Here is a 461,373-nt window from a genome sequence, read left to right as displayed (position 1 = left end):
ATGCTGAAGAATAAAAAAATAAAAATACAGGAGGCTATAAAAAATTGCGGTACTGATATATCGTGTCTGACCGGAGCTGTACAGTTTAGTGCTGATGAAATCGGGTCAGTGAGCCGTCAATTGGCTGCTGATTTTATGCCGGGGAATGCACTGGATCATATGGTGAGTACTCAGCTGGTCCCATCGGGTTGTTATGGGCTGTATGCTGGTCTAAAGCCTGTAGAAATGTTAATCAAAGCCTGGGAACAGGATGCCAGGGCCATCAACCATGTGATTGATGTTTACGTAAATGGTAAGCAGGCCAATTATCCTGCAATAGACTCTATTAGTTTTTCAGTCAGGGATAAAAGCTATCCGGAGCTGGTGAATACCAGTGTTTTTTTAAGTATAAATGATAATAATAACTTATTCTTTGAGCCTGAAATGAAGTTTGCCTTATTAGCGCTGGAGATTAATGAAAGGAATGATGCTGCGGATTATGAACCCATGGAGAGGACGGTAAATCAAGCTGCGTTTTTATCAATCAAAAAGACAGATTTCGGGGTTTATCCCTATAGTGTGATCCTGGTGCCGGGAGAAGGTCCGGAAGAGCGGGATATTGAGCTAAGCGCAGGCGGGATGCTGCGTTGTCGTCTGGCAGCAGAGCAATATAGAAATAAGGTAGCTCCTTACATTATGGTTTCTGGCGGCAGGGTGCATCCCTATAAGACGAAATATAATGAAGCCAACGAAATGAAGCTTTATTTAATGCGGGTCTTACAGATCCCCGAAAGTGCTATTCTGATGGAGCCTCATGCCAGACATACAACAACTAATCTTCGTAATGCTGCCCGAATCATTTTCAGATATGGTATCCCGATGGAGAAACCGGGCCTGGTGGTCACGGTGAAGTCGCAAAGCATGTACATCAGTGATATAATGCCTCAGCGTTGTCTTAAGGAATTGGGTTATGAACCCTATAAAACTGGTAAGCGTTTATCGGATAATAACCTGGAGTTTTATCCAAATGTGATGTCTCTGCAAATCGATTTTGACGAGCCTATGGATCCGTAGGGTGGTTAACTTTAGGCTACTGACAAAATAGGCGGCTAACAATTAAGCAACTGACAAGTAAACTAATTTTTCTCTTTTTTTCTTCTCCATGTCCAGATACACGGCTTATCTGAAACATTCCATTGAGTTAAAATCTGATGGTTTGCAGGGAGGATAAATATTAGGAAAATAAAAAAGGCCTTATAGTATTGCAGAACATGTTTCGTCGCTTTTCGCGATGAAATCCAGTTCTGCAATACTATAAGGCCTTTTTTATTTCTTAAACCCCTCAGATCTTACTTAAATGGCTGTTTAGAGAGACTCGTGTAACCTATGGGGCTTTTTTCGTATAACCCTACACAAGAACTATTGAATTTCGGATCAAAGTTTACCTTTCCAGCCCCCAATTCATTGGGTACCTGTGTCCCTTCCATAAAATAATAAACCTTCGTATTTCCTCCTTTGTGATGAGGCTTATAGTTTCCGTAAGTTTCCATTTCCGACCAGATTGTATCCTTCACTGTTACAGCAAAAACATATTGAACCGGTCCGGTATTATTTTCATTTCTGTAATGAGCAACCTCTTTGAAACCAGCTTTAAGATCACCTGTTCCGGGTTGAAAAAACGTGCCTTTAAGCATCCAGATTACTAAAACAAGAACCAGGATACCCAGGAAAATATTGATTTTTTTATTGCGCATTGTATTTTATAAATCGGCTAATATTTTATGCATAACTTCAACACCCTGATCAATATGCTTTTTCTCTATGATCAGCGCAGGGCGGAAGCGGACAGTTTGCGGGCCACAGCCCAGGAACATGACATTATGTTCCATACCTTTCCGGATAAACGCATTGCGCATCTCTCCGCTTGGGAAATCAAAAGCACATAGCAGGCCTTTACCCCGCACATTGCTTACTTTATCATATTTTTTAGCCAGATCTTCCAGATTTTCTTTCAGATATCCGCCAATTGCAGCAGCATGATCACATAAATTATCTTCCTGAATAATCTGCAGGATTTGAGTAGATCTGACCATATCTACCAGGTTACCGCCCCAGGTAGAGTTGATTCTGGAAGGAACATGGAAAACATTGTTTTCTACCTGGTCAACCTTGTTACCTACCAATATACCGCATACCTGCATTTTTTTACCGAAGGCAATAATATCAGGGCGGGCTTTTTCGCTGTAATGCTGATGGCACCAGAATTTACCGGTTAATCCTACACCAGTTTGTACTTCGTCATAAATCAGGAAAGCATCATTTTCATCAGCAATGCTGCGTAGTTGAATCAAAAATTCTTCACGTAAATGATTATCGCCTCCTTCAGATTGAACAGGCTCAATAATAATTGCGCAGATATCGTCTTTATGGTCGGCAAATGCCTGCTTAATCTGGGTTATTGATAATTCTTCCGTACTGATAGCTGTAGCCAGATTATCATTTTCCAGCGGGAACTTTACTGTAGGTACAGAGACTCTTGGCCAGTCAAATTTGGCAAACCATTTCGTTTTATCAGGTAACGTATTAGTTAAGCTTAAAGTATAGCCTGTTCTGCCGTGAAAGGCTTTTTCAAAATGCAGGACTTTAAACCCTTTTTCTTCTTTATAACCTTTGGCAAAGTTTTTCTGAACTTTCCAGTCCATGGCAACTTTGATTGCGTTTTCTACAGCCAATCCACCACCTGCAATAAAAAATGCATGAGGAAGATAAGAAGGGATGCCTATTGCACCAAAAGTTTTTACAAATTCAGCGTACTGCTGTGTGTATACATCAGAATTTGAAGGATTAGCCATTGCAGCCTGTAAAAGGCTCTGTTTAAAAGCTTCATCATTAACCATTTTCGGATGATTATATCCAAGAGGAACAGATGCAAAACAAGTAAAGAAGTCAAGTAGTGTACGCTTGTACTTTGAGTCATAAATATATGCTCCCTGGCTTTGCCCCATGTCGTAGGTCAGATCAAATCCGTCAGCTAAAATGTGCTGACTTAAAATCTCATTAACCTGTTCAGGAGCTACAGTAAGTTGGTACATAATTCTTATATTTTGGTTTATCCAAATTTAGTAAAATGCCCCTGAATAACAAGTTTAGGGCATATTCCGGCAGAAAAAATCAAAATCATACTTTAAACAGTTTAAAGTATGATTTTAGTGCTGAAATATTTTTTTAGCCACAGATGTTGATAATTTTCGTGACACGATTCAGACAGGTTTGCCTTTTATTTGCGGTGTACCGGAGCGAATTTATGGAATAAAAAGGGGCTAAACCTGCTGCTTATGTAGAAAATATCAGACCTTTATTGGGATAAAAAAGAGAGAAATAGTCCTTAATCCGCAATCATTAATTTTAATAAAGTATGGAAATAAAGTTCAGCTTAGAAACGATTATAATTTATGTTCAAAATGTAGACAGCTTGAAGTCTTTTTATACCCATATTTTTAATTTTAATCTTGTGGAGGAATATCAATCTTCCTGGGTTCTTTTAGAAGCAGGGAATTGCAGGTTAGGTCTCCATAAAATTGGTGACGAATACCTGGACGAAAGTAAAGGAACATTCAAGTTTGATAATAATACAAAAATTGTTTTCGAAATAAAAGAAGACATTCATAAGATCAGAACACACTTTATCAATCAGGATGTAAAGATGAGGGATGTCAAGACTTTTGATAACTATGATTATTGGCTATGTGACGGAGAAGATCCGGAAGGGAATATTTTTCAGTTAAAACAGAAGAAAGCCCTGCTAAGTTCACTGGAGGATGAGCTTTAGTTAATCTTTCAGTCCCTTTCCATGAAGAATCTGCGGCATGTATTTTTCAACTCTGGATTCCCTGGTTTTGGCTTGTTTGGGTGCGGAAAAATGAAGAATATAGGCTCTTTGTCTTCCAGGAGTCAATGCTTCAAAAGCAGTTTTTAAAGCTGGAATCTGATCCAGCTTGTTTTGCAGTTCTGCCGGCATGGGGAATTCGCCGGTTTTTTTGAGCGTTACCTTTAGACCTGCTTTTTCTACTTCAATGGCTTCATAGATATTGGCTTTCAGCATAGCTTCCAGATCAAGGATATTCTGAATACTGGTAAATCTGATTTGACGGGCTGCCTGTACATTTTCTGATTGCTGGATAAGTATACCGTTGGCATTAGATAACAGTGCGCCTTTGAAGAACAGAAACGCACAATATTCTTTGAAATCGTGTATTAAAATAACGTTACTTCGCTGAAATGTATAACAAGGTACACCCCATTTTAGCTCTTCAGTTAGTCCGCAGTCAAGAGCAATTACTCTTAATTTCTCCAGTTCCTGCTGCCATTTACCGGCGTTGTTAAAATAAAAATCAACTTTCGGATTCATACTCGTTATTTTGTTTTTTTTTGAGCTGCTGGTATAAATTTTATATGCTTAACGAACCACGGAATCCTCTGATAGCATAATAAGACTGGGCACCGTTGTGATACACAAACATGCTTTCATAACGATATTCAGCGAAAAGTGCACCACCTAATTTTCTGATATCAGCTGGTGTTTTTATCCAGCTTGAAGATTTTGTATCAAACCTTCCCAATTTCTGCAATCCGCTGTACTGGTCTTCGGTTAAAAGTGTAATGCCCATGGCTGATGCCATATCCATAGCATTGTTTTCTGGTTTATGTTCTTTCCTTGATTCCAGGCCTTCGCGATCATAACAAACACTTCTGCGGCCCTTAGGGCTTTCTGCAGAACAATCATAAAAAATGTATTCGTCTGTCTTTTGGTCATAATCAACAATATCCGGTTCGCCGCCGGTTATTTCCATTTCATGGAGCGACCATAATTTTGTGGCATTGGCTTCCAGTTTTGTTTGTACTTTAACCCATTCCAGCCCTTTATGGCGGTTCATATTTTTCTCAAAACGGGTTTTCAATGTGTGGAGTAATTCTTCTCTTACTGCTAAGGACAACTCTTTTTGATGACTATTACTGCTCATATCAGTTTTGATTTATGGAGATAATTTTTCTGTCCGCCGGTCTGAAATACCAGGATACCAAAGTCAGGGCCAGTAATAACAGCGAGGGAAATATTTCATTTATCGAATCATGCATAGCGATATGTGAAAATACTGCTCCCGACATAGCAAAGAAAAAGCCTGCATAAGTCCATTCCTTTAGTAAAGGGAATTTAGGAATAAGTATGGCAATAACGCCTAAAATTTTCCAGATACCCAATAGAGTCAGAAAATAGACCGGGTAGCCCAGATGGAGGATAAGATCTGTTTCCTTTTTTACTTTCAATAATTGTACTGCTCCGGTTGAGAACATGCCTAAGGCAAGCCAGAGTGTAAAGACCCAGTAAATAATCTTATTTCGTTTTGCCGGGCCCGTAAATTCGTTTCTATTTGTCATGATGTGTTATTTTAATTTGCTTACAATATCCTGCAACCGGTTATGTGCCATATTAATACCCTGAGCAAATGGCAGCTTCAATAGCTGATCTCTGAGGGCCACTGATTTGTATAGGGTATGTATAGTCAGTTTACTGGTGTCGTCAGTGAGTTTTTCAAATTCCAGGAATTCCAGCTGGACGGCAAAAGGTGTATTCTCCATTTCAAATGTCCGTGTGATTTTCTGGTTTGGAACAAACTCATGAATTGTTCCATTAGCCCGGAATACGACATTTCCTTTGGCATCACTCGTTTCATATTGCCAGCTGCCGTGCGGTTTGTTTTCTAGTTTCAGTACTTTTGTACCCATCCATTGCTCTACAATTTCTGACTCTTCATGGGCCTTAAAAAGTAATTCCAGTGGTAAATCAAACCCTCTGGTAATGATTATTTCCTGCTTGTTGTTTTCTGCATGGATCTTTGTTTTTGGTTCCATAAGTTCTACTTTTTTGGGATGTAGTTTTTCATAATATCCTCCAGTTTATTAAATCTGTCATCCCACATTTTGCGGAATGGCTCTATAAAATCGGCCACTTCTTTCATGTTTTTTGCGTTGATGTGATAGTGAATTTCTCTGCCATTTTGTTCCTGCCCGAGTAGTTCACATTCGGTGAGTATTTGCAGATGCTTTGAAACGGTTGGTCTTGCTGTATCGAAATTTGCCGCTATGGCGCCTGCTGTCATCGACTGGGTGGCAACCAGCAGGAGTATCGCTCTCCTTGTCGGATCTGCTATGGCCTGGAATACATCTCTTCTTAAATTCATTATGTAGCTATTTGACTACTAATTTAAGTGTAGTTATTTAACTACGCAAATTTTTCTGAGATTTTTTTTAAGATATTTGTCTCTATGGTAATAGTTTATCTTTCATTCCCATGATTCCAAGTAAACCGCCGGTATGCAGGGCAATGATTTTTTCGTCTTTTTCGAAATAGTTATGGCGGGCAAGGTCATGAATTGCGAAAAACATTTTTGCGGTATAAACAGGATCAATCAGGATGCCCTGTGCAGCAATAAACTGCTTCATGAAAGCCAGTAAATCCGGTTTTGTTTTAGCATATCCTCCAAAATGATAGTCTGTATGCAAAATCAGATCAGTATGGTCAGTATTGACATAGCTGCTCATTTCTTCCCTGATAAATTCACCGCCTTTCAGTACGGGGATGACATGAAGTTTTGTTTTCAGACCTGCATGTTGAATTCCCTGCCATAAACCGGCAGCCGTAGTACCGGTCCCGGCTGCACAGAACAGATGAGCTGTATCCTGCGGAAGCTCTGTTATAATTTCAGCACAACCCTGAACAGCCTCGGCTGAGGCACCACCTTCGTCGATAAAGTAGGTGCCAGTGTGTTTGGCTGCATATTCAGCATAACAGACATTTTTATTTTTATAGGATTCTCTGTCTGTAAAAATCAGTTCCATGCCGTAAAGCGAACAGAGCACGAGCATTTCGTTATTTACTTTTTCACCTCTGACAAAAGCAGTTGATTTTAATCCTGATCTGGCAGCTGCGGATGCTGTGGCAACAAGGTGATTAGAATAAGCCCCGCCAAAAGTAACCAGGTGATGTTTGTTATTTGCAATAGCGTCCTGCAGCATATATTTCAGTTTTCTCCATTTATTACCTGAAATGTATGGATCAATCAAATCGTCTCTTTTAACCCATAGCTGAGATAAATGAGTGTGTTTTAATTGTTGTAACGGACTGTGCAATGCTGTAAACATGCAGCAAATATAATTCTTTTAACAGGGCCGCTTAAGTTTATGGGGTTAAGCAGGCAGGATATTTTTAGTCTGTTCGGTCAAAAAAAAGCTATAAAATGACTTTTCGTGTAAATTAATATAGATTCTAAGCACTGCGATCCTATTTTCTTTCAGAAATGTAAGAGTTAAAGACTAGTTTTGTAAAATGGAATTATTATAGCATCTGAGCTTTTAATCAGTGATAGACTGCGTATTTATCCATAACATTTGATAAAGTAAATAATGGAAAACAATAACAACGGGCTGGAATTAGAAGAGCAGGATTTATATGAACATTTTAATATTGTTGTAGATAAAGGGCAGTCCTTATTGCGTATAGATAAATTTTTGATGCACCGTATCGAAAACGCTTCAAGAAATCGTATTCAAAATGCGATTGAAGCAGGCAACGTACTGGTGAATAAAGCAACAGTAAAAGCTAGTTATAAAGTTAAACCGGCAGATGAGATTTCAATCGTATTTCCTCATCCGCCACGGGATACGGAAGTTTATCCGGAAGATATTCCACTGGACATTGTTTATGAAGATGCCGACCTGCTGATTGTCAATAAACCGGCAGGTATGGTTGTACATCCTGGATTTAACAACTATACGGGTACACTGGTTAATGCACTGGCATTTCATTTTGAGCAGCTGCCGCAATTACCTGGTAATGAGGGCAGACCAGGACTGGTACACAGGATTGATAAAGATACTTCGGGTTTGCTGCTGATCAGTAAAAACGAGATTACAATGACTAAACTGGCAAAACAGTTTTTTGATCATACCATCACCAGGAAATATATTGCACTGGCCTGGGGTGATATCAAGGAAAGTGGGACAGTTACGGGGTATATCGGCCGTAGTGCCAAAAACAGAATCGTCATGGATGTTTATGATGATGAAGAGAAAGGAAAGTGGTCAGTTACGCACTATACAGTTTTAGAGCGTTTAGGTTATGTTACACTGATCAGCTGCCAGCTGGAAACAGGTCGTACGCATCAGATCAGAGCACATATGCAGCATATTGGTCACCCGTTATTTAACGATGCGAATTACGGAGGAGATAAGATACTTAAAGGAACTACGTTTACAAAGTATAAACAATATGTGGCGAACTGTTTTGAGCTATTGCCAAGACAGGCTCTGCATGCACAGACTTTAGGTTTTATACACCCGACAACAAAAGAATATATGGAATTTGAAGCACCGCTGCCAACGGATTTTGATTCTGTACTTAACAAATGGAGAAACTACATCGTACAGCCACAATAATTTAATGCAACAGGAATATATTTTACATAACGATCAGTTTATCGCAGCAGACCAAACCATTCTGACGGCTCAGAACAGAGGGTTCAGGTATGGTGACGGACTATTTGAATCTATGCGGATGTCTGGCGGCAAACTGAAATTTGCTGAATTACATGCTGATCGTTTACAGGCGGGAATGAGTGCGTTGAAAATGGAAGGCGGGATTTTGTTCGATGATTATTTTCTGAAACAGAAGACTGCTGAACTGTGTAAAAGAAATAAACTGAAGGATAATGTGAGGTTTCGTCTCTCGGTTTACCGGGATGGCGAAGGTCTTTATACACCGGATAGTAATAAATCAGGTTATATCCTGGAGTCCGGAACACTGGCTCCGGGAGGTTACGAGCTCAATAAAAAAGGGCTGATTATCAATGTTTATGATGAAATAACCAAACCGGTTAATAAATTGTCTACTTATAAAACGAGTAACTCTTTACTTTTCGTCATGGCCGGTTTGTATAAACAACAGAACCGCCTGGATGAAGCGTTTATTTTAAATCAGCACGGTTTTCTTTGTGAAAGTATCAGTTCGAATGTGTTTGTGGTTTATGACAAACAGGTTTATACCCCAGCGCTTTCTGAGGGATGTGTTGCCGGGGTAATGCGTAATGTGGTTATGAAAGTAGCCAGATCTAATCAAATTCCTGTAATTGAAGCACAGATTAATCCTGAAGTCTTAAATGAGGCTGATGAGGTTTTTATTACCAATGCCACATCCGGTATACGCTGGGTGATGGGCTATGGCAGAAAACGATATTTCAATGAGGTAACTAAATCTTTAAGTTCCTTACTCAATGCGTTATAGCTTTAAGCTATAAACGCATTCCTCTTAAAAATTCATCAACTTTCATTCTTTTTTTACCTTCATACTGTATATCCAGTAAAGAGATCAAACCATCCGGGGCAGCAAACTTTAAAAATGTTTTACCATCCGTGAGAAATGTACCCGGACTTACTGCCGGAGTTGTTTCTTCGTATGTTGCTTTGAAAATTTTCAATGTCTTTTCATTAAGTTCTGTAAATGCCGTTGGGTAAGGACTAAGACCTCTGATCAGGTTATAAATTGATCTGACAGAATTATTCCAGTCCACTTTACAGAATTCTTTAAAGATTTTGGGTGCATGCTTCAGCTCTGCTGAAAATAGCTGTGGCTGTTCAGTGTAGTCACCGGCTGCTATAGCTTTTACGGTTTTAACCAGTAAACCAGCTCCGGTAAGCATCAGATTGTCATGAAGATCACCTGCTGTATCATCTTCTGCAATGGCTACTTTTTCTGAAAAAATAACATCTCCGGTATCAATTTCATGTTTCAGAAAGAAAGTTGTTACCCCACTTTCTGTTTCCCCGTTAATAATGGCATGATTGATTGGTGCTGCACCACGATATTGAGGTAAAAGTGAGCCATGTAAATTGATGGTACCTTTGGCGGGCATATTCCAGACTACTTCCGGAAGCATACGGAAAGCAACTACAACGTGTAAATCTGCATTCAGTGCTTTTAACGCTGTAAGAAATTCCGGATCTTTTAATTTTAAAGGCTGCAATACTTTTAAACCTTTTTCTACAGCATATTTTTTAACAGCACTTTCCTGTAGTTTCTGACCTCTTCCTGCTGGTTTGTCTGCTGCGGTGACTACTCCGGCGATTTCAAATCCAGCTTCAACAAGAGCATTTAAAGAAGCAACGGCGAAATCGGGCGTACCCATAAAAACTATTTTCATCTGTGTTTGTTGGTTTAATCGTTATTGAATATTGTAGTTAATGAATCCGGTGATGAACTGATCATCCTGTCTTTCTTTAGCAAAGAAACACATATTTTGTTTAATCTATATGATGCAGACTCCTGAAGAAATTAAAGAAATTGGTTTAATCTATGTGAATGACAGTATACCTGGTATTTACCGGAAGGGAAAACCGGGGAACTTTTATTATGAAGATATAAATGGTCAGCGGGTAAAGGACCTGGAACAGCTGGAAAGAATTAAAGCCCTGGTTTTGCCTCCTGCCTGGACAGATGTATGGATTGCAGCTAAAAAGAATGCTTATTTACAGGCAACAGGAATAGATGCAGCAAAGCGCAAACAGTATCGTTATCATAGCAAATGGACTTCCAGAAGATCTGATCTTAAATATTACAGGTTACTGGAATTTGGAAAGGCCCTGCCAAAAGCCAGAATGAGGATTGCAAGAGATTTAAAACGGCCGGCTTATGATGAGCAGAAGGTTCTGGCTATTTGTATTCAGCTGATGCAAAAAACACTTATCCGTGTCGGAAATGAATCTTATGCACAGCTTTACGGGAGTTATGGCTTATCTACCCTGAAAAATAAACATGCTCAGATAAATGGAAATGTGCTGAAGCTGGAATTTAAAGGTAAAAAAGGGGTTAAACAGCAATTGGCACTGAATGACAGGAACCTGGCCAAAATGGTCAAAAGGTGTATGGAAATTCCGGGACAGGATTTATTCCAGTACTATACCGAAGGTACTGCGCATAAAAGTATTGATTCGGGAATGATCAATGACTATATCAGGGAGATTACCGGGAGTGATTTTACTGCTAAGGACTTCCGTACCTGGGGTGGTACACTGGAGGCTTTAAGACAACTGGCTATTTGCACTGCGAATGTAGAGGAAGAAAGACCTCACAAAAAGATTATTACCGAAGTTCTAAAATGTGTGGCAGTTAAACTGGGCAATACGCCTGCAGTGTGTAGAAGTTCTTATGTTTATCCGCTGTTGCTGGAAGCTTTTGAAAATGATCAGCTGACAAAATTTTTGAAAAAAATAGCTGTTGGGAAACCAGATATGGTACCTGAAAATGACGAAAAAGTACTGATGCAATTTTTGAAAGCGGTACAGAAAAATAATTCTTAACCGGTGTTTTATTCCATTCGGATACCCAAATCTCTGTAGCTTTTAAGATTTTCATGATTGGGATCTGTATCGGTTATAATAATATCAAGATCACTGGTACTGGTGATATAATAAGACTCGGTAGTATCCAGTTTCTCAAATGTCGCTATAGCAATAACTTGTTTGGACGTCTCAACCATGGCTTTTTTGATCTGACAATCTTCGTAACTGATTCCTGTAACTCCCGAAATCAGATCAATACTGCAAATACCAAGAAAACAGATGTCTGGACGTATACTTCTGATGGTTTGTATCACCTCAAAACCAGTAGTGGAAAACGAGGATTTATTTAGCCTGCCACCTAAAAAAATAACTTCTATGAAAGGATGATCTTCGAGTACTGTAGCGACAGGAAAACTATTGGTTACTACAGTGATTTGCAGATCTCTGGGCAGATGGGTTGCAATAGCCAGCACTGAAGTACCTGAATCAAACAGTACGACCTGTCCGTTTTTAATCAGTTTTACTGCTTTTTGCGCAATGATTTCTTTGTGGGATACATCATAATGCTCTCTTTCGCGGAAATGCTGTGGAATAGGGGAGCGGGAAATAGCACCACCACGGACCGCTTTTAACAGTCCCTGATCCGATAGTTCTTTAATATCACGTCTCACAGTGTCTTCAGAAACTTCCAGCATCGTGCTTAAATCTCCCAAAAGAACTTTTCTTTCCTTACGGATATGCTCAATAATCAGTTGTAATCTTTCTGCCTTAATCATCTTGGCTGCAAATATACAAATTAAACTTCTTGTGTTATTGCAATATATTGCAATTTATTGCTATATTTGTTGCAATAATTTACGAAATATGAATAGAGACAGAAAAATAATAGCCATTGATATGGATGGTGTACTTGCTGATATAGAAGCGCAGTTTATGGCCTGGTATAAAAAAGAACATGGCGTATGGATTTCCAGAGAAGAGCGATTGGGCGTACCGGAATCTGAAGGATTCCCGGATAAAACTTCCATCAAAAAATATGTGTATACCCCCGGGTTTTTCAGAACAATACCTGTAATGCCGGGTGCAATTGAAGCTGTAAAAGCTTTGATGGAGGATTATGAGGTTTACATCGTTTCTGCCGCAACAGAATTTCCACAGTGTTTAACAGAGAAAATGGAATGGCTAAATGAATATTTCCCGTTTATCAGTTGGAAAAATATCGTTTTATGTGGTGATAAGAGTATAATCGATACAGATTATCTGATTGATGATCATTGCAAAAATCTGGATTTCTGTAAAGGCAAGCCTATTATGTTTAATAGCTCACATAATATAAACCAATTACACCATACCCGTGTAATGAACTGGAATGACGTATTGGATTTATTTGAAAAAGAAAGATCTTCGGCTGTATAAAAATTCAGACGCCTTTATCAGGTGCTTTTTTTACAGATTCAACGGGCTGCTCTTCCCGTTCTCTCTTTTTTGCAGGATTCTTAAAATGAGGTTCGTCTTTGGTATAATCTTCGTCCTCTGGTTTTTTTACTGCTTTATTTCCCTGATCAACATCGGGGATCAGTTCCTGAAAGTTGCTACTGGGTTTCTCGTTTTTTCTTTTAGTTTCCATATTCATCTTAATCAGTTTTTTAGGGGTAGAGCAGGTACTTCCTGCGCATCTTTTTATACTGACTTAATCCGGGTTCCCAGCTGGCTCTGATTTCTTTTTCAGATTTACCAGCTATGATTTGTTCTTTTAAACTATAAACTCCTGCAAGCTTATCGAAATTATTCATCTGCCTGCTTAGTTTGAAATTGAAAAAATCAGCTTTATCCGGATAAGCATTATACAATTCAATAAGCCATTTAAGATTTAACACTTTATCTTTTTTAAGGTTTGAAATATTATAATTTCTCAGATCTAAACCATAGCATGTCTTGTCCTGATGCAAAGGAGTTTCTGCCATTCCTCTGATACTTTTTGGGGTAAAAGAGAAACTGTATTTTCCTTTCAGTGCAGGTGCACCTAAGACCGTAAAAGGAAACTGTGTTCCGCGCCCCTGGCTGAGATAAGTTCCCTCAAACAGACATAGCGTAGGGTAAAGCAAAATAGATTGCTGTGTGTTCAGATTCGGGGATGGTTTTACGGGTAAATCGTAAGACATATCATGATTGTAACCAGCAACTTTAATAATCTTGATTTTACATTTTAACTGGTTTTTCAGCCACCCTTCACCATTGAGCATTTGAGCATATTCCCCGACAGTAAGTCCGTGGACTATCGGAATGGGCTTTAATCCTATGCCTGATACTAATCTGGAATCCAGGATAGGCCCGTCAATATAAAAACCGTTGGGATTTGGTCTGTCCAGAATAATCAGTTCTTTATTAAACTCAGCACAGGCTTCCATTACATGTTGCAGGGTATTGATATAGGTATAGAAACGAACTCCGACATCCTGAATATCAAAGACCATGATGTCAATGTCAGCTAAATCTGCCTGGCTGGGGCTCTCATGTTTACCATAGAGTGAAACGGCCTTAATTCCTGTTTTCTGGTCTATGTCATCATTTACTTTGATACCTGCACTGGCATTCCCTCTGAATCCGTGTTCGGGGCCAAAAATTTTAACAATATTGATATCCCGTTTTAAGAGGCTGTCTACTGTCGTTGTATTTTCTATTACTGAAGTAGGATTAACAACCATTCCAACACGCTTTCCTTTAAGCAGCGGCAGATATTTTTCTGTTTGTGCTGCTCCGGTCAGAATTTTCTGATCAGAGATTTGCTGAAGGGGTGCTTTTAAGGCTGAACTATCACTTTCAGTCTTTGCGGGGCCGGCAGCACATGCCTGTATGCTAAAGATAGCAAGGCAAAGGGGAAGTATTATTGCGGAGGATAGTTTCATATTGACCTTTTTTTACTTATTATGGTTGAATTTAAAATCAAATAACCATTTTTGCTAATCGTCTGTTTAAGCAGGCTCTAAGTTACAAGTTTATCGAAAATTTTGAATACAGAATACTTTATAGCCAGGCGTGTTGCCATTAAATCAGAACGTACCTTTTCTAAACTGATTGTTCGTATTGCTATTGCAGGTGTAATGCTCAGCCTTGCGGTGATGATGCTTTCTGTTGCTATTATCAAAGGATTTAAAACTGAGATACAGGAAAAGGTAAGGGGATTTGTTGGTGATGTGAGAATTTTTAAACTGGATTTGAATAATTCTTTTGAACTCGCACCTTTTGTTCCAAACTCAAAAACCCTGTCTGATCTTAAGAATAATAAAGATATAGCCTACTTTCAGCCTTATGCAACCAAACCTGCTATTATTTCTGCAAACGATGAGGTGGAAGGGATTAACTTTAAAGGCATAGACCGTAATTTTAACTGGGATTATATCAGTAAACATCTGGTCAGTGGCAGGATTATCAATTTTGCTGACAGCGCCAAAGCCACAAGAGAAATTTTAATTTCTTCTTTTACGGCAAACAGACTAAAACTGAAAACGGGTGATAATTTTATTATGTACTTTGTACAGAATCCTCCCAGAAAACGTCCTTTTAAGATTGTTGGTATTTATAATGTCGGGGTTGAAGAAATTGATAAAAGTTTTGTTCTGGGAGATATCAATATCATCAGGCGTTTAAATAACTGGCAGGCTGATGAAATTGGCGGCATAGAAATTAAGCTGAAGGATTTTGCGCGTCTTGGGCCTGCTTCAGACAAGATTTATTCTACCATGGAGATTAATCTGAAGTCAGAATCTGTAAGAGAGTATTTCCCTAATATATTTACCTGGTTATCATTACTGGATGTGAATACCAGGGTACTGCTGATTCTGATGATGATCGTTGGGGTGATTAATATGATCACAGCATTACTGATTATGATCCTGGAAAGAACAAATATGATTGGTATGCTGAAAGCTTTCGGGATGACTGATTACAGTATAATCAAGATCTTTTTATATAATGCGCTCTATCTGGTAGGAATAGGTCTGGTACTGGGAAATATTCTTGGATTGGGACTGGGGCTTATACAACAGTATACGCACTTCTTTAAGCTTAACCAAAGCTCTTATTACTTGTCTTATGTACCTGTAGAAATACATTTAACTGATGTTATACTGCTTAATGTGGCAACCGTTGTCATTTGTTTTACGGTATTGGTTCTGCCTTCTTTACTGGTAAGCAGAATATCTCCGCTGAAGGCAATAAGATTTAAATAATTACCAGAGATCTGATAAAAAAAGAGCGATGCCGGATATCCGGCATCGCTCTTTTTTCAGGTGTTCTTATTTTGCGTTTTTCACATATTTATCTAACCAGGAATTCATCTCCCATAAGGTATGTAAAATGTTTTCTTTACCGCGGTAACCGTGGGCTTCGTAAGGCAGAAAGACAAATCTGGTTGTACCGCCAAAACCTTTGATTGCATTAAACAAGCGCTCACTGTTCATTGGGAAAGTACCCTGATTATCATCAGAATCTCCATGAATCAGTAAAAGCGGAGTTTTGATCTTGTCGGCATAACTGAATGGGCTCATTTCATAATATAACTGTGGAACTTCCCAGTAGGTACGATCTTCATTTTGAAATCCGAAAGGAGTCAGTGTTCTGTTATAAGCACCGCTGCGCGCGATTCCAGCTTTAAACAAATTAGTATGTGCCAGTAAATTAGCTGTCATGAATGCACCGTAGCTATGTCCGCCAACGGCCATTCTGTTTCTGTCACCAACGCCCAGGTCAGCCAGTTTATTGATAGCTGCTTCTGCATTTAATTTCAACTGATCGACAAAAGTATCATTTGGTTTTTTACCTTCTTTAGCTACAATCGGCATTTCTGCATTGTCAAGCACTGCATAGCCCTGTGTTACCCAGTAAATCGGAGAGCCCCAGCTAATCGTAGTAAAGCGATCTTTTGAACCTCTGATTTGAGCAGCGTCAGCCGCAGAGTTAAATTCACGGGGATATGCCCAGATTAACGTTGGTAAAGGACCGTCTTTAGCTTTATCATAACCTTTAGGCAGATATAAATCACCTGTAAGATCTATCCCGTCTGCACGTTTATAGGAAATTTTCTCTTTGATCACACCAACCATATCAGGATATGGATTGGTGAAGTCTGTGACCTGACGATCAGCCATTCTGAGTACCAGGTTTTTGATGAAATAGTTTGGTACATCTTTTTGTGACTCTTTTCTGGTCAGCAGAATTAATTTTTTAGCGTCAAGAACATCATCTATATATTCGTAAGTTCCTTCTGCACTGCGCCATACTATTTCATTCTTTTTAGTAGTCAGATCAAATTTGGCAAGAAACGGAAGATCTCCTTTTGGTGATGATCCGGTTGTATTATTCATTAACAGTTTGGTTTCGTTATCTACGGTGACTACTACCTGGCGGCCAAAGACATTTTTCCCGGTGACAGCACTGCCGGGATTATTGTATTTATCATTCTGGCTCAGTTCATAAAGTGTCTCCATTGTTCCTGCAGAAGGGTTATAACGGCTGACTTTTATAGTTTGTTTACTGCGTTGTCCTTCTTCAACAAGGGCCAGTGTCTGGTTTCCCCATTTTGTATTGCGGTAACGGTTCTGGGTTTTGAATAATTCTTTAGCCTGGCCAGTGAAGGGAGCGTTCAGCGCATATACTGCATCATGGAAAGGTACCTGTTTTTTGATCAGACCGCTGTCTAATGGCTGAGCCCAGGTGATTGTTGCCGCTTCATCATCTCTCCAGTCATAATCACGCGGAATATTTTGTGTATTGTCATAGCCTGATGGTTTGCCTTCGGCAGATGGCAGGTTGGCTAAAACTTTAATCGGTTTACCGGATAGATCAGTGATTTTTATAACAGAAGGAAACCCTTCAAAAGGAACCAGATAAGAAAATGGCTTACTGATTGTTTCCTGCAGCAGATATTTTTTATCCGGAGAAACCTTGATAGTTGTATAGATTGCAGGCTGACCAATTGATGTTTGTACTCCGTTTTTGTACTGTACAAGTTGTGAGGTAGCCAGGAATTCAAATAGCTGCTCATCAAAAGGTGATTTGATCAGATCCTGATAAGTAGGATTTGGTGCTGCTTTCCCAATGCTTTGTTGTACTGTAGGCCCTTTTGGCATTAAGGGCTTAACAGGAATTGAGGATGCAGGCTTTGTAGCTACTCTGTATAGTATGGTAGCATCGTCCACCCAGGTAATGCCGCTTCCAAGGACTACATTGAGTGGCTGTTTATTAACTTTTACTGCTTTTAGTGTGGTAATATCTATGATATATAAGTCAACACCTTTCTGGCTGGTTTGCGTAAAAGAGATTTTATTCTGTGAAGGATTCCATGTAGCATGAGCTGCAAATAATGGAGCAGGAAGGCCATCGATTACTGCCGTTTTTCCTGTCCTGATATTTTTTAGTGTAAAGTTGCTGATAAAAGTCTGTCTGCTGGGAGAAAAGTTGTTTGGGTTAATACGCAATCCTGCAATACGGAATTCGGGCATAGCGAGCTCTTCAACAGAAGGGTAAGAGTTTTTAGTGCTTAACAGCATCCATTCTGCTTTACCATCTATGCTAACCGTTGGTGTAGGTTTTGCAAGCAGCAAATCAGCTATTGCTTTTGGGGGCTGCTGGTAATTTACCGCATCCTGTGCAAATGCGCCGACCGAAGCGGTAAATAAAAATAAGGTTAGTAATGATTTCTTCATATGAAAGGGAATTTATTAATCGGGTAAAACTACGAAATCCCTGTCCGGGATCAGCTTCAGGCGTATCAAAATGTTGATACAATAGGAATTTAAGCTGGTTTTATCATGGTTTCGTACAGATTATACCGGATATTGTGCTTATTTCCGTAAATTTGGCGGAATATCAATTTTAACTGAAATACTGTGTCGTTAGATAAATTAAAACTAAGTAAGCCCCTGATCACTGCAATGACTGATGCAGGGTACTTAACCCCTAAAGAAATTCAGGCGAAAACTATGTCCAGAATTCTTGGAGGGCAGGATATAATCGCTGTAGCCCCGGAAGGTGCTGGTAAAACAACAGCCTATATTCTTGGCGTTTTAATGCGTCTGAAATATACGAAAGACGATGCACCTAAAGTGTTAATTCTGGTAGCTGATCAGGATCGTGCAATTGCGGTAATCGATCAGTTTATTTCCCTGAGCAAAAACAGAGACCTTAATATTGTTGGTCTTTATGGTACGGGTGGTATGGAAGCTGAAATCAATGAACTGGTTTTGGGTATTGATATCGTTGTTGCTACGCCAACCAGAGCAAGAGCAATCTATTTAAAACTAGGTTTGAACTTAAGTAAACTGCAGACTTTTATTGTTGATGATGCTGCTCTTATCGTGCAGCAGGGAATGCAATTGCCTGTTTGTGAACTGGCAAGAAGTGCGGGTAAATGTCAGCATCTGGTATTTACTGAAGTTATTCATGAAAAGTTAACTAAAATGACGGATCAGTTTCTGAATTTCCCTACTATAATTGAAGTAGAGGACTTTGGAAATACTAAAACTGAGACCGTTACACAGGTGCTTTATCAAGTGCCGAATTATAAAACTAAAATCAATCTGTTACGTCATTTACTACGTGATGATGAGGTGTTTGATAAGGTTGTTGTTTTCGTAAATTCAAGACTGACAGCTCAGAAACTGACTTTAAGTATCGCAAGTAATAAAGAGATGGAATTCTCGATGTTCAGACCATTACATTTTGATGAAAATGGTTTTGATAATTTCGAAGACTTCAAAGAAACGCCTGAGGCAAGGGTATTGGTAGTAGCCAATCAGGGTGAAGGTCCGTTGAATTTAGATGGAATTCCGTTTATCTTCCATTTTGATGTGCCAGAAGAAAAAGAGACTTTCTTAAGCCGGATCATTAAAAATAAAGCGCAGGCTGAAGAGGTTATAGCGATCACTTTTGCTACAGATATGGAACTTGTTCAGGTGAAAAAGATTGAGCAGGCAATTGGTCAGAAATTAGAGCCAATGGAGCTTCCTGAAGAGATTATGATTGAAAAAGTACTCAGAACTAAGGGGCTTGATAAAAACCGCGTGGTGAAGACTAAAACTGAGGAGCCTGCTGGTGGTGGTGCTTTTCATGAGAAAAAAGAAAGTAATTCCAAGAACTATAATTATGGAATTGGTCAGAAAGCAAAAATGACCATGAAAAAGAAACATTCTTAGGTCTTTAAAATATATAAACCTGCTTGTTTTTAAGGTTCTTCTATTAGAAGGGTCGTAAAAACAAGCAGGTTTTTTTATGTTTTAATTTTAACTCCGGTTTCCGGATTACAGTTTTTTAGCCTCGTTCCAATACACATCCATTTCCGCCAAAGTCATATCCTGTAATGCCTTGCCGGTTTCTTGTGCTTTATCTTCGATATACTGGAAACGCTTAATGAACTTCCTGTTAGTTCTTTCTAAAGCATTCTCGGGGTTGATCCCAATGAAACGTGCATAGTTGACCAGAGAGAAAATAAGATCTCCGAATTCAGATTCTGCTTTTTCTATGTCTATAGCTGCATTGTCAATGACATTGTATTCATTTTTAAATTCCTGTAATTCTTCTTCTACTTTTTCCCAGACCTGAGTTTTATTTTCCCAGTCAAAACCAATTCCCCTGGCTTTTTCCTGGATCCTGCTTGCTTTTACCAATGCCGGTAAGGAAGCCGGAACTCCACCCAATACAGATTTGTTACCTTCTTTCAGCTTAATTTGCTCCCAGTTACGTTTGACATCGTTTTCATCCTGTACTTCTACGTCGCCATAAATATGGGGATGGCGGTTAATCAGTTTGTCACAAACACTGTTGAGTACATCTATTATAGTGAAATCGTTGGTTTCAGAGGCAATCTTTGCATAAAAAACAAGGTGCATCATAACATCTCCCAATTCTTTTTTGACCTCCGTTAAATCACCGTCCAGGATTGCATCAGATAATTCATAGGTTTCTTCTATCGTCAGGTGACGTAATGTTTCCATCGTTTGTTTTCTGTCCCATGGACACTCAGTTCTCAAAGTGTCCAATACGGTTAGTAATCTTTGAAAGGCAGAAGATGGATCGGTTGCGGTTACCGGAGGGATAGTGTTGGGCATGTGTTTGTGTTTTATAATGCGCTAAAATACCAAACCCATCCTATTTAAAAGAATGGGTCTGGTTAAAATCTTTGCGGTGTTACTCGGGTTCTTCGAGTTTTATTTTTTTAGTGATCTGGTATACCTTTCGTTTTCGCTGTGGTTTTTCCTGTTCGCCAAGTAAAATACCCCATGGTTTTAATTCATCGACACGGTCAAATATAATCTTAAGTATAGCCAGGTAAGGAATACATAAAAACATACCTGAAATTCCCCATATCATTTCTCCTACAACAATTCCAATGAAGGCAAATAATGCATTGATTTTTACTTTTGAGCCTACCACCAATGGCATCAGAATATTACCATCCAGTGTATGGATCGCAACGTAAGCTATGATGACAAACAGAACTTTGGTTGCACCGGCAGTAGCGAAAGTAATCAGCACACTGATCAGTAAGGAAGAAAAAATCCCAAGGTAGGGTACAAGGTTAAAAATACCAGTAATCAGACCTAGCAGCACCGCATATTTTACTCCCAGAAGTGATAATACAACAACTGTTAATGCAGTCACGATTAACATCTGAAGAAACAGCCCCAGGATATAACGTTTAATTATGTACTGAATTTGCTCCACAATTTGTTTGACTTTTTCTGAATGTTCTTCTTTAAACACACTGATTAGAAAAGTGAAAAGGATACGGCGGTAATTTAAAATAAAGAAAGTGAACAATAAAAGGAAAGCCAGAAACAATAATGTAGAGGATAAAGTCATCAGTGTAGCTCCTACTACCGTAGCGCTGGAGGCCAATGCTTTAGTCGCACTTTCCTGTAAATAATCGATTTGCTTATGGGCATTTACGTTAAAAGTATGAGATACCCAGATCTGCAGAGCTTCAAAGGAATGTACCGCCTGTTCCTTTAACAAAGGCCAGTCCTGGCCTAAATCGCTTAGCTGATTAGCCAGAAAGAACATAATACCAGAAATTACAGCTATCATCAGTACAACTGATACTATAGAAGCCAGGCTCCTTTTGAATTTCCATTTTTTCTCCAGAAAATTTGCCAGTGGCAATAATAATAAGGCCAGTAAAAAGGAGGCCAGCAAAGGGGCAAGAAGACTATGACCTAATATTGCCAGATATCCGAGTGCAATAATTGAAAATAAGACCAAAGCAAGTTTGGCATAAAAAGGAGGGGAGATGTATTTCATTTGTAGGTGAATTTAATGATAAAGTCTTGCTAAAAACAAATGCCCTGCCAATTATTTTGGCAGGGCATTACAAATACGATTTACTTTTTACATTATTTCCAGGCACTTGCTTCGTCCAGGATGGATATATCTTCTATATTAAGTTTTAAAGATGCAGCCCTAGTCAGATCTTTTAACTGATTCAGACTAGTTACACTTGCAATTGGCGAGGTGACCGATGGTCTGGCAATTAACCAGGCTATGGCGACACTTGCAAGTGAGGAATTGTATTGTTCTGAAACTTCATCAAGTGCCTTCAGAATTCTGAATCCTCTTGGATTCATAAAATCTTTTACAGCACCACCTCGCTGGCTTTTGCTGAGGTCTGCTTCCGAACGATATTTTCCGGTTAGGAAACCACTTGCCAGTGCATAATAATTGATTACGCCAATATGGTGATCCAGACAGATTTGCTCCATCTGTTTTTCAAATTCTTCTCTTTTGTACAGATTATATTCCGGCTGGAAAGTCTGATATTTTGGTAAGCTTAAACGCTGACTTGTTTCCAATGATTCTTTAAATCTTTCAGGACTAAAGTTGGATGCACCTATCCAGCGTACTTTTCCGGCCCTGATCAGTTGATCGTAAGCTTCCAGTGTCTCCTGTACAGGGGTTTCGGGATCATCGTAATGAGATTGATAAAGATCGATATAGTCTGTTTTTAATCTTAACAAAGAGGCATCAACAGCTTCCAGTATATATTTTTTTGAAAGACATTTCTTCCCGTTTACATCCATATTACTGCCTACCTTGGTTGCCAGTATAATCTGATTACGGTTATTACGTGCCTTAATCCAGTTTCCAATAATAGTTTCAGACTCACCACCCTTATTTTCCGGTACCCACCTGGAATATACATCCGCTGTATCAATAAAATTAAAACCTGCTTCTATAAAACCATCCAGAACTTCAAAAGATTTTTTCTCATCTAACGTCCATCCAAAAACATTTCCTCCAAAAGTTACCGGCGAAACCAGCAAATCTGTATTACCTAATTTTCTTTTTTCCATCTGTAAAATATTTGTTTTCATCGGTATTAATTCGTCTTTAATTACCATAAGACTATCTTGTACTTATCCATTCTTCTCACAATTTCTCTATTGAATTTGTGTTCAGGAGCCGGCGAAAATTCCGGCTCAATCAGTTCGCACATGATAGTTTTATCAGTATAGGTCTTATCCCCGGGTATACCCTATGTGGTTTTCCGGGAAGCACTCTCAAGGATACAGATCAAATAACCTGCAGGATTTTTAAGAGCCTCAAAGATTGGCCTGAAAACAAATTTAATTGACAGAAGTTCAAGTTTAGTCCGGGATTTGTAAATTAAACCGTTGTTTGTTCGGCAAGAACTTTAATTGCGCGCAGCATTTCTCTTTTCCCGGGAGCACCAGGAAGTTTTTCAATTTTCATACCACAGCTCTTCAGTGCGCGTTTTAGTTTTCCTGTAATTGCATAGGTAACAAAAATTCCATTGGGCTTTAGAAATGAGCAAACGTGACAAATAATCTCGTCTGACCACATTTCTGGCTGATGCTGTACAGAGAAGGCATCAAAGTATACCAGATCAAATAGTTTCTCAGACTTAAAAGCTTCCAGTGTGGTATGGGCAATAGTTAGTTCCTGATCCGCATTTAATGAGGTGGCTGAACATAATGCTTTAGTGTAAACGTTCATCAGGTTGTCCCAGATCGGCACCGGAACATATTGATTATATTGTGTTGAGGTAAGTTCTTCCTTACTTAAAGGATAAGCTTCTATTCCGGTATAATTGATAGAGAGGCCATGTTCATCAGCATAAGCTGAGGTGAGCAGGAAATTCAGACCGGTACCGAAGCCTATTTCCAATATAGAGATCAGTTGTCCGGGGAATTGAAATTCGGCCTGTTTTAATCCGGCATCAATAAAAACATGTTTGCTTTCCTGTAATGCGCCATGTTTGGAGTGATAGTGCTCTCCAATGGTTTCATTGTATAAAGTATTGGAGCCGTCTGCGGTTTGGGTGATGATATTCATTTCTACAAAAATACCACATAAATTCTAAACAAGCTTTGTAGATTAGCAGCAAATTACTAAGATGGATGTTGAAATGTTCAGGGACTACTGTCTCAGCCTTCCGGGAACTACAGAAGAAATCAAGTGGGATGATAGTCTTTGTTTCATGATCGGGAAAAAGATATTTGTGATGAATTCACTGTCAACTGGTGGTCTGGCCTTAAAAATTAATCCTGAAGAATTTGAACAACTGGTTGCAAGGGATGGAATTATGCAGGCAAAACATCTGGCCAGAGGACAGTGGATAGGCATAGGTAGCTTTGATGTGCTATCAGACACAGAATTAAAAAGAAGAATTGCAGAATCAAGGCTGCTTGTTTTGAGCAAGCTATCAAAGAAAATACAAGAACAATATATTTAAAATACATTTTATGACTAAGAAAGTTTACCTGATTATTATTATTTCAATATTTTCAAGTACTATAACATTCGCGCAGGGAAGCCTTGATATCCATTTTAACGGTATGGGTTTTATGGATAACAGGGAATATAAAGATTATGTTTCCAGATCTAATACTTACTCTGGTACCAGGCTGGCATTAGACCTGGGATTAAACCTGGACAGTAATAACCGTTTTATTGTTGGGGTAAATGCACTACATGAATTTGGTTCAAGGAGATTCATGAAAGTAGATCCTGTTGCTTATTATAACTATAGAAATAAGAACTGGAATTTTAACATCGGAGCATTTTCAAGAGAAGGCTTGCTTAGTGATTATCCGCGGGCGCTATTAAATGATACGCTACGCTACTACCGTCCGAATGTGCAGGGGATGTTGTTAAGTTATAAAAATGAACATTTTACTGAAACAGTATGGATTGACTGGCTGAGTAAACAGACAGCAACTGACCGTGAACAGTTTTTAGTTGGCTTGTCGGGTAAGTATCGTCCGGTGACTACTGGTCCTTTTTATGTGTCTCATTATTTTCAGTTGATGCATAATGCCTATACTTCGAATGAACAGGCTGGTGATCATATAGAAGATAATGGCGGGCTGCAAGTAAAACTGGGGCTGGATTTTAGTCATAAAACAGTGCTGGATTCTTTAACTATTGAAGCCGGAGCTATGGTTTCTATTGAAAGAATCAGAGATGTAACAGACCTGAATACGCCCAAAGGATTCGTAGCCAGCGCTTATCTGGGTTATAAACGTTTTGCTCTATTTGATGAATTTTATAAAGGTCAGGGGTCACGTATCAACTATGGAGATGGGTTCTATCAGAATAAGACCTACAACAGATTAGACTTAATCTATACCCCTTTAATATTTAAAAATATTAAAGGATCGTTCGTTTTTAGTTTGCACAATACTCCGTCAAGAATGAGCAGTCAACAGGCATTCAGGCTAACCTTTGATCTGGGTAGAAAAGTTTTAACCAGATTTTAGTTACCTGTGTAAGCACAAATTCTGAATCATAAAAAAACGCCGCTACTGAGTTAAAGTAGCGGCGTTTTTCTTTTGATGGAATTACCAGAGTCTGATTCTGTCTTCTGGTTTTTTGTATAGTTTATCACCTGGTTTCACATCAAATGCTTTGTACCAGGCGTCCATGTTTACCGGAGCACCAATCGTTCTGAATTCTCCCGGAGAATGCGGATCAGTTTTAATCAGCTGTGCTGCATTGTCAGGTAAGATATTGCCTCTCCATACCTGTGCCCAGGAAAGGAAGAAACGCTGATCAGGAGTAAAACCGTCGATTTTTTCTTCAGATTGTCCTTGTTTGGTTAATTTGAACGCAGTATAAGCAGCATTTAAGCCGCCTAAATCACCAATGTTTTCGCCCATAGTCAGTTTACCATTCACATGAATAGTATCCAACACAGTGTAAGAATCGTATTGTTCGCCCAGTGCTTTTGTTTTAGCTTCAAATTTAGTACGATCCTGATCTGTCCACCAGTTACGTAGATTGCCGTCTTTATCATACTGACTTCCGCTATCATCAAAACCATGAGACATCTCATGACCAATTACCGCACCTATACCGCCATAGTTGATTGCATCATCTGCATTTGCAGCAAAGAAAGGGAACTGTAGAATTCCGGCCGGGAATACGATCTCGTTCATTGTAGGGCTATAATAAGCATTAACTGTAGGAGGGGTCATTCCGAATCTGGTACGGTCTACAGGTTTGCCTAACTGGCTAACCATATCGTTGTATCCCCATGTGCCTACATTTCTGAGGTTCTGGAAATAAGTTTTGCGATCAATATTTAAACCTTCATAGTTCTTCCATTTATCCGGATAACCTATTTTAGGTACAAAGGCATTCAATTTAGCTAAAGCTTTTTCTTTAGTTACATCACTCATCCATTCCAATCCTTTGATTCTGGTTTCAAATGCAGAACGCAGGTTTTTGATCATTTCTGTCATACGCGCTTTAGCCTCAGGTTTGAAATATTTAGCTACATATAACTGTCCTAATAATTCACCCAGTGATCCATCAGTTTTAGACGACATGGTTTGCCATCTTGGTGTTTGTACTTTCTGGCCTGTCTGTGCCTGATTAAAAGCAAAGTTGGCTTTTACAAAAGGAGAACTCAGATTTGCTGCAGAGTTCTTAAGTACGTTCCATTCCAGATAAGTTTTCCAGTCGGATACCGGAACAGCAGACAACATTTCATTCAGGCTGACAAAGAATTTTGGAGAACCTACCAAAACAGTATCCTGTCCCTTTGCCAGAAGTTTTGGTAAGGTAGCAGTCCAGTTAATGTTTGGCGTAGTTTTCTCAAAAGCAGCAACAGTAAATTTATTATATGTTTTATAAGGATCACGCATTTCAAGACGTGACATCTGGGCTTCAGCCAATTTTTTCTCTATAGCAAGTACAGTATTTGCTTTTTGTTTTGCTTCAGTAGCAGAGCTTCCGGTTAGCGTAAATAAGGTAGTCATATAGTTCAGGTAAGCCTCACGGATCTTTAATACCCTGCTGTCATCCTTTAAATAATAATCACGATCAGGCAGGGTGGTTCCTCCCTGGCCAAGTTGTGCTACATATTTATTTACATTTTTTCTATCCTGGCCAACATAGAATCCATACATAGGTGCTCCTATGCCTGAAACTCTCATAGTGATGACTTCATCAAGTATTCCCTGAATATCTTTAATCTTATTAATTCTTGACAAATCAGCTTTGATAGGGGTATAGCCTAATTTTTCTATCGTAATGCTGTCCATTGCGGCGGCATAAAAATCGCCAACACGTTTTTTTACTGATCCGGCTGGTGCAGAACGGTCTGCAGCGGCTTCTTCTACAACACTTTTTACAGCATTAATATTAAAATCTCTTAATTCATTGAAACTTCCCCAGCGTGTTTCTTTGGCAGGAACTGGATTGTTCTTGATCCAGTTTCCACTTGCATATTCGTAGAAATCGTCTCCTGGTTTCACTGTAAGATCCATGTTTGCCGGATCTATGAACTTTTTAGGAGCTGTTTGTGCATAGGAAGAATAGCTTGCCGCTAATATTCCTAAAATGGCAAAGTAGCCTTTCAGGTGTCTTGTATTCATCATTTGTTTTTAATAAGATCTGCCACCCAAAAACGAATCAGGTTAAATTTTGTATAAACAGAAATCATACGGGAAGGCAATGTTGGCTCAAAATAACAAATGAGATTTACAAAAGCTTATTCTAATGAAAATATTACTGAATCCGGGAGTTGATGGTACTATTTATTGAACCAGTAGTAGAGCTTGGTCAATCCTAGTTTTTTGATGATTAGTCCTGGAAGAAGGAATACTTTGATCGCTTTCATAAAATATAACCTGATGAATTGATACTGTATTAACATATTTTAACATTTATTATTGTGCAGATATGAAAAATTAGTTTATTAAGAACCTTTTAAATTAAGCTGCAAACAATTTTATCAGCTGAACTGAAACAGGCTCCTGGTTATTTTTCAAATTGGGTAAAATTCACCCCGGTACACCATAATTGCTATATTTGGCCATCAAATTTAAATTAATGAAGAAACTGGTTTTATTTCTACTGTTGCTATCTGCAACCATAATTGTAAACGGTCAGCAGAAAAGCCTGAGTATGCTTGATGCAATGTCTAAGATACGTACAACGCTTGCTCCTGAAAAATTAGAGAATCTGCAATTCCTTTATGGAACAGAAGATTATGTTTATACAAAAATAGTTGGCGGTGAGAAGGTTTGGTTTAAAGGCAGTTCGGCTCAAAAAGAAGATCAGCCTTTTCTGACTTTAACGCAGCTCAATCAGAAATTAAGTTCAGCCGGGCAGGAAACGTTACAGGCTATGCCAGCCATTACATTTAATAAAAGTAAAGAATGGTTACTTACCGTAAAAGGTTCACTACTGGCCTATGATCCGGTGAAAAATACTTTTGCAGTATTAATGGATAGTAAGTTAGCAGGTCAGGATAAAGCAGAAAGAAGTATTGCCGGTTATACAGCTTATCTGGATCATTATAATTTGTTTGTTAATGATGGTAAAACAGCGAAGCAGGTAACTAATGACGGAACGGGTAATATCGTTTATGCTTCTTCGGTACACAGAGATGAATTTGGGATTTCAAAAGGAACTTTCTGGAGTAATAATGGTAAACAGCTTGCTTTTTACCGGATGGATCAAAGTATGGTCGCTGATTATCCTATTATAGACTGGACTACCCGTCCGGCAAAAAATGTTAATATTAAGTACCCTATGGCCGGTGATAAAATCCATGAGGTAACTGTAGGAGTTTATAATACGCAGACTCAAACGGTCATTTATCTTAAAACCGGAGAGCCGGCAGAACAGTATCTGACCAATATAGCCTGGAGCCCGGATGATAAATTTGTTTATATCGCAGTTTTAAACCGCGGACAAAATCAAATGGAACTTAAACAGTTCGATGCGCAGACCGGTAATTACATTAAAACTCTTTTTGAAGAAAGAGATGAGAAATATGTAGAACCATTGGTGCCTGTGTTCTTTTTGAAAAATGACCCGCAACAATTTATCTGGCAAAGCAACAGAGATGGCTGGAATCATTTGTACTTATATAATACGGCTGGGAAACTGATTAAACAATTGACTAAAGGGAAGTGGGAGGTCACAGAAGTAAAGGGCTTCGATGCTACTGGCGATAATTTGTTTTATGAGTCAACTGAAGAGTCACCAATTACCAGAAATTTATATGCTGTGAATATTAAATCTGGTAAATCAACAAGGGTTACTACCGGTTTTGCTACGCATAAGACTGAAGTAAGTACATCTGGAAATACTGTGATTGATTATTTCAGTACAACTAAGAATCCGGGTACTACTGAATTGATAACCGTTAAAAAAGGTCTGAAAAAACAGTTGTTGCAGGCAGCTGATCCGTTGAAAGATTATCAACTGGGAGAGTCATCAATTTTTACCATTAAAGGAAAACAGGGAGATCTGATCTATTGCAACCTATTTAAACCAGTAGGATTAGACAGCACTAAAAAACACCCTGTAGTGGTTTATTGGTATGGCGGTTCGCATGCACAGTTAATTCATGAACAATGGAATGGTGGAGCTGGTAATTACTGGTTTCAATATCTTGCGGAACAAGGTTTTGTAGTGATGGTTATTGATACAAGAGGAAGTGATAACCGTGGTAAAGCATTTGAGCAATCTATGTTCAGAAGAGCTGGTGATGTACAAATGGAAGATATGATGTCTGCTGTGGGTTATCTGAAAGGTTTATCTTATACAGATGAAAAAAATATGGGGCTGTTTGGATGGAGTTTCGGTGGTTTTAACACCGTAGATTTTATGATTAACCATCCCGGAGTATTTAAAGCTGCTGTAGCAGGTGGGGCAGTTACGAACTGGAATTTCTATGAGGCGATGTACACAGAACGTTATATGGATACACCAAAAGAAAATCCTGATGGTTATGCAGCAACAGATCTGACGAGCAATATTCAAAAACTGAAAGGTAAATTATTACTTATTCATGGATTACAGGATAATGTTGTTTTGCAACAGCACACTGTTGAACTGGTAAAGAAAGCTGTAGACAATAATGTGCAGGTAGATTATATGATCTATCCTGGTCACGAACATAATGTGATTGGTAAAGACAGAACTCACCTTTATCAGAAAGTAACTGATTATTTTATGCAAAATCTTAAATAGTATTCATGGTAGTATTGAAATTTTTTACGGAAAGACTAAAACTGAGATTAGTGGAAATGGCTGATCTTGAAGCAATACATGTATTGCATCATCTGGCAGAGACTGATCAGTATAATACATTGGGTATTCCTAAAGATCTGGAAGAAACAAATATAATTGTAGATGGCTGGATTAATGATCACCAGAAAAAAACAATTACAAACTATACTTTCGCCGTGGAATTTGAAAAGGGAGGTTTTGTAGGATTGGTTTCATTGAAATTATCCTCTCCAAAATTTAACAGTGCCGAAATATGGTATAAAATTAACGTAGACTTCTGGAATCAGGGTTATGCAACAGAAGCAATACTGGCGGTAATCAGATTTGGATTTGATCGCTTGAAATTACATCGTATCGAGGCGGGTTGTGCTGTAGAAAATCTGGCTTCTATCCGGGTACTGGAAAAAGCTGGTATGACCAGAGAGGGAAGAAAACGGCAAATCCTGCCTTTGGTAACCGGATGGATGGACAGTTTTGAATATGCCATTCTGGACGAAGAATGGAAAGCCTAAATATTTTCCGCTAAAAACCCTATTTTTGCATTTTAATCAGCAAAATCAATGAGCATTTCTACTAAATACGATCCCGCCGAAACCGAAGATAAATGGTACAGCTACTGGCTGTCGAAAAAGTTCTTTCATTCTGAACCAGATGAACGTGAACCCTATACAATTGTAATTCCTCCACCAAACGTCACTGGTGTTTTACATATGGGCCACATGCTTAACAATACCATTCAGGATGTGATGATTCGCCGCGCACGTATGCAGGGTAAAAATGCATGTTGGGTACCGGGTACTGACCATGCTTCTATCGCTACAGAGGCTAAGGTAGTTGCCATGCTGAAAGAAAGAGGAATCAGTAAAAAAGACCTGACACGTGATGAATTCATGACCTATGCCTGGGAGTGGAAAGAAAAATACGGTGGTATTATCCTCGATCAGCTGAAGAAACTGGGAGCCAGCTGTGACTGGGACCGGACACGTTTCACTATGGAAGACGATCTTTCAGAGTCGGTAATTGACTGCTTTATTGATTTGTATAAAAAAGGAAAAATTTACCGTGGTGTACGTATGGTAAATTGGGATCCTGCTGGTAAAACAGCTGTTTCTGATGAAGAAGTAATCCGTAAGGAAGTAAACCAGAAATTATACTATATCAAATATTCTATCTCTCCGGCTACTGGTGCAGACACTGAATTTTTGACGATAGCTACTACGCGTCCCGAAACAATTATGGCTGATGCGGCAATCTGTATCAATCCTAATGACGAGCGTTATACTCATCTGAAAGGAAAAAAAGTTTTTGTTCCCTTAATCAACAGAGAGATTCCAATTATTGAAGATGAGTATGTAACTATGGATTTTGGTACTGGCTGTTTAAAAGTAACACCAGCGCATGATCTGAATGATTATGAACTCGGTGTGAAGCATAAACTTCCGGTAATAGATATATTAAATGATGACGGTACTCTAAATGAACTTGCTGTTATTCTGGTAGGAGAAGACCGTTTTGTTGCCCGTAAAAAAATAGCTGTATTATTGGACGAGGCTGGTCATCTGGAAAAAGTAGAAGACTATAAATCACAGATTGGATTCTCTGAACGTACAGATGCAGCGATTGAGCCTAAGCTTTCCTTACAATGGTTCTGTAAAATGGACGAAATGGCTAAGCCTGCATTAGAAGATGTATTGAATGGTGATGTCAAACTTATTCCGGAGAAATTTACAAATACCTACCGTCACTGGATGGAAAATGTAAGGGACTGGAATATCAGCCGTCAGTTATGGTGGGGGCAGCGTATCCCGGCCTGGTTTGATGATAAAGGAGACTGGGTAGTTGCAAAAACTAAAGAAGATGCTTTAAATGAATTCTTAAAGCTTAAAGATATTGATGGCAAATTTACTGAAGAAGAAGCAAATGGTTTTAAACATCAGCTTGCAGCTTTTATCAGACAGGATGATGATGTACTGGATACCTGGTTTTCTTCATGGTTATGGCCGATGTCAGTATTCAATGGCCTGAAGGATCCGGGAAATAAGGACATCAATTATTATTATCCAACTAATGATCTGGTAACTGCTCCGGAGATTTTGTTCTTCTGGGTAGCGCGTATGATTATGGCAGGCCATGAGTTTATGGGTAAGAAACCATTCACAAATGTTTATCTGACTGGTATCGTACGTGATAAATTGGGTCGTAAAATGTCTAAATCATTGGGGAATTCCCCTGATCCGATTGGTTTGATCGAGAAATATGGTGCAGATGGTGTAAGGGTAGGGATGCTATTGTGTTCTCCTGCAGGTAATGACCTGATGTTTGATGAGAGTTACTGTGAACAGGGAAGAAATTTTGCTAATAAAATCTGGAATGCTTTCCGTCTGGTAAAAGGATGGGAGGTTGACGAGACTTTAGCGAATCCTAATGAACAGGCTATTTTATGGTTTGAGAACCGTTTTAATGAGGCACTTGCTGAAATTGAAGATAACTATAAGCAGTACCGTTTATCAGAAGCACTGATGACTACTTATAAACTGGTTTGGGATGATTTCTGTGCATGGTATCTGGAAATGGTAAAACCTGTTTATCAGCACCCTATTGATCCTGTATCCTTAAAAGCAACCATTGGTTTCTTTGAAAAAATATTAAGCCTGCTTCATCCGTTTATGCCATTTATCACTGAAGAATTATGGCATGATGAAATATTTGGAACAAAAGGAGAGATGGACTGCATTATTGTGGCGCCATATCCTGTAGTAGGTTCGGCAGATTTATCCCTGCTCAAGGATGTTGAAATTGTAAAAGGAATAGTTGCGGAGGTTCGTAACGTCCGTAACACTAAACAGATTTCTCCTAAAGAAGGATTGCCTTTGAGTATCAAAGTAAATTCTGCTTTAGCTTATGATAAATGGTTAACAATTATTTCTAAACTGGCTAACATTACAGCAGTCGATTTTGTAAACGATAAGGTAGCTGGTGCAACTGCATTTATGGTTGGAAACGATGAGTTCTTTATCCAGCTGAATGAAACAATTGATGTAGAAGCTGAACGTGAAAGATTGAATGGAGAATTGGTTTATCTGCAAGGATTCCTGAAATCTGTTGATGCTAAACTGAGTAATGAGAGGTTTGTGCAAAATGCCAAACCGGAGATCATTCAGAATGAGCGTAATAAAAAAGCAGATGCAGAAGCTAAGATTGCTATTATCCAGGAGTCTCTTTTAAGTTTGTAAATTAGTAAAAAAAGAAGGTCTTGTATTTAGGTGACGCGTTCCATTAGGGAACTATTACCTGGGTACAAGACCTTCTTTTTTTGTTGAATTTTTGGGTTTAAAATGCTGTCAGGATAACGGAAGTTACTCCGTTTTCTCTTGAGGGTTTCTTTCTCCTGATCATTGTCGGTGTGCAGCTGTGGTCTATTACATCATGTGCTTTTGTCGTTAAGTGATGATGCGCCGGGTAGGGGGGATCCCTGATAGCCTTTATAAATTTATAAACAGATTATTGGTAGTTCATGAGATATAGGTGTTTTGATATCTATATGTTTTGATGTTAATGTGTTTTGATGTATTATGTTTATTCAGGTGCCCTGATGTTTTGTGTTGTTTGTTAATCTTCTGATAATAAGTGTTTAATCTGTTTTTATTAAGCTGTTATAAGATGTTCTGATATCTAGATATTTATGTGTTAAGATGTCTTTTTCTGTGTTTTGTTAAAGCTTTTGTTATTTCTGTTGATGTTTTGATATCAGGATATAATTATATTAACACATCTGATTCCGAGTTTATCTTGTCATTGTATATTGATATAAAGACATTCTGATTTCTCTGTGTTTTTGAATTGTAGTCGATTAAATTGCGAGTTTAAGTATATGTTTATATACTGATGTGTAGATATCTAGATGTAATTGTGCATGGCTGGTGATTATCAGATGTTATAGATAATTATGTCTGGTAAATAGATATATCGATGTTCCTGGCTATAAAACGAGTGATTGTCGTTTACTTTAGCACTGTTATAGGTATATGAGTGTATTGATATTTAGATGTCTATATATGTATGTGTTTCTTGTTTTTTCTGGGAGCTCTGAAGTCTATATATCCTTGTATTATGATATCATTATACCTATGGTTTCGCCTGCAGGTTCATATCTTTCTTTTCCATCGTTTATGGTGTTAATCAATACTTTCAGATAACTGATGATTTATTGATTACTTTCCATAAGTTTCAAATTCTTAGGGTAGGAACCATGAATGGGAGGAATGTAATTTTGATTCTTTTGGAAAGGATTTTTATTGATTAAATTGCATCAAACATAATGCAGATGAAATCCTCAATCTTATTAATTATTGTATCATTATCCTCATTTTCAGTATTTGCACAAGATAAATATGCAGAGGATGCCGCAAAGAAATTCGTAGCTCAATTTAATAGTCAGAAGTATGATGATATTTTCGATTCTTTTTCGTCAAGGTATCAAAAGAAAGTAACTAAAGAAGGACTCAGATCATATTTAAAGCAAATTAAGGGGATGACCGGAGGATTCAAATCCGCACATTTTAAGACAAAATCATACAGACTTTACAGTTATTTTTTGATTGCAAAAATAGAAGGAATTAATGCTGATTTTCAGTTCAGAACTGATAGTGATAATAAAATTGACTTTATTAGCTTCCAAAGAATTGGCGGAAGCAGCAGTCCGCCACCAATTGGGAGCATTAATAAGTAATGAAATTGAAGGTATATTGATATCCGGATTGACCGATTATCGGGAATAAATATTATAAGCAATTTCTAAACCAGGCGATGTACTGTGTTTCATGAATGAGGAAATTTCTGGTGTTGAAATGTTTTTTATAACAGCCCGTACTCAGGCAGTTCTTCAACAAACAGGAATTGTGAAGAAGCATGATTAATGTGAGCATAACAATGTTTCAACCCATTAGTCACCACCAGCCATCTGGCCTTATGAATAGAATTATATCTTGCTGCCTGATCAAATACACTTTGAGAAATTTTAATTGACGGAGCTTTACACTCAATCACCATAATCCTTTCCCCAGAAGTATTAAAAATAACTATATCAGTTCTTTTCTGTAGCTGGTTCAGACTCAGCCCCCCTTCAATCTGTATCAGTGATTTCGGGAACTTTTTATCTTTGATCAGATAATGTATAAAGTGCTGTCTTACCCATTCTTCCGGAGTTAAAACAAGATGTTTTTTTCTGACTTCATCAAAAATAAAGTACTGTTCTTCCTTTTCAGTTATCCTGAAAGGGTGATGCGGTAAATTCAATGCGGTAGGTGTAAATGCCATTTGTGCAAAAATAACCTTTAATAATTAGTAATTAGCCGTTACATTTGGATAATTATGACTGCTGCTGATATTATCAAAGACCTTAAAGCTAAAAAATTCAAGCCTGTTTATCTTTTGCATGGTGAGGAACCTTATTATATCGATCAGATTATTCATTATATGGAAGATCATATATTGAATGATATGGAGAAAGGGTTCAATCAAACTGTATTATATGGTAAAGATACAGACATGGCTACTATTTTAAATGCAGCGAAGCGTTATCCGATGATGTCAGATTATCAACTGATAGTAGTTAAAGAAGCGCAGGACCTGAGATGGTCAAAAGAAACTGAAGGAAGCAGTAAAGAAGCTGAGTTTATCCAGAATTATTTTGAGAAACCACTGGACAGTACAATTCTTGTCCTGGGGTATAAATATGCAAATTTTGATAAGCGTAAAAAGATATTCAAATCAATTACCAAAAGCGGGGTAGTTTTTCAGTCAGATCCGGTAAGAGATTATAAGCTGGCTCAGTGGATTGAAGATCTCGTTAAAGAGATGGGTGCAAAAATAGCACCTCAGGCATCAGCTTTGATGGCAGAGTATCTTGGAGCGGACTTATCCAAAATCTCAAATGAGATAGAAAAACTATTATTAAATATCAGTAAAGAAACAGTTATTGATACAGATCTGGTACAGCGGAACATAGGAATCAGTAAAGAATATAATGTCTTTGAGCTGCAGAAGGCTTTAGCTTCCAGAAATGTGCTGAAATGTAATCAGATTATTAATTATTTTGCCGACAATCCCAAAGCTAATCCTATGGTGATGGTGATGGCAAACCTGAACAGCTACTTTTCCAAGATATTGAAATACCATTACTTACAGAACAAGGGAGATGCAGCCAAAGAATTAGGTGTAAATCCGTATTTCGTGAAGGATTATGAAGCTGCTGCCAGAAGTTATAATCTCAATAAGACATTTGATATTATCAGTCTGCTCAGAGAATATGATTTAAAAAGTAAAGGAGTGGACAGTACAGGTAACGTAACAGATGGAGAGCTGCTGAAAGAACTGTTGTTTAAAATGATTCATTAGCACTATAGGTTTTTTAGCTGATAAAGAACAAGCAGATCTGAGGCAATAAAGGCGTCAGCAGCTAAAGGTTTTGTACCTGCAGGGTTGCTCAATTTGATTTTGTGTTATTTATTTAACCACATATCCTTTCTCTTTTATTAGTTTTGGATTTGAATTATAAGCCCGGGGAGATTGATTGTTTTCATCTTAACATTTTCTTCCTGCCGGCTTTATTAAAGCAGATACATCATGAATTATTTCTTAGTCAAATCAGAACCTTTTAAATATAGCTGGGAGCAGTTTAATAAAGATGGACGTACCTTTTGGGATGGCGTACGTAATTATCAGGCACGTAATAATCTCAAATTAATGAAAGAAGGAGATCTTGTTCTTTTCTATCATAGTAATGAAGGCAAACATATTGTGGGGATTGCTAAGGTAGTGAGAGAATTTTATCAGGACCCAACTACAGATGATGCGAACTGGGTTGTTGTTGACCTTGCACCTGTAGAATCATTGAAACATCCGGTTACACTGGAGCAGATCAAGGCTGAAGAAAGTCTTAAAGATATTTCACTGGTCAGACAAGGACGTCTTTCTGTGATGGAGCTGAAAGCCAATGAGTTTGATAAAATACTGGAAATGGGCAGCTAAGCAGGCTGCTCAGCTTTGATCATTTTTTTGCTCGCCAAAAGACCTATACTCATGACTAAACTTGAACCCAGTACTACAAGAAATAAGAATGAGGTACCTATTTCCGGCAATCTTAATGACGGAGGTAAATTATAATACAATAAAATACTGATCAGTCCGCGGGGAGCAATTACGCTCTCCGTACCACTGTTCTCTTTTCTGAATAATTTGAGATAAATAATCCGGATCAGGTAGATAGTCATCAGAATAAATATGCCATTCATGATCGTGATGCTGTTATTCAGTTCATAGATATTCATGGTAAAACCGAAGATGACAAAGAAAAAAGTCCGGATAATAAAAGCACTTTCTGCCGATAGCTGATGCAGCTGTTCAAGATCTCTCGATAAATTCTTATAAATGAAAAGACTTCTGAAATAGAAATGTTCAATCGCATCGGCATTATTGAGAAACAGTCCGAAAGACAATACCAATACCAGTGAGGATAAATGATAGGATTGTCCAACAGCATAGACCAGGATCAGTATCGAGATAATCAGGAAGAATTTGATATGATGTGATATCTTCCCCATCAGGTAAAGCAATAATATACAGGAGATAATTGATAAGACGATGATAAGCAACGTGCTTAATCCCAAACCTGTAAAAGAAGAAACAGAGATATGAGGATTGGAAACAGCAAAATTAAATAAGATGATCCCCAGTATATCAGAAAATGAAGATTCATAAATGATAAACTCTTTGCTTTGCCCTGTTAAAGCAGCAGCCGATGGGATAGCTATTGCTGAGCTGATTACACTAAATGGAATTGCATTGGTAAAACAGCGGTAAAGATCCTGTCCGGTGATCTGGTGAATAATAAATGTGATTACCGTTACCGTTGCAGTCAGAATAAAAAATGCAGACAAAAATGCACCCCGGATCAGTTTATTCTTTTCCCGCTCATATTTTAATTCCAGGGCTCCCTCAAAAACTATTAAAATCAGTCCGACAGTACCTAATGTCGGGAGAACTTTTAAAAAGTCAAAGGTCTGGAAATGCAGCTGATCGACCAGTACACGTAAACCAATGCCCAGTAATAGCAGTAATAATACGGATGGTAATTTTGTTTTGCTGGCTACTAAATCAAACAGGTAAGAAAATATGACCAGTCCGCTCAGAATAATCAGTGTAGTGTACGTGGTCATATTATTCGTTTAAAATATTGAAAGCTTTAAATTTATCCAATAAATTTAAATGTCTTTTACTCGTTGAAGAATAAAGCTTTCAGTTCAATAGCGTCATTAGCTTTCATTTTACCAGCCAGAATCAAACGTAGTTGTCTTCTTCTTAATGCACCGGCAAATAATTCAATTTCATCTTCTGTTTCTGGTAACAACTCAGGGACAGGAATTGTTCTGCCGCTCTGGTCTACTGCTACAAAAGTATAATAAGCTTCATTAGATTTAACACGGGTTCCTGAAGGAATGTTTTCTGCCCATACATCCATACGGACTTCTACAGAAGTATGAAAAGCACGGGTTACCTTAGCTTCAATTGTAATTACATCACCTAATTTAATAGGTTGTTTAAAAGATACATTGTCCACTGAAGCAGTAACTACAATCCGGTTACAGTGTTTTTGTGCAGAAATCGCAGCGGCGATATCCATCCAGTGCAGTAACCTGCCACCCATTAAATTGTTTAGCGTATTGGTATCGTTGGGTAGTACCAATTCATTCATGACAGTGAATGAATTTTTAGGATTTTTAACTATTGTGCTCATATTGCTGCAAAAGTAAACAAAATGTGAGACTTCATGTTATTCTATTGTTTTCACCCAATTAAGATTACACACAAAATATCAGTTGAACATCAAACAGCTTCTAAGCGCATCCCTTAAATATGAGCAATCAGACCTTAATACAATATTTCCACTGGTATTACAATGAAGAGGAAAAACTATGGCAAAAAGCTGCAAATCAGGCTTCCTCACTCAAAGAAATCGGGATAACGGGAGTTTGGTTTCCGCCGTCCTATAAATCAACAGAAGGAGCAAATTCTGTAGGTTACGACAGTTACGATTTATTTGATCTGGGAGAATTTGACCAGAAGAACAGCCTGCCCACCCGGTATGGTACAAAAGAAGAATATTTACGGGCCATTAGTGCGCTGCATGAGCAGCAGATTATGGTTTTGGCCGATGTGGTCTTTAACCATAAAGCAGGAGGAGATGAACTCGAAAAAGTTCCGGTCAGGAGAGTTGCAGCCGAAAACAGAGAAGAGTATACTTCTGAGGTTTTTGATATTGAAGCCTGGACTAAATTTACGTTTCCCGGCAGGCAGGGTAAATATTCAGAATTTATCTGGGATAAAAGTTGTTTCAGTGGAATTGACTGGGCGGAGGATTTGCAGGAAACAGCAATATTTTCTATACAGAATCAGTATGGAGAAGGTTGGGAGGATGTGCCGTCCAATGAATTAGGTAACTATGATTATCTGATGTTCAATGATATCGAATTCAGAAACCAGGCTGTCCGTGAAGAGTTGAAAAGATGGGGAGAGTGGTATTATCAGACCTGTGGAGTAGATGGATTCAGATTAGATGCTGTTAAACATATAGCCACTGATTTTCTGAATGAATGGCTGGATCACATGAAAGCAAAATTCAACAGAGAGTTCTTTATTGTTGCCGAAAACTGGGTGGAAGACGATGTTATACATCTGCGCAATTATATAGATCTTACAGCTGGCAGAATGCAGCTGTTTGACTCTATGCTGCATCTTAATTTTTACAAGGCCGGCCTTGCAGGTGATCAGTATGATCTGAGTAAGATATTTGAAAATACGCTGATAGAATCTCATCCGCATTTGTCAATCACTTTTGTAGATAATCATGACTCACAACCTTTACAGGAGTTGCAGTCTTATGTAGATTTTTGGTTCAGACCAATAGCCTATGGGCTGATTCTTTTGAGAGAACAGGGGGTGCCCTGTGTATTTTATCCGGATATATACGGAGCTAAATATGAAGATAAAAACGAGGAAGGAGAAGATACAGCAGTAGAACTGGTCAGTATTGACAGCCTGCCTTTAATGACTAAAATCCGCAGAGATCTGGCCTATGGTTTTCAGCGTGACTACTTTGATCACCCAAACTGTATAGGCTGGACAAGAGAAGGAGTATCTGAACTGGAGCAATCAGGAATTGCAGTAGTTGTCAGTAACGGAGAGGCAGGAGCAAAAAAGATGGAAATAGGAGCTGCTCATGCAGGTAAAATATTTATTGATGTAATGGGTTACAGACCAGAAGAAGTTTTTATAGATGAAAATGGCTGGGCAGAGTTTTATTGTCAGGCCGGGAGTATTTCAGTCTGGATCACAAAAGGTATTTAGCAGAATTTTATTTCTGAATATTATTGAACAGGCTGTATCCGATCAGTTCATCCCATCTGCTGCCTGGTCTGCGGAAATATACAAATGCCTGATAAGCATTTTCTGTTTCGAAGAAAGAACCTTCCAGAACAGTGTTGTCTACTTTTCCTGTTGTATTATCTTTCCAGACATACTGATAATCATATAAACCCTGTTTAAGATACAGACTGGCATAGAACTTCTTTTTAGAAGCAATATAGCTCAGTTTGTTTTCTTCAGTAAGCGTATAATTATTAAACCTGCCAACTACGTAGATATCACCATTAGTACCAGGAGCAGCAGTGTTCAGCATAAATTGAATACGGCCATAATCACTTTCAGTTTCATTCTCCCTGTTATCCTGATTGCGGATAAAGAAAGCACCATTTTCGTCAATCTGCTGAGTATACTTTAATGCGGTGCCATTCTGATCGGTAAATAAAACAACATTATTGGTGCTGTCTGTAAACTGATCCTGTACATGTTCGCCTTTATAACGCAGACTGCGGAAGTCGAATTTCCTGAATTCGTTACTCCCCTTGTAGTCATTACTGCCCAGGTCATTATAAATTAAAGAGCCGGGCTTAACGTAAGTAGGTTTGGTATTCAGTTTTTCGGTAAGCGGGTTCCCATTCTGCATCAGTACCAGTTTAATATCCTGATAAGGGTTCTGTATCGGATTTCTGTGCAGTACAGTAATATTTACTTTCTGATTGCTGAATCTTAAGGAAACCTCATTGCTTGGAATGACTTCGGGCTGAATATTTACCTGCTGATCGTAGATGTAAAAACGCTGTGATATTACAGGTTTGCTGACATCTCCGTTTTCATAAACCTTTAACAGGTAATTACCTGAAATCTTTGGTTTGATCTGATCATTAGGGAAAGTAAGCGAATAGTGTGTATACTTCTGAAGTGTTTTGGAAGAGTAGGCATAATCAATAACCCTGTCCTCATTCATGCCATCCAGATAGTCCAGTGCAGACAGATTGGATGATTTCCAGTCATAGGTACAATGTTCTACCGTATACCAGTAATTTTTACTGCCACCTCTGAGATCATCAAAAGAGAAGCTCAGCTTCTCTGATGTACCCAGGGTGATTACCGGGAAAGATTGCTCTTTTTGTGTATTGTAAAGCTGGACAGTTTTGATTTGCGGAGAATAAACTTTATTATCATATGTAAATTCCTGCTGTGCCTGCAATTGTTGTAAACTAAACAAACATAAAAAGAGCAATATTCCGGTTCTGATCATTTTTCTTATTCTAATTCCATGATTTCAGCTGCAAGATTTTCCCATTTGTTCTGGGCAGTTTCCAACAGTTGTTTTGCTGCAATATACTTTTTATTTGTTTCAGCAAGTTTAGCCTGGTCGCTATAGACAGATTCGTCAGCGAGTTCAACTTCAATTGCTTTTACATTTTTCTCTAATTCCTCAGTTTCCAGTTCCACTTTCTTTAACTGGTCATTCAGCTTTTTTAATTGCTGCTGACTGTTTACTGTTACCGGTTTCACTTCTACTTTAGGTTTTACTTCCTTTTCTGCTTTTACAGGGATGTTTTTTGCCGGAGGAATAATTCTTTTACTGTTCCATACCTCATACTCTGCGTAAGTACCAGGGTATTGTTTGATCTGTTCTTCTTCAATAAACCAGATTTTGTTGGCTACATTATCCAGGAAGTATCTATCGTGGGATACGGCAATGAATGTACCCTCAAACTGTTGCAATGCCTGAATCAGGATATTTACAGATTGTATGTCCAGGTGATTCGTAGGCTCATCCAGAATCAGGAAGTTGGAGTCAGTAGTTAGTGACTTAGCCAGTGCAACCCTTGATTTTTCCCCTCCTGAAAGGACTTTAATTCTCTTGAATACATCATCTCCGGTGAAAAGGAAACAACCCAGAATAGAACGGAGTTCCGTATCTGTATGTTTAGGAGCAAAAGCCTGTAACTCTTCAAGAATTGTGTTGCCCAGGTGTAAGGACTCCAGCTGATGCTGAGCAAAGAAAGTAGTCGTTACATTATGACCTGTCTCACAAGTTCCATCAAAAGCTTCCACACCGGCAACCATTCTTAATAAAGTAGATTTACCTTTACCGTTTGCTCCGATTAAAGCGATTTTATCTCCTTTTTCAATGACAGCTTCTGCATTTTCCAGAATGTCGATGTTTGGATATCTTTTGGTCGCGTTTTCAATCCGGATTACGTGACGGCCCGAAGGTTTAGTAAATTTAAAGCTGAAGTTTACTGTTGGATTATCATCATCCACATCCTCTACACGCTCCATTTTATCCAGCGCTTTCATACGTGACTGAGCCATTTTTGCTTTACTCGCTTTAGCTCTGAAACGTTCAATCAGCCTTTCTTCCTGTTTGATCTTAGCCTGCTGATTCTTGAATTCACCTTTCTGAATCTCTCCGCGAAGAGATTTCTCTTCCAGATAGAAGGTATAGTTACCAGCATAGGTTGTTAATTTTCCTTTGCGGGATTCAACAGTACGGTTCACGATCTTATCCAGGAAATATCTATCGTGAGATACAATTACAATTGCACCTTCAAATCCGGCAAGATAAGTCTCCAGCCATTTGATGGATGGTAAATCCATGTGATTGGTAGGCTCATCCAGTAACAGGATATCCGGAGTCTGTAACAGAATCTTGGCCAGCATTACACGCATTCTCCATCCTCCGGAGAAAGTATTCAGCGGACGGTGCTGATCTTCAGTACTGAAACCTAAACCTGCAAGGATTTCATTTGCTTTATATTCAATGTTATATCCGTCCAGTGCTTCAAACTCCTGTTGCTTATCGCTCAGTTTGTTTAATACCTCTTCAGAATAATCTGTTTCTATCTTTCTTAAGAGTTCTTCAATCTCATCATGAATCTGGTTCTGGCGCTCAAAAGCTTCCATTGCAACATGTAAGATGGTATGGTGAGATTCGTACGAAAGCAAATCCTGGTTCAAATAGCCTATTTTTAAATCTTTAGACATTGAAACTGACCCGGATGAGGGTGCGTATTCTCCTACTATTATTTTTAAAAGTGTAGATTTTCCCGTTCCATTGGCGCCAATAAGGCCAATTCTCTCTCCCGGTTTGATGTGCCAGTTCGCCTCGTCGTATAAAGCCCGGGAACCTATAAGGAATGTTAAGTCGTTTATCGAAATCATGTTGGTGCAAAAATACGATTTTTAGGCGCATATTGTTTGAACACAGTGCATATAGCTGAGAATTTCTACGTTTTTATTACAAGTTCATGCTAAAAGATAGATACAGCAATTGTAATCCTATAAAATCGTTCCTATCTTCGCCTTTATGTATCGTTTAATCAAGCCTTTATTTTTCAAATTTGATCCAGAGAAAGTTCATTATTTCGTAGTCCAGCGACTAAAATGGTTTCATGAACATTTCCCACTGGGTAAGACCATTATCCGAAGCAGTTTTGATATTCATATCAAGGGGCTCGAGCGCGAAGTTTTTGGTATCAGATTCAGAAATCCCGTTGGTCTTGCTGCGGGTTTCGATAAAAACGGAGAATATATAGAAGCCCTGAGTGATCTTGGTTTTGGTTTTATTGAAGTAGGGACAGTTACTCCGCTGCCGCAGCCAGGTAATGATCAGCCAAGAATGTTCAGGCTTGCTGAGGATGAAGCCATTATCAACAGGATGGGATTCAATAATAAAGGAGTTGATACGCTGGCAGAACGTCTGAGAGTACTGAAACTGAAAGATAAAACTATAGTTATCGGAGGGAATATCGGGAAAAATAAGAATACACCAAATGAAGATGCAGTGTTGGATTATGTGAAATGTTTCGATCGTCTGTTTGATGTGGTAGACTATTTTGTAGTTAACGTAAGTTCTCCGAATACACCGGGACTGCGGGCGCTGCAGGAAAAAGAACCCCTGACCTTATTACTGAAAACTTTACAGCAACGCAATCATAAAAATGGAATATCCAGACCAATCTTATTAAAGATTGCACCTGATCTGACCAATGAACAACTGGATGATATTGTGGATATAGTGATGGAGGCTGGTATTGCCGGTGTAATTGCGACCAATACAACAATTGACAGAACCGGTTTGATTACCCCGGCCGGAATTGCGAACGAAGCGGGCGGATTGAGTGGTAAACCTCTGACTGTCCGTTCAACCGAAGTGATCAGATATTTATCACAGAAATCAAATAAGGCGTTCCCTATAATAGGTGTGGGAGGGATTCATTCTCCACAGGATGCAAAAGATAAGCTGGAGGCGGGAGCTTCTTTAGTACAGTTGTATACCGGTTTTATTTATGAAGGACCAGGTATAGTAAAGAGAATCTGTAAAGCATTGGTTTAACCGGAACCAATGCACATAAAAAAACCTTTCTGAATTTCAGAAAGGTTTTTTTATGTTTTTAACTTTAGAACTTATGCTCTTAAAGCTGCAGAAAGTTGATCTAATAAAAGATTGTTTTTAGCTAACTGATCTTTTTTAGATTGTTGTGAACGACTACCTAATTCAATGTTTGTAGCTAGTTTCAAAGTTTTAACCTCTAAGCGTGAAGTTGTTTTATTCTTTCTGTCTTTTCTTTTTAGTCTTGTAACTGCCATGGTCTTAACCTTTAGTTTTTTTATTTATTATAAATCTGAGGTCGAGAGCGGATTCGAACCGCTGTACAAGGTTTTGCAGACCTCTGCCTAGCCACTCGGCCACTCGACCTGTTTTGAATTCAGGTTGCAAAAATAGCAATTAATACTTAACCTGCAATTTATTTCTGAAAATTTCTGCTAATATCTGCACAAAAGATTGCTGCCGATACCGCAACGTTCAATGACTCAGCCTCTCCGACTCTTGGAATAGTTACAGGATTATTGATCAGATTAATTACTTCAGGACTCACTCCCTGGCCTTCATTACCTAAAACAACCAGTCCTTCGGTACCCCATTTGGTCTGATAAAGACTATTCCCGTTTAACATAGCCCCAAAAATGGGTAATTTAATGTCTTTTAGCCATACAGGCAGGTCCTGATAACTTACGTTCACTCTGCAAAGAGAACCCATCGTTGCCTGCACGGTTTTTGGATTATAAACTTCGACCGTATGCAGTGAGCAAATGACATTTTTAAAACCGAACCAGTCAGCTGTCCGGATAATTGTACCCAGATTTCCGGGGTCCTGTACACCATCAAGGACAAGAGAAAAGTTATTTTTCAGGGTGCTTTTATCAAAGACAGCCGTTTCAGGGATGTTTACCAGAGCCAGAATACCCTGAGGGGCCTGTAAAGTACTAATCTTCTCTAATTCGGCGTTGTTTACTTCAAATAACTTTATATTTGAGGGTAATTTAGGTAGTAAAGATTGGTATTGGGCCAGAAAATAGATACTATGAATCTGGTAAGCTGAAGGAATAAATTCTACAATTGATTTTATTCCTTCAATAATAAATAGCCCATGCTCTTTGCGGTACTTTTTTTGATGTAACGATTTAATAAAACTTATCTGAGACTTTGAAAGCATATTCTATTGATAAAAGGAAATTTCAATTTCCCGCAATATTACTATTTATTATTCTTTTTGCTGCTGCCTGTTCCTCTACAAAATTTATTGAGAGTAATCAATCTATTGTAAAAGTAGTTGAAATAGATAGTATTCCTTCCAAATATAAGGAAGAAGCATTCAATTATATTCAGAAAGATATCCGTCCTGCCTCCCGCCTGGGGATTAATGTAGGCTTATATAATATATTCTATACCTTATTCAAGACGAAATCCGTTGGTAAAAAAGCACCTGTGCTGGATAGTACACTGGTAGAGATTTCCAGAGGACAGGTTGAAAAATACCTGATGAGCAAAGGGTACTTTATGGCTAAGGTAAGAACGGAGATCAAGGTGAAAAATCAGCGTGCACAGGTAGATTTTATAGCAACCACAGGACCTTCTTTTTCTATCAATAAGTTAAGTTATACGATTCCTGATCCTGCTGTGAAAAAGCTTTATATGGAAGAAAAATCCTTTAGCAGTCACTTGCATGAAGGTGTCAGATATGATGATGACTCTCTTTCTCTGGAGAGGGAACAGATATATCAGATGATGAAACAACATGGGTATTATGACTTTGCCAGACCTTATGTACGATTTGAGGTGGATTCATCACTCAATAAAAGTCAGGCCAATGTAGGTCTTATTATTGATACTCCTGAAACCGGAAAGCACGTCCAGTATATGATTGGAGAAAGTAATGTAATCGTAGCTCCTTCGACTGAGGGTTTTACTGATTCTATAACACTGAACCCGAGGATATACAGAGGATTACGTTTTACGGATATGTCAAAACGATTCAGAAGAAATCCTGTAGTCCGTTATGATTTTTTAAAACAGGGAGAGGTCTATGACATAACCAAAGAAAGTTTAACTTATGACCGGTTATATGAGCTGAATGTTTTTAAAAATGTTAAAATTGAGTATGTTAAACCTAAAGACAGTGCAAATATTTTAAACCCGCTGATCCAGCTGATCCCTCAGAAACGTATGAGTAATCGTGTAGAAGGTGAGGTCCCTTTCAATGCTGGTACTGTAGGTTTTACGGTGAGTAATACTTTTGTGAATAACAATATTTTCAGAGGAGCAGAACGTTTCGAGTTTCAGATTAAAGGGGGCTTGCAATCCCGTATTGGTCAGGGAGGTAAATTGTTCAATGATATTTACCAGCGGGATTTTTCGGTCAGCGCTAATCTGGCAGTGCCCCGGTTAATGGTTCCGTTTAATATTCCGATGATGGGTAAAAATGGGATGCCTTTTACTACTTTCTCTACCAGTTATATTTATTCGCTGCAAAAAGATTTTTTTGTACGCAGGGTTTTACTTAACTCTATTACTTATGACTGGGTGGAGACTAAATCGAAACTACATTCATTCACCCCTTTGAACTTTGAGTATAGATTTGGAGGTTTACTTATTGATCTTAATACACCCGAAGGACTGGATATTTACACCAAGAATTTTTATAATATTCAGTTACTCACCAGGAAAGATCTTACCGTAGGTATGAAGTATGCTTATACACTGAATGCAAATAAGCTGCTGCTAAACAAAAGCTTTGTTTATTTCAGGGGTAATATAGACATCGCCGGAAATATGCTGTATGGAGTATCCCGGATTATCGATGGTAAACATAATCCGTCAAACAATGATTTTGCCAATATTTTAGGATTGCCTTTTAATCAGTATGTTCGTCCTGAAGTGGATATACGCTGGTATAAAAACCTGGGGGTAGATAAGCAGTTTATAGCCCGGATTAACGGGGGAATAGGATATGCCTATGGTAATTCTGTGAGTATTCCATTTGAGAAATTGTTTTTTGCAGGTGGAGCAAGCGGAGTCAGGGCATGGCAGGCCAGAACTTTAGGGCCTGGAAATTATAATCGTGGAAATAGTCTGCCTACCGAAGAGTTAAGAAAGATAACTTATGGTATTGATCAGCTGGGGCAGATGCATATTGAAGCAAACCTGGAGTATCGTTATAAACTGATTAATAACTTTTTTGGTGCGAAACTTAAAGGTGCGGTATTCCTGGATGCTGGTAATGTCTGGAATATTGCGCCGGGTAATCCTAATCCGGAAACTTATTTTAAGTTTAAAAACCTGGGAAACCAGATTGGTATAGGAACTGGGATGGGATTCAGATATGATCTGCAGTATTTTGTATTCAGATTCGATATAGGTCTTAAACTGAGAGATCCGCAGTTTGAGCCTGAAGACCAGTGGGTTATAGCTAAATTTTTCAGCGGGCGAAGAGAGTTTCAAAAAGCTTATAATACAGCGAACAGTCCGGATACTTACCGCTTTTTCCAATATAACTTTGGTATAGGTTTACCATTCTAGGTATGACCAGGCATACCTGTATCAGTAGAAAAAAACTGCTGACAGAAGAGAAGGGCAGCTCAATTTTGAGCTGCCCTTCTCTTCTTAGGTTAAGCCTGCCGGCTTCAGAATAAATTATATCTGTTTAAAAAGCCTTTTTTAGTGTATCAAATATGGTCTCAAAGAAAGTAGACAGATTAAGGCCGTTGCTATGATTGAAGTAAATGAAAATCAGTAAAATAATCACTGCATAAATAATCAGTTTTCTGAAAGCAAAGGCAATGAAAACCAATAATAAAGGAAAAAGGATCATCCACATACTATTGATGGTAAAGGGATTCAGACTTCCTTCTTTCTTATAAACATAAAGCAGTTTGCTGTGTGTGCCTTTATCATTCTGATGTTTTACATAAACGAATGCTGATTTATCAATTTGTAAAGGTAAAATAGCAACACCGTCATTGAATTTCAGTGTTTGAGTAAAACCACTTATGGTAAAGGTGTAAAGTCCGTTGATTTTTTCCAGAGGCTGATCAAGAGAGTCTGCGGCAATAATCGCAAGCTTACTGTTTTTTAAAAGACTTTCTTTAACTATGAAATTATTGATGTCAGATTTTTGAGCGTAACCCGCAGTAGAGATTAACAGGAATAGTAAGCAGTAGTATATAGTTCTCATTTATTTTTTTGTTTTATTCACGAGCAGGTGCCTGAAGCATTTACTCAATAGAACGTTTGTTATATATCAGATACCCCAAATGTAGTAAAACGCCGTTTCTTTTTATCGGGTCATCATATAAATTATAACTCAGACTGACAGGGCCGACTGGTGTATGGTAAACCAGGCCTGCTGTTCCGGCATAATGTATATGATTAAATGTAGGGGAATTATCGATATTCTGAAAGCCGTTCTGCGCAAATTCCTGATAAGGCATAAAAAGGAATGCTTCCACTCTCAGGTCCAGGTTTTTTCTTAGCTGATAGACGTTTTTCAGTCCGCCAGCCAGATAGGTACTTGCCCTGAATTTTTCCAGGAAGAGAGATCTGCTATCCTGAAGAGGGTAAAAAGCAGGTGCAACAAGCAGTGTGGAATAGTAGTTGGAAAAAAGAGGCAGGTTGGAAATTACCCCCTCAACCTGATAGCCCAGTGTATATTTGCCTTTGTGAAAGAAATAATTTTCATCACTCAGTTTGATGTTAAACCATTCCCTGTGTTTTCTGTTTTCTTCTATATCAGCTGAAACACCGCTGTTTCTCGAAATGTTTCCCGGCGTATAAATCTCTCTGCCGTTAAAATAATTTAGGCTGAGCAGGAAATTTCTGCCGCGTGTAGCATACTGTTTCCTGTTAAAGGTATTCTGTTCAAAGGTTATCGCGGTTCTGGAGCCATTGAATACAGTTTTATCCAGTATATCACCTATATTAAACGTATTGGTTGGGCTGTAATGATCATTGTTGCTGATAAATGAAGTGCTTAATGTAATCCTGGTATTACGGTTAAGTGGAATTCCAGCTTTCAGTTCAATTTTCCGGTCCGACTGCTCAATATAGGTGGGGTGCGGGTTTTCGATAAAAATCTGGCTGGTATTGTAATAATTAAAGTGGTTATAAGTCATTTCTCCGCTTAAAAAGAAAGGTAGTTTTGAAGGATAGTCAATACGGCCGTTGAGCTGTATAGATTCGTAAAAACGTCCGGAGTAGAAATTGGTGCCGAAAGTATAGGATTTTCGGTTCAGATAATTGTACTGAAGACCCAAAAATACATTGCTGATGGGTCTGCTGGAAATATTACCTCCAAAATCAAGTTTAAAGCTTCTTTTGGGTTTAGCTAAAATTCCAAAAGTGTAACTGTCAGAAGCAGGATTATAGCTTATCCTGGGATAGATGGTTTCGAATGTCTCATCTGCTACCAGTTTATAATAACCCTGTTTGATGTCGGCAAGATCAAAGGTTGGTTTATCACTTTTAAACAAGCGTTCGATATAACGTTTCTGCTGGCTGTTAACACCAGTCACTTTAACCTCGCTAAATACCAGTTGTGGTTTTTTATTGTTAAAACTGTTTCTTTTGAGTGCGATCTCTTCAGCACTAACTCTCCGCTGTACCGACTTTAATATCCCGGGCATATCGGCTATTGTTGCATCATAACCCTTTTTGATCAGTTCAGCAACCGGACTGAAGTTACTGGAGCTGAAGTCCTGCAGGTCAGGCTGGATATAAACACCATTTTTTCCTATCAGCGTAGAATCTGATTTAGACAGGAACATAAACAGCATGAGCCGGTTTATCAATCGTTCATCAGTATTTTTTGGATATTCTTTGAAATTTTTGGAAGATACATTTGCGCCGATGATGTAATCAGGCTTAAATTCTTTCTGCATGATGTCGGCGGGAAAATTATTGTATAATCCGCCATCAAATACGTATTTGTCATCCAGTTTAATGGGTCTGTAAATCAGAGGAACTGTCATTGTTGCCCTGACTGCTTCGGCCAGACTGCCGTTTTTTACCGTAATACTCGTTTGTGAAAACACATCAGATACCATACAGCGATAGGGTACAAAGAGATTATCAAAGTTGTCTTTTGATATGGCTGATGCCTGTGATAATAACTCGATTAATGCAAAATTCAGCGGAATGTCATTGACCAGGTTAGATCTGAAATTTACCCTTAATGCAGTATCTACAGAAAGTTTAGCAGTAATCAGTGAAGCATTGATGCTGCTTTTCTGGAAAAAGAAACTGTAGTCACTTTTGAAGCGGCCGCTTACCCAGTCCTGGAATTCATTGGTTAAGGCTATTTTTTCAATCTGTGCCGGAGAATATCCTGCGGCATATAATGCACCTACAATTCCACCCATTGAAGTTCCGGTGATATAGTCTATCGGAATGTGGTTTTCTTCCAGTGCTTTTAATGTGCCGATATGAGCAAGTCCTTTAGCTCCGCCACCACTGAGAACTAACCCGACCTTTTGCGCATTTACCTGAAAAGCGCAAAAACAGAGTAAACCAATAAGTAATTTCTTGAATAGGATCACCTTCCTAAATTACAGGTTTTCTTTTAGAAGCTTTTAGTTTAATACATAAATCTGATAAGTCAGCAGCGTTGCGAAACTTACCCACAGAAAATAAGGGATAAATAATAAGCCTGCAGTTTTGTCAATTTTGTAAAAAACTATGCCATTGACCAGTATGGCTGCCAGCAGTGCGATAATCTCTATCAGAGAAGCGCCGATCAGGTGATGATAGAAGAACAGATAAGACCAGCATAAATTCAGAATGAGCTGAATAAAGTAAATCGCAACAGTTCTTGGGAAATGTGCAATTTCTGCTTTTTTTGACCAGACCAGATAAGCGGAAATTCCGATAATGATGAATAATAAAGACCATACGGGCCCGAATAACCAGTTTGGCGGATTAAAAGAAGGCTTTTCCAGGTAAGGATACCATGTTTTGATGGTTTTCTGTGTAATTAAACCACCAATCAGACCAAAGCAAAGGGGAATTAAAATATTGATGAAGAATGCGGCAAAATTAAAGGGCTTTCTGGTAGTGATCATGTATCTTTTTTATTTCTTTCTGATCAATAATCATGCCCGCCAAATTTGTCTGTTTTGCAAAAAAGCCTAAATTGCAGGCAAAAAAAATAGCATGTCAGAATATAAACCAGTTGCAAATTCTCAGGTTACCTTAACAGAACTGATGATCCCGTCTTATTCAAATTTTGGTGGTAAAATACATGGAGGTATTATTCTTGGACTGATGGATAAAGTTGCTTATGTATGCGCAGCAAAACATGCAGACGGATATTGTATAACTGCATCTATTGACGTAGTCGATTTTCTTGCGCCTGTTGAAGTAGGAGAAATTGTGTCGCTGATGGCTTCTGTGAATTATGTGGGAAAAACATCTATGATTATAGGGATCAGGGTGATTTCAGAAAATCTTAAAACACATGTCATTAAGCATACCAATACCAGTTATTTTACCATGGTGGCTATTGGTGAAGATAATAAACCAAAAGAAGTTCCTGCGCTGATTTTAAAAAGCCGTGAAGATATCAGGCGTTTCTTTCAGGCGATGAACAGAAAGGAACTTAAAAATACCTATAAAAAGGATGAAGCTATGCTCAAACAGACTGCCTATGAACATCGTAGTTTTATGGATGCGTTGAGCAGAGAACGCTGTAAGGTTGAGCTGGATAGTTAGTTCAGCAGTTGAATGGTAATCCCGGAATTTTAGCTTTTGTCTTTGACAATAGTTACACTGATGCCTTTGTTTTCCATTAATTTAACCAGTGCAGGGGATATGCCATCGTCTGTAATGACATGCTGAATCTGATCAAGGGAACAGATTTTTCCCAAACCCCTTTTTCCCATTTTGGAACTGTCTGCCAGTACAACGGTAATTTGTGCTGCATTAATCATTTTCTGATTCAGGCGGGCTTCCATGAGACTTGTGGTGGTTAAACCTGTTTCAATATCAATGCCATCTACACCTAAAAACAGCATACTGCAGGAAACATCTGCTAAAATCTGTTCAGCATAAGGCCCCATTACCGAAGAGGAGTTTTGTCTTAGCTGGCCGCCCAGCTGTAAAACTTCTACATGAAGATGATGCGATAATTCCAGGGCAACATTTAATGCCGAAGTAATTACGGTAAGATGTTTTTCCGGATGTATCGCTCTGGCGAGAGCCAGCATAGAAGTGCCCGAAGCAATGATAATAGAATCATTATGACCGATCATTTCTGCTGCGGCAGTAGCAATAAGCCGTTTTTTATCCGCATGCATCTGTTCTTTCTCAGCAACAGGTTTGTCATTGGTATAAGGATTTGTTTTGGAGCCGCCGCCATGCGTCCTGAAAAGTAATTTTTTGTCTTCCAGAAGCTTCAGGTCCTTTCGAATGGTAACATCAGAAACTTTCATTTGGGCACTGAGCTCCTGTACGTTAACAGATCCCGTGTCCTGTAATTTTTTTAAAATTAACTGGTGTCTTTCGGTTATACTCTTCATTCCGGTTTGGTTAAGCTGATGGCTGGTAGCCAAAAATAAACAAAAAGCGTATTTTTTTTTCAATAGTATCCTGAATTATTTTACTCTTGGTTTCGTTTTGTTTCGGTTTCAGGGTTTTGTTTTCTTCTTTTTGTTGACAAACATTCTTTGTATGGTGTTTTTGGAGGTTTGTGAAATAATCTAAGGTTCTTATTGATTTTAATTTGTTTTGAAATGTTTTATTTTATAGATTTGAGATACAAAGCGAAACAAATCGTTATAAAATATAAGGAGGTTGTCAGAGATGAATAAAAGCAGAAAAGAACTCATTGAAAATATTGCTGATCCGGAGAAGGTGTGGGATGTCATTGTTGTAGGTGGCGGAGCAACGGGTTTAGGTGCTGCACTTGATGCAGCCAGCCGCGGTTATCAGACCTTATTATTAGAGCAGGCTGATTTTGCCAAAGGGACCTCCAGCCGAAGTACCAAATTAGTTCATGGAGGTGTGCGTTATTTGGCACAGGGTGATATAGGACTGGTAAGAGAAGCTTTATATGAACGTGGTTTGCTTTTGAAAAATGCAGCCCACTTAGTGAAAAATGAATCATTTATTATTCCGAATTATGAATGGTGGGGTGGTGCTTTCTATACTATAGGTTTAACCCTTTACGATCTGCTGGCTGGAAAACTTGGTTTTGGCCGGGCCAGACATATCTCTAAAAAAGACGTGATCAGTAAGCTGGGTACTGTACAGCCGCAAAATTTATATGGCGGGGTAGTTTATCATGACGGACAGTTTGATGATGCCCGTCTGGCAGTAAACCTTGCACAGACCAGTCTGGAACAGGGAGCTACTGTTTTAAACTATATCCGGGTGACCAGTTTAATCAAGGATGCTTCAGCTAAAGTGGCTGGAGTTGTGGCTACAGATGTAGAATCTGGTATCAGCTATAACCTGAAAAGCAAAACAGTGATTAATGCAACGGGTGTATTTGTAGATGATCTTTTACAAATGGATAAGCCAGGTAAAAAACCATTGGTCAGATCAAGCCAGGGGGTGCATTTAGTAGTTGAGCGTACTTTTATGCCTGGCGAAGATGCGATTATGATTCCTAAGACTGATGATGGCAGGGTATTGTTTGTTGTGCCATGGCATGATAAACTGGTTGTGGGAACTACAGATACGCCACTTGACAAACACAGTCTGGAACCTGTAGCACTGGAAGAAGAAATTGAATTTATCCTGCGTACGGCAGCGAAATATCTGGTTAAAGCACCAACCCGTAAAGATGTGCTAAGTGTGTTTGCAGGTTTACGTCCTCTGGCAGCCCCGGAAGATGGTTCTTCAAAAACTAAAGAAATCTCAAGAAGTCATAAACTGATAGTTACTGCTTCTGGCCTGATTACTATCACTGGTGGTAAATGGACTACCTACCGAAGAATGGGAGAAGATACTATTGATAAAGCAATTGAGGTGGGGAAACTGGTTTCCCGTCCCACCAGAACAAAAGAGCTTTCTATCCATGGCAGTAAAGCTGATGTTGACCGTAATGATCATTTATATGTTTACGGAAGTGATGAAACAGCAGTATTGGCTTTAGGAGAAGAAAATCCTGCATGGAAAGAAAAGCTGCACGTACGTTTGCCATATATTAAGGCCGAAGTGATCTGGGGTGTCAGACATGAAATGGCCCGTACTGTAGAAGATATTTTAGCCAGAAGAGTAAGAGCTTTATTTTTAGATGCACGTGCAGCTATTGATATGGCGCCTGCAGTTGCAAAATTAGTTGCTACAGAACTTCATTATGATGAAGCCTGGGAAAATGAGCAGGTTGCAGCTTTCAGAAAACTGGCTCAATCTTATTTACTGGAACCTTATAACCCCGCATAATAGATATTTAGCGTCAATTAAACCAATATAAATCAATATTTATGGAAGATTACATTTTGGCTCTGGACCAGGGCACAACGAGCTCTCGTGCGATTATTTTTGATCATAAAGGACAAATTAAATCTACAGCACAAAAGGAGTTTACCCAGATTTTTCCACAATCAGGCTGGGTGGAACATGATCCGAATGAGATCTGGTCTACTCAGGCCAGCGTAGCAGCAGAAGCAACCGTGAAAATGGGAATTAACGGATCCAATATTAAAGCGATTGGTATTACCAATCAGCGTGAAACCACCATTGTCTGGGACCGGAAAACTGGTGAACCTGTTTATAATGCCATTGTCTGGCAGGACAGACGTACTGCTGAATTCTGTGATCAGCTGAAAAAAGAGGGGAAAACTGATCTGGTTCGTGCTAAAACAGGATTGGTAATTGACTCTTATTTTTCAGGGACTAAAATAAAATGGATTCTTGATAATGTAGAAGGGGCGCGGGAGAGAGCAGATAAAGGTGAACTGGCATTTGGAACCGTAGATAGCTGGCTGGTATGGAAATTTACCAGAGGTCATGTCCATGTTACTGATATCACTAATGCAAGCCGTACCATGCTTTTTAATATCCGTACACAGCAATGGGATGATGAATTGCTGGAATTGCTGAATATCCCTAAAAGCATGCTTCCGGAAGTAAAACAATCAAGTGAAATATACGGAGAGACTACCACTACAATTTTCGCCTCTAAAATTCCTATTGCAGGTATTGCCGGAGATCAGCATGCGGCACTGTTTGGTCAGATGTGTATCGAAAAGGCGATGGTTAAAAATACTTATGGTACAGGTTGTTTTATGCTGATGAATATAGGTGATGAGTTTATTGAATCAAAAAACAATCTGCTGACTACCGTTGCCTGGAAAATAAATGGTAAAATCCAGTATGCTTTTGAAGGAAGTATTTTTATTGGTGGTGCGGTTGTCCAGTGGCTTCGTGACGGTCTGGGAATTATTAAGAAATCCTCAGAAGTTGAAAAACTGGCTGCAAGTGTCAAAGATACCCAGGGTGTTTATTTTGTGCCGGCTTTTGCTGGTCTTGGTGCACCTTACTGGAAACCAGATGCCAGAGGTACGATTGTCGGTCTGAGCAGGGGAACCACTTCTGCACATATTGCTTTGGCAGCATTGGAATCTATTGCCTATCAGACAATGGATGTTTTAAAAGCGATGCAGGCTGATGCCGGGATGGAGATTAAAGAATTAAGAGTGGATGGTGGTGCTACAGCAAATGACCTGCTGATGCAGTTTCAGGCAGACTTGCTAAACTGTAAGGTTATTCGTCCGAATGTGGTCGAGACGACTGCTTTAGGAGCGGCTTATCTGGCGGGACTGGCAGTAGGTTTCTGGGACAGCGTAGAAGAAATCCAGCAATTATGGAAGTCTGAAAAGGAGTTTGTTCCTTCAGGGGATCAGGCAGTGATCAAAAAAGGAATCAGGGACTGGAAAAGAGCTATCCATGCTGCACAAAGCTGGAATGATGATATTCCTGAAACTGAGGTTAATTAATTATTCATCCTTAATTTTATCAGCATGACTCCATTCATAGCAGAGCTTATCGGTACAATGTTACTGATACTTTTAGGCGATGGCGTAGTAGCCAATGTCTTACTAAATGATACCAAAGGAAATAATAGTGGCTGGATGGTGATTACCACAGCCTGGGGACTGGCAGTTTTTGTAGGGGTAACCGTTGCCGGTCCTTACAGTGGTGCGCATCTGAACCCTGCAGTAACCATCGGCCTTGCCATAGCCGGAAAATTTGCCTGGGCAAATGTGCTCCCTTATATTGCAGCTCAGCTGATAGGAGCCGGTATGGGCGCATTTCTGGTTTGGGTGATGTACAGAGATCACTTTAACCGTGACAATGATCCCGGAGCGATGCTGGCTATTTTCTGTACAGGACCGGCCATCCGTAATTACTTATCCAATATAACCAGTGAAATTATAGGTGCCTTTGTTTTGGTATTTACAGTTTTCTATATCACCGGTGCCGAAATTACACCGACAAAAACTCCGGTAGGTCTGGGGTCTGTTGGTGCTGTTCCGGTTGCTTTCCTGGTTTGGGTAATAGGTCTTTCACTGGGCGGAACTACTGGTTATGCTATTAATCCTGCACGTGACCTGGCTCCGCGTATTATACATGCCTTAGTACCGATTAAAGGAAAAGGCGGCAGTGACTGGTCTTATTCATGGGTACCTGTTGTCGGTCCGGTTATAGGCGCAGCAATAGCGGCTTTTATTTATTTACATTTTCAGTAATTATCAGCTCAATAAAAAACAGAATCCTTTAAACAGATTTTTATGAAAACTAATTATAAAGGTAGCCTTATGGCTATACTAGGGCTATGCCTTTGCCTTTCTGCGATGGCTCAGGATATTACAGCCACTAAAACTGATACTGTAGCAGTGAAAAAATATAAACCTTTTAATGTTAATCTGCAGGTACGCAATTTATACCTGTGGCGCGGATTTAAGGTCTCCAACAGTCCTATTACTGATGTGGATATGCACTATACGACTAAAGACGGAAGTTTTTCTGCCGGTATATGGGGTGGGGCAGGTTTCAACGGGGAATACAAAGAATTTGATTATTATGTGAGTTACGTCAAAGCCGGATTTAATTTTTCTGTCTGGGATATTAATAACTTTACTGATTTCCCTAATGCTAAGCTCTTTGATTATAAAAGAGGGACGACATCTCATTTTATTGATGTAACTGCCGGATATCAGTTCGGAGACGCATTCCCGATCAGTATAAACTGGAGTACTATCGTACAGGGAAGAGATACACATGTTAAGAGTAATGGAGAACTGGCAAATAATTATTCCAATTATGTGGTGCTGGATTACCGGGTATGGAAAGAAGGAACTACCAATGTTCATCTTTTTGCCGGTGGAGGATTTGCATTTGGCAGGGACCAGAATTTTTATGGATCTAAACCAAATATTGTAAACGCAGGAATAACACTGAACAAAGAACTGGTCGTGTTTAATTATCACATGCCGGTTGCAGCAACAGCGATGTTTAGCCCCGAACATAATCACGGAGCAATTCAGTTAATCATCAATGCATTTTAGGACAACAACAGCTTTAAACGGATCAATTTTCTCTGTAAATACAAAAAACCAGCCGATCGGCTGGTTTTTTTGTAGTGTAGTTATATAGTACATTACTGTCGTGTGTGTTTCATAGGTAGATGATTCACAGTTCAATAATAAGATTATCATATGATTAATCATTTCATTATTACACCAACACCCGTTTTCCTTACGTGAATGGACTGGAAATCTGATATTTATTTTGATAAATCGATAATATAGTCTCAAAAGTGGTAACATGCGTTGTTTTTGTTACCATAAATATTTGCGTTTTTCAGTTCCGATTATATAGAACTATAACTTTAGTTTTCCAATATAGCTTCCAGTTGTGAAATGTGAAATTTTTAAGAGCAGGCAACCACTCTGGTATTCTTGCCGTAATAAAGAACTGAATGACAGATTAAGAACAAACAAGGTTTCCGTTATACACGCTTTAGCATTGATACGGGTTTGAAGCGGAGTTGATACGGGGTTGAAACGCCTTGACCCGTATCAACCCCGTATCAACTCCGCTTCAAACCCGTATCAACATTAACTGATGTATAACGTTATTATAGCGTTGTACAAGCAGGTTAGTAAGCTGTACACGAACAAAAAAAGAGGGTGCTACCGTTAACCGGGCACCCTCTCTGGCTTATGGAGTTAATTGATCCTATCTTGGAACAGTGACATTTATTTTTCCTTCTTTCTTGTTAAAAAAGGAATTGGAACGTTTGTCTAATTTCTGGCCTTTATATTTAACCGTGATTTCACAGTCACAGAACATGGTATAAGCAATTTCAATGTTGTCTCCGGGAAGTACATCTTCGGAAGTTTGATAGTCCTCAGTGCTTTTATCACGGATGCTTAAGATGTTTTTTCCGGTTCTGAGATTAAATACGTCAATAACATAGGGATTTCTGAACTCAAAAGAGTCGTTATTGTAAACTTCAACTTTTAATCTGTTAGAGTTCAGGTCTTCTTTTTTGCAACCAGCAAGAGAGAACAGCAGTATTGCTGAACTGATAATCAGGTTTCTCATATGGATATTTTTGTCTTTGTGTGTCACCATAAAGACGCAGGGGCAGGGGATACCCCTATTGTTAAGATGGGATTAAATAAAAAAAGCCTCTTAACAAGATGCTAAAAGGCTTTTTCGTGTTCCTGAAGGGATTCGAACCCCCATCGTTGGTACCGGAAACCAAAATTCTATCCATTGAACTACAGGAACATTTCGGCAAATATATCAATTAGATTGGTTTTTCCTGAACTCTCCTGAAAATTAGACGGCCAATTTTTTATAATTATTCACTGACTATATCAAAAACAACATTTGAAATGTCAGTTTCTACATTTTTCGATGATAATCTCTTAATGCTGTTTAAATATTAAATTGGATTATCTGAAAAAAGGGATACTTCTTATCAGGCGCCTTTTCTCTCTTCAGGGCTTTTCATCAGCTGACTGTATAAATCATCAGTGCTGTGGGTGCGTATAGGTAATTTCTTAACCGTTGTTTTTTTACCGCTGGCTTTTGCTTTGATGATCTTCAAAAGTTCTTTGCTGTATTCGTCTTTAAATCTGCTGATGTCAAATGCTGAAGTGTATTGCTTAAGGAGTGCCAGACCGACATCCGGTTCTTTTTTTAACAGTATCTGCCTGAGGGATTTTAAGTTCTTTTGCAGACCTTATTTCCAGGGTAAACCGTATTTTTGTGATTACCAGGGTATTATTTATGGCTGTTTACCTAAGTTTCCGGTTATAGATAGAATCTCAAAAGTATAGGTGAGTTGTGTTTTATTCTTTTCATAACATTGAAGTGCGTCCCACAGGCTTTTGAATCTGATAGGGTTGAGATTGTTTTTTACATCCCTGCAAAAAGCAATCACACCATGATCTTTCCACTCATTGTTACTGGTGGATAGTTCTATAAAAGGATGAGATTCTCCTTTGGATAATAAGGAGATTTTAAAACTGTCAAGAATATCTTTCAGTAAACGGAAGCTGGATTCACTGTCTCTGTATAAATCCGGATACAGGCCATCTTTATGGATGTTTTCAATGTTTTGCTCGAGTGTAATTACCTGCTTTAAGAAGGCAATTCTGATCTGATCTGCTGATTCGTCAGGAATTGATAATTCATTCTGCAGGGTCTTCACTGTTTGCAGTGAATGTGCCATAGATTTTCTTGAATCCTCCGTTTTTTTTTTGAGAAAAAGCTTATGTGCAGCCTGAAAGTTTTCGATTGCTTCCAGGCTCTTTACCAAAACTGAAGGAGTATTGTAATAATTTTTGGTCGAAGGTTTCATAGATTATCTATAGCTTAGAGCTTCATTTGAATTTTCATAATAGAGAAAATGCGCATGTTACCACTTAGGTAAAAATAGTAATTTTGTTGAATGCAAAATCTATTTTTTTAATTAAATTTTATCAGAACATATTGTTTTTGAATTCTTTAATCTGCCGATCTTCATTTTTATCCGCTTAGTCAGAAAATTATACATAATCATTTCATGCATACGCTGGTCATGATGAAAAAATCTGTTGGTATGCATATGAAAAAGATCTGCCAGCATACTGTTTTTCTCTGTTTCCCGGCAGGCATTTAAACTATTCAAAAAAGAGACTTCAGTATTTTCCGCTTTTTTTTGCTGTAACTTATTTAATGATATAGTAAGGCTGTCAAAATCAAAATCCTTATAACTCTGATTTATCTTTTTTACCCCTTCAGTCTGTACACGGAATTCGGCAGCAAAACTGGTATGCATTTGTTCTGCAAACTGCAATTGTTTCTCTAAGGTGTAGCCTGCACGGTATAATACGTTTTCGATTAATGTAATGGACAAGATATAGAGATCGTTAGTGTGAAATGGTTTGGCGAGAACAGCCAGTACAAAATCACTGTCAATTCCAAAACATGTTTCTACCAGGTTCATTCTTTCCAATCCATAACGTTCAGTTTCCTGTCTGTAGATTTTAAGCTGTAAATCGGCCACGATACCTGAGCTGATATAGGGTGCAAGCAAATCAGAAAGACCGGCCGTCAGCTCATGCCCGTCTTTGATGTCCTTGAGCTGTAACCTCAGACGGATATGATCGGCAGGATCATTGTAGCGGATAAAGAACCATTTCTTTATTTTTTTACTGTGCGGAGTGATCAGATTCCTGCTGATATGCAGCAGTAGAGAATTGGATTTAGCAGTATGGCAGTATATTTCAAAATAGAGCCATTCTTCTCCGGGTAAAAACAGGTTGGAAAAGTACTTTTCATTATTCCATAAGCCTTTTAGCGGATAGGGCATATAGATCTGTTCTTTATGTTCCAGGTTTACAATGAATTCAGGAAGATAAGGTTCGTTATTTTCATCTGTAATCTGTGGTCGGGCAGGGATAAAGGTCTCTTCAATGTACAGCTGTTCCTTATTCCGGCAAAACAGCAGGAAATATTGCATGTCTTCTTCTGTTTCCGGGTTAAAGATCAGGGTCTGATCCCCGTCACCGCATTTAAAGGGTTTCAGCAGATTAATGTGTTTCAACCAGCCGTATAACCCGGCTAAAGCGGCAGCTCCTGTTTCCTGACAGATAGCTTCAGGCACCAGCCATTTTTCGGGAGAGAGGATCACATTTTTATACTGTACCCTGGGATAATGAATAAGCCCCGGGAAAATGGTTGATAAACTGAACGCCAGACCTGAATGCAAACCCTGGTGCTGTATATCTGACAGAAATCTGTAAACTGCCAGATCTGAACGGGCATAGTTATAGGCAGAAGCTAATTTGGGAATCAGCCTTTTACCATATTTTACAGAATGGAGCAGCAGTTCTTCACCTCTTACACTGACCATAATGTCATCAAGCGCCAGCATATGTTTACTTTCTGACCAGCTTAATATCGGTAATTCGTAATCATATATAGATTTTCTTCTGTTAATGTTATCGGCATGTTTTTCAATCTGATAACCGATATCAAAGAATAATACACCAGGATTAGCCTCCTGCTCAATCCGGACAAACCTGCGGCCAATTTCGGTAATTTCTTCACTCCCCAGTGAAAACCTGCCCAATAATGAATTGGCAGTACAGCCACCAGCACTCCCTATAACCAGATGTTCATCTATACATTGAAGAAATACACTGATTGTATTAGCAATTGGATGCTGCGGAATTATTCCCGGTTCTTTAAAATCATTAAGCTGTACAGTTTTATGCTGGAGCATTTGGTTGAGAATAAACTGATGCAGCGTAGTATAAGGCAGATTATAAGTTTGTTCCTGTTCCCGGTTTTTCTTTAGTTCACTGATTAGCTGATCCTCATCTTTGCTGATAGTCATTGACCTGTAGCCTATGCCAATTTCAGGGTCCATTGCAATCTGCAGCGGAACTTCTTTGTGCTCAAATTTTTTTACAAATCTGCGCCTGAAATCATCCAGTGCCGGACTTGAATGGACAAGAGTGTGTTTAGAGAGAAATTCAGTGAGCTCGGCCAGTATCTGTAGTCTTCTTTCAGATAGCTGTCCTTTTATTCTTTTTCTTTCAGAAATGATATAATCATTCTTTTTGTCAGCCTGTGAATAGCCAATACGGCCATAATAATCTGGCCCGATAATATTGGGCTGAAAATTCGTGATGAGCAACTGAAAGGTTACCAGCTGCTCGAGGAAATAATTGGTCATTGCCGGACTTAAACTGTATTCGTTGCGTAAAAAATGCTGTATTTCTTCCACTGTTCGTTTGGTGCGGCAATAATTTAAGGTAGATTGAGTAGTTTCTTCTGCTTCGATAGCAGATAGTTCGAAAGTGCCATTATCAGTATTGATATAGCGTAATTCTCCTCCTCCGATGTAGGCGGTGGTATTGGTCGTTAAGAAACCGGCATGGCGGATAAGCCATTTAGAATCAAAATTGAAATTTTCCTTTTCCTGCCAATTGATAAAACGGTGAACAATATGGCTCTTTGACAAAGTAACAGGTTCCGGATTGCTTTCTTTGCTGACAGGGATAACCGAGAAGGCTGCAAAATTTCCGTAAGGTGTTGCCCTGAATTTTGCCCGGTTAAAATACTTCCAGATTGTAAATCTGATTTTAGGTTCCAAAGACCGCAGGTCTTCGTATTCATAATCTTTGATCATTTCAAAAAATGAAGGAGAAGATTCCTGAATGTAGGCTTTGAGTTCGTCCCATACTATACCTAAATCCTGCTGATGAGAAAATACAGGTGTACGGGTAATACTGACTGGAGAGATCGTTAATTTCATATAATAATGTTTATGTATTTATGTAAATAAATAAACAATGAGATACGTATTTAAGACCGTGGTTTAATTAATTCTTTAAGTCTTAATACAAGCTCTGTTTTGAATAAATTATCTTCCATAGTGTAGCTGAATTTGTAGTTGTTTTTATAGAACTGCTCTAACCTGGTGCTGATATTAGCCAGTCCGGTTTTACTGCTTTCTACATTCATATCGTAATTTGGCAGATTACTGGTTCTGATAGTTAAATATTCATCTGTTGATTCAACAAAGATTTCTGCCGGATGTTCTTTTTCCAGCAGGTTGCCATGCTTAAAAATGTTCTCTACCAGTGTGAGCAGAATGATAGGAATAATGGTAACCTGATTGTTGGTTAAACGGGTAATGTAATTAATATTTAAAGTATGGTTGAATCTTAACTGGTTTAGTTTGATGATATTTTCTACCTGCTCCAGTTCTCTGGAAACCAGGATCGTCTGGCTGTTATTTTCTAATGCAAAACCCATGATACCGGATAATCTCATTATAGCTTCATTAGCCTCTTCCGGTTTTTTCTTTGCAGCGTATTTAATAAAACTCAACGTGTTAAATAGTAAATGAGGATTAATCTGTGCACGCAGAAAATCCTGTTCGGCCTGAAGCAGGTCATTCTTCAATTGTTCGTTTTCTATGGTCTGAATTAATTCTCTTCGTTTTTTGTCATTATAACTGAACAAGAGGTAATAAGCTGATCCATATAAGATGAAATATATGCCGCGCCAAAGTGTACTTGCAATGGGTCTCATTTTAAATAGAGCCTCAGATGCTTCGGCAATTGTTAATTCTGTCAGACTAAAACCGATTACCAGAGAAAGAATATAATAGACCGTTATTTCTAAAATAATGAAGAGCGGAATACGCCAGAAATCAGCTTTGGTATTTGTTGTGCCTCGTTTTAATAAGATTAAGGCCTGAAAATAAAAGGTAGAAATGTTGAGTATGTAAAATAGAAAATAAAACAAAAAAGGTCGAAGATCCTGAGTGACGAGCTGTAAAATGCTCATCTCATAAATAATAAATATGAACCAGCATATCAGGTGAATTCGAATCGCCTTTGAAGATTTTAACAGGTCTTTATATAATAATCTAAGCATGTAATATAATAAAGGTGCCCAGTTTTTTTTTTGAGAATAACATTGGCTATAACTAATCATAATAGCCATGAGTTTAACCAGAAAAAAACTAACATTGACAAAAAAAACATTGTTTTTGTACAAAAATCAAAAACAATCAGGTCGTCAGCCAACTGCCCCTGTTGATCCAACTGGAGGTTTTACCGTGTCGCCAAACTGGCCCGGACTTAAACCTTAAGCCTTATTGTTATTAACCTATGATTTTAAAGTGTGTTTCTTTAAAAAGTCAAGAAACACACTTTTGTATTTGTCTCCGATCTGATAACTTTCTCCGTGTGCCAGTCTTGCAATATTACCATCCACACGATCGAGATAGTTTAAAGAGATAATAATAGATTTGTTTATCCTGAAAAAGATATCCATCACTCTTAATTTATCTTCCATTGCTTTAAGACCTATGTAAGTTATTTCATGACCGGTAGTCGTATGAATCATGATATAATTCAGCATTGCCTCAATATAAACAATATCACTATATTTTATCTTAATATAACTGCTTTTTTGTCCGCCTTTAATAAATAAAAACTGCTGTTCGTCTCTTTGTAATTTAATGATATCCTGATATTTAAGTGTCAGGTCTTCTACCTTTTGGGTAAAAGACATATAGCTTACAGGTTTAAGCAGATAGCCGTCTGCCTTAGCCTGAAAGGCTTCGGGAGCAAAACTTCTGTGTGCGGTTACATAAACCAGGAAATGACAATAATTATTTAATATTTCGGCGGCTTCTATGCCATTGAGAACGGCCATACTGATATCAGAGAAAATGATATCTATATGTTCGGCTTCCTGAAGATAGGCTATTGCCTGTCTGGCATCCGAAAAACTTTCTACCAGATTCAAGTGAGGCACTTGTGCAATCAGTTCACATAACTCATCAATAGCATGAGGTTCGTCGTCAATTACAATGCAGCTCATTGTCATAGGCTATTCTTTTTTTTGTTTAAGATCTTATTTAAGCAGTATAAAGATACAAGCATTAATATAATGATAGCTTTTTTTGGTGAAAATATACCCTTTAATATAAAAAAGTACCGGGTTAATATAAAATTTTCCGCTTTTACGGTCTCCCGTTATACCTTGTTGATAAACCAGAGATCAGCTGAAAAAGTACTATTAAAGCAGAATATGGTGACCTGAACTTGATAAAAAACTGATTATTTAATAAGCGCTGATGAAACCTGCAAAGCTGAAAGCGCAGCAAGCTTCATAACCATTGAATAACAATATACAACTGATGAAAAACAGTATATGAAACTGCATGAGTCTGCCAAAAGCAACGCTCATGCAGGCTTCATTGCTAATAAAAAATCTACCAATGAAATCGTCATGTGCAGCAGAGCACATACTTAAATGAATATAACCGGTAGTACATGATAGCTTCATTACTGTTAAAAATCAATTATAGACCAATGAAAAATAAGGAAAATACGAAAAGGAAGTTATTGGACGCAGTAGGAGTGATTCTTAAAAAAGATGGCTTCAGCGGATTAGGTGTTAATAAAGTGGCTAAACTTTCGGGAGTATCAAAAATCCTGATTTACCGGTATTTTGGCGATTTTAATCAGATGGTAAGATGTTATGTCATAGAAAATAATTTCTGGACAAATAATCTGGCAGAACCTTCTGTTTCTGAAGGGAGTACACCTTCGATGCAGGAATTGATCAAAGACCTTTTAAATGAGCGGTTCACATCTTTTTATAATCATTGTGAAATGGAAGCGATGGTGCTGAACAATACCTCTGATTATAATCCGGTTATAAAAAAAAAATCAGGTAAAAGTCGTTTGCAAAACAGAAAAATGCAGGCTATAAAGGAACCGGGGTATAATAATTGTATCAGTTATTTTGACGTAGTTTCCACTTTGCTTGTTGCCGGCACCAACCATCTTGTTTTAGGGGGATACAGTGAAAAGAAAATAGAATTACTGAATTCTATAGAAAAGATCATAGAATGGACATTCGGAGACAATGTAAAGGATAAGGATTACAATTAATTGTAGTTTACTTAATGCGTTTTTAAAAATAAAACATCACTTTTGCAATCTTGATAAAGCAAAAGAAACATGTAAATAATAAAAGCGCTATTTATGGAAGAAAAGGTTGTTGAAGAAGTTGTTGAACTAATTGAGCGTGATGAGGATGGACAGTTAAAAGAGTATTTAGATGCGCTTAATATCTCTGACGTCGAACATCTGATAGACGAACTTCCGCAATACGCAGTTAAATTCATAGATACACTGTCGGTTAAAAGGGCAGTTAATGTTTTTAGAATTCTGGATTTTCCTACTCAGGAAAAAATTATAAAAAAACTTCCCGGTGAAAAACTTGCACAGCTGATTAATCTGCTGCCTCCTGATGACAGAACCTCTTTGTTTTCTGAACTTAAGGGGGATGCAGTCAAGAAACTGATTATTCTTTTACCAGCCAAAGACAGAGTAGAAGCTTTATCGCTGCTGGGTTATAAAGAAGACAGTGTTGGCCGTTTAATGACGCCAGACTATATCGCAGTTAAAACAGACTGGACTGTTAAAAGGGTATTGGAGCATATCAGGAAATACGGGAAAGATTCGGAAACGATTGATGTCGTTTATGTAATAGACGAAAACGGAATCTTACTTGATGATATCAGAATCCGGGAAATTCTCCTGGCCAATCCGGAAGTTCCGGTTGGAGAACTTACGGATAACAGATCTATTGCACTGAATGCGAACGATCCGCAGGAAGAAGCTATTAATGTTTTCAGGATGAACAACAGGGTTGCTTTGCCGGTAACCGATGATAATCATGTGTTATTAGGTATTGTAACTGTCGATGATATTTTGTGGATTGCGAATGAGGAATATACTGAGGATATGCACAAAATAGGGGGTACCCAGGCGCTGGATGAACCTTATTTGGATATGCCTATTTTCGGGCTGTTTAAAAGGCGTATCGGCTGGCTGGTTGTACTTTTCCTTGGAGAAATGTTAACTGCAACGGCAATGGCACATTTTGAAGCGGATATAGCTAAAGCGGTTGTGCTGGCTATGTTTGTTCCGTTAATTATCTCCAGTGGGGGTAACAGCGGTTCTCAGGCATCAACACTGATTATTCAGGCTATGGCATTGGGAGAGATAACTATTGGTGACTGGTGGCGTGTAATGCGCAGAGAGATCATCTCCGGACTGATGCTTGGTCTTGTTTTAGGCTCAATAGGCTTCCTGAGGATTTTTGTATGGACGTTATTCTCTAATTTATATGGACCGCACTGGGCACTAATAGGTGTTACGGTAGGGGTGGCTCTGGTTGGCGTGGTATTGTGGGGTTCCCTTGCAGGCTCGATGCTGCCTTTGTTACTTAAAAAACTGGGGGCTGACCCGGCTACTTCGTCTGCTCCTTTTGTGGCGACACTGGTTGACGTTACCGGACTGATCATTTACTTCTCTGTAGCGGTAATGTTCCTTACAGGGGTATTACTATAAGAGTAATAAACATAATTGGGCGGGTGCCCATTAAAAAAGGCATTACACTTATGGTGTAATGCCTTTTTTAATGGGGTAGTCAGGGCTTATCCGTAAGGATAAGCCAGCTGCTTTTATAATTATACGTTGAAACGGAAGTGCATAATATCACCATCTTCAACGATGTATGCTTTACCTTCAACACCAAGTTTTCCAGCTTCTTTACAAGCGTTTTCTGAACCCAGTGTGATGAAGTCATTATATTTAATAACCTCTGCACGGATAAAACCTTTTTCAAAGTCTGTGTGGATTACACCAGCTGCCTGAGGCGCGGTAAAACCTTTAGTAATTGTCCATGCTCTGACTTCCTGTACACCTGAAGTGAAATAAGTATATAAGTTCAGTAAACGGTAAGCTGCTACAATCAGTTTATTTACACCAGACTCAGTCAATCCCAGATCTGAAAGGAATTCCTGACGCTCTTCATAGCTTTCCAGCTCAGCGATTTCAGATTCAATTTTAGCCGAGATAATTAGTACTTCTGCATTTTCACCCTTAACGTTTTCCTTAACCAGGTCAACATAAGCGTTTCCGTTAATTACAGAGTTTTCATCTACATTACAAACGTACATTACCGGCTTCTGTGTTAACAGGCCTAAATCCTGGATGAAATCAAAGTCTTCTGCAGTCAAAGCTGCCGAACGAACAGATTTTCCACTTTCCAGATGAGGTTTGATCACGCTTAGAATTTCGAAAGTCTTTTTTGCGTCTTTATCTGTTTTTGCCAGTTTCTCCACTTTCTGAATCCGTTTTTCAACAGTATCCAAATCCTTAAGCTGTAATTCAGTATCGATAATTTCTTTATCACGGATCGGATCAACAGAACCATCCACATGGATTACGTTTCCATCGTCAAAACAACGAAGAACATGGATGATTGCATTTGTTGCCCGGATATTTCCCAAAAACTGGTTTCCTAATCCTTCACCTTTTGATGCACCTTTTACCAAACCAGCGATGTCAACAATTTCAATTGTATTCGGAACTACGCGATTTGGTTTTACCAGCTCTGCAAGCTTGGTTAAACGTTCATCAGGAACCGTAATTATACCTACATTAGGTTCGATTGTACAGAAAGGAAAATTTGCAGCCTGAGCTTTTGCGTTTGATAAACAGTTAAATAAGGTAGATTTTCCAACATTTGGTAAACCAACTATCCCACATTGTAATGCCATGAATGATTTTTTTCTTGATTTGGCGCAAAGGTATCAATTTTTTTAAATCCATCCCGCAATAAACTTGCGGCACGCCCAAATATTCTTTATGTTTAAAAAATTAAAAACATTTTTTGATTCATTAAAAGATCATGGACAACTTTGAAGAAATAAAACCTGAATTACAGGAGGATGCGGAGGTAGATGCATTGTGGATTACAGAAGATATACGCAGTTATATCTATGATGCGGCGAAATGGACCAGATTTCTATCAATTGTAGGATTTGTATTTACGGCCATGTTTGTAATGTCTGCCTTCAGTGTAGGTGCAATTTATTCTACACTAAGCGCATCTATGCCAGGCAATCCCCTGTTGAAATTAGGGCCTGCAGTGCTTACTGTTTTTTACCTGCTGATTGGATTATTTCAGTTCTATCCAAGCTTCCTGTTATATAAATTTTCGGCTTCGGCCACCAAGGCTGTTTTATATGCGGATCAGCCAAGTCTTGGTGAGGCTATCAGCAAGCTGAAATCATTTTTCAAATTCTGGGGCGTACTGACTATTGTACTTATCGCACTTTATGTACTGATGATCATAATGGTCGTAGCTTTTGCCGGACAGGGTGCAGCTTAATCTTTAATAAATTACCTGTATATTAAGCTATACAGGTAATTCTATCTGGTGTTTAAAGGTTTTGATTTCTTTGGTTAGCAAATGCTCAAAATAAGGATTTAATAACCTGGCAACGCCTATCCCAACGCCTCCTGCTGGTGGATGATAAGAAATTACAATCTTAAGGATCGTACCCGTCCCGTCAGGTGTTTCATCAAATTCTACTTTTCCTACATGTCGCAATACAGAATCTGTAGTTGATTTCCAGCCAATGAGATGTCCGGGTTCATCTTTTACAATTTCTGCCTTCCAGTCTACCGGAATTAAATTTCCCAGCACCTTGCTCTTCCAAAGGGACAAATTTTCATCAATCATTTTAACATCCATCAGGTGACTTAAACTCCCTGGCAGATTATTCAGATTACGCCAGTGGTTATAAACCTCACCGGCTGGTCTGTCAATTACAAATTCACCACGGACATTAATCGCCTGTGGCCGTCTGGCGTCGATACCTAACTGCTCATAGAACAGACAATGTCCGGTAAAACCCCGGTAAGTAAGATATGCACCGTATAAAAGTCTTGGCTTAAATGGATTTCCAAGACCTCTGCTTAATAATAGCGCCCCGGCAAATACAGAGACAAAACGCTCTGTCAAACCTACATTTGAATATTGATGTTTCTCAATAGAGAATTTGCCTGAACGTAACTTTAAATGTGTCTTGTGAGTTTCCATAATTTAAAATTATAATCCCGTTTAGAATTCTGCTGTTTCTTTTAAACAGGCTTTGTATAGTTAACAGTTCAAAGACGGGACTGTTTCATAAAAGGTATTTAAATTTAAAAAGGGGTATCCGCTTTCGCGGCACCCCTTTAAAGTGTTTGCTAAATTAAGCTTCAAGAAGCTGCCACTTCTTTAACCAGATGCAAACACAACCCTAACCAACTGAAAAAAGCTCTTTTTCACTTCATATGTTTTTAATGATGGGCAACTCCGGCAGTATCCCTGGTTTCAGTCAGGTGTCTCGCTTTTTTATGATAAGCCCAGAAAAATACAATCGGATATACAAATAAACTGAATAAGGTATTGGTGATTAACCCTCCGATAACTACAATCGCTAAAGGTTTTGAAGCTTCTGAACCAATGCCGGTTGATAAGGCAGCAGGCATCAGACCGATAGCGGCCATCATAGCTGTCATGATTACCGGCCGCAGTCTGGTCGCAATCCCATCTCTTAAGGCATCTGCAAAGGTCCAGGTTGGATGGTATTTCAGCTCGGCTATATTTGACTTGAACTTGGTCAGTAAAATCACTCCGTTCTGTACACATATACCAAATAATGCTATGAAACCTATACCTGCAGAGATATTAAAGTTGACTCCGGAAGCAAGCAGGGCTAAAACACCACCAACCATTGCAAATGGTACGTTGTTTAATACCAGCAGTGAATCTTTGATGTTTCCGAACAGGACGAACAGGATAAAGAAAATCAGCAGTAAACTGATTGGCACTGCCTGTGATAACCTTGCTGTTGCACGCTGCTGATTTTCGAAATCACCTGCCCATTGTAATTTATAGGCTTTAGGTAGTTTGATCGCAGCATTTACTTTAGCCTGTGCTTCGGCAATGGTACTTCCCATATCTCTGCCACGAATAGAGAATTTGATTGCACCATATCTTTCATGTTTATCACGATAGATAATACTAGGTCCGGTTACTTTTTTAATAGTTGAAATCTCACTCAATGGTACTTTTGCACCAGAAAGACTTTGTATCCTCAGATTACCGATAGATTCTTCATTTTGTCTGAAAGAATCCGGATATCTGATTCTCAGGGCAAATTTACGTTCACCTTCATAAATCTGGGTTGCTGCTTTTCCACCAATGGCCATTTCAATTACTGCATTGGCATCTTCAGTTCTGACGCCGTACAGAGCCATTTTAGTCTGGTCCAGGTTAATCTGTAATTCAGGCTGTCCAAGGTTTCTCAGAATACCTAAATCTTCAATTCCTTTCACTGATTTCAGAATATTCTCGATCTTTTCTTCCTGTTTTTCAATAAAACCGAAATCATTTCCGAACATCTTTACTACAATAGATCCTTTTACCCCTGATACTGCTTCTTCCACGTTATCAGATATAGGCTGGGAGAAGTTGAGACTGATACCCGGATAACCCTTTAATCTGTCCTGCATACGCTCAATGAGCTGTTCTTTACTCTCATGACGTTTCCACTCATCTTTAGGATAAATATCTACCAGGAACTCCATATTGTAAAATCCTGTAGCGTCGGTACCATCATTAGGTCTTCCGGTTTGGGAAACCACCTGTTTAACCTCATCAAAATGAAGGAAGATTTTACGGATCTCGTTGGAGAGTTTCTTGGTTTCATCTAATGAAATACTTAATGGTGCACTTGCTCTTACATAAATGGAACCTTCATCAAGTGACGGCAGGAATTCTGTACCTAAAAATTTAAAACAGAAAAGACCCATTACAAGCACAACAAGTGATATCCCAAAAACCATTTTCCTCACCTTGAAACAGGCATTATAGAACCTCAACGTTCCATTGGTAATTGCCCTGAGAAAGAAATTATGTTTTTCTTTTACATCTTTTTTCAGCAGTACACTTGCCAGAGCGGGAACCAGTGTGAAAGTCAGTATTAATGCACCCAGTAAGGCAAAACTCAGAGTCCATGCCAGCGGAGAGAACATTTTTCCTTCTACTTTCTCAAAAGTGAAAATAGGCAGTAAACCAGTAATGATAATCAGCTTGGCAAAAAAGATCCCTTTACCGTTTTCCAGACAGGCTCTTTTAATAATACCCAGTTTACTCAGACCATTGAATTTCTGCATTCCGGTAGCCTGTGCACGGTGATCCAGCGCAACAAATATACCTTCGACCATCACGACGGCCCCGTCTATGATGATACCAAAGTCAATCGCCCCCATCGACAACAGGTTGGCAGACATGCCTTTTAATTTCAAACAGATAAAAGCGAATAACAGTGCCAGCGGAATAATGATAGACACAATCAGTGTTGTCCGCCAGTCTGCCATAAACAGGAACACAATAACCGTAACGAAGATAATTCCCTCCATCATATTGTGCATTACTGTATGGATGGCAAAGTTGACCAGGTTCTCTCTGTCATAGAAAGTATTGATCTTTACATCACCCGGAAGAATGTTTTCGTTGATATCTTTAATCTTCTCTTTTAAACGGGTCAGTACTTCACTTGGATTTTCTCCCTTACGCATCACTACAATCCCTTCAACGACATCAGGATCATTATCCCTGCCTACCTGACCTAATCTGGGTAAAGCACTCTCTGAAACGTCTGCTATAGTTTTTACGTAAACTGGGGTACCGTTTACATTATCAACAATAACATTGTTGATCTCGTCAATGTTATTCAGCACACCGATTCCGCGTACTACATAAGCCTGGCCACCCTGATTAATCACATCACCGCCAACGTTAATATTACTTTTGGAAACTGCCTCAAAAAGTTCAGCTGCAGTAACTCCGTACTGAATGGATTTCTGCGGATCTACAGTAATCTGATAGGTTTTTACTTCCCCGCCAAAACTTACTACATCGGCAATGCCAGGCACAGAAAGTAACTCTCTCTGCACTACCCAGTCCTGTAATGTTTTTAATTCCCGGATTGATTTTTTGTCGCTTTTTAAAGTATAGCGGAAAATCTCACCGGTTGGCCCGTAAGGAGGCTGAACCTCAGGTTCTATACCTGAAGGAAGATCTGCTTCTGCTATATGGTTATTCACCTGTACCCTGGCAAAGGCATAATCTACGTCATCTTCAAAAGTGATTTTTACGATAGATAAACCGAACAGGGAAGAAGAACGTATACTGGTTCTTTTTTCTGTAGGATTCATGGCTATCTCCAGAGGTCTGGTCACAAATTTTTCTACTTCTTCGGCACTACGGCCCGGCCATTGGGTAATGATCGTAACATTGGTATTGGTTACATCCGGAAACGCCTCGATGGTTGTGTGCTTAAAGCTCAGGTAACCAGCCAGGATCATCACCAGGGTAGCAAAGAAAATGAAGATCTTGTTTTTTAGGGAAAAACCTATGATCGTCTTAATGAATTTATTCATTATAGTGGATTTTTATCTGGTGTAAGAAAATTAGTCTTTAAGGCTCTCGTAAAGAAAGACCTGTTTGGAAGCAACTATACGGTCACCTGGTTGCAGTCCTTTACTGATATAGGCCTTATCGCCCGATTTTCTCCCTATTTCTACTTCCTGTATGCGTACCTTTTTTACTTTATCCAGTACCAGCACATAATTCTTATTCTCGTCAAAAATGATATTGTTTGCATTGATAGAAGGCAGACTGTGATCGGATTTTGAAATCAGATCTACTGTAGCCATCATACCCGGTTTTAACAAAAAATCCGGGTTGGGAATACTCACTCTGGCGTGCATTACCTTGCTGTCCGGATCGAGTATATTATAGATTTTATCAACCTTGCCGGTAAAAATCTTATCCGGATAGGAGAGGATAGATATTTTAACAGGATCGCCTTGTTTGACACTTGCGATATCAGATTCATAAATGTTGATCATGCCCCATACGGTTGATAAATCAGCTACAGTAAAAAGACTCTGACTATTGTCTGGCCTGATCTGGGTATTACTGTTTACATTTTTCTCAATGACAAAACCTGAGATAGGTGATTTCATGGTGTAAGTTCCATTAGGACTGCCACCATTTAAATTCAGAACGGCTTTACTGCGTTTAGCTTCGGCTTGTTTAATCAGGTAATTGTTTTTGGCTTCTTCTACATCCCTGGCTGATGAAAGACCACTTTTATACAGATCTTCAGCAAGTTTCATGCTTCTGGCAGCATTTCTGAGTTCGGCAGATGAGCTGATTGCTTCTTTATCAAATCCTGCCATTTCAGCACTACCCATAGTGGCCAGTACCTGTCCTTTAGTTACCCGGTCACCCAGTTTTACCTGAACGGAACGGACATTTCCACTCACCATAGGGAATATTTTGGCTGTGGTTTCATCATTTGGAGCTATCTTGGCAGAGAAGCTCAGGTCTGACTCATTGTTCGGATTTCTGACTGTATCTATCAGCAATTTGCTGATCAGAGAATCTGTAACAGCGAATTTTTCATCTTTAGGCGGTTCTTTAACGTGTTCAGTACAGCTTTGTAATAATACAAAAGCGGTGAGTACGCCAATGGTAAGCCTGCTGAATTGTTTGATTTGGGTTTGCATGTGTGTATTATTTGAAAATTGTAGTACCGGTTACATAATTGATTTCTTCTTTCGCATTCATCCGCTGATATTTCAGATCGTTCATTTGCAGTGTGTTTTGTTTGTAAGAATCATAGAAGTCCATGAATTCTACCAGACTCAGATTTCTGCTTTTGAAATTCTTCATAACTTCTCCAATCAGTTTGTCAAAATCACTGCTGAAGTTTTTATCGAAACCTTTATACAGGCCTTCTGTTCTTAATGCTGATTTGTAACTATTAAAAACTTCATTCTGTAAGGTTGATTCCTGCTGGTTAAGCTGGTTTTTCCCGGCATCAATAGCAATCTTTGCTTTTTTAATTTCTCCCTGATTTCTGTTAAATAAAGGAAGGGGAATATGCATACCCAGTCCTACATAGTCATTCGGATAACTTCCCTGTAAGTCGTAGGTAACGGAAAACTGCACATCCGGTACTGCATTGGCTTTTTGTACACGCAGTGCTTTTTCTGCATAGGTAATTCCTGTTTGTGTCAGTTTCAGATCTGCACGGTTGTTACGGGCAGAATCCAGCAGATTAGTATAAACTGCTTTATCCAGCTGGTAAGCCTGTTCTTCTGCAGGGTCCATAACCAGGGCAAGATTGGCATCTGGTTTTATATTGGTCATGAGCTTCAGCTCCGTCTCCATATCTTCAATACTGTTTTCCAGATTATTGTACTCTGTCTGTAAACTATACACCAGAGACTTAATCCTGATCACATCTTTGGTTGCCAGGTTTCCTATTTTGTATTGCTGTTCTGAAGCTGAAAGCAGTTTTTGCAGGGAATTAATCTGCTGCTGATATAATTTAGCGGATTGCTGTGCGTAATAGGTTTTATAAAAATTAGAACGCAGGTTAAATCTTAAAGTGCGCATCAGATCAAAATATTGATATTCCGCTAACTGTACGCCTGTTCTGGCCAGCTGAATATTTTTGTTTCTTTTGCCTGCAAGTTTAATCAGTTGGGAAATAGAGGCCTGATATTCTCCATTGGTTCTGGACGTTTCGAAAAACCTTTTGGTTTTGGAGTTATACAACTGGGTTTCGACATTCAGTTCAGGATTGTCAAATAATTTGGCAGTAATAATTTCGGCTTTGGCCTGATCGGTCTGGTAATTCTGAGCGATTAACTGATAGTTATTCTGGATAAATAATTTTTCTGCCTGAGGCAGGCTCAGTTGCAGGGTGTCAGTGGCCTGAGCTGCTGCTTTTCCGGATATGCCTAGCAGAGCGAAGCCGAAGATTAACAGTTGATATTTCAGGAAGTTAGATGTCATTTGCTTAATATTTGAAACAAATCTAATTTCGAGAAATTAAAGGTGAATTAAAGGGGTATTAAAAACTGATTAAAATGAATAGAATTCTATACGGAAAGTGGTTCCATTGCCATTAGATGACGTTACGGTGATCTTTCCGTTAAACAGCGTGATAATTTTATGCGCCATATACAAACCCATTCCGTTACCCGCATGTTCTGTCTTATGAGAAGAGCTGTAAAAGGGTTTGAAAATTTCTTTTAGTTTATCTTCCGGAATACCAATTCCCAGGTCACTGATGGTTATAACTATCCCGGCTGGAACGATCTCCAGGGTACAGTTAACAGGTTGATCGTCTGAGAATTTAAATCCGTTACTGATGATGTTATCCAGTGCAATCTGCAACAGGGTAGGGTTTGCATTAATGATTAAGGCTGCATCATCGGTCATGGGCAGATTTTTCATATCTACCAGCAGCTGATTTGGGCCTTTTCGCTGATTCCATTCTGTCTGTAACTGCCAGATCAGTTCATCAACACGTATTTGTGTAGCTAGTGAAGAACTATATTCGAGATCAGCCTGTGCCAGATTAAAAAGTGCAGAAATGATGTTTTCGAGCTTTTCAGCATCTTCGAGTACGGATTGAAGTGCTTTTTCGTAATCTTGTTTCTGGCGATCTTTGGAAAGGGCAATTTCTGTTCCGATAATCATCCTGGTTACCGGGGTTCTCAGTTCATGTGAGGCATTGGCAACAAAGGTTTTCTGTAAAATAAAGGAATGCTCCAGATGTTCCATGAGATTGTTGAAGTTCTGTGCAAGTAAAGTAATCTCGTCTTTATTGGTGCCCTCTTCTACTCTGAAATGGAGATTGTTCGATTTGATGAGTTTGACCTGATCTATAAAAACATCGAGCGGAGATAATATTCTTTTGGCAATCCATCTGCCGGAAAGTAAAAGACCCAGAAAGATGACAATAAATACGCCAATCATCACTTTTAATAATTTCTGTATTCTGACCGCTGTACTTTGATCTATGGCTGATGCGAGAATGACAAAATCACCCTGATTATCTTTGTAAAAGATTCCTACTACCTGTCTTTCTCCTTCTTTGAAACGGATTTTGCCCATCTCTCTAACTTTATCAATAGTCTCACTGCTCCAGAATTGCTGGTCATCACCTATAAAGGCAGCACTGTTACGGTCATTGTAAATACGGATTACCTCGCCATTCAGTCTTTCCAGATATTCTGTTCTTACTTTATTCAGAGCTTCATCTGAGATCTCATCTGCTTTAAGGTATAATTTGGCCGTTACCATAGTACGATCTGTCAGACGTTCAAAAAACTCAGACTCCATAACCTTCTTAAAGGTGAAGTAAGTTACAGACAGGACGCATAACAGCGTAATGGTACTGATCAGCGTAAAGTATAAAGCCAGACGGTCTTTGATCTTCATCGCCGTGCTTATTTCATGATATAGCCCATACCTATTTTAGTATGGATTATTTTTCTGTCAAATCCTTTTTCAATTTTGTTACGCAAAAAGTTTACGTAAACATCAATTACATTGGTTCCGGTATCGAAACTTATGTCCCAGGCATTTTCAGCAATGTACTGTCTTGATAAAAGACGGTTTGGGTTTTTAAGAAATAATTCGAGCAGGGTGAATTCTTTTGCAGTCAGTGTAATATCTCTGCCGGCACGGTGAACAGTTTTGGAATAGGTGTCCATTACGATATCTTCAAAGGTAAGAGTGTGTTTCAGCTGACTCTGAACGGTTTGCTGTCTCCTTAACATAGCCTCAATCCGGGCCAGTAATTCTTTGAAGTGAAAGGGTTTGACCAGGTAGTCATCAGCACCGGAGTTTAACCCGAGTACTTTATCATCAATTGAACCTAATGCGGTTAACATCAGAATAGGGATTTCTTTATTACTTTGTCTGATTTGCCGGCATAATTCAATACCATTCATTCCGGGCATCATAACATCGAGAATCAGCAGGTCAAATTTTTCTTCCTGAAAGGTGAAAAGGGCCATTATCCCATCAGGAATGGTAGTGACGTTATAATTATGCTCTTCCAGTCCTGTCTTTACCAGGCTGGCTATTTTTACGTCATCTTCTGCTAATCCGATATTAAACATTTGTTGCTCAGAGTTGGTTGAGCCACAAAGGTAATTATCTTGATCCAAACTCATTCATTTCCTTTTTGTCCGTCTTTGAACTCTTTTACGCCCTGGCCCAGGCCCTTCATCAGTTCAGGGATTTTTTTACCTCCAAAAAGCAGGAGAACAACAACCAGGATAACAAGGATTTCTGGTGTGCCCAGTGCAGCTAAAATAGTAGATTGAAGCATGATTTTTAAGATTAATGTTGATAAAGGCCTGCTCAGGGGGGCTATTTTGACCTAAGCAGGCCCGGGTGTGTTTTGTTGGGAGGTAAAAGTAAAACGAGGTAATTAAACTCTGATTAAAAGGAGATTAAAACGGAGTTAAAATATTAAGGCCCTGTCATAAGGCTTAAATAAGCAGGTTTTTTATTATTAATTTAATGATAATCAAAGCTTAATCTTTCTTTCGGATATTAAATTGTACCTTTGCAAAATTGTTGGCCACTTTGATGGGTTGATCCTGAAATTCAGCTTGTTAAATGCACACAATAATTGCATTAAAAATATTTATGAAGAAGATTGTCGATTACAGAAAATTGTTAGGTGTTCAGAAAGATGCCGAGCTGAAAGAGCTTAAATCAATTTACAGAAATTTAATGAAGGAATATCATCCGGATAAATTTCAGGAAAGTGATGAAGCTAAATTAGCTGCTGAAACAAAAAGTAAAGAAATTATTGAAGCTTATCATTTTCTGGTTAGCATTGCTCCTGAAACACTTGCAGGCTCAATTGAAGAATATACTAATACAATCACTTCATGTGGTATTGCTGATTACAACTGGGCTGGGCTGGTACTGACCGTTCATTTCCTTGATGGTAGCGGATATGAGTACTTTGAAGTTCCAAGAGCAATTTATGTAAAACTGGTTAATGCAGATTCTCCGGGTAGATTTGCACGTCGTCATATCTTCAATTCTTTTCCTTACAGAAATATAGTAAAATTAGAAACTGCTTAGTTTTTTGATTTAGCGAATAATTATACTTACAGGTCTTGTGTTTTATAAATTCTATAAAACACAAGACCTGTTTTTTTTTTGAGCTTTTTTCAACAATATCAGTTTGATAATTGTTCAGTAAAAAAGACGTTATTTGATTCTGCAAAGAAGCTCAAAATATATTATGCAACATCTGATTGATGCAGCTCATCCCAATCTCCTGCCAGCACATGGTGAGGCAGTGTTGTTCCCTGATTTCTTTACTCCCCGGGAGAGTGATATCTACTTTGACTATTTCAAAAACGATGTTTCCTGGAAGCAGGAACCTGTTGTGCTGTTTGGTAAAAAGAGAATGCAGCCTCGTTTAACTGCCCTGTATGGTGATATAAACGGAGAATACAGCTATTCGGGTCTGACGATGGGAGTTAATGACTGGACATCGCCAATGGCAGAGATTAAGGAAAAGCTGGAAAAGAGATTTGAGACTTCATTCAATAGTTGTCTGTTTAATTATTACCGTGATGGAAAAGATTATATGGGCTGGCACAGGGATAATGAACACGCATTAGGTGAATATCCGCTTATCGTTTCTGTCAGTTTTGGTTCAACAAGAATTTTTCAATTCAGAGATTATAAAGAGAAGATGCCAGTTATCTCTTTAGAACTTGATCATGGAAGTGTATTGCTCATGAAAAGGCAGACGCAGGAATACTGGGAACACCGGCTTCCAAAAACGACACTTCCTGTAGGTCCGAGAATTAATCTGACATTCAGGTTGCTGCTGCATAAGGGATAATTATTTCATACGCTCACGTAAATCCTTTTCTCTGGTACTATCCCAGTAGCCGCAATCCAGTTGCAGCAGCACAGAAGTGTAAGGAATAGTCTCATTGGTTTTAATCACAAGCACTTTAAATAGTTTAGCTTCTGCATCCAGTTTTTTAAATACCTCTTCATGCAGCAGACTCTGTACCTGCTGCTGTCCAAAAATCACCTTTGATTCCTGTAGAAATTCTTTGACTCCTTTTGCCTGATCTTCACTGATATAGTTTAGCTCTTTGTCCCGATAGATTATAGGTTTTATATGGGCAGATTGATGGAGTTTATTCAGTACTTGTTTTAATACAGGTAATAAAGGCTCATCGACATAGAGATAATCCATACCTGCTGCATTTTGTTCAGGAAAGGCTTTATCCACAATAAGTATCCAGTTCCGATGTCCTAACAGCGGCAGTCTGGCATCAAGTTTCTGCTGCCAGTTTCTGTCGGTTTTTATCGCTGTAGCAGCCGTTTTCTGATTTTCGGTTTCGTTGCAGGCGGTTAATATCATTATCCCGCTGATTCCGGTAGTTAAAAAAAGCTGCTTTAAAAAGTGATTTCGGATTTTCATGAGAGGATGGTAATGATTAGGTTCTGGTCTTGCTGTATAGTTAGTTTTGGAGTGAAAACTATATTCAAAGCATTACCATTTTGTTTAAAATTATGTGGTATTGCGGTGTTGCCTAACAAAACTGAAGTAGATTTTATCTGGCCATTTTCTACCTTTTCCAAACTGAGCTGCTGTAATTGCAAATGTCCGTATTTTAGATTGAGCTGATGGACTTGTTTTAGTCCATTTTTTTGTTGCTGATAAGTTCCCCATCCGCTGGCGGAGGTAAATGGCGTTTTAAAGTTTTGTTTGTTCCACTTTGGTGCGAATCTGATATAGGCTTTTGGTCCATGATATTCGAATCCGCAGGCAGTGATAAAGGTGCCGTAGCTGGCCATCGCCCTTGCATAATGATCACTGCATTCTATTTCATTAAAAGGATTTCTTTTTGCGGCATGATAACGATCCTGGATTACGCGGGTAAGAATCAGACTTTCTTCTGTCATTCCTTCTGCCATTAAATGTGCAGCTACCTGATGCTCAAATCCACTCATACATTCGTGAAAATAACCGAGTTGCCAGCTTACATCTTCGCCAAATGGCTTAGGCTCGTTATGCGGATTGGTATTCATGACCATTCCTCCTTCACCAGCGAGCGCGTAAGGGCGACCACCGGTATGTGTTTTAATATATGGACCTACATCCATGGTAAAATTATATTTCCATAGGGCCTTAAGTGCAGCGACTGATTTTTCTTTACTGAGTATTCTGGGCAGGCCTACCTGAAATGCCCAGCTCTGACCGTAAACCTGGTCTATATGACAGGTATTATATGAACCTAATTTTCTGCGTCCCTGTATAGGGTCAGGGCGATGAATGAAATACGCTCCGTTGAAAAGTTCTTTCTCCATATTTTTGCTGCCGTTCTCCACATAATTTGCACAAATTTCAGCAAAACCAGTGTCATTCATTTCTTCGGCCATGGCTTGTGCAGCTCTTGCAGCAGCGATACATAAACCAACAATCCAGGCAATTTCTCCTTCCCAGATAGCATCGAGTGTATTTTCCATTGGCGTATCGGTCATGCCATCTCCGTTTTTATCCTGGGCAAGCATAAATTGTACTGCCTTTCTGATTCCTGGCCAGTTGTGCTGCAGAAAAGTATCATCTGCACTCATCTGGTGTTCCCGGTAAAAACGCAGGATTGTTCCTGCCTGTCCGTCAATTGCCGGATGTGTTTCGTTTTCTCCGCGGAACATAATAGCTCCGCTATCTTCTTTAAAACCAGTTCCCAGATCTACCTGCTGACGCAAACCTCTTTCCAGTTCGGGAAAAATCCGGGCTACAGCCTGTGCATATTGCCAGACATGGGTACAGGTCCCGGCACAGGCACCAACACCTTCCCAGCTCCAGAATCTTCCGTCGGCAAAACGGTAAGTATTGGCAGTAGCTAAAGTACCGATGTTTAAAAATGTCCGCTCCATAAACCAGTGTGGTAAACTGGTGTCATTCCAGGTTTTACTCCATAATTCTGTAGTATGGGTTAGCCTTTTATAATGTGTGCTCAGATATTGACTTACCTCCAGTGCATCTTTAAAACGGCTGGCGTAATAAAAACCTGCTTCTGCGTTTTTAACCAGCTTTTTTAGTCCGGGATTAGGTTGGTTAAAATGCCAGCTGACGGAATAATCACTATGAAGTGATTGACCAGGTTCAACATCCTGGCTGATTCCAATAGCACCTACCAGTTTGTCAGGAGCAGTAACCATGGCATTTTGAATTTCTGGCAGATTGAAATGTTTTTCTTCTACCGGCCATAGATTTATAGAAGCCTGAGCAGTTGCTTTGGGTTTATGGAGGGTGAAACACATGGTTCCGCTATCTGTAGTTTGCTTAAGATTGGCTGAAGCTTCAAATCTGGAAAATATACTTGTAGTCTCCGGACCGGATAAAACGGTATTGATGCGTTTACCAGTATTTTCTTTTCCGGTCAGTTTATTTGCACCGTTTTCCATCCAGCCCAGTAAAGAAATTTGAGCAGGGCTTCTGGATATATTTTTAATTTCCAGCTTTAAGATTGTAAGGGGCAAGGCAGAGTCACTGGCGTCTAAAGGAATAAAAGGAGAATAAGCTCTCAGGTGAACAATCACAGGGAAATTTTTACTGCTGTAGGTGATATCTGCGATTGGGTATGCCGGGTTAAATTCCACTTCATCCCATTGATCCTCATTCAGTTCTCTGATCAGCGTTTTTCCATTGCTGACTACTTTTATAGCAAAACCCTGTTCCAGTATCCGTTTGTTGTTTGCAATGGCAGGTTCTATATAAGCCGATCCATCTCTGGGACGTATCTTGCGGGTAGTCGTACCATCGTTCCAGCTCACGGTTTTGGGATCTATCCCTTCCTGATTTCCTTCAAATGTTTCATTGTATATCTGCCATAACCAGAGACGACCATCTCCACCCAGATATACGGTTCCGGCATGGAGCCCGCCAACCGGCATTCCGATATATTTCAGCTCGTTTCTGCTTTTAAGATAGGAAGTGACTGCGCCACGATTAAAAAGGGAGCGTATCCAGAGCGGATCGATGTTTTTCTGTTCCGGGATATTGTGCACCGGGTAGTCAAAAGCAAAAATGCTTTTAGCCCATACCGGAAATTGCAGGGCCGCAAGACCAATGGTTAAAAGTCCGGCCTTTTTTATAAAATCTCTCCGTTTGGCATTATACTGGTGCATGTCTTCTTTTTTTTAGTTAAGCTAAATAGTTTTTATAACATTCTGACCGATAGGTTAAAATCACTTAACATTATACCAAAATGGCTATATTATCATCCGATTGTTTCAGCTAAGTCAAAAATTAATCGGTAGCTCTGAATGATATGATAATAGCTTTATCTTTGCTAACACTGTTAACTAACCAAAACAAATGGGAATACTAGAGCGTAAAATGCGTCATAAAGAAGAAATCCGTACCGGAATTCTTGAAGCAGCATGGCATATGGTGGTAACTGATGGTTGGCAGTCTCTTTCTATACGGAAAATTGCTGATGCTATAGAATATAGTATTCCGGTGATTTATAATCACTTTGAAAATAAGGAAGCGATACTGCTGGAATTTTCGAAAGAAGGTTATCAGAAACTGGCTGTAGTTTTAAATAATGCAAGAAACTCAGTCGATGTACCTGTGGAGCAGCTTGAAGTTATGGCGATCGCATATTGGGACTTTGCTTTTGAAAATAAAGAATATTATCAGCTGATGTTCGGTTTGGGAATCCCTGCCTGTGAGATGGTTAATCAAAATACAGAGATTAAGGAAATGACCAGTATACTGATCTCTACTATCAGAGAAGCATTGATTCATGCGAATAACGAAGAAGCCGATTATTTTTTAAAATATCATGCCTACTGGTCTATTCTGCATGGATTGGTATCTATACAAATGATTGAAAACAGTGGTAAGACTGATGTTTTCAAAAAGATGATTCTGAAAGATGCTATAAGTGGTTTCTGCAAATCTCTGGCTTTATAAGAGCAGTGGGATTTGTTTGGAGTTCTGAGAAAAATATTACATTTACTCTGAACTTTAAAACCATATCAATAAATGAATAGATTATTCAACACCAATTACAATCACAGAGGGCTTGATTTTGTATTGCTGATTTTGCGTATTGGGATTGCAGGACTGATGCTTTTTCATGGAACAGGTAAACTTGAAATGCTGCTGGCCGGGGGTGAAATAAAGTTTATGAATTTTATGGGGCTTGGAGATACAGCGAGTCTGATTCTGGCAGTTTTTGCAGAAGTAGTCTGCTCAGTATTGGTTTTACTGGGGATTGCGGTACGTCTGGCGGTGTTGCCATTAATGATTACTATGGTAGTTGCTATTTTTCTGGTTCATGGTGCGGACGGATTAAAAGAAAAAGAACTGGCCATTCATTATTTACTGACCTATATTGTATTGCTTTTTGCCGGTGGAGGAAGATTCAGTGTGGATAGTATCATCAGCCGCAGGTCTGCCAGAGCCAGAAGAAGTTATTAAACGGGCAATAATTCCAGATTAAACCGTTATTAGGGGATAAGATTAAAGATACATATATGAAAAGGATACTATTGATTTGCCTGACGGTGATGACAGTGATGGGATGCGGGGTGAATAAACAAGCACAGCAAATCAAAGCGCTGGAGAATTGTAAATATAAAATTGTTTCGGCCGAGAATCTTTCGGTAGCGGGAGCAGATGTTAAAAAAATAGTAAACGGACGGGATATTAACCTGGCAAGTTTACCTGGTCTGGCATTCGGACTATTGAGAAGAGATGTTCCGTTTCGCGCAAGGCTGAACATGGAAATTTCTAATCCATCAGGCACGCTGGCTTCAATCAATCAGTTTGAATATAAAGTACTGATCAATAAACAGGAGCTGGCAAATGGTTTTGTCAATCAGCAGGTAAGTATCCCTTCGGGACAATCTGTTGTGGTACCCGTAGATCTGAATGTAAATGTTTACCAGTTTATATCTAACCAGAAAGTAATGTCAGAAATTTCAGATTTTCTGCGCGGTGGTGCTAATGGCGGTTCTGAAAGAAAGGGCCTGGTTACACTTAAAATCAGACCCAGCATTATGGTGGGAGGGGTACTGATTAAATATCCCGGGTTCATCAGTATTGATAAAGAAGTGAGCAGCAAAATTCTGTTATAGACAGTATTGTTACCAATATTTATTTTTAAATAAACAGATTGGGAGGGTTATTTTAATTATTTTCGACAATTGATCTAACCCAAATATGAAGTGTCGTTTATCTATTCTTTGTTTATTATCCCTTGCTCCATTTTTTAGTTATGCCCAGCAGGCAGAGCTTAATGCTGCAGAAATCAGGCAGGGATTAGCTGGTTTAAATGTTACTGGCAGTGTTTTGTACATTGCCGCACATCCTGATGATGAAAATACACGTTTACTGGCCTATCTTGCTAAAGAGAGAAAGGTACGGACGGGTTATTTATCATTAACCAGGGGCGATGGCGGACAGAATCTGATTGGTACCGAGCAAGGAGAGTTATTGGGACTGATCCGTACACAGGAACTTTTAGCCGCAAGGCGAACAGATGGTGCCGAGCAGTTTTTTACCAGGGCCAATGACTTCGGTTTTTCTAAAAACTCTGCTGAAAGTTTCAAAATATGGAATAAGGATCAAATCCTTTCTGATGTGGTTTGGGTTATCCGTAAATTTCAACCTGATATCATTATTACCCGTTTTCCTGAAGATGCACGTGCGGGACACGGGCATCATGCTGCCTCGGCAATTCTTGCCAGGGAGGCTTTTACCGCTGCTGCAGATCCTAAACGTTTTCCGGAGCAGCTTAAGCAGGTTAAAATCTGGCAGGCTAAAAGAATTGTCTGGAATACTTTCAATTTTGGCTCTACTAATACCACTGCTGATGACCAGTTGAAAATAGATGTAGGTGTTTTTAACCCTTTGCTGGGGAAAGGTTATGGAGAAATTGCAGCTGAAAGCCGTTCTAATCATAAAAGTCAGGGATTTGGTTCTGCCAAACAAAGAGGTAGTGCCATAGAATTTTTCAGTCCTGTGGGTGGACAAACTGCAAAAACAGATCTCTTTGATGGTATAAATCTGAATCTTGACAGAAATAAAGGAACAGAGAAAGCACAGCAGCTATTAAATGAAATCAATGCTGAATATGATCCCGCCGATCCTTCAAAATCTATTAATGCTTTGCTGCGTTTGAGAGAAGAGGTTAAAAATCTGCCTTTTAAACACCGGCAACTGGATGAACTGATCCTTGCCTGTGCAGGTATATGGATAGAAGCTACGGTTCCTGAGCCTTCTTATGCGATTACGGATTCTATTCCGGTTACTATTAATGCGATATCAAGAGTAAGAAAATATTTTCCGGTTAGGATTTCACTGGAAGAATTAAATCCGGATCATATTCAGGAACTGATACCTGATCGTATGGTCTCTCAGCATATAAAAATTGCGGCGCGTCAGTTTGGCCTGACACAACCTTACTGGCTGGAGAAAAAACATCCGATAGGGAGTTATATAATTGATTCTTTAGCCAATCTCAGCTTACCAGAAGCGCCTGCTCCACACGCCGGGGTATTCAGAGTGCTGTTTGGTAACCAATATATAGAAGTTACCCGTCCTCTGGTTTATAAACATACTGATCCGGTTAAAGGAGAGTTGTATCAGCCATTGGTGATCGCACCACCGGTTACTGCTACATTGGCAGACCACTCATTTGTTTTTACAAATAACCAGTCTAAAACCATAACAGTACAGCTGAAAAATTTTAAAGCACTTGCTAAAGGAATTTTGCAACCACATGTTCCTGCAGGCTGGAAGGTTTCGCCTGAAAAGGTTGATTTTAATCTTCAGCGGAAATTGGAAGAGCAGAATGTGGAGTTTGTAGTTACTCCGGGGGGGGAAATTGAAGAAGGTCAGTTTTCCCTGTCTCTGCAGGTAGATGGCAGATCTTATCAAAAAGGACTAAAAGTGATCGGATATGATCATATCCCGGTACAGACTTTATTTCCTGAGGCTGAGGCTCGCGTGGAAAGAGTTGACCTGAAGTTTGCAGGAAAGAAAATTGGTTACATTGCGGGTGCGGGAGATTTAATTCCTGAATCGCTGACACAGATCGGTTATCAGGTAACCAGGCTGAATGAAAAACAGATCATCAGCGGAGACTTGTCTGGTTATGACGCTATCATTACCGGAGTAAGGTTGTATAACATCAACGAGCAAATCAAATTGATGCAGCCTAAACTGATGGATTATGTTAAAAATGGGGGTGTTTTACTGGTGCAGTACAATGTTAACTCTCCCCTGCAACTGGCTGATATTGGCCCTTACCCTTTCCAGCTTAGCCGTGACCGTGTTACGGAAGAAGATGCTAAGGTTAATTTTCTGAACCCTGATCATCCGGTATTGAACTTCCCTAATCAGATAACAGTAAGGGACTTTGACGGCTGGATTCAGGAACGTGGTTTGTATTTTGCCACTGGTATTGATCAGCATTACGCAACTGTTTTACAGATGAATGATACGGGGGAGGCTGCGAGCAATGGTTCTTTACTGGTTACCGGTTACGGAAAAGGTAAGTTCGTTTATACTTCTCTGGCCTTTTTCAGAGAACTGCCTGCTGGTGTACCTGGTGCATACAGACTATTTGTAAACCTGATTTCGAAAAATACAGTGCACTAATGGAACCTGAAAAACCTCATACAGATTTGCCGCCTTTTGTGAAAAGCTGGAAACAGTTTTACCTGTTGCTGGCAGGCTGGCTGGTATTTCTGATCCTGTGTTTTTACCTATTTACCATATATTTTGAATGAGTTATATTGACTGGGCTGTATTATGCTGTACACTGATTGCAATTGTTGCCTATGGCGTTTACAAGAGCAGGGGTGCTAAAGACATTGATGGATATTTACTGGGAAACCGGTCTTTGCCATGGTATAGCGTATGCTTGTCTGTGATGGCTACTCAAGCCAGTGCAATTACTTTTTTATCTGCACCGGGCCTGGCTTATTCTTCGGGAATGAGTTTTGTGCAGTTTTATTTTGGTTTGCCTCTGGCAATGATCGTTCTGTGTGTGACTTTTGTACCTATTTTTCACCGGCTAAAGGTTTACACGGCTTATGAATATCTGGAACAACGCTTTGATTTAAAAACCAGGGCATTAACGGCATTTTTATTTTTAGTTCAAAGAGGGTTATCTACCGGAATTACGATTTATGCGCCTTCTATTATTCTGTCAACTATTCTGGATATTAATACGACATATACTACATTGGTTATTGGTGGAATTGTAGTTGCCTATACAGTTTATGGAGGGACTAAAGCAGTTTCCTATACGCAGATGTTGCAAATGAGTATTATATTTTGCGGTTTGTTTGCTGCGGGTATCATGGTTGTACATTTGTTGCCCGGGGATATTGGATTTGGTAAAGCAATCAGTATTGCGGGGAAGATGGGCCGTACCAATGCTATTGATTTTAAGTTTGACTGGAATAATCAGTATACGGTTTGGAGTGGGTTGATAGGTGGTTTTTTTCTCCAGTTATCTTATTTTGGAACAGATCAGAGCCAGGTAGGCAGGTATCTGACCGGTTCATCTGTGAGTCAGAGTCGTTTGGGTTTACTGATGAACGGACTAGTGAAAATACCTATGCAATTCCTTATTCTTTTGATTGGGGTACTGGTATTTACCTTTTATCAGTATAACAAGCCACCAGTATTCTTTAATAGTTTTGAGCTGAATAAACTGGAGAAAAGTAAATATAATCCGCAGCTTGAAGAGCTTAAAAAGGATTATGAGGAAGCTTTTGAAAAGAAACAAACTGAAGTTAATTTGCTGAATACAGCTTTGGATCAGCAGAATAAAGCTGCAATTGACCAGCAGAGAATTGCTTTGAAGAAAGCTGATGAACAAACTAAAGTAGTTCGTAAACAGGTAACTGAGCTGATGCTTAAAAATGATCCTCATGCGGATATCAATGATAACAATTATATATTCCTGAGTTTTGTAACTAAGTATTTGCCCAGAGGATTAATAGGGTTGTTAATTGCAATTATTTTCCTGGCTTCTATGGGGTCTACAGCAAGTGCACTTAATTCACTGGCTTCCACGAGTGTGATTGATATTTATAAAAGGCTGATCAATAAGAATGCGACCGAAGAGAACTATTTAAAAGCTTCCAGATGGTCAACTGTTATCTGGGGACTGGTCTGTATTGCCATGGCTTTATATGCGAGTAAAATAGGAAACCTGATTGAGGCAGTTAATATTCTGGGTTCTTATATCTACGGAACCATTCTCGGAGTATTTTTAGTGGCATTTTATTTAAAGCATGTGAATGGCAGAGCTGTGTTTTATGGCGCAATTTTAACTGAAACTGTAGTCTGTATAATTGGTTATCAGAAAGTGGTAGCTTATTTATGGCTGAATGTGATTGGATGTTTGCTGGTTGTATTACTATCATTGTTGTTTCAGCAAGTGTTCAGGAAGAAAGAGATATTGTCCTGATTTAAAATATAATCATTAACTAGTATAGCGATGTCAGCACTTGGAAAAAAAATAGCACAGAAAAGTGATGCTCAATTGATATATTACATTGAAAATATAGATAAGCATACTGATGAAGCAGTTAAGTTAGCGGTAAGTGAATTACAAAATAGAAATATTGCTGTTCCGGAGAATATTTTTGAGGAAATTGAAATAGAGCGAAAGGCACGTTTGATAAAAAAAAACAGTTTTATCAGGCAAACCTTATTATTTTGTATTCCGGGATTTTTTTTTTCAAGTTTTACCTTAATGGGAATCCTGGGAATTCATTCGGTTATTTCATTAATTACAGACTGCATAACTTCCTGGACAATTATCTGGATTACAACGGGGTTGGGAGCAATTATTTTACCATTACTTTTTTTTCGTTATATCAGGGAAATGGATTCGAAAAGACTTCAGGCTGCAGGGGTATTACTTGTTTTTTTTAATCTGATAGAATATACTTTTATTCAATGTAGCTTGGGTCTGTTCTATATTGATGGTAAAATGCTCTGTTACGGTCATGATGGACAAATGGTCTTACCTTTTATATCGAGTAGTTGGGTTGGGATAATCATTTTAATTATATTCAGTATAGTTTTTAGTTTCTTTTCAAGGCTAAGGATAGAGGAATAAATTTTTAATTACCTAGGAAGTTCCACAAAAAAAGTTGATCCCTGATTGGTTTCACTATCTACCCAGATTTTGCCCCCGTGATTCTCAATGATTTGTTTAGAGATTGCAAGTCCAAGTCCGAATGACTGTTCTCCTGCTGTGCCTGACCGTTTTGCCTGTCCGAACACATCAAAAATTTTGTTTCTAATGCCTAGGGGGATACCAATCCCGTTATCTGCTATTGCAATGAGCACAGATTCTGGTTTTTCTTCCATCCGTACTGTAATAACTGCATGTTCAGGACTAAATTTAATTGCATTTCCAATAAGATTACTCATTACTCTCCACATCCTTTCTTTATTAAGAGGAATCGTTACTGGGATGGCGTATAAAAGTATCTGCTGGTTTTTTTCTTTTGCCTTATGACTCAACAAATTCACACAATAATGAAGAAGGACATATAAATCAACAGGTTCTTTTTGCAGTTTTTTAGTCTGACTGTTGGACCTGAGCAAATCATTGACCAGATGGAGTGAGTTTTGTCCTGAGGTTTTAATCATGCCCAGCATCTCCAGATCGTCTTTAGTACGGTCATTTTCTCCAAGCATAAGATCGGCCATAGAAGTAATGTTTCCAATAGGATTCCGGAGGTCATGGGCAACAATCATCATCATCCTTATATTCTCTTCCTGGCTTTGTTCCAGTGAAGCCAGCGTCATCTGCATATTGATATTATGCTCACTGATCTGTTTGTTTAATTTTTTAGATCTTTTCAGATTGTGCCAGATGAAAAACAGAATAGTGATAATCATTAATATACAGAAAACTGCAGCAAACAGATAGACCGTTTTTAACTGATTGTCTTTATTCAGCAATTTCATGCGGTATTTCTGTGCCGTATCTTTAAATGCCTGATCTATATCTATATTTTTTAGTTCTTTATCGACCTTGTAAATAGAATCACGACTGTTATGATATTTTTGTAAATAAGGATATGCCTTTAACAGTTCTTTCTTTTTATCATGATATTCATACTTTAGTCTAAGCCATTTTAACCGTATACCCAGGCTGTTGGGGCTCATACCCGCTTTGCCTGATAAGTAAGTTTGCAATTCATTCAGCAGTTTATCGGCCTCCCTGAATTTTGAATGTCTGATGTATAAGTCTGCCAGTTTTTGTTTGGCTGTTTGCGCATCATGAACTTCATATCCCGGACGGTCATTAATCAGAATACTTTGGATAAGTGATTTTACTGCCAGCTCATAATTATTATTTACGGCATAGATTCCACCAAGGTTTCCATAGATGACTCCGTTAGCGGAAGACATGAAAGATTCTCTTTTGGGGAAAGAGCCTGTTTTACCGGCAATAAAAGCCAGTGCTTTTCTATAATAGATAATTGCGCTATCCGGTTGACCTGACCGCTCAAAACACATAGCAATTGTATTCAGATAGGTTTGGGGGAAAATAAACAAATAATCGAAGCCTGTACCGGGTTTACAGTCTTTATTCTGGTTAATTGCTTCTTTAAAAAAGGGAATGGCCTTCTGATATTGTTCCTGATTAAATCTGACCAGCCCGAGCTTATTACTGAAAATAGAAAGAGAGCAGTCATCAAGATTCTTTTTTGCAAAGGATCTGCCATCATAATAGCTCTTGAAAGCCTCTGTATATCTTTTTTCTGCCATCTGTACTTCTCCCAAAAAAAACAGACCACTGGCATATTCATTTTTATAAATAGCTTTCCTGTTTTTTAAAAGATGAAATACGCTATCGGTGTACAGTTCAGCCTTCGCTGTATTCAGATCATAATTCAGGTAAATATTAATCAGATTCTCATATTTCCTGAAAATATCTTTAACCCCGGGATCAGGAAAAGCCTGATAAGCTGAATCCAGGAAAATTGCTGCTCTTTTGGGCTGGTTATTTCCGATATAAGTTGTTGCCTGGTTAATGATGGTATCAAAATGAAGCTGATGATTAGGAGGCTGCTCATTAACCGGATTACAGGACATAATAAACAGTATTGATATCAGACACAGCAATTGTGTTATACTTTTATATATTCCCGGATACAGGAGATTGAATAGGCAGGACATGGGATAGGGTAGTTAATGTACATCGGTAAACGCTAAGAACAATATACAATTTTGATATGGTTCTTAACTCAGGATATTTATGAAATACATTATTAATGTCTTTTGTTTGCATATTTTGAAACAGAATTAAAATGTGGCGTATAATTCTGAATAAAAAAGGCGTCTCTTAAATTTAAGAGACGCCTTTTTTAAGCTATCGGAAAGCTGACAGATTTTCGGATTATTTTTTAGCATCCGCCAGCAAAGCTGTATTTAAACGGATATACTCAGGATTTTTGATCTCCGTTGCTATTTTAATCCCGGCAGCTGCACTTTCTGCTGCCCCTTTTTTGTCGCCCATTTTAAGTTGAACACGACCTTTCCATAATTTTACCCATGGGCTTTTTCCAGCATCAGCAGCATCAGCTGCATTCATCCATTCCATTGCTTTATTCAGGTCTTTCCCGTTTTCAAGATAATAAATAGCTGACTGCATATAAGGTTTCTTTTCACCTTTCATAGCCTCGTCAATATTTGCCATTACTTTGGCATCAATATCAGTGGTTAAGTTTACTGGTACTACCGTGTTATCCCATAGTAATTGCATCACTGCTTTTGTTGGTGATACTTCAGCAAATGCGATAGTAAATGTTTCTGTTTTATCTTTTGCAACAGCTGGCTTTACTTTGAATCTTAAAACATCATCTGATTCCTTGTATTCATAAGCACCCCATTGTTTAGTGTCTTTATTTAAAATGACAGTCCATTCAGTTTTTCCGGGAATAGTGAACAGGGCATAATCACCGGCAGTAACAGGCTGACCTTCTAAGGTCACATTTTCAGTGAATGAAATAGTTGTAGCGCTGTTAGCACCTGTGCGCCATACTGATCCGTAAGGCTCCAGGTCACCAAAAACCTTACGTCCTTTAGTATTTGGGCGGGAGTATTTGACTGTGATTTTTCCAAGACCAAAGTCTTGTATTACTGTCTGTCCAGAGCTAGGCTGAGGAAGGTTTAACCCCTGAGCTTTCAGATCTGCATTCAGACTTATTGCCAGAGCAACAAGTAAAGTTGTTTTGAGTAATGTTTTCATTAGAATAAGTTTTGTTTACACTAAATTACAGTTATGTTTTGATTTATAGTACAAACCTTTTTAATCAATAAGTGTTAATCCGTAAACAAAATTTATTCTAATAATACGATTATGAAACAATTAAGTTTATTTGGTTTATTAGTTATCGGAGCCTGTACGATGCAGGCATGCACAGGTTCAGGAAGCCATGGAGCCAAGGGTGATCTTGCTGCTATGGATTCAGGGAAAACTGACAGTTTAAAAATGGATACTAATAAGATGAGTAGTACAATGCCCGCCGATCAGTCAAAAACCGGTGGGGATGTAGCATCATTTATGAAATCAGCTGCTCTTGGAGGAATGATGGAAGTTGATTTAGGGCAGATCGCCCAGAAATCATCCAACCCGGATGTTAAGGCCTTTGCAGAGGAGATGGTAAAAGATCATTCTAAGGCTAATGCTGAGCTTAAATCACTGGCAGAAAAAGAGAAAATTGTTTTGCCAGCAGCATTTCCTGCAGAAGATAAGGCACATATTGATATGATGAAAACCATGACCGGTTCTGCTTTTGATCATCATTATATTGATATGATGGTTACCGATCATGATAAAACTATTGCCTTGTTTAAATCAGCAACGACATTTCCGTCGAAAGAAGTGAGTGAGTTTGCCAAAAAAATGTTGCCTGTTATTACCGGACATTTTGAAAAAGCAAAAGCTATTCAGGCAAAACTGAAATAGTCAGGCCGATTTTTTTAGCAACTAAAAAGGGCATTTTGTAATTAAACAGCATGCCCTTTTTCATTTGAACACAATTGATTTTTAATGATCATGTGCGACTCAATTTTGTTCATTTCGGTTTGTGTTCTGCTGCACATGAAGGTTTCTTATCCCTGAACTCTAACAGGGTCAAGAATTTTAGTAATCATTTTCAGTTTCTCTTCCGCTTTCTGTAATTGATGATACAATTCCTGAGCAGCGATGTCTGTCTGGAGTTTTATCTCCGGTATCAGCTCTTTGTAATAGTTGATACCCTTAAATAATTCTTCCCTGAATTTCTCAAAATATTTGGTCTTTTTTGCATTTAAATCATGTAATTGTGTATTCAGATCTTTTTTTAGGTAATCCACATATAAATGCAGCTCATTGATGAACAGATTCGGACGGTTGAATTTAAAATTAATCTTTTCCCTGCCATAAATATGTCCTATCATTTCTTTCAGTGTATACAACCTGGAAAAATAGGCAAGATTAGGACCGGGACAGATACTCACCGCTTTATTCTCTCTTGGTTTTAACTGATCGTTCTTGATATAGACAGAAGCACACAGCCCTTCACAAAGACATATTTTTTCTGTGATTGCTTCAAATTTTTCGGCAAAAAGTACAGGATCTGGCTCTGTAGCCTCTAATTGTTTGATTTTTAACCGCTGATATTCTCTTGAAGCGGTACAAATAGGAAGCTCAGTAAATTCGGTGTTGGTAGAAAGGAATTTTTTAGTGCACGGACTGCCTGGTCTTCCTTTTGCTATTCTTTGCAGACGCTGTTCTTCAATTGTACTGTTTCTGAAGTTATTAAACAATACGCCAAGTGGAGAAGAATTGCTGACATAAAAATCATCCTGCTGTGCTGAAGCCAGTGCTTCTAAAGTCTGCGCATCTACATTTGTAGCTTCCGGAACCAGTAAAAAAGGGCTTCCCCATCCGGTGGCATCCAGTTGGTAATAGTTAAGCAGAAAAGCATTTTCTCCGGCAGTACCGATTCCTCCCTGTGCTGTGAATTTAAGCAGTGGAGTCCCCGAAATAGTAACCCCTTTATTGAATAAGGCAGTTTGATAAATGCCTGATAATTCTTCCCGAAGTTCATTTCTTTTTTGTTTAAATTCCTCCAGGATTGGGCCTAAAAGCAACCCCTCTGTAGCAAATGCATGCCCTCCGCAATTCAAACCTGATTCAACTCTGAATTCTGCAACCCATAAACCTTTTTTTGCCAGCATTTTTGCCTGGATCAGAGCTGATCTGAAATCACTCACCTTAAGGATAATCTTCTTTTTGATCTGTCCGTTGGAGTCAGGGTAGAAATCCTGGCAGTTTTCCATGTAAGTATATAATCTCGGATTCAGACCTGCAGAGATTACAACAGATGAAGATAAGGTACTGTTTCCAAAACCTCTCATTGCTGCCAGTGCATCTGTAAAATCATTTCCGAGGTTTTCCTGAGCAGCATTGTAATTTGCTTTATCTACCTTAGACATGATGTTGACGTCGATACTCCCTGCCTTCATTTGTAAACGCAATTCCTGTTGCAGTTTTTTCTTTTCTGTACCCGGTTCAAGTTCTGACATTTTCAGATACTGAGCTTTAAGTGCAGAATTTTCAGGAAGAAGTTCAAAATACGTGTGTATATCAGCACCTGCGGTAAAGGGCTCATCTTTTAGCGCGGCAAACTGCTGATCGACCAATGTCCTGATCAGATCCAGGTAAGCAGTGATCCGCCTGGCACGGCCGTCATGATCTTCTTTTTTAATAGGTATATAATCAATGTTATTGGCTGCCGAATGGAATTTTCTCATTCGCTCTGTCAGTTCATCATCAACGATTGAAACAACAGAAGTAATGCCATATCTGGCTACTTTTAAGGGAGTGTCAATAGAATAACCTAATCCCAAAACGGGAATATGAAAGGTGTGGTTCATGCAATTCTGTTTTATCTGTAGGTTGGCAAAATAGCGGAGAAATGCGGGGATAAAATATGACATGGATCATTATTTTATATGATTTATACCTGTGCCAGGGATGATGCATATCATAGATAGGACCGGCAAATGAGCAGATATTTGTTGTAATAAAAATAACATATTATGGCAACTTTAATCGTAAACACCGCTCCGGCTGATACAAGCTTATGGTCTAAATACTTAAACTTTGCAGATAGTCAGAAACCAAATCATCTGGGCTGGTTTCTGGTCTCTATTGTTTTACATGCTACCATACTGGTTCCATTAACTTTTGTGCTTGTTTATTCACTCGATGGACATGTCGTTCCATGTCTTGCATCCAGTATGCTGATTTTCTTTGCTAATATTGTAGCCAATATGAGCAGCGCAAGTACCAGGATAACTATCGGTCTGTTTTATCTGAGCTTAATGATCCATGCTGTGATCCTTGTAGTGACCGTTTTTGGTTTATAATTTAACATGCTGTTAGCAGATTTTCTATATTTGTAAAAATCAATTATGGAAAAAGCACGGTTATTAGAGGCAATCATTGAAACGGCCATTGATGGAATTATTACCATTGATCAGAGAGGGAAAATAGAAAGCCTTAACCCTGCGGCACTTCAGCTTTTTGGTTATACACTGGATGAAGTTGTTGGACAGAATATAGCAAAGCTAATGCCTGAACCGGACAAAGGCAGGCATGACGGGTATATCGAAAATTATCATAGAACCGGTGAAAAGCACATCATTGGTAAAGGAAGGGAGGTAAAAGGACTTCGTAAAGACGGAACGACTTTTCCTTTCAGACTGGCTGTAAGTGAAGTTCAATATGAAGACCGCAAAATATTTACCGGTTTTATCCATGATCTTTCTAAAGAAAAAGAAGCAGAAGAGCGCTTACAGGAATATGCTGCTGAACTGGAAAGCCTGGTAGAGGAGCGGACCAAATCACTGAAGAAAACAGTTACTGCTTTAAGAGAAGCAAAAGAAGAGGTTAGCTTGTCACTTGAAAAAGAAAAAGAACTGAACCAGATGAAAAGCAGATTTGTCTCTATGGCATCACATGAGTTTCGTACACCATTAAGCTCTGTCCAGCTTTCTGCTTCACTTATTGAAAAATATGCACAGCCATTTCAGAATGTAAATATTGAGAAACATGTGCATAAAATAAAAAATGCAGTTGGTAATCTGACCACTATTCTGAATGATTTTCTGTCTCTGGAAAGACTGGAGGCCGGAAGGGTAGAGCCTGCGTTTCAACCTTTTGACCTGGTTAAATTAGCAGAAGAAATTACCGAAGAAATGCAGATGATCGCTAAACAGGATCAGCATATAATTTATCAGCATACAGGGCTGGAAAGTGTGGTTTCACTGGATCAGAATCTGCTGAAAAACTGTATGATCAACCTGATTAATAATGCAATCAAGTATTCAGGAGAAAACACCTTCATAGAATTTAATACCGAAATTAATGAACATCAGTGTCTGATTACCATAAAGGATAACGGAATCGGAATACCAGATACAGATCAGAGATATTTATTTCAGCCATTTTTCAGAGCACATAATACAGGAAATATTCCTGGTACAGGTCTGGGGCTGAACATTGTAATGCGTTATGTTGGTTTAATGAAAGGTGAAGCGCAGTTCGAAAGTAAAATAAATGAAGGCACTAAATTCATACTATCATTCAACAGATAGTAAGTTATCAATAAACAGGACCGAATTCAATTCATCAAATGGAAAACAGGAGACAAAGGATATTGATCATTGAAGACAATGATGATATCAGAGAAAGCACAGCGGAAATACTAGAACTTGCCGGTTATGAGGTTTTCCAGGCAGATAATGGAAAAACGGGGGTAGAGATGGCCCATAGTCATTTACCGGATCTGATTCTGTGTGATATCATGATGCCTGAACTGGATGGTTATGGCGTACTTTATCTGTTAAATAAAAATCCGGAAACGGCTGCTACGCCATTTATCTTTTTAACAGCAAAGGCCGAAAGAATAGATATGCGTAAAGGTATGGAAATGGGGGCAGATGATTACCTGGTGAAACCTTTTGACGATGTTGAGCTGCTCAATGCAATTGAAAGCAGGTTTAGTAAAAGAGAAAAACAAGAGCTGTTTTACAGTAAATCGATTGACAAATTAAATAATCTGGTTGCCTCCAATCAGGGAATAAAAGAGCTGGATAAACTCATGCTGGATCGTAAAGTCCGCACCATTAAAAAGAAACAGATTATTTACTATGAGGGGGATATCGTTTCAGGAGTTTATCTTGTGCTGAGTGGAAAGGTGAAAACCATTAAACTTACAGAAGATGGCAGAGAACTGCTTACGGGTATGTATGGTGCCGAAGAATATTTTGGTATTCCTGCTTTGCTGTTAAATGAGCCATATGCCGAAACAGCAGAAGCTCTGGAGGATACAACGATATGTCAGCTTCCTAAAGAAATGCTCGATGAATTGCTTAACCGCCATCCTGATGTGGCTAGACAATTTATCCGGATTCTTTCCAATAATCTGCTGGATAAAGAAGAACAGCTTTTACAGTTAGCCTATCATTCTGTCCGTAAAAGGATGGCAGAAGTACTCATGCGTTTGTGTAAGCTGGAAAAACAGGAAGGACAGATCAATCTTCGTATCTCCAGAGATAATCTTGCTGCGATGGCCGGAATGGCTACCGAAACAGTCAGCCGGATTCTCAGTGATTTCAAGGATGAGGGAATTATTGAAAGAAAAGGAAGCCAGATCGGTATACTCGATTATCTGAAGCTTCAGCAAATGAAAAACTGATCCAGATCATATTTATGGTTGACTAACCTCATTCTCTGCTACTTGTTTTCGGGCTAATTTTGCTCATTAACAAATCGATCCGAATGAGAGTAGTAGCCTATAGTATAAAATCTTTTGAAAAAGAGCCACTGGCAATCGCCAATCATAAAAAACACGATATTACCTTAATATCCAATTCGCTGAGCCCTGATACTGTGAGTTATGCGGCAGGAAAAGAGGCTGTTATCGTATTTACAGAAGATGTTGTTTCGGCAGCTGTGATTAATAGTCTTGCTGATCTGGGCGTGAAATATATCGCTACCCGGTCTACATCAACTGTACATATCGATCAGGAGGCAGCGGCCGGTCGTAATATTAAAATTGCCAATGTTCCAGCTGTTTCACTGATGGCTGATACAACCGATGAGTTATCATTGGCATTAGCCAGAGAAACCATCTTAAATCTTGATAAGTGGCAGCAGAACCGTTGTTTGGGTTCTGCCTGTATTTGTTCCGGATCCTGTGATCAGGCTCATCCTAAAACACCTGACCATGAACATTAAAACATTGATGGCAAAGTACCATGTTGCTGCACCACGCTACACAAGTTATCCTACGGTACCTTACTGGGATACAGAACGGTTTGATCAGGGGAAATGGGGCCGGGCTGTGAGTAAATCATTTACACATAGCAATCATCAGGATGGGATCAGTTTATACCTGCACCTGCCTTTTTGTGAAAGCTTATGTACCTATTGCGGGTGCAATACACGGATTACGCGTAATCACAAAGTAGAAGTACCCTATATCGAAGCTGTCCTGAAAGAATGGGAATTATACTATAAACTCTTTGATAGTAAACCTGTCATCCGGGAACTTCATCTGGGCGGCGGTACACCAACTTTCTTTAGTCCTGAAAATCTTGAACTACTGATAGGCGGAATTCTAAACCCGGCTATTGTTCATGAAGAAGCAGAATTCAGCTTTGAAGCTCATCCTTCAAATACCACAGAGGCACATTTAAATACTTTATATCAGTTGGGCTTTAAACGTTTGAGTTTAGGGATTCAGGATTTTGATCCTAAAGTACAACTGGCAATTAACCGAATACAAAGCGTAGAAGAAGTTGCCCTGGTAACCAGTCAGGCCAGAGCTATTGGATATTATTCTGTCAATTTTGATTTGATTTATGGTCTTCCTTTACAGCATATCGAAGGTTTGTCAGCTACTATAACATCGGTGCTGGCTTTGCGTCCTGACAGAATCGCCTTTTATAGTTATGCGCATGTTCCATGGGTAAGACCCGGACAGCGCAGGTATACGGAACTTGATTTACCTTCTGCGGCAGAAAAACAGCAGCTATATGAACTGGGCCGGGAGATGCTGAAAAATGGAGGATACACTGAAGTTGGAATGGACCACTTTACGCTTAGTACTGATAGTTTATATACTGCAGAGAAAGCGGGCAGGTTACATCGTAATTTTATGGGATATACTCACCAGTATAGCGAACTGATGATTGGACTGGGGGTCTCATCTATCAGTGATAGCTGGTCTGCATTTGCTCAGAATGTTAAAAAAGTAGAAGATTATATCAGTCTGGTAAACGAAGGTAAAATCCCAGTTTTTAAAGGCCATATTCTGAGTCAGGAAGATCTTGTGATCCGGAGACATATCTTAAACCTGATGTGTAAAGGAGAAACCTCATGGGCTAAAGCTGAAGAACAAAGTGAAGGTTTCAGTGAAGGTCTGGAACGGATGTCTTCAATTGCCCGGGATGGGTTGGTCACTATAGGAGAAACAGAAATGAAAGTTACTGAACAGGGGAAACGGTTTTTAAGAAATATCTGTATGGCGCTCGATTCAAGGCTTTATGCTAATCAGCCTCAAACACAATTGTTTAGTATGTCCGGATAACCCGGGATAATTTAATTACTGCATATGGAAGTTCCGGTTTTGGCCGGACTTATATAGGGAATATTAAGCTCCATTCCCCGGAATATAAACCAGATTCCGAGTACAATCATCAGATAAGGGATGACATTATTGATCTTTCTTCTGAAAATTGCTGTGGTAAAACCTGCGCTTATTCCGGCAATAAACATCAGAGGAACAGTGCCTAATCCATACCAGAACATATATTCAACGGCTGTTTTTACTGTACCCGTATTCAGTGCTCCGGTTAAGGCCAGATAAACCAGTCCGCAGGGTAGAAAACCATTGACAATTCCTATGATCAGGTGATTGGCCTGATGTTTTAAAGCATAACCCAACAAGCGGTTGAAAGGCTGTAATAATCTGGAATTAATCCTGCCGGCAGAGAATTTAAGTAGTTTTGAAATAGCGGCAATCAGAATCAGCAGACCACTGATGATACTGATATATTGCTGTACACCCGCAAGCCAGATCTGCCGGCCAATCAGACCAATAATGGCACCGAGTATACAATAAGCAATAACCCTTCCTCCCTGATAACTCAATTTATCCAGTACGAGAAAACCCCAGCCCTTTTTTAAGGTGGGGACAGCAAAAGCAAGCGGGCCGCACATTCCTAAACAATGTACACTGCCCATCAGACCGATCAGAAATGCGAGGTACTGGTCACTCATCTGATACTGATTTCCTGTTCGTAAAGATATTTTTTTGACTGGCTTTCCCACTCAGTAATTAACCGCCATGATCCTTTTGGTAAATTCTCTGCAGGTATTGATACCCGGTTTTCCTGATCAGTTTCAAAAGACATTGTCTTGTCCAGTCTTTTGTCCGAAGTGCGCATCAAACGTATATTTCCTTTAGCCTGATCAATAAAAACCAGACTTATTATTTCTTTGTTTACTGTTATTTCCGGTTTGGCATGATCCAGATTAACCTGTTCCTTCAAGTTATAAACCTGATTATAATTGATGCCCTTTTCATAGTAATCATTATCTACCAGTGCATCAGTTTTACTGTTAAACATGATGACCACCAATACAATAATGAAGCTCATAAAAGTGCCCATACATAGTAATATTTTTACTCCCCAGTTCATATCTTATTCGTTAGCAGGTGCAATAAATGTAGTCTTAAACTGACCGGCAACTTTGCTTCCGGACATGAGTTTAAAACCTATAGCTGTTTTATATTTCTGAATAGATTTTTGCGGAAAAATCACGAAAAATGTAAGCTTTACTGTTTCTCCCGGTTGCACTATTTTTTCCTTCTGGATATACTGTATTTTAGCATCCCTGTGATCAGGTATAATTTCAAATTGAACCGGACGGGTAGTCTTGTTCATCAGTTCTGAATTATAAAGATTGCTGACAGTTTTATCCTTATCTCTAAGCTGATACAATGTGCCGCTGGCCCTTAGAATAGTTGTTTCTACATCGCTGCGGCTAACCAGCAGGTAAGTTAGTACAGTCATTAATATCAGTAAGACCACACTGTAACCGTAAATCCGCTTGTTTAACTGGAAAGGCTTTTTAGTAGCAATTTCATCTTCTGATTTAAAGCCAATCAGGCGTAGCGGACGGTTAATTTTTTCCATTACCATGTCGCAGGCATCAATACAGGCAGTACAGTTAACACATTCCATCTGGGTACCATTTCTGATATCTATCCCGGTTGGGCAAACCTGAACACATAACTTGCAGTCAATACAATCACCTTCAGGCTGTTCTATTTCTTTGACTCTTTTTCCACGCGGTTCCCCACGCTGATAATCATAGGCAACAATAATACTCTGATTATCTAATAATACCCCCTGAAGACGGCCATAAGGACAGGCTACCGTACAAACCAGTTCACGCATCTTTGAAAAGACAAGGTAGAACGCCAGCGTAAATACACAGATGGCGATAAATCCTGTAATATGCATAGAGATAGGTTCAGTCATTATTTTCCAGAGTACAGCGCTGCTGATTAAATAAGAAAGAAAGATATTCGCAATCAGAAAAGATATAGCCAGGAAAAGGCAATGTTTGATGGTCTTTTTCCAGATCTTTTCGAAATTCAGGGGGCCATTGTCCAGTTTTTTTTGCTGGAGATGATCTCCCTCTATCCAGTTCTCAATTTTCCGGAAAACCATTTCCAGAAAAATAGTCTGTGGGCAGGCCCATCCGCAGAAGACCCTGCCAAAGACTACCGTAAACAACACCACACCTATGATGAAGATCAGCAATGCCAGTACAAAAAGATAAAAATCCTGTGGCCAGAAGATTATCCCAAAAAAGACGAACTTTCTTTCCAGCACATTCAGCAGAATCAGCTGTTCCCCATTCAGTTTAAGAAATGGTGCAGCGAATAACAGTGTCAGGAAAAAATAGCTGACCGTCGCACGGTACTTATAAATCTTGCCTTTGATAAGCTTAGGATAGATCCACTTTCTTTTTTTTCCATCATCCGTAATCGTAGCGGGCTGATCTCTGAAATGTGCAGGACTTTGTGACATAATTATTCTTTGTTTCCCTGTGGGGCTTTAGCTCCCGCAGGGTTTGTTCCTTTTAATGACAAAACGTAATTGGTTAAATCTGACAGCTGTTGTGCACTGAGCGATTTTTCCCAGGCGATCATTCCTTTTTCAGGAACACCATATTTGATTGTTTTGAAAACATCTTTTGCGGTTCCCCCATGCAGCCAATATTCATCTGTCAGGTTTGGCCCGACAAGACCTTCTCCATGTTCCCCATGACAAGGTGTACAGCGGTTGGCGAATAAAGAAGCTCCGTTTTTAATTACAGCTTCATCTTTACTTTGTTCCATGTTGTTTTCATTTACAGCATTTGCCGCATTCGCAGGATTTGACAGAAAGGCCACTTTAGCTTCTGCTGCCTGTTCTATCTCTGCTATGTATTCTTCTTCCTGTGATTTACCGAAGCCTAAAACATCATAGGTCAGTAAATATCCTATGGCGAAGATGATTGTGCCATAAAACAGGATCATAAACCAGGCAGGAGTGGGGTTATTCAATTCGGCTATGCCATCAAATTTATGTTCCATAACCAGGTTTTTCTCCTCTTCCAGGGGTTTTAGCTGCATCAGTCTGGTCCAGATAGAAGGTTTTTTCTTTTCCAGTACCAGTAGCGCTTCCTGTTCCATTCTCCTTTTCTCTCTCTCTTCGGGCGTGGCAAAAGGAGTTGGATGAATAGATTCCCTGACATAAAATTTAATCACCTTCAGCATGAGTATGGCCACGCAAAGGATCATCACTGCAGTGATGAGCATTAATCCAATTACAATATCTGCTGAAGTACTCCCTGTAGACCAGCTGCTGTTAATTACCTCTTTCATCCTGATCGTCTTTTAAAGGGAGTTCGCTCATATATTTTATTTCGTCCTTTTTCATGGTTAGCAATAATATGCCAACCAGTAAAAAAAATAGCATGAAGATGCCGAGTGAGCTGAGCAGATACCCTTGGTTTCCATCAACCTTATCTAAAAATTGCTTAAACATGTTTTGCGTTATTTTGCTTTAATATCTGTACCCAGGCGTTGCAGATAAGCGATGATCGCGATGATCTCCTTATCACTCTTCACCTTAATATTGTTCTGTTGTAAGTCAGCAGCAATTGCTTTAGCCTGTTCTTCCAGTGCAGCATTTGCTTTATGCTCATAACCTGTTTCATATGGAACACCCAGCGTACGCATGGCATTAATCTTTGAACGGGTAGTCGTCGTATCCAGTTTTTGCTCAGCAAGCCATTCATATGGAGGCATAATACTACCTGGTGACATTGTTTGCGGGTCATATAAGTGGTTGTAATGCCATGCATTACCATATTTTCCACCTTCGCGCTGCAGATCAGGACCTGTACGTTTAGATCCCCATAAAAATGGATGATCATAGACGAATTCTCCGGCTTTGCTGTATTCTCCATAGCGTTCAGTTTCAGAACGGAACGGGCGGATCATCTGAGAATGACAGTTCACACATCCTTCTCTGATATATACATCTCTGCCCTGTAATTCAAGCGGCGTATAAGGTTTTACACTGGCTATTGTTGGAATATTGGATTTAATTGTAAAGGTTGGCATCATCTCAATCATTCCGCCAATCAGAATTACGATCAGTGAAAGTACCATGAAGATCATTGGTTTACGTTCCAGCATGCGGTGTAATTTCTTATCATCTCCCTGTGCAACATAAACCTGAGGTAAAGGCTGGGCTTCGGCAGCTTCATTAGCTACAAGTTTGCCTGATTTCATGGTTTTGATCAGGTTATAGGTCATCACAATTACGCCTGTCAGATATAATGCTCCGCCTATCGCTCTCATGACATACATCGGAAGAATCTGAATTACTGTTTCCAGGAAATTAGGATATCTTAATAAACCTTCCTGGTTAAACTCTTTCCACATTAATCCCTGGGTAAAACCAGCAAAGTAAAGCGGAACCGCATAGAATATAATTCCCAGTGTACCAATCCAGAAGTGGAAGGAAGCCAGTTTTTTAGAATATAAAGTCGTGTTGTAAATTCTTGGAATCAGCCAGTACAGAATAGCAAAAGTTAAAAATCCATTCCAGCCTAATGCTCCAACATGGACATGGGCAACTATCCAGTCAGTATAGTGAGCAATAGCATTGATTTGTTTAAATGCCAGCATGGGCCCCTCAAATGTGGCCATACCATAAGCCGTCAGACCGACAACCATGAATTTAAGTTTAGGATCCTCTCTGACTTTATCCCATGCACCTCTTAAAGTAAGCAGTCCGTTGATCATACCTCCCCAGCTTGGAGCAATCAGCATCACAGAGAAAGCTACACCTAAAGACTGTGCCCAGGAAGGTAATGAAGTATATAACAGGTGGTGAGGGCCTGCCCAGATATAAATAAAGATCAGCGACCAGAAATGCAGAATACTCAGCTTGTAAGAATATACCGGACGATCGGCCATTTTTGGTAAAAAGTAATACATCATGCCCAGGTATGGTGTGGTCAGGAAAAATGCTACAGCATTATGTCCGTACCACCACTGTACCAGCGCATCCTGTACACCAGCATACAAATAATAACTTTTAAATGCAGAAACAGGTAACTGAACAGAGTTTACAATATGCAGTACCGCTACAGTGACGAAAGTTGCGATGTAAAACCAGATAGCCACATACATATGTTTCTCCCGTCTTTTGATGATTGTACCAAACATATTATAGCCAAACACGACCCAGATTATCGTAATCGCGATATCTATCGGCCATTCCATCTCTGCATATTCATGTGAACTGGTCATTCCCAGAGGAAGCGTAATAACCGTAGCTATAATAATTAATTGCCAGCCCCAGAAATGGATCTTGCTGAGAACATCACTGAACATCCTTGTTTTAAGAAGCCGTTGTAAAGAATAATAAACGCCCATAAATATGGCGTTACCTACAAATGCAAAGATTACTGCATTGGTATGTAATGGCCTGATACGGCCGAAAGTTGTGTATTGGGAACCCAGATTCATGGCAGGTTTAAAGAGCTGCATGGCAATCAAAAGTCCGATCGTCATTCCGACTATACCCCAGACGATGGTGGCTAATGCGAAGTTTCTGACGATTTTGTTGTCGTAGTAGAATTTTTCAGTCATAAGAAAAATTGGTGTGGTTTATGGGGGTAAAATTAGCCTTGTTTAATATCCCGGGCAGTGACAGGAGTTATGCCTGCAGGTGATCTTCATCACTTTTTTCTTCGTCCCGGGGTTCCTGAGGCTTTTCTTCTTCAAAAAGTATCCTCATTCCAGGAGTAAAGAGATCATCGTGCTGACCAGATTTACTCGCCCAGAAAAAGGCGAGTAAGAATATCAGGGCCAATAAAATGCTGAAGCCAATCAGCATATAGATCATATTCATAATAAATGATTTTTACGGGCGTAAAACCGGGCGGTCAGACTGGTGAATAAGATGATGGTTACTGTACTCATAGGCATGAGTATAGCCGCCATTAAAGGAGAAAGTAAGCCTTGTACAGCAAAGAATAATCCGACTGCATTATAAAGCAGAGATATAACAAAACTCATGTGGATCACTTTGACAGCATCTTTTGCCTGTCTGATAAACTGGGGTATCTTTTTAAAAGCAGTACCATCCAGTATCGCATCACAGCCGGGAGAGAAATTATTAATGTCATCTGTGACTGCAATACCCAGATTACTTTGTCTTAAAGCACCGGCATCATTTAACCCATCACCCAGCATCATTACTTTAGCACCTTTTTGTTGTAACTGAAGAATGTAATCCAGTTTTTGCTGCGGACTTTGCCGGAAATGTAAATGCTGTGTCCCCGGAAAAAATGGAGTCAGGAGTTTGCGGTCATGATCCTGATCGCCGGATAATAGATGCAGATCTGTTTTTTGCCCCAGTTTAAGTGCTAATTGTTTGAATCCTTCTCTCCAGCGTTGTGAAGAACGGAAGAAGCCGCAATAATGATATTCTATTAAGATATGAACCACACTCCCCTGATCCTGTGTTTTCAAACCCAGATATGCAGCACTTCCCAGTTTTACTTCATGACCGTCTACGCAGCCAGTGATTCCCCTGCCTACTTTTTCTTTATACTGTTCAACAGCAAACCGGGGTTTGAGATTTAACCATTTGACCAATTCTCTGCTCAGCGGATGTCCTGAGTTTCTTGCCAGGTCACAAACCAATTGTTTTTCATATTTGTCCAGCTCTCCTGTAAAATCAAAACCAGCTGCTTCGGGATTGGTAATTGTTCCTGTTTTATCAAAAACGATAGTATCGATCCGGGCAAGTTCTTCAATGACAGCTGTATTTTTCAGATAGAATTTATTCTGATCGAAAATGCTCAGAACTGCAGCCAACGTGAAAGGTGAACTTAATGCCAGTGCACAGGGGCAGGCAATAATCAATACAGCAGTAAAAGATGCAACAGCTTTGTTGATATCCGTACTAACCCAGTACAGACCAGCTGCCAGGGCAATAGCCAGCAAAATAATGCTAAAATAGCGGCTGGCAGTATCACTGAAAGTTTTAATCGGATCTTTTTGAGTAGAAAAGGCCTCGTTATTCCATAATTTGGTCAGGTAACTCTGAGAAACAGGTTTAACCACTTCGAGTTCTATTGCACCTTTTAATTGCCTGCCACCAGCGTAAATAATCTCGCCCAGTACTTTTTCTACCGGAAGAGATTCACCCGTAACAAAACTAAAATCAAGTCTTGCATCTCCTTTAAGCAATATTGCATCAGCAGGAATTATTTCATTACTGCGGATCAGGATACGGTCGCCTGTCTGAAGTTCATTCAGCGGAAGTGGTTTTTCCCTGCCATCTTTTAACTGCGTAACCGCTACCGGGAAATAAGAGCGGAAATCACGTTCGAAAGACAGATAGTGATACGTCCTTTTCTGCATCCATTTACCTATCAGCAGAAAAAATACCAGTGAACATAAAGTATCAGCAAATCCGGCACCTGTCTGGGTGATGATTTCAAAGGCAGAGCGGATGAACATTACAGCAATCCCCAGTGCGAGCGGAAAATCCAGATTCAGGACTCCATTTTTAAGATTGGTCCAGGCAGAGATAAAGTAATCCCTTGCACTATATAACAATACTGGAATGGTGAAAGCCAGGTTGATCCATCCAAAGAAGTTTTTAAAATCCTGCTCAAAGCTATTCAGCCCAAAATAATCCGGAAAACTTAACAACATTACGTTTCCGAAACAAAAACCTGCAACTGCGATTTTAGTGAAAAGGTTGCGTTCAGAATGATCGGTTCTTTGTTTTTTGATCATATCCTGTAAACTGATCAATGGTTCATAGCCAATAGCACTCAGTGTTTCCACTACCTGTCTGAGTGAAATCTGCTGATTCCTGAAAGTGATGCTAACCTGTTTTTTGAGGAAATCCACACGTGACTGTGCAATAGCAGGATTGAGTTTGTGCAGGTGCTCGAGCAGCCATATGCAGGAGCTGCAATGGATAACAGGAATAAAAAGAGTGATTACAGTGACCTTTGCATCGGTATAATCGACCAGCTCGGTTACTATGCCCGGCTCATCAAGATAGTTGAAGTGCTGTGCCTTTTTCTGCTGAGAGCTTCCCGGTACGTCATTATACAGATAGTAGCTGGAAAGGTTATGGCTGGAAAGTATCTGATATACTCCTTTACAGCCCAGACAGCAAAAATGTTTGTCATCTGCAGCATAAGGTTTCTCGGGAAGATTGTCTCCGCAGTGAAAACAATGCGTCTCTACTGTTAAGCTGTTAGTTTCATTCATAAGAAATTCTTTGCTCCAAAAGTGAGGGCATAATCCCAATCTTAAAATGATACCTGAAACCTTAAAAAGTGACGTAAGTCACTTTTATTTCCATAACTTTATATTTTATTTCTTGATATTAAAAACTATTGCCCGTTAAGACCGCTTATTATATTGATGAAAAAAGATACAATGCAGTTCTGGACTAAACTTATGGGGAGCCCTGATACTCATACACTGGAAGCAATCATATTTCATACTGCCTGTGTTTTTACTGCTTTACTTTTTACCTGTAGTATAGTTTTTAATTATCTGATTGGCTTGTATACCTTGTCAATGCTCCTGATACCTGCAGTATTTTCTGTTTGTTTTGTTTATTATTTGTCGAAATTCAAATACAAACTGAATGCGGCCATTACTATTTTTTGTACGCTGGGCAATCTGTTATTTATAGCTTTTTTTCTGAACAATTCTGGTATTAACGGACCTGGGCTGGTTGTGTATCTCCTTTTTTTCTTTCTGGTGATTAGTATTGTGCCTAAAAATCAACGTTTTCTGTGGATGGCAGTTAATATTATAGTTGCTATAAGTCTGATCATTTTTCAATACCATTATCCTGAACTTGTTCCTGTTAATTATAAAGATGATCTCAGCAGGCATCTGGATCTGAGTTATGTTTATTTCTTTACGCTGATCATTATCTATTTTATTCTGACCAGCATTATTACAAGTTATAACAGAGAAAGATTACTTGCCGAAAAGCGGGCAGAACAGCTGGAAATTGCCAATCAGTCAAAAAATAAGTTATTCTCTATACTGGCACATGATCTCAGATCACCTTTAAATTCTATTCAGAGTTTTCTGGAGATTTCTATGGAAGTAGAAATTGAAGAAGATGAGAAAAGAACTATAAATTCCAGTTTGCTTAAAGAGACCAAATATACCGGTCAGATGCTGATCAATTTACTTTCCTGGAGTAAAACACAAATGGAGGGGGTAAATGTCAGGCTGACCAGGCTTGATCTGGCAAGGGCACTGGAAAGTACCTTGCTGTTGCAGACAAGTCTGGCAGAAGAAAAAGGACTGATTTTAACTAACAGGATTCAGCATAATGTTCATGTTATTGCCGATAGTGATATGATGGAACTGATTATCCGTAATCTGATTAATAATGCAATTAAGTTTACTCCACCAGGGGGGATAATCACTGTTTCTTCTGAGATACATGGTCAGGAGTGCTGGATAAGAATAGAAGACACAGGTATTGGAATAGCTAAAAAAGATTACGATAACATCTTTTCTCTGCATTCAGAGATTACGTACGGAACAAATAAAGAGAAAGGCGTGGGGCTGGGCCTGGTTTTATGTAAGGAATTTATAACTATGCAGCATGGTAGAATCTGGGTAGAAAGTACATTGAATGTCGGTACAGTGTTTTTTGTAAGCATCAATCTTTCTCCAAGAGCTGATTTATTTCCTTTGCATTTGAATTGAAAGTTTAATTAGTCACCTTTGCAGCGTCAAAAAAATAAATATACTATGGAAGATCACTATGAGCTGTCCCGTTTCGGAAAGGGTTTTAAGGAAAGAGTTGAAAACGCACTGGACTGCCTGAAAAGGGGTAAAGGAGTACTGGTTGTTGATGATGAAAGCAGAGAGAATGAAGGTGATCTGATCTTTCCTGCCGAGACTATGACAGTACCTGATATGGCTTTAATGATCAGGGAATGCAGCGGTATTATCTGTCTGTGTCTGAAACCGGAAAAAGTTGATTCATTGGAGCTTCAGCCAATGGTACAGGTAAATACGAGTAAATATCATACACCGTTTACGGTATCTATAGAAGCTAAAGAAGGAGTGACAACCGGGGTTTCTGCCGCAGATCGTTTACAGACTATCAGAACAGCAATGTCTGACCAGGCTAAACCCGGGGATCTTTCAAGACCCGGCCATATATTCCCGTTAAGAGCTAATGAGGATGGGGTTTTTGGAAGACGAGGTCATACTGAAGGCAGTATAGATTTAGTTGTACTTGCAGGATTCAGGCCTGTTGCAGTGCTTTGTGAACTGACTAATGAAGATGGTACAATGGCCAGACTGCCGGAAATTTCTGTTTTTGCAGAAAAGTACGAATCTACTGTGGTTTCTATTGAAGATATTTTCCAGTACAGGTTATCCCTGCAGAATTAGCTTCTGGTACAGAATGGAAAAAAATGGTATCGCATTTTGCGATACCATTTCTATACTACTTTCATAAACTCTTCTACAAACAGCACTGCTGATTTTTTACGGTAAACTCCCTTTTGCCAGAGTATAAAAGCCTGTTTATACAGTTTTTTATCCGAAATGGGTACAGCTACAAGATTCTCCCATGTACTCAAAGCCTTCTCATTAATTATGGTAGCCCAGTTGCCTGATTCCACCATAGATAATAGCGAATGGACATCGTTCATTTCTATCCTGGTATTGGCGGTAATATTGTTTTTTTTGAAAAACTCATCGAACATATCCCTTGAGCTGAATCCTTTACTAGGCAGAATCAGATCTAATTTTCCCAACTCTTTCAGCGATATTTTAGGCAATTTGGACAGCGGATTATTTTTAGAGACTGCCATAATGATTTTAGAAGAGAACACGGGCTGCATCTCAAAACCGCTACTGTCCCTTTGTTCATGAAAGGCAAGTATGATGTCCAGGTCTGCCATTTTAAGTTTGGTTTCCAGTTCACCTGCAGTTCCATACTCAATATGAATCATAATACCAGGGTATTTCTCTGAAAATGGAGTCAGGGCCGGTAAGAGTAAAGAGCTGAAGGCATAAGTTACACCAATTCTCAGTTCTCCGTTTATCATATTCGCCAGTTCAAATATCGCTTGTCTGGACTTTTTAATGTCGAGCATGATCTGATAGGCATGGGTCAGAAAAACATTGCCTGCTTCTGTGAGTTTTACCTGCTTTCCCATTCTGTCAAATAGCAGCATTCCCAGATCATCTTCCAGTTGTTTGATTTGCTGTGACAGCGTAGACTGTGTGACAAAGCAGGCAGCAGCGGCATCTGTAAAATGCAGGAGCTCTGCGGCCTTGATAAAATAATTGAGTTGCCTGATTTCCATAAGCAATAAAGATAATCGATCGTTAAAACTAATCAATATCATTAAAACTATCAATTTTATAAATACATAGTTTATGCCGAAATTTGTATTGGTCTTCCGGATGGAGCTGCAAATGAGAAAATTATAGCAGCATAAACCGGACAGACTGCCAAAACAGTAAAATAATATCATGAATGTCTTCCGATCATTAAAATCACGAAATTTCAAACTCTTCTTTTATGGACAATCAATTTCCCTTGTAGGCACATGGATGCAAAAGACGGCGGTCAGCTGGCTGGTATATCAGCTTACAGGATCTGCGGTTTTGCTTGGAGTTGTTGGTTTTGTGAGTTTGATTCCTTCACTGATTTTATCGCCATATGCCGGCAGTCTGGTAGACAGACATAACCGTTACCGCATTCTGGTCATCACACAGATTGTATCTATGATTCAGGCCGGGGCACTGGCAGCAATTATCTATTTCGGATTTAATAATATACTTTTTATTATCGGACTTAGTCTGGTGCAGGGAATTGTCAATGCATTTGACGTCACCTGCAGACAGTCACTGATGGTAGAAATGGTCAATGATAAAGATGATTTACCCAACGCCATTGCGCTCAACTCGTCAATGGCTAATTTTGCACGTATTGCAGGACCAGCAGTAGCAGGGATTATTCTAAGTACTTTTGGTACTGACATTTGTTTTCTGGGTAACTTTTTGAGTTATATTCCAGTGCTGATCTGTTTATTTATGATGCGTCTGCCGGTGCAGATTATTACTAAATCTACTAAAAGCATTTGGGTGGAGCTGGAAGAAGGATTCAGGTATGTGGCAGGAGATAAAGAACTGAGCAGTATGATTATGATGATTGGAGTGAGCAGTCTTTTTGTAATTCCTTTCAATACCCTGATGCCAATCTTTGCCAAAGATATATTTAACGGAGATGCTAAGACTTTCAGCTGGTTTGAAAGTGCAGCAGGGCTTGGATCTATTATCAGCGCTATTTATCTTGCCAATTTAAAAAACAGCAGTACCATGATCAAATTAACCACTATTGCCGGAGCAGTGATGGGTGGAAGTTTGTTATTCCTGGCTTATGCGCCGCAATTGCCAATTGCTTTATTATTCATGGGTTTATCAGGAGTTGGAATGATGGCCCAGTCATCAGCTATTAATACTTACATACAAACACATGCTGTTCCTGAAATGCGCGGACGCGCAATCAGTTACTATGTCATGGCCTACCAGGGACTGATACCTGTAGGTAGTCTGCTCATTGGATGGGTGGCTCATTTAATTGGTCCAAGACCTGCAGTATTGATTGAAGGAATGATAGGATTAACTGCTACCGGAATTTTTGCCTATTACAAAAGCAGACAGGCAGCAGTTAAAACTATATGATTAAATGCTCAGTCCGCCGAACATGCTGAACAGGATAATAGAAAGAACAATCAGCGTAATCAGCACATATAATTTATCTCTTTCCAGGCCAAAAGCAACCAGAGAAAATACAATCCTTATAATGGGTGTGGCAATCAGAATGACTACACCCAATTGTATAATCTCAGTTGCACTACCATTACTTAGCCCTTTGATAATGCCGGTCAGACTGGTATATCCTTCACCTTCTCCGTGAAATACCCCGTATTCAGGAATACCGGAACCTTGTTGAAACAAGTACCATATTCCCCCAATTATAGCTATCAGACCCGAAATCAATACGCCATATCTTAACACCTGACCAATCAGCTGCTGCATGTCATAGTCGGTTACTCTTTTAGTTTCTTTATTCGTATTCATGTTTCCTAGAATTTATGATTAAAACCATTGTATATCATATTGAGTGCGATAGCTGTGATTGCAAAACTGAATATGATTTTCAGCCACTTAACGTCGATTCTCATCAGTAATTTTGAACCTGTAAAAGCGCCTGCCAGTACACCAATAATTACAGGGAAAGCAATTCCAGGATCAATATAACCTCTTTGCAGATAAACAACGGCACTCGCAGCAGCAGTCACACCGACCATAAAATTACTGGTCGTAGTACTTACCCTGAACGGAACCCGCATGGCACTGTCCATCGCCAGAACTTTTAGGGCTCCCGAACCTATGCCTAATAAGCCTGAAAGCATCCCTGCCAGTGTCATAATAGAAAAACCACCGCCAATATTTTTTAGCTTATAGTCTATAACACCTTCTTTTGAAGGGTAGCTGCTATTTAATTTAAGCAGATAAGAAAGTCTGCTTCCTTCTGTCAGTGCACCCTCGTGTTTCTTCCTAAGCGTCATTGCTGCAGAGAATATCAGGGTAACACCAAACAGAATAGCTACAATGTTAACCGGAGTGTAAATTGCCAGAATAGCTCCGATAACTGCACCAGCTGTAGTTGCAATTTCAAGAAACATACCCAGACGGATATTGGTAATACCCTCCTTTACATAGGCACTTGCGGAGCCTGAAGAAGTGGCTATTGAAGCAACCAGTGCTGCACCAATGGCATAACGGATATCAACATGGAAAAACAGGGTGAGTAGCGGTATAATTACCACGCCACCGCCAAGCCCCGTAAGAGAGCCTGCAAGTCCTGCAAGATAAGCCCCCAGTAACAGGATCAGGGTAAAGGTTAAAATAGTCATGAGTTATATGATTAATAATTGTTGTTTAATAAAGTTTTGATAAGCTGTACTGCTGATTCCTGATTCCTGTTAATGATGGCAAGGGCAAGTTCTTCATGCCATTTATGACTTCTGGCAAAATAGGTCATGTTTTCTTCTTTACGTTTGGTAAAGAAATCCCTGATAACCGAGGTGAAGTTTTGATATAAGTCTACCAATACCTTGTTTTTTGAAGCCTTTGCAATGCTGACATGAAAAGCTATATCAGCATCCGTACATTTTTGCTGCTGGTCAGTCTCTATAGCTTTTTTTCGTTGTATTAAATGATCCTGCATGGCACTGATGTCCTTATCAGTTCTGTTCAGACAAGCCAGTCTGACGATTTCTATTTCAAGTAAGGAACGTACCGCATTGATTTCTTCAAAGTCGGCGCGGCGCAAACGCTGGGCAAGAGTTTCACTTTTAATTTTGGAGGCTACAAAAGTACCTGATCCCTGTTGTACTTTAAGAATTCCGGACATAGCCAGGGTTTTGATAGCCTCTCTGATCGTAGAACGGCCAACTTCGTAGCGCTCCATCAATTCGGGCTCTGATGGGATTTTTGTGCCTTTTTTGAGCTTTCCAGAGGCGATATCGCTTTTAAGCGCAGTGATTACCTTGTCTGATAGATTGATTCTCTTCATGATTTAAACATCTGATGTTTCAAAGATAAATCATCGGAACAAACATCTGATGTTTGTAATGTAAAAGTGACAGGGCATACGGACAAAACCAAAATGGATTTTTCAATTATATTTCGTTTCTTCTTAAAAATGTTATAGGTTTACAAAAAACTTTAGGGGTGCCTTGCGCTGAGATATACCCTTTGAACCTGATGCAGTTAGTACTGCCGAAGGGAAAAGTAAGGCCATTGCTATGCTGTGGTTTTTCATTCCTTATACAGGTCATTCCTATCGTTATTAAAAAATGAAAAGAATGGAAATTACTGTAAATCATCAAACTTATTCTATCACCGGTTCCTGTTCTGTTGTACAGTTGTTAAGTACTGTTTTGCAGGTTTCTGATAGCGGTATTGCGGTAGCTGTTAATCAGTCTGTCGTGTCTAAATCTGACTGGTCTGCATACCATCTTCAACCCGGAGATCAGGTCATGCTGATCAAAGCTACCCAGGGGGGATAATTCTTTATTTCTGTTTCTAACCTAACAAAAATCACATAACGATGAAAGTAGAAAAAATTCCAGATGGCCAGGTCATCAGCAGGACGCCATTTCCGGCCTCCCGTAAAGTTTTTGTAAAAGGACAACTTCATGATATTGAAGTAGCCATGCGTGAAATCAGCCTTAGCGAAACCAAAATACACAATGGTTTTGGCCTGACAGAGAAAAATCCGTCTGTAACAGTTTATGATACAAGTGGACCTTATACTGATCCCAATGCACATATTGATGTGAAATCCGGGTTGCCCAGAATCAGAGAAAACTGGGTTACCGGCAGAGGCGATGTTGAAAAGCTTGATCAGATTACTTCAGCTTATGGTGCGCAGAGACTGGCAGATCCTTCACTTGATCAGTTGCGTTTTGCCTTTCAGCATCAGCCATATCGTGCAAAAGCTGGTCAGAACGTATCACAAATGCACTATGCAAGAAAAGGGATTATTACTCCTGAAATGGAATATATCGCTATCAGAGAAAATCAAAGGATAGAATTGTGGAATAAAGAACAGGGGGAGCAGGCGGAGGCCATGAGCCATCAGCATCCGGGAAATAGCTTTGGAGCAAATACCCCAAAAGAATTTATCACCCCCGAATTTGTACGTCAGGAAGTAGCTTGCGGCAGAGCAGTTATTCCATCAAATATCAATCACCCTGAGTCTGAGCCTATGATTATCGGCCGGAATTTTCTGGTTAAGATTAATGCCAATATTGGTAATTCAGCTGTAACTTCCAGTATTGAAGAAGAAGTTGAAAAAGCAGTATGGGCTTGCCGCTGGGGTGCAGATACAATTATGGATTTGTCAACGGGCAAAAATATTCATGAAACAAGAGAGTGGATTATCAGGAATTCGCCTGTTCCGATCGGGACAGTTCCGATTTACCAGGCACTGGAAAAGGTAAATGGTAAAGCAGAAGACCTGACCTGGGAATTGTTCAGAGATACATTGATTGAGCAGGCCGAGCAGGGGGTTGATTATTTTACCATTCATGCCGGAGTATTATTACGCTATATTCCACTGACTGCCAAAAGGATTACCGGTATCGTTTCAAGAGGCGGGTCTATCATGGCAAAATGGTGTCTGGCACATCATCAGGAAAGCTTCCTGTACACGCACTTTGAAGAAATCTGTGAGATTATGAAGGCCTATGACGTTGCCTTTTCTTTAGGTGATGGTTTAAGGCCGGGATGTCTGGCTGACGCTAATGATGCTGCACAGTTTGCAGAGCTGGAAACTCTGGGCGAGCTGACAAAAATTGCATGGAAACATGATGTACAGACTATCATTGAGGGACCTGGACACGTACCGATGCACCTGATCAAAGCTAATATGGAAAAACAGCTTGAACATTGCGGAGAGGCACCATTTTATACTTTAGGTCCGCTGACTACAGATATAGCACCCGGATACGACCATATTACTTCGGCAATCGGAGCTGCGATGATAGGCTGGTACGGAACTGCCATGTTATGTTATGTAACGCCAAAAGAACATTTGGGTTTACCCAATAAAAAAGATGTGAAGGACGGTGTGATTACCTATAAAATTGCTGCACATGCCGCAGATCTGGCCAAGGGACATCCCGGAGCCCAGTATCGTGATAATGCTTTGAGTAAAGCAAGATTCGAGTTCAGATGGGAGGATCAGTTTAACCTTTCCCTTGATCCCGATACTGCTAAAGAGTTTCATGATGAAACCCTTCCTGCAGACGGAGCTAAAATTGCCCATTTCTGTTCCATGTGCGGACCTAACTTCTGTTCTATGAAAATCACACAGGACGTGAGGGAATATGCAGCCAAACAAGGACTGGATGAAGCTGATGCTTTAGCTAAAGGAATGAAAGAAAAGTCACGTGAATTTACAGAAAAAGGAAGCGAAATCTATTTGTAAATGGAACTCATTGTCATTACACGTCCGGATTATTTTGTTGGGGAAGGTCAATTGATCAACGCACTTTTTGCTGCGGGACTCAGTTTATTGCATCTCAGGAAACCGGAGAATGATGAAGTGAAGTTTATGCTGCTGATGAAAGAAATTAATCCGGCTTATTATCCGGCCATTGCTATTCATCAGCATCATGAACTGGCAGATATGTTTGCAATCCGAAGACTGCATTATCCGGAAAAACTCTGGAGGATTACCGGTGAACAGAAAAGAATTGAGCTTTTTGCCAATGGGTTCCATTTAAGCCGTTCTATTCATGAATGGGAGCTGCCTGCAGATACAGCCTTTCTGGATTATGTCTTTTTTGGCCCTGTGTTTAATAGTATTTCCAAAGCAGGCTATCAAAGTATAACAGGTGAAAATTTTAAGCTGACCGAAAAACCAGCGGGATTAAAGGTTTTTGCTTTGGGAGGAATTACAGCCGATTTGTTCAATGTCGTGAAACAAATGAATTTTGATGGAGCGGCTGTTCTTGGAGCACTTTGGAATCATCCATCCCGCGTATTAACAGAATTTGAAAAAATGCTCAAATCACTATAGATTAAACATGTTAATTGATCAGTTACATTATATATCACAGGCCCCTGATAACGGGACGCACCTGACAGCAATAGAAAAAGTGCTGCGTGCAGGAGGTAAATGGATACAACTCAGAGTAAAAGAACAAACAGAAGATGCCATTCTCGAACTGGCTGTTCAGGCAAGCCGTTTATGTGAGCAGTACGGAGCCAAACTAATCATCAATGACTACCCTGAGCTGGCCTTGAAATCCGGTGCCTATGGTGTACATCTTGGGTTGAATGACCTGTCAGTATCAGCCGCAAGAACTATCCTGGGGAAACACAGATGCATTGGCGGGACGGCAAATACATTTGAGGATGTATGTAAAAGAGCAGATGAAGGAGCTGATTATATCGGGTTAGGTCCGTTCAGATTTACCAGTACCAAGAAAAATCTGAGTCCGGTTCTTGGACTCGATGGTTATAAAAGGCTAATGGAGCAAGTTAAAGAGGCCAATATAAAATTGCCCATTATAGCTATAGGAGGCATACAGACTCAGGATGTAGGTGTTATACTGCAAACCGGAATTTATGGTATAGCGGTTTCCGGTTTACTGACGCAGGATGACAATCCCGCTTCAAGTATAAATCAGCTTTACCAGGAAATGAATCTTAATTCAACACAAACGTTATGTTAACCATTGCAGATAAAGTATTTAATTCCCGTCTGTTTACCGGTACGGGGAAATTCAGTTCGGCCGGAGTCATGGAAGAGGCACTGCTGGCTTCAGGATCAGAACTGGTAACAGTAGCTTTAAAAAGAGTCGATCTGAAATCTTCAGAAGATGATATACTGAGCCATCTGAATTATCCGCAGATCAACCTGTTGCCTAATACGTCGGGAGTCAGAAATGCGAAAGAAGCTGTTTTTGCAGCGCAGATGGCCAGAGAAGCACTGGAGACCAACTGGATTAAACTTGAAATTCATCCTGATCCCAAATACCTGATGCCCGATCCTGTTGAAACCTTAAAAGCAACAGAAGAACTCGCGAAATTAGGTTTTATCATCCTGCCTTATATACATGCCGATCCGGTATTGTGTAAACATCTGGAAAATGCAGGTACAGCTGCGGTTATGCCATTAGGTTCACCGATTGGCAGTAATAAAGGATTAAAGACCATTGATTTTCTGGAAATTATTATCAGTCAGAGCAATGTTCCAGTGATTATAGATGCTGGAATTGGTTCGCCGTCAGATGCAGCAAAGGCTATGGAGATAGGCGCAGATGCAGTGCTGGTCAATACAGCAATTGCTGTTTCCAGAGATCCGGTGAAAATGGCTGAAGCTTTTAAAATAGCTGTAATAGCAGGAAGAATGGCTTTCGAAGCAAAATTAGGTGCAATCAATACATATGCTGTGTCAAGCAGCCCTTTAACTTCTTTTCTGGATGACTGATAATTTCACTGCACTTTTTAATACTTACAGCTGGGAAGAGACCAGGCAGAGTATTTATGATAAAACAGCATTGGATGTAGAACATGCTTTAGGGAATAACAGAAGAACACTGGAAGACTTTAAAGCGCTGATCTCTCCTGCAGCGGCTCCTTATCTGGAACAAATGGCACAGTTAAGCAGGCAGATTACACTCAGGCGGTTTGGTAAGGTGATGCAGTTATATGTACCCCTGTATCTTTCTAATGAGTGTAATAATATCTGTACTTACTGCGGATTCAGCCTGGATAATAAAGTAAGGCGGAAAACCCTGTCTCCTATGGAAATTATGCAGGAAGTTGCCGTGCTGAAAGAAATGGGTTACGATCATGTCTTACTGGTTACCGGTGAAGCCAATCAAACCGTGCATACTGAATACTTTAAAAAAGTACTGGAGCTTTTACGTCCTCATTTTGCCCTGATTTCCATGGAAGTTCAGCCATTGAATAAAGAGGATTACGAAGAATTGATTCCCCTGGGACTAAATACTGTGCTGGTATATCAGGAAACCTATCACCGGGAAGATTATAAAAAACATCATCCAAAAGGGAAGAAGTCTAACTTTGAATACAGACTGGAAACCCCTGACAGGCTGGGAAAAGCAGAAGTTCATAAAATGGGACTGGGTGTGCTGATTGGTCTGGAGGACTGGCGTACAGACTCTTTTTTTACAGCACTGCATCTGAGTTATCTGGAGAAAAAATACTGGAAAACCAGGTATAGCTTATCGTTTCCGCGTTTGCGTCCGTTTAGTGGCGGACTGGAGCCGAAAGTGGAAATGTCAGACAGAGAGCTGGTTCAGCTGATTTGTGCTTACAGATTATTTAATGAAGAAGTTGAATTGTCTATTTCTACCAGAGAATCTATTGTATTCCGGGACCATATTATCGGTTTGGGGATTACCTCTATGAGTGCAGGGTCAAAGACAAATCCCGGAGGATATGCGGTAGAACCTGAGTCCCTAGAACAGTTTGAGATCAGTGATGAAAGAACACCGGGAGAAATTGAAACCATGCTGAAAGAGAAAGGATATGAAGCAGTGTGGAAGGATTGGGATCAGGGGCTTGTCTGTAAATAAAAAAAACAGGATACAGAGTGGTGGCAGGTAATCTTTATGCTTAAATTAGCGCCATGAATTTAATTGACTTTACACTCCCTGAAATAGTTTTTTTAGAACCTAGTGAACACCTGGAAAATGAGCTTGAAAGCAGAACTGTAATACAACACACTGCTTCACATACAATAATGGAAGTTATCGCTGCAGATGAAGTGGAGGGACTTAATTTTAAAGCAGGTACCAAAACCTATGAATTTGAATATCTGAATCTTTACGGGCTTGTTGAAAATCATCTTTTTGCAGTTCATTTCACACTGGAAGAAGGAGATATGACTGATATATTCAAGCAATGCGCGGACTGGTACAGAGCATATCTGAGCTGGGAAGACAGGAATATATTAGAAGATGAAGAGTAATTAACTGGCCCATTAGTGAGATATGGGACGGACATATTTGCCCATATACTTGCGAAAAATGTAATCATTGTAAAGGGGAGGATGAGATTGTTTCTTGATTCTAAACCTCCTGAGTCCTCATTGCAGGATAATATCTTATTCAGGTCATAAACCCTGTTCAGAACCGGGTAACCCTGTCCATACTTAGCATATTAAGTTTTAAATTTTACTTTTGTGGACACATGAATAAACTTTTCGTTACTGCAATTTTTTCGTTCTCTTTTATGGCTGCTGAGGCCCAAAAGCCTATGAACAATATTTATCAGTCTGATGCATATAGCTTATCAAAAGACAAGGTAACCCAGGGCGCATTTGAAGCTGTTGCCCTGTCTTCAACGATGCTGCATTCCAATTATCAGAGTCCCGTTAATCTGGATATCAGTCCAGATCTGTCTTTTAAATTCAGTATCAATGGTAAGGATAATGAAATGGTCTCGGGAAAGAACCATGAGCTTAGCATTATTGCTGTAAACGGGCAATTTGAAACTCCTGTTATCCGTTTTGGACAACAATTAAAAGCACAAAAGTCATTAGCTAAAGGAGTTTTCCTCTCTCCTGATACGAAATTCACTATTAGACTGGATATGCGCGAAGTGCTTGCCGCCTTTGCTTCAAAAGGTTTTTATACCGCATACGATGGAACAAAAATCTACAAAGCAGATTTCAAAGGTGTTTTTGTAGCAGGAAGTATCAGTCCGCTGATCTGGGATTTTGATAACCTGAGTAATCATAAAGAGCTGGAATTAAAAGATACTGATAGTGATGGTATTTATACGGTCACTCTGGAAATGAATAAGGCACAGGAGAAAAAAACTACAGCCTCTTCCTGGAAACTTACAAAAGACGTGTCTGCTTTTCCTCAGTATAAATCTGCTGTTCCAATGATGGACGCACTGTATAATCTGGGTTTAGAAGAAATGGAGAATGCAGTAGAACCAGATAGTACTTTCAGAACAGGAAAAGAGTGGGCAGGGGTCTGGACCAGAGATATCAGTTATAGCATCATACTTTCTATGGCTACATTGCAGCCAAAAGTTGCCCAATACAGCCTGCTTAGAAAAGTTAAAAATAATCGCGTCATTCAGGATACAGGTACAGGCGGTTCATGGCCGGTATCTTCGGACAGGATGATCTGGGCTGTTGCAGCCTGGGAAGTATATAAAAATACCGGTGATCAGTCGTGGCTGACCAAAGCCTATACGATTATTAAAAACTCTGTGGAAGATGATTTGAAAAATGTTTATGATCCTCAGACTGGTCTGGTTAGAGGAGAATCTTCATTTTTAGACTGGAGAGATCAGACTTATCCCAAATGGATGCAGTCTGCAGATATCTACGCTTCCGAAAATCTTGGAACCAATGCCGTTCATTATCAGACAAACCAGGTACTTGCTCAAATGGCTGTGCTGATGAAAGATCAGACGGCAGCAAAAAAATATGCCGGGATTGCCCAGCAGATCAGAGCAGGAATCAATACCCATTTATGGATACCGGAAAAAGGTTATTACGGGCAATATTTGTATGGCAGGCAGTTTAAAATTTTATCTCCCCGCTCTGAAGCACTGGGTGAAGCCCTTACTGTTCTGTTTGACATTGCAGATCAGAACAGACAGAAATCGGTAATTGAACAGACACCGGTAAACAGTTTTGGTATTCCCTGTATTTACCCGCAGATCCCAAATATTCCGCCCTATCATAACAATGCTGTCTGGCCATTTGTACAAGCCTACTGGTCACTTGCAGCTGCAAAAACGGGCAATGCAGAAGCATTAATACAAAGCATGAGTGCGATCTATCGCCCTGCCGCATTATTTCTGACCAATAAAGAGAACTTTGTTGCCACCACGGGTGATTTTGCCGGTACGCAGGTTAATTCGAGCAATATGCTGTGGAGTCTTTCCGGAAATATAAGTCTGATTTATAAAGTGCTTTTTGGTATGGATATGCAGGTAAACGGGTTAGTGTTTAAACCATTCGTTCCGGAAGTTTTAAAAGGCGAGCGGACACTGACTAATTTTAAGTACCGTAAAGCTGTTCTGGATATAAAACTGAGTGGATATGGAAATATAATCAAATCTGTTACCCTTGATGGGAAACCTTTGCCGCAGGCAACAATTCCTGTAAACCTCAAAGGGAAACACCAGGTGGATATTATACTGGCTGATCATAAAACCGAAAAGAGTAAAACAGGCGAAACTGAAGACTATTTCTCTGTTGTTGTTCCTTTGCTGAAAAAAGAAGGTGCATTGATCAGCTGGGGAAAAGTAGAAGGTGCAGAGCACTATCAGATTATTCGTAACGGGAAAGAAGTTACTCAAACATCCGGACTGAATTATACTCCCGAACAAAGCGGAGAATATCAGGTCATTGCGATAGATAAAAATGGGGTACCATCCTTTGCCAGTGAGCCGGTTTTGATTACGGATAAAAAAGATGTGCAAACCATTGTTATGGAAACCGTAGCTGAAAAATCAACTTTACCTTATCAGGGATATACCGCAAATGGTTTTATTGAAATCAGTAAAACGAAAAATAAAAAAGTGACTATAAAGGTTAATATTCCTGAAACGGGTACTTATGCTGTAGATTTCAGGTATGCTAACGGAAATGGCCCAACCAATACAGAGAATAAATGTGCAGTCAGAACATTTAAGGTCGATGGTTTATTTGCCGGGACTTTTGTATTTCCTCAGCGCGGAAAAGAAGAGTGGTCTGACTGGGGATTCAGTAATATCAATTCAGTGAAATTGAAAAAAGGACAACATGAGTTCAGTCTTTCTTTTGAAGACTGGAACGAAAATATGAATGGAGAGATTAATCAGGCTATGCTGGACTATCTGAGACTAATCAGGATAAACTAATCATTTATAATAAAGGCCCTTATACGGGCCTGTTTTATTATAAATGAAAATTAGATTTTTGCATCCTCTGCCTGTATCGAAAAGTTGGAATTACCATTACGTTTATCAAACCTGTATGCGTAATCTATAGCCTGTTGATAATAAAAATCATACAGATCTTTTACAGCATAGGTATCTGAAGCCTTGTACAGTGGATGTGCATCAGGCAGTTTAAGCCTGACTATATTTTCCTGATCCTCAAGTTTTAAAGCCTCTGCCAGATGCATCGAGAAGAAAAACTTCTTATTTGCTTCACATTCCAGCGCCCATGGCAGATATCTCTCCGCATAATTCCAGCCGGTAGTTTTGTCCGTATGAAAAAGATAAACAATCAGCATCCCCATTGAGGTAATCAGCGTAGAATCAGATTCTTTTCCCAGTAACTCCTGCTCAGCTTCCATGAACAGATCAGCAGCCTCTTTAATCCTGTGATCTTTAATGGCCATATAACATAAATTACACAAGGTAATCAAAGGTACATGAGCACAGCTGTACTGTTTTTGAAGCAAAGGCTGAGCCCTGCTAAAGGCTTCTTTAAAGTCCCCCTCATTGATTAAAAATGAAACCTCATTATCCACTTCACAGGCTCTGCAATCGCTGATCCCATCAGTTGGTAAAGCATTCACCAGGTCCAGATATTTTCTGCTTGCTGCACTGTCTTTTTGATTTAATGCATCATGAAGCTGTTTGGTATAATAGGAGCGGAGATTAAAACCCTGTTCCACAGCTCTGCGTTTATAATCTTCCAGGACAAGTTGAATCTGTGCCAGAGGAACATCCGGATTGGAAAACAATTCGCCGATTACCCATTTATATCTCCATAATAAGGTGTTTACTGAATAATTTTTCGGGTTTTCATCATAGGCATTTAACATCCAGCTAAATGCATTGACAAAATATGGCTTGTCAGCAAGCCCCCATTGTTTGTTTAAAAGATTTAATCTCAATTCATATCCCAGCAGTGTATCCAGATTCTCGTCTGCCAGCTGAATCGCTGCGATCAGTAATTTTTGGGCGTCCTTTGGATTTATGTTGTCCTGATTAGCAGTATCCGCTAATTCCTGTATATCTAAAGTATAACTCATTGTTTTTATATATTGATAAAATTGTCCATACCCATAATCACCAGGTTATGAAGTGCTTCATTAAATAAATTCATTTCTCTGTCACTGACCGGGTATTTCCCCAGCATTAATGCCTGCACATATAAAATGTGTATAATCGAAGGGAATAAATAAGGATCTTTAATCCCGGTAATGCTTTTAACCAGTTTGTTATCTACATTCAAACAAAGCAATGGCTGAATTACTTTTGTCTTTTTGGTAAACATACCCAGTGTAGCTTCCAGCGGATTAAAACCAGAAGACTCCTGTGTACTTTTAGCATCAATATCTTCATGAGCACCTATATAAATTGCCGGTGTGTCAGCAGGATTAAAATGTTTAAGACTACAGCTGCAGTTTAGTGGCTGAAGGACCACTGCTGCCCTGTTTTCAAAATCTAACAGTTCTGCTGAATTTTGCAGATCAACCGAGTGAAAAGTATTCAACAGGCTTTCCGGTGATAACTGTTCTATCTTCAGATCGGGATGCAGCTGACTGATTTTTTTTAACAGCGCCTCTTCAAAAGTATAACCTGCATTAATCACCAGGATGCCCTGCGATCCTGCGATTCTGTGGATCTGTTTAAAGTCGTTGATATTAGGGGTATAATAGATGGTCTGCTCCAGATGTCTGATACTCCTGTAGCTCCTTGGACCTTTATTGGTTTCAAAAAGCAAATCATCCATAAATACCATTAACAGTTCATGGTCTTCTGCGGCAATAGCTTTAAGATGGAGGTAATGCGTACTGACCAGTTTCTGGTAAATATCCGGGTCAACTATGTCTATGGTTTTGAGATAAGACTTAATGGATTGTGAAATCTCATTTTGAGCTGCTTTGAGTGTGTCATTATACACCAGTGATTCTCTGGAAGCAGTAGCATCCAGACCATCAGCATTGAATATGCAACGGATAAAAAATGCCCATTTAGGTAAAAGATGGCAATCATCCTCACTCATAAACATGCGCTTTAAATAAAGTTTATGGCTCTGCTTGCCTGTAAACTGTGTTTTATAAAGAGAGACAAATGCTACTCCTTTAACCCCTCCGTTAACAGAAGAAATAGGAAAGGCATCCAGAAAACCGGTGTTAAAAGTTTTTCTGCCTATAGCCAGTAATTCTTCTTTAGAGGCTCTGGGATTAAGCCAGCGGGCTCCCGATTCATTGATCCAGGTAATAGCTGCATTATAATGCAGATAAATTGGCATAGGTAAAGCTTCGCCATAATAGGCTAAATTCCTTTGGAAAACACCAGGTTCAAACAGGTGTTTAAATTCTTCTTTAGGCAGTAGGATTACCCTGGTTCCGATTGACCTGGGCTCCTCAATTTCCAGAATACTATAAGTACCATCAGATTTTCCTGTCCATCTTACTGCTTTTTCACTGAAGGCCGATCTTGATTCTACAATGATTTCATTGCTGACCACAAAACAGGAGAGTAATCCAATCCCAAATTTTCCTATATAGTCTTTGGCTTCAAATGCTTCACGTTTAGAACTTTCACCAATAACTGCCAGGAATTTGTGGATTTCTTCCTCTTTCAGTCCGATGCCATTGTCTTCAAATATCATTTCTGCCCTTGCATTATCCGGTAAATAAATGCGGAGACAGCCTTCATGGTCTTCATGAATAGTCCGGAATGCTGTTATTGCATCCACACCATTTTGTAAAAGCTCTCTTACAAAAGTACTCGGATTACTATAGAGATGTTCTGACAAAAGGGAAATCATTCCCTTCAGGTTTACCTGAAATAAATATTGTTGATTTTCATGCATGTTCATAGTATTTTAGTAAAAATCACTAAATGAGAGACCGTTTTACCGGAATTTAAACAGCAGGGTTACATTCCGATAAAGCAGCAGATGGAAACTGACAGACGAAAAGTCTTTACTTATTTTATTTCTTTCAGCGGACGACGCAAAAAGAAGTATTCACTTTGATGTGCTGCATACTCCTGAAAGTCGGCAGAAGCCTCAATAGCCTCCGGAATCTTTTTGAAATACTCAGGTGTGATATATTTCCAGGTTACCCCGTTTGACTCATCTGAAGAGATTATTTCAATCGGGAAATTCAGTACAAACTGATTCAGAAATTCCAGTTTATTTGCCGTCCATTCCTGAGTGCTGCCAAGATTACGGGGCCATACATATAATTTATGTGCCTCAAGGGACCTTCCGTCATCATCAATAAAAGTAGATTGTTTCAGGATCAGATCACTTACCTTAACAGTTGCAATGTCACCTTTTGGTGAACCATTGTTGTCTGTAATCAGAATTGCTTCAGCAGTAAGAAAAGGAACGCTTAATCCTTGAGGATGTACCACTTTTAAATGGTCAGTAAATACATACTTACCTTTCTGGAATGTTAAAACATTTGCTGGATGCTGATCTTTGCTGCTCATTATGAATTTTTTGTAAACTTAATGAAATTGTACCCGATTATAAGCGGGGAAAAGATAGCTGATGTATATTAGTCAGATCCTTAGTCTTTTAGGCTTAGCAATAAAATCCCATGTGGTGGAATCTTTGAACTGATTTGCTGGAGACCGCTGCCCAGATCCGTTTTCGTCCATAAATCCCGCACTTTATATTTACCGTTTTTCCCAATCAATGCAAACAGGAATTCTGCGTTCTGTTCCTGATCAGTAGGATTTAAAAGACCCACGGTAAATCCGCCGCCATAAAGATCTTTGCTCCAGATTTCTATTTGATTATCCAGTGTATATTTCAGCCCTGCTGCTTTACCCAATGCATCCTGATTGATAGCAATAACTTCATTATTGGTTAATAATGATAGGGTAAAGGGGTCCATGTGTTCTATATTAGAGCCTATAAGCAAAGGTGCGCTCAGCAAACACCACATACTCATTAAAGTTTTTTGTTCCTGAGGATTCAGATGATTACTGTTACCTTCACGACTTTCAGCGCCTACTGCACCAATCTGTAAAATATCAGGATCATTCCATCTGCCAGGCTGTACATAAGCACTTTTATCTGCCAGCATTTTAAACGCATGATAAACGGACTTCCAGTTGTCTCTGACATCATCACCAGTTCTCCATAACTGTCCGTCAGTTTCATGACCCCATTTCCAGACCTCACCCATTCCATACTGACATAAAGAAAAAATAATATCACGCGGCTGATTTTTCAGGGCGGTACCCATTAAACGGTATGGTTTTTTCAGTTCTTCCAAAGAATTGTCTTTTGCAAAAATGCCGTAACTGCACCAGTCATATTTCAGATAGTCAAAACCTGTTTCAGCAAAATACGCTGCATCCTGTACTTCGTGCTGATAGCTTCCCGCAACCCCACCACAGGTTAAAGGACCGGGTGAACTGTAAATACCTACCTTAAAACCTAAGGCATGTATGTCTTTGACCGTTTGAGCAATGTTGGTGAAATATTTATTTGGTAAAAGGACTCCGTTCTGATCCCGGGTGGGGCCTATTCTGTCTGTCAGGTTTCCCGGACCTTCATGATATTCGTAAACCTTATTTTCTGTTTTGGTTTTGAAAGCTGACCATACCGGATCTTTTTCACCAGGCTGATTTGTCCAGGGGTCATCAATTTCAAGAATACTCCATCCATAATACTCCAGACCATATTGTTTCATTAGTTTTGCCGTGGTTAAAATATCTTCTTCCTTTACCTTTCTGCCATAGCTATACCAGCTGCTCCAACCCATAGGTGGGGTTAAAGCCAGTTTATCACCTGCCACAAAAGTTAAATCCTTAGCTGCTTTACCTTTTTGATTCTGAGCGGAGATCTTTATGGTATACCGGCCCGCTTTTTCCAGTTTTCCTGAAATGATTCCCGTCACTTTGTCCAGCTTAAGTCCCTCAGATAAATGTTCAGCTTCAAACCTCATTGGTCGCTGCCCGCTTACAGGAAGCTGATAGAAGAATTCCTTTCCGGTTCTGGTGCCATAGAATTCGGGACTGTTGATCTGAGGCTTCTCATTTGCTGAAGGAGGAGCAGCTTTTAAAGATGATGGCGTTCTGTTAAAAGTTGATTGCGCGTAAAGGGAAAAACTGCCATTGAGACAAAAGATAAAAAGCAGCACGGATATTTTTTTCATGCCCATTAAGATACAGATTTATTTGACTGCTGTCACAAAATAAGCTTTAAACAATTTTACCGGCAGGATTTTGAATAAATCTGAAACATAGCACGTTTATTGCTGTTTTAAAGCTAGTGTGGAATAAATCTAAACAGTTCTTTATCTTTTAAATCTCAATCATATGCCTAAAAAAGTAGTCATTATAGGTGGAGGATTTGCGGGAGTAAATCTTGCTAAAAAACTAGCCGGTAATGAATCATTCGATGTAGTTCTTGCAGATAAAAATAATTACAACTTTTTCCCTCCGCTGCTTTACCAGGTAGCTACCGGTTATCTGGAAACTTCCAATATTACTTATCCTTTCCGTAAACTCTTCAGAGGAAAACGCAATTTTATGTTCCGGCTGGGAGAGCTCAAAGAGGTTTTACCCGAACAGAAGGTAGCAGTTCTTTCTACCGGGCCGGTCAGTTATGATTACCTGGTTTTTGCCACCGGCTGTGAAACCAATTACTTTGGGATGGAAAATGTAGAAAAGTACGCTATACCCATGAAAACCGTTTCTGATGCACTGCAGATGCGTAATACGTTACTTGAAAGGATGGAAGAAGCTTCCCGTTCCACAGACCCGGCAGAACGTAAAAAACTCCTGACTGTAGTCGTAGCCGGTGGCGGGCCGACAGGAGTAGAGATTTCCGGTATGTTTGCTGAAATGAAAAGAACCATTCTTTCCAAAGATTACCCTGAACTGAAAGGTGGGGGCGGGGAAATCTATCTGGTAGACGGATTAAAATCAGTACTTGCACCTATGAGTGAAAAATCTCAGCAATATACCTATGATACGCTGACAAAAATGGGGGTGAAGGTTAAACTGAATGTTATGGTCAAAGATTTTGTGGATGATACTGTCCATTTTGCTGATGGCAGTACCATCGAAGCTAAAAATCTGATCTGGGCGGCCGGAGTGACGGCTATGACTTTTAAAGGTATATCTGCCGGAGCTTATGGAAAAGGTAAAAGATTGCAGGTCGATGAATTTAATAAAGTACAGGGAATGGAAGATATCTATGCGATAGGCGATACCTGTATCCAGTTCACAGATCCGGCTTTTCCGCAGGGACATCCGCAATTGGCACAGGTAGCACTGCAGCAGGGGGATAATCTGGGTAAAAATATGATCAGGATTGCTGCACACCAGCTTCCCAAACCCTTTTTCTATGTAGATAAAGGAACAATGGCTATTATTGGCAGAAATAAAGCGGTTACTGATCTGCCCAAACCAAAAATGTTTTTCAGTGGATTTATTGCCTGGGCGATGTGGCTGTTTATCCATCTGATCTCTCTGATTAACTCCGGGAACAGGATTAAAACATTATACAACTGGATGATTGCTTACTTTACAAAAGATCAGTCTTTGAGAATGATTGTCAGACCGGCCAGTAAGAATCTGTAAACAGGTTAATTATTACAATTATCAGGCAATTTAGCTACTTTGATTTATGGCTTCATAAGCCATAAATCTTACATTTGTTTCCATGGATGATTTCTTAGCCGCACGACTCCAAATGGCCTTTTCATTAGGCTTTCACATTGTTTTCTCCTGTATCGGAATGGTTATGCCGTTCTTTATGTGTACCGCCCATTATCTCTGGTTAAAAAGAAAAAAAGCAGTATACCTCGATGTCACCAGGGCATGGAGTAAGGGAGTAGCAATTTTCTTCGCCACAGGGGCAGTTTCCGGAACTGTATTGTCTTTTGAGCTTGGGCTGCTCTGGCCCAAATTTATGGAACATGCGGGCCCGATCTTCGGAATGCCGTTTTCACTGGAAGGGACAGCCTTTTTTATTGAAGCCATAGCCCTTGGCTTTTATCTTTACGGGTGGAATCGTTTTCATCCCTGGTTTCATTGGTTTACCGGTGTAATTGTGGGGATCAGCGGATTGCTGTCGGGTATTCTTGTGGTTGCTGCCAATGCCTGGATGAACAGTCCTTCCGGTTTTGATTTGATCAACGGACAATATCTGAATATAGATCCGATGAAAGCTATGTTTAACGAGGCCTGGTTTTCACAGGCGCTGCATATGTGTGTGGCGGCCTTTGTTTCTACAGGTTTTGCTGTAGCCGGAGTACATGCACTGATGATTTTAAAAGGTCAGAATGTTAACTTTCACCGCAAAGCATTTCAGATTGCCGCTATTTTCGGAACTGTTGCCGCCTGTCTTCAACCTATTAGCGGAGATATCTCTGCTAAGGATGTCGCACAACGCCAGCCTGCGAAACTAGCCGCTATGGAGGCTCATTTTCAAACTGAAAAAGGTGCAGGATTAATTATCGGCGGGATCCCTGATACAGCTGCTAAAACAGTTAAATATGCAATTAAAATACCTAAAGCCCTGAGTTTTATGGCGACAGGCGATTTTAATGCAGAAGTTAAAGGACTGGATCAGATTCCTCAGAAAGATCAGCCGCCGGTTGCGGTAGTTCATTATGCCTTTCAGATCATGGTCGGGCTGGGTATGGCTATGTTAGGTCTGGCGGTGATTTACTTTATTGCCCTGTTTAAAAAGAAAAACTGGGCAGAGAGTAAATGGATGCTCAAGCTGTTTGTCATTGCTACACCTATGGGTTTTCTGGCTCTTGAAGCTGGCTGGACAGTGACTGAAGTTGGCCGTCAGCCCTGGATTATTTATGGCGTGATGCGTACAGCAGATGCCGTTACACCCATGCCTGGAATTGCCTACTCCTTTTATCTCTTTACAGCTGTATATATATCCCTGGCCATTATTGTGAGTCTGCTGTTATTCCGTCAGATCACTATGGTTGATAAACTTTATGATTCATCTACTGATAAAAAAATACAATAACATATGGTATACGTAGTAATAATTTTTCTGTGGACAGCCATTCTGTTGTATATTTTATTAGGCGGAGCTGATTTTGGTGCCGGAATTATAGAATTATTTACCTCCAGAGCTAACCGGCCAAGGATGCGTAAAAAAATGTATGAAGCCATTGGCCCTATCTGGGAGGCCAATCACATGTGGCTGATTATTGTGATCGTGATTCTTTTTGTAGGTTTTCCTAAAATATACACCACTGTTTCTATCTATCTTCATATTCCGCTGGTTTGTATGCTGCTGGGGATTATTGCCAGAGGAACAGCTTTTGTTTTCAGAAATTATGATGCTGTGAAGGATCATATGCAGAAAATATATACCCCGATATTTGTTATATCGAGCGTGGTTACCCCATTTTTCTTAGGTGTTATTGCAGCAAGTGCCGTTTCCGGACAAATAGACCTGCACGCTCAGGATTTTGTTTCTGCCTACGTCTTTAGCTGGCTAAGCTGGTTTTCTGCCAGTGTAGGAATATTCACGGTAACTATCTGCGCCTATCTGGCCACTGTTTTTATTATAGGTGAGGCTGAAAATGAACAGGACAGACAACTTTTTACCAGGAAAGCCAGACGGACAATTTTTATCGTTATGGCCGCAGGCGGATTAGTATTTTTAGCTGCACATTCAGAAGGAATTCCATTACTGCGCTGGATTTTTAGCGATGTTCCGGGAATCATAGCACTGATACTGGCCACTATTTCGCTCGTTATTACGTTCGTTTTACTTTTGAGGAACAAGCCGATTATACTGCGTTTACTGGCTGGATTTCAGGTGACGATGATTCTTTTTGCAGCGACCTACAGCCATTTTCCGGATATTATACTACTCAAAGGAGGGGATAACCTTTCTTTATTAACCCATCAGGGACAGGTCAAAACGATGGAAACATTAGGTTATGCCCTGCTTATTGGCAGTATATTCATTATACCTGCACTGGTTTATCTGATTTACAGTTTTCAGCAAAAAAGAGGGAGTAAAGAAGCACATTAAATATATTTTATGGAAGAGACTGATTTTGCAAGACTCAGCAAATTAACCGAAGGAGATTACGAAGCATTTTTATACGATTGTGACGGTACACTGGCAGACAATATGCCTGCACATACAGTAACTTATGTTGCTATAGCTAAACAATACGGTGTGGATATGGATCCCGCTATTATAGATGAACTGGCAGGATGGCCGATATTCAATGTAGTTGAAGAATTGAATGTCCGTTATCAGGCTGATATGGATCCCGCAGAATTTACTGCAAGAAAAGCAAAGCTTTATTATGAAGAATATATTGGTAAAGCCTTACCTATTACCTATGTAACAGAACATCTGATCGCCAATGCCGGCCGGGTACGTATCGCGGTAGTTTCCGGCGGTGACCGCAGGGCTGTGCAGCATACACTTGAAGTTGTCGGTGTAAGTGAATATGTGGAAGTAATGGTTTGTGCAGGGGAGACGCTTAAAGGTAAACCATTTGCAGATCCATTTTTGAAAGCGGCCGAATTATTGGGTGTTGACCCGAAGAAATGCCTGGTGTTTGAAGATGGAAAGCCTGGAACACAAGCTGCCGAAGCAGCCGGAATGCACTGGGTAAGGATCGATCAGTTTAAATTCGGATAGAGAATTCTATTAGCTTATTAAACTTTAAACGTAGATTGATGTCATAACTACGTTTAACATCCGGATTATTATTATTTTAAAGTTACGATGAACTATTGGCAACGGGGTTTATGCCTTATCACTATTTTTCTTTTTTCTGGTTGCGGAGTTCTGATGAAGACCAGGGCGACAAATCATCATGGTACTGAAACCGATGATTTTAATCTCCCTGTAATTACTTATGAAAGTGCTGTTCCTTCGTCCAAAAGGCTGCTTTTGCTGTTTTCAGGTGATGGAGGATGGCTCGATTTTGAAGATCAGTTGTCTACAGGTTTTGCACAAAAGGGATTCCATACGATTGGTTTCAATTCCCGGAGTTATTTCTGGAGCAGTAAAACACCTCAGCAAACGGCTGATGATGTGGCTTTGCTGATTTATAAGTACTCTACCATTTATAAGACCAGGGTGATCTATCTGGTGGGTTATTCTTTTGGCGCCGATGTAGTACCTTTTATCTATAACCGTTTGCCCGAAGCTATGAAAAATAAGGTTGTCGCTTTAGAGCTGATGTCTCCTTATTCTACTTCTGATTTTAAGGTTCATACATCCGATCTGCTGAATATTGCCGGAGATGACAGGCAATATAAGGTTCAACCTGAAATAGAGGCTGTCAATGTGCCTGTTTTCTGTTTTTACGGAGAAAAGGAAGAGCCCAGGCCGATGGAGAAATTAGAAAAGAAGAATTTTAACCTGAAGATCTTACCAGGTGATCATCATTATGATATAACTTCTCATCAGGAGATTTTTAAAGCATTGCGCGGATTAAGAAGAACTCAATTTTTCAGAGAACACGGATTATGGATGCTATAGTTATTACAGAAAAAGGCGGACCAGAAGTACTTCAACTGGAGCAGGTGGATACTCCAGTGCCTCATGGAAATGAGGTTCTGATCAAAATAAAAGCTGCGGGACTCAATCGCAGTGATGTGATTTCAAGGAGCAGTAATCCTTATGGGACTGTTATTGAAAGAGAAATTCCAGGTCTGGAGATCTCTGGTATCATCACTGCCGTAGGACCGGATGTTAAAAGATGGAAAACGGGAGATGAGGTATGTGCATTGATCGCCGGTGGCGGATATGCACAGTACAAAGCTGTTGATGGAAGATTGTGTTTGCCTGTACCAGAAGGAATGACATTTGAAGAAGCAGCATCTCTGCCAGAAACTATTTTTACCATATGGTCTAATGTATTTAAGGATGCCAGTTTTAGAGCTGGTGAAAATTTTCTTGTTCATGGAGGTACCAGTGGAATCGGAGTAACTGCGATACAAATGATTGTAGCGATGGGTGGTAAAGCTTATGCAACAGCAGGTACACCAGAAAAATGCCTCTTTTGTGAAGAACTGGGTGCAACGAAAGCAATAAACTACAAAACGGAGGATTTTGCTGCGCTGCTTAAGCCTATCGGTATTGATGTTATTTTAGATATGACAGGAGGAGAGAATACCCTGAAAAACATGGATATTCTGAATCCTGATGGCAGGATTACCTTCATCAATGCGATGAACGGATCTAAATCGGAGATTGATATTTTACAAATGATGAGTAAAAGGCTGGTGCTTACCGGAAGCATGCTTAAACCCAGAACAGCTGATTATAAAGCTACCCTGGCAGCAGAAATTGAGCAGATCGTCTGGCCGCTGATTGCAGCAAAAAAGATCAGACCTGTAATTTATAAAGTATTTCCTTTAGCGCAGGCAGCTGATGCCCAGCGATTACTGGAAAGTAGCACCCATATTGGTAAAATTATGCTAACTGTAGCGTAAATCATACCAACTTCTCATTAAAGTAATTTTATTAAAAAATTAAACCAGTAGGTGTAAAACATTCAATTGATTAAGATAAATTTGCTGCCTGATCATGAACAAATAGAAAAACAATGAATCAACATATTGTTAGGATACAAAAGGTAATAGAGCCATTAAGACAAGAAATAATTAACCATAAGGTTTACTCCGTAATTAATAATCTGGATGATCTTAAGATTTTTATGCAGTACCACGTTTATGCGGTATGGGATTTTATGTCCCTGCTTAAATCTTTACAGATTGGACTGACCTGTACCACTACACCATGGTTTCCCGTTGGGAATGCAAATACAAGGTATCTGATTAATGAAATCGTTGCCGGTGAAGAATCTGATGTAGATGGCGCAGGCATTCGTAAAAGTCATTATGAAATGTATCTGGAAGCTATGGATCAGTGCGGTGCAGATACGACAGCTATTCATAAATTTATCAGTGCTTTAAAAGAGACTAATTCGCTGACCGCTGCGTATCAGGCAGCAGGAGTACCGGCAGAGGCCCGTGAGTTTGTAGATTTTACTTTCAAAGTTATAGACAGTAAAGAATCTCACTTACAGTCTGCAGCCTTTACTTTTGGCAGAGAAGATTTAATCCCGAATATGTTTATCTCTATTGTAGGTGATCTGAACAGGAAATTCCCGGATCAGTTATCCCTGATTAAATATTATCTGGACAGACATATTGAAGTTGATGGTGATCATCACAGTCATCTGGCACTTGATATGACTGCAGAACTTTGCGGAGATAATGAAACTGCATGGAAAGCTGCAGAAGAAATTACAGTAGCTTCACTGCAACAGCGGATCAATCTCTGGAACGGTGTTTACAATGAGATCACAGGAGCTAAATAATCGACATTTAGATTGCTGTTTAAAGGCGATAGATTAATTTCTGTCGCCTTTGGTCATTTTAAGGTGTTGTATTACAGAAAAATACAACGAAATATTTCTTCTTCAGATTTCAACTAAAACTAATAAGTTTTCGTTTTATAGACAAATAATTTGAACGATGCCTGTTAATGATTTGGTTACTTATGGGTTTAGATATGGTCTGAATACCAAACAAGAGATAAATGTATCTGCAATTTCCGGAAGGTTGAATTTTGATTCTGCTCATTTATTTCGTCCTCATCGAATAGATTTTAACCTGATGATCTGGGTAAAGGAAGGCAGCGGAGTACATTTCATAGATTTCAAACCAGTGAAAATTGAACCAGGGATGCTTTTATTTATAGGTAGAGGAAAAGTTCATTCCTTTGATCCTGATGGTGATTATGATGGGCCATCAGTGGTGTTTACTGATGAGTTTTTCTGTTCAGAAGAAAGAAATATGGGGTTGCTTTATTATTCTGATTTATTTAATAATCCATTTGGATTAAACAGTCAGCGTATGATAGCTGACTCCTCTCTTTTTTCGTTTATTTTTAAGGAATTAAAGAACGAAATTAAAAAGCCATTTGATCCTTATCAATATCGGATTTTACATAATTATTTAAATAATCTTTTACTACTCTCAATAAGAGAAAGAGACGTAATGGTTTTTGATAATAGAAATTTGTCGGGAAAAGATCTGGAATATATTACCGCATTTAAACAATTATTAGAAACTAACCTGACAAAAAGACTCTCAGTAGTTGATTATGCTGAAATCTTGAATATAACAGAGCGGAAACTTCAGCGGGTTACATTTAATGTTCTGGGAAAATCGCCTAAAGTTATAATTGATGAGCGTTTGATTCTGGAAGCAAAACGCCTGTTAGTTTTAAAATCCGATCAGATCAGACAGATTTCAGACCAGCTTGGGTTTTCGGAGGTTACTAATTTTGTTAAATTCTTTAAGAAGACAGTCGGTTTAACACCCAGTGTTTTTAGAAAAAAAAACTATAAAATAGTTTAGGCTGACATACAGTTTTGAAATTGTCAATGTTTAACCATTTTTTGTCGCAGACGTACCTTTTACCCGAAAACAAGCAATTTATCTTTGTTTCTACATATATCAACATAGAAATAGAAGATAAAAAACAAAAAACTGATTGTAGCAATATCCCTGTTGTGGTTATTAACCATTAGTTGCAGCAAGAAAACAAAAGAGATTCAGCAATATCAGCCAGATGAATTTTCCAGGTCACTTGATAAATTAAGTGATGATCTGGTATGGGTTGAGAACTGTAATGTTACCTACAGTAAAGTACTGGCAGATTTGAAAAATGTGAAAGAGAACTTTGCTAAAGTTACGGCCGAACATAAAGTTAATTTTCCTCAGAAAGAAGAGTTTAAGAAACGTTTTAACAATCTGGAGAAAGAAGCGGAATTTATTATGCAGGCTTGTGCAGACGAAAAAAATCCCAGTCCGGAACAGGTTACTAAAGATAAGTTAGAAGCTGCAGTAATGGAATGGAGAGTCAGAATTGATGATATCAGAAAGAACCTGCTTTCCGTTGATCCCAGAAACAAAAATATAAGCCCTGCTACCTCAAATGGAGTATCTGTTTCGTCTTTAACAGCGGCAGGATTGATCTTTCAGGATGGACTGGAATCTTATCTGCCTAAGATGATTGTTGTTCCTTCCGGATCATTCATTATGGGGGGGACTGATGAAGAAAATGCCAGGCTTGATGTAGAACCTTTTGCCAGCGAGTATTCAAAACCATTACATCAGGTAACTATTGCAAAATCACTTGCAGTGGGAATTAACGAAGTTACACTGGGACAGTTTAGGCAATTTGCAAAGGAGACTAATTATAAACCTCTTGACGGATGCCGGTGCTGGATTGCAAATCAGGAGTCCAGGATGCTGCCTGTGAAAGGAGCAGATTATACAAATCCAGGATTTCCTCAAACAGATAATGATCCTGTTGTTTGTATAACCAAAGAGGTGGCGAATGACTATGCACAATGGTTATCACAAAAGACAGGTAAAAAGTATCGTTTGCCATCCGAGAGTGAATGGGAGTATTTTGCAAGAGCAGGTACACAGACTACCTATTACTGGGGTAATGATCCTAAAGATGCCTGTGGTTACGCAAATACTTATGATTTGAGTAGTAAAGCTATTAATACCTATACATCAGATGGGTTTGTTTTTCCCAATACGGATTGTACTGATGGATTTCCATATACTGCCCCGGTAGGTAAATTTCAACCAAATAAGTTTGGATTATATGATATTGCAGGTAATGCGAGAGAATGGGTTGCGGATGACTGGTATCCTAATTATAACGGAGCTCCTGTAAATGGTGAGCCAAGAACAAATGGTTATGCTATGTTTGGAATTACCAGAGGTGGTGCGTGGCTATATAGAATCAGAAATTTGCGCAGTGCGTACAGAAATTCTTATTTCTCTTCTGAAGTACGAACGAATATGTGGGGATTCAGAGTAGTGAGAGAGATCTGAATTACCAGGTTCTGTGATTTTGATAATACTCAATACAATAAAAAAGGCCTTGTTTGAAGTGCCCCCAATGAGTGTCTAACTTTTTGGGGGCACTTCAGTTCTAAAGACAGGGGCTTTTTTATCAGATAATGATTTCTCTGGGATTGGGATAAGAAAAAGGCTTCCATTCATAACCGGTTCCGATTTTGTAAATATAACCTATTCCAGGCCAGGGGATGTGTGTGGATATAACCAGTTCCCGTTTTTTGGCTGCTTTTTCCAGTATTATTTTTCTTGTTTTTACTGCTTTATTAAAGTCTGCATCTAATTGTATTCCCCACTCGGGCTGAGCCATAAGTAAAGTAGAGTGTGTAATATCTACCAGGTGTTTAAGCTGTTTGTTTTCTGAAGAGAGGGTAAAAAGCGTATGTCCCGGAGTATGTCCTTCTGCCAGTTCTGTTTTAAGACAGGAGAATAATTCATCACCATAATTGAAGAACTCTAATTTATCCTGGATCTTTCCTAACACCTTTTTTGCCAAAAGAATATCCGGCTCTGAGCTTGATGTGTTTTTACTTTTCGAGAAATCGGGATTATCTCCCATCCAGAAATCAAATTCTTTTTTTGCTATGTGGTACCGGGCATTCTGATAAGTGAGATTATCATTCTTATCGAGAATGCCACCAATATGATCAACATGTGCATGGGTGATAAAGACATCCGTAATTGCTGAGGGTTGGATACCTGCAATAATCAGATTTTCTGATAACCAGCCGCAATTCAACCCATAATCAGGGCCAAAACCAGTATCAATTAATATAATCCGGTTCTCCTGTTTGATTACCATTACATTGACCGATACTTCTATTTTGTTCTCTGGTAAAAAGATATCGTATAATTGTCTTTTTACCAATTCAGGGTCAATGCCAGGCGCAAAAAAGGTTTGGGGGAAATTAAATGCTGCAAACCCGTCGCTGACAATCAATAGCTCCAGTTTTCCCAGTGTCACATTGATATGTCCGGATTTAGTTTTTGCGGAGAGTTCATCTCCGGGGCTAAATGCTAAAAAGGATGGTAGGGTGAAAGCTGCTCCGGCTAACCCCATCGTTTTTAATAAATCTCTTCTGTTCATGTCTTTCTTGTTTTGATCACAGGTATTTTATAGTGCAGACGATTATAAAGTTCGTCTGGTGAAGTTACTGCCTGTGCTTCCGCAGAAAAAGGTATGAAAGGAGGTATTGTTTATCAATTTATCGGTATGCAGGGGATGATAAAGAATATTAAGTAATAGTCAGATATGTACTATTAGTCATAGAGATAAGTTCTCTTAAACTTTAAGTCTGATAGCTTTACATAACCAAAAAGCTGTTTTCCTTCTGTCATCAATGTGGCAAATCCCCAGTTTCCTTCAAAAAGCTCTTCGATATTCAGGACTTCCGGAGTGTAGGCAAAACCCTTTTTCCTTGATTTTTCATCAGGCTTGCTGTAGAAGTAGCAGATGTCAGCAACAACTATATATTCACCGGTTACATTATCCGCTATTTTGGTGTAAATACCAGAGAAGTTGTTGGAAAGCTGAAAATTTTCGCAATCCTGAAAATCAGCATTCAGAGAATCCTTAGAGAAAGTAAGGTCTATTTTGCATAACTGTGATTTTTTCTCTGTTCTGATCGTAATTTTATTATCAGTCAGTATACCTTTCCCGGTAAACTGTCCGTAGGTGCCGGCTTTGTTGTTCCAGTTGGCAAGAATATTTACATCCACCTGGTCATCTGTTTTCCTGACAGCAATACTGGCTGATGTACCAGTTTCTTTATTGATTAACTTATAAGTCGCTGACTGGGAGAATATTTTTTCTGAACAGATTAAAAGTGCTATGATAAAGAAGTATTTCATTAATTACAGATAGTGTACAAATGATATGGAGATTAATTTTTTATTCCAATAAAAGATAACAAGGACCAGGTGCTATTGTTTTAAAGATGTTTTTATTTTTTACCCCTGTTTAATTAGATTAGCAGGATGAGTATTATAATAAGGGAAATCCAGCCGCAGGATAACGCTGCAATGGCTGTGATTATAAAAACGAGCCTGGAAGAGTTTGGTCTTAACATTCCCGGAACTGCTTATTTTGATGAAAGTACCAATCACCTTTATGAATCTTTTCGTATACCGGGGAGCAGGTATTATGTTGCTGCAGAGGGTGAAGAGCTGATCGCAGGTGCAGGGATTTATCCAACAAAAGGACTATCGGATGATACAGTTGAACTGGTGAAAATGTATGTTGCTTCAGTTCACAGAGGGAAGGGCTTAGGTAAGATACTGATGCAGAAATGTATTGCTACAGCTGATGAATCAGGCTATAAGTCTGTTTACCTGGAATCTATGCCGGAGCTTGCAGCTGCAGTTGCTGCCTACAAAAAACTGGGATTCGAACTGCTGGATAAACCAATTGGCGATACCGGACATTATTCCTGTTCAATCTGGATGTTACATCAGATCTGTTCATAGTAAAGACCGGCTTATAATAAAAAGGCCCCTGTATTCAGGAGCCTTTTTGAGTTTTATTCAGATAATAACCTGATTTCATGATCACCAATAGTAATCAAACGCTCTTTATAAAGCGCACCAGTCGTTTTCTTAAATGCTTTCTTGCTGATTTTTAGTTGGTCATAGATTTCTTCAGGTGAACTTTTATCTCCCAGAGCAATTACACCTCTGTTTTCTTCCAGCATTTTAATCAGTACTTCTTTCATATCCAGGATATGACCATAACCCATCGGTTGCAGGCTCAGGTCAATTTTTCCTTCAACTCTGACTTTTTTAATCCATCCTTTTCTGATTTCACCAGGATTAAGCTGATCAAATAATTCATTCTGATATAATAATCCGATATACTTATTATCAATAATAGCATTATAACCCAGATCACTGCGGTCAGCTATTAATAAACTTACCTCATCACCCTCTTCAAAATTGATTTCCTCTTCTTCCACAAAATTGGTTAATCTGGACGAAGCTACCATACGGTCATTACTGTCGTCAAGGAAAACATAAACTACATGTTTATCACCCTTAAACATCGGGCGTTTTTGTTCTTTTTCAGGTACATATACATCTTTATCAATGCCAATATCCATGAAAACCCCATTCTCCCCATCTTCCACAACTGTCAGGTAAGCAAAATCGCCAACACAAGCCAGAGGTTTCTGCGTGGTTGCATGCAGTTTTCCATCTTTATGCATGTAAACAAAAACGTTGATATTATCTCCAATTTCAGCATCCTTAGGGACATGATTATAGGGCAATAGCGCTTCCTTATCGCCATCAGACAGTATTAGTCCTGATTCTGTCTTGTTTATAATTCTCAACTCGTTGTATTGTCCTATCTGTATCATTGGTATTTCTTTTATTCAATCTGCAAAGGTAGCAATATCAGCAACAATAACAGAACATCTTTCGCTCTGTGATGTTTATGCTTATTTTAGCCGGACGATGCCGGTGATTTAAACTGAATATGCGTACTGAGTTAAAGAATAAGATAATGGATAAACCAACGATTGCTCCTGTAAAAACGGCCTTTGCACCCATCATTGATCAGCAGTGTAAAATTCTGTTGCTCGGTACGATGCCCGGTGACCGCTCTTTGAGTCTGCAGCAATACTACGGACATTCTGGTAATCATTTCTGGAAACTGATCTATGCGCTTTTTGATCAGCCGGTTGATCCTGATTATCAGGCGAGGAAGAACTTCTTGCTCCAGCGCGGTATTGGGCTATGGGATGTACTGGAATCCTGTACCTGTGAAGGCAGTCTGGACAGTAATATCAAAAATGAAGTGGTTAATGATTTTGCGGCTTTTTATGAACAGTATCCTGCAATCACAGAAGTGTTTTTTGACAGCAGAAAAGCAGAACAGTTTTACAACAGATATGTGAAAAAAAGCAGCGATAAAAACTATCATTTATTGCCTTCTCCAAGCGGTGCAAATGCCACAAAAACCTTTGCACAAAAACTGGAACACTGGAAAGAACTTTTACCTTATACAAAATGATAATTGACAAAAATAAGAGCGGGTATTTTAACGATTTAAATGCAGACAGAACTTATCTTTGCATAGTAAATGAAGGATACAATCACCAAAAACAAACACAGAATATTTCTCAGTACTTTTTTCTTTATGTCGGGTTTCAGTTTTGCTACCTGGGCATCAAGAATACCAACTATTAAGATGGCTTTCGGCTTTAATGAAGCCGAGCTGGGAACAATTTTACTCGCTATGCCTGTAGGCTCACTGATCGGTCTGCCCATTTCAGGATGGCTGGTTTCCAAATATAACAGCCGTGTTCCCCTGGCAGTTGGTTATGGGCTGAATGCCATTGCACTGGCTATGATCGGATTTACCCAAAATACTTTCAGTCTGGTTGCAGCAGTAGTATTGTTTTCTTTTACAACGCGTATTTTCAATATTTCTGTCAATACGCAGGCTATTACGCTGCAAAAGCAGTTCAGTCAGAAAATCATTGGCTCTTTTCATGGTTTCTGGAGCACAGGAGGGATTGCAGGTGTAGCCTTTTCTACGTTGCTGCTTACCTATAATGTGTCGCTGCATATGCACCTGCTCATTGTGGCTACCGTTAGTTTACTGATTACCTGTTATTCTTATCAGTTTCTGTTAAAAGGTGACCGGTCTGAAAGTGGAAATAAAATTATTGTAGGCAAGCCTGATCCCTATATCCTGTACCTGGGTGTCGTTGTTTTTTTTGCAGCGATATGCGAAGGAGGGATGTTTGACTGGAGCGGCATTTACTTTCAGGAAGTGCTGCATGTGAAGATATTTACTTATGGGTATCTGATTTTTATGACTTTTATGGCCGCTTCCAGATTTTTATCTGATCTGATCATCGGCAGAATAGGAATGCCTGCAACTTATCTGATGAGTGCATGCTTTATCGTCTCGGGAATTTCCCTTGCCATTATATTTCCGCAGTTCTGGACAGCCATGATTGGTTTTTCACTGGTTGGTTTTGGTACCGCTGCGGTAGTACCCATGTCTTATGCACTTGCCGGAGCTTCCAGAAAGTATTCGCCAGGTATGGCTATTTCTATTATAGCTACTTATGCTATCACCGGAATGTTGCTTGGCCCGCCAATTATCGGATACCTTGCACATGCATTCAACCTGAGAATTGCTTTTGTGATTTTTGGTCTCTGCGGACTGATGCTGGTACCCATCTCTCAGTTATTTTTCAGACATCAGAAGACGATTGGCACTACGCCTGAATCAATTTAAATTACAGCCAGTATAAAATAAATTTTAACCTGAAATATATGAATCAGATCATTGATAATGTCAAACAAGTCAGAACAAGTTTTATCGAAAGCCTCAGTGAATTAACTGCTGCACAGTTAAATGAGATTCCGGATGGATTCAACAATAATATAATCTGGAATCTGGCGCATCTTGTTGCCGCCCAGCAGGGGATCTGCTATTTGAGAGCAGGACAGGAAACTTTTGTAGATAAAGATTTTTATCTGCGTTATACAGGCGGAACTAAACCTGAAGGTATTGTTTCAGCAGAAGAAATTGCACAGATCAAGACCCTGCTGATTTCTACGTTGGATCAGTTTAAAACAGATTATCATCAGCAGCTGTTTGATAATTATAAAGGATGGACTACACGTTACGGCGTTGATTTAAATGGTATAGAGGATGCCGTAAAGTTTCTCCCGCTTCACGAAGGCTTACATTTAGGTTATATAATGGCACAAAAACGATTAATCTTAAAAAATATTTAAGGTGATATATAATAATATCAAATTATATGCGTCTATATATTTGAGAGCGTTAATTTAGATGGCGGGGATACTGCGAAAGTGGGGTCCCCGCTTCTTTTTTAGACAATTATTTTATGGCAAACTTTGCAGAACTTATTAAATCAGATAAACCTGTGCTGGTAGATTTTTCTGCCGAATGGTGTGGTCCGTGTAAAATGATGGCTCCGATACTGCAGCAGCTCAAAGGTATGCTGGGAGAACGGGCAACAATTTTAAAAGTTGACGTAGATAAAAATCCTGCTGTTTCCGGTAAATATCAGATTCAGGGTGTACCCACATTAATCCTTTTCAGGAATGGAGAAATCAAATGGCGGCAGTCTGGCGTAATTCCAGCCGGCCAGTTAAAGGAGATTATAGAAAGACATCTGGGTTAGTCATCCCTTTGGTGGGTGAGCTGCTTATTTAAGTCCACTTACTTTATACTTCTGATAATCGATATCAGTGACATAGAAGTACCCCTGAGCATTTCCTGAGACATTACCATTAACATTTACCGGGACATTTGAAAAAAGCCCTTTCCAGTCTGTTTCCAGGAAAACCCCGTAAAGATATTTCGCATATTCTTTAGAAAGAGAGAACTTATAAATAGTGATTACATCTTCACTCATTAAAGAGAAAGTACGTTTAAGATTACTGAGCGGATATAAGGAGTTGGGAGAGCCAAGGAAATGTGTATAACTGAAATATGTTGTTTCCGTACCATCAAATTTTGATGGGTTCCATACCGGAATTCCAGTATAACTTATCCACCATTTATTGGGATTAAGATAACCAAATGTATGTTTTGGTATCGTACCATCATAAGTTCCACCTGCATTTTTCTTTACTGTAAACGGTAAAAAGTCATCTGTAATATTCACTACCTGTCTCAGTGTATCTACAGCTGTATAGGTTTTATTATCATAACGGATGGTCAGGGTATAAGCTTTATTATAATTAGGGATGTTCGGGTTATTCGTGCCGGAGTAAAGCCCTGCAGTGCTGGTTTCTTTAAAAATGATGTCTTTAATCCCGTCATTAACAGTAACAGTAGCTTTTGAGATAGCTGAAGGCTTGATGTCAGCTTTCGAAGAAGGTTTACTCAGCCTGATAAACTGTGTTTGCGTCAGCGTATTTATTCCACCTTCCACAGCCAGATCGTATTGACGCTTTGGCTGATCGAACGAGACTTTGTCTGTACTCTTTTTGCACGAGTTCATTAAAGCGGGCAGCAAAAATAAGAGCAGGAGACAACTGCGGTTCAGCCTGGCCTGTATTTTATTGATCATGATGCCTTCTGATTAGAATTTAAAACTGTAAGCGACCCATGGGAAAAAGCCAAATGCATATTCCAGAGAACTTTTCTGGTCAATTGAAGCGTCTGTTGTCAAATGATAATACAATGGATTTTTTCTGTTGTACAAGTTATATATTCCCATTGATATTGTACTTGATAATGATCTTTTTCTGGATAAAGGTGTTTCCAGGCGGTATTGAGCAGAAATATCCAGTCTGCTGAAATTTGGAAATCTGGAAGTATTCCTGCCTTCAAATATAGGTACATTAATGCCATCATGCCGGTAATACCCTACAGGGAGGGTTCGGGGTCTGCCCGAAGAATAGGTAAAGAAAGTCTGCACCGAAAACTGCTTGTTAAAAACATAGGCCGCGCTAAATTTCAGTTCATGTGGAATATCGTAGTTTGCGGCAAAGCGGTTGCCATCATTTATTCCGTTAATAGTTCTGAATGCCCTGGAGTAGGTGTAAGCCAGACTACCGGTAAAATTGCCTTCAGTTTTGCTAATTTCTGCTTCAAATCCATAAACATCAGATTTACCTGCTTTAAGCTGGTTTCTGATATCCGGATTCTGTATAATCTGTGCATGTCCGGTTAAGTCCAGCTGATTGTTCAGCTTTTTGTAATAACCATTCAGAGAGAAATTATAATGCCCGGGCGAATAACGGTAACCCGCAGAAAACATATCTGCAGATTGAGGCGCAATTTTTGAAGAAGCCGGAATCCATGGTTCCAGTGAAGAAAATGCCAGTGTGCTGTTTTGTACCAATTGCAGGTATTGATAATTGCGGTTGTAAGTTACGAAGAAACGCTGTTTATCGTTTAATAAATAGCTTATATTAATTCTTGGTTCTGGTTGAATAAAGGTCTTATAATCATATTGTTTTACTCTATTTCCCTGCGGATCAAAAACATCAAGACGTTCCTGTGCATTATGGAATAAACCAAGGCGCAGACCAAAATTTACACTAAATGAATTGGTAAATGAAATTTCCTGGCTATAATAAACAGCAGATTCTACTGATTTATCTCTTGCAATATTAAATTCGTTGCTTGCTTTGTTTTTTGTCTGTCCCGGTGTAAATTGATGATAAGTACTTGAAATTCCAAATTTGATCAGATTTACCGGACTGCTGTAATAGGTGTAATCGGCCTTGATTGTAATGTCTCTAACTCCGGTACTCCATTGACTTTTTTGAGAAAGCGTATCCGAATTCAGATCCAGCAGATTGCTGTAATTACTGTAAATGGCAGAGGCATTCATGAATAATCTTGAATTGAAGATATGATTCCAGCGCAGAGTAGAAGTGAAATTACCCCAGTCATTACGAAATGAGTTTTCCGATAAAAGCTTATCCTGACCAGCATAAAGAGAGTAATAAATACTGTTACTTTTATTCAACCTGTAATTGGCTTTGGCATTGATGTCATAATAGACTGAATTAGGATTAAACAACTTAAAGTTATTTCTGAAAACATCCAGAAGGCTTCTTCTGAAAGCTACAATAAAGGAACCTTTTTCCTTCACTATAGGCCCCTCGGCAGAAATCCTGGCAGACATGAGGCTTATACCTCCACTAAGATGATACTCTTTGTTATTACCTTCTGCCATACGGTTGACGATTACAGAAGAAAGCCTTCCACCATAATTAGCCGGCATATAATCTTTGTATACCTGGATATTGTTGATCGCATCCGGATTGAAAACAGAAACCAGACCATATAAATGTGAAGGATTATAAACAACAGCTTCATCCAGTAAAATAAGATTCTGATCAGAGTTACCACCCCTGATGAACAGGCCGGAACTTCCTTCAGAAATTGTTTTGATGCCATTTTGCATTTGCAGGGCCTTTACCACATCTGTTTCACCTGCATAATAAGCTTTCATATCCAGCATTTGGGGGCTGTAGTTCTGCTCATTCTTGAGTAGTGGGTTTGGCGTGATTTTTTGTTTAACCTCTATTTCCTGTAAGATTTTTGCCTGGGAAGTCAGTTCGGTTTCCAATTCTATATTCTGATCCAGCACGATATTTTCTTTTCTGGTCTCATAACCCAGATTTGAAATCCGTACCTCGTAAGCTCCGGCCGGGACACTAAGTGAATAAAAACCATACTGATTAGTAATTACACCAGCTTTGATTTCAGGGATATAGACTGTTGCACCAACCAGTTCTTCACCATCTTCCTCGTTACGGACATGCCCGTGAATGGTCCATTTCTGTGGTTTGGATCTGGTAACGACAATATTATTCCCAATCAGTGCAAAGGTCAGCGGAGTACCTTTAAAGATCTTTTTCAGTACTGATTCCATAGAAGTATTCACAAAATGGAAGGCAGAAGTCTGATAGTTTCTGAGTAAATCAGGATCATAAGAAAATACAACCGGTGTGCTGCTTTGTAATTTTGAAAGTACTTTCAGCAATGTGTCGGCTTTGAGATTAATGGTTATGTGCTGTTCGAGGATCGTTTTTTCCTGTGCATAAAGTTTACCCGTTTGCATTAAGCATACAAAAAGGATTAATGCAAAAAACTTATTTACCATACATCTTTTTACCGGGGGCTGCTAGCTGATATAGATTTACTTATTTTTCAGTTAAAATATAACTTCCTTCTTCACGGGTCATTTTACACTGTAGTGTTGCTGTAATAACTTTTAAAGCACTGTCTGGTGTCTGATAATGCAGATGGGCAGTTAATTTACGCATTTCCAGGTTATTCCCATCTATAATAATGGAAGTCTTGTAAATTCTGTTTAACTGATTCACCACTTCAGACAGCGGTGTTTCTGTGAATACAAAATCTTTATCCAGCCATGATTTATAATTAAGATCCGTATTTTTTTCGGCAGTAAGTTTTCCTGTGGCAGAAGAATAGCGGCCGGTCGTTCCAGCAGTCAGTCTGACAGACCGTGAAGCCAGGTGCTGCTGCAAAGCAACTTCTCCTTCAGCTACCGTCAGTGTGATATCCCTGTTGCGTTTGATAATATTAAAACTGGTACCCACATCCAGAGCCCGCACATCACCCAGGTCTACCAGGAAAGGATGTTTTTCCTGATGTACAACTTTAACAAAGATCTCACCGTTTAACAGTTGAATTTTTCTATTCGTTGCAAAGTTGCCAGCGGCATATTTTATCGCTGTTCCGCCATTAAGCTGAACTATAGTCCCATCAGGCAGGGTAATGTTTTTGATTGCTGCATTTGGTTCACTGCTCACAATCGTATAAGCTGTTTTATTAATGAAATAATAACCCAGAGAAACGACCAGCAGTACTGAGGCCGCAACACTGTACCAGATTTTAATCCGGTTATTTTTCTCTTTTAGCAGCCATTTATTTTCAATCTGATCAATTTTCTGATCCAGGGTATCCCAGGAAGACTGGATAGTATAAGGCTGGTCATTGTATAATTGACTAATATTTTGTTCAACCTGTACAAATTCCTGATAGGTTTTTTCATTCTGTTCACTTGCTGCCCTCCAGTTTTCCAGGAGGATTTTATGTGACGGGCTGATCGTATCATCAAGGTCATCAATGATCAGTGAATAAATGAATTGTTCGTTAGTTTCAAATGCTTTCATGGTATGCTTTTTACTGGCCCCAATATTTATGTAGTATCAGCAGCAGCAAGAACAGGTTTTGCTGTTGTTTTTCCAATTGTTCTCTCAATTTCTGGAAACCGTAAGTCAGATGATTTTTAACTGTTTTAATTGATATATTCATCTGAGCAGCGATTTCCTGTTGTTTCAATTTTCCAAAACGGCTTAAATACATCACTTCCCTGCATTTTGGTGGCAAAATTGCCAGTGCATTTTCAAGACTGTTTAACAAAGATTCTTTTCTCTGGTTTTGTTCCTTTTCAGTCTCGTCATCACTTTCAGTTACCATGTAGGCATTTTGCTTTTCATGGTTGGTCTTTTCTTTTTTGATGAAATTGAGTGATGAATTAATAACAGCTCTGGACAGATAACTTTTTATAGAAGACTGAACAGTAAGCTGTCCGGCCATTTTCCAGATAGTCAAAAATACATCATGTACAATTTCTTCGGCAACTGGGGCCTGGCCAACATAACGGTAAGCCAGTGCAAACAGTTGTCTGTAATATTGTTTGTACAGTTTTTCAAAAGCTTTGCGGTCATGTGCTTTAACCGCAGCTATCAATTCCTGTTCTTCATACGGAAGAGAGTCGTTATGTTCTTTGCTCATCCGTTATTATTTCTGTTTTAAAGTCAGTACTCCTGAAATATCAGGGGAAACTGATACTGTGTTCATCGCTACAAACCATAGTCCCTTCAGTAAGTTCCGTTCCTGCAAGGGGGTTAAAGTGAGTCCTCCGGTAATTCCTTTTGCCGGAATGTCTCCTTTGCCTTTATAAATCTCTTTGACCAGCTCTCCGGCCGATCCTTTAATACCACTTCTTAAGGTAATCAATGTCGGGGCAATATTTTCAATAGTGAGGGTATATGACAGTTGTTTAGACCCTTCGTCGTACGTGCCTTTTAAAACACCCGTACCTTCTGCATTGGTATTGGTTCCCTTTTTATCTATCCTGGCTGTAATTATATAAGCTCTTACCGGCGGGTTAATTCTGGTTTCTTCTGTTGATGAATTTTTTTTACATGACAAAAACAAGAAAACAACTAAAAATAAAACCTTCCCTAAAGCTGCGTATAAGCCTGATTCTCTAACCTTCATTTCATTTGCTACAGAAGGCTAAAATACTAAGAAGCTCTTTAATTTCAGCTTAATTCAATCTAAAAGTTTTCATACTCAGAAAACCATATTCCAAAGAACGTTTAGTATAAAAGTTTTTATAGTATCCCATTAAGAAGAAAAGAATAGCACGGCCAATTACTTCATTGATTCCACTATTGTTTTCTGATAATTCATGAGATGATATTTCTGCATTCACAGCATATATTTCTGCCTCCGCGATGGAAAGTGCACGGGTATAAGGTTTATAAATCTGTCTGATTACTTTCCGGTCTAAATGATAAGAGGGCGCAGATAAGCGGAAGGTGTTACCTTTGATATACTGGAAATCATGGAAATGATAAAAAACAAGATCAAATGAATTCCCTGCCGCTTTCTCTTTACCCTGGATGTGGTGTCCAGAATTTTTAAAACTATATTGCTGTACATTCCATGGAGCAACTCCTCCTCCGTGGTTTTTTAGTACATGTACTGTGTCAAAACGGGTAGCCCAGTCATCCAGATATTTCTGATCACCGAATTTATTGTCTTCACAACGGTTAAAACACCATGTTATACAGGCATCTACCCACCAGTTCAATACTTCCATACCCGCTGTGGTATTTTTAAAGGTCATGAACTGGACGCAATAAATCCCACTCGTTGCTGACTGGTCATAATCAGGTGTATACCTGTGTTCTGTGATCAGCACAGATTTTTCACCCATTTCTGCTATTAAACAGGCAGGGTCACTAAAGAACAAAAGGTCAGCATCAATATAAGTGCAATGGTCAAGATGATATTTCTCCAGACAATATTTAATGGTAGAAGAAGCACAGGTCCAGCAATATTCTCCGGCAGTACGTTCACCTTTGATAGCCAGAAGCCTGTCATTTTCAAATGCGCTGAGGCTGATAATAGTTGCATGCTTTAAGGCCATTTTAGACAGCACGTCAAAGCAGTTGTTATCAAATGCGAAAATATATAAGTGAAAATTTTCACTATGCTCTTCCAGTGAATTATACATCGCCAGTCCGCGGGAAAGATAAGTCGTATTGAATAGGGTGCAGAATTTAAGCATGTTTTGATTTATTAATAAAGTAAAACCCTTTGTTATAGCCGACAGGCTCATGATCGATTTCCATCTGTGATTCTTCTGCTACATAAGAAGGGAAGTTGCAGATAGTCTGGTAACCGGATCTGAAATGATTTAAAAAAGAGGCTTCATGGAAAAACCATGACGGATAGGCTGCTTTATAGATTTCCGGATGTACTATCTGTAAAGTCAACCGGTCCTGATTACCGTAATGAAAAGCTGTACGGTCAAAAACCAGAAAATCAAAATTGTAATTCACTAATTCCTGAAGAAACTGATGAGGTTCAGGCAGGTACTGCACAGAACTTGAAAGCAGAACCAGATCTATTTTTTTGTCTTTCAGACAAGCATCAATAGACGGATAAAATTTGAGCTGATCATTCTCGAAATGTTCTTTGCCGGTCTTTACATAATGTTCCTGTTCTACAATGTTCCAGCTGGCACAAATCTCAGATCCTGCAAGATTTCTGGTCTGATAATAAGTACTTCCCAGTGATCCGCCAAAATCAAGGACATGAAGTGATCTTTTGAGCATGGCAGCGCTGCGGAATAAGCAGGTCAGTAAAGGAAAAGGATGTGCAATCTGATCGAATAGTACCGAATCACGTTCGTAACTGGCATTGCCGTTTTTTACCTGTAATAATGCATCCCTGGTTTTTTCCAGAATATTTACAGCACTATATCCATCAATGGATTCGACCAGGTCATTCCAGTTGGAATAATTCCCAAACCAGCCGTATGGAGATTTTTTAGATTTTGAAGAGAATAATTTGAACATTAGAAACTCTGAATAATCGGTTTATCATAGTCATGACAACCGGTTATTCAAAAGGTCCTATACGTTAACAGAAAATTTTAATGTATAATTTGCTTCAGTGTGATTTCGAAAGCTGTACCGCTTCCGATTTTTGAATGGATATTGAAATTGCCGTGTAAACTACTGACCAGATGTTTGACCAGTGACAGACCAAATCCATAACCTTTTTCTCCGACAGTACCTTTTGTTGATGATGTTTTTCCTTCCATGATACAGGCAATGGTCACTTCATCCATGCCTACGCCCGAGTCTTCCACTTTAATTTTTAACTGGTACTGACCTACGTCCACTTCCAGATCAAGATTTACGGTTACTTTTCCATTTTCAGGAGTAAACTTCATGGCATTGGAAATCAGATTACCTGTAATCTGAAGTAATTTATTTTTGATAAAAGGAATATGTTCATTCTTTTCATTAATACTGACCTGAAAATTAATGTTTTTATTCATCGCCTGTGGCAGATATAAGCGCTCCAGTTTTTCTTTAAATACCAGGAGATTAAACTCATCTTCTTTCAGCGGATGCACTTTCCCTTCGGTTAGTATCTCATCCGCAAGCTCCAGAACAGATCTGCCGCTTTTATGGATCATGGCAATAAATTCCAGTACTTCATCCAGGTTATTGTCATTTCCCTGTTCTGCAATTATTGCGGCCAGACCAACTATACCGGCAATAGGTCCACGTATATCATGAGCCACTTTTTTCTGGGTTTCTCTGACCTTATCCAGTTTGTATTTCAATCCATCAATGGCTTTCAGTGCTTTCAGTCTGTTGACTACTTCATCAGCCACAATTTTGAGTAACTCTATTTTTTCCGGGCTTTGGGCTCTCAGGTTTTTGTCCAGTACACAAAGTGATCCGATATGATGGCCGTCAGAGGTGGTCAGGGGAACTCCGAAATAATAACGCAGATTGGGCGGGCCGCTCACATAAGACTTTTCTTTAAACCGGTCATCTGCCGAGAGGTCCGGAACTTCAAAATAGTCATCCCCCGAGATCGTGTACTGGCATACTGAATCTTCTCTGGGTAACTGTACCGTATCCTCAGCCCCATAGCTGGAATAGGTCCATTGCGTAAAAGAGTCAATCAGGTTAACCAGGGATATTTCAGTACCCGCAATCTTTGCCGCTAAATGAGCCAGATCTTTGAAGTTATTCTCCATGCTGGAGTAGTCAATGTCAAATTCTGCCAGGCTGAATATGCGCTCCAGCTCATCTGCAGGTATAGGGTTGGGATTCTTTTGCATATCAGGCTGCTTATGAATTTCGGTTTAATCTGCTGATGAGCTCGGCACTTTGCTTTCTGCCTTGTTCCAGTCTGTCATTAAAGAAGTTTTTAGTCTGATCAAAGTGCTGTTTATAGCCATTAATATCTCCATAACCAATAATTGATGACCATTCCCTTACCGAAGAATGAAATTCAAGATCATCTGCCCTGATTTGTTTGTCGTAAATCGCGGCCATGACAGACTCTTCCAGTAATTCTTCATTTCTGAACAGATATTCTACAATGCCCAGACGCAAACGGAAAGGAGGAGTCTGGCAGATCAGGTTATCATAAGGATTAATATTCAGATGATACCAGGCATCAGCCATGCTCAGCAGGCTTAAATGTGAGTTTGGGGTATGCGGCGCTCCGGTTCCGGATAAAGAAAATTCTTTCATAATCTGGTTATCCAGCAGCAAAAATTGCTTGTCATCAGGGAAAAGAAAATGTTTAACCTTCTGGATACGATCACGGAATTCTGTTTCTTTCTCCATAATCATCAGTTTGAACAGTTCAGATTCTGATTGTGCATAACGTTTGATTTGCTGACGGGCATAGGGATTCATAATGGCCAGGCCTGCATAGATATGGGATTTATAGCTGAAAATCCGCAGCATGGTCAGGATTTTTACGTTGTCGATTCCGCCCAGATAGGAAGGGTTTTCCCAGGGGAAAAATCCGGCTTCTTTCCACGCGGTACCCATACTTTCAAAACCCATATGGGTTACGGCCTGAGTATCAGCAACAATTTTATCATGATCATGATAATCTTTCATCTCTACGATGTCCGAACCTAAAATAGCTAACAGATCGTTCATCCGGGTATAAGCTGCCTGGTCACAACGATGCGGGATAACAATTAAGGTTTGTCCTTTAGGATCAAAGCCTGGGCCATGCAAAGAGTGGCAGGTGATGATATTGACGTCTTTGGGCAGGTATTTTTCGAAAGCTTCAATCTCCGGATGTTTAACTGAGGTTTGTCCGGCAACAATAGCACCATATTTGGTTGCAGCACCATAAAGAGCGACTACTTCAGCTATTTTCTCTGCTTCAACAGCATAAAATATCACATCGCATTTGCGCGATACCGCATTTCCATCTACCAGTATTTCTATGCCCAGCGGAGATAATTCCTCTTCCAGTTTTTCTCTGAAAGCCGGTAAATCTGCACCGCAAACTTTGTGTCCTGCTTTAGCAAAATGTTTTGCATAAAGCTTTCCCATGTCTCCTAAGCCAATAATTCCTATATCCATCTGCATATTATATCCGGCAAATAAGCGAAATTCTATGGGAAAAGGAATGATAATAATCATTTTTATCGCAACAGGCACGTTCATAATTGTTTGGATAGCGGTCTTATTTCTTTATTTGCTTATACTTGTGCCTTATTTGTAAAATGATGGCACATCAATTTCTTTACGGTATCCTTTTTATAGGTTTACTGAATATTTGTCAGGAGAGTAAAGCTCAGGCTCCTGCGGCACAGCAAAACAAGATTATCAACAGTGTAACTGCTATGGTTTCTGGTGATGAAAGTAAAAATATCAAAGCGTCCGGTGAAGAAGATGTATCGCTTGGTTTTTTGAAATTCACTAAAACCAGTGTAGGTCCGATAACCATAGGAGGGACTGTAAAGGGAAAAGACGGAACTTCTTATAAAGCTTTTTTTGTTATGCCGCTGAATCTGCAGACCGGTGTGGAACAGAAGGGCGGATTCGGCTCATATGTGATTGAAAATGATACAGAGACTAAAACCTATAGTACAACCTTATATCAAACATTTTTCGATACGGACAGTCAGGGGGGAGGTAGCAATGTTAAGGTTACACTGAGTGAAGTGGCCGAACTGAAAGATCAGGTTAAGGTGACAGGTAAATTTCATTTTAATGCTGCCTATGATCCTGATCCTGAGTCTGAGAAGGGTAAAGAACCTCATGAAGGATATCCTTTGATTAACGGAGCTGTCCGTGGTTCAAAAAAAGTTGCGGTAAGCGGTACATTTACTGTTTATCTGATTAAAATTCTGAGAGATTAACAGCAAGTCAGAAGATTTCCGGTTAATACCAGATCTTATCTAAAATTAAATGAGTCAAAAAGAAAACGAAGTTACAGCTATACAAAAGGCAAGAGCAAACTCCAATCAGGCTATTCTGAATGCCGATGCTGCTGGTGTTGCCAGGTACTGGATGGATGATATTGTTGTTATTTCTGGTGAAGGCGGACAATATGCCGGCAAAAAGGTACTGCTGGAGGTATTTACTGAAATGTTTGAAGTGAGTCCGCCGGTTTTTGAACGCATTCCTGCTACCATTACCATTGGAGATAGCGGAGTGCTGGCCTGGGAAACGGGGTGCTGGAATTATAAAACAGAAAAGTTCAGGGGGAATTACGCTGCAATGTGGCGCAGGATTAACGGAGAGTGGCTTACGCAGTCTGAGCTTTTTGTTTCTCTGGATTAAGAGCCTGTTTATACAGGCTCTTAATCTTTACTGATTCATTAAAAGATTCAGCATTTCTTTTACTTCTTCCAGCTCGTGTTCCAGTCTGCTGATTCTGTTTTCCAGATCAGGTGAGTGCTGCTGAATGATTTCTGGTTCAGGGATTTCTTCTTCTGCTGTGTCACCCCCGAATAAGTGTTTATATCTCGCCTCTTTTTGTCCGGGTTTTTTAGCCAGCTGTTTGACATAGACAGGTTGTTCTGTGGCCAGTTTATGCAGTATTTCCTGAACTTCTTCTATCGTTTCAAATTCATGTAATCTGGCAGAATTACTGTTGATTTCGCCAGGTGTTAAAGGACCGCGCAAAAGCAGTAAACAAATCACAGCCAGTTCTGCAGGAATCAGGGGATAGACAATAGCCAGGTTATGTTTATATTTTGTACTTCTGCTGCTGCCACCCATGGCTGTACTGGTCAGACCCTTGATTTTTAAGGCATTTAAGGTAAGTGTAACGGTTTCTTCATCATAATTTACAATAGGGTTTCTCGATGTTTTCTGATTGCATGCCGTTGTTAATGCAGAGATAGTCATGGGATAATAGTCCGGAGTAGTTCTGCTTTTTTCCAGCAGAACACCCAATACACGCTGTTCTGCTGCATTTAGTAAGATTAGTGTCTGATCATTTTCCATGTAATAAATATATAAGATTTGCAGTAAGCAAGGAATTTAATCCCTGATTTTACGATAATAAATCATTTTTATGAAAAATATATATTTGTTTAACTTTTTTACAGAAAAGTTATATCTTAGAATATAATCAGGATAAAGGCCTGATATATTTTTAATTCGCTCTCAATTTAAGCTGTTCTGCTGTTTTTAATGATTGCTATGGATAGCATCTGAATTTTTAAACAGCAGGATCAATAAAGTGTAAAGAAATAAGCTTCGGCTTATAAATAGGTAGTTAAAAAAAAATGCTGATGGATGTCAGCATTTTTCTTTGTTACCTGTTTCATCATAGTGTTGCATTATTCCACATAGTTTTCAGGGTTGTTTATTTTTATTTAACTGATAATCAGATGATTGTTTTATTTGTTGCGCTTTGGCATCATTCTGAAACTATACCTGTCAGATTAAATAACGGAATAATACACCAATAGCTTAATTGAGAATTTCAAAAGCTTTAAAACTAAAATTATGAAAAATATCATTTTAACAGCAGCAGCATTATTAGCTATCACAGGTATATCAACAGTAAAAGCATCAGAAATTAAAGCACCTATAGCGATCACGCTGAACGTGGATAGTACACAAAAGATGCAGCAGGACAGTACACAAAAAGTACCCGTTAAATTAGAAGAGCTTCCGGCTCCGGTAACAACTACTTTAAAAGCAGACGCTTATAAAGACTGGAAAGCTACTGATGCATTTTTAGTAACAGCGGCAGATAAATCACAGTATTATCTGGTTAATGTGGCTAAAGGCACCGAAAAAGCCTTCATTAAAATCAACAAAGACGGTGTAGTCGTTCAATAAACATCACCTGTATTTAAACATAAATGGGGAGCCGGATTTATTCGGCTCCTTTTTATTGACAAGCTTTTTTGTTATTAACATTATTTGTTGATATGTGTGTTAAGTATTTGTAATACAGCATTTAACTGATGTTGATAACCTGAATTACAATCCATATTTCCTGGTGAACCTCTGTAAGGCCGGCAATTTTCCTGAACGTATCAGGTAGCCTATAATCATAGCGATCAGCATATCTTTTATTTAACCAGTTTAGCAAACCGCTGATAAAATGCAGTAGGACTATGTTCATGTTTAGGTTCATATTTGCCTGCAATAATTGGCAGATAAATTACTCTCCTGCGGCTTTCTTCCCCGCTAACTGCCGACTGCGCTACGCGGTGCCACAAACGGCCATCATGTATGGTCAGATCTCCCGCTTCAGGAATGATCGCCACTTCTTTGAAGTCGGCTTTGTTATCTACAAAATACTTTTTTCGGAATAACAGGTTGTACAGGCTTTGTTTGTGCGTTCCCGGAAGCACTCTTAGTCCACCATTTTCGGGTTTCAGGGTACTTAAGTGTATCCCGATATTCAGCATAGGATTTAGTTTTTGTCCATGGAATATATCACGCAATCCATCTGTATGCCAACCCATCTGGGTGAATTTACTCTCCGGGCCATTAACATAATGATTCAGTACCATTCCATCTTTTTCATCAGTACCCAGTCTTGCACCCGGACCGATCAGGTTTAGCAGTACAGCTAACCGGGGATCATGAGTCAGTTCCCCGAATAAAGGATGATGCTGATTGATAAAAGCAAAACGCTGAACTATAGCTGATCCATCCAGGTCTTTACCATATTTGACCGGAATTCCATTTACTTTGATTTTTTCCTGTGTGATCCAATCCTGCTGTACCAGTATGGAAGCTTTGATGATATCACTGACCGTTTCTGGTGTGATGAAATTTTTAAAGTGGATAAAACCGTTTTTATTAAAAAAATAATTCTGTTCGTCAGTGAGCGTTTCACCTAAAGTGAATCTGGTATAAGCATGGTTCATGGCTGGGTAGGTTTAAAGATTAGGGATATACGGATTCTGCCGCTTGAGTCAGCAGGTTCTGCAGGTTATAAAATCAGAATTTTAAAAAAGATCTTAACAACAACAATAGCAACAACCAGCCCTTTCAGAGAAGGGCATTCGCATGGTGGATGCGGTGTGAATAGGTTTGTTATTGTTCATGTGTAATAATGTATACTAATTTAGTAGATATTACAAATGTAGGAAAATATTCTATTTAAAAAATTAATTTGAAAATAAATCTGAATTCTTTTTTATTGTCGGTATAAACCTGCTGTTATCCTTTCAATCAATGACTTAGGAAGAAGCCCTGTACCCACAACGGACAGCTTATTTAAAAAGCCGGGAATAATTTCTGCCTTCTTTTTGAACATCCCTTTTAAGCCTGTTTCTGCTACTTTTTCTGCAGACATATTGAATTTCTCTGCCAGTTCTGCTAAGGCGTCCATTCCGGCACGGCTGGAAAATCCGGTAGCAGTAGGGCCCGGGCAAAGACAGCTGACAGCTACCGGGCTATCTTTTAATTCATAACGCAGAGCTCTGCTGTAAGACAGGATAAATGATTTGGAGGCAGCATATAAAGCAAGTGTGGGAACTGCCTGATAGGCTGCTGTACTTGAAACATTTAATATATAAGCCTGTTTTTGTTTTTTCAAAACCGGTAATAAGTGATGGGTCAGCTCAATTACTGCGTCGATATTAAGTCTGAGCATATTTAGCTGCTCCCGGAGAGAGAGTTCCTGGAAGTTTCCCCAAAGTCCATACCCTGCATTATTAACCAGTATGGATAAAGCTGATGTTTGGGTATTGCACCAGTCAGCTATTTCCAGCGCAGCTGTGTTTGCAGAGAGGTCTATGGGCAGATAATGAACATTCACCTGATACTGTTCTGTAATACTTTGGGCAAGCTGCTGTAATTCATCTGCGGAACGGGCAATGAGTAATAAATGGTAACCTGACCGGGCAAGCGACTTTGCCATAGCTTTTCCTATTCCTTTACTTGCACCGGTAATCAGAGCGTATTGATTCATAACAGCATTTATAATCTGGTGCAAAATAGTGTTTTTTTTAATAGTTGAGTTATCCACATTATCTGTTGATAAGCTGTTAGTTAAGCCATTTTTAATGTGAATAGCTGTTTAAAAATGTGCTTTGTCTGTGCCGGTTTTGTGTTGAAAGGTATCTCTTTGGTTCTCAGATTGGTACTTATTCACAATAATTGTTGATAAATATGTTAAGTGATTGTTAGTCAGATGTGTATTTCTGTTGATAACTGTTTGTAAGCGCACAATATTTTGAAGAGTGGAAAAAATATAGGGTTGGGCCTTAAAAGAGTGTTTAAATAGTGTTACGAATCGCTGTTAAAAGGACATTGAAAGGGGGTTGAAAGGACGTTGGAAGGACCTTGCGAGGACCTGGGTCCTTCCAACCCCCTCTCAATACCTTTTGAATGTCCTCTTAATGCCCTTTTAACAGCGATTCTCAACACTATTTAAACCTTGTTTAACCAGTCAGATGATAATTTTTGTTTGAAAACTTATTTTTCTAATTAATTAAAATAAATAGGTATGTATTAATGATTATTTTTTATTAACTTGTTTTTGTTCTGTATTTATTTAATAATTGATTAATTGTTAACTTAAACTGTAAACTATGGCAATCGTAACAAACAGCTATCTGGGCAATTTTAGAGGGAAAATCGGGAATATGGTTATTTACCCGCTTAATGGACAAACAGTTGCACGAAGTATTGGGATCTCACATAAACCGATCACGATCAATCAGCTGACCGCACGTATGGGCCTTAAAATGATGAATGTTTTTTTTAGAAATATTAAAGCTTTTATCAGGATTGGTTTTGAACTTGAAGCCAGGGGGACAACATCCAATGCGTTCAATATGGCTATCAGGTATAATAGCAAAAAAATTAAAGGAGTGTACCCTGATATTGAAATAGATTTTGAACAGATTCTGGTTAGCAAAGGAGTAATGCCTGTCGTTAAAAATGCAAAAGCCAAAATCATCACTACCGGATTAAAAGTGAGCTGGGACAGCCAGGCAGATCAGAAAGGAATGCGGGCTGATGATCAGGTATTGCTATTGGTTTATTTTCCAGGCGACAGACTCAAGACGCGTATTTTTACTTCAGAAGTGAGGAGAGCAGAAGGGAAATATACCTTTAAGCTGGACAGAGATGCAACGATGCGTCATGCACATATCTATCTTTCCTTTATCTCGGATAATTGTAAAAGCATTTCAGACAGTCTCTATCTTGGCGAAGTATCCTGGGATAATGCACTTAAATAGAAGGTGTTCTTCCGCCATCTACAGGAATACTGGTTCCTGTGACATAAGCAGCAGCTGGTGAGGCCAGAAAAGCAATTACATTTCCTATTTCTTCCGGCGTGCCGATTCTTTTCATCGGTACGCTATCTTTCAAAGCCTGTTCTGCTTCAGCTTTATTTGTAGTGGTGGAAAGGCTGTCCAGTAATTTGGTGTAACGCATGGTTTGTGTCAGGCCTGGCAGGACATTATTTACGGTGATATTGTATTGTCCAACTTCATTGGCTAATGTTTTTGCCCATGAAGCTACTGCTGCCCTGATGGTATTGGATACACCTAGATTTGGCAGCGGGGTTTTTACAGAAGTTGAAATAATGTTGATGATACGTCCGTAACCCGCCTTTTTCATTCCCGGTAAAACGGCATTTACCAGCAGGTGATTGCAAATCAGATGCTGAGAGAATGCCTGTTCAAAATCAGTACTTAATGCAGCTGTAACCGGGCCTGGTTTTGGCCCTCCGCTATTATTGATTAGGATCTCAACTGCATGTTGTGACACTATTCTTTGTATCCCGGTATCCACTGATGCCGGAACTGAGAAGTCGGCAACTTCATAAGCATGTTGCTGCCCCTGGGTTACAGGCAATTCCTTTAAAGCAGTGATTAAAGAGTCTTCATTTCTGGCAATCAGTATACAGTTTGCACCTAAACGTGCCAGAATAATGGCTGTAGCCAGTCCGATACCTTGTGTGCTTCCACAAATTACTGCATTCTTGTTTAACAGGGAGAGATTCATTACAGGTTATTTTTTAAAGGTTCATCTTTGCTAAAGATACAAATAAAAAAAACGCCAGTCCCCGCAGGGGCTGGCGTTTTGCTTGTGTGCAGCGGTAATATGTTTATTAATAGCCTCTTTGAGACCGGTTATTGTTGTTCTCCCTGTTATGATCTCTTCCGTTTCTGTCTTTATTATTGCCCTGATCATCTCTGTTTTGGGATCTGACAGCAGGATGGCTTTCTCTATCCGGTACTGGTTTGTTATTTCTGGCCACAGCATATCTGTTATCTTTGCTGTCTCTGATATTACCCTGACGGCCTTTATAGTTTCTGTATTTACTATACTGGTTCACATATTGTGCATGATTCAAATAGGGTTTTGGTGAATTAATCACTACTTTATAACCATTATATAAATTGTATCCGCTATATCTTGGAGGTAGGGTTTTTCTGAATACCCACTGCCCGTTAAGCTGATAGATATATTGCTGTGAGGCTATACTGTAATAAGAATCCACATCGGGCAGATAGTAATAATCTGCATGATTATATCCCGCAGGACCCCAGGCAGGCTGTGAGCCTATATTTATATTCAGGTTTATCTGTGCACTGGCTGTGAGGCTGCTCAGCGAAGCTACTCCGATGATGACAGCTAAAACAATTCTTTTCATTTGTGTATGTGTTTGTTGTACAGTGTATTCCAAACCCTGTGCCATCATAAACAGCTCATACATGTATATCTGCGAAAGGCGGGTATTTGCCGATGAAGAATGAATACTTATCGCCCATGGCAGATTTTTTAATATTTTAGCCTGATGATAGATGTATCCTGTGCCCTGATTATTAACCATTATGGACAAGTTTTAGCAGCTCAGCGAAGTTCTGTTATGCATTTGCCGCTTAAATGGGAATTTCCAGGCGGAAAAGTAGAGCAGAATGAAAGTGCAGAAGATTGCCTGATCCGGGAAATCCGGGAAGAACTGGGGATAGAGATCAGTATGCTGAAAAAGATGACGCCATCAGTTTATACGCAGGGAAAACCTGTGATCCGGCTAATTCCCTTTCAATGTACCTGGGTTGGTGGTCAGATCAGCCTGACCGAGCATGCCGCCTTTTTGTGGGTATCGCCTGCAGCATTGCATGAACTGGATTGGGCAGAAGCAGATCTTCCTGTAGTTAAAGAATATCTGGATAGTCTGGGATTGTAAAACTTATTGGCTGCTATAATGTTGTATAGAAAATCTATTTTATGAATTCATTTTTCAAAACAATTATAGCAGCCTGGGGCGCCAAAAAACTAGGTGGAGGATGTCTCTCTACCATCCTGATTTTTATCCTGATTTATGTAGCTTTAGGGCAATGCAGCAGAACCCCTCAGCGGGCGGCAGTATTACATAAACCGGTGCCTGCTGTAAGCAACAGAGGATAAGCGGTCTGTTTTTTATTTATTTACTGATCGCTTCAAAAAGTTTGGGTAATTCTTTATCTCCGCTGGTATTAAATACCAGGGTGTTTTTTGGAGAGTACAGAAACAGGGAAGGATATTTTGTAGGTTTAAACAAAGGGATAAATACGTGATCACGATCTTCAAGCAGTAATACATTTTTCTTCCCGATCAGGTTTTTACCGTATTTGCTCATGAAATCGTTCATGGTAATATGCTGATCCAGTGAAACCAGGTAGATATTCAGCTTTTTAACTTCCTCGTATCTTTTTGATAATTCAAGCATTGTTTTCTGGCAATGACTGCAGGTGGCATCAAAAAATACGAAAAGAGATTTATGAGCAGGGATAATCTGTGTTTTTGTGAATGTTTTTCCATCAGCTTTATAGAACTGAAATTCCGGAACAGTTGCAGCAGGTGCCTGCGCTGAAACCTGGATAAAAAAGAAGATAAATAGCAGACCGGATAAGAATGTTTTCATAAATGTATAGAGATTAGGTAACCAAATATAATGATTGTGAAATTATTTAATCAGGATATGTAAATTATATTTTTCCCGTAAGCGTTTCGGAATGAGTAGTTTATTATTTGTCTACTAATTTACTAGATAAAATAAGTTCAGGAATTGAATTAATTATTATATTCGCTGAATCAGGATGTTAGCACGAGATTCATATACGGACCAGGAACTTCTCACATTATTAAAAACAAATGGAGAAGCAGGACTTAATCATATTTATAATAAATATTGGAAAGGTCTTTATTTAGCTGCGTTTAGTGTAATCCGTGACGAGGCACAAAGTCAGGATATTGTACAGGATGTGCTTTTACAACTGTGGATCAGGAAAGACAGTGTTGAAATAGGTTCTCTGAAATCTTATCTTTTTATGGCAGTACGTTACAAAGTACTGACTTTCATTAAATCTGCTGATCACCGGAAAATCTTTCTTGAACCGGATGAACTGGAAAAACTCTCGGGTATAGATAACCTTAAAGATCTTCAGCATGAAAATGATATTAATAATTCTCTTGAAGCCGGTATTGCTGCGCTGCCTGACCGGTGCAGAGAGGTTTTTATCCTAAGCCGCAGAGCTTATATGAGCAATAAGGAAATTGCCAGACAAATGGGAATCAGTGTGAAGACTGTAGAGGCTCAAATGACTATTGCCCTGAGACAGCTGAAAATCACGATGGAAGAATTCTTCTTTCTGATTGGTCTGTTTTTCTATCTGCACCGGTAAAAATATTTTTATTTCTTTTAGGGGTTAGCCCTTTCTGTGTAGACGTATAGTTATAGATATGACTATGACTAACGAAAAATTTCGGGAACTTGCACGCAGGTGTCATGAAGGAACGGCTTCTGAAGCTGAACAAAAGGCCTTTGACGAAATTTATACAACTTTGCTTAACAGACATAGCAGCTGGGATACGGAGTTGATGGGAGCTGAAGAAGAAGTGAAGGCAGAAATTTCCGGTAAACTTAACAGACGTATTCGTCAGGATAAGAAAAAAAAGAATCACAGCCTGTTTTATCGTTATATCGCTGCTGCAATAGTTATTGTAGCTCTGGGAACCGGAATCTATTTTTATCAGCAGCTCAAAGCTCCGGCAGATCAGCAGCGATTCTTTGCAAATGATATTAAGCCCGGTGGAAATAAGGCTGTACTAACCTTAGCTAATGGCAAAAAGATCAGTCTGACTGATGCGGAAAATACAGAACTCGCTAATGAGTCTGGTATCAGAATGACTAAAACAGGTGATGGACAACTGATCTGTGAGGTTTCCGGAAAAAGATCTGCAGCAGATCCTCATACGCGTAATTGTATTGAAACGCCTAAAGGCGGACAGTATCAGATTCAATTGCCTGATGGAACAAAAGTCTGGCTGAATGCCTCATCTTCCTTAAAATATCCCGATAATTTTGGAATGGCTAAAGAACGCCGCGTTGAACTGACCGGGGAAGCTTATTTTGAAGTAGCCCATAATCAGGCAGTCCCGTTCCGGGTAATGCTGCGTAATCAGCTGGTTGAAGTTCTGGGTACTCATTTCAATATCAATGGTTATGAAGATGAAGCTGCAATCAGAACAACATTGCTGGAGGGCTCAGTAAAACTAAGCCGGACGGATAGTCAGATTTCTGCGATTCTAAAACCGGGGCAGCAAGCCCGGCTTCAGCAGGGTGGGTTCAGGCTTAAGGAGGTTGACGCTCTTGAGGCCGTGGCCTGGAAAAATGATGAATTTTTATTTAATGACGAGGATTTTCTTACGGCCATGCGAAAAATTGCGCGATGGTATGATGTGGAAGTGGTTTATGATTCTTCTGCACCAATAGATTTTCAGCTGGGTGGGTCTGTAAAACGTTCGAAAAATATATCGGCTGTATTAACGCTGATTGAATTAACCGGGAAAGTTCACTTTAAGATTGAAGGAAGGAGGGTTACGGTAACTAAATAAGATACGAAATCGTAATCCCGGAAAATAAAGAGGCCAGAAGTGCTTGCAACACAACTGGCCGGATCTGGATTACGTCAATAAAATGTGATAGAATCAACCTAAAACCAGAACACAAATGTATAAAATTTATACTCATAAAATTGGTATGCCCTGTTGGCATGCCTGTAAGCTGCTGCGAGTTATGCGACTGACCACTATTTTAATCATGATAACGTTTATGCAGGTGAGCGCAGCCGGTTACGCACAAAGAATTACGCTCAAAGAAAATAGAATGCCTCTGGAAAAGGTATTTAAAATTATTCATCATCAGACAGGATATGATTTTCTATATGATCGTAAACTCATCAGTGCAAAAGAACCACTGAATATCGATGTCAGAGCAAAGACAGTTGAAGAAGTTCTTGATCTGTATTTAGCAGATTTGCTGCTGGATTATACCGTTTCTGGTAAAACAGTGGTACTCAAAGAAAAGAAGAAGTCTTTTTTTGAAAGGGTATCTGACGCTTTATCAGCTGAAGATATTTCAGGAAAAGTGCTCGATGAAACCGGACTTCCTTTGCCCGGAGCAACTATAAAAGTTAAAAAACAAGCAGAATTACTAAAACAGATGCGGCAGGCAGGTTTTCAATTGATCATCTGGATGAAAATGCTGTTTTACTGGTCTCTTTTATGGGATACAAAACCAAAGAAGTTCGTGTAGGAACGCAAAACAGCCTGACTGTAGTTCTTGAAGTGGATATGGCCAGTCTGAGTGATGTGGTGGTCGTGGGTTACGGAACAACTAAAAGAAAGGATCTGGTTGGATCAGTAACGAGTGTGGGAGGGAATGATCTGCGTAAACAGGAAGCAACGAATTTCACTCAGGCACTGGCAGGCCGCGCTGCAGGTGTGCAGGTAAGCAGGCCTGGGGGGGAGCCTGGTGCAGGTGCTTCAATCCGGATCAGGGGGATGTCTACAGTAATGGGGGTAAATGATCCCTTATATGTGATTGATGGTATTCCGGTTCAGTTATATAATGGTGGTGGGGTAGATGCCATCAGAAGTGCTCCTGGAAATGGTCTGATGGATCCGCTGGCTGGAATTGATGTAAATGATATTGAGAATATTGAGATCTTAAAAGATGCGACGGCTACTGCTATATATGGTTCCAGAGGAGCTAATGGAGTAATTGTAGTGACTACAAAAAGAGGGAAAGCAGGGGCTGATCCGGTTTTTAATTTTAGTTATGATGTATCTGTTGATCAGCAGAGAAAGTTTTATGATGTACTTTCCGGGCCTGATTATGCGAAGTTTATGCAGGATACCTATGCTAAAAATAAGACACCCATTGATGACGTGAGTTTTCCCGGAAAGGGAAATACAGACTGGCAGCGGGCTATTACCCAGACCGGACTGGTACAAAACCTGAATTTAAGCTTGCTGGGTGCCTCTAAAGACGGAGCAACTACTTATGCTTTCTCCTCAGGTCTGACCGATCAGAAAGGTATACTGATCAATAGCGGGTTTAAAAGATATTCTGTCCGTACCAATATTGAAACCCGGGTATTTAGTCTGCTGAAAGTAGGAACTAACCTTAATTTTAGCTCCAGTACGCAGACTGGCGGGATATCACCTATTTATACGACCTATGGAGTGGCCAGTTACCGTCCGGATATCCCGATCTATAATCCTGATGGAAGCTATGCAAATGATGGTTCTTCTGATAATCCGGTAGCTTCCAGACAAGGAAAAAGCAGTAATGAAAGCCGGCGTTTACTGGCCTCTGTTTTTGCCGAACTGGAAATTATCAAAGGTCTGAAACTGAGATCAACCCTGTCATATGATATCAATAATAATAAGGGTTATACTTATTCACCGAGCTGGTTGTTTTCAGAAAAATTGTCAAAAGGGTCACGTACAGACAAAGCTTTTGATTATGTGAACCGTGTATTTGATAATACACTGAGTTATTCCAGGTCTTTTGATAAGCATCAGATTGATATAGTTGGTGGTGCTTCATGGACACTCAATAAAAGCAATTTTAACAGCACTAACAGTTCAAATTTTCCAAATGATAATGTACTGAACAATCTGGGGTCGGCAGGTACGATCACCGGTTTTGACAGCGGAGCAGAAAGCAGTGGTCTGGAATCATTTTTCTTAAGAGCCAATTATAATTATGATGGAAAATATTATCTGAATCTAACCGGAAGAGCTGATAATTCCACCAAATTCGGCCCTGAAAGTCAGTGGGGGTATTTTCCATCCGTAGGGGCATCATGGCGTTTTTCGAAAGAAGATTTTATGAAAAAGCTCAGTTTTATTGATGATGCTAAATTAAGAGTGACCGTCGGAAAAACAGGAACTTCTGCTTTTGGCAGCTTTGGTTTTCTGACGTTGTTTAACACAGGATATTTTTACAACGGGGTAAATGGTTTAAGAGCGAATCCTGATGCAGGAGAACCTAATCCTGATATACACTGGGAAAGCACCATGCAGACAGATGCGGCTCTGGAACTTAGTTTTCTGCAATCCAGACTGAAAACTACAGTGAACTATTACAGGAAATATACCAAAGGCCTGATTAGTTCTCCAAGTATCCCGGCTTCGGGTGGTTATACCTTCCAGACTAAAAATCTCGGGGATATCAGTAATCAGGGCTGGGAAATTACTTTAAGTGCTATACCTGTAATCAAGGGTAGTTTTACCTGGCTGTCTGATTTTAATATCACTTTTAATAAAAACAAGGTTGAAAAAACCTATGGTACTACCTTATATGGCACTTTACCTTTAATTGAAGGATTGCCATAAAATGGAATCAAAGGTTACCGGACTAACGGGCTTTATCAGAATCAGACTGAAATTGATGAGTTGAATGCACAGGCGAGACTAAAAACCGGAAATCCGAATGCCTTTTTTCAGAATCCACAGACTGCTCCCGGTGATGTCAGGTATATTGACATCAATGGAGATGGGGTAATTAACAGTAAGGACCGGGAGATTTTAGGTTATTCTCAGAATCCGAAATTTTACGGAGGCTGGAATAATACTTTCAGATACGGAAAGTTTGAGCTGAGTACTTTACTTCAGTTTGATGTAGGCAGTAAGGTGGAGCGGGAAATCAATAATGAAGTTTTTAGCGGATATACCTCCAACGTGTCACCGGTAGTGCTGACCGGCTGGACACCTGAGTCTCCGGCAACCAGTCAGCCCAGAAATGTAATAGATGGCCCGGCACTGAATAACGAAACAGCAAATGACAGGTTTATTGATAATACCTCTTTTTTAAGATTAAAAAGTGTGCAGTTAAGTTATCTGGTTGTCAATGAACTGTTGAAAAAGGTTCATGTTAAACAAATCAGAGTTTATGCCGGCATGACTAATTTGCTGACCTGGACCAGATACAAAGGACTGGACCCGGAAGTCAATAGTGAAAATACGTTTACAGATCATGGAAGAGATACGGGGACTTATCCACAGGCAAGGAGTATAACCTTTGGTATGAATCTTAAATTCTAAATGTAATTATACATCAAAATATGAGAAAGAACTTACACTATATCATTTGTGCCTGGATCTTACTGATCCTGATACAGAGTTGTAAATTAACAGAGGTGACTGATCTTAAACCGGAGTTTAAACTGGATGAAGGAACGGTGGTAACTGATGTCGCATCAGCAGATAAATTGCTGGCCGGGACATATTATAGTCTGAGAGATGAAGCTATGGCGAATCAGATTCCATTGAATACCAGTTTGATGGGGGTGAATATAGTGAAATCGAGCACATCTCCTTATAGTACAAACAGTGTACAGCCTTCTGGTTCAGGGCTTTATTCAGGGCCCTATGAGCTGATACAGACGGCTAATTTTGTAATTGACAAGACGAGCGCCTTACAGGTGACCGATCCGCGCAAAACACAGATTATTGCTGAAGCAAAGTTTCTGAGAGCTTTGGGACATTTTTATCTCCTGCGTTTGTTTGGGCAATTCTGGGATCTGAATTCAAAATACGGGATAGAAATTAAGGATAAAGCTAAATCTCCGGTGAGTGCAAGAGCAGGGGTACAGACATCTTATGATTTTATCCTGGCTGATCTGGACGAAGCTATAGCGAACTGTCCGGAATATAAGAGAGGGGTAGCCAAAGGTTATGCAACCAAACTGGCAGCAAAGGCACTAAAAGCAAGAGTTCTGTTGTATCAAAAAGATTATACAAGAGCAGCAGTGCTGGCCAGAGAAGTGATGGCAGGCCCGGCAGTATTAAGTGATGATTTTCTGAAAATGTTTACCAAAGATAAATACAATTCGGATGAAGTGATTCTGGCTTCGGTAACTTTTGCGAATAACAATAACAAGTATTTTGAAAACGGGAAAGATTATTACTGGATGAGTGACGGGGTTTTTCTTGCTGATGCTTATAAAAAGAAACTGGCAGGAGATAAAAGAAATGTAATTATTGTAAAGAATGCTGCTGATCCTGCTGATTCTACAAAGTGGCGTGGAAATGGAAAATTTGCAACGCCTTTAGAAGGCAGCCGTAATGATACAGAATACTATCTTCGTTTAGCGGAAACCTATTTAATTTATGCAGAAGCCGAGACGCGCAGGATTGGCGGGAGTTTAACAGACGCGCTGGCAGCTTTGAATACGGTTCGTCTTAAAAGGGGAATGGGTGCTGTTTCGGGTTCATCGCCTGCTCAGTTACTCGCACTGATCAGAGCTGAAAAAGAACTTGAACTTGGAGCAGAATCAGGTGAAGACTGGTTTGATATTGTACGTTATATTAAAAATGGCGATATTACTGCTTCATCGGTAAAGCTCAGTCTGACAGATGAAAACAAACTTATATTGCCAATTCCACAGATCAGTGTGGATGGCTCTAATCAGATTATACAACAAAACCCGGGATATTAAATTTAAAAAAAATGAAAAAAAGTACAATTATTTTAGGCTTAATCGGCACCTGCCTGTTTGCCAACGCGCAGCAGAAAAAAAGTGTTTACACCGTGAATGGAAATATAGCGGGACTGAAGTCTCCTTATATTTATTTTTATAGCAAAGGTAAATCTGATTCTGCGGCTGTAAAGGATGGCAAATTTACTTATACAGGAGCAGCAGAGAGTGTACCTGTAAGAGTGAGTATGCACAATAAGAAAGTTGGTTTTGGAGATTTTTATGCGGAGAGAGGCCCGGTTACCATTAAAGGGAATGCAGATAAACCGGATGAACTGATCATTACCGGCGGTAAAACACAGACAGAAAACAATGAACTGTCAGCGAGTAAAAAAGGTATTAATGCACAATTGAGCAAGATTTACGAAAACTGGTCTGCAGCAAATAAGGCAAAGGATTCTGTTGCTCTGGCTAAAGCTGAACAGGAGATGACCCCACTGGAAGAGGCTTCAACAAAACTGACGCTGGATTTTGTCAGAAGTCATCCGTCAAGTTATGTGAGTCTGGATAAAATAAGCGAGCTGACTTATGAATTTGATTATGCTGATATTGCTGCGTTATATCAGGGACTGTCTGCTGATCTAAAGGCATCGGCCGGAGGCAAAAAACTGGAAACTTCATTGGCAGTGCTGAAAAAGGGAAGTAACGGTCAAAAAATGATTGATTTCACGCAGAACGACCCATCTGGTAAATCGGTAAGTTTTGCTTCTTTTAAAGGAAAATATGTATTGGTTGATTTCTGGGCAAGCTGGTGTGGTCCATGTCGCGGAGAGAATCCGAATGTAGTTAAAGCTTATAACCGTTTTTCTGCAAAAGGATTTACTGTTTTAGGTGTATCGCTTGATCAGGATGGAGCGAAATGGAAAAAAGCCATTGAAGATGATAAACTACCATGGAGCCAGGTTTCGCAGTTAAATGGCTGGAAAAATGAAGTGTCTCAGTATTATGGTATTCAGGGTATTCCATCAAATTACCTGGTTAATCCGGAAGGGGTGATTATTGCAAGAAACCTCAGAGGAGAAAAACTGACTAAAAAACTGGAAGAATTACTGAATTAAAAGCCGGATTAGAAAGGGCTGTAAAAAGAAACAGGGACCATCCAGGCGGACGGTCCCCGTTATCTAATTAACGCTCTCAGATATAAGACGCTGAAATATCCAGTTTATTGTGTACGAAAAAAATAAATTGTAAAATTTATCATTTTCCTGTTAGTTGGCACGGAAAGAATCAGCCGGTCGGGCCAGTTCATATTTAATCCAGAAATCTGATGCTGCCGGATTCTGGCTATCAGACCCCATCGGGTTATGGGAGCCTCTTCCTCCACCCATACCGCCTCCGTGTCTTCCACCGCCACCACCGCGCATTCCGCCCATTCCACCACCCATTCCTCCTCCTTTTCCGCCACCCATACTGCGGCCTGAAGATGCTATATTTTCTCCGCCTGGGATATCTTTGTGATGATGTTCTGCACCGCTGTTGATTTTGATATCATAAGCTATCGCTTTAGTCTCATTCCCTTTCAGACCGAGTTGTGCAAATGGAATAGCCAGCTCACAGATATAATCTCTCTGTTTGTTGAAAGCTGCGGCTACTTCGATACCTTCTTTATTGGGGATAGCTAAACTTCCATCAGGAATATTTTTAAAACCGGAGACCTGTATGGCATGTACGCCGGTGTTCATATCTGGTGTATGGTGAGTTAATGAATCATTCTGCCCATGAGGGGGCGGGGGCTGATTCATACCCAGGAAATTGAGTTTTATTCCATCTTTCTTTTTTCCGGCTGTATTAATGTTCAGGGTCAGTCCGCCTGACATTAATCTCCTGGTTGTGATTTCGTCAGTTGACTCAATAATCAGATACAGATTCTGCTGGTCATTGGCCAGTGCAAAAGCAAGCTTGGTTTCGGTATTGTAATTGTTAAGCGGCTCATGCCACTCCGCTGAAATTCCATCTACTTTAACAGGCTGCTGCACCCATAAATTTACATCGGCATCAGGGTCTGTTTTTTGTGCATAAAGGCCCTGATGAATTCCGGTAATGCCGGCGAAGAGTAATAAACTTAGTAAAGTTTTCTTATCCATTTTTTGTCAGGCAGGGGGGATGAAAAACCCTGCGGAACAAAACTATCTGATCACCCTGATTTTTGTGAAAAATTAACATTTTTTAACGCACCGGTAAGCCACCGTAAAAGGAATATTTTTTTGTTCCTTTCGTTCATAACATGTTTATGGGACTCCTGTCTATTGTTAAATTTAAGGGGACACTGTATCTTGGCCTAAATACTAAATATAAACATGACAGCTGCTGACCTCCATAAGAGACAGGAATTATTCTATAGTGTTATAGATCAGGTAGAAAAAGACTATTACTTGTACTTTGGGTTAAAATCTATTCAGAAGAAATTAACCCATACGGAGAGTGTGTATGATCATTTTATACTGAATCACGATACTTTTGAATTGTCTTTTGATAAAGAAAGTGACTTACCCCAGGAAATCAGGGATTTAATAATCAGTGCTTATCAGGAGACTTTTCTGCTGCGGGAAGGCATGAGTGAAAATTGACTTAATGATTACGATATTAAATGCCTTTTATTTAATTCGTAGCTAAAATTTGAGGTTTTGTCATTAATTTAGGTCTCCTTCTAACCTGAATCATATGAGAGCTCTCATCACCATTTTTTTATGGTTTTTTGTACTGGATTCTTTTGCCCAGAAAAATGAAAGAATTTTAGTCAGCGATTTATACCAAATCAAAACTGCTTCAAGTGTTAAATTTTCTCCCGATGGAAAATGGTATGTCTATAGTGTGAAATCCATTGCGCTTAATGAGACCAAAAACGGAGAGTATGACTATCAGCGTCAGTGGTTTCTTGCCCCGGCTGATCTGAGTGCACCAGCAAGGCCTATCACCAGTCAGAAAGAAAACAGCAATGGTTTCTGCTGGTCTGCAGATGGCAAACAACTGTTTTTTACCAGGATAGTCAAGAATACCCCACAGTTATTTAAACTTTCGTTAAATGGCGGGGAAGCCATGCAGCTTACGGATTTTCAATATGGGGTAACAGATCCTGTGGCAAGCAGGGACGGGCAGAAGATTATTTTCTCTGCTTCAATCAGTCTTGCTGAGCTGGAAAAGGATTCTCTGCTGAACCCGGAAAAGAAATCTCCGTTATGGAATCTGGAGAAACCTAAAGTTTCTGCTGAACAGATTTATCATAATACGGTGAAAGGAAATGCTGACGGAAATTTACTGGAAATCAGAGCCTATCTGCAGCAGAACGAAAAAGAGAAAAAAGCAAAGGTTTTTAACAGACTGGATTTTCAGGGAGAAGCTGCCACAAACCCTGAGCTTAGTTTTATGCATCTGTTCGCCTTATCGCTCCAGACTAAAGATGCAGTACCGGTTTCTTTAACCAATGGTTTTTACAATTATAATTTAGCAGGTATCAGTCCGGACAGTAAATATATTCTGGTCAATGCTGATCTGAATCCGACAGTGCATCCGGACAGAAGTACTGAATCTGCTATTTACCGGATCTGGCTGACAGGAGGGAAACCGGAATTGATTTTGGGTGGTTCGGATCAGCGTTTTGAAGCCTCCAGTATTTCTGGTGATGGTCGGTGGATAGGTTTTACGGTTACTCCTGCAAAGGGAATAAATGTTGAAAAGGCTTTTGTTTATAATACTGATACTAAAAAACAGTTAAGTATCCCATTGGAACGTAATCAGAATTCCCAGATATGGAGTAAAGATAATAAGCAGTTATATTTCACCGCAACTGCCAATGGAGGGAATATATTGTACAGCTATAAATTGTCTGATCAGTCTGTACACCGGCTTTCGGCTTTTGATAATGGAATAACTTCATTTGATGTGAGCGCTCAGCAGCTTGTTTATGCGCAGATGAATACAGCTGATCCTTCAGCGATATTTACCGCTGATCTGCTCAATAAATCGCCAAAAAAGGTTAATAGTCTGAATATGGACTGGCTGGCCGGCAAAAAACTGAGTTTACCTGTAAAAAAGACTTTTGTAAATGATCAGGGAATGGAGGTGGAATACTGGGTAATGAAACCCGCAGGGGCAGAGACCGGGAAAAAATATCCGGTCATACTGGAAATGCATGGCGGCCCTTCTGCCATGTGGGGACCTGGGGAATCAAGTATGTGGCACGAGTTTCAGTATTATACAGGTTTAGGTTATGGGGTTGTATATAGTAATCCAAGGGGATCCGGTGGGTATAGTGAAGCCTTTTTACGGGCAAATATCAAAGACTGGGGCGCAGGGCCTATGCGGGATGTGATTAAAGCACTGGATCTGACTATTGAGGAAGGCTGGGCAGATACTACGCGGCAGTTTATTACAGGCGGTTCTTATGCCGGTTATCTTACGGCATGGATAGTTTCGCATACAGATAGGTTTAAGGCTGCCTGTGCACAGCGCGGGGTTTATGATCTGACAACCTTTTTTGGAGAAGGTAATGCCTGGAGACTGGTCCCTGAATATTTTGGTGGTTATCCCTGGGAAAAAGAAGCAGGAAAATTGCTGAGAGCTGAATCTCCTTTTACCTATGTTGATCAGATTCATACTCCACTGATCATTTTCCATGGGGAGACGGATCTGAGAACGGGGGTGATTCAATCCGAAATGATGTACAAAGCCCTGAAAGTTTTAGGCAGAGAAGTAGAATATGTAAGACATCCGGGAGCCACACATGAGCTCACCAGGTCTGGAAATAACAGGCAACGAGCGGATCAGATGCTGAGAACCGCAGAGTTTTTTGAACGATACAAATAATGATTAAAAAAATATATACAAGTTATAAAGAGTCTTTTTCCGGATTAAGTACAGAAACATGGTTATTAAGTATAGTTATGCTGATCAACAGAAGCAGCAGCATGGCAGTACCATTTATGAGTTTATACATGACGCAATATCTGCACAGACCACCCTCTGATGCCGGATTGATCATTACACTGTTTGGGCTGGGTTCTATTATGGGCGCAACTGCCGGAGGGAAACTAACGGATGTAATTGGCTTCAGGGCCGTACAAATTATTTCTTCCATTACCGGAGGAGTTTTTTTTATCCTTTATTCTACCATCACTCATTTTCATGCATTGTGTATGCTGACTGTAGTGATTAGTTTTTTCTCTGAGGCATTCAGGCCAGCCAACTTTGCTGCAATAGCAACCTACGCGAAAGAAGGAACGCAAACACGTTCTTATTCTCTGAATCGTCTGGCTACCAATATGGGTTTTGCAGTGGGCAGTGCCATTGGTGGAATCGTGGCTTCTTTCAGTTATCCTTTGCTTTTTGTGGTAGACGGATCGGTCAGTGCCTTATCAGGACTGGCTATACTATTGCTTTTACCGGCAACTGCTAAAGGGGCACGGAAAGCGGTTGCAGAAAAGATTAAGGGAATGCAGGTGCGTAAACCCTGGGAGGATATCCTGTTTGTTAAATTTCTACTGCTGACCACAATGCTGACTACCTGTTTTTATCTGATGTTCAGGGTAGTTCCACTGTTTTATAAAGAAGTATGGCACATCAATGAGTTTAAAATTGGGTTGATTCTCGGAATGAATGGTTTGATTATCGCTCTTTTTGAAATGGTCATGATCAGCCGGATTGAAAATAAGCGTTCTCCTATCCATTATATTGTTAAAGGGGTTTTGTTTATCGGCGGTGCCTATATTGTACTGTTATTACCTGGAATTACTCCGGTTACGGTAGCTGTTTTGTCTGTGCTGCTGTTTACGATCGGAGAAATGTTTGCCCTGCCATTTATCAATACTTTTGTCATGAGCAGGACAAATGAGTTTAACCGGGGTCAGTACGCTGCGGGCTATACACTGAGCTGGTCTGTTTCGCAGGTAATCGGGCCGTCGGCCGGATTTTATCTGGCAGAAAAATATGGGTATAACTGGCTTTGGATCATGTTAATTTTGCTCCTGGTCTTTTGTGCGTCAGGATTTAAATTATTAAAGCATAAAATGGAATAAAGGGATTAAATTGTTAAAGGTAACAGCTAACAAAAACAATTAAAATATGAAACGTAATGCAACAGCCGTTTGGAATGGCACAATCAAAGAAGGTAAAGGTCATTTAACCACTGACAGTACTGTTCTGAACCAGACTCAATATTCATTTAACAGCCGTTTTGCGGATGGGGTAGGGACTAATCCCGAAGAGCTGATGGCTGCTGCGCATGCAGGATGTTTTACCATGAAGCTAAGTCTTGACCTGACAGAAGCCGGCTTTAATCCGACTTCACTGGAAACAAAAGCAACGGTATCACTGGATAATGGGGTAATTACAAGTTCTAACCTGGTTCTTAAAGCCAGCATTCCTGGTATTACTGAAACCCAGTTTCAGGAGATTGCTGCCGGAGCAAAAGAAAACTGTCCGGTAAGTAAAGCTTATAATGTAGCTATTTCTCTGGAAGCGAACCTGGTTTAGCTATTGATAAGTAAATAATTAACTGATTTTTCAAAAAAGGCCTGCTGTACAGCAGGCCTTTTTTGATGGTATTTTATTTCTGATTAATGTTTTGGAGGAGCAATAATATTCCTGGCAATCAAAAAGACAATAATAAATGCCAGTGTAATTATCATTATTTCTGAGAATCCGATGTTGGTACCATTAACCATATAGAGTATTGTATTCATATTGCTGTAGATTTTTTTAGGTAAATGAATCTTCTGATCTTTTCAATGTATTGATTATTAAAGTAAAGCGGTCTTAAAATTTAATCTTTAACCAAACAATAAGCTTTTTCATTCCTTTTTAGGGTATAGATTTCTAAAAAATTAAATTATGGACAGATTAATCATAGAGTCAATATTGACAGCAGCTGAAAATATATATCTGTCGGAAACACAAGCCGGCCCGAATTCATCTCTGATCCTTGGCTTCAGGGAAGATCATACTGAACAGGTAGTTCACGCATTTAGTGTGCTGAAAAAAATGACTGACGGTAAAGTGGTGGAACTGGTCATCTGTAAAACACTGGTTTCCGGAATTTTTGATCTGGAAATTAAAACAGACGCACTGGATGAACCGGTAAGGATTCTGAACAAGGCAATCACGACTGCTGTACTGGAACAGATTGAGCTGCAATTACAGCAAAATAAGAAAATTGTTCTGGGAGCGAACGTTGCCGGACAGGAAAGCTGGATTACGCTGACGGATGCACAGGTAAAGGAGTGTGCAGTAAAAGACCGCTAGGATCTTCTGGCAGATTTCGTTGCTGATCGAGGGAGTCATGGTTGTACTATGCTCCTTTTTTTTGTTTTAAGCGGGTATTCAGTGTTTTATTGGGTATCTTTTCAGAGGGATAGAACTGCTTAAATAAATCGGCAGGTTATCTCTGTTTTTTATTATTTTCGTGATAGATAAATTAAATTATGAGTGAAGAACCAGCAAATAATTCTTTTGGGATTTTAAAAAGCTTAAAGAAATTAATCTTTGAGGATGGCCCTGAATCAGCCGTCCTGGAGACCGGGAAGACTACCCCGCAACATGTGGAAACTAAAACGGATGAAAGTGTAACTAAAAACCCTCAGACTAATCTAACACAGAATACTTCGTCTTTACCTGTGACAGATGTAAAGCAAATGAAGCTTAAAGTATTGGAAATACTGGAAAGAATTAATGAACCCGGGCTTGATTTTTTTGAGGTATGGAATGCCGCAGCCGAAATGGGAAGCGTTAATGCTGGTTCTGTAAAGGCAGCATTTACTTCTTTGAAATATGTAGATAAAACTCTGGATAAAGATAAACTGATCAGAACTGGTCAGAATTATGCAACTGAACTTCAGAAGGTTATTGATAAAGAAACCAGTCAGAAACAACAGCAAAAAGAAAGTATAGAACAGAATCAGGTTGCTGAAAAGGCTAACCTGACTGCCGAGATCCAGAAAATTGAACAAAGTATTGAAGAACTGCGTGAAAAACTAGGTTCCAGACAAAAAGAATTGAAAGAGATAAACAATAAATATGAACCACAGCTGCAGGATATTGATGCAAAAATAGCATTGGGAAATACTGCGGTAGCGGAAGTAATAGCCGATATTAAAAACGCCCTTAACATAATTCAAACCAATATAAACTAAAAAAAGAATGGAAAATAAGTCCCAATTTGTAAATATACCGGCCGAACTGAAAAGCCAGTTACCAATATTCCAGGTACTGGGTGATCATTTGCCAAGCCAGATGCAAACCCCGGAGGCGAAAAAGACTATGGCTAATGTTTTTTTCTGGATTCTGGTTTTAGGAGGTTCAGCTGCTTTTTTCTATTATTTACCTACAATGCTGGTGTATGCGGCAAAAAGCATTTTGCTGGTTATTTTCAGTATCATTCTGATTGTATTACTCATGCTGGCACCAAAGATTATTGCTTTGCTGCACAGACTGGGAACCATCCTGATTTTTAAAGGTGAAAAGGCTATTATCCGCAATAATCCGATTGAAACACTTCAATTATTGTCTAAAGATGCCAAGGATACGCTGAAACGTGTAAAAGAGAAAATAGCCAATGTGGATGGTGTACGTATTGATATGATCCAGAGCGGTGAAACTGCACAAAAAACTGCGGAAGAAAAATATACTTATGCTAAACGTTTTACTGTTGAGGCGGCTAATCTTGATGAAAAGGGAAAACAGGAAGCTGCTGATAATAACACTGAAAAAGCCAATAGTTATGGCAGGGATGCCAAAGAAACCCGTACCAAAGCATTTCTGTTAGGTAAAGAAGGGGAAGCGGAAGAGCAGAATGCCAGAAGTTATGTGCAGTATGCCAACCAGTTTGCTAAAGTACTGGAAGTTTTAAAAGACAATGAAAGTGCTGCGCGTATTTATGTGAGCACGCTGGACAGCAGTATATCTATCATCTCTAAAAAGCTGGAAGCTACCCAGAAGATGAAAAATGCAACTGATGGTTTAGCGGAGGTCTTCAACATTAAAGATAGCTGGGTATTCCAGGAGGCTATGAATGCGGCAACGGGTGCCATCAGCCAGAATATTGCGTCTATACGTTCAAATCTGGACTTCCTGGATCAGAATAATAATATTACTGTAGGTGGTGCGCCATCACAGGGTGAGCTGGAAGAGTTTATCCAGAAGGTGGATCAGCGCAATCTTAAAATGTTAAATGTTAGTCAGATGGCCGATGCTTCTTACGAGTTGAAATCAGAAGAGAAGGTAGACAAGGGCTTTACTTTACTGGATTAATCATAAAATAAAAAATAAAAACAAAAAAGAATATGGAAGAGAAATCAACATGGGGCAGATTACGCTGGCCAATAAAGGCACTGATTATTGCAGCTCCGATTATCGGATTGGGTTACTGGGCTTCTGAAAGTGGAAAACTGGATGGCATGTCAACTAAAAATGCTCAGGATAGTACTTCCGTTTCTGTAGGTACTTCTGCTAATCCATCGGCTTCTTCGTCAAAAAATACGGATGAAAAACGTAGTTTTAATTATACTCCTGAAAAACCTGTAAATGGGGAATACAAAGGTGTTGTAGAGGTTGGTGCTTCTGGTTTTAACTCTTTTGTAGTGAATATTGATAAAGAAAAACGCTGGGAGATCATCTCTAAAGACTTTGGTAAATCATTCGTCTATGAAGGTATGGCCAGTACTGCTGATATCCGTACAGGTTTGAAAGATTATATAGGTGCTATGTTTGATAAAGGTGTAAAATCTAAAAACATACATTTTGTAATCAGTTCTGGTGCACAGAAAGAACCTAAGACTGCTGCAATTACTTCTGAACTTAAAAAAATGGGTTATGTCGTTAACCTGGTTACTGCTGAACAGGAAGGAAAACTGGCACTGAAATGTGTATTGCCTGCTTCTTATTATGATAACTCTTTTGTAGTGGATATCGGTTCTGGTAATACCAAAATCTCGTGGATGGATGGGGATATCAAGTCTGCTGAAGCACCGGGAGCAAAATATTATGAGAAAGATTTAAAGGATGCTGCAGTTTATGACCAGGTTAAAGCTATTGCGGATAAAATTCCTTCCAATAAACGTGAGGTTTGTTTTATCATTGGCGGTGTTCCTTTTGAACTGGCTAAACAAACCCGTAATGGTGAAGAGAGATTTACAGTTTTAAATAATCCTGAAAAGTATAATACGGATAAGGTAAAGATCAAAAGTGGTGTGAATATCTACAAAGCGATTAAGTACGCAACGCATTGCGATACTTTCGTATTTGACTGGGATGCTAATTTTACCATTGGATTTTTACTGTCAGTGAAGTAAATTCATATTAAATAAAAAAGGCAGCCCAGATAAGGCTGCCTTTTTTATTTCGTAAATATTTGATTTGGTGTTGTTTGTGTATTTTTTTTATAGCTTATAGTCTATAAATTAACTCATTAATAATACTACGATGAAAAAACTCTCAACATTTGCATTGCTGTGCCTGTCTTTTGCCAGTTATGCCCAGCTACCAAAAGTCCTCACTTCTTTAGATTCTGTTTTCAAGCCAAAGGAGACTATTGCGCTGGATCTGAGTAATCAGAAATTTAAAGAAATCCCAAAGGAGATATTTACGTTTTCAAATTTAAAATCTCTTGATTTGAGTGGAAACGATATTAAAGTAGTCCCCGGAGATATAAAAAAACTAAGCTCACTGGAAGTGCTTAAACTGGACAGCAACGCTATTTCTTCTATATCACCAGAAATATTAAAACTCAAGAACTTAAAAGGGCTTTCATTGGGAAACAACAAATCATTGGGTGAACAAAGTGTACTTGAGGCTATTGTTTATTTAAAGAATATCAATGATGCGGCTGTTGCAGATGCTTTGCTGAAAGCTGCAGATGGAAATCTGCTGAAACCGGTTTCAGAGTTAAGAGGAGATAAACTTCCTATCTGGAAATCCACTACGCATAGTTTTGGTTTTGTAAACCATACCGGCACCGGAGCAACTATTTCTGATGCAACGAAGATTACCGCTGATGCTGGGCTTAAGAATTCAGCGATTAAGCTTACACTGGATCTGCTATACGTAGAAGATTATCCAGGTAGTGGCAGACATCGTGTGCTGATTGCTTTTTCTGGCAAAAACCAGATTAATGATGATACCAGAGAACAAGTGAATTATGCCGTGACCAAAACAGTTCAGGAAGGCCAGTTTGCAGGAACAAAATCAGTACCAATGGTAGTTGGGCTCAGAGTGGGAAAAGAAGGGGTTGAATTTAAATGTTCTACTACTAATGTAAAGAATGAAAATGATGAAAAAATGATGGAAATAATGGATAGTGAGGTGGCTAGTGATGGATTGAAGTTGCTGAGTACAGTAAATCCAGTGATCCCGATTGTTTCTAACCTGGTGTCTGGAATTGGTAAAATGTTTCTCACCAGAAATGAGAATAAATTAATACAGGATTTCAATTTTGGGTTGGATTTCGGAACCAATGCAACAAAAGCAAAGCTGGCTGAAGGGAGTTATATTGTTGCACAAACCGGAGAGGATACATTTAAATGGTCTGACTGGAAGATTTCTGATACTAATGGGAATATAGTGTCCAAAACTAATCCCGATCTAAGATTACCTTATAATTATCTGGTTTTCTCTATCTCGAAAGTACAATTATAAATCAGGCTTATGGCCGTCCGGTCCGTTAAAGTCAAATGGTCGTTTGTTTTAAACAAACGACCATTTTTCTATTTTACAAATTCCAGGAGTGGTTCCAGAATTGTGGTTTCGAATTCCAGCTGCCTTCTATGTCCTTTTTTGTTGTCCGGAAAGCAATCACTAATCGGATATTTTTTGATAAAGCGAGTGCTTTTAGCCCCTATGGTATAGGTTAAAGTACCGTAACTGGTATCATTTACCAATCTTATTTCTTCAAAACCCATCAGCGTCTTTGTGTAAATTCCCGGAAGTTTCCGGTAAACTTTACGGGTATTCTGGTCAAAAATCATAGTTACGTTAGCTAAAAACATAAATTCATAGACAACATAACAGCAAAGACCTGCACCAATGATATAAAGGAAAAATTTTACATCATTGCCTATGGGTAAAAACGGAGCGACAGCAAAACATAAAAAGATTCCAACTAAAAATATTTTGATTTTGGTATAATAACTCAGGTTAGGCTGAAAGCTTAGCTGACCATTCGAAATTTCTAAATTATAGAGCGCCATATGTTAGCTTTTAATAATCAGATTAATCTTCAATTTTCATAATCTGCAGTGCCTCATTAACCATGTGGTTAAGTGGTGCTACAGTAAATACTGACTGGTTTAACATCAGATTTTTTTCTTTTCCGCCGATATTTAAAATCATGCTTGCTGTTCCATTCATCGTGATTCCGAATAGGGAGACTGTTCTGGCTACAAGGAAAGTTTCAAAATTATCAAGGCTATAGGCCACTTCTGCTGAAAGGAAGTTCCTTTTGACAAGAACCTGCCGGGATTGCATATCAATAGTGGTTTTTGCGGTAACACGAAGGAAAACCAATGCACCCAGCACTGCCATGATATAACCAACCCATCGGTTGGCTTTGTCGGTTGCTCCGATAGTAAATGCGAGTACAAGACCGCCTATTAAAAAGATACCACCAAGAAAGGCAAGAAATACGAACTGTGCTTTCAAATGATACTTTTCACCATCCTGTTCAAAATACTTGTAGTTATTCATGTTTTTTAGTTAAAAGGGTTAATTTTTTTTAAATAACAGTGTTTTTATTGATTTGATAGAGTATGTTGTTTAATTATACTTTTTTATCTAATAAAGAATATGTGTTTACAAAATTAATGCCACAGGTATTAAACGATCGTGTCTGAATTACATTTGATTAGTTAACTGGTTAATTTATTGGTTGATAAGGTTAATTTTTTTAAAATGGTAAAGCCTTGCAAATCATTGTTTTGTTTGAAAATATTGAAGGTCATCTGTTAAGCCGGACAGTGAAACTGGTATTCCACCCATAAAAAAGAGAACCGTTCTCCTGTAATGAAAACGGTTCTCTTTAATTCATGTTTTTTGATTATTACTGCTTTTTTAATTCACATTAATTTTCACTTTGATTATATTACTGATGGATGGTAAAGTGGTGAAGGGATTAGGATTGGGTACCTCACCAATTATATTACTGGTTGCTGCAGTAGCTCCTCCAAGATTAAATTGTGTGTTTCCGGCTCCGGGAAACTGATCGACAGCTGTCCCATTATCAAATAGTTGAATAGAGCCAGAGATATCTGCTGTTTGTGTGGCATCTGAACCGTTTTCGGCGGAAGCGAAAAACCAGTCATTAGAAAAACCATACATTGTGGCTATGGCAATCCTATCACCTTTATTTACTGTAAGTTCTTGTGAAACACTACCGCCAGGCTGATTGCCAATTACAGGCAGCAGAACGGTTGATCCAGGAGCAGGTAATATGTATACATTTTTAACTCCGGTCCGGCCTTTCAATGCTGCGGCCAGTATAGCTGCATTTCCCTGCTGAGCTAATTCTTTCAGGCCTTCTCCGCGATCCTTTTCACCAATTTTATAAATAGGGTTGGTAATACCATTATAAACAACTACGAGGATTGGGGATAGTGGAGTAAATATTCCTGTATTGCTTTTAATATAGGTATACAAAGGAGCATTATTACCTGCCTCAGCAAGTTGAGTCAGGCCATTGGCGGTTGGCTGTCCGGCAGTAAATACAGGAGCGGAGTTGAGTAGTTTACCTCCGGCTATATAAGATATAGCCCATACGCCTGGACTTAAAGGTGTTTCATTGGCGGTACCACCAGAAATATTCAGTAAAGTCAGGGTGAAATAGGAATCGCCTTCATATTTCAAGGTTGCTTTAACCAGTGATGATGCCGGCAGATAGGTATTTCCCTGTGCGTCCTTACCATTTACTTCTGTCACCGGATTATTCTCTGCAATACCCGGATGGTTAACTGCCATACCTGGTTTTTGATTTATCCTGGTTCCGTTATCCCATAGTTTGATTTGTGCTGAAACATCTCCTTCGACAGGTTTTTTATTCTGGTCATAGAGCTGAATGCCTGGATTTGCCGGTGCAAAGAACAGATCATTGGACCAGCCATACATGGATGCGAAGGTGACGGCCTGCCCCACAGATGCCGAAAACCTGAAAGAGACTGCTTGCCCCGGAAGGATGACCGGTGGTGTGCCTGTTCCCTGAAAAGTACCTGACTCAACCAGGCTGGAAGAGTTTAATACATTTTCTACTGTAATAGTTGTTTTATTACTCGGTACGGGAGTAACAGCGTCTTTTTTACAAGCGGTAAAAGTCAGGGGTAAAATGGCTGCAAATAGCCATAACCAATTATTTTTTGATGAATTCATTTTGTGATTCTTTTAGATTATGTCATTTTTTATATCACCTTAGTCGGAAAGAAACACAGAACCTTACAGTATTTTTGAATTAATATTTTTTGAGCTTATGGTTAACATTATTTAACACTAGATAACCGGGTGATAACAAATGTTGATCGTCAATCCTATTATTTTTGTATTATTCACTAAATTCCGGCAGAATTATTTATCCTTTTAAAATATCTATGAAACTCAAATTTTTATTAGTTTTTTTCGTGTCTTCAGGCTTAATATCTTCATTAACCTATGGTCAGGAGAAAGAAACCTTATTACTCAGAACTCCTTCAATCAGTAAAAACCATATTGCTTTTGCTTATGCGGGTGATATATGGGTGGCTAATCGCGATGGAAGTTCTCCGCGACGCCTTACTGTTAATCCTGCTGTTGAGCAGAATCCGGTTATCTCTCCTGATGAGCGCAACATTGCTTTTACGGGTAATTATGATGGTAATCAGGATGTGTACGTGGTTCCTATTGAAGGGGGCACACCAAAAAGACTGACTTATCACCCGGCCGGAGATGTAATTCGTGGCTGGGTAAACAATAATGAGGTGTATTTTACTTCTACACGCAGTTTTGAATATGGTTTTAACTCCCGTTTATATCGTGTAGGTCTGAAAGGGGGAGAGGCGAAAGTATTACCTATGCCGGAGGCAACGCAAGGTTCAGCATCGCCCGATGGCAGACAATGGGCTTATATTAAAAATTTAGATCCTACTGAACGGCCGGGAGTTGCTTTTAAACGGTATCGCGGAGGTGGAATGCCTGATATCTGGCTCTTTGATATGAAAACAAATGAAATAGAAGTGCTTCCGGGTGCTAAGTCAAATAATATCAAGCCGCAGTGGATTGGTAACAAGATCTTTTTTATTTCAGACAGGAATCATACGCAGAATATATTCAGCTATGATATACAAACTAAAAAAACTGAACAGATTACGCAATACAAAGAGTACGACGTAAAATGGTTGTCCGGTGATGGCACTAGCCTGGCTTATGAGCAGGCAGGAAGTATTTATACAATGGATCCGCTTACTGGTCAAAGTGTTAAGCTGAAAATATTAATTGAGGCTGATATTCCCTATAAGCGTGCAAGATATGAAAGTATAGACCGGGATATTACTGATATGGATCTTTCTCCTACTGGTAAACGTGCTGTATTTCAGAGTCGTGGTGAGATCTTCAGCATACCTAAAGAAAAGGGAGATATCAGAAATATTTCTAAATCTCCGGGTTCTCATGAACGTTCCCCTGGCTGGTCACCTAACGGAAAATGGATTTCGTATATATCTGATGTGAAAGGAAATTATCAGCTGGTACTGAGAGATCAGCTGGCAGAAAAGGAACCGTTGTATTTCAAGCTTGGAGAGTCTGGATTTTATTTTGGCCTGACCTGGTCACCGGATAGCAAGAAGTTATTCTATTCGGATAGCCATCTGAATCTTTTTTATATAGATATAGATAGCCGTAAAATTGTAACGGTTGCAAATGATAAACTGGGTTCAACTACGAACAGAACCAGTAATTATTTTTATTCTTCCTGGTCGGCCGATTCTCAATGGATCTCTTATGTGAAAACACTGGAAAATGGAAATACAGCTGTTTTTATTTATAATCTGGCTTCCGGAAAGTCATCTCAGGTAACTGACGGAATTGGCAATGCGGGCCCGACAGTATTTAGCCGGGATGGTAAATATCTGTTTTTTACAGCGAGTACAAATATTGGTCTGGGAAACAGTGGTTTGCATATGACTGCTTATGACCGGCCTAATACCAGCAGTGTTTATGCTGTATTATTATCAAAGCAAACGCCTTCACTGTTTACTACTGAAAGTGATGAAGAGGCAGAGGGGAAAGCTGAGCAGAAAAAAGAAAGAATTGAAAATGCCAAGCGTGATAAAAATAAAAAGGCAGAGCTGAAAGATACTGTAGTTAATGTTAAGGTTGATCTGGATGGGATAAGTAATCGTATAGTTGCACTGCCATTGCCTGCAGGGGATTATGGTGATTTGAACGGAAATATCAGCGGCAAACTATTATATGTGAACGGGGGCGGGATCAAAGCTTTTGATCTGAAAACTTTAAAGGATAGTATGCTGATTCCGGGCACTGTATTTTATACAGTCAGCTATGATGGGAAAAGTATATTATACCGTGCCGGTTCTGATTATTTTATAGTTGATGCTTCGCATAAACCACAGCCTGATGAGGGGAAACTAAACCTGGGTTCCGGGAAGATCTATATTGATCCTGTGGCTGAGTGGAAGCAGACATTTGATGAGGTCTGGCGCCTGGAGAAGGATTATTTTTATGCGGAGAATATGCATGGGAATGACTGGGATGCGGTAAAAAAGAAATATGAAAAATTCCTTCCTTTTGTCGGTCACCGCGAAGATCTTACTTATCTGTTTGGTGAAATGCTGGGGGAACTGGTTGTTGGACATAGTTATATCAGAGGTGGGGATCAGCCTAAAGCGGCTAATGTGGATGTGGGGATGCTGGGAGCAGACTATGAAACGGATCACGGTTATTATAAAGTATCGAAGATATTCAGTGCTTTATCCTGGAATCCGAATTTAAAGGCGCCGTTGATGGAGCCTGGATTGAATATTGAAAATGGGATATATATACTGGCAGTTAATGGTGAACCGGTAACTACTGATCGTAGTATTTATAGTTACTTTGAAAATACTACCGGGAAACAGGTGAGATTGAAAATTAATACAAAACCTGGATTGGACGGGGCTAAAGAGGTGACCGTGGTTCCAATTTCCTTTGCTGCTGAGACAGATCTTCGTCGCATGAACTGGATGGAAGCTAAACGTAAAAAAGTGGATGAACTGAGTGGTGGTAAAATTGCGTATATCTATATGATGGATACGGGTAGTGATGGCTACACGAGTTTTAACCGCTATTATTTTTCTCAGATGGATAAGAAAGCATTATTGATAGATGAACGCAATAATCGCGGCGGATCGGTAGCGGATTATGTGGTAGATCTGCTCAACCGTGACATCATCAGTTATTGGGGGATACGTGATGGAAAAAGTTTTACAACACCAGGTAATGGAATCTTTGGCCCGAAAGCAATGATCATCAATGAATATGCCGGGTCTGGTGGTGATATGATGCCATATATGTTTCACTATAAGAAATTAGGTAAACTGGTTGGCCGGACAACAATGGGAATATTAGTCGGTATCAGTGGTTATCCTTCTTTAATTGACGGAGGGACTGTTACTGCACCTAATTTTGGTATCTACGGAACTGACGGAAAATGGATTATTGAGAACCAGGGAGTAGCACCTGATGTTTTTGTTGAACAAAAACCTAAAGATCTGATTGAGGGAAGAGACCCGCAGTTAGAAACTACGGTTAAAATCTTACTGGAAGAAATGAAAACATATCCGTATAAGGAAGTAAAGAAGCCTGCTGATCCTGACAGAGCACATCAGTAGTTTTCAATTAAATAGCAACCCCGGAATAGTTCATTCCGGGGTTTTTTATATCCCGGAATTGTATGGTTTTTATGGGCATAAAAAAAGCCCCTGTAAGGAGCTTCTAAAAGGTCTTAAATCCTAGAAAGAAAAATCGTCATTCTGGCCTTTTGAAGCACCTTCATGGTTTTCTGAGTACTCATAGCGTTTTTCAACTACTTCCTGATGATTTTTAATATAATCAACTGTTTCGTTTAATCCTTCAGCAAACTTCTCAAAATCTTCTTTGTATAAAAAGATCTTATGTTTTACAAATACGCCGTCTTCCAGTCTTTTCTTGCTTTCAGTCAGAGTTAAATAATAATCTCCTGAACGTGTTGCTTTAACGTCGAAAAAATAAGTTCTTTTACCGGCCCTTACTTTTTTAGAAAAAACCTCTTCTCTCTCTTTGTTGTCAAATTCTCCCATGTTTGGTATTGCTGTTGGTTTTTGGTTCGGGTAAATATAAAGCATTAATTAGATAAGATCAAAATAGAAATTAAAGAGATTTATTTTCTTCCTCCAATAACTGATTTTGATACATTTCTTCATAAATTCCATGAAGGTTAATTAGTTCATCGTGAGTACCTTGCTCTGCGATTCTCCCTTCTTCAAGAACTAAAATTTTGTCTGCTTTTTTGATAGTGGAAATCCTGTGGGCAATTAATATGCTTGTCTTTCCTTTCATGACATTACCCAGGTTATTTAAGATTTCTTCCTCAGTTTTGGTATCGACTGCTGAAAGACAATCATCGAAAATCAATATTTTAGGCTCTTTGATCAACGCTCTGGCGATAGATACACGTTGTTTCTGACCACCGGATAAGGTAATGCCACGCTCTCCGAGCATAGTGTCAAACTTTAGCTCAAAATCCATTATATTGTGGTATACGGCCGCATTTCGGGCAGCGGTTTCTACTTCCAGATCTGTGACCTGGTCCAGACCAAAGGCAATGTTATTTTTGATATTATCTGAAAAGAGAAAAACTTCTTGCGGAACGAAACCGACTTGATTTCTGAATGAATTCAGATTTACCTTTTTTAGGGCTGTTCCATCAATGGAAATCTGACCGGAATCTGTATCATACATCCTCATAATGAGATTGGCCAGCGTTGATTTTCCAGACCCGGTACGGCCAATAATCGCAACAAACTGTCCGGCTTTAATATCAAAACTTATATTTTGTATAGCTTTGATACCTGTATCCTGATAGGTAAAACTAACCTGGTCAAATCTGATATTCCCGTTGAACTCGGTAGCTGGTGCGTCTCCGGTTCTGATATCTGGTTGTAATTCCAGAAACTCATTGATTCTTTTCTGGGAAGCGGAGGCACGCTGAATAAGTGTGGTTACCCATCCCAGCATGGTTACCGGGAAAGTAAGCTGATTGACGTAGACAATGAACTCCGCAATATTACCAGCAGTGATAGAACCGTTGATGACCTGTTCTCCACCTATATATACAGTAAGTATGGTGCTCAGACCAACTAAAAGCAGCATGGTGGGGTAAAAGAGTGCCTGTACGCGAACAAGGCCCATAGCGCTGCTTTTATAATTGCTGCTCTCTCTGGCAAAGATCTCGCGGGTATAATCTTCCCGGACATATGATTTAATTACACGGATACCTGAAAATCTTTCCTGTACAAAACTTGACAAACCGGAAAGCTGTTCCTGGATCTGCTCGCTTTTGTTATTGATCTGGGTATTCACAAAATATATAATGATCACCAGTAATGGGAGCGGCAGCAAACAGAAAGTTGCAAGTCTGGCATTAACTGAATACATCGAAGTAATAATCAGCAGAAATAAAACCAGTGTATTGATGGTGTACATAATTGCCGGGCCCACGTACATTCTCACCCTGTTTACATCTTCTGTTGCACGGTTCATTAAATCGCCTGTATTATTACGGCGGTAAAAGCCCAGGCTCAGTTTCTGATAATGTGCATAAATTTCATTCTTCATATCATATTCAATATGCCTGGACATTAAAATAAGTGTCTGACGCATGAAAAAGAGGAATAACCCTCTGATCAGATAGAGAATAAGTACGAGTGAACCAAAATAAAACAGGCTGTAACTAAAGATGTCATAAATGATCTGCTGTCTTTCAAACCCGTTAAACAGGTAGTATACCTGGATATTTTCAGTAATCAGATTAAAAGCATGTCCGATTACCTGGGCCGGAATTACACCGAAAATATTAGAGATAATTACGAAAAACACCCCGGGTATGATCCACCATTTATATTTATAGAAATGTTTATTTAAAAAACGAAGGTGCTTCATGTGGTGTAAAGTTAGCCAATTGCACATGATTTTTTAAAACTGTTTGGTTAAAACAATGTAAATAATGTTTTTTATCCTTAGTTTTGCGAGCTGTCTGATAAACGAAATCTTATGTCTGGTAATAGTTCTGTGGTAACCTCAATTTTAGATCAACTAAGTGCTTTAGGACACAAAAAAGTTGTTTTTTGTAATGATCCCGATACCGGATTAAAAGCCATTATTGCTATTCATGATACTACTTTAGGCCCTGCTTTGGGTGGTACAAGAATGCTTAGTTATGCTACAGAAACTGAAGCACTGGAAGATGTGCTGCGGTTATCAAGGAGTATGACTTATAAAGCTGCAATTACAGGACTTAACCTGGGAGGTGGTAAAGCTGTCATTATTGGTGATTCCCGTAAAGGTAAATCTGAAGCAATGATGCGCAGTTATGGTCGTTTTATCCAGAATCTGAATGGTGAGTTTATCACCGCTGAGGATGTGGGTACCACAACCAAGGATATGGAATATATCAGCATGGAAACCAAGCATGTAACGGGTGTTCCTGAGTCAATCGGCGGTATGGGTGATCCTTCCCCAACTACGGCAAAAGGTGTTTTTCTGGGTATAAAAGCTTGTGTTAAAGAAGTTTTTGGTACGGATATGCTGGCTGGACGATCGGTTGTTGTTCAGGGTATCGGTAATGTAGGTGAACAGCTGGTAGAATTACTGAGAAATGAAAATGTAGAAGTTTTTATCAGTGATATTAACGAAGAGCGTTTGCATCATATTGCCAGAAAATATAAAGCTAAACCTGTAGAGGCGAATAAGGTATTTGGTCTTGATGTAGATATTTACGCACCATGTGCCCTGGGTGCCACGGTGAATGATGTAACTATTCCAAGAATGAAATTTGCCATTATTGCCGGCTCAGCTAATAATCAGCTTGCAGACGAGCAGGTACATGGTAAATTGTTACTGGAAAAAAATATACTTTTTGCACCTGATTACCTGATTAATGCAGGTGGTCTGATTAATTGTTATTCGGAACTTACAGGTTTCGGAAGAAAACGTACGATGCAGCTGACTGAAAATATCTATCAGGCCACACGTAACGTTATTAAACTGTCTAAGGCAGAAAATATCCCGACTATCCTGGCAGCAAACAGGATTGCGGAACAAAGAATAATAGATATAAAGAAAATAAAATCATCATTTTAATAACCGGTATATTACCAACTCGTTCTTACATTCATGTTAAATAGAAGGCACCTACGAATTAAAGTCCTGCAAAACATCTTTGCGTGGCAAATGACAGAAAAAAAAGATCTACTTTCTGCAAAGAAAGAATTGATGCACAGTATTGATAATGTTTATGAGATGTATGTCAGAATGCTGGCATTACTTTCAGAAATTACAGAATATACTGCCATCGATGCTACAGAAAGAGCTAATAAGCATTTTCCTACTGCTGAGGATCTGAATCCCAATAAGAAATTATTGCGTAATAAGTTCATTATTATGCTGCAGGAAAATCCTGAATTTAAAGCGGCTGTAAATAAATACCAGATCAACTGGCATGCAGATCCTGAATTTATCAGAACAATTTACAATAAGCTGAAGTCTACGCCTGAATATGCGGCTTATCTGGAAGATTCGGATGAGACACTGGAAGGATCGAAAGAAATTATCAAATTTATCTTTAGAAAGATCATCCTGAAAAGTCAGAGTATTATCCAGGCTTTTGAAGATAAGTTTATCAACTGGCCGGTAGATAAAGAAGTCATGCAGGGAATGGTTGCAAAAACACTGAAAAACTTTACTTCTGAAGACCCTTTCAAAAACAATCTTACACCAATTAGTGCTGACTGGAAAGAGGATAGCAAATTTGTGGAAGATCTTTTCACTTATACACTGAAAAATAATACGGAATACCAGAATTTAATTGCTGAGCGCACTAAAAACTGGGAATCTGAACGTATTGCTCTGATGGACACCATCCTGATGAAAATGGCTATTTGTGAGCTGATGAATTTCCCTTCTATACCGGTAAAAGTGACTATCAATGAGTATCTGGACTTGTCAAAAGATTACAGTACTCCTAAAAGTAATTCATTTATAAACGGTATATTGGACAAAATTTTAGGCGATTTAAAACGTACTAACAGTATCAAGAAAATAGGTCGCGGATTAATAGAAGAATAAAAAATCAATAACTACTGATGAAAAAGATATTTCTACTTGCATTTGCAGCAGCATCATTAGCTGCTTGTCAACAAACAAAACCTACTGAAGCTGCGGCTGACAGTGTTGTGAAAACTACGACTGCGACTACTGCGGTAGCCTCACCTGATGCACCGGTAATCAGCTTTGAAAAAGGGATGTACAATTTTGGTAAAATCGTACAGGGTGAATCTGTACATTATGAATTTAAATTCACCAACACAGGAAAAAGTCCATTGATTATTACCAATGCTACTGCAACTTGCGGATGTACTATTCCTGAAATTCCTAAAGAACCGATTAAACCGGGAGCTGAAGGAGTGATTAAGGTTGTGTTCAATAGTGCCGGTAAAATGGGAATGCAGGATAAAGTGGTTACAATCACATCAAATGGTAATCCTTCAACAACAGAAGTACACCTGATTGGTGAGGTTAAAGAAAGAACATAATTATATAATAACAAATCAATATGACATTAACAGTAATTTTAGATGCTGCTGCCGGTGGTAGCAGTATGTTAAGTACCCTGGTTCCAATGGTATTAATCATGGTAGTTTTCTACTTCTTCATGATCAGACCACAGGTTAAGAAAGCTAAGGACCACAAGAAATTAGTTGCCGACCTGAAAAAAGGTGATAAAATCGTTACTACTGCTGGTATACATGGCAGAATCGTTGATATGAATGAACTTACTTTCTTAATTGAAGTTGAAGGCGGTACTAAAATCCGTTTTGATAAGTCTGCAATTTCATTGGATGCGACCAAAGCTTCTACTGAATTGCCTAAGGCTTAATTCATTAACAGACATTGAAGGCCGCTCCATATAATGGTGCGGCTTTTTTGTTTTAGTAAGAGAAATTTGATTACTTTACAGCCATGCCATTCATTAAACTTACAAAAATAGAGCGAAAGCGCTTTTTGGTATTGATCACCTGCGTGCTTCTGGCAATAGCAGGATGGCTTTTTCTGGCGTTAAACAATAAGTATGTTTATACAGCCAAGACTGTTCTGATTTATAAAAACTTCCCTCAAAAAAAAGCTTTTCATCCTTTACAATCGGATACGGTAGATTTACTGGTTGAAGGAACGGGCTGGCAGCTGCTGTTTGCCCGCTTGAGAGTAAACCCGCAATTTATAAGTATCAATCTGGATAAACTGAATAACAGAAATTATATTCTTTTCTCTGAACAGCTGTACAGTGTCAATAATCAGCTGGAAACTTCCCAGAAAATTATATCTGTCAGACCGGATACTTTATATTTCGATTTCTCTAAACGGACAGTAAAAAGGGTTCCGGTTAAACTGGTATCTGATTTGTCTTTTGTTAAACAATTCGGTATTTCTGATGTGATACAGTGTACGCCAAATTATGTAACTGTATCCGGTCCTCAGGAAGAACTGGAAAAAATTGCTGAATGGAAAACGGATACGCTGACTCTTCACAATATTCAGAATCAGGTGGTTACCCGGGTAGGTATGAAACAGAATCTGCTTAAAAATGTGAATATATTTCCAGCCAGTGTTGAAGTGAAATTACCGGTGGATGAGTTTACTGAAAAGACACTGGAGGTACCGTTGAAGATTATCAATAACAATGAGTATTATAACGTTAAGCTCTACCCGAAAAAGGTGAAGATAACTTTTATGGTTGCCTTGTCCAGTTATCAGCAGGTAAACGAAGATTTTATTGAAGCGGTAGTAGATCTTAATGAATGGAAATTAAAACACCACGGACAGTTGTCTGTTAAGCTGACACGTTTCCCTGATTACTGCAGAAAGGTAAGAACAGATCCGGAGAAGATAGATTTTATTATAGAAAAATAATGATAAAAATAGGGATTACTGGTGGTATAGGAAGTGGGAAAACTACAGTCTGCAAGGTGTTTGAGAAACTGGGGATCCCTGTTTTTTATGCCGATACAGTGGCTAAGGATATTATGATAACTGACCCGGTCTTAAGGGAAGGAATTATTCAGACATTTGGAAAAGAGAGCTATACAACTGACGGCAAACTTAATAATAAGCATATCGCCGGCATTGTGTTTAATGATAAAGAGCAACTGGCCAGACTGAACGGCCTGGTTCATCCTGCGGTGTTCAGAGCGTTTGATAGCTGGCAGAAAACAATACCTGCGGATATACCTTATACTTTGAAAGAAGCCGCACTTTTATTTGAGAGTGGCTCCTATAAAATGTGTGATAAAAGTATTCTGGTAACTGCTCCTGCGGATGTGAAAATACAGCGTGTAATGGAACGTGACGGGGTGACCAGAGCGCAGGTAGAAGCAAGAATGGATAAGCAGCTGAGTGATGAAGAAAAGAAAAAAATGGCTGATTTCCTGATTACAAATGATGAAAGCCAACCGGTAATACTCCAGGTTCTGGAGTTACACCATCAATTTATAAACTTTACAAAATAAATGATATTAGAGGATTTTTTAGTGCCAACTAAAATTGGACTATACTGCGCTTATGGCAATTTTTACCTTGATCCAAAAGAAATGGTAAAGGATGCCGTAATTTCGCATGCACATGGTGATCATGCGATTAGTGGGAATTTTAATGTGTATTGTACGCAGGCAACCTCATTATTCATGATTCAGCGATATAAAAAGTTTGCTGCAGGTGAATTTCATCTTTATGCTTTTCATACTGAGTTTATACTGAATGGAGTTAAGATCAGCTTTATACCAGCCGGCCATATTTTAGGTTCTGCGCTGGTTATGATGGAATATAAGGGAGTGAAGTATTTATATACTGGGGACTATAAGCTTCAGCCGGATACTACTTGTGAACCTATAGAGTTTGTTGCAGCTGATGTGTTGATTACAGAAACTACTTTCGCAAATCCTGATACTAAGCATCCGGATGTTGAGCAGGAAATCAAAAAACTGAATTCAACAACGAGTAATGTAATGCTTGGCGCTTATGCTCTGGGGAAAAGCCAGCGACTGATTAAGTTAATCAGTGATCACTGTCCGCAGCGAAGAATCCTTGTTCATCATAGTATTCTTCCATTTGTGAAGATTTATGAGCAAATGGGAATTGATATGGGAAAATATGAGGTTTACGACCGGAAGGTAATGAAGAACAATAAAACAGATATGATTTATCTTGTTCCGCCTTTAGTGTACAGGAGTTATATCAAAGCTATTAATGTGATCAGGGTTTTCGCTACCGGATGGAAACATTTACAGCATAAAAATGAGCTTCAGCTGTTTATTTCTGATCATGTGGACTGGGATGATATCCTTTATACGATCGATAAAATCAAGCCGAAAGAGATCTGGACTACACATGGAAGTGGAATTCAGTTGAAAAGTTATTTTACAAACATTATAACTGTTAAATTGCTTAACTAATGGAACGGAATACTGACTATTATTTCAACGAAGATGGTCTGATGGTTTTTACGGAAGCTTATCACCTTAAACGGGGATATTGCTGTAAAAATGGCTGTAAGCACTGTCCGTGGAAATATGGCAGGAAAAAGAATGATAGTAAGGATAATGAATTAACTAAAGACAATTAAACAAAGTGATGCAGTTGCAGAAAGAAATTAAAGCTCCCCGCTACGAGAGTGCATTCCATGAGGCCATGGTCAATGTGGCTTTCACGCACAATTGGTGTAATGAACAGGTGAAACAGGCGGTATCATCGTATGATATTACGAATCAGCAATTTAATGTGCTGCGAATTCTGCGTGGTCAGTACCCAAGCCCTTCAACTATTAACCTTTTGAAATCAAGAATGCTTGATAAGATGTGTGATGCATCAAGGATTGTAGATCGTCTGGTACAGAAAGAGCTGATTTGTAAAAAGGTTAATCCTTATGACAAACGCGCAGTGGATATCCTGATTAATGAAAAAGGACTTGCGTTGCTAAAGAAGATGGATAGAGAAATGGATCTGTCTGCTATATTATCCTCCAATTTAAGCAGACAGGAGGCAGAATTGTTAACTACATTACTGGAGAAGGCCAGGGGCAGAGATTAATACCCCTAATGACCGTGCCCTGAACTGTAAAATCCAATCAGCGCTATCCCAATACCCAGTAATACAGCAATCATTTTTCGTTTTGAAACTTTATGATCCACACTGGATTCGAATAAAATGGTAGTTGAGATGTGTAAAAATATCCCGATCACAACGCCCATCATTTTATGGAAGTAAATTTCAATACCTCCTATACGCCCGGTGCTGATTCCATTGCTTACCCAAAAACCCAACGGAGCCATAATTGCAAAAATGGCCAGATAAAAAACTATTGAGCCGGGCTTAAATTTATTCTGTACCAATATACTCGCCAATGCAAATGCAGCAGGGATGTGGTGTAATGAAATCCCGAAAATTAATGCATTATGCTGATCTGCAGCTAAGGGCATGCCTTCAAGAAAAGCATGTAAACACAGACTGATCATAATTCCGTAAGGAAATATCTGCGTATCGTGATGTTTATGGATATGACCGTGTTCTACACCTTCAGAAAACTGTTCCAGTAAAATCTGTAAAAGAAATCCGATTAATATGTATATCCCTATTTCGGTGCGATCAGGTCCACTGTAGGCATCGGGTATAAGATGTAATACGGTTATAGCAAACAAATAGGCGCCACTGAAAGAAAGTATCAGTTTTAGTAATTGTGATTTATCACTTTTTACTAAAAAAATAGACAGTCCCCCCAGAAAGGCACAAAAGAATAATATTAAAATTTTCCAAACTTCCATTAAGTAACTGGTTGTAGTTTTTTATAAATCAGCGATACAAGAAATCCAATAGTAGATCCTAAAGCAGCGCCTGCTATAGTGTCTATAGGATAATGCACACCAACATATATTTGTGCAAAAGAAATAATAAATGCCCAGGCAAGACCAATTGGCAGTATGGGTTTCCATCTTGGATAGAAAACCATAATCAGAAACACTGCAATACCGAAGTGATTGGTTGCATGTGCAGATGGAAAACTAAATCCGCTGCCGCAGGGTACACGGTGAATAATATAGTTGACCAGCGCAGGTTCGTTACAGGGCCTTAATCTGTGGACAAATGGCTTAATAAATCTCGATGAGATCATATCGCCCATGGCAAAAGTAAGCAGTATGCCACCAATGATATACCAGCCTCTTTTTTTATATTCTTTAAAGCAGAAAATAATAATAAACAGGTACAGGGGAGCCCAGGTATAACGGTTCCGCATGAGTGGCAGAAACCAGTCAAAAAAGCCATTGGATAATCCTCTGTGAATTTTTAGAAATAATTCTACATCAAAGGTGTGTAAGCTCTCTATCATGCTTTTTTACAAACAAGGATTAATCTGTCAGACTTGGTTTCGTCAAAGGCTTCAAGACTATAGCTGCCAAATGTATCAACGATAGCTAATCCGCTTTTTTCAAACATACGTTCAAAATCAGCTAATGAAAAGGCCTGTACGCGCTCTTCAAAAGCAAAATGTTTACTCTTATGCTCAAAATTGATATGTTTGATAATCTTACCTTCTGAAACAAATTTATGCAGATCGAAATCTATACCTTCTACGGTTTTGGTTTCTCTGTGTGTAAGATTACTGATGATTTTCTGTGTGTTGAAGTAATCGATAACTACTGTTCCGTTTTCTTTAACACTTTTTCTGAAAGACTTCAGCGCATTGACATGATCTTTTTCTGTGTCAAAGTATCCGAAACTGGTGAAAAGATTCAGCGCAATATCATAATAATTGATGTAGCCCAGTTTACGCATATCATGAACAAAGAAATGAAGATGCTTCTGTTCGAACTGTTTAGCATATTTTATGCTTTGCTCAGAAAGGTCAATTCCTGTTACGTCAAATCCCTTTTTATTTAAATAAACGGAATGACGCCCTCTGCCACAGGCAATATCCAGAATACGGGAATGTAGAGCTGGTTTCAGATAAGCAGTAAGATTATCAATTAAAAACTCTGCTTCGGCATCATTACGCTGACTATAAAGAATATGATAATAAGGAGAGTTGAACCAATATTGAAACCACTTACGTTGCATAGAGACCGTCTTAAATTAAAAAAAACAAATATAGTGATTAGGAATGCAACTGGGTGGATATTCATATAATCTGCTTAAACATTTTCATTACAATGACATTAAACAACCTCAATTATGCCACCCTCTTCTTAAATTTTTACTATTTTTGGGAAACAAAATTCATAGCAGTTGACACTTATAAAATCTATTTCAGGAATCAGGGGAACTATCGGCGGAATCGCTGGAAATGGGCTAACACCTATTGATATAGTGAAGTTTACCGCAGCTTATGGCTCGTGGGTAATTAAAAATACGAATATTAAGAAAATCGTAGTCGGAAGAGATGCAAGAATCTCGGGAGATATGGTGAATAACCTGGTAACCGGAACTTTACAGGGACTGGGTATTGAGGTGATAGACCTTGGTTTATCTACTACACCAACTGTCGAAATTGCTGTCCCGCTGGAAAAAGCTGGTGGTGGAATTATCCTGACTGCAAGTCATAATCCAAAACAGTGGAATGCCCTTAAACTCTTAAATGAGAAGGGGGAATTTATCAATGATGAAAATGGTAAGGAAGTTCTGGAAATTGCAGAAAGAGCGGATTTCTCTTTCGCTGAAGTAAATGATCTGGGAAAGGTTGTTTATGACGATTCTTATCTGCAAAAACATATTGATGTAATTCTTGCTTTGCCACTGGTTGATGTTGAGCTGATCAGAAAAGCGAACTTTAAAATTGCAATAGACTGTGTAAATTCTACAGGCGGTATTTTTATTCCGGCTTTGCTGAAAGCTTTGGGAGTAGAAACTGTTTTTGAGTTATATTGTGAGCCTAACGGGGAGTTTCCGCATAATCCTGAACCCCTGCCGGAAAATCTTACTGAAATTGCCAAAGTTGTACAAAGTAAACATGCTGATCTGGGAATTGTAGTTGATCCGGATGTAGATCGTTTATGTTTTGTGTGTGAAGATGGAACTATGTTTGGTGAGGAGTATACTTTAGTCGCTGTAGCAGACTATATTCTTAAAAACCAACCAGGGAATACTGTTTCCAACTTATCATCTACAAGAGCTTTGAAAGATGTTACGCTGAGAGCTGGTGGTGAATATAATGCTGCGGCTGTTGGTGAAGTAAATGTGGTAAACCAGATGAAAGCTACGAATGCAATTATTGGTGGTGAAGGTAATGGAGGGATAATTTATCCTGAATTACATTATGGCCGTGATGCTCTGGTAGGAATTGCCTTGTTTTTAACACATCTGGCAAAATTTGGAAAATCTATATCCTTACTGAGAAGCAGCTATCCGAATTATCACATTTCAAAAAATAAAATCACACTAACTCCTGAAATGGATATTGATGCCTTACTGATTAAAGTACAGGACAAATACAAAAATCAACCGAACAGTACCATTGATGGGTTGAAAATAGAGTTTGATAATGAATGGGTTCACCTGCGTAAATCAAATACAGAACCAATTATCCGTATTTACAGTGAGGCGGAGAATGAAACTGTAGCTGAAAACCTGGCGAACAAAATTATATCAGATATCAAAGAAATTTTAAAATTGAATTAATACAGATGAACAGGATCTATTTAGATAATGCTGCAACGACACCTCTTGACAAAGAGGTAATGGCTGAAATGATTAATGTGATGGAGAATTATTATGGTAATCCGTCTTCTATTCATGCGCAGGGTCGCGAGGTACGTACATTGATTGAAAAGGCCCGTAAAACTGTATCTGGGCTATTGAATGCAACGCCTGCTGAAATATTTTTCACCTCAGGAGGTACAGAAGCCGATAATACAGCCATACGTTGTGGAATTGCAGCTTTTGGTATTAAACATGCCATTACTTCTAAAATTGAGCACCATGCGGTAGAACATACACTTGATCAATTATTGAAAGATGGGGTTATTGATAAACTTAGTTTTGTTAATATCGATTCAAAGGGTAATATAGATTATGAGCATCTGGAACAGCTGCTGCAAGAGAATTCCCGTTCTTTCGTTTCTTTGATGCATGCAAATAACGAATTGTCCACTTTGAGTGACATGGAAAGGGTTGGTGATATCTGTGAGCGTTATGATGCTATTTATCATAGTGATACGGTACAGACCATGGGACATTATGTACATGATGTGAGAAAGTTAAAAGCTCATTTTATTGTTTGTTCAGCACATAAACTGCATGGCCCTAAAGGTGTGGGATTTTTATTTGTTAATCATAATATAAAAATCGGTCCGATGATATTCGGTGGTGCACAAGAGCGTAATATGCGTGGAGGAACTGAGAACGTATATGGGATTTTGGGACTGGCTAAAGCACTGGAAATGGCTTATGAACATATGGCAGAACATCAGACTTATATTCAGGAGCTGAAAACTTATATGAAGGATAAACTGGTAGCTGAAATCCCGGCTATTACTTTTAACGGTGAGACCGATCAGGAAAAAAGTTTGTATACGGTACTTAACGTATCATTCCCGGCAATGGAAATGTCTGATATGTTATTGTTTAATCTGGATATTAACGGAATTTCTGCTTCTGGAGGCAGTGCATGCGCTTCCGGTTCCAATATCGGTTCTCATGTATTAACAGCGGTAGGTATTGATCCAAATCGTCCATCGGTAAGGTTTTCGTTCAGCAAGTATAATACTAAAGAGGAAATAGATTACGTGGTAGAAAAAGTGAAACATATTGTAGAGCAGAATATCGCTGTATAATAGAAGATATAGACAGGTAAAAGCTCTGGCCGGCCGCCAGAGCTTTTTTTTTTAAGATTCAGTTATGCAATATATATCGATAGAGAATAGTGATAGTCCTTACCTGCCATTTGTGCAGGAATTATATCATTCTGCTTTTCCGGTTGAGGAGAGGAGAAGTTGGGAAAACCTGCTGAAAATGATTGGCACGGTTCCGGAAATGTCTGTTCAGGTAGTTTTAGCTGAAGAGAAAGCTATTGGATTTACCACTACCTGGATATTTGATGAGTGGTTTTTTGTTGAACATCTGGCAATTGATCCGGTCAACAGAGGCAAAAAATTTGGAGAACGGATCATGAAAGATCTTCTGGTAAATCGTAGGTTATTATTAGAGGTTGAGCCTTCGTCTTCTGTTGATGCAGTTAGAAGAATTGGCTTTTATGAGAGGCTGGGGCTGGTCTGTTTGCCTTTTGATTATCTTCATCCTTCTTATCATGATTCACATGTTTCTCATTCTCTGGTACTGATGACCAATGTTGCTGAAAGAGCAGAGATGTATTTTAATGAGATCATTCGCAGAGTTAAAAAGCAGGTTTATTTGTACCATCCTTTGTAATTTCATAATTGTATAAACCATATTTTTTATGACTTGTTGTGTATTCAGCTATCAGATTATTTTTAATTAAAAATGTTGGTTATGAATACTCCGAAAAAAAAAGATCAGGATAAAGGGAAAAAGAGAATGGTTAAACCTTTAGGTTCAGGACATGAACCGGGGATAACACCTGGAAGAGATTTTTAGTACGGTTAACCTGAAATAGACCCTGATTCAACTGCTGATTCAGGGTTTTTTGTTAATACAACTAATTTGATTGTATGCTGTCCTGTAAATATTACCGGATTTATTTGTCTGTTAATGTTTTCTCCATTACATTAGTGAGTATATAGTTTTTTTAAGGAGAATTATGTGTCTTTATTGATTTGCTAAATCGTTTTTAAATTCACGACTATATAACTGAACGGGCCTGATGGGGTAGAGACATTTCAGGTTTTTAATTGAGTAATTCAGCATAACAATATACTAATATCTAATATAAACCACACACACAAAGATGAAACATTTCTTATCCGCGTTGCTTATTTCTGCTGCTATGCCCGTGCTGGCACAACAGGCAGGGAAGGTAACAGATCCGGTAGACTGGATTAACCCGTTAATGGGGACTGCAAGTAAACCCAGTCTTTCCAACGGTAATACTTATCCCGCAATAGCAGTTCCATGGGGGATGAATTTCTGGACTCCTCAGACTGGAAAAATGGGTGATGGTTGGGCTTACACTTATGATGCTGAGAAAATCAGGGGATTTAAGCAGACACACCAGCCTTCTCCATGGATGAACGACTATGGGCAATTTTCAATAATGCCGGTCACAGGCAAGATGAAATTTGACCAGGATGAACGGGCAAGCTGGTTTTCTCACAAGGCTGAAGTCGTAAAACCTTATTATTATAGTGTTTATCTGGCCGATGCGGACGTGACTACTGAGATTACGCCTACAGAAAGAGCTGCACAGTTTCGTTTCACTTTTCCAAAATCTGATAGTTCTTATGTAGTAGTTGATGCTTTTGATAAGGGGTCTTACATTAAGGTTATCCCTAAAGAAAGAAAAATTATAGGTTATAGCACGCGCTATGTGAGAGATCCGCTGCCAGCCAGTTTTAAAAACTATTTCGTTATTTATTTTGATAAGGCCATTACTTCTGCAAATACATGGCATGGTAATACCCTGGCAAAGGATACACTTGAATTGAAAAGTGATCATTCTGGTGCCATAGTAGGATTTAAAACTGAAAAGGGAGAAAAGGTAGGGATGAAAGTGGCTTCTTCTTTTATCAGCATAGAGCAGGCAGAACTTAGTTTGAAGAGAGAACTGGCAAATGATACTTTTGAGGCTACTCAACAGAAATCCAGAGCTATATGGAATAAGACTTTAAGCAAAATTTCTGTTGAAGGTGGAACTGTTGATCAGACCCGTACTTTCTATTCGAGCTTATACAGAACTCTGTTTTTTCCAAATAAATTATATGAGATAGATGCGAATAACAAAATAGTTCACTGGAGTCCGTATAATGGTAAAATTATGCCAGGTTACATGTTTGCTGGTACAGGATTCTGGGATACATTCAGAGCCTTGTATCCTTTATTAAATCTGGTTTATCCAGCAATCAATAAAGAAATGCAGGAAGGTTTGGTGAATGACTATAAAGAAGGGGGCTGGTTACCCGAGTGGTCAAGCCCGGGTTATTCAGACTGTATGATTGGTAATAACTCTGCGTCTGTAGTTGCAGATGCTTATATCAAAGGTCTGCGGGGGTATGATATTGAGACCTTGTATGAAGCGCTTAAACATGGTGCAAATAATGAAGGACCCAATGAAGCCGTTGGAAGAGCGGGAGTTAAATACTACAATGAGCTGGGTTACGTACCTTATGATGTAAAACTGAGTGAAAATGCAGCTAGAACGCTGGAATATGCTTATGATGATTTTACTATTTATCAATTGGGCAGAGCATTAAAGAAACCAGCTTCCGAAATTGACATTTATGCGAAAAGGGCAATGAATTACAAGAATCTTTTTGACCCTTCAACTGGTTTAATGCGTGGAAAGAATAAGGATGGTTCATTTCAGTCACCTTTTAACCCCTTTAAATGGGGAGATGCCTTTACTGAAGGAAACAGCTGGCATTATTCATGGTCGGTCTTTCAGGATATAAATGGACTGGTAGGACTAATGGGGGGGAAGAACAAATTTGTAAACAAACTGGATTCTGTATTTTCTATGCCTCCGGTTTTTGATGCAAGTTATTATGGTTCTGTCATCCATGAAATCAGGGAGATGCAGATTGCAAATATGGGACAATATGCCCATGGAAATCAACCAATACAACATATGATTTACCTGTATAATTATGCCGGACAGCCCTGGAAAGCACAGTATTGGGTAAGAGAAACGATGAACAGAATGTATAAGGCTACTCCTGATGGTTATTGCGGAGATGAGGATAACGGGCAGACTTCTGCCTGGTATGTTTTCTCTTCACTTGGTTTTTACCCGGTGACACCAGCTACTGATCAATATGTAATCGGTGCGCCATTGTTCAAAAAAGTAACACTGAGTCTGGATAATGGAAAACAGATTGTAATTAATGCGGCGGCTAACAGTGCTGATAACAAGTATATCAATTCGTTGAAATATAATGGACAGAATTATGATAAAAACTGGTTAAGTCACACTGATCTGGTTAAAGGTGCAATACTTGATTTCAATATGACGCCAGTGCCTAATAAAACCAGAGGAATTTCAGAAGCTGATTTTCCTTATTCTATGTCAACGGAGAAAAAATAGAGAAATATTCACCGAAAACTTGCGTGCGAATATAAAATTTACTGACGCATAAATAAAAATCCCCTGTAGAACCAGCATAAATTGCATGTTCTGCAGGGGATTTCTTATAGGATATAAATCTCTAGTTTTTCACCATTTTAATAAAAGTAGCCAATTTAGCTTTCATCGCTCTGCGGTCTACAATAAAGTCAAGGAAACCATGTTCCTGCACAAATTCTGCAGTCTGGAAACCTTTAGGTAAATCCTTTTTAATAGTTTCTTTAATTACTCTTGGTCCTGCAAATCCGATAAGTGCACCTGGTTCTGCAATATTAATATCACCAAGCATCGCGTAGGAAGCTGTTACACCACCAGTCGTCGGGTCAGTTAATAAAGATATATAAGGTATTTTTGCCTGATTAAGCAGAGCCAGTTTAGCCGAAGTTTTGGCCATTTGCATTAAAGAAAATGCTGCTTCCATCATTCTTGCTCCTCCGGATTTGGAGATCATCAGAAACGGAATTTTATGTTTGATACTGTAATCGATTGATCTTGCGATTTTCTCTCCCACTACAGAACCCATTGAACCACCGATGAAGTTAAAATCCATACAGGCAATTACCAGATCTTCTCCTTCTATTTTACCAACCGCTGAACGAATAGCGTCTTTCAGGCCTGTTTTTGCCATTGTATCTACCAGACGTTCTGTATAAGGTTTATTGTCATTGAAGTTCAGCGGATCTCCTGAAGTCAGGTCTGCAAAAAGTTCCTTGAAGTCATTATTATCAAATAATACCTGAAAATATTCTTTGGAACCAACTCTCAAATGGTAATCACAATAGTGACAAACGTATTTATTTTCGATCAGATCTGCGCTGTGTAATGCTTTTTTGCAATTAGGACACTTGTTCCATAAGCCATCCGGCGCTTCTTTTTTTTTCTTCTGTCAGCGTACTGATACCTTTTTTTTCTCTCTTAAACCAAGCCATGTTATTCGTTGAAAAATGCGATTACAAAGAAACAAAAAAAAATCAGAACAGCTTTATCTAGATTTCGGATAAATTATGTGATGTATCAAAAGGTTATCATTATAAAATTCCCGGTATACATGAATAGCCTTTATAACGATTACAGTCTCTATGAAAATAATACCATTTGAGGTTTGCCCAGGCTAATATTTTTCCTAACTTCGGCTTACATAAAATCTAATAACAATGAGTTTAAAAGGCTATAAAGGCGTAATTTACGGAGATGCTGTTCAGGAATTATTTGAACAGGCTAAAAAACATCAGTTTGCATTGCCTGCAGTTAATGTTACCGGAACAAATACCATCAATGCGGTTATGGAAACTGCTAAAGCGGTGAATTCACCAGTTATGATTCAATTATCAAATGGTGGTGCGCAATTTTATGCAGGTAAGACGTTAAATAATGATAATTTAAATGCATGTGTATTAGGTGCTGTATCGGCGGCAAAGCATGTACATTTATTAGCAGAGCACTATGGTGTAGCAGTTGTTTTACATACTGACCACGCTGCTAAAAAACTATTGCCATGGATTGACGGTCTGTTAGATCATGGAGAAAAATTCTTTGCTGAGCATGGTAAACCGTTGTTCTCTTCACATATGCTGGATCTTTCGGAAGAACCAATTGAAGAGAATATGGAGATATCAGCTAAATATTTAGCACGTATGGCTAAAATGGGCATGACTATCGAAATTGAACTGGGTGTAACCGGTGGTGAAGAAGATGGTGTGGATAACAGTGATGTGGATAGCTCTAAATTATATACTCAGCCTTCTGAAGTAGCTTATGCTTATGAGGAATTGAGTAAAGTAAGTGATAAATTTACTGTTGCAGCTGCTTTTGGTAATGTTCACGGTGTTTATAAACCAGGTAACGTTAAATTACAACCAGTAATTCTTAAAAATTCTCAGGAATTTGTAAAAGAGAAATTTGGATTAACAGCTGAAAAACCAATCAACTTTGTATTTCATGGTGGATCAGGTTCTTCTCAGGAAGAAATCAGAGAAGCTATTTCTTATGGTGCAATCAAAATGAACATTGATACAGATATGCAATGGGCATTATGGGAAGGTGTATTGGATTATTATAAAGCAAATGAAGCTTATCTTCAGGGACAAATTGGAAATCCTGATGGAGAAGATAAACCAAATAAGAAATATTATGATCCACGCGTATGGTTGCGTAAAGGAGAGGAAGCATTTGTTAAACGTTTAACTCAGGCTTTTGAAGACTTAAACTGTAAAGACGCAAGTGATAAATTATAAATAAATTCATTTTTAAGAAGCGCTTCAGGATGATTTCTGAAGCGCTTTTTTATTTCCTGTGTTTTTCTTTAAAATGTCAGGATAACCAAATAAATAGCAAAATCATGAGTCCGGTAAATACAATCAGATCAATTACATAAGATCTGTGTCACATTATCAGGACTTGTAAAACAAGAATCAGCTATTCTTTGTTCTAATGCAATTGATGCAGCCGGGGAAATTAAGCGTTATAAAGACAAAGGATTTATTTAAACCTAAAAATCATGGAACTACTTCAGGTAAATAAAATCAGAACACAGGAAGAGCTGGAAAGCGCATTTGCGATTCGTAAACAAGTATTTGTGAACGAACAAGGATGCCCTCCGGAGCTGGAATGGGAAAATGAAGATGTTTCTCATCATTTTCTGGCTTTAATGGACAATCATCCCTGTGGTGCGTGCCGCTGGCGAAAGACAGATAAAGGATATAAGCTGGAACGTTTTGCTGTGCTCAAAGAGTACAGACGTAAAAGGGTAGGACAGGCTCTTGTAGCCGCTGCTTTGGCAGATATACCTGATAGTGCCAATGCGATCTATTTAAATGCACAGGTGGAAGCTGTGAGCCTGTATGCTAAATTTGGCTTTGCTGTTGAAGGTGAACAGTTTGAAGAAGCTGGTATACAACACTTCAGAATGGTAAAGAAATAGAAAGTAAAGTTAAGGGGATGTGATTTACATCCCTTGAAAAACCTCAGCTGATAATAGCATAGCCTGACGCCATTTATCCATATTTAAATTCAATACCTCACCTTTTTGTGTAAGGTAATCAATCAGTCCTTCTGTTGCCAGATTACCGGTCAGGTCGTCAGCAGCCATAGGGCATCCTCCAAATCCCTTTAAGGCACTATCAAAGCGTCGGCACCCACTAAGGTAGGCCGCTTCAATCTTTTCATTACGTGTGTCCGGAGTGCTGTGCAAATGAAGTCCGATTTCTGTTTGCGGAAAACTGCTGACCAGAAGTGGTAGTAATTCTTTGATTTTTTCTGGTGCAGATACACCCGTGGTATCAGAAAGAGAAAGAATTTTTGTCCCTCTTTCTACCAGGGCAGAAGCCCATTGTGCTACAATATCTGTGTTGTAGATATCACCGTATGGATTTCCAAAACCCATGGACAAATAAATTACAGCTGTCTTCTGATGTCTATCACATAACTCAAGCATCTGCTCCACTGTGGTTAAAGAGTCTTTAATACTCGAATTTGTATTTCTCTGCTGAAAAGTTTCAGAAATAGAAAAAGGAAATCCAACATAGGAGATTTCAGGGAAAAGCATTGCATTTTCGGCTCCGCGCAAATTGGCAACAATAGCCAGTAATTTACTTTTCGTATTACTGAGATCCAATTGAGCTAACACTTCTTTAGTATCCTTAAGCTGAGGAATAGCTTTTGGAGATACAAAGCTGCCAAAGTCTATAGTATCAAAACCAACCTGTAAAAGTAAGTTGATATAGGCCGCTTTTAAATCTGTAGGAATAAAATCATGAATACCCTGCATGGCATCCCTTGGACATTCGATTAGTTTAATAGCTTTCTGACTCATATTATTTTGCACACTGATAATTTGTGTGATGGCTCAATGTAAGTAAAAATAAGAAATAACAAAAACAGGGTAGGTTTTCCAGATGAAAAACTACCCTGTTATTATAATGTTGTAACCTGTCTTTTTACTGAAGTATAAGTTCTATTACGGGAATAGAGAAATCAGGTTTTCTAGCCGGCAGCGTGACCGTCAGATCATTTGATCCTGCCTGCTTATAGATTAGTTCAGAGCTGTCATTTAAAAACTGGGCGTATTTAACTTTACCATTGTATCCGGATAAAGTCAGTTTGCCATTTGATGGATATTCAAAAAGATGAACATATAATCTTTTAGTCTTTGGATTATATGTCAGTTTAGAATTTTCAGGTGTAGCATATCCATCAGGTGCATAAGTACAATTGTAAATAGATTTATCATTGGCATGCATCCATTGGCTGAGACTATCCAGCGCGTTTGTTGCACGACGATCAAATTCTCCTCTTGCTGTTGGTCCGACATTAAGAATCAGATTACCACCATTACTTACCGAAGTAATCAGCAGATCCAGTAATTGTTTATGTGATTTCCAGCTGTTTTCATCTCTGTGATATCCCCATGATCCGGAAAATGTCTGGCAGGTTTCCCAGGTTTTTCCTTTGTATTTTGCCAGTTCTGCGGTACTAACCTGTTCAGGAGTTTCGAAATCCGCCCCGTCTTTATATTCGCCAAGATCCAATCTGTTATCTACAATGATACCTGGCTGTAATTTTCTGATTAGTTTAAGCAGTTCAACAGATCCCCAGTCATCTTTACCTTTACCTCTTCCATTAGGTTTTGGAAAAGAGAAGTCCAGCCACAGGATGTCTATTTTTCCATATTTGGTTAACAGCTCAGTGATCTGATTACGCATATAAGCCCTGTATTTTGCCATATCTCTTCCTTTGTTGAGCGTGGCATAGGCTGCATCACTTTTATCTTTTTTGGTCAGCGGATGGTTTTCATCCATGGTATAATCCGGATGGTGCCAGTCAAGCAGGGAATAATAAAAACCAACTTTAATACCTTCTGCCCTGAAAGCATCCACATATTCCTTTACCAGATCACGTTTCGCCTGTGTATTGTTTGCTTTGTAGTCTGTAAATCTGGTGTCAAACAGACAAAAGCCTTCATGGTGTTTAGTAGTCAGAACAGCATATTTCATCCCTGCTGCTTTAGCTTGTTTAGCCCATTTTTTTGGTTCAAATAAATCCGGATTAAACTGGTCAAAATACTTCTGGTATTGTTCATTGGAAAGTCCTTCCACACTTTTGACCCACTCATGTCTCGCAGGCTGTGCGTAAAGTCCCCAATGGATAAACATACCAAAACGGTCTTGTGTCCACCATTCCATACGTTTCTGTTTTTGTTCCTGGGTTTCATTCCCGATCATCTTTTGTGCAAAGAGACTGGAAGAAGTCAGCAGGATAATCAGTAGTAATAGCTGTAGTTTTTTTGATATCATTTTTCCAGGGTTTAGGTTAGCTATGATAGTTATTGTGCTATAAATTGATTTAGCTTCCTTACAAAAGAAAAGAAATCCTGCCTGAAATGATTAACTGAAATTAGCTAAATGATTAACTTTTTTGGGGTGGGAGATGACCGGTATCTGCAGAAAAAATGTTGATGAATGAAGTTCTGTTTTACAAAACAGGGATTGGCCTGCATGAAAAAAGCCTCCCCTGAACATCAGAGGAGGCTTTTGAAATAAATATGAATTTACTTATGCGTGTTTCTTACCTAAGTCAATTACAATTGGAGTAGAGATACATAATGAAGAGTATGTACCGATAACACGGCCAATTAATAATGCGAAGATAAATCCACGGATACTTTCTCCACCAAAGATGAAGACTACAAGTAATACGAAGAATACAGTTAATGAAGTTAAGATTGTACGACTTAATGTGCTGTTTAAAGCGAAGTTGATTAAAGTATTACGCTCTTCACCATATAAATCGTCTTTTCCGGCTTCAGCTAACTTCTCACGGATACGGTCAAATACAACTACTGTTTCAGTCATTGTATAAGACATAACTGTTAAGATCGCTGCGATGAAATCCTGACCAATCTCTAAAGAGAAAGGTAAGACACCATCAAGGATAGTATAGAAAGATAATACCAGTAAAACGTCATGGAATAAAGCGATAACCGCACCTAAACCGTAGTTAACTTTCTTGAATCTGATGATGATATAGACGAACATCAGCAAACAAGAGAATAAAATAGCCAGGTAAGCACTTGAAACAAGGTCACTCGCGATAATCGGACCTACTTTCTGGTTACTTTCAATAGTATATTTAGTACCTGTTTTAGCTAAACCAGCTCTTAATGCATCCTCTACGATCTTATCTGCGCCAGCATCCTGATCAGCAATATGGTAAGTCGTAGTGATTTTTAATTCATTGTCAGCACCAGCTGTTTTAACCTGAATTTCTTCGTTCTGGAAACCAGGAGCTAATTTTTCTTTTACCTCTTCAGTATCCATTCCTTTATCGAAATGAACGATGTAAGTTCTTCCTCCTTTAAAATCGATACCCAGTCTCAGTCCACCATTTTTGAAGTAGAAAATGATACCTAAGATAATGATGATAGAAGAAATAGTGTAATAGATCTTTCTGCGTCCAACAAAGTTGAAAGCGATATTCTTGAAAGCGTGGATTGTTGCTTTATTACCGAAAGTGATGTTAGCATTTTTGTTCAGTAATGAATCAAATACTAAACGGGAGATTAATACTGCACAGAATAGTGAAGATAAAATACCGATACATAAAGTAGTTGCAAAACCCTGAACAGGACCGCTACCGAATGCATAAAGGATAACCCCTAAAATTAATACAGTAACGTTGGAGTCAATGATAGATGGCATCGCATGTTTGAAACCTTCTTTGATTGCAACAGCAGTCGATTTACCATGGTTAAGTTCTTCCCTTACACGTTCAAAGATCAGGATGTTCGCATCCACCGATAAACCGATTACCAGGATGATACCAGCAATACCAGGTAAAGTCAGTACCGCACCCAGTGAAACCAGGATACCCATGATGAACAATAAGTTGATCACTAACGCCAGGTTGGCTACCCATCCCGCTTTGTTGTAATACAGCGCCATGAATACCAGGATCACAATGAAAGCAAGTACAAATGACATTAAGCCATTGTGGATTGCTGCTTCTCCTAATGAAGGACCAACAACAAACTCACCAACAATACGTGCCGGAGCTGGTAATTTACCTGCTTTTAAGATGTTTGCTAAATCCTGTGTTTCAACCTGAGTAAAATTACCGGTGATTGAAGAGATACCATTAGGAATTTCATTCTGAACAGTAGGAGCAGAGTAAACTGCGTTGTCAAGAACAATAGCAATAGATTTTTTGTTATTTGGATCAGCAGAAGCTTCTGCAGTGATTTTTTTCCATTTTTGAGCACCGTCACCAGTCATATACATGGTGACTTCAGGTTTACCTTTCTGATCGAAATCATGACGGGCATCACTGATAGCTTCACCACCTAAATCAGGTTTTCCATCCGGAGCAACAGATTTGATTGCATAAAGTTCGAAAACTTTAGTACCGTCCATCGGTCTTACACTCCACATGAATTTGAAACTCTGAGGAACGATAGCAGCGATTTCAGGTCTTCTGAAGTAAGAATTTACTTTAGCAGTATCTTTTTGAGCAACCCATCCTACAGTTGGACCAGGACGTAAAGCAGGTTGACCCTGTTGGTTCTGGTAAGTAGGGATATTTAATACAGCAAATAATGGGTTAGCTTTAGAAAGTTCTTTGGTTTTTAAATCAGCAGAATCTTTTCCGTTAGTTTTCTTAGCCAGATTAGCCAATGCACTTTTCGCTTTTGCAGCAGTGTCTTTTACAATAGTCGTTGCGGCAGTATCTTTCAAAGTAGCAGCAAGGGTCTTGTTAATGTTCTCCATGATAGAGTAAACCTCTTCATTTTGATACACCTGCCAGAATTGTAATTCTGCAGATCCCTGCAATAATTTGTGAACTCTTTCTTTATCCTGTACACCTGGCATCTCAATCAGGATACGGTTAGTACCTTCCTGTTTCTGCATGTTTGGACTTACCACACCAAATCCGTCAATACGACTTCTGATAATGATAAATGAACGGTCAATTGCACTGGTTGCTTCTTTCGATAAGTAAGATTTTACTTCAGCGTTGCTTGCGTTAGCTTTTAACTGCTGTGCGTTATCCTGATTAGAGAAATAATCTGCAAGTTTTACATTAGGACTGATTTTTTCAAATTCATTAACAAACAAACTGATGAAATCTTTACCACCAGCGTTCAGCTGAGTTTGGGCAGTAGAAAGTGCTTTGTTAAAATTAGCATCATCCGTATGGTTAGCTAAAGATTTTACCAGCTCACCTAACGATATTTCCATCGTTACGTTCATACCACCTTTAAGGTCAAGACCTAAGTTGATTTCTTTCCCTTTACAGAACTGATAGTTAAATCCGAAAATCGGATAAACCGGGACAGTTGACATGGAGTCCAAATAAGCTTTTTCCTTAGCCGGATCGCCTTTAGCATACGCTTTAGCGTCTTTTTCTACATTCGACGTAACGAAATTGAACGAGAGGGAATACACGCAGACAATACCTAATAGTATTGCCATAAATTTAATGAAACCTTTACCTTGCATTTTTGTTTGTAATTATTTGTCTATGCTGTATATTTTTTTCAACAAGTCGGCAAATCTAATTAATTTTTTAATTAATAGTCAGCCTTATATAATATTTATTGAGGATTGGGAACTATTTTCGAACAAGGGTTGAAAATGTATAACCAATGCTGTTTTTTTCGTCCGGCTCATGACTGCTGCTGCTTTCCTCTTTCCATATATCCGGGTCTATAGCCGGGAAAAAAGTATCAGCTTCATAATCGCCTTTAACTACCGTCAGATAAATTTTATCAGTAATATCCATTGCCATTTTATAGATCTCTGCTCCACCTACAATGAATACTTCTTCTGAGGGATCACAGAGTGCGATTGCCGCATCCAGTGTATTAACCACTTCAACACCTGGTATTTCCAGAGATGAACTCCGCGTAATCACTATATTACGGCGATTGGGAAGTGGTTTTCCAACAGAATCGAATGTTTTACGACCCATAATAACAGTATGGCCGCTGGTTGTATTTTTAAAATGTCTGAGATCAGCAGGGAGATGCCATAACAACTGATTATCTTTTCCTATTCCATTATTTTCAGCAATGGCAACAATGATTGAGACGATCATACAGCTACTATTCCTTTAATGTGCGGATGAGGTTCGTAGTTTTTCAGATTGAAGTCTTCAAATTTGAAACTGAAAATATCTTTTACCGCAGGGTTAATTTCCATGACAGGCAGCGCTTTGGTATCTCTGCTTAACTGCAGTTTAGCCTGTTCAATATGGTTATTATATAAATGTGCATCACCCAGGGTATGGATAAAGTCACCATATTGAAGATCACACACCTGTGCAACCATCATAGTCAACAATGCATATGATGCTATATTAAAAGGTACACCTAAAAATATATCAGCACTGCGCTGATAAAGCTGGCAACTTAGTTTGCCGTCGGCTACATAGAATTGAAAGAGCGCATGACAAGGAGGAAGAGCCATCTGATCAATATCAGCAACATTCCAGGCAGAAACCATGATCCTTCTGGAATCCGGATTAGTCTTGATGGTATTGATTATATTACTGATCTGGTCGATATGTCCGCCACCAGGTGTTGGCCATGACCGCCATTGCGAACCATAAACCGGGCCCAGGTTTCCTTGTTCATCAGCCCATTCGTCCCATATCCTGACATTATTGTCTTTCAGATATTTGATATTGGTGTCCCCATTCAAAAACCAGATAAGTTCATGGATAATTGATTTGAGGTGTAATTTTTTGGTGGTTACCATAGGAAAACCTTCCTGGAGGTTAAAACGCATCTGATAGCCAAATGTACTGATGGTCCCTGTTCCCGTCCGGTCGTGTTTCTGTGCCCCATGGTCCAGCACGTATTGCATTAAGTCCAGATATTGTTTCATGTTGGAGGATAATTTCGCTCAAAATACAAAACTAAAACAAATTCTGCTTTATGAGTTTGATTAAAATAGATAAAATAATTTGGCGGGGATGTTTTAATGTCTTTTTACTGAAAATATCCATGCCACGTTCTAAATCCTGTAATTATTTTTAAGTTTGTCATTCGATCCTTAAAATATAACAATGCTTGCATTTGCCAATGCCAAAATTAATCTCGGCTTAAATGTTACTGATAAAAGAACTGATGGCTATCATAACCTGGAAACGGTCTTTTATCCGGTAAAGCTATATGATGTAGTAGAGATTACTGATGCTGCCGAAACTTCCTGTCAGCTCAGGGGAATCGATATCCCGGGAGAAATGACCGATAACATTTGTTTGAAGGCATTCAGTTTAATACAGCAGGATTTCGATATTCCTGCGCAGCAGATTACCCTGCTCAAACAGATTCCTGTAGGTGCAGGTCTTGGAGGCGGGTCGGCAGATGCTGCATTTCTGATTCAATTGCTGAACACTAAATTCAAATTAGGTTTAACAACAGCGGCAATGGAAGATTATGCAAGGGTTTTGGGAGCCGATTGTGCTTTTTTTATTGAAAATAAACCTGTGTTTGCCACCGGAAAAGGAGATCAGTTCTCTCCCTTAAGTTTAGACCTGTCCGGATATTATATGGTATTGGTAAAACCACCGGTACATGTGGCTACGGCGGCAGCTTACAGTACACTTGTTCCTGCCTCCCCGGAAACAAGTTTGAAAGAACAGATTAATCTGCCTGTAAAGGAATGGAAAACGTTCCTGAAGAATGATTTTGAAAAACCTGTTTTCTCAAAATATCCTGAAATTTCTCAAATAAAAGAGCAGCTTTATCATGCGGGTGCTAAATTTGCATTAATGAGTGGTAGTGGTTCGAGTGTATTTGCGATATTTGAGGGGGCGGTAACTTTACCACAACTGGAAATAGATAACAAAGTATTTTACAATATTTAGCTAGCGATGGAAATCAATTTAATACGTAAGAGTGGTAAGTTTAATTTTGAGGCCGAAAATTCGGGAGGAAAAACAGTAGAACTGGATGCAAACCCAAAGATAGGCGGGGAAGGTAAAGGTTTCAGGCCAATGGAAATGTTGCTGGTTGGCTTAGGCGGATGCAGTGGTATCGATGTGGTCAATGTGTTAACCAAACAGAAGGAGCCACTGGACGATATTAAAATCAAAATAAATGCAACACGTAAGGATGAAGAAATGCCTCCGATATTCGATGTGATTGATATCCATTTTAATCTTTACGGAGATTTGAATGTGCAGAAGGTAGAAAGAGCACTGGCGCTTACCTTTGAAAAATACTGCTCAGTTTCAAATATTCTGGGCCGTTCAGCTACTATAAAATTTTCGTACACTATCCATAATTAATATCATGCAAGAAGATAATTTTGAAACCCTGGCCATCCGTTTGCAAACAGAACGCAGTCAGTATAAAGAACATTCTGTACCACTATATCTGACTTCCAGTTATAAGTTTGATGATTCCGAAGAAATGCGGGCATTATTTGCAAATGAAAAAGAAGGAAATGTTTACAGCCGTTATGCAAACCCGAATACTTCAGAGCTGATTGAAAAGATGGCAGCGCTGGAAGGGGCAGAGACAGGTTGGGTAACAGCTACAGGTATGGCAGCAATTTTCACCACTTTTGCTACATTTCTTGGCGCCGGAGATCATATCTTATCAAGCCGTTCTGTATTTGGTTCATCCCATCAGTTGCTGAACGGAATTTTCCCTAAATGGAATATTTCTTATACCTATGCTGATCTGGACAAAAAAGAGCAGTGGGAAAATGGCATTCAGCCAAATACAAAAATGATCTTTGTAGAGACACCTTCTAATCCCGGTATTGATATTATTGATCTGGAATGGATAGGGCAGCTGGCTAAAAAACATAATATTTTGCTGGTAGTTGATAATTGTTTTGCTACCCCATATTTACAGCAGCCACTAAAATACGGTGCTGATATATCTATACACTCGGCCACGAAATTTATCGATGGTCAGGGACGTACCCTGGGTGGCGTTATTTTAGGGTCGGATAAACTGATCAGACAAATTGAAGGTTTTGCCAGACACAGCGGGCCTGCAATGTCACCATTTAATGCGTGGATCCTTTCCAAAAGCTTAGAGACACTTGCTGTACGTATGGACAGACACTGTGAAAGTGCTTTAAAAGTTGCAGAATTCTTAGAGGCACATCCTAATGTCAAACAAGTAAGATATCCGTTTTTACCTTCTCACCCGCAATATGATATTGCTAAAAAGCAAATGAAGCTGGGCGGTGGTATTGTGACGCTGACTATCAACGGAGGCGTAAAAGCTGCAGGCAGTTTTATGGATAAACTGAAAATGTTCTCTATTTCTGCAAATCTTGGAGATACCCGTTCAATTGCTACACATCCGGCAACAAGTACACATGCCAAGCTGACTGAAGAAGAAAGACTGCAGGTGGGTATTGAGCAGGGGACTGTCCGTCTTTCTATAGGACTGGAGCATATCAATGATATTATTGCTGATATTGAACAGGCACTGAGCTAAAAAAATATAACAGACTATCAAAAAATAGTTATTCCTGAAAACGGGATAACTATTTTTTTCTAAAGATATTGATAAACTTATCCAGGAGGCTTTCCTGTTTTTGCACGACCTGCAAACCTGCCGACTCTGCTTTTTCTTTATACACTGCTGCCAGGGCCTTGTTTTCAAAACCCGGAATAAAAGAATAGACCTGGTGTAAATTCACATAAGCATCGCTATATTCTTTATCAGCTGCTTTTTTATAACGGTCAATTGCCAGCCGGATATTCACTTTCATCTCTATTCCATCCTGCGCATAAGTGCCCAGTTGCCAGTGCGCATAACTCTCATCATCAGCGGCTGCCTTCAATAAATAAGGAAGCGCATGAGTATGATCACCAAAATAATGATATAACCAGGCCAGTTCCACATTTAAAGTCTCACCCTCTTTTTCTGCGATGATATAATACTTTAAAGCCTGTTCGTAATTTTCATTTCCACCGGCCCGGTCATAATAATAATTTCCCAGTTTGATTGCTGCGGGCATATATCCTGCATTGAGTGCGGCTGTGTACCAATAGCACATTTGCTCAGGATCAGCTGGCGTACCCATACCTGATGAATAACAGATACCCGTATTATACATCGCTACATAAGAACCTGCCTGAGCAGATTTCAGAAATAATTTAAAAGATTCCTGCTCGTTTTTATATTCAGGGTATTGGTTATCAGCATCTTCATAAATAATAGCCAGCTCATTCATCGCCCGCGCATGCCCCAGTTCTGTTGCCTGCTGTAAAAGTTCTATAGCTTTAACTGAATTTTCTGATTCCAGCAGGTCCATTGCTTTGTTGGTCAGGATATCTCCTGCTGGCAGATCTTTATCAATATAAGATTGCAGTTTCATCGCCTTGTCACTGTCAAAGTTATAGTACCCGTACTCTTTATTTGAATCGATATCATATTGCAGATCCTGAAGATCGGCATCAGTAATAGTCTCCGGACTAATAATCACGACATGATTGTCCCGGTAAGCATAAGCCGAGTCGGCAGATTTGTTGCAGCGGATGATAAAATCGTAGGTGATTGCCGAAAGAGGTTTTCCAAATACATCAACGACACCCCACTGCCCATTTTCCCTTACGGCAAGCATCGTATTGCTTAGAGAAGTAATTTCATCATAAAGCAATCCGGTAAGCTGCTGATGAAAATTACCTGCTGAGAGATAAATTCCACATTTCTTTTGCTGTTTGATACTGAAGAAACAGCAGAGCTCATCTTTAGCTTCGTCAGGTATTGCCGGATACAGACTTTGGGAAGGTTCATTTAAATAGGTCTCAAGCTGGTCAATCCTGTCATAATCAAAACCCAGTATAACCTCGCCTTTATAATTGATGATACCTTGTTTTTTCTGTTTTCTGACAACAAAGATGTAATAAAGATTATTGACTATTTTTTCATAACCACTGAGCAGCAGCTGACCCTGATCATTGTATAATATATTTTCGTCAGTCTGTTTATTTTTGATTACCTGGTAGAGATAAGATTCGCCCGGTATGTTTAATTCCTTCACCAAATGAGGTTCGCATTCCGTCAGGTAGACAAAGCGGCTGGTGTAGATTGATTTCGCTTTTTTATGGGGTAGAGAGACCATAAAAGCTGACCCGTAATTGGCAGATTCCACACAGTTATCCAGTTCGAAAGGTAAAAGTATCCTGTCTTTTATATCGATAACACCCCATTTATCATTTAACTGAGCGGTGAAATACTGGCCATTCGAAAGAATGTCAGTAAGCTCCTGATACCTGAAGTCAATAATAATTGTCCCTTTTTTATCAATTAACCCATACAATCCATTTTTAATTACGGGGGCATAACCTTCTTCGAAGTCGAAAGCATCATCAAACTGAGGTTTGATAACCTCATCCCCATTTTTACTGACATAACCAAACTGACCGGCAACAGCAACGACAGCCATATCATCATAGCTGAAATTATAAAACTCCTGATAAACCGGAGCAATCAAGATTTTTCCTGCGCTGTCTTTCAGTCCCCAGAGTTCGTTTTCTTCAAAAATTACCACGTCAGCTGGTTCGGGATGGTCAATTATGGCCCAGCCGTAATCAAAATCAGGGTAATTTAACAGCGCTTTAAAGTCTTTAAAACCCAGTCCTGTATGTTTGGTGAATAAGGCAAGATTTAACTGAGTGTGATCATCTGCATCAATTGCATTATTGATAACTGTGTTGTTATAATTGATATCTTCCAGCAGCTCTCTGGCCTGATCAGCATGGCTCTGCTCACTCATGTTAAAAACATCAGATGCATTTAACTGGAAGTAAGGCTGATTTAAATCATCCAGGTATTTAAAGAGATTTTCTTTCGCAGTTTTGAATTGCTCTGGACGATCAATTAATTCTTCCTGATATTTTTCTATAAAATTATAAAATCTCTTAAAGTTTTCTTTGCCGCCGGGGGCTTCATAGAAAAGACTCGGACTGACGAGTGGTTCGTCAGGATTGAGGCTGATATGGAGGTCGAAGTTGCTGTCTGCCAGAATACTTTTTCCTGTGAGTAAAGGATGCAGCAGAATAGAAAGTTCATAACCCCATTCCATCATCATTACCTCTTCACCATTGAGCTCATCAGGTTCGCCGGTATTATATAAATAAACCCTGTGTGACATATTTTATCGTTTTAATGATAAGGAACAAGATATAGAAAAGTTTAAAAAGCGCCAGAAAAACTGATTTTATTCTCTACTTTGGCCGGGTCCATAGTTTAAATCAAAATGATAGTTGTGATCCTATGAAATCATCAATAGTTATCTTTTTTCTTTTTCTGGCCTTTACCAGAGTAAATGCACAGTCAATCATTCATACCCAGCCGAAGCTGAAAGTTGTTGTTCCTTCTTTAATTGTGCTGGGTAATGTTCAGGACGGAGGTTCTCCTCATGTGGGCTGTACCAAAGCTTGCTGCAAAGATCTGTTTGAACATCCGGATCCAACCCGTATGGTTTCTTCTCTGGGTGTGATTGATCCTGAAAATAAACTAAACTGGTTATTTGATGCCACGCCGGATCTTCCGTTTCAGATGAAAAAACTGAAAAAAGAAGCTGAGTTCAGTACTAAAGAAGTACCCGACGGGATTTTTATCACGCATGCACATATTGGCCATTATGCCGGTTTAATGTATCTGGGCAGAGAAGCGCTTAATGCTAAACAGGTATCCGTTTACGCCATGCCAAAAATGAAGACATTTTTAGAACATAACGGGCCGTGGAGTCAGCTGGTCAGTTTAAATAACATCAGTATTAAACCTGTTCAGGATGAAAAGGTTAATGTGCTTTCTTCCAATATCAGCGTAACGGCCTTTAAAGTTCCTCATCGTGACGAGTTCTCGGAAACAGTGGGTTATCTTATTCAGGGGCCGCATAAAAAAGCCTTGTTCATCCCGGATATTGATAAATGGTCCAGGTGGAATAAAAATATTGTGGAAGAAATCAGGAAAGTGGATTATGCTTTTATTGATGCTACTTTTTATGATGCTGCTGAAATGAACAACAGACCGATTACCGAAATTCCGCATCCGCTGGTGGTGGAAAGTATGGAATTATTTAAGCAGCTTTCAAAACAAGAGAAGGATAAAATTTATTTCATTCACCTGAATCATACTAACCCTTTGCTCAATCCCGAAAGCGGGCAAACAAAAACCGTCCTTAAAAATGGATTTCATGTTGCCCGGTTTAACGACATATTTGAACTTTAAATATTGATTAGCTGATGTAATCTCTGTCTTCGTCGCTTAATGTGCCTTTGCCGGCAGGCGGAGGAGTAACAGGAAGAATTTCGTCCTCATTTCTGTCATAGGTACTGATTACAGTTTTTGGACGACCTGCCCAGTAACCCAGCAGAAAGCCTGCAAAAGTACATATTCCTACAACCAGCAGCTTGGAAATGTCCTTTTTAACAAATATAAAATCGAACTGTACTGCGTCTGTATTCATCATCAGAAAAATGGTGATTAATACAGTGAGAATGATAATCAGGATGGTTTTGGTACGCATGAGCTTAAAATGTATAGTTAACAATGAGTTCAAAGATAGGATTATGATGATATTCCTTGTTGACGAACACAAATCTTGTACCTAAATCAACGTTTGGCTGATAACGGAGCAGGTTCATATTCCCATGGAGTTCAAATCCGTAGGTCTTTGGCTGTGATAAATTACTGTCTGTACCCAGGTTTTCGTAGTGACAGAATACACCACCTCTTACATTTCTGATGTAAGCCAGTGGTCCGATTTCTACATCAGGATAAAAAAGCGGGAAACGATAATTAAAAAGCAAAGTATTTTTAAGCCGGCTTTTTGCCATGATGTTGTTGTACCCGTAAACGGTGTTGATCTCATTATTGTAAGTACGGATTCCGGTAGCCTCCTGAAAATTGAAGTTAGCCAGGAAAGAGTGGTTTTTGGCCAGTCCGGGAAAATAAAGGAAACCGGCTGCGGCAAAAAGATCTCCGCTTAACTGTTTGTCAAATGGCTGGCTGAAATAACTGAATTTTAAAACCTGTGCCCATTTCGGAGCAATGTCCCTTTCTGCGGTGCGGGTGGTATGCGTAAAAGTAAAGCCGGTTTCCAGAGGGAATCTGATGCTCTTTACAAAATTGGCTGGCAGGTTTTCTGCCTCATATCTCTGGGTATAACTGGTTCCGGCATTAACCGAAAAGTTGTAATTATGATTCTGAGCACTCAGATTGACCGGGACTATGGCCTGCAGTTTAACATAGTTCTCTCTCCAGTCTCCCTGTCTGGTTCCCATACCCGTGGAATAAAAGGTTCTGCGGGGTCTGTTGGTGAAACTGACATTGAAAATAGGGTACAGACTTTTGAAACTCGCTCCGGCATTGTATTCAAACCTGCCCAGGTCCCGCTGATAATTTACTCCCGCATAAGCGTCAAAAGTATTCAGCAGGTTATTTGATCTTAACTGCAGGCCGCCTTTGTATTCATCAGCAATTACAGGGATTATACTATGGACATTAATCAGGTTTCCCAGTTTACGGTAAGGAGTGGAAGTAAAGCTGCTGTCAGGAATATGATCAAATACATTTCCGGTATTTTCCTGTTCTTCGGCTGCTTTTCCAAAGAAAACAAAATTGTCTTTGCCGGTTTTCAGCGCCTCAATTTTTGTTTGGGCTACTTCATAACCATACAGGTTATAGTTGTTGAATAAAATGCTGTCGGTGCCATTGATGACCGAAGGATTGAACGCTCCGTATTTTGAGGCGCTCAGAGCGCTTATCTTTTTTGAAACGACATCTATACTGTAAATGTTGTTTATTCCATTGTAGTGAGCGTTAAATGCGATGTCGCGGCCAATGAATACCGGTCTGCTTAACTGCTGCTGCGTCTCGCTGATCAGCTTTTCGGTTTTACCGTTGCTGTCAACTGTCCAGAGTGCTTTTCCTTTTTCAGAAACGCTGACATAAGTGATCATATCACCGGTGCTGTTGAAAGCAGGAGTTTGCAGTAACAGCTGTTCAGGATTCGGATAAGTCCGGATAATTTTTCCATTTGCAGCGTCCATGACGATCAGCTGGATTTTGTTGCTCAGATCAATTTGTACAGCAACGAGCTTAGAACCGTCAGCAGAGAGGGTAGGGGAGAAGATTCTTGATCTGGTGCTCAGCTTTTTAACTTTTTTCGTCAGGAGGTTATAGCTGCAGATAACGCTGTAACTTCTTTGCTGGAACCTTGGGTCCAGTCTGATCTCGTCCCAAACGACCAGGTTATTGGCATAACTGAACCAGGGTTGTTCCTGCTGACCGATTCCCTGTATGCGGTGCTCTCTTTTGTCCTTGTCTATCAGTGTAAAAGCTGCTGCTGCAGCTTTACTTTGTTTAAGTACCAGGATGCTTCCATCAGATATTTTTACCGGAAGGTTATAATCCGTCGCATATTTTGCTTCCTGGTTGAGTACCGGGTAGTCTTTTGAAGGGCTCAGTGCAGCTTGTTTTTCCCAGTCCTGTTTTATTTTTTCAGCAGTATGCAGATACCATGCCCTGCCGGTTTTACCACTGAATTTTTTAAGACTGCCGGCAAAAGGATAAATACGCAGCGGGCGATTTTTAATATCTGTCAGGACACTGTCGAAGACAAATTTTCCGGACGCTTCACGGATGTGGGAAGCCAGCAGATAACCGAGCTGATAATAGCCCGGAGTAACATCTTTCTGAGAACCAAAATTTGCTTTGCTGTAAGACAGATTTTTCCCCTGCAGCAGGGCAGTTCTGTAAGGCATGATCCAGCTGGGCTGACGGCCGCGTCCGGCGTGGGTAAGCGAGGTTTCGTTCGATACCGCATCACCTTCAAAAAACCATAAAGGGATGCTGACACCCATCCATGCAAAATAGACTTCTTCGGGAAAAGGATAAGGCCTGCCACTAGTCAGTTTATCAAACTGGGCCATATGACGGAGTTCATGAACTGCAAGGTTATTCAGCCAGTCCTGGCTGTCAAAAGACTGAGGCGGTGTGGTATTGAATTCAGACTTTTTAGGCCCCAGCTGAACAAAGCCGTTTGCAATGACACCCTGGTTTTGAAAGATAATAGGAATGGTGGTTTTTTTAACGCTCAGACTGCGTCCCACCTTCGGGAATATATAGCGGATATTATTGGCCATTCGCTGCGCCTCAGATTCCAGTTCTACCGGGTAAATAATTTTAAACCCGGATGTGTTAATCTGTCTCCAGTTTACACTAAGCGGGTTCTGTTCTCCTCCAAAAATCTGTGCACAGGCTTTATCTGCTATTGATATTGAGCTTATTAGTATTAAAACACTGATTATAAGTTTGTTATTTTTTATTCTTTGCTGCATTATTTTGTGTTACTAAAATAATTAGTTTTTCAGGTGATTTTATTTTCGTTTTATCTGTTGTATAAAATTATATATTTAGTCTTAAATATTTGATATATAGTTTTATATGTTATTTGTTTTTCAGTAGTTTATCAGTTTTGTTTGCTGTTTTTTATGCTTGTAACTGCCTGATAATGCAGGATTGAAAAACAAAAAAATACCGCTTATCTGATGATGCGCTGAAGATACACTTATTCCTTTCAAAATAAGAGTCTGCAGAAAAATCCTCTGATATTTTTTATACAATGATAAGATCAGAATCAATTTTTCCTGCACAGGAATGATTGGCGGATCAGGTCTTTTTTAGCGGAAAGAATGGTTGAGGGGGAAGTCGTTTTTTTTAGAAAACCGGTTGCTGAATCTGATCCGGAAAATAAAGATCAAGCTGGTTTGCAATGGGAAAAAAGGAGGGGCCTCTCCCCTGTTTTTTAACCTGGCTGACTAGCTTTTGTTTCTGCGTTTTTTGTAAACGGGATATAAAAATACCGCACCTAAAATCAAGGCAGATCCCAGGTAAAATCCGGCAGACATGGTCTCTTTATGGCCAAAGAAAAGGAAGGCCAGAATGATCCCGTAAACAGGTTCAAGATTACTGATCAGGGCTACTCTGAAAGCAGACAGGGTACGCATAACCGAGACCCCTGCAATGTAGGCAAGAGCAGTGCAGACAGTACCTAATATCATCAGGTAAATCCAGTCCGGAACACTCAGGTTGAAACTCTCACTGAGCAGGCTCTGATCAAATAAACGATAGATGGTAATCCAGAAAAATGCACCCGAAAGTTCATAAAAACTGATCACTTTGGCATCACTTTTTTGTGCGAAATTAGAATTGATAATAGAAAAAAGACTGGAAGCCACAGCAGCTGAAAGGCCAAAAATAATACCTGCTGTATAGCTGGATTCAAAGTGAAAGATCAGATAGATTCCCAAAATGATTACTATTCCGATAAAGATATCACTGAGCTGTACTGCTGTCTTTTTAATGATGGGCTCCAGAATAGCTGTAAATAAAGTGAAAGAGGAGAGACATACCAGTGTTACTGATACTGTTGATACTTTGATGGCCTGAAAGAATAAAATCCAGTGCAGGGCCACAATACTGCCTGTAAAGAAGAATTGCAGGAATTCTTTACGGCTTACCCGGATACTGAATTTTGTGGCTTTAAAATAGATCAGAAGGGTGATGCTGGCGATCATAACCCGGTACCAGACCATCGCTACCGGACCCACTGAAATTAAAGCGCCCAGTATGCCTGTAAAGCCCCAGATAAAAACTGTAAAATGAAGAATCAGCAGATTCCTGCTGACAGCTGAATGAGCAGGCGTGGTCATTATTTGGGTGCTTTTTTTAAGAGATAAAGACCAAGTAAGCCAAAAAACAGGGTTGGGATCAGTACTGCCAGAAGGGGTGGTATACCGCCTTTAAGTGAAAACATTTTGGCAAACTGGTTCATTACTATATACAGGAAACTCAGGATAATCCCTATTCCAAGGGGTAAGCCAACGCCTCCTCTTACCTTTCTGGAAGATAAGGCAACACCAATCAGCGTGAGTACAAAAGCCGATAAAGGCTGCAGCCATCGTTTATACTGCTCAAAAAGCAGGTCGTTTTCAATACCGGTTCCCCTGGTTTTTTCTTTCTTGATTTTATCAGAAAGCTCCCTGTTGGTTAAGATTTCATAAATATTATCATAAGCAGAAAAATCATCAGGACGCATGTCCAGTATCGTGTCTTTAGGCTTATCAATGCTTTTAAACATATTCTCTTTCAGGCCGTTTACAGTTCTGATAGAGTAGTTGGTTAATTTCCAGCTGCGTTTTAAAGAATCCCACTTAATCTGATCCGCAATTACCTTTTTAGTCAGAACATCACCTTTGAAATTGTCCAGCATAAAACGATATCCGGACTTTGTTTTGTTGTCAAAACTTTCCATGTAGATATAAGTATTATCATCAAGCTTCATATGAATATTAGGCTTGCTCGTGGGGTCATTCTTTTTTACATAGGTGTTCTCAAAGGTGTTTTTGAGCTGATTGGTATAGGGGAGTATATATAAATTAGACCCCAGATTAAACGAGAAGATAATAAATGCGGAGATGAAATAAGGCTGTAAAAAACGGTTGAAACTTACACCTCCGCTTAAAATAGGGACGATCTCTGTCTGATCTGCCATCTTTGCTGTAAAGAAAATTACTGCAATGAAGTTAATCAGGGGAGAGAGCATATTCACATAGAACGGGATGGAACCTGCATAATACTGACAGACTACCTGCCAGGCAGACAACTTACTTCTTAAGAAGTCATCCATTTTCTCTGATAAATCAAAAATAACAATAATGACCACAAACACACTCAGGGTATAAATAAATGTACCCAGGTATTTGCCAATAATAAAACGGTCAATAATCTTAAATCTGCCTCTGAGGATGTTCATTTACAATTTATTCCCTAATATAGTCACCATTTTGTTTTTCCAGGCGTAAAATTCCCCGCTGATGATCTTTTCTCTGGCTTCTTTAACCAGCCACAGATAAAAATGAAGATTATGCAAAGTGGCAATCTGTGCACCCAGCATCTCTTTAGAGTGCATCAGATGTCTCAGGTATGCTTTTGAATAAACCTGGTCAGCGTATAAATCACTTTCTGCATCTATAGGAGAAAAATCATCCGCCCACTTTTTATTGCCGATGTTAATGATTCCGTTCCTGGTGAAAAGCATTCCGTTTCGTGCATTTCTGGTCGGCATTACACAGTCGAACATATCTACCCCTAACGCTATATTTTCTAAAATATTGATCGGTGTACCTACGCCCATCAGATAGCGCGGTTTGTCTGCAGGTAAAATATCACAGACAACTTCGGTCATGCCGTACATTTCTTCGGCCGGTTCTCCTACCGAAAGACCGCCAATAGCATTTCCTTCACGATCCATAGACGCAATAAACTCGGCAGATTTCATTCTGAGGTCCTTGTAAACCGAGCCCTGTACGATCGGGAATAAAGTCTGGTCAAAGCCGTATTTTGGCTCAGTAGAATCAAAACGGGCACAGCAGCGTCTTAACCAGCGGTGCGTCATATTGATAGAATTTGCTGCGTATTTATAATCACATGGATAAGGAGTACATTCATCAAAAGCCATGATAATATCGGCTCCGATGGTACGCTGAATATCCATTGCATATTCCGGACTGAAAAGGTGTTTTGAACCATCTATATGTGAACGGAACGTTACACCCTCTTCTTTAATCTTGTTTACCTTACTCAGAGAATACACCTGGTAGCCTCCGCTATCGGTTAAAATAGGGCGGTCCCAGCCTATAAATTTATGCAAACCACCAGCACCTTCCAGTACATCAAGTCCTGGTCTTAAATATAAATGATAGGTATTTCCTAAAATAATCTGGGCTTCAATATCCTCTTTAAGTTCACGCTGGTGAACAGCTTTTACTGTTCCTGCGGTGCCCACGGGCATGAAAATCGGTGTTTGGATATCGCCATGAGCAGTAGTAACTGTTCCTGCTCTTGCTTTTGACAGAGGGTCGTTTGCCTGTAAGGTAAATTTCATAAATGTGTGTACGCTTCAAAAAATCTCGGCAAAAGTATGAAAAAACACCCGGTTTACACCATCTAAATTTAAAGACCCTTCAGGAGCTGTCTTTAAATTTTTCAGTAAATTGTTTAATTTTTTATCAACATAGGCCCGCATTACAGATTAAAAATCAGAAATTTGGCGCTTGTCAAAAAAACCATCGTGGAATTAACCTTACTAGAGAGTTGCCTGCTGGGTGCCCTCATTTTTTGTTTTGCCGTTCAGCTGTATTTTAGTTTATCTGTACATTTAAAACTGGCTCTTGTTAAAGTAGAAGAACTGCCGGAACAGGCAGCTAAACCTTTGAGTGTTATTATCTGTGCGCGTAACGAAGCAGAGAACCTGACTCAGTATTTACCTGCTGTGTTACAGCAAAATTACCCGGATTTTGAGGTTATCGTAGTCAATGACCGTTCATGGGATCAGACCAGAGAAGTTTTAAAGGGCTTTGTTGCCCAGTATAAACACCTTAAGGTAGTGACTGTTGCAGAGGGAGAGAAGTTCATTGCCGGTAAGAAATTTGCCGTAACGATGGGGATAAAGGCGGCAGCACACGATTGGCTGGTCTTTACAGATGCAGATTGTGTGCCAGCTTCAGAGAACTGGTTAACAGGAATGCAGCAGCCTGCCAGTGAGCAGACGGCAATTGTACTGGGATATTCTCCGTATATCCGTAAACGTGGACTGCTGAACAGTCTGATCCGTTTTGAGACGTTTTTTACTGCTGTTAACTATCTTGCTTTTGCACTGGACGGAATGCCTTATATGGGTGTCGGCAGAAATATGGCTTATAAAAAGTCATTGTTTTTTAAAAACAAAGGTTTTGCAGCGCATATGCATATCCCGTCAGGGGATGATGATTTGTTTGTAAATGCCCACGCAACCCCTCAGAATACAGAGATTCGTCTAAACCGGCTGACACACGTGTGGTCAGAACCGAATACCAGTTTCTCCGCTTATCTGAGACAAAAGAAAAGACATTTTGGTGCCGGTAAGTTCTATAAGGCCAGACATAAATTTATTTTATCCTTACAGATCATATTTCAGTTTCTGTTTTATGCCCTGTTTATTGCATTAATGTTTTTTAAACCTGCTAATTATCTGGCTGCCGGTGTTTTTGCACTGAGCCTGATCATTAGAAGTTTTATTTACCCCCGTTTGCTTAAACGCTTGAATTATCCGGATTTGAGATGGTGGTTTCCTGTTTTGGATATTCTGCTGTTCATTTTCTTAGTGTTTAATGGCATTCTGTCTATATTTGTTAAAAAAGTAAAGTGGAAATAAGCTCAGCCCTCATACAAAAGTATTTTAAAGATCTCAGTGAAGATCAGATCGCAAAGTTTGATCAGTTGTTTGATTTATATAGTTTCTGGAATGCGCAGATCAATGTGATCTCCAGAAAAGATATTGAAGAACTCTATGAACGTCATATCCTGCACTCTCTTGGAATTGCTAAATTCTGTACATTCAAGGCAGGAGAGAAGGTTCTGGATGTAGGTACCGGCGGTGGTTTTCCTGGTATTCCTTTGGCCATTTTATTCCCTGAAACAGAATTTCACCTGGTAGATTCTATTGGTAAAAAGATTAAAGTGGTGACCGAGGTTGCTGCTGCTCTCGGGCTAAAGAATGTCAAAGCTTCTCATTTAAGAGCGGAGCAGGTAAATGATAAATACGATTTCGTGGTTTCACGTGCGGTAACCCGTTTAATTGATTTTTATCCTTGGATAAAAGATAAGTTCAATAAGAATTCAAAAAATGCCATAGCCAATGGTATTCTGTACCTGAAGGGTGGGGAGTTAGCTGAAGAAATCAGTGAATCCAGGTTAAAAGCTGAATTATATCCTTTGTCGGCCTATTTTGAAGAGGACTTTTTCGAGACTAAATTTGTTGTTTATATTCCCTGTTAACTAACGGAAATCAGTTAAACTGGCTGATATCAGGGCAGTTTCCCAAAATAAATTACCAGTATCAGTGGGCTAAGTATTAATTTAGCCCATGAGTATACTCCATCAGATTGCCCTTACCCTCATTAAAAATATTGGTCCTGTAACAGCGAAATGTTTGCTGGCCCATTTTCATAACCCCGAGGCTATTTTTGCCGCAGGTGAAGCCGCATTGATGCAGGTTGAAGGTCTGGAGCCTTTCAGGGTACATGAAATTCTCCGGACCAATGCACTTAGTCTGGCAGCAGCACAATTAACATTTCTTGATCAGCATCAGATAGAAGTCCTTTTTTATACAGACGATAAATATCCGCAGCGTTTAAAGGATTGCAGTGATGCTCCGGTTTTGCTTTATTATAAAGGCAAAGCCGATCTGAACCATCCCAGAATAGTCAGTATTGTTGGTTCCAGGAAGGCTACCCCTTACGGTCTGCTGCTCTGTCAGCAGCTGATCAGTTTATTGCAGCATTACGATGTGCTGGTGGTGAGCGGGCTTGCCTATGGTATTGATGTGGCAGCGCACAGACAAAGTTTGTGCTATAAAATACCTACTGTCGGGGTATTGGGACACGGACTGGACCGGGTATACCCCGCTGCTCACCGGCAAACTGCCGGTGCAATGCTGGAGAGCGGAGGTCTGCTCACGGAATTTCCTTTAAATACAATTCCTGAGAAAGGAAATTTTCCCAAACGGAACCGGGTTATTGCCGGTCTTGCAGATGTGGTCGTGGTAGTAGAAGCAGCTGTAAAAGGAGGGGCGCTGATTACAGCAGGAATTGCAGATTCCTATCACAGGGACGTTTTTGCTTTCCCGGGCAGGACAACCGATATCTGCAGTCAGGGCTGCAATTTTCTGATTAAAACGAATAGGGCCGGTCTGATCAGTCAGCCTGAAGACCTGGTCTATTATATGGGCTGGGAAACTGCTGTGCCGGTGAATGCGCTGGTACAGGAGCCTTTGTTTAACGGTCTTTCTGCAGCAGAAATTACCCTGGTAAAACTTTTGAAAGCAGCTCCTTCAGGCATTGATGAGCTGGGATTGAAGGCTGGTATACAACAGCATAAGCTCGTATTGCATTTACTGAATCTGGAGATGAAAGGTGTCCTGATTTCACTTCCGGGAAAGATATATCAGCTCATTTAGCGCTTAACTCAAGCCTGTTTTGCCATATAATATCTATGTCAGGGGTAGGTTGTTAAGCTATATTCAGAATATAATTTTATTAAATTGATTTATTCAAAATATGATTACGAATATATAATAGAAATAAAATTCTAGGAATCAAGTCGTACTTTTGTAACATGTGGTATAATAACATATTAGAAACTATTGGCAATACACCATTGGTGCGATTGAATAGCGTTACGAAAGAAATTCAGGCGACTGTACTGGCAAAGGTGGAGACCACCAATCCGGGTAATTCTATTAAAGACCGTATGGCTTTAAAGATGATTGAAGACGCAGAACAAAGTGGCAAGCTTAAACCAGGAGGAACCATTATTGAAGGTACTTCCGGTAATACAGGTATGGGCCTGGCTATGGCTGCTATTATCAAAGGATATAAGTGTATTTTCACAACAACAGATAAACAGTCTAAGGAAAAAGTTGATGCTTTACGTGCTTTTGGCGCAGAAGTAATCGTTTGTCCTACCAATGTGGAGCCGGAAGATCCGCGTTCCTATTACTCCGTTTCTTCGCGTCTGGAGCGTGAGGTTCCAAACTCATGGAAACCTAACCAATATGATAACCTGGCTAACACAGCAGCTCATTATGAGCAGACAGGGCCGGAAATCTGGGCACAGACTGAAGGAAAGATCACCCACCTGGTAGTGGGCGTTGGAACCGGAGGAACTATATCCGGTACCGGAAAGTATTTAAAAGAACAGAATCCTGACATTAAAGTATGGGGAATTGATACTTACGGTTCTGTTTTTAAAAAATATAAAGAAACAGGTATACTGGATAAAAATGAGATCTATCCTTATATCACTGAAGGCATCGGAGAAGATTTCCTTCCGCAGAATGTCAACTTTGATGTGATTGATCTTTTTGAAAAAGTAACAGATAAAGATGCCGCGCTGATGACACGTGATATTGCACGTAAAGAGGGGATATTTGTAGGTAACTCTGCAGGTTCTGCCATTGCGGGTCTGTTACAGTTAAAGGATAAACTTAAACCCGAAGATGTGGTTGTGGTGATTTTTCATGATCACGGTAGCCGTTATATGGGTAAAATGTATAACGAAGACTGGTTGAGAGAACGTGGTTTCCTTAAGGATGAAAAATTAACAGCCAGATCTATTCTGTCTAAGAAAGAGCAGTCTGAGATTGTGACTATTGATTGTGAGAAAACTATTGTGGAGGCGATCAATACAATGAACATGCTGAATATTTCTCAGATTCCGGTTACCCAGCAGGGAATGGTTGTAGGTAAACTGGCAGAAGGAGATATCCTGAAAGCTTTACTGGAAAACCCTTCATTGAAATCTGCACCGGTTAAAGAGATTATGTCTGCTACTTTCCCGTTTGTAGATATGAATACCTCAATTGATAAGATTTCTGCACTGATCAACAAAGAGAACAGCGCAGTACTGGTTGAGGATGAAAAAGGTAATTTTGAAATTATTACCCAGTACGACATTATCAATGCGATATCTGTTTAAGATACGCTGATTAATCACTTGTAAAAAGAGCTTGCAGCAATAGGCTTCCGGAGTTAAACTTCGGGTTTACCTATCCTGCAGGCTCTTTTTGCTATACTCTATCTTACTGTCTTTTAGCTTTCAGAACGGATATATAACCCGGATTGATATCAGTTTTTGCTCCGGTGAGCAACCATACTTTTGTACCATATTCCCTGGATAATTTATTATTTACTATACCGATCAGTTCGGCTTTGGCATAAGCTCGTCTGGTTTTTTCTACCTGTCCTTTATCATCTATATAGATTATGCATTGATAAGGTATACGTTCAGGTGCCCAGAGCGTAAAACTGCTGCTCAGCGAAACTACTGCAGGAAGCTGATACTTTTTACCCAGATGATCAACTGCCCCGGCTTCTCCGTAATTTTCAGCAAAAATGGTAGTTTCTTTAAGCAGGTTTTTTGGGATTTTGGCATAAGCTTCTGCCGTTAAAGCAGTCATTTCCTCCCAGCCAATCATATCTGCATAATCCTGTGAAGTCTGATGTCTCTTCCCATCCTCCCAATAGAAAAGTTTGTCGAGTTGAATGGCTTTAAAGTAATCCACAGCAAGATTTATGGGTAAAACAGGAATGGCCTGTGGCACAAGCAAAAGATTAGGCAGCATTAACAGAAAGATCATTGTATATTTTATGGCCGCAGGGATGCGACGGGTTACTGATTCAATTCCATAGGCGCTTAAGGCAAATAATGCCGGATATACACCAAAGGCATAATAGGGTTTGCCTTTGAAATAAATTAACAGCCCCATCAGGATCAGAAAGCTAAAGCCAACCCACCGGTAGGGTAAAAGGTTTTTATGAAAGAATATAAGCAATAAGCCAGGCAGCCAGATCAGCAGTCCGGTACCATTTGACATCAGTTGTCCTTTGATAAACCCGCTTAGCGTATTATTGTTTAACTGTGTGTCTGTAAGTTCCTTCATATGGGTTAATACAGGCCAATGATGCAGATATTGCCAGATCAGGTTAGGCAGGAAAATCAGGAAGGCAAAAACTGCGGCGATATAGAGCTGCTTTTTTAGCAATAATCTGCGTTCCCTGGTCAGTAAAATTCCACTAATGATGGCTATAATAATAAACAGGATGGCATATTTGGTGAGCAATCCAAGGCCGATAACCGGGCCCAGCCAAAGCAGGTATCCGTTACGCCTGGTCCTGATGTACTTAATCAGCAGATAGTAGCTAAGTGTCCACCAGAACTGATCAAATACTACGGGCTGTAATAAATATCCCGTTGCTAAAAAGCCTGGAGACAGGACAATGGCCATACAGCAAAGTGTTACTGCAAAACCTTTGCCTCCAATTTCTTTAACAATGAATCCAGCAGTTAATACCGTTAAAGCAGCACAAATAGCCGGGATTAGACGAACGGCAAAAGCACTGTCACCGAAGACATCAACTGAAAACCTGGCTACCATTGCAATAAAAGGAGGGACTTCTGCATAACCAAAATTCAGGTGATTGCCCAGCGCAATATGTAAAAACTCATCTCTGTGTATGCCATAATTATTTAACCCGATCAGATGTAAAATCAGGCTGAAAGAGGCAAACAGAAAGATCAGGGTATTGATTTTTTGTGGGGGAGAGTTGAGGCGCATATCAATTGGTTAGTGTTAATCTTTAGACGGTTAACGGTTAGTTAAGTTACAAAAATCGGGGTTATTTAAAACAGAAATCCCTGTCTGATTTGTTCAGACAGGGATTTCTGTAAACTGATCTTCTTTTTTATTGTGCACCTCCAAGCCATAACAGCCCGTCGATAATAAATTTGTTCTGTGTTTCACTGTCAAATGTAGAAGACTTGCCTACATTGGCTGCATAATCCATCGCATTATGGCCAAAGTTGGCATACAGAATTTTAATAAAATGATTATTATTTTATATTACAATGAAACTTATTTGATATGTTTTCTTTTAACTGCAAAAGACAGAACAAAAAAAAGCCGGGATATATCCCGGCTTTTTTTTGTTCTGTCTTTTAAAATATTAGTGTGATGGCGAATTGGCATCAACACGTTTGATTTGCGCACCTAATGCACGTAAACGTGTATCAATGTCCTGGTAGCCACGCTCAATCTGTTCGATATTGAATATCGTTGAAGTTCCTTCAGCAGATAATGCTGCAATTAACAGTGAAACCCCTGCTCTGATATCAGGAGAAGTCATACTGATACCTCTTAATTTATATTGTTTGTTGATTCCGTTAACAGTTGCTCTGTGCGGATCACATAAAATAATCTGAGCACCCATTTCAATCAGTTTATCCACAAAGAATAAACGGCTTTCGAACATTTTCTGGTGAATCAGCACTGAACCTTTAGCCTGGGTAGCTATTACCAGTACAATACTCAGCAGGTCAGGAGTGAAGCCAGGCCATGGTGAGTCTGCAATAGTCAGGATAGACCCGTCAATAAAAGTATCAATGATATAATGTTTTTGAGAAGGGATATAAATATCATCGCCTCTGCGTTCAAAATTGATACCTAATTTTCTGAATACATCAGGAATTACCCCTAATTCTTCATAACATACATTTTTGATGGTGATTTCTGATTCAGTCATAGCAGCAAGGCCGATGAAAGAACCAATTTCAATCATATCAGGTAACATTTTGTGTTCAGTGCCACCCAGTTTGTCAACTCCTTCAATAGTCAGCAGGTTTGAGCCGATTCCGGATATTTTGGCACCCATGCGGTTAAGCATTTTACATAACTGCTGTAAATAAGGTTCACAGGCAGCGTTATAGATCGTAGTCACTCCTTTAGCCAATACCGCAGCCATTACGATGTTCGCTGTACCGGTTACAGAGGCCTCGTCCAATAAGATATAAGCACCCTTAAGGTTAGTTGCATCTACGTTGAAGAAAGATTCTTTAGCATCATAATTGAATTTCGCACCTAATTTCTCAAAACCAAGGAAGTGGGTATCCAGCCTTCTGCGTCCGATTTTATCACCACCTGGTTTAGGGATGGCAGCTTGTCCGAAACGTGCAAGAAGCGGGCCGACAATCATAATTGAACCTCTCAAACTGCCACCCTTAGATTTAAAAGTTGCTGATTTAAAGAATTCAAGATCTATATTTTTTGCTTCAAATGTGTAAGTGTCTTTGGATAAACGGTTTACTTCAACGCCTAAATCACCCAGAAGTTCGATCAGTTTATTTACATCTTTGATGTCAGGGATATTACTTACAGTGACTTTTTCTTCTGTTAGTAAAACGGCAGATATAATCTGCAGAGCCTCATTCTTAGCTCCCTGCGGATGAATTTCACCTTTTAACTTCTTCCCACCTATAATTTCAAATGCGTTCATGTGCTATTAACCTATATTATTTAAATCTGCTCGTTTAGTGTCTTTGTTTTGAATTGGAATTACTGCGGGGACGGTTATTATTGTTGTTTTGTCTTCCCTTATTGTTGTTGTTATTCCTTCCGCGATTGGTATTGGTTGATGTTCTGCTGGCCTGTGGTCTGAATTCAACCTTGTTCAGATTGATGTTTTCTTCCAGCTGCAGTAATCCGCCGGATAATTCACTCAGGTTTTTAAGAATAGTTTCATCGGCTACGCTATCTTTATTCCATGTCACATAAGCCATTTTCATAAAGTTCGCAATACCCTGTACCAATGCTGCTCTGCGCTCCGGTTCTTCTACTTCGATGGCTCTTTCGATCATCACCTCAACAGTTTTACCATAGTGCTTGTATTTGATCCTTTGCTGCGGATAACCGATATGCGAAGGTTTAACCAATGCCATCTCTGGAGTTGGTTTGGGATAAGGACTATCTACGTCGATTTTATAACCGGAGATAATGTGCAAATGATCCCATAATTTATGCTTGAAATCGGCAACGTCCCTTAGATGTGGGTTTAAAAAACCCATCAGATCTATCACTGCCTGAGCATATTTATTACGCTCTTCCAGATCCGGTAGCTCGCAAATATACTTCACCATGTTCTGTACATTACGTCCGTATTCTGCAAGAATTAACTCGTTTCTTGTGGTATTGTAATCGAAATTCATTCTATTTATTTCTTGTGGTATTCGCTGAAGAGGGATTATAGAGGCTCCTGGGCCTGTTTTTCTGTAATTTGATTTAAAGATAAACCTTATTTTACAATCCGCAATTTAGCAAATTTTAATAACAATTGCTTGTTTCCTAATCCCTGGAAAAATACCGTCGCTTTTACGTCCGGTAAAGTACCTTCCAGATTGATGATTTTACCAAATCCAAACTTCTCATGTTCAACATCCATACCGTTTTGGAAAGCACTTGCCGCATCAGGCGTAAAACCTGGTGTCGGGATGTGTGCAGTAGGCAGCATCGTACTGGTTTTAGGCCTTGAAGGTACGGTCTGAGTGGCCGAACCTGAGGATGCTGGTTTAGGTTTGCTGAAAGAATCCCTTTGCTGAGACCATGACCGGCGTTCACCATCAAAACTATCCGATCCGAGAGTTGTTTTAGGGGCTTTGACAACCTCCAGTTCCAGGAATCTTGCACTGATTTCACTGATAAACCGGCTTGGTTCACAATTGGTCAGCGTACCCCAGCGATAGCGGGAAGTTGCATAAGTCAGCGTCAGTTTTTTCTCTGCACGGGTAATAGCCACATAAAACAAACGGCGTTCTTCTTCCAGATCTGTTCTTGAATTCAATGACATCTGCGAAGGAAACAGATTCTCTTCCAGTCCTACAACATAAACATTCTTGAACTCCAGTCCTTTTGCCGAGTGAATGGTCATCAGCGAAACGGTGTCTTTTTCTTTATCGTCCTGTCTGTCATCGTTGGTTAACAAAGCAACATCCTGCATGAAAATAGCCAGACTTCTGTCTTCAATATCTTCACGTTCAGCAAATTCTTTAATACCATTCAGTAATTCCTGAATGTTTTCATATCTGCTGCGGCCTTCCACACTGTCATCAGTATGCAGTTCTTTCAATATGCCGGAATGCTGGGCGATGTATAAAGCCGTCTCGTAGGCATCGAGTTTTTTGGACTCCGCCTGGAAACTTTTAATCAGCATAGAAAAATCATTCAGCTGATTGGCAATCCTGCCCGCAATATAAGTCTGTGGTTCACAGACTACCTGCCACATCGTAATATTATGCTGATCGGCAGCTACAATAATTTTATCAACGGTAGTATCTCCTAATCCTCTTTTGGGATAATTGATTACTCTTTTGATAGCTTCTTCGTCACTCGGATTAAAAGTAAGACGGAAGTAAGCAATTAAATCTTTGATCTCTTTACGCTGATAGAAAGAAAGTCCGCCAAATATTTTATAAGGAATATTCAGTTTTCTTAAACCTTCCTCCATTGCCCTTGACTGGGCATTGGTACGGTAAAGAATAGCAAAGTCATTATAATTCAGTCCTTTGGAAGATCTGTCCTGCATGATAGACTCTGCAACCAGTTTCCCTTCTTCGTTATCTGTAAAAGCTCTTGATACTTTGATCCTGTCACCAGATTCATTTTCTGAGAATACATTTTTCTCCAGCTGATTTTTGTTGTTGGCAATGATACTGTTTGCCACATCAACTATATTTTGGGTAGAACGGTAATTCTGTTCCAGTTTATAGACCTGCAGATCAGGATAATCCTTCTCGAAATTCAGGATATTCTGAATATTTGCCCCACGGAATCCGTAGATACTCTGTGCATCATCACCTACCACACAGATATTCTGATAAGCTGCGGCCAGTTTTTTTACAATGGTGTACTGGGAAAAATTGGTATCCTGGTACTCATCGACCATCAGGTATTTGAATTTCTGCTGGTACTTATTTAATACATCGGGATTATCTTTTAACAATACATTGGTTTTGAAAAGCAAATCATCAAAATCCATAGCTCCTGCCTTGAAACAACGTTTAGTATAGGTTTCATAGATAGAACCAATTAAAGGACGTTTGTTACTGATATCTTCAGCCTGAATTTCGGCACTTTTCATGTATTCCACATGGCTTACCAGGTTGTTCTTTGCAGAAGAAATCCGGTTATATACAAAGTTTGCATTATACAACTTGTCATCCAGCTGCATTTCACGCAGTATGGATCTGATCAGACTTTTACTGTCATCCGTATCATAAATAGTGAAATTAGACGGATAACCTATCTTTTCTGCTTCTACGCGTAATATCTTGGCAAATACGGAGTGGAATGTTCCCATCCACAGGTTTTTTGCTTCTCCCCCTACAACTTTAGAGATACGCTCACGCATATCTTTTGAAGCCTTGTTGGTAAAGGTTAATACTAAAATATTAAACGCATCCACACCTTTTTCAATAAGATGGGCTACTCTGTATGTAATCACCCTGGTTTTTCCTGATCCTGCACCAGCCACAATCATGGCCGGTCCCTGAGTATTCTCTACTGCTGCACGTTGCTGAGGGTTTAATCCTGCTAAATAATCCAAATTGAAATAAGATTTTGCTTATGAAAAGGTACAAAAATAACAAAACTATACTTCTTATTTTAATCAGACCCTGTTTTATTTTATATCTTTTTATAGTGGATATGGCATGTGGTTAACAAGCGTATGAGTCCACCTCAAGTCCACAATGAGTCCACGTTGAGTCCACCTTTTTATGTAAAAAGGTGGACTCACTATGGAGCTGTTGTGTATCTGATCCGGACTGGTTGGCTTCTGTACTTCTAGTCTTCCTTAATATATTCTATCTTTGCCCAAAATCATTTGTTATGCAAGAGATCAAAAAATATGTAGAAGACAACAAACAGCGTTTTTTAGACGAGTTGTTTGAATTATTACGCTTCCCTTCAGTAAGTGCCGACCCGAAATACAAAGGTGATGTACTTAAAACGGCTGCTTTTGTAGCTGAAAAACTGAAAGAAGCAGGTGCCGATAAAGTAGAAATTTGTGAAACTGCAGGCTATCCTATTATATATGGTGAGAAAATCATCGATGCCGCACTGCCTACTATTTTAGTTTATGGTCATTATGATGTGCAGCCGGCAGATCCGCTGGAACTGTGGCATACTCCTCCATTTGAACCTACAGTTCGTGATGGAAAGATTTATGCCCGTGGTGCCTGTGATGATAAAGGACAGTTCTATATGCATGTCAAAGCTTTTGAGCTGATGATGAAAACCAATACGCTTGCCTGCAACGTGAAGTTCATGATTGAAGGAGAAGAAGAAGTGGGTTCAAGCAATCTTGGAATCTTTGTTAATGCTAATACTGAGCGTTTAAAAGCCGATGTGGTGTTAATTTCTGATACTTCAATGATCAGTATGGAAAATCCTTCTATTGAAACCGGATTACGCGGACTGGCCTATATGGAAGTAGAAGTGACCGGCCCGAACAGAGATCTTCACTCTGGTGTTTATGGTGGTGCAGTTGCTAATCCTATTACTATTTTATGTAAAATGATTGCCTCTTTACATGACGAGAACAATCACATTACTATTCCTGCTTTTTATGATAAAGTTGTAGACCTGACTGCAGCTGAAAAAGCGGCTTTAAATTCTGCTCCTTTTGATCTGAATGACTATAAAAAAGATCTTGATATCAATGCTGAATGGGGTGAAAAGGGATATTCTACTTTAGAACGTACCGGTACAAGACCTACTTTGGAGGTTAATGGTATCTGGGGTGGTTATATCGGCGAAGGTGCAAAAACGGTATTGCCTTCAAAAGCAAATGCCAAGATCTCTATGCGTCTGGTACCTCATCAGAATTCAGATGAGATTTCTGCTATTTTCCAGAAACATTTTGAAAGTATTGCTCCTGATTTTGTGAAGGTAAAAGTTACCGCACATCATGGTGGAGAGCCTGTGGTTACACCTACAGACAGTGTAGCTTACCGTGCTGCTGAAAAAGCAATTGTAACGAGCTTTGGCAAAAAACCAATTCCTACAAGAGGCGGTGGCAGTATTCCTATTGTTGCTTTATTTGAAGATGTACTGGGTATTAAATCTGTGTTGTTAGGCTTTGGTCTGGACAGCGATGCTTTACACTCTCCAAATGAGAAGTACGATATCTTTAATTACTATAAAGGAATTGAAACTTTGCCTTTGTTCCACAAGTATTTTGCAGAACTAAGCAAATAATTTTAGATAATTCTATAAACAAAGGGTGGCTAAATGGCCGCCCTTTTGTATTTTTACCGCGTGCCTCCACCTAAAAAGAAAACACCATCCAATCAGGGACAACTTTTTGCTGACCAGCCCCTTGTACCAAAAGCTCCGGTAAAACGCAGAAAACCTGCACCTAAGAAGAAAAAGGGACTATCCTTACAATGGAAATTTGTCATTGCAGGATTGCTGCTCATCTTATTTTCTCCATTATATTATGGCTATGTCCTTAAACTCTTTACTTCTGCAACCCGGTGGGTACTGGATATAGGTGAGGACCCGAATTACCGTACCTATAAAAGTTATGCTATCCAGATTCCCAAACGTTATAATATTCATGGTATAGATGTTTCCTATTACCAGGGCAAGATAGACTGGAATAAGGTAAAAGCCATGAAAGAGGATGATGTCAGTATCAGATTTGCTTTTATCAAAGCTACAGAAGGCGTGGCCAGTGTAGATCCTTATTTTCAGCGCAACTGGAGAGAGGCGCCAAAGGCGGGCATAGTTTGCGGGGCTTACCATTATTTTATTCCTAAAAAATCGGGTTTATGGCAGGCCAGGTTTTTCCTTCAGACGGTTAAATTTGAAGCAGGGGATCTGCCTCCGGTTATTGATGTAGAACAGCTCAGTGGGGTATCACCAGAGAAAATGAGGACTGAATTAAAGGATTTTATCCGGCATGTGGAGAAGAAAACCAAAGTGAAGCCAATTATTTATTCCGGGCTGGTCTTTTATAAGGATTATCTGAAAGGCTATTTTGATGATTATCCTTTATGGATAGCGCATTATTATAAAGCAGAATTAAACGCAGGGGCGAATACCAAATGGTCTTTCTGGCAGCATTCTGATAAAGCCAGGATTACCGGGATTAACCATGTGGTAGATTTCAATGCATTCAGGGGAGATAGTCTATCTTTTCAGCAGCTGCTGATCAAGTAAAAAAGCTTAGGGCCTCTTTTTACCGGAATAAAGCCCCGGAATGCCAGTTCCGGAGCTCTGATTGCTATTCGTGTTATTCTAAAATGCGGATTAATTCATGGGTTCCCATCTGACAGTTTCAGACCATATACCTTCGCACCAGATTCCATGGAGTTCTTCAATAACAAGCTGAAAACGTATATGTTGTTTGTTTTCGGGCAAAATCTTCGATCCAGTTTAATTTCTATATACTATGTATTTAATTACTAAACCTATAATTTTTATCTTTTAGTAAAAAATACAGTTCTGTACTTTTTAGCTATGTTTTTTTTGCTTCATTCGTAGGCATGGCTAAAACAAATTTAAGAAGAGGCGGAATCAGGAAGCAATCCTGATCGTCGGCCGTAACGTAAGGAAATTACGTGAGCTTAAGGGTTGGACCATAGCTGAATTTGCATTCAGGTGCGGAGTTGATCCGCATCAGATCAGCCGGGTAGAACTGGGGCTGACCGATTGCAATATCACCATGCTTGTACTGGTTGCTGAAAAACTGGAAGTCGACATCTGTCTTTTTTTTCAGCAGGAATAAAAAATATTTATTTTAGTTGAATGATCACCGCATCTGATAATTTTTATCTCCAAAAAGAGGAACCTGTGCGCAGCTGTCTGCTTGCACTCAGTGAAATTATACTGAAACAGGATCAGGATATAGCTGCTGCCTGGAAATATGGGATGCCATTTTTCTACTATAAAGGGAAAATGTTCTGTTATTTATGGGTACATAAAAAGCTACATCAGCCTTATATTGGTATAGTAGAAGGGAAAAGACTGGATCATCCGGATCTAATCACCGAAAAAAGATCAAGAATGAAAATCATGCTGTTTAACGCAGCTGAAGATTTACCACTAACCACGATAGAAACTGTTTTACAGCAGGCATTGGCGCTGTACAAGACGGGGATAGTTCAATCAGTTAAATGATGACTGATTGTAAATCAAACGTTTGCGCAGTGATATTATCTGGCTGTCTCTGCTGCTTTCTTTAACTTATAGGTATAAAATTAAAACCTTTACCTATGAAACATTTAGCTAAAACCATGCTGCCACTCAGCCTTTCTATTTATGCGCTGATGCTCCTGACGGGCTGTGCGAAATCTGTTAACCCACCAACAGGCAAAACTGCCGGACAAACGGCTGTCACGGCTGTTACCGGAGAAAATGCAGCACCTTCAGAACATTTGTTTTTTTCTTTTCCATCGGATGCTATCCTTAAGATGCAGAAGATTAAAATTACCAAAACTGCTAATAAAGAGTATTTCTCTGTCAATAACTTTTCAGGAGGATATAATGGTTTACAGCAAACGCCGGATAAGTCTTTCGGCACGCCAAATATCCTGATTGCTTCTTTATGGGACCCTAATACTGCGGGAAAAATCTATTCGAGGGTTGCTTATACCGGAGCGGGAACAGTGTCCAGCCGGTTTGGCGGAGAAGGAGATGGTTATAAAACCATCAATCCTTATAAATGGGTAAAAGATACCTGGTATAATATTGCTATCCGTTCCTGGAAGCTAAATGGAGAGCTGTTCATTGGTACTTTTATACAGAACTTATCAACTGGTAACTGGTTTCATACTTCTACACTGGCTATTCCTGAGCGAACCACTTTCCTGGGTTCTGGAAATGATGCTTTCCTTGAAAACTGGGATGGAACCAATGCTGCCGATGACGGACGTTTTGAAAGAAAAGCATTTTTTAAGGATTGCTGGAATCTGAATACCAGCAACCAGTGGCAAAAACATACCAGCCGTTCTTTTAGTGCAAATGCAAATGATGCAGGTAGAAACGGAATCTATGACCGAAGCTTTAATTCGGGTTATGATGCTACAGAGGATGCTTATTTTATGGAGCATGGTGGGACTGTTACCCCGTCCGTGGCATTTGGAACGGGCAGAACACTAAACTTGCCGGCACAAACGAATCAGGGTGATCAGCCGGTTTTAACCGTGGGATCAGTGAATAGCGTTACTGCTAAATATAGTGGAGGCACGGTTACCGTAGACTGGAAAGTAACTGCTAATCTCAGCCCGCAGTTTTCTTCGAAAGTTGAGATCCTGAATGCTTCGGGAGCAGTTATTCAAACTGTTAATGAAATCCTGCCTGAAAAAAGAAAGGCAGTGATCAATGTAACTTTAGGTACTGGTAACAATAAAGCCAGAGTTACAATTACAGATATTTTTAATGGCATAGCTGTCCCGGTTACAGTAAATATTCTATAGTATTGCAGCGGCACCGGATTTTCCTGGTGTCGCTCTATATAAATAGTTGTTTACCGATGTATTTTATCAAAAAAACTATACTGATCATGATTGTGCTGGTTTCACCAGCAGGGCTTTATGCCCAGCTTAAATCCTGCCTGGTTAAAGAAGGAGATCTTATCTTTCAAACGTCACTTTCTGCGCAAAGCAAGGCTATTCAGCTGGCTACAAAATCGAAGTATTCACACTGTGGAATTATTTTTAAAGATAAGAACGGCTATTTTGTACTCGAAGCCATCAGTCAGGTAAAGCGCACACCGCTGGCACAGTGGATTGCCAGGGGGCAGGGAAAGGCGTTTGTGCTTAAAAGACTTCGCCATGCAGATCAGGTGCTTAAACCTGCTGTAGTGATGAAGATGAAAAAGGTGGGGCAGGACCTTAGCGGGAAAAATTATGACCTTACTTTCGAGTGGTCTGATGACCGGATCTATTGTTCTGAACTGATCTGGAAAATCTATCAGCGGGCTACCGGACTGGAGATCGGGAAACTGGAAAAACTGCGTGATTTTGATTTATCAAATGATATTGTCCGTCAAAAGATGAAAGCAAGATATGGAACGCATATCCCCCTGAATGAAACAGTGATTTCGCCGGCTTCAATCTTCAATAGCAGTTTACTCAGCACGGTCAGTCTTAACTAAAAGAATCCTGTGTTTTTATTGTTTATTTTGTAATCAGATGATCGCTTATAAAGAGTTTCTGCCTGTTACTGCATTAAGGGACAGGATAGAGTGTTACTGGAAATTTACAGTTGGTGCTGATATGACTGCTCCACTGCAACATGTTTTTCCACCCGAAGGTTGTTGTAACCTGCTTTTTGTCAGTTCTGCAGAAAGACGTTTTATACTGTTTGCCGGACCTTCAACTATAGTCAGGGAAATTACGATACAGCCAGGTACTGTATTTTTCGGAATCAGGATAAAACCTGGTTATGCAGAATGGTTGCATGCTGCAGATCCTTTTAGCTGTAAGGATCAGAGTACATTGATACCTGCTATGGAAATGAGTGACTGGCAGCAGACTTTATTAAGTCAGATCGGTCCTGCATTTGAAGAGGTATCTGTTGCAGATCATGCTTTGGTCTTAAGGAAGCAGCAGGTCTTTTTTGCTCCGGATGAGCACGTGGCCAAAGGTATACAACTGATTATTGATCACAATGGCAGTATCACAGCGAAAGAAGTTACCAGCCGGGTTTGCATAAGTCCGCGCCAGCTGGAAAGGAAATTTATAAAAGCAACAGGGATGACCATGAAACAGTTCTCGCAGCTCCGGCGATTGAGAAAAGCGATCATTGACTTGTGTGTTGCACAAAGAAGTAAAATCGAAATGATAACTGACAGAGGGTATACAGATCCTGCTCATTTTTACAAATCCTTCCGTAATATCTCAGGTTATCCATTGAGTAAATTTCAGCAGCATTTAAAGCTTATAGAAAATCAGCTGATCTGAAAAGTCGTTTTTTTACACCTGCCGGATAAGATCATTCATTTACTTTTACAACATCAGATAAACCTCAGAAAAATGAAGAAATACCTTATGATACCTTTGCTGCTTCTGGCAATCCATGTAACTGCACAGCAGAATCCGGTGGCTGTACAGCTGGAAAAAATGAAAGACGCCAATAGGCTTGCAGGAACCTGGACTGGTGAAGGATGGATGCTCATGCCCGATGGGGAGAAGCATTTATTTGATCAGACAGAGGTTGTTGCCGTGCAGTTAAATGGCGGACTACTGACTATTGACGGGAGAGGGAAAGATAAAAAGACAGGTAAACCTGTGCATCAGGCTTTTACCATCTTTACTTATGACAATGCGAAACAGAATTATCGCTGGACAGCTGCTGCATTTGGTTATGTAGCTGATATTACACCTGAAGTTCAGCCTGGAAGTTTAATCTGGAGTCTTCCGGGAAGGGGCGGGATTACCCGTTTTACTATCCTGTACACAGCTAATGAATGGACAGAAAAAGGAGAACTTTCTACTGATAACGGAAAAAGTTGGGTTCAGAACTTTGAGATGCATCTTAAAAAATAGGTGCTCTGCCAATCAGATATTTTGTTCAGGGCCGGATATTTTCCGGCCTTCCTGTTGCTATAGCTTATCTCATATCCTGATCAGGATTATAGGCTGATAGCAAACTCTTTGGCAAGCCATAAACTGAAAGCTGCTTCATCCGGAACTGGCTGCTCGGTTTTAACTCCATCTGTGGTTACCATAAATTTAGCCTGGGTAATTGTTTTTCTGCCTGTTTCAGTTAGTACAGAGCAAACTTTGTTTTTGGTAAAATTGGAATCTGGTGATAACTGATGATAATAACAGCTATGGGTAAAATCATTTAATAACAGGGGGGCAGTAGTGAAAGTATAACACGGAATATAAACAGCAGTTTTCTCGTCATATTTTTCAACTACATAATAATATTCATCTGTTTGTGTAAGTCTGAATCTGCCACAGGCTTCTTCATGATGAGTCAATGCACTGATTCTGATCGGAACTGAAATGAAATCACCAAAACCCACATCAGCCAGATAGGTTTCTCCGGCGGTTCTGACCAATAAAGCCATATGGTCTGTTGGCGGCGAGAAAGTTTGGGTAGCGGACTGAAATACTTTAGCCCCGATTAACTGTACATCAAAACCTATCTGTATCAGCAGCTGCCTGAAAACTCCATTTAATTCATAGCAAAAGCCGCCTCTGCGCTGATGTACAATTTTAGTATAAATCTTTTCTTCATCCAGAGCTATCCAGACCTTTTGGTGAATATCCAGGTTCTCAAAAGGTACATTTAACAAATGTGCTTTCATTAAACCCTGCAGGGATGCTAAATCTGCGATAGCTTTTTCCTGATAATTTATTCTGCTTAAATACTCCTGTGTCTGCATACTCTCCGGGATCTGGGTGATTATAATTTTGGCAAAACGCAATTTATCTTTAAACCTGATCGTTTTTCTAATCAGCATCAGGTATACTAAGTTAGAAAAAGGCTAAATATTTGTCCCTGCAATCAGGCTGTTTATGGACAAATTCATGTAATTTTAAAAGGTTTAACACCTGCTCAGATGAAGTCTACAGATAAAACACTGGTCTTTAATAAATTACTGGATCAATACCGTTATCTGGGGCTGCCCGAAGAGTTTATCGATGACGAGGCTGATTTTACAATTCACGATCTGAAAGACATTCATAAGGATGTCCCTTATCAGTCCCCGGTCTACAGAACAAATTTCTTTTCCTTCGTTTTTGTCAAAGATGCTACCGGAAAATATACCACTGACGAACAGATTTTTGAAACCAAACCAGGCACGGTCTATTTTACTAATCCGGGGCATTTTAAATCATTTGAATGGCGAACGCTGAACGAGGTTTACCTGATTACTTTAAGTGAATCCTTTCTCAAAGAAAATGTACATGCTGATATTTTTGATGAATTCCCTTTCCTTTTAGCTGAAACGGTTCCGCCCAGAGTGCTGGATGCTCAGCTATTTTCAGAATTTGAGCAGCTTTATCATCAGATTGCCGGGATTTATTTTGGTGATTGTATCTATAAAAACAGAATGATAGGCAACTTATTTGTCGTTTTACTTTTAAAGATCAAAGCATATTTCTGGTTAGACTATAATCCGATTTATGAAGGTAACCGCAGTTCGCAGATTGTGAAAAGCTTTAAAAGAACACTGGAAAAACATTACCGGCAATTAGCATCCGGCCAGGCACAGGTAATGTTCAGGGTGCAGGACTATGCCGATGCACAGCATCTTCATCCCAATTATCTGAATAATGTGATCAGAAGTAAAACAGGAAAGGCTATAGGAACCTGGATAGCTGAAAAAACTATCGCTGAGGCTAAGTCTATGTTGCAGAATTCGGCTGTTTCTATTAAGGAAGTTGCCTATCGGCTGGGGTTCAGCGAGTCTGCAAATTTTAGCAATTACTTCAAAAAACATACTGATCTTTCTCCGGTTTTGTATCGTAAACAGCAAGCCGGCCGCACATCTTAGATATTCATATCTTATCCTATCATCTTCATATTTTTCAGGCAAGGCTAATCCTCATCTTTGTGATGTCATTAAAAACAAAGCAATTATGAAAACGCTAAATGGAAAAGTAATTCTGGTAACAGGTGCATCAAGAGGAATAGGGGCAGCTATAGCCCATCAGCTTGCAGCTGCAGGAGCAAAAATAATCGTTAATTATGCCGGAGGGAAAGAGGCTGCAGACCAAACTGTTGAATATATCAGACAGGATGGCGGGGATGCCTTTGCCATACAGGCTGATGTCAGTAAGACAGATCAGGTGAAAAATCTGTTTGATACTGCTATTGCTCATTATGGTAAAATAGATGTACTGGTTAATAATGCTGGTATTATGATTACCAAACTGATAAAAGATACTACAGACGAAGAGTTTACCCGTCAGTTTGATATCAATGTCAGAGGGACATTTAATACCATGCGTGAGGCAGCCACACGTCTGGAAGATAAAGGAAGTATTATCAATTTTTCCACCTCAGTTAACCGGATTATGCTGCCTGGTTATGCAACTTATGTAGCAACCAAAGCCGCTGTAGAACAATTAACCCGTGTATTTTCTAAAGAAGCAGGCAGCCGCGGGATCAATGTCAATTCCATTTCTCCAGGCCCTACCAATACGGAATTATTTACCAACGGTAAATCTCAGGAAGTGATTGACAGGTTAGCTTCTCTTTCAGCTTTTAACCGTATCGGTGATCCGGAAGATATTGCAAAGGTGGTTGTATTTCTGGCAAGTGATGAAGCCAAATGGATTACTGCGCAAAATATTGGTGTTAACGGTGGAATGGCTTAAGATTATAAAATTTATTATCATGTACGATTTAAAAAATAAAGTTGCTTTAATCACGGGCTCGGCCAGGGGTTTAGGCAAAGCGATCGCAGAACGTTATGCTGCATTGGGCGCTGATATCGTGATTAATTATTCGAGAGATAAAGCATCGGCTGATGAGGTTGTGAGTAATATTCAGGCAATGGGTGTTCAGGTACTGGCTGTTAAAGCAGATGTCAGTAAAGTAGCAGAGCTGGAAAGGTTATTTGCAGAAGCAATTGCAGCTTTTGGTAAAATAGATATAGTTGTAGCAAATGCGGGTATAGAAATGGTTGAGATGCCCGTAGTTGATTTTACTGAAGAACAGTTTGACAGACTTTTCTCTATCAATACCAAAGGGTCTTATTTTACGATGCAGCAGGCGGCAAAACATGTGTCAGATCATGGCAGAATCATTTATATCGCGTCCAGCACTACATCATTTCCGGTCACCGGAATGGCTATTTACGGGGGCAGTAAAAGTACGCCGCGTTATCTGGTTGATGTCCTTGCTAAAGAAATCGGGCACAGAGGGGTGACTGTAAATTCTATCATTCCTTTCGCAGTGGATAAGTCAGGGATTTTTGCTGAGGCAGATAGTTATCCTGAACTCAGAAAACAATTGCTGGACAGCTGTCCGATGGGCAGACTGGCAGAAGTTGAGGATGTTGCCAATCTTGCTGAGTTCTTTGCCGGAGATCTTTCTTCTTTTGTCTCTGGTCAGCATTTGCTGGTTAACGGAGGGGCTACAAACTAAAGCAGATGAAGATTTTTTGTTCCTGTATCTTCATTGTTCTGTTTGCTGTTCCGGGAGTAAGTGGACAGGTCAAACTTTTAGGAAAGCAAAATGTTATTAGAAAAACAGCTCATCCTATGCTAACAGACCAAATCAAAAATCAAACTATCAAAAAAGCGATTGACGCTTTACAAAATGCAGATAAAACAGCCTGGTTTGCCTTATTTACAGCTGATGCTAAATTATATGATGATGGTAATGAAGTGGATTTTAAGCCATTTTTTGAAAAGGCAATCGGGCATGAGCGTTTTACGGTTATAGACCGTGTGGAAGATGGTGGCCTGGCTATCTATGGAAAATTTCATAGTGATCAATGGGGCGATTTTAAAACCTATTTCAGATTTCAGCTGGATGAAAAGGGAAAAATCAGCCGCTTGAATATAGGACAGGCAAATTATTAAACAAACGGCCCTTTTAAAGGGGCCATTTGTTTAATGGGTTAATCTATGCTGAACTAAAAAGGATCTACGGTTGAATCTAATATCCTGTTCCACTCCGTGTGACGCTTTATATAAGCTACCACCAGTGGACATAAGGGAATGAGTTTGTATCCGTTTTCTTCTATATAGGCCAGCGTTTTTTCTATCACTGCGGTTGCTGCACCTTTACCCTTCAGCTCTTCAGGAGCTTCCGTATGGATCAGCCAGATCTTTTTGCTTCTTTCTTTATAATCAATAAATGCGGTATAAGCGCCTACTTTAAGTTCGAACCGGTTTTCGTCCTGATTCTTAACCAGGGGCAGATTTACATATTCTTCATTCATGTCTTTCAGTAATTAGTTCAATACGCCAAATTTTCCACTATTGAAATCGTCAATTGCCTGATGGATTTCTTCTTCTGTATTCATTACAAATGGACCATAACTTACTATAGGTTCGTCAATTGGTTCACCGCTTAAGAGCAAGATAACACTTTTCTGATTGGCTTTAATATGGATCTCTTCTCCTTCATTCTCAAACAATACAAAACTATGTTCTCCGGCTATCTCATCATTTACGAGTATACTACCATTGACAACCAGTAAAGCTGTATGGTGTGCAGCAGTTATCGAAGTGGTTAATTCTCCGCCTTCATTGAGTTTAATATCAAACAAGTTTACTGGTGTATAAGTTTCAGCAGGGCCGCTTATACCGTTAAAATTTCCGGCAATTACATGGACTGTACCAGCGTTGTCAGGCAGTTCTGCTTTCCCCATACAAGCTGCTGTTAATGCCTGGTAATGGGCAATAACTGATTTGTCTTTTTTAGGCAGATTTACCCACAACTGAACCATTTCAAAAGGGCCGCCTGTTCTGGAGAATTTTTCTTCATGATATTCTTTATGAAGAATTCCTTCTCCGGCAGTCATCCATTGTACATCCCCGGCATTAATAATACCGCTGTTGCCGGCACTGTCATGATGGGCAACGCTGCCTTTATAAGCAATAGTTACGGTTTCAAAACCTTTATGTGGGTGTACATCTACCCCTCTCAGATGATCTGAGGGACCAAAATCATATTCTGCATTAAAATCGAGTAATAAAAACGGACTGATTCTTCTTTTAGAGATATCTGCTCCTGGTATATAATTAAATACTCTGAATCCGTCTCCAACCATACCTGGCTGAGCAGGTTTTGTTACAATTTTCTCAATTAATTTCCTCATTTTGTTTCTCCTTTTTGGATGATCAAAACAATTGCTTTAAAACATTTTAACAACAAGATGTTCTGATTTTTGTTATACAAATATACCCTGTAAAGCGTCCGGAAAAGTTGATGTAGGATAAGATTGTCGCTCTCCAGCAGAATTGTTTTTATCTTTGTTTTATGAATCTGGAACCTAATAGTTTAATAAATGCATCTTCCCCTTACTTGCTGCAGCATGCTTATAATCCTGTAAACTGGTATGAATGGGGCGAAGAAGCATTGACAAAAGCAAAACGGGAAAACAAGCTGATCCTGGTCAGTATTGGTTATTCAGCCTGTCACTGGTGTCATGTAATGGAGCGTGAAAGCTTTGAATTGCATGAGGTTGCTGAAGTGATGAATAAACATTTTGTTTGTATTAAGGTAGACCGCGAAGAAAGACCGGATATTGATCAGATATATATGCTGGCGATACAGCTGATGACGGGTAGCGGAGGCTGGCCGCTTAATTGTATCTGTTTGCCGGATCAGCGCCCGATTTACGGGGGTACTTATTTCAAAAAGGATGACTGGATCAGTGTTTTATTAAGTGTTGCTGATTTGTGGGAAACCGAACCTGGCAAAGCTGAACAATATGCAGTCCGGTTAACTGAAGGTATCCGAAATTCGGAAAAGGTTATCCCGAATATCAGAACTACGGCTTATACGCAGACGGACCTTCAGGAAATTACTGCACCATGGAAGCGTAATTTTGATATGATTGAAGGGGGGTATAACCGGGCACCTAAATTTCCTTTGCCTAATAACTGGCAGTTTTTGCTGCGTTACAGTCATTTAATGAATGACAATGCAACCCATGTAGCTACCCTGCTTACCCTGGAGAAAATGGCTTTCGGAGGTATCTACGATCAGATAGGTGGCGGTTTTGCAAGATATTCAGTAGACAGCAACTGGCATGTTCCTCATTTTGAGAAAATGCTTTATGATAATGCACAGCTGATAGGTTTATATGCTGAGGCTTTTCAGTTGTCAGGTAATCAATTGTTTAAGGACATCGCTATTGAGTCTGTTACCTGGGTTGAAAGAGAAATGACTTCTCCTGAGGGGCTGTTTTATTCGGCACTGGATGCGGATAGCGAAGGGATAGAAGGTAAATTTTACGTTTGGGATTTACTGGAATTTGAAAAGATACTGGGGAATGATGCTGCATTGATGGCAGAATATTTTAATGTAACACCTTACGGAAACTGGGAGGAGGAAGAGGTCAATATTCTTTTGAGAAAATATACGCCTGAAGAATATGCTGAGCTTAAAGATATTCCACTTGCTGATTTTACAGAGAAACTGAATCTTGCTAAAGAAAAGTTACTGGCAGTACGTCATAAAAGGACTCATCCGGGTTTGGATGATAAATGTCTGACGGCCTGGAATGGAATGATGATCAGTACGCTTGCGCAAAGCAGTCAGATTTTTGACCGCGAAGATTTTTATCTGGCGGCTAAAAAAGCGGCAGATTTTATTCTTTCTGATATGAGTACTGAAAATGGCGGATTATATCGGAATTACAAGCATAACAGAGCCTCAATCACAGGTTTCCTGGATGATTATGCTTTCTTTATCGCTGCACTGATTGCTTTGTATGAAGCAGATTTTGAAGATCGCTGGTTGCTGGAAGCTAAAAGACTAACAGAATGGGTACTGAGTAATTTCCGTGATCTGGACAGCCCGATGTTATTCTATACGCCGGCAAATGGTGAGTCTCTGATTGCCCGCAAACATGAGATTATGGACAATGTTATTCCTGCGGCCAACTCTGTAATGGCGCAGAATCTGAAACATCTGGGACTATTATTTGATGAAATCCGTTATACGGATAAAGCTGATGCCATGCTTGCTGCGGTGCATCCTCAAATTAAGACCTATGGCTCCGCATATTCCAACTGGGCCATTCAACTGATGAATGAAGTGTTCGGAATCAGTGAAATTGCTTTAACAGGTGATTCTATTAATCAGATCAGGAAAGAGCTGAGCAAGAGGTATATCCCAAATAAAATTATGCTTGCGGGAACAAATTCTGTGCTTCCTTTGTTAAAAGATAAGCAAAGCATTGAAACAAAAATCTATATTTGCCGAAATAAATCATGTCAGCTGCCTGTAACAACAGTTGAAGAAGCATTAAAATTAATTAACTAAATAGGATTCCAATGAGTATTAAACCCAATACAGTAGTTTCATTAACGTACGAATTGCATACGACTAATGAAGAGGGACAACAAGTTTTCGTAGAAAAAGCTGATGAGCAAAACGCATTGGTCTTCTTATACGGTGCAGGTATGATGTTACCTAAATTTGAAGAACATTTAACTGGATTAAATGTTGGTGATGAATATAAATTTGAGTTAAGCGCAGCTGATGGTTACGGAGATTTAGATCCGGGAGCTTTTGCTGACTTACCAAAAGAAATGTTCAAAGATGTTGACCTGCCTAACGTAGGTGATGTTATTCCATTACAGGATAACGAAGGAAATCATTTCAGAGCCGGTGTTACTGCTGTACACGATACAACTATCTCGGTAGATCTTAATCACCCGATGGCTGGTAAAAACCTGATCTTTGGTGGTAAAATCCTTTCAGTACGTGAAGCAACTGAAGAAGAATTAAGTCATGGTCATGCACATGGTGCTGACGGACATCAGGGACACTAGTCCTGATAAATAACAAAAAAGGTGCGGATATATATCCGCACCTTTTTTGTATCTGAAAGATTTTGAAAGGCTGAATAACCGGTCAGCTTAATTCTTTTTAACTGACAGGTTGCATTTTTCGCAAATCCCGTAAGCTGTTGTATTAACAGTTTTCGCTGTAAAACCTTTTGGCATGGTGCTATGCGGTACTGCTACGTCCAGACAGTATATTTTATGGCAGCTGGTACAGTTAAAATGTATATGCTCATCATGATGGTGGTCTTCTGAACAGGAAGAAGAGCAGATTGCGTAATTGGCAGTGCCATTCATATCCATAATCCGGTGCAGAATTCCTTTATCTTCATAAATATTCAGGATTCTGTAAAGTGTTACCCTGTCAATTTCTTTACCTAGCTTTTTTTCCAGTTCAGGTTGTGAAATGGCGACAGTATCCAAAGCTATCTCTTCTAAAACACGAACTCTTTGTTTAGTATGTTTTAAGGAGTGTTCTTTTAAGATGTGAGTAGGGTCGATTTTCATATTTGTTATATTGACTTTGCATTAACTAAAGCAATTGGAGGATTATCCATCGCATTTCCAGTGCTCAATTTAAGCATTCCTTTAATAGTTATTGTTTGATAAGTGAATTTAATCGGTTCAGCAAGCTCAACCATCACCATAATGGGTACACCATTTTTTCCGCAGAAATAGCACTGGTTAATCGGAAGGGTAGATAACATGAATTTTGTTTGTTTCATCCCGTCTTTAATAGGGACTAAATATCCTTCCAGTTCAAATGGTTTATTTGCATACTTTTTAATATCAGCATTGTAGATCGGATACATCTGGGTATCCTTCACAATTTTGAAATCAACACTGCCAATTACATCCCAGTTGGAAGAGGTGATCTGGTCATTTGGGTTATGCTGAGCTTTTACAGCGAAACCTGAAAAAAGTAAAAATATAAAGATCAATGGTTTCATAACATATTCACATTTAGTTTTTAGACAATATCTTAGAAATATTTGACCGGTAAGCCTGCAGTGCAGGAATAATTCCTGCAAATATACCAATCGCCAGCCCGGCAACAAATAAATAAATTTCATCCGGCTGAAATTTCATCCCGCTTAGTTTCGCCTGGCTGCTTTCCTGATAGGTTCCAATCAGTTCAAGTACTAAATGTCCCAAAAGTATACCAATAACCGTACCGGCTAAAGTAAGCAGGATGCCTTCAAAAATTACTATCCGGAATAACTGCCCTCTTGAAGCACCCAGTGTACGCATAATCGCCAGATCGTAATTTCTTTCTTTCAGGGAGTTATAAAGGTTTACAAATACGCTGATTGCTGCAATGAGCATAATCAGCAGTGCGAACCATTGTAAGGTATCCACGCCCACACCAATCAGTGAAAACAAACGGGTACTCTCCATCGCAGGGGAGGCTGCCTGCAAGCTGGTTGATTGATTCACCAGTCTTGGAAACATCACTACAGACATTGGTGAGCGGTATTGGATCAGTAAAGCCGTTATTTCTTTTTCTTCCTGTTGTCCGATCTGATCAGGTCTTTGTTTTTCATGTTCATGATGGCCATGGCCGTCTCCGTGCTGATGGGCTTCGCTGTCCTGATGATGCTCAGCAGCTTCTTCTCTTTCATGATCTTCATGCATTTTCCAGACACTTGAAATATTAGTCAGGATAAGGTTATCAGTGACATTGCCCTGCGGGGTTAAAATTCCTACTACCTTATAGGCATGTGTTTTATGGATATCTGAGCTGCCTGTTAAGCCGTGAGCACCGAAAAATGTATCTCCGATTTTTAGTCTCTGATTGGCAGCAACAGCCGCCCCGATAGTAACCTCGAAATCGGCAGACCAGAATTTGCCTGAACCGGTTTTTAATTTATAAACACTTACAAAGTTACTGTCGGTACCAACAATTCTGATACCCTGGTAATTATCGCCCTGCGCCAGAGGTACAGCTTTTTTAACAAAAGGACTATGCGCCAGTTCCTGAGCTGCTTTAAGCGGGATATTACCGGTAGGAAAATCAATATAGTAGATGCTGCTCAGAATAAGTTGAAGCGGACTTCCTTTTGCGCCTACTACCAGGTCAATATCTTTAGAGTTATTATCTAATTTTTCACCAATCTGGGTGGATGCCAAAAGCAATATTGTCAGAATGCCGGTACCAAAGGCAATGAGCATAATATTTAATGCGGAGGAGAGTGGTTTAGACCATATGCTTTTCCAGCTGATTTTTAATGGGCTCATTTTAGTTCGTAAGTATTAGTAAATGCATCCTTAACTCTTTTATCATGGGTGGCGACAATTAATGTTGCCTGGTTTAAGCCTGACTGCTGCATCAGTAAATCCAGTACAGCAAGGGCATTTTTATCATCCAGACTGGAGGTGGGTTCATCGGCAATGAGTAAAGCAGGTTTGTTGATCACTGCTCTGGCTATAGATACCCGCTGGAGCTGACCCTGACTTAACTCATTTGGATAGGCATTCTTTTTAGCTGCTATCCCCAGAGATTCCAGGACTTCATTAACTCTCTGATGATCTTCAGGAAGCCGGGCAAAGCTCTGTGCCATAATCAGGTTCTCGGCAATGGTCAGACTTTTAATCAAGTGAGGCCGCTGGAAAATAATGCCTATATTTCTACCTCTGAACTGATCGAGTTCTCTGGAATTAAGTGCATATACTGATGTACCATCAATATTTACTTCTCCGGCGGCTGGTTTTAGTATACCTGTAAGTACATGAAGTAAAGTGGTTTTTCCGCTTCCAGATTCTCCCAGAAGTAACCACTGCTCACCGTTATTGATTTCCCAGTCTTTAAAGGCAATGCGATGTGCATTGTTATAGCTGTGCGAAACTGATTTAATGGATATCATTTGTGTTTATGATTTTATAAGCCCTCAAAGCTTTTTGTTCAACAAAAGTAATAAATGCAAGTTTATTGCATGTAGTGTATGTGTAAAGAGTTTGCTACTACGGTTAAAGAGCACCTTTCTAATCAGATTTTGATTTTTAGTGCCTCCTGCTGTAAAAAACGGATACTATTTAGAATTGTTATTTCTTAGTAAAAGTAAATGCAATATAATTGCATTTACTTTGGCGTTTGATATATTTGCAACTGAATGCATTATCTGATTGTCCGGTTAAAGGTGCCAGGGTAGACATGATCATTAAACACACACATAAAATGAAAACAAAATTATTACCTGTAACTGTGCTGAGTGGATTTCTTGGCAGTGGGAAAACAACTTTGCTTAATCACATTCTTCATAACAAGCAAAATCTGCGTGTAGCATTAATTGTTAATGATATGGGGGAGATCAATATTGATGCAAATGCCGTTCAGCGGGAAAATATGTTGTCCAGAACCGAAGAAAAGCTCGTGGAGATGAGTAATGGCTGTATTTGCTGTACCCTGCGTGAAGATCTGATTGCCGAAGTAGAGAAACTGGCTAAAGAAGATCGGTTTGATTATCTGATTATTGAAAGCACTGGTATTTCTGAGCCAGTTCCTGTGGCACAGACATTCAGTTATGTAGATCTGGCTATGAATATTGATTTAAGTAAGTTTAGTAAACTGGATACGATGGTTACGGTCGTGGATTGTTTTAATTTCAAAAAAGACTTTGGTACGAATGAATTATTAATTGACAGAGAATGGGTAGACGATGTTGCGGATCAGCGGACAATTGTCAACCTGCTTACTGACCAGATTGAGTTTGCAAATGTGATTATTCTTAACAAAACAGATCTGGTATCTGCTCAAGATCTATTGCTTTTAAAAGCAGTTGTCAGAAAGCTGAATCCTTCGGCGAAATTAATTGAATCTTCTTTCAGCAAGGTAGATCTTAAGGAAATATTGAATACGGGGCTGTTTGATTTTGACGAAGCCTCACAGGGGGCTGGCTGGATTAAGGAACTGAATACCGAACATGAGCCAGAAACTGAAGAGTATGGAATCAGCAGCACAGTATTCCGGTCTTCAAAACCTTTTCACCCGGAGCGTTTATGGAATTATCTGAATGAACAGTTTCCACCTAATGTGATCAGGACCAAAGGTTTATTCTGGCTGGCACCTATGCCCGACAGAGCACTGAATTTCTCTCAGGCAGGTGGTTCTCTGAGAATTGAAAGTGCTGGAACCTGGTGGGCAAGTATGCTACCTTCAGAAAGGTTGAATTATCAGGATTTTACTGAAAACAGAAAAGAAATAGAAAAGCGGTGGGATAAGGATTATGGAGACCGGATGAATGAATTGGTATTTATTGCTCAGGATTTGCATAAAGAGCAATTGCATCAGGAACTGAAGGCTTGTCTGATTACTGAAGAAGAGGCACTTCAATACCAAAATAAGCAGCTATTTGTCAATCCTTTTGCTAATGTTATTCAGTAAGGACTTTAGAAAATGGTATAAATTAAATTAGTTGTAAATATTTAATGCAATATAGTTGCAATTGAAAATAAAAGTAGTATATTTGATCTTCATTATTTAGTTAATAGGGAAAGCACTGTTGGCGGATTCATCACCCGCTACAGTGCTTTTATATTTTAAGACAATTTGTAGCCCGGTTTATTGTGATTTGATTTCTTTCTGGTTAATATCGCGGATGTGGTGTATATTAGAAAGCTGATCAATATTTTAAATTGCCATGATAAAAAAGATAACTACAATTCTGTTTTTCGCGTCTTCTCTTACTTTAAGCTCCTTTGCACAGCAATTTAAGGTAGCTTATGCTTCATCTGCACTTCAAAAGCCATTTACAGGAAAGGTTTTCCTGTACTTATCGAAAAACAATACTGAACCATTAACAGCTTCTATAGGATTTGAACCATTAACCTGCTTTGCTATAGATGTAAAGAATATAAAATCAGGAGAGGATGTTGTGATTGACAATCACGCAGTCTCTTATCCGGTTATACCATCAGATATAGAGCGTGGCGATTATTATATTCAGGCCGTATGGGACCGGAATCTGGGCGGAAGATCTATAGCAGCAAGCCCGGGTAATGTCTACAGTAAACCTCAGAAGATTTCAATCAGCAAAGACCGTAATCAATCGTTCGCAATCCTGGCAGACCAGGTAGTCCCTGAACAGGTATTTACAGCATCTGAATTTATTAAGGAACTGAATGTGCCTTCCAGGTTACTAAGCGATTTTCACCATAAGCCGTTTTCGTTAAGTGCTGCTGTACAGTTGCCTTTGGAATACTATAAAAATCCGGAGAAAAAGTTTCCTGTGGTATTTGTTGTATTTGGCTATGGGGCTGATTATCATCGTATCTCCGGAAATGCCGGTATGAAACATATTTCATTAGGTTCTGAGCCTGTAATCAGGGTATTTCTGGATGGTAACTGTTCTCTGGGACACTCCGCTTATGCAAACAGTGAAAATAACGGCCCATGGGGTGACGCGCTTACACAGGAACTTATTCCTTTACTGGAGCAAAAGTATCGTTGTAACGGCGCCAGAATGCTAATGGGACATAGCAGTGGCGGGTGGTCTGTATTATGGCTGCAAACGCATTATCCTGAGGTCTTTTTAGCAACAGCTTCCAGTAGTCCTGATTATGTGGACTTTCGGAGCTTCTCCAAGGTGGATCTTTATCAGGATAGTAATCTGTATTATAATAAAAAAGGGCAGGCATACCCGGGAGGGACTGTGGCGGGAAGATTTCCCTTTGCCTATGTCAAAGAGATGTATCAGGTAGAAAATGTTATTTCAAGAGGAGAGCAGCAGCGCTCTTTTGAAGCGGTTTTCAGTAAAAAAGGAAAAGACGGTTTACCTGAACAGATTTGTGATAATCAAACAGGGGCAATTAATCATGCTACTGCCGAAAGCTGGAAAAAATATGATATCTCTTTATATCTAAAAAACAACTGGAAAGAACTGCAGAAAGATCTTGAGGGAAAAATAAGAGTATCGATAGGTAATGATGATAACTTTCTGCTCAATTACCCGGTGAAGTTATTTGAACAGGAAATGAAATCCATAAATGCTTCAGTAACGTTTCAATATTATCCGGGTGATCACTTTACCGTAAGTACAAGAGAATATATGGATGATACACTTGGTTTTCTGGAAGGCAGATACAAGCAATGGCTGATCAGAAATAAGACAGACGTAAAATAGTAATCCGGTTTGTAAAAGGTAAAGAAGGTCTGATGACAGTTAATTCATTCAGACCTTCTTTTTTAGTAGTTCTCCAGGAAATCTTCTCCCTTTTGAGTAATTGTGGCGGAGGGATGAGCACTATCCGGGTGAATTATAATATAACCCAGACGCTCCAGTTCTTCATAAGCTTCTTCCATACCGCCAAGGATAGAAGAGCTGACTTGTTGTTCGACTGTTTCCAGTATTGATTTGATTTCTTCTTTTTCCATACTTAAATTTAACAAATTTTTATAAAAGGGTATCAGTAATTTCCGGGACTAATTGTAAAATCATTTTTTACTTTTGTGTCTATGAAAACATACCCTAATTCGTTATTTCTTTTTCTTTCACTGTTTCTTTTCTCTTGTCAGTCAGGTCGGGGAAAACAGGCTGTTCAAACAGCACAGGATTCTGCCGCAGTGACTGATAATCCAAAAGATACTGTGAAATCTGTTGCAGCAGATGCTAAAACGATTCTATTACGTAAACAAGTCCCGGTATTGTGTTACCATCAAATCAGGGACTGGAAAGCATCAGATTCTAAGAGAGCACATGATGATATTATTCCTCCGGCTAATTTCAAAGAACATATAAAAATGCTGGCTGATAGCGGGTATCATACAATTTTACCGGATCAGTTGTACGATTATCTGGTTTACGGGAAGAAATTGCCGGCTAAGCCTATCATGATAACTTTTGATGATACCGATCTGGATCAGTATACAGTAGGTGCTTCAGAGTTAAAGAAACATGGATTTAAAGGTGTGTTTTTTATTATGACTGTTTCTATCGGCAGACCAAGATATATGAGTAAAGCACAGATTAAGGAGCTTTCAGACCAGGGACATGTAATTGCGAGTCATACCTGGAACCATAAAAATTTCGCGCAGTTTACAGATGAAGACTGGGATATTCAGATTGACAAACCTACACAGACGCTAGAGAAAATAACAGGTAAAAAGGTGCAGTATTTTGCTTACCCTTATGGTGTTTTCAAAGCTGCAAACCTGCATAAACTAAAAGAACATGGCTTTAAAGCTGCATTTATTTTGTCTACACCAATGGATGAGGTAAATCCGCTTTACACAATCAGAAGGATCATTGATCCGGGGCATTATACAGCTAAAAATTTGTATAACAGTTTACAAAAGAGTTTCAATAAAAAGAAGATAGCCACGGCAACAGCTGCAGTTAAGTAATTTATTGTCATTCGAATAAAAAAAAAGGCTGTCTGAAATTCTCAGACAGCCTTTTTTTTATTCTGTTACCAGCTTATTTATACAATTCTGCTCTTAACTGAGCTACATCTTCACTATTGATATAATCATCATAGCTCATCATTTTATCAATTGATCCGTTAGGAGTCAGTTCGATAATTCTTGTTGCTACCGATTCAGTCAAAGCATGATCTCGTGAAGTAAATAAGATTGTTCCTTTGAAATCTTTAAGACCATTATTCAATGCTGTGATTGATTCCAGATCCAGGTGATTGGTTGGCTCATCAAATAATAACAGGTTGGCTTGTCTTAACATCATTTGAGAGAACATACAACGCATTTTCTCACCTCCTGATAATACTTTACAGTTTTTAAGTACTTCTTCTCCAGAGAACAGCATTCTGCCCAGGAAACTTCTTACAAACTGCTCATCTTTATCTGTATCAGAATATTCTCTCAACCAGTCGACAAGGTTCATGTCTTTACCATCAAAATAGGCAGAGTTATCATTTGGAATATCTGCAGTATTGATTGTTACTCCATATTTGAATTCTCCTGTATAGTTCTTTTCGCGGCCTGTTAATACATTATAAAAAGCAGTTGTTGCTAAACTGTTTTGTGAAACTATAGCAATTTTATCACCTTTATTCACCATGAAGTTTACACCTTTAAACAAGACTTCTCCATTAGTACTGAAAGCAAGGTCTTCCACCTGAAGAATCTGATCACCAGCTTCTCTGCCACCTACATTATTAAACATAATGGCAGGGTATTTACGGCTGGAAGGTTTAATCTCTGTAAGATCGATCTTATCAAGAGCTTTCTTACGTGAAGTTGCCTGTTTGGATTTGGAAGCATTCGCACTGAAACGCTGGATAAATTCCTGCAATTCCTTTACTTTTTCTTCCAGTTTTTTGTTCTGATCACTGCGCTGTTTTAAAGCTAACTGACTTGACTCATACCAGAAGGTATAGTTACCTGAGTAAATACTCATTTTGCTAAAGTCAATATCTACGATATGTGTACAAACAGCATCTAAAAAGTGCCTGTCGTGTGAAACAACCAGTACAGTACTTTGATAATCAGCCAGGAAGTTCTCTAACCAGGCAATAGTTTCTATATCCAGGTCATTCGTTGGCTCATCCAGTAAAAGAATGTCAGGATTACCGAAAAGGGCTTGTGCAAGCAGCACACGTACTTTTTGTTTACCATCCAGTTCCTTGATCTGTTTGTAGTGATATTCTTCTTTAATTCCAAGATTGCTTAACATGGTCGCGGCATTGCTTTCCATATTCCAGCCATCCATTTCTGCAAATCTGTTTTCCAGTTCACCGGCACGCTCGCCGTCTTTATCTGTGAAATCTTCTTTCAGATAAATTGCATCTTTCTCTTTCATGATGTCATACAGCTCTTTATGACCGATCATAACGGTCTCAATAACTGTGAACTCATCATATTCATAGTGATTTTGTTTTAAAACCGCCATACGTTCTCCAGGCGTAAAAGCTACGCTACCAGAAGTCTGGTTAACCTCACCTGATAGAATTTTTAAGAAAGTTGATTTACCCGCACCATTCGCTCCGATTACACCATAGCAATTGCCGGGAGTGAACTTAAGGTTAACATCTTCAAATAGGGTACGTTTTCCGTAACGCAGGGATAAATTAGAAACTGAAATCATATTGCACAAAAATAAGCCGCAAAGGTAACGATTATTTAATAAAATGCTTTGTACAGAGACGATTCATTAACGGATTTCCTGATCAATTGAAGCGAATATTTATGTAATAAACTTACAGCACGTTTAAAATGTTATTTTTGTAATATTATGGAAAGTGAAATAAATATACTTAGTTCTATTATACAGCGCAGACGGAGCATTTTCCCGCCAAGTTATACTCAGGAAGAAATTCCTGAAGCATTAATTACTCAGGTACTGGAAAGTGCAAATTATGCACCTACGCACAAGCTGACACAGCCCTGGAGATTTATCGTTTGCCGTAATGAAGGAAAACGTAAGCTGGGGGAAGAATTAGCACGTTTATACAAGCAGGAGACACCAGAAGCTCAGTTCCTTCAAAAGAAATATGACGGAATCATAGAGAAGGCGGTACAATCAAGTTGTGTTATCGTGCTTAATGCCCAGCTGCATCCTGATCTTATTCCGGAATGGGAAGAAATCGCAGCTTTTGCCTGTGCAGTGCAGAATATGGCATTAACAGCCGAAGCTTTGAAAATAGGGGCATACTGGAGCTCTCCGGGAATGATCAGCCTGCTTAATGATTATCTGGATCTGGCACCGAACGAAAAATGTTTTGGACTGTTTTATATGGGTTTTCATAATGAAGAACCCCGTTTACCAAAACGTACCCCGATGGCAGAAAAAGTAAGATGGATAAATGATTAATATGGAAGGATTAAAAGCTAAATTATATCAGGCCTGTATGAATTTTATTCTGCAAAGGATAAATACAGCTGAAACTGCTTTGCAACAGGCGCAGGAAGCAAGTAACGATGATACTAAAAGCAGTGCGGGTGATAAGTTTGAAACTACCCGTGAGATGATGCAGCAGGATATTGCAAGAAATAAGAGCCTGTTGCTTGATGCCAATCAGAATTTGTCTTTACTCTCTGCCCTGGAAGAAGTTATTCACAGTGATGTGGTTAAAAACGGATCCCTGGTTTATACTTCGAATGGCATATTTTATATCAGTATCAGTGCCGGGCAATTGAAAATAGACAATCAGCCGGTATTTGCTATTTCTGCAGTATCACCGATAGGTCAGCTGCTGATGGGTAAAAAAGAAGGAGAGTCTTTCAGTTTTAACCAAAATCAGTATACGATTAAAATGATCGATTAGTAAAAGACAGCTCGTTCAGTAAAATATTGCAGATCTGTTAATGTATAAAAAAGGGGTTGTATCATGATATAACCCCTTTTTTATACATTAAACAATAATTATTACTTATAACTAAAAACTGTTTTTAATACTATTGCTCAACGTTTTTGGTGTCCAGTAACCACTGGCGATAATTCTTCTGATGGTAAACAACGGATCTTTCTCATCCCTTTTGGTAGCCAGAATAAACGCACTTTTGAACCCTCTTTTCTTTAGCTCAGGAATAGCTTCAGGATTCCATAAACCAAAAGGATAAGCAAAGTGCTGAATTTTCCTGCCCGTAATAGCTTCCAGTGTTTTAGTTGGTTTGTCAATCTGAATTTCCCAGTCTTTACCCTGATATTTTTTTACGTTATGATGATCCCAGGTATGTGAACCAATATCGTTTCCTTTGTCTGACAGGTCTTTAACCTGTTCTTTGCTCATGTAGTTTGGCCTGCCCAAAGAAACAGTCATCACAAAAAAAGCACCTTTAAAACCATATTTTCTCATTGTCGGCTCAGCAATGGTATACTGATCTAAATCCGTATCATCAAAAGTAAGCAGGATAGGTTTTGAAGGTAATGCTGTACCGTTGTTCAGATAATCATATAACTGATCAAGCAGAATGGTATGGTAACCACTGTCAGCGAGCATTTTCATATGTCCTTTAAATACATCTATTGGTGTAATGTAATCTTTTGCTGCTTTTGAATCTTTAGGTCTCCAGTCACGAATCTGGTGATAACACAATACAGGGACCTGTTTACGTGCCAGAATTGTTTTAGCATCAGCTACTTTGATTTTTGAAATATCTACAGCCTTGTTTGGAGTTGCAGGACCGGTTGAAGCAGTTGCTACAGCAGCACTGTCTTTCACGTCTTCTTTTTTATTTTGAGATTTGGACTGGCAGCCTGCACTTAACAGAAGCGCTGCAGCAGTCATGGTTAAAATATACTGTTTCATTGAGGTATTTTATGTGTTGGCTGCTAAATTAGGAAATCAACTGACATTTTTTTTATTAAATACAAAAAAGGCCGGACAATAATGCCCGGCCTTTTTTGTGTAAAAATTGTGTAGAGTATCTACATATTATAAGTAGAACTGAACACCTAATTTTGGAGCGAAGAAGTTTGCACCAATGTTGAAATCTTTGTTGCCACCGATTTTATCACCGTTGTTGTTTTTCAAAGTGTTATCGTTGTAGCTGATACCTTTAACAGAGAATTCGATACCGAATTTTTTGCTTGGGAAGAATGCAAAACCTGGAGATAAAGCAACACCGATGTTGTTGTATTTACTTGTTTTTGCATAGTTGTTTCCATCATTGTCACCAACTTTAGTGTTACCAAATGCCATTGGAACTGATAATTGTCCAAAGAATTTGAATTGCTCAGTGATACCTTTGTAGTAACGTGCAAATGGAGCAACTACAAAAGCTTGTTTTTTAGTTGTGAAACCTGCAACTGTACCTAAAGCATCAACATGGTTTTTAGAAGACTCAAAACCAACACCAGTACCGATTGCTAAGTTATCAGTTACGAAATAACCTACACTTGGAACGATATTGAAGATAGTGTTTGATTTGCTTGCGCCATTTGGTTTATTTGAATCAAACTCAACGTTACCACCTAACATGAATTTACCTTTTTCAGTTTGTGCCTGAGTTGTGAATGCTAATGCAGAAACTGCGATTAATGATAATAATAATTTTTTCATTTTGTTGCTTTTTAAATTAATAACAAGCCAGAATTTTCTTGTTTAGTATCTGACTATGTTTGGCATATAGTCAATACCGGTGCCAAAGAAATATCAATCATACAAACTGGAAACGCAGTTTTTTGTAAATGCTTATCCGATAGCAAGATAAAATGTTTTAGTTTTGCCTTTATTATTTTGTGATGACAATTAACACTATGGTGATATTAAATTAACATTAAAAATAATCAGACAACTTGACTTTGTTTGTTAGAATGTCAGTTTTTAATACACCATTTTTGTCAGTTTTTGAGACAGTTTAGACTGTTGATGAAGCCACAGATGGCAGATCGTGCCAAATAAATACGATCTGAACCCTCATATCGAAAAAAAAAACTAAATTCATTAAATCTTTATGTCTGTCTTAAACGTTGTTTAATTATGAGACTATTAGTAGAACGCAAACCGATAAAAGTTTATCCTGACCCAAAACGGGTTATTGCCAGATTCTTTTTTAACGGAGAGGAGAGAGCTAAAGAGGTTATTAAAAGAGTTTTAGCTTTATCCCATGATGATGTTTTTGGTCTGATCTCTCCAATTTTGCAGGAATATTCAAAGAGACACAGGAACATTACCAAAATTCTGGCACGTCACTGTAAAAAGATCAAATACTGTATTGAGGAGATGGAAATAGATTATGAATCTCTGAGTAAATATCAGCGTCTTTTACTGGGGTCCTATTTTACACATGAATATTCTATAGAATCAGCTGCTTTTTTTAACCCTTCAGTAGTTGAAGACCCCGATCAGTCTGAACTGGTAGAAGGAGAAAAGAGGTTAATCATTAGTTTCAGGGCAGTGGGCGAGGGACATATTTCTTCTGTGGTTTTCAGAAGAGCTTTAATTGACCGCAATGGAAATATTACTGTTAATCCCTCAGGAAACTATATCGATGAAGCAGAGGTAGTCCGTAATGCCGTATATAATAAAAAGCTGTTTTTTAAAAGAGCAGCTGATGCGATGATAGATCTGAATATACTGGATGAAGTAAGTTTGAAACTGGAAGAGAAATTTGACTATGCTGTGCTCAGGAGAGTTATTATAGACTCTAAAAACCTGCAGACAGATGATCTGAAGAAGCTGGAATATGATAAAGTACTCTGGCTTTCGGATACCTACCACGAAATTAGCTTTTCCAGAGATACCGATATCTCAGACCGTGTTATTTTCCCTATTTCAGAATTTGAACGCAAAGGAATTGAGGATGCCCGTTTTGTCCGTTTTATCAGAGACGACGGATCGGTCATCTATTACGCTACCTATACCGCATTTGACGGAGCTATGATTCTCCCTAAACTCTTGCAGACAACAGATTTTTATGACTTTAAAGTAAGTCCGCTTCATGGAGCAGGAGCTCAGAATAAGAATCTGGCATTGTTCCCGCGTAAGATTAACGGGAAATATGCAATGATATCCAGAATTGACGGATGGAATAATTACCTGATGTATTCAGATAAGCTGACCGTATGGGATCATCCGGTTAAGCTGCAGCAGCCGCAGTTCCCCTGGGAATTTATTCAGATAGGTAATTGCGGGTCTCCCATAGAAACAGAAGCAGGCTGGTTAGTGGTTACCCATGGTGTAGGACCGATGCGCAGATACTGTCTGGGTGCAAGTTTACTTGATCTGGAAGATCCCTCCAAAGAAATCGGCAGACTTACCGAACCTTTGGTCATCCCTAATAATGATGAAAGAGAAGGATATGTACCCAATGTATTGTATTCCTGCGGTTCAATAATTCACAACGGTGAGCTGATCATTCCATATGGGTTGTCAGATTACTGCTCATCCTTTGCTTCCGTAAAAATAGATCTGCTGTTAAGCAAACTTATAGAGTCCGGCAGTCAGGCAGATGAGCCAACTGGTCATCAGAAAAGTTAAAAGCAATCCTGTAAGACTTATAAAATCCGTTTATAGAGATCCATATAATCACTTACCATTTTTTCTCTGGAGAACCTTTGTTTAGCCTGATTATGGCAGGTTAACCGGTCAATGTGAACTATCCGGGCAACTGCAGCAACTGCCTCATCTGTATTTTCTACCAGAAAACCTGTCTGTTCATGTTCAATCAGTTCCGGCATTGATCCCCTGTTAAATGCAATTACTGGTGTGCCGCATAATAATGCCTCTGCCACACTCAGTCCAAAGGGCTCTGCGAAATTGATGGGATGAAGCAGGGCGGACGCTCCTTTTAACAGTTGATTGCGCTGCTCAGGCCCGGCAGGGCCCAGGAAAACGATATCTTCACTTAAAAACGGAGCCACAGCTTCCTTATAGTAATGTTCATCCTGAATAATTCCTGCTATTAACAGCCTTTTTCTACTCTTTAGTGCAATTTGTATCGCTTCTGCAGTTCCTTTATCCGGATGAATTCTTCCAAAAAACAGCAGGTAATCATCAGGCGTAGCATTAAACTGAAAAGCTTTCGTATCCAGACCATTATAGACCGTCGCCAGATAATTCAGTGAAGGATGACGGTTTGCGTTACTAATCGAAACATAATGATTATGCCGGTTATATTGCTGATAGACCCGGACAATCTTTTCAGAAGAGAATCCATGTATAGTAGTCAATACCGGAATTTTAATTAATCCCGAATAACTGAGCGGCAGGAAATCAAAATGATTATGAATCAGGTCAAAGTCATCCGCCTGTTCCATCAGATTGCTGATGTGGAGACATTCGAGGACTTTTGCATCCTGACTCCGGTCTTCCTCATAACCGGTTTTAACTACGCTGCGCAGTTGAGCAGCTGTAACTGAATCGCTGGTTGCAAATAAAGTTACGTCTATTCCGGCCTGATGCAGACCTTCAGTTAAATTAGAAGCCATTTGTTCCCATGGACCATAATGACGCGGAGGAGTTCTCCATGCCACAGGCGATAAAACTGCGATCTTCATATTTATAATACCTCTTCCTTTACTGGTTTTGAATCTGTCAGATCACTATATTCATATTCCACTTCCAGCGATTTTAAGATCACCAGGTGTGAAATCCAGTAAGCCAGTGTACTTTCTGCTCCCTGATTTCTGTTGACCCCAGAGGTTTGTAATCCATCTCCGCAACCCTTGGTCTCATAATCATACAAAGGAAGACGCAGACTGTTCTCGCCTAAAAACCATTGATAACTCAAATACATTTGTCTGATATATTTTAAATCGTGAGTGATCTCATAAGCTTTGAAATACAGTAAAACTATAGCCATGGTTTCTATAGCCTGCTGATCATACAAAGCCATTTCATGAGCTTTGAATAACCATCCATCATTGCCTACCGGGTTTAAATAACCTTTATCCAGTGTTTTAGAGGTTAAGAACTCCATGCTTTCCAGACCTATGGCCAGGGAATCCTGATTTTGCGTAGTTTCATAATGGCAGAGCAGGGCCAAAGGCAGAATAGCATTGTCATAAGTCATTTTTTCTTCAAACCAGTTCCATCCTGTTTCTTTATGAGCATGATAAGCGGCTTTCAGCGGGTCAGCAAGTTTGTTGAGCTCTTCAATAATATATTCATCATACGGGTGCGCTTTTAAAAAACTGCTTAACCCGATCATGGTATTGGCTACCCCCCTTAAATGTTTCAGCTTGCTGAAATGAGGGATAGATTTAATGAACAGTTCTGTTGCAAATTCTTTATAAGAATTATTAGGCGCATTATTGATCAGATAACCCAAAGCCCAGATCGTTCGGCCAAAAGAATCTTCCGAACCAACTTCATCCAGATATTCTCTTTTAAAACTTAAGAAGTTTCTGAAATTACCATTATCACATTGCATGTATTGTATATAACTCAGATATACAGGAAGTAATTCCAGTGCAGTTTTATTTTTATTTTGCTGCCAGGCAAGGATAACCATAATCAATGCCCGGGCATTATCGTCAAGACAATAACCTTCTTTGAGATTGGGAATGCCATATTTTGCATGCTGAACTATTCCGGTATCGTCAGTTAACCGCTTGATATGAGCCATACTAAAAGCAGGCATCATATCCGGATCAATAATGGGTCTGATTTCTTCCTGTGCCTGGCTGGCATAGCGTATTGCATCCTTTAAGGTTTCAATAAAAACATGACCTGTATTTGGCCAGCGTAAATGAAGACCATAATTATAAGCGTTGCTTTTCAATTCTTTCAGCAGCTGCTGATTGGCAAACAGGTCATTGACGATTTGTGCCAGTGCATCTGCATTTTTGAAATCGAAGAGCTTTCCGCGGTTATCTGCCAGTAATTCCTGGGCATGCCAGTAAGGCGTAGATACGACTGCTGCTCCGGCACCTATGGCATAGGATAATGTACCACTGGTAATTTGTGCTTCGTTCAGATATGGCGTGATATACATATCCGCTGCAGTCAGATAATCGTATAGTTCTTCTTCAGAGACAAACTTATTAATGAAAATAAGATGGTTTTCTACGTTCAGTTTTTTAGCAAGACGTTTCAGGTTGTCTCTGTATTCTTCTCCAGAATTCCTGATTACTCCCGGGTGAGTGGTGCCCAGCACAACATAAAGTACATCCGGATTTTTTTCTGCTATTTTAGGCAGAGCTTCAATGACTGTTTCCAGTCCTTTGTTCCTGCTGATCAGACCAAAAGTGAATAGTACCTTCCTGTTTTTAAAAGCAGGGGAGTTTTTGATCAGATTGTTTGCTTTGGGTTCCAGATCCGGAACGCCGTGTTCTATCAGTTTTATTTTATCCTCCGCTATGCCATAAATACTGGTCAGAAAGTTTACAGCTCTGGTACTCATGACAACTACTTTTGAAGAGTACTTGGCAATTTCCCTGATAATAGTCAGCTGTATATAGGTAGGGTCCTTCAATACGGTATGCAAAATTGTAATCAGAGGTTTTTGTAAACGGGCAATCAGAGGGAGTATATACACGCCGTTATCACCTCCATAAATACCAAACTCGTGCTCTAAAATGCAGACATCTGTCAAACTTGTATTGATATAATCGGCCGCCCTGGTATAATCTTTCTGATTTTCCTGTCTGATAATAAACTGGACTTCCGGGGGATATTCATAAGTATCCAGATTTTCAGAATCAGTCATGGCCACCACAAAGCTCTCTTTGGATACTGCTGTCTGGTCATGAGCAATTGCCTTTAAAAGATTATTGTTGAATGTCGCAATACCACATTCACGCGGTGGATAAGTTGAGATATAAGCTATTTTCATCTTTTTTTCGGTTATGCAGCCATTTTAATGTTTGATTTCCGGGTTAATCTTGTAAAAAGAAGGATATGGCATCGATTCCTGAACAAAAAACCACAAATAAAAACTTTTGTTTAATTTTTGCTATTAATTGGAATGTATTTCTCTTGTAAAAGAAGAACTCTGCTGCTTTCTCTCTTATAAAGCAAAATTCAGGACTATTGTTTTGATTTTTTTTTACGCATAGCCAGGTTGAACAGTAATGTTACAACTGATAGCACAGGGCAGCCTGTTATAACACAGCTGACTCTTTCCAGCGTAACATAACATAGAAAAAAAATGCTGATCCCTTATTCAGTATCATGCTACGAAGCAGAATATTGAACAGGAGACCAGCATTCTTAATTTTACTAAAGATTTGCTTATTTCTAAGCAGATCTTTAGCTATTAACAATTTGCCTTATAAAGCAGGCGATTCTTTTTTTGTATTCAGGAAGACGAATTTGTTATCGAACATATCTAGTTTGATTTTACTGTCCTTGTCAATATTTCCGGCCAGTATCTCTTTGGATAACTCATTCAGTACACGTTTCTGGATAACCCTTTTTAAAGGACGGGCACCAAACTGAGGATCATAACCTAGTTCTGCCAGCCAGTCCAAAGCCTCAGGAGAAGCTTCAATTTCGACTCCCATTTCAGCTAATGTATCCTGTACATGTCTGAACTGCAATTCTGCAATATTTCTTACTTCACTGCGGTTCAATGGGGTAAACATAATCAGTTCGTCAATTCTGTTTAAGAATTCCGGTCTGATCGTCTGTTTCAGTAATTCAAAAAGCTCATTTTTAGTCTTGGCAATTACTTCATCCCTGTTAGAGTCATCAAGATCCTTAAAGTTCTCCTGAATCAGGTGTGAACCAATATTGGACGTCATAATAATGATCGTATTCTTGAAATTAACCAGGCGACCTTTATTATCAGTCAGTCGTCCATCATCAAGTACCTGCAGTAAAATGTTAAATACATCAGGATGTGCTTTTTCAATTTCATCAAGCAATACGACCGAGTAAGGTTTGCGGCGAACTGCTTCAGTCAGTTGCCCACCTTCATCATAACCTACATATCCCGGAGGCGCTCCGATTAATCTTGAAACCGAATGTCTTTCCTGATATTCACTCATGTCAATACGGGTTAACGCATTATCATCATTAAACAGGAATTCGGCAAGTGCTTTGGCCAGCTCAGTTTTACCTACCCCAGTGGTGCCTAAAAAGATAAATGAACCGATAGGTTTACGTTTATCCTGTAAACCGGCACGTGAACGGCGTATCGCATCAGATATAGCCTCTATAGCTTCATCCTGACCTGCTACACGTCTATGCAGCTCATCCTCCAGGTGCAGTAATTTTTCACGCTCGCTTGCTACCAGTTTGGTTACCGGGATTCCGGTCCAGCGGGCAACTACACCAGCAATATCATCAGCTGTTACTTCTTCTTTCAGCATACGGCCTTCGCCCTGCTGACTTTCAAGAGTAACTTTTAGTTTTTCAACGTTATCCTGCGCTTCTTTAATTTTGCCATAGCGGATTTCAGCAACTTTTCCATAATCTCCGGCACGTTCTGCCTGATCAGCTTCCAGTTTGTAATTTTCTATCTGCTCCAGCTGGGTGTTGATGCCGTCAACCACATCTTTTTCACCCTGCCATTTGGCTTTCAGTTCATCCCGTTCTGCAGAAAGATTGGCAATCTCTTCTCCGAGAGCTTTCACCTTCTTATCATCGTTTTCTCTTCTGATAGCCTCTCTTTCGATCTCCAGCTGCATAATCTTACGATCAAGCTCATCTACATTTTCAGGAACGCTATCCATTTCCAAACGTAGTTTAGAAGCAGCTTCGTCCATTAAATCGATCGCTTTATCCGGAAGAAAACGGTCACTGATATAACGCTGAGATAACTCTACAGCAGCAATAATAGCTTCGTCTTTGATTCTTACCTTATGGTGAGTTTCGTATCGCTCTTTCAGTCCTCTTAAAATTGAAATTGCATCCTGAGTATCAGGTTCATCTACAATTACCTTTTGAAAACGGCGTTCCAGAGCCTTGTCTTTTTCCAGATATTTCTGGTATTCATTTAAAGTTGTCGCACCAATCGCACGCAGTTCACCACGGGCTAAAGCAGGTTTTAAGATATTTGCTGCATCCATTGCACCTTCGCCACCACCAGCACCTACCAGCGTGTGTATCTCATCAATAAACAGGATGATATCACCTTCACTTTGCGTAACCTCTTTCACTACAGCTTTCAGACGTTCTTCAAATTCACCTTTATATTTTGCACCGGCGATTAAAGCACCCATATCCAGTGAAAACACAGTTTTAGTTTTTAAATTCTCTGGTACATCTCCTTTGATAATTCTGAAAGCGATACCTTCCGCAATAGCAGTTTTACCTACTCCGGGTTCACCAATTAAAATCGGGTTGTTTTTTGTCCTGCGGGAAAGAATCTGAATAACCCGGCGAATTTCATCATCCCGGCCAATCACAGGGTCCAGTTTTCCGGATTCTGCATATTCATTCAGATTTCTTGCATATTTATTTAAGGCATTATAAGTTGCCTCGGCATTCTGATCAGTTACCCGGTTATCACCTCTTAAAGCTGCAATAGCTTTTTTAAGGTCTTTTTCGGTTACACCCTGATCTTTTAGTAATTTAGAAGTATTGTCGTTGACAGATAAAATTCCCAGTAATACGTGCTCTACAGACACGAACTCATCTTTAAATTCTTTCAGATAAGATTGTGCTTTCTGCAACGCAGAATTGGCACCTGAAGACAGGTATCCATTACTTCCGCTAACCTTTGGAAATTTACTGATTTGCTCATCCAGTTGCTGATTAAGCGTATTTAAGTTTACATTGAGTTTCTTTAAAACATAAGAGACTACATTTTCATCAACAGTAAGCAGCCCCTTAAGCAGGTGGGCCGTTTCAATAGCCTGTTGCTGATTGCCCTGGGCTATTTCGGAAGCCTGTTGAACTGCTTCCTGGGCTTTTATAGTAAAGTTGTTGAAGTTCATGTCAATGTGCGAACAAAAGAAATGCCATAAGGCTGTATATCAGGTATCCGGAAATTATGTCGCTAAAAGATAATTTTTACTGAATAAATGTCTGATTTTTAATGTTTTGTACTGAATTTTTGTCTGTATTTAATAAAAAATTGCTGTGAATTACCAGATTTGTCTCAGGTTGTAGCGAATAGTTTATTATTCCAGATATTGCTGACCTGTTCTGAATCGTTTTTATGTCTCCTTTTTGAAACACCTGTTCATGAATTGTAAATTTTCACTCAAAAGAACATCCAGGGAATAAGCTTTAGTGGAAAATGGTGTGTTTTCAGTTTTGAATGAGTTTCTTTGCATCAAAATTAAACGCGCACAAACAAAAAAACAATACGAATACAATATAATGGAGAAAAACTTACTCAAAGGTGCCTTATTAGTCGGGCTTGGCGCCTCAAGTTATGGTGCACTGGCGACGGTGGTTAAGATGGCTTATCAGCATGGATTCACTACTGCAGAAGTAACTACTTCGCAGTTTACAATTGGATTTACAGGCGTACTTTTATTAAATATACTAATCAAGAATAAGGCAAAAGCTAAAGAAGAAAGTCAGCAGGAGAAAGGTTCTGTTTTTAAACTGATGCTTGGTGGAACCTCTCTGGGGCTGACCAGTGTGTTTTATTATTTTGCCGTAAAATATATTCCTGTATCAGTGGGGATAGTGCTGCTGATGCAATCTGTCTGGATGGGCCTTTTACTGGAGGCTGTACTGGAAAAAAAGGTACCTTCAGGAAGAAAAATCCTGGCTACCGTTATCGTGCTGATGGGAACAGCACTGGCAACAAATATCTTTTCGGATGTACATAATCTGGACTGGAGAGGAGTAGCCTGGGGACTGGCTGCGGGTATCTCGTATACAGTTTCCTTATTTGCATCCAACAGTATCGCTACACATATGCGTCCTTTGAAAAGAAGTTTATGGTTACTGGCGGGTGGACTGGTAGCTATAGTGATGATTTTCTGTACTAATTCTTATGCTCATTTTAACTTTGGCATTTTCTGGCCATGGGGTTTGTTCCTTGCTTTTTTCGGAACTATACTTCCACCATTATTGTTTACCAGCGGTATGCCGCATACCGGAATCAGTCTGGGGACAATTGTAGCTTCTGTTGAGCTGCCTGTATCTGTAATGTTTGCTTACATATTGTTAAAAGAGCCGGTCAATGCAGTTCAGTGGATAGGTATTCTGATGATTATCAGTGCCATTGTGTTAATGAACGTACAGAACTTAAAAAAGAAGCCGGTACAATTAGATAATTAGTGTCTGTTTATAACCTGAACAGAATTTAGAGATAGCTGCGAATTGAAAAGATTTACAATTGCGGTTTTCCTGTTTTTTTCGTTTTCTGCATTTGGACAGCAAATAACTGTCTGTTCCTGGAACCTGAAAGATTTTGGAAAATCGAAGACCGATATACAAATAGATTTTATTGCCCAAACCCTTAAACACTGTGATGTAATTGCCATTCAGGAGGTAGTAGCAGGTCCGGGAGGTCCAATGGCCGTTGCCCGTTTGAATGATGCCTTAAACCGGACGGGAACAAAATGGGATTATACCATTAGTCACGGAACTTCCAGTGACAGATACAGTAAGGAACGTTATGCCTTTATCTGGAAAACCGGCAGAACTGAAAAAATAGGAGAGGCATGGCTGGAAAAAAAATATAACCTGGAAATTACCCGGGAACCTTATTTTGCGAGATTCAGGTCAGGTAAAAAACAGTTTACCCTGGTCACTATGCATGCGATTCCAAAATCCAAACAGCCTGAAACCGAGATTAAGTACCTGAAATATCTGCCCGAAAACTATGCTTCAGATGTGCTGATCTTTTGCGGTGATTTCAATCTGCCTGAATCTCATTCTGTATTCAATCCTTTAAAAAGTGCGGGCTATCCTCCTGCTTTTACTAATCAGAAGACTTCGCTAAGACAAAAATGTGTGAATGGCAATTGCCTGGCATCAGCTTTTGATAACTTTTTTTATGATCAGTCAAAGATCAACTGCATCAATGCAGGGATTATTCCTTTTTACACTGCGTTTGATGACCTGAAAGAGGCCAGAAAGCTTTCTGATCATGTACCTGTTTTTCTGAAGTTTTCGCTGATGTAGAGCGGATACAGATTGGTAATTTCAATATTGAGGGTTTGAGACGCAGCTATAAGAAGGCTATGCAGTAGCTATACACTGGTTAATATTGAAGCGGGTTTGATACGGGGTTGATACGGGGTTGAAACGGGGCAAGGCGTTTCAACCCCGTATCAACCCCGCTTCAATGGCGTATCAACACTAACTACAACATAGCGGGTGAATAGCCGTTAATCTTATTAAAGATCAATAGTATACGACAGAAGAAGGAACTTCGCACGGGAAAATGTACTGATCTCTGAATTATAGCAGCCATAAAAAAGAGCAAATAACTTATTCAGCTATTTGCTCTGCTTAGAGAATTCTATTTATTAAATCAATCCTTTATTTTAAGATCTCGCTTAGACGTTCAGTCTGATGATCTGCAAGTTTCTTTAGTGGTCCTGCCGCCAGCATTTTCATCATCATATTCAAATCTGCTGAAATGATATGTGTAGCTGTCGTTGTACCATCACCATTATCCTTAACTGTCCATTTCAATTCCAGATCAAAAGGAGCTTTCTCAGAAGGGATAGCAACCAATTCCTGATTCTCTATACGGCTGGAAATCTGGATTGCCAGTTTAGCCATATTCTGAATAGTAAATCTGGCTTCATCTGTTGTAGAGGACCAGTTATAAATGTTCTCAGGCATCAATTGCTGATGATTGTTCATGTCGGCTAAAAAAGCGTAAACTTTATCTACCGGCTGGTTTACTGTGGTGGTACTTTCAATAACGGTCATTTTATACTGGATTTTGGTCAAAATTCTGTCCCCACTCAGATGGGTTTCTGCGCCATTGGTTAAGTATATCCACATCACTTTGTGCGATAAAACTATTTTCAGCAGCGTACTGGATCAGGGTATTGTAATTTGATAATGTTGCAAAACGGCACTTTGCTTCTTTGAAATTCTCTTCAGCAAGGTCAAAGCCATAGGTGAAGATAGAAACTAAACCTGCAACAGACAAACCAGCATCTTTCAATGCATTTACCGCCTGTAAACTACTTTTACCAGTAGAAACTAAATCTTCTACCACTACTACGCGCTGACCTTCAATGATCTCGCCTTCAATTAAGCTGCCTGTTCCATGTTCTTTTGCTTTCGCTCTGACATAAACAAATGGCAATCCTAATTCCTGAGCTACTAATACACCCTGAGGAATACCGGCAGTAGCAACTCCGGCAATAACATCAACAGAACCAAATTCTTCCTGTATCAGCTGCGTAAGTTTCTGCCTGATGTATGTTCGTACTGACGGATGGGAGAGCGTCACCCTATTATCGCAATAAATTGGAGATTTCCAGCCTGACGCCCAGGTAAAGGGGTTATTCGGCTGTAATTTTATTGCTTTAATTTGAAGTAAAAATTCAGCTACCTTTAATTCAATATCACTTTTATTATACATGCTCCAAAATTACTCAAAATAATACCTTTATTGCATAAAGGATTTGTCCTTTTTTTGCCACCAATTGATACTCAATGTGATAATTAGAAACTGAGGTGGTTAAAACTAAATAATATCCGATTCCTCTTTGTATCGTACATAATTTTTATACTTTTATTTCCAAAAATACCACATCGAACCGGCTTTGATACGCTGGCTTATAAACGATCATATTAATGAAAACGTATACCATTTACATCAACGATAATACACTGCTAATTGCGAACAAATTACCGGCACATGCAGAACCTGTAGAAGTGCTGGAAGAAAACGGATTTAACTTTGAAGCTTTCTATGAAGGTTTGAGTAAATTCTCTGCAAAACAGTATGCATTGCTTACTGCAGATCCAAAATCACTTTTTCAACAGATTAAAGCAGGCTTAACAGTAATTAAAGCGGCCGGCGGATTAGTCATGAACGCAAAGGAAGAATACCTGTTTATTTATAGAAATAAGAAATGGGATCTGCCAAAAGGGAAAGTGGAAAAAGGCGAAGGCATGAAAGCAGCGGGCAAACGTGAGGTTGAAGAAGAATGCGGCGTGAAAATTCTGACCAATGACAACCGCTTATGTAAAACCTACCATGTTTATGAAATGGGGACCAAATTAGTACTGAAAAGAACCAACTGGTACAGTATGACTGTTAAAGGAAGTCCAAAGTTGATTCCGCAGAAAGAAGAAGGTATTACCAAAGCAGAGTGGCTTACCGCATCGGCGCTTAAACCAGTGCTGAAAAATACCTATCCTTCTATCATTGACGTATTGAAAGCGGGTAAGCTGATTAAAGAAAAAGAGTCTAAAGAAAAAATAAAGCTTCCTTAGGCAGAAAAGGAGTTACATCACCATGGTTACGGAGTATATCCCGTACTATGGTGGAGCTGATGGCCGAATATTCCGGTTTGCTCAGAATAAATATGGTCTCCATTTCCGGCATCATGGTCTGGTTGATCTGTGCAATTGCTCTTTCATACTCAAAATCACCAACCGAACGGATTCCGCGAATCATATAAGAGGCATTGATTTTTCTGCAGAAATCCACAGTCAGCCCTTCATAAGACTGTACTTCAATATTGTCGTAATCTGCAAAGACAGCTTTTACAATTTCTTCACGGACTTGTCCGGATAAAAAACTCTGTTTAGAGCTGTTTAACCCAATACCTACAATGACTTTGTCAAATAATGGAAGTGCACGCTTCAGAATATCAGCATGTGCGATAGTCAAAGGGTCAAAAGAACCAGGAAACAGGGCTATCTTCATAATCTATGGGGTATATTCAAAAAAGCTGAAAGAAGAATTGCCATAACGGCGGGTTTCTTTAAATCCAGGCTCGTCTTTTAATTTTAATAAAGAAGGATGTTCTACAACTAATATTCCATTTTCAGTAAGTAACTTATTTTGATCCACCAGTCTTGGAATCTGCGGGATATTGGTCAGATCATAAGGAGGATCTGCAAATATGATCTGATATTTTTTGTTATGCTGTTCCAGAAACTTGAATACATCAGCTTTTTGCAGACTGATTTCATTCAGATCATATTTATCTATAACTGATTTAAGCCAGTATATACAGCCCGAATGTTTATCTACGGCAGTCACTTCTTTTATGCCGCGTGATGCAAACTCGATACTGATATTTCCCGTGCCGCTGAATAAATCAAGAACACTGCAGCTGTCAAAATCATAAGTATTATACAGGATATTGAAAAGAGCCTCTTTGGCCATGTCTGTAGTAGGTCTTACAGGAAGACTGGCAGGCGCACTCATGCGGATACCTTTTAATTTACCGCCGATTATACGCATAAGTCAAGAGCTAATAAGCTGCTGTAATAATGCGCAGGCATATCGTCTAAGATAGCATGATCAATATCACCAGCAGGAGGAAGGTTAAAATGAATATGGTTAAAATATTTGTGCAGACAGGTATGCAGTTCATCATTCTGATGAATAATCCCGCTGATTAATACAGGTGTATTTGCCGGGTCAAGCTTTAATTCCTGAATCAGTAAGACCAGGTAATAATTAAACTCTTCAGCATTTTCTATCTGATAGGTATTCTGAAAAAGCATTTTTCCCTGATCCAGTAAAAGTGCATTGAAAGAACCTACAGTGAAATCTATTAATAAAGAAGTGTCTTCTACAGTTGATGCCAGCGCTAAAACAGGTGCATTATGTTCATAACGGGCTGCACTTGCCAGAAAAGTATTTAAAGCCTGTTCGGCAAATTTCTCGAGGTTGAATACAGAAGTAAAACCGAAACGGGCAAAAGCACGGGTATATAAAGTATCAGATTGTTCTTCGCTGAAAAAATTAGTGTAGGCATTCAGATCCTGCGTGCAGAAAAATTCATTGGGAACGGCAATAGTATTGGGCGTATATACAGAAACCTTAATGTCTTTGAAAGGAAGTTTAAGATAGCTGTCATTTTTTAGAATAGCAGCCAGATCAGTACTGATGTCTTCACATTCCTGCTGATCAAAAACAGCCTTTAACTGTTTACTGTTTTTGTCAATTATGGCGTAAGAAAAACTGTCGCCGGTAATTTTCAACAACAAATTACAGTCTGAGGCAGTATTGGGATCAAATTCCGGATCCACTAATAAAATGCTGTTTTTACTATTGTTCATCTTAGCAAAATTAATTCTTTTTTCTATAACAACACCATTGCATATTTGTAAAATGGATAAAGCCTCAATAATTGCCCAGTCTTATCAGTTTCAACCTACCGCTGAGCAGTTCGTTTTTTGTCAGCAAATGGCTGATTTTTTATCTGGAGAGCTGGATAACAGGTGTTTTATCCTTAGGGGATATGCAGGAACCGGTAAAACAACTTCGGTTGCTGCACTGGTAAAGGTTTTGCCGAAATTTAAACTCAGATCTGTTTTACTGGCGCCAACGGGCCGGGCGGCTAAGGTGATGACGAGTTATTCGGGCAGAACAGCACTGACTATTCATAAGAAAATCTATAGAAAACGCTCAGCAGTCTCTACTGATATGTCTTTCCAGCTTGCACCGAACCTGGCAGAAAACACTTTATTTATTATTGATGAAGCTTCTATGATTGCTGATGAATGGAATACCAGAAACGGGTCTTCTTTTCTAAAGGATGTCATGGAGTTTATCTATAATGGTAAAAACTGTGCGGTACTTTTTGTTGGGGATACGGCTCAGCTGCCACCTGTAGGCAGTCTTGATTCACCTGCACTGAACAAGGTCTATGTTGCTCAGAGTTTTGGACTGAAAGTAACAGAAACCGAGCTTAAGGAAGTGGTGCGTCAGGGCAGTAAATCCGGTATATTGGCAAATGCTTCTATGCTGCGCGATCTGATCAATACGCATATCGAAAATATAGCAGAAGGGAACGGGGAAGAGAAGGTCAATTTACCGCAGTTTATTACTAAAAGTTATAAGGACATTTTCAGGATGACAGGTTTGAAGCTTGTGGAAGGACTGGAATATGCTTACCGGAAATTTGATATTGAAAATTCGCTGGTGGTTTGCCGGTCTAATAAGTCTGCAAATGTTTATAATCAGCAGATCAGGGCCAGGTTATTATATCGTGAAGAAGAGCTGACCGGAGGAGATCAGATTATGGTTGTAAGAAATAACTATTTCTGGTTACCTGATAATGAATCGACATCTTTTATTGCCAATGGAGATATGGCCCGTATTGTAAGGGTAAGAAATGAAGAAGAACGTTATGGATTCCGGTTTTCTGAAGTACAGCTGGAGTTTCTGGATTATCCGGAAGCTGGTCAGATTACCTGTAAGGTGATGCTGGATACATTGCAGGCCGAAACGCCAAATCTGCCTTATGAAGACAGTAAAAAGTTATTTGAAGGAATAGCTGAAGACTATGAGCATATTACCAATAAAAGGGAAAGAATGCTTGCCATCAAAGAAGACCCTTATTATAATGCACTGCAGATTAAATTTGCTTATGCAGTAACCTGTCATAAAGCACAGGGGGGGCAATGGGATGCTGTGTTTGTAGATCAGGGATATCTGACCGATGAAATGATAGATCTTGAATTTCTGCGCTGGTTATATACTGCCATTACCAGGGCTAAACAGGAATTATTCCTGGTTAACTTTGCGCAGAATTTATTTAGAGATCCATCCGAAGAGCAGTATTAAGCTTCTTTTTAAAGCCTAGTGTTTGGCGTCACTGGTGTTGGCAGGCTTTCTTAAAAAAGAAAAATAAATTGCCAGCGTAGCAATGATGATGCATAACGCAAGAACGATGAAAGTAACTTCTTTATTTCCGATACCCTCGTGAGCTACCAGGGCTTCATGGTTTTCTAAAACTGTGCAAATAGTCATGTTGTTTTTTTTGGTGAAGGTAATAAATATTAATTATTACCTGGTTATAAAAAATATAATATGGGTAACAACATGAACAGGTTGGGGAAAAAAATCAGCGCTATCTTACTGATAACGATTTAGTTTACTATTCCCAAACGCTCTTCTATTACGCGTCCGATAGGAGCAACCGGTAAGGTAACTGATTTGTTTGTCTGGATCAGAACCTTCCATTCTCCGGTGTATCTGGTCCTGGTTATCTCAAATGAGCCCTTTGGATGAACAATTTTGTACAGATTAATCGTAGAGATAGGATGCGAAATACTATATACGTCGTCGTCAATATTAATTTTTAAACTTCTCATAGGTCGTTATTCAATTTGATTCCTGTTGATAGTTGCAGGAATCTTGCCATGATCTGATTTCTTAACATGACTAAACAAGATATTTTATTAATTTGCGCATTTTTGTTACTGATATTGTCAATGATTTTTTTAAAAAGCTGTAATGATTTAGCTTTAATGGTCTAATCTTAAATCTGTAAAGCATTTATAAAACTAGAAAGATAAATTGAAATTTTCTTAAATGTTATCATTCCTATGAATAAGAAATTATACTTCCTCCTTTTAGCCTTGTCGGGCCTTATTTTTAATCAGGCTTACGCTCAAAATCAAAGTTCTTTTAAAGTCATTCCACTGGGTATAAAAGGTGGGTTGGATGAAAGTAATCTGTCTGCTTATATGATTGCTCCGGCAAAGAGTGAAAACTTCATTTGTGCTGATGCCGGAACCATCAGACACGGAATTGATGCAGCAATCGGGAATCACTTGTTTAAGGGATCTCCCAACGATATTTTAAGAAATAACATTAAAGGTTACCTGGTTTCACACGCTCATCTTGATCATGTTGCGGGGTTGATCATGAATTCTCCTGATGATTCAAAAAAGAACATTTATGCAATTCCGTCGGTTATCGAAGTGCTGAGAGATAAATACTTCACCTGGAAAGCCTGGGCTAATTTTGCCAATGAGGGAGAGACACCCCGCCTGGGTAAGTATACTTATGTAAATCTGCAGGAAAATGTAAAAAAGGATCTGGAGGGGACTGAAATGCAGGTTACTCCATTTTTGTTAAGCCATGGGCCGGCTTATGAAAGTACTGCTTTTTTAATTGGTCATGAAAATGCTTATCTGTTATATCTGGGAGATACAGGGGCTGATGAAATAGAAAAAAATACGCGGCTGGAAAAGCTATGGGAACAAATAGCTCCGCTGGTTGCAAAAAATCAGCTGAAAGCTATATTCATTGAAACCTCATTCTCTGATAAACAACCGGAAAATCAGTTATTCGGCCATTTAACTCCACGTTTGCTAATGGTGGAGTTAAATAAGCTGAGCAAACTGGCCGGAGCCACAGCTTTGCAAAAAGTGGCCATAGTAATCACCCACATGAAAGCCTGGGATCAGGAAGAACAATATCTGGTCAATGAGTTGAAGCGGGTAAATACAGCTGGTTTGAGACTCGTTTTTCCGGAACAGGGCAAATTGCTGGAATTCTAGTGATTTCTTCCACGCTCGTCTTCATTACCGGTTTCCCGTGTTTTAGCAGGCTTACTTCCAAAACGATAACTTACACTCAGCTGGGCATAACGGTTGATCTGAAAGTTCGTGAATTTCTGTTTGATCCCATTGACATAGGTGGTAACAGAAGTCGCACTGCTTCTTAAAACATCGTTGACGTTAAGCGTTATATTCAGATTTTTTTTCAGTGCCAGTGCGGTTAATCCCAGATCTAATTTATAGGTGGTTCCTGATCTGCCGATATGGTCTATCTCAGGAAACTGATACCAGAAATTTGCAGCCATTGCAAACGTTTTATCTCTATTGAAATAAATCGTGTTATTACTGGCCAGATAGAGGCCATAACCTTTGATATCATTAAAACTGCTGCTGGAAGAATAGGCATTGGTGTGGTAAAATGTTGCCTGATTACTGTTCTCCAGCCATGGAAACAGTTTTAAAGCATAACTTTCAGAGATACCATATCTGTATGTTTTAAGGAAGTTGATCGGGGTAGTATAAACCAGGTTGGTATCAGGTCTGGCTATGGTCACATTATTAAACCCGTTGTCGGTTATATTTAAAAATAGAGCCGAAGTCAGATTGCTTTTATAGGTATGTGATAACTCAAAATTATTGTTGTATTCAGGTTGTAAATAAGGATTTCCCTGACCATAGCTATAAGCTGTGAATAATGATTTAAATGGGTTTAGACTCCAGAAGGAAGGTCTGTTGATTCTTCTGCCCAGGGTAAATGAAATATTGTTTTCCGGATCTGCCTGATAAGCAATCAGCAGGGAGGGAAATAGTTTAACATAGCTGTTTTTTGTAGTCTGATCTACAGTATAGGAATAACCTTTGGTTTGGGTAAACTCTGTTCTCAGTCCTGTCTGATATTTCCATTTCCCTTTTTCTCTGGCCAGGTTAGCATAGAGTGATTGCGTGTTTTCAGTATAATCAAATTCGTTGCTGAGGTTGGTATTATAAACGAGATCTTTCTCATTGATCTTATTATAATAAAAGGCATTACTGTAATTATCAATAAAACTCAGTTTACCGCCAAAAGCCAGGGTTCCATAGCGGGTAGGTAGTTCGGCATCTGCCTTAAAGGTGTAGATATTGATATTTTGTTTATTGGTATCATAATAACGGGTATTGTTAACCGCACCAGGACGTCCTGGTATATAACTGTTACTTTCAAAATCTGATTTGTCTGTACGGTAATAGTTGTAATAGTCAGCATTTAACGCAAGCTTTTTTCCTGTCGTGTCGAAATTAATTATGGTATGCATATTAATAGAGTTACTCAAAGCCACAGGATGATAGGTTGCATAGGTCTTTAAAGTCGAATCTGTCTTTCCGGTACTGTTGTTATAGATCGGATTATTGACGTGGTCAGAACCATCATAAACGCCTCTTCCGCCTAAGTAAGACAAGCCGATGGTAGTTTTAGGGCTGAGCTTGTAATCTGCTCCGGCAATAAGATTGATATTATGATAGGTATAATCACCTGTATCTGTTTGCAGCCAGGTTTGTTTAGGATAATACAGATCTGTTTGAAATCCTTCAAGATGATGATCTTTATCCAGGTTCAGGCTACTGTAAACAGAGAGCTTTTCAGTGTTATAATTCAGATTGGCACTGCCGTTGAGTGCATAAAAGTTACTGGTCCCGTAAATGGTGTTCTGATCATGTATCCAGCGTTTTCCGTTGAACTGTACATTTCCTGAATAACCTTGTTTTTTGCTTTGTTTGGTTACTATATTGATCAGTCCGGCATTTCCGTCTGCATCAAAATTTGCAGATGGGTTTTTAATGAGTTCTATTTTTGAAATCTGGTTGGCCGACATAGATTTCAGATACCGCATGAGGTCTAAACCTGCCAGCTGGATGGTTTGTCCGTTAACCATGACCCTGAGTTGTCCTTTACCGGCGCTGGTAATTTCATTACTGCTTACTTTGACACCTGGAATCTGGCTTACAGCCGTTAAGCCATCGGTTCCCGTAGCGGTTATGCTGTTTGAAACATTATAAGTGAGTTTTTCAGTGTTATTGACCAGCGTTGGTTTTCCGGCTGTAACAATCACTTCACTTAGCTGATTATTTGATGATTGTAACACAATTTTTATAGAGGTGTCGGCAGAAAGTACCACATCTGTAACTATTGTCTGAAAACCTGTGTAGGTAGAACTCAGCTGATACTTACCTGGTTTGAGGTTCCTGAAACTGAAATATCCGATACTGTCTGTAGTGGTCGTCTGTTTACTGCCTAAATTTGATAAGGTTAATCCTGCATAGGGCAGGGGCAGTTTTTGATGGTCATTTACAGTTCCTGTAAGTTTCAATTGTGCCCAAAGGCTGCTGTTTACGAGTAATAAAAGGGCAACGGTAAGTATCGGTTTCAAGAGCGTTTATAAGTGGTTTTTAGGAGAGAAAATTAAATATATAAAAAAATACGAGATTAATTGTCTCGGGTGCCCCCGGATTTTGCCCTGTTCACACCCCGGATATCCGGTTGATTAGACTTAGTTTTATGTAATTTAAATTCATCTGCTCAGGTAAGATGTCTCTTTTTGATCAGCTGAATTTATTTCATTCTAAATCTTGAATTATGAACAGAGTCACACATTTTGAAATACCTTCTGAGCATCCGGAGGTAAGTATGAAATTCTTCGCTGATGTATTTGGCTGGAAGTTTGAACAATTTTGTGAGCAGCAGTACTGGCTGGCTATTTCGGGTGATGAATCAACACCTGGGATAAACGGAGCAATTATGAAACCTGTTGAACGAAATCAGCCTGTCTGTAATACGATCAACGTACAAAATCTTGATGAAACCATTCAGAAGATTGAAAAAGCAGGAGGAAAGATAGTGAAACCTAAATTTGCTATTCCATCGTATGGCTGGCTAGCCTTCTTTATGGATACTGACGGTAATTGTCATGGGATAGTGGAAGAAGATAAAGCGGCCAGATAATTTGAATTGCTGCAGGTCTGACCTGAGCTTTTAGTATAAGCATTAACAAACATTAACACTATGGTTAAAGAGTGTTAATTATCGGAAGGTATTTTTTCTTCTGCTTATTTTTGAGCTATGAAGTTAAATATCAGAAAAATACTTTCGGTTAGTGTCTTGATGATGTTCTTTCTTATTGTAAAAGGCCAGTCTCCGCAGATGCTGAAAGGCGTTGTTTTTGAAGAAGGATCCAAAACAAGATTAGGTAACGCAGCGGTTCATAACAAAAGAACGGGGTACACGAATGTGACTGATAATTTTGGTTTGTTTGATATCCAGGCACAGGAGGGAGACACCCTGCAAATTTCAATAGATGGTTATCTGAGTAAGGAGCTGCGGGTTAGTAATCTGCAGAGTTTGGTTGTCTATCTCCGGATCTCTTCTATTCAGCTAAAGGAGGTCAGAATTACCGGGACTTCAGAGAAAGAGCGTTTGAAGGAAGTTGAATCTTTATACAGGCAAAAGGGGATTTTTTATAAAGGAAAACCCCCAATAGGAATGTTATCCCCGCTTGGTGGGAGTCCGCTTGGTTATTTATACGAGAGTTTTAGTAAAAGCGGGAGGGAAGCAAGGCGTTTAGGCGCCTATATTGAACGGGAATCTGACTATAATGAAGTAGCCAAAAGGTTTGGTAAAGAGAAGATCAGGGCCGCGGTTCCAATCAGGGAAGAAGATATAGAAGAGTTTAAATCAGCCTACTGGCCAAAGAATGAAGATGTCAGGAAATGGACGGATTATGATCTGCATAATTATATCAGGAAATCTTTTGAAGAATTTAAAAAGACTAAGGGTTATATGTAATCAGGTATGTACATTTACCTGAAATCCGAAAGCCGATGCGTATCAATAGCTTAACCTCCGTTTTTATACTGACTACAGGTTTATTTCTATCCCTAGCCAGTCCTGCTGTAAGCTCAGTAAATATATATCCTGCTGTTAAAAGTAACGGGGTTCAGGACACCATACCTAATACCTTGTTTACCGTTGGTATTGGCGGAGGGCTGATCGGTGGTCTTTACGATGGTTTTTATCCTTATAAGTTACTCAAAAAACATGGTGATTTTGGTCTTGGAGCTCCTGATAAGTTAGATGGAGAGATTATGGTGTTCCAGGGTAAAGTTTACAAAACGCAGCATACCGGTAAAACTATCCCGGTAGATGATCAGGATCTTACTTCTTTTTCAATGGTCAATTTCTTTCATGCTGACCGGACGCTTACTCCGCCTAAGGGATTGAATAAAACCGCTCTTTTTCATTATCTGGATAGTGTGCTGACTAATGTAAATGGGATGTATGCCATCCATGTCAAAGGGAAATTCAAAATGGTTAAGACCAGAGCCTTTCCTCCGGTTAAAGCGCATCAGCATACTCCGCTGGCTGAAATGCTGAATCTGCAGCAGTTTTTTAATCATCAGGATTGTCAGGGAGATCTGATAGGATACAGACTGCCTTATTTTATGGATAACACAAATATTTCGGGTTATCATTTTCATTATTTATCTGATCAGAAAGATGCTGGCGGGCATATCATTGACCTGTTAACAGATGATATCGTTATTGAGATTAATACGCTGGACAGTTATACCATACTGCCTCCTGCAACTAAAGACTTTGAACATTTTGACTTTAAAAAGAACAGGGAAGAGGATATTAAAAGTGTAGAGCGGGGTGGGAAGAACTAAACTATCAGCTTATAGATTAAACTATATGATTCTCCTGGTACGTCATCGAGGGTGTCAGTATTGAGCATACCAATTTTTTCCAGCACTTTGATTGATGCGATGTTCTGAGGACGTACAACCGCATAAACTTCTGTTTGTTTGAGCTGGTTAAAGGCAAAGTCCAGGTTTGCCAGACACATTTCTGTTGCATAGCCTTTACCCCAGGCAGTTGTGGCAAAACGATAACCCAGATTAAGACGTTCTGTATTTCCATAATTTTTTAAGGATAGCCCACCAAATCCGATAACAGATTGGGGATCTTCCTTTAAGGTTATTGCCCACACCCCAAATCCATGCTTCTCCCAGTGGGAAATCCATTTTTGCAGGACTTCCTTTGCTTTTTCAGGACTGGCCAGCGGACCAGCCGGATTACTCAGGTTGGTTTCCGGATCACCGTAAATAGCAAATAAACTTTGTAAATCACCGGGAGCTGCTGGTCTGAGCAGAAGTCTTTCAGTCTCTAACATATTTTGTAATTTGCGAATCTTTGTGAAAAATAGCAAATATTACACGATAGTTTCATTACCATTAAATCAATGAAAAACTTATTACTCATCTTATTATTAACCATTGGGGTTTGCCATGCTCAGGAAAAGAAAATAGCGGCGCCAAAAGCATACAGCCTTGTAGGAACAATAGACAAAAAGATACCGGTCAGCTTAGATTTTACGGTTTCAAAAAATATGATTCTGGGTAACATCCGCTATTTAAATACAAAAGCAAAACTACCTATCAGAATTATCGGCTATGTAAATACCGGGGGGGACTATATTATGGAAGAATATGGGAAAGATGGAACGATTGGTGCAGTGATCAATGTAAAATGGAAAGCTGGTAAACTTTCAGGAGCCTGGAATCCAATAGGAAAAAAGGCCAGCTACGTTATTCATTTAATGCTGAAAGATGGTGAGGCCAGGCAGGAGACCTTTTTGCCTGTAACTTTAGCCGGTACCTATACTTATCAATATGGTGAAAAAGGTTATCAGGGAAGTATTGAGATTAAAAAAGATAAAAATAATACTTATACCTATGAAATTGGATCTGTGACGAGTGATCCGGCCCGAAATCAGGCTGATGCATCCGGCACCGGAATAATTATAAAAGATAATGCATTTGTGATTGATATTAATAAATCCTGCAAATTTGATGTTACTTTTTATAACGGGTTTTTAATCATTTCTTCACTGGATAAAACTGGCGCAAGTAATTGTGAGTTTGGATTTAATGCCACTCTTGAAGGGACTTATCTAAAGGTAAAATAAGCTTCATTTTTGAAGCTTATTTTACCTTTAGATATCTGTTATTATTGTTGTTTAGCTGAAAACTGTTTGTAATTCTTTTCGCTTGCAAAATAGGCAACGCTTCCTTCGTTATTAAGCAGCACAATATAAGCATCGGTTTTATCTACTTTTTTCCCAGTCAGCGGATCGGTAGCCATACGTACGGTTTCATCTGAAGGGATGCGCTTAACGCACATTTCGCAGCAGCCATAATAGATCTTCCCTTTGTAGGGCACCTCAATCTGTTTTTTGCCCATATGAGCATCGTTTACCATACAGACCTCTTCATTAGGCACACGATCACCTTTTTTATAGGTTATACGGGCTGCGGGAATTGGTTCTGCAGATTTAGAATCAGGGCTGAGGTCTGCTTGCTGAACTAATGCAGGTGATTGTTTTGTTGCTGTTGACTTGCTTTTTGAATTGCAGGCAATAAATAATACTGCTGATAACACAGCAATGCATAAGATTTGAATGAATGATTTTATCATGTTTTTGTTTTTAACTGTTTTTTCGCTTCAATGTCTTCGCTGGATCATAGAAATATGATCAGCATTATCCGGCTTTGCAGATATTTCAGGTATAGCGAATAGATTGGAAATTAGTGATTAATCAGCTTATCTATTGATGAACTGACGGCGATTAGAAGACGCGATTGTCTATATTCTGTAAACGCAATGCATGATATAGAGCGGATTGCTCTTCAGCGGGCTGGGAAATGTAAATGCGGGATTTGGTGAGACTGTTAATGTTGTATTCGGATCAAAAACGGTTCCAGTATAACGCTGCAGAACAGCAGCTCCCGAAAACTTAAATACATTATTCTGTTGTGAATTTTCCTGAATTTTTTCTGTTAGTTTAATATTCCGGGTTTCGAACCGGCAGCAACTTTTATTATTTCTTTTCTGATTATTTTTGGTGATACAATCCGAACAGGCTTTCTTCTGAGATTGGTGACATAACGGTGTTTCCATCACAATACCTTTACAAAAGTGTGTACTGGCTGTAAATCCTACGGATACTATCAGTAACAAAAGTGAAAGAAATATGGAAAACAGTCTTTTCATGAGAAGAAGCAAAGATGCTCCTTCAAAAAATATATGTCTTATAGAATTTTGAAAATGTTTTATATAATTCGGTTTAACGAATTATATAAAACATTGGATAAGCTGGTTGTAAAAGATTTTTTGCCGCTTATTGTACGTTGAAGACCGCTTTAACAGGATAATGATCAGAAAGGGTATCTGTAACATTATCTTTGATAATTTCTGTCTTTTTACAGGAAGTTTTCATCTTCCCGGAAAGTAGTATATGATCAATTCTTATTTTCTCGCTCAGCGGAACATTGAAATAGACTTTTGAGGGATAGCTGGCTATAAATGTTTTATTAAATAAAGAAAAACTGTCATTAAAGCCAGCCAGCATAAAGGCACGGATAACCTGAAAATCCAGCTCATGTTGCTCATTCAAATTCTGAAGTACGCTGTTTTTTTGCTGAGCAATATACATACTATCTCTGATGCCGGTTTCTGCATAAAAGGAACTGTCATTTGGAGAAAAGGCATTGAAATCGCCAAGAATAACTGTTCGTTTTTTCAGCTTGCCTTTCTCTTTTAAGAGCTGAATGACCGCACTGGCTTCCTGCAATCTTTTGGCACTGCTGAATGGAGAGAAATGCACAACAAAGAAACTGATCCCTTTTATTTCGGCATATAAACATCCATGATGCATTCCATTGATCAGTTTGTAAACATTGGTGATAGGGTAACTGGAAGAAATGCCAACAGGATATCCGCTTTCTTTGACGATAACGGCATATGGGTGCCCCCAGGTTTTTGCCAGTGCAGAAAAGGATTGCTGGGTAAAGTTATTCAGTTCTTCAAAAGCTATTACATCAGCATTTTGTTTTTTTGCCCATTTGATAAAGGTGTTTCTCCGCTGAAGCTGATTTTCAAATCCATTCCAAATGTTATAGGTAATTACAACAAGATCCTTTTTTTTTGCGGGCCTGAATGATGTGGTGAAAAACAGGATGATAAAAAGTACGGGTAAACGTAATATGTATTTCACTGATTAAAAACTTAGATGATTGGTTTTTGCAAGATTTCTGTCTGAAATATAAGGAACTATCGGATAGATATATTCACTTGTATCTACTCCGAGAGTTGTTGGGGAAGAGCCCACAAATACAGTCTTTTTGCCTTTGATTTTAATTCTTCTCTGCTGATCAATTTCAATGGTTGCCCATAGGGGATCTTTATAAGGAACTGTATATTTTATATTCGGATGTGCCTTATCAATTGCTGTGGAGTAACGGATCTCTTTATATTTTTCGCCTACCCATTGATAAGATGCGCTGTTTATCTGCACATAATGTATATCATTGATCTGATTGTAGTAATCCTGATGATGGTGTCCGCTAAGCACGAGTATCACTTTATGCATTTTTTGATTGGCCTGTTCAAGGGTATATCTTAGCAATGTGCCATTTTCAAGCCCCCCTGCGTCGTTATCCAGCCCCTGGTGACAAAGTACTATTGTTGGAAGTGTTGTGCCCTCCAGATCTTTCTTTAGCCATTCCAGTTGTACTGGCGAGATATAACGGGCATAACCAACCGGGCGCGACTCACTTTCATTATGCTCATTTCCATCAAGTACTACAAAATGAAAGCCATTGGCATCAAAGGAATAGTATTTTGCTTTTGCCTTCCAGAATGCTACTACCTGGTCGCGGGTGAATCCGCCATCTGTATCGTGATTTCCTATGACATGATAGGCAGGTCCTTTGAATTTATTCCAGACCTCCATGAGTGGAAGATTTTCTTTTTTAGGTTGGCAAAGATCACCCATTTGAATAATGAAATCGGGGTTTTCGACATTCATTTGATCTATGAAGGCAGATAAACGGTTTATACCATCATGCATAATATCATGGTGAAGATCAGCGATGACACCAAACCTGATCGTTTTATTTCGTGGTTCCAGTTCAGGATAACGACTAATCAGGAGCGCTCCCCCGGCAAGTCCTGTTCTGGATAAAAACTCTTTTCTATTCATTTTTAATTTAGGTGTGGTAAAGGTTAGAAGGCAATAAGACAAGAAGGTTCATTCTTTCTCTTATTTGAGGAATACGTTCACACAGCTAATTTAATTATTTATAAATACTAAACAAATGTTTAGTTGTTTTATGAAAGAAAGATGTTAAGTGAAATTCCTGACAGAGGGTAAAAAATATTTTGCTAGCCCCGGGTAGAGGCCCTGTAAATCAGCGCTGCATCCATCACAATTGTTTTGTTCGAAATGGTGTTATCCTTAATCTTTTCCAGGATCAGTCCTGCAGCAACTTCACCCATTTGAACCAGTGGCTGCTCTACGCTGGTTAACTGAGGATGAACAATAGTAGCCAGTTCAGTTCCGGAAAAACTCGCGATTGCTACCTCTTCGGGTATTTGGATGCCTTGTTCCAGCAGATAGTTCATCGCACCAATTGCCAGTGTGTCTGTGAATGCAAAAATGCTGTCGAATTCGATGTTTTTGCTCAATAATTGTTGTGCGGCAATTCTTCCGTGTTCAAACGAAGCGCCTTCGGTTTTTATCAATAAATCCGGATCAAAAATACCATGCTTGGTGAGTATTCGTTTATAACCCATAGCTCTTTCAGTTGCATTGCGGATAGTTGAAGGTCCCATGATATGGACAATCTTTTTTCGTCCGGTATCAATCAAATGTTCTATCATTAAGGAGGCTTTGATATTATCATTCACCATTACTTTTGGGGCATCCAGTGATTTATCCGGAATTCTGTCAAAAAATACAAGCGGAATTCCCCGGTCTATGATTTGCTGATAGACATCATGATTATAAGTTTCATGGCATAAATTGATAATGATTCCATCGACATTAAACTCTTCCAGAAGCAACAGATTTTTTCTTTCTATCAATGGATTTTCATCTGATTGCATAATGATAATCCTGTAACCAAGCGGATATAAAATGTTCTGGATACCCCGAAGTACTGTAGAAGAAAAAGGGGTGATCATTTCGGGAACTACAAAACCTATGTTTTTTGATTGTCCATATTTTAAATTGAGTGCTGTCGGATTAGGTTTGTAGCCTAATTTTTCGGCTGCATCCAGTATCTTTTTCTTGGTGTCAGGATGGATGTTCTTATCATTTACCAAAGCTCTGGAAATAGTTGAAGTAGATAGCAATAGATGTTTAGCCAGGTCTTTAATAGTGATGCGTTTCATAGGTTTTGCTATTGGGTAACACTCAAAACTAAGAAAACAATTCTATATGGGAACGTTCCCTTAATTCTGGGCACGTTCCCATGGATACTTTCTTGGTACACATGCTATAACGACATGCTCTTTGACATAAGTTTGACTAACCAAATAGCATAATATCATATGAACGTACTAACCTATCGTTATGACCGCAAAATTATCCAGGCGGGTATTTTACATATTGGAGTGGGCAACTTCCACCGGGCACATCAGGCATTTTACACCAATCAATTATTAAATGATCAGGACCAGAGCCAATGGGCAATTTGTGGTGCATGTCTGTTACCCTCTGATGAAAAGATTGTCAAAAGTTTAAGAGCACAGCAGCTGGATTATACCTTGACGGTATGCGGAAGAGATGGTCAGGATGAGATTTATCAGTTAGGTGCATTAAAGGATTTGTTATGGGCTGTTGAGGATCCGCAGGCTTTGCTGGATAAAATTGCAGAAAGTGCGATTAAGATTATTACGCTGACCATTACAGAAGGGGGATATAACCTTGATAAAGCAACTAATGAGTTTATTCTGGAAGACGGGAAAATAAAACACGACCTGCAGAATCCGGGGCATCCGATTACTGTTTTTGGTTTTATTGCTGAAGGTTTGCGCAGACGAAGAAATAGTGGAAATGGTTGTATTACGATTCTTTCATGTGATAATCTGCAGCATAATGGAAGCACAGCTAAAAGAGCATTCACGACCTTTATTGCGGCTCAGGATAAAGATTTGGCAGAGTGGGTTGAAACAAATGTTACCTTCCCTAATAGTATGGTTGACAGGATCACCCCGGCTACAACTGCTGAAGATGTGCAAAGGCTGAACAGAAAAAGTGGAATGGAAGATCAGGCTCCGGTGTATTGTGAAGATTTTATCCAATGGGTAATAGAAGATAATTTCATTGCCGGAAGACCAGCCTGGGAAAGAGTGGGCGTTGAATTTACAAATGATGTTACGGCTTTTGAAAATATGAAACTGAGTCTTTTGAATGCAGCTCATACTTTGTTGTCTTATCCGTCTTTTCTTAAAGGTTACCGTAAAGTTGATCAGGCAATGCATGATGGAGATATCGTTAAGTATGTACGTGATTTTATGGATATTGATATTACACCTCACGTGCCGGCTCCTGAAGGCACAGATTTAGCGGAATATAAAAAAACACTGATAGAAAGGTTTGCAAATCGCTCAGTAAGTGATCAGCTGAGCAGATTATGTTTTGATGGTATTTCTAAGTTTCCTGTATATATTATGCCAAACCTGACTAAAATGATCAAAGCTGGTCAGGATCTTTCGCGCGTCGCATTTCTTATTGCTGCATACAGGCATTACCTCAGATATCTGGTCGATGATAAAGGGCAGTCTTACGAGATCGCCGAGCCCTGGTTAACGTCGGATGATCAAAAGTATATTGCCAGTAATGACCCTTTAGATTTTCTGGGCTTATCTCCGTTTAAAAGCACAGACTTAAAAGCTGCAGACTGTTTTGTCGGATTGTACAGCCAGTTTGTAAGCAGTCTTAAGGAAAAAGGGGTTGAACCTGTTTTGCAATCTGTTGTGGCTTAAAGCCATCATCCTAAAGAATTTCGAGCTATAAAATTATGGAAACAAAACTTCGTAAAGGCATATTGCCGTTTGCAATTGTTACTTTTATATACTTTATTGTAGGTTTTCTGACTACAGTAAACGAACAACTACAGGCCCCGTTAAAATTTACTTTTTTAGCTGAAGCCGGAAATTTAAAAAACACATTCACTACTTTAATTTCTTTTTTCTTCTTTTTGGGCTATTTGCTGAATGGTACTCTGGCAAGCAAATGGGTAAATTCTTTTGGCTATAAAAATACCATCCTTCGCGGCCTTCTGTTTATGGTTTCGGGTCTGCTGATGTATTTATGTTCTTCATGGTTTGGTTATCAGTACCCAAAGCTGGCATTTCATTTTGGCAATGCTGCATTACCTTATGGTTTTATCATTTTTATTATCGGATCTTATTTAATGGGCACTGCTGCGGCAGTAATCCAGGTGGTAGTCAATCCTTACGTAGCTTCTTATGAATTACCGGGTACACAGCCTGTACAACGCTTAAATATTACTACGGCTATTAATTCAATAGGAACTACTTCGGCACCTTTTTTTGTAACTGTAGTGATGTTCAGTGGTATTTCAATAGCGAACATAGAAATTAAACAATTGCTGTTTCCTTTGATGGTGCTGATTGCCTGTGTGGTTATGGTAACGCTGATTACGAGCAAACTGCATCTGCCTGATATAGCCAATACCAGAGCTGCTGCCGGTGAAAAACTGGAAAGAAGTATCTGGTCTTTCCGGCATTTTGCTTTAGGTGTTACAGCTATTTTCTTTTATGTAGGTACAGAAGTGGCTATTGGAGCCAATATCAACCTTCATGCTTTTGAGCTGATGGATTCGGGGCATCCGATGACCTTTTTTGGCCGCACGGACATTATTATCGGAGGAGTGGATTTAGGTATACATGCGCTGTTATCTACATTATACTGGGGAGGTTTTCTTGTAGGAAGAGCTGTCTCAAGTTTTTTCAGCAACATATCTGCAAGGACGCAATTAACCGTAACAACCATATTGGCTGCTATACTGGCAATTATTGCTATGATTACCCAGAATTTATGGTTTCTGGTTGCCATTGGACTTTTACATTCTACCATGTGGAGCTGTATTTTTTCGCTCTCTATAAAAGGGCTGAATAAGTATACGTCGAAGGCATCGGGCGTATTTATTTCTGCCGTATTTGGCGGAGCTGTGTTTACGCTCGTACAGGGAGGCCTGGCCGATATTTTAGGGTCATGGAGATGGACCTGGTGTCTTACTGTAGGCTGTGAGCTCCTTATGTTATCCTATGCTTTATTTGGTTCCCGGATAAGGGAAAAGGATATCGTCAATTGATCATTATAAAAATCTTTAATATGCTTAAAGTTAGATTATTGATGATTTTTCTAATAATCATTGGAAGCACTCTGTTATATAGCCAGGAATTACATTCGTCACTGCAACTTCGCAATAGTCATTTGTGGAGAGGAAGTGAAGTCTCTGCAGGTTTGGTTTATACTGGAGATGTTCATGTAGATTATAAAAGTATTTATGGCGGTTTTTGGGCCGGAGGTAGCGCAGACGGGTCTTATAAAGAGTTTAATAATTATGTAGGTTATAAAAATAAACACCTGACATTAGAATTATGGGACATCTATAATTTTTCGCCGGGCGCTACCTATAATAACAGGGAGTATTTCAATTATAAAGCAAAAGAAACCGGACGTTTCTGGGATTTCAGATCGTATTATACTATCAGTGAGCATCTTCCTTTGCTCCTGAGCTGGAATACGGTAGTTTTTGGCAGAGATAGAAATAGTAACAACACTGGGAATAAATATTCCAGTTTTGTATTCGGGGAATACCCTCTTTACAAGAAAAACGACCTGGAACTGCGTGGAAGGATAGGGTATAGCTTTGCCCTGAATAATGAAGGGGAAAAAAGTAATTTCTTTGCCGGGAAAGCCGGAGTTAATGAAATCAGTCTGATCCTGTCGAAGCGTTTGACAATTGGAAATTATCCGATTCCCCTGGGTTTATGGAGTATGTGGAATCCGGTAGATAATCGCGCATTTCTACAATTCTCGGTGCAGGTGTATTCATTTTGATAGTAGTAGTTATAGATCTGGTTTGAAGTTACCCGTTGGTAAATATTTGAAATTCATTAAAAAAATGATAATGGAAGAAAAGAAAATTAAAGTGGCATGTTTTGGAGAAGTATTATGGGATATATTTCCCGGAGGGCGGCAGAGAATAGGAGGGGCACCATTTAACGTAGCTTATCATCTTCACAAAATGGGTGTTGAAGTTAATATGATCAGTAGCATTGGGGACGATGAACCAGGCCATCAATTATTGCAGAAAATCAAAAGCTGGGATATGGCAACTGATGGGATTCAGGTTAGCAGGACACATCCTACCAGTACGGTCATAGCTTCACTGGATGAAAATAATGATGCACATTATGATATTGTACAAAACGTGGCCTGGGATTATATCAGTGTTACAGCTGCTAATCAGCAAATAATTGCTGCTTCAGATGCTTTGGTATTTGGAACGCTGGCAGCCAGAAATGAACAGTCAAAAAATACATTATTTGAATTAATAGAGGCAAGCAGTTATACTATTTTTGATATTAATTTACGGCCGCCTTATTATGATGTAAGGGTTATCAAAGATTTGCTGCATAAAACTGCTTTAGCTAAGTTTAATAAGGCTGAATTACGCATGATGTTAGACTTTCTGGGTAAGACCTATCGCAGTGAAACAGATAGCGTAAATTATTTGCAGGATACATTTGGTATGAATGAGGTGATCATCTCTAAAGGAAGTAAAGGTGCACTTTATGTTCATAACAACAATTTCTATTTGTATCCGACGATACCTGTTGAGGTAAAAGATACGGTGGGCAGCGGGGACTCCTTTTTAGCAGGGTTTTTATCAAAAAGATTTGAGAAGGGGGCTTCTGCAAACCAGATTATGTTTCAGGCTGTTTCCCTGGGGGCTTTTATTACGGCATCTGAGGGGGCTTGTCCGGAGTATGCTGTGGAAGATTATCTTCTGTTCAGAGATAGTCATCAGGTATCAGCTATGACTTTATAGTCTCGAAAATGCCTCTGAGATGTTTCAGAGGCATTTGCAAGGTTTTGATTATTGTTTGGAAAGAAGCTTTGATAACTGATCTTTCAGTTCATTGATTTGCGCTTGTTGTGATTGGTTGTCTCTTCGTAAACTATCAAATTGTTTGTCTTTTTCAATAAGATGCAAGGTTAACTCCTCAATCTTTTTGGTCTGTACTTTCACTATCTCGCCAAGATTTATACCATTTTTTGTTACTTCCTGTGCGGATGGAAGGTCTGGTAAGTGTTTGTTGTGATCAATATAATTTTTTAATTCAGTTAAAGAAATCAGTGGATAATCGGATTCAAAGACGTAATCGGGCCAGTTGCTGGTTTCAACCATTATTTCTTTTGATCTTATATTACCGTTAATTGCCAGTTTGTAACCTCTTGTGTCTGCCGTACCAATACCAACATCACCATTGGGTGCCACAGAGATCGCATCAACTTTGACAGAATTATTGAGTGTAAATAAATTTAAGGATCCTGAAACTGCTCCTACACCTCCACTTTTCAATTGACTTTCAATACCGCCAATTTTTTCTATAGTACTATTGTTTATGATGTTTTTGAATGTGATGCCCGGACCTTCGCCTCCAGCTAAGACATTTCTGGAAATTATCAGTTGATCTCCATTTGACTGTCCTGATATTTCCAGTGCGCCAGATGGAGTTGTTGTACCGACACCAACATTGCCACCAGGAGTTATAGATAATGCATTGATTTTATTAGAATTGTTAACTGTATACAAATTTAAGGATCCTGAAACCGCTCCAACACCTCCGCTCATCAATTGACTTTCAATACCACTGATTTTTTGTAATGTGCCGTTATTTATAATGTTTTTGAATATGATGCCCGGACCCTCGGCTCCAGCTAAGACATCCCTCGAAATAACGAGCTGTTCTCCATTGTACGGTCCTACAATTTCTAATTTACCAGTGGGGTTATGGGTACCAATACCTACATTACTACCAGATTCAAAGATATTTGTTTGGGCGTAAGAGGAAGCATAAGCAGTTCCTATAATTGCCAGTGTTAAAAGCGCTTTTTTCATTAATAATATTGTTTTATTTGATAAAGATTCTGGCAATTCTATTCGGTAATAACCAGGCAAAACTGAAAGTTATAATTACCCGATTTATAATCTATCAGATAAGTTCAATAATAAGTGCAGGAGTGAATTGATCACAAATCTAAAGAAATCGATTTGGATAAGGAACAAACATGACTGTTATATAGATAACAGATCACTTAGCTCATTTTGAACTGATACAGCAGATACGCCAGAAGAACAGCCAGGCCAATTACAAGCAAAAGTATTAGAAGAAAACTTCTTAATAGTGATTGGGAGCGTTTAGTGGAAACAGGGGTATTTTGTTTAAAACCTTGTGTGGCTAAAATTTGGTAGTGTCTTGAATTTTGTGTAAACGATAAAATAGGTGTGGTCTATTGCATTGTATTTAAAGAAATAAATTCAGAACTTTAATTACAGTCATATGGAAGAGAACAAGTTAGGTTTACCAAAGGACTTTTTCAAGCAGTTTAAGTCCAAGGAACAGTTCCAGGAATTCTTTCAGGAAATGTTCAAACAGGGAGTCAATGAAATGCTCCAGGGAGAGCTTGATGAGCACCTGGGTTATGAAAAGCATTCTCCAGAAGGCCACGGCAGCGGTAATTCCCGTAACGGTTTCAGTAGCAAAAAGGTTAAGAGTGAGACTCTTGGGGATGTGGTATTGTCAATTCCACGAGATCGTAATGCAAGCTTTGAGCCTAAACTGATCCCCAAGCACCAGCGTATGAGCGAGCAGATTGAGCAAAGCATTATCGGGATGTATTCCCGTGGAATGAGTACTCGTGATATTGAAGACCAGATTCGTGAAATGTACGGGGTCGAAATCTCTGAAAGTACAGTTTCTACGGTTACAAGCCGGGTTGTGGAGAAGATCGAGGAATGGCAATCCCGCCCCTTAGAGCCTGTTTATTTTACTTGTTGGATGGACGGTATTCAGTTTAAGGTACGCCACAACGGAAAGGTGGTTAGCAAATGTATTTACTTGGTAATTGGCCTAAAACATGATGGCCTGAAAGAGATTTTGGGCATGTGGATCAACGAAACCGAGAGTGCATCATTCTGGCTAAGTGTGCTTACAGATTTGCGTGCCAGAGGTGTAGAGGATATCTTGATCGCCTGTACAGATAATCTTACTGGCTTTACAAAGGCCATTGCCGAGGTATTTCCCAAAACAATAACCCAGCTTTGCGTCGTACAATTCGTAATAGTTGTAAATATGTGGTCTGGAAGGAACGTAAAGAGTTTTCGATGGATCTTAAACAGATTTATGGTGCAGTAAATAAAGATACCGCCAGATCAGCCCTGGATGATTTCACAGTAAAATGGAAAAGTAAGTATGGTTATGCTATTTTAAGCTGGGAGAAGAACTGGGATGAGTTGACCAGTTACTTTGACTTCCCCCTGGAAATCCGAAAAATCATTTATACCACCAATGTCATTGAAAGCCTGAACAGCGGCATAAGGAAATTCACCAAGTCCAAAAACTTGTTTCCTGACGACCAGGCTGCAATCAAGGCTGTCTACTTATCGGTCATGAATATCCAGAAAAAATGGACGATGCCAGTAAGAGATTGGGGTAAAATTATTAATCAGTTTAGTATTATATTTGAAAATAGATGTCTCCTTTAAACTCAATACGGTTGACCACTTACACAAAATTCTTCACAGGCTCGACATTGTAATTTGAATCGCTAACTTACCTCGGTCTATCCGGCTTCGTTGGGTCGATTGTATCATCTAGAAATGATTTACTCAGGGTATCACTGCCTTTGGCTTTTTCTGATCTCTTAATATCAGTTCTATTTACAACATTTTTCATATTCTGAGTAGGTAATTCAGAATTTACTACATCATTTTTCTTAGTACAAGCTACCAAAAGAGCTACTAAAGCGATACCCGGTAAAATTAGTTTTATGTTCATAATAATATGTTTTTTTTTACAACTTAAAGATAAGTGATAAAACTTAATTTTAAGTCACAAAAAATATGATGAAATTCTTTAGTGGCAATTTAAATCAATAGGCTTAACTCACCTCACAAGGAATTCGAAAATAACAAATTTATTTTTATGTATAACTATCTTTTAGATATTTTTTATTTTCTCATTTTATAGCAATTATATTTAATATTATAAATATTATATTTTATATGGCAATATTTTAAGTGTAAAAATTAAACTTTTTTATTTGTTTGGTAATTCGAAATTAGAATTATCTTCTTTAAATCGCTTTACAAAAGCACTCAATAATAAATTAATAAAATATATTTTATGGAAATTTTAGAAATCCAATTAAGAATATGGTGACAATAAATCTGAAATGGGTACAAATATTTATTTTAACAACAATGATTGTGATAGTGATCTTGTTGCTGCAATTAAAGCCGAAGTTGATTTGATCACATCCATATTTTGAGGATAAAAGCCTTTAGATAGCTTCAAAATGGGAATGTAAAACAACCTGTGTCAGAGCAGTAACTCTAACGAATCACCGCCCTGACACAGGTTGTTTTACTTTTTAATAATTCAAGATAGAAAGTGCTACTAATGAATAGACATTGATTTGATATTCTTTTTGGTTTCTAAAAGCAGTGCAAGATTAACTAATTTAGATGGTTCACTAACCAAATATTTAATTCATTATGTCATCATACACCGATTCCATGTGTTACGAAATGTTTATTCATAGAGCCTTTAAATGCCCATTTTGATTGAATTGTTATTAGTTCATCTAAATTTTTTCTTTGATATAATTCTGTTTGATTTCCCACGGGCCTTAAACGTTTTCTTCTGGTTCTTCAAGTAACTGAACGCCTATGCTTTTCAGTAGTGATTCAAATTGATCTAAGTCCTTCTCTTTTATACGGTCTAAGACGAAATTTGCTACTTTTTTCATCTCAGGAACATCCACCGGAATCATACTCCGCTCAAAAATTCCTTCAAGATGAGAATACTCATTATTAATCCGCTCAGTCATTGATGATGCTTGCCTATTATCCCCAAAGAATCTATACAATTTTTCATCATGTTCCACTGCATTTGGGTACTTATAGAATAAGAACGATTCAAGAAACTTGCGGGCATTGTTGGCAAAGTTGTAATACACGATATGCTGATCATCATCATCGGTATCCGCGTTTGCACAAATATAGATCTGGTGAAAAAGGTAATTGAACTCTGTAACATAATCCTTAAGATATTTTGGCATCAACTTGATTTGGCTTTTTTCGCCCTCCCTTACGGTCATAAAGTATTTGCTCTGATTTTTATTTAAGGCACCAGGAAGACGCTTTAGATATTTTAGGAAGTCAAGGTTGTGCGTAGAAATAAATAGCTGCTCAAATTCCTGACTGGTGACAATCTTTGAGTTGATCAGGCTATATATAAAGAAGATATGGTTGCCATCCAGACTGGAAATAGGATCGTCAATCCAGATAATTGGCTTTTGGCCTTTGGTATCGATATCCTCCAGCTTTGCCATGAAATAGCAAAATGCGATCAAGCTACATTCCCCCTCACTGAGGTGATGAGCTTTGTTTCCATTCCTGACGATCTCAAATCTAATCTTCTTGCCATCGGTAATAGAATCGGGTTCCTCTATCGCTTTAAGAGTAAGGAAGTCATGCCCGAAGTAATTATTCAGATATTCATTCACCTTTAATGCACCTTTTTCTTCATCATTCATTAATCGTTGCTTACTTTCAATAAGATTGATCTGGTCCTTGATCTTATTAGCGATCGTCTTACCATCCGCTTCTTTCTCATCAAGTTTCTCCTTTAGGATTTCAATGTTTTTTACTTCCTCTAGATATTGTATGGTCGTTACAAAGTCATAAACCTCCTTTAGCCTTAGCGATGTTCTGGCACTTGCCTGATCTCCGCTTAATTTACCAGTATAGGCATTGGATTGGCTTCGAATGCCTTCATAAAAATCATATGCCTTCACCAGTCGAGTAGAGAAATCAACTGGCTCAGAAAATGTACCCACATTGATGATATCATCAGCCCTTGCCCCAAGCTGCAGCCGCAGCTGCTCAAGGGATTCTTTATATTGTTCAAGTATATGTTCCATCCCCACACGTAAGCGATTAAGATTTGGGTGAAATTTGGAATAAAAGGCATTGTTGTCGAAAGAAAGGAAATCAGAAACCAGTGAGACTTCCGCTTCCACTTTAGTCATGAGCGATGCAATACCTCGGCTTAGTTTCTCTGACTCCTCATCAAAGTGACTTTCTAGCGCCGACCACCTTTCCTCGGTAATCTTGTTTCCACAAAAGGTACAATTCACAAGCTTATGTTCATGAAGCGTCTTTCCTTCCTTTACCCATTTGTTTAATATTGAATTCCTAACTAGCTCCTCAATCTTTCCTGATGCTGTAAGGGACTTAGTTACCAATAGTTCAGCCTCGGTGCTCAGCTCTACAAGGGAGAAGTTTTGCCTTGATAGTGCCACAATATTTGCATTGGGCTTTTCGTCCAACAGTATCAATAAGGTTTGTTGTGCTTCATCTGTGATAGGTTCAAAGCCATCCGTTAGTGTCAATGTGATATCAGCGTCGAGCTTTGTCTTATTGTAGTTCTGGTCACCAAACCTTTCGGGCTTGTATTTTATACCTGTCTCCCTACTGGTCGCCTTTTGCGTTAATTTGCTATCTAACTGCTTGATGATGGTTTCATGTGTATTCTTCGCAGTCCTGTAGATTTCCCTAGCATTCTTGCGCTCCAGGTAAAAACCAGTTGGAGTTTCCTCATGCTCCAGTCCAAGTTCGTTGCTGAGATTCTTGATCTCCTCTTCCAAGGCAGTATTACCGCCCAATATTGCGAAAGGAACAATACTCTCATCTGCATTTGAGATAAACCTTAGGTTTTCCTTCACAAAATCCTCGTTGAATACTCGTACTTTCTTGGTGTGGGCAGACAAATTAACCTGCGTTACATCTGATAAGTCCTTTATGCAAACCGTAAATTCTGGAGCCTCATATTTATCCGAGATCGTTCCGAGTTCCAGTGCACGCATTATCCGAGATAGGGTAGTCTTTCCGGAATAGTTTCTGCCATAAAAGATGTTAATGGGACTGAATTCTACAATCGCACCTTTATCATCCCTTATGATTGCATCCCAGTCAAAATCCTGAAATACGGCTAGGTTGTTAATGTGCTTAAATTTTTTTATTGACATAATTTATATTAATTTATCATGATTAAAAAAAGATATAGATATATAGCCTATATGCCAATCTGCTGTATGGGGGATTCTCATAAATTAGTTCTTAGCAAATCATAAAAATGAATTCGTTTTATGATTTTATCATTATAGATGATTTTTAATCTTTGATTTGTAATTAATTATTGACAGTAACCTCAAAAATTAATAAGATATTCAAATATTTCGTTGAAACTGAAATGTTTTTATTTGGCTGGTGTTCCATTTTCGACGGAGTTGGTTAATTTGAAGCAATTTAAGAAATAAAGGGAAAGAGTATCGTATTGTTGATGTTAATTTAATAAAATGCTAAAATTATGATCAGAAATACATTGTTAAATTTCAGATATTTGATCATCACATTTCAATTATGTCCGAACACACATATTTTGCGCTACTCAAGTTTGGTGAACTGGGTCATCTTGAAGCTTTAAGAAACAAAGGTCACTTGCATTGTAAACCACTGAATTATTTTGCCGATCTCGAAGATGAGTGCCACCGAGGTGACCCCTTGGAAAAAGTAAGCTATCTGCATACTATTGACGGTGCCGAAATTCGTATCAAGGATGTCGACGCGCCTGATAGTGAATATAAGTTAGTTGGAACTGCACATACGGGTGTGGTTCAAAAAAGCTATGAAGTATCTCCGGGCAACCTGTTTTGTACCTATTCCTTCAGACTCGATAAAGAAGAACTTAATAAGGAGTTTATTATACCAGAAGAATGCTTAAAACTCGGAGATCACTACCTGGTAATTAAAGATTTTGAAGAGTTTCTCAAAAGAGTTGACCAGCGGCTGTCAGCCCTAAATTTTTCTGCCCGGCATGGGTTTGTAGGATATAAAGATTTCTCCAAATTCATCGGTACTAAAACGGTCTTTGAAAAGGATGTTATCTATAGGTTTCAGAAGGAATTCAGAATATTTATAACCAATCCGACTGACCAATCCTTAGATATTGAAATAGGAACTCTGGCAGATATATCAGAAATCTGCCAGATAGATGATGAACATACCATCATGTTCTTTGATGTTAATGAATAACTCATGTTTTTAAAGTAGGTTATTAGTAGTTCTGCCCTTCTGGATGGTCATTGAGATCCTACCTGAATGTTTTCCTGAGCTGATGCTTTTCCTTTTTTTATAACTTCTAAATAAAACTAGAATTATGAAAAAGAGAAAAGCAAAAAGAATTGAGTCAACTGTTGATATTGAGCTTGAAATAGACAAACTTGTCAGCAACTCCGAAAAAATGAAAAGCGAAGCCGTATTGAATTTAATTGCAAAAATGATCACAGATATGATTCTAAGGGAGCTCAATGAAGATAAGGATCCGTTAAATGATGATTATTGATTTGATAATCAATTGGTTGTGATTTTGGTCGAAAGGATGATCATATGTGAGAGGGGAGTCGAACTCTTATTTGCTTGATTATCAGTGTTTTGAAAAATAGTCTAATAATAAAAGAACCCCTATTTCAAAGATTTAACTACTTGTAAATCAGTGATATAGGGGTTTTTGTTGTGGAGCCGAAGGGGTTCGAACCCTTGTCCAGTTGCGTGGCAAATTATGCCTTCTACATGCTTATTTTCCACTTTGTTTTCGGGATCAGACGGGCCGGAAACCTACCTTGCCTTTCTCCTTAGGTATTTTATCTCACAACTGTACCATACCTTACAATTGCCAGCGTAATTATTTCGATGCCCCTGATTCCGGCCTAAAAACGCAGCAGCCAGAGGGACAAAAGCTATTTAATTCTAAATTAAGCAGCTAAGGCGTAGTTATTTTCGCCAATCAAAGTGTGAACGTTCACATTAAAGTGCTCTCCGTACAACGCACTGCATGCTAACATACGTACCTCCGCCCTGTCAAATCCAAAACGGCCCCAATACGTACAGGATAATTGTGGTTAACTACTCCTTTTCAATTATCCTGTACAAAATTACGAAATATTATGCCAATTTCTACATAAAAGAGTCATTTAAGCCATGAATTGAGAAGCTGGTTAATAATCAGGAGCTTATGCAGTCTTTTCTACATACTCTTTTAAATTCTTACCAATAATCTGAGTCCATCCGGCACTAAAGTTTTCTTTAGCAAACGAAGGATTGTTCTGAGGAAATGTTTCTAATCCCTCATGTGTAAGTTTTAATCTCGTCTGATCACCTTCTGCAAATAACTCAAAGGTAACATGCGAATCACCCTGATAATCTCTGTATCTCCAGGTATAACTTAGTTTTTTGTTCGGTATCACTTCGGTGATTTTGCACAGATGTCTGTACATGATCCCTTTATCTCCCGCATCAAAAGAAAATTCAAACCCCTTTTCAGGATTAAATTCTGACAGATCAAAATACCACTGCTTCATCTCATTTTTGTCAGTGATAGCTTTCCAGACTTTTTCTACTGGTGCATTATAAGTCCTTTCAATTACAAATGGTTGGTTTTTCATGTTATTGATTTTTAGATTTATTTTTATGATTTGTTTTATCTGATTGAGCAGAAGAGATGTGCGCATCTTTGGCCAGGAATGTTCCAAGTGCATCCAGTTTCGCTGTCCAGAATATGCGGTACTGCTCAATCCACTCAGAAACCTCATTCAGTTTTTCTAGTTTTGCTTCACAAATTCTTTCCCGGCCCTGTTGTTTAATGGCGATCAGTCCGCATTCATTAAGTATTTTTATATGTTTTGAAATTGCAGGGCGACTGATTTCGAAGTTATCAGCCACAGCATTTAAATTTAATGACTGATGGGCTATCATATTTAAGATCTCTCTGCGTGTAGGGTCGGCAATAGCCTGAAAAACATCTCTTCTCATTTATCTTAAGCTAATTGTGTAGCCGTTCGGTTACAAATATATGTGAAACCTTTTGGTTACACAATAGGCAGGGTAAAAAAAGAACAGATGATCCTGTTCTGATAGGATTGATAGTATCAATTAATCAGATACAGCGATTAATTGATACTTCTCTGGCTTAATCTCTGTTTATTTTTCTTATGTTGCCAGCAGAGATTGTTAGCTTATGAAACTATTATTGGTGGAAGACACGCCGGAACTTGCAAAAAGTATAGCCGATTACCTCAGGCAGGAAAACTATATCTGTGAGATTGCAAAGACTTTTGACCAGGCAAGAGAAAAGCTGGTGCTTTTTACCTACGACTGTATCATACTTGATATCATGCTGCCAGACGGTAATGGAATTAATCTGCTTAGATTAATTAAAAAAGAAGGTATTGAGAGTAGTGTCATTATCATTTCAGCACAAAATGCCCTTGATTTTAAAATTACCGGATTGGATGAAGGGGCAGATGACTATATCACCAAACCCTTTCCTTTACCTGAACTGCATAGCCGGATTAAAGCAGTAATGCGCCGGAAAGTTCCCGGAAAGAATCAGCAGCTTACTTTTGCAGAAATCACAATTGATTTACAATTATTGGAATGCCAGATTAATGAGACTCCACTCAGTCTGACAAAAAAAGAAATAAACCTGTTAATTTATCTGATCAATAATCAGGGGAGGGTTCTTACCCGCCAGGCAATCGCTGAGCACTTATGGGGTGATTATACAGATAATCTTGATAGTGTTGATTTCGTTTATCAGCATATCAAAAATCTGCGTAAAAAGATCACCGATGCCGGTGGTGTTGATTACATCAGTACCGTCTACGGCTTTGGTTACAAATTGAATCAGCGTAAACAATAATCAGAAAGATCTAAAAAGATGAAGATCAATTATAAATATACTATTGCCTATACGATCATCACTTTTGTTGTCTTAAATATTGGCTTTGCGATTGTTTATTCCGCTATACGACGAGGCGCTGTTCAATCCGTTGCGGGTAAACTGGAAAATCTGAACGTGGTTGTTGCCCGGCATATGGAAAAGGATAATACCCATACCGATTTCACCCCTGGTAAAAATGTAAAGATCAAACCGTTTGCTGTTCAGGATTCCTTGACTAACCCCGAATCTGTAAAAATTATGAAGGAGTGGAATGATGAGGTCGAAGCAATTGTCCCGATGGTGCATTTTTCCTCCTATCCGGTAATTAATGGAATACGTTATACGATTTCCAGCAAAGCGATGCTAGTAGAACCAGATGATATTTATCTTAACGGTATTATCCTTGTTTTTGCCTGGACCTTTGTTTTTTTGATCGCATTGGTTATCATTCTTAGTGAATTAATTTCCTGGCATATATTGAAGCCCTTTAACCACACACTGGATGCTATTCAACAGTTTGAAATAGATCAGGAAAGTGCGATCAATGTAGAGGAAACGCAGACTACAGAGTTCCGGGAACTCAATAATTTTCTGGTTAAGATGTCTAATAAAGCTAAAAACAGCTATATCGCCTTAAAGGAATTTTCAGAAAATGCGTCGCATGAACTTCAGACGCCTATTGCAACGATGAAGGCAAAAATAGAATTACTGATGGAATCAGAATTGGAAGAAACACAGGCAGCGATGCTTTCTGATATACACGATGAACTGGAAAAACTGGCCAAAATAAATCATTCACTTACTTTACTGGCTAAACTTGAAAATTACAATTCTGATTTAAAGTGCAGGATAGATCTGAGCAGTATCCTTTCCACTAAAGTTGCAGAATTTACTGACTGGATGGAAATGAGGGATATTAAGCTGGAAATAGCTATTGATCCTCAGGTGACTATTGCACTGGATGAATCACTGGCCGAACTGATGTTAAATAACCTGATCAGCAATGCGATCAGGCATAATGTGCTTTCCGGTAACATGATAATTCAGTTGAACTCCAAAGAGTTGAAAATCAAAAATACAGGCAAGGCCCCGGGAATTCCAATTGAAGAATTATTCGGAAGATTTAAAAAAGGGAACAGTGAGCGTGATTCTATTGGTATTGGCCTGGCAATCGTCAAAAAAATATGCGAGTTATATGGTCATCAGGTTAGTTATGACTATGCAGATGGATGGCATGCGCTCATTTTAGTATTTAATAACCAGGATCAGCAATCCCCGATATGATGGAATTCTGCAGTTTTAGTCAAATTTCAAAGGTTCTATAAGTTTTCTTCAAAATTTCTATAAAATCATTGCCTTGCTTTATAGATAAGCTATTGCCTGTTCAGATTTAACAGGTTCCCGGCTCCGGAATGATAACCGGTATTATCTAACCAAATAGCAATATAAATGAGAATACTCTACTTCACTTTAGTGAGCTGTTTTTTTTCTATACAGCTTGCCACAGCCCAGGATAGTACCTATAAGATTCCAGGTAGTAAACCAGCAGGGGTTAAAGTTGGTAATGGTCTCTATTTTAAGTTCAATGAAAGCGGGACACAATACCTGAAAATGAATATCTGGCTGCAGTCATGGATAAGAGCAATAGAAAATAACCCTGGAACGGCTGTGAATGGTCAGCCTCAAAACTGGTCTTCGGATGCAGGAATCAGACGGATGCGTATTCAATTATATGGTCAGACCTCCAGACGTTTTCTTTTAATGATGCAGGTAGGGATGAACAATCAGAGTTTTGCGACCGGAGGCGGGAGTGGTACCGGCGCAAATGGCGCAGGAAAAAAAGCACCTTTCTTTATTCATGATGCTTACGGGCAGTTTACTGTTTTTGATGAGGGATTATCTTCTTCAAAATCTTCATCCGCCGCTGCTGGTAATAATTCACTTTATATAGGGACAGGTTTGCATTCCTGGAATGGAGTAAGCAGACTGACCAATGCAAGCACCATCAGTTTGCTGACCGCAGATGCGCCCGTATTTAACTGGCCAACTGTTGAGATATCTGATCAGTTTACCCGGCAATTCGGTGTCTTTGCCAAAGGTAATATAGATCGGTTAAAGTACAGGGTAAGCGTGAACAAACCCTTTATGACCTCAGCAAAACCTGTTGTTGGCGGTCCTGCTGTTGACAATAACAGAGGAAATGCTATAGCTTATAACGGATACTTTGATTATGAATTTTTAGATAGAGAAGAAACACCCAATGCTTTTTTTTCCGGATCTTACTATGGTAAAAAGAAAGTTTTTAATGTTGGTGTGGGTTTTCTTCATGCCCCAAACGCGACAATGAGCCAACCTGTAAAAGATATCTATAAAAGCCATGCAATAACAACATTTGGCGCCGATGTATTCTTTGATACACCTGTCGGTAGTTTATCAAAAGATATGTCATTTACTTTATACTGTGTATGGTATAATTATAATTTCGGGCCTGATTACCTGCGTACAACAGGTGTAATGAATCCGGGAACTGCTGATACTGCTTATACGGGGATCAAAGCTCTGGAAGGATACGGTAACTCCCGTATACTGATGGGAACCGGAAATATCTGGTATACACAAACGGCTTTTACTTTGCCGAAGTTTAGTGAAAAATTACGCATACAACCTTATCTTGCATATAGTTATAAAGATCTTAAGGCACTTAACCAGCCGGGGAATTATTATAATGCCGGTGCTAACTTTCTATTCGATGGTAATCATGTGAAGTTAGCGCTGGAATATGGAAGCAGACCTTTATATAATACCACAGACAGGAAAATATTTAAGCGGGCAGGAGAGTTTCTGGCCTCTGTACAATTCTGGCTGTAAAGTATCCCCATGACCAATTATAAGATTATCTAAAAATATTATCATATGAATCAACAGACCACATCTCCGATAAAAAAACTGACTGATGAAAATCAGGAGTCACCTAAAATTTCAAAACAAAGATTAAAAGCCATTTTTGGAGGCTCCGTAGGGAATCTGGTGGAATGGTATGACTGGTATGCCTATTCTGCATTTGCTATTTATTTCTCTTCTTCCTTTTTCCCTTCGGGCAGTTCAACAGCACAATTACTCAACACTGCAGGTATCTTTGCACTCGGTTTTCTGATGCGTCCTATAGGCGGATGGATGTTTGGCCGCATTGCTGATAAAATAGGGCGTAAACAAAGTATGACGCTTTCAGTATTACTCATGTCCCTGGGTTCCTTACTCATTGCACTTACCCCTACATTTAAAACTATTGGACTGGTTGCTCCGGTGTTATTGCTGGTAGCCAGATTATTGCAGGGACTTAGCGTTGGTGGTGAATACGGGGTTTCGGCAACCTATCTCAGTGAAATGGCAACTAAAAACAGACGTGGTTTTTACTCCAGTTTTCAGTATGTTACATTAATTGGCGGACAGCTTATTGCATTAGGGATTCAGATTATCTTGCAAAGAATACTCACAGAAGAACAATTGATCTCCTGGGGATGGCGTATTCCTTTTGTCATAGGCGCAATACTTTCTGTTGTAGCGTTGTATCTGCGTAAAAGCCTGCACGAAACCAAAGCATTTGAAGCACAGAAAAGTAAAAAAGATGATAATAACGGAACAATCAGAGAATTGCTGAAACATCCTAAAGCGATATTCACAGTAATCGGACTTACGCTGGGAGGAACACTTGCGTTTTATACCTATACCACTTACATGCAGAAATTCCTCGTGAATACGGTACATCTGACCAAAGGAGAAGCCACATTATTATCATTTTCTTCTCTTTTCATCTTTGCAGTGCTTCAGCCTTTGTTTGGCAGTCTTTCTGATCGCATTGGCCGCAAGCCATTACTTATTGGTTTTGGTGTGCTGGGAACCATCTTTACCGTGCCTCTGCTGACAACATTAAGTAATACGACTTCGCAGTGGGGCGCTTTTTTCCTTTTACTGGCAGCGCTGATTATAGTGAGCGGTTATACCAGTATCAATGCGATCGTGAAAGCTGAGTTGTTTCCTGCACAGATCAGAGCACTCGGAGTCGGATTACCATATGGTATCACCGTAGCCATATTTGGAGGTACAGTAGAATATCTGGCCTTATGGTTTAAAAAGATAGGGCATGAACCTTATTTTTATTGGTATATCACAGGCTGTATATTTATGTCGCTGCTTGTTTATGTATTTATGAAAGATTCCAAAGAAACTTCTAAGCTCAATGAAGATCAGGATGGCTAGACAAAATGTTTAACGACAAGACAGATGTATAGAATTGTTTAAAAAGAATGACTTGATATATAAAAAAAGGGAGGCTGTATTTATTAAATGCAGCCTCCCTTTTTTTATAGGAAATCAACTATGACTGATAAAATCATAGCTGTGATAACTAGAATTTGTAAGTTACACCAGCGCCAAAAATCTGTTTTACCTGTAATGCTTTTTTATTTCTTGTTACTCCATTATCAAGATATGGGATATTAGTTTTATCATCATAAATCAATTGAACTCCAGCATTAACAGTGACAAATTTGTTCACTTTCATAAAAAGATTAGCTGTATAATCCGTATAGATGTTTCCTGGTTTATCCAGATAGTCAGAATACAGTTTCAAAGTATTTTCTAAACTGATGTTCTCCAAAAGATTTACTTTATAATAAGCATCTAATGAAGCACCTAATTGGAATTTGCTCTTTTTACCCGGATCAACACCAAATGCACCAATTGACGAAAGATAATTATCATTCACCATGATAATACGGGCAGCAGCAGGCGAAATATTCACTCTGAAATTATCAGAACGTTTATAAGCAAAACCAGGACCGAAGGTCAGGTAAGCAGGAGCAAGGAAATTAGAAATTAAAGTCTGAGGATTTGTCGAATAATTATATCCCTTGGCGAACTGAGTCTGGAAATTCGCATAAAATGTATACAACCAGTATTTAGAAGCCTGACGCCCCAGTAAACTGTTTAAAATAATTCTGTCATCGTTCTTACGGGTACCAACATCCTGTTGTTTACTCAATCCGTAACCTAAGATTACTTTGTTGTCCCAGCTCCAGACATCCTTTTTATAATTGAAATCATAATTGAAAAGGATATTTCCTGCTATTGAATTCACCCCGCCAGAAGACCAGTTGGAAAATGAACTCTGATTAATTAACAATGTATTTTCTCCGTGAATAGTCCATCTTTTTGTGGTGTCAACTTTTGGAGCCTCCTGCGCATAGCCAATCAGACTGATGGCAGCCAGTGATAATGATAGGATAAGTTTTTTCATAAGTATAGATCTGTTTTTTATTATTATATATATATATATATATATATATAGATGTGCCAAATATCACTATTAATTATTAGTTCTCCCAATTAGTCCCTGTTTTGAACAAATGGAACGGATTTTTAATTACTATATCATACAGTTTTTATTTGAAGGGAATTTCTATTAGCCCAGAGACTAATTATTACATATGGTTAACAGCGGTTAATCAATCAGCAGCTGCCAGTTTCGGTACCTTAAAAAGCTTTGCTAAAGTATTCACCTCCAAAAAATGGAAGATTGACCGGGAAGAAGTCAACCAGCTTTCCATACCCTCATCAGCTGCTGTTCCTGAAGGAATGAAACTATTCTGGCATGATGAATTTAATGATGCGATGCTGAACAGGAATAAATGGTTTACTCAGTATTATTCCAATCTCGATTACGTGGAAAAATACAATTGGGCAGCGTTTAAAGCAGATACTCTGCCCGAACCAGGATTTAAATTTACCGGAAATTCACTGCATCTGATAACCAACGACTCTATTCCTGTAAAGCCCTATTGGACATCAGGACGTAAAATATCGTCTATACAAACCTATGACTGGAATAGTAACGAAAATCTGTTGGACAATAAACGTGGTGGCTATTTTGAAGTAAGAGTTAAAAGAAAAGCTGCTAAGAACGCAGAACTTGTCAATACAGCTTACTGGTTTGATTCACCAGGTCCCGGGCCAAGGTATTATATAGAAGATGGCTATAAAGCAAAAGAGGTAAAAGGAATCAGGCCACATGGACAAGTATTTGAAATAGATGTATTTGAGAATCTGAACTCCGAAGTTGTTTTACATGGTAATGTAGATTCTACGGGTAAGTTCTTGCATAATATCGGGCAATTTGACGTCAAAGATGTAGAGATCATTGATAAATGGGTAACACATGGACTACTCTGGACACCTGCAGGATTAAAATTTTATGTAAACGGAGAATTGAAGAAGGAGTGGAGCGATCCCGCTGATATTAAGTCGCCGGATCATTTTATGAATCTGCTGTTAGGTAGCTATGGCAAAAATGGCGAAGTAGATATGGAAGTTGATTATGTCCGGGGTTATCAATGGCCTGTTGAAAAAGGGAATGAGCTTGCTAATTCATCTTTTGAATTCAGGCAGCTATTTCCATGGACCGGAACAGCACAATTGACCAGTTCGATCAAAAGAACGGGGCATCAGAGTTTAATACTTGCACCCGGACAGACTATTGCTCAGTATTTGTATTTAGAACCTGAAACCACTTATAAACTGGATTACTGGAGTAAGGGCAGTGGTAGTCTGACAGCCAGACTGGATAACCTTATCCCCGTAAGTGGAAAACCGGAAAAAGGGAGACAGGAAATAGCACGGGCAAGACAGGAATTTAGTGGTCATTCAATGGATTTTTCAACCACTGGGAGTAATCCCGGGCAGATGAAAACAGTTCGTGTCAGCTTTAGCAATAACAGTTCTGCAGTAATAATTATAGATGATATTAAGTTACAAAAGAAATGAAATGACAGGGAAACAGAAATTTGTCAGACTGAATTATCAAAGTTTCGTTAAAAAACGTTAAATTAACTCAAAGCTGGCAGCAGATTTGTACACCTGAAGTGAATTTTACTTATTTTTGTTATAATTAAATTAATGGTCATGAAAAGGAATCTAATCGTTATCACAAGCCTGTTGTTCGGTGCTCTTTACGCTGGAACAGCAAGCGCACAGCAGTCTGGTTTAGCTCCGGACCAAAATCCAAGATATAAAGAAAGTCAGGATAAATATTTTAAAGTTGCAGATTCTTTGCTTAGCCAGCAGGGTACTACAGTACAAAATACCTATAAAGCCTATGACTGGTATCAGGCTAAATTAGAGCGTCGCCAGCAAAGACGTGAATGGAGACATCAGGAACGTATGAATGGCTATTATGGTGATTTTTACCCTTCACTGAGCTTCGGTTCCAGTTATTACCCTTATGGAGGATATAACTATAACTTCGGTAACTATTATGGTCGCCGCAGTAATTTTTGGTTTGGCTGGTAACAATTTCCGGAAATACGATCTAACAATTATAAAAACCCCGAATAACACAAATGAGATTCAATAAATTATTAACGGTTACTGCGCTTGCCGCTTCAGGAATGATGATTGCATCATGCTCATCCAGACAGGTAACACGTGTGAGTACAGATCAGACAATAGATATCAGCGGTTCATGGAATAACAGTGATTCGAGAATGGTGGCAGATGAGTTAACCAAAAACATCCTGAATGCAGGATGGATTGGAACGCATCAGGAAGAGCATCAGGGCAAAAAGCCGGTAGTGATTGTTGGATTTGTTCAGAATAAAAGTCATGAGCATATTGATGCTGAGACATTCGTGAAAGATATAGAAAGTTCTTTCGTTCAGACCCAGAGAGTACGTTTGGTACAGGGTGGCAAAAAACGTGAAGAATTACGTGCAGAAAAGGCAGATCAGCAAACTAACGCTTCTAATTCAACCATTAAGAAGTTTGGTTTGGAAAACGGAGCTGACTTTATTCTACAGGGATCTATAAACTCTATCGTTGATGCGCACAAACGTCAGAAAGTAGTTTATTATCAGGTAAATCTTGAACTGACCAACATCCAGACCAATGAGATCGTTTGGATAGGAGAAAAGAAAATTGCCAAGTACGTTAAAAACTAATCCCGTAATTTCCCATTGCCCTGAAGATCGGTTTCCTGATGTTCAGGGCAGTTTATAGCTAATATGACAACCATTCGTACGTATATTCTTCGGGCATCAGTTGTAGGATTGATGCTTTTTTTATTTGGTTGCGCAAGTTATAACGACCGTATCACTCCCTATTATAAAAATATTTCTGCCGGAAACTATACAGAAGCACAAAAGGAGCTGGATAAGAACAGTCTGATCCAGAAACCGAGAAATAAGCTTCTTTTTCTGATGGAAAAAGGGAGGGTAAGTCATCTGCTTGGAGATTATGAAAACAGTAACAGATATTTTAATGAGGCCGATCAGCTGCTGGAAATAGGCTTGACCGGTACACTGGATGCTACTGTTGGTGTATTGGTTAACCCGATGACACAACGTTATAAAGGAGAGGATTTCGAGAAATTCATGATCCATTATTACAAGGCACTCAATTACCTTTATCTTCACCAGACAGATGAGGCAGTTGTGGAAGCCAGACGTATCAGTCTGCAAACACAGGAGCAGAACGACAAATTCAATAATAAGGATAAACGTTATGCGCAGGATGCTTTTTCATTAACCCTGCAGGGGATGATATATGAAAGCAATAACGATATCAATAATGCTTTTATCTCTTACCGGAATGCTGTGGAAATTTATCAGAAAAGTCCTGATAAGACCTATTATGGTACTCAAATGCCTTTAGGCCTGCAGAAAGACGTGATCAGAACAGCTTATCTGAATGGATTTACTTCAGAAGCTGTACAGTTTGAAAATGCTTTCGGTATTAAATATAAACCAGAAAAGGCCCCTGAAGGCGGTGAACTGATTTTCTTTTGGGAAAATGGCCTTGCACCGGTAAAAACCCAGGAAGACCTGTTTTTCACTTTAACCAGAGGTGATGGAGGAAACCTGTTTTTTACCAATGCCGGCGGCGGTTTACTGATTCCGTTTATTTATAGCGGCGACAGGGATAAATTCAATATCTCTGCTGTAGAGAGCTTAAGAGCTTCTTTCCCGAAATATATTGCTCAGCCATCATCTTATTCAAGTGCTGTGATTAAAGGTGTTCAGGGCGATATAAACCTCGAAAAAACGGAAGATATTAATGTCCTTGCATTCAGGACTCTTCAGCAGAGAACACTAAATGAAATGAGCAAAGTACTTTCCCGTCTTGCGGTTAAGAAAGTTGCAGAATTCGCTCTACGTGAAAGTGCCAAAAGAGATAATCAGAAAAATAACTCCTTACTTGAAGGTCTGGGATACGGAATACAGCTTTACAGTCTGTTGTCAGAAAAAGCCGATACCCGTAACTGGCAGTCTTTGCCGGCTAATATTTCCTACGCACGTATTCCGCTGAAAACAGGTGAGAATGAAATTACAATAGCGCTTAAAAATGCTCAGGGAGCAGAGGAGACCAAAACCATTAAAGTTAACGGGAATGGCCGGATTCAGTTTTATAACTATTCAACATTACGTTAAACATGAAAAAATTAACAGCTATAGATTCAATAAAACTGCAAACATCCCGCTGGATGCTTGCAGTTTTATTATTGATTAGCCTGTTTACAATTTCAGGTGGACTGACCTCGGGTTCTGTAACCAGGCAGGAGTTTTCTACCGGTAAATTAGCCGGACATACAGGAAAATCTTACAAGCCTCAGGTTTTTTACCGCAGCTTTCTTCAGCAGTTACGCACTGCAGATTTTCGGCAGATATTTCTGTCCAGCTCCAAAAACCTGATTCTTTTATTAAAAAGCAGGATGGTGCAAATAGAATATAATACTAATCTGGTTGTCGTATTACTCCTGACTCAGCTTCCGGCAGGATGCCTGTTTATACACCATCTTCATCATTACCCAAGGCGCAAAGCAGCAGCCTTCTCTTCAGTAATTAAGCAAAACGCTTAATTAATTCCCCTTAAATAATAACAATTTCTTCATGAAAGCCGGGGCCTGAAAGCCTGGTTTATTATTATTTGTTATGATGAAACGCATCAGGAAAGTTTTGCGTCTGATCTGCATGATCTTATTGATAGGATTAGCTTGCTTTGGGATTGGTATTGGTGGTCCCGTTACAGTTCCTGTCCACAGAGAAAAATATCCGTCAGCGCAGACAGAAACAAAAGAAGAGAAAGAAGAAGATTTAAAGCCTTAAAATCTTCCGGGTGATATTGGAGCAGGCTTCATCTTCTCATTATTCCTGTTCGGCTGTAACATTAAACGATTCAGGCATCTAATCAACGTGGACTTTGCCTTTTTTCCTAAATTTGATATTATGATAGGTTCTTATAAAATAGATGTCCCCGATGAATCAGAGTTTGCTCAGATGGGTGAACTATGGGAAGCCTCTGTCAGAGCAACTCACCATTTCTTAAACGAACAGGATATCGCTTTCTTTAAATCGTTATTACTGAATGAATATTTTAAGCTGGTCAGCTTGTTTTGTATCAGAGATCAGGACGGTCTGATCACAGGTTTTATGGGAATAGAGAGTGACAAGCTGGAGATGTTATTTGTGCATCCCCGGGTAATGGGCAAAGGAATCGGAAAAGAGCTGCTGAATCACGCCCTGCAGACTTTTAAAATAAATAAGGTAGATGTAAACGAAGATAATCCGCAGGCAGTAGGATTTTATGAAAAGATGGGATTCAAGACCGTCAGCCGCTCGGCTTTAGACGGTATGGGAAAACCTTTTCCGATACTGCATATGGAAATCGTCTCCTAAAGAAAAAGCCCTGCAGATTTAATCCTGCAGGGCTTTTTTAGGCTGATATCAGATTAGTTCGTTTTACCAGGATATTGTTTTAAAGCTAAAGTCAGACAGTCCATTGCTTTGTTTAAATCATCAGTATTTAATACATAAGCCATTCTCACTTCATCTTTACCAGAGCCGGGACTTGAATAAAAACCAGTTGCTGGCGCCATCATTACAGTCTGGCCGTCATGGTCAAAACTTTCCAGCATCCACTGACAAAATGCATCTGCATCATCAATAGGGAATTTGGCAACTACATAGAATGCTCCACCCGGATTAGGGCAGAAAACACCATCAATAGCATTTAATCTTGATACTAAAGTATCTCTGCGTAAAGTATATTCCTTATTTACCTCTTCAAAATAGCTGTCAGGAGTATCCACAGCAGCAGATCCTGCAATCTGTTCCACCATTCCCGGACTTAATCTTGCCTGGGCAAACTTTAATCCTGATTTGATCACTTCTTTGTTTTTAGTGATTAGGCAGCCCAGACGAGCGCCGCATGCACTGTATCTTTTAGAAACAGTATCCATGATCACTACATTTTCTTCCAGGCCATCAAGGTGCATAGGAGAGATGAATTCTCTGCCATCATAGCAGAATTCACGGTAAGCCTCATCAGAGAATAAGAATAAATCATATTTAAGACATAATTCTTTCAGTGCCTGAAGCTCTTCTCCTGAATAAAGATATCCCGTTGGATTATTGGGGTTACAGATAATGATCGCTTTGGTTTTATTCGTGATCAGTTTCTCAAATTCAGCAATTTCAGGTAGGGCGAAACCATTTTCAATATGCGAGAGAATTGGTTTTACAACTACATTACTCATACAGGCAAAACCATTATAGTTTGCATAGAAAGGCTCAGGAATGATAATTTCATCACCTTCATTTACGCAGGTTTGCATAGCGATGGTAATCGCTTCTGATCCACCTACAGTAACTAATATATCTTCAGGAGTGATATTATACCCCAGTTTATTATAATATTCAGTAAGTTTTGTTCTGTAGCTTAAAGTTCCTTCTGACGGAGTGTAAGCCCAGACGTCGAAATCAATGTTTTTGATAGCATTTAACATGCCTTCCGGGGTGGCGATGTCCGGCTGGCCGATATTTAAATGATAAACTTTTTTACCGTCCTTTTTTGCTTTATCGGCAAATGGAGTTAGTTTTCTTATAGGCGATGCGGGCATTTGTATCCCTTTTTCTGAAATATGTGGCATGGGTCAAAAATAAAAAAAAACCTCGTTGATTTAACGAGGTTTAATTGATAATAATATTTTTTTACAGATTATTTACCTGCTACTGTTTCTCCTTTAATGTACAACACTTTAGTAGGTGTTTTAGCATTGGAATTGATGGTGATACTTTTGCTGAATGGCAATGGTGAACCAGCCGGGGTATAAGTCACTTTAATTAAGCCAGACTCTCCTTTTTTGATAGGGGTTTGAGTATAAGTAGGTACTGTACATCCGCAGGTTGTTTCAACTTTTGTTAAAATCAATGGCTCATCACCAACGTTTACGAACTTAAATTCTACTGAAACCGGACTGGTCAATGGAATTTTTCCAAAGTCATAAGTCTCTTTTTCAAATTTAAATTCAGCTGGTTTGCTTTGTGCAAATGAAGTAACCGTAACACCTAAGACAAAGGTTAATAGTATAATTAGCTTTTTCATATTGAAATCTTTTGAACAAATTTAATGTTTTCATTAACATTTCAAAGTCAAAAGCTAATATATATATTACATAGTGTTAAGGGACGGAAAACAGAAAATACATATATTTGCCCAATAAACTTTTGTGCTTATGATGCTAAATAACAAACTTACGACGAACCCCATCGATGCCTCAGAATTAAGTTTTGACGACTTTAAGACTATAGTAATCGATGATTACAGGATTGCTTTCGAGAGCAGACAGGCTAGTTTACTAGGCCGTAAAGAGGTTTTAACAGGTAAGGCTAAGTTTGGCATTTTTGGTGACGGGAAGGAACTTCCTCAGATTGCAATGGCTAAAGCTTTCAAAAATGGTGACTGGCGTTCGGGATATTACCGCGACCAGACTTTCGCTTTTGCTACCGGAATATGTACCATAAAAGAATTTTTTGCCCAGTTATATGCAAATCCAAATGTAGAAGCAGACCCTGCTTCTGCCGGCCGTCAGATGAATTGTCATTTTTCCACCCGTTCCCTGAATGAGGACGGTTCATGGAAAGACTTAACAGAAATGAAGAATTCTTCTTCTGATATTGCCCCTACAGGTGGCCAGATGGCGCGTCTGGTAGGTTTGGCTTATGCGTCTAAATTATACAGACAAAACCCCGAACTGGCTTATCTGAAAAACTTCTCTGTTAACGGGAACGAAGTTGGTTTTGGTACTATCGGAAATGCTTCAACTTCAGAAGGTGTATTTTTCGAGGCTATCAATGCAGCAGGAGTTTTACAGATTCCTATGGCGATGTCAGTATGGGATGATGCTTACGGAATTTCTGTTCCGGCAAAATATCAGACTACCAAAGAAGATATTTCAGAGATATTAAAAGGTTTCCAGCGGGATGAAAATAACCCTGGTTATGAAATATATAAAGTAAGAGGGTGGGATTACCCGGCTCTTTGTGAAACCTATCAGCAGGCTATTCAGATCTGTCGTGAAGAACATGTACCTGTATTGATTCATGTAACAGAAGTTACACAGCCTCAGGGACATTCCACTTCAGGTTCACATGAACGTTATAAAGATAAAGCAAGACTGGAGTGGGAGAAAGAGTTTGACTGTATCCGTCAGATGCGTCTGTGGATGCTTGAATCTGCTATTATTACCGAAGAAGAGCTTGCTGAACTGGAAGATACCGCTAAAAAACTTGTCCGTGAAGCACAAAAAGAAGCGTGGAATGAGTTCCTTGGTGATATTAAAGTAGAGAAAGATCAGGTAATCAGTTTAATCCATAACCTTTCAGATACGAATCAGGCTCTGGCAAAAATTGCCGGAACACTTGCCGGAACGCCGGATGCACAGCGTAAAGAAGTAGTTTCTTCTGCAAGAAAAGCACTTCGTTTAACTTTAAACGAACCTTCAGAAGCAAGAACACAATTGTTAAGCTGGTATAAAAGAGAAAAAGCAAATAACGAAGAAAGATATAATTCCAAACTGTTTACAGACGGAAAGGAAAGTCCTTCGCTGGTAGACGTATTACCGGCATCTTATCAGGAAAACAGTAAAATGGTAGATGGCCGTGAATTGCTGAATGCCTGTTTTGATGCTAATTTTGCACGTGATCAGCGTTTGGTAGCCTTTGGTGAAGACCTCGGGAGTATCGGAGATGTCAATCAGGGATTTGCAGGTTTACAGGCTAAATATGGTGAATTAAGAATTACAGATACAGGCATCAGGGAAATGACTATTGCAGGACAGGGAATAGGACTGGCGCTGCGTGGTTTAAGACCAATAGCTGAAATCCAGTACCTGGATTATCTGTTATATGCCCTGAATGTATTAAGTGATGACCTTGCAAGTTTGTCTTACCGTACCAAAGGCGGACAAAAAGCACCGGTAATTATCAGAACACGCGGACACCGTTTAGAAGGAGTGTGGCATTCTGGTTCACCAATCGGTATGATTTTAGGTTCTCTGCGTGGTTTACATCTTTGTGTTCCACGTAATATGACTCAGGCAGCCGGAATGTACAATACTTTATTCAGAGCAGATGAACCTGCTTTAATGATCGAATGTCTGAATGGTTACCGCTTAAAAGAGATGATGCCTGATAATGTAGGCGAGTACACTGTACCATTGGGAAAAGCAGAAATTATCAGACAGGGAACAGATATTACAGTTGTTTCTTACGGTTCTACACTCAGAATTGTAGAAGAAGCGGCAGAAGAACTGGCGGCTTACGGAATTTCTGTAGAGATTATTGACCCTCAGACTTTACTTCCGTTTGATACAGATCATTTATGTGCCTCTTCTTTACAGAAGACCAATAAATTATTAGTGGTTGATGAAGATGTTCCGGGTGGTGGAACAGCTTATATCCTGCAGCAGATTTTAGAAGTACAGGGCGGATATTATCATTTGGATGCACAGCCACAAACTTTATCTGCAAAAGCTCATCGCCCTCCATACGGATCTGATGGGGATTACTTTACTAAACCATCCGTAGATGATGTCGTAGAAGTGATTTATCAGCTGATGAATGCACATAACGAAGCTAAATACCCGGCGATTTTCTAAATCAGGGATATATCATAAAAAAAGGCCTGGTTCTGTAAAGAATCAGGCCTTTTTGCTGCTGAAATTAATTACCCTGAGGATTTAAGGTTTTGATCATATCAATAGTAAACTGGTATTTATTATTATAATCGAAATTGATCCCATATGAACCAAAACCACCTGTTTTAGCAATATATTTTGGATTAGTATAGGCAGCTTTTAACCTGGTTTTACCACTGCTGTAGCTACCTTCAAAGTCTGCGGCAATGAGCATGATTTTATCTTTAGGATAACCTGCCGCTATATAGCCATCAATTTTCTCATCTGTAGATGAAGCTGAGCCAAAATAATCCTGAATATAGATATAGTCAATTTTGGCTAACGTTTCTTTGGTAAACCCTAAAGTTGAAAAACCAACATTTGTATCAATAATCAGCAGTTTTTTAGAGGCAGACGATGGTCCGAAATATTTAGCAAAGGCATTCACTAATGCTTCCTGCTCAGTTATAGTGAGATTGCCAACAGAAAAACCAGGTTCGATGTCCAGATCTACCCCGTCAATTCCCCATTTGGTTAATGAATCTGAAACTGATTTAGCATAGCCATCATAATCTGCAGCAGTATTTGTCCATTTAGTAGTTTTTGCCGCATCCTTGTAATTATCAAAAATCTCTGTCATAAATTGAGTTTCAACCACCCTTGTTTTTTTAGTTTTCAGGTAGGTTACGTCCTCTAAAATTTCCGTCAGTGTTTTCTCTGCAGCACCAGCTTGTCTGACTCCTCTTTTCAGATTGGAAAGTTCATTGAATCTGTGGAATATATTTACAATATCAACCCCGTTCGGAATATCTCTTAAAGAGTAAGAGACCTTGTCGCTGGGAGCTGCGGTCCTGGCTACACCATTGAAATAGCCTACAGTTAAAAGATGAGTGCTCGCTGGTGGAGTTGTTGTACCACCGCCACCGCCAGCTCCTTCCAATCCTAGTTTTTTACAGCCTGTGGCACATAACGCAGCGGTTAAAATCAGTGCAGTTGTCTGAAGATTAAATAAATTTTTCATACGGATATAATTTGGTTCCTATGAAATTAATTAATACTAAAGCGTGAAACAATAGCTAAAACGCTTTATGTATAATTAGAATACTGTTTTGTCAGAAAAACGTATAAAATAAAATGGTTTAGCACCAGTGTGTCAATCTGATTTTATGAGATAATTTGTCTTTAATTGACGGATAATTGTCATGACAGACAAATGCATTTAGTCCTACCTTTGCAGCATTAATAAGATGAAAATGGGGCAAAAGTTAATTGTTATAGTTGCAATTCCGGATTCTTTGTCGCTTGATCTGGTAGGTGCAGCAGATGTTTTTAGCTGTGCAAATGAATATAAAGGCGGAGCAGATAATTACAGGATAGTTATCGTATCAGCAATTTCGTCACTGGAAATGACCATGACCAACGGACTAGGTATTCATTGTTCATCGAGTATATATCAGCTTAAAGAAAAAATAGATACACTGATTATTGCAGGTTTCTCAGCTTGTCACCAATGGGATAAATTTCCTGAGCTGGTCAGCTGGCTAAAGCAGAATTCTTCTGTCATAAGGAGAGTAGCTTCAGTTTGTATTGGTGCATTTGTTCTGGCAGAAGCAGGATTATTAAATGGTAAAAAGGCAACTACGCACTGGAAAAACTGTAAAGAACTAAGTAGTAATTATGAGGATATTACTGTTGATCCCGATCCGATCTATGTGAAAGACGGAAACGTCTATACTTCTGCTGGTGCAACAGCAGGTATTGATCTGGCACTCGCTATGGTCGAAGAAGATTATGACCGTGATTTATCTCTGAAAATTGCCCGTACACTGGTATTGTATCTTCGCCGGCCGGGTAATCAGTCCCAGTTCAGTACCCTGTTATCACAGCAGCTATCCAGTAAAAAGCCTATAGAAAAACTACAGACCTGGATTGCCGGCCATTTGAAAGAAGATCTTTCTGTAGCTGTTTTAGCTGAGCGTCTGGCAATGAGCCCAAGAAACTTTGCCCGCGTTTTTACAGCAGAAACCGGCTTTACGCCAGCCCGCTATATAGAGAAATTGAGGGTTGAATCCAGCAGGCGTTATATTGAAGAAACCAGGCGATCTCTGGATGAGATTGCCGTTCTGTGCGGGTTTGGAAGCGCGGATACCATGAGAAAGGTCTTTTTGCGGAATCTTAAAATCAGTCCGTTTGATTATCGCAGTTTATTTGGAACAGGATAAAAGGGGATTGGCAATTAGCTTTCACCGGGCAAAAGCAACAAAAAAATAGTCCCGCACAAAGTGCCGGGACTATTCACTAAACAGAAATTTTTTTGTTCAGACTATGGTTGTACGGCCTTTAAAACATCTACGGGGCCATAACCCAGTTTCGAATCTTTGTTAGGATACAATTTCGCAGACTCTACCATTCTTTGTAAAACCTGTTTATCTGTCCATGTCGGGTGCGCAGACCATACCAGTGCTGCAATGCCTGCATTGATAGCTGTAGAGGCAGAGGAAGATCCTGAGAAGCCATATTTACCAGGTGTTTCCTGATAAACAGCTACAGCATTATTTACACCTGCTGAAGTTGCAGTAGTTGTGGTGAAATAAACTTTATCTCCTTCATGGCATTCTTTACAGCTAACCAGTTTTCCGCTGTCACTGTAATCAGTACCTGTAACAGCTACTGTTTCACTCATTGAAGCCGGGAAGATAACACCTACGCTTTTAGGAATATCGATCACGAAAAAGCCCAGATCAATTGGTTTAATAGAAGTTCCGGCAGCAGCAAAAATAAGTTTGCCCTTACCTTTGGCATATTTCACTGCATCAGAAAGAACAGACACTGTGAAGATCCAGCCATTAGACATCGAGATAATTTTCACGTTGGCATTATCTGCTAATGCAGTCAGGGCACTGGCTACTCCATTTTGTTGTTTTGAAGTCCATAAAGCTACAAAATCAGTTCCTCTGTAGCTAACCAGGTTACAGTTATAGGCAATTCCCACAGGAAGACTGGCTTTTTTGGGAGCTGCAATTAAAGAAGCCATGCCGGTACCATGACCAATGGTCATATCATCTTTAAGTGAATACACACCGTCATTTGTGCTGGAGCTACCTTTAAATGTACCAAATAGTGAGATTGATCTTCCGGAACCAAATTCCTGAGAAGTAAATGCCGTTTGTGACTGATAAACTCCGTTATCAATTAAACCAACAGTAATATCTTTTCCTGTACTTACTTTCCATGCGGCGGGGATATGCTGATCACCATAGCTTTTAGGGATCAGTGGCTCTCCATTGCCCTGAATAAACCAGCCCGGAAGTTCGGTAGGGTCACCACCGCCGGAGCTCAGGCTTTCTGTTGCGATAGCTGATCTGCTTTTCATCAGGTTTTTATTGTAGTTAGCAGGTTCCAGATAACGCACAGCTTTTGACTTGCGCAGTTCGCGAAGTGTACTCAGTTTACCTATTTTAATTACCATATTGGTCAGTACAGGACTTTCGTATTGCAATATGTCATTATATGCTTCTGTAGGAGCACCATTTGACGGAATTCCTTCGCCGGTTTTTACCTGTTGCAGCAGTTCTTTTTTAATTCCATCAATATTTACACCTGCTTTTCTGGCTTCAGATAAGCTGATATTAATCATTTGTGCTCCTTCGTTATAGCTTTCAGTGCTGGTATTGCTATTGGTTTGCGGGTTTCCATAACCCACGGCCAGTAAACTGTCACCATGCATAATAGCACTGAACAGTAATTCATCGCTTTGTTCCTGCCATTTAAAATCGCCGCTTTTTTGCAGGCTTGACTGGATAATCGCATTGATTTCCTGTACAGAATAAAGTTTGTCTTTCTGATTACCAGGAAGCTGAGTGTTGTTAGTCAGGTTATCCTTGCGACAGGCACCTAAAACAATTAATAATGTGGCGCATAAGATCGCCATGCTGTTTGTTTTGTTTTTCATAGATTTTTTTTTAAAATGGTAATGAAACTATCCTATGCCACCTGATTTTAGTCTTTCCGGTTTGTGCCGTCTGTCCTGGTTCATTGGTTCTGTTTAGTGGTGGTACATGATAATTCATAAGGTAGATCTGGTTTTGATTAATAGATGATTGTAAAATAGAAATTAAAATTCATTTAATTTAAATTAAAGTTGTTATTGTGAAAGAATTAACACAAAAAAAACACCCTGTTATTTTTTAGATAACAGGGTGTTTAAATGGACAGGTTTTAAATACTTATAACCTGCTTGTTTTATTTCTCAGTAACTGATCTGCCAGTACCAAAGCGGCCATCGCTTCCACAATCACTACTGCTCTGGGAACTACACAAGGATCATGTCTTCCTTTTCCTTTAATCTCTGCGGCTTCGCCTGCTGCATTAACTGTCTGCTGGTTATGCATGATTGTTGCTACAGGTTTAAAGGCTACAGTAAAGTTAATTTCCATACCATTAGAGATTCCTCCCTGTATACCACCAGAGAAATTGGTCAGTGTTTTTGGGGCATGCTCTCCGTCGGTCAGGAAGATATCATTATGTGCCGATCCTCTCATTTCACTTCCTGAAAAACCAGAACCGTACTCAAAACCATGTACAGCATTAATGCTTAACATCGCTTTGCCCAGGTCAGCATGTAGTTTATCAAAAACAGGTTCTCCCAGTCCCGGAGGGCAATTCTGAATAATACAGCTGATTTTTCCACCTACCGTATCACCGTCTTTTCTGACACTGTCGATAAACTCAATCATTTCATTTGCTGTAGCCGGATCTGCACAGCGCACGATATTTTCTTCCCGCTGCTCCAGTAATGAAGCAAGAGGTAAAGCTTCCAGGTTAGGTGCATTAATTGTACCAACAGCAGATACATGAGCAAAAATGCCAATACCATAATGCTGAAGCAGTAATTTTGCAATAGCACCTGCTGCTACCCGTGCAGCCGTTTCTCTGGCCGAAGAACGTCCGCCTCCGCGGTGATCACGGATGCCGTATTTGGCATCATAAGTATAATCAGCATGTGAAGGGCGGTACACCGTTTTATTATGTTCATAATCTTTGGAACGGTGATCTTCGTTCGGGATTAAAAGCGCGATAGGTGTGCCCGTGCTTTTTCCTTCAAAAGTTCCGGATAAGATTTGTACAGTATCACTTTCTTTACGCTGGGTAGTGATTTTGGATTGTCCCGGACGGCGTTTATCTAATTCTGACTGGATAAACTCCAGGTCAATCTGCAACCCGGCAGGGCAGCCATCTACGATAACGCCAATAGCCTCGCCATGTGATTCCCCGAAGGTTGATATCCTGAATAAGTGTCCGAAGGTATTCCCTGCCATGTTTTTAGTTTAATAATGAATGTATATTTAGGTTAAAAGCTGGTCTTAACCCACCTTTAAATATCAGGCTAATTCCTGAACTGTGAAACCTGCCTGCTGTAAATGTTTCCAGAAATCAGGATATGATTTCTCTACTACCTGGAAATCTTCAATTTCTACTTCTTTGATCAGCAGACTTAGCGGAGCAAATGCCATAGCCATTCTGTGATCATCATAAGTGGCGAAACTTACTTTCTCCGGGAAATTCAATCCTTCACAGTTTAAAGTATAGACTTCGTTTTCCTCATTTAAGCTCACCCCGATTTTAGCCAGCTCATTTTGTAAAGCCAGAATTCTGTTGGTTTCTTTAATTTTAAGCGTTTCCAGACCTGTGAAAGCAAGATTTAAACCTTTGGCAGCAGCACATACAATAATAGTTTGCGCCAGATCAGGACAGTCCTTTAAGTTTAGAATTTCTTTAGGTTGTGGTTCATTTTTACTGTCTGACAAAGCTATGCCATCTGCTGTCCTATGTGTTTTGACACCAAGGGCAACCATAATTTCCTGGATTTTGCTGTCTCCCTGTAAACTTTCCTCTTTCAGGTTAGGTAGCTCAATAGCTGCCTGGTCTGCCAGTGCAGCAATGCTGTACCAGTAAGAAGCTGCGCTCCAGTCGGGTTCAACAGTTAAGGTGGCCTGTGCGTATTGTTGCGGGCCAATATAGATATTGTTGCCTTTCCAGCTATGCGTAACTCCTGCTGAGGCTAACAGGGCCAGTGTCATTTCCACATAAGGTCTGGAAGTTAATCCGCCTTCAATATTCAATGAAAGACCAGCCAGCAGTTTTGGTGCTATAATCAGCAGGGCCGATAAATACTGGCTGCTTACATTTCCTTTGATAGAAACTTCAGCACGTACATTATTTAAGCCGCCATTGATTAACAGGGGAGGGAAACCTTCATTTTTAGCATAAGATACATCCGCACCCAGGCTTTTTAAAGCATCTACCAGTATCCCGATAGGACGCTCCTGCATTCTGGAAGAACCGGTAAGCAGAAATTGCTGAGGAATAGTAGACAGATAGGCTGTCAGAAAACGCATGGCAGTACCGGCATGGCCTACATCCACGGTTTTTCTTTCTTCTTCTTTTGTCTGATTCAGTTCGGTAAGAATTCTGTTTAAAGTTACTGTATCAGCAGCATCAGACAGGTTATTCACTTTAACCAGCCCTTTGCTGATTGCAGCAATAATCAAAGCTCTGTTGCTCTCACTTTTAGAACCCGTCAGGTTAATGGTAGCCTGGATATCCTTTTGTCCCGTAAAGGAAACAACGGCATTATTTTTCATGAATATTCTATTGTTTTTTCGTGGTGTTTAAGTTCTTAATGGTTCTCAGGAACAAACGAGGTTTTAACAGTAATGAAGCTATCATTTTGACTGCAGTATTTCCGGGAGCCTCTCCCTGAAGAAAAGGCTCCCCGAAATAAAATGATTAAGATTTTACGGTTGCTGAAGCTTCAAGAATTTCTTCTTCAGTTTTGCCTTCATTCATAATCTCAGTCTGTTTTCTGATTGATTCACCATGAACCAGTTCTAAAAACTTCTCTGTAAAGCTAAGATCTAATTTAAGTGCTTTAGCAAATGCAGTTCCTTTTTTAAGGATCTCATCCCATCGGTTAACCTGAAGGATAGTTACTTTACTATCTCTTTTGTACTGACCGATTTTTTCAACGATAGCCATACGCTCACTTAATTTTTGCAGCATGACATCATCAATTTTATCGATCTGTTTACGTAATTCAGCTAATTTATCAGCAAAAGCTTCGTTGTTTGACTCAGGGTCACGTACACTTAATTTAGCAACCAGTTCTTCCAGAGCAGCCGGAGTAACCTGTTGTTTTGCATCAGTCCATGCTACAGATGGATCAATATGTGACTCAATCATTAATCCCTGCATATCAAGATCCAGTGCTTTCTGAGAAATGTATGGAATCAGTTCACGGTTTCCGCAGATATGTGAAGGGTCATTGATGATAGGTAATTCAGGACAAAGTGTTTTCAGCTGAATAGCCAGTTCCCACATTGGTTCATTACGGAAAGAGCTTTTTTCGTATGAAGAGAAACCACGGTGAATAGCACCCAGTTTAGTAATTCCTGCGTTGTTGATACGTTCTAAAGCACCAATCCATAAAGAAATATCAGGATTTACAGGGTTTTTAACCAATACAGGGATATCTACACCTTTTAAAGCGTCAGCAATTTCCTGTACCGTGAAAGGGTTAGCTGTAGATCTTGCACCAATCCACAGGATATCTACGCCAGCTGCCAGTGCTTCTTCAACATGTTTTGCATTAGCTACCTCTACTGCTGTAGGTAATCCGGTTTCAGCTTTTGCTTTTTTCAACCATTCCAGACCAATGCTGCCGATTCCTTCAAATTCTCCCGGACGGGTACGTGGTTTCCAGATTCCTGCTCTTAATACAGAAACTTTGCCGGTTGCAGCTAATAAATGTGCAGTAGATAACAGTTGATCTTCAGTTTCTGCGCTACATGGTCCAGAGATGATTAGCGGCTCGTTTTTTACGTTGATCCAGCTCTCTAATGGCTGAATGTTTAAATTTAATTTCATGATGAGGGGGATTTTTTAATGTGGTTATATGTTAAATATTTTATGCTGATTAATCAGGTGTTTATCAGACGATGTCGTTTTTCAGATATTCGCCCATAATGTTAAAGTTTACAGTGTATTTCAACGCTTTACGAATAGCGATGTCATATTTTTCGTTCTCTGACCATTCCATGTCCACATAGAAATAATACTCATTTCTTTTGCCCAAAACAGGCATGGACTGGATCTTGCTTAAGTTCACATTTTGCTCAGCGAAGATGTGAAGTACTTTGGATAATGCGCCTACATGGTTACCTACCTGGAAACAGATGGAAGCCTTATTAATATCAGTCAAATCTTCAGTTTTATCGTTTTTAAGAATCAGGAAACGGGTAAAGTTCTTTTTGTTGGATTCAATTCTTCTTTCGATGATATTCAAACCATAAAGCTCTGCAGCCAGTGTGTTCGCAATAGCAACAGTATCAGTTAATTGCTCATCTCTGATTTTTTTTGCACAGGCAGCGGTATCAATACTTTCCACTACTTTCAAATGAGGAAATTCATCAAAAAAATCAATGCACTGACGGATCGCGATAGGGTGTGAAGTCACATATTTCACGTCCTCCAGTTTTACACCAGGTAAGGCCATTAAGTGTAATTGTATCGGCAGATAAACTTCGCCGGTTACAGCAAAATTGTATTCTCTGATTAAAGTGTAGTTGGGTAAAAGACTACCGGCAATCGAGTTTTCAATAGCCATAACTACATAATCAACTTCTTTAGCCTCAAGTACTTCACATGTCTGTTTAAAGGAATTGCATTCAACAGTTTTAATGTCGTTACCAAAGAATTTGAAAGCAGCTTCTTCATGAAATGAGGCTTTTATACCTTGTATGGCTACTCTTGTTACTTTTTTCATTTTTATAATCTCCTGCGTTAATTTTTGCTTTAAACAAAAAAAGTCCCGGCAGCATGCCGGGACTTTTCATATACAATTTATGTTGTTTCTTTTGATTGCATATCAGTCCCGGCTCTTACTAAAGTAGTAAAAGTAGCTAAACCAATATGTAGTGATGTTTCTCATTTTTTCTATAGTGGATCCCTTAAACGGTGTCCTGTATTTTTGTTATTTGTTTTTTTCAAATGTAGCAACAAAATTTAATTTGTCAAATTTAATTTAAAAAAAATTATTTATTGTGCCTTAGCACTGTTGTATAGCCCTGCAGAACAATAAAGGGGGCGATTTTTAACTTGCTTTCTGGTGCTGCTCAGCCTCTTTGAGTTCCTGCTGCATCACTTTAGCAACCTGTGTGCTCCCGTCATGACTCCATCCCGGAGGGTTAAACATATACCTGAGTTTATTCATTAAACCCGGCGCACGTTTCATATCGGCCGTCATGGCTTTAAATTCATGGAACACGATATTGACTGGTCCGGTATCTTCGGGCTGATGAGTAAGACCATAAACAATCTTATCTTCAGGCAGTTCTTCCTGGAAAGTGCCAAACATACGATCCCAGATAATTAAGACCATACCCATGTTTTTATCCAGGTAACGGATATTACTGGCATGATGTACCCGGTGATGCGAAGGGGTAACCAGAAAATACTCTATAACCGGGTGTAACTTCCCAACGGCCTGTGTATGTACCATATTACCATACAGCTGGGTAACCAGGTAGGCAAAAAGTATGTCTATAGCTGAGAAGCCCATAAAGGCCAGTGGCAAATAAAAGAACACGCGGTAAAGCGGTTCAAAAACAGTTGAACGGAATCCCGTGGTCAGGTTAAACAGGGGAGACGAGTGATGCGTGACGTGCATCGCCCAGAAAAACCTGATATAATGACCTGAGGTGTGCAATATCCAGTATAACAAATCCTGTGCAAGAACCAGTACCACCCAGTAAACGAAAATATTTTTGATTTCGAATAACCGGAACTGGTAGCAGTAATCCAGCAAAAAAAACGTAGCTGTTTTTGTAGATAAATTTATTAAAAAGGCCAGGCCCATCAGGTACACGTTAGTCCATGTATCTTTTTTAGCATATAACTTCCTGTCATGCATGTAGCTGATATACATTTCAACGAGTGAAACGACAATCAGCAATGCGAACAACAGGGATAAGGTTATATTTCTAGGATCATTTAGCATAAGTTAAATTGTAATATTCCAAACTTTCGACGATGTCGCTTTCTGAAACCCTACAGTTATAGGTGCATTTTCCAATGCTTTGCAATAAGGAGAACAGCACATGGCCGTGTTCATTTTTTTTATCGCTCTGCATGTATACAGAAAGTGGGGCGAACGATTTTTCTTTAATATGATAAGCAGGATATACACTGGAGATATACTGGCGTATTTCTTCCAGTTCTTCTGCCGTAAGCGTACTGTTTTTATGAGAAAGATAAGCTTCACAGATCATGCCTATAGCAATTGCTTCACCATGGGTCAGTGGTTTTTTATCTTTAGTCAATGAATAACTTTCTACAGCATGACCGATGGTATGACCAAAATTAAGGATTTTGCGTAAACCCTTTTCGTGCGGATCGGTGGTTACAACTTCATTTTTGATCTCTACAGAGCGGTATATGGCAGCAGTTGTAATGTTTTTATAGTCTGCTTCTTTTAATTGATGATAGTATTCCTGATCAGTGATTAATCCGTGTTTGATCATTTCAGCAAATCCTGAAAGCAGTTCACGCTCCGGTACAGTTTTCAGGAACTCAGCTTCGATAAATACAGCCTGAGGTAAACTGAAAGTGCCAACCATGTTTTTAACATTATCGACGTCAATACCAGTTTTTCCACCCACAGAAGCATCAACCTGAGACAGTAAAGTAGTGGGGATATTGATGAAATCCACTCCGCGTTTATAGGTAGAGGCTACAAAACCGCCCATATCTGTAATCACACCACCGCCTAAATTAATAACCAGACATTTACGGTCTGCTCCAAAATCGAGTAGGGTTTTCCAGATACCGATACAAAAGTCAATGTTTTTGTTCTCTTCACCTGGATCAGTCTCGATCAGGTCAAATCCGTTGAAATCATCCAGCATTTCTCTGAATACAGGCAAACAGAATTCGGCTGTATTGATATCTGCAAAAACAAATACATTGCTGTATTTTCCTTTTTCGATAATTTCTGCCAGCGGCGCTAACCTGGTATCAAAATATATATTGTGACCAGCACTTTCCAGTTTATTCATTATACTATTTTAATTTGCTGGCCCATAAAATCAACATGGTCACCGATACGTACTTTTAAACGTTTCCGGTAATCTACATTGCCATTATATTTAACCAGACCGTCTTCAACTACAGTTTGTGCTTCGCCGCCACTTTGAACAAGTCCGGTAGCTTTCAGCAAAGAAATAAGGGGAATAAATTCGCCTTCTAATTTAAATTCTATCATTGTTCTGCAAATTTACAATTATTTATAAAGGGTTTTGCAAATGATAGTCCCGGAATTTATATTTTTGCGTCCGTTTGACTAATACATCACTCCAAATGCAAGTATCCCCAGGGAAAAAACTAAATTTTGACAATACGGAGATCGCTTTTCGTAGTAAATCGAAATCAGAACTAAACAGCGCGTACTGGTTATTCAAAATAATGAGTAGCAATTTTTTGACTCAGGTAGGCCCACCTGTGACAAATCTATTTTTAAACATCGGATTACCGATTCAGGGGATTATCAAATCTACCATTTTCAAGCAGTTTTGCGGTGGCGAAACTATTGCAGAATGTGAACATACTGTCGCCCAGCTGGCCGATGGAAAAGTAGGTACCATCCTGGATTATTCTGTAGAGGGGGAAGAAGAGGAACATGTGTTTGATTTTACCTGTGCCGAAATTATCAGAACGATAGATCGTGCGGCAGGTGATAAACGTATTCCAATCACCGTTTTTAAAGTTACAGGTATCGGACGTTTTGCTTTACTGGAAAAACTGGATGCCAGGCAGGAGCTTACTGCCGAAGAGCAGAAAGAGTTTGAAAGAGTAAAACACCGTTGTGAGCGTATTTGCAGAACAGCATTTGAAAAAGATGTGCCTGTGATGATTGATGCAGAAGAGACCTGGATTCAGGATACTATTGATGCATTGGCTCTGGACATGATGATGTCGTTTAATCAGAAAAAACTGATCGTTTACAATACTTATCAGTTATACCGTCATGATAAACTTGCTCATTTAAAAGCTGATCATCTGGTAGCAGCTAAAGCAGGATTTATTATCGGCGCAAAGATTGTTCGTGGGGCTTACATGGAAAAGGAACGTAAAAGGGCTGCCGAAAAAGGTTATCCTTCACCGATCCAGCCGGATAAGGAAACTACGGACAGGGATTACAATGAAGCGATTACTTATTGCGTGGATCATATCGAACAGATTGGTGTGGTTTGTGGTACGCATAATGAAACCAGCTGCAGAGTTCTGGCAGAATTGCTTGATTCCCGTCAGATTGATCATAACCATCCGCATGTTTATTTTGCGCAGTTACTGGGTATGAGTGATAACCTGAGTTTCAACTTATCTGATGCAGGATATAATGTAGCTAAATATGTGCCTTACGGACCTGTGAAGGCTGTTATGCCTTATCTGTTCAGACGTGCTCAGGAAAACACCTCAGTTGCCGGTCAGACCAGCAGAGAGCTTGATCTGATTGCAAGAGAAAAACAGAGAAGACGTATTTAAGCATCTGGATATATGAAACCGCCTTGTATTTTCTTACAAGGCGGTTTTTTTGTTTAATAGATCTGCTTAGGTGGGAGTGTCGGAGATAAGTCGAACAAGGGTAAGTGATCGGAGTTGAGAAGGGGTTGATAAGGCCCTGGGCCTTATCAACCCCTTCTCAACTCCGATCTTAAACACTACTTGTAGCTTGCTGCGACTTATCTCCGGTCTGTCACGAAGAATCTTTGGCTGACGCATAAAAAAATCCCTGTTTAACTTAATAAACAGGGATTTAGAAAAAAAACTAATTCATATATTTCCGGGCTATTCGCTGGCTAGTGTTTCTGCTGTTGCATAGCCTGATTGGCGTCAATGCCTAATCCGCTTGCAATCGCCATGCCTAAGCCAATATCAGCTCTGAACCAATGACACAGTTGCAGATTGATAATTTGCTCTCTTCTAGGCCCGCTAATGCCGCTCATTGCACCAACAATATTGCTGATCAGATTTTTGCGGTCACTTTCACTTAATACCTTACGATATAAATCGCCTGGTTGTGTATAGTGGTCATTATCGCCTTCGCCTTCATTTCTGTCATACCAGTCAGCGATGTTAGAGTCTAATTCCCAGGCTGGTTCTTTGTAGCTTTCGTCAGGAATTACATCGCCAAAACTGTTTGGATAGTAGTTTGGTTCTTCATTTCCGTTGTCATCCACACGCATTTGTCCGTCACGGTGGTAATTGTTAACCATAAAAGGACATGCATTTACAGGGATCTGCTCGTAGTTTACCCCTAAACGGTGACGATGTGCATCAGCATAGGATAAGATACGCCCCTGAAGCATTTTATCAGGCGAGAAGCCAATTCCGTCAATCAGGTTAGAAGGGGCGAAAGCTGCCTGTTCCACATGCGCAAAATAGTTTCTTGGTACCTGGTTTAATTCGATTTCACCTACTTCGATCAGCGGGAATTCGGCATGTGGCCATACTTTAGAAAGGTCAAAAGGATTCCATCTGAAGGTTTTAGCTTCTTCTTCGGTCATGACCTGGATTTTCATGGTCCATTTCGGGAAGTCTTTGTTATCGATAGCTTCAACTAAATCACGTTGTGAATGATCCATGTCCTGTGCACGCATCGCATCAGCTTCAGGTCCTGTGAAGTTTTTAATTCCCTGCTGGGTTTTAAAGTGGAATTTAACCCATACACGCTCGTTATCTGCGTTGATCATAGAGTAGGTATGGCTGCCAAAGCCGTCCATATGACGATAAGAGAACGGTGTACCTCTGTCCGTCATCAGGATCATAACCTGGTGAAGACTTTCCGGGTTCAGCGACCAGAAATCCCACATCATCGTAGGGCTTTTCAGATTGGTTCTTGGTTCGCGTTTTTGGGTATGAATGAAATCGCTGAACTTTTTAGGGTCCTTGATAAAGAAAATAGGGGTATTGTTACCTACTAAATCCCAGTTTCCATCTTCTGTATAAAATTTAAGTGCAAAGCCTCTTGGATCTCTTTCAGAGTCGGCACTTCCTTTTTCACCACCTACAGTGGAGAAGCGTAAAAACATTTTACAGGTATTGCCGATTTTATTAAAGATTTTCGCCTTTGTATACTTTGATATATCATGGGTAACGGTCAATGTGCCATACGCACCAGTTCCTTTGGCGTGTACCACTCTTTCGGGGATACGCTCACGGTTAAAGTGAGCCATTTTCTCATGTAAGACAAAGTCTTGTAATAATAAAGGACCTCTTCTGCCTACTGACTGGGTATTCTCATGCTCAGTGTAAGGTCTGCCGGATGCAGTTGTTAATTTGCGCGTTGGTTTTTTCGTTTCTTCCATGGTTATTTCATTTTGCTCTTATAAAAGTAGATAGTATTATCATCGTATCCCAACACCTAATTTCTATATCGATATAGAGGTTATCTATCGGAGTCTATAAGTATTATCAATATCAGCTATTTAACTTTGAAAGGTTGTCTGCCCATAATCAGGTCGCCAAATAATAAAAAGTCGCTTGCCAGGCTGAACAAGGGGTATTTAAAGGTAGCAGGTTTGTTTTTCTCAAAAAAGAAGTGTCCGGTCCATGCGAATCCGTATCCGACAACTGGTATTAAAGCAAAGAAAACAAAGTCATGAAACAGCATGGCAGTAATAAAGCACAGGCCGATCAGGGCTGTACCTGCGAAATGTAATATCCTGTTAGTGGTGTTCTGGTGTTCCTGCAGGTAAAACGGGTAAAATTCTTTTAGGGTTTTGTATTTATGATCTTCCATTTGCTGATGATTTTTAAGCTATACCAACAAGCCTTTACTTTTCAGGAAGGCTCCCAGATTTTCTGGTTTTTCTGTCATTAATAAGGTTTGTAATCCTGCTTTCTTAGCACCTTCAAGGTGGCCGGGGGTATCATCTATAAATAACGTCTCTGCAGGGTTAAGATTGTTCTCTCTGATGACCTGTTCATATATTTCTACGTGTGGTTTACGCAGCTTCATGAAATGGGAGTAGTAAGAGTTTTCAAAAAACGAATCGTTATTTTCCAGCTGATGTTCTTTTTTCAGATAATCGATGATATAGTCATAGTGAATCTGGTTGTTATTGCTTAGCAGGAAAGTTCTGTAGTTTTTCTTTATTTCCAGCAGTACCTGATGTGTACCTGGCTGTACACCGATGAGTAAACTGTTCCATGCGGCATCAATTTGTGCATCTGTAAGGGCAGAATTCTGTGCAATTTCTCTGATTCCGTCTCTGAATTGGGCCGGTGTGATTAATCCTGTCTCTAAATCATTAAATAAATTATGATGTCCTGTATGTCCGAAAAATGTTTCAATATTCGGTATACCTAATTGTTTCAGAGAGTTTTGAGTGATTCTGAAGTCAATTGCAAAGATGACGTTTCCGTAATCGAAGATTATATTTTTGATTTTTTGCATGAAAGTATTTTTAATATTCGATACAAATATGTAACATTGCACTCGCAAAATCTAATACAGATTTACGCGGGCCATTAGCTCAGTTGGTTAGAGTAGAAGACTCATAATCTTTTGGTCGATGGTTCGAGCCCATCATGGCCCACTTAAGGAGATAGTCAATTTTGATTATCTCCTTTTTTATTCTTTGTATTTGATTGTAAATCAACGCTTTGAATGTCTTATTTGTGGTGTGAAAAGCGGTTCGAGAATTTTAATATTTATTCTGCCTTATACTTATTCCTTGATATAAGTTACTCAAAATGGTAACAGGAGTATATTATTTGTTCAAAATCCTGTTATGGTCACACGTTGCTCCAGTTTTATCGTTGCTGGTAAGGTTATAAGTTTTCGCTATAACGTATAAAAAGTCCAGTATTACCTTTGCTTGATCTTTATCTGTCTGGATGCCATTCTGTTTTAAAATGGTTATAGCCTGATTAAGAGAAACCTTTTTCTCGGAAAATGCTTTTGGATTTTTAATTTGTAAATGGTTCATCTTTTAAACTGCTTAATTTGAAGAAATTATGTGCTTTTCTGATGAAGAATGATTGGCAACAAAGCAGGGTCTATTTCCAAAACGTTAAGATTTCCTGTGATGGCATTTATTGATGATGGGCGGAAAAGATTAATGATATATCTTTTCCCTTCAATGTCTTGGTTTTTATAGGAAAATAAAATATCGTAGTCATTGTAAGCCAATTCATTTTCCGAGTTGATTTCGTTATTCTTTATCTTTTCGTCGGTCATATCCAACCTCTCATTTATTGATGCCAGTTTTTCCTTTTGTTCTTTCTTTAAACTAGTAAAATCCTCATGGTCGATTTTATCGTCAATAAACAGCTTCCTTACTTTTGATAGGAATAATTCTTCTTTCTCGACTTCATTTAATATGGACTTACGGTGCTGCAACAGGCTCTTCCGAACCGTAAGTATATTTTCATCTTCCAAGATGAGTCTAAAAAGTTTAACCGCTGCAGGGGAGATCCATATATTTTTTAGTTGTTTTTCGTAAGTGGCTTCCAACACTTCTGCCTTAAACCGACCTCGGCATTTAGCTGTGCAGCAGTGGTAATAACGATATTTTGCATGTCTTCCTTGCGATATGCTACCGGATAATCTACGGTTACAATAAGGACAGGTCAAGAAACCTCTTAAAGGGAATACAGATTTTAAGCTCTCTTTTTTGCCTCGTTCTCTACGTTTGCTAAGAATCATGGCTTGTACATTCTTGAATAGCTCCTCAGAAATAAGAGGTTCATGAATTCCTTTTATGAGTTGCATATCTTCATTGTTGGTTGCAGATAAGGTTACGAATCCGCAATAAACAGGATTGTGAATCAATCGCCAAAAGTTATTCCTTTTGCAGATAAATCCATTTAAGTAGGCCATTTTATTAACTTTATTTATCGAATATCCACCAGTTGCCATTTGCTTGAAGGACCATTTAATATGATTGGCTTCAGGCTGTTTTGGCACAATGATTTTTTTTCCATCAGAGGTTGTCATGTTGATATAACCTATGGGAGCCTTTGAGGGCCATCGTCCAAGCTTCCTTGCTCTGCGCATCCCGTCAGAAGTGTTTTTTCCACGTCTGCTGTTTTCAGCTTCTGGGATGGATAAATAAACGGCGAGCATAACGATACTTTCAGGGATATCAAAATCAATCGGTTGGTCGATTGCCATGGCTTGAATATTCAGATCCCTTAGTATGCCAAGCATTTGGTAAGCGTATTGGATATTTCGGCTAAAACGGTCCCACTTTAGGAACAGAATATTTTCTGAAAGTTTATTTTCATTCTTTTTGATCGTTTTAATAAGTTTTTTCCACTCCGGGCGATTGAAATCCTTAGCTGAATAATCTTCCCGGAATATTCCTACTACTTGAATATTGTTGATTTCGCAGTGTTGGAGAAGGCGATCTTCCTGTTCAATGAGAGAGTAGCCATGACGCATTTGCTCATCGGTACTTACCCTGACGTAAATGTAAGCTGATTTCATAATGATAAAATTGGATTATGTCTAAAATAAGCTATTTGAAAACTTTGGTAGGTACTTTTTGGTTTTTACTACTTGGTTGTAGACACTAGTTATTTTATGGTTATTGTGCTAGCAAACTTACAAAAGTGGGTTGGATTGATTTTTTCAGAAATGATGACACATATTCTGGAAGGATATTTTGATATCTTGTTGCTAGTGAGTATTTAAAAACACAAGGAATTGGTATTTGAAAAGGTATTACCAGAGCAGTTTTATAGATCAAGAAAAACCTTGTTTTTTGGTAACTGATTCCATATGCTGTCTTAGTTTACTTTGGCATTTCGCTTAAATTCGGAAATTATGTCCATAAAATCTTTTGGGGGAGGGACTCTTTTTTTTATTTTTTTACCGAGGTAGTGTTTAATGAACTCATCAAAAGGAAAGTTGGCGGATATTGCATTATTTTTAGATATATATTCGATGTAAGCGTTAATGCAGGTGGCCAGTTTGAGTTGACTGCTAGCAAAGTAATCCTGTAATTGTATGAGCGTATCAATATTTATAAGAACAACTTTTTTGATGAGATGAATTGGTATTTCTGTATTCGTGAGTAAATTACTGAAACGTTCGTTAATAAAGTTGTTAACTCCATATGCCTCGAGCGTTAGATCTGTATGTACTAAAATTGGGTAGATCATGGTTTTTGCAGGGTCAGTTTCATCAATCATCTTATCCCTGTAGATTCCTTTTTTAAAACAGATGATGTTGTTAACCAACTGATTGATTCCTTTGTTTTGTCCGGATGCTGTTTTCTCTAGTTTGTCTATAATGGCGGCTTTTATCTTTGTTAAGTCATTAGAATATTTAACTTCCCAGCTCATCAATAGATCTTTAAATTCAAAAATAAATACCTTTGAGCCCTCTCGGATATAATAGTCTGGTTCAGAATCTTTCAATATTTTTTTTAGCTCTTTTCCATTAAGTTTGGTATGGCCATACTTATTGAAGCAGTTACTCATGACCTTATAAAAAAGAATAGTCTCAGAGAAATGCTCCCCCATATGTGACTTTAAACTCCCAACACTGATTTTTGCTTGGCTTGCAAAGTCAAAAAGAAAACTTTGGTAAAACTTGTCTACAAAAAGGCGATAATCTAAATATAGAAATTGATTGTCAGTCAGTTTAAATAAAGGAAACTGCCGAAGTGGGAGTAGGTCTGGATGAATTTCTTTTATATTGCTGTTAATTGACAGATTGTTGTAAAAACTCATATATTGCTCATCGCCGGCTATTTGCACTTTAGTAGTTACCTCTTCATTCAGTGTCAAAAGGAACATCTGATCCAAAACCCGCCAAAGATAATTTCCATAAGTTTTTATTTTAAGGGCATTTAAAAAGTTTGTCAGGTAAGTAGAATATTTCGCATCCTGTTCACAAAATTTAAAAAAGTAATAAACTTTCAAGAACTGTACCTTATAGTCTCTATGGGTGCTTAGATCAATATTTTTAAAATGAATAGGTAAAATATAGTCTGCAAACTGCTCCACACTGCCTGATCGGTCCCAATTGAAGATGCTTTCTTGGTCTGCGTTTACTTTCGTATTGAAATAAAGTAAACATTTAAACAACATGGAGTGATCTTTTGCTTTCAATTCCTCGTTTGTACCTTCACAGTAAACTAGGATATGCTGAAGTAGATTGAGGCATGCTTTTCGATCCAGAAGCTGAAATGACGAATCTCCAGTCAATTTATTTTCCCTTTGAGCAAAATCTACAATTAATGATTGTTCAGTTTTATCCATTTGCATCATCCATGAAAAAAGCTGAGTGGACTGAAATCTGATGTCTGATCGTTTTCTTCGGTTATGTGCGTGAAGGATAACACTAATTAGTTCCAACGCAGGTTTACGAGGTAAGACTTTAAGGCTTTTTACCAAGTTGAATTGCTCTTCCCCATATAGGGTTCCGAAAGCAAGTAGATATTGCCGGGAGATTTCGACGTTTTTCATGCCCACGTAGAAATAAAGACTGTGTACAAGTACCTTTTTAGTTTTTTATACATGAAGATGCTTTTTGAACCCAAATCAATATTTTTAGTTTGTAGGTTTCCATATTAAAGTTCTAAATATACTCTTTGTGTTCTTTAAAAATTCCCCTCATATCATCTTTAAGTAACTTGTAAACCCAATTCCTAATTACACAAAATTCGTCGACTTTCGGTGTGTTAATTTTATCTATTGTCTTTATATCATTATGATAATCACTACGAAGTAATTTGTCAAGTGAAAATCCTCGCAATATCGATATTCCATCTTCTTTAAATGCGTGTTCGATTGTAATATCGCCCTTGAAATTAAATTTTGTCTGGCCATCTTTTGACGAACGATAACCAAATGAGCCCCATTTTGAAACATCTGAATCTTTCATATAAAAAAAGTACTCGTGAGGCAAGGAGTTAAAAAAGGACAATTCATTCTTAAATGTTGGAAAAAGGTATTCAACAAAATCCTTGTAACAAATCTCCAAATGTTTGAAGAAAGATTCGATATAAAATTTCGCTTGGTCTTCAGTGTATTGAAAACATCTGATTTTCCGAATATCTCTTATGTTATTTTGCTGGTAAAAATTCTTTGCTTCCATTACCGATTTGTCAGGATATGGCAAATGATGCTTCTCTAACTTATGGATTCCTTTTTTTTGTAGTATGCCAACGATCTTAGACAGCTCTTCAAAAGGTGGAAAGTCTCCAGTAATGTTCAGTGTAGGTATATCAAGATTGTTTTTGACTGCATCTTCCACTCTTAGGTCAATAGTGCTTGATGGAATGCTGTAGTCTAATCTTCTATAGTACTCGTAGGCTCTAAATCTATATATTCTTTTTTGTAAATCTTGTAAATCAATCGGATAGATTAATTCGAATCTGGGCATGTACAAATCATCTATCCTGTCATTATATCCTAGTTGTTTTTGATAATAATAAATTATTAAGGACACTTGTTCCATTATCAATATTTCAGAATTGTATGCGCTAAGCTTGCCTTTTTGAATTATATCTTTTAATTGTTTGAAAATCTGTTTTTTAACAGCTTTACCTTGATCAGCTACCAAGAGTGAGTAATTACTTCCATAAACAGTGTAAGCTCCAATCTCATACATTCGACTATTCCAGTATTCACCTGAAAAGGCATCTTCAAGATGTTTATGTAATATTTTTTCAGATGCTGCAGATTTTAACGGAAATAAAGCATAACCATCCTTTTTTATCAGATCAACTGGCAACGCAATGCCAATTTCACCATCTGTTTTCGGAAGAAACAGCTTCTTTGAATTTTTAAAGTTTTCTTCCAGATAGGAATTGTAGCTGTTTACGTACGCAAGGGCCTTGTCTTTTTTGTATTTTATCAACGTATACTTATGGCTTTCAGTTGCATTCTCCAAGTAAAACTCAATAGCACTTTGGCCGATGTAATTGCTGTAGAAATCGTCAAGTATTTTATAAAATTCATTGTCGCCAAGTTGGTCTAATTTATAAGAATGAAAGCATATAACGTAATCCCGAATTTTAGAATAATAGAAAGAGATATTATAAGAATCCTCCTTGTTCGATTTTGTAAGTATATTTCTAGCAAATAGATCCTCGGGCAACGTTTCATTTAAAGAAAAATTCAGGTTTTCTAGCAATGTCTCAATTTCTAACCCATCATCATTGAATGCATCCCATTCACTGTATTTATGATTGATTAATATTATACCTATTTTTGAAAGAATTCTCATACCCGTTTGGAAATCAATCTTTGTTTTTTCAAACGATTGCTTCAAATATGACTTTATTAGGTCCTTGTCATCGATTTTTTCAGGTATGAGTTTATGACTGTAGACTTCACTAAATATTCTCAAGAAGAAACCGTTTCTTAATTCTTTTAAAAGGTTTTCGGAAATTTCACCCTTGAAACCAAAAGCATTTCTATATAAAGGGACTATCCCAGTTAACTCTTGTTCAGTGAAATCCTTCAGTAAAAATCCAGGATTGTTATCGAGACTTCCAATTGGCTGATGAAACTTATTCAACTCTTCAAATAAGTGCGTATGTGTACCACTTACAGTTAGAATATTTTTCCAAATATTGGATTTACAACTGATGCAGACTTTAACCTTATTTAAATTTCTTGTTGCAACAGCAAGCTCGCTTAATTCAAGTGAAATATTCGTATTGACACTTTCATCTATTGCATCTATAAATAAGAAAACATTTTTATTTAAAAATCGTCCCAATTCATCGAGTTTCTTCAGAACACTATTGCTTTCACTTTTACTGGAAAAAACACCATTTAAGTCCTGTGCGATATGCTCCAATGGTGATTTATTGATAATTGCTGCATTGTAGAAGAACACAAAGCTGTTTTCCAAGCTTTGAAGTGCCAATGAACACATTGTATTTGTTTTTCCAACCCCGGCTGTTCCAACTATGGCAAAAAAAGACCCGTCAGAATCAACAAAGCTATTGAAGGAAGACTGCAAGTTTTTTCTTTGAACAAACAGATCTATTACAAATTTAGAAGTCGGATCACCAATATTACCAACAATTGGTCCCATTCTATCCTGGACCTGGTTCCCACAGAATATCTTCAAATTTTCGTCTGAAAAAGAAATAAAGTTTTTTAGTGCTTCGTACCTTATTCGTAATTCTTCGTCTGTCGAGAGCATATAACCATTTTTCCAAAAATCTGAGTGTTCGGAAATTTTCTTACCAGTAAGATCAACTCTCGAAATTGAGTCAAATATCTTTGTTGTTTTTCCGTTTGTAATTATCGTAAACGGTGCGATATCATCGATTAGTGCCCTGGCATAAGAAATTCCTTGATCTATGTCTTTTTGTAAGATATCAACAGAATCCTTTTTCAGTTCTATGATGAAGAGATTTTTACCATTTCTTCTACAAAGCACATCGGATCTGCCATTGATTATGTGTTCAGTCTTTCCAAGTCTAATTGAAAATGATTTTTCCAATGAAATCTCAGAAAGATCAAAACCAAGCTCATTTAAGAAAGGTAAAATTAGTTTTCCTCTAATTTCTTCTTCATTCATTAATATCATCTACGATCGCTTTTAGTATCCAGTGGTGACTTCAAAAATACAAATACTTATTGTGAGTTATAAATAAGGGGCATTTTGAGTTTGAGATTTAAAGTAGTTAACTTAGTATATTTACACATATGAATATGTATTTACTTAAATAAGCTTATAAATGGCTGAAGATTTACTTGATGAACACGGAAGAATTGCCAAAATCGCTAATAACAAATTTAATACAGAGAAATTAAATCTTCATCCAGTACATAAGATAATTGATAAATTGAACTGGTATAGATCCCTATTTGGAAAGATTCAAGATTTGCCAGAAGAACAGTATCAACTACTAAAAAAAAACGTATCAACGTTTTTCAATCTGAAATCAGTTGTCAAGGCTGTTAGCTTGCCTAGACATTTGGTCAGAATCTCGCATAATACAAATATTTTTGCTGGTAGAGGAATGCCAGTAAGCTATTTTACAACTATAGATGATCTCCTTGCCCCGCCGTTGCATTTAGTCAAAGTAAATCGATGCAATATTGAAAATGAACAGGTGCTTTATTGCTCTTTGGATGAAGCATCTGCATACTGGGAGACCAAGCCGAAATATGGAGATATTATAACTGTAAGTCGGTTTGTTTTAAAGGATGGTGCTAATAGTATTTGTTCTGTTATTGTTCCCGAGCCATTTTCTACTGAAAATTTTTCAAACCCTTTACGGTTAGTTTACTCTTTGATTAGGGAATTTTTTGTTGACGTATTTACTTTAAAAGTTGATAGAAGCAGGCCAAGAGATTATATTTTTAGTGCAATGATCACTTCCGAACAATTATTTTATCCTATACAATCGGTTGATAACATTGAAGCAATAATATATCCATCGGTTCAAAGAAGCGGATTTGGAGATAATATTGCAATAAGAAATGATATTTTTCTACAGAAATATAATTTTGTTAGTGCGGAAACCAGGTTTATTCTTGAGGAATATCCAGATCATGATCCAAAGTCGAATGAACCTACAACAGATCAGGTAATGGCCTCATTTTATTCGTATTCTTACAACCCTGAAACAGGTAAAATATCCTATAATTTCAAAGTAGACGAAATATTTGGGCTGTTTAAAACATTTCAGAACCCTGAAAATCCACAAACGCGTATAGACAACGGCCCTAGTATACCCAAAAACATTGCTTTTAATATGAGCGACCCCGAATTTGTTATTCCAGAATATATGGATGAGTTTCGACATAAAAGTACCGTCCGAGAAGATGGTACAGAAGCAAACGAAGACGCTGAATCAATAAATACAGTGATAGGAGTTGTTGGTAATTAACCGTTTTAGATTGATTTACCCAAAGCCACTGATCCTGGGTTCAGCATTAGATACCTTGACTGGGGTTCATTTTCTTTGTTGTGTTATTTTCTTAAAGTTTTCCACCAAATATTGAATATTATTTTTTTGGGTCTTTAGTATTCGAGAAAACAAATTCCGACATCTGATTGAATTTCATTGTACAATAGGCTCTCATAACTGCCTTGGTCATAAAACTATCACTGCTTGCAATGGGAGTTGACATGATTTCACCAATGCCACTACCGTCATCTTCAAAAAATGAGGTACGGAAGGTTTGGAATGCCTCTGGATCTTCAAAATAGGCACTCAGTTCCTGAAGCAGGATAATGGGGTCGGTCTTTTTCAGTTTTTTTAAACTATCGACCAACGGTGTATTGATAATTTCGGTTTGTGCTGCTGTATAGCTTTGCATTACGATATCCATTATGCGATCTACTTGTTCTTTAAGCGACAGCGCTGGAATGAACGTATATTTGTCCACTGCATCTTGCAGGAAATTTGCATATTCTGTTAGTGTGGTTCCTTTATATTTGGAAGTGTCGATTTGATAATCGTCAACGATAATGTTGAAATATTTTGGCCTAGTCATTCTTACATCCGTCCAAGGTTTTGATTCTACCGCGGTCGCCTGGTGATAGCTTTGGTAGATCATTTCCCCTTTATAGTCATCATTAAGAAGTACATAGTACTGAAATGTACTGAAAAGGTCAACATAGCAGTACAGATGCTGTACATCCTCAGCAAGTTTTTGCGAAAATAAGATGATCGTATGGCTTGGGTAGTGACGCTCAATATCTGGTCTGTTGATTTCAATTTGCTGATCTACGATGCCCACCGCTACAAATGGAAATACATTTCCACTTGATATAAATTCTGCTTTTCCATCTCCATCGATTTCAAGCAGATTTTTTAGTTGGCTGCGCTCAACACCACTGTAGGTAGCGAAACCTGCAGCAATCTTCCGGAAACCATCGGTGAGCTTCTGGTGGAAATTTTCGATGCCTTCTGTAAAGAATATACCTACAGCACCAAGATGGGAGATGTCCTCTACAAACTCTACCTTCAGCTGGTCGTAGTCGATGCCCTTTTCCTTAAGTTCTTCCCTTACTACGCTTGTGTATTGTTTGGCCCGTACTTTGGTCGCATAGATGGTTAATATCGAATTTGTAGCATCATAATCATAGAATGGTTCCTTTGGCGCAACAATGTTGTCCCTAATCATGATATCACGCTTGCGTGCGAGTTCCTTGTCGAATAATACACCCTTCATTGTGTTCACACTCCCTTTACCGTGATCCTTTTTGATAAGGACGTGCTTGATCGTCTCGGTGATGAAGTGGAACAAAGTCACAAAGTCCTTGTCGATATCTGTGCTAGCATCGTTTCCACACTGTTTGCACAGGATATTGTTTGGCTTCAATCTTCCGAACAGTGCGTTCTGGATGATGTGTTCGTAGTGATTGAACTTCGGTTCGGTTGTGAACTGGTCTCTATTAGTTTTGTAGTATTCTTCAGTGACCATTTCATGGCCGCATTTATAGCAAGTATTCAAAATGTAAGTTGGTTTGGCTATGCAAAGGTATTGGGAAATAGGCGATATGCCAAATTAGGATTTTGTGTTATTCCAATGTTTATATTTCTTATATCTGCCAACTTTTTTGGTTTAAACTAATTTGGTTAAGGTGACCATATTTTCAATTATAATTATTCCACTACTTATCATTCACTAACTATATTTAATATTTGAAAATGGCCGAATTAGATTTTAGTTTTTCTGCAATAGATTATGATTCCCTCCAAAACGAAGAAATCACTATACAAGAATTTATAGATATCGCACTTAGACCTAGTTCCTATGATGAGGAAAGTCCAATGGATATTATTGGAAACATATTAATGGAACCACATTCACACGAAGGGGGGGCACCTGAGATTTCTGGAGTTGAAATTGTAGAGGTTGAATTCGATAAAAAAAAAAAATGAAGGGAAAGATTTGTTTTGAATATACCGTAAATTATTTGTACACCTGTGCTGACATGAACAAAGAATACGAGCATACAGAATATTTAAACTTTCGTATTGATAAAAATATTAATACACTTTTCCTCATTTTTTTCAACCCTCACCAAGAAGCACCGCGGACGAACTCTAATCTGATTATGAAGATAATTGGCCTGTTTCTCTCACACTGATTTTACCTCACTTTTTTTATATGAGGTAAAAGTGTAGAATCTATACCGAATCATTTATAAGTCCAAATATGCTATTAGCTGCACATCAGCTAAGAAATGGTTCGTAGTTTGGATCCGATCCACCACTGCTTAAAAAGCCGTTTTTCGATAAGAAGAACGGCTTTTTTTGTGTCTTACAAGCTGTTTTTATACCTGAACAGGTTGAAATGATACTTAATTATTGTTGAACTTGAGCAGATGCTCTGTGTAATATAGAAAATTTGGTACGTTTTCACGGTAACTATTCTTCTGCTGTTGTACCTTAGTAGCTTGATTAATATCTTTAATAAAGCCTATTTGAATAGGGGGTAGACTATAACTTACTTAAAAGAACTTCATTGATTTTATGGTCTAAAAACCTTTTCACAAAATAATGCTGCAAACGTACTATATTACAAAACAACAATGACATTTGACAATCGAAAATCATTTCTGGAACTAAGAATTATCTGGAAGGATGATGATATGTTCGAATTGAAGGTGACGGCATCAAACATTGATTTTTCCGGAACAACCCAGATATATGATCAATCGGAGGACATATCACGATTTGCATCAACTTTAACAGATTTTCCAAAAGGCGACAAGACTTTATTTCATGAAGCAGGTGGGAAAGATAGCTATGCCTATTTTTCAATGAAATATTATCCAATTGGTAGGTCTGGACTAGTTGGGGTTGAAATAAAATTAGAAAGCAATGTCGCAACAGAATTTAGGCAAGAGGAAAAGAATAAATTGAAATTAGAAATTATTGTTGAACCTAGTGCAATTGATAATTTCCAGAAAGAATTGGTTCATCTAGCAAAGACAGAAGAAGGCTGCGCTATACTTTATGGTAATGACAATAGAATTGACAACTGATAATGGACTTTAAAAAACAATTAAAATGGCTACTTGGGGGACCGCAGTAAAAGACAAGGATGCATTCGTAGATCTTTATAGCGAATTCTTTGATCAGTACAATGACGAAGGTCAGCCTGACAGTATTTCGAAGAAAATAATTGAAAGACACTGGGAGATTTGGGAATTATGATGAACAGACTTGTTAAGCCACTTAGTAATAAGATATATTATTTAAACCAAGAAATTTTGGATCAATTAGTTCTCGATTTTGCAAAGCCAATGGTATGAGCTTTATCAGTATAAAATTGATAAAAGTCACTGGAGATTGGATAAGCCGGACAAATATCAGGTACAGTTCTTTGTCCAATTAGAAAGTTTAAATAACTGGGTTAATTATGATTCAAGTGAATTACAAATTGACCTGTTACTTAAAACCAGAGGAAATTCAACGAAGAAATGTATCTGGGCTGTATGCAGCAAAATATCGCTTCAAGGACTTGTGTATTGCGAAGTGCATGCATATAAAGAAATGGGAATTAGAAAGTAAGGCTAACTTTAATAAAGATGATTGAGAAGGAAGACATAGAACCAGATTTGAACATTGGTAAGGCTATTTTTGAAAATGTGCCTAATAGTTTGAAACCATATTGGTCAGGACTTATATTGTCGACGTTTAATAATTATATTAGAGAGATTCCAAATTCAGTAAGGGAACTCCATTCAATAATTGACGATAAATATAGATGGCCGGAAGCACATACTCAGTTCTCAAAAATCAGAAAATTTCTACTTGATCATAGGCATTTCCAGCCTGAGAGCTTTCTATTATTAGCAGAAAATATAGCTAAAGTGATTTATAACACTTCTGGTCAACCTGCTCCTTTTGACGCTGATAGTGGCTGGTATATACCAAACCTTGCCTTGCAAACAGCTCGTAGTTTTAAAGATATCAGGCTAATGAACGAAATTCAAGCGATCATTTTATTATTCAACAACAAAAATTTTAGAAATAATATTCAGGCAGCTAAAGAATTTTTGATCTATAGAAAGATTGATGAAATTTTGTGGTTTGATTGGGATCCGATTGGCATTAGTGACGTTGATGATGCAAGGGATGAATATGAAAGCTATGTTGCTGAAATTTTTAACCTGAAAAAAGCAAGTATTGGCAGGGAAGAAGTCGCAATGAGTCTATTTAAAATTGAGACGGAAAGGATGGGATTAAGTGGAGCCTTTGAGAACTGCTTGAGTGTTGCTGATAAAATCATTAGTTTATAATTCATATAATTAGCCAAATAGTAGATTAGTTTCCGACTTCAAGGTTTCCTTTTAAAGCCCTTATGCAATTTTTTTAACCAAATCTGCTATTAAATGCAAATCAGATAGGAAATGGTTCGAGAAGCACCCAGTATGGCCCACTGGTAAAAAGCCGTTTCTAGATGATAGAAGCGGCTTTTTTTGTGTTTGTAAGTAAATGTTGAGTACATAATAACGGTACTGAAAGTTGTTTGGAAGTTAAGTTCAGCAGGAATTCTTGTTGAACTACACAGTAAAACTGTTACGCAACTGTTACGGAAAAATAGGTGTGAAACAACTCTTTTTTTTATAAAATAGCTAATATGAACGAAACTCTTTAAACCTATAAGAAGAGTTCTAAAAGGTTCAATCTATTTCTTTTTCGGCAGCTCAAGTTTTATAGATAAGAAGTCAGATTATAATTTTGAATAACAGGAAACAAGCTGAAGCCAGGAATCTTAGTGTTGTTGACCCTAATTCAAAATTCTGACAGCAATATAAATATTAGCCTTTGTAAAGGGAGGATGTACATCGTATTAGCGCTGATACCAGTTTTCAATCTGGATATCTTCTAGACGTTCAAAATCCTTAACATTATCAGTAACCAATACTAAATTATTCTCAACAGATGTTACTCCAATCAATAAGTCAAATTCATCATTAATTGGTTTTCCCATTTTACGAAGACGGACTTTTTCTTTTGCATCACGTCTTATAGAACCAATTATAGGTATTATGGATAATCCATTGACAAAATCATCTACAGCCTTATGAGTTTTTTCTGGATTATCACTATTCTCAGCGCCAAATCTCAATTCGACAACAGTGATTTCAGAAATAAAGAAGTTCTTTCTTCCCTTCTCACGTATGATAGAAGCAAGGTCAAGTTTACCCCTTAATAGAATACGCAGGTACTAGTATCTAAAAGATATTGCATTAGAATTTAAGGTCTTTATTTCTGAAAGTTCTGGATGCTTTGATTTCTTCGTTAATAGCTTCAGGAGATTTGCCTTCGGGGAATGCGCCAAAAGATTTAAAAAATGCTTTTTCCTTAGTGTTCTTTTCCTTCTTTAGTGATCTTGAGAGACGCTCTATTAGTTCCAGTTTGGTAAATGAGTCCAAACCTTCAAATAATGAAGAATATGTATCTATAATATTTTTTGTCGCAACTGTCATAACTCTTAGTTTAACAAGCATGTTAACAGAAAACTGCTCTACACAAAAATAATAATAAAAATCCATAACCTTAAAATTTGATTAGGAAGATTAGAGGAAGTAGAAGGGAATCAATAACAAAACTGAAGAGCTTCTGCCGAATTCTACTCGCTACACTTTGCAAATTGACAGGCAAGCTATAAATATAAGTGGCATTACTAAAAATCTGTAATAAAATAATGGAGGGTGTCATAAATGAATGAGATGCCCTCTTTTTATTTACATGACACTAGGCATTGAGCCCTATAAATTGAGAAATTTAATTCTGACTCTCGCTTCTTCAGTCTTTGTAAAGTATCTATGCACAACAGCGTAAATTCAAATGGTCACCCTGTTCAGGCTATTTTCTTTTTTGGGAGAAGCGATTGTAAATAGAGATTAATATTATGATTTAAATATGAGGTGGTCCATTCACATTGGCAATATTGGTGTTGGTGTAATTAGCAGTCGATTGTCATTTATTTGGGGTATACTCGCCGAAAATCAAATTTTCATGAGAATAACAATACCAAAAACGATTTCAGTAATACTTATCACAATGACTTGCCTCATCTTATTTTTTGGAGCTTGCAAAAAGGACGGTACAAATAGCAAAAAAAATCCAGGGACAAACGAAATTAACATTCAAGATGCAAAAGACTACTTTTATAATTCGGTATTAAAAAATACCGATGGCAAAATAACTTCCAGCGACTCCAAACCTACCAATTCAGATGAGATCCCAAATGCCCTTTGGGATTATGCCAGCAAAAAAGGCGATGCATTACGTGTTCCATTAAAATTCGACAGTAAGTTAAAATATAAAATTGAAGGTACAACCAGGACTTACTCTTTTGATCAACTTACCTATTTACTCTTTTATAAAAATAAAGAGGATAAATTTGAAGTTGAAAAAGTAATCACAATGCCAGATAAGGAGTATGTGAATAACACGTCAAAAGAGAAGAAATTTTCGGGTTTAGTTGTTATTGAAGACTGGTATGGAAATCTTAAAAAGATATTTCAATACAAAGGTGGTCTATACAGGAAATTAGTTATTCCAAGTCGAACTAATCCAAATAGAACAGTTGTAAATGGCTTAGGAGATGGAGGATGTGTATATATTAGCGGTGGTTTTGCTTGCGTTGGAGCAGGTGGAGGTCAAACCTGCACAGAAAGACCAGGCAGATATTATTGTCCGGGTGGAGGAAATGATGGTGCATGGGGACCAGAAACTGGCCCTAGAGGTAACCCAGAAGATGAACGTTCTGACCCTACTGGTTTTGATGGAGGTGCTGGCCCTGATCCTACTCCAGAAAAAAAGGATATAATTGATTCTTTACAAAATTATCCCTGTGCTCAGGAATTACTTACACAATTACCACTGTTAAAAAATGATATCGCTTCTCTTATAAATACTACTTTTAATGGTAGTTGCGATATGCAAATAAAATTTATTCCCGCCTCATTTCCTTCAACTACTGGCGGCGGATTTACTGATGGAGATCAAATAGTAACTGATATCAGTCCTAAAAATGGATACAATTTTGATGCTGGATTTACTATGTCATCTACAATTCGAATTAATCAAGATGTTTTATCTTACGCAACAAAAGAATACATTTTAGTAACAATGTATCATGAAGCACTACATGCCTACTTAAGTGCTGAAAAACTCAGATTAGGACGTAGTTTTGCAACAGAATATCCAGATGTAAATCTTGAATACGTAAATATTAATGGAACTAAATTTGATTTTACTAAAAATATATTTGTAAGCGATCATTCACGTATGGGATTGAACTTTTATACTCAATTAGCAAATACTATAAAATTGTACAATCCCAATCTACCTGAGGCAACTGTTAATGCTATGGCAGCCGCAGGTATCTTTAATACAAGTAATAATCAGAAGTTACTTAATGAAAATGAAAGAGATACCAGAAAAAATAATCAGACAGGCTCTAAATGTCAATAAAATGAAATTCAAAATAACAGTAATACTATTACTTATCTTCAGTAGCAACTTAAAGGCTAATCAAATAGATTCTAATGCCTTAAATAAGCGTGAGCAACAAAACACAAAATATTTTGTAATCAAACCGAAAAGCCCGGATTATAAAATAAATTTAGTCGAGCTCAATTCAAAAAAGCTCTATGGTATAGATAAGAACATTGAGCTTTTTAATATTTTAATCGATAAAAACTTACTCGTACTGTTTTCAGTTTTACCAACAAAAACAGAAGATTTATGGTCAGAAATTAAAATAAATCAATTAAATAATGTGGTAGGAGTTGAAGATTTAAAAAAAATACTTGATCAAGGCTTTCAAATATATCAAAAATCCCAATTCCAAAACCCAGACCATTTGAAGAGAAATGATATTAAAGTAGTTATAAACAGAGATGGGAAGTATTATGTTTCGAATTATTGCATAACTGAATTCTTTAAAATTGTAAATCAGGAACTCATATTTCCAAATGAAATGGGAAATGTATTTATTAATATTAAGTCTCCAACGTACTCTGTATCGGAATATGAGACAAAGTATAAACATATTTACAACGAATATTCTCCTAATGCACTTCTCACTAAAAGCGCTTCAGGTAGCTCTAGTCTAAAGCAGCCGCTTGAAAGACCATTAAACTTCTTATCGTCTAAACTTTATGTTGGAAATTATACCGCTTATAAATTTTGGCAATTTTCAGATTGGAGAATTGCTGATGGTACAAACTCAAGACGCGGTATAGATAGATTCTTATACGTACCTGAGATTGGAATAATTGGAGGTTCTTTTGATTTCTGGTTTAGCCAACTAGGGATATCTACGAATGAAATAATGAAAAATTATTTGTCTGAGGTCATAATTCTTCCTATTTCTATTAACAAAATCAATGTGAACCAGTAAGGCACGTATATAAAGAGTTGTAAGAAATTAAACAGAGGGTGTGTCATAAATAAATGAGACATCCTCTATTATTCTATTAGTCTTTCATGCTAATAGTAGGCAGAGTTGGAGCTGCAGCTTGTTCCGACAACCAAAGATCGGATTTCACAGCATTGAACTGGGTTCCAACTGGTTGCTGTCCCAGAGGCTTATCTGTAGCCAAGTAGACCCCGCATACATGATTTGCCCCATCACAAGAAAGATTACTTCTTTGATAGTTAGCTATATTCTGGATATCTGACTGAGTCGGGTGGACTTAGGATATCACCAATTCAGCAAATCGAGTTTTTAAAAAGGTTGGATGATGGTAAACTCCCTTTCTCTAAATCATCTATGTCCATTTTAAAAGATGTTATGATAGTTGATAATAAATCAAACTATGTTATACGGGCTAAAACTGGTTCCGGCAAACAAGATGGTAAATATATAGGATGGTATGTCAGCTATGTGACTACTAAAGACAATGTTTTCTATTTTTCAGATTGTATACAATCAACAGAGAAAAATCCAGATTTTAACAATGCTCATATTGAAATAGCCAATACTATTCTTGATGAAATAGGTGTTTTAAAATAGATACATTTTATACAAAAGATCAGATTCTTCATTTATGACAATTCCAGTTATGGAATTTTAGTATTCAATGCATCACTTAAATAAAATAACAGTCTATGAAAAATAAATACTTAAACAATTACCGAAAGGTACTAATATTAATTTTTATGTTGTTTTCTTATTCGGCCTCAGGCCAGGATTCAATTAACTGGATTAATAAGAATGCACAAGAATTGAATTCAGATCTCCCCTTGAATATTAGTGACCTGGATTTTTTAAAAACTGAATTGGCTAATAAAACTATAATTGGGCTCGGGGAGGCTTCTCATGGCACTCACGAATTTTATATCCTGAAAGCACAGGTAATAAGTTATTTAGTGAGTAAGGTAGATTTTAATCTAATCGCGTTTGAAGTTCCACAATCTATCATGGCGCCAATTAACTCATATTTGCAGACTGGAGAAGGCAACTTAAAAGAGCTTATGAAAGATTTGGCTCTATATTCTACCGAGGAGATTTACAATTCTCTCTTATGGCTAAGGCAATACAATATAAGTAAACCGAATAATAAAGTGATATTGATTGGACTTGACCATGAAGATTATTGGAGCAATCCGATTACCCGTGATAAATTTATGGCAGAAAATCTCATCAAATCTTCGGATTCCGAAAGGAAAAAAGCAATAGTGTGGACACATAATGCACACCTTCAAAAGGATTCAGTTTCGCTTTCGATGGGCTCGTACTTAAAACGACAACTCGGTGATCAGTTCTATGCAATAGGTTTTGATACTTATCAGGGCACGGTTAATGTTTTAAAAGATGGCAAATTTGAAACTCATATTTTTAAAGCAGAAGAAAACAGTTTTTCCCACATGTTAGCTCAAACGAAATACAGTTCATTCTTTCTTCCGTTTCATAAGGGTAATCCATTTAATGGAGTGACGGGCTTCATTACTAATATTTATTCTGACTGGAGAGAACCAAAACCCCTGTCAATTAAAATCGGTGTGGACTTTGATAGCATTCTTTTTATAAGAAATACAACTCATTCTATAAAATTACCTATTGATTAATAATTCAAATGGTCTTGTGAGTCTTCCTGCATTTCTTTCTAATTATCATAAACTCATTTTATTAATCAATTTTTTTGTATGCAGACACTTCGGCCCCACTATCATTGCGGATATCATTGATTGTAAAAATACCCAATTGCATATCCCCGATTTATAGGTTATTTCGCTTACCATTTTGTTTATTTCAGTCTTAGAGCTGAGTTTGCCACTTGTGGAATTTTTGAATATAATATGTTTTTATTATTTTTGTATTGATCAATACAAAAATTGAATTACCATGAAGGGAAGACCAACACTATTTGAGAACAAAGAGCTTGTTAGTAAGGCTCAGAGTGTATTCTGGGAAAAGGGATATACTGCAACATCCCTAAGCGATCTGCTAGAGGTTACCGGAATAGGTTCCGGTAGTTTTTATAATAGTTTCAAGGGTGGTAAAAGAGAAATTTTTAAAGCAACAATCTTACAACGTAGGGAAGAATTTAATAATTTCAGAAAGGAATTGGAAATAAGCGGAGCGCCATTGGAGTTGATTAAAGATTTTTTCAGGAGCATTGCGAAATCTTCCAGGGAGGAAAACCTTAGAGGCTGTATCGTAGCTAATACGGTTGTTGAAATGACTTTTGTGGATGAAGAATTGGAAGCAGAGGCGGTCCATATCCTAAAAGATGTTGAAAAGATGTTCACTGATGTTTTTGAAAAGGAGAAGCTTAAAGGTAATCTTAGAAATCCCTTATCCGGGCAAGTGTTGGGAAGATATTTGGTAACCTTCTGGTGTGGTTTGAATACACTTAGAAGAATTTACCCTGACCAAAAGGTACTTAGTGAGCAAATAGAAATGCAGCTGGACATACTTCGTTAATTTTTTTTGGGCAATTTTGTATTGATCATTACAAAAAAACAAAAATAGAATGGACTTAAATTTAAAAGGAAAAAGAGCATTTATAAGCGGCTCTACTCAGGGAATCGGATTTGCCATAGCACAGCAATTGTTAGCTGAGGCTGTTGAAGTTATCATAAACGGGCGCGATCAGGTAAAGTTGAACAATTCGCTGGCAGTACTAAGAAGAGAGTTTCCGGATGCCATTGTCTCAGGAATAGCTGCTGATTTTTCAGATAGGGAACAAGTAACAGGACTACTGGATCAGTTGGATGAGATAGACATCCTGATCAATAATGTCGGTATATTTGAGCTCAAGGATTTTACAGCGCTTACAGATGAAGACTGGTACAGGATTTTCGAGATCAATGTAATGAGCAGTGTTAGTCTGTCGAGGAAATTACTTCCACAGATGTTGAAAAATAATTGGGGAAGAGTTATTTTTATCAGTAGTGAATCGGGCATTAATATCCCCGGGAATATGATCCATTATGGAATGACAAAATCAGCAATGATGGCAGTTAGTAATGGATTATCAAAATTAACCAAGGGGACAGAGGTGACTGTAAACACTATTTTAGGCGGCCCTACTTATTCAGATGGGGTTGCTAATACTGTTGAGTATCTTGCAAATGTTCAAAACTTAAGTGTTGAGCAGATGAAGATGGGAATTTTGCAACAGACAAATCCTCATTCACTAATAGGACGTTTTATCAATCCGGCTGAGATCGCTAACTTAGCAATATATCTTTCAAGTCCACTTTCTTTAGCTACAAATGGAGCTAGTATAAGAGCAGATGGCGGTGTTTTAAAAACAGTGTGATCTAATAGGAGAATGTACCTTAGACTTAATTAATATCGATCCTTCTTCTTATGGTAATTTTATTGGTATTAAACTTTGTTATTTATCGAGCCAAATCAGCGATTAAATATAAATCAGGTAGGAAATGGTTCGAGAAGCAACCCGTTGGACCCACTGGTGAAAAAGCCGCTTTTCGATAAGATAAGCGGCTAATACATTTGGCTCTCCGGGATACGACATCGATTCAGTTTTAGTAAACGATCTGTGACCAGACCTCAAAACAGCATAAACGATGTTTTACTCAGCGCTAACCCCTTTAATAAACTTAATTACCCCATTCATAAATACTTTCTGATCATCCCACATAGCCAGGTGACTTCCGTTCGGGCAATAGAGGTATTGCCCTTTCTGAACCATCTTACTTTGTTCTTCCATGGCTTTTGGATTCATCGTATCATATCTGGCACCTACCATCAATGTAGGAACTGCAATTTCCTTTAGCCTGTTCTTAATGTCCCAATTGGCGAGCAGGCCACCAATTCCAAATTCGCTTGGTCCCTGCATTAAGGTATAAATATCACCATTTGCATGTTTAAAAGAACGGTTAAGTGCATCAGGCCATTCTTTTAAACGGCATAAGTGTTCATGATAGAAATTAGGGATAAGCAGTTCCATATAACGGGGATTAGCAAAATCCTTTTTAGCTTCTAAAGCCCTTACTTCTGTCAGCACCTCAGGTTTCATCTGTTTAGCTAATACATCATTTGCATATTTGCCATATTCAGGAGCACTGGCCATCATATTAGCCACAACAACTCCTTTTAAGTTTTTCTGATATTTTAGCGCATATTCCATTGCAAGTATTCCACCCCAGGAATTACCCAGTATATAAAAATTGGTTTGATCTGCACCAATTGCCTTGCGCACCTGCTCTACTTCTTCTACGAACCTTTCTGTGGTCCATAGTTCTTTTTGTTTAGGCTGATCACTGTAATAAGAACCCAATTGGTCATACTCATAGAACTCAAAACCCTCCCGCTGGAAAAATGTCTCAAAACATTCCATGTACTCATGTGTCATTGCAGGTCCTCCGTGGAGCAAAAGCACTTTTATTTTGGGATTTTTACCGAAGCGCTTCGTCCATACCTTAAACTCACCTGCCGGCGTTTTGACAGGGATCATTTTCACTCCCGCCGATTCAATGGAATCGCCATAGTTAAAATACTGATCAAGAGTTTCTGAGGATGGTTTTTGCTGACAGGAGCATAAAACAAAAAAACACAGGCAGAGGAAGGGGAAACGCATAATTCTGGAGTTGAAAAGTAAATAAAAAATATATTATCACTATAGTAAAGTTAGACTCTATATATGATTTATAAAAGAGTAAAAAGACGAATCTTCTGTTTAAAATTATTGACAACTGAAGTGATCTGTACGTGATTGTAAGCGTTATACTTCATGGGTTACTCTTGCAAATTTATTTCTATACTCAATTGGAGTAAGTCCTGTAATCTTTTTAAAGATACCTCTGAATGCTTTCGTATCCGTATAGCCTACATCAAACATTATTTCTGATACATTTTTTCTTGATGCTTCAAAAGATTTTTTGGCAGCTTCTATTCTTACTCTTTGTATATACTCTATGGATGTATTGTTGGTAGCTTCTTTAAATCTCCTTTCAAATGTTCTGCGACTTATATTAATCAGGGTTGCCAGCGATTCTATTGTTATCTTATTTTCATAGTTTTTTTCGATATGATCCTGTACTTTTTGAATTTCCACATCACCATGGTTTCTTTGCCCTTTGAACATTGCGAATTGAGATTGGCTGTCTCTGTCAATATCCAGCGCAAAGTATTTAGAAATCATAACCGCTGTTTCTCTATCAGCAAACTTTTCAATAAGGTATAAGATTAAATTCCATAAACTACTTGCTCCGCCACTACTGTAAATATTATCATATTCTGTTATGATAGCTCCATCTTCTACCTCCACCTCTGGATATCTTTCTTTAAATTCATTTATATGAGCCCAGTGTGTAGAGCATTTTTTACCATTGAGCAAACCTGTCTCAGCCAATAAAAAAGCACCAATGCACAAGCTGGCAAGACTTGAACCATTCTTATATAGCTTTTTAAAATAGGGTATGGCTTCTGCATTGGCTTCTATTCCTTTAATGGTATTGCCAAATGTAGGGGGGATAATCAACAAGTCTGTTTCAGTAACATCTTTGAGTAATCTATCGGTTTTAATCATGTACTCACCACTGTTCGCCGGCACATGTTTGTTTAAACCTACATATTCTACCTCAAAAATTGGTTTTTTACCGAAGGTGGTTAAAAACTCATTGGCAGTATGGAAGCTTCTATAAGGGGGAGTAACGGCTTCAATTACCCCATACTCAGGTACAAAGACTGAAATTCGCATATTAATTATCCATTAAGCTACTAAGCTACGAAAATAGTTTTGTCATAATTCACCCTGAAAATTGTCATTTTCACAATAGGCCTGATTTTATAAACCGATGTACCTTTGAATAGTAAAATTAAACAAACGAAAAATAATTATGGCACAAGCAACAAGAATTACAGTAGGAGCAACAGCAAATGTTCCCGTAGCAAAAGTTTGGAAAGCGTGGAATACTCCGGATGACATTATCCAATGGAATACTCCAGACGCAGGCTGGCATACCCCAAGCAGTGAAAACAACCTGACAGTAGGAGGTAAGTTTAAGCACAGAATGGAAGCCAAAGACGGCAGTTTCGGTTTTGACTTTGAAGGTATTTACGACGAAGTTGAATTACATCAGGAAATTGCGTATACCCTGAGTGACGAAAGAAAGGTCGTTACCGTGTTTGCGGAACAAGATGGTAAAACCACTATAACAACCACATTTGATGCTGAAACAGAAAATGACCCTGAATTTCAGAAGCAAGGATGGCAAGCTATCCTGAACAACTTTGTGAAATATGTTGAATCAGCGAATTAATCAAACACTAATTATTTTAACATCATGATAGCTTCATCACCATTAAAAAACAATTATATTCCAATGAAAAAGAATAAAATAATTTTCTGGCTGGCAACTGGTATCATAGTACTTTGGGAGGGCGTAATGCCGCTGGCTACTATGCTATTTGCACCAGAGTATGTAAATGCAGGCACGAAATCTCTGGGCTATCCTGATTATTTTGCCTATACACTTGTCATCTGTAAAGTACTCGGCGTTTTTACTATTGCTTATTCTAAAACGCCGGCTAAGCTAAGGGAATGGGCCTATGCGGGGCTTACTTTTAATTTAATCTTTGCTTTCATCAGTCATACCTGTGTAGATAAAAATATTGGGTTTATGCTACTGCCACTCGTAATACTTGGTATACTTGCCGTTTCTTATCTGTATAGAGATAAAATTTCTGCTGCTTAATTTATGAAACTATGATTGAGTATAACCACGATAAATTCAAGAGTGCGGTCTTTATAACCTTTTCAGGGAATTGTAAAAAAGCGCTCAGTTTCTATCAAAGCTGTTTTGGTGGATTATTACAAATTGAAACTTTTGAAAAAGAACTATCTGGTTATACTGAAATGCCTGTTGTTAGCGGATCATTGATTTCTGACAGGATAATTATTCATGGTTCGGACCTGGTGCATAATGAAGGACGAAAATTAGGAAATTATATTTCTATTTTTCTGCACTGTAAAAACACCAGTGAAAGGAAAAAGCTAATTAAGAAAATGGAATCTGATAAAAAGAACGGTTTTGTAAATAATGATGAAGACCAAAAACTAATTGAATTAACTGATAGTTTCGATGTGAGGTGGATATTAGGTGTTTAGCATGTAGGAGTGTGTATTATTGGCCCGTTTCTGAGTAATGAAGCTCAATAATTGTTACCTTTCTCATCTTGTATTTTGACTTGATACCTATCAGAAATAAGTTCAATGCTTAACAATTGATCGTTTATGAATACCTATCGCTTCCGTTTCAATAACAGTAAAAAAACCTTAACTATTCTGTTTTGGTTTTTTGCTGCGTTGCTGACTATTTCACTAACAATCATCGTAATAGTGATACCTTCGGATCCACTTTTTCCGGCCTGGCTATTGCTGATCTCCTTACCATTAATGTTAACAGCCATTTACAGGTTTTTTAAAGCGGCCTCCGAAAGACAGTCGACAGAAGTTGTGTCACTAAATGAAGACGGCTTTACCAGTTCCTGTTTCGGTTCTGCTTTATATTCGGACATGCGTTCCATCCAGATTCCTGCCCGAGAAATAGCATTGTTAGGTGGAAAACAGTATGATTATTACAAACAAACCGATGCCGATTTTCCGAATCTCGTATTTTCAATCACGATTGGCGAGAGCAAAACATTAATTTGGATATTGAATGAATGGGGTGGACTTTACAACTCAAAAGATGACTTTACAATTTTCTTCGACTTTCTCACCGCGCTAACCGATCAGCTGTATCAACTTTATCATGTTAACGAATCATATAACAGTTATTTGAAAATTCTTGACGAAAATGGTTCCTGGGAAAAGCGGAGTTGAACTAAAAAAAGAAACATCTCTGAGAATACCAATACTAAATTGCAATCACCTTCCTGTGTTGCTTTCCCCAGTCAATCAGGCTTTCAACAAGCGGGTAAATTGACTGGCAATAGGTTGACAGCGTATACTTTACATCCTTAGGAAAATCGGGGTCCTCTGTTCGTATAACTAGTTTATTAAGTTCCATTGATTCCAATTCTCTGGAGAGCATGGCGAAAGTAATTCCAGATATACTTTTGGCAATTTCCCTGTAACGGTGGTTACCATTGTAAATAGCAATGATCACATACATGCGCCATTTCCCGCTGAGCACATATAATGCATCTGCGGCATACTTAATATCTTCCTTATTCTTGTAAGTGCACAGATAGGGTTCGATGATTTTGTTTTCTTCCATTGTATGTGCTATGATGCATGATAGCATTTCCGGTATTGATGATTTATCGCTCTACATTTGAAGCAAAATTAAACATAAATTTCATGATGACACAGATTGGAGATACAGAATTTAAAAGTGAAAGCTATACTACCTTACACATAAATGTATCAAACAGTGTAGCCACTGTCTCTTTGGACAATGCACCGGTAAATGCTTTAAGCGGTAAGATGATGAAGGAGCTGCAACAATTACTTAAAGATCTTTCTGAAGATGTTTTGATCAAAGTGATTGTATTTGATAGCAAAAACCCTGATTTTTTTATTGCACATGTAGATATTAATATTCTTAATGAGAAGGATGTTCTGGATGAATTAGGTCATGAGGCAGCTGAAGGGTTAAACATTTTCCAGAACCTGGGAGAAGTGCTCAGAAATCAGCCACAGGTTACTATCGTAAAGTTAAAAGGCATTGCACGGGGTGGAGGTGCTGAATTCGTTACGGCTGCGGATATGAGTTTTGTATCTCTGGAAAAAGGAAAAATCTCCCAGTGCGAAGCACTCATGGGTATAATTCCTGGAGGCGGTGCCACACAGTATCTGTCATCTAAAATGCCTCGCGGGCGTGTGCTTGAAATTATTTTGGGCTCTGATCTTTTTGATGCAGAAACTGCCGAACGTTATGGCTGGATAAACCGGGCTATAAAAGATTCAGAAATAGATGGATTTGTTTCCAGGCTGGCAGAAAATATTGCTTCCTTACCGGAGGGCGTAGTGCACACGTTGAAGGCTGTATTGCCCCCTGAGCGTTTTACATCAGGTTTTAAAACTGAGAACGATGGCTGGGCCAGGTTAGCATTTGCCTCCAAAGCAGGTGAAATCATGAGTCTTGCCATGCAAAACGGAGCGCAGACTATTGAAGGAGAACTGAAAATTGAGGAAATGTTGCGGCGATTAGTTTGATGAAATAAAGCTTATTTGAATTTTAGACTTTCTAATAATTCATTCATTAAATTCTGTGCCTTCTTCTTTTCCTCATTTACAAAGACATTGTACTCGATTTCAATAGTAACAACATTCTTTCTTTTTACATCATTTACTTCGATCTTATAATAAGCCTTTGTTTTGGTGCGGTAATCCAAAATTAAATAACTATTGTTTTTGATATGCCTTGTGTCCAATTTATTATACTTTGGTGTTTTTTCCTCCATATAATCAGCAGGCCATTCACTTTTTCCAACAAAAAATCTAACAATAATGTTGTCCTTTTTATAGGCGAAATCAATTACAGATAATCTATAAGCTTCTGGTAAGATTCCATGACTAAGCATCTTATTTATAGATTCTTTATTTTCCTTATCGTCAAATGCATTCAGCCCTTTTGGGAGTGTTGCTTTAATTTCGGGGGTAAGATTAATTTGTTTTTGCGCCATAACTGTTGTGAATAACATAACAGCTAGTATGGTTAATTTAATTCTCATATCGATTTGGTATGTTATAAATTTATTAAAGAACCTGATAAAGTTCGGCATTCTGAAGAGAAATTCGTTGGTTTATGCTCATATTGACATACTGTTGTCACTGGTACTTTTACTTTTGCTAAAAAATAAGATCACCCGTTACCAAAAATACCTGAGACAACAGATATGGAAGACAGATTAACGATATATCCGGCAGACAATACCCAATGGCGTGAATGGCTTGCTTTAAACCATACAGAATGCAATGGTATCTGGCTGATTTATAACAAAAAGATTAAAGGAAAGGAGTTGCCGGGCCTTTGCTGGAGTGAGGCCGTAGATACAGCACTTTGTTTTGGTTGGATAGACAGTAAAAAACTACCTATTGACGAAGAGAAGTTTATGCAGTTTTTTTCGAAAAGAAAACCTAAAAGTGGCTGGTCGAAAATCAATAAGGCAAAGGTTAAGAACTTAATCGAACTTGGGTTAATGACTGATGCTGGCCTGAAGACTATCAAAGCGGCAAAACTAGATGGGTCCTGGAAAACGCTGGATGCTGCCGAAAAGCTTATCATGCCTAAAGACCTGGCTTTAATGCTGAAAGCAAACAGCCATTGCGAAGTCTTTTTTGCATCCCTCAGTAATTCGGCTAAAAAATCTGTTTTTTACTGGCTGTTATCTGCCAAAAAAGAGGAGACAAGAAATCGGCGGATTGCTGAAATTATCAGATTTACAAGCGAGGGTAAACTACCCAAACAATTTTAATAAAGATGTTATATACTACCTATAATCACAGAAGAAGGAAAACATAAAAAAATCTGAGAGGGCAGTTCATCTGTTGCCAGCCCGCGGGCCGTCACCCCGGGGTTCAATTTTGGAATTTGTGATTGTCTTAGAGATCTGTTTCCCCAATTTAGTTGTTTTTAATTCAGCTGAAAATTTATCCAACTCAGACTCGGCCATACGATAGTCTATAAGTCCTTGCATTAAAGAAGATTGTAGGATTTCCAATGCGATATAAGAATCATGATTTGTCCTGATAAATTGTAATGCCAAATCTAAAAATTCTTTGTTTTGAGCGTCTCTCTGAGTCCTCAGATCTTTCATAAACGTAGTATCTTTAATGGCGTTTGGTCCTCTCATTTTAAATTTAGTAAGTAGTTTCTGACTTTCTTTTTCAAGAGGCTTTAGCAGGTTCAGGTATGAGGTGTAATCGCTATTATTTTTAGACCCAATTACGACAGCCTCTTTTATATGATCTGTATTTGATAATACCTGAATGGACGTGTTGGAAAATATAAGATAAACAGGTAATTGATCAGGTTCAGCTTGCTGTAAGGGATTTAAACTTCTACGATGAACAGTAAGAAATACCTTTGGTGGCAGATCGTTTTTTAATATAAATGAAAACTGACCGTTAATGATAGATGTAGAATCAGTTATTTTAAAAATAATACCTGATGTATCCGGGTAGGATAAATATACTTTTGCCGGGCCATTATGTTTAGCCAGTTTTCCCTGGATGGTAATGCTATTCTGGCACATTGCCGATAAAGGGCTTAAACAAAATAAAATGGCAATTATCGTTCTCATTATTGGTGTTTTGTACTGTTAATCGAAATTGAATCTACACATTTTTGCGTTAAGTGTAAGCCCTATAATATGGCTTGATAAAAGATTTGAAAATCTTAAATTAGGGTTCAAAAATAAATCTATGCTGAATCAATTCTGCAAATACAACAATTGGGCAAATTCTCTTTTATTTGAAGCCTTATTGGCCAATTCGAGCTCACTTCCTGAATCATGTATCTCTCTGTTCAGTCACATTGTAAATGCACAAACGATATGGGCTTGCAGAATTAATGGCATTACGCCAAATGTGAGTGTCTGGCAATTACATGAGCTGGAATACTGTAAAGTGCTGCTGGAGGAAAGTGCAGATAAGTTAGCGAAAATGGAATATCTGGAAACGACGGACTCCCCGGTTATCAAATACAGAATCTCTACCGGTGATTATTTTGAAACATCAGTTCCCGATATTTTGCTTCATGTTTTTAATCATGGTACTTATCATCGTGCACAGATAGCAAAAGAAATGAAGCTGCATAACATTAAACCTGTTAATACGGACTATATCCAGTTTGTGAGATCACATGGCTAAGAATGATATAAATATTTTTTATGATCGGTACGTTGAAGGTAAAGATCCGCATGAAAATAACTTTCTTGGACATTTTGATTTTTTATTGTGGCAAAACCTTCAGAAAGATCCTGAAGCCTGTGAACGCTTACAAAGAAAACCATTTTATAAAATCGCTCTGCTTAAGGGAGAAGGTACTTACTATTCCAATGATATGCAGGTTGTTGTTTCCGGAAACGCTGTAGTTATAACAAGCCCGATGACCAGATCAGGTTTTAAAACAACAGATCCGGATTTTGCAGGTAAATATTGTGTTTGCAGTGAGAGTTTCCTGCGCGGTACAAGCAGATTATCCTTATTTAACTGGCCGGTATTTAAAGACAGAGCTGTTTATACAGAATCTCTTACTGACATTCAATACGAAGAACTCGCACGTATTTTCGATGATATTGAACATGAATATATATCTGATTATCCTTTTAAAGAGCAACTGATTCAGCATAAGGTTTTTGATGTTATACATTACATTCAGAAATTGAATAAAAGTCTGCTTAGCTTTATACCTGCTCAGCAAGACAGTTTAGAGGAACGATTCTTTAAAGTGCTGGAAAATGAGTTCTATATGATCAGCAGAGGGAAACCTCTGGTGAATAAATCTCCCGCTTATTTCGCTCAGCTATTGCATACATCTGTAGATCAGCTGAATAAAACCATGAAGGCAGTTACCTTGAAAACTACGCAGGCACTTATTCACGATCGCCTGATTGAAGAAGCAAATGTTTTGCTGAAACACACCGATTATAGTGTCAAAGAAATTGCCTGGTGTCTTCATTTTCAGGAAACATCACATTTCCAGAATTTTTATAAAAAGCATACACAGCTTACACCAATAGCCTATAGAACCAGGTAGTTTCTTTGTACTTATTTACCTGTTTTTTGCAGGAATACCTGCATATAGCCGATTTACCTTTGCTCAAATTATTCATTAGAATTTAAAGCAATGGAAAAATCATTTTTAATCATAGGAAAAGGTGAGGTCGGTATGGCCATGTTAAACAGTCTTTATGCTTATCAGCAGGCACATGCCGAACAATTACATATCGGGGTTTTAGTACAGCCATCTGCTTCCATCGATACCTTTGTCCGGAATAATCCCGGATTTGGAAATCTGGTAATAGAAGCTATAGACCTGGTCAAAGAAACTATTCCGGATTTAGCTGCAGTTTTCAAAAAATATGACACTGTAATATGCTGCAGCGGATTTTCGGGTGGCGAAGGGATGCAGGTGAAAATAACAAAAGCAGTGCTGGAGGCTAAGATCAGGCGGTATATTCCATGGCAGTTTGGTGTGGACTATGATAAAATAGGCCGTGGCAGTGCGCAGCCCACTTTTGACGAGCAATTGGAGGTCAGGGATTTACTGCGAGCGCAAAATAACACACACTGGATTATTGTTTCTGCAGGGATGATCACGAGCTTTCTATTCCGTGAAGATTTTGGTGTGATTAGTTTATCCGACAGGAAGATACATGCATTGGGGGACTGGAAGCATTCACTAACGTTAACATCCTGTGAAGATATTGGAGCGCTTACGATCGGGATTTTATTCCAGGAACCGGAAATATTGGATCAGGTCATATTTGTTGCCGGAGAAACGCTGAGTTTTGAAGAAATTGCAAATAAGGTAGAATCTCTTTTTGACGATAAATTTGAGCGGATATTGTGGGATATTCCTCATCTGCAGAAAAAAATACAGGACAATCCCGATGATGTTTTTAGTCGTTATCACCTGGTGTTTACCAATCCTGGCGTTGCCTGGCCAATGTCAGAAACATTTAATCATAAGAAAAATATCCCGGCTGCTGATATCGCACAATGGATTAAAGAGAATATTCTTCATTCCTCAGACTGAGTTTTTTTTGCTGGAATTCATTAAAAACAGCCATATGATCACTGCCCCATTTTTCCATATGTAAAATAAGGGGCAATAAAGTTGCTCCAAAATCTGTTAAGAAATATTCAACCTTTGAGGGAAGGACAGGATATATGATTTTAGTAACTACACCGTGCTCAGTTAACTCCTTCAGGTGAAGATTTAAAACACGTTTACTCGCATCAGGATGACTTTTGTGCAATTCACTGGGTCTTCTGATTCCTTTGGATATGGAATCAATCAGGCAGGGCTTCCATTTTCCTCCAATAATTTCCAGTGTTATGCTCATCCCGCAACCCAGGTCCTTTGGAATCTTTTTTTCATACATAATAACCTCAGTTTTATAGATACAAAAATAAGAGTATATAACTTAAAGTGTATAGGGATAAAATTATCCCCATATGAACCTTTTATCCGTAATTGTGTGGGCTTACGTCGAGAATACCTTTGTTGTTTTAATTAAACAAATAAAACATGGAAATTTCCAACAGTGAAAAAGCTGCGGCTATTCAGAACAGTATAGAAACTGAGACCCTGGCTCAAATAGGGCTGATAAACTCAAAATCATACAAACAGCATAATTTAAATGTGGCAGACGGCTTTGACGCAATTCTGGCATTACATGAGTTGATGCCTATGGAAAAAGTTTATACCAATGTGGTCAGAGCTTTTCAGGATGGTGATATTGGTTTTGTGCATGTTGATTATTATCTGTTTGAGCCTACTGTGGCTTTTGATATTCACCGGTTCGAAAATGGATTAAGTGTAGAACACTGGGACAATTTGCAAACCAATTCGAAGAAAGTCAATAAAAGCGGCAGAACGATGACAGATGGTAAGACAAAGGCAATAGATCACGATTTAACAGCGCATAATAAAAAATTAGCATCAACGTTCGTTAACGAAGTGCTCGTCGGTAAAAATTTTGATAAAGCACAGGACTTTTTTAACGGAGATGTATTAATCCAGCATAACCCTCATATGGGAGATGGGGTATCTGAATTCTTTAACGTTTTAAAAGAGTGGAAAGATGAAGGTAAAGAACAAATTTACACTGCTGTGCATCAGGTTCTGGGAGAGGGGAATTTCGTTTTGGTACTTAGTGAGGGATATATGAATAACTTACCCACTGCTTTCTATGATCTATATAGAATTGAAAATAACAAAATCATAGAACACTGGGATGTTATTGAAGAAATTCCTTCCCCGGAAAATCAAAAGAATACGAATGGGAAATTCTGATGGGTAGAAAAAAATTAAGTAGATTTATAATGACGTAGAACACAAGCGAGAAACTAATCACAAACATATAAACTATGGAAAACGATTCAAACGACATCAGTAAATGCCCTTTTCATAATGGCAGTATGAAAAATAATGTTGGCGGTGGCGGTACCAGAAACAATGATTGGTGGCCTAACCAGTTAAAAGTAAATATACTGCGTCAGCATTCTGCTTTGTCAAATCCAATGAATGAAGACTTTAATTACGCAGAAGCTTTTAAAAGTCTGGATCTTGCAGCTGTTAAAAAAGATCTTAATGTGCTGATGACCGACTCACAGGATTGGTGGCCTGCAGATTTTGGACACTATGGTGGTCTGTTTATCCGTATGGCATGGCATAGTGCAGGTACCTATCGTGTAGGTGATGGCCGGGGAGGAGCAGGTGCGGGGTTACAACGTTTTGCACCACTGAACAGCTGGCCGGATAATGTGAGTCTGGATAAAGCGCGCAGATTACTCTGGCCGATTAAACAAAAATATGGCCGCAGTATTTCCTGGGCCGATCTGCTGATCCTTACCGGGAACGTTGCACTGGAATCAATGGGTTTCAAGACTTTTGGTTTTGCAGGTGGACGGGAAGATGTCTGGGAAGCAGATGAGTCTGTGTATTGGGGTTCAGAAACTACCTGGCTGGGCGGCGATCTGCGCTACGCTCATGGTTCGCCAGGTGTTGAAGGGCATAGTGTGCTGGTTACCGACGAAAATGCTGATGGAGATATTCACAGCCGGAATCTGGAAAAACCGCTTGCTGCTGTTCAAATGGGATTGATCTATGTAAATCCCGAGGGCCCGGATGGTAATCCTGACCCTATTGCAGCTGCTAAAGATATAAGAGATACTTTTGGCCGGATGGCTATGAATGATGAAGAAACGGTTGCATTGATTGCCGGTGGCCATAGTTTTGGAAAAACACATGGTGCAGCACCTGCTGATCATGTTGGTAAAGAGCCGGAAGCTGCTGATATTACTTCACAGGGACTGGGTTGGAGCAACAGTTATGGCTCTGGCAAAGGTGCCGATGCTATTACCAGCGGATTGGAAGTTATCTGGACGACAACACCTACGCAGTGGAGCAACAACTTTTTTGAAAACCTGTTTGGCTTTGAATGGGAGCTTACAAAAAGTCCGGCCGGTGCACATCAATGGGTGGCTAAGGATGCAGAATCGACTATTCCTGATGCCTTTGACAGTTCAAAAAAACATCGTCCTGCTATGCTTACGACAGACCTTTCTTTAAGGTTTGATCAGGAATATGAGAAGATATCACGTAGGTTTTTAGAGAATCCTGATCAGTTTGCAGATGCTTTTGCAAGAGCATGGTTTAAATTAACTCACCGTGACATGGGGCCTAAAGAGCGTTATCTTGGACCTGAAGTTCCTCAGGAAGAATTGCTTTGGCAAGACCCTATTCCGGCTGTAGATCATAAACTGATTACTGAAAATGATATTTCAACCTTAAAGGCTAAAATACTAAACTCAGGGGCTACTGTCGCTGAACTCGTATCTACTGCCTGGGCTGCGGCTTCAACCTTCCGAGGTTCAGATAAACGTGGTGGTGCTAATGGCGCACGTATTCGTCTTGCCCCTCAGAAAGACTGGCAGGTGAATAATAATTCACAGCTGCAAAAGGTACTGAGTATTCTGGAAGGTATTCAAAATGAATTTAATGCTGCACAGACAGATGGAAAAAAAGTCTCACTGGCCGATCTGATTGTACTGGCTGGTAATGCAGGTATTGAAAAATCTGTCTCTGATGCGGGACAACAGGTAACTATTCCGTTCAGACCGGGACGTATGGATGCGTCGCAGGAGCAAACAGATATAGAGTCATTTGGTTATCTGGAACCTGCTGCTGATGGTTTCAGAAACTACCGTAAGTCAAAAGTACCTGTGTCTACTGAAGAATTACTAATTGATAAAGCACATTTACTTACGCTTACAGCACCAGAATTAACAGTGTTATTGGGTGGTTTGCGTACATTAAACATTAATTATGATGGTTCTAAGCATGGTGTCTTCACTTCGCGACCAGGACTGCTCAGCAATGATTTCTTTATCAATCTGCTTGATATGAATATTGCCTGGAAATCAATATCTCCGGATAAAGAGCTTTATGAAGGCCGGGATCGTCATACTAATGAAGTAAAGTGGACGGGAACCCGCGCAGATCTTGTTTTCGGTTCCAATTCAGAATTGAGAGCGCTTGCAGAAGTGTACGCAAGTGCTGATGCAGAAGCAGGATTTGTGAAAGACTTTGTTGCTGTATGGAACAAGGTGATGAACCTGGACAGGTTTGATTAAGTCTTCTTGATTTATAAATTATATAAAGAGCCTCTTTTCTTTAAGAAAAGAGGCTCTTTATATTTAAACCAGTCTGTGAGCTATGGCCCTTTTTGGTGACGAAGGGGTTTAATCATCTTAAGGTTTAGGAGGATTCATTAATGTAATTGCTGCTTTTACATTAACATAGTTACTATTTTTATAATCGTAATTAAGCCCGTAAGCGCCTGCACCACCGGCTTTATTATCAATGGCCCATTGTGCATATTCCACAATTTGTACCCTTGTTCCTCCGAAATAAGAATTTACTTTCCAACCAGCAGAATCTCCCTCTCCATTTACAATGGCAAAAAAGTTATCGTTTCCGATTTTTGATCCGTAAGTATTCATTTCTTTAGTTAAATCGGCTGGTTTACCCCACCAGCGATCTCCTGATCGGTTATAGGCCTGAAAATAGATCTGATTGTAATTGGTATAAGTATTATTGAAAATATCAATTCCCAAAGCACCATCAGTGTCAAATATAAAGAGTTTTCCTTCTGGTGATTTAGGTCCGTAATATTTGGCCAAAGCATCCAGCAATCCTTTGTTTTGGGTGTTGTTATAAACAATCCCTGGCTCCATATCTACATCAATACCATCGAAACCCCAGTCCTGGTAATAATCGTATACCTGCTTAGCCCATTTTGCATAATCAGTGGCATTATGCTGATAGGCGACAGTGCCATTCTTGAAGTTAGTAAAGCATCGGGTTAACCATACATTAACCACTACTTTAGTCCCTTTTTGCTGAAGAATTTTAATATCCTTCTGGATTACTTCTTTTTTAGCAAGCATGTCCTTATTGGTGTCATCAACAGTAGCGAAAATATCTACAATATCAACGCTATCAGGAACATTACGTAGTGAAGCATGCTCATACCCCGCGGTACCCACCATCTCGGCCTGATTAAAGTAACCAACCATCATTGGATGTTTACTTTTCTTGTAAGCCAATAGTTTTTTCAGATAATCGGGGTCTGAAGTTGTACCACCGGAAGTGCCACCACCGCCGTCAACAATTTTTTTACATGAAGTGAAGGCAATAGCCGAAATTGCAAGGACAAAAATACCTCTGTAAAGTTGGATGAAAGATTTCTTTTTCATAGGTTAAAATTAAGTTTATATTGGGTCTGTTCAGAGAGGTTATTCAAAGATAAAACAATTTAGCAGCAAAACAAATAGTTGATTGTCAATAGAATTAAAATAATTTTATCCTGTCTGAACAGGACGAATATACAATGTCAGTCCGTATGGTTTTCTTAACGCCATGTTGATCAGTGTTAACGAATGTTAATTCGCGTTACCCGGTTTTGATAACAAAAGCTTTTAACTCGGCCATCTTACCCTGTTGAAACCGCCAGACGTCACAGTAAGTATAATGAATCATTTTTCCGTGTTCATCTTTCATGCTGATTTTTCCGACAGCAGTAACAAAATCACCATCCCCAATTAAATCTTCAACTTCAAATTTGGGAGGTTCCAGATAAGCTTTTGACATGTATTGACGGACAGCTTCTTTACCTTTCAATATCTCGTCGCCTACAAATGTCCATAGTGTGTCCTCGGTACAAAAAGAAAGGAAACCCTCATGGTCTCCGGCAGTAATTGCTGCGTTTGCTTTTCTTAAAATTTCTTTATTATTTTCAATCATGATATAGTTAGTTTATGGAAACTTATTTAAAGAGATCGTACTGAATATAACAGATAAACAAATGATTTGTGTCTGAAAATAGAAACCGTTTCTTTTTTCAGGTTTGTCAAAAAAAGAGTTTTTTATTTGCCAGCAGCATACTTTTTCGGCTTTATGCCAATATGTGCTTCAAACAATCTTGAAAAATGGCTGAGATTTGAAAAGCCTAAAAGATAACCTGCCTCAGACACCGGTAAGTTTTCTTCTTTGATCAGATAAGCGGCCTTCTTCATCCTGAAACTCTGGTAATAGTTGTATATACTGTTTCCGAAAATCTGTTTAAAGAGCCGCTTTAATTTAGATTCACTCATGCCTGAGAGTTTGACAAGTTCAGAAAGTACTGGTGGGGTGTCGATGTCAGAAAGTATTTTATCCTTTACCTCATAAATTCTTTTGACATCGGCAGTATTCAGTGTTTGCGAAGTAGCATCCTGTCTTTTCAGTAATTCTGCAAACAATAAGTAAATAAGTTCTTCGGCTTTTATTTTGTAATAAAGATCCTGTAGCTCTTTTGCCGGACTTGCAGTAACAATATCGGCCCCGACTGCTTGTATCTGCGGAGAGATTATTTCCTCAAATAAAAATGGCTGATTACCGGAAGTTATCTATACTATCATTCTTGTATGGAATGACACGCTTCCCATAATTGTTAGAGACTACCCGGCAGGATTGTAGCATAAAAAGTGGGCAGATCAGTAATACTGATATCAGGATGATGTATCCGTTTTTCATATTTCTAGTCTAAAATTCTATCAAACAATCAGGTGCGAAGATAATCTTTAGAAAATTCTTTATCTGTGTAATCTGATGAATCTTAAAACGCCGGTTATTTATTAAAGACTGTGTTTGTTATGGTGTAGGGAATATTAAAAACAGTATTTTTATTTAGGTGAAGGTTGCCGGGTTAAAAAATCCGGAAGAAATTATTCTCCTGACTTTACAGCTGATTTAGCAGGTCTTCTAAGCAACAGATTATCAAATGAGAAAATATAAAATAATAGCTCCCATTATTATAAAGCAAATCAGGCTTTTTATAATTATTCTGTTCTCTGTTACTTTTATGATCAGTAAAAAGGCAGATGCACAGGTTTCAAAGAAATTAGATACACTCTTTCAAACACTAGTTCAGCAAAATGCTTTTAGTGGTAGCGTTCTGGTAGCAGACCATGGGAAACCGATTTACCAGAAGAGTTTTGGTTATACTAACCAGGATACTAAAGTTCCAATAGATAAAAACACGATGTTCGAACTGGCTTCCATTGCTAAACAGTTTACTGCAATGGCTATCGTACAGTTACACCAGAAAGGGAAACTGAAATATGAGGACACCCTTAAAAGATATTTTCCAGAATTACCTTATAGCGATATAACTATTAACGACTTAGTGCATCATACCTCAGGGATACCTGATTTTTTGGGATGGGGAGCAAAAGAAGTGGACATTACAAAAATCAACTTTAATAAAGATATTCTGGAGTCTTTACAAAAAAACAAGGTGAAAACACTTTTTAAACCAGGTGTAAATACAGCCTATTCCAATACAAATTATGTATTATTAGCACTAATTGCCGAGAAAGTTTCGGGAATAGATTTTGCCACTTACCTGCGCAAGAATATTTTCGGGCCCTTAAATATGATGCATACACAGGTTTACGGTCAACGCTATGCTAAGAATAAAATTAATAATTATGCCTATGGCTATATATATGATCCAATCAAGGATAAATATCTGTTGAGTGACAGTACTGAGAAATATCAGCTCTTTTTTGATGGGGTAGCCGGTCCTTATGGGATTAGTAGTACTGCAGAAGATTTATTGAAATGGGATCAGGCGTTGTACACTGAAAAACTAGCCAATAAACAGGAAATTAAAAACGTCTTTGCGCCATATCTGTTGAAGGATGGTAAGCCGGCAGAATTGATGGGGTTCCCATATGGCTTTGGATGGATGATCAATGAACCACAGGGATTTTATCTGCATACCGGGGGATATCCGGGGTATGCCACGCTTATTGTAAGGTACTTTAAAAACCAGACAGTCATCGTTCTAATGAACAATTACAACCGGATTAATATCTATGAACTGGGTTTTAACATAGAAAATATTATAAATAACAGAGAGTATGCTATTCCGGAGGTGAAAAAAAGTGCCACTGTACTTTCTGTAACCGCCGAGAAACTGGTGAAATTTGCAGGAGAATATCGAAGTAAAGACAGCCCTGACTTTAGATTCACCATTGTCAATAAAGACAACCAGCTTTATGCGCAATTGACAGGTCAGTCCTCGTATAAAGTTTATCCTGAAACACAAAACACTTTCTTTTACACCGCAGTAGAGGCCAAAATTGTCTTCGCCGAAGATAAAAATGGCAGGGTAGTCAAATTGACCTTAAAACAAAATGGTCGTGAGCTGGAATTTATTAAAACATAACAGAGCTGAAAGTTGTAATCCTAATAGTGTATAATTTGGCCGTTCCATTAAAAATCCTGTCTATTATAGCAATTTTTGCTGTAAATTCGGCCTTTGTGTTTAGTTACACGCTATCTTTTGATATGCGGAATAATTCAAATAATTTCAACAGAATTAAAATATAAAATGGGCTCAGGTTTTTTCGCAATCTTGGATGATATAGCTTCCATAATGGATGATGTTGCATTGACAGCTAAAATAGCAACAAAAAAGACAGCTGGTATTTTAGGTGATGATTTAGCGGTAAATGCAGAAAAGGCAACTGGTTTTGTGTCTTCACGTGAATTACCTGTACTTTGGGCAATTACTAAAGGCTCTTTGGTTAACAAGCTGATTATTGTCCCTATTGCTTTATTATTGAATGTGTTTTTTCCGGTGGCTATTAAGATTATCCTGGTATTAGGAGGATTTTATTTAGCTTATGAGGGAGTAGAAAAAATAATCGAATACTTCTTTCATCACCCTGCAGAATCTCATGAGGAGGTTTCAGCCCTTCAACAGGATGATAGCACTGCAGAAAAAACAAAAATCAAATCCGCTGTAACTACTGATTTCATTCTGTCTGTGGAGATTGTGATTATCGCATTGGGAACTGTGCTGGATGAAAATGTAACTATACAAATCCTGACTGTTTCGATTGTTTCATTATTAGCTACAATTGGTGTTTATGGTATAGTTGCAATGATTGTAAGAATGGATGATGTAGGCTATAAATTGATCAGCCGTTCCCGTAATAAAGGTTTCTTCGCTGGTATGGGAGCTTTACTTGTTAAATCCCTGCCCGTTATTATCAGAATTCTGGCTGTAGTTGGAACAATTGCACTGATCCTGGTTTCAGGCGGTATTTTTGTCCATAACATAGCGTATTTACACCATATATTACCAGATATAGCCTCAATAGTCAGAGAGCTTGCATTTGGACTAATCGGAGGTCTGATTATGGTAGCAATTATCAGTGGTGGTAAAAAGGTGGTTTCACTGTTTAAGTAATATCATTTTCCCCGGAGTAATATCATCTTCCCCGGAACCACTTTATTACCAGCTTTTCAATACCCGGGTTCTTACCGTATTGAAGAATTCGGGAGTAAGACCAAGAAATGAAGCAATATATTTCTGCGGAATACGGCGGTCAAATTCAGGATATTTTTGTCTGAAATTCCGGTAACGTTCTTCTGCAGTATGCTGATGAAGCTGCAGTAGTCGCAGTTGATAAACGGCCATGGAATGCTGAAATAGCTTACGGTAAAAATATTCCATTTTCGGTACCCGGAGCAAAAAGGCTTCTAAAGCATTATCCGAAATGAGAAATACTTCTGCATCTTCCAGCGCCATAATTTTATATTGGGAAGGAACCTTGAATGTGCGGCTGTAAATATCAGAGATCCACCAGTCTTCAATGCCAAAATAGAAAGTGTGCTCAACCTCCTCCCTGTCTACAAAAAAGGTGCGGAAACAGCCTTTGTTAATATAGGCTTCGTGTGTACAAATCTCTTCCTGGTGAATCAGGTATTCTTTCTTCTTAACCTGTATTACCTCCAGCAAACTACAAAAATCGGCCTTTTCTGCTTCACTGAGAGTAATGTGCCGTTCAATATTTTTCAGAATACTATCAAATATCATTTTTATTCACAGTTAGACTTACAATTTACCTATAGGATATGAATTTTCTAAAGGTATCTTAATTTTATCAGATGTAAAGACCCGCTAATTTTGTCCTATAAATTATCAAAGAAAATGAATTGGCGGGCAACATTATTTACAGGACTATTTTTAACATCTTTTTATCTGCAGGGTTTTGCGCAGGATCCACGGTTGCCTGCAACAAATCTCGGGTTGGCAAATATGCAGGACGGCGTTTCTCCGGGACCTGGACTCTATTATATTCAATACCTTCAGATATTAACCCGCGGTCAGTAAAAGGTCCGCAGGGCGAAGATATCAATGCTGCCCGGGTAAGTTCATTCTTATCCATGCAGCAGTTCGTGTACGAGTCTCATGTACCGGTATGGAATGGGAATTTAGCTTTTAGCTTACTGGCTCCACTGGTCAGGCTTTCGGGCAGTGGTGAGAAAAACAATCTCTCCACCAACCCTGGTATAGTTGGTGGTATTATTCTCGGGCCGGTGATACAATGGAGTAATAAACATTTTTTCGGGTTGCGTTATGCTCACCGGGCAGAAGTAGATATCGCGATTCCCTTAGGCGCGTATAATGATAAATACGATGTTAACCCGAGTTCACATTTTTTTACGTTGACTGCCTATTATGCTTTTACTGTTTTTCTCAATGAACAGCTTAGTATAAGTACAAGGAACAATTTTAACTATAATTTCAGGAAAATTGATAGTGGAGATCAGTCTGGCGCATTTTATAATATCAATTATGCTATCGAGCATACGGTCTATAAAAAACTGAGGGCCGAGCTGGCCGGCTATTTCTTAAAACAGCTAACCCAGGATGCTTTTTATGGCAATCGTCAGTATTACCAGGATACCTATAAAATCAGTGATACCAGGGAACGGGTGCTGGCTATTGGTCCTGGTTTAAGTTATGTTACCCCGGGCGGACTCGCTGCAGAACTGAAAGCGTTTTTTGAAACCGGTGCCAGGAACAGGACAGAAGGAGTACGCCCAACTTTCAAAGTAGCTTATAAACTTAAATAATCAGGATATGAAAGATAAAAGAATGCTTACCGCAATATTATTTGTAATCATCGGTGCTTTTAGTTTTGGATTGCTGGGCACATTTGTTAAACTGGCCAGACAGGACGGGTATGATACAGCAAATATTACTTTTTCGCAAGTAGCAACAGGTTTTATCCTTATACTACTGTTAAATCTGCTGGCCAGAAAGAAAAAAGCTGAGGATTGGAAATTTACTACCGGCGAAAAAGTAAAGGTTGCCCTGCATGGAGTTTGTGTCGGGCTCATTAATATTTTTTATTTCCTGTCTATCTGGTATGGTTCGGCAGGTACGAGTATCGTATTGCTGACACAATCTGTATGGATGGGAATCTTACTTGAAAGTATACTGACCAGAAAATTCCCTTCCCCCCGTAAGATCATAGCGGCAGTTGTAATCTTAGGCGGTACAGTGCTGGCTACCAATTTATTATTGGCCGGTAGCAGCATCGGCCTTGCTGCTATAGGCTTTGGGTTACTGGCCGCAGTAGCCAGTACCTGCTCTATTTATCTTTCCAGCCGTGTGGTAGTTAATAAATCACCGCTGCGCCGGACATTATTTTTGAATATGGGATGCCTGCTGGCCGTACTGATCATATGGGGACCGTCTCTGTTACAGAGTTTTGATGCTGCAGTTTTATGGAAATGGGGTCTGGCACTTGCTTTACTCGGAATGGTATTGCCTCCGTTAATGTATGTCAAAGGGATGCCTGTAATTGGAGTAGGGCTTAGCGGGATTATTACAAGTCTTCAGATACCGGTAGGTGCTATTTTTGCCTGCCTTGTCCTGCGCGAAAACATTAATGTTTATCAATGGACTGGTATCTTATTGATCATTGGAGCTATTGTGTGGTTAAATATAGGGCTGCTTAGAAAAACAAATACGCAGTAACGACAGAATAAGACTTCATGAGGACCTGATGCATAAGGGGAAATTATTTAGGTTGCTGTTGTGTTACACAATGGATCATGCCACCGTTCGCATATAAGTTTCTGACATCAATACCTATGACCTCCCTGGCAGGATACAGCTTTTGAATAATGGCATTGGCTACTGCATCATTACTATCCTGATAGTTTGGAACCAAAACTACCTTATTACCAATGTAATAGTTTACATAAGAGCCTTTATAACCTAGCTTTTTTCCGTAAGCTGTTGTAACTGTATTTTTAGTCAGTGGTAATTTGACTATGCGATAAGGTTTACCTGATTTATTTTTAGCCAGATACAGTTTATCAATATCGTTATCCGGCACCTGCCAGTCGGCCAGATCATCAGCAGACATGGTGACTAATGTACTTGAATTTCCAAATCTGGCAAAACCGTCTATATGCATATCGGTTATTTCCAGTCCAGCTTTGCCGTTTAGCCAGATAAAGTTAGTTGCACCTAAATATTTTCTAAAAATAGCTTCTGCTTCTCCCTGAGACATCCCCGGATTCCTGTTCGCATTTAAAATGGCACTTTTTGTAGCCAGTAAAGTCCCGTTTCCGTCAATTTCAATCGCACCACCCTCATTGACCATTACAGAATTTAAGTCGATAAGTGTTTTGCCCTGAGCTCTGGCAATTTTTGATGGTATAGCATTACAGTTAGTAAATTCCGCCTTTTTGCCCCAACCGTTAAAGCCCCAGTCTTCGATGATCAGTTTACCTGTTTTATCTCTTACATAAATGGGGCCGTTATCCCTTACCCAAAAATCATCGGTTGGATAGATATAAAAATCCACATTAGCCAGAGAGACATTGGCTTCATGAAGCATTTCTTTGATTTTCTCTTTTTCCTCCTCATTATAAGCAATGATGTGTACTTTTTCGTCTGCTGCCAGTGATTCTGTCATGGCTATCCAGACATCATCGAGTCTGTTTGAAAAAGTTTCGCCATATTGATATTCATGGGGCCATTGAAGCCAGGTGCCCTCATGAAGCTCGGACTCTTCGGGCATGGTATATAAAATTTCATTGCCCTTTGACAATTGGGACTGATTTTTCTGCGCACTTACCATTAGCGGAAGAGCCAGAATTAAACAAAGCATTTTTTTCATTCCCTAAATTTATAATACTGTTAATTTAATCATTTTTACACACAGCAGCAAAACGAATGCTACACCCTGTATAAATAACAATGCTGATTTACTCTAGCTTAAAAGTTGTCATGATTGCTCCGTGATCTGAAGGATACCATACTTTATGCGTATCAAATACTTTTGAAGCAATCGGGACAAGTCCATTTCCCTTGTAATAAATATAGTCAATCCGGTCTTTGAAACTTTGGCTGAACTGAGGAGTCCAGGTAATTCCTCTGTTTTTCAGGGGGTCTGGATACAGCATACGAAATGAATCTTTGAAACCTGCTTTTTCCATCAGGATACCTGTCGGAAAAGGCATGATATGTCCTTTGTTTAAGTGCCGGGCAGCTTTAGTCCAATCCAGATGGGAACCGGTGTTAAAGTCTCCGCAAAAAATCACGGGTGTATTACCGGTAATCTCCTTTTTTATTCCGTCAAGAATTTCTTTCAGCCTGCCTGCATTAACCTGTTGTTGTTTCGCCATCCATGAGGCACTGTCTATAGGTACATTCTTTTCAAGATCATCCCAGTAATCGAAAGGATAATTAAGCCAGTTGGTAACCAATAATATTTTTTTTCCTGAGCCCAGGTCAATATGTGCACCTCCATTGTAAAAAGGGTGGATACCTGTAATTGTTTCTTCAATAGGGTAGCGGCTCATAATAGAAAGATTAGTACTCCGGAGGTAGAAATAATAACCCAATTCATCCGCAATACGGGCACCAGAGCCATAGGTTTCCTGCATAGAAATAATATCCGCATCAGATTCTTTAATGACTTCGGCAATGCGTCCCGGGCCAATATATTTTCCTGTCTCATGCCCTCCATGCCAAATGTTATAATTCATGACTTTCAGGTGAACTGGCGTGCTGACTTTCTCAATTTTTAAAGCACGGCCGCTAATGGAACGATAGGCATTCATGATTTGTGCTGCGCTCCAGAGACTATCATATACCTGAAGCTCATCGAGTGTCCCATTGAAGGTTTCCCATTCACTCAGATCACCACTTAATGGCCCGCCTATAATTAGTTGTGACTGTTTTGTAAGCAGGCTACTCAGTTCAGGAGTGAAATAAACTGCTACATTCCTGCCGTCATAATATAACCGGACTTCTTTATGTTCCTTATTGAAAGTAAAAGCAAGCTGATGCCAGTTCCCGTCATTAACAGGTTGTCTGCTTAAAGTTGGCCGGTACTCATATTTGCTTTTACCCTGCACAGCACTCCAGTACCAGGCTCCTGTTGCCTGTTTCCCCAGTTGCCAGGTAGCTTCGCTGCTGTCTGTCTTTTCTTTCTGGTTTGATAATAAAATATAGTCCTGATCATCAACAGGAGCTGCTTTGACCCAGAGCACTGTGGTAAAAGAGCCGGACGACGGAGCATTTAACGACTGCATTATCAGGGGCTTTCTTTTCTTTGCTGTTGCCGTCAGGTTCAGGGCCATACCATTAATGCCTGTTGTACTTTCATAGGCAGCAGCATGATTGAAGTTCTCCTGGAACAGTAGCTGGTTTTGGGCACGGACAATAAAAAGGCTAAAACCAAGGCTCAGAGTCAGTATTAATTTCTTCATGGATAACTGATTGTTTCTTTGGTCATAAACTTATAATAAAAATTCATAACACCCTTAAAAAATCAGGAGTTCTTTTACGCTCGTGAGCTTTCGGAATCTTACAATTTTATGCTGATCTGCACGGCTATTTTTACAGTGTTAAATCAAATGAAAAAAAATGATTATGAAACGTTTTATCAAAATAACGGCCCTGATAATCGGGGCACTGGCTTTAACCATAGCCATACTGGAAATAAGCAGTTCTTATAAAGTGACCAGGACGATCCATAAAGATGCACCGGTAATTACAAGATTACAAATCGATATTAATGCCCCTGTAGAAACTGTGTGGAAAATTTTTAGTGATGTCGATAACTGGTCCAAATGGCAAAAAGAAATTCCGGAGAGCAAAATCAACGGGCCTTTTAAGGCAGGATCTTCATTTGACTGGAAAACACATGGACTTACCATCCATTCAACTTTCCATGTGGTGGATATGAATAAAGAAGCAGGCTGGTCTGGTCCGGCTTTCGGCTCCTTTGCAATTCATAACTGGTACTTTATCAAACAGGGAGATCATACCCTTGTAAAGGTTGAGGAAAGTATGGAAGGCTGGTTGGTCTGGTCGCTAAAGGACCGCTTTCAGTCTGTAAACAGAGGCTCTCTGCTGTATTGGTTAAATGCGTTAAAAACGGCCTCCGAGAAAGAAAATACCCAATTTTCCAGATAATATGAATGAAGAAAGCTATTCAGGGATCCTATTTACCCCAGACACAATGCCATCAGGTTATGAAATGATGGTATTGTGTCTGGAGATAACTGTTCTTAATTTATTGTAATGATTCCAGCATCCCGGCCAGTTCAACCGGCATGGTTATCATCGCATCGTGTCCGGTTTTTAGTTCCAGGTATTTCCAGTCCTGATTATTCTTTGTCTCATCAGTAAAAGGCCTGATAGCACGAAGTTCCGGGTTTGTGCAGGCGATGTAAATAAGCGGGAGGTGATTGCCATAGGGGTGCTTCAGGGTGAGTGGTTGTGTAAAAGTTCTGAAAGGCTGATTGGTTAAACGTTCATTTACCCATTTAATATCATGCGCACTGGTTATCCCAAAGAACCCGGCTGTTAAAAAAGGAAGACTTAACCCTTTGTCAAATTGCATAGCAGACTTTATAAAGTTAAGACGGATATCTTCCGGACTTACGTCCAGCGCACTTTGTCCGTTTTTCATCAGCATAGCATCGAGAAAAACCAGTTTTGACAGCCTTTCCGGAATACGGTCTGCAACACCTGCAATAACTGCACCGGCGTAACTATGACCTACAAGAATGACATTGTACAAGTCTTCAGTTACGATCAGGTTGACAATATCAGTAATATGAGTGTTCAGGTCAATCTGGCTGTTCAATGTATTTTTATGTGCTCCCAGACCACTCAGTGTAGGCGTATAAACAATATCTCCTTTTTCGCGCAGCTGCTTACTCACTTTTTGCCAGCACCAGCCTCCGTGAAAAGCCCCATGTACCAAAACAAAAACGGGAGGTTTTTTCACCGGTATTGCATCGGCCTGGAAAACAAAAAACAGTGAAATCAGCAGGAGGTAAAATGACTTTGCGATAATTAATTTTATTTTCATAATGACTTATTTTGTGAGTACAAATGTCGCAGAGTGCATTTGCCTAAACAATAACTCACCCTAAAGTGAGTATCAAACTGTATTCATTATGTCGAGTAAACTAAAGCCAGGCACATCGAATGCCAGTAACCTGGTTGTACTAAGCTGTAAATGTGAAGTGAACGAAGTGCTGCGGAATATCAGTACCCGATGGAAAATGCAGATCCTGCACAGTATTGCCAGGGACACACGTCAGTTTAGCCTTCTCAAAAATGCTTTTCCTTCTCTGTCAGATCAAATGCTGGGTAAACGCCTTTCAGAGCTGGTTGCTGATCAGTTAATAGAAAAAACAATCGTAGCTGAAAAAGCGCCAATGAAAATCATATACACTCCAACTGTGAAGGGAATGGAATTATTGCAGATCATTGATGACTTGCATCAGTGGGGTTTAAAGTGGTAATGTCAGATTTCATGTTTTCCAATCAGGCAAACACAAATTAATATTGATGATCAGACATTCGGCTATAGAATTATAACTATTGAAAATGATACGATCAGAACAGAACTGATCACCTTCGGTACATCATCATAAATCAATTGCATTATGGGGCATATGGCCTGTTGAAGCAGCATGATAATGGATAAATTTAATTGACCTTAAGAGGTTCAGGTAATTAACCTGTGAAGCCTAATCTTAAAGCAATGAATAAATTAATCCTGTTAATCAGTTTTCTGTCTTTATCTGCGATTTTGATATTTAGCCGTACTCCTGAATCACCACCCGTAAAACCTGTTTATTACAGCGTACCAGATCAGGGATGCACTATTCATGTGGCTGTAGTTGATGAACAGGATATTGCCTTTCCAGGAGCAACTATTAAATCAACAGGAAAAGACCAGGGCATCCTGACAAATCCTGATGGGCAGGCAGAAATAAAAATTACTGAGCAAAGCTGGCCAATAGTTATTTCTTTTATCGGTTATCAGCACCAGGAAATTAACGTGGCTTGCGGACAAACCAAACCATATCTGGTACAATTATATCCTGACAGTTCGGGGAATTTCCGTCATTGTACAAGCTGCTAAGTGTACATTATCAAAAAAATAGATGGCGTGAATTTAATTATTTTACTGTAAGTCAGTAAGATATGTAGTTTCCTTTATAAAAACTACTAATTTGGTGGATTTAATATATAAAAAACAATACTTTTGTCAAAAAAAACATTTACCTGTTGAAAATTAATTATTTAAAGTAGAACCTTTTATCAAATTTATCGATGTTCCTGTCCGTGTCCTTGATTTTCACATCCAGCTGTTGTTGCTTCTAATTTTGCTGTTGATCGCTTCCTGATCCGGCTAACACCTCATTTCAATTTTTAAGGTATTGTATGTTACCCTGAGCGGGGGTATGCATACGAGTAACCTGATTATCTTATTTTTTAATTATTTATATGATGAAATCATTCTACAAAATCTTAATTTTTTCCATTGCCTTTCTTTCCCAGGGATTTGCCCAGGCTCAGAATCTCACGATCAGTGGAAAGGTAAAATCAAACAGTGATCAGCTGCCCATACCCGGGGTTTCAGTTCTCAATCAAAAAGGTCTGCCCAATACGATTACGGATGCAAACGGAAACTTCACCGTTCACACTACCAGGGGCAGTGTATTAACTTTTACTTACATCGGATTTTTATCAAAATCCATAACGGTGACTGACGGTTCACCATTAAACATCTCCTTATCAGAGAATGTAAATGGTTTAAATGAAGTAGTCGTAGTTGCATTCGGAAGCCAGAAAAGAGAAGAAATTACGGGCTCGGTCCAGGAATTGAAAGCCAGGGACATTTCCTCACTGCAAAATGGTAACATTTTGCAGGGGCTGGGAGGTAAGGTGCCCGGTGTTCAGGTTTTTACCACAGGTCAGCCAGGTTCTGCTGCTACAATAAGGATGAGAGGTATTGGCTCAATCAATGCTTCCAGTGATCCGCTTATAGTTCTGGATGGTATCCCTTATGATGGTTCGCTGAATTCTATCCCTAAATCGGATATTGAAGGGCTTACTTTTCTCGAAGATGCTTCTTCCAATGCACTTTATGGTTCCAGAGGGGCGAACGGAGTTATTATGGTCACGACAAAAAAAGGGAAAGGTCTGGGTTTACAGATCGATGCAGACGTGAAAGCCGGAATAAACTTCAGAGCAATTTCTGACTATTCGATCCTGAAATCACCAAAAGATTATTACCTGGCTTTTTATGACAGAGGCAGAGTTGGCGAAATTGCCAGAGTACTTAAAGGAGGAAAGTCTACTACTGATCCTCGTCAGGTTGCACTTAACTCTATGAACAGTACCTTAGGTTATAACGTTTACGATGCACCATTTGATCAGTTAATCAATGCCAATGGTAGTTTTAATGATGCCGCTGGTTTAAGATATCAGGATGACTGGTCAAAACTTTTGTTTCGTACTGCCTTAAGACAAGAAGCCAGTTTGAGTCTGACAGCGAATTCCGAGCATCTGAAATCATTTACATCACTAAATTATCTGAATGATAAAGGCTATTTAATTTCATCTGGTTTTAAAAGATTAGGCTTAAGATCTAATTTAACCTATGAAGTCAATAAGAGTTTGAAAATTGGAAGTAATTTAAGCTATGCCAATACCAATCAGAATTTTGGAGAAAGTAGCGGTTTTTCCAATCCTTTTCAATTTGCGAGAAATATAGCTCCTTTTTATCCGGTTTACCTTAGAAATAATGACTTTCAGCGAGTGTATGATGGGAAGGGAAGACCTGTTTATGACTATGGTTCGGGAGAGGGGCCTTTTGGAGCAAGCCGCTCTTACGCAGTTTTTGAAAATCCGGTGGGTAACAGACAATATGATAAGGACAATACCACCAATAACCAGGCAACAGCTAATCTTTTCCTGAATTATAAATTCCTGAATGATTTTGAGTTCACTTATAATTTTGGTGCAAACGTAGAAAATCAAAGAAGATTGGTTTTTGGGAATACCTATGGCGGAACATCTTCTTCAGGAGGAGGTAATCTGTTAAGATCATCTTTGTATAAGTATAACCTGAACCATCAGCAATTGCTTAATTACAACAAAAAGATAGACAATCACAGTATAGCTGTATTGTTTGGACATGAATTTAATAAAACAGTCAGTGATCAGTTTGCAGGAACAAAACAGCAATTGCTATTGCCAGATTTACTGGTTTTTAACAATGCAGCAAAGATCACCGGCTTAACAGGAAGTCAGTATGGGTATTCAGTTGAAGGCTACTTCTCCAGATTACTTTACAGCTACAATAACCGTTATTTCTTTAATGCCAGTGTCAGAAGAGACGGTTCGTCTATTTTTGCACCAGAAAGCAGATGGGGTACTTTTTATGGCTTAGGCGGAGCCTGGGACATTGCTAAAGAAGACTTTTTAAGTAATAACAAGACAATCAACTCGCTGAAATTTAAGATTTCTTACGGACAACAGGGGAATGATAATGTGACCTTAAATACCAGTGACCGTGATTATTATGCCTATTACGATACCTATTCCATCAATAATTTTGGTGATAATACACCAGTAGTATCTCTGAATAAACTGGGAAACAGAGATCTGAAATGGGAAACTTCAAAAAATCTGAACACTGGTTTTGAAGCAAGTTTATTTGACCGCAGACTTACCGTAAATGCTGAATATTTTGAGCGTAAAGTTTCCAATATGATTTATGCTCAGGCTTTACCTCCTTCTAATTCCGGTTCTTATTTAAGATTTGCCAATATCGGTGATATGAATAACAAAGGCATACAGTTGAATGTCGCTGCTGATCTGATCAGAACACAGGATATTAACTGGAGTGTGAATGTTAACGCTACCCATTACAAAAACAAAATTACCCGTCTTCCGGATGCACAGAGAGCAACAGGACTTGTTACCGGATCTTTCATTTTAAAAGAAGGAGGAGACCGCTATGCTTATTATCTGAGAGATTTTGCCGGTGTTGACCCTAAAAACGGAGATGCACTGTGGTATACCGACCAGTTGAATGCCAGTACTAATCAGATAGAAAAAAAGACAACCAACGACTATTCTAAGGCTACGGTTTATAATGTAGGTAAATCTGCCATACCAAAAGTATATGGTGGTTTTGGTTCAGAAATCAGTTATAAAAATATCAGTCTGTCTGCAAGTTTTGCTTATCAGTTTGGTGGTTATGGATTTGATGATATTTACAGGACGCTTTTACATTCAGATAATTACGCATCCAACTATCATACAGACGTTAACAAGACCTGGACTCCGGAAAACACTGGTGCAGCCCTGCCTCGCGTTGATCTGAGCAGTACTAACCAGAATGCCTCTTCCACATTGTACCTGATCAAATCTGATTATATCAGTTTACAGGATGTAAGCCTAAGCTATAATTTAACCAAAGAGAAGTTAAAATGGAGTGGCCTGACAAACGCAAAGATCTATTTGACAGGAAATAATCTCTATTTATGGTCAAAAAGAAAAGGCTATGACCCGAGAACCTCATTAACTGGAGCATCAAATTCCTATAGCTATCCTTTGTTATCAAGTGTCTCGGTTGGTGTTAATGTGAAATTTTAAATAGATGACCTGGTAAAGGTCTGATCTGATAATAAAAGCAATAAATAAAAGAAAATGAATATAAAAATCATATTTGCAGGACTATTTTTAGCAGGCGCGGGCTTTGCAGGCTGCAGTAAAAATTTAAATATAGAACCCGGAGGTGATGTCTCTAAAGAACAGATTGCACAGGATCCGGCAGCGCTGAATAAAGCATTAAACGGAATATATCTGGATCTGCGCAGTAATGGGGCAGGTGGTACGACTGTACACTCAGATTTTGGACTTATTGGTATAAGATCCGGAGCAGATCTGATGTCAAATGATGTTATACAGGCAAAAAATCAGCATTTAGGTATGTTTTATAACTATGATGCAGGTATTTCCAATAATATAGGGACTTCTATAGTCTGGGTAACTTATTATTCCAGAATATTCTCAATTAACGGTCTTTTAGCGGAGATCAGTAAAATTGGAGTCAACAAGAGTAACAGAAGTTCTTACGGGCAGTTATTAGCTTTGAGAGCACTTTCTTATTACAATTTAATCCGCTTTTATACCTTTACCTATAAGGGACATGAAAATGAACCTGGCATCCCTCTGGTGCTGGATAATACCAGTCTGGAAACAGGTTTGCCAAGAGCTGCAACATTAGCAGTGTACAATCAGATAACTGCAGATATAGAAGCTGCTATTGTTGCTTTGGATGGCTATAACAGACCTTCAAAAGCCCAGATTGATCAAAGAACAGCAAAGGCGATTGCGGCAGATATTTATCTGGAAAAAGGAGAATATCAAAAAGCTGCGGATTATGCCCGTCAGGCAAGAAAAGATATCAGTCTGATGACTGAGCCGGATTATACAGGTACCGGATTTTCAAGAATAGATAATCCTGAGCTTATCTGGGGTTTTGATAACAATACCCAGACAGCTGCTATCGGTAACTATTATGCTTCATTTTTCTCAATGTTTGATAATACCAATCAGGGTTATGCCGGAGCTGCACAGATCTATAAACTGATTGATAAAAGATTGTATGAAGCTATTCCTGCTACAGATTACAGGAAAAAAGTTTTCAATGGGGCTACTTCCAGTTCATACACCTTTAATGGAACAACAAAAAACTATCCTCCTTATGTAAACTGGAAATTTAAAGACCCTACGCTTTTTGAGGGAGATTATATCTATATCCGGTCTTCTTCCCTGTATTATATAGAAGCTGAATCTTTAGCTAAACTGGGAAATGAAAGTGAAGCAAAACAAGTATTATTTGATATTACTTCTGCCCGGAATAAAGCTTATCAGTTATCAGTTAATTCTGGTCAGGATTTATTGAATGAAATCTATCTGCAGAAAAGAATCGAATTATGGGGAGAAGGTTACGCCTGGTTTGATATGAAACGTGTGGGTGTTCCTTTAGAAAGGGACTATACAGGATCTAATCATACCTTTGGTAAATTTAATTTGCCAGTGAACAGCCCGAAATTCAGATTTCAATTGCCAGATAAAGAAATCAATAACAACCCGCAGGTGATACAAAACCCGTTGTAGTTATGCTATTGACGAGAAAACCACAAAGAGCAATCTTTGTGGTTTTTTTATTTGATATAATTTTATCAAATCTTAAAGGCCAGGAGATTACAGTCCGGAATTTTCTGAAAAATCAGCCTGAAATCCACAAAATAAACGGCCTGAAAACATGTTAAAAACACCCTTTGTAATATACTGATAATAAGGGTGCTAGCTATACTTTGTTCAGACATCATTCAGACACAGTTCAGTGGTTAAACAGACAAGGTTCAGCTTCCTTCGAATAGCAGCTGAATAAGGTCTTAATAATTTATTATTTAAACACTTATAACTATAATTCCACCATACGTTTTCCCCTATATTGTGATACTAATCAGATCAATTATGGCAATCATACAGGAAGGCACCGTACTGGCAGGTATCAGAGGAAGAATCGGAAACGTCGTTATTTATACCTGGAAGAACAAGGTATGCGCCCGTTCATTACCCGCCAAACCCCGCAAAAAAAGGCCAAGAACTATACCTCAGCAGGCTCAGGCTAATAAAATGAAAGTGTTAAGTCCGTTTTTAAATGCTGTTAAGCCCTTCTTAAGAACGGGTTTCAAACAAATAGCCGCAGACAGGAACATTACGGCAAACAATGCAGCCAAATCTGCCAACCTGTTAACAGGTATAAAGGGTGAATTTCCTAACCAGGAGATCAACTGGGACACTATTTTAGTCGCCGACGGGCCATTGCAAAAGCCGGAAAATGTAACCGTTCAGGTAGCAGAAAATGCTTTTCATTTCACCTGGGACAAAGATAAAACTCAGACAGGTAATCCAGGCGACAGAGCCATCATCCTGTTATACAGTCAAACTCACAGGCGCCCTCATATCAATTACAGCGGAGCACGCAGAGAAGAATTAAAAGATACTTTTTACCTCGATCCTTTTTATATCAAAAAGAACACTTATGAAGTATTTATAGCCTTTAAAGATGTGATGAGCGATGAGGTATCCCAAAGTGTGTATTGTGGCAGGTTTATAAGCTGAAAAAGTATAGAGTTGTCTGAAGATCAAAGCAGATATTGAGTTATGTGAAATTATTAAAAACAATAATTTTTGACAGGCGTTCATAAATGGATTTTTAATAAATAACTTAAATTATGGCAACTATAGCACAATCACAGAACATGTCCAATGCACATCTTCATGAACTATTTGTTGATGAATTAAGAGATATTTTAGGTGCAGAAAAACAATTACTCAAAGGTTTGAAAAAACTGACAGACGGAGCAGTCAGTGAAAAACTTAAGCATGCTTTTCAAACTCATTATGAACAAACAGAAGGTCAGATTGATCGTTTAAAACAGATTTTTGATTCCATTGGGTTAACAGCGCGGGGCAAAAAATGTAAAGCGATGGAAGGCCTGCTGGAAGAGGCTGATGAAATTATGGAAAGTTTTGAAGGCTCTCCTTCATCCGATGCAGCATTGATTGCTGCTGCTCAGAAAGTAGAACATTATGAAATTGCCAGCTATGGCTGTCTGGTCACTTATGCAAAACTGATGGGGCATAATGAAGCTGAAGAATTATTAACTGAAACTTTGGCCGAAGAGAAAGATACTGACGGTCTGCTTACAGAAATAGCAACGAGCGAAGCAAATGTAACAGCATAGTCAGTCTGATTTCTGATTTAGAGGTTGTCCCGGTTTATGGGGCAGCTTCATCTTTCCGGAAGAGTTTATCCTGATCCTGGAAATATGCTTATAACACAAATAAGTTCTTCGCTATAAGTGCCGGAGAAATTATGCAATAGCATAATCATATTCTGCTCATGATAAACAACACGTATTAATCCCTATAATCAATGATGTTTATTTTATAAAATAGCGTGTTTTTCCGGAAAACCTAAAGGCCATGTACAGAGTTTATTATAGCATCATTTTAAAAGAAAAGCTATGGAAAATCAATGGAAAGCTATTGAGCAAAAAGAACAGGTACAACAATCAGCCGGAAATGAAACCGGCGGGAGTTCTCCGGTAAATGATTCGTTGTCTGCTATTGTAAAACCAGAAAACAAAATAACAAGAAGACTGGCCGTCAGTAGTTTGGCGGCTGGCCTGGGAAGTATCGCAGTCAGCCCTGTTTTTGGAGCCTCTGCTTTATTCGGGGAGGAACCTTTTAAAATACAGCTGTTAGAAGATCCTACAATTAAATATCCGAAGCCACCGTTTAAAGGTCAGTCCCAGCCATGGCCTGGTCTGGCTGGAAAAATGGATCCGCGGCCTGATCATGGAGAGCAGAGTTATAAGGGAAGCGGACGCTTAAAAGGAAGAAAAGCATTAATTACAGGCGGTGATTCAGGAATGGGAAGAGCTGCAGCAATTGCATATGCCCGTGAAGGTGCAGATGTGGCGATTAACTATCTGCCTGATGAAGAACCTGACGCAAAAGAGGTGATTGCTCTGATGAAGGCAGAAGGGGTAAAGGCGGTGGCAATTCCAGGGGATCTGCGGGAAGAAGAATTCTGTAAGCGTTTAGTAGAACAAGCAGTTAAAAACCTCGGTGGTCTTGATATTCTGGTTAGTAATGCCGGCAGACAGCAGGCTCATCAGTCTATACTTGATATATCAACTGAACAATTTGACTGGACCATGAAGACAAATATTTACGCACCCTTCTGGATCATCAGGGCTGCATTACCGCATTTACAACCTGGCTCAGTTATTATAGGAACAACTTCAGTACAAGCCTATGATCCCTCTCCTGACCTTTATGACTATGCGCAAACCAAGGCAGCAACCATGAATTTCGTAAAATCACTTGCCAAACAACTTGGTCCAAAAGGAATTCGTGTCAATGGAGTTGCTCCGGGACCAATCTGGACAGCGCTGCAGGTTAGCGGAGGTGCTACGCAGGAGAAGTTAAAAAACTTTGGCGGTGATTCTCCTTTAGGCAGACCAGGGCAACCTGCTGAACTTGGATCTATCTATGTACAGCTGGCTGCAAATGATGCAAGTTTTGCAACCGGGCAGATTTATGGTGCTGCTGGTGGAAATGGACAACCTTAAACTAAATATTATGGATAATCATAAAGATCAGCAATCAGAGGAACTGAATAAGGAAAAATTCCGGACAGAATCTAATCCTCCCCCGGAAAATAAAGATAAGACTAAGGAGGGAAGCCATAACAAACGGAATCCGGGCGATGGAAATTATACAAATGGAGAGATTGAATTTGCAGACGGAAAAGAAACAAGGCTTAACGAAGAAACGGGTTTGCCCGGCAATGATGAGGCAACAGATGGTCAATAAACATTAATAATTTATACTATGAGTACTTCAAATCAAACACATAATCATAAAACCATTCAGGAATGGGCCGATGAACGCGGTGGCGTTCCGGCAAAAATCAAAGGAACAGAAAAGTATGGAGATCAGGGAGTCCTGCGTATTCATTTTCCTGAACATAGTGACAGCAAAGATCTGGCGGAAATTACCTGGGACGAATTCTTTACAGATTTTGAGAAGGATAATCTGGACTTTCTTTATCAGGATAAAAAGTCGGACGGGGAAACCAGTACCTTTCATAAACTGGTGTCACGGGATAGTTAAAAACAAATTCATCATCTTTTGAATTGAAAATTATGAAAGCAGCAGTATTCCATAAACCAGGAGATATCAGCTATGCAACAGTTGCAGATCCACGTATTGAACTGGAAACTGATATTATATTAAGAGTTACCAGTACCGCAATTTGTGGGTCTGATCTTCATATTTTAAGTGGTGCTGTGCCACAGGTAGAAGATATGATTATGGGGCATGAATTTATGGGTGTTGTAGAAGAAATAGGAAGGGACGTTAAGCATCTGAAAAAGGGTGACCGCGTGATCGTTCCTTTTCCGATAGCTTGTGGTCATTGTTTCTTTTGTAATCATGGCGCATCACCCAATTGTGAAAATTCCAATTATAAACACTATGGTCCAAACGGGGATTTATTGGATCAGAAAGGGGGAGCTTTATTTGGTTATACTGATTTATATGGCGGTTATGCCGGCGGACAAGCTGAATATGTAAGGGTTCCTTATGCCGATGTCAGCCCAAGAATAGTTCCGGATCACGTTACTGATGAACAGGTGCTGTTCCTGACAGATATATTTCCTACCGGCTGGTCAGGAGTAGACTGGGCCCAGCTTAAAGGAGGAGAAGTTGTTGCCATTTTTGGTTCTGGTCCGGTAGGTCTGATGGCTCAGAAAGCTGCCTGGATTAACGGGGCATCCAGGGTAATTGCTATTGATCCGCTGGACTACAGACTGGAAAAGGCCCGAAGGGTAAACAAAGTCGATACTTTAAACCCGCATCAGGTAGATGTAATAGAGGCAATCCGCGAGATGACTCAGGGAAGAGGTGCAGATGTTTGCATTGATGCAGTAGGTTTTGAACCCGAGCGCACCTTTATGGATAGGGTTAAGGCTACCGTTAATTTTGAAAAAGGGAGTATAAAAGTATTGGAGATGTGTTTTAAAGCTGTCAGAAGAAGCGGGGCAGTCTCCATTCTTGGTGTTTACGGAAGTCCTTATGATAATTTTCCTTTGCACAGGATCTTTGATAAAGGAATTACCATTAAGCAGGGACAGGCACCGGTACTGAATTATATTGATAAATTAATTGATCTGGTCAGAGAAGAGAAAGTTGTACTGGATGATATTATTTCTCATACTCTGCCATTAAGTGAAGTCTCTCATGGGTATAAAATATTTGATGAAAAAGAAGAGGATTGTGTGAAAGTCGTATTGAAACCTTAATAGTGAAATTATGAATGAGCTGAAAAAATATGCGCTGATTACCGGGGCAACCAGTGGTATTGGCTATGAGCTGGCAAAGTTATTCGCCAGGGATCAGTATAACCTGATTATTGTCGCCCGTGATCAGCAGGAATTAGCAAGCAGGGCTTTAGAATTTAAACAGTACGGAATTGAAGTTTTAACCATTGCAAAAGACCTGTTTAATCCTGAAAATGCTTTTGCTGTATATGCTGAAGTAGCCAAACTAAAATTACCGGTACAGATTCTGGTTAACGATGCCGGGCAAGGTATATATGGTGAATTTAAGGATACCGATATAGATCGTGAACTTGATATTATCAATCTTAATATCTCTTCACTGGTTATTCTCACCAAACTTTTTTTAAAAGATATGCTGCCAGTTGGTTATGGTAAGATTTTAAACCTGGCATCTGTAGCCAGTAAAAGTCCGGGGCCATGGCAATCAGTTTATCATGGCACCAAAGCTTTTGTATTGTCTTTTACTGAAGCTATCCGTGAAGAGTTAAAAGATACTGGCATTACGGTCACGGCACTGCTTCCTGGTGTAACTGACACCGACTTTTTCAATAAGGCTGATATGCTTGATAGCAAGTCTGTGCATGATAGGGACGCAATGGCTAATCCGGCTGATGTGGCAAAAGATGGTTATGAAGCTATGATGGCAGGAAAAGATAAAGTGGTATCCGGCTTTATGAATAAAGTTAAAACCGGTCTGAGCAATATAATGCCGGATAGTATGCTGGCCCATCAAACCGGCGAAGGACAAAAGCCAGCTGAGGATTCATAATTTGAGGATTATTAAAATATAATCACTACGAAAAAGCAAATTTATTCCAATGAAAACCCGGAAGAACACCAAAGCACATCAACCAGAGACAGACAAATGGTCATCTGACGTTACGCAAAACAGTAATGCACTTGATCTGAAGGAAAATATTTTTGAATCAAAAAATGCAAAAAAGATCGCTGAATCACTAAAACAATCTGCAGAGGAAAGTGACAGGAGGAAGTCAAGTCCATACCGGTCAGCTATGTCGATGCTGACTTTTTATATTAACAGGGCAGGAAAGAACCTGGACCCTGATCAGAAAAAGGTGCTTGAAAATGCAAAAGAAGAATTAAGGAAAGTATTTGGACGTGAGCCAAAGAAATAATTGCCATTCTCAAAAGCATAAATACATCGTTTTTAATGTTAGCTTGTTGTGCTAATCTTTCGGCTTTTTAAACCGAAAGATTAGCACAACTGCAAGAATAATAATAAACAAGGCGGTGGCTAATGGAATAATCATTATTTAGGATTTTTTTTAGTAACTGAATCGGTAGTTGATTTGCCGGTGTCCCGTTTAGTTGTATCGGCGCTACGATTGTTACTGGTAGTATCTGTTTGTATACTATCCGCCGCTACCACAGGAGTAGTGTCATTTTTTTTCTGCCTATCCGATCCACATGCCGGAATTAGCAATACCACAAGGGCTGTCAGTATCAAATATATCTTTTTCATAATTAAATTTTTATTGTTTTGATTTTAACAATCTATTGATGAGGATGTTTTGGTGGTAAATACGTGTTTTTATTGCAGAAATACCTGATCTGATTTTAGTAATTATATCAGCAAACTTCTCCCGGTGTCCGTTGTTTAAACGCTATTAAATTATTTAATTATGGCAACTTCATTCAAAACAAGAGGTACTGAACAGTCAGCGGGATCTTCACCAGGAGAAAAAAGGGGCACTAAAGCTTCAAAAAGAAAATCTTCCGGACAATATGATTCTATTAAAAAATTTGAGGGCCGGCAGTATACGGGCATGCAGGTAGGCAGAAGTCACCATTGGAATTATGATCAGGGTGACTGGAAGGAAACTAAGATAACTCCGGATCTCTGGGAGATCAGCTATGCTGTTACTAAACGTCGCAAAGGGCATGCACCCGAAGGCAGTGGGGTTCCTGAAGGTACTGAATATCACTGGTATATTTTGTCTCACCAGAACGCGAAGAAGTTAAATGCCAACGAGTATTCAACTGAGATGCATGGTCTTAAATTCAAACTGGCGCATAAGCGTGCTGATAAAGAAAAATGGAATCTGAGCGGCACAACGCAACGTAAACACCTGATCGCCTTTCTGAAGGACATGATTGAGCAGCTGGAAAAACAGCCCATACCGCTTGAATTTGAATATGGTGGCAAGAAGTATAAGGGAGAGGGGGTACCTGTACCCGATACCTGTGAAGAAGATATTTGTTATCAGCTGGATGTAGAACTAAACGACCAGGCGCTGGGTATGATCAGATACGCAAAACATGGATGGAAGATGGATGGTGTTGAACCTGAACTGGTAGAAGCCATTGGTGATGAGATTCTTGCGTTTTATGAATAGCTTATTTACTGCCGATTCCTGTTTGATTCCTGTGCCTTAAATGGATGTACTGGTTTCATCAGTTTTAAAGTACGGCTTAATAAAGCAAGTAAAAATTCTTTTTTATGGAGGGTGCTGAAAATCTTTAGTTCTTCAATAATTGAGGTTTCATTGTCCAGAAACTTCAATATTTGTACAGCTTGATTTTTTTTAAACATTGCCGAAAAGATTTCTTTACCGGAAAGACGTCTGCTATCTAATAAATGCAGAAGTATAGCATCATAAGTATTAAATCTATCAGAAAACAGAGATGAAATGTAAGGATTACCTGATTTGGATAGCTGTTTAACTATTGCTGTTGTATGTTTTTGTATAAAACGAAAGGTATAACCGGTTGAGCCTTTTGTAAATCCACCGGCTGTACCCAGATAAACGATACGACCTTCTTGTTTGCTGACAGGGTGGTCAGACATGGGGATTACACCGTATTCCTCTTCTTTAATAGTATAATGTTCACAATTCAGCTGTTCGCGGATATACTGTTTCAAAGCTGCGGTATATTCCTGTCTTGCAAGTACCTGCCCGGAAAAAACCGTGTATTCTACCAGAGCACTATCCGGAGCCAGGGGTAATACATAGATAAATGAAGTACCTGCATCCTGAGAAGTATTGAAATCCATTAGTGTAGCACATTCAGGACTGAATATTTCACTGTCAGTTTGTATAACCCATCCCTGGAAATGCTGTAACAAATACTGATAAATACCGGGTTCTTTTTTCTGAGCTTGCGGAATACTGGAAAATATATAATCTGCACTGAATTTTACCCCATCTATAACCGCATAGGCGAGATCATTTTCTGTGTATAAAATTTCAACGTTTCCCTCTATCGTGTTTACACGGTCATCTCCTGATATTTTTTGATCAGTTAGTGCATAAAAGTCACCTGAACGGATCATCTTGTAATTGTAAGGACTGATATCCAGTTTCTGACTGATTAAATTACCGGAGAAGTATAATTGATTCCATTTTCTATATACAGCAGATTCAAATATATCGTCATGTTTTTCCCAGAAGCACCATGTTTTGTCGTTGTCCTTTTTGTTTATTCTGTCCACGATCAGTATATGCTTGTTTGTTGCCTTTAGATAAGGTAACATCCGTACAGCTAAACTTCTCCCTGCGCATCCGCCACCCGCAATGATATAATCAAAGTGCTTCATTTTTGCTTTTTTGTGATTTCTGCCAGTATTTTCGCGCTGCGAACAACATTCCGAATGATTCTCCATGATGTTTGTCCAGATGCTTATGATGCATCTTATGTGCTCTTACAATCGTTTTAATATAGCTATTATTGCTTCGCGAAAACCATTTGAAACGCTGATGGATCACTATGTCATGTATGGTGAAATAAGCAATACCGTACAATAATATGCCTAGTCCGATATAAAACATCCAGTTGAATCCATTTCTTGCTCCAAAAAAGAAAAGCAGGATACTGGGAGTGGCAAATATTAAAAAAAAGGCATCATTCTTTTCAAAGAAATGCGGTTTTTTTTGATGATGATCTTTATGCAATACCCAAAGTATCCCGTGCATCACAAATTTATGTGTAAACCAGGCAACTCCTTCCATAAAGATAAAGGTGCCGGTTGTAATCAGTAAATAAATAATCCAGCTAATCATTGATCTGAAATTTTTTGTAATGTGCCATAACTTCTTTAAAGCATATTTTTAGCCATTCGGTATATTTTTTACCTTCGTCGGCGAGTCTGGATTCAAGTTCTTCCATTTTGATGTAACTGAAGTTTGCCACTTCCTTCGGATTTGGCTGAGGTAAATCATCAGACAAACCAAAGTAAACATGATCATATTCATTTTCTATCAGACCATTTTCAAATTCAGTTTTATAAGAAAAACTAAATGCTGGTTTTAATGTACATTCCATACCCATTTCTTCTTTTAATCTTCTTTTTGCTGCGGATAAGGTCTTTTCTCCCGGAAAAGGATGGCTGCAGCATGTATTTGTCCATTTACCTCCGGAATGATATTTATCAAAAGCCCTTTGCTGTAATAAAAGTTCTCCCGAATAGTTAAAAATAAAGACTGAGAAAGCCCTGTGAAGTTTGCCTTCTATATGGGCTTGTAGTTTAGGCATGGTTCCTACAGGCTGATCAGTTTTATCTACAAGTATTACTTCTTCTTCTATCATCTGACTAATCCTTTCTGTTCTTTAATTGTGTGATTTTTTTGCTGGATAAATATTTCAGTATATTTTGTCTGAGTTCTTTATCGTCTGTCGTTTTTAAATTGGCCAGTAAATAATTTCTATCCTTATGTATATCATTATTATAATTGAGAAAAGAAGGGAGATTGGTTTGGATAAGGAATCTTAAGAATCTGATTTCCAGATTGTCGGGCTCTTTTTTTACGGCATTTTCTATCAGACTTCTGCCTTTTTTAAATCTCTTGAATTTATTGACCGGATTAAAGCCATATTTAGCCTGCATCATCTCTGCGGCACCCTTATAACAGATAAAAAGAGCCGGAGAAGATTCTCCTGTTGCAGACAAAAGTTTTAAAAGCTGATCTGCTGAGGCTTTGCTGTAAGCGGATGCGCTGAACAGGTTTTTTACTTCCCTGATCTCCGGTTCTGCAGCATATGACTTTATTGCAATCAAAAGAATAACCAAAAAGACTGCCTTTTTCATATCGTATTGGTTTTGTACCGGATAATAGAGTCAAACATTAACCCGAATTTATGTGCATTGGAAATTCTTATCCTTTCGGCCATGATTTTCTCTGCAGTGCTGCATTTGATCTTGTTAAACAATTCCTTGTAATAAACATAGGCAAGATAAACACCGTTTCTTGATGAGAGAGGTAATTTGCGGATACCTTCCAGAGCAAGTTTAAACTCGTTTTCGATCTCTTCTTCTATCAATTTTTTTTCAGTGTTTGAGAACTCGGATAGTTTTACATTTGGGAAATAGGTTCGGTTCAGGTTGTAATAATCTGCATTCACATCTCTTAGAAAGTTTACTTTTTGAAATGCTGAACCTAAGTTCATAGCAGAATTTTTTAGCTTCTCGTATTGATTTTTATCGCCCTCTGTAAAAACCTGCAGACACATTAAGCCTACAACCTGGGCTGAGCCGAGGATATACTGATCGTATTTTTCGGGTGTATAAGTTTCCTGTCTGAGATCCATTTCCATACTTTGCAGAAATAATGCAATAAGTTCTTTTTCTATCTGATACTTATTGACTACTTCCTGGAATGCGTTGAGTACCGGATTAAGACTGATTCCTTCTTCAATAGCTTCAAAACAGTCTCTTTTAAATTTAGAGAGCAAAAGTATTTTGTCATAGTCATGAAAGCTGTCTACGATTTCGTCTGCCAGTCTCACAAAACCGTATATAGAATAGACAGGTTGCCGGATCTTTTCATTCAAAAAATAAATACCCAGCGAGAAACTGGTGCTGTAGCGTTTGGTAATCATTCTGCTGCATGCCGCCGATAAATTGTCAAATACCTCTTTCATGATTATCTTTTTAAATACTTTATAAGTTGCTGAGCGGCTACATTTCCGGAAATAATAGAAGGAGGAACTCCCGGTCCGGGTACAGTAAGCTGCCCTGCATAAAATAAGTTGTCTATTTGTTTGTTTTTTAGCGACGGTTTCAGGTTTGCAGTTTGCAAAAGGGTATTTGCCAGTCCATAGGCATTCCCTTTATACGAGTTGTAATCTGTCATGAAGTCACTTACACAATAGCTTTTTTTATAGTCCAGATGAGCACGTATATTTTTTCCGGTATAAGTCTCTAATCTGTTCATAATTATATTGAAATATGTTTCCCGCATAGTTTCGGGATCTTTTACCCCTGGTGCAAGCGGCATGAGTACAAATAAATTTTCATGCCCTGACGGAGCTACTGAAGTATCAGTGATACTTGGGCAGCAGACATAAAACAATGGTTTTGATGGCCACCGAGCTTCTTTGTATATCTCGTGCGAATGCTGTTTTAGATCCTCGTCAAAAAATAAAGTATGATGATTTAACCGGTCTATTTTACAATTTACTCCCAGATAGAAAATCAGGCAGGAGGGAGCCAGAATTCTGCTATCCCAATATTTTTCTGAATAGTTTCTGTTAGCCTGCTGTAATAACTTTTCTTCTACATGATGATAATCGGCCGAGGCAATCACTCCATCGTAATGCTTTTGTCCTTTTACCGAAGTTAATCTTGTAACTCTTTTGTCCCGGACATGAAGACCTGTCACAGCTGCGTTAGTGTGAAATTTTACACCTTGTTTTTCTGCAACGGTTTTCATACCCTGGATAACTTTCCCAAAACCTCCTTTTGGATACCATGTACCCAATTTAAGACCTGCATAATTCATCAGACTGTATAAAGCCGGTGTATCTTCGGGCATTGCACCAAGAAAAAGAACAGGGAACTCCATCAGTGCAATTAGTCGCGGGTTTTTGAAATGTTTTTTAACATGTGAGCTGAAAGACGTAAACACCTGTAATTTAAACAGCCCTTTTATCAGCTCTGTATCTGCAAATTCCAGTAAAGAAAGCCCGGGTTTATAGACCAGATTTCCAATGCCTATCTTGTACTTATATTCTGCTTCTGCTAAAAACTTTTTTAATTTTTCTCCGCTTCCATTTTCTATGGACTCAAACAGCCTGCATAATTCCCCAAAATCTGCCGGGATGTTTAATACATCATTCTGGCCGAAGATTACACTGAAACCAGGATCGAGTAATTCCAGTTCATAAAAATCCTCTGTCTTGTAACCAAAATCATTGAAGAACTTTTCGAATACTTCAGGCATCCAGTACCAGCTTGGTCCCATGTCAAATGTGTAGCCATTATCGGTAACCAGCTGACGTGCCCTGCCGCCGATTTCTGCATTTTTTTCATAGACTTCTACCTGGTAACCCTGTCTGGCGAGATAGGCAGAAGCGCTAATCCCGGCGAATCCTGAACCTATGACTGCTATTTGTCTTTCTTCTTGTCTCAATTTATTTGGTATTCAGGTTTTTATTTTGATTATTTAAAATGACCCTCTGGTTTTTAATTCATGAAAATTCTCCAGTTTTGTAAGCAACCTGATCAGATCCATTTTTTCCTGATAGGCTAGTGGTTCTGTTACATTCATTGAGGCTTTTTTTATATTCTGCATACTTTCATTTAAAAGCCGGGTTCCTTTCGGGGTAATGTGGATCATCCTGTTTCTTTTATCACTTTCTATGGCAGCCTGTTCTACCAGACCGTTATTAATTAATCTATTCACTATTTGTATACCCGCAGATTTCTCGTGTACGTTTAATTTGATTAATGCGGTTTTTGTCATACTTCCAAATGAAACCAGGCTGATTAAATAGATAAAATCATCAGGAGTAGAAAATTCGGTATCTGCTATTGCAGCTTTTGCATGTAGTTTGGCATACTTGTAAAGATGTACCAGTGAAGTATTGATCACACTGTCAGCTGAACGTCCTTTTGATTTCCCATCCCATTCCGGTTCCGGAAAAGCCGGATGATCCTGCTTTTTATAGTGTGCGTTAAGCCACTGTAAAAATAAATGTATATCCTGACTGCCATGCTCAGACTCCTTTTCATAAATTTTAATCAGATCGACTAACTCTGTTATTAAATCGTAATACATCAGTTTTAAATTATATGATGTAAATATAGTGTATTATTGTACTAAATATTTACTTATTTTTACTTTTTAATTCAATTAAAGTACATAATAATACTTTGTGTTTACTGCGGAAGGTAACTTAGCTACATCATTTTAATCTCTTCTATCCTGAATTTTAGTAGTAACTGTTTAAGTAGTTGGCTTTTAAAGGTGGGTTCCTTATAAATACTCGTGATCCAGACCAGCAGTTTTATTTCTATACTGTCTGTACTGATTGAGTTAATTAATATCTCTGGTTCCTGGTTTTTAATAATTTCCGGTAAACGAGAAACCTCCTGATTTATGATATTGTTCACTAAAGACAAATCTGAATCTATATGCACTTTTATCAGGACTTCGGTTTTTAAATAATTATTGCTCAGGGTCCAGTTTACCAGCCGGCCGGAAAGTAAATCTCCATTTGGAATGATCACTTCAGAGCCTTGCTGGGTAAGCATTTTACTTGACCTGATACCAATGTCCCTGATTTTTCCTTTTTTATCTGCCAGTTCAATATAGTCGCCTATCTGAAATGGCTTCTCAAACATGAGAATAATGCCGGATACAAAATTATTTACAATGTTTTGCATGCCTAAACCTATACCAACACCTAATGCGCCAAGTACTACAGTTAATTTATCTGCCGGAATTCCTGAAGCAGTTATAGCGAGCATCACTCCTGCTAATATAACAGCCAGGCGGATCAGTGATAATTTGGAATCCTTACGTCTGGTTTCATTACTAAACGTAACTTTTTCTCCGCCAAATAATATCCCGATGTATTTCTGAATAAGGTTGGAGAGATAGATGATTATAGTGAAAAAGAAAACATTGCTTAGTGTAAAGTGTATGCTTCCAAAAGATCTGGGTTTTTCAAGTATTTTGTGCAGCAGAGAAAAGACATTTTCTGATATATTTAAATTAATTAGAAAATCCAGCAGCCAGAGCAGTATACAAAGCGCTGTCAAAATTCTTTTAAAAAAAGTTTTTGTGTTCTGCACATTTATTCTGGAGAAGATTCCTCCGGTGCATGCACTTACTTTAATCTGTAACCAGATAGCTTCTGAAACAATCTGTACAAATAATGCCAGACTAATTAACTGGGTCAGACCAATGATAGCTGTAATTGTGCACGTTCCTGCCAGACTGATCCGGCCAAATATATTGAGTATGACCGCACACAGATTTAGAAATAAGTAAATAAGATAAACTGGCCTGATCAGCCGTCCGGCAATTTGTAAATCTTTTAATTTCATGTATATCTGTAATCCGATATAGATGGCAGCTGCATTTAACAGTATTAACCATAATCTGATCCAGATACCATCATGTAATAAGACAATACTGACAATTATAAGTATATACAATACTAAAATCAGGAGCCAGTAATTAAACTGGTGAGAGCTGATCTGCTTATTAAAATGATAAGTCAGTACGGTGAGCAGTAGCAGCTGTGTAAGCTGTATATAAATCGAAGACGCATTTGGTTCAAATAGCGGAGCAAGTGTAAATAATATAATTAATGATGGGATGACAGGGAAAGCTTTGATATGGATAAACTGTAATTCGCCTATATTTCGTCTGTTTTCTGGTTTTGATGCTTTTTTAAAGTTTGAATAGATCCAAAAAAAGAATATACAAACTATAATGATTAACAATAATCTGTTGTCCCAGGTAATATTGAAAAAGTATTTGAATGCTTTATCCTGTCCTTCATAGGATGATTTTAAAAGTTGCAGAAAATTGAAACTCTGATCTTTGGGAGAAGCCCATAAATAGGCAGATTCTTTATGAAATACAGTTTGGCTGGCGCTTCTTATCCGGTTATCGATCCGGACCTGAAGTTCTGCTGTTGCAGAACGGAATGCTGAAAGTGTTGCAAGCAGCCGGCTTACAGAATCCAATTGTCTGTTATTTGATTTTCCGGCCGCCAGGAGTTTCAGCCTGAGACTACTAAGCTGGGTGTTATAAAACTTTTTAGAGCTGCTGTCACTTTTACTGATCCGTAATGAGGAATCGCGGCTCAATACAAGAATCTGCTGCGCTTTATTTTGGAGCGCTTTGCTGGAAGTGGCTAATGCATTCACCCAGTTATCTGCATTGCGCCTGGCATCTTTAACGATGAGTTTATAGCTTAAAAGTGTTTGCGGATCAATTGCTTTTTCTGGTGTATAAACTTCGGCCCGGATAGGAGAAAGATGTGTCTTAATCGTGCTTAATCCCATCTTTATCCGGTTAATCAGTTCTATATCCTGTGATTTACTATCCACTGCTGCTATGGCTGCCTGCGCCTGCTGTATTTTAAAAAGAAGAGTATCGGGGATATTGGTGCTTGTATCAGCTGTCTGCATCTGCATAGGATACTGTTTATTTAAGTATGGCTCAGCAGCACATGTTCCATAAAACAGAGTATGGAGAAAGAACATAATGACAATGATGATAACGGTTTTTAACATTATTGCTCGAACAAAGAGCCGGCGTGATGGTTTTGTTATTTTAACAATAGGTGAGGAGGAGTAAAATACGGGTACGCGAATTAATACGTGTTTTTTTTATCTTAAAAACTTTCTTGTTTTTCGGGGCTTATAAAAGTGATAATAGAATTTTAAACCATTTAATTTTTAAACTATGTTTTATCACGCTAAAGAACTGCAGTATAATGCAAGGGTATCTGCCCCGGATCCCAGATTTGCAAGACTCCTGCTGGAACAATTTGGAGGGGGAAATGGTGAGTTGAAAGCTGCCATGCAATATTTTACGCAGGCATTCAGTTGTAAGCAGCCATATCCGGATAAGTATGATATGCTGATGGATATTGCAACAGAAGAATTCAGTCATTTGGAAATTGTTGGTGCTACGATCCAAATGTTATTAAAGGGTGTAAGCAGCGAACTGAAGCAAGCTTCGGATGAAGATGAGTTATCTACCTTACTGGATGGAAAAGCATCTAAAGAGACTTATATCCATGAGGCTATGGTCAATCCTCATTTTTACGACCTTACCGGAGGTGGACCAGCTTTAACAGATTCTAACGGGATTCCCTGGACTGCGGCCTATGTTAATGCGAACGGAGATCCTACAGTAGACATGAGATCGAATATGGCTGCAGAGAGCAGGGCAAAAATTGTATATGAATATCTGATGAAATATACTGATGATCCTTATGTCAAGGATACGCTCAGGTTTTTGATGACAAGAGAGGTGGCACATTTTCAAATGTTTGAAGCTGCACTGGAAACTATCCAGCCAAACTTTCCTCCGGGAATACTGCAAAGTGATCCTTGTCACAGTAATACTTACTATAATCTGTCCAAGGGAGAATCAGTGAGAGGGCCGTGGAATCAGGGGATAAGTTCCAAACTCGGAGAGGAGTGGCAGTATATAGAAGATCCGCTTGAACGGGTTAAGGAAACAGAAGGTTTAACGGATCTGGATCCTGAAGGTACCAGCAGAACAGAAGAGTCTGTCCGGGAAGCAGATCAGGAATTGAGTGAAATCAGGAGTAATGAAATTGAAAACGCAATACCGGATGGAATTGTACAATGGAGTACCTATTAATAATCAGTGTTTAATTTATAATTCAGATTTATGGCAAATTTAAATAATCCGGAACATAGCGAAGGTAAAGTAGCCGGTGCAATTGAGGAACAAACAGCAAAATTTCCTTCAGATATTTATTTATGGACGGCAGTAACCGTAATGGGTGTTTCTCTGGCTTTAAAATGTATTGGAAAAAAACATACTTCTCTGTTTGTCGGGCAGTGGGTAGCGCCTTTTCTGTTATTTGGCGTATACAATAAGATTGTAAAGACTCAGGGACATGATTAAAAAGACCAGAATTTTTAATCCATGATTGAATTTAATAGCAGAATTGAATTACCGTCAAAACCGCGAAGAGAAATTTTTGTGGTTTTGACTTATAACATAGCAGCAGCAAAAGATGGAAATGATAACAAATTTTAAAGCCGCAATGAAGGCTTTTTGGAAAATTTTACTCAATAAACCGCATGTATACTGTGATGAATTTTATCATTCGGTTGCAGGTAACCGGGATACCGTTCAGCAACAGCTGAACGTGTTAATTACTGCGGTTAATATTGAAGTAGCACAACAGGAGGTAGTAGCAGAGACTAAGAATATTTTAACTGATGATGATTCATAATAAAAAGCTCAACCCGTTAACCAGAGTTGAGCTCGTAGTGATATTCCAAACTTAATAGTGGTGCATAGTATCCCGTCTCATGGTATCCCTTCTTATAGTGTCTCTTTTTATAGTATCAGCCCTTCCTTTTTTAGGCCATTTTTTGGTGTTTTTTGTTTTTTCTTTCCTGGTCGTGTCTTTCTTTACAGGTAGTTGTGCGAATGTCCCGATACTGATCGCAGACAATACAAGAATGATTAATAACTTTTTCATACGCTGTTTTTTTAATTTTTCATCTGTTATTAACGACCAGCAGTATTTTTTGTTCAGAATTTTTTTATCTGATTTTCTTTGACAGAATTTCTGCAAAATGCTTCATATCTTCCAGTTCTTCCAATACTTTTACATGGTTAATGATTTCTTCCTGTACCTCTCTGCCAATAACCCCTGATGAGAGCCTGAGAAATTTTATAATTGTATCTTCCCAGTTAAATGGCCTGGTGAAAAATCCATGATAATCTTCTTTTTCGCAAGTTAAAACAGATCCGTTTTTCAAACTGATCTCTACCTTTGCTTTTACTTTATCCGGATAGGCTTGTGTATAGGATCCAGCAATCCAGCAATGCTGATTGGCTGGTGAATAGGGAAACCGGTTTTTACGGATACTTTTTGAAGCAGTTCCTGTACGTCTTTACGGTTGATCCGCTCGGGTTCTAACTGGTCAGGATAGACCTCTCCATCGATTAGTGCAACAGCTGCCAGATAAAAAAGGCTATGATCTGCCTGCTCTTTCGTTTCAACTATCTGTCTGTTTCCATAAGCACCTGAGCCTATAATATGATAAGCGGTTAAAAAGGTAGTAATCTCGATTTGATCTACTTCTGTTGCATTTATATGATGTTGTTGTTTAAATTCTGTAATTGCTTCCAGTGAAGGTTGTGAATGAACCTCTGCATTATAAGCTTTAAGAACACATTTGCTGATCAGCTCAAAATTTTCCTTAGCCCAGTCATAATCGAGTTTAAGTCCAAAGACTTCTTTGAAACCTTTGGGACCCTCAAAAATTGCGATAGGGCCGGTCATTCCTTCTTTTGCCAGAAATACGGTACCCAAGCACTCCATGACATCCATAGAAGAGGCCATGCCTTTCCATTCGTAGGTATAAGATGCTCTGCTGGTTACCATAGGACTAACAGAGCTTCCAATGATTCCAAGTGCATGAGCGATCTGCTCCTTTGTCGAGACCAATTAATTTAGCTGAGGCCGCCGTGGCAGAGTATGCCAGCATTAAAGTATGGTCTATTCCTTCTTTCATTACAGGGATTTCTTTTACCAGCCTGCATTCAATCTGATAAGCTATTGCCATGACAGTCAGAAACTCCTGACCTGAACACTTTTTATACTGGGCGGCAGCAAGCAATGCACCAATATTATCACTTGGATGACATGTAGCTTCTTTTGCCATGAAATTATCCATAAAATCCGGATAGCGTATAAGTGCAGTATATAGCTGGGCAGCACGATCGTAAGCTAAATTTTTAGTTAAGGGTACGTAGCAATTACCCTGTTCATCCATAGCCTGTATTTGCCGGATCAGCTTTTTTATAGTTGGCTTTACTGAAGCATGAACTAATGAGCCAATAGCGTCCAGAAAATGCCGCTTTAATTGTTCAATATTAGCTTTTCCTATGTCCTTATAAGTCGTATTTAAGACAAAAGAAGCAATCTGTCTGGTTTGTAATTGCTTATCATAATTCATTGATAATTTCATTAAAAGCTAGAAACATATCATTGCAGGTTTGGTTTTTAATATTATTCATCTTTTATTTAGAATCATTCCATGTAATGTTGTAGATTTGGCAAATTTCTTTGTGCGTGTTCAAAAATATCGATTCTGATTCCGGGGAAAATATTGCTTACCAGATTATGGATAAGCATGATTTTGAGCATATCTATAATATCCACTGGAAGAGTGTATTTGGCATCATTTACCATTACACGAAGGATGAGGAAATCTCAGCTGAACTTAGCCAGGAGCTTTTTGCATCTCTATGGGAACAAAGAGAAAAAATAATCTTTCATAAAAATGTAAAGGCCTATCTGTTTAAGGCGGCTAAACTGGAAGCCTTTGATTACCTCCGTACCTGTGTGCGTCAGAAACAGTTACTGGAAAGCTCTTTTCAGGATTATTGTCAGTTACAAAACTGTACAGAAGAAACGGTAATGTATAATGACCTCCGCGAGAAACTTGACTTGCTGATCCGGCAGCTTTCCTGCCGTTGTCAGGGGATATACAGGTTAAGCCAGAACGAAGGGTTAAACAATAACACTATTGCAGGAATGCTCGAAATATCTGAAAAAACTGTAGAGTACCATCTTTATAAAGCAAAGTCTTTTCTGAGAACGCATCTGACTTCAGTTAAATCCTGATTGTTTAGGTAAATAAAATATTTGATAGTCAATTATTTATGTTTTTTATCGCATTTAATTCGATTTCCGCCTAGGAAAAAAATGGAGTTATACATCTTATCATTAACGACACCTTATGTGCCGTTTATAAGCAATGGAAATTACCGGAGAAATCATCAGGCGATATCATCTTGGACAATGCACAGCAGCAGAAACAAAGGCTGTGGAGAGCTGGCTTGAGTCTGAAGATGCTGAAGTCAGTTATCCTGAAGATTTCGATAAGATAAATTATCAGCAACAGAGCTGGGAAAAAATTTCCATGCGATATGGACTGGGGCTAAATGAAGAATCCATATCTGCTCCGGCAGAAAAGAAAAATACCCGCTCTCTGCGTTTGTTTTGGCAAGCTGTCGCCTGCATTGCTGTTGTGATGTTTCTGGGTTTGTCTTACCGCTTTTTATCGTCAGATAGAAAAACTCTTCCTGCACTCAGTTATCAGACTATCAAAGCCAGAAAAGGGGAGAAAAAATATGCTATGCTTTCGGATGGGACACAAGTATGGCTTAATTCAGAAAGTAGCCTGAGTTTCCCAACGCAATTTGCCGGAGACAAGCGTAGTATAAGCTTTACCGGAGAAGCTTATTTCAGGGTCGCAAAAAATCCGAATAAACGCTTTATTATTAATTCACCGCGTACCAGGACGGAAGTTCTGGGGACCAGATTCGACCTCAGAGATTACCCTGAAGAAGATAAAAGCGAGCTGGTGGTTGAAGAAGGCAGGGTGAGTTTTTCCGGAGCTAAATATAGTGGGGAGCTGATTCTTACGGCCAGCCAAAAGGGAATTTTTAATGCAGGGGATAATCCCGGTCTTAAGCAAAGTACTGTACAGAACAGCAAAAAATATATGGACTGGAAAGAAAACCGGCTTGTTCTGGAAGATCTTAATCTGGAACAGATCAGGCTCATACTTGAGCGCTGGTATAATATCAAATTAGTTATAAAGGATAAAAATCTGGAACAGGAACGCTATACGGGCAGTTTTAACAACCCGAATATACATGAGGTGCTGCAAAGTATCTGTTTCGCTATCAAATCACAATATCATCAGCAAAATGAAACTTTCACGATAAGTAGATAAATAAAAAACCCGGTTTCTGTCTGCAAACTTCATCCCGGGCTATTGCAAATCAATTCATCATTAATTTAAACAACAAACAAAAGTATGTACAAAGCCTGTACCCAAAAGAAAAAAATTGCGATTATCCTTTTATTTTTTTGTTCACTCTGGTTTCCCTTTCTTACGCTGGCCCAACAGCGCTCTCCATTAAATAAACTTATATCTGTTCAGGCAACTCATATTACGATCAGTGAAGCGCTGGATGCTATTGCCGCTAAGGCAGCCGTTTCTTTTTCCTACAGCAGTACTCAGTTAAATGTACAGCGAAAGGTTAGTTTTAATTTTTCAGATAAACCGGTAAAAGAGATTCTTGCATCCCTACTGGGAAAACAGCTCAAAGGGCTGAGCGCAGCAGGTGAGCAGATCACCATTCAAACTGCTGCGGCAAAAAGTAGTATATCAGGAAAGGTAACTACCAGAGACGGAAAACCGGCGGCCTATGTTACCGTGGGGATCGCTGGTGTAAGGAGTACACAGGCAGATGCACTGGGTAATTATTCGCTTAAAGAAATCGAAGAAGGAACTTACACTGTTGGTGCAAGTTATGTAGGGCTGAGCGTGCAGCGAAAACAAGCTACTGTAGCCTCATCAAAAAACGTTTCCTTAAATTTCATGCTGGATGAAAATAGTCAGGAACTCAATGAGGTGGAAATCAATGGCAGGAAAAAAAATAAGTTCGTTATACGCAAGAGTGAAACTGTTGCCAAACTTCCGCTGAACAACCTGGAAAACCCACAGGTATATACCACAATCACCAAAGCACTGTTTAATGAACAGATTACTACTGATGTGACCGATGTGCTGAAAAACACACCCGGAGTATTGAAAATGCAGGGTAGTATCGGAAGGGGCGGAGATGGTGCTGTTTACTACAACCTACGCGGATTCCCTACCCGGATTTCTATGATAGATGGAATTGCAGGGCAGACCAACGGTGATATTGATCCTGCAAATATTGAAAAGATAGAGGTTGTCAAAGGACCTTCAGGTACGCTGTTTGGCGGTTCACTGACTACTTTTGGCGGACTGATTAATGTAATCACCAAAAAGCCTCTGGATACCATAGGTGCGGAGATCGGATATACAACAGGAAATTATAACCTGAACCGTCTTACTGCCGATATTTACGGACCTGTTAACAAAGATAAAAGTTTAAAGTTCCGTTTAAATGTGGCACAGCATAAACGTGGAAGTTTTCAGGATGCCGGATTTCGTAAGTCGTTATTTATTGCCCCTGTTATTTCCTACAGGTTCAATGATAAACTGGAACTTGTGATGAATGCAGAGTTTTATGATTATGAAGGGACTAATCCTTCAATAGTATTCCTGCATCGCACCAGGAAATATATTGCCACTACGCCTGCAGAATTAAATTATGACTGGAGACGTTCTTTTACTGCTAACGATATTACCCTGAAAGCACCGTCTTCTAATTTCCGCGGACAGCTGAATTATAAAATTTCGGAACATTGGAATTCCCAGACAAGTTTCTCCAGGAATACCCGGAAAACTGATGGTATATATCAGTATGAATTTATCCGCGGTGCGAAGAGTGATGATCTGATAGAGCGTAACGTACAATTTCAGAATTATGAAGGGGTAACAACGGATATCCAGCAGAACTTCAATGCTGACCTTAAAATTGGCGGGATGCGCCACCGTATTGTTGCCGGACTGGATTATCTTAACCAGACCACTTATGTTAATTATTCGGCTATCTTAAAGTTTGATACCGTAAGTGCGATAAATGGTCAGATGTCAGCGAAATATGGTAATCTCACCAGAATGAAAGCAGAGGCCAGAATGGCTGCATTTACAGGCTCAAGCCCAGCCGGTGCACCAATTAAAAATTACAATTCCACTAATGTTTACAGTGTTTATGCTTCTGATGCGATCAATCTGACAGATGAATTACTGGCCATGCTGAGTTTACGTGTAGATCGTTTTCAGAGTCTTGGAACAATGGATCTTTCGACTAATATTGAACAGAAGAATACAAAATATAGCCAGACTGCCGTATCTCCAAAATTCGGACTGGTTTATCAGGTGGTTAAAGACAAAATATCGTTGTTTGCAAACTATATGAACGGATTCAGCAATGTTCCGCCTGCCGCCCAGCCTCTTAGTGATATTTCTGGTACTTTCAAACCGCAACAGGCTAATCAGTTTGAAGGTGGAGTGAAAATGGATATTTTTGATAGCCGCTTAAGTTTCACGGCAAGTTATTATGATATCAAGGTTAAGGATGTAACCAGAATTCAGCCGCTGATAAGAGATAATGTAGAATACAGTATTACTGTTCAGGATGGTACTCAGCGGAGTAGAGGAATGGACTTTGAGCTGATTGCCAATCCGGTAGCCGGCTTTAACCTGATTGCGGGTTATAGCTATAATGATAGCAAACTGACTAAATCTTCCCGTGAATTTGAAGGAAGAAGGCCGGCCTCGGCAGGCCCCGCAGACTTAATTAATTTCTGGGCCAGCTATGTGCAGCCTACAGGAAAATTAAAAGGTCTGGGTGCCGGGTTTGGTGGTAATTATGCAGGGAAACATCTTACCGGAAATTCACTGACTACCGGCGTGTTTACTTTCCCTGCCTATACTTTATTAAATGCGACCCTATTTTACGAAACCAGGCATTGCCGTGTTGGTTTAAAGGGGGATAACATTGGTAATGTATTATATTTTACCGGACAGGGTGTATTGAGTCCGCAAATGCCAAGGTCTCTTTCTGCAAATGTTACACTTAGGTTTTAATGAAATTACTTTCTTTTTCGTCTTTTGGCCCGGATATTTTCCGGGCCTTTTATTTTGAACTCTTTTAAATGATGAACGGCAGAATTACCTTTTTTATCCGTCGTCTTTTTAAAAATTAATTTATTAAACAATGTCTTGAGTTAAATGTTAACATTTCCGGAACCAAAAGGACATGTCCGTCACAACTGTGCTGCCGAATACCAATATACCTGTGTGTTTTTGATTTTGTGCTATAATCATGTCTGTCTTTTTTTAGCTGATTCAATATATTAGATTATTAATCATGGCAGAGTTGAAAGAATTAAATGAAAAACGGGCTAAATCCGGCAATAAGAATGAAATGCTGAAAGTCCAAATACAAGAGCTTACAGATTTTTTTGAAAATGCATCTGTTCCTCTTCACCGGGTTAATTCTGCAGGCATAATTTTATGGGCCAATCAGGCTGAGCTGGATTTACTTGGCTATTCCAGTGAAGAATATATCGGTTTCCCGATCAGCAGGTTTCATACCAGTCAAAATGTTATAGATGATATTTTAAACCGACTGACAAACAACGATATAATTCAAAATTATCCGGCTCAGCTTATCTGCAAAAATGGAGATATTAAGCATGTACTGATCAGTTCAAGCGTATACCGTAAAAATGGTGAATTTATACATACCAGATGCTTCACCAGAGATATTACTGCGATAAATGAAGAGCAGGAAAAAAAAACTGACGTCTTGCTTGAACTGGAAAAGAGCAGAACCAGATTGAAACTGGCAGTTGAGTCTACCGGATTGGGTATCTGGGAATGGAATCCAAAAGATTATAATCTGTTTATGTCAGAAGAATGCAAAGGCATTTTTGGTATTCAGGTTAATGAAAAAATAACCTATCCATCTTTTATGAATCGGATTTATCCGGAAGATATGCCTCTTGTTGTTCAGGTGATTAACAATATAGACGCATCCGGTCATGCGGAAACTTGTGATGTGGTCTTCAGAATCTACCGTTTTAATGATAATTGTCTGCGATGGGTTAAGATACAATGGAAACAGCATTATAGAATTGAAGATCATATAAATCTGTTTATCGGGAGTGCTTCTGATATCAGTGATATTAAATCTGCGGAAGAAAAAAGTGCAAAATTAGCTGCTATTGTTGAGTCGAGTAATGATACTGTGATTAGTAAAACACTTCACGGAATTGTGACCAGCTGGAATGATTCGGCAGAAAGAATTTTTGGTTACAGAGAGGATGAAATGATTGGTCAGCCAATTTTAAAATTGATTCCTGAAGATCGTAAGGATGAGGAAACACTGATTCTCTCCAGGTTAAGCAGGGGGGAGACGGTGAGTCATTTTGAAACAATCAGAATGACAAAAAATGGTACTCTGATCGATGTTTCACTAACGATTTCTCCGGTAAGAGATAATCAGGGGAGAATTATTGGCTTATCGAAGATAGTCAGGGATATAACGGAGAAAAAACTCGAAGAACAGAAGAGGAATGACTTTGTTGCAATGGTTAGTCACGAGTTAAAAACACCGTTGACCGCTCTGATGGGCTATCATCAATTATTAATTGCACATTCAAAAAAAGGAAAAGATGAGTTTACTACAATTTCCCTGATTAAAGCCGAAAATCAGATTAAAAAAATGGTTGGTATGATTCAGGACTTTTTAAACCTGGCGAGATTGGAAGAAGGGAAAATGCATGTGCAAAAGGAGAGTTTTGAATTACATTCTTTAATGACAGAAATAGCTGAAGATGCAAAATTCCAGACTGCAACACATATTATAAGGCAGATTGGTCTTGATCAGGTTACAGTAAACGGGGATAAGAACAAAATAGGGCACGTATTAATGAATCTGATTGGCAATGCCATAAAATATTCCCCCGATGGTGGCGTAATTACTTTTGGGTATGAAAAACAGAATGGGAAGGTTAAAATATATGTAAGTGACCAGGGGATTGGAATAAGTCCTGCTGACCAGAAAAGACTCTTTGAACGATTTTACAGAGTTAATAACAATCGTATAAAAACTATTCCTGGTTTTGGTATTGGATTATATCTTGTCGCTGAGATCCTGCGGTATCATGAAAGTGAAATTAGGCTAAAAAGTGAAGAAAATGTTGGCTCAACATTTTACTTCACTTTAGATGTTTACAATTAATCTGCTTATTGGCTATAGCTCCCGGCCAATTCTATTAACTCCTGATTTTTTCTACTCAGATATGTTTTTTGCTTCTCCAGCCAGACAGACCTGGCAGCAACATCCTTTTGACCGGTAGTAATCATTTGCGTTACAGAGGATATTGCGGGCATTCCCGGGCCTGTTTTATGTGTTATGCTTTGAACAGGGTCCAATGCAGTTTGTAATTGCTTTGCAGTAACAGATAACTCGTGTCCTAAACGTTCTTTCGCTGCGGTCTGGATCATCTCAACTGTGATCTGATCTGCAGTTTTCTTTTGTTTTAAGGCATTATTCACTACTGATGCAATCACTTCGTGGGCATCTCTGAAGTCAAGGTGATTACTTCTAACCAGTAAATCTGCAAGATCAGTCATCGTAGAGAAGTTTTCTCTGGCATATTTGAGCATGGTTTCCTTATTGACATGCAAGGTGCTGACTACACCGGTCATGGTATGAGTTGCAGCAAGAACTGCATCCAGAGATTTCGGCTCCAGCATTACCCTGACGCCACTATGCTGATATTCGATACTGTTTGTTGAGCTTAGTATAGCAACAAGCTGACCCATGGTCAGCGCAGATGCCTTACGGGTTCTTTCCAGTGCATCAGGATTCTTTTTTTGAGGCATCATACTGCTGATACCTGCATAAGAGTTATCCATCTCTACGGAATTATATTCATCGGTACTCCACAGCTGCAACTCTGAAGCCAGACGGCTGAGATCACTCATGAAGATTGCATTATCAGCAGCAAATTCGGCTATATGATCCCAGCCCGCAACTCCTTCTATCGTATTGACAACCAGCTGTCTGTTAAAACCCAGCAGGTCTGCTACTCTATACCGGTCTAATGGCCAGCCGGTACCACCACTTGCACCAGATCCAAGCGGAGACTGATCGATACGGTCATAAAGCTGAATATAGCGTTCTAAACTTTTGGCCAGACTTTCATCAATAGCCGTTAAGTAATGAGCAAGTGTGCCGGGCTGTGCTTCTTTTCTATGCGTGTAGATGACCATCACAGTTTGCAGATGGTCCATAGCTTTAGTCTGGATCGCTTTACGCAGCCGGATAACAGCATCAATCACTTCAATTAGCTGATCGCGTAAATACATACGGTTAGTCGTATTATCCAGATCATTACGACTGCGGCCGATGTGCATTTTTCCACCTGCACTGCCCACTTCTTTGATTAATTGAGCCTCATAGGGCAGGTACACCTGCAATGACGGATTTTCAAGCGCGAGCTTGTCTACTTTGACAAGTCCGTTGAGTATACTTTTAGCTTCTTTATGGTCTATGATCTTCTGTTCTGTCAGCATGATTACATAGGCCCTGTGTAATAAAGACTGATAAGGGAACGTAGCACTGACCAGATTTTTTGTACTGACTTCATAATCGTAAAGCTCCTGAAACTCGGGCGCTTTTGAACCTGAAGTACGGCCAATCCGGCTGGCATCCTGCAGGCTTTTACCTGAATTATTGGTTGAACTTTCCGGAATCGGATCTTTTCCGGTTATGAATTGCGCCTTCAGTTTCAATGGCAAAAACAGATATATGGCCAGGGTAAGCGAACAGAGAATTTTAAATTTCATCATGTGCGCAAAATAAGGAAAAACGGTGTATTAATGAAACATAGTTGCATTAATATATGAATCGCTGTTATGGAGCAGAAAGCTGCTCCAATACTTTTTTACCATGTCCATTATCAGGATTAAGTGCTACTGATTTTTTGTACATGCTGATCGCTTCAGCTCTGAAGCCACCTTTTAACAAAGCTTCTCCATAACTATCATAAGTGTTCCAGCTTTGTGGATAAAGATGTACATTGAGTTTGAAGATTTCAGTAGCTTCCTTAAGCTGATTTTTGGACATCATTCGATAAGCCCACTCATTCAGCTCAAACTCATTGGGATTGAAAAGTGGATTTTGTTTCTTTTCGCGATCTGTAATTTCAATTGCCTGCTCAAAACCTGTCTTTCTTAAGGTGATCCGCAGATAGGTAACCGGATCGGCATTTGGAATTTCCGGATTATAACAACCTGCCAGTTCTTCCAGAAAATCTTCCGGAGAGCCACCTGCAAGATTGGTTAACACGATAATCGCGAGGTCGTCATCAGGATAAATCAGAAATGCTGAACGGCCACCACCTGACATACCTATTGCTCTATGGTGTTGACGAAATTTGGTTAAGCCCCAGCCCAGAGCCCAGGGAGTAGGGGTGCCATTATTGAATGTAGCAGGTGACCACATCGTATCAAGAGTTGATTTTGATTTTAGAAATACACCACTCTGCAGAGCGATGATCCATTTTGCCATATCCTCAGCAGTACTGTTCAGGCCGGATGCGGTTCTGTGGAAATAGGGGAATTCGTAATAATTATTGGTTAGCACTTCTTTATTCAGTTTCTGCCCGTCTATATATTGTTTGTAGCTGTAGGTAGGTGCAAAATGAGGGATAATGTCACGGGAATCGCCAAAGACAGTACTTTGCATACCTACAGGTTGAAATTGATTTTCTGCAAAGATCCGGGCAAAAGGCTGACCATAGAGTTTATCAATGATTTTACCTAATAAATACGCATTGGTTTGATTATAACTGAATCTTTCACCCGGCTTGAATTCCATTGGTATAGTCTTTAATTTTTCCCAGATAACCTGTTCACGCTTTAAAGTACCAACACTCCCCACATCAGGATCAAGAACTTTAAGCAAATCCGGGAAGCCGGAAGTATGTGTCAGCAATTGTTTAATCGTAACAGCTTTCCATGTTGCAGGGAGGCTATCTATATAAGCTGATACCGGGGCTGATAAATTTAATTTTCCAGCTTCAGCTAATTGCATTATAGCTACACTGGTGAAGACTTTTGTACAGGAATTGATCGCGAAAACTGTTTTGCCCGTCACTGGAATACTGTCCTGAATATTGGCGATACCATAGGATTTACTGAAAACTATTTTTCCATGCTGTACAACTGCAAGTTGAAGACCGGGGATTCGCCGCTCCTGCATTTCCCTGCTGATAATTGTTTGGATTCCGGAAGTTTTATCCTGTGCAAGAAGCGGATTAACGGTAATCAAAAAAAAAGATAGAAAGTATAACTTAAAAGCCATTGTACGATTTTTTATAGTAAATGTTTTAATGGGATGATAAAAAGACAGCGGGCACAGCTAAATGTTGCATGTTTAAATTTATACTGAATCTAAATTGTTGTTGCCTGCTCAAAACACACTGCTTTGAGCAGGCAATATAATAAGGATAGAAGTGATTTTTTTTAAACAGTTGTTGATTAATAAATTGATAATCAGATTTATACCTTTTAAAATTCGTTTCAATGCGCTTTTTATACGTTTTTATTAAATTATATATATGTTTTCCTTAATTTCACTGTGTATATTATAAATAAATTTTATTAGATTTGGTTTAAGTAATACAAACGCATAATTTTTAACTCATATTTAACTGCTTGCTGTAAGTTAAAACAGCGAAGCTATTTTGTAGCCGCTCCTATTCCTTTTAAAAAATCATTACGTAAACCACATTTTATCATAAATTTTAAATTGGCTTAGCCCCATAGGTATCGTTCAAATTTCTTTAAAAGACCCATGATTTTACTAACATCTCACTGTCTGAATACGATTATCCTTTCAACGGATAATGTGATAAAAACAAATTCTTTGCAGCTGCAAAATGTAGCTTGCCGTACAATAAATAACTTTTCGGATTAGGGCATACTTCAGTATAAGTTCGCCTGTTAAATAAGATCATCACGTAGTTCTGCGAATTAAGGCAGGAGGGGGGATTTGGGTGCTAAAAATATCCAGGAGGAAGAAGGATGCCGGTTCGGGTACATATAATAAGATATTATTTTTTTGGTTTTTAGCAGGTAAATCAATTTACCTGCGTTAAGCATAGTTTCTCTTTTAAATCATTCTAAAAAATTATTAATTACTTTTTATGCAAAATCAATGGCTGGTTGCCTATACTTCTCCTAAAACCGAGAAAAAAATTTATGGACGATTGCTAGAGCTTGATATTGATGCTTTTCTACCACTGCAAAAGGTGACCAGGCAGTGGAGTGACAGAAAAAAAGTCGTCGAAGTACCCCTGTTTCCCAATTATCTGTTTGTTAAAATAACTCAGCAAGAAAGATGGAAAGTTTTGAGCCAGCGCGGAGTTATTAAATTTTTATCTCATGGTGGAGTTCCATGCTCAGTTCCGGAGAACCAGGTCAGGGCTATAAAGGACCTGATTTGCGAACAGGAAGTAGAGATATATGGATCATCATCCTTGTGTAAAGGTGAGCGGGTGGTCATAGTCAAAGGCCCTTTAATGGGATTTGAGGGATTTTTAACTGAGAAAAAAGGGAAAATGAGGCTGGTAGTCCGGCTTAGCTCTATTTCACAATCTATTTCTATCGAAATTTGTGAATCGCACGTTGAAAAGATATATGGATAAATATATCTGATATACAGCTTCCTGGCTTATATCCTGATTACCGGTTCCTCTTTTTCGGTATATCCTCTTTAGCAGAATTAATTTCTCACAAGGAATGATACCATTAAACCGATGAACACAGGCTGGTATTGAATTCTTTAAAACCTAAATAAACCAAAATGAATGCTAAGATTTTGAAACAAATTGTAGCTGTTGCCTTGCTGTTTTTGATTAAGACAGCAGCAATAGCTCAGATTCCCGTTAATAATCCCTATTTCACGAAGTATAATTCTGTAAATCACTGGACAGATAACTTACCATGGAAAAACACTGTTAATGCGGTTAAAATTCCAGGATTAATTGATGAAAAAGGGAGAGTGGATTCTCTAACTCTATCTAAAACAATGAAAGATATTTCAGATAATGGTGGCGGGGTTTTGTTTTTTCCTAAAGGAAAGTATTATCTGAACGCTGATGTTGAGTTATTTAGTGGGGTAATACTTAGAGGTGCAGATCCTGAAACCAGTAAAAATGGGATCAATGAGGATTATAAACCGCCTACCCAATTCTTATTTCCACAATATTTACCTTCATTTACGGGTAAAGGAACTCCTGATAATACAGCGTTTAAAACGATACATGCCGGTAAGGTAGAACGGGAGAATTTTGGGGTTGTGAACATTGATGTCAACAGAGCCAGACTTGATTTTGCAAACGTAAGTCACAATAACGTTATTGTTTTTGGAGTAAGATCAAATAATGCAGCAAATTGTTATAGCCCTTATTGTAATGTTGATGGAACACAGGCCTGGGTGAGATTCCCTAATATATACAATAATAATATTGCTATATATAGTAAGAATAACGCATTGATTGCCAATTGCAGGATAAATGATGCTATTACGGATGATTTTGCCATGCCGAACATTATGACAAATGACGGGGATGTTTTCACTAAGGATACTGTTAAATTTCAGTATTCCAATCAATCCGCAATTTTAATGAAGGAAGGGGAGATGTCAAATAAGGAGAATAAAATTGAAGTATTAGACAACTTTGCTGCCTGTGGAAAACCGGCAATCTATAAAATTAATTTAGAGACCAAAAATGGAATATCCAGGGGTAATGTTCTGGGAGATATTGCTTTACAGAATTTAGTAGTTCCAAATGGCTTTTATTCAAAAAAGATACAGGAATCTGTATCGAAGCTTTTCCTCAAAGAGGTATATATAAAAAATGGAAAGGATACTTTATACTACCAGTTGCTAAAGCCCCGTAATTATGATCCTAAGAAGAAATATCCTTTAGTTTTATTCTTTCATGGGATAGGAGAAAGAGGCGTTAATAATAATCCTCTGGTACATTTTGTACAAACATTTACTAAAGAGGAGATCGCTGATCAATATCCTTGTTTCGTACTGGTTCCGCATTTAGTTAAGATGACTGATGAATGGACCGGTAATGAAGGAAATATAAATTCTCCTCCTCAGCCTTCACTTCAGATGTCAATTGAGGTGGTCAATAAGTTGAAAAAGGAATATTCCATAGATAACAAAAAAATGTATGTAGCTGGTGTATCTACAGGCGGACATGCTGTACTGGATGTATTATTAAGATATCCGAAGCTTTTTAATAATGCAATTGTGATGTCCTACCTTTTTCCTCTGACTGAAAAACAATATAAAGTAGTGAAAAACGCATCATTTTATATTTCAGCTGGAAAATATGATCCGGATATTCCTGTGGAGTACATGAGACTGGTTGCTCAGAATTTGCGATTCGCAAATGCTAAAGTCAAGTATTTTGAATATGAAACAACGCATATGAGCTGGCTATATCTGTGTACTGACCCGAAATTTTTAGGAGAGATGTTCAAAAAGAATTGATCCCTGACAATTATTTTTTTCAGAAACTATGAAAAGAACTTTACTGATTGCCGCCATTCTGCTGATTTTTCAGAGCGGGTATGCTAAAGATAAATACTGGATTTTTTTCTCGGATAAAGAAGTTGGAAAGGTAACAGGTGTGAATGTTTCTGAGCAAGCGATATGGAACAGAAACCTTCTGGGATTGGAGTTAAATCAGTCTTCAGACCGGCCTCTTGATCGTAACTATTTGAATTTTCTGTCAGCCAGTCATATTAAAGTAGTTTGCAGATCTAAATGGCTGAATGCTGTTTCAGCTTACCTTAATCAGGATGAAATCCGGTTACTCAGAGAAACAGGCTTTGTTAAGGATATCAGGTTAATTAAGAGCAATTCAGTTCTTGCTTCTTCTGATAATGAAACTGAGACTGATAATTTTGTATTGGAGCAGATCAACAGTAAGGCTATAGCAAAAGAAAATCTTACGGGTAAAAACGTAGTGATCGGCGTTATTGACGGGCACTTCTGGAAATCAAAACAGAACGCGTCTTTACAAGCTGTTTTTAATGATAAACGGGTATTAGGAACAAAGGACTTCATAGAACCTGCTGATCGTGATAATTTTTTTGACAGAGGAACTGGTCCTAATGATACGCATGGTACGCTGGTCTGGCAATTTATAGCCGGATCTGACAAAGACAAACGAAAAAAATATGGTTTAGCAACTGATGCCTCATTTTATTTAGCCAGAACAGATGACTCCCGGAAGGAATTTCGAAAAGAGGAAGACTATCTGGTTTCAGCTTTAGAATGGATGGATAGTCTGGGGGTAAGATTAGTCAATACTTCACTGGCGTATTCTGCTGAATATGACAATCCTCTTGAAAACTACAGGCCGGAAAATATGAATGGAGTGACCAGTTCAATTGCAAAAGCTGTAAGTATAGCTGTCAGAGAAAAGGGAATGATCATCGTGATTGCGGCAGGAAATGAAGGAGGAAACAGAAACTGGAAATATATTTCAACTCCTGCTGATGCAACGGGTGCAATAGCAGTAGGATCAACTGATAAACATGGTCAAAAGGCAATTTTCAGTGGAATAGGACCTCCTTTTTTAAGCTATATAAAACCGGATATTTCTTGTTATTCTAATAACGGAACATCTTTCTCAGCACCGGTTATCACAGGACTGGTCGCCTGTCTTCTGGAAAAAAATCCCCGCCTGACCAGTTCAGATATAAGTCAGTTATTACAGAAATCCGGAAATCTGTATCCCTATAGTAATAATTATTTAGGCAGTGGTGTACCTGATGCCGAAAGGATGATGCAGCTGGTTAATCTGACTAAATCTGACTGGAATAATGTGGAAGAGATGAGGGTAAAAGATAGTAAAGTATTATTTGCCGCTAAAAAATACAAATCAAAAATAGCTGTGGTTTTTCATAAAGAAAACGAAAGAACAGTGATTAGTCAGACTATTGTTTTCCCGGAAGACAATCAGTTTGTTATTCAAAAAGAATCTGGCGTAAAACGCTCAACAGTAATTCTTAATAATAGAGTTGCAGAAATTTACTGGGAGTAGCTTAGTCCTTAAGCGATTTTCACAGGCCCATACATCTGAAATTTATCGAATCTTAAAATTTCCAATAGTAATATGAGTAATTCCGTTTCCCCAGCAGACCTGGTATCCTATTTATTAAAGGCAAAAGAAATTAATACTTCCTTTATTTGCTTAATAAAAGATAGTAGCAATGAATCTTATTTGCCTTATGCCGAACTATATGAGAAAGCTCTTTTTATTCTACATAATTTACAGGAAGCAGGAATTAAGGAAGAAGATGAAGTAGTTATTCAAATTGAAGATAACGGAGATTTTCTTCTGTTATTCTGGGCATGTTTGCTCGGGAAAATTATCCCTATCCCATTATCTGTGGGAAGTCAGGATGAACATAAGCTGAAAATTATCAAAGTATGGGAAAAACTAAATAACCCATATTTAATTTGCGAAGATATACATGCTAAAAGGCTTGAAAAGTTTGCTGAGGAAAATGGATATGAACAGGAAAATCAGCGGATAGCCGAAAAAACAATTGCTATTGAAATCATTAAGCAAGAGTTCAGTCAGGGGAAACCAGCTGAAATCAGCGAAAGTGATATTGCTTATATCCAATATTCTTCAGGTTCTACCGGAGAACCCAAAGGCGTTATACTGACTCATGGAAATCTGGTTGCCAATACTACAGATATTGCTGCAAGATCGGATATCAGTAACAAGGATTCCATGTTAAGCTGGATGCCACTTACCCATGATATGGGACTGATCTGTTTCCATCTTACCGGGCTGGTTTCTAATATTAATCAATATATCATTCCAACTCCTTTATTTATCAGAAGACCGCTGTTATGGATGGAGAAGGCATCAGAACATAAAGCCACATTATTATATTCTCCGAATTTTGGTTATCAGTATTTCTTATCGGCGCTGGAATCTGCCGAAGCTAAAACCTGGGATCTGTCTGCTGTAAAAATAATATATAACGGGGCTGAAGCTATTTCAACCACGCTGTGTTATGATTTTCTAAATACATTAGAAATATATGGTTTAAGCCCATATGCTATATTTCCGGGTTATGGTCTGGCAGAGGCATCTGTAGCCGTCGCTTTGCCGGTAGTGGGACAGGAATTACGTTCTTATGATCTGCACCGGGACTTTATTAATGTAGGTAACAAAATAAGATTTACCAGTGATACTGCAGACAGGGTAAATTTTGTAGAGGTGGGATATGAGCTGGATAACTGTTATATCAGGATTACAGATGATGAAGACAGGTCTGTTGAAGACAACCATATAGGACATATCCAGATCACAGGAAATAATGTAACACAGGGATATTATAATAACGAGGCTGCAACTAAGGCTTTGTTTACTGCAGACGGATGGGTAAGAACAGGTGACCTGGGCTTTTTGAATAACGGGAAACTGATTATTACCGGAAGGCTTAAAAATATTATCATTATCAATGGTCAGAATTATTATCCTCATGATATTGAAAGGGTCACTTATGAAATCGGGGAACTGGGGCTGGGCAAAGTAGTCGCATGTGGCGTAAAAAATAATTATGATTTTACGGAAGAGCTGATTGTCTTTATTCTTCATAAAGGAACTGCTGCATCTTTTTTACCACTGGCAACCAAAGTAAAGGAGTTGATTTCAACGAGATTGGGAGTGATAGCCAGTATGGTAATTCCAGTTAAAAAGGTTCCGAAAACAACCAGCGGGAAGATCCAGCATTTCAAATTAACTGATGATTATAAAAAAGGAAAATTTAAGGAGAGCCTAAAGGAAATGGAGGAACTGCAAATGCAGCAAAACTCCTCTTTGTATTCGGCTCATGCAGACCTGAAAGAGACCCTGACGAATATATGGGAGAGGCTTTTCCATCAGAAAGCTTCTCTTTCGGATAACTTTTTTAATAGCGGATTAAGCAGCTTACAGGCCATTCAGTTTGCTTCAGTTATTAATGAGACTTTTAGTACCCAAATTGCTTTAAACAGCATTTTTGAATGGCCCTCTATAGATGCGCTGGGTGATTTTATAAGCAAACAATCTACTGCTGTTTCTGCATCTGTTATTGCTATTCCAGAACAGGAACTTTATGAGGCATCTGATATCCAGAAACGGTTTTGGTTTTTAAGTCAGCTGGAAAATAACTCCAGTGCCTACAACATCTCTCTTTGCTACAAACTACAGGGAAATCTGAAAGTTGAGCTACTTAAACAAGCTGTTGCAATACTTTGTGAACGGCATGAAATACTCAGAACTACTTTTGTCACTGCAGCGGGAGAATTAAAACAAAAAATCAACCCTGAAGTATATATTGAACAGATTTTTCAGGCTGAAGCTGTCACCAGTAAAACGGCTGATCAAAAAATAAATGAAATAACAAATTATTACGCTAACACAGCTTTTGATCTGGAAAAGGGACCTTTATGGAAGGTGATCTTATTGGAAAATCCGGCATCAGAGTTTGTATTATTATTTAATATCCATCATATCATTGCAGATGGGTGGTCACTGGGCGTAATTGTGGATGAAATTTCTCTGATCTACGGCAGTCTTTCAAGTGGCAATGATATACTTTTACCGGCATTGCCTTTTCAGTATAAAGATTATGTAGTCTGGAAGAAATCTGCAGAAAAAGGAGAGTCTTATTTATCACATAAGGAATACTGGGAAAAGGAATTTGATTTCGGTAACGGTCATTCGCTTACTCAGCTGCCTTTTGCAGTTGCCGGGGCACAGAAAAGTACATCCGGTGGAAATATAATAAGTTTTGAGCTGCCGGACCGGATAACTGAAAGTCTGAAGACATTAAGTGCAGCACATGAATCGACACTGTTCATGACTTTGATAGCACTTTTGAATACACTGTTCTACAAATATTCAGGAGAAACTGATATCACGTTTGGAACAGATCTGGCAGGCAGAAATCAGAAAGGACTGGAATCACAGATTGGCTGTTACCTGAATACTTTATTATTAAGAACCCGTTTCGATAAAAAAGATACTTTCGGGAGATTGCTGAGAAGGGTGAAAAGTAAAGTACTGAAGGCCTATGAGCATCAGGAGTATTCTTTTGATCAGTTGGTAGAAGAAAAAACAGACTATACCCAGGTTGCACGTAATGAGCTGTTTAACGTCCTTGTACTGCTGCAGAATTTTGATTTTGACTTTGATTTCAAAAATTTAGACAACGCTGTTGAATCAGAATTTTACCCTGTTCAGATTGATACTGCATTTATTGACTTGCAGTTTGAATTTATTCAGACCAGGAGTTCCCTGGTTTTAAACATCAGGTATAGTACCGATTTGTTTGACCAGGAACAGATTAAAAGGTTAGGCAGTCATTTTCTTAAATTAACTGATTCAGTTATTCAGGACCCCAATCTTCCTTTATTAAGTTACCAGGTGCTTCCGGAACAGGAACAGCAACGGTTACTTATGGAGTTTAATCCACCTTTCCAATCCTTACAGGATTCTTTAAGTATAATAGATTTATTCGGACAGCAGGTTGAGCGCCATCCGGATGCTATAGCAATAGCTTATTTAAATGATCAGATAACTTACAGGGAATTAAATATAAGGGCTAATCAACTGGCTCATTTTCTGTTGACTAAGTACCAGATAAAATCAGGAAGCAGGGTTGGAATCATGTTCTTACCTTCTCCTTATGCCATCATCGGAATCCTTGCTACGTTAAAAATCAATGGGGTATTTGTTCCGGTTGATCCTGCTTATCCTGCGGACAGGATAAATTATATCATTGAAAATAGTGAGCTTGATTTACTGCTTTGTGATAGTATATCTTTTGAGTATCAGGGAGCTTTGAAGAAGGAGAAAACTATCCTTGTGGATGAGATAGCCGATGAGCTGAGAAATTGCCCTGCTGACAATCCATCTTTCACAGGTTATCATGAGCTGGCTTATATCAATTATACATCTGGCTCTACCGGAAAGCCCAAAGGTGTAATGATCGGACATCAGTCACTCGTTGATTATGTACTTACTTTTATCCAATATTTTGAGCTGACTGCTCAGGAGGTGGTTATTCAGCAATCTTCACTATCTTTTGATACGGCCATAGAAGAAATATTTCCGGTATTATGTGTATCCGGTAAACTGGTCATCTTAAAAGACGGAGGACGGAATATTGATGAATTACTTCAGACAGCAGAAAGACAGTCCGCGACATTGCTCAGTACAACACCACTGGTTATTAATGAGATCAATAATCATCCCGGATACCTGAAAAGTCTGAGGATTTTAATTAGCGGGGGAGATATTTTAAAGCCGGCTTATATCAGTAATTTATTTGGAAAGACGGCTATTTACAACACTTATGGCCCTACGGAATCAACGGTTTGTACCACCTTTAATCCTGTTAAAAATCATAGCGATGCTGCTAATATTGGCTGGCCTGTTGCCAATCGTAAAGTATTTATTGTAGATGAACTGATGCAGATTGTTCCGGTAGGTATTACCGGAGAAATATGTATCGGTGGTATGGGGCTGGCAAAAGGTTATGTAAATAATGAGACTGAGACAGCTGCGAAATTTGTTGTTGCAGATTTCGGGGAAAAAATAAGAGTTTATAAAACAGGAGATTTAGGTAAGTGGAATGAAAACGGAAGTATTTCATTTATTGGAAGAAAAGACGATCAGCTCAAAATAAGAGGTTATAGAGTAGAGCTTGCTGAAATTGAAGGCACTATTCTTAAGCTCGAAGCAATAGAAGATGCATTGGTACTGGCCAGTGAAGACCATAACGGGGAAACATACCTGATTGGATTTTATATAGAGAAAGGGGTACATACTCAGGATCTGAGAAAGTATCTCCACCAGCAGCTGCCTGACTATATGGTGCCAAGGCTATTGGTTACTTTGAATGAGTTTCCGCTTACTCCGAACGGGAAAGTAGATAAACAAGCCTTGCTGGCTATGGAATTTACAACAGAGATCTTTGTTGAAGACAGAGAGCGGTTGTTATCTCCTGCCGAGCAGATTTTAGTGGAAATCTGGGAAGATATCTTAAACAAATCATCAGTCAGTATTTTTAATAATTTCTTTGAACTGGGTGGTAATTCTATTAAAGCTACTCAGCTGATTGCTCATATCAGGAGCAGACTTCATGTGGAGTTAGCTTTAAAGACACTCTTTCTGAATCCGACAATTAAAGAGCTGGCCGAAGAGATGCTGAAATATGAAACTGTGCGTACTCCAGGTATCCGGGTAATCCGGAAAATGGACTATTATGATGTTTCTCCTGCTCAAAAAAGACTTTGGATACTCGATCAGTTCAGGGAAAATCAAATCGCCTACAACTTATCATGGGAATATGAATTAAAAGGGGAGCTGGAAGTAGAATTATTACAAAAATCTTTTCAGAAGCTGGTCGAAAGACATGAGATTCTCAGAACTACATTTGTAGTAATTGAGGAAGAAGTAAAGCAGAAAATTCATGAGGATTACACAACGATCTCTCAAACCTTTATAGATCTTACTCAATTTGATGAAGTTAAAAAGGCTTCTCTGCGGGATCAGTCAATTCAGGAGAATAAAAGTACTTCATTTGATCTGGCCAATGGTCCTTTACTAAGAACGATAATACTGAAGCTGGATGCAGACTCTCATCTGCTTTTATTTGCCATGCACCATATCATTACTGACGGATGGTCAATGAATATCCTTGCCGGTGAATTGGTTTCTGTTTATAATGACTTCAAAGCCGGAAAAGAAAACTTATTACCTCCGCTGCCATTCCATTATAAAGACTATGTATACAGCGCGCAGAACAGCGCGATCAGTGCAGAAGATAAACACAGGGAATACTGGCTGGATCAGTTTAGTGATGAGCTTCCTGTGCTTGCTCTTGCAACAGATTTACCGCGTCCGGTATTTCAGACGTACAATGGTCATGTGACCAGCTTTATGCTGGAGGATGAGCTTTACAATGGAGTGATCGGATTAAGCAGGTCAAAGGATTCAACAGTATTTATGGTTTTACTGGCCTCTGTTTATGCATTGCTTAATAAATATACGGCCCAGCAGGATATTATTCTTGGTATACCTGTTGGATTAAGAGATGAGCAGCAGCTCGAAAACCAGATCGGCTATTTTTTAAATACACTGCCTATCCGTACAAAATTTGATGAATCAGCATCCTTTGAGCTGCTTCTGGAAGAAGTTAAAGGAAATCTGATCCAGGGATATGAACATAAATCTTATCCATTTGATAAGATGGTTGATGATCTGGTTTCTGCAAGGGATATGAGCCGCTCTCCTGTTTTTGATGTAATGGTAGGTTTCCAGAATACCGGACTGGCTGTGAATGAATTGGAGAAGCTCGATGGAATTCAGGCAATTCCTTATCCGGCAACGGGTTTGATCAGCCAGTTTGACTTGTCTATTGACTTTTTTGAACTGAATGATGAATTAAAAGTTAGTATTGAATACAACAGGGATTTATTTACTGAGTCCAGAATTGAAAGGCTTTCAGCTCATCTCAGGAACATAATTGCTGCTATTGTCCATAATTCTAAATCTTCTTTAGCTCATCTGGAATATCTGGGTGAAAAAGAAAAAGATCTGGTCCTCCATCTGTTTAATGATACGGCTCTTCCTGTTGCTGAAAACCTGACTTTTCAGGAATTGTTTGAAGCCCAGGCAGCATGCAGTCCTGATGCTGTTGCTGTTATTTGTGAAGACAGCAGGATTACTTATAAAGCGCTTAACGAAAAAGCAAATCAACTGGCAGCTTATTTAAGGGCATCTTTTGAAATTATTCCCGATCAGCTTATTGGAGTTATGGTAAGCAGGTCTGTATGGTCAGTAGTAGCTGTACTTGGGGTAATTAAATCGGGTGCTGCCTATGTGCCTGTCGATCCTGAATATCCGCAAAGCAGAATAGAATATATAATTGAAGACACTAAAATAAAGATCTTACTGACTGATCAGGCCGATGTTGTGATCTCAAAAGAAGATATTTCTGTAATCAATCTGAATGAGCTTAATGAAGAGCTTAGCAGTTTTGACTCAGCTAATCCGGAACAAACTATCAGTCCTGCTAATCTTGCCTATGTAATTTATACTTCTGCCTCTACCGGGCTTCCAAAAGGGGTAATGGTAGAGCACAAAAACCTGGTGAATATAGCTAAAGGATGGACATCAGCTTATCGTCTGGATACTTTTGAAGTCAGGTTATTGCAAATTGCCAGCATTTCCTTTGATGTTTTCTGCGGGGATTTGTGCCGTGCATTGCTGAATGGGGGAAGTATGGTTATCTGTCCTTCACAGGCGCGTTTTGATCTGGAGTCATTATATCAGCTTATTCTTGAAAATAAGATCAATATTTTTGAATCTACTCCGGCTCTGGTAGTTCCGCTGATGGATTATATCGCTGAAGAAGGTTATGATATTTCTTTCATGGAAATGGTGATTTTGGGATCAGATACACTTCTGCTGGAAGATTATAAAAGGATTCTAAGCAATTTCAAAGATCAGTTCCGTATTATAAATAGTTATGGTACTACTGAGACCACTATAGATTCATCTTTCTATGAGGTATCAGCTGATGATTTATTACCTGTTTCGAATGTTCCGATTGGCAGGCCAATGGCTAATACTCAATACTATATTCTGGATCATTATCAAAATCCTGTAGGTGTTGGGATTTTAGGCGAGCTTTATATTGGAGGAAGTGGAGTAGGCCGTGGTTATATCAACCTGGAGGAGCAAAGCAGAGACCGTTTCCGTGTTAACCCTTTTATTACTGGTGGCCGGGTATACAAGAGCGGAGACATGGCACGCTGGCTGGAGGACGGAACGGTAGAGTTTATCGGGAGGTCAGATCACCAGGTGAAAGTGCGTGGTTACCGGATAGAACTGGGAGAGATTGAAAATACACTCCTGAAACATGAGGGGGTTTCTCAAAGTGTGGTACTGTGCAGAACAGATGATCAGGGGGAGAAAGAACTGGTAGGTTATTATGCGGGTGTAGCAGATGCGGTAACGCTAAGAAGTTTTATGGGAGGTTATCTTCCTGAATATATGATTCCGGGTTATCTGGTAAGATTGGATACATTGCCTTTGACAGCCAATGGCAAGATTGACAGGAAACAGTTACCTGATCCTGTCCGGGATTCAGGCAGCAGCAAGAGTTATGAAGGACCACGTAACCAGACCGAGATACAAGTTGGCAGGATATGGTCAGAGGTCCTGAAACGGGAACAGATTGGTATCCATGCTAATTTCTTTGAACTGGGAGGACATTCGCTGAAAGCTATCCAGGTGATCAGCCGTTTGCATAAAGAGCTGGGACTAAAGCTGGAGCTGCGGAGTTTATTTGCTCATCCGACCATAGCAGGGTTAAGTGTAGAGATCAGCAAAGGCAGGAAGGTCTCTTATGAAGAAATTACCGCTATCCCTGTAGAGGCTGATTATGCGTTGTCACATGCGCAGCAGCGTTTATGGATACTCGATCAGTTTGAGCAGGACCGGATTGCTTATAATATGCCATCAGCTTACCGTTTCAAAGGGTTGCTGGATATAAAGGCACTTGAGGCCTCATTCAACAGTCTGATCGAACGTCATGAGATTTTAAGAACCATATTTATCAGTGTAGAAGGAGAACCCAGACAAAAGGTATTGCCGGCAGCGGCCTGCCAGTTTCAGCTGGGTTATCTTGAGGCAATGGGGGAAGAAGATTTACAGGAGCTTGTCAAAGTGGAGCTTGCAGGATCTTTCAGTCTGGATCAATGGCCCCTGCTAAAAGCTGGTGTGATCCGTACCGGGGAAGGGGAACATATCCTGGTGTTCAATATGCACCATATCATTTCTGATGGCTGGTCAACAGAGGTGATGACGGATGAACTGGTCAGACTTTATCAAAGTAAGCAAAATGGACAGGAGGCAGGATTGGCGCCTCTTGCCATTCAATATAAAGATTATGCACACTGGCAAAACCGTCAGTTGCAGGAAGGCAGATTTGCAGCGTCGGCAAGTTATTGGCAGAGCCAGTTTTCAGGTGAGATTCCTGTTCTGGATTTACCTTTGGATTATAAGAGAGGTTTAATCAAAACATTTAAAGGAAACAGCATCAGCGCAAGTCTTGGCGCAGAACTGAGCCGGGATATTCAGCAGTTGGGGCAGGCAGAAGGGATGAGTGTTTTCATGATTCTTTTAAGTTTGCTTAAAATCCTGTTGTACCGTTATACCGGTCAGGAAGATATGGTTATCGGAACAGCTGTCGCCGGCAGGAGTCAGAAAAGTCTGGAATCTCAGTTGGGATTTTATGTGAATACGCTTGCGTTTCGTACTGTGGTAAACGGGGAAGAACCGGTGATCACTCTATTGCACAAGATAAAACAGTCAGTGCTTGAAGCCTATGAGCATGAGCAGTATCCTTTTGATTTACTGATTGAAGATCTGGAACTGAGCCGGGATATGAGCCGTTCAGCCTTGTTTGATGTAATGATGGTGTTTCAGAATGCGGAACTGAATGGTGCAGGTATAGAAGAACTGGAAGGAATTGAGGTTTCAGCCTTTAACTTAGCCAATACGATAAGCAAATTTGATCTTACGTTCAACTTTGCAGCAAAAGATTCTGTAGTTGAACTGGAAATAGAATACAATACTGCTCTTTTCAAAGCAGAAAGTATAAGCCGTCTGCTAGGTCATTTCAAAGAACTGGCTGGTGCAGTGATCGCAGGTCAGACAGTTGCCCTAAATCAGTTGTCTTATATTCCTATAGCAGAGCAGTTGCAGCTGATTGAAGGGTTTAATCAAACTGCAAGAAGTTATACGGGTGGAGCAACGATCCAGGAGCTGTTTGAAGAGCAGGTAGCCAGAACACCACTGGCAATTGCAGTATCTGATGGCGCAGGGGAACTGACTTACCAGGAATTAAATACACGATCCAATCAGCTTGCCGGTTATCTTCAATCTCATTACGGGATTAAGAAGGATGAGCTGGTGGGCATAATGATGGATAAGAGTACAGAACTGATGATCAGTATACTGGCGATCCTGAAATCAGGTGGTGCTTATGTACCGGTTGATGGAGCTCATCCGGCAGAACGCAAAGCACATATTATCAGAGACAGCCAGCTCAGAGTTTTGCTGACTGGTGCTGATCCCGGGGCAGAGTTTTCGGTTCCTGTGGTGCAGGTGACCGAGGATTTATATGGAGGATATGCTACGGATAATTTAAACCAGAGCTATAGTGGAGATGATTTAATCTATGTGCTTTATACCTCAGGGACAACAGGTGTTCCCAAAGGAGTCCAGATAGAACAGCATTCGGTAGTTAATTTAAGCCACTGGCTGAAAGAGATTATCTATAGCAAACATGATCGGCCACTGGTGTCATTACTGACCGCATCGATCAATTTTGATGCTTCAGTGCAGCAGTTATTTGCACCGCTGCTGAACGGTGGACAACTGATCCTGATAGCGGATGAGGTGAAGAAAGATCCGGCTCAATATATCCAGACCATTATAGCAGGCAAAGTAGATGTGATTGACATTACACCAGCTTATCTGGGCGTTATGCTATCGCATTTGGAAGAAAGCGGGATTGGTATGGCTTTACAATACACACTGACAGGAGGAGAAGCACTGAGCGAAGATCTTTGTCTCCGTTATGAAACCATCTTCGGGGAACAGAGCAGTCTGATCAATGTATACGGTATTACAGAATGTACGGTGAATTCCAGTTATGAATTTGCTGGAGTAACGCCTAAGGGAACAAGAAAAACAACAAGAAGCAGCGATTCCAGTATCGGCACCCCATTACCAAACCATCAGCTTTATATTCTGGATGGTTCAGGAAATCCTGTACCAATCGGAGTAAAAGGCGAGCTTTATATTGGAGGAAGTGGAGTAGGCCGTGGTTATATCAACCTGGAGGAGCAAAGCAGAGACCGTTTCCGTGCTAATCCTTTTATTACTGGTGGCCGGGTATACAAGAGCGGAGACATGGCACGCTGGCTGGAGGACGGAACGGTAGAGTTTATCGGGAGGTCAGATCACCAGGTGAAAGTGCGTGGTTACCGGATAGAGCTGGGAGAGATTGAAAATACACTATTGAAACATGAAGGGGTTTCTCAAAGTGTGGTACTGTGCAGAACAGATGATCAGGGGGAGAAAGAACTGGTAGGTTATTATGCGGGTGTAGCAGATGCGGTAACGCTAAGAAGTTTTATGGGAGGTTATCTTCCTGAATATATGATTCCGGGTTATCTGGTAAGATTGGATACACTGCCTTTGACAGCCAATGGCAAGATTGACAGGAAACAGTTACCTGATCCTGCTGAGGATTCTGGTAAGAGCGAAAGTTATGAAGGACCACGTAACCAGACCGAGATACAGGTTGGCAGGATATGGTCAGAGGTTCTGAAACGGGAACAGATTGGTATCCATGCTAATTTCTTTGAACTGGGAGGACATTCGCTGAAAGCTATCCAGGTGATCAGCCGTTTGCATAAAGAGCTGGGACTAAAGCTGGAGCTGCGGAGTTTATTTGCTCATCCGACCATAGCAGGGTTAAGTGTAGAGATCAGCAAAGGCAGGAAGGTTTCTTATGAAGAAATTACCGCTATCCCTGCAGAGGCTGATTATGCGTTGTCACATGCGCAGCAGCGTTTATGGATACTCGATCAGTTTGAGCAGGACCGGATTGCTTACAATATGCCCTGGGCTTACCGTTTCAAAGGGTTGCTGGATATAAAGGCGCTTGAGGCCTCATTCAACAGTCTGATCGAACGTCATGAGATTTTAAGAACCATATTTATCAGTGTAGAGGGAGAACCCAGACAAAAGGTATTGCCGGCAGCGGCCTGCCAGTTTCAGCTGGGTTATCGTGAGGCAAGTATCACTCTGGGGGAAGAGGATTTACAGGAGCTTGTCAAAGCGGAGCTTGCAGGATCTTTCAGTCTGGATCAATGGCCCCTGCTAAAAGCTGGTGTGATCCGTACCGGGGAAGGGGAACATATCCTGGTGTTCAATATGCACCATATCATTTCTGATGGCTGGTCAACAGAGGTGATGACGGATGAACTGGTCAGACTTTATCAAAGTAAGCAAAATGGACAGGAGGCTGGGTTGGCACCTCTTGTTATTCAATATAAAGATTATGCACACTGGCAAAACCGTCAGTTGCAGGAAGGCAGATTTGCAGCGTCGGCAAGTTATTGGCAGAGCCAGTTTTCAGGTGAGATTCCTGTTCTGGATTTACCTTTGGATTATAAGAGAGGTTTAATCAAAACATTTAAAGGAAACAGCATCAGCGCAAGTCTTGGCGCAGAACTGAGCCGGGATATTCAGCAGTTGGGGCAGGCAGAAGGGATGAGTGTTTTCATGATTCTTTTAGGTTTGCTTAAAATCCTGTTGTACCGCTATACCGGTCAGGAAGATATGGTTATCGGAACAGCTGTCGCCGGCAGGAGTCAGAAAAGTCTGGAATCTCAGTTGGGATTTTATGTGAATACGCTTGCGCTTCGTACTGTGGTAAACGGGGAAGAACCGGTGATCACTTTATTGCACAAGATAAAACAGTCAGTGCTTGAAGCCTATGAGCATGAGCAGTATCCTTTTGATTTACTGATTGAAGATCTGGAACTGAGCCGGGATATGAGCCGTTCAGCCTTGTTTGATGTAATGATGGTGTTTCAAAATGCGGAACTGAATGGTGCAGGTATAGAAGAACTGGAAGGGATTGAGGTTTCAGCCTTTAACTTAGTCAATACGATAAGCAAATTTGATCTTACGTTCAACTTTGCAGCAAAAGATTCTGTAGTTGAACTGGAAATAGAATACAATACTGCTCTTTTCAAAGCAGAAAGTATAAGCCGTCTGCTAGGTCATTTCAAAGAACTGGCTGGTGCAGTGATCGCAGGTCAGACAGTTGCCCTAAATCAGTTGTCTTATATTCCTATAGCAGAGCAGTTGCAGCTGATTGAAGGGTTTAATCAAACTGCAAGAAGTTATACGGGTGGAGCAACGATCCAGGAGCTGTTTGAAGAGCAGGTAGCCAGAACACCACTGGCAATTGCAGTATCTGATGGCGCAGGGGAACTGACTTACCAGGAATTAAATACACGATCCAATCAGCTTGCCGGTTATCTTCAATCTCATTACGGGATTAAGAAGGATGAGCTGGTGGGCATAATGATGGATAAGAGTACAGAACTAATGATCAGTATACTGGCGATCCTGAAATCAGGAGGTGCTTATGTGCCGGTTGATGGAGCTCATCCGGCAGAACGCAAAGCACATATTATCAGAGACAGCCAGCTCAGAGTTTTGCTGACTGGTGCTGATCCTGAGGCAGAGTTTTCGGTTCCTGTGGTACAGGTGACTGAGGATTTATATGGAGGGTATGCTACGGGTAATTTAAGCCAGAGCTATAGTGGAGATGATTTAATCTATGTGCTTTATACCTCAGGGACAACAGGTGTTCCCAAAGGAGTCCAGATAGAACAGCATTCGGTAGTTAATTTAAGCCACTGGCTGAAAGAAATTATCTATAGCAAACATGATCGGCCACTGGTGTCATTACTGACCGCATCGATCAATTTTGATGCTTCAGTGCAGCAGTTATTTGCACCGCTGCTGAACGGTGGACAACTGATCCTGATAGCGGATGAGGTGAAGAAAGATCCGGCTCAATATATCCAGACCATTATAGCAGGCAAAGTAGATGTGATTGACATTACACCAGCTTATCTGGGCGTTATGCTATCGCATTTGGAAGAAAGCGGGATTGGTATGGCTTTACAATACACACTGACAGGAGGAGAAGCACTGAGCGAAGATCTTTGTCTCCGTTATGAAACCATCTTCGGGGAACAGAGCAGTCTGATCAATGTATACGGTATTACAGAATGTACGGTGAATTCCAGTTATGAATTTGCTGGAGTAACGCCTAAGGGAACAAGAAAAACAACAAGAAGCAGCGATTCCAGTATCGGCACCCCATTACCAAACCATCAGCTTTATATTCTGGATGGTTCAGGAAATCCTGTACCAATCGGAGTAAAAGGCGAGCTTTATATTGGAGGAAGTGGAGTAGGCCGTGGTTATATCAACCTGGAGGAGCAAAGCAGAGACCGTTTCCGTGCTAATCCTTTTATTACTGGTGGCCGGGTATACAAGAGCGGAGACATGGCACGCTGGCTGGAGGACGGAACGGTAGAGTTTATCGGGAGGTCAGATCACCAGGTGAAAGTGCGTGGTTACCGGATAGAGCTGGGAGAGATTGAAAATACACTATTGAAACATGAAGGGGTTTCTCAAAGTGTGGTACTGTGCAGAACAGATGATCAGGGGGAGAAAGAACTGGTAGGTTATTATGCGGGTGTTGCAGATGCGGTAACGCTAAGAAGTTTTATGGGAGGTTATCTTCCTGAATATATGATTCCGGGTTATCTGGTAAGATTGGATACATTGCCTTTGACAGCCAATGGCAAGATTGACAGGAAACAGTTACCTGATCCTGCTGAGGATTCTGGTAAGAGCGAAAGTTATGAAGGACCACGTAACCAGACCGAGATACAGGTTGGCAGGATATGGTCAGAGGTTCTGAAACGGGAACAGATTGGTATCCATGCTAATTTCTTTGAACTGGGAGGACATTCGCTGAAAGCTATCCAGGTGATCAGCCGTTTGCATAAAGAGCTGGGACTAAAGCTGGAGCTGCGGAGTTTATTTGCTCATCCGACCATAGCAGGGTTAAGTGTAGAGATCAGCAAAGGCAGGAAGGTCTCTTATGAAGAAATTACCGCTATCCCTGTAGAGGCTGATTATGCGTTGTCACATGCGCAGCAGCGTTTATGGATACTCGATCAGTTTGAGCAGGACCGGATTGCTTACAATATGCCCTGGGCTTACCGTTTCAAAGGGTTGCTGGATATAAAGGCGCTTGAGGCCTCATTCAACAGTCTGATCGAACGTCATGAGATTTTAAGAACCATATTTATCAGTGTAGAGGGAGAACCCAGACAAAAGGTAAACAGATTCATCAGCAATAGCTTTAAAATAAAATATATTGATCTGAGTGAAGATCATGCGGCCGCTGGCAAGGCTAAAGATATGGCCATTGAAGAAACCAGACGAAGTTTTGATTTGGAAAAGGGGCCATTATTAAGAGGGACATTAATCAGGTTGAATGCCAGTGAACATGTCTTTTTATTTACCAAACATCATATCATTTCTGACGGATGGTCAGTAACGGTGATGATGGAGGAACTGGTAACCTTATATAACTCTTACTTAAAAGGGGAAGACAATCCGCTTCTGCCACTAAAAATTCAGTATAAAGATTATGCGCACTGGCAAAACAATTTGCTGGAAAATGAGATGCTGTCTGGCGGACATAAGGCGTACTGGGCCAATCAATTTGCCAATAAAGTACCGGTATTGGAATTGCCATCAGATTTTCCCCGCCCTGCATTAAAAACATTTAATGGAGAGGTAAGTACATTTGATATAGAAGAGTCTGTATTTCAAAAAATAAGACAATCGGCGATCAAAAAAGAATCTGGTATTTTTATCACACTCATCGCTTCTTTAACAGCTTTATTATATAAATACACCAATCAAACTGATATTGTAATTGGTTCACCGGTTGCTTCAAGAGATAGCAAAGAGCTGGAAAATCAGATCGGATTTTACACCAATACTCTTCCTCTGCGTACTTCTTTTGAGCGGAATGACACATTTGAGGTCTTATTGGAAAAGGTAAAGGATACTGTCCTTGGTGGTTATGAACATCAGATTTATCCATTTGACAAAATAGTAGATGATCTCAACCTGGAGAGAGATTTAAGCAGGTCTCCATTATTCGACGTGATGGCAGTATTACAAAATGCGGAAGCCGGCACATCAGGATTAACTGGGTTTGAAGGGCTGAACATTTCGGGATTTGAAGGAGATGCTACGATTAGTAAATTCGATCTTTGTTTCTTCTTTACTGAAAATGAAAATACTTTATCCTGCGTTCTGGAATATAATACGGATCTGTTTGCTAAGGAAAGTATAGAAAACTTAATTCAGAGCTATAAACAAATTCTTTTATCTGCTTTTGACAATACAGCACAGAGTTTATATGAACTGGAATGTCTGACACCAGAAAATAAAAAGCTTCTTTTAGAGGACTATAATAATACCAAAGCTGATTTCCTATCGGATACCAATATCCATAAGTTATTTGAGGCTCAGGTTGTAAAAACACCAAAGGCTGTTGCGCTGACATTTGAAGGCAGATCGTTTACTTATGAACAACTGAACCTGAAAAGTAACCAGCTTAGCCATTATCTGACTACAAATTATCAGGTAAAAGAAGGTGATCTTGTTGGGATGCTGACAGACCGGTCAGAGTGGATGGTTATCGGGATGCTGAGTATACTTAAATCTGGCGCAGCTTATGTTCCTATAGATCCGCTCTACCCTAAAGAGCGTATTGCCTATATTTTAAATGATACCGGATTAAAGACCCTGCTGACAGGAAGTGAATACATAGCCATATGCGATGAGCTGCAAAATGAGCTGGCCGGATTCCAGAATTACATTTGTTTAACAGATGATCTTTCGTTATTGGAGGAGCTTCCCGGAACGGATTTAAATTTAAGTTTATCAGCTTCAGACCTGGCCTATCTGATCTATACATCGGGATCTACAGGATTGCCAAAAGGGGTGCAGATTCCTCATTATGCTGTACTTAATTTCCTGAACAGCATGCAGAAGGAACCTGGAATTACTCCGCATGACAGATTATTGGCGGTTACTACCTATACTTTTGATATTTCAGTTCTTGAAATCTTCCTGCCGCTGATATCGGGTGCTGAAATCTTCTTACTGGGAAAAGAATCTGCAGCAGATCCTGAGATTTTAAAACAGGTAATAGCATTTGAAAAGCCAACTATTATACAAGCTACTCCTGTTACCTGGAATATGCTTGTTAACAGTGACTGGAAAGGAGATCAGCAACTTAAAGTATTATGTGGAGGAGAAAGACTGAACAGAGATCTGGGATCAAAACTAATCAGACTTTGTAACAGCTTGTGGAATGTTTACGGGCCTACTGAAACTACAGTCTGGTCTACTATTAAACGCATACAAATTGAAACTGATTTGTTAACAATCGGTCGTCCTATTGATAATACGCAGATTTATATTGTAGATGATGAAAACAGGCTTGTGCCGCCCGGAGTTACTGGTGAGATTTTAATTGGCGGAGACGGACTGGCAAAAGGATACTGGAACAGACCTGAATTAACCGCTGAAAAATTTATTGATGTTCCTTTCAGCCCTGGTTCCGGAGTTTATAAAACGGGAGATCTGGGTCGCTGGTCGGTAAATAAAGAATTGATATACCTGGATCGTAAAGACAATCAGGTTAAAGTAAGAGGGCATAGAATTGAACTGGGAGAGATAGAGAACTGTCTGCTCAATCTTCAAAATATTGATGATGTAGTTGTCATCACTAAACAGGACCAGGATGGAATTGCATTTATTGTAGCCTATCTTGTCGCAGAAGAACATCTCGACCCGGGAGAGCTGATCCAGAAAATGAAGGTGAAATTACCCGGATATATGATTCCTTCTTATTTTGTTCAGTTAACCGAACTCCCTAAAACAACCAGTGGTAAAATTGACCGGAAAGCATTACCATCACCTGAAGGACTAAGTCTTACGGCTCATCAAAAACATGTTTTTCCGGTAACTGAAACAGAGGCCAGACTGGTTGAAATCTGGGAAAGTGTCCTGCAGAGAAGCCCGGTCAGCACAGCAGATGATTTCTTTGAAATCGGAGGACATTCGCTCAAAGCAACACAATTGGTATCTCATATTTTCAAAAACCTGAACACAAAAATTGAGCTTAGAAACATTTTTACGCTGAGAACAATCTCTGCGCTGGCAAAACTGATGGATCAGCTTAATCTCAGTACCCATGAACAAATTGTTCCTGTGAAAGAGATGGAGTTTTACGATTTGTCTCATGCACAGAAAAGGATGTGGATTCTCAATGAGATAGGTGAAGAGCAGGATTCTTATAACCTGTATCTGGGTTATGAATTTAAAGGTGAACTTCATCTTACGGAATTCAGGAAAGCTTTTGATATACTGATTGAAAGACATGAAAGCCTGCGTACTACATTTACGGTAGTGGATGGCGAGCCTATGCAGCAGATTCATCAGCACCTGAACGGATTTGAGATCGGATATGTTGATTTATCTTCAGCAGGAGACGAAACGATGACGGAAAAAACAATCCGTGATGAAGAGATCAAAAGAACATTTGATCTGGAAAAAGGGCCTTTGCTGAGAGCCAGACTAATCAGACTGGAAGCAGGAAAACATATTTTCCTTTTTACCATACATCATATTATCTGTGATGGCTGGTCATTAGGTGTGATTATGGAAGAAGTACTTGAACTTTACAATAGCTTGAGAAACGGAAACGAATCGACTTTAAAACCATTAAGAATTCAGTATAAAGATTATGCTAACTGGCAAAATGAGCAGCTCAATGAGCAGAACTTAAAGCTTCACAGGGCTTATTGGCTTGGAGAATTCAAAGAAAAAGTGACAGCACTGAATTTACCAGTTGATTTTCCAAGACAGGCAGTCAAAAGTATCCAGGGAGAACGAATTCTTTTCTCTATTCAGGAACAAGAGGCAGAGCGGCTGAAAAATATTTCCCAAAAGAATGGAGCTACGCTTTATATGACATTGCTGGCTTCTCTTAATATCCTTTTATCCGGATATGCTGTAGAAAAAGATATAGTAATCGGTTCTCCGATAGCAGGAAGAAATCATATTGACACTGAAAATCAAATCGGACTTTTCATCAATACCTTACCTATAAGAACAAAGCTTAATCCAGATGAACTTTACAGTCGTTTCCTGGAAAGCGTAAAGCTCAATCTGCTGAAAGCCTATGAGCACCAGATGTATCCTTATGATCTTCTGATTGAAGAACTGGATATCCCAAGAAATACAAACCGGGGCCAGTTATTCGATGTTGGTTTCACCTGGCAAAACCTGAATCATACGGAGTCGGGCAACCAGCAGGAATTTTCAATATCGCCATTGGAATGGGACGCTGATTATGTAAAAACAGACTTCTGGCTGCATGCCTGGGAGACTAATCATGAAATTCATTTTTCATTCTCTTATCTCAGCGCTTTATATAAGCCGGCTACCATTGAAAGTATAATAGAAGACTTCAGGCTATTGTTACATACCATAGCCAACTCGCCGGATAGCACAATTCATCAACTGACAGAAACCCTCAGCCACACACGTAAAACCAAATCTGTAATGAATGAGAACAAAATCAAAGAAAAGAACTTAGAAAAGTTTTTCAGTAAACCAGCAAAAAAAGTATCACTTTCAGAAGAGATCCTGATCTCGGAATCCTTTCTGACTCCTGGGAAAACGTATCCTCTGGTAGTGAAGCCAAATATTGAAGATTTTAATTTAACGGATTGGCTGAAAGACAATCTTGCTTTTGTAAAGCAACGTCTTCACCAGCATGGTGCACTCCTTTTCAGAGACTTTAAGTCAACTTCTCTGCCTTTCTTTCAGGAATTTGTAAAGAATCTGAGTGCTAACCGAATGAGTTATGTGGATCAGTCTTCACCAAGAAGCCTGGTAGATGATAATTTATATACCTCTACAGATCATCCTGCAGATCAGGTGATTCATATGCATAATGAGCTTTCCTACTCTAATGAATGGCCTATGCAGATTTTGTTTTTCTGTAAACAGCCAAGTGATGAAGGTGGCGAAACACCTATTGCTGATAGCAGAAAAGTGTTAAGTCTTCTGTCGGTTGCAACCAGGGATAAATTTGCGGCAAAAGGAATTATGTATGTAAGAAATCTGGTTGAGGGATTCGGATTATCCTGGCAAACAGTCTACCAGACTGATGATAAGAATGTTGTTGAGGCATATTGCAATAGAAATAACATAAACTTCAGCTGGGAAAGTGACAGGCATCTGAAGATAAGCTGGACAAGACCAGCCATCCAGAATCATCCGCTTACAGGTGAACCGGTGTGGTTCAATCACGGATTTTTCTTCAATGCCCTCAATCTGGAAGAAAGTGTCAGAGAAGTCCTGCTTTCTTCAGAAGAGTTTCCGTTTAATACCTTTTATGGTGATGGTACTCCGATTGAGCCTTCAGTTCTGGAAGAAATTGGTAATGCTTATGAGAAATCCAAAGAAGAATTCACCTGGCAAAAAGGAGATATCCTGCTTTTAGATAATATGCTGATGTCACATGGAAGAAATCCATTCAAAGGGCCAAGAAGTATCATAGTCGGAATGGCAGACCCTCATAACCTGGTTGCTGCAAAAGCAGACGTAGCAGAATAATTTACAAATGCTCAGCTAGCAGTTTGAGTTAAACATCATTTCAAATTTATCTATGGAAGGCTTTCATATTTCACCTGTACAAAAAAGAACCTGGGTACTGAATAAGTTAGGTTATTATTTCAACAATCTGATTTATATCAATATCAAAAAAGAACTTCTGGAAGACGATCTTCATGAAGCGATCAGTAAACTTGTAGAGCGGCATGAAATTTTAAGAACAAATTTTAAGATTCTTAATTATTCTTTATACCCTCTTCAGGTAATTGATCCACCTGCAACTCCTTCCATTGCTTTTGTTGATCTGACCAGGCTTTCGGCCGGCGATCAGGGAGATAAGCTGAAGGAAATATTCGGAAAAGTGCAGGACTATAAATCACAGTTCAAAGAAGAACATATTCTGACGGCTATATTATGTAAACTCAGAGAAGATGAATATAAGCTTATACTAAGTTTGCCAACCCTCTCAAGTGATTCTTATTCAATGACTCAATTTGTAAAACAGCTTACAGAGCTTTATACAGATTTAGACAATGAAGATTTAAGTGAAGAGGAAAATTATCAGTTTCACCAGTTTTCGGAGTGGCACAATGAGCTTCTGGATGAACCGGAAGAAGAAGCAAAAGAGTTTTGGAGCAAACAAAACTTTCTTCCTTATATGGATTTTCATTTGCCTTTTGAGCTTCCTGAACCTCAGAAAAAACAGTGTCAGCTTGCTTTACTTTCCATAAAAGCAGAACCTGTACTGTTTGACGCATTAAAGAAATTTTCAAATCGGTATGAAATTCCGGTTGCTACGCTGGTATTGAGCTGCTGGAATATTTTATTGTGGCAGTATTTGAATAAACCGGCCGATTTAGTAATAGGTAAGATAGAAGAAGGGAGGCACTACGATTTTTTCTTAAATATAGGCGGACCGCTTTCCAAAACGCTTCCTGTACATATACAAATTGACGGAAAAAAGAACATCCCCGAACTTTGTGCTCAAATACAATCTGTGCTTGATGAAGTAGTCTCCTGGCAGGATAACTTCAATCTGGAGTTACCTGAGGAAAGTATCCTGCTGAAAAATTTCCCCTATTTCTCTGCAGGCTTTGAGCATATCAATTATCAAAAATCGCCTGGTGATGGCTTCACCATTGAATCCATATACAGTAACAACGATCTGTTTAAATTAAAGCTTACCAGTCTGGAATCAGAGGAAGATATTCAATTTGATCTGAGCTTTCTGGTTGATTTTTTCGGAACAGAATCCATACAGTGTATCCAAAACCAATTGCTGAATTTAATTTCCGGTGTACTGAACAATCCGGATAAGGAAATTCAAACGCTATCAACCCCATCTTTGGCTGAGGTTAAGCTGATCGGTAATAGCAATGAAACTTCAGCAGACTCTACAGGGTATCATTCTATAATAGAATCTTTTGAAGAACAGGCGTCTTTAAGACCGGATCATATTGCATTAGTCTGTGAAGGGGTTTCTTTAACTTATCGCGAATTAAATGAAAAGGCTAATCAGGTAGCTGCCAGACTAATTGAATTATATGGGATAACTGAAGGTGATATAATCCCGGTCTGGCTTACCAGATCAGCAGAGTTGATCACAGCTATTTTAGGGATTCTGAAAACCCGTGCGGCTTTTCTTCCCCTGGATAGTAATACTCCGGTAGAACGAATCAATCTGATCCTGGAAGAAGTAAAACCTAAGGTGGTTTTTGTCGGGCAAAAAGAGGACAAACTGATTTCAGCTGCAGTACAGGTGGAAATATCTGCTGAGTGGTACAACACAGCCAGTACCGGTAATCTCCATCGCAAACCGGAAGTAAATGATGCTGCCTATGTCATCTATACTTCGGGCTCTACAGGCAAACCGAAAGGTGTAGTGATCAATCATTCATCCTTAACTAATTATGCAGAATGGTTTAAGACTACTTTTAAAATTAACAGTACCGACAGCACTTTACTATTTTCTTCAGTTGCTTTTGATCTTTGTTATACCAGCTTGTGGTCATCGTTAATTTCTGGTAGCAGTTTATATCTTTTACAGGAAAGTAATCCGCTGGATCCTGCAGCATTAACAAGAAGTCTTGTTGAGAATAAGATCACCTATATTAAACTTACGCCGTCTCATTTCAATATGATTGTAAATACTGATTTTGAGGAATTGGTTAAGCAATATAATCTGAGACTTGTAGTAATCGGAGGGGAGCAGATCAGGGTATCAGATCTTGAAAAATATTTCGGGTACAGAAAAGATGTACAGTTTGTAAATCACTATGGCCCTACAGAAACAACTGTAGGCTGTATCTATAAATCACTGAAATATGAAGATCTGGAGCAATTCAGGTCCAGAACGGTTATCGGTCGTCCAATCAGCAATACCAGAATTTATATTCTTAATGAGTTTAACCAGAGGGTACCGGTAGGGGTAACAGGTGAAATTTGTGTTGCCGGATCAGGTTTAGCTGCAGGGTATCTGAACAATAAGGAATTAACTGCAGCAAAGTTCATCATCAATCCCCTGGAATCAGGAAATCTGCTCTATCAGACAGGTGATCTGGGAAGGTGGACTGCTGAGGGAGAAATAGAATTTCTGGGAAGAAAAGACAGCCAGGTAAAAATCAGAGGATATAGAATAGAACCTGGAGAGATTGAAAGTATACTCAGACAACATGTGAAGGTATTGAATTCGGCAGTTATCGTAACAGAAGATATTTTCGGTGACAAAGAACTGGTCGGTTATGTAGAAAGCAAAGACAAAATAGAAGAGCAGGAACTTCAGAAATACTTAAGGATAAGGCTTCCTGAATATATGATCCCACCTCATATCTTTGTCCTGAATGAGTTACCCTTAACCCCAAATGGTAAAGTAAACAGAAAGGCCCTGCCTTCTAAAGAAGAATTTGCCCTGGCAGTAAATGTAGACTATGAAGGCCCCAGAAACCAGGTAGAAGAACAATTGACTGCTATATGGCAGGAAGTATTAGGGATTGAAAAAATAGGTATAAGAGACCACTTTTTCCAGATAGGGGGACATTCTTTAAAAGCGACCCGTGTAATGTCACGCATTCACAAAGAGCTTAAATCAAAGATAGAACTGAGAAATATTTTCAACTATCCGACAATAGCCGAGTTATCTGCTATCATCAAAACTACTGAAAACAATAATTACGAATACATCACTCCGCTTGGCAGGCAGCCTCACTATGACCTGTCTCATGCTCAGAAAAGACTTTGGCTCTCTGCACAGTTTGATGGCAGACAAAGCGTTTATAATATGCCTGGAGCATATGTTTTTGATGGGAGGATAAATATTGAAGCTTTTGAAAAAGCCTTCCATACTTTAATCAGACGTCATGAAATATTAAGAACTACCTTCATCACCGCTGAGGGAGAGCCCAAACAGAAAGTGCATGAAGCTGAAGATTTCAATTTTAAAATAGACTTCAAAGATATAAGAGGGGAATCTGATCCGGATAATTTAAAGTTACTGATTGATGCTGAAGCTATAGCGCCTTTCAACTTCAGGGCAGATCCGTTATTAAGAGCAAGGTTTCTTCAGCTGGAAGAGGAAAAATATCTTTTTCTGTTTACTATGCATCATATCATTACGGATGGCTGGTCATTAGAAATCATGGTCAATGAAATACTAACGCTGTATGATGCCTTTGCCAATGCCAAAGATCATACTTTACCACAATTAAAAATTCAATATAAGGACTATGCTTTCTGGCAAAACCAGCTCTTGTGTGGTGATGGGGTAGTAAAAAGCAAGAGTTACTGGAATGATAAATTTTCTGGTGAGCTGCCGGTTTTAAATATGGCGACAGACTTTCCCAGACCTGAAGTCAGAACTACTGCAGGTGCTATACACCAGATGATCATTAATGAAGAACTTACACAAGCTCTCAATAAACTGAGTCTGGAACAGGAAGCAAGTTTGTTTATGGTACTTCTTTCGTCTGTTAAGGCCCTGTTATTCAGGTATACAGATCAGACGGATATCATCATTGGAACTCCTATTGCCGGAAGAGAGCATATTGACCTGGAAAATCAGATTGGATTGTACTTAAACAGTCTGCCATTGCGCACCGGATTTAAAAAGAATGAAACCTTTAAATCACTCCTTCAATTAGTAAAAGAAGTTGTACTTGATGCGTTCACTCATCAGAGTTATCCCTTTGACAAGTTAATCGAAGACCTTAATATAGAAAGGGATACAAGCCGCTCTCCATTATTTGATGTAGTTGTTATGTTCGACAATACCGAGCTTACCGGGCCGACGGTAAAAGAACTTGCCGGAATAAAAGTTACTCCCTATGAGTCTGATAACAGGATTAATACCATTGATATCAGAATTGTTTTCAGAGAAGCCAATGGTATTATAGACTTTAGCATAGACTATAATAAAGATGTTTTTAATAGTGAGACTATCAGGACATTTATGGAAAGAATACAAATCCTTCTGGAAAATGTCGTGAAAAACCCTGATATCCTGCTCAGCGATATCTCTTTGTCGCCAGGTAATAATCTGATTCAAAATGAAGAAAATTCACTGGACCAGGTATTTAATCTGAATTTTTAAAATACCCTGAGCGGAAACAACTGACCAAATAAAAAATCAACCACAACATTTCTAAAATTTCAATGAAAAGAATAGACAAGACAATATTTACAGACAGTAAATACGAAAAACACATCGGGTATTGGGAACAATTCAAAACAGTATGTCCTGACAGCTATCTTTTTTTACAGAAGAAATCCATTGTTGCGGACAAGAGCGCTTTTAAACTTCAAAATTTTAAAATCAGCAATCCGGGTGTAGCCAGTATTAAAAAACTGGCAGGGGAAAGCCATACAGGGATTTTTACTATTCTTCTGTCTGCCATTGGTATCCTTATTCATAAGTATACAGGGGAGGAAAGTATGATCATTGATACGCCGTTATTTGAGCTCAAAAATCAGGAGGAGGTCTTTACCGAAAGGGTGCCTTTATTATTGAATATTAAATCAGAAGATATACTGAAGACCTATTTGCAGGTTTGTCAGAACAGTATCAGAGGGCATTACCAGTTCCAGAACTTTCCTCTTGAATATTTTAATGCCACCGGGAATACATCTTGTACCACGAATGTTCTGATCCAATTTTCAGAAATACACAAGGCTATTTCTGATTTAAGTGTTTATGACCTGATTATAAACATAGAAAAGGATAATGACGGGCTTAAACTGAACTTCCTGTTCAACGAAAATGCCTTTGGATCCGGATTTATCTCGGGCATAGCTGAACATCTCGAAGTTATACTTGCTGGTTTGGGAAATCTTGACGCGGCTATCCGTAACATGAGTATCCTTACCCAAAACGAACAGGACAAATTATTAACAGGCTTCAGTGGCCTGGATTTCCCTTATACGGAGAAAACCATCGTGGATCTTTTTGAAGAGCAGGTTGGAATATCAGGCGATCAGACAGCCCTGGTTTTTGAAAATACTCACCTGACCTACCGGGAGCTGGATCAAAGAGCTAATCAATTGGCAAACTGTCTGATAGATGAATATAAAGTAAAGCCGGGAGATGTAGTTTCCCTGATAGCTGAACGCTCTGAAAACGTAATCATAGCTTTGCTTGGGATCATGAAAACGGGAGCGGTTTATCTTCCGGTTGATCCGGGTATTCCTAAAAAGAGAATGCAGCATATTCTGACTGATGCTAAGGTCAGTATGGTAATCACAGATTCCAGCTTAATATTTGACAATGATTTTGGCAGCTGTCCTTTATTTGCCCTGGATGTTCAGTTGTCCTTGCTGGAGACTTCAATCGAAAGCCCTGGCAAACTCAGTAAGCCCAATGATATTGCTTATATCATTTATACTTCCGGGTCTACCGGACAACCAAAAGGAGTTGCTATCAGACATATCAGCATTAGTGCGAGGAGTGTTGGTTTTAACGATTATCTGGGAATGACCTCAAATGATAATGTATTACATTTTGCTTCCATAGGATTTGATGCTTCCATCTATGAAGTTCAACTGGCTCTGCTTGCCGGTGGTAAACTGATCATGGCTGGTAGCAATGAAAAAAATGATATTAACAAGTTTCTCGAACTGCTGGATAAACAGAAAATATCTTTCGCAACACTACCCCCGGCATTTATGAAACTCCTGGAGCGCAGAGAGCTTCCATACTTAAAGAAGCTGGTATCTACAGGAGAAGGCGCCGCCCTGGAGGATGCTATCTTTTATTCGGGCATAAAAGATTTTTACAATGGCTATGGTCCTACAGAAACCTGTATTGGCGCCACTTTCTATCTTGCGGATTACAACAAGAGAGCTCAGTACAGGAGCAATAGTAATATCCCTATTGGAAAGCCATTTTACAATACAAAAGTTCTTGTCTTAGACAAAGATCTGGCTTTGGTTCCAATAGGTATTCCGGGAGAATTATATGTTTCGGGTGTCGGATTATCTCCTGGATATATCAATAATGAAAATTTTACCAAAGAGAGATTTCTTGCCAATCCCTATAGTACAGACGATAAGGACAGGGTTATTTACAAAACCGGGGATCTTGGAAAGTGGAATGAAGACGGTGAGCTGGAATACCTGGGAAGGGTTGATGATCAGGTGCAGATACATGGCATGCGCGTAGAATTGGGTGAGATTGAACAGGTGCTTATGCGCAACGAATTTGTAAAAGAAGCCATTGTAATTGTATATGAAAATGAAGGTAATAAGGAACTGGTGGCTTACTGGGTCAATAGGGATGAAAGATCTTCTGGTATAATCAGCAGCAGCGATTTCAAAGATTTTCTTCGCCAGTACCTGCCAATGTACATGATTCCCGCGCAATTCATCTGCCTTGATGCTTTCCCGCTAAATTCAAATGGTAAAACAGATAAAAAATCGCTGCCGGATCCGGCTGAGTTTTCAAATAAAGAAACTCACATAGAACCCCGTAATGAAGAAGAAAGGCAACTGCTGCAAATCTGGAAAGAGGTGCTCAAAAAAGAAAACATTGGTATTCGTGATAACTTTTTCGATGTAGGTGGTAACTCCCTGAATGCTGTTCAGATTTCCACCCGGATCTATAAATCCATGAATAGCCTGATAGAAGTAAAAATTATCTTCTCCAATCCAACTATTGAGCATCTTGCCTCTATTATTAATACAAAATCTTTAATGGAGTATCAGCAGATAACTCCCATTGAAGAAAAGCCATTTTATGAGATCTCGAATGCTCAAAAGAGGTTGTGGATTCTTGCCCAGGTTGGAGATAAACTGGCTTATAATATGCCTTTGACTTTTATACTGAAAGGTGATTTAAACAGAACTGCATTTCAGCAGGCATTTGAAAAACTGATAGATCGCCATGAAGTATTAAGGAGCACATTTAAGCTCATAGAAGGTGAACCCAGACAGCTCATTAAAGCTTATAAAGAGACAGGTTTTGAGGTGGGGTATATTAATCTGGATAATGAACGCATCAGCGATCAGGAATTACAGGAGCTGGTAACGGCTGAAGCTCAGCAGGTTTTTGATTTTGAACAGGGTCCTTTGTTAAGAGCAAAGCTGGTTAAACTTAAAGATGAAGAGCATTTGTTTTTGTTTACCATCCATCATATCGTGGCAGATCATTGGTCTATGCAAATTATTGTCAGTGAGTTAACTGCTTTTTACAATGATTACAGCTCCGGTAAAATACCGGTAGCGGAGCCACTTAAAATCCAGTATAAGGATTACGCCAGCTGGATAAATAATTCACTTTCAAATGATAATCTCAATATTCACCAGCAATATTGGTTAAACAAGCTTCAGGGAGAGCTTCCTGTCTTAAATCTTCCTAAAGATTATGAGGCTGCTTCGGGTAGAACTTCGAATGGTGATGTCTTTCATTTTACGATTGCTGAAGAACTGACTAAAAATCTAAAAGATCTTGCTGCCAGGTATAAGGCATCACTTTATATGACACTGCTGAGTGCTGTCAATGTATTATTGTTTAAATACAGTGATCAAACCGATATCCTGATTGGTACATCGACTACGGTAAGAAAGCATATGGAGCTGGAAGATCAGGTAGGACTGTATCTTAATCAAATTGTTTTGAGAGGGCAGTTCAATCCTTTGGATTCCTTTGCCGGTTTACTGGATAATATTAAAGAGGTAACTCTTGAAGCTTATGAGCATCAGATCTTTCCTTTAGATACTTTAATTGAAAGTCTTAATCTTAAATCTGTACCGGGTGGCGGGGCTAATCTATTTGATGTAATGGTGGATTTACAGGAAATCAATTCTGCTGATGAAGGAAAATCGTTCGACGGAATAGAAGTGGAAAATTACGATACCAGTAATATTTTTAGCCGTATGGATCTCACCTTTAATTTTAAGGACTACGGGCAGGAGATAGAAGGTGGTATAATCTACTGCAAGGATCTGTTCAGTACTAATACAATCAAAGAACAAGCTGGCTATCTAATTGAAATACTGGAAACTATAGTTCAGCACCCAGAGCTTACCCTGGTTGCTGTTATCAAACTTTGTGACAACAAAATCAGTGAAATCAAAGGATTTCAGAAGCTGAAAAAAAGAGAGAATTCGTTACGAAAACTGATGGATCTTTAAAATTTTATAGTCCCGGTTTTTACCCTCAAAATTGTTTTAATCCCCATCCTATGACCCAGAAAGAATCTATTTCTTCAATAGCAATATCTTCGTCTCAGCAAAGAGTTTTGAATTTACAGGAGGAAAATGGTCCTTTATATGTTCAGTGCGCAGTTGAACTAAGCACTGAATTTAATGATATAATTAATCCTGAAAAACTTCGTTTTGCAGCTGCAGGTGTACTCAGTAAATATGATGTATTAAGAACAGGCTATCATAAGTCTGGTGTGCTTTGGTCTGCGACCCTGCAATCTGACAATTCAAAAGGTGTAAATTTCGAAATTATAAACCTTAACGGGGATAATAATTACGATCAGTACCTGGATTACCAAAAAGAGAAAGCACTGAGTCTGAAAACCTCTTCGGAATCAGTATTCAATATTTTATTTCTCAGAATTTCTGATCAATCGGGATTTTTACTGTTTCTGGTACCAGCGGTTGCTGCAGACAGTACATCCCTGAAAAATATAGTCAGAGACTTTTGTGATTTATATCTTGATAGAGATAATAATCACAATGGCTCAGTAATTTCTTATCAGAAATTCTGTAAATGGCAGCATGACCTGTTACAGGATCCTGGTGAAGAGGTGATTGACTTTTGGAAGAAATATAACTACAAGGCGTATTTAAATGTAAAAAATCCATTTGAATTAAGTACAGAGACCGGTAACAGGCAGTCTGCCAGCAAAAGTCCGGAGCGGAAAAATCTGAGACTGCGGGTTGATGGACCAGATTATGAAAAGCTAAAAAGTCTTTCTTTAAAATATGAGCTGAAACAGGAAGTGATTATACTGGTTTGTTTAAATATCCTGATGGTCAAATATGCTCCGGCTGACCATGTTTCAATTGGTATGGTCATCAATGAAAGGATGTTTGAAGAGCTTAATTCTACTGTTGGGTTAATTGCTAAAGTTCTTCCGGTGATGGTTGAGACTGAGGCATCATTATCGCCAGTGGATTTATTTAACCAGCTCAGCAACAGAATTGAAGAGCTTACAGAGTTTCAGGATGGGTTTGATCTTGAAAAAGAATTGGGAGAAAATGGGTTTTTTCCTATAGGATTTGAAAGTATTCTGCTTACTGAAGAACCTGGTTCGGAAACGACTGCTTTTAAGTTCGAAAATTTTATCAGTCATACTGACCGCTTTAAATTGAAACTGGTTGCGCTTGAAAAAAAGGACTCACTTGTATTAGATTTCTATTTTGATCCTGTTTATTACAATCAGGAAGCAATTGAAACCATCGCTTCACATTATAGGGCCTTATTGGGCAATGTTCTGGAAAATCCTTCGAAGAAAATAACTGAATATAAAGTTGTCAGTGCTTTGGAAAGAAAGAGAATTCTGGATGAATTTAATCCTTTGCCAAAACCAGGCGATTCTTCAAAGTTAATTGTAGAATTGTTCGAAGACCATGCTGAACATTCTCCGGAGGCTATAGCATTGGTAACTCCATCTGGAAAGTTCACTTATAAAGAAGTAAATGTATGGTCGAATAAGCTGGCTCATTACCTCCGGGAAGAGTATCAGGTAAAACCGGGCGATATCGTCGGGATTTTACTGGATAGATCAGAGTGGATGATTGTAAGTGTACTGGCTATATTAAAATCGGGTGCGGCTTATTTGCCTATTGATCCTGAATATCCAAAAGAAAGACGCAAATATCTGCTGGAGGATTCTAAAACCCAGGTGCTCATTACCGGATCGGACTATGTGTTTGACCTGGATATTTACCAGGGACAGCTGTTTGCCGTGGATCTTCAGATGGATTCGCTGGAGACAGATTCTGCAAATCCTGTAGCTATTCACAAAAGCAGTGATCTTGCTTATGTAATTTATACTTCAGGATCCACAGGTTTGCCTAAAGGTTGTTTAATTGAACATCACAGTCTTTACAATTATGTTACCTGGGCAAATGCCTTTTACTTTGAAGATTACTCTGGTGGTGATTTTGATTTATTCAGCTCATTGTCGTTTGATTTTACGATTACCAGCATTTTTTGTGCGCTGACCAGAGGCAGGCTGATTAACATATTTGACCCGTCTGCAGCCATCAATAAGATCCTGGAACAAAGTTTTAGCCCTTCTTCTTTAACTGATTCTATTAAGCTGACGCCTTCACATATTTCTTTATTGCAGTATCTGGATATCAGCTCTACGCGTATCAAAAAGGTAATTACCGGAGGAGAAGCATTGACACTGAAGCATGTTGAAATACTTAAAAATATTGATCCTGCTATAGAAATCTTTAATGAATATGGCCCGACAGAGGCAACTGTTGGATGTATTGTGAAAAAAGTAGAAAGTGAAGATGTTAAGGTTCTTATTGGAAAACCTATTGCCAATATGAGAATTTACATCCTGGATACTGACCTGGACGTTTGTCCGATTGCGGTTTCAGGTGAAATTTACATAGCTGGGGAAGGTCTTGCCAGAGGCTATCTGAACAGAAATGAGCTGAATATTCAAAAGTTTATTTCAAATCCGTTTCAGGCCGGGGAATTTCTCTATAAAACCGGCGATACAGGAAGATGGCTTCCCGATGGAAACATTGAATATCTTGGCAGAAATGACGATCAGGTTAAGATCAATGGTTACAGAGTAGAGCTTGGAGAAACCGAACAATATCTTTTAGCTAATTTTCAGGCATTTAAAGAAGTTACTGTAATTACACGCCACGACAAAGAAAATACATTATATCTTGCGGCATACATCGTAACGGATGATCAGCTTGATTCCTCTGCTTTAAGATTATCGCTTGCAGCTTCTTTACCAGAATATATGATTCCGCGGTATTTTGTGAAGCTGGATAAACTGCCACTTACGGTAAATGGTAAGGCAGATAAGAATTTACTTCCTGATCCGGAAACTGTAATACAGGATGAACTTACCTATACGGCCCCTGAAACACCAACAGAAAGAAGTTTACAGCTTTTGTGGGTAGAAGTATTGGGTGTGAAAAGGGTAGGGACGAATGATAAGTTTCTAGAAATAGGAGGCCATTCGCTGAAAGCCGTACAAATGGTATCCAGAATTTATAAGGAACTGCAGATTCAGATTGAGCTCAGAGATATCTTTGAGCAGGAAACGATCAGAGGACTTGCGGCATTGGTTGATAACAGTGTCAAAACTAAATATGAAAAAATACAGCCGGTAGCAGAACAAAGCTATTATGACTTGTCTAATGGGCAGAAGCGTCTTTGGATAATTGATCAGTTAGGAGAAGAAAAATCAGCCTATCATGTTTTAGGCAGTTATCAATTGGAAGGTTCTTTAAACCAGGCTGGATTGGAATGGGCACTACATACGATTATTGATCGCCATGAGATTTTAAGAACAAATTTTATTGTTGCACAAGGAGAACCCAAACAAAAGATCCATGCTCCAGGGGGAAATAAATTCAAGATAGACTATAAGGATCTGAGAGATGTGGCGGATTCAAAGGCTTCTGCCAGTGAACTTGTATCGGCGCAGGTCAGCAAAGCTTTTGATCTTAGCAGTGATATTTTAGTAAGGGGCCTGCTGATCCGGGAAGAAGATGAGCGATATATACTGGTGATGGTTATGCACCATATCATCTCTGATGGCTGGTCTATGGAAGTTCTGGTGAAAGAATTTCTGAAATTATATGCTGCATACCTGAAAGGGAATGGTAATGAGCTGACACCACTAAGAATTCAATATAAGGATTATGCAGGCTGGCAGCAGGAGCAGTTAAGCGGTGAACATTTGTCTGCCAGTAAAAAGTACTGGACAGAAGAATTCAGCGGAGAAATTCCGGTGCTTGATCTGCCAGGCGACAGACCACGTCCTGTTCAGAGAACTTACAATGGAAGCAGAGAAATTATAAGTCTGAGTACTGAATTAAGCTCGGGATTAAGAAGTTACAGTCAGCGTAAAGGAGTAAGCCTTTTTATGAGTTTGTTAGCTGGGGTAAAGACATTGTTATTCAAATACAGCCATCAGGAAGATATTGTAATCGGTACTCCGGTTGCCGGGAGAGATCACTATGATCTGGAAGATCAGATGGGTTTATATATCAATACTTTGGCTATCAGGACTAAGTTTTCGGCAGAAGAGAGCTTAGGTGTGCTGATTGATAAGGTAAAAGATAAAACAGTTGCAGGTTTTAATCATCAGCAATATCCTTTCGATTACCTGGTAGATAGCCTGGAACTGGAAAGAGAGGCGAACCGTAATCCGATATTTGATGTACTGGTAGCCTTGCAGAATATCAGTCTCGGGAATGAGGCAGAGTCTATGGAAGGAATAACTGTCACTCCTTATCAAACAGAACAGGCAATAAGCAAATTTGATCTGACTTTCAATTTTATAGATGGTGAACAGGAAATCAGGGGCATTATAGAATATAACAGCGATTTATATCATAAAGAGCGAATTGAGCGGATGATAAGCCATCTTGAGCAGATCTTAAACAAGCTGGTGGAAGATGATCGGGTATTACTTAAAGATCTGGAGTATATTACTCCGGGAGAGCAAAAGCAACTGCTGGAGGATTTTAACCTGACTATAACAAATTATCCTGGTGAAAAAACGGTACAGGAAATGTTTGAGGAGCAGGTATTGAAAACACCTGAGGCAACGGCAATAGTTATTGGTGAAACAAAATTAAGTTATAAAGAACTCAATGAACGGGCCAACCAGTTAGCTCATTATTTAAGGCAGGCTTATGCAGTCAAAGCAGATGATCTGATTGGAATAATGGCAGATCGTGATGAACAAATGGTTATCGGAATATTGGGGATTTTAAAGTCTGGTGCAGCCTATCTGCCTGTTGATCCGAATTATCCGGATGAAAGGGTAAGGTATATGCTAAATGATGGTAAGGTGAAAATATTACTGTCAGCAGATCAGAGTTTCGCATTGAAATACGATTTGAGTGATTTAGAAGTAGTCATGTTAGAAGGGGAAAACGTAATGTTTTCTGGCTATCATTCAACTAATCCTGTCTTAGTCAACAAATCATCGGATCTGTGCTATGTGATGTATACTTCTGGTTCAACAGGAGCTCCAAAAGGGGTTGCAGTTGAACATAAGAGTGTAATACGTTTAGTGAAACAGACTAATTATACTGCGCTAAACAATACACATAAGGTATTACAGTTATCTAATTATGTATTTGACGGATCTGTATTTGATCTGTATGGGGCACTTTTAAACGGCGCAGAACTATATCTGGTGAGCAAAGATGTTCTGCTCTCTAATGAGAGACTTGTACACTATATCATAGTGAATGAGATTAATATTACCTTCATTACAACTGCCTTATTTAATAATCTCGTTGATTTTAAACCAGAAATAATTTCCTGTTTTGATAAGATATATTTTGGTGGGGAATTAGCTTCACCAAAACATATTGCTATCGCATTAGCGAACAGGAAAACGCCGGAAAGTATCGTTCACGTATATGGCCCGACTGAAGGTACTACGTTTTCTACTTATCATGTTATAGAATCTTTAGCAGCCAATGCCACTTCTGTTAGTATAGGGAGACCTGTATCCAACAGTAGTGTATTTATACTGGATCAAAATCTGCAGCTGGTACCTGTAGGGATATCAGGGGAGATATACATTGGAGGCGATGGACTGGCAAGGGGATATTTTGGAAAAGAAGAGTTAACTGTCCGGCAATTTCCTGCTCATCCCTACAAAGCAGGAAGCAGATTGTATAAAACAGGAGATATGGGCAGGTGGATGGAAGATGGTACTATAGAATTTTTGGGCAGGACAGACTACCAGGTGAAAATCAGAGGATACCGGATAGAGCTGGGTGAGGTAGAATCAGTAATGCGGGAATGTGAAGGGATAGAAGATGTGCTGGTCATCGTCACTGAATCCGGATCGGAAAAACAACTGACAGGTTATTACAAATCTGAAGAAGAAATAGAACCTGCCGAAGTAAGGGCTTATCTGAAAAGTAAACTGCCGGATTATATGATTCCATCAGGAATCATCAAACTGAAGTTTTTCCCATTGACGCTGAACGGAAAAATTGATAAGAGTGCCTTGCCGGTTCCTGGTGGAGAGATCATCAGAGAAGTGGAATATCATGCTGCAACAAATGAAATGGAGAAACGCATGGTTGTATTATGGGAAGAGATATTAGGGAAAAGTGGAATCGGCATCAAAGATAAGTTCATCGAAAACGGAGGACATTCCCTGAAAGCTATGCAACTGGTTTCAAGGGTATATAAAGACCTGAATATACAAATTGATCTTAAGGATATATTTGCACTGGAAACGATAGAGGCCATATCTGCTCATCTGATTAATAGTACTGAATCAATATATGCAGGTATTGAACGTG

The 461,373-nt window shown here is 39.1% G+C and carries 402 protein-coding genes, 3 tRNA genes, 1 other RNA gene, 2 pseudogenes and 1 riboswitch (2 of these 409 only partly in view); of the genes and pseudogenes, 217 read left to right on the top strand and 191 right to left on the bottom strand.

Translation table 11 applies throughout. The annotated features are described in order from the left end of the window. Positions 1–1,053: the 3' portion of a YdcF family protein gene (locus PL_RS10725; RefSeq protein ID WP_348621665.1), read on the top strand. 195 nt of this gene lie to the left of the window's left edge; only the last 1,053 of its 1,248 coding nucleotides appear in the window; its start codon lies off the left edge, out of view; it ends in the stop codon at positions 1,051–1,053. 275 nt (positions 1,054–1,328) lie between these two features. Here PL_RS10725 and PL_RS10720 read toward each other — a convergent pair whose 3' ends face one another. Next, a complete protein-coding gene (locus tag PL_RS10720) occupies positions 1,329–1,733 on the bottom strand; it encodes a hypothetical protein (protein WP_041879910.1) in 405 nt (134 codons plus the stop codon). Between the two features lie 6 nt (positions 1,734–1,739). Continuing rightward, positions 1,740–3,071 carry an L-lysine 6-transaminase gene (gene lat, locus PL_RS10715; protein ID WP_041879913.1) on the bottom strand — a complete coding sequence of 444 codons (1,332 nt, stop codon included), beginning with the start codon at positions 3,069–3,071 and terminating at the stop codon, positions 1,740–1,742. 323 nt (positions 3,072–3,394) lie between these two features. On the opposite strand from lat, the gene PL_RS10710 reads away from it, so the two are divergent. Then, positions 3,395–3,808, top strand: a complete 414-nt coding sequence (locus PL_RS10710) for a VOC family protein (RefSeq protein ID WP_041879916.1) — start codon at positions 3,395–3,397, stop codon at positions 3,806–3,808. Here the strand turns inward: PL_RS10710 and PL_RS10705 are convergent, their stop codons facing one another. The 6 genes from PL_RS10705 to PL_RS10680 form a co-directional block, all read right to left on the bottom strand. Then, entirely contained in the window at positions 3,809–4,387 is a 579-nt protein-coding gene (locus PL_RS10705; protein WP_041879918.1) for a YdeI/OmpD-associated family protein, read from the bottom strand. Positions 4,388–4,427: 40 nt separating this feature from the next. After that, positions 4,428–5,000: a DUF4256 domain-containing protein gene (locus PL_RS10700; RefSeq protein ID WP_041879920.1), complete on the bottom strand. Its 573-nt coding sequence runs from the start codon at positions 4,998–5,000 to the stop codon at positions 4,428–4,430. A gap of 1 nt (position 5,001) precedes the next feature. Beyond that, positions 5,002–5,415, bottom strand: a complete 414-nt coding sequence (locus tag PL_RS10695; protein ID WP_041879923.1) for a DoxX family protein — start codon at positions 5,413–5,415, stop codon at positions 5,002–5,004. 6 nt (positions 5,416–5,421) lie between these two features. Then, complete coding sequence (locus PL_RS10690; RefSeq protein ID WP_041879926.1) at positions 5,422–5,889, bottom strand: SRPBCC family protein; 468 nt, start codon at positions 5,887–5,889, stop codon at positions 5,422–5,424. Positions 5,890–5,894: 5 nt separating this feature from the next. Further along, positions 5,895–6,218 (bottom strand): ArsR/SmtB family transcription factor, encoded by a 324-nt coding sequence (locus PL_RS10685; RefSeq protein ID WP_041879929.1) that lies wholly within the window; start codon positions 6,216–6,218, stop codon positions 5,895–5,897. A gap of 82 nt (positions 6,219–6,300) precedes the next feature. After that, positions 6,301–7,179 carry a 1-aminocyclopropane-1-carboxylate deaminase/D-cysteine desulfhydrase gene (locus tag PL_RS10680; RefSeq protein ID WP_041879933.1) on the bottom strand — a complete coding sequence of 293 codons (879 nt, stop codon included), beginning with the start codon at positions 7,177–7,179 and terminating at the stop codon, positions 6,301–6,303. Between the two features lie 261 nt (positions 7,180–7,440). On the opposite strand from PL_RS10680, the gene PL_RS10675 reads away from it, so the two are divergent. Both PL_RS10675 and PL_RS10670 read left to right on the top strand, forming a co-directional pair. Next, on the top strand, positions 7,441–8,472 hold the full coding sequence (locus PL_RS10675; RefSeq protein WP_041879936.1) for an RluA family pseudouridine synthase: 1,032 nt from the start codon (positions 7,441–7,443) through the stop codon (positions 8,470–8,472). A 4-nt stretch (positions 8,473–8,476) separates the two neighbouring features. Then, positions 8,477–9,316 carry an aminotransferase class IV gene (locus PL_RS10670; protein ID WP_041879939.1) on the top strand — a complete coding sequence of 280 codons (840 nt, stop codon included), beginning with the start codon at positions 8,477–8,479 and terminating at the stop codon, positions 9,314–9,316. 7 nt (positions 9,317–9,323) lie between these two features. Here PL_RS10670 and fmt read toward each other — a convergent pair whose 3' ends face one another. Beyond that, the gene (fmt, locus tag PL_RS10665) at positions 9,324–10,232 is read right to left on the bottom strand and encodes a methionyl-tRNA formyltransferase (protein ID WP_041879940.1); all 909 of its coding nucleotides are present in this window, start codon (positions 10,230–10,232) and stop codon (positions 9,324–9,326) included. 109 nt (positions 10,233–10,341) lie between these two features. On the opposite strand from fmt, the gene PL_RS10660 reads away from it, so the two are divergent. Further along, on the top strand, positions 10,342–11,388 hold the full coding sequence (locus PL_RS10660; RefSeq protein ID WP_041879947.1) for a DNA topoisomerase IB: 1,047 nt from the start codon (positions 10,342–10,344) through the stop codon (positions 11,386–11,388). 8 nt (positions 11,389–11,396) lie between these two features. On the opposite strand, the gene PL_RS10655 is transcribed toward PL_RS10660, so the two are convergent. Beyond that, positions 11,397–12,146: a DeoR/GlpR family DNA-binding transcription regulator gene (locus tag PL_RS10655; protein WP_041879951.1), complete on the bottom strand. Its 750-nt coding sequence runs from the start codon at positions 12,144–12,146 to the stop codon at positions 11,397–11,399. 88 nt (positions 12,147–12,234) lie between these two features. Between PL_RS10655 and PL_RS10650 the strand changes: the two genes are divergently transcribed. Next, positions 12,235–12,786: a 5' nucleotidase, NT5C type gene (locus tag PL_RS10650; protein ID WP_041879954.1), complete on the top strand. Its 552-nt coding sequence runs from the start codon at positions 12,235–12,237 to the stop codon at positions 12,784–12,786. Positions 12,787–12,790: 4 nt separating this feature from the next. Here PL_RS10650 and PL_RS10645 read toward each other — a convergent pair whose 3' ends face one another. Further along, positions 12,791–12,997, bottom strand: a complete 207-nt coding sequence (locus tag PL_RS10645) for a hypothetical protein (RefSeq protein WP_235324466.1) — start codon at positions 12,995–12,997, stop codon at positions 12,791–12,793. 19 nt (positions 12,998–13,016) lie between these two features. Then, entirely contained in the window at positions 13,017–14,276 is a 1,260-nt protein-coding gene (locus PL_RS10640; protein WP_041879957.1) for an exo-beta-N-acetylmuramidase NamZ family protein, read from the bottom strand. 102 nt (positions 14,277–14,378) lie between these two features. Here PL_RS10640 and PL_RS10635 point away from each other — a divergent pair, with 102 nt between their 5' ends. Next, entirely contained in the window at positions 14,379–15,599 is a 1,221-nt protein-coding gene (locus tag PL_RS10635; RefSeq protein ID WP_041879960.1) for an ABC transporter permease, read from the top strand. A 66-nt stretch (positions 15,600–15,665) separates the two neighbouring features. On the opposite strand, the gene PL_RS10630 is transcribed toward PL_RS10635, so the two are convergent. Next, positions 15,666–18,074, bottom strand: coding sequence for an alpha/beta hydrolase family protein (locus tag PL_RS10630; RefSeq protein ID WP_348621659.1), 2,409 nt, complete (start codon positions 18,072–18,074; stop codon positions 15,666–15,668). Between the two features lie 183 nt (positions 18,075–18,257). Between PL_RS10630 and PL_RS10625 the strand changes: the two genes are divergently transcribed. Beyond that, a complete protein-coding gene (locus PL_RS10625; RefSeq protein ID WP_041882948.1) occupies positions 18,258–19,562 on the top strand; it encodes a DEAD/DEAH box helicase in 1,305 nt (434 codons plus the stop codon). A 105-nt stretch (positions 19,563–19,667) separates the two neighbouring features. Here the strand turns inward: PL_RS10625 and mazG are convergent, their stop codons facing one another. The 4 genes from mazG to mnmD form a co-directional block, all read right to left on the bottom strand. After that, on the bottom strand, positions 19,668–20,474 hold the full coding sequence (mazG, locus tag PL_RS10620; RefSeq protein WP_041882947.1) for a nucleoside triphosphate pyrophosphohydrolase: 807 nt from the start codon (positions 20,472–20,474) through the stop codon (positions 19,668–19,670). Between the two features lie 79 nt (positions 20,475–20,553). Beyond that, on the bottom strand, positions 20,554–21,666 hold the full coding sequence (locus PL_RS10615; RefSeq protein WP_041882946.1) for an AI-2E family transporter: 1,113 nt from the start codon (positions 21,664–21,666) through the stop codon (positions 20,554–20,556). A gap of 92 nt (positions 21,667–21,758) precedes the next feature. Then, entirely contained in the window at positions 21,759–22,715 is a 957-nt protein-coding gene (locus PL_RS10610) for an aldo/keto reductase (RefSeq protein WP_041882956.1), read from the bottom strand. 313 nt (positions 22,716–23,028) lie between these two features. After that, positions 23,029–23,718, bottom strand: a complete 690-nt coding sequence (gene mnmD, locus PL_RS10605) for a tRNA (5-methylaminomethyl-2-thiouridine)(34)-methyltransferase MnmD (protein ID WP_041882945.1) — start codon at positions 23,716–23,718, stop codon at positions 23,029–23,031. A gap of 61 nt (positions 23,719–23,779) precedes the next feature. Here mnmD and PL_RS10600 point away from each other — a divergent pair, with 61 nt between their 5' ends. Beyond that, positions 23,780–24,118, top strand: a complete 339-nt coding sequence (locus PL_RS10600) for an MmcQ/YjbR family DNA-binding protein (protein ID WP_041882944.1) — start codon at positions 23,780–23,782, stop codon at positions 24,116–24,118. Between the two features lie 10 nt (positions 24,119–24,128). After that, positions 24,129–25,145, top strand: coding sequence for a hypothetical protein (locus PL_RS10595; RefSeq protein ID WP_041882943.1), 1,017 nt, complete (start codon positions 24,129–24,131; stop codon positions 25,143–25,145). Between the two features lie 81 nt (positions 25,146–25,226). On the opposite strand, the gene PL_RS10590 is transcribed toward PL_RS10595, so the two are convergent. Beyond that, a complete protein-coding gene (locus tag PL_RS10590; RefSeq protein WP_410429560.1) occupies positions 25,227–27,269 on the bottom strand; it encodes a M13 family metallopeptidase in 2,043 nt (680 codons plus the stop codon). A 454-nt stretch (positions 27,270–27,723) separates the two neighbouring features. On the opposite strand from PL_RS10590, the gene PL_RS10585 reads away from it, so the two are divergent. The 4 genes from PL_RS10585 to PL_RS10570 all read left to right on the top strand — a co-directional run bounded on the left by PL_RS10585 (position 27,724) and on the right by PL_RS10570 (position 34,645). Further along, positions 27,724–29,877 carry a S9 family peptidase gene (locus tag PL_RS10585; RefSeq protein WP_041882942.1) on the top strand — a complete coding sequence of 718 codons (2,154 nt, stop codon included), beginning with the start codon at positions 27,724–27,726 and terminating at the stop codon, positions 29,875–29,877. Between the two features lie 5 nt (positions 29,878–29,882). Then, on the top strand, positions 29,883–30,428 hold the full coding sequence (locus PL_RS10580; RefSeq protein ID WP_041882941.1) for a GNAT family N-acetyltransferase: 546 nt from the start codon (positions 29,883–29,885) through the stop codon (positions 30,426–30,428). A 48-nt stretch (positions 30,429–30,476) separates the two neighbouring features. Beyond that, positions 30,477–33,149, top strand: a complete 2,673-nt coding sequence (locus PL_RS10575; protein ID WP_041882940.1) for a valine--tRNA ligase — start codon at positions 30,477–30,479, stop codon at positions 33,147–33,149. 1,091 nt (positions 33,150–34,240) lie between these two features. Then, the gene (locus PL_RS10570; protein ID WP_160292117.1) at positions 34,241–34,645 is read left to right on the top strand and encodes a DUF3887 domain-containing protein; all 405 of its coding nucleotides are present in this window, start codon (positions 34,241–34,243) and stop codon (positions 34,643–34,645) included. Between the two features lie 125 nt (positions 34,646–34,770). Here PL_RS10570 and PL_RS10565 read toward each other — a convergent pair whose 3' ends face one another. Then, positions 34,771–35,232: a type I restriction enzyme HsdR N-terminal domain-containing protein gene (locus tag PL_RS10565; protein WP_041882937.1), complete on the bottom strand. Its 462-nt coding sequence runs from the start codon at positions 35,230–35,232 to the stop codon at positions 34,771–34,773. A 54-nt stretch (positions 35,233–35,286) separates the two neighbouring features. Here PL_RS10565 and holA point away from each other — a divergent pair, with 54 nt between their 5' ends. Then, positions 35,287–36,312, top strand: a complete 1,026-nt coding sequence (holA, locus tag PL_RS10560) for a DNA polymerase III subunit delta (protein WP_041882936.1) — start codon at positions 35,287–35,289, stop codon at positions 36,310–36,312. 228 nt (positions 36,313–36,540) lie between these two features. After that, entirely contained in the window at positions 36,541–36,945 is a 405-nt protein-coding gene (locus PL_RS10555; RefSeq protein ID WP_041882935.1) for an EVE domain-containing protein, read from the top strand. Here the strand turns inward: PL_RS10555 and PL_RS10550 are convergent. Beyond that, positions 36,942–38,132 (bottom strand): cation:proton antiporter, encoded by a 1,191-nt coding sequence (locus PL_RS10550; RefSeq protein WP_041882934.1) that lies wholly within the window; start codon positions 38,130–38,132, stop codon positions 36,942–36,944. The two genes, PL_RS10555 and PL_RS10550, sit on opposite strands and share 4 nt — an antisense overlap. Positions 38,133–38,188: 56 nt before the next feature. Continuing rightward, positions 38,189–38,710: an acyl-CoA thioesterase gene (locus tag PL_RS10545; RefSeq protein ID WP_052496366.1), complete on the bottom strand. Its 522-nt coding sequence runs from the start codon at positions 38,708–38,710 to the stop codon at positions 38,189–38,191. 119 nt (positions 38,711–38,829) lie between these two features. Between PL_RS10545 and PL_RS10540 the strand changes: the two genes are divergently transcribed. After that, positions 38,830–40,320, top strand: coding sequence for an alpha-amylase (locus PL_RS10540; RefSeq protein ID WP_041882933.1), 1,491 nt, complete (start codon positions 38,830–38,832; stop codon positions 40,318–40,320). Positions 40,321–40,327: 7 nt separating this feature from the next. Here PL_RS10540 and PL_RS10535 read toward each other — a convergent pair whose 3' ends face one another. Next, a complete protein-coding gene (locus PL_RS10535) occupies positions 40,328–41,593 on the bottom strand; it encodes a DUF5103 domain-containing protein (protein ID WP_041882932.1) in 1,266 nt (421 codons plus the stop codon). Positions 41,594–41,598: 5 nt separating this feature from the next. Then, a complete protein-coding gene (locus PL_RS10530; protein ID WP_348621644.1) occupies positions 41,599–43,509 on the bottom strand; it encodes an ABC-F family ATP-binding cassette domain-containing protein in 1,911 nt (636 codons plus the stop codon). Positions 43,510–43,654: 145 nt separating this feature from the next. Between PL_RS10530 and PL_RS10525 the strand changes: the two genes are divergently transcribed. Next, positions 43,655–44,683: a quinone-dependent dihydroorotate dehydrogenase gene (locus PL_RS10525; protein WP_041882931.1), complete on the top strand. Its 1,029-nt coding sequence runs from the start codon at positions 43,655–43,657 to the stop codon at positions 44,681–44,683. Positions 44,684–44,754: 71 nt separating this feature from the next. Here PL_RS10525 and PL_RS10520 read toward each other — a convergent pair whose 3' ends face one another. From PL_RS10520 to PL_RS10510, 3 genes are all read right to left on the bottom strand, one after another. Next, on the bottom strand, positions 44,755–44,937 hold the full coding sequence (locus PL_RS10520) for a hypothetical protein (protein ID WP_041882930.1): 183 nt from the start codon (positions 44,935–44,937) through the stop codon (positions 44,755–44,757). Between the two features lie 38 nt (positions 44,938–44,975). Beyond that, positions 44,976–45,046, bottom strand: a tRNA-Cys gene (locus PL_RS10515). Positions 45,047–45,095: 49 nt separating this feature from the next. After that, positions 45,096–45,845, bottom strand: a complete 750-nt coding sequence (locus PL_RS10510; RefSeq protein WP_041882928.1) for a TrmH family RNA methyltransferase — start codon at positions 45,843–45,845, stop codon at positions 45,096–45,098. On the opposite strand from PL_RS10510, the gene PL_RS10505 reads away from it, so the two are divergent. Further along, on the top strand, positions 45,836–48,208 hold the full coding sequence (locus PL_RS10505; RefSeq protein ID WP_041882927.1) for a BamA/TamA family outer membrane protein: 2,373 nt from the start codon (positions 45,836–45,838) through the stop codon (positions 48,206–48,208). The genes PL_RS10510 and PL_RS10505 overlap by 10 nt on opposite strands. A gap of 124 nt (positions 48,209–48,332) precedes the next feature. Here PL_RS10505 and PL_RS10500 read toward each other — a convergent pair whose 3' ends face one another. Genes PL_RS10500 through PL_RS10490 form a run of 3 tightly spaced genes read right to left on the bottom strand, consistent with a single transcriptional unit; the run spans position 48,333 to position 51,744 of the window. Next, entirely contained in the window at positions 48,333–48,863 is a 531-nt protein-coding gene (locus PL_RS10500; protein ID WP_041882926.1) for a hypothetical protein, read from the bottom strand. 40 nt (positions 48,864–48,903) lie between these two features. Continuing rightward, positions 48,904–51,222 (bottom strand): patatin-like phospholipase family protein, encoded by a 2,319-nt coding sequence (locus PL_RS10495; protein ID WP_235324550.1) that lies wholly within the window; start codon positions 51,220–51,222, stop codon positions 48,904–48,906. 33 nt (positions 51,223–51,255) lie between these two features. Further along, positions 51,256–51,744 (bottom strand): TspO/MBR family protein, encoded by a 489-nt coding sequence (locus PL_RS10490; RefSeq protein WP_041882925.1) that lies wholly within the window; start codon positions 51,742–51,744, stop codon positions 51,256–51,258. 91 nt (positions 51,745–51,835) lie between these two features. Between PL_RS10490 and PL_RS10485 the strand changes: the two genes are divergently transcribed. Continuing rightward, positions 51,836–52,393 carry an acyl-CoA thioesterase gene (locus tag PL_RS10485; protein WP_041882924.1) on the top strand — a complete coding sequence of 186 codons (558 nt, stop codon included), beginning with the start codon at positions 51,836–51,838 and terminating at the stop codon, positions 52,391–52,393. A 29-nt stretch (positions 52,394–52,422) separates the two neighbouring features. Here the strand turns inward: PL_RS10485 and PL_RS10480 are convergent, their stop codons facing one another. Then, a complete protein-coding gene (locus PL_RS10480; protein WP_041882950.1) occupies positions 52,423–53,199 on the bottom strand; it encodes a DeoR/GlpR family DNA-binding transcription regulator in 777 nt (258 codons plus the stop codon). Positions 53,200–53,482: 283 nt separating this feature from the next. On the opposite strand from PL_RS10480, the gene PL_RS10475 reads away from it, so the two are divergent. The 4 genes from PL_RS10475 to PL_RS10460 are packed head-to-tail and all read left to right on the top strand — an operon-like array spanning position 53,483 to position 58,197. Next, the gene (locus PL_RS10475; protein ID WP_041882923.1) at positions 53,483–55,069 is read left to right on the top strand and encodes a glycerol-3-phosphate dehydrogenase/oxidase; all 1,587 of its coding nucleotides are present in this window, start codon (positions 53,483–53,485) and stop codon (positions 55,067–55,069) included. Positions 55,070–55,110: 41 nt separating this feature from the next. Beyond that, positions 55,111–56,625, top strand: a complete 1,515-nt coding sequence (gene glpK / locus PL_RS10470) for a glycerol kinase GlpK (protein WP_041882922.1) — start codon at positions 55,111–55,113, stop codon at positions 56,623–56,625. Positions 56,626–56,649: 24 nt separating this feature from the next. Beyond that, entirely contained in the window at positions 56,650–57,378 is a 729-nt protein-coding gene (locus PL_RS10465; protein WP_041882921.1) for an MIP/aquaporin family protein, read from the top strand. A gap of 42 nt (positions 57,379–57,420) precedes the next feature. Next, positions 57,421–58,197 carry a hypothetical protein gene (locus tag PL_RS10460; RefSeq protein WP_041882919.1) on the top strand — a complete coding sequence of 259 codons (777 nt, stop codon included), beginning with the start codon at positions 57,421–57,423 and terminating at the stop codon, positions 58,195–58,197. 673 nt (positions 58,198–58,870) lie between these two features. On the opposite strand, the gene PL_RS10455 is transcribed toward PL_RS10460, so the two are convergent. The 6 genes from PL_RS10455 to PL_RS10430 form a co-directional block, all read right to left on the bottom strand. Continuing rightward, positions 58,871–59,239 (bottom strand): hypothetical protein, encoded by a 369-nt coding sequence (locus tag PL_RS10455; RefSeq protein ID WP_152620328.1) that lies wholly within the window; start codon positions 59,237–59,239, stop codon positions 58,871–58,873. Between the two features lie 117 nt (positions 59,240–59,356). Continuing rightward, positions 59,357–59,428: transfer RNA gene (locus PL_RS10450), tRNA-Arg, on the bottom strand. Positions 59,429–59,930: 502 nt separating this feature from the next. Further along, on the bottom strand, positions 59,931–60,506 hold the full coding sequence (locus PL_RS10445) for a hypothetical protein (RefSeq protein WP_041882916.1): 576 nt from the start codon (positions 60,504–60,506) through the stop codon (positions 59,931–59,933). Between the two features lie 111 nt (positions 60,507–60,617). After that, positions 60,618–63,452 (bottom strand): lantibiotic dehydratase, encoded by a 2,835-nt coding sequence (locus PL_RS10440; RefSeq protein ID WP_348621623.1) that lies wholly within the window; start codon positions 63,450–63,452, stop codon positions 60,618–60,620. Between the two features lie 50 nt (positions 63,453–63,502). Further along, positions 63,503–64,492, bottom strand: coding sequence for a sensor histidine kinase (locus PL_RS10435; protein WP_160292116.1), 990 nt, complete (start codon positions 64,490–64,492; stop codon positions 63,503–63,505). A 324-nt stretch (positions 64,493–64,816) separates the two neighbouring features. Continuing rightward, on the bottom strand, positions 64,817–65,542 hold the full coding sequence (locus tag PL_RS10430; protein ID WP_082035952.1) for a response regulator: 726 nt from the start codon (positions 65,540–65,542) through the stop codon (positions 64,817–64,819). A 488-nt stretch (positions 65,543–66,030) separates the two neighbouring features. Here PL_RS10430 and PL_RS10425 point away from each other — a divergent pair, with 488 nt between their 5' ends. Then, positions 66,031–66,615, top strand: coding sequence for a TetR/AcrR family transcriptional regulator (locus PL_RS10425; protein WP_348621621.1), 585 nt, complete (start codon positions 66,031–66,033; stop codon positions 66,613–66,615). 93 nt (positions 66,616–66,708) lie between these two features. Then, entirely contained in the window at positions 66,709–68,082 is a 1,374-nt protein-coding gene (gene mgtE, locus PL_RS10420; protein WP_041882907.1) for a magnesium transporter, read from the top strand. Positions 68,083–68,201: 119 nt separating this feature from the next. Here mgtE and ychF read toward each other — a convergent pair whose 3' ends face one another. After that, positions 68,202–69,296 carry a redox-regulated ATPase YchF gene (ychF, locus tag PL_RS10415; protein WP_041882906.1) on the bottom strand — a complete coding sequence of 365 codons (1,095 nt, stop codon included), beginning with the start codon at positions 69,294–69,296 and terminating at the stop codon, positions 68,202–68,204. A gap of 131 nt (positions 69,297–69,427) precedes the next feature. Between ychF and PL_RS10410 the strand changes: the two genes are divergently transcribed. Beyond that, on the top strand, positions 69,428–69,910 hold the full coding sequence (locus tag PL_RS10410; RefSeq protein ID WP_041882905.1) for a DUF5362 family protein: 483 nt from the start codon (positions 69,428–69,430) through the stop codon (positions 69,908–69,910). Between the two features lie 27 nt (positions 69,911–69,937). Here the strand turns inward: PL_RS10410 and PL_RS10405 are convergent, their stop codons facing one another. From PL_RS10405 to tatA, 7 genes are all read right to left on the bottom strand, one after another. Beyond that, positions 69,938–70,624, bottom strand: coding sequence for a YgaP-like transmembrane domain (locus PL_RS10405; protein ID WP_041882903.1), 687 nt, complete (start codon positions 70,622–70,624; stop codon positions 69,938–69,940). Between the two features lie 242 nt (positions 70,625–70,866). Next, a complete protein-coding gene (locus PL_RS10400; RefSeq protein WP_348621618.1) occupies positions 70,867–74,016 on the bottom strand; it encodes an efflux RND transporter permease subunit in 3,150 nt (1,049 codons plus the stop codon). Between the two features lie 30 nt (positions 74,017–74,046). Further along, entirely contained in the window at positions 74,047–75,150 is a 1,104-nt protein-coding gene (locus PL_RS10395) for an efflux RND transporter periplasmic adaptor subunit (RefSeq protein ID WP_348621616.1), read from the bottom strand. Positions 75,151–75,157: 7 nt separating this feature from the next. Further along, complete coding sequence (locus PL_RS10390) at positions 75,158–76,447, bottom strand: TolC family protein (protein WP_041878944.1); 1,290 nt, start codon at positions 76,445–76,447, stop codon at positions 75,158–75,160. A 69-nt stretch (positions 76,448–76,516) separates the two neighbouring features. Then, a complete protein-coding gene (locus tag PL_RS10385; protein ID WP_041878941.1) occupies positions 76,517–77,881 on the bottom strand; it encodes a sensor histidine kinase in 1,365 nt (454 codons plus the stop codon). 8 nt (positions 77,882–77,889) lie between these two features. Further along, positions 77,890–78,621 (bottom strand): response regulator transcription factor, encoded by a 732-nt coding sequence (locus PL_RS10380; RefSeq protein ID WP_316933251.1) that lies wholly within the window; start codon positions 78,619–78,621, stop codon positions 77,890–77,892. Beyond that, on the bottom strand, positions 78,618–78,779 hold the full coding sequence (tatA, locus tag PL_RS10375; RefSeq protein ID WP_082035835.1) for a twin-arginine translocase TatA/TatE family subunit: 162 nt from the start codon (positions 78,777–78,779) through the stop codon (positions 78,618–78,620). The genes PL_RS10380 and tatA overlap by 4 nt, the downstream gene beginning before the upstream one ends. Before the next feature lie 323 nt (positions 78,780–79,102). On the opposite strand from tatA, the gene PL_RS10370 reads away from it, so the two are divergent. Then, the gene (locus tag PL_RS10370) at positions 79,103–79,549 is read left to right on the top strand and encodes a KTSC domain-containing protein (protein WP_041878956.1); all 447 of its coding nucleotides are present in this window, start codon (positions 79,103–79,105) and stop codon (positions 79,547–79,549) included. Between the two features lie 163 nt (positions 79,550–79,712). Further along, positions 79,713–80,324, top strand: coding sequence for an alpha-ketoglutarate-dependent dioxygenase AlkB family protein (locus PL_RS10365; protein ID WP_041878931.1), 612 nt, complete (start codon positions 79,713–79,715; stop codon positions 80,322–80,324). On the opposite strand, the gene PL_RS10360 is transcribed toward PL_RS10365, so the two are convergent. Together PL_RS10360 and PL_RS10355 are read right to left on the bottom strand one after the other, a co-directional pair. Beyond that, positions 80,325–80,918 carry an RbsD/FucU domain-containing protein gene (locus PL_RS10360; protein WP_082035834.1) on the bottom strand — a complete coding sequence of 198 codons (594 nt, stop codon included), beginning with the start codon at positions 80,916–80,918 and terminating at the stop codon, positions 80,325–80,327. After that, positions 80,915–83,635 carry a GH116 family glycosyl hydrolase gene (locus PL_RS10355; protein ID WP_052496090.1) on the bottom strand — a complete coding sequence of 907 codons (2,721 nt, stop codon included), beginning with the start codon at positions 83,633–83,635 and terminating at the stop codon, positions 80,915–80,917. The genes PL_RS10360 and PL_RS10355 overlap by 4 nt, the downstream gene beginning before the upstream one ends. 190 nt (positions 83,636–83,825) lie before the next feature. Between PL_RS10355 and PL_RS10350 the strand changes: the two genes are divergently transcribed. The 6 genes from PL_RS10350 to PL_RS10325 all read left to right on the top strand — a co-directional run bounded on the left by PL_RS10350 (position 83,826) and on the right by PL_RS10325 (position 90,606). Further along, positions 83,826–84,428, top strand: coding sequence for a TetR/AcrR family transcriptional regulator (locus PL_RS10350; RefSeq protein WP_041878929.1), 603 nt, complete (start codon positions 83,826–83,828; stop codon positions 84,426–84,428). A 72-nt stretch (positions 84,429–84,500) separates the two neighbouring features. Next, the gene (locus PL_RS10345) at positions 84,501–84,938 is read left to right on the top strand and encodes a DoxX family protein (RefSeq protein WP_041878926.1); all 438 of its coding nucleotides are present in this window, start codon (positions 84,501–84,503) and stop codon (positions 84,936–84,938) included. 56 nt (positions 84,939–84,994) lie between these two features. Beyond that, a complete protein-coding gene (locus PL_RS10340) occupies positions 84,995–85,597 on the top strand; it encodes a hypothetical protein (protein ID WP_041878923.1) in 603 nt (200 codons plus the stop codon). A gap of 85 nt (positions 85,598–85,682) precedes the next feature. Then, on the top strand, positions 85,683–88,124 hold the full coding sequence (locus PL_RS10335) for a PIG-L family deacetylase (RefSeq protein ID WP_041878920.1): 2,442 nt from the start codon (positions 85,683–85,685) through the stop codon (positions 88,122–88,124). 127 nt (positions 88,125–88,251) lie between these two features. Next, on the top strand, positions 88,252–89,949 hold the full coding sequence (locus PL_RS10330) for a sodium:solute symporter (RefSeq protein WP_041878917.1): 1,698 nt from the start codon (positions 88,252–88,254) through the stop codon (positions 89,947–89,949). Between the two features lie 30 nt (positions 89,950–89,979). Further along, positions 89,980–90,606 carry a hypothetical protein gene (locus tag PL_RS10325; RefSeq protein WP_348621611.1) on the top strand — a complete coding sequence of 209 codons (627 nt, stop codon included), beginning with the start codon at positions 89,980–89,982 and terminating at the stop codon, positions 90,604–90,606. Between the two features lie 8 nt (positions 90,607–90,614). Here the strand turns inward: PL_RS10325 and PL_RS10320 are convergent, their stop codons facing one another. After that, positions 90,615–92,600, bottom strand: a complete 1,986-nt coding sequence (locus PL_RS10320; RefSeq protein ID WP_348621609.1) for a tetratricopeptide repeat-containing sensor histidine kinase — start codon at positions 92,598–92,600, stop codon at positions 90,615–90,617. Between the two features lie 304 nt (positions 92,601–92,904). Beyond that, positions 92,905–93,756 carry a DUF2911 domain-containing protein gene (locus PL_RS10315; protein WP_041883265.1) on the bottom strand — a complete coding sequence of 284 codons (852 nt, stop codon included), beginning with the start codon at positions 93,754–93,756 and terminating at the stop codon, positions 92,905–92,907. Positions 93,757–93,867: 111 nt separating this feature from the next. On the opposite strand from PL_RS10315, the gene PL_RS10310 reads away from it, so the two are divergent. Next, positions 93,868–94,476: a DUF4142 domain-containing protein gene (locus tag PL_RS10310; protein WP_041883263.1), complete on the top strand. Its 609-nt coding sequence runs from the start codon at positions 93,868–93,870 to the stop codon at positions 94,474–94,476. Positions 94,477–94,622: 146 nt separating this feature from the next. On the opposite strand, the gene PL_RS10305 is transcribed toward PL_RS10310, so the two are convergent. After that, a complete protein-coding gene (locus tag PL_RS10305) occupies positions 94,623–96,431 on the bottom strand; it encodes a hypothetical protein (RefSeq protein WP_041883262.1) in 1,809 nt (602 codons plus the stop codon). 165 nt (positions 96,432–96,596) lie between these two features. Between PL_RS10305 and PL_RS10300 the strand changes: the two genes are divergently transcribed. From PL_RS10300 to hemN, 5 genes are all read left to right on the top strand, one after another. Then, positions 96,597–96,926, top strand: a complete 330-nt coding sequence (locus PL_RS10300) for a hypothetical protein (protein ID WP_041883261.1) — start codon at positions 96,597–96,599, stop codon at positions 96,924–96,926. 45 nt (positions 96,927–96,971) lie between these two features. Continuing rightward, positions 96,972–98,156, top strand: a complete 1,185-nt coding sequence (locus PL_RS10295) for a PAS domain-containing sensor histidine kinase (RefSeq protein ID WP_041883259.1) — start codon at positions 96,972–96,974, stop codon at positions 98,154–98,156. A gap of 38 nt (positions 98,157–98,194) precedes the next feature. Beyond that, on the top strand, positions 98,195–99,259 hold the full coding sequence (locus PL_RS10290) for a response regulator (RefSeq protein ID WP_041883258.1): 1,065 nt from the start codon (positions 98,195–98,197) through the stop codon (positions 99,257–99,259). Between the two features lie 83 nt (positions 99,260–99,342). After that, a complete protein-coding gene (locus PL_RS10285) occupies positions 99,343–99,801 on the top strand; it encodes a lactate dehydrogenase (protein WP_041883257.1) in 459 nt (152 codons plus the stop codon). Next, positions 99,791–101,155, top strand: a complete 1,365-nt coding sequence (gene hemN, locus PL_RS10280; RefSeq protein ID WP_041883255.1) for an oxygen-independent coproporphyrinogen III oxidase — start codon at positions 99,791–99,793, stop codon at positions 101,153–101,155. The genes PL_RS10285 and hemN overlap by 11 nt, the downstream gene beginning before the upstream one ends. Positions 101,156–101,166: 11 nt before the next feature. Here the strand turns inward: hemN and PL_RS10275 are convergent, their stop codons facing one another. The 7 genes from PL_RS10275 to PL_RS10245 all read right to left on the bottom strand — a co-directional run bounded on the left by PL_RS10275 (position 101,167) and on the right by PL_RS10245 (position 109,441). Continuing rightward, complete coding sequence (locus PL_RS10275) at positions 101,167–101,847, bottom strand: sulfite exporter TauE/SafE family protein (RefSeq protein WP_041883254.1); 681 nt, start codon at positions 101,845–101,847, stop codon at positions 101,167–101,169. Next, a complete protein-coding gene (locus PL_RS10270; RefSeq protein WP_041883252.1) occupies positions 101,844–102,269 on the bottom strand; it encodes a FixH family protein in 426 nt (141 codons plus the stop codon). The genes PL_RS10275 and PL_RS10270 overlap by 4 nt, the downstream gene beginning before the upstream one ends. Positions 102,270–102,272: 3 nt before the next feature. Further along, positions 102,273–103,670, bottom strand: a complete 1,398-nt coding sequence (gene ccoG, locus PL_RS10265) for a cytochrome c oxidase accessory protein CcoG (RefSeq protein ID WP_052496395.1) — start codon at positions 103,668–103,670, stop codon at positions 102,273–102,275. A 2-nt stretch (positions 103,671–103,672) separates the two neighbouring features. Beyond that, positions 103,673–104,509: a cbb3-type cytochrome c oxidase N-terminal domain-containing protein gene (locus PL_RS10260; RefSeq protein ID WP_041883250.1), complete on the bottom strand. Its 837-nt coding sequence runs from the start codon at positions 104,507–104,509 to the stop codon at positions 103,673–103,675. Positions 104,510–104,680: 171 nt separating this feature from the next. Beyond that, complete coding sequence (gene ccoN / locus PL_RS10255; protein WP_041883246.1) at positions 104,681–106,792, bottom strand: cytochrome-c oxidase, cbb3-type subunit I; 2,112 nt, start codon at positions 106,790–106,792, stop codon at positions 104,681–104,683. Positions 106,793–106,859: 67 nt separating this feature from the next. Further along, the gene (ccoS, locus tag PL_RS10250) at positions 106,860–107,054 is read right to left on the bottom strand and encodes a cbb3-type cytochrome oxidase assembly protein CcoS (RefSeq protein ID WP_041883244.1); all 195 of its coding nucleotides are present in this window, start codon (positions 107,052–107,054) and stop codon (positions 106,860–106,862) included. After that, positions 107,051–109,441 carry a heavy metal translocating P-type ATPase gene (locus tag PL_RS10245; protein WP_041883243.1) on the bottom strand — a complete coding sequence of 797 codons (2,391 nt, stop codon included), beginning with the start codon at positions 109,439–109,441 and terminating at the stop codon, positions 107,051–107,053. Before PL_RS10245 ends, ccoS begins: the two co-directional genes overlap by 4 nt. A gap of 156 nt (positions 109,442–109,597) precedes the next feature. On the opposite strand from PL_RS10245, the gene PL_RS10240 reads away from it, so the two are divergent. Together PL_RS10240 and ribB are read left to right on the top strand one after the other, a co-directional pair. Next, entirely contained in the window at positions 109,598–110,914 is a 1,317-nt protein-coding gene (locus PL_RS10240; RefSeq protein WP_348621601.1) for a sensor histidine kinase, read from the top strand. 45 nt (positions 110,915–110,959) lie between these two features. Continuing rightward, positions 110,960–111,610 (top strand): 3,4-dihydroxy-2-butanone-4-phosphate synthase, encoded by a 651-nt coding sequence (gene ribB, locus PL_RS10235; RefSeq protein ID WP_041883242.1) that lies wholly within the window; start codon positions 110,960–110,962, stop codon positions 111,608–111,610. 50 nt (positions 111,611–111,660) lie between these two features. On the opposite strand, the gene PL_RS10230 is transcribed toward ribB, so the two are convergent. After that, a complete protein-coding gene (locus PL_RS10230; protein ID WP_041883240.1) occupies positions 111,661–112,533 on the bottom strand; it encodes a LysR substrate-binding domain-containing protein in 873 nt (290 codons plus the stop codon). Positions 112,534–112,702: 169 nt separating this feature from the next. Here PL_RS10230 and PL_RS10225 point away from each other — a divergent pair, with 169 nt between their 5' ends. After that, positions 112,703–113,917: an MFS transporter gene (locus PL_RS10225; RefSeq protein ID WP_041883239.1), complete on the top strand. Its 1,215-nt coding sequence runs from the start codon at positions 112,703–112,705 to the stop codon at positions 113,915–113,917. On the opposite strand, the gene PL_RS10220 is transcribed toward PL_RS10225, so the two are convergent. Genes PL_RS10220 through PL_RS10210 form a run of 3 tightly spaced genes read right to left on the bottom strand, consistent with a single transcriptional unit; the run spans position 113,918 to position 115,817 of the window. After that, positions 113,918–114,316: a DUF1634 domain-containing protein gene (locus PL_RS10220; protein WP_041883238.1), complete on the bottom strand. Its 399-nt coding sequence runs from the start codon at positions 114,314–114,316 to the stop codon at positions 113,918–113,920. 5 nt (positions 114,317–114,321) lie between these two features. Further along, on the bottom strand, positions 114,322–115,155 hold the full coding sequence (locus PL_RS10215) for a sulfite exporter TauE/SafE family protein (RefSeq protein WP_041883237.1): 834 nt from the start codon (positions 115,153–115,155) through the stop codon (positions 114,322–114,324). Between the two features lie 11 nt (positions 115,156–115,166). Continuing rightward, positions 115,167–115,817: a FadR/GntR family transcriptional regulator gene (locus tag PL_RS10210; protein ID WP_041883236.1), complete on the bottom strand. Its 651-nt coding sequence runs from the start codon at positions 115,815–115,817 to the stop codon at positions 115,167–115,169. Between the two features lie 144 nt (positions 115,818–115,961). Beyond that, a riboswitch (TPP riboswitch) is annotated at positions 115,962–116,049 on the top strand. A 51-nt stretch (positions 116,050–116,100) separates the two neighbouring features. Between PL_RS10210 and thiS the strand changes: the two genes are divergently transcribed. The 8 genes from thiS (at position 116,101) to PL_RS10170 (ending at position 124,657) form a co-directional block, all read left to right on the top strand. Further along, positions 116,101–116,313, top strand: a complete 213-nt coding sequence (gene thiS / locus PL_RS10205) for a sulfur carrier protein ThiS (RefSeq protein WP_348621598.1) — start codon at positions 116,101–116,103, stop codon at positions 116,311–116,313. A 41-nt stretch (positions 116,314–116,354) separates the two neighbouring features. Continuing rightward, positions 116,355–118,238, top strand: coding sequence for a phosphomethylpyrimidine synthase ThiC (thiC, locus tag PL_RS10200; RefSeq protein WP_041883235.1), 1,884 nt, complete (start codon positions 116,355–116,357; stop codon positions 118,236–118,238). Further along, entirely contained in the window at positions 118,239–118,832 is a 594-nt protein-coding gene (locus PL_RS10195; RefSeq protein ID WP_052496392.1) for a thiamine phosphate synthase, read from the top strand. A 7-nt stretch (positions 118,833–118,839) separates the two neighbouring features. Beyond that, entirely contained in the window at positions 118,840–119,490 is a 651-nt protein-coding gene (locus PL_RS10190; protein WP_041883234.1) for a thiamine phosphate synthase, read from the top strand. Further along, on the top strand, positions 119,484–120,248 hold the full coding sequence (locus PL_RS10185; protein ID WP_041883233.1) for a thiazole synthase: 765 nt from the start codon (positions 119,484–119,486) through the stop codon (positions 120,246–120,248). The genes PL_RS10190 and PL_RS10185 overlap by 7 nt, the downstream gene beginning before the upstream one ends. Continuing rightward, the gene (gene thiH / locus PL_RS10180; RefSeq protein WP_041883232.1) at positions 120,241–121,362 is read left to right on the top strand and encodes a 2-iminoacetate synthase ThiH; all 1,122 of its coding nucleotides are present in this window, start codon (positions 120,241–120,243) and stop codon (positions 121,360–121,362) included. Before PL_RS10185 ends, thiH begins: the two co-directional genes overlap by 8 nt. A 53-nt stretch (positions 121,363–121,415) precedes the next feature. After that, a complete protein-coding gene (locus PL_RS10175) occupies positions 121,416–121,757 on the top strand; it encodes a hypothetical protein (protein ID WP_041883231.1) in 342 nt (113 codons plus the stop codon). Positions 121,758–121,978: 221 nt separating this feature from the next. After that, on the top strand, positions 121,979–124,657 hold the full coding sequence (locus tag PL_RS10170) for an MGH1-like glycoside hydrolase domain-containing protein (protein WP_041883229.1): 2,679 nt from the start codon (positions 121,979–121,981) through the stop codon (positions 124,655–124,657). A gap of 50 nt (positions 124,658–124,707) precedes the next feature. On the opposite strand, the gene PL_RS10165 is transcribed toward PL_RS10170, so the two are convergent. From PL_RS10165 to PL_RS10150, 4 genes are all read right to left on the bottom strand, one after another. Beyond that, positions 124,708–125,781, bottom strand: coding sequence for a hypothetical protein (locus PL_RS10165; RefSeq protein ID WP_041883228.1), 1,074 nt, complete (start codon positions 125,779–125,781; stop codon positions 124,708–124,710). A 5-nt stretch (positions 125,782–125,786) separates the two neighbouring features. Further along, complete coding sequence (locus PL_RS10160; RefSeq protein WP_041883227.1) at positions 125,787–127,574, bottom strand: HSP90 family protein; 1,788 nt, start codon at positions 127,572–127,574, stop codon at positions 125,787–125,789. A gap of 116 nt (positions 127,575–127,690) precedes the next feature. After that, complete coding sequence (locus PL_RS10155) at positions 127,691–128,200, bottom strand: hypothetical protein (RefSeq protein WP_041883225.1); 510 nt, start codon at positions 128,198–128,200, stop codon at positions 127,691–127,693. 80 nt (positions 128,201–128,280) lie between these two features. After that, complete coding sequence (locus PL_RS10150) at positions 128,281–129,879, bottom strand: glycoside hydrolase family 27 protein (protein ID WP_160292124.1); 1,599 nt, start codon at positions 129,877–129,879, stop codon at positions 128,281–128,283. Between the two features lie 163 nt (positions 129,880–130,042). On the opposite strand from PL_RS10150, the gene PL_RS10145 reads away from it, so the two are divergent. From PL_RS10145 to PL_RS10105, 9 genes are all read left to right on the top strand, one after another. Beyond that, complete coding sequence (locus tag PL_RS10145) at positions 130,043–131,311, top strand: NAD(P)/FAD-dependent oxidoreductase (protein WP_041883224.1); 1,269 nt, start codon at positions 130,043–130,045, stop codon at positions 131,309–131,311. Positions 131,312–131,393: 82 nt separating this feature from the next. Beyond that, positions 131,394–132,722 carry a cytochrome ubiquinol oxidase subunit I gene (locus tag PL_RS10140; RefSeq protein ID WP_041883223.1) on the top strand — a complete coding sequence of 443 codons (1,329 nt, stop codon included), beginning with the start codon at positions 131,394–131,396 and terminating at the stop codon, positions 132,720–132,722. 3 nt (positions 132,723–132,725) lie between these two features. Next, positions 132,726–133,745, top strand: a complete 1,020-nt coding sequence (locus PL_RS10135) for a cytochrome d ubiquinol oxidase subunit II (RefSeq protein ID WP_041883221.1) — start codon at positions 132,726–132,728, stop codon at positions 133,743–133,745. A gap of 9 nt (positions 133,746–133,754) precedes the next feature. Further along, positions 133,755–134,369, top strand: a complete 615-nt coding sequence (locus PL_RS10130; protein ID WP_041883220.1) for an HAD family hydrolase — start codon at positions 133,755–133,757, stop codon at positions 134,367–134,369. Between the two features lie 87 nt (positions 134,370–134,456). Beyond that, complete coding sequence (locus PL_RS10125; protein WP_082035967.1) at positions 134,457–135,218, top strand: AcvB/VirJ family lysyl-phosphatidylglycerol hydrolase; 762 nt, start codon at positions 134,457–134,459, stop codon at positions 135,216–135,218. Then, complete coding sequence (locus PL_RS10120) at positions 135,206–136,174, top strand: NAD(P)H-quinone oxidoreductase (RefSeq protein ID WP_041883219.1); 969 nt, start codon at positions 135,206–135,208, stop codon at positions 136,172–136,174. The genes PL_RS10125 and PL_RS10120 overlap by 13 nt, the downstream gene beginning before the upstream one ends. Positions 136,175–136,287: 113 nt before the next feature. Next, positions 136,288–137,064 carry a DUF3050 domain-containing protein gene (locus tag PL_RS10115; protein ID WP_041883217.1) on the top strand — a complete coding sequence of 259 codons (777 nt, stop codon included), beginning with the start codon at positions 136,288–136,290 and terminating at the stop codon, positions 137,062–137,064. A 157-nt stretch (positions 137,065–137,221) separates the two neighbouring features. Beyond that, on the top strand, positions 137,222–138,109 hold the full coding sequence (locus tag PL_RS10110; RefSeq protein WP_041883216.1) for a helix-turn-helix domain-containing protein: 888 nt from the start codon (positions 137,222–137,224) through the stop codon (positions 138,107–138,109). A gap of 153 nt (positions 138,110–138,262) precedes the next feature. Next, on the top strand, positions 138,263–139,606 hold the full coding sequence (locus PL_RS10105; protein WP_052496389.1) for a formylglycine-generating enzyme family protein: 1,344 nt from the start codon (positions 138,263–138,265) through the stop codon (positions 139,604–139,606). Between the two features lie 121 nt (positions 139,607–139,727). Here PL_RS10105 and PL_RS10100 read toward each other — a convergent pair whose 3' ends face one another. Both PL_RS10100 and PL_RS10095 read right to left on the bottom strand, forming a co-directional pair. Next, positions 139,728–140,717: an MBL fold metallo-hydrolase gene (locus PL_RS10100; RefSeq protein ID WP_041883215.1), complete on the bottom strand. Its 990-nt coding sequence runs from the start codon at positions 140,715–140,717 to the stop codon at positions 139,728–139,730. Positions 140,718–140,890: 173 nt separating this feature from the next. Further along, positions 140,891–141,481: a hypothetical protein gene (locus tag PL_RS10095; RefSeq protein WP_052496388.1), complete on the bottom strand. Its 591-nt coding sequence runs from the start codon at positions 141,479–141,481 to the stop codon at positions 140,891–140,893. A 126-nt stretch (positions 141,482–141,607) separates the two neighbouring features. Between PL_RS10095 and PL_RS10090 the strand changes: the two genes are divergently transcribed. Further along, positions 141,608–142,096, top strand: coding sequence for a GNAT family N-acetyltransferase (locus PL_RS10090; RefSeq protein WP_041883214.1), 489 nt, complete (start codon positions 141,608–141,610; stop codon positions 142,094–142,096). Between the two features lie 53 nt (positions 142,097–142,149). Here PL_RS10090 and PL_RS10085 read toward each other — a convergent pair whose 3' ends face one another. Beyond that, complete coding sequence (locus PL_RS10085) at positions 142,150–142,983, bottom strand: CvfB family protein (protein WP_041883212.1); 834 nt, start codon at positions 142,981–142,983, stop codon at positions 142,150–142,152. A 119-nt stretch (positions 142,984–143,102) separates the two neighbouring features. On the opposite strand from PL_RS10085, the gene PL_RS10080 reads away from it, so the two are divergent. The 4 genes from PL_RS10080 (at position 143,103) to trxA (ending at position 145,797) form a co-directional block, all read left to right on the top strand. Further along, positions 143,103–143,639 (top strand): DNA-deoxyinosine glycosylase, encoded by a 537-nt coding sequence (locus PL_RS10080; RefSeq protein ID WP_200890758.1) that lies wholly within the window; start codon positions 143,103–143,105, stop codon positions 143,637–143,639. A 69-nt stretch (positions 143,640–143,708) separates the two neighbouring features. Next, complete coding sequence (locus PL_RS10075) at positions 143,709–144,878, top strand: MFS transporter (protein ID WP_348621586.1); 1,170 nt, start codon at positions 143,709–143,711, stop codon at positions 144,876–144,878. Between the two features lie 38 nt (positions 144,879–144,916). Then, positions 144,917–145,384: a DinB family protein gene (locus tag PL_RS10070; protein WP_041883209.1), complete on the top strand. Its 468-nt coding sequence runs from the start codon at positions 144,917–144,919 to the stop codon at positions 145,382–145,384. A 113-nt stretch (positions 145,385–145,497) separates the two neighbouring features. Continuing rightward, positions 145,498–145,797: a thioredoxin gene (gene trxA / locus PL_RS10065; protein ID WP_041883208.1), complete on the top strand. Its 300-nt coding sequence runs from the start codon at positions 145,498–145,500 to the stop codon at positions 145,795–145,797. Positions 145,798–145,821: 24 nt separating this feature from the next. On the opposite strand, the gene PL_RS10060 is transcribed toward trxA, so the two are convergent. The 9 genes from PL_RS10060 to PL_RS10020 all read right to left on the bottom strand — a co-directional run bounded on the left by PL_RS10060 (position 145,822) and on the right by PL_RS10020 (position 155,908). Then, entirely contained in the window at positions 145,822–146,691 is an 870-nt protein-coding gene (locus tag PL_RS10060) for a hypothetical protein (protein WP_052496387.1), read from the bottom strand. Between the two features lie 12 nt (positions 146,692–146,703). Next, entirely contained in the window at positions 146,704–149,244 is a 2,541-nt protein-coding gene (locus tag PL_RS10055; RefSeq protein WP_041883206.1) for a TonB-dependent receptor, read from the bottom strand. A gap of 40 nt (positions 149,245–149,284) precedes the next feature. Beyond that, positions 149,285–150,280, bottom strand: a complete 996-nt coding sequence (locus PL_RS10050; RefSeq protein ID WP_041883204.1) for a FecR family protein — start codon at positions 150,278–150,280, stop codon at positions 149,285–149,287. Positions 150,281–150,290: 10 nt separating this feature from the next. After that, positions 150,291–150,905 (bottom strand): RNA polymerase sigma factor, encoded by a 615-nt coding sequence (locus tag PL_RS10045; RefSeq protein WP_041883203.1) that lies wholly within the window; start codon positions 150,903–150,905, stop codon positions 150,291–150,293. A 6-nt stretch (positions 150,906–150,911) separates the two neighbouring features. Beyond that, complete coding sequence (locus tag PL_RS10040) at positions 150,912–151,325, bottom strand: CHRD domain-containing protein (RefSeq protein WP_348621578.1); 414 nt, start codon at positions 151,323–151,325, stop codon at positions 150,912–150,914. A 118-nt stretch (positions 151,326–151,443) separates the two neighbouring features. Next, the gene (locus tag PL_RS10035; protein ID WP_041883201.1) at positions 151,444–152,472 is read right to left on the bottom strand and encodes a hypothetical protein; all 1,029 of its coding nucleotides are present in this window, start codon (positions 152,470–152,472) and stop codon (positions 151,444–151,446) included. Beyond that, a complete protein-coding gene (locus PL_RS10030; protein WP_041883200.1) occupies positions 152,465–153,265 on the bottom strand; it encodes a methyltransferase, TIGR04325 family in 801 nt (266 codons plus the stop codon). The genes PL_RS10035 and PL_RS10030 overlap by 8 nt, the downstream gene beginning before the upstream one ends. A gap of 77 nt (positions 153,266–153,342) precedes the next feature. After that, complete coding sequence (locus tag PL_RS10025; protein ID WP_041883199.1) at positions 153,343–154,551, bottom strand: GAF domain-containing sensor histidine kinase; 1,209 nt, start codon at positions 154,549–154,551, stop codon at positions 153,343–153,345. 10 nt (positions 154,552–154,561) lie between these two features. Beyond that, on the bottom strand, positions 154,562–155,908 hold the full coding sequence (locus tag PL_RS10020; RefSeq protein ID WP_316933276.1) for a prephenate dehydrogenase: 1,347 nt from the start codon (positions 155,906–155,908) through the stop codon (positions 154,562–154,564). Between the two features lie 62 nt (positions 155,909–155,970). On the opposite strand from PL_RS10020, the gene PL_RS10015 reads away from it, so the two are divergent. Together PL_RS10015 and PL_RS10010 are read left to right on the top strand one after the other, a co-directional pair. Continuing rightward, entirely contained in the window at positions 155,971–156,606 is a 636-nt protein-coding gene (locus PL_RS10015) for a hypothetical protein (RefSeq protein ID WP_152620336.1), read from the top strand. Between the two features lie 49 nt (positions 156,607–156,655). Beyond that, positions 156,656–157,030, top strand: a complete 375-nt coding sequence (locus PL_RS10010) for a YybH family protein (RefSeq protein WP_041883195.1) — start codon at positions 156,656–156,658, stop codon at positions 157,028–157,030. Between the two features lie 27 nt (positions 157,031–157,057). On the opposite strand, the gene PL_RS10005 is transcribed toward PL_RS10010, so the two are convergent. Beyond that, a complete protein-coding gene (locus PL_RS10005) occupies positions 157,058–157,699 on the bottom strand; it encodes a YceH family protein (protein WP_041883194.1) in 642 nt (213 codons plus the stop codon). A 507-nt stretch (positions 157,700–158,206) separates the two neighbouring features. On the opposite strand from PL_RS10005, the gene PL_RS10000 reads away from it, so the two are divergent. Next, positions 158,207–158,545 (top strand): hypothetical protein, encoded by a 339-nt coding sequence (locus tag PL_RS10000; protein WP_041883193.1) that lies wholly within the window; start codon positions 158,207–158,209, stop codon positions 158,543–158,545. Between the two features lie 236 nt (positions 158,546–158,781). Here the strand turns inward: PL_RS10000 and PL_RS09995 are convergent, their stop codons facing one another. Continuing rightward, positions 158,782–159,588, bottom strand: coding sequence for a phytanoyl-CoA dioxygenase family protein (locus tag PL_RS09995; protein WP_041883192.1), 807 nt, complete (start codon positions 159,586–159,588; stop codon positions 158,782–158,784). A 272-nt stretch (positions 159,589–159,860) separates the two neighbouring features. Then, the gene (locus tag PL_RS09990; protein WP_041883189.1) at positions 159,861–160,637 is read right to left on the bottom strand and encodes an SDR family NAD(P)-dependent oxidoreductase; all 777 of its coding nucleotides are present in this window, start codon (positions 160,635–160,637) and stop codon (positions 159,861–159,863) included. A gap of 622 nt (positions 160,638–161,259) precedes the next feature. On the opposite strand from PL_RS09990, the gene PL_RS09985 reads away from it, so the two are divergent. Next, positions 161,260–161,913 (top strand): DUF6266 family protein, encoded by a 654-nt coding sequence (locus PL_RS09985; RefSeq protein WP_041883187.1) that lies wholly within the window; start codon positions 161,260–161,262, stop codon positions 161,911–161,913. On the opposite strand, the gene PL_RS09980 is transcribed toward PL_RS09985, so the two are convergent. Both PL_RS09980 and PL_RS09975 read right to left on the bottom strand, forming a co-directional pair. Beyond that, positions 161,906–162,685, bottom strand: a complete 780-nt coding sequence (locus PL_RS09980) for an SDR family oxidoreductase (protein ID WP_041883186.1) — start codon at positions 162,683–162,685, stop codon at positions 161,906–161,908. The genes PL_RS09985 and PL_RS09980 overlap by 8 nt on opposite strands. 106 nt (positions 162,686–162,791) lie before the next feature. Beyond that, positions 162,792–163,517 (bottom strand): hypothetical protein, encoded by a 726-nt coding sequence (locus tag PL_RS09975; protein WP_052496385.1) that lies wholly within the window; start codon positions 163,515–163,517, stop codon positions 162,792–162,794. On the opposite strand from PL_RS09975, the gene PL_RS09970 reads away from it, so the two are divergent. Together PL_RS09970 and PL_RS09965 are read left to right on the top strand one after the other, a co-directional pair. After that, positions 163,482–163,874, top strand: coding sequence for a (deoxy)nucleoside triphosphate pyrophosphohydrolase (locus PL_RS09970; protein WP_041883185.1), 393 nt, complete (start codon positions 163,482–163,484; stop codon positions 163,872–163,874). The two genes, PL_RS09975 and PL_RS09970, sit on opposite strands and share 36 nt — an antisense overlap. A gap of 41 nt (positions 163,875–163,915) precedes the next feature. Next, the gene (locus PL_RS09965) at positions 163,916–164,095 is read left to right on the top strand and encodes a hypothetical protein (RefSeq protein ID WP_041883184.1); all 180 of its coding nucleotides are present in this window, start codon (positions 163,916–163,918) and stop codon (positions 164,093–164,095) included. 16 nt (positions 164,096–164,111) lie between these two features. On the opposite strand, the gene PL_RS09960 is transcribed toward PL_RS09965, so the two are convergent. Beyond that, positions 164,112–164,591 (bottom strand): TlpA family protein disulfide reductase, encoded by a 480-nt coding sequence (locus PL_RS09960; RefSeq protein ID WP_041883183.1) that lies wholly within the window; start codon positions 164,589–164,591, stop codon positions 164,112–164,114. 175 nt (positions 164,592–164,766) lie between these two features. Between PL_RS09960 and PL_RS09955 the strand changes: the two genes are divergently transcribed. The 7 genes from PL_RS09955 (at position 164,767) to PL_RS09925 (ending at position 172,556) form a co-directional block, all read left to right on the top strand. Continuing rightward, entirely contained in the window at positions 164,767–165,351 is a 585-nt protein-coding gene (locus PL_RS09955; RefSeq protein ID WP_041883182.1) for an RNA polymerase sigma-70 factor, read from the top strand. A gap of 64 nt (positions 165,352–165,415) precedes the next feature. After that, complete coding sequence (locus PL_RS09950) at positions 165,416–166,564, top strand: FecR family protein (protein WP_160292123.1); 1,149 nt, start codon at positions 165,416–165,418, stop codon at positions 166,562–166,564. A 205-nt stretch (positions 166,565–166,769) separates the two neighbouring features. After that, positions 166,770–167,264 carry a carboxypeptidase-like regulatory domain-containing protein gene (locus PL_RS09945; RefSeq protein WP_160292122.1) on the top strand — a complete coding sequence of 165 codons (495 nt, stop codon included), beginning with the start codon at positions 166,770–166,772 and terminating at the stop codon, positions 167,262–167,264. Next, positions 167,159–169,354 (top strand): SusC/RagA family TonB-linked outer membrane protein, encoded by a 2,196-nt coding sequence (locus PL_RS09940; RefSeq protein WP_082035966.1) that lies wholly within the window; start codon positions 167,159–167,161, stop codon positions 169,352–169,354. Before PL_RS09945 ends, PL_RS09940 begins: the two co-directional genes overlap by 106 nt. A gap of 60 nt (positions 169,355–169,414) precedes the next feature. Further along, the gene (locus tag PL_RS09935) at positions 169,415–170,062 is read left to right on the top strand and encodes a hypothetical protein (RefSeq protein ID WP_041883177.1); all 648 of its coding nucleotides are present in this window, start codon (positions 169,415–169,417) and stop codon (positions 170,060–170,062) included. A 20-nt stretch (positions 170,063–170,082) separates the two neighbouring features. Further along, positions 170,083–171,459: a RagB/SusD family nutrient uptake outer membrane protein gene (locus PL_RS09930; RefSeq protein WP_041883176.1), complete on the top strand. Its 1,377-nt coding sequence runs from the start codon at positions 170,083–170,085 to the stop codon at positions 171,457–171,459. Positions 171,460–171,470: 11 nt separating this feature from the next. After that, the gene (locus PL_RS09925) at positions 171,471–172,556 is read left to right on the top strand and encodes a TlpA disulfide reductase family protein (protein ID WP_041883175.1); all 1,086 of its coding nucleotides are present in this window, start codon (positions 171,471–171,473) and stop codon (positions 172,554–172,556) included. A gap of 150 nt (positions 172,557–172,706) precedes the next feature. Here PL_RS09925 and PL_RS09920 read toward each other — a convergent pair whose 3' ends face one another. After that, positions 172,707–173,582, bottom strand: coding sequence for a hypothetical protein (locus PL_RS09920; RefSeq protein ID WP_041883173.1), 876 nt, complete (start codon positions 173,580–173,582; stop codon positions 172,707–172,709). Positions 173,583–173,795: 213 nt separating this feature from the next. Between PL_RS09920 and PL_RS09915 the strand changes: the two genes are divergently transcribed. The 4 genes from PL_RS09915 to PL_RS09900 all read left to right on the top strand — a co-directional run bounded on the left by PL_RS09915 (position 173,796) and on the right by PL_RS09900 (position 177,966). After that, on the top strand, positions 173,796–174,065 hold the full coding sequence (locus tag PL_RS09915) for a hypothetical protein (protein WP_041883172.1): 270 nt from the start codon (positions 173,796–173,798) through the stop codon (positions 174,063–174,065). 94 nt (positions 174,066–174,159) lie between these two features. Beyond that, complete coding sequence (locus tag PL_RS09910) at positions 174,160–176,301, top strand: S9 family peptidase (RefSeq protein WP_041883171.1); 2,142 nt, start codon at positions 174,160–174,162, stop codon at positions 176,299–176,301. After that, complete coding sequence (locus PL_RS09905) at positions 176,301–177,509, top strand: MFS transporter (RefSeq protein WP_348621562.1); 1,209 nt, start codon at positions 176,301–176,303, stop codon at positions 177,507–177,509. Before PL_RS09910 ends, PL_RS09905 begins: the two co-directional genes overlap by 1 nt. A 46-nt stretch (positions 177,510–177,555) precedes the next feature. Then, positions 177,556–177,966, top strand: coding sequence for an OsmC family protein (locus PL_RS09900; protein ID WP_041883169.1), 411 nt, complete (start codon positions 177,556–177,558; stop codon positions 177,964–177,966). Between the two features lie 83 nt (positions 177,967–178,049). On the opposite strand, the gene PL_RS09895 is transcribed toward PL_RS09900, so the two are convergent. Next, entirely contained in the window at positions 178,050–178,175 is a 126-nt protein-coding gene (locus PL_RS09895) for a hypothetical protein (RefSeq protein WP_262496986.1), read from the bottom strand. A gap of 148 nt (positions 178,176–178,323) precedes the next feature. On the opposite strand from PL_RS09895, the gene PL_RS09890 reads away from it, so the two are divergent. From PL_RS09890 to PL_RS09870, 5 genes are all read left to right on the top strand, one after another. Beyond that, positions 178,324–178,734: a hypothetical protein gene (locus tag PL_RS09890; RefSeq protein WP_041885725.1), complete on the top strand. Its 411-nt coding sequence runs from the start codon at positions 178,324–178,326 to the stop codon at positions 178,732–178,734. Positions 178,735–178,913: 179 nt separating this feature from the next. After that, entirely contained in the window at positions 178,914–179,621 is a 708-nt protein-coding gene (locus PL_RS09885; RefSeq protein WP_041885729.1) for a hypothetical protein, read from the top strand. Between the two features lie 7 nt (positions 179,622–179,628). Beyond that, positions 179,629–180,738 carry a hypothetical protein gene (locus PL_RS09880; protein WP_348621560.1) on the top strand — a complete coding sequence of 370 codons (1,110 nt, stop codon included), beginning with the start codon at positions 179,629–179,631 and terminating at the stop codon, positions 180,736–180,738. 32 nt (positions 180,739–180,770) lie between these two features. After that, positions 180,771–181,778 carry a hypothetical protein gene (locus PL_RS09875; protein WP_041885731.1) on the top strand — a complete coding sequence of 336 codons (1,008 nt, stop codon included), beginning with the start codon at positions 180,771–180,773 and terminating at the stop codon, positions 181,776–181,778. A 130-nt stretch (positions 181,779–181,908) separates the two neighbouring features. Then, positions 181,909–183,120, top strand: coding sequence for a leucine-rich repeat domain-containing protein (locus PL_RS09870; protein WP_052496548.1), 1,212 nt, complete (start codon positions 181,909–181,911; stop codon positions 183,118–183,120). A gap of 68 nt (positions 183,121–183,188) precedes the next feature. Here the strand turns inward: PL_RS09870 and PL_RS09865 are convergent, their stop codons facing one another. The 3 genes from PL_RS09865 to PL_RS09855 all read right to left on the bottom strand — a co-directional run bounded on the left by PL_RS09865 (position 183,189) and on the right by PL_RS09855 (position 185,838). Then, positions 183,189–183,671 (bottom strand): hypothetical protein, encoded by a 483-nt coding sequence (locus PL_RS09865; RefSeq protein WP_041885733.1) that lies wholly within the window; start codon positions 183,669–183,671, stop codon positions 183,189–183,191. Between the two features lie 22 nt (positions 183,672–183,693). Then, the gene (locus PL_RS09860; RefSeq protein ID WP_041885735.1) at positions 183,694–184,167 is read right to left on the bottom strand and encodes a hypothetical protein; all 474 of its coding nucleotides are present in this window, start codon (positions 184,165–184,167) and stop codon (positions 183,694–183,696) included. A gap of 363 nt (positions 184,168–184,530) precedes the next feature. After that, the gene (locus tag PL_RS09855; RefSeq protein ID WP_041885737.1) at positions 184,531–185,838 is read right to left on the bottom strand and encodes a spondin domain-containing protein; all 1,308 of its coding nucleotides are present in this window, start codon (positions 185,836–185,838) and stop codon (positions 184,531–184,533) included. Between the two features lie 215 nt (positions 185,839–186,053). Here PL_RS09855 and PL_RS09850 point away from each other — a divergent pair, with 215 nt between their 5' ends. Then, positions 186,054–189,326 carry a S41 family peptidase gene (locus PL_RS09850; protein ID WP_087149107.1) on the top strand — a complete coding sequence of 1,091 codons (3,273 nt, stop codon included), beginning with the start codon at positions 186,054–186,056 and terminating at the stop codon, positions 189,324–189,326. Positions 189,327–189,446: 120 nt separating this feature from the next. Here PL_RS09850 and PL_RS09845 read toward each other — a convergent pair whose 3' ends face one another. Together PL_RS09845 and PL_RS09840 are read right to left on the bottom strand one after the other, a co-directional pair. After that, a complete protein-coding gene (locus PL_RS09845; RefSeq protein WP_041885828.1) occupies positions 189,447–189,773 on the bottom strand; it encodes a DUF3276 family protein in 327 nt (108 codons plus the stop codon). A 70-nt stretch (positions 189,774–189,843) separates the two neighbouring features. Continuing rightward, positions 189,844–191,634, bottom strand: a complete 1,791-nt coding sequence (locus PL_RS09840; RefSeq protein WP_041885740.1) for an ABC transporter ATP-binding protein — start codon at positions 191,632–191,634, stop codon at positions 189,844–189,846. 111 nt (positions 191,635–191,745) lie between these two features. Between PL_RS09840 and PL_RS09835 the strand changes: the two genes are divergently transcribed. From PL_RS09835 to PL_RS09795, 9 genes are all read left to right on the top strand, one after another. Continuing rightward, positions 191,746–192,834, top strand: coding sequence for a Glu/Leu/Phe/Val family dehydrogenase (locus PL_RS09835; protein WP_041885743.1), 1,089 nt, complete (start codon positions 191,746–191,748; stop codon positions 192,832–192,834). 90 nt (positions 192,835–192,924) lie between these two features. Further along, positions 192,925–193,818: a transcription antitermination factor NusB gene (gene nusB / locus PL_RS09830; RefSeq protein WP_348621557.1), complete on the top strand. Its 894-nt coding sequence runs from the start codon at positions 192,925–192,927 to the stop codon at positions 193,816–193,818. A gap of 17 nt (positions 193,819–193,835) precedes the next feature. Continuing rightward, on the top strand, positions 193,836–194,285 hold the full coding sequence (locus PL_RS09825) for a DUF1573 domain-containing protein (RefSeq protein WP_041885746.1): 450 nt from the start codon (positions 193,836–193,838) through the stop codon (positions 194,283–194,285). A 20-nt stretch (positions 194,286–194,305) separates the two neighbouring features. Further along, a complete protein-coding gene (yajC, locus tag PL_RS09820; protein ID WP_041885747.1) occupies positions 194,306–194,629 on the top strand; it encodes a preprotein translocase subunit YajC in 324 nt (107 codons plus the stop codon). Positions 194,630–194,712: 83 nt separating this feature from the next. Next, positions 194,713–195,660 carry a CdaR family protein gene (locus tag PL_RS09815; RefSeq protein ID WP_041885750.1) on the top strand — a complete coding sequence of 316 codons (948 nt, stop codon included), beginning with the start codon at positions 194,713–194,715 and terminating at the stop codon, positions 195,658–195,660. After that, positions 195,660–196,256, top strand: a complete 597-nt coding sequence (gene coaE, locus PL_RS09810) for a dephospho-CoA kinase (protein WP_200890795.1) — start codon at positions 195,660–195,662, stop codon at positions 196,254–196,256. The genes PL_RS09815 and coaE overlap by 1 nt, the downstream gene beginning before the upstream one ends. After that, positions 196,257–197,198 (top strand): MBL fold metallo-hydrolase, encoded by a 942-nt coding sequence (locus PL_RS09805; protein ID WP_041885755.1) that lies wholly within the window; start codon positions 196,257–196,259, stop codon positions 197,196–197,198. After that, on the top strand, positions 197,198–197,368 hold the full coding sequence (locus tag PL_RS09800) for a DUF5522 domain-containing protein (protein ID WP_160292155.1): 171 nt from the start codon (positions 197,198–197,200) through the stop codon (positions 197,366–197,368). The genes PL_RS09805 and PL_RS09800 overlap by 1 nt, the downstream gene beginning before the upstream one ends. An 8-nt stretch (positions 197,369–197,376) precedes the next feature. After that, complete coding sequence (locus tag PL_RS09795; protein ID WP_041885757.1) at positions 197,377–197,832, top strand: MarR family winged helix-turn-helix transcriptional regulator; 456 nt, start codon at positions 197,377–197,379, stop codon at positions 197,830–197,832. A gap of 5 nt (positions 197,833–197,837) precedes the next feature. Here PL_RS09795 and PL_RS09790 read toward each other — a convergent pair whose 3' ends face one another. From PL_RS09790 to PL_RS09780, 3 genes are read right to left on the bottom strand one after another with little or no spacing between them, the layout of a single operon-like run. After that, positions 197,838–198,563, bottom strand: coding sequence for a ZIP family metal transporter (locus tag PL_RS09790; RefSeq protein WP_041885760.1), 726 nt, complete (start codon positions 198,561–198,563; stop codon positions 197,838–197,840). After that, positions 198,563–199,126 (bottom strand): phosphatase PAP2 family protein, encoded by a 564-nt coding sequence (locus tag PL_RS09785; protein WP_041885763.1) that lies wholly within the window; start codon positions 199,124–199,126, stop codon positions 198,563–198,565. The genes PL_RS09790 and PL_RS09785 overlap by 1 nt, the downstream gene beginning before the upstream one ends. Next, entirely contained in the window at positions 199,123–199,854 is a 732-nt protein-coding gene (locus PL_RS09780) for a class I SAM-dependent methyltransferase (protein ID WP_041885766.1), read from the bottom strand. The genes PL_RS09785 and PL_RS09780 overlap by 4 nt, the downstream gene beginning before the upstream one ends. 168 nt (positions 199,855–200,022) lie before the next feature. On the opposite strand from PL_RS09780, the gene glmM reads away from it, so the two are divergent. From glmM to PL_RS09760, 4 genes are all read left to right on the top strand, one after another. Next, the gene (gene glmM, locus PL_RS09775) at positions 200,023–201,411 is read left to right on the top strand and encodes a phosphoglucosamine mutase (RefSeq protein WP_041885769.1); all 1,389 of its coding nucleotides are present in this window, start codon (positions 200,023–200,025) and stop codon (positions 201,409–201,411) included. A 5-nt stretch (positions 201,412–201,416) separates the two neighbouring features. Then, positions 201,417–202,565 carry a cysteine desulfurase family protein gene (locus PL_RS09770; protein WP_041885771.1) on the top strand — a complete coding sequence of 383 codons (1,149 nt, stop codon included), beginning with the start codon at positions 201,417–201,419 and terminating at the stop codon, positions 202,563–202,565. A 64-nt stretch (positions 202,566–202,629) separates the two neighbouring features. Then, positions 202,630–203,160 (top strand): GNAT family N-acetyltransferase, encoded by a 531-nt coding sequence (locus PL_RS09765; RefSeq protein WP_041885774.1) that lies wholly within the window; start codon positions 202,630–202,632, stop codon positions 203,158–203,160. Between the two features lie 496 nt (positions 203,161–203,656). Beyond that, positions 203,657–205,948 carry a GH92 family glycosyl hydrolase gene (locus tag PL_RS09760; RefSeq protein ID WP_041885777.1) on the top strand — a complete coding sequence of 764 codons (2,292 nt, stop codon included), beginning with the start codon at positions 203,657–203,659 and terminating at the stop codon, positions 205,946–205,948. Positions 205,949–206,069: 121 nt separating this feature from the next. Here the strand turns inward: PL_RS09760 and accD are convergent. Next, positions 206,070–206,916: pseudogene (gene accD, locus PL_RS09755) on the bottom strand (acetyl-CoA carboxylase, carboxyltransferase subunit beta). Between the two features lie 225 nt (positions 206,917–207,141). Here accD and fbaA point away from each other — a divergent pair. Beyond that, a complete protein-coding gene (gene fbaA, locus PL_RS09750; RefSeq protein WP_041885778.1) occupies positions 207,142–208,221 on the top strand; it encodes a class II fructose-bisphosphate aldolase in 1,080 nt (359 codons plus the stop codon). A gap of 263 nt (positions 208,222–208,484) precedes the next feature. Further along, positions 208,485–208,907 carry a GNAT family N-acetyltransferase gene (locus PL_RS09745; protein WP_041885779.1) on the top strand — a complete coding sequence of 141 codons (423 nt, stop codon included), beginning with the start codon at positions 208,485–208,487 and terminating at the stop codon, positions 208,905–208,907. 24 nt (positions 208,908–208,931) lie between these two features. Here PL_RS09745 and PL_RS09740 read toward each other — a convergent pair whose 3' ends face one another. The 5 genes from PL_RS09740 to PL_RS09720 all read right to left on the bottom strand — a co-directional run bounded on the left by PL_RS09740 (position 208,932) and on the right by PL_RS09720 (position 215,868). Then, on the bottom strand, positions 208,932–209,798 hold the full coding sequence (locus tag PL_RS09740) for a hydroxymethylglutaryl-CoA lyase (RefSeq protein ID WP_041885780.1): 867 nt from the start codon (positions 209,796–209,798) through the stop codon (positions 208,932–208,934). 124 nt (positions 209,799–209,922) lie between these two features. Beyond that, entirely contained in the window at positions 209,923–211,278 is a 1,356-nt protein-coding gene (locus PL_RS09735) for an alpha-L-fucosidase (protein ID WP_041885782.1), read from the bottom strand. Positions 211,279–211,536: 258 nt separating this feature from the next. After that, positions 211,537–214,479: a protein translocase subunit SecDF gene (gene secDF / locus PL_RS09730; protein WP_041885785.1), complete on the bottom strand. Its 2,943-nt coding sequence runs from the start codon at positions 214,477–214,479 to the stop codon at positions 211,537–211,539. A gap of 112 nt (positions 214,480–214,591) precedes the next feature. Further along, a complete protein-coding gene (locus PL_RS09725; protein ID WP_041885787.1) occupies positions 214,592–215,077 on the bottom strand; it encodes a dihydrofolate reductase in 486 nt (161 codons plus the stop codon). Further along, positions 215,074–215,868 (bottom strand): thymidylate synthase, encoded by a 795-nt coding sequence (locus PL_RS09720; RefSeq protein WP_041885789.1) that lies wholly within the window; start codon positions 215,866–215,868, stop codon positions 215,074–215,076. The genes PL_RS09725 and PL_RS09720 overlap by 4 nt, the downstream gene beginning before the upstream one ends. A gap of 181 nt (positions 215,869–216,049) precedes the next feature. On the opposite strand from PL_RS09720, the gene ispE reads away from it, so the two are divergent. The 3 genes from ispE to PL_RS09705 are packed head-to-tail and all read left to right on the top strand — an operon-like array spanning position 216,050 to position 218,447. Next, positions 216,050–216,853 carry a 4-(cytidine 5'-diphospho)-2-C-methyl-D-erythritol kinase gene (gene ispE / locus PL_RS09715; protein WP_041885793.1) on the top strand — a complete coding sequence of 268 codons (804 nt, stop codon included), beginning with the start codon at positions 216,050–216,052 and terminating at the stop codon, positions 216,851–216,853. Positions 216,854–216,859: 6 nt separating this feature from the next. Continuing rightward, complete coding sequence (locus PL_RS09710) at positions 216,860–217,276, top strand: OsmC family protein (RefSeq protein WP_041885795.1); 417 nt, start codon at positions 216,860–216,862, stop codon at positions 217,274–217,276. Positions 217,277–217,280: 4 nt separating this feature from the next. Then, entirely contained in the window at positions 217,281–218,447 is a 1,167-nt protein-coding gene (locus tag PL_RS09705) for a trans-sulfuration enzyme family protein (RefSeq protein WP_041885797.1), read from the top strand. Positions 218,448–218,496: 49 nt separating this feature from the next. On the opposite strand, the gene PL_RS09700 is transcribed toward PL_RS09705, so the two are convergent. Next, on the bottom strand, positions 218,497–221,112 hold the full coding sequence (locus PL_RS09700) for an SEL1-like repeat protein (RefSeq protein WP_041885799.1): 2,616 nt from the start codon (positions 221,110–221,112) through the stop codon (positions 218,497–218,499). Positions 221,113–221,234: 122 nt separating this feature from the next. On the opposite strand from PL_RS09700, the gene PL_RS09695 reads away from it, so the two are divergent. Further along, on the top strand, positions 221,235–222,194 hold the full coding sequence (locus PL_RS09695; protein WP_041885801.1) for an MBL fold metallo-hydrolase: 960 nt from the start codon (positions 221,235–221,237) through the stop codon (positions 222,192–222,194). Between the two features lie 7 nt (positions 222,195–222,201). Here PL_RS09695 and PL_RS09690 read toward each other — a convergent pair whose 3' ends face one another. From PL_RS09690 to tgt, 5 genes are all read right to left on the bottom strand, one after another. Further along, positions 222,202–222,492 carry a LapA family protein gene (locus PL_RS09690; protein WP_041885803.1) on the bottom strand — a complete coding sequence of 97 codons (291 nt, stop codon included), beginning with the start codon at positions 222,490–222,492 and terminating at the stop codon, positions 222,202–222,204. A gap of 4 nt (positions 222,493–222,496) precedes the next feature. Beyond that, a complete protein-coding gene (locus tag PL_RS09685) occupies positions 222,497–225,307 on the bottom strand; it encodes a TolB family protein (RefSeq protein WP_041885804.1) in 2,811 nt (936 codons plus the stop codon). 480 nt (positions 225,308–225,787) lie between these two features. Further along, positions 225,788–226,681: a DMT family transporter gene (locus PL_RS09680; RefSeq protein WP_041885808.1), complete on the bottom strand. Its 894-nt coding sequence runs from the start codon at positions 226,679–226,681 to the stop codon at positions 225,788–225,790. Beyond that, positions 226,681–227,784, bottom strand: a complete 1,104-nt coding sequence (locus tag PL_RS09675) for an LptF/LptG family permease (protein ID WP_041885811.1) — start codon at positions 227,782–227,784, stop codon at positions 226,681–226,683. Before PL_RS09675 ends, PL_RS09680 begins: the two co-directional genes overlap by 1 nt. Then, a complete protein-coding gene (gene tgt / locus PL_RS09670; protein WP_041885813.1) occupies positions 227,785–228,915 on the bottom strand; it encodes a tRNA guanosine(34) transglycosylase Tgt in 1,131 nt (376 codons plus the stop codon). 186 nt (positions 228,916–229,101) lie between these two features. Between tgt and PL_RS09665 the strand changes: the two genes are divergently transcribed. The 4 genes from PL_RS09665 to PL_RS09650 all read left to right on the top strand — a co-directional run bounded on the left by PL_RS09665 (position 229,102) and on the right by PL_RS09650 (position 233,546). Next, positions 229,102–230,223 (top strand): glycosyltransferase, encoded by a 1,122-nt coding sequence (locus tag PL_RS09665; RefSeq protein ID WP_041885830.1) that lies wholly within the window; start codon positions 229,102–229,104, stop codon positions 230,221–230,223. Continuing rightward, positions 230,214–230,846, top strand: a complete 633-nt coding sequence (gene rsmG / locus PL_RS09660; RefSeq protein ID WP_041885815.1) for a 16S rRNA (guanine(527)-N(7))-methyltransferase RsmG — start codon at positions 230,214–230,216, stop codon at positions 230,844–230,846. Before PL_RS09665 ends, rsmG begins: the two co-directional genes overlap by 10 nt. 88 nt (positions 230,847–230,934) lie before the next feature. After that, positions 230,935–232,026 (top strand): DNA-processing protein DprA, encoded by a 1,092-nt coding sequence (gene dprA, locus PL_RS09655; RefSeq protein ID WP_041885816.1) that lies wholly within the window; start codon positions 230,935–230,937, stop codon positions 232,024–232,026. A gap of 158 nt (positions 232,027–232,184) precedes the next feature. Further along, entirely contained in the window at positions 232,185–233,546 is a 1,362-nt protein-coding gene (locus PL_RS09650; RefSeq protein ID WP_041885817.1) for a pyridoxal-phosphate dependent enzyme, read from the top strand. Between the two features lie 103 nt (positions 233,547–233,649). Here the strand turns inward: PL_RS09650 and PL_RS09645 are convergent, their stop codons facing one another. From PL_RS09645 to PL_RS09630, 4 genes are all read right to left on the bottom strand, one after another. Continuing rightward, complete coding sequence (locus PL_RS09645; protein ID WP_041885819.1) at positions 233,650–235,185, bottom strand: glycosyltransferase family 39 protein; 1,536 nt, start codon at positions 235,183–235,185, stop codon at positions 233,650–233,652. 388 nt (positions 235,186–235,573) lie between these two features. Next, positions 235,574–236,899, bottom strand: coding sequence for a UDP-N-acetylglucosamine 1-carboxyvinyltransferase (gene murA / locus PL_RS09640; RefSeq protein WP_041877153.1), 1,326 nt, complete (start codon positions 236,897–236,899; stop codon positions 235,574–235,576). A gap of 34 nt (positions 236,900–236,933) precedes the next feature. Next, positions 236,934–237,608, bottom strand: coding sequence for a DUF4290 domain-containing protein (locus PL_RS09635; protein WP_041877151.1), 675 nt, complete (start codon positions 237,606–237,608; stop codon positions 236,934–236,936). Between the two features lie 86 nt (positions 237,609–237,694). After that, positions 237,695–240,001 carry an ATP-dependent helicase gene (locus PL_RS09630; protein WP_041877149.1) on the bottom strand — a complete coding sequence of 769 codons (2,307 nt, stop codon included), beginning with the start codon at positions 239,999–240,001 and terminating at the stop codon, positions 237,695–237,697. Positions 240,002–240,285: 284 nt separating this feature from the next. On the opposite strand from PL_RS09630, the gene PL_RS09625 reads away from it, so the two are divergent. From PL_RS09625 to PL_RS09595, 8 genes are all read left to right on the top strand, one after another. Further along, complete coding sequence (locus PL_RS09625) at positions 240,286–241,656, top strand: dipeptidase (RefSeq protein WP_041877148.1); 1,371 nt, start codon at positions 240,286–240,288, stop codon at positions 241,654–241,656. A gap of 33 nt (positions 241,657–241,689) precedes the next feature. Further along, a complete protein-coding gene (locus PL_RS09620) occupies positions 241,690–242,622 on the top strand; it encodes a glycoside hydrolase family 25 protein (protein WP_052495938.1) in 933 nt (310 codons plus the stop codon). Between the two features lie 367 nt (positions 242,623–242,989). Continuing rightward, positions 242,990–243,190: a helix-turn-helix domain-containing protein gene (locus PL_RS26000; protein WP_082035754.1), complete on the top strand. Its 201-nt coding sequence runs from the start codon at positions 242,990–242,992 to the stop codon at positions 243,188–243,190. Between the two features lie 20 nt (positions 243,191–243,210). Further along, the gene (locus PL_RS09615) at positions 243,211–243,582 is read left to right on the top strand and encodes a DUF1801 domain-containing protein (protein ID WP_041877146.1); all 372 of its coding nucleotides are present in this window, start codon (positions 243,211–243,213) and stop codon (positions 243,580–243,582) included. Positions 243,583–243,677: 95 nt separating this feature from the next. Next, positions 243,678–244,880 carry a DUF3472 domain-containing protein gene (locus PL_RS09610; protein ID WP_052495937.1) on the top strand — a complete coding sequence of 401 codons (1,203 nt, stop codon included), beginning with the start codon at positions 243,678–243,680 and terminating at the stop codon, positions 244,878–244,880. Between the two features lie 56 nt (positions 244,881–244,936). Next, positions 244,937–245,560, top strand: a complete 624-nt coding sequence (locus PL_RS09605) for a YiiX family permuted papain-like enzyme (RefSeq protein WP_041877144.1) — start codon at positions 244,937–244,939, stop codon at positions 245,558–245,560. 37 nt (positions 245,561–245,597) lie between these two features. Then, positions 245,598–246,368, top strand: coding sequence for a helix-turn-helix domain-containing protein (locus PL_RS09600; protein WP_041877142.1), 771 nt, complete (start codon positions 245,598–245,600; stop codon positions 246,366–246,368). 72 nt (positions 246,369–246,440) lie between these two features. Continuing rightward, a complete protein-coding gene (locus tag PL_RS09595; protein ID WP_041877139.1) occupies positions 246,441–246,953 on the top strand; it encodes a hypothetical protein in 513 nt (170 codons plus the stop codon). A gap of 86 nt (positions 246,954–247,039) precedes the next feature. On the opposite strand, the gene PL_RS09590 is transcribed toward PL_RS09595, so the two are convergent. Beyond that, on the bottom strand, positions 247,040–247,879 hold the full coding sequence (locus tag PL_RS09590) for an arylamine N-acetyltransferase family protein (protein ID WP_052495936.1): 840 nt from the start codon (positions 247,877–247,879) through the stop codon (positions 247,040–247,042). A 99-nt stretch (positions 247,880–247,978) separates the two neighbouring features. On the opposite strand from PL_RS09590, the gene PL_RS09585 reads away from it, so the two are divergent. From PL_RS09585 to PL_RS09570, 4 genes are all read left to right on the top strand, one after another. Further along, positions 247,979–248,917 carry a helix-turn-helix domain-containing protein gene (locus PL_RS09585; protein WP_041877137.1) on the top strand — a complete coding sequence of 313 codons (939 nt, stop codon included), beginning with the start codon at positions 247,979–247,981 and terminating at the stop codon, positions 248,915–248,917. 85 nt (positions 248,918–249,002) lie between these two features. Continuing rightward, positions 249,003–249,743, top strand: coding sequence for an SDR family oxidoreductase (locus PL_RS09580; RefSeq protein WP_041877135.1), 741 nt, complete (start codon positions 249,003–249,005; stop codon positions 249,741–249,743). Positions 249,744–249,762: 19 nt separating this feature from the next. Continuing rightward, positions 249,763–250,515, top strand: a complete 753-nt coding sequence (locus PL_RS09575) for an SDR family oxidoreductase (RefSeq protein WP_041877132.1) — start codon at positions 249,763–249,765, stop codon at positions 250,513–250,515. A gap of 5 nt (positions 250,516–250,520) precedes the next feature. Continuing rightward, positions 250,521–250,955, top strand: coding sequence for a nuclear transport factor 2 family protein (locus tag PL_RS09570; RefSeq protein ID WP_082035752.1), 435 nt, complete (start codon positions 250,521–250,523; stop codon positions 250,953–250,955). A 53-nt stretch (positions 250,956–251,008) separates the two neighbouring features. Here PL_RS09570 and PL_RS09565 read toward each other — a convergent pair whose 3' ends face one another. Both PL_RS09565 and PL_RS09560 read right to left on the bottom strand, forming a co-directional pair. Further along, positions 251,009–251,317 carry a GNAT family N-acetyltransferase gene (locus tag PL_RS09565; protein ID WP_041877130.1) on the bottom strand — a complete coding sequence of 103 codons (309 nt, stop codon included), beginning with the start codon at positions 251,315–251,317 and terminating at the stop codon, positions 251,009–251,011. 12 nt (positions 251,318–251,329) lie between these two features. Further along, positions 251,330–252,199 (bottom strand): pirin family protein, encoded by an 870-nt coding sequence (locus tag PL_RS09560; protein ID WP_041877127.1) that lies wholly within the window; start codon positions 252,197–252,199, stop codon positions 251,330–251,332. Positions 252,200–252,360: 161 nt separating this feature from the next. On the opposite strand from PL_RS09560, the gene PL_RS09555 reads away from it, so the two are divergent. Continuing rightward, positions 252,361–254,373, top strand: coding sequence for a thioredoxin domain-containing protein (locus PL_RS09555; RefSeq protein ID WP_052495935.1), 2,013 nt, complete (start codon positions 252,361–252,363; stop codon positions 254,371–254,373). Positions 254,374–254,384: 11 nt separating this feature from the next. Then, the gene (locus tag PL_RS09550) at positions 254,385–254,885 is read left to right on the top strand and encodes an FKBP-type peptidyl-prolyl cis-trans isomerase (RefSeq protein ID WP_348621545.1); all 501 of its coding nucleotides are present in this window, start codon (positions 254,385–254,387) and stop codon (positions 254,883–254,885) included. Positions 254,886–254,972: 87 nt separating this feature from the next. On the opposite strand, the gene PL_RS09545 is transcribed toward PL_RS09550, so the two are convergent. The 4 genes from PL_RS09545 to PL_RS09530 are packed head-to-tail and all read right to left on the bottom strand — an operon-like array spanning position 254,973 to position 257,761. Further along, positions 254,973–255,404, bottom strand: a complete 432-nt coding sequence (locus PL_RS09545; protein ID WP_041886499.1) for a Fur family transcriptional regulator — start codon at positions 255,402–255,404, stop codon at positions 254,973–254,975. Positions 255,405–255,409: 5 nt separating this feature from the next. Next, the gene (locus tag PL_RS09540) at positions 255,410–255,847 is read right to left on the bottom strand and encodes a hypothetical protein (protein ID WP_041886502.1); all 438 of its coding nucleotides are present in this window, start codon (positions 255,845–255,847) and stop codon (positions 255,410–255,412) included. A gap of 13 nt (positions 255,848–255,860) precedes the next feature. Continuing rightward, complete coding sequence (locus tag PL_RS09535; protein WP_041886505.1) at positions 255,861–257,135, bottom strand: ABC transporter permease; 1,275 nt, start codon at positions 257,133–257,135, stop codon at positions 255,861–255,863. Then, on the bottom strand, positions 257,132–257,761 hold the full coding sequence (locus tag PL_RS09530; protein ID WP_041886508.1) for an ABC transporter ATP-binding protein: 630 nt from the start codon (positions 257,759–257,761) through the stop codon (positions 257,132–257,134). Before PL_RS09530 ends, PL_RS09535 begins: the two co-directional genes overlap by 4 nt. Before the next feature lie 311 nt (positions 257,762–258,072). On the opposite strand from PL_RS09530, the gene PL_RS09525 reads away from it, so the two are divergent. Next, entirely contained in the window at positions 258,073–259,278 is a 1,206-nt protein-coding gene (locus PL_RS09525) for a GTP-binding protein (protein WP_041886534.1), read from the top strand. Positions 259,279–259,534: 256 nt separating this feature from the next. Further along, positions 259,535–261,016, top strand: coding sequence for an alpha/beta hydrolase-fold protein (locus PL_RS09520; protein ID WP_348621541.1), 1,482 nt, complete (start codon positions 259,535–259,537; stop codon positions 261,014–261,016). A 62-nt stretch (positions 261,017–261,078) separates the two neighbouring features. Here the strand turns inward: PL_RS09520 and PL_RS09515 are convergent, their stop codons facing one another. Next, positions 261,079–261,282, bottom strand: a complete 204-nt coding sequence (locus tag PL_RS09515; RefSeq protein ID WP_348621539.1) for a hypothetical protein — start codon at positions 261,280–261,282, stop codon at positions 261,079–261,081. Positions 261,283–261,348: 66 nt separating this feature from the next. Here PL_RS09515 and PL_RS09510 point away from each other — a divergent pair, with 66 nt between their 5' ends. Next, entirely contained in the window at positions 261,349–262,236 is an 888-nt protein-coding gene (locus PL_RS09510; protein WP_041886516.1) for a polysaccharide deacetylase family protein, read from the top strand. Between the two features lie 73 nt (positions 262,237–262,309). Here the strand turns inward: PL_RS09510 and PL_RS09505 are convergent, their stop codons facing one another. Further along, complete coding sequence (locus tag PL_RS09505; protein ID WP_041886517.1) at positions 262,310–263,935, bottom strand: ABC-F family ATP-binding cassette domain-containing protein; 1,626 nt, start codon at positions 263,933–263,935, stop codon at positions 262,310–262,312. 147 nt (positions 263,936–264,082) lie between these two features. Between PL_RS09505 and PL_RS09500 the strand changes: the two genes are divergently transcribed. Both PL_RS09500 and PL_RS09495 read left to right on the top strand, forming a co-directional pair. Further along, a complete protein-coding gene (locus PL_RS09500) occupies positions 264,083–264,661 on the top strand; it encodes a nitroreductase family protein (RefSeq protein ID WP_041886519.1) in 579 nt (192 codons plus the stop codon). Between the two features lies 1 nt (position 264,662). Then, positions 264,663–265,115 carry a GreA/GreB family elongation factor gene (locus tag PL_RS09495; RefSeq protein ID WP_041886535.1) on the top strand — a complete coding sequence of 151 codons (453 nt, stop codon included), beginning with the start codon at positions 264,663–264,665 and terminating at the stop codon, positions 265,113–265,115. A gap of 111 nt (positions 265,116–265,226) precedes the next feature. On the opposite strand, the gene PL_RS09490 is transcribed toward PL_RS09495, so the two are convergent. Together PL_RS09490 and PL_RS09485 are read right to left on the bottom strand one after the other, a co-directional pair. Next, positions 265,227–266,099, bottom strand: coding sequence for a polysaccharide deacetylase family protein (locus tag PL_RS09490; protein ID WP_041886522.1), 873 nt, complete (start codon positions 266,097–266,099; stop codon positions 265,227–265,229). A gap of 126 nt (positions 266,100–266,225) precedes the next feature. Then, on the bottom strand, positions 266,226–266,852 hold the full coding sequence (locus PL_RS09485) for an outer membrane beta-barrel protein (protein ID WP_041886524.1): 627 nt from the start codon (positions 266,850–266,852) through the stop codon (positions 266,226–266,228). Positions 266,853–267,272: 420 nt separating this feature from the next. Between PL_RS09485 and PL_RS09480 the strand changes: the two genes are divergently transcribed. Beyond that, positions 267,273–268,772, top strand: a complete 1,500-nt coding sequence (locus PL_RS09480) for a glycoside hydrolase family 130 protein (RefSeq protein WP_041886527.1) — start codon at positions 267,273–267,275, stop codon at positions 268,770–268,772. Positions 268,773–268,789: 17 nt separating this feature from the next. Here PL_RS09480 and PL_RS09475 read toward each other — a convergent pair whose 3' ends face one another. The 3 genes from PL_RS09475 to clpB form a co-directional block, all read right to left on the bottom strand. Next, positions 268,790–269,791: a glycosyltransferase family 4 protein gene (locus tag PL_RS09475; protein ID WP_041886529.1), complete on the bottom strand. Its 1,002-nt coding sequence runs from the start codon at positions 269,789–269,791 to the stop codon at positions 268,790–268,792. A 2-nt stretch (positions 269,792–269,793) separates the two neighbouring features. Further along, positions 269,794–272,070 carry a glycosyltransferase family 4 protein gene (locus PL_RS09470; RefSeq protein WP_348621534.1) on the bottom strand — a complete coding sequence of 759 codons (2,277 nt, stop codon included), beginning with the start codon at positions 272,068–272,070 and terminating at the stop codon, positions 269,794–269,796. 436 nt (positions 272,071–272,506) lie between these two features. Then, complete coding sequence (gene clpB, locus PL_RS09465) at positions 272,507–275,119, bottom strand: ATP-dependent chaperone ClpB (protein WP_041886530.1); 2,613 nt, start codon at positions 275,117–275,119, stop codon at positions 272,507–272,509. Between the two features lie 388 nt (positions 275,120–275,507). Here clpB and PL_RS09460 point away from each other — a divergent pair, with 388 nt between their 5' ends. Next, positions 275,508–276,422, top strand: coding sequence for a DMT family transporter (locus PL_RS09460; protein ID WP_041886536.1), 915 nt, complete (start codon positions 275,508–275,510; stop codon positions 276,420–276,422). 42 nt (positions 276,423–276,464) lie between these two features. Then, entirely contained in the window at positions 276,465–277,271 is an 807-nt protein-coding gene (locus PL_RS09455) for an endonuclease/exonuclease/phosphatase family protein (protein ID WP_041886532.1), read from the top strand. 360 nt (positions 277,272–277,631) lie between these two features. Here the strand turns inward: PL_RS09455 and PL_RS09450 are convergent, their stop codons facing one another. Both PL_RS09450 and pyrE read right to left on the bottom strand, forming a co-directional pair. Then, on the bottom strand, positions 277,632–278,030 hold the full coding sequence (locus PL_RS09450) for an SRPBCC family protein (RefSeq protein WP_041884934.1): 399 nt from the start codon (positions 278,028–278,030) through the stop codon (positions 277,632–277,634). Between the two features lies 1 nt (position 278,031). Continuing rightward, a complete protein-coding gene (gene pyrE, locus PL_RS09445) occupies positions 278,032–278,694 on the bottom strand; it encodes an orotate phosphoribosyltransferase (protein WP_041884936.1) in 663 nt (220 codons plus the stop codon). Between the two features lie 215 nt (positions 278,695–278,909). On the opposite strand from pyrE, the gene PL_RS09440 reads away from it, so the two are divergent. Continuing rightward, entirely contained in the window at positions 278,910–279,554 is a 645-nt protein-coding gene (locus PL_RS09440; RefSeq protein ID WP_041884938.1) for an NUDIX hydrolase, read from the top strand. Here the strand turns inward: PL_RS09440 and coaD are convergent. From coaD to PL_RS09425, 3 genes are read right to left on the bottom strand one after another with little or no spacing between them, the layout of a single operon-like run. Further along, a complete protein-coding gene (gene coaD / locus PL_RS09435) occupies positions 279,529–279,990 on the bottom strand; it encodes a pantetheine-phosphate adenylyltransferase (protein ID WP_041884940.1) in 462 nt (153 codons plus the stop codon). The two genes, PL_RS09440 and coaD, sit on opposite strands and share 26 nt — an antisense overlap. A 3-nt stretch (positions 279,991–279,993) precedes the next feature. Then, the gene (locus PL_RS09430; protein WP_041884942.1) at positions 279,994–280,533 is read right to left on the bottom strand and encodes an RsmD family RNA methyltransferase; all 540 of its coding nucleotides are present in this window, start codon (positions 280,531–280,533) and stop codon (positions 279,994–279,996) included. After that, a complete protein-coding gene (locus PL_RS09425; RefSeq protein ID WP_041884945.1) occupies positions 280,524–281,357 on the bottom strand; it encodes a DUF3822 family protein in 834 nt (277 codons plus the stop codon). Before PL_RS09425 ends, PL_RS09430 begins: the two co-directional genes overlap by 10 nt. Before the next feature lie 52 nt (positions 281,358–281,409). Between PL_RS09425 and PL_RS09420 the strand changes: the two genes are divergently transcribed. Beyond that, positions 281,410–282,867, top strand: coding sequence for an ATP-dependent DNA helicase (locus tag PL_RS09420; RefSeq protein ID WP_041884948.1), 1,458 nt, complete (start codon positions 281,410–281,412; stop codon positions 282,865–282,867). 15 nt (positions 282,868–282,882) lie between these two features. Here PL_RS09420 and PL_RS09415 read toward each other — a convergent pair whose 3' ends face one another. Continuing rightward, a complete protein-coding gene (locus PL_RS09415; RefSeq protein WP_160292143.1) occupies positions 282,883–283,053 on the bottom strand; it encodes a hypothetical protein in 171 nt (56 codons plus the stop codon). A gap of 119 nt (positions 283,054–283,172) precedes the next feature. Continuing rightward, a complete protein-coding gene (locus PL_RS09410) occupies positions 283,173–283,397 on the bottom strand; it encodes a hypothetical protein (protein ID WP_348621528.1) in 225 nt (74 codons plus the stop codon). A 234-nt stretch (positions 283,398–283,631) separates the two neighbouring features. Between PL_RS09410 and PL_RS09405 the strand changes: the two genes are divergently transcribed. Then, positions 283,632–284,591, top strand: a complete 960-nt coding sequence (locus PL_RS09405; protein WP_348621526.1) for a 3',5'-cyclic-nucleotide phosphodiesterase — start codon at positions 283,632–283,634, stop codon at positions 284,589–284,591. Here the strand turns inward: PL_RS09405 and PL_RS09400 are convergent. Continuing rightward, positions 284,588–286,996 carry an outer membrane beta-barrel family protein gene (locus tag PL_RS09400; RefSeq protein WP_052496502.1) on the bottom strand — a complete coding sequence of 803 codons (2,409 nt, stop codon included), beginning with the start codon at positions 286,994–286,996 and terminating at the stop codon, positions 284,588–284,590. The two genes, PL_RS09405 and PL_RS09400, sit on opposite strands and share 4 nt — an antisense overlap. A 206-nt stretch (positions 286,997–287,202) precedes the next feature. Between PL_RS09400 and PL_RS09395 the strand changes: the two genes are divergently transcribed. From PL_RS09395 to PL_RS09385, 3 genes are all read left to right on the top strand, one after another. Beyond that, positions 287,203–287,568, top strand: coding sequence for a VOC family protein (locus PL_RS09395; RefSeq protein WP_041884959.1), 366 nt, complete (start codon positions 287,203–287,205; stop codon positions 287,566–287,568). 117 nt (positions 287,569–287,685) lie between these two features. Next, entirely contained in the window at positions 287,686–288,408 is a 723-nt protein-coding gene (locus tag PL_RS09390) for a hypothetical protein (RefSeq protein WP_041884962.1), read from the top strand. A 35-nt stretch (positions 288,409–288,443) separates the two neighbouring features. Continuing rightward, positions 288,444–289,289: an acetolactate decarboxylase gene (locus tag PL_RS09385; protein ID WP_041884965.1), complete on the top strand. Its 846-nt coding sequence runs from the start codon at positions 288,444–288,446 to the stop codon at positions 289,287–289,289. Here PL_RS09385 and PL_RS09380 read toward each other — a convergent pair. Beyond that, a complete protein-coding gene (locus PL_RS09380; RefSeq protein ID WP_041884967.1) occupies positions 289,286–289,795 on the bottom strand; it encodes a GNAT family N-acetyltransferase in 510 nt (169 codons plus the stop codon). The genes PL_RS09385 and PL_RS09380 overlap by 4 nt on opposite strands. A gap of 69 nt (positions 289,796–289,864) precedes the next feature. Here PL_RS09380 and PL_RS09375 point away from each other — a divergent pair, with 69 nt between their 5' ends. Then, on the top strand, positions 289,865–290,590 hold the full coding sequence (locus PL_RS09375; protein ID WP_041884969.1) for a hypothetical protein: 726 nt from the start codon (positions 289,865–289,867) through the stop codon (positions 290,588–290,590). A 41-nt stretch (positions 290,591–290,631) separates the two neighbouring features. Here the strand turns inward: PL_RS09375 and PL_RS09370 are convergent, their stop codons facing one another. The 5 genes from PL_RS09370 to PL_RS09350 form a co-directional block, all read right to left on the bottom strand. Next, on the bottom strand, positions 290,632–291,099 hold the full coding sequence (locus tag PL_RS09370) for a hypothetical protein (protein WP_041884971.1): 468 nt from the start codon (positions 291,097–291,099) through the stop codon (positions 290,632–290,634). 168 nt (positions 291,100–291,267) lie between these two features. Further along, complete coding sequence (locus PL_RS09365; protein WP_041884973.1) at positions 291,268–291,675, bottom strand: HYC_CC_PP family protein; 408 nt, start codon at positions 291,673–291,675, stop codon at positions 291,268–291,270. Positions 291,676–291,802: 127 nt separating this feature from the next. Next, positions 291,803–292,678, bottom strand: coding sequence for an endonuclease/exonuclease/phosphatase family protein (locus PL_RS09360; protein ID WP_052496503.1), 876 nt, complete (start codon positions 292,676–292,678; stop codon positions 291,803–291,805). A 3-nt stretch (positions 292,679–292,681) separates the two neighbouring features. Continuing rightward, positions 292,682–293,665: a metallophosphoesterase family protein gene (locus tag PL_RS09355; protein WP_041884975.1), complete on the bottom strand. Its 984-nt coding sequence runs from the start codon at positions 293,663–293,665 to the stop codon at positions 292,682–292,684. A 182-nt stretch (positions 293,666–293,847) separates the two neighbouring features. Beyond that, positions 293,848–294,858: a LacI family DNA-binding transcriptional regulator gene (locus PL_RS09350; RefSeq protein ID WP_041884977.1), complete on the bottom strand. Its 1,011-nt coding sequence runs from the start codon at positions 294,856–294,858 to the stop codon at positions 293,848–293,850. Between the two features lie 159 nt (positions 294,859–295,017). On the opposite strand from PL_RS09350, the gene PL_RS09345 reads away from it, so the two are divergent. The 4 genes from PL_RS09345 (at position 295,018) to PL_RS09330 (ending at position 299,555) form a co-directional block, all read left to right on the top strand. After that, positions 295,018–296,454, top strand: coding sequence for a mannitol dehydrogenase family protein (locus PL_RS09345; RefSeq protein ID WP_041884979.1), 1,437 nt, complete (start codon positions 295,018–295,020; stop codon positions 296,452–296,454). A 35-nt stretch (positions 296,455–296,489) separates the two neighbouring features. After that, positions 296,490–297,809 (top strand): MFS transporter, encoded by a 1,320-nt coding sequence (locus PL_RS09340; RefSeq protein ID WP_041884981.1) that lies wholly within the window; start codon positions 296,490–296,492, stop codon positions 297,807–297,809. A gap of 20 nt (positions 297,810–297,829) precedes the next feature. Next, positions 297,830–298,561, top strand: a complete 732-nt coding sequence (locus tag PL_RS09335; RefSeq protein WP_041884989.1) for a hypothetical protein — start codon at positions 297,830–297,832, stop codon at positions 298,559–298,561. Positions 298,562–298,631: 70 nt separating this feature from the next. After that, positions 298,632–299,555, top strand: a complete 924-nt coding sequence (locus PL_RS09330) for a carbohydrate kinase family protein (protein WP_041884983.1) — start codon at positions 298,632–298,634, stop codon at positions 299,553–299,555. A gap of 48 nt (positions 299,556–299,603) precedes the next feature. Here the strand turns inward: PL_RS09330 and PL_RS09325 are convergent, their stop codons facing one another. After that, positions 299,604–300,629 carry a hypothetical protein gene (locus tag PL_RS09325; RefSeq protein ID WP_348621522.1) on the bottom strand — a complete coding sequence of 342 codons (1,026 nt, stop codon included), beginning with the start codon at positions 300,627–300,629 and terminating at the stop codon, positions 299,604–299,606. Between the two features lie 442 nt (positions 300,630–301,071). Between PL_RS09325 and PL_RS09320 the strand changes: the two are divergent. Beyond that, a pseudogene (locus PL_RS09320) lies at positions 301,072–302,276 on the top strand (IS256 family transposase). A 67-nt stretch (positions 302,277–302,343) separates the two neighbouring features. Here PL_RS09320 and PL_RS09310 read toward each other — a convergent pair. Continuing rightward, a complete protein-coding gene (locus PL_RS09310) occupies positions 302,344–302,568 on the bottom strand; it encodes a hypothetical protein (protein WP_041882585.1) in 225 nt (74 codons plus the stop codon). 853 nt (positions 302,569–303,421) lie between these two features. Further along, positions 303,422–305,824 carry an AAA family ATPase gene (locus tag PL_RS09305; protein WP_041882584.1) on the bottom strand — a complete coding sequence of 801 codons (2,403 nt, stop codon included), beginning with the start codon at positions 305,822–305,824 and terminating at the stop codon, positions 303,422–303,424. Between the two features lie 394 nt (positions 305,825–306,218). Here PL_RS09305 and PL_RS09300 point away from each other — a divergent pair, with 394 nt between their 5' ends. Together PL_RS09300 and PL_RS09295 are read left to right on the top strand one after the other, a co-directional pair. Continuing rightward, entirely contained in the window at positions 306,219–306,890 is a 672-nt protein-coding gene (locus PL_RS09300; RefSeq protein WP_041882583.1) for a hypothetical protein, read from the top strand. Positions 306,891–307,014: 124 nt separating this feature from the next. Further along, the gene (locus PL_RS09295) at positions 307,015–307,200 is read left to right on the top strand and encodes a hypothetical protein (protein ID WP_041882582.1); all 186 of its coding nucleotides are present in this window, start codon (positions 307,015–307,017) and stop codon (positions 307,198–307,200) included. Positions 307,201–307,368: 168 nt separating this feature from the next. On the opposite strand, the gene ssrA is transcribed toward PL_RS09295, so the two are convergent. The 3 genes from ssrA to PL_RS09280 all read right to left on the bottom strand — a co-directional run bounded on the left by ssrA (position 307,369) and on the right by PL_RS09280 (position 308,666). Continuing rightward, positions 307,369–307,734, bottom strand: a transfer-messenger RNA (tmRNA) gene (gene ssrA, locus PL_RS09290). A gap of 133 nt (positions 307,735–307,867) precedes the next feature. Next, on the bottom strand, positions 307,868–308,299 hold the full coding sequence (locus tag PL_RS09285) for an SRPBCC family protein (protein ID WP_041882580.1): 432 nt from the start codon (positions 308,297–308,299) through the stop codon (positions 307,868–307,870). A 1-nt stretch (position 308,300) separates the two neighbouring features. Continuing rightward, entirely contained in the window at positions 308,301–308,666 is a 366-nt protein-coding gene (locus PL_RS09280; RefSeq protein WP_041882579.1) for an ArsR/SmtB family transcription factor, read from the bottom strand. Between the two features lie 205 nt (positions 308,667–308,871). Between PL_RS09280 and PL_RS09275 the strand changes: the two genes are divergently transcribed. The 4 genes from PL_RS09275 (at position 308,872) to PL_RS09260 (ending at position 313,833) form a co-directional block, all read left to right on the top strand. Then, positions 308,872–309,555: a response regulator transcription factor gene (locus PL_RS09275; protein ID WP_041882578.1), complete on the top strand. Its 684-nt coding sequence runs from the start codon at positions 308,872–308,874 to the stop codon at positions 309,553–309,555. An 18-nt stretch (positions 309,556–309,573) separates the two neighbouring features. Beyond that, positions 309,574–310,860: a sensor histidine kinase gene (locus PL_RS09270; protein WP_041882576.1), complete on the top strand. Its 1,287-nt coding sequence runs from the start codon at positions 309,574–309,576 to the stop codon at positions 310,858–310,860. Between the two features lie 165 nt (positions 310,861–311,025). Then, positions 311,026–312,444 carry a hypothetical protein gene (locus tag PL_RS09265; protein ID WP_348621514.1) on the top strand — a complete coding sequence of 473 codons (1,419 nt, stop codon included), beginning with the start codon at positions 311,026–311,028 and terminating at the stop codon, positions 312,442–312,444. Between the two features lie 45 nt (positions 312,445–312,489). Further along, positions 312,490–313,833, top strand: coding sequence for an MFS transporter (locus PL_RS09260; RefSeq protein WP_348621513.1), 1,344 nt, complete (start codon positions 312,490–312,492; stop codon positions 313,831–313,833). A 148-nt stretch (positions 313,834–313,981) separates the two neighbouring features. Here PL_RS09260 and PL_RS09255 read toward each other — a convergent pair whose 3' ends face one another. After that, the gene (locus tag PL_RS09255) at positions 313,982–314,872 is read right to left on the bottom strand and encodes a DUF3078 domain-containing protein (RefSeq protein ID WP_041882572.1); all 891 of its coding nucleotides are present in this window, start codon (positions 314,870–314,872) and stop codon (positions 313,982–313,984) included. Positions 314,873–315,021: 149 nt separating this feature from the next. On the opposite strand from PL_RS09255, the gene PL_RS09250 reads away from it, so the two are divergent. From PL_RS09250 to PL_RS09220, 7 genes are all read left to right on the top strand, one after another. After that, on the top strand, positions 315,022–316,395 hold the full coding sequence (locus PL_RS09250; protein ID WP_152620322.1) for a glycoside hydrolase family 16 protein: 1,374 nt from the start codon (positions 315,022–315,024) through the stop codon (positions 316,393–316,395). A gap of 138 nt (positions 316,396–316,533) precedes the next feature. Beyond that, a complete protein-coding gene (locus tag PL_RS09245) occupies positions 316,534–316,920 on the top strand; it encodes a hypothetical protein (RefSeq protein ID WP_052496314.1) in 387 nt (128 codons plus the stop codon). Between the two features lie 50 nt (positions 316,921–316,970). After that, a complete protein-coding gene (locus PL_RS09240) occupies positions 316,971–317,567 on the top strand; it encodes a penicillin-binding protein activator LpoB (RefSeq protein WP_041882571.1) in 597 nt (198 codons plus the stop codon). 63 nt (positions 317,568–317,630) lie between these two features. Beyond that, a complete protein-coding gene (locus tag PL_RS09235) occupies positions 317,631–319,055 on the top strand; it encodes a COG3014 family protein (RefSeq protein ID WP_041882570.1) in 1,425 nt (474 codons plus the stop codon). Positions 319,056–319,057: 2 nt separating this feature from the next. Next, positions 319,058–319,483 carry a hypothetical protein gene (locus tag PL_RS09230; RefSeq protein WP_041882569.1) on the top strand — a complete coding sequence of 142 codons (426 nt, stop codon included), beginning with the start codon at positions 319,058–319,060 and terminating at the stop codon, positions 319,481–319,483. Positions 319,484–319,556: 73 nt separating this feature from the next. Further along, complete coding sequence (locus PL_RS09225) at positions 319,557–319,730, top strand: hypothetical protein (protein WP_160292106.1); 174 nt, start codon at positions 319,557–319,559, stop codon at positions 319,728–319,730. A gap of 120 nt (positions 319,731–319,850) precedes the next feature. Beyond that, complete coding sequence (locus PL_RS09220) at positions 319,851–320,300, top strand: GNAT family N-acetyltransferase (RefSeq protein WP_052496313.1); 450 nt, start codon at positions 319,851–319,853, stop codon at positions 320,298–320,300. Positions 320,301–320,353: 53 nt separating this feature from the next. Here the strand turns inward: PL_RS09220 and PL_RS09215 are convergent, their stop codons facing one another. Next, positions 320,354–321,553 (bottom strand): pyridoxal phosphate-dependent aminotransferase, encoded by a 1,200-nt coding sequence (locus tag PL_RS09215; protein ID WP_348621510.1) that lies wholly within the window; start codon positions 321,551–321,553, stop codon positions 320,354–320,356. A gap of 68 nt (positions 321,554–321,621) precedes the next feature. Then, a complete protein-coding gene (locus PL_RS09210) occupies positions 321,622–322,008 on the bottom strand; it encodes a DUF1573 domain-containing protein (protein WP_041882567.1) in 387 nt (128 codons plus the stop codon). Positions 322,009–322,138: 130 nt separating this feature from the next. Here PL_RS09210 and PL_RS09205 point away from each other — a divergent pair, with 130 nt between their 5' ends. Then, positions 322,139–324,562: an alpha-ketoacid dehydrogenase subunit alpha/beta gene (locus PL_RS09205; RefSeq protein ID WP_348621508.1), complete on the top strand. Its 2,424-nt coding sequence runs from the start codon at positions 322,139–322,141 to the stop codon at positions 324,560–324,562. Between the two features lie 64 nt (positions 324,563–324,626). Here PL_RS09205 and PL_RS09200 read toward each other — a convergent pair whose 3' ends face one another. Then, positions 324,627–325,601: an EndoS/ChiA family endoglycosidase gene (locus tag PL_RS09200; RefSeq protein WP_041882566.1), complete on the bottom strand. Its 975-nt coding sequence runs from the start codon at positions 325,599–325,601 to the stop codon at positions 324,627–324,629. Positions 325,602–325,833: 232 nt separating this feature from the next. On the opposite strand from PL_RS09200, the gene PL_RS09195 reads away from it, so the two are divergent. After that, on the top strand, positions 325,834–326,802 hold the full coding sequence (locus tag PL_RS09195) for a GlxA family transcriptional regulator (RefSeq protein WP_052496317.1): 969 nt from the start codon (positions 325,834–325,836) through the stop codon (positions 326,800–326,802). A gap of 101 nt (positions 326,803–326,903) precedes the next feature. On the opposite strand, the gene PL_RS09190 is transcribed toward PL_RS09195, so the two are convergent. The 8 genes from PL_RS09190 to PL_RS09155 form a co-directional block, all read right to left on the bottom strand. Next, positions 326,904–328,532 carry a S8/S53 family peptidase gene (locus PL_RS09190; protein WP_041882563.1) on the bottom strand — a complete coding sequence of 543 codons (1,629 nt, stop codon included), beginning with the start codon at positions 328,530–328,532 and terminating at the stop codon, positions 326,904–326,906. Positions 328,533–328,806: 274 nt separating this feature from the next. Beyond that, positions 328,807–329,898, bottom strand: coding sequence for a chorismate synthase (gene aroC, locus PL_RS09185; protein WP_041882562.1), 1,092 nt, complete (start codon positions 329,896–329,898; stop codon positions 328,807–328,809). Between the two features lie 63 nt (positions 329,899–329,961). Beyond that, positions 329,962–331,224, bottom strand: a complete 1,263-nt coding sequence (aroA, locus tag PL_RS09180) for a 3-phosphoshikimate 1-carboxyvinyltransferase (RefSeq protein WP_041882561.1) — start codon at positions 331,222–331,224, stop codon at positions 329,962–329,964. A gap of 145 nt (positions 331,225–331,369) precedes the next feature. Then, on the bottom strand, positions 331,370–332,506 hold the full coding sequence (locus tag PL_RS09175; RefSeq protein ID WP_041882560.1) for a chorismate mutase: 1,137 nt from the start codon (positions 332,504–332,506) through the stop codon (positions 331,370–331,372). Between the two features lie 64 nt (positions 332,507–332,570). Further along, the gene (locus PL_RS09170) at positions 332,571–333,404 is read right to left on the bottom strand and encodes a prephenate dehydratase (RefSeq protein ID WP_041882559.1); all 834 of its coding nucleotides are present in this window, start codon (positions 333,402–333,404) and stop codon (positions 332,571–332,573) included. 327 nt (positions 333,405–333,731) lie between these two features. Further along, positions 333,732–334,637, bottom strand: coding sequence for a sterol desaturase family protein (locus tag PL_RS09165; protein WP_041882558.1), 906 nt, complete (start codon positions 334,635–334,637; stop codon positions 333,732–333,734). Next, the gene (gene aroB / locus PL_RS09160; protein ID WP_041882557.1) at positions 334,627–335,694 is read right to left on the bottom strand and encodes a 3-dehydroquinate synthase; all 1,068 of its coding nucleotides are present in this window, start codon (positions 335,692–335,694) and stop codon (positions 334,627–334,629) included. Before aroB ends, PL_RS09165 begins: the two co-directional genes overlap by 11 nt. Next, on the bottom strand, positions 335,694–335,900 hold the full coding sequence (locus tag PL_RS09155) for an RNA-binding S4 domain-containing protein (RefSeq protein ID WP_041882555.1): 207 nt from the start codon (positions 335,898–335,900) through the stop codon (positions 335,694–335,696). Before PL_RS09155 ends, aroB begins: the two co-directional genes overlap by 1 nt. Positions 335,901–335,995: 95 nt before the next feature. Between PL_RS09155 and PL_RS09150 the strand changes: the two genes are divergently transcribed. Next, positions 335,996–337,180 carry a proline dehydrogenase family protein gene (locus PL_RS09150; protein ID WP_200890742.1) on the top strand — a complete coding sequence of 395 codons (1,185 nt, stop codon included), beginning with the start codon at positions 335,996–335,998 and terminating at the stop codon, positions 337,178–337,180. Positions 337,181–337,494: 314 nt separating this feature from the next. Here PL_RS09150 and PL_RS09145 read toward each other — a convergent pair whose 3' ends face one another. The 3 genes from PL_RS09145 to PL_RS09135 all read right to left on the bottom strand — a co-directional run bounded on the left by PL_RS09145 (position 337,495) and on the right by PL_RS09135 (position 340,094). Further along, positions 337,495–339,003, bottom strand: coding sequence for a catalase (locus PL_RS09145; RefSeq protein ID WP_041882553.1), 1,509 nt, complete (start codon positions 339,001–339,003; stop codon positions 337,495–337,497). A gap of 116 nt (positions 339,004–339,119) precedes the next feature. Then, a complete protein-coding gene (locus PL_RS09140; RefSeq protein ID WP_041882551.1) occupies positions 339,120–339,437 on the bottom strand; it encodes a DUF962 domain-containing protein in 318 nt (105 codons plus the stop codon). A gap of 18 nt (positions 339,438–339,455) precedes the next feature. After that, a complete protein-coding gene (locus tag PL_RS09135; protein WP_200890741.1) occupies positions 339,456–340,094 on the bottom strand; it encodes an HAD family hydrolase in 639 nt (212 codons plus the stop codon). A gap of 68 nt (positions 340,095–340,162) precedes the next feature. Here PL_RS09135 and PL_RS09130 point away from each other — a divergent pair. Further along, positions 340,163–340,236: transfer RNA gene (locus PL_RS09130), tRNA-Ile, on the top strand. A 419-nt stretch (positions 340,237–340,655) separates the two neighbouring features. Here the strand turns inward: PL_RS09130 and PL_RS09125 are convergent. The 3 genes from PL_RS09125 to PL_RS09115 form a co-directional block, all read right to left on the bottom strand. After that, a complete protein-coding gene (locus tag PL_RS09125; protein WP_041882547.1) occupies positions 340,656–342,131 on the bottom strand; it encodes a recombinase family protein in 1,476 nt (491 codons plus the stop codon). Between the two features lie 302 nt (positions 342,132–342,433). Then, positions 342,434–344,119 carry a hypothetical protein gene (locus PL_RS09120; protein WP_348621503.1) on the bottom strand — a complete coding sequence of 562 codons (1,686 nt, stop codon included), beginning with the start codon at positions 344,117–344,119 and terminating at the stop codon, positions 342,434–342,436. A 112-nt stretch (positions 344,120–344,231) separates the two neighbouring features. After that, entirely contained in the window at positions 344,232–347,195 is a 2,964-nt protein-coding gene (locus PL_RS09115) for a type I restriction enzyme HsdR N-terminal domain-containing protein (protein ID WP_348621501.1), read from the bottom strand. Positions 347,196–347,355: 160 nt separating this feature from the next. Here PL_RS09115 and PL_RS09110 point away from each other — a divergent pair, with 160 nt between their 5' ends. Beyond that, complete coding sequence (locus PL_RS09110; protein WP_348621500.1) at positions 347,356–348,513, top strand: hypothetical protein; 1,158 nt, start codon at positions 347,356–347,358, stop codon at positions 348,511–348,513. A gap of 118 nt (positions 348,514–348,631) precedes the next feature. On the opposite strand, the gene PL_RS09105 is transcribed toward PL_RS09110, so the two are convergent. Then, entirely contained in the window at positions 348,632–350,056 is a 1,425-nt protein-coding gene (locus tag PL_RS09105; RefSeq protein WP_041882537.1) for an HNH endonuclease, read from the bottom strand. Between the two features lie 227 nt (positions 350,057–350,283). On the opposite strand from PL_RS09105, the gene PL_RS09100 reads away from it, so the two are divergent. From PL_RS09100 to PL_RS09085, 4 genes are all read left to right on the top strand, one after another. Next, positions 350,284–350,517: a hypothetical protein gene (locus PL_RS09100; protein ID WP_348621498.1), complete on the top strand. Its 234-nt coding sequence runs from the start codon at positions 350,284–350,286 to the stop codon at positions 350,515–350,517. A gap of 653 nt (positions 350,518–351,170) precedes the next feature. Continuing rightward, entirely contained in the window at positions 351,171–351,626 is a 456-nt protein-coding gene (locus PL_RS09095; protein WP_041882535.1) for a hypothetical protein, read from the top strand. 25 nt (positions 351,627–351,651) lie between these two features. Beyond that, positions 351,652–351,798: a hypothetical protein gene (locus PL_RS09090; RefSeq protein ID WP_160292105.1), complete on the top strand. Its 147-nt coding sequence runs from the start codon at positions 351,652–351,654 to the stop codon at positions 351,796–351,798. A 374-nt stretch (positions 351,799–352,172) separates the two neighbouring features. Next, a complete protein-coding gene (locus PL_RS09085; protein WP_052496312.1) occupies positions 352,173–352,886 on the top strand; it encodes a hypothetical protein in 714 nt (237 codons plus the stop codon). 554 nt (positions 352,887–353,440) lie between these two features. On the opposite strand, the gene PL_RS09080 is transcribed toward PL_RS09085, so the two are convergent. Both PL_RS09080 and PL_RS09075 read right to left on the bottom strand, forming a co-directional pair. Next, positions 353,441–353,719: a hypothetical protein gene (locus PL_RS09080; protein WP_235324535.1), complete on the bottom strand. Its 279-nt coding sequence runs from the start codon at positions 353,717–353,719 to the stop codon at positions 353,441–353,443. Positions 353,720–353,840: 121 nt separating this feature from the next. Continuing rightward, complete coding sequence (locus tag PL_RS09075) at positions 353,841–354,080, bottom strand: hypothetical protein (protein WP_041882588.1); 240 nt, start codon at positions 354,078–354,080, stop codon at positions 353,841–353,843. A gap of 532 nt (positions 354,081–354,612) precedes the next feature. Here PL_RS09075 and PL_RS09070 point away from each other — a divergent pair. The 6 genes from PL_RS09070 (at position 354,613) to PL_RS09045 (ending at position 360,377) form a co-directional block, all read left to right on the top strand. Continuing rightward, on the top strand, positions 354,613–356,076 hold the full coding sequence (locus tag PL_RS09070) for a hypothetical protein (protein ID WP_041882533.1): 1,464 nt from the start codon (positions 354,613–354,615) through the stop codon (positions 356,074–356,076). Next, entirely contained in the window at positions 356,027–357,007 is a 981-nt protein-coding gene (locus PL_RS09065) for a hypothetical protein (RefSeq protein ID WP_348621495.1), read from the top strand. Before PL_RS09070 ends, PL_RS09065 begins: the two co-directional genes overlap by 50 nt. 276 nt (positions 357,008–357,283) lie before the next feature. Next, positions 357,284–357,622 (top strand): penicillin-binding transpeptidase domain-containing protein, encoded by a 339-nt coding sequence (locus PL_RS09060; protein WP_082035934.1) that lies wholly within the window; start codon positions 357,284–357,286, stop codon positions 357,620–357,622. A gap of 95 nt (positions 357,623–357,717) precedes the next feature. Beyond that, entirely contained in the window at positions 357,718–358,677 is a 960-nt protein-coding gene (locus tag PL_RS09055; protein ID WP_041882529.1) for an erythromycin esterase family protein, read from the top strand. Positions 358,678–358,954: 277 nt separating this feature from the next. After that, the gene (locus PL_RS09050) at positions 358,955–359,536 is read left to right on the top strand and encodes a TetR/AcrR family transcriptional regulator (RefSeq protein WP_041877967.1); all 582 of its coding nucleotides are present in this window, start codon (positions 358,955–358,957) and stop codon (positions 359,534–359,536) included. 49 nt (positions 359,537–359,585) lie between these two features. Then, positions 359,586–360,377, top strand: coding sequence for an SDR family NAD(P)-dependent oxidoreductase (locus PL_RS09045; protein WP_041877964.1), 792 nt, complete (start codon positions 359,586–359,588; stop codon positions 360,375–360,377). Between the two features lie 276 nt (positions 360,378–360,653). On the opposite strand, the gene PL_RS09040 is transcribed toward PL_RS09045, so the two are convergent. After that, entirely contained in the window at positions 360,654–361,661 is a 1,008-nt protein-coding gene (locus tag PL_RS09040; RefSeq protein ID WP_041877962.1) for a proline-specific peptidase family protein, read from the bottom strand. Between the two features lie 144 nt (positions 361,662–361,805). After that, positions 361,806–362,783: a GlxA family transcriptional regulator gene (locus PL_RS09035; protein ID WP_348621492.1), complete on the bottom strand. Its 978-nt coding sequence runs from the start codon at positions 362,781–362,783 to the stop codon at positions 361,806–361,808. A 139-nt stretch (positions 362,784–362,922) separates the two neighbouring features. Here PL_RS09035 and PL_RS09030 point away from each other — a divergent pair, with 139 nt between their 5' ends. The 4 genes from PL_RS09030 to PL_RS09015 all read left to right on the top strand — a co-directional run bounded on the left by PL_RS09030 (position 362,923) and on the right by PL_RS09015 (position 364,910). After that, positions 362,923–363,345 carry an SRPBCC domain-containing protein gene (locus tag PL_RS09030; protein WP_041877960.1) on the top strand — a complete coding sequence of 141 codons (423 nt, stop codon included), beginning with the start codon at positions 362,923–362,925 and terminating at the stop codon, positions 363,343–363,345. Positions 363,346–363,408: 63 nt separating this feature from the next. Further along, entirely contained in the window at positions 363,409–363,780 is a 372-nt protein-coding gene (locus PL_RS09025) for a DoxX family protein (protein ID WP_041877999.1), read from the top strand. Between the two features lie 11 nt (positions 363,781–363,791). Continuing rightward, positions 363,792–364,193 carry a glyoxalase gene (locus PL_RS09020; protein ID WP_041877957.1) on the top strand — a complete coding sequence of 134 codons (402 nt, stop codon included), beginning with the start codon at positions 363,792–363,794 and terminating at the stop codon, positions 364,191–364,193. 126 nt (positions 364,194–364,319) lie between these two features. Next, complete coding sequence (locus PL_RS09015) at positions 364,320–364,910, top strand: hypothetical protein (protein ID WP_041877955.1); 591 nt, start codon at positions 364,320–364,322, stop codon at positions 364,908–364,910. A 34-nt stretch (positions 364,911–364,944) separates the two neighbouring features. On the opposite strand, the gene PL_RS09010 is transcribed toward PL_RS09015, so the two are convergent. Further along, positions 364,945–365,307, bottom strand: coding sequence for a winged helix-turn-helix transcriptional regulator (locus PL_RS09010; RefSeq protein WP_052496014.1), 363 nt, complete (start codon positions 365,305–365,307; stop codon positions 364,945–364,947). An 83-nt stretch (positions 365,308–365,390) separates the two neighbouring features. Between PL_RS09010 and PL_RS09005 the strand changes: the two genes are divergently transcribed. Further along, positions 365,391–366,248: an enoyl-CoA hydratase/isomerase family protein gene (locus PL_RS09005; protein ID WP_200890681.1), complete on the top strand. Its 858-nt coding sequence runs from the start codon at positions 365,391–365,393 to the stop codon at positions 366,246–366,248. 11 nt (positions 366,249–366,259) lie between these two features. On the opposite strand, the gene PL_RS09000 is transcribed toward PL_RS09005, so the two are convergent. Beyond that, positions 366,260–366,766, bottom strand: coding sequence for a hypothetical protein (locus PL_RS09000; RefSeq protein WP_041877954.1), 507 nt, complete (start codon positions 366,764–366,766; stop codon positions 366,260–366,262). Positions 366,767–366,931: 165 nt separating this feature from the next. On the opposite strand from PL_RS09000, the gene PL_RS08995 reads away from it, so the two are divergent. After that, positions 366,932–367,510: a YdeI/OmpD-associated family protein gene (locus PL_RS08995; RefSeq protein ID WP_041877951.1), complete on the top strand. Its 579-nt coding sequence runs from the start codon at positions 366,932–366,934 to the stop codon at positions 367,508–367,510. A gap of 66 nt (positions 367,511–367,576) precedes the next feature. Here PL_RS08995 and PL_RS08990 read toward each other — a convergent pair whose 3' ends face one another. Continuing rightward, positions 367,577–368,338 (bottom strand): DUF4369 domain-containing protein, encoded by a 762-nt coding sequence (locus PL_RS08990; RefSeq protein ID WP_082035785.1) that lies wholly within the window; start codon positions 368,336–368,338, stop codon positions 367,577–367,579. A gap of 121 nt (positions 368,339–368,459) precedes the next feature. On the opposite strand from PL_RS08990, the gene PL_RS08985 reads away from it, so the two are divergent. The 3 genes from PL_RS08985 (at position 368,460) to PL_RS08975 (ending at position 370,797) form a co-directional block, all read left to right on the top strand. Further along, positions 368,460–368,906 carry a DinB family protein gene (locus PL_RS08985; protein ID WP_041877996.1) on the top strand — a complete coding sequence of 149 codons (447 nt, stop codon included), beginning with the start codon at positions 368,460–368,462 and terminating at the stop codon, positions 368,904–368,906. Next, positions 368,899–369,795 (top strand): helix-turn-helix domain-containing protein, encoded by an 897-nt coding sequence (locus PL_RS08980; RefSeq protein WP_041877946.1) that lies wholly within the window; start codon positions 368,899–368,901, stop codon positions 369,793–369,795. Before PL_RS08985 ends, PL_RS08980 begins: the two co-directional genes overlap by 8 nt. Positions 369,796–369,885: 90 nt before the next feature. After that, the gene (locus tag PL_RS08975; protein ID WP_041877944.1) at positions 369,886–370,797 is read left to right on the top strand and encodes an aromatic alcohol reductase; all 912 of its coding nucleotides are present in this window, start codon (positions 369,886–369,888) and stop codon (positions 370,795–370,797) included. On the opposite strand, the gene PL_RS08970 is transcribed toward PL_RS08975, so the two are convergent. Then, positions 370,766–371,146, bottom strand: coding sequence for a winged helix-turn-helix transcriptional regulator (locus tag PL_RS08970; RefSeq protein WP_041877943.1), 381 nt, complete (start codon positions 371,144–371,146; stop codon positions 370,766–370,768). The two genes, PL_RS08975 and PL_RS08970, sit on opposite strands and share 32 nt — an antisense overlap. A 146-nt stretch (positions 371,147–371,292) precedes the next feature. Here PL_RS08970 and PL_RS08965 point away from each other — a divergent pair, with 146 nt between their 5' ends. Next, entirely contained in the window at positions 371,293–372,060 is a 768-nt protein-coding gene (locus PL_RS08965; protein ID WP_052496012.1) for a nuclear transport factor 2 family protein, read from the top strand. A 74-nt stretch (positions 372,061–372,134) separates the two neighbouring features. Continuing rightward, entirely contained in the window at positions 372,135–374,402 is a 2,268-nt protein-coding gene (gene katG, locus PL_RS08960; RefSeq protein WP_041877942.1) for a catalase/peroxidase HPI, read from the top strand. A gap of 117 nt (positions 374,403–374,519) precedes the next feature. Here the strand turns inward: katG and PL_RS08955 are convergent, their stop codons facing one another. From PL_RS08955 to PL_RS08945, 3 genes are all read right to left on the bottom strand, one after another. Next, on the bottom strand, positions 374,520–375,527 hold the full coding sequence (locus PL_RS08955) for a glycoside hydrolase family 18 (protein ID WP_041877940.1): 1,008 nt from the start codon (positions 375,525–375,527) through the stop codon (positions 374,520–374,522). Positions 375,528–375,723: 196 nt separating this feature from the next. After that, entirely contained in the window at positions 375,724–376,074 is a 351-nt protein-coding gene (locus PL_RS08950; protein WP_041877939.1) for a nuclear transport factor 2 family protein, read from the bottom strand. A gap of 122 nt (positions 376,075–376,196) precedes the next feature. Next, complete coding sequence (locus PL_RS08945) at positions 376,197–376,571, bottom strand: helix-turn-helix domain-containing protein (protein WP_052496011.1); 375 nt, start codon at positions 376,569–376,571, stop codon at positions 376,197–376,199. A 602-nt stretch (positions 376,572–377,173) separates the two neighbouring features. Here PL_RS08945 and PL_RS08940 point away from each other — a divergent pair. Both PL_RS08940 and PL_RS08935 read left to right on the top strand, forming a co-directional pair. Then, complete coding sequence (locus tag PL_RS08940) at positions 377,174–378,544, top strand: serine hydrolase (RefSeq protein ID WP_160292054.1); 1,371 nt, start codon at positions 377,174–377,176, stop codon at positions 378,542–378,544. Between the two features lie 165 nt (positions 378,545–378,709). Further along, complete coding sequence (locus PL_RS08935; protein ID WP_041877936.1) at positions 378,710–379,573, top strand: DUF808 domain-containing protein; 864 nt, start codon at positions 378,710–378,712, stop codon at positions 379,571–379,573. Positions 379,574–379,618: 45 nt separating this feature from the next. On the opposite strand, the gene PL_RS08930 is transcribed toward PL_RS08935, so the two are convergent. Beyond that, positions 379,619–380,203 (bottom strand): Crp/Fnr family transcriptional regulator, encoded by a 585-nt coding sequence (locus PL_RS08930; RefSeq protein ID WP_041877933.1) that lies wholly within the window; start codon positions 380,201–380,203, stop codon positions 379,619–379,621. 119 nt (positions 380,204–380,322) lie between these two features. On the opposite strand from PL_RS08930, the gene PL_RS08925 reads away from it, so the two are divergent. Both PL_RS08925 and PL_RS08920 read left to right on the top strand, forming a co-directional pair. Continuing rightward, positions 380,323–381,246 carry a SphA family protein gene (locus tag PL_RS08925; protein ID WP_041877931.1) on the top strand — a complete coding sequence of 308 codons (924 nt, stop codon included), beginning with the start codon at positions 380,323–380,325 and terminating at the stop codon, positions 381,244–381,246. Positions 381,247–381,253: 7 nt separating this feature from the next. Beyond that, the gene (locus tag PL_RS08920) at positions 381,254–382,156 is read left to right on the top strand and encodes an EamA family transporter (RefSeq protein WP_052496009.1); all 903 of its coding nucleotides are present in this window, start codon (positions 381,254–381,256) and stop codon (positions 382,154–382,156) included. A 43-nt stretch (positions 382,157–382,199) separates the two neighbouring features. Here PL_RS08920 and PL_RS08915 read toward each other — a convergent pair whose 3' ends face one another. Together PL_RS08915 and PL_RS08910 are read right to left on the bottom strand one after the other, a co-directional pair. Further along, the gene (locus PL_RS08915; protein WP_041877930.1) at positions 382,200–383,309 is read right to left on the bottom strand and encodes an agmatine deiminase family protein; all 1,110 of its coding nucleotides are present in this window, start codon (positions 383,307–383,309) and stop codon (positions 382,200–382,202) included. A gap of 88 nt (positions 383,310–383,397) precedes the next feature. After that, the gene (locus PL_RS08910) at positions 383,398–384,906 is read right to left on the bottom strand and encodes an endonuclease/exonuclease/phosphatase family protein (protein ID WP_052496008.1); all 1,509 of its coding nucleotides are present in this window, start codon (positions 384,904–384,906) and stop codon (positions 383,398–383,400) included. A 163-nt stretch (positions 384,907–385,069) separates the two neighbouring features. Between PL_RS08910 and PL_RS08905 the strand changes: the two genes are divergently transcribed. After that, a complete protein-coding gene (locus PL_RS08905; RefSeq protein ID WP_160292053.1) occupies positions 385,070–385,615 on the top strand; it encodes an SRPBCC family protein in 546 nt (181 codons plus the stop codon). A gap of 100 nt (positions 385,616–385,715) precedes the next feature. On the opposite strand, the gene PL_RS08900 is transcribed toward PL_RS08905, so the two are convergent. Further along, positions 385,716–386,519 (bottom strand): alpha/beta fold hydrolase, encoded by an 804-nt coding sequence (locus tag PL_RS08900; RefSeq protein ID WP_052496006.1) that lies wholly within the window; start codon positions 386,517–386,519, stop codon positions 385,716–385,718. 88 nt (positions 386,520–386,607) lie between these two features. Here PL_RS08900 and PL_RS08895 point away from each other — a divergent pair, with 88 nt between their 5' ends. The 12 genes from PL_RS08895 to PL_RS08840 all read left to right on the top strand — a co-directional run bounded on the left by PL_RS08895 (position 386,608) and on the right by PL_RS08840 (position 398,585). Continuing rightward, positions 386,608–386,958 carry a winged helix-turn-helix transcriptional regulator gene (locus PL_RS08895; RefSeq protein WP_052496005.1) on the top strand — a complete coding sequence of 117 codons (351 nt, stop codon included), beginning with the start codon at positions 386,608–386,610 and terminating at the stop codon, positions 386,956–386,958. 242 nt (positions 386,959–387,200) lie between these two features. Then, positions 387,201–387,584: a carboxypeptidase-like regulatory domain-containing protein gene (locus PL_RS08890; protein WP_041877928.1), complete on the top strand. Its 384-nt coding sequence runs from the start codon at positions 387,201–387,203 to the stop codon at positions 387,582–387,584. A 365-nt stretch (positions 387,585–387,949) separates the two neighbouring features. After that, positions 387,950–391,111: a SusC/RagA family TonB-linked outer membrane protein gene (locus PL_RS08885; RefSeq protein WP_348621482.1), complete on the top strand. Its 3,162-nt coding sequence runs from the start codon at positions 387,950–387,952 to the stop codon at positions 391,109–391,111. A gap of 54 nt (positions 391,112–391,165) precedes the next feature. After that, on the top strand, positions 391,166–392,641 hold the full coding sequence (locus PL_RS08880; protein ID WP_041877925.1) for a RagB/SusD family nutrient uptake outer membrane protein: 1,476 nt from the start codon (positions 391,166–391,168) through the stop codon (positions 392,639–392,641). Positions 392,642–393,004: 363 nt separating this feature from the next. Then, positions 393,005–393,655 (top strand): DUF6266 family protein, encoded by a 651-nt coding sequence (locus PL_RS08875; RefSeq protein WP_348621480.1) that lies wholly within the window; start codon positions 393,005–393,007, stop codon positions 393,653–393,655. 113 nt (positions 393,656–393,768) lie between these two features. Continuing rightward, on the top strand, positions 393,769–394,281 hold the full coding sequence (locus PL_RS08870; RefSeq protein ID WP_082035784.1) for a ferritin-like domain-containing protein: 513 nt from the start codon (positions 393,769–393,771) through the stop codon (positions 394,279–394,281). 282 nt (positions 394,282–394,563) lie between these two features. Continuing rightward, positions 394,564–395,676, top strand: a complete 1,113-nt coding sequence (locus PL_RS08865) for an SDR family oxidoreductase (RefSeq protein WP_316933240.1) — start codon at positions 394,564–394,566, stop codon at positions 395,674–395,676. A gap of 10 nt (positions 395,677–395,686) precedes the next feature. Continuing rightward, positions 395,687–395,920: a hypothetical protein gene (locus PL_RS08860; protein ID WP_152620250.1), complete on the top strand. Its 234-nt coding sequence runs from the start codon at positions 395,687–395,689 to the stop codon at positions 395,918–395,920. Between the two features lie 18 nt (positions 395,921–395,938). Beyond that, positions 395,939–396,220 carry a hypothetical protein gene (locus PL_RS08855; RefSeq protein ID WP_041877916.1) on the top strand — a complete coding sequence of 94 codons (282 nt, stop codon included), beginning with the start codon at positions 395,939–395,941 and terminating at the stop codon, positions 396,218–396,220. A 32-nt stretch (positions 396,221–396,252) separates the two neighbouring features. After that, on the top strand, positions 396,253–397,410 hold the full coding sequence (locus PL_RS08850) for a zinc-dependent alcohol dehydrogenase (RefSeq protein WP_041877915.1): 1,158 nt from the start codon (positions 396,253–396,255) through the stop codon (positions 397,408–397,410). A gap of 10 nt (positions 397,411–397,420) precedes the next feature. Continuing rightward, complete coding sequence (locus PL_RS08845; protein WP_041877914.1) at positions 397,421–398,218, top strand: SDR family NAD(P)-dependent oxidoreductase; 798 nt, start codon at positions 397,421–397,423, stop codon at positions 398,216–398,218. A 49-nt stretch (positions 398,219–398,267) separates the two neighbouring features. Then, positions 398,268–398,585, top strand: coding sequence for a DUF3175 domain-containing protein (locus tag PL_RS08840; RefSeq protein ID WP_041877913.1), 318 nt, complete (start codon positions 398,268–398,270; stop codon positions 398,583–398,585). Between the two features lie 134 nt (positions 398,586–398,719). On the opposite strand, the gene PL_RS08835 is transcribed toward PL_RS08840, so the two are convergent. Beyond that, positions 398,720–398,932: a hypothetical protein gene (locus tag PL_RS08835; RefSeq protein ID WP_348621476.1), complete on the bottom strand. Its 213-nt coding sequence runs from the start codon at positions 398,930–398,932 to the stop codon at positions 398,720–398,722. Between the two features lie 160 nt (positions 398,933–399,092). Here PL_RS08835 and PL_RS08830 point away from each other — a divergent pair, with 160 nt between their 5' ends. Then, positions 399,093–399,806, top strand: coding sequence for a hypothetical protein (locus PL_RS08830; protein ID WP_235324416.1), 714 nt, complete (start codon positions 399,093–399,095; stop codon positions 399,804–399,806). A gap of 5 nt (positions 399,807–399,811) precedes the next feature. Here the strand turns inward: PL_RS08830 and PL_RS08825 are convergent, their stop codons facing one another. From PL_RS08825 to PL_RS08790, 8 genes are all read right to left on the bottom strand, one after another. Further along, the gene (locus PL_RS08825; protein ID WP_041877909.1) at positions 399,812–401,008 is read right to left on the bottom strand and encodes a lycopene cyclase family protein; all 1,197 of its coding nucleotides are present in this window, start codon (positions 401,006–401,008) and stop codon (positions 399,812–399,814) included. After that, complete coding sequence (locus PL_RS08820) at positions 400,995–401,471, bottom strand: sterol desaturase family protein (RefSeq protein ID WP_041877906.1); 477 nt, start codon at positions 401,469–401,471, stop codon at positions 400,995–400,997. The genes PL_RS08825 and PL_RS08820 overlap by 14 nt, the downstream gene beginning before the upstream one ends. Further along, positions 401,464–401,997: an isopentenyl-diphosphate Delta-isomerase gene (idi, locus tag PL_RS08815; RefSeq protein ID WP_041877904.1), complete on the bottom strand. Its 534-nt coding sequence runs from the start codon at positions 401,995–401,997 to the stop codon at positions 401,464–401,466. The genes PL_RS08820 and idi overlap by 8 nt, the downstream gene beginning before the upstream one ends. A gap of 4 nt (positions 401,998–402,001) precedes the next feature. Next, on the bottom strand, positions 402,002–402,496 hold the full coding sequence (locus PL_RS08810) for a hypothetical protein (protein ID WP_052496002.1): 495 nt from the start codon (positions 402,494–402,496) through the stop codon (positions 402,002–402,004). Continuing rightward, positions 402,493–403,329: a phytoene/squalene synthase family protein gene (locus PL_RS08805; protein ID WP_348621474.1), complete on the bottom strand. Its 837-nt coding sequence runs from the start codon at positions 403,327–403,329 to the stop codon at positions 402,493–402,495. The genes PL_RS08810 and PL_RS08805 overlap by 4 nt, the downstream gene beginning before the upstream one ends. A gap of 2 nt (positions 403,330–403,331) precedes the next feature. Then, entirely contained in the window at positions 403,332–404,819 is a 1,488-nt protein-coding gene (locus tag PL_RS08800) for a phytoene desaturase family protein (protein ID WP_348621472.1), read from the bottom strand. Between the two features lie 33 nt (positions 404,820–404,852). Then, positions 404,853–405,467: a MarR family winged helix-turn-helix transcriptional regulator gene (locus tag PL_RS08795; protein WP_041877901.1), complete on the bottom strand. Its 615-nt coding sequence runs from the start codon at positions 405,465–405,467 to the stop codon at positions 404,853–404,855. Between the two features lie 122 nt (positions 405,468–405,589). Continuing rightward, a complete protein-coding gene (locus PL_RS08790) occupies positions 405,590–407,842 on the bottom strand; it encodes a mechanosensitive ion channel family protein (RefSeq protein WP_160292052.1) in 2,253 nt (750 codons plus the stop codon). A gap of 271 nt (positions 407,843–408,113) precedes the next feature. On the opposite strand from PL_RS08790, the gene PL_RS08785 reads away from it, so the two are divergent. From PL_RS08785 to PL_RS08775, 3 genes are all read left to right on the top strand, one after another. After that, positions 408,114–409,043, top strand: coding sequence for a manganese catalase family protein (locus PL_RS08785; protein ID WP_041877899.1), 930 nt, complete (start codon positions 408,114–408,116; stop codon positions 409,041–409,043). 30 nt (positions 409,044–409,073) lie between these two features. Then, positions 409,074–409,313: a hypothetical protein gene (locus PL_RS08780; protein ID WP_041877898.1), complete on the top strand. Its 240-nt coding sequence runs from the start codon at positions 409,074–409,076 to the stop codon at positions 409,311–409,313. Between the two features lie 112 nt (positions 409,314–409,425). Next, positions 409,426–409,647 (top strand): hypothetical protein, encoded by a 222-nt coding sequence (locus PL_RS08775; RefSeq protein WP_152620249.1) that lies wholly within the window; start codon positions 409,426–409,428, stop codon positions 409,645–409,647. Between the two features lie 51 nt (positions 409,648–409,698). Here PL_RS08775 and PL_RS08770 read toward each other — a convergent pair whose 3' ends face one another. From PL_RS08770 to PL_RS08755, 4 genes are all read right to left on the bottom strand, one after another. Continuing rightward, a complete protein-coding gene (locus PL_RS08770; protein ID WP_152620248.1) occupies positions 409,699–409,899 on the bottom strand; it encodes a hypothetical protein in 201 nt (66 codons plus the stop codon). A 64-nt stretch (positions 409,900–409,963) separates the two neighbouring features. After that, the gene (locus PL_RS08765; protein ID WP_041877892.1) at positions 409,964–410,182 is read right to left on the bottom strand and encodes a hypothetical protein; all 219 of its coding nucleotides are present in this window, start codon (positions 410,180–410,182) and stop codon (positions 409,964–409,966) included. 20 nt (positions 410,183–410,202) lie between these two features. Then, positions 410,203–410,874, bottom strand: a complete 672-nt coding sequence (locus PL_RS08760; RefSeq protein ID WP_082035782.1) for an MmgE/PrpD family protein — start codon at positions 410,872–410,874, stop codon at positions 410,203–410,205. After that, positions 410,816–411,397: an MmgE/PrpD family protein gene (locus PL_RS08755; protein WP_082035781.1), complete on the bottom strand. Its 582-nt coding sequence runs from the start codon at positions 411,395–411,397 to the stop codon at positions 410,816–410,818. The genes PL_RS08760 and PL_RS08755 overlap by 59 nt, the downstream gene beginning before the upstream one ends. Before the next feature lie 104 nt (positions 411,398–411,501). Here PL_RS08755 and PL_RS08750 point away from each other — a divergent pair, with 104 nt between their 5' ends. The 4 genes from PL_RS08750 (at position 411,502) to PL_RS08735 (ending at position 418,130) form a co-directional block, all read left to right on the top strand. Beyond that, positions 411,502–412,056: a sigma-70 family RNA polymerase sigma factor gene (locus PL_RS08750; RefSeq protein ID WP_052495999.1), complete on the top strand. Its 555-nt coding sequence runs from the start codon at positions 411,502–411,504 to the stop codon at positions 412,054–412,056. Positions 412,057–412,189: 133 nt separating this feature from the next. Beyond that, positions 412,190–413,173 carry a FecR family protein gene (locus tag PL_RS08745; RefSeq protein WP_041877890.1) on the top strand — a complete coding sequence of 328 codons (984 nt, stop codon included), beginning with the start codon at positions 412,190–412,192 and terminating at the stop codon, positions 413,171–413,173. Positions 413,174–413,257: 84 nt separating this feature from the next. Then, positions 413,258–415,969 (top strand): TonB-dependent receptor, encoded by a 2,712-nt coding sequence (locus tag PL_RS08740; RefSeq protein ID WP_041877887.1) that lies wholly within the window; start codon positions 413,258–413,260, stop codon positions 415,967–415,969. A gap of 283 nt (positions 415,970–416,252) precedes the next feature. Beyond that, positions 416,253–418,130, top strand: a complete 1,878-nt coding sequence (locus PL_RS08735; RefSeq protein WP_052495998.1) for a PAS domain S-box protein — start codon at positions 416,253–416,255, stop codon at positions 418,128–418,130. A 5-nt stretch (positions 418,131–418,135) separates the two neighbouring features. On the opposite strand, the gene argH is transcribed toward PL_RS08735, so the two are convergent. Continuing rightward, positions 418,136–419,746, bottom strand: coding sequence for an argininosuccinate lyase (gene argH / locus PL_RS08730; RefSeq protein ID WP_082035780.1), 1,611 nt, complete (start codon positions 419,744–419,746; stop codon positions 418,136–418,138). 64 nt (positions 419,747–419,810) lie between these two features. After that, positions 419,811–421,262 (bottom strand): serine hydrolase, encoded by a 1,452-nt coding sequence (locus tag PL_RS08725; protein ID WP_348621467.1) that lies wholly within the window; start codon positions 421,260–421,262, stop codon positions 419,811–419,813. An 844-nt stretch (positions 421,263–422,106) separates the two neighbouring features. Here PL_RS08725 and PL_RS08720 point away from each other — a divergent pair. The 7 genes from PL_RS08720 to PL_RS08690 form a co-directional block, all read left to right on the top strand. Next, positions 422,107–422,607 carry a UpxY family transcription antiterminator gene (locus PL_RS08720; protein WP_041877880.1) on the top strand — a complete coding sequence of 167 codons (501 nt, stop codon included), beginning with the start codon at positions 422,107–422,109 and terminating at the stop codon, positions 422,605–422,607. Between the two features lie 158 nt (positions 422,608–422,765). Continuing rightward, positions 422,766–424,472: an alpha/beta hydrolase-fold protein gene (locus PL_RS08715; RefSeq protein WP_041877879.1), complete on the top strand. Its 1,707-nt coding sequence runs from the start codon at positions 422,766–422,768 to the stop codon at positions 424,470–424,472. Between the two features lie 28 nt (positions 424,473–424,500). Further along, positions 424,501–426,033 (top strand): S8 family serine peptidase, encoded by a 1,533-nt coding sequence (locus PL_RS08710; protein WP_041877877.1) that lies wholly within the window; start codon positions 424,501–424,503, stop codon positions 426,031–426,033. Between the two features lie 72 nt (positions 426,034–426,105). After that, on the top strand, positions 426,106–446,391 hold the full coding sequence (locus PL_RS08705; protein WP_348621465.1) for a non-ribosomal peptide synthase/polyketide synthase: 20,286 nt from the start codon (positions 426,106–426,108) through the stop codon (positions 446,389–446,391). 52 nt (positions 446,392–446,443) lie between these two features. Further along, positions 446,444–450,973 carry a non-ribosomal peptide synthetase gene (locus tag PL_RS08700; protein WP_041886447.1) on the top strand — a complete coding sequence of 1,510 codons (4,530 nt, stop codon included), beginning with the start codon at positions 446,444–446,446 and terminating at the stop codon, positions 450,971–450,973. A gap of 62 nt (positions 450,974–451,035) precedes the next feature. Further along, positions 451,036–455,007, top strand: coding sequence for an amino acid adenylation domain-containing protein (locus tag PL_RS08695; protein ID WP_348621463.1), 3,972 nt, complete (start codon positions 451,036–451,038; stop codon positions 455,005–455,007). 50 nt (positions 455,008–455,057) lie between these two features. Then, on the top strand, positions 455,058–461,373 hold the 5' portion of the coding sequence (locus PL_RS08690; protein WP_348621461.1) for an amino acid adenylation domain-containing protein. Its footprint extends 3,212 nt past the window's final position; 6,316 of the gene's 9,528 nt are visible here — the first part of the coding sequence; it begins with the start codon at positions 455,058–455,060; the stop codon falls past the right edge of the window.

It is taken from the genome of Pedobacter lusitanus (assembly GCF_040026395.1).
In the GTDB taxonomy this organism is placed as follows: Bacteria; Bacteroidota; Bacteroidia; order Sphingobacteriales; family Sphingobacteriaceae; genus Pedobacter; species Pedobacter lusitanus.
This window is presented reverse-complemented; position numbering and strand designations above follow the sequence as displayed.

Bases quoted from the DNA above. Each gene is read 5' to 3' on its own strand.
- PL_RS09305 (WP_041882584.1), bottom strand. From the start codon at position 305,824: ATGTCAATAAAAAAATTTAAGCACATTAACAACCTAGCCGTATTTCAG.
- PL_RS09425 (WP_041884945.1), bottom strand. From the start codon at position 281,357: ATGAACAATAGTAAAAACAGCATTTTATTAGTGGATCCGGAATTTGAT.
- PL_RS09460 (WP_041886536.1), top strand. From the start codon at position 275,508: ATGGAGAAAAACTTACTCAAAGGTGCCTTATTAGTCGGGCTTGGCGCC.
- PL_RS09580 (WP_041877135.1), top strand. From the start codon at position 249,003: ATGAAAACGCTAAATGGAAAAGTAATTCTGGTAACAGGTGCATCAAGA.
- PL_RS10085 (WP_041883212.1), bottom strand. From the start codon at position 142,983: ATGATACAGATAGGACAATACAACGAGTTGAGAATTATAAACAAGACA.
- PL_RS08735 (WP_052495998.1), top strand. From the start codon at position 416,253: ATGGCAGAGTTGAAAGAATTAAATGAAAAACGGGCTAAATCCGGCAAT.
- PL_RS09980 (WP_041883186.1), bottom strand. From the start codon at position 162,685: ATGAATCTCTCCCTGTTAAACAAGAATGCAGTAATTTGTGGAAGCACA.
- PL_RS10080 (WP_200890758.1), top strand. From the start codon at position 143,103: ATGCGTACTGAGTTAAAGAATAAGATAATGGATAAACCAACGATTGCT.
- PL_RS10270 (WP_041883252.1), bottom strand. From the start codon at position 102,269: ATGAACTGGGGAGTAAAAATATTACTATGTATGGGCACTTTTATGAGC.
- PL_RS08725 (WP_348621467.1), bottom strand. From the start codon at position 421,262: ATGGCTTTTAAGTTATACTTTCTATCTTTTTTTTTGATTACCGTTAAT.
- dprA (WP_041885816.1), top strand. From the start codon at position 230,935: ATGAGTATACTCCATCAGATTGCCCTTACCCTCATTAAAAATATTGGT.
- PL_RS09275 (WP_041882578.1), top strand. From the start codon at position 308,872: ATGAAACTATTATTGGTGGAAGACACGCCGGAACTTGCAAAAAGTATA.
- PL_RS10015 (WP_152620336.1), top strand. From the start codon at position 155,971: ATGGCACATCAATTTCTTTACGGTATCCTTTTTATAGGTTTACTGAAT.
- PL_RS09175 (WP_041882560.1), bottom strand. From the start codon at position 332,506: ATGAAATTAAATTTAAACATTCAGCCATTAGAGAGCTGGATCAACGTA.
- PL_RS10570 (WP_160292117.1), top strand. From the start codon at position 34,241: ATGAAATCCTCAATCTTATTAATTATTGTATCATTATCCTCATTTTCA.
- PL_RS09310 (WP_041882585.1), bottom strand. From the start codon at position 302,568: ATGAACATAAAACTAATTTTACCGGGTATCGCTTTAGTAGCTCTTTTG.
- PL_RS08950 (WP_041877939.1), bottom strand. From the start codon at position 376,074: ATGATTGAAAATAATAAAGAAATTTTAAGAAAAGCAAACGCAGCAATT.
- PL_RS09615 (WP_041877146.1), top strand. From the start codon at position 243,211: ATGATCACCGCATCTGATAATTTTTATCTCCAAAAAGAGGAACCTGTG.
- PL_RS09405 (WP_348621526.1), top strand. From the start codon at position 283,632: ATGAATAAGAAATTATACTTCCTCCTTTTAGCCTTGTCGGGCCTTATT.
- coaE (WP_200890795.1), top strand. From the start codon at position 195,660: ATGATAAAAATAGGGATTACTGGTGGTATAGGAAGTGGGAAAACTACA.
- PL_RS09390 (WP_041884962.1), top strand. From the start codon at position 287,686: ATGAAGTTAAATATCAGAAAAATACTTTCGGTTAGTGTCTTGATGATG.
- PL_RS10680 (WP_041879933.1), bottom strand. From the start codon at position 7,179: ATGTTTACAGCATTGCACAGTCCGTTACAACAATTAAAACACACTCAT.
- coaD (WP_041884940.1), bottom strand. From the start codon at position 279,990: ATGAAGATAGCCCTGTTTCCTGGTTCTTTTGACCCTTTGACTATCGCA.
- PL_RS09020 (WP_041877957.1), top strand. From the start codon at position 363,792: ATGATTGAGTATAACCACGATAAATTCAAGAGTGCGGTCTTTATAACC.
- PL_RS10060 (WP_052496387.1), bottom strand. From the start codon at position 146,691: ATGATCAATAAAATACAGGCCAGGCTGAACCGCAGTTGTCTCCTGCTC.
- PL_RS09165 (WP_041882558.1), bottom strand. From the start codon at position 334,637: ATGCTAAATGATCCTAGAAATATAACCTTATCCCTGTTGTTCGCATTG.
- PL_RS10525 (WP_041882931.1), top strand. From the start codon at position 43,655: ATGTATCGTTTAATCAAGCCTTTATTTTTCAAATTTGATCCAGAGAAA.
- PL_RS08900 (WP_052496006.1), bottom strand. From the start codon at position 386,519: ATGAAAATAAAATTAATTATCGCAAAGTCATTTTACCTCCTGCTGATT.
- PL_RS10400 (WP_348621618.1), bottom strand. From the start codon at position 74,016: ATGAATAAATTCATTAAGACGATCATAGGTTTTTCCCTAAAAAACAAG.
- PL_RS10475 (WP_041882923.1), top strand. From the start codon at position 53,483: ATGAATAAAAGCAGAAAAGAACTCATTGAAAATATTGCTGATCCGGAG.
- PL_RS09475 (WP_041886529.1), bottom strand. From the start codon at position 269,791: ATGAAGATCGCAGTTTTATCGCCTGTGGCATGGAGAACTCCTCCGCGT.
- PL_RS09510 (WP_041886516.1), top strand. From the start codon at position 261,349: ATGAAAACATACCCTAATTCGTTATTTCTTTTTCTTTCACTGTTTCTT.
- PL_RS10325 (WP_348621611.1), top strand. From the start codon at position 89,980: ATGTCAGCACTTGGAAAAAAAATAGCACAGAAAAGTGATGCTCAATTG.
- PL_RS09585 (WP_041877137.1), top strand. From the start codon at position 247,979: ATGAAGTCTACAGATAAAACACTGGTCTTTAATAAATTACTGGATCAA.
- PL_RS10150 (WP_160292124.1), bottom strand. From the start codon at position 129,879: ATGAAAAAAATATCCGTGCTGCTTTTTATCTTTTGTCTCAATGGCAGT.
- PL_RS09090 (WP_160292105.1), top strand. From the start codon at position 351,652: ATGGCTACTTGGGGGACCGCAGTAAAAGACAAGGATGCATTCGTAGAT.
- PL_RS10170 (WP_041883229.1), top strand. From the start codon at position 121,979: ATGAATAAACTTTTCGTTACTGCAATTTTTTCGTTCTCTTTTATGGCT.
- PL_RS09125 (WP_041882547.1), bottom strand. From the start codon at position 342,131: ATGAAATCAGCTTACATTTACGTCAGGGTAAGTACCGATGAGCAAATG.
- PL_RS09045 (WP_041877964.1), top strand. From the start codon at position 359,586: ATGGACTTAAATTTAAAAGGAAAAAGAGCATTTATAAGCGGCTCTACT.
- PL_RS09325 (WP_348621522.1), bottom strand. From the start codon at position 300,629: ATGAAAAAAGCGCTTTTAACACTGGCAATTATAGGAACTGCTTATGCT.
- thiS (WP_348621598.1), top strand. From the start codon at position 116,101: ATGAAAAGAATGGAAATTACTGTAAATCATCAAACTTATTCTATCACC.
- PL_RS10330 (WP_041878917.1), top strand. From the start codon at position 88,252: ATGAGTTATATTGACTGGGCTGTATTATGCTGTACACTGATTGCAATT.
- tatA (WP_082035835.1), bottom strand. From the start codon at position 78,779: ATGCTTCAATCTACTATTTTAGCTGCACTGGGCACACCAGAAATCCTT.
- PL_RS09030 (WP_041877960.1), top strand. From the start codon at position 362,923: ATGGCACAAGCAACAAGAATTACAGTAGGAGCAACAGCAAATGTTCCC.
- PL_RS08840 (WP_041877913.1), top strand. From the start codon at position 398,268: ATGAAAACCCGGAAGAACACCAAAGCACATCAACCAGAGACAGACAAA.
- PL_RS09790 (WP_041885760.1), bottom strand. From the start codon at position 198,563: ATGGAAGTTTGGAAAATTTTAATATTATTCTTTTGTGCCTTTCTGGGG.
- PL_RS10190 (WP_041883234.1), top strand. From the start codon at position 118,840: ATGTTAATTGATCAGTTACATTATATATCACAGGCCCCTGATAACGGG.
- PL_RS08995 (WP_041877951.1), top strand. From the start codon at position 366,932: ATGGAAGACAGATTAACGATATATCCGGCAGACAATACCCAATGGCGT.
- PL_RS10285 (WP_041883257.1), top strand. From the start codon at position 99,343: ATGAGAGTAGTAGCCTATAGTATAAAATCTTTTGAAAAAGAGCCACTG.
- PL_RS09170 (WP_041882559.1), bottom strand. From the start codon at position 333,404: ATGAAAAAAGTAACAAGAGTAGCCATACAAGGTATAAAAGCCTCATTT.
- PL_RS09645 (WP_041885819.1), bottom strand. From the start codon at position 235,185: ATGCGCCTCAACTCTCCCCCACAAAAAATCAATACCCTGATCTTTCTG.
- PL_RS10225 (WP_041883239.1), top strand. From the start codon at position 112,703: ATGAATGTCTTCCGATCATTAAAATCACGAAATTTCAAACTCTTCTTT.
- PL_RS09100 (WP_348621498.1), top strand. From the start codon at position 350,284: ATGGCCGAATTAGATTTTAGTTTTTCTGCAATAGATTATGATTCCCTC.
- PL_RS09760 (WP_041885777.1), top strand. From the start codon at position 203,657: ATGAAACATTTCTTATCCGCGTTGCTTATTTCTGCTGCTATGCCCGTG.
- PL_RS09375 (WP_041884969.1), top strand. From the start codon at position 289,865: ATGAAAAACTTATTACTCATCTTATTATTAACCATTGGGGTTTGCCAT.
- PL_RS09270 (WP_041882576.1), top strand. From the start codon at position 309,574: ATGAAGATCAATTATAAATATACTATTGCCTATACGATCATCACTTTT.
- PL_RS10350 (WP_041878929.1), top strand. From the start codon at position 83,826: ATGGGAATACTAGAGCGTAAAATGCGTCATAAAGAAGAAATCCGTACC.
- PL_RS09590 (WP_052495936.1), bottom strand. From the start codon at position 247,879: ATGCTGATTAGAAAAACGATCAGGTTTAAAGATAAATTGCGTTTTGCC.
- PL_RS10140 (WP_041883223.1), top strand. From the start codon at position 131,394: ATGGATGATTTCTTAGCCGCACGACTCCAAATGGCCTTTTCATTAGGC.
- PL_RS10430 (WP_082035952.1), bottom strand. From the start codon at position 65,542: ATGACAATGAGCTGCATTGTAATTGACGACGAACCTCATGCTATTGAT.
- PL_RS08910 (WP_052496008.1), bottom strand. From the start codon at position 384,906: ATGAAGAAATTAATACTGACTCTGAGCCTTGGTTTTAGCCTTTTTATT.
- PL_RS09105 (WP_041882537.1), bottom strand. From the start codon at position 350,056: ATGGTCACTGAAGAATACTACAAAACTAATAGAGACCAGTTCACAACC.
- PL_RS09885 (WP_041885729.1), top strand. From the start codon at position 178,914: ATGAGTGAAGAACCAGCAAATAATTCTTTTGGGATTTTAAAAAGCTTA.
- PL_RS08890 (WP_041877928.1), top strand. From the start codon at position 387,201: ATGAATAAATTAATCCTGTTAATCAGTTTTCTGTCTTTATCTGCGATT.
- PL_RS10585 (WP_041882942.1), top strand. From the start codon at position 27,724: ATGAAGAAACTGGTTTTATTTCTACTGTTGCTATCTGCAACCATAATT.
- PL_RS10660 (WP_041879947.1), top strand. From the start codon at position 10,342: ATGATGCAGACTCCTGAAGAAATTAAAGAAATTGGTTTAATCTATGTG.
- PL_RS09695 (WP_041885801.1), top strand. From the start codon at position 221,235: ATGAAATCATCAATAGTTATCTTTTTTCTTTTTCTGGCCTTTACCAGA.
- PL_RS10480 (WP_041882950.1), bottom strand. From the start codon at position 53,199: ATGAAGAGTATAACCGAAAGACACCAGTTAATTTTAAAAAAATTACAG.
- PL_RS09680 (WP_041885808.1), bottom strand. From the start codon at position 226,681: ATGACCACGCCTGCTCATTCAGCTGTCAGCAGGAATCTGCTGATTCTT.
- PL_RS09575 (WP_041877132.1), top strand. From the start codon at position 249,763: ATGTACGATTTAAAAAATAAAGTTGCTTTAATCACGGGCTCGGCCAGG.
- PL_RS09595 (WP_041877139.1), top strand. From the start codon at position 246,441: ATGAAGAAATACCTTATGATACCTTTGCTGCTTCTGGCAATCCATGTA.
- PL_RS09525 (WP_041886534.1), top strand. From the start codon at position 258,073: ATGAAAACAAAATTATTACCTGTAACTGTGCTGAGTGGATTTCTTGGC.
- PL_RS08865 (WP_316933240.1), top strand. From the start codon at position 394,564: ATGGAAAATCAATGGAAAGCTATTGAGCAAAAAGAACAGGTACAACAA.
- yajC (WP_041885747.1), top strand. From the start codon at position 194,306: ATGACATTAACAGTAATTTTAGATGCTGCTGCCGGTGGTAGCAGTATG.
- PL_RS10300 (WP_041883261.1), top strand. From the start codon at position 96,597: ATGGCAACTTTAATCGTAAACACCGCTCCGGCTGATACAAGCTTATGG.
- PL_RS09710 (WP_041885795.1), top strand. From the start codon at position 216,860: ATGGAAATCAATTTAATACGTAAGAGTGGTAAGTTTAATTTTGAGGCC.
- PL_RS09085 (WP_052496312.1), top strand. From the start codon at position 352,173: ATGATTGAGAAGGAAGACATAGAACCAGATTTGAACATTGGTAAGGCT.
- PL_RS09485 (WP_041886524.1), bottom strand. From the start codon at position 266,852: ATGAAAAAATTATTATTATCATTAATCGCAGTTTCTGCATTAGCATTC.
- PL_RS09470 (WP_348621534.1), bottom strand. From the start codon at position 272,070: ATGAAAATAGCTTATATCTCAACTTATCCACCGCGTGAATGTGGTATT.
- PL_RS09960 (WP_041883183.1), bottom strand. From the start codon at position 164,591: ATGAAAACATTCTTATCCGGTCTGCTATTTATCTTCTTTTTTATCCAG.
- PL_RS09205 (WP_348621508.1), top strand. From the start codon at position 322,139: ATGATGCTAAATAACAAACTTACGACGAACCCCATCGATGCCTCAGAA.
- PL_RS10135 (WP_041883221.1), top strand. From the start codon at position 132,726: ATGGTATACGTAGTAATAATTTTTCTGTGGACAGCCATTCTGTTGTAT.
- PL_RS10595 (WP_041882943.1), top strand. From the start codon at position 24,129: ATGACTAAGAAAGTTTACCTGATTATTATTATTTCAATATTTTCAAGT.
- PL_RS09050 (WP_041877967.1), top strand. From the start codon at position 358,955: ATGAAGGGAAGACCAACACTATTTGAGAACAAAGAGCTTGTTAGTAAG.
- PL_RS09350 (WP_041884977.1), bottom strand. From the start codon at position 294,858: ATGAAACGCATCACTATTAAAGACCTGGCTAAACATCTATTGCTATCT.
- PL_RS10025 (WP_041883199.1), bottom strand. From the start codon at position 154,551: ATGCAAAAGAATCCCAACCCTATACCTGCAGATGAGCTGGAGCGCATA.
- PL_RS09055 (WP_041882529.1), top strand. From the start codon at position 357,718: ATGAAAAATAAATACTTAAACAATTACCGAAAGGTACTAATATTAATT.
- PL_RS09330 (WP_041884983.1), top strand. From the start codon at position 298,632: ATGGAAGAAAAGAAAATTAAAGTGGCATGTTTTGGAGAAGTATTATGG.
- PL_RS10655 (WP_041879951.1), bottom strand. From the start codon at position 12,146: ATGATTAAGGCAGAAAGATTACAACTGATTATTGAGCATATCCGTAAG.
- aroC (WP_041882562.1), bottom strand. From the start codon at position 329,898: ATGGCAGGGAATACCTTCGGACACTTATTCAGGATATCAACCTTCGGG.
- PL_RS09195 (WP_052496317.1), top strand. From the start codon at position 325,834: ATGGGGCAAAAGTTAATTGTTATAGTTGCAATTCCGGATTCTTTGTCG.
- PL_RS10115 (WP_041883217.1), top strand. From the start codon at position 136,288: ATGAATCAACATATTGTTAGGATACAAAAGGTAATAGAGCCATTAAGA.
- PL_RS09805 (WP_041885755.1), top strand. From the start codon at position 196,257: ATGATATTAGAGGATTTTTTAGTGCCAACTAAAATTGGACTATACTGC.
- PL_RS09235 (WP_041882570.1), top strand. From the start codon at position 317,631: ATGACAACCATTCGTACGTATATTCTTCGGGCATCAGTTGTAGGATTG.
- PL_RS10305 (WP_041883262.1), bottom strand. From the start codon at position 96,431: ATGAACCACACCTTTCATATTCCCGTTTTGGGATTAGGTTATTCTATT.
- PL_RS08790 (WP_160292052.1), bottom strand. From the start codon at position 407,842: ATGCAGATGCAGACAGCTGATACAAGCACCAATATCCCCGATACTCTT.
- PL_RS08700 (WP_041886447.1), top strand. From the start codon at position 446,444: ATGGAAGGCTTTCATATTTCACCTGTACAAAAAAGAACCTGGGTACTG.
- PL_RS10390 (WP_041878944.1), bottom strand. From the start codon at position 76,447: ATGACATCTAACTTCCTGAAATATCAACTGTTAATCTTCGGCTTCGCT.
- argH (WP_082035780.1), bottom strand. From the start codon at position 419,746: ATGATGAAATTTAAAATTCTCTGTTCGCTTACCCTGGCCATATATCTG.
- PL_RS08990 (WP_082035785.1), bottom strand. From the start codon at position 368,338: ATGAGAACGATAATTGCCATTTTATTTTGTTTAAGCCCTTTATCGGCA.
- PL_RS08715 (WP_041877879.1), top strand. From the start codon at position 422,766: ATGAATGCTAAGATTTTGAAACAAATTGTAGCTGTTGCCTTGCTGTTT.
- clpB (WP_041886530.1), bottom strand. From the start codon at position 275,119: ATGAACTTCAACAACTTTACTATAAAAGCCCAGGAAGCAGTTCAACAG.
- PL_RS09845 (WP_041885828.1), bottom strand. From the start codon at position 189,773: ATGGGAGAATTTGACAACAAAGAGAGAGAAGAGGTTTTTTCTAAAAAA.
- PL_RS09015 (WP_041877955.1), top strand. From the start codon at position 364,320: ATGAATACCTATCGCTTCCGTTTCAATAACAGTAAAAAAACCTTAACT.
- PL_RS09620 (WP_052495938.1), top strand. From the start codon at position 241,690: ATGGCCGCCCTTTTGTATTTTTACCGCGTGCCTCCACCTAAAAAGAAA.
- PL_RS10455 (WP_152620328.1), bottom strand. From the start codon at position 59,239: ATGAGAAACCTGATTATCAGTTCAGCAATACTGCTGTTCTCTCTTGCT.
- PL_RS09780 (WP_041885766.1), bottom strand. From the start codon at position 199,854: ATGCAACGTAAGTGGTTTCAATATTGGTTCAACTCTCCTTATTATCAT.
- PL_RS10110 (WP_041883216.1), top strand. From the start codon at position 137,222: ATGCCTGTTAATGATTTGGTTACTTATGGGTTTAGATATGGTCTGAAT.
- PL_RS10435 (WP_160292116.1), bottom strand. From the start codon at position 64,492: ATGAGCATTTTACAGCTCGTCACTCAGGATCTTCGACCTTTTTTGTTT.
- PL_RS10440 (WP_348621623.1), bottom strand. From the start codon at position 63,452: ATGAAATTAACGATCTCTCCAGTCAGTATTACCCGTACACCTGTATTT.
- mgtE (WP_041882907.1), top strand. From the start codon at position 66,709: ATGGAAGAAAAGGTTGTTGAAGAAGTTGTTGAACTAATTGAGCGTGAT.
- PL_RS10640 (WP_041879957.1), bottom strand. From the start codon at position 14,276: ATGAAACTATCCTCCGCAATAATACTTCCCCTTTGCCTTGCTATCTTT.
- PL_RS10340 (WP_041878923.1), top strand. From the start codon at position 84,995: ATGAAAAGGATACTATTGATTTGCCTGACGGTGATGACAGTGATGGGA.
- PL_RS10175 (WP_041883231.1), top strand. From the start codon at position 121,416: ATGAATTTAATTGACTTTACACTCCCTGAAATAGTTTTTTTAGAACCT.
- PL_RS10365 (WP_041878931.1), top strand. From the start codon at position 79,713: ATGCAACATCTGATTGATGCAGCTCATCCCAATCTCCTGCCAGCACAT.
- PL_RS10500 (WP_041882926.1), bottom strand. From the start codon at position 48,863: ATGAGAACTATATACTACTGCTTACTATTCCTGTTAATCTCTACTGCG.
- PL_RS08820 (WP_041877906.1), bottom strand. From the start codon at position 401,471: ATGATTAGCTGGATTATTTATTTACTGATTACAACCGGCACCTTTATC.
- PL_RS10540 (WP_041882933.1), top strand. From the start codon at position 38,830: ATGAGCAATCAGACCTTAATACAATATTTCCACTGGTATTACAATGAA.
- PL_RS09825 (WP_041885746.1), top strand. From the start codon at position 193,836: ATGAAAAAGATATTTCTACTTGCATTTGCAGCAGCATCATTAGCTGCT.
- PL_RS08740 (WP_041877887.1), top strand. From the start codon at position 413,258: ATGTACAAAGCCTGTACCCAAAAGAAAAAAATTGCGATTATCCTTTTA.
- PL_RS09725 (WP_041885787.1), bottom strand. From the start codon at position 215,077: ATGATCGTCTCAATCATTGTTGCCATTGCTGAAAATAATGGAATAGGA.
- PL_RS09870 (WP_052496548.1), top strand. From the start codon at position 181,909: ATGAAAAAACTCTCAACATTTGCATTGCTGTGCCTGTCTTTTGCCAGT.
- PL_RS10410 (WP_041882905.1), top strand. From the start codon at position 69,428: ATGGACAACTTTGAAGAAATAAAACCTGAATTACAGGAGGATGCGGAG.
- PL_RS09365 (WP_041884973.1), bottom strand. From the start codon at position 291,675: ATGAAAAGACTGTTTTCCATATTTCTTTCACTTTTGTTACTGATAGTA.
- PL_RS09265 (WP_348621514.1), top strand. From the start codon at position 311,026: ATGAGAATACTCTACTTCACTTTAGTGAGCTGTTTTTTTTCTATACAG.
- PL_RS09860 (WP_041885735.1), bottom strand. From the start codon at position 184,167: ATGAATAACTACAAGTATTTTGAACAGGATGGTGAAAAGTATCATTTG.
- PL_RS09210 (WP_041882567.1), bottom strand. From the start codon at position 322,008: ATGAAAAAGCTAATTATACTATTAACCTTTGTCTTAGGTGTTACGGTT.
- PL_RS09650 (WP_041885817.1), top strand. From the start codon at position 232,185: ATGTGGTATAATAACATATTAGAAACTATTGGCAATACACCATTGGTG.
- PL_RS10705 (WP_041879918.1), bottom strand. From the start codon at position 4,387: ATGAATCCGAAAGTTGATTTTTATTTTAACAACGCCGGTAAATGGCAG.
- PL_RS09000 (WP_041877954.1), bottom strand. From the start codon at position 366,766: ATGAGAATTAAATTAACCATACTAGCTGTTATGTTATTCACAACAGTT.
- trxA (WP_041883208.1), top strand. From the start codon at position 145,498: ATGGCAAACTTTGCAGAACTTATTAAATCAGATAAACCTGTGCTGGTA.
- PL_RS09985 (WP_041883187.1), top strand. From the start codon at position 161,260: ATGGCAATCGTAACAAACAGCTATCTGGGCAATTTTAGAGGGAAAATC.
- PL_RS10095 (WP_052496388.1), bottom strand. From the start codon at position 141,481: ATGAAATACTTCTTTATCATAGCACTTTTAATCTGTTCAGAAAAAATA.
- PL_RS09555 (WP_052495935.1), top strand. From the start codon at position 252,361: ATGAATCTGGAACCTAATAGTTTAATAAATGCATCTTCCCCTTACTTG.
- murA (WP_041877153.1), bottom strand. From the start codon at position 236,899: ATGAACGCATTTGAAATTATAGGTGGGAAGAAGTTAAAAGGTGAAATT.
- PL_RS09035 (WP_348621492.1), bottom strand. From the start codon at position 362,783: ATGCGAATTTCAGTCTTTGTACCTGAGTATGGGGTAATTGAAGCCGTT.
- PL_RS09225 (WP_160292106.1), top strand. From the start codon at position 319,557: ATGATGAAACGCATCAGGAAAGTTTTGCGTCTGATCTGCATGATCTTA.
- PL_RS08745 (WP_041877890.1), top strand. From the start codon at position 412,190: ATGGAAATTACCGGAGAAATCATCAGGCGATATCATCTTGGACAATGC.
- PL_RS09285 (WP_041882580.1), bottom strand. From the start codon at position 308,299: ATGAAAAACCAACCATTTGTAATTGAAAGGACTTATAATGCACCAGTA.
- PL_RS09925 (WP_041883175.1), top strand. From the start codon at position 171,471: ATGAAAAAAAGTACAATTATTTTAGGCTTAATCGGCACCTGCCTGTTT.
- PL_RS08825 (WP_041877909.1), bottom strand. From the start codon at position 401,008: ATGAAGCACTTTGATTATATCATTGCGGGTGGCGGATGCGCAGGGAGA.
- PL_RS09545 (WP_041886499.1), bottom strand. From the start codon at position 255,404: ATGAAAATCGACCCTACTCACATCTTAAAAGAACACTCCTTAAAACAT.
- PL_RS09450 (WP_041884934.1), bottom strand. From the start codon at position 278,030: ATGACCGTTATTGAAAGTACCACCACAGTAAACCAGCCGGTAGATAAA.
- PL_RS10380 (WP_316933251.1), bottom strand. From the start codon at position 78,621: ATGAGTTTGGATCAAGATAATTACCTTTGTGGCTCAACCAACTCTGAG.
- PL_RS09910 (WP_041883171.1), top strand. From the start codon at position 174,160: ATGAGAGCTCTCATCACCATTTTTTTATGGTTTTTTGTACTGGATTCT.
- PL_RS09930 (WP_041883176.1), top strand. From the start codon at position 170,083: ATGAGAAAGAACTTACACTATATCATTTGTGCCTGGATCTTACTGATC.
- PL_RS10320 (WP_348621609.1), bottom strand. From the start codon at position 92,600: ATGTCCTGTAATCCGGTTAATGAGCAGCCTCCTAATCATCAGCTTCAT.
- PL_RS10590 (WP_410429560.1), bottom strand. From the start codon at position 27,269: ATGATGAATACAAGACACCTGAAAGGCTACTTTGCCATTTTAGGAATA.
- PL_RS08930 (WP_041877933.1), bottom strand. From the start codon at position 380,203: ATGATATTTGATAGTATTCTGAAAAATATTGAACGGCACATTACTCTC.
- idi (WP_041877904.1), bottom strand. From the start codon at position 401,997: ATGATAGAAGAAGAAGTAATACTTGTAGATAAAACTGATCAGCCTGTA.
- aroA (WP_041882561.1), bottom strand. From the start codon at position 331,224: ATGAAAAATAATGCCGTTGTTTCCTTTACGGGACAAAAGGATATCCAG.
- PL_RS09255 (WP_041882572.1), bottom strand. From the start codon at position 314,872: ATGAAAAAACTTATCCTATCATTATCACTGGCTGCCATCAGTCTGATT.
- PL_RS10520 (WP_041882930.1), bottom strand. From the start codon at position 44,937: ATGGCAGTTACAAGACTAAAAAGAAAAGACAGAAAGAATAAAACAACT.
- ychF (WP_041882906.1), bottom strand. From the start codon at position 69,296: ATGGCATTACAATGTGGGATAGTTGGTTTACCAAATGTTGGAAAATCT.
- PL_RS09215 (WP_348621510.1), bottom strand. From the start codon at position 321,553: ATGCCACATATTTCAGAAAAAGGGATACAAATGCCCGCATCGCCTATA.
- PL_RS09835 (WP_041885743.1), top strand. From the start codon at position 191,746: ATGTCTGGTAATAGTTCTGTGGTAACCTCAATTTTAGATCAACTAAGT.
- PL_RS09685 (WP_041885804.1), bottom strand. From the start codon at position 225,307: ATGCAGCAAAGAATAAAAAATAACAAACTTATAATCAGTGTTTTAATA.
- PL_RS10535 (WP_041882932.1), bottom strand. From the start codon at position 41,593: ATGATCAGAACCGGAATATTGCTCTTTTTATGTTTGTTTAGTTTACAA.
- PL_RS09705 (WP_041885797.1), top strand. From the start codon at position 217,281: ATGCAAGAAGATAATTTTGAAACCCTGGCCATCCGTTTGCAAACAGAA.
- PL_RS09295 (WP_041882582.1), top strand. From the start codon at position 307,015: ATGAAAAAGAGAAAAGCAAAAAGAATTGAGTCAACTGTTGATATTGAG.
- PL_RS09345 (WP_041884979.1), top strand. From the start codon at position 295,018: ATGAACGTACTAACCTATCGTTATGACCGCAAAATTATCCAGGCGGGT.
- PL_RS09635 (WP_041877151.1), bottom strand. From the start codon at position 237,608: ATGAATTTCGATTACAATACCACAAGAAACGAGTTAATTCTTGCAGAA.
- PL_RS08980 (WP_041877946.1), top strand. From the start codon at position 368,899: ATGGCTAAGAATGATATAAATATTTTTTATGATCGGTACGTTGAAGGT.
- PL_RS10075 (WP_348621586.1), top strand. From the start codon at position 143,709: ATGAAGGATACAATCACCAAAAACAAACACAGAATATTTCTCAGTACT.
- PL_RS08970 (WP_041877943.1), bottom strand. From the start codon at position 371,146: ATGTATGAAAAAAAGATTCCAAAGGACCTGGGTTGCGGGATGAGCATA.
- PL_RS10045 (WP_041883203.1), bottom strand. From the start codon at position 150,905: ATGAGCAAAGAACATAACGACTCTCTTCCGTATGAAGAACAGGAATTG.
- PL_RS09005 (WP_200890681.1), top strand. From the start codon at position 365,391: ATGATGACACAGATTGGAGATACAGAATTTAAAAGTGAAAGCTATACT.
- PL_RS09875 (WP_041885731.1), top strand. From the start codon at position 180,771: ATGGAAGAGAAATCAACATGGGGCAGATTACGCTGGCCAATAAAGGCA.
- PL_RS10120 (WP_041883219.1), top strand. From the start codon at position 135,206: ATGGATGCTATAGTTATTACAGAAAAAGGCGGACCAGAAGTACTTCAA.
- PL_RS09840 (WP_041885740.1), bottom strand. From the start codon at position 191,634: ATGAAGCACCTTCGTTTTTTAAATAAACATTTCTATAAATATAAATGG.
- PL_RS09500 (WP_041886519.1), top strand. From the start codon at position 264,083: ATGGAAAGTGAAATAAATATACTTAGTTCTATTATACAGCGCAGACGG.
- thiC (WP_041883235.1), top strand. From the start codon at position 116,355: ATGAAAGTAGAAAAAATTCCAGATGGCCAGGTCATCAGCAGGACGCCA.
- PL_RS09945 (WP_160292122.1), top strand. From the start codon at position 166,770: ATGATAACGTTTATGCAGGTGAGCGCAGCCGGTTACGCACAAAGAATT.
- PL_RS10490 (WP_041882925.1), bottom strand. From the start codon at position 51,744: ATGATCACTACCAGAAAGCCCTTTAATTTTGCCGCATTCTTCATCAAT.
- PL_RS08965 (WP_052496012.1), top strand. From the start codon at position 371,293: ATGGAAATTTCCAACAGTGAAAAAGCTGCGGCTATTCAGAACAGTATA.
- PL_RS09480 (WP_041886527.1), top strand. From the start codon at position 267,273: ATGAGACTATTAGTAGAACGCAAACCGATAAAAGTTTATCCTGACCCA.
- ispE (WP_041885793.1), top strand. From the start codon at position 216,050: ATGCTTGCATTTGCCAATGCCAAAATTAATCTCGGCTTAAATGTTACT.
- PL_RS09115 (WP_348621501.1), bottom strand. From the start codon at position 347,195: ATGAATGAAGAAGAAATTAGAGGAAAACTAATTTTACCTTTCTTAAAT.
- PL_RS08875 (WP_348621480.1), top strand. From the start codon at position 393,005: ATGGCAATCATACAGGAAGGCACCGTACTGGCAGGTATCAGAGGAAGA.
- pyrE (WP_041884936.1), bottom strand. From the start codon at position 278,694: ATGTATAATAAAAGTGATATTGAATTAAAGGTAGCTGAATTTTTACTT.
- PL_RS09505 (WP_041886517.1), bottom strand. From the start codon at position 263,935: ATGATTTCAGTTTCTAATTTATCCCTGCGTTACGGAAAACGTACCCTA.
- PL_RS10310 (WP_041883263.1), top strand. From the start codon at position 93,868: ATGAAACAATTAAGTTTATTTGGTTTATTAGTTATCGGAGCCTGTACG.
- PL_RS09380 (WP_041884967.1), bottom strand. From the start codon at position 289,795: ATGTTAGAGACTGAAAGACTTCTGCTCAGACCAGCAGCTCCCGGTGAT.
- mazG (WP_041882947.1), bottom strand. From the start codon at position 20,474: ATGCCCAACACTATCCCTCCGGTAACCGCAACCGATCCATCTTCTGCC.
- PL_RS10695 (WP_041879923.1), bottom strand. From the start codon at position 5,415: ATGACAAATAGAAACGAATTTACGGGCCCGGCAAAACGAAATAAGATT.
- PL_RS08885 (WP_348621482.1), top strand. From the start codon at position 387,950: ATGATGAAATCATTCTACAAAATCTTAATTTTTTCCATTGCCTTTCTT.
- PL_RS09745 (WP_041885779.1), top strand. From the start codon at position 208,485: ATGGAACTACTTCAGGTAAATAAAATCAGAACACAGGAAGAGCTGGAA.
- PL_RS09415 (WP_160292143.1), bottom strand. From the start codon at position 283,053: ATGACTATTTGCACAGTTTTAGAAAACCATGAAGCCCTGGTAGCTCAC.
- PL_RS10460 (WP_041882919.1), top strand. From the start codon at position 57,421: ATGAAAACTAATTATAAAGGTAGCCTTATGGCTATACTAGGGCTATGC.
- katG (WP_041877942.1), top strand. From the start codon at position 372,135: ATGGAAAACGATTCAAACGACATCAGTAAATGCCCTTTTCATAATGGC.
- PL_RS09145 (WP_041882553.1), bottom strand. From the start codon at position 339,003: ATGGAAGAAACGAAAAAACCAACGCGCAAATTAACAACTGCATCCGGC.
- PL_RS09740 (WP_041885780.1), bottom strand. From the start codon at position 209,798: ATGAGTCAGAAAGCTATTAAACTAATCGAATGTCCAAGGGATGCCATG.
- PL_RS08985 (WP_041877996.1), top strand. From the start codon at position 368,460: ATGCTGAATCAATTCTGCAAATACAACAATTGGGCAAATTCTCTTTTA.
- PL_RS09995 (WP_041883192.1), bottom strand. From the start codon at position 159,588: ATGAACCATGCTTATACCAGATTCACTTTAGGTGAAACGCTCACTGAC.
- PL_RS10630 (WP_348621659.1), bottom strand. From the start codon at position 18,074: ATGAAGAAATCATTACTAACCTTATTTTTATTTACCGCTTCGGTCGGC.
- PL_RS08795 (WP_041877901.1), bottom strand. From the start codon at position 405,467: ATGTATTACGATTTAATAACAGAGTTAGTCGATCTGATTAAAATTTAT.
- PL_RS09075 (WP_041882588.1), bottom strand. From the start codon at position 354,080: ATGACAGTTGCGACAAAAAATATTATAGATACATATTCTTCATTATTT.
- PL_RS09815 (WP_041885750.1), top strand. From the start codon at position 194,713: ATGCCATTCATTAAACTTACAAAAATAGAGCGAAAGCGCTTTTTGGTA.
- PL_RS10210 (WP_041883236.1), bottom strand. From the start codon at position 115,817: ATGAAGAGAATCAATCTATCAGACAAGGTAATCACTGCGCTTAAAAGC.
- PL_RS09395 (WP_041884959.1), top strand. From the start codon at position 287,203: ATGAACAGAGTCACACATTTTGAAATACCTTCTGAGCATCCGGAGGTA.
- PL_RS09155 (WP_041882555.1), bottom strand. From the start codon at position 335,900: ATGATAGAATTTAAATTAGAAGGCGAATTTATTCCCCTTATTTCTTTG.
- PL_RS10610 (WP_041882956.1), bottom strand. From the start codon at position 22,715: ATGGAAAAAAGAAAATTAGGTAATACAGATTTGCTGGTTTCGCCGGTA.
- PL_RS08695 (WP_348621463.1), top strand. From the start codon at position 451,036: ATGAAAAGAATAGACAAGACAATATTTACAGACAGTAAATACGAAAAA.
- PL_RS08855 (WP_041877916.1), top strand. From the start codon at position 395,939: ATGAGTACTTCAAATCAAACACATAATCATAAAACCATTCAGGAATGG.
- PL_RS08940 (WP_160292054.1), top strand. From the start codon at position 377,174: ATGATCAGTAAAAAGGCAGATGCACAGGTTTCAAAGAAATTAGATACA.
- PL_RS10240 (WP_348621601.1), top strand. From the start codon at position 109,598: ATGAAAAAAGATACAATGCAGTTCTGGACTAAACTTATGGGGAGCCCT.
- PL_RS10165 (WP_041883228.1), bottom strand. From the start codon at position 125,781: ATGAGTTATACTTTAGATATACAGGAATTAGCGGATACTGCTAATCAG.
- PL_RS10445 (WP_041882916.1), bottom strand. From the start codon at position 60,506: ATGAAACCTTCGACCAAAAATTATTACAATACTCCTTCAGTTTTGGTA.
- PL_RS08830 (WP_235324416.1), top strand. From the start codon at position 399,093: ATGGCAACTTCATTCAAAACAAGAGGTACTGAACAGTCAGCGGGATCT.
- PL_RS09850 (WP_087149107.1), top strand. From the start codon at position 186,054: ATGAAACTCAAATTTTTATTAGTTTTTTTCGTGTCTTCAGGCTTAATA.
- hemN (WP_041883255.1), top strand. From the start codon at position 99,791: ATGAACATTAAAACATTGATGGCAAAGTACCATGTTGCTGCACCACGC.
- PL_RS10230 (WP_041883240.1), bottom strand. From the start codon at position 112,533: ATGGAAATCAGGCAACTCAATTATTTTATCAAGGCCGCAGAGCTCCTG.
- PL_RS09975 (WP_052496385.1), bottom strand. From the start codon at position 163,517: ATGGTTAATAATCAGGGCACAGGATACATCTATCATCAGGCTAAAATA.
- thiH (WP_041883232.1), top strand. From the start codon at position 120,241: ATGACTGATAATTTCACTGCACTTTTTAATACTTACAGCTGGGAAGAG.
- PL_RS10345 (WP_041878926.1), top strand. From the start codon at position 84,501: ATGAATAGATTATTCAACACCAATTACAATCACAGAGGGCTTGATTTT.
- PL_RS10125 (WP_082035967.1), top strand. From the start codon at position 134,457: ATGAACTATTGGCAACGGGGTTTATGCCTTATCACTATTTTTCTTTTT.
- PL_RS09700 (WP_041885799.1), bottom strand. From the start codon at position 221,112: ATGTCACACAGGGTTTATTTATATAATACCGGCGAACCTGATGAGCTC.
- PL_RS09070 (WP_041882533.1), top strand. From the start codon at position 354,613: ATGAGAATAACAATACCAAAAACGATTTCAGTAATACTTATCACAATG.
- PL_RS09920 (WP_041883173.1), bottom strand. From the start codon at position 173,582: ATGGATAAGAAAACTTTACTAAGTTTATTACTCTTCGCCGGCATTACC.
- fbaA (WP_041885778.1), top strand. From the start codon at position 207,142: ATGAGTTTAAAAGGCTATAAAGGCGTAATTTACGGAGATGCTGTTCAG.
- PL_RS10055 (WP_041883206.1), bottom strand. From the start codon at position 149,244: ATGGTAAATAAGTTTTTTGCATTAATCCTTTTTGTATGCTTAATGCAA.
- PL_RS09970 (WP_041883185.1), top strand. From the start codon at position 163,482: ATGATAGATGTATCCTGTGCCCTGATTATTAACCATTATGGACAAGTT.
- PL_RS10650 (WP_041879954.1), top strand. From the start codon at position 12,235: ATGAATAGAGACAGAAAAATAATAGCCATTGATATGGATGGTGTACTT.
- PL_RS10545 (WP_052496366.1), bottom strand. From the start codon at position 38,710: ATGAGCACAATAGTTAAAAATCCTAAAAATTCATTCACTGTCATGAAT.
- PL_RS10700 (WP_041879920.1), bottom strand. From the start codon at position 5,000: ATGAGCAGTAATAGTCATCAAAAAGAGTTGTCCTTAGCAGTAAGAGAA.
- aroB (WP_041882557.1), bottom strand. From the start codon at position 335,694: ATGAATAAACTGGAAAGTGCTGGTCACAATATATATTTTGATACCAGG.
- PL_RS09540 (WP_041886502.1), bottom strand. From the start codon at position 255,847: ATGAAACCATTGATCTTTATATTTTTACTTTTTTCAGGTTTCGCTGTA.
- PL_RS08915 (WP_041877930.1), bottom strand. From the start codon at position 383,309: ATGAAAAAAATGCTTTGTTTAATTCTGGCTCTTCCGCTAATGGTAAGT.
- PL_RS09150 (WP_200890742.1), top strand. From the start codon at position 335,996: ATGCAAGTATCCCCAGGGAAAAAACTAAATTTTGACAATACGGAGATC.
- PL_RS09865 (WP_041885733.1), bottom strand. From the start codon at position 183,671: ATGGCGCTCTATAATTTAGAAATTTCGAATGGTCAGCTAAGCTTTCAG.
- PL_RS09385 (WP_041884965.1), top strand. From the start codon at position 288,444: ATGCGTATCAATAGCTTAACCTCCGTTTTTATACTGACTACAGGTTTA.
- PL_RS08705 (WP_348621465.1), top strand. From the start codon at position 426,106: ATGAGTAATTCCGTTTCCCCAGCAGACCTGGTATCCTATTTATTAAAG.
- PL_RS08850 (WP_041877915.1), top strand. From the start codon at position 396,253: ATGAAAGCAGCAGTATTCCATAAACCAGGAGATATCAGCTATGCAACA.
- PL_RS09770 (WP_041885771.1), top strand. From the start codon at position 201,417: ATGAACAGGATCTATTTAGATAATGCTGCAACGACACCTCTTGACAAA.
- PL_RS08860 (WP_152620250.1), top strand. From the start codon at position 395,687: ATGGATAATCATAAAGATCAGCAATCAGAGGAACTGAATAAGGAAAAA.
- ccoG (WP_052496395.1), bottom strand. From the start codon at position 103,670: ATGTCACAAAGTCCTGCACATTTCAGAGATCAGCCCGCTACGATTACG.
- PL_RS09010 (WP_052496014.1), bottom strand. From the start codon at position 365,307: ATGGAAGAAAACAAAATCATCGAACCCTATCTGTGCACTTACAAGAAT.
- PL_RS09855 (WP_041885737.1), bottom strand. From the start codon at position 185,838: ATGAATTCATCAAAAAATAATTGGTTATGGCTATTTGCAGCCATTTTA.
- PL_RS09895 (WP_262496986.1), bottom strand. From the start codon at position 178,175: ATGAATACAATACTCTATATGGTTAATGGTACCAACATCGGATTCTCA.
- PL_RS09520 (WP_348621541.1), top strand. From the start codon at position 259,535: ATGATAAAAAAGATAACTACAATTCTGTTTTTCGCGTCTTCTCTTACT.
- PL_RS09120 (WP_348621503.1), bottom strand. From the start codon at position 344,119: ATGAAAAACGTCGAAATCTCCCGGCAATATCTACTTGCTTTCGGAACC.
- PL_RS10530 (WP_348621644.1), bottom strand. From the start codon at position 43,509: ATGATTTCGATAAACGACTTAACATTCCTTATAGGTTCCCGGGCTTTA.
- PL_RS10550 (WP_041882934.1), bottom strand. From the start codon at position 38,132: ATGACCACGTACACTACACTGATTATTCTGAGCGGACTGGTCATATTT.
- PL_RS09025 (WP_041877999.1), top strand. From the start codon at position 363,409: ATGAAAAAGAATAAAATAATTTTCTGGCTGGCAACTGGTATCATAGTA.
- PL_RS09530 (WP_041886508.1), bottom strand. From the start codon at position 257,761: ATGATATCCATTAAATCAGTTTCGCACAGCTATAACAATGCACATCGC.
- PL_RS09440 (WP_041884938.1), top strand. From the start codon at position 278,910: ATGAAAACGTATACCATTTACATCAACGATAATACACTGCTAATTGCG.
- PL_RS10425 (WP_348621621.1), top strand. From the start codon at position 66,031: ATGAAAAATAAGGAAAATACGAAAAGGAAGTTATTGGACGCAGTAGGA.
- PL_RS10355 (WP_052496090.1), bottom strand. From the start codon at position 83,635: ATGCACCAGTATAATGCCAAACGGAGAGATTTTATAAAAAAGGCCGGA.
- PL_RS09690 (WP_041885803.1), bottom strand. From the start codon at position 222,492: ATGCGTACCAAAACCATCCTGATTATCATTCTCACTGTATTAATCACC.
- PL_RS09735 (WP_041885782.1), bottom strand. From the start codon at position 211,278: ATGATATCAAAAAAACTACAGCTATTACTACTGATTATCCTGCTGACT.
- PL_RS09905 (WP_348621562.1), top strand. From the start codon at position 176,301: ATGATTAAAAAAATATATACAAGTTATAAAGAGTCTTTTTCCGGATTA.
- PL_RS09495 (WP_041886535.1), top strand. From the start codon at position 264,663: ATGGAAGGATTAAAAGCTAAATTATATCAGGCCTGTATGAATTTTATT.
- PL_RS09785 (WP_041885763.1), bottom strand. From the start codon at position 199,126: ATGATAGAGAGCTTACACACCTTTGATGTAGAATTATTTCTAAAAATT.
- lat (WP_041879913.1), bottom strand. From the start codon at position 3,071: ATGTACCAACTTACTGTAGCTCCTGAACAGGTTAATGAGATTTTAAGT.
- PL_RS10675 (WP_041879936.1), top strand. From the start codon at position 7,441: ATGGAAAACAATAACAACGGGCTGGAATTAGAAGAGCAGGATTTATAT.
- PL_RS10100 (WP_041883215.1), bottom strand. From the start codon at position 140,717: ATGAACAGAAGAGATTTATTAAAAACGATGGGGTTAGCCGGAGCAGCT.
- PL_RS10295 (WP_041883259.1), top strand. From the start codon at position 96,972: ATGGAAAAAGCACGGTTATTAGAGGCAATCATTGAAACGGCCATTGAT.
- PL_RS10565 (WP_041882937.1), bottom strand. From the start codon at position 35,232: ATGGCATTTACACCTACCGCATTGAATTTACCGCATCACCCTTTCAGG.
- PL_RS09430 (WP_041884942.1), bottom strand. From the start codon at position 280,533: ATGCGTATAATCGGCGGTAAATTAAAAGGTATCCGCATGAGTGCGCCT.
- PL_RS10130 (WP_041883220.1), top strand. From the start codon at position 133,755: ATGGAAGAGACTGATTTTGCAAGACTCAGCAAATTAACCGAAGGAGAT.
- PL_RS08775 (WP_152620249.1), top strand. From the start codon at position 409,426: ATGGAAATGATAACAAATTTTAAAGCCGCAATGAAGGCTTTTTGGAAA.
- PL_RS10615 (WP_041882946.1), bottom strand. From the start codon at position 21,666: ATGAAATACATCTCCCCTCCTTTTTATGCCAAACTTGCTTTGGTCTTA.
- PL_RS08955 (WP_041877940.1), bottom strand. From the start codon at position 375,527: ATGAAAAAGAAATCTTTCATCCAACTTTACAGAGGTATTTTTGTCCTT.
- PL_RS10035 (WP_041883201.1), bottom strand. From the start codon at position 152,472: ATGCTTAAATTCTGCACCCTATTCAATACGACTTATCTTTCCCGCGGA.
- PL_RS10510 (WP_041882928.1), bottom strand. From the start codon at position 45,845: ATGCTTTCAAAGTCTCAGATAAGTTTTATTAAATCGTTACATCAAAAA.
- PL_RS10070 (WP_041883209.1), top strand. From the start codon at position 144,917: ATGAATCAGATCATTGATAATGTCAAACAAGTCAGAACAAGTTTTATC.
- PL_RS09190 (WP_041882563.1), bottom strand. From the start codon at position 328,532: ATGAAAAACAAAACAAACAGCATGGCGATCTTATGCGCCACATTATTA.
- PL_RS10670 (WP_041879939.1), top strand. From the start codon at position 8,477: ATGCAACAGGAATATATTTTACATAACGATCAGTTTATCGCAGCAGAC.
- PL_RS09065 (WP_348621495.1), top strand. From the start codon at position 356,027: ATGAAAGAGATACCAGAAAAAATAATCAGACAGGCTCTAAATGTCAAT.
- PL_RS09560 (WP_041877127.1), bottom strand. From the start codon at position 252,199: ATGAGGAAATTAATTGAGAAAATTGTAACAAAACCTGCTCAGCCAGGT.
- PL_RS09600 (WP_041877142.1), top strand. From the start codon at position 245,598: ATGATCGCTTATAAAGAGTTTCTGCCTGTTACTGCATTAAGGGACAGG.
- PL_RS09280 (WP_041882579.1), bottom strand. From the start codon at position 308,666: ATGAGAAGAGATGTTTTTCAGGCTATTGCCGACCCTACACGCAGAGAG.
- mnmD (WP_041882945.1), bottom strand. From the start codon at position 23,718: ATGAATATCATCACCCAAACCGCAGACGGCTCCAATACTTTATACAAT.
- PL_RS08770 (WP_152620248.1), bottom strand. From the start codon at position 409,899: ATGAAAAAGTTATTAATCATTCTTGTATTGTCTGCGATCAGTATCGGG.
- PL_RS09565 (WP_041877130.1), bottom strand. From the start codon at position 251,317: ATGAATGAAGAATATGTAAATCTGCCCCTGGTTAAGAATCAGGACGAA.
- PL_RS09240 (WP_041882571.1), top strand. From the start codon at position 316,971: ATGAGATTCAATAAATTATTAACGGTTACTGCGCTTGCCGCTTCAGGA.
- PL_RS09800 (WP_160292155.1), top strand. From the start codon at position 197,198: ATGGAACGGAATACTGACTATTATTTCAACGAAGATGGTCTGATGGTT.
- PL_RS08870 (WP_082035784.1), top strand. From the start codon at position 393,769: ATGGCAACTATAGCACAATCACAGAACATGTCCAATGCACATCTTCAT.
- PL_RS09260 (WP_348621513.1), top strand. From the start codon at position 312,490: ATGAATCAACAGACCACATCTCCGATAAAAAAACTGACTGATGAAAAT.
- PL_RS08835 (WP_348621476.1), bottom strand. From the start codon at position 398,932: ATGAAAAAGATATATTTGATACTGACAGCCCTTGTGGTATTGCTAATT.
- ccoN (WP_041883246.1), bottom strand. From the start codon at position 106,792: ATGACTGAAAAATTCTACTACGACAACAAAATCGTCAGAAACTTCGCA.
- PL_RS10710 (WP_041879916.1), top strand. From the start codon at position 3,395: ATGGAAATAAAGTTCAGCTTAGAAACGATTATAATTTATGTTCAAAAT.
- holA (WP_041882936.1), top strand. From the start codon at position 35,287: ATGACTGCTGCTGATATTATCAAAGACCTTAAAGCTAAAAAATTCAAG.
- PL_RS08780 (WP_041877898.1), top strand. From the start codon at position 409,074: ATGGCAAATTTAAATAATCCGGAACATAGCGAAGGTAAAGTAGCCGGT.
- PL_RS09720 (WP_041885789.1), bottom strand. From the start codon at position 215,868: ATGAAACAATATCTGGACTTAATGCAATACGTGCTGGACCATGGGGCA.
- ribB (WP_041883242.1), top strand. From the start codon at position 110,960: ATGGAAGATCACTATGAGCTGTCCCGTTTCGGAAAGGGTTTTAAGGAA.
- PL_RS09095 (WP_041882535.1), top strand. From the start codon at position 351,171: ATGACATTTGACAATCGAAAATCATTTCTGGAACTAAGAATTATCTGG.
- PL_RS10395 (WP_348621616.1), bottom strand. From the start codon at position 75,150: ATGCAAACCCAAATCAAACAATTCAGCAGGCTTACCATTGGCGTACTC.
- PL_RS10720 (WP_041879910.1), bottom strand. From the start codon at position 1,733: ATGCGCAATAAAAAAATCAATATTTTCCTGGGTATCCTGGTTCTTGTT.
- PL_RS10030 (WP_041883200.1), bottom strand. From the start codon at position 153,265: ATGTTCAAATTATTCTCTTCAAAATCTAAAAAATCTCCATACGGCTGG.
- tgt (WP_041885813.1), bottom strand. From the start codon at position 228,915: ATGAAATTTACCTTACAGGCAAACGACCCTCTGTCAAAAGCAAGAGCA.
- PL_RS08920 (WP_052496009.1), top strand. From the start codon at position 381,254: ATGAAAGATAAAAGAATGCTTACCGCAATATTATTTGTAATCATCGGT.
- PL_RS10465 (WP_041882921.1), top strand. From the start codon at position 56,650: ATGACTCCATTCATAGCAGAGCTTATCGGTACAATGTTACTGATACTT.
- PL_RS10160 (WP_041883227.1), bottom strand. From the start codon at position 127,574: ATGCATGAAAATCAACAATATTTATTTCAGGTAAACCTGAAGGGAATG.
- PL_RS09230 (WP_041882569.1), top strand. From the start codon at position 319,058: ATGAAAAAATTAACAGCTATAGATTCAATAAAACTGCAAACATCCCGC.
- PL_RS08785 (WP_041877899.1), top strand. From the start codon at position 408,114: ATGTTTTATCACGCTAAAGAACTGCAGTATAATGCAAGGGTATCTGCC.
- PL_RS10370 (WP_041878956.1), top strand. From the start codon at position 79,103: ATGAAGAAGATTGTCGATTACAGAAAATTGTTAGGTGTTCAGAAAGAT.
- glpK (WP_041882922.1), top strand. From the start codon at position 55,111: ATGGAAGATTACATTTTGGCTCTGGACCAGGGCACAACGAGCTCTCGT.
- PL_RS09200 (WP_041882566.1), bottom strand. From the start codon at position 325,601: ATGAAAAATTTATTTAATCTTCAGACAACTGCACTGATTTTAACCGCT.
- PL_RS09915 (WP_041883172.1), top strand. From the start codon at position 173,796: ATGACAGCTGCTGACCTCCATAAGAGACAGGAATTATTCTATAGTGTT.
- PL_RS09880 (WP_348621560.1), top strand. From the start codon at position 179,629: ATGGAAAATAAGTCCCAATTTGTAAATATACCGGCCGAACTGAAAAGC.
- PL_RS09605 (WP_041877144.1), top strand. From the start codon at position 244,937: ATGTATTTTATCAAAAAAACTATACTGATCATGATTGTGCTGGTTTCA.
- PL_RS09140 (WP_041882551.1), bottom strand. From the start codon at position 339,437: ATGGAAGATCATAAATACAAAACCCTAAAAGAATTTTACCCGTTTTAC.
- PL_RS09955 (WP_041883182.1), top strand. From the start codon at position 164,767: ATGTTAGCACGAGATTCATATACGGACCAGGAACTTCTCACATTATTA.
- PL_RS09990 (WP_041883189.1), bottom strand. From the start codon at position 160,637: ATGAATCAATACGCTCTGATTACCGGTGCAAGTAAAGGAATAGGAAAA.
- PL_RS10335 (WP_041878920.1), top strand. From the start codon at position 85,683: ATGAAGTGTCGTTTATCTATTCTTTGTTTATTATCCCTTGCTCCATTT.
- PL_RS10645 (WP_235324466.1), bottom strand. From the start codon at position 12,997: ATGGAAACTAAAAGAAAAAACGAGAAACCCAGTAGCAACTTTCAGGAA.
- ccoS (WP_041883244.1), bottom strand. From the start codon at position 107,054: ATGAATATGATCTATATGCTGATTGGCTTCAGCATTTTATTGGCCCTG.
- PL_RS10245 (WP_041883243.1), bottom strand. From the start codon at position 109,441: ATGAATGAAACTAACAGCTTAACAGTAGAGACGCATTGTTTTCACTGC.
- PL_RS09570 (WP_082035752.1), top strand. From the start codon at position 250,521: ATGAAGATTTTTTGTTCCTGTATCTTCATTGTTCTGTTTGCTGTTCCG.
- PL_RS10385 (WP_041878941.1), bottom strand. From the start codon at position 77,881: ATGAAGATCAAAGACCGTCTGGCTTTATACTTTACGCTGATCAGTACC.
- PL_RS10020 (WP_316933276.1), bottom strand. From the start codon at position 155,908: ATGAACGTGCCTGTTGCGATAAAAATGATTATTATCATTCCTTTTCCC.
- PL_RS09040 (WP_041877962.1), bottom strand. From the start codon at position 361,661: ATGCGTTTCCCCTTCCTCTGCCTGTGTTTTTTTGTTTTATGCTCCTGT.
- PL_RS09220 (WP_052496313.1), top strand. From the start codon at position 319,851: ATGATAGGTTCTTATAAAATAGATGTCCCCGATGAATCAGAGTTTGCT.
- PL_RS10690 (WP_041879926.1), bottom strand. From the start codon at position 5,889: ATGGAACCAAAAACAAAGATCCATGCAGAAAACAACAAGCAGGAAATA.
- PL_RS10600 (WP_041882944.1), top strand. From the start codon at position 23,780: ATGGATGTTGAAATGTTCAGGGACTACTGTCTCAGCCTTCCGGGAACT.
- PL_RS10315 (WP_041883265.1), bottom strand. From the start codon at position 93,756: ATGAAAACATTACTCAAAACAACTTTACTTGTTGCTCTGGCAATAAGT.
- PL_RS09965 (WP_041883184.1), top strand. From the start codon at position 163,916: ATGAATTCATTTTTCAAAACAATTATAGCAGCCTGGGGCGCCAAAAAA.
- PL_RS08720 (WP_041877880.1), top strand. From the start codon at position 422,107: ATGCAAAATCAATGGCTGGTTGCCTATACTTCTCCTAAAACCGAGAAA.
- PL_RS08905 (WP_160292053.1), top strand. From the start codon at position 385,070: ATGAAACGTTTTATCAAAATAACGGCCCTGATAATCGGGGCACTGGCT.
- PL_RS09135 (WP_200890741.1), bottom strand. From the start codon at position 340,094: ATGCAAAAAATCAAAAATATAATCTTCGATTACGGAAACGTCATCTTT.
- PL_RS09950 (WP_160292123.1), top strand. From the start codon at position 165,416: ATGACTAACGAAAAATTTCGGGAACTTGCACGCAGGTGTCATGAAGGA.
- PL_RS09245 (WP_052496314.1), top strand. From the start codon at position 316,534: ATGAAAAGGAATCTAATCGTTATCACAAGCCTGTTGTTCGGTGCTCTT.
- PL_RS09550 (WP_348621545.1), top strand. From the start codon at position 254,385: ATGAGTATTAAACCCAATACAGTAGTTTCATTAACGTACGAATTGCAT.
- PL_RS10000 (WP_041883193.1), top strand. From the start codon at position 158,207: ATGAAAAATATCATTTTAACAGCAGCAGCATTATTAGCTATCACAGGT.
- PL_RS09610 (WP_052495937.1), top strand. From the start codon at position 243,678: ATGAAACATTTAGCTAAAACCATGCTGCCACTCAGCCTTTCTATTTAT.
- PL_RS10290 (WP_041883258.1), top strand. From the start codon at position 98,195: ATGGAAAACAGGAGACAAAGGATATTGATCATTGAAGACAATGATGAT.
- PL_RS10275 (WP_041883254.1), bottom strand. From the start codon at position 101,847: ATGAGTGACCAGTACCTCGCATTTCTGATCGGTCTGATGGGCAGTGTA.
- PL_RS10050 (WP_041883204.1), bottom strand. From the start codon at position 150,280: ATGAAAGCATTTGAAACTAACGAACAATTCATTTATTCACTGATCATT.
- PL_RS09340 (WP_041884981.1), top strand. From the start codon at position 296,490: ATGGAAACAAAACTTCGTAAAGGCATATTGCCGTTTGCAATTGTTACT.
- PL_RS10195 (WP_052496392.1), top strand. From the start codon at position 118,239: ATGGAACTCATTGTCATTACACGTCCGGATTATTTTGTTGGGGAAGGT.
- PL_RS09765 (WP_041885774.1), top strand. From the start codon at position 202,630: ATGCAATATATATCGATAGAGAATAGTGATAGTCCTTACCTGCCATTT.
- PL_RS09675 (WP_041885811.1), bottom strand. From the start codon at position 227,784: ATGAACATCCTCAGAGGCAGATTTAAGATTATTGACCGTTTTATTATT.
- PL_RS10555 (WP_041882935.1), top strand. From the start codon at position 36,541: ATGAATTATTTCTTAGTCAAATCAGAACCTTTTAAATATAGCTGGGAG.
- PL_RS10575 (WP_041882940.1), top strand. From the start codon at position 30,477: ATGAGCATTTCTACTAAATACGATCCCGCCGAAACCGAAGATAAATGG.
- PL_RS09410 (WP_348621528.1), bottom strand. From the start codon at position 283,397: ATGAGAAGTTTAAAAATTAATATTGACGACGACGTATATAGTATTTCG.
- PL_RS08805 (WP_348621474.1), bottom strand. From the start codon at position 403,329: ATGAAAGAGGTATTTGACAATTTATCGGCGGCATGCAGCAGAATGATT.
- PL_RS10010 (WP_041883195.1), top strand. From the start codon at position 156,656: ATGAGTCAAAAAGAAAACGAAGTTACAGCTATACAAAAGGCAAGAGCA.
- PL_RS10145 (WP_041883224.1), top strand. From the start codon at position 130,043: ATGCCTAAAAAAGTAGTCATTATAGGTGGAGGATTTGCGGGAGTAAAT.
- PL_RS10580 (WP_041882941.1), top strand. From the start codon at position 29,883: ATGGTAGTATTGAAATTTTTTACGGAAAGACTAAAACTGAGATTAGTG.
- PL_RS09890 (WP_041885725.1), top strand. From the start codon at position 178,324: ATGGACAGATTAATCATAGAGTCAATATTGACAGCAGCTGAAAATATA.
- PL_RS10360 (WP_082035834.1), bottom strand. From the start codon at position 80,918: ATGAAAATCCGAAATCACTTTTTAAAGCAGCTTTTTTTAACTACCGGA.
- PL_RS08895 (WP_052496005.1), top strand. From the start codon at position 386,608: ATGTCGAGTAAACTAAAGCCAGGCACATCGAATGCCAGTAACCTGGTT.
- PL_RS09300 (WP_041882583.1), top strand. From the start codon at position 306,219: ATGTCCGAACACACATATTTTGCGCTACTCAAGTTTGGTGAACTGGGT.
- nusB (WP_348621557.1), top strand. From the start codon at position 192,925: ATGACAGAAAAAAAAGATCTACTTTCTGCAAAGAAAGAATTGATGCAC.
- PL_RS10215 (WP_041883237.1), bottom strand. From the start codon at position 115,155: ATGACTATTTTAACCTTTACCCTGATCCTGTTACTGGGGGCTTATCTT.
- PL_RS09490 (WP_041886522.1), bottom strand. From the start codon at position 266,099: ATGAAACAGTATATTTTAACCATGACTGCTGCAGCGCTTCTGTTAAGT.
- PL_RS09355 (WP_041884975.1), bottom strand. From the start codon at position 293,665: ATGAATAGAAAAGAGTTTTTATCCAGAACAGGACTTGCCGGGGGAGCG.
- PL_RS10685 (WP_041879929.1), bottom strand. From the start codon at position 6,218: ATGAATTTAAGAAGAGATGTATTCCAGGCCATAGCAGATCCGACAAGG.
- PL_RS08975 (WP_041877944.1), top strand. From the start codon at position 369,886: ATGGAAAAATCATTTTTAATCATAGGAAAAGGTGAGGTCGGTATGGCC.
- PL_RS09535 (WP_041886505.1), bottom strand. From the start codon at position 257,135: ATGAGCCCATTAAAAATCAGCTGGAAAAGCATATGGTCTAAACCACTC.
- PL_RS08710 (WP_041877877.1), top strand. From the start codon at position 424,501: ATGAAAAGAACTTTACTGATTGCCGCCATTCTGCTGATTTTTCAGAGC.
- PL_RS09335 (WP_041884989.1), top strand. From the start codon at position 297,830: ATGCTTAAAGTTAGATTATTGATGATTTTTCTAATAATCATTGGAAGC.
- PL_RS08845 (WP_041877914.1), top strand. From the start codon at position 397,421: ATGAATGAGCTGAAAAAATATGCGCTGATTACCGGGGCAACCAGTGGT.
- PL_RS10220 (WP_041883238.1), bottom strand. From the start codon at position 114,316: ATGAATACGAATAAAGAAACTAAAAGAGTAACCGACTATGACATGCAG.
- PL_RS10260 (WP_041883250.1), bottom strand. From the start codon at position 104,509: ATGAAAGAGGTAATTAACAGCAGCTGGTCTACAGGGAGTACTTCAGCA.
- PL_RS09110 (WP_348621500.1), top strand. From the start codon at position 347,356: ATGGCTGAAGATTTACTTGATGAACACGGAAGAATTGCCAAAATCGCT.
- PL_RS09625 (WP_041877148.1), top strand. From the start codon at position 240,286: ATGCAAGAGATCAAAAAATATGTAGAAGACAACAAACAGCGTTTTTTA.
- PL_RS08935 (WP_041877936.1), top strand. From the start codon at position 378,710: ATGGGCTCAGGTTTTTTCGCAATCTTGGATGATATAGCTTCCATAATG.
- fmt (WP_041879940.1), bottom strand. From the start codon at position 10,232: ATGAAAATAGTTTTTATGGGTACGCCCGATTTCGCCGTTGCTTCTTTA.
- PL_RS09795 (WP_041885757.1), top strand. From the start codon at position 197,377: ATGCAGTTGCAGAAAGAAATTAAAGCTCCCCGCTACGAGAGTGCATTC.
- PL_RS10155 (WP_041883225.1), bottom strand. From the start codon at position 128,200: ATGAGCAGCAAAGATCAGCATCCAGCAAATGTTTTAACATTCCAGAAA.
- PL_RS09420 (WP_041884948.1), top strand. From the start codon at position 281,410: ATGGATAAAGCCTCAATAATTGCCCAGTCTTATCAGTTTCAACCTACC.
- PL_RS10090 (WP_041883214.1), top strand. From the start codon at position 141,608: ATGAGTATTATAATAAGGGAAATCCAGCCGCAGGATAACGCTGCAATG.
- PL_RS10405 (WP_041882903.1), bottom strand. From the start codon at position 70,624: ATGGAAACTCACAAGACACATTTAAAGTTACGTTCAGGCAAATTCTCT.
- secDF (WP_041885785.1), bottom strand. From the start codon at position 214,479: ATGCAAGGTAAAGGTTTCATTAAATTTATGGCAATACTATTAGGTATT.
- PL_RS08880 (WP_041877925.1), top strand. From the start codon at position 391,166: ATGAATATAAAAATCATATTTGCAGGACTATTTTTAGCAGGCGCGGGC.
- PL_RS08810 (WP_052496002.1), bottom strand. From the start codon at position 402,496: ATGAAAAAGGCAGTCTTTTTGGTTATTCTTTTGATTGCAATAAAGTCA.
- PL_RS10185 (WP_041883233.1), top strand. From the start codon at position 119,484: ATGTTAACCATTGCAGATAAAGTATTTAATTCCCGTCTGTTTACCGGT.
- PL_RS10485 (WP_041882924.1), top strand. From the start codon at position 51,836: ATGTCAGAATATAAACCAGTTGCAAATTCTCAGGTTACCTTAACAGAA.
- PL_RS08755 (WP_082035781.1), bottom strand. From the start codon at position 411,397: ATGAAATTATCAATGAATTATGATAAGCAATTACAAACCAGACAGATT.
- PL_RS09900 (WP_041883169.1), top strand. From the start codon at position 177,556: ATGAAACGTAATGCAACAGCCGTTTGGAATGGCACAATCAAAGAAGGT.
- PL_RS10005 (WP_041883194.1), bottom strand. From the start codon at position 157,699: ATGGAAAATGATCAGACACTAATCTTACTAAATGCAGCAGAACAGCGT.
- PL_RS09370 (WP_041884971.1), bottom strand. From the start codon at position 291,099: ATGATAAAATCATTCATTCAAATCTTATGCATTGCTGTGTTATCAGCA.